We start from the raw sequence: 454,536 nt of genomic DNA on the forward strand, positions 1-454,536 counted from the left end.
CCAGGCAATCTGCTGGCCGATTTTAATCGGCAGCTGGCTGTGACGGCGGCGAAACATCTGTTGCATCAGCAGCAGCAGGGATACCGTCGGCGATACCAGGGTGCTGGCATAAAACAGCAGGCTGTTGTGGGCCTGAATATGTACCGGTAGCAGCGGTACCCGTAGTTTGCTGGCCAGCTTGATAAAGCCCGGATGCCACTTTTTATCGCGGATGCCTTTACGCGTTGGGCGGGAGACTTCGCCCGCCGGGAAGAAGATCAGCACGCCGGCGTTTTGCAGGTGCTGCTCCATCTGCACCAGAGATGCTTTTGCGGTTCTGCCGCCCATATTGTCCACGGGGATAAACAACGAGCTGAGGGGCTCAAGGTGAGACAGCATCCGGTTGGTGACAACCTTGACGTCCCGGCGCACGCGCGAAACGGCGTACAGTAGCGCCAGCCCATCCAGGGTGCCCGTCGGGTGGTTCGCTATCACAATGAGTGGGCCGTGTTCGGGGATTTGTTCGAGGTCTCGGGCGGAAATGGTGCAGAGAATATCAAGGTGTTCCAGAACCTGCTCTACCATATCCAGCCCTTTCAGGTGACGGTGGCTGGCGGCAAACTGCTGAAATTCGTCTTCGTGGAGCAGTCTTTTTAACAGACTTTTTTGCCAGGGTGCGGGCCTCGCCTGAGGCCAAAGGTCATCAAGAACGCTGTCGAGACTAAACATTGATCACTCCTCCTGCCGTCTTGCCCAGACAGTAGAAGGAGGAGATGTCGGTTGTATTGCAGTTTAGTGAAGATTCGCGCAGAGAGTAGGCCGGGTATGGCGAAGCCACCCGGCGCTAAAGCGGATTAACGCAGAATTTTCTTCTCAGCCAGATCCAGCGCGAAGTAGCTGAAGATCAGATCCGCGCCCGCGCGTTTGAGCGCCCCCAGGCTTTCGAGGATCACCTTCTCTTCGTCGATGGCACCCGCCTGCGCGGCGAATTTGATCATCGCGTACTCGCCGCTCACCTGGTATGCGCCCAGAGGCAGTTCGGTGCGTTCGCGAATGTCGCGCAGGATATCCAGATACGCGCCGGCCGGTTTCACCATCAGACAGTCTGCGCCCTGTGCTTCATCGAGCAGAGATTCACGAATCGCTTCGCGGCGGTTCAGCGGGTTCATCTGATAGGTTTTACGATCGCCCTTCAGCGCCGTACCTGCTGCTTCACGGAACGGGCCGTAGAAGGAGGAGGCGAATTTGGTGGAGTAGGACATGATGGCGGTGTCGGTAAAGCCTGCCGCATCCAGCGCATGACGAATAGCCTGAACCTGACCATCCATTGCCGCAGAAGGTGCAATGAAATCCGCACCCGCGGCGGCGGCAACCACCGCCTGCTTGCCCAGATTCAGCAGGGTCGCATCGTTGTCCACTCCGTGATCGCACAGCACACCGCAGTGGCCATGAGAGGTGTATTCGCAGAAGCAGGTATCGGACATGACGATCATCTCCGGCACACTCTCTTTGCAGATGCGCGACATGCGTGCCACGAGACCGTCTTCTTTCCATGCATCACTGCCGGTTGCGTCAGTGTGGTGGGAGATACCGAACGTCATCACCGAGCGGATGCCCGCATTCGCAATGCGTTCGATCTCGCGGGCCAGATGCTTTTCAGGAATGCGCATCACGCCCGGCATCGCGTCGATGGCTTTGTAGTCATCGATCTCTTCTTCAACAAAAATCGGCAACACCAGATCGTTTAAGGTCAGTGTTGTCTCTTCAAACATGGCGCGCAGTGCGGGTGACTTGCGCAGGCGACGGGGACGAGCAATTAAATCGGTCATGGTATGCCTGATGTTTGTGGAACAAAGAGGCTTAGTGTACCTGAAAGCGGAGAGTGGTGTTTTACTAAAGTTGTCTTTTAGATTTTCGAAATCGATTAATATACGCTACATGTTTTTTGTATATATTATAAATCTTATTATGGTGTCCAGAGTGGTATGTGATATTGGTGAGGCTTCTATATTGGTTTGGGATTATAAATATAAATGATTTATTGCTTTTTATTATATGTGTCGAAGCAACTAAAGTAGTTTGCAATCAGTTGAATTTATAATATTTATTCATAATGATTGATATTGTCCTGGGTTTATAAGCTTATTTGTCTGAATACGGACTTAATGGAATCATTCATTGAACCTTTTCGAAGTGAAACTGCATAATTCCTTCCGCAATTAAACGTTGCCAAATGATTTGATGGACAAACTTGCTTACGTCCCTGAGGAGGGATGACCCAATGCAAACATGGAAAAAGAAACTGGTTGTATCACAACTTGCATTAGCCTGCACACTGGCTATCGCTTCTCAGGCCAATGCGAAAGATATATCCGGCACGACATATAATACTTTTGGATATGACAATACTGCGTCCACGCCCTGGTATTATGGTTATGCTGACTGGGATTATTCAGATGCCACACATGATGGTGACATTTATCCAGTCATCAATAAATCAACCGTAAACGGAGTTATTTCGACATACTATCTGGATGATGGTGTCAATGGCCGTGCGAACGCGTTGAGTATTTCTAACAGCACCATTAACGGCATGATCACGTCAGAATGTATGACCACGACGTGTGCAGAAGGCGTGGATACTGACGGCACTACGCATACCCAGTACGATCGTTTTAGCCTGACTGTTGATAACTCCACCATCAACGATACCTACGAGCATTATGCGTATGATGTCGTTAATGGCGATACCACTGAAACGCATTATCTGGACACCTATGGTCTGGGTAACGCCATCACCCTGGATGTTGAGTCTGATATCGTTATTCAGAACAATTCCCACATCGCGGGCATCACGCTGACGCAGGGTTATCAGGAGCTTGATAACACGCCATACGACGGTGTTGAAGGCGTTGCTAACAGCAGCAATATCTTTACCGATACGCTGGTGGTGAAAGACTCTGTGCTGACCTCTGGCGCATACAGCGATCTGGGTACCAGCGGCTTCTACGGTCAAACGGCGAAGCCAAGCGACTACGGTGAAACCAACGCCACGGCTGCGGATGATGCGGCGCTGATCGTTGCTGCCAGTGCGTCTGATAACGCCATGCAGACCACCGCTACCTTCGATCACTCTACCGTTACGGGTGACATTCTTTTCTCCAGCACCTTTGATAACAACTTCTACGAGAATGGCGATCCGGCAACGGATACCACAGAAGATGGCGTCTATAACCCAACCACCAACGGCTGGGATGGTACCGATAAACTGGATGTCACGCTGACCAACGGCAGTAAGTGGGTGGGTGCAGCGCAGTCCAGCGTTGAAGCTATCGGCACTGCGCAGATGTATGGCCAGGGCTACAGCAACGTAGACTGGCACGCATTGTCCCCGAATAGCATCTGGCCTGATTCTACCTTTGACAGCAACGGTCACGTTGCCGGTGAAGAGGTGTATCAGAGCGGCCTGTTCAACGTGGCGCTGGATAACGGTTCCGAGTGGGATACCCGCAAGATCTCCAACATCGATGCACTGACGGTGAACAACCAGTCTCAGGTCAATGTTGAAAACTCCGGCCTGCTGGCAGATTCCATCACCCTGACCAATGCTTCAACCTTGAATATTGGCGACAGCGGTGCCGTGGCAACCGACAGCCTGTATCTGGATAGCTACAGCCGTGCGGCACTGACTGAAGAGACGGCAGAACTGTATGCCAACACCATTACTGTAGACAACGGTGCAGAGCTGGCGCTGGGTCTGGGTCAGGTTGATACGCACAATATGGTGCTGACCGATGGCGGTGTGCTCAACGTTGCCAGCCGCGATTATGTGCTGAACAGCGACCTGAACAACGCACGCTATATCACCAACGATAGCCATAAAGCGGACTACGACTATGGTGTTGTCGCGCTGAACTCTGACGGCCATCTGGCGGTGAACGGTGACGTTGCCGGTAACTATAAAGTGCGCATCGACGATGCGACCGGTGCAGGCTCCGTAGCTGACTACAAAAACAAAGAGATCATTCGCGTCTATGACAATAACGCGGATACCGCTGCCAGCTTTACTGCGGCAAACAAAGCTGATTTAGGTGCATACACCTATCAGGCGCAGCAGAAGGGTGACACCGTTGTTCTCCAGCAGGAAGAGCTGACTGACTACGCCAACATGGCGCTGAGCATTCCTTCTGCTAATACCAACATCTGGAATCTGCAACAGGATACCGTGGGTACCCGTCTGACCAACAGCCGTCATGGCCTGGCAGATAACGGCGGCGCATGGGTGAGCTATTTTGGCGGCAACTTTGACGCGGATAATGGCACCGTTAGCTACGATCAGGACGTAAGCGGCATTATGGTGGGTCTGGATACTCAGATCGACGGTAATAACGCGAAGTGGATTGTCGGTGGTGCGGCTGGTTTCGCGAAGGGTGATATCAGCGATCGTACTGGTCAGGTCGATCAGGACAGCCAGACTGCGATGATCTACGCGTCGGCGAAGTTCATGAACGACATCTTCCTCGACAGCTCCATGAGCTACACCCGCTTCAACAACGACCTCTCTGCTACCATGAGCAACGGTCAGTATGTTGACGGTAATACCACGACTGACGCCGTTGGTTTCGGGATGAAACTGGGCTATGACTGGAAACCAAACCTGTCTGGCTACGTCACGCCTTACGCGGCGATCTCTGGCCTGTTCCAGTCCGGTGATGACTATCAGTTAAGCAACGACATGCGTATCGATGGCCAGTCTTACGACAGTATGCGTTATGAGCTCGGCGTGGATGCAGGTTATACCTTCAACTACGGTGGCGAGCAGGCATTAACCCCTTACTTCAAGCTGGCTTACGTGTATGACGATGCCGACAACAATGCTGATATCAACAATGACAGCATTGACAACGGCGTGGAAGGCTCTGCGGTTCGCGTGGGACTGGGCACTCAGTTCAGCTTCACGAAAAACTTCAGTGCTTACACTGATGCGACTTATCTGGGCGGCGGCGACGTTGACCAGAACTGGGGAGCAAACCTGGGTGTGAAATATACCTGGTAAGAAAAAAACGCGGGGGATTTTGCCCCCGCTTTTTTATGTGCTTTAAAAATAATAAAGAACCGACATATACAGATGACTTGAGGTATGCATGAACGTTAATGCGAAACCACTTTCTGAATTAAGCCGGCTCATAAAGTGTCTGGAAGTCGCCGGTACCCCATTTAAAACGGAACCACAACAATTTATAACTACCGGCAATAATGATGATGAACCATTGACATTTGTAATACAATCCGGCCTGACAGTCGTTCACCGTAAATCAGATGAATTACTCGTGGGTATTGCACGGGCACCCTATATTCATGGATTAAGTGCATGGATTAATGACAGCTATCTTGAATATTCTCTGATGGCACAAACACCTTGTACCGGATTTTATTTGCCAGCCTCTACTGCATGCGAAATTATTCAAGAAGCGCAACTCTGGCAAGAAGCATTCTGCTGGCTTTCATGGCTAAATCATTTACTGGGAAAACGTGATATCCAGCTGGTCGGAAATAATTCGTATAGCCAAATTCGGGCGATGCTAATCAATATGGCCGAGTGGGATGACACGCTACGCTCAAAAATTGGTGTGATGAATCATATTCAGCGTAGCACGCGTATATCACGTTCGGTGGTTGCGGAGGTTCTGGCGGCGCTGCGTCAGGGGAACTACATCAATATGAGCCGGGGCAAACTGATCAGTATCAACCGTTTGCCCACGGACTATTAAGCTCAGTTAGCGGCCGTAAGTACCTGCGCTTTATTGGCGCTCAGCCCGGCTACAAGGTTATTTACGCCATCACTCATATTCACGAAGCGGGTGTTCGGTGACCGGGTGACCACCACAAAAGCGCCCACGTTTGATTGCGGAATCATCGCCATGTAGGTGATGAATCCGCCACCCCCACCGGTTTTTTGAATAATACCCGGGCGACCATCTTTTGGCGCCATATATACCCAGCCCATGCCGAGGGCATCGGCTTTACCGGGAACATCCATACCAATGACGCGACGTAACTGAGCACGCTGGTAGATGAGCGTCTGCATTCGGTCGGCCTGATTACTGCGCGCGTAAAAATCCGATGAGAGGAACTGTTGCATCCAGCGCATCATGTCGCCAGGCGTAGAGTAAACCCCACCGCTGCCAATGGCTGCCAGCGTGTTATTACACGGGCTGGCCCCTTTTTCCGCCACCATCAGACGCTTGCACTGGTCCGGGGAGGGGGTGTAAGTAGTATCTTTCATCCCGAGCGGACGCGTGATTTGCTCTTCAAACAGTTGAGGGTAAGGCTTACCTGAAGCCGTTGCTAACGCGTCGGCCAGCAGATCAAACGCCAGGTTAGAATAGCCAGCCTGAGAACCCGGGGCCGATTTCAGCGTTGCGGTGCTCAGGTAGTTCCAGCGTTGTTCGCGAGTTGGCCAGACAAAGACAGGGCGATGCGCAGCGCCACCGGGCTGTTCTCGCGGCAGGGCGCTGGTATGGGTCGCCAGGTTCACCAGCCTGATCGGCGTTCCCTGATATGTCGGAACGCGAGCGCCGGGTGGCGCATATTTGCTGAGCGGATCGTCGAGTTTTACCACGCCCTGATCGAGCAATTTCACCAGCATTTCGCTGGTCATCAGCTTGGTTATCGACGCGACACGGATAACGGAATCCAGCTGCGGGCGAACGTTATTTCCCGGTCGTGTCTCACCGAAGCTGCGAAACACCCGCTGGTTACCGTCGATCACGACCAGCGCCATTCCCGTCGCACCACTGCCGTAATAAATAAGGTTCGCATAGCGATCGGCAATGTCAGAGGCCAGAACCGGTGCCGTCAGAGGCTGTGCTGCCTGGGCGGTGGACAGGCTCACCGCACACAGCGCGGCGAAAGAGAGCAGACAACGTTTCAACGAAAAGCATCCATCCAGTGAATAAGGAGAGTTACGGGTAGTTATACTACTAATCGGCGTTGGGCAATCGTCCGATTTGCATAACGATAGCGAGAAAAACGTAACCGTGGGTAAATTTGCACAATTTACTTACGGCCAGACTCCCATTTTGTGACATCGGGCTTATGATAGTCACCAGTTACATTCATTATTGCGGAGAACGGTATGTCTGAAAAGCGTGTGGTTTTGGTGGTTGATATGCAGAATGGGGTGTTTAAGACGCCGCGCCATCAGAGTGAGAAATGTGTCTCACTGATCAATCAGCTTACCCAGGCTGCTGAGGCCGTTATTTTCATACAGCATACTGAAGCTGGCGGGCTAGAGGAGGGGAGCGAAGGGTTTGCATTGCTGCCCGATCTCAACCAGCCGGCAGGGGCGTTTTACGTCACGAAGACCGCTTGCGATGCCTTCTATAACACTTCGCTCGAGGCACTGTTGCGCGAACAGGAGATCGATGAATTTATTATCTGCGGCTGCGCGACGGATTATTGTGTCGATGCCACCTTTAAAAACGGTGTCAGCCGGGGCTACCACATCACGGTTGCGGAGGATGCCCACACCACGGCCAATCGTCCAGCGGCCGATGCCCAGGTTCTGATCGCGCACTATAACGATGTCTGGCGTAACTTCATCGCCCCTGCCAACCCGCCTTCGGTGAAACGCACCGAAACAATTCTTGAAAACTGGAAAGCGAACTAATAATTCACCCGCAGGTCTGACTTTTTTGCCTGAGCCGGGAGGCTGGCCCAGGCAAGGTTTCGTGTGGCGATATGTTAAACACAGCAACAGCCATAACAACAAGAAGGAAGCACAATGTTTAAGTCTTTTTTCCCAAAGCCGGGGCCCTTTTTCCTGTCGGCATTTATTTGGGCACTGCTGGCTGTCATTTTCTGGCAGGCCGGTGGCGGCGCGTGGCTGACCCGTCTTACGGGGGCAACGGGCGACATTCCCATTAGCGCTGCGCGCTTCTGGTCCATGAGCTATCTGCTTTTCTACGCCTATTACATGCTCTGCGTGGGGCTTTTTGCCATGTTCTGGTTTATCTATTCGCCTCACCGCTGGCAATACTGGTCGATTCTCGGCACGTCGTTAATCATCTTTGTCACCTGGTTCCTGGTGGAAGTGGGCGTGGCGGTCAACGCCTGGTATGCGCCGTTTTACGATCTGATCCAGACGGCGCTGAGTTCGCCGCATAAAGTGACCATTAACCAGTTCTACCATGAGGTGGGGATCTTCCTCGGCATCGCCCTCATCGCCGTGGTGATCGGCGTGATGAATAACTTTTTCGTCAGTCACTATGTGTTCCGCTGGCGTACCGCGATGAACGAACACTATATGGCGCACTGGCAGCACCTGCGTCATATCGAAGGTGCCGCACAGCGTGTGCAGGAAGACACCATGCGTTTTGCCTCTACACTGGAAGATATGGGCGTGAGCTTTATTAATGCCATCATGACGCTGATCGCCTTCCTGCCGGTGCTGGTGACACTCTCATCCCACGTTCCGGAACTGCCGATTGTCGGCCATCTGCCGTACGGCCTGGTCATTGCCGCGATTGTCTGGTCGCTGATGGGAACGGGACTGCTGGCAGTGGTGGGGATCAAGCTGCCGGGGCTGGAATTTAAAAACCAGCGCGTGGAAGCGGCCTACCGTAAAGAGCTGGTGTATGGTGAAGACGATCCCAACCGTGCGTCACCGCCTACCGTGCGTGAGCTGTTTGGCGCCGTACGTCGTAATTACTTCCGCCTCTATTTCCATTACATGTATTTCAATATCGCGCGCATCCTTTATCTTCAGGTTGATAACGTTTTCGGGTTGTTCCTGCTGTTCCCGTCCATCGTTGCGGGTACGATTACACTCGGTCTGATGACCCAGATCACCAACGTTTTTGGTCAGGTTCGCGGTTCGTTCCAGTACCTGATTAGCTCCTGGACTACGCTGGTGGAGCTGATGTCCATCTACAAACGTTTACGCAGTTTCGAGCGTGAGCTGGACGATAAGGATTTGCAGGAAGTCACCCATACATTAGGTTAAAAAGGAATTGCTATGCCATTTGCCGTACCACGTGCATTACCGCTGACGTTACTCGCCGCCGTCGTGCTGGCGGGCTGTGCCGAGAAAGGGGCTACCCCGCTCAAAGAAGGGGAGAAGCCCGTTGATGTGGCGAGCGTGGTGCGGCAAAAAATGCCCGCCAGCGTAAAGGATCGCAGTGAGTGGACTGATGCGCTGGCAACGACCTTCAAAAGTCAGAAGATCGCGCCTACCGAGGAGAACATCTGCTCGGTGCTGGCGGTGGCGCAGCAGGAATCGATGTATCAGTCAGATCCTGTTGTGCCTGGCCTGAACAAAATCGCCTGGAAGGAGATCGACCGCCGGGCCGAATCGATGCATATCCCGGTTTTCCTGGTACATACCGCCCTTAAAATCACCTCGCCAAACGGTAAAAGCTACAGCGAACGGCTGGATACGGTGAAAACCGAGAGGCAGCTCAGCGCCATTTTCGATGATTTCATCAATATGGTGCCGATGGGGCAGAAGCTGTTTGGCTCGCTGAATCCGGTACATACCGGCGGTCCGATGCAGGTAAGCATCGCATTTGCGGAAAAGCATACCGACGGCTATCCGTGGGATATCGACGGTACGGTGCGTCAGGAAGTCTTCTCCCTGCGCGGTGGGCTGTGGTTTGGGACGTATCACCTGCTGAATTATCCGGCCAGCTACGATAAACCGCTGTATCGCTTTGCCGACTTTAATGCGGGCTGGTATGCCAGCCGAAATGCAGCCTTCCAGAATGCGGTAATCCGAGCCAGCGGTGTGAAGCTCGCTTTGGATGGCGATCTCATTGCTTACGGCAGCAGCGAGGCAGGGTCCACCGAACGGGCAGTGCGAAAACTTTCGACGAAGCTGGAGATGAGCAACAGTGACATTCGCCGACAGCTGGAGAAGGGTGACAGCCTGGCGTTTGAGAAAACGGATCTGTATAAGCAGGTTTTCGCGCTTGCAGAGAAGAAAAGTGGAAAGGCACTACCCAGAGCCATTCTGCCAGGCATTCAGCTTGAAAGCCCGAAGATCACGCGTAACCTGACGACCGCATGGTTCGCAAAACGCGTGGACGATCGTCGGGCTCGCTGTATGGGACTGTAATCAGTGGCGGTTGCGCCAGCGCAGCACGAGCGCAATCACGCCCAGAACCATGCTGCCCGCGAGGAAGGGAATGAGCCCGAATACGGTGCTCACGCCTAAACCGATTTCAACGCGCGGGCGGCCGGTATCCTGCACCTGCATCAGATGCTCATACACGCCAGGGGCATGCACCAGCATATTCAGCAGTTGGGTTCCTGCCCAGAAACAAAACAGAACAAACAGGGCATAGGCAATATTCCCCGCCGTGGAGGTTTTTGGTTGTTTTCCGCCAAAAATCGGTTTCGACAATGTAAAGTCTGCCATAAGACCTCCCGAAAATATCACTCTGTTTTAATACGCGTCGTACAGGGTGAGTGTGACAGGTCATAGCATTTGTCAATATCAGAATCGTGGGAAATTCGGCTCAGGATTTCTCCTGGATTGTCGATTTCTGCATCACGTCACAAATTGATAACATAAGTGAAACTACGCTGCTTTTCAGAATTTACGTATCCGCCACAGACGGCTTTATCAAACTGTGAGAGGATAGTTTTTTTCTGCCGGAGTTGTCATGAAGCTCACTTCCAAACTACGCCGTGACTGGCATTACTACGCCTTTGCGATCGGGCTGATCTTTATACTCAACGGTGTTGTCGGGCTGCTGGGATTTGAAGCGAAGGGCTGGCAAACCTATGCGGTTGGGCTGGTGACCTGGGTAATCAGTTTCTGGCTGGCGGGATTCATTATCCGCCGTCGTCCCGATGAGACGACGGCAGAGAAAGCCGACTAACCGTCAGTTAACAGAGCTTTTCAGGGCGCTGTCAGCGGCGTGACGCTCCAGCGCCAGTTCAATCAGGCGGGTGATCAGTTCTGGATAGCTTATTCCGCTGGCCTGCCACAATTTCGGGTACATGCTGATATTGGTAAAGCCCGGCAGGGTGTTGATTTCGTTAATCACCACCTCGTTATCCGCCGTCAGAAACACATCGACGCGCGCCATCCCACTGCATCCCAGCGCCTGATAGGCTTCAACGGCGATCGCCCGGATCTTGTCGTTAACGTCAGGATCGAGCGCGGCGGGAACCACAACCTGGGCACCTTTGTCGTCAATATATTTGGTGTCGTAGGAGTAGAAGTCGCTATTCAGCACCACTTCACCACAGGTACTCGCCTGCGGGAAGTCGTTACCCAGTACGGCGCACTCAATTTCGCGCCCGTTAATTCCCTGCTCAACCACCACCTTGTGGTCAAACTCAAAGGCCAGACGAACGGCATCGTTAAACTGTGCTTCGCTGGTGACTTTGCTGACGCCGACGGACGAGCCCTGATTCGCCGGTTTCACGAACAGCGGCAGGCCGAGTTGCGCCTGGATCTGCGCGAAGCTGTGTTTATCGCGGTTGGCGCGAGTGAGCGTGACGAACGGTGCAATATTCAGACCGGCGTCGCGCAGCAGACGTTTAGTGACGTCTTTATCCATGCAGGCGGCAGAACCCAGCACATCGGAGCCGACAAACGGCAGGTTCGCCATTCGCAACATGCCTTGCAGGGAGCCGTCTTCGCCCAGCGTGCCATGAACGATAGGGAACACCACGTCAATCTGTGCCAGCACCTGCGCGTTCCCGGCATCGATAAGCTGTCCCTGTGCCACGCCTGGAACCGTTGCGACGCTGATATCAGAAGGATTAAGGGCGATGCGCGCCGGATCATCAGCGTGTAACAGATACTGGCTGGCATCGTTAACATGCCACTGGCCCTGTTTATCAATGCCCAGCAGCACCACGTCAAAACGGCTTTTATCAATCGCATCAACGATATTTTTAGCCGATTGCAATGACACCTCGTGCTCTGATGATTTTCCCCCAAAGACAATACCTACGCGCTGCTTTGCCATCTCACTCTCTTCCAGTCTGACGAAAAGCCAATAACATACCACGATGCCCGGCGGGTTTCGCGGCCTTCTGCCATAATGTTTGAGGGATGTTGAAGGGGGGCGCGTGAAAGGAAAAGGTCTGCTTATTCTTATTGTTATTGCCGGGATCGCCACGGTGGGCTACTGCTGGTTGCCGCCGCATTACAACCCTTTCGTGCCGCTTACGCTTGACGATCCGCCTGGAAAAATAACCCAGTTTAAACTCCGGCGCTTAACGCCGCAGGCGTGCGCAAACCTGTTAGCGCAGGCGAATCAACGCCAGCTTATCCGTACCCAGGCGGTCGCTGACAGCGCCGGTGAGTGTCCGCTGAGTAACGTGGTGCGCGTGCGCGATTTTGGCCCGGTCAGCCTGAACGGCAGCTTCCTTGCCAGTTGCCCGCTGGCGTTAAGCTCGGCGCTGTTTGTCAGCCAGCAGGCCCGGCCGCTCACCAAAACCTGGACCGGCAGCGAGCTTACGCGTATTGAACATCTGGGCAGCTTCGCCTGCCGCAATATCTACAGCCGCCCGGATGCGCGGCGCAGCGAACATGCCACGGCGGATGCGCTGGATATCAGCGCTTTCAGGCTGGCAAACGGACAGCGTGTTACCGTCCTCAACGGCTGGAAAGCGGAAAAGACGCAGCCCTGGCTACAGGCGCTGCTGTCGGCAAGCTGCGGCTATTACGGTAACGGTCTGGGGCCGGACTACAATGCCGCCCATGCCAACCATTTCCATCTGGGAATGCGCGGCTATGGCTTATGTCGATGAAGCATAATCTTCCGCCGAAAATTGGATAGATTGTGACTTATCTCACAAATATGATGACTGGGAAGATAAAACACCAAAGTCTGCAAGGCCGCATCTCTGGCGCTATGTCATTGCGCGTAACTTGCTAATCTGTCGGCGAATTCGCCTAAAAATGAAGACTATTTCTGTTATGGAATCCTGGAAAGTTAACCTCATTTCAGTCTGGTTCGGCTGCTTCTTCACCGGACTGGCTATCAGCCAGATATTGCCCTTCCTGCCGCTTTACGTGTCGCAGCTGGGGGCCACTTCCCATGAAGCGCTCTCTATGTGGTCCGGCCTGACGTTCAGCGTGACGTTTCTGGTGTCCGCCATTGTGTCACCGATGTGGGGCAGCCTTGCGGATCGCAAGGGGCGCAAGTTGATGCTGCTCCGCGCCTCGCTGGGGATGGCGATAGCCATTTTGCTCCAGGCCTTCGCCACCAACGTCTGGCAGCTGTTTATTCTGCGGGCGATAATGGGGCTGACCTCCGGGTACATTCCGAATGCCATGGCGCTGGTGGCCTCACAGGTACCGCGCGAGCGGAGCGGCTGGGCACTCAGCACGCTTTCCACGGCCCAGATTAGCGGTGTAATTGGCGGCCCCCTGCTCGGCGGCTTCCTGGCTGACCATGTTGGGCTGCGTGCGGTCTTTATCATTACCGCCATCCTGCTAACGGTCAGCTTTCTGGTCACCCTTTTTCTGATTAAAGAGGGCGGTCGGCCTGTCGTCAGCAAATCAGAACGCCTGAGCGGAAAGGCGGTTTTCGCCTCGCTACCTTATCCTGGCCTGATGATTAGCCTTTTTGTGACAACGATGGTGATCCAGCTCTGTAACGGCTCGGTGGGACCGATTCTGGCGCTGTTTATCAAGTCGATGGCACCGGACAGCAGCAACATTGCTTTTCTGAGCGGGATGATTGCCGCCGTGCCGGGCGTGTCGGCGCTGATGTCCGCTCCGCGTCTGGGGAAACTGGGCGACAGGATCGGTACGGCACGCATTCTGATGGCAACGCTCATCATTGCGGTGATCCTTTTCTTTGCCATGTCGTTCGTCACGACACCGCTTCAGCTCGGGGTGTTGCGCTTCCTGCTTGGCTTCGCGGATGGTGCTATGCTGCCCGCTGTACAGACGCTGCTGGTGAAATATTCCAGTGACCAGGTAACCGGCCGCATTTTTGGCTACAACCAGTCGTTCATGTATTTAGGCAACGTAGCGGGCCCGCTTATTGGCGCCTCGGTCTCGGCGATGGCGGGTTTCCGCTGGGTATTTGCCGCGACGGCGGTGGTGGTGCTTCTTAATATTATTCAACTGGCCTTTGCCTTGCGCCGTCGCCGGCGAATCGCTGAGGGAAAGTCAGCCCGGCAAACACGATAATATATTATTAATTCTTATGATGGCCGCATTTTTATATAACGAAATGCGGCTTCTGTCTTTTAGAAAAACGTTTCGCTTGCGCTCCGAAATATCTTTTTTGGCAGCAATGTCACTTTTGCATAAGATAAAACCAATCCATGCTTTTCATTATTCAGTGAGGGTGTTAATTTCAGGGGAAATCACATAAGGACATAGCACCATGAAAAATCTCATTGCTGAGTTGTTGGTTAAGCTTGCCCAAAAGGAAGAAGAGTCGAAAGAGCTGGTTGCCCAGGTCGAGGCGCTGGAGATCGTTGTGACGGCGCTGTTGCGACAGATGGCAAAACCAGAGCAGGAGGCGTTGATCGACAACGTTGAAGGCGCGCTGGAAAAAGCTCGCCCTGATTCACAGGTGCCTGCAGAGGACGCTGAGCTGCTTCAGCAATACGTAAAGAAGCTTTTAAGGCATCCTCGCAGTTAACCCGCCAGAGGTGAAATGACGTGTCACAGAATTGTCATGCAGGATGCCTGGCGTCGCTCTGTTTTTATTTTTACCCTGTTACCATAGGGAAATTAAAATGAAGCAGAGCACACTTTTCACCGCATTAAACTCGCTCGTAATTACCTCCTCCGTTCCTGCGAAACCGGTTAATAATAAACGCGCTGCGACGGGACTGAAATAACCCTGAATCACGGTGAAAATCATGGCCGCAGGGTGGTTTTTTTCCCGTAACGAACCAGACTTAACGTGGAACTTCACATAAAGGATGGTGCAATGAAAACAACAATACTGGTTACCCTGCTCTCTGGCCTGTGTCTGATCGCCTCAGCACATGCGGAAGAGAAAACGTTAACGCCCCAGCAGCAGCGCATGACGACCTGTAACCAACAGGCGACCTCGCAAAGTCTGAAAGGGGATGCCCGTAAAACATATATGAGCGACTGCCTTAAAAATGGTACGACCAAACCGGGTGAAAAAAGCCTGACCCCGCAGCAGCAAAAAATGCGCGAGTGCAATGCCCAGGCGACACAGCAGATGCTTAAAGGCGACGATCGCAGCAAGTTTATGAGCGCGTGCCTGAAAAAACAGGCGTAGTGCTAACGGGTGAGTCACGGCTGTGGCTCACCCAAAATTTCATACTTTCCTCGCTATCCCCCTCTCTATAATTTGGGAAAATGTTTCAGAATATTCCCAAAAATGATGAATGATGAGTTTTATGACAATCACGAGAACATTCGGGAAGCGTGGTATCAGCAGCTTTCTCAGGATGACTCATACCGTTCCGGTCTGCGATTTGCCCGGCGAATACGGCTGGCACGCATCGTTGGTCTGGCGGCGCTGTTTGTTCCGCTTGCCAGCGTTCTGGTGAGTCAGCTTCTTTCTGGCGTCTGGTGGTTGTTATTGGTGGGCTGGGTCTTTGTCTGGCCCCATCTGGCCTGGCAGCTGGCTTTTCGTTCGACCTGCCCCCACAGCGGTGAAATCGTTAATCTGAAAATCGATGCCATCATTGCTGGCGTCTGGATGGGATTAGTAGGGTTCAATGCGCTGCCAACGGCGGCGCTGATCGTGATGATCGGCATGAACATGATGGGATCGGGGGGATGCCGCTTATTTCTGACAGGACTTGCGCTGCTTGCTCTGTCTGCCCTGCTCACCGTGCAATCCACGGGTACTCCTGTGCTATTGACCTCTGAACCGCTGGCGTTGTGGCTGACGCTCCCCGTGCTGGTGGTCTACCCCATGCTGTTTGCCTGGCTCAGCCACCGCACGGCGATCCGGCTGGCAGAGCATAAGCGTCGGCTTGAGCTGATGAGTACCCGCGACGGAATGACCGGCGTGTTCAATCGCCGTCACTGGGAAACGTTGCTGCGTAACGAATTTGAGGCCTGCCGTCGCAGCCATCGACAGGCGACGATACTGCTCATCGATATCGATCACTTCAAGACGATCAACGACACCTGGGGGCATGACGTGGGGGATGAAGCGATTGTCGCCATCACGCGCCAGCTTCAGCTGACCCTGCGCGCAGGCGATTATATTGGCCGCTTCGGGGGAGATGAATTTGCGGTGATCATGTCCGGCACGCCTGCCGACAACGCGATTGCGGCGATGGCGCGCGTCCATGAAAGGCTGGTCAACATGCCGCTGCACGGAGCACCTATGGCGAGGTTGTGTATCAGCGTTGGGGTTGCCCCCTGGGGGGCGCAGTTCACGCACTATCGTGAATGGCTAAAGGCCGCGGACGTGGCTCTCTATAAAGCCAAAAATGCCGGACGGGGTCGCACCGAAGTGGCCGCCTGACGCCCGGCGTAACGCATCAGGACTTACTCAGCTTCTCTGATTTTTCCATGCATTTTTCCATCGCCTCGATCACGGCGGAGCGGAATCCGCGCTCTTCCAGCACGCGCACGGCTTCAATGGTTGTGCCACCCGGCGAGCACACCATATCTTTCAGTTCGCCCGGATGTTTACCCGTTTCCAGCACCATTTTGGCCGAGCCCATCACCGCCTGCGCCGCAAATTTGTAGGCCTGCGCGCGCGGCATACCGCCAAGTACGGCGGCATCGGCCATGGCTTCGATAAACATAAAGACATACGCCGGGGCAGAACCGCTCACGCCGACAACCGGGTGGATCATCGGTTCGGCAATCACTTCCGCTTCGCCGAAGCAGCGGAAAATGTTCAATACATCCGCCACCTCTTCAGAAGTAACCAGCGCGTTTGGGGTAACGGAGGTCATACCGGCATTCACCAGCGACGGGGTGTTTGGCATGGCGCGAACAATCTTACGGTCGTGCCCCAGCGCGCGGGCGAGCTGGTCGAGGGTCACGCCTGCGGCAATCGACACCACCAAGCTCTCTTTGTTCAGGCTGGAGGTGATCTCGCTCAGGACTTTAATCATGATATTCGGCTTAACGGCGCCAAAGACAATGTCCGCCACCTGAGCCACTTCCTGCGCGCTTTCGGCGGCGTTGATACCATACTCATCACGCAGCGCCGCGACTTTATCCGGGGATGGGGTGAAGACCCAAATCTGCCCCGGCAGCACCTGGCCGCTGGCTATCAGTCCACCGAGGATAGCTTTACCCATGTTTCCGCAGCCGATAAACCCGATTTTCTTATCCATCACGTCTTTCCGTTATTATGCGTTGTTATCTCTCATTGATAGCTTAACAACGAAATGCAGGCGACAATAGTCGCCAGAATCATAATGGGGAGACACTATGGCGATTTGGGTTGATGCGGACGCGTGTCCGAATGTGATTAAAGAGATTTTATTCCGCGCCGCCGAGCGGGTGCAGATGCCGATGACGCTGGTGGCGAACCAGAATATCCGCGTGCCGCCCTCCAGGTTCATTCGTTCTCTGCGCGTGCCGGCCGGGTTCGACGTGGCAGATAACGAGATAGTACGCCTGTGTGACGCAGGAGATCTGGTGATCACGGCGGATATCCCGCTGGCTGCCGACGTGCTGGCGAAGGGGGCCGCGGCGCTTAACCCGCGCGGCGAGCGCTATTCGCCGGCAACGATCCGGGAGAAGCTCACCATGCGTGATTTTATGGATACCCTGCGTTCCAGCGGCGTGCAAACCGGTGGGCCGGACAGCCTGTCGCAGCGCGATCGCCAGCAGTTTGCCGCCGAGCTGGATAAATGGCTGCTGGAAGTGAAGCGCCGCCCGGCGTAGCCCACCTCCGGGCTGTTTTGTGGTACAGTGTGACTTCCACAGGCTTGTCATTCCGTACCGCTTTGCAGTAAAGTTAGCGCAACATCTTCTGCAATCATTTCTTTACAGCCTTCAGTTATCCGGCAGCAAGGGGAACACCTGGTTATGAACCCACCCATCTTTTTAGTTGGCCCTCGCGGCTGTGGGAAAACCACCGTTGGTCTGGAGCTGGCGCGTCTGTGCCAGAGTCAGTTTGTCGATACTGACCACTGGCTCCAGGAGAATGCCGGTAAGACCATCGCCGATATCGTGGAGAATGAGGGGTGGGAGAGCTTTCGTGCGCGCGAAACGGCCACGCTGGAAGCGGTGACCGCGCCGTCAACCGTGATTGCGACCGGTGGAGGCATTATTCTGGCGCCGTATAACCGCCAGTTTATGCGCGAAAAGGGTGTCGTAATCTACCTTTGCGCCCCGGTTTCTACGCTGGTGGGGCGGCTGGAGGCGTTTCCGGAAGAGGGGCAGCGCCCGGCGCTGACCGCGAAACCGCTGAGTGAAGAGGTCAGCGAGGTCCTCGCCGAACGCGATGCACTGTACCGCGAGGCGGCACACCACGTTGTGGATGCGTCAGCGTCACCCGAGAAAGTTGCGATTCAGATTATTACCGCCCTGCGTTTGGCTTGCGCCAGCTGACAGCCGTCTATACTCATAGCTCAGACATAAAAAAAGGATGAGCTATGCCAACCAGACCTCCCTATCCACGTGAAGCCCGCATCGTTACCGTTGAAAAAGGTAATAGCGATCAGACCGTAACCTGGTACCAGCTGCGTGCCGATCACCCTAAACCTGATTCGCTGATCAGCGAACATGAAACCGAACAGGAAGCGCTGGATGCGAAACGGCGCTATGAGGATCCCGAGAAGTCCTGACAAGAATCCGAATTCGTTACAACCGTGCCTGAATCACATTTTTAACTTATCGCTGATGTTAAGCAGCAGTTAATATTTAGTTATTACAGGTAGATTTGGAAAGGCCAGTCGATCTTTACATTACGGTGTAGAGATCCCCTGCTACGCTTGGTGCTGTTTTGTTGAAAAAATGAACAGTGCAGCGTAGTGAGCCTGTACTTGTGTGGCAGTTGTGGTAGTAACGGAAGGCGATAAAAATGAAGGCGACGTTGGCGATCCTCACGATTGGTGTGGTGCCTATAAGCGAAGTATTACCGCTCTTAACCGAGCATGTCTCTGAACAACAAATTACGCATCTCAGTCTGTTAGGGAAGCTCAGTCGGGAAGAGGTCATGGAAGACTACGCGGTCGGAGAGGGGGAAGATCCCCTGGCAACGTTACTCAGTGACGGTAAACTGGCGCATGTGTCGCGCCAGAAAATCGAGCGCGCGCTACAGGGCGTGATCGAAGTGCTCGACAATCAGGACTATGACGTTATTTTGCTGATGAGCACGGCACCCGTTAAAGGACTCAGCGCGCGTAATGCCATTCTGCTCGAACCGATGCGGATTATCCCCCCGCTGGTGGCGTCAATTGTTGATGGTCATCAGGTGGGCGTTATCGTTCCCGTAGAAGAACTGCTGGATAACCAGACGGTGAAGTGGGCCGCGCTGGAGCACACTCCGTTGTACGCGCTGGCAAACCCGTTCTGGGACAGCGAAGCGAAGCTGATTGCGGCCGGGCAGGAGTTGATCGACAGAGGGGCGGATGTCCTGATGCTGGACTGCCTGGGCTTCCATCAACGGCATCGTGATTTATTGCAAAAGGCGCTGGATGTTCCGGTGCTGCTCTCTAACGTCCTGATGGCGCGCCTGGCGTCAGAATTACTGGTGTAATGATTTTGCGTGACAGGTCATGAGCATGGCCCCTATAGTGGATTTTTCTCAATAAATATAAGGGCCAGTTCATGCTTCAAAGTAACGAATACTTTTCCGGTAAAGTGAAATCCATTGGTTTTACCAGCAGCAGCACTGGCCGCGCCAGTGTCGGCGTAATGGCGGAAGGGGAATACACCTTTGGCACCGCAGAAGCGGAAGAGATGACGGTGGTCAGCGGCGCGCTGAACGTCCTGCTGCCAGGTGAAACGGAGTGGAAAGTCTATAGTGCCGGGCAGGTCTTCAACGTGCCGGGCCACAGCGAGTTCCATTTGCAGGTTGCAGAGCCAACCTCTTATCTGTGCCGCTATCTGAAATAAAAGCATGCCGGGTGGCGCATTCGCTTACCCGGCCTACGTTTTGCCTGTCAACGCTGCGCTTCGCCGCCGAGACCTTCCACCAGGTTCTGGATCAGCGCCGCCAGCTCGCCGGTCATCAGGATAAAGTCTGCGTCAAAGCGCTGAGCATAATCTTCGCGGTCGATATCTTCGTTCTGATCGCGCAGTTCATCGCAGAATTTAAGGCGCTTCACGGAGCCGTCATCACACATCACAAACTGAATGCGCTGCTGCCAGTCGAGTGCCAGTTTAGTCACCACTTTGCCCGCTTCAATGTGCACGGCGATCTCGTCGCTCACCAGATCCTGTTTCTTCGCGCGGATCACGCCGCCATCTTCCAGCAGCGCTTTCAGCTCTGCTTCATCAAGGATCTGGAAGCCCTGCGCGGCAGTCCCGCTGCGCACCCACTCAGTCAGGGTCAGCTCAATCGGCGTCTCCAGTGCCAGCGGTACCACCGGTAATGAGCCAAGGCTCTTACGCAGCAGCGCCAGCGTATCTTCCGCTTTTTTGGCGCTGGCGCAGTCGACCATGATCAGCCCGTTCACGGTGTCGATCCACATCATGGTCTGGCTAAAGCGGCTAAAGGCGCGCGGCAGCAGCGAGTGCAGCACTTCATCCTTCAGTGAATCTTTTTCGGTTTTCTTAAGCTTACGGCCCTGTTCAGCTTCCAGCTTGAAGATCTTCGCTTCGAGCGCCTGCTTCACCACAGGCGTCGGCAGGATCTTCTCTTCTTTGCGGGCGCAAACGATGATTTGCCCCGTGCTGCTGGCGTGGGTCAGCGCATCGCTTTGAGAACCCATTGGCGGAACCCAGCCGGTTTTTGCCATATCCTGGCTACCGCAAGGGGTAAAGGAGTAAGCGGCTAACTGTTTTTCCATCTCTTCTGCACGCAGCGAAACGTCGCGGCTGAGACGGTAAACCATCAAATTTTTGAACCACAGCATGATAATTTCCACGGCCTTGTCGTTAAATCAGCGGGCATGATAACGAATTGTCGCATCGCTTGCATTGCTAATCGGGAAGTGGGCTTCTACTCTGTTGATAATCAAAATAATGAGGAGTGTCTTGTGCGTATTGGGATTGATTTGGGCGGCACCAAAACAGAAGTTATTGCGTTGAGCGAGCAGGGGGAGCAACTGTTTCGCCACCGTCTGCCTACGCCGCGCGATGATTATCACCAGACCATAGAGACGATTGCCCGTCTGGTCGATATGGCAGAGCAGGCAACGGGCGAGACGGGCACGGTCGGGATGGGGATCCCCGGCTCCATTTCGCCGTATACCGGCGTGGTGAAAAACGCCAACTCCACCTGGCTCAACGGTCAGCCGTTTGATAAAGACTTAAGCCAGCGTCTGAACCGGGAAGTGCGTCTGGCAAATGACGCTAACTGCCTAGCGGTCTCTGAGGCCGTAGATGGCGCAGCGGCTGGCGCGCAGACCGTATTTGCGGTCATTATCGGTACCGGCTGCGGGGCGGGCGTGGCCTTCGGTGGGCGCTCGCATATTGGCGGCAACGGCACCGCGGGTGAGTGGGGGCACAACCCGTTACCGTGGATGGACGAAGATGAACTCAAATACCGTGCCGAAGTGCCGTGCTACTGTGGCAAGCAGGGCTGTATTGAGACCTTTATTTCCGGCACGGGGTTTGCCACCGATTATCATCGTCTGAGCGGCCAGCCGCTGAAAGGCAACGAGATTATGCGTCTGGTTGAGGAGCAGGATCCGGTGGCTGAACTGGCGCTCAGCCGCTACGAAATGCGGTTGGCTAAATCACTGGCGCATGTGATCAATATCCTCGATCCGGACGTGATTGTGCTGGGCGGCGGCATGAGCAACGTTGACCGGCTGTACGCGACGGTGCCAACGCTGGTGAAACAGTGGGTATTTGGGGGCGAATGCGAAACGCCGATCCGCAAAGCCGTCCATGGAGATTCCAGCGGTGTGCGCGGCGCGGCGTGGCTCTGGCCGGAATAAACGCAAAACGGCAACTTGCGTTGCCGTTTTTGATGTTTGTACCCTCTCCCACAGAGAGAGGGCCAGGGTGAGGGCAACATCCTCCATTTACTGCACCGCAAACTCCCTGTCCAGCCTGCTATACCCCAGCCCGTTGATTTTCTTCACCTTGATCTGCACCGGAATACGTTCTTTCATTGCCTCTACGTGGCTGATCACGCCGATGGTTTTCCCGGTGGCGTTCAGCGCGTCGAGCGCATCCAGCGCGGTGTCCAGCGTTTCGCTGTCGAGCGTGCCGAACCCTTCATCCAGGAAAAGCGAGTCAATGCGCGTTTTGTGACTGACCAGATCGGAAAGCGCTAAAGCCAGCGCCAGACTGACGAGGAAACTTTCCCCGCCGGACAGGGTACGGGTATCGCGTACCGCATCGGCCTGCCAGGTATCAACCACCTCCAGCTCCAGCGCGTCGCTGGCTTTACGCTGAAGCAGATAGCGGCCATGCAGACGGTTGAGCTGCTGGTTGGCAAGCCACACCAGATTATCCAGCGTCAGCCCCTGGGCGAATTTACGGAATTTATCGCCGGTGCTGGAGCCTATCAGCGCATTGAGATAGCCCCAGTCGTCAGCCTGACGCGCCGCCTCCTCAATCTGCTGCATAAGCGCCTGCTGGTGCAGACGGTTATCACCGTCCTGCTTGAGCTGCTGGCGGATCTCCCCCTGATGCGTGGTGTTTTCACGAAGCAGTTGCGCCAGCTGGTGTAACTGCGCCTGAAGGGTTGCGGCGTCGGTTTCCAGCCCCTCGGGGCGCTGTGCCTGATGCGCCTGAAGCTGCTGGTTTGCCTGTACGGAGAGCGCCGTGGCCTGCTGGAGCTGGTTCTCCAGCGTCTGCTTTTGTTGTTCAAGCTGGCGGATCGACGCTTCATCCAGCAGGGCGGAGAGAAATGCCTCCTGACTGGCAAAGCAGCTCGCGGTCAGCGCGGCGCTGAACTGAGCCTGCGACTGCTGAAGCCGTTCACGCTCAAGCGTCTCCTGCTGCTGTAGGGTGGCGAGCTGGCTTTGCAGCGACACGCATTCGTCGTGGATGCCGCGCCAGTTCTCAGGGATAACCGCGTCGGCTTCTGCGTCATCAGAATCCGGCAGCGTCTCCAGGATGGGCATCAGGGCGTTAATACGTTCCTGAATCGTACCGTGCTGGGCCTGTTTTTCCTGCCAGCGGGTATATTCAGCTTCGCGTGCGCTCAGCCAGGCGCTTTCGGCCCCTTCATCGGGCACGCTAAGCGACAGCGACTCTAGCGAGGCTGCCAGCGCCTGACGCGTCGCCGTCAGCTGCTGCTGGTACTGGCGCGCCTGATCTTCCTGTTCATTGAGCTGGTTTTGCAGCGTCAGACGCTGGCTAAGCTGATACAGCTGGCGTTCATACTGCTCCTGTTCGCTCATCCAGGGGGCAATATCATCCTGAATATTCAGCGCTATGTTCAGGGAGGTGCAGACCTCCAGCCACTCTTTAGTGAGTGCTTGCTCTTCCTGAGAGAGGGCCTGTACTTCCTCTGTCTCGCGCTGGATCTGTTGGGTGAGCGCATTCACCTGCCCGAGCAGCAGCAATCCTTCCTCTTTTAGCGCGGCAACCTCTTTCTCCAGCGCGTCGCGGCGGCGCTGATTGTCGGTCAGTTCAAGCGCCTGATACTGCACAACTGCCGGGTGTTCGCTTGAACCGCAGAGCGGGCAAGGTTTACCCGCTTCGAGCAGTGCACGATAGTTCTCAAGATCCTTGATTGTTGCCTCACGCTCACAGAGCGCTTTCAGGTCGGCATAGTGCTGATTTTTCTCTTTGAACTGCTGACGCCGCAGGATCAGCGTTTCATTGAGCTTAGCCTGCTCAGCCTGCGCTTTTTGCACGCTTTCCGCATTATGGCGCAGCCGTTTTTGCAGCGGCTGATAGCGAGCGTGAAGCGCAGTCAGGCGCTGGCGGAGCGCCCGCGATTGTGCCTGTTGCTCCATTGCCGTCGCGAGATCCTCAGCCGTCAGCGTCAGCGTACTCTCCGGCATCTCAGCCAGTTTCTGACGAAGCTCAGCCATACGCGCTGACTGGGCCACAAGCTGATTTTTATCGCGACTCAGTTGCGTAAAATGCGCCCGCCAGCCGGCAATTTCCTGCCCCCACTGACGGAAACGATCGTGTTCGGTTAGCCACTGCGTCAGTACCGTGTGTTCTGTCCGCAACTGTTCACGGTTGTGCAGCGCACCGTTGCGAATACGCGAGCGCTGCGCCGCTCTGTCGAGTAAGCGAGTATTTACTTCAACAATTCGCGCTGTTGTCTGCGCCAGGCGGGTGGTCTGCTCCTGCTGATACTCCCACAGCGGACGTAGCTGGGCGGCGGGCTGTGCCAGCTGGAGCTTCGCCAGTTGCGGCGCGGCGTCCGTCAGAGCCTGTTGCGCCTGCTGCTGCGAAGCGGCTGCGCGTTGCTGCTCACGTATCAGCTCGTCGTTACGCGTAAGCCACTGAAAATCTTTCTGTTGGCTCTGCTGCTGTGCCAGCAGGATTTTTTCTACGTCAGTAAGTGCCTGCAAACTTTGCTGCAAGTGCTGCTGCTGTTCCTCGCTCAGCAGCACAACGCCTGCGGCCTGCGCTTCGCACATCTCCAGCGCGTTGCGTGCCGCTTTGTGTTTTTCAAAAACCATGGCGGAAATGTGGCCGTAAATTTCCGTGCCGGTCAGTTCCTCCAGCAGCTCTGCCCGATCGCTCGGTTTAGCGTTCAGGAAGGCGGCAAACTGCCCCTGAGAGAGCAACATCGAGCGGGTAAAGCGACCATAGTCTAGCCCGGTGAGTGCGGCGGTTTGTTCCAGCTTATCCGTGACTTTATCGGCCAGAATTTTGCCGTCTTCGCAGCGGGCCAGCTCAACGCGCGGTGCCTGTAAGTTCCCGTCTGGCTGGTTGCGGGCGCGGTTCTGGCTCCAGAAAGCGCGATAAGCAACGCCTTTGACCTCAAATTCCACTTCAGCCAGGCATTCGGCGGTATCGCGCGTCATCAGGTCGTTTTGTGCCTGAGAGACCTTATTAAGACGCGGTGTTTCGTGGTAAAGCGCCAGGCAGATGGCATCCAGCAGCGTGGTTTTACCCGCGCCGGTTGCGCCGGTGATGGCAAACAGCCCATTGCTGGCGAAAGGCTCCGCGGTGAAATCGATTTTCCACTCACCCTTTAGCGAATTCAGATTTTTCAGACGCAGGCTCAGAATTTTCATGCGTTTTCGTCCTCGTCATTGAGGGAATGCAAGGTATGGGCAAACAGCTCGTTAAGCCTGGTGCGCCTGGCCTCGTCCACTTCTTCATGCGCAAGCCGCCGCGCGAACACCTCTTCAACCCGAAGTTCGCTAAGCGTTTCACGCTGGGCGTTCAGCAGAATTTTCTCGCGCTGCTCGCGGCTGCGACGTACCAGCAGCACCTCCACGGGAAGGTCTTCCGTCAGCGTCTGAATTTTACGCTGCATATCGTACAGGTAGTCATCGGTGGTGATTTCGATATCGAGCCAGACGGGGGGATTAAGCACTGCGCCGCGCCACTGCTCAAGCTGAACGGTAATGGCGGCCAGATCGCCTTTCAGCACTGCCAGCGGCTGGGTGACCGGCACCTCAAGCGTCTCAACGGCGCTAAGTTTGCCTTCGGTGAAGCTCACCAGATGCACGGATTTGGCTTTGCCCGTTTCGTCAAAACTGAGGGAAATGGGCGAGCCGCAGTAGCGAATATGCTCGCAGCCGCCGACGATCTGGGCCCGGTGAATATGCCCGAGGGCAATGTAGTCGGCGGGAGGAAAGTTTTGCGCTGGAAACGCGTCCAGCGTACCGATATAAATCTCGCGCACCGCATCACTCTTACTGGCCCCGACGGTGGTGAGGTGCCCGGTGGCAACGATCGGAATGGCCTGTTCGCCGCGCAGGGCGCAGGCTTCCGTATGCTGCTGGTGATAATAGCGGGTGATGGCCTGCAACAGATGCTGCTGTTTTTCGCTCCCGGACAGGCCTGCCTGGCTTTGCACGATATCGCGCGGGCGTAAAAACGGAATTGGGCATAGCACCGCGCCCGGCGTGCCATCACGTTTTTTCAGGATCTGCGGCGCGTGTCCGGCGCTGGCCACCACGGTGGTATTGAGGAACGCCAGAATATCGCGGGATTCATTCAGCGTCGCCACCGAGTCATGGTTTCCGGCGACAATCACCAGGTGACAACCGGTTTGCTGGAGGTTGACCACAAAACGGTTGTACAGCTCACGCGCATAGCTCGGCGGCGATCCGGTATCAAAAATGTCGCCCGCCACAATAATTGCGTCCACCTCGTGAGCCTGAGCCGTCTCCAGCAGCCAGTTCAGGAACGCTTCATGTTCCGCGGCGCGGCTTTTGCTGTAAAAATTTTGACCCAGGTGCCAGTCTGAGGTGTGAAGTATGCGCATAAGAGATCCGTGGCAATAATAAGAAAGCAGGATTATAAACGTTCGGGGAACGGAAAATAACCGCTGTAATAAAACAACAGTTTGCTATTTATCGTGGTAATGTTTTTCATAAATCTGTCATAAATCTGACGCATAATGACGCCGCATTACAGACTTGTAACTTAAATACGATAAGACAGGGCAAAGTATGGCGAGACGTATTCTGGTCGTAGAAGATGAAGCTCCGATCCGTGAAATGGTGTGCTTCGTGCTTGAACAAAATGGCTTCCAGCCGGTTGAAGCGGAAGATTATGACAGCGCGGTGAACCAGCTGAATGAACCCTGGCCCGATCTGATCCTGCTGGACTGGATGCTGCCTGGCGGTTCCGGATTGCAGTTTATCAAGCATATCAAACGCGAGGCGATGACCCGCGATATCCCGGTGGTGATGCTGACGGCGCGCGGTGAGGAAGAGGATCGCGTGCGCGGTCTGGAAACCGGCGCGGACGATTACATCACCAAACCGTTCTCTCCAAAAGAGCTGGTGGCGCGTATCAAAGCCGTGATGCGCCGTATTTCACCGATGGCGGTGGAAGAGGTGATTGAGATGCAGGGCCTGAGCCTGGATCCTACCTCACACCGGGTCATGACCGGTGAAAATCCCCTCGATATGGGCCCCACCGAATTTAAACTCCTGCACTTCTTTATGACACACCCGGAGCGCGTTTACAGCCGCGAACAGTTGCTGAATAACGTCTGGGGAACTAACGTCTATGTCGAAGACCGAACGGTTGACGTCCATATTCGCCGCCTGCGTAAAGCACTGGAACTGAGCGGCCACGATCGCATGGTACAGACGGTCCGCGGCACGGGTTATCGCTTCTCGACCCGTTTCTGAACAATGACAGGAGTGTGACGCGTGCTGGAACGTCTGTCATGGAAAAGGCTCGTCTTTGAACTGATCTTATGCTGTATTCCGGCCCTCATTCTGGGGGCTATTTTTGGCTATCTGCCGTGGTTTTTACTGGTGGCCGTGACGGGGTTGCTCGTCTGGCATTTCTGGAATTTACTGCGTCTTTCCTGGTGGCTGTGGGTCGACAGAAGTATGACACCCCCGCCGGGAAGCGGGAGCTGGGAACCGCTACTCTACGGCCTGCACCAGATGCAGATGCGTAATAAAAAGCGCCGTCGTGAGCTGGGAAGCCTGATAAAACGCTTTCGCAGCGGCGCGGAGTCGCTGCCGGACGCAGTGATCCTGACGACGGAAGAAGGGACCATCTTCTGGTGCAATGGCCTCGCACAGCAGCTGTTGGGCCTGCGCTGGCCGGATGATAACGGTCAGAACATCCTCAACCTTCTGCGCTATCCCGAGTTCACGCTGTATCTGAAAACGCGTGATTTTAGTCGTCCGCACAATTTGAAGCTCAATAACGGTCGCCATCTTGAAATTCGCGTGATGCCCTACAGCGATCGGCAGTGGCTGATGGTGGCGCGGGATGTCACCCAGATGCATCAGCTTGAGGGCGCGAGACGTAACTTCTTTGCCAACGTCAGCCACGAGCTGCGTACGCCGTTGACGGTGCTTCAGGGCTATCTGGAGATGATGCAGGAGCAAACGCTTGAGGGGGCGCCGCGTGAGAAAGCGCTGCATACCATGCGGGAACAGACGTTCCGCATGGAAGGGCTGGTCAAACAGCTACTAACGCTTTCAAAAATTGAGGCTGCCCCGTCGCTGGCGCTAAACGACATCATTGATGTGCCGATGATGCTGCGAGTGGTGGAGCGCGAAGCCCAAACGCTGAGCCATAATCAACACACCCTGAGTTTTGATGTTGATAACACGCTGAAAGTGCTCGGCAGTGAAGATGAGCTGCGAAGCGCTATCTCAAACCTGGTCTATAACGCCGTGAATCATACCCCGACAGGGACGCATATCGCGGTGCGGTGGCAGCATACTCCGGCAGGGGCTGAGTTTAGCGTCGAGGACAACGGGCCGGGGATTGGGCCTGAACACCTCCCGCGTCTCACCGAACGGTTCTACCGGGTGGATAAGGCGCGCTCGCGGCAGACCGGCGGGAGCGGACTGGGGCTGGCAATTGTGAAGCATGCCGTCAGCCACCACGAAAGCCGGCTCAATATCGAAAGCACCCTGGGTAAGGGCACGCGCTTTAGCTTCGTGATTCCGGAACGATTAATTGCCAAAAAAAGTGCCTGACAGCGTGTGTGTCAGGCTACCTTTCCACGGGCCAGCGATTGCTGGCCCGTTTGCTTTGCAGTCAAGCGAAACGCGAGTGAATATTATACGGCTGGTGCTTTTTTGTTCGCATGATTAGCCATGAGTTTTTCTTATACATGGCATATTATTTTGGTCTGAATTTTCATGCTGGCATATTGTTCTGGTTTTACGATCCCTTCTTGCCTTTAAACGTTATAAGCGTTTAAATTGCCCCCCATATACTGTCAGACCGACTGTATTTGCGTGGTAAATCGAAAAACTATTCTTCGCCACGCCTGGACGGGAGCATATCCCGCTGAAATTGAGCAAATTTTCCGCTGTATCGTCCCGTCAGGGATGGCGAAAATCTCAACGTATTCAACACCACATCCACAGGCAGTAAGGTTTTATGACCCATCACTTGAAATCGCGTGACATTATCGCGCTGGGCTTTATGACATTTGCGCTGTTCGTTGGCGCAGGTAACATCATTTTTCCTCCAATGGTTGGCTTACAGGCGGGTGAACACGTCTGGACGGCTGCGTTTGGCTTCCTGCTTACTGCCGTGGGCCTGCCGGTACTGACCGTTATCGCGCTGGCGAAAGTCGGTGGCGGTGTGGACAGCCTCAGCACCCCGATTGGCAAAGTGGCTGGCGTTCTGCTGGCAACCGTCTGCTATCTGGCCGTTGGCCCGCTGTTCGCAACCCCGCGTACGGCGACCGTCTCCTTTGAAGTGGGTATTGCCCCGCTGACCGGTGACGGCGCGATGCCGCTGTTTATTTACAGCCTCATTTACTTCGCCATCGTGATTCTGGTTTCTCTCTATCCGGGCAAACTGCTGGATACTGTGGGTAACTTCCTGGCACCGCTGAAAATTGTGGCGCTGATTGTGCTGGCGGTTGCGGCCATCGTCTGGCCTGCGGGGCCCATCAGCTCCGCGATGGACGCCTACCAGAACGCGGCGTTCTCAAACGGTTTCGTGAACGGCTATCTGACGATGGATACGCTTGGCGCGATGGTGTTTGGTATCGTTATCGTTAACGCCGCGCGTTCCCGCGGGGTGACCGAAGCGCGTCTGCTGACTCGCTACACCATCTGGGCTGGCCTGATGGCCGGTGTCGGCCTGACGCTGCTGTATCTGGCGCTGTTCCGCCTGGGTTCAGATAGCGCAACGCTGGTCGATCAGAGCGCAAACGGCGCGGCGATCCTGCATGCTTACGTGCAGCACACCTTTGGTGGTGCAGGCAGCATGCTGCTGGCGGCGCTGATTTTCCTGGCCTGTCTGGTGACGGCGGTGGGTCTGACCTGCGCCTGCGCGGAGTTCTTCGCTCAGTATCTGCCGCTTTCTTACCGCACGCTGGTGTTTATCCTCGGCATCTTCTCCATGGCGGTGTCAAACCTCGGTCTGAGCCACCTGATTCAGGTCTCAATTCCGGTGCTGACGGCGATCTATCCGCCATGTATCGTGCTGGTAGTGCTGAGCTTCACCCGTTCGTGGTGGCATAACTCCACGCGAATTATTGCGCCAGCCATGTTTATCAGCCTGATTTTTGGTATCCTTGACGGGATCAAAGCATCAGCATTTGCAGAAATCCTGCCAGCCTGGACACAGCGTCTGCCGCTGTCCGAGCAGGGCCTGGCCTGGCTGATGCCTTCCGTTGTAGCGCTGGTTCTGGCGATTATCTGGGACCGTGCGGCAGGGCGTCAGGTGACATCCAACGCCCATTAATCAACGGCAACAAATTGTTTAACCACGGGGCTTAAGGCCCCGTGGTTTTTTGTTTTTTTCGTGTTGAATGGCAAGATTTTAATGGAAAGCACTAACAAACTTAAACGTGGATTGAGCACCCGCCACATCCGCTTTATGGCGCTGGGCTCGGCTATCGGTACCGGTCTTTTTTATGGCTCGGCAGATGCCATCAAAATGGCCGGTCCAAGCGTTCTGCTGGCCTACATCATCGGCGGCGTGGCGGCGTATATCATCATGCGCGCCCTTGGCGAAATGTCGGTTCACAACCCCTCTGCCAGTTCCTTCTCCCGCTACGCGCAGGAAAATTTAGGCCCGCTGGCCGGGTTTATCACCGGCTGGACCTACTGCTTCGAAATCCTGATTGTTGCCATTGCCGATGTGACGGCGTTTGGTATCTATATGGGGGTCTGGTTCCCCGCCGTGCCGCACTGGATCTGGGTGCTGAGCGTGGTGCTGATTATCTGCGCCGTTAACCTGATGAGCGTGAAGGTGTTTGGCGAGCTGGAGTTCTGGTTCTCCTTCTTCAAGGTCGCGACCATTATCATCATGATCCTCGCCGGTTTCGGCATTATCATCTGGGGTATCGGCAACGGTGGACAGCCAACCGGCATTCACAACCTGTGGAGCAACGGCGGCTTCTTTAGCAACGGCTGGCTCGGGATGGTCATGTCGCTGCAGATGGTCATGTTCGCCTATGGCGGAATCGAGATTATCGGCATCACCGCCGGGGAAGCGAAAGATCCGGAGAAGTCTATTCCGCGCGCCATCAACTCGGTGCCGATGCGCATCCTGGTGTTCTACGTGGGCACGCTGTTTGTGATTATGTCCATCTACCCGTGGAACCAGGTGGGCACCAACGGCAGCCCGTTTGTCCTGACTTTCCAGCACATGGGCATTGCGTTTGCCGCCAGCATTCTCAACTTTGTGGTGCTGACAGCCTCGCTGTCGGCCATCAACAGTGACGTGTTCGGCGTGGGCCGTATGCTGCACGGCATGGCGGAGCAGGGCAGTGCGCCGAAGGTGTTTGCCAAAACGTCGCGTCGCGGTACCCCGTGGGTAACGGTGCTGGTCATGACCGTGGCGCTGCTGTTCTCGGTCTACCTGAACTACATTATGCCGGAGAACGTCTTCCTGGTGATTGCGTCGCTGGCGACCTTTGCGACGGTGTGGGTGTGGATCATGATCCTGCTGTCGCAGATTGCGTTCCGTCGCCGCCTGTCGCCAGAAGAGGCCAAAGCGCTGAAGTTTAAAGTGCCGGGCGGTGTTGCGACGACCGTCGTTGGCCTCATCTTCCTGGTGTTTATCATCGGCCTGATTGGTTATCACCCGGATACCCGTATTTCCCTGTACGTGGGCTTCGCGTGGATCGTCCTGCTGCTGGTGGGCTGGATGTTTAAATGTCGCCGCGATCGTCAGCTGGCGGAAGCACAGTAACATTCTTTTCCCCTCTCCCCGTGGGAGAGGGTTCCCCACAAATTAATGCGAGCACTGAGCAATCCCCTCGCCCCTCCGGGGAGAGGGTTAGGGTGAGGGGAACATACGGCGGTGGTGGTCATTCCGTTCACTTTATGTTCCTTGCTACTCTGTAACGACATGACCGGTGAACGTGCCAGGGTGGCTCAGTCGCCACCACCCTGGCGACCCGGGCTCCCGGCGGTAAATCGCCGCTTCGCGGTGCCCTCGGCTTATTCCTTCCGGCTTATCGGGTACGGGCGGAGGCAACGTCCCTGTAAAGCCGCCCTCTCGGCGCATCCCTGCGCCTCGCCCCGGCCGGAAGGCAAACGCCTCAGCGATTTACAGCCGGACCAGGGCATCGCTGACAGCCCTCAGTCATTTAGAAAGCAACTTTATTGCTTCTGCATAAAAAAATTACTGGGGATCCCTCAGCCCCGTGAGAGAGGGTTAGGGTGAGGGCATCAGGCCGCACTGATGCCTCCTCCCCCGTCCTCCTCCCCCAATAAATCCCATCATGGTGAGCTATCCTTAACAACCCTGTGGCAAGGTGACGTCAATTTCATCAAAGGGGATTCGTGATGTTAAACGCCTGGCACCTTCCGGTTGCCCCATTTGTTAAGCAAAACAAAGACAACCTTGTGATTACGCTCTGGCTGGCAGGGGAAAATCAGCCTGAACGTGTGACCCTGCGCGCCGAAGTGGATAACGAAGAGACATCGCTGAAAATGCACAAGGTGCGCAGCCAGCCTCAGCCGGGTATTACGGCGTGGCGGGCGAATATCGATTTGCGCAGCGGACAGCCGCGTCGCCGCTACGGCTTCAAGCTGCTGTGGAACAACCGCCAGCTGTGGTTTACCCCGCAGGGCTTCAGCCGTTTCCCTCCGGCCAGGCTGGAGCAGTTTGCCGTGGATCACCCGGATAACGGCCCGCAGTGGGTTAACGATCAGGTCTTTTACCAGATTTTCCCGGACCGCTTTGCGCGCAGTGAAAAGCGCACCGCCGACCAGGACAAGGTTTATTACCATCATGCGGTCGGTCACGACATCATTCTGAAAAAATGGGACGAGCCGCTGACCGCCCAGGCGGGGGGATCGACCTTTTACGGCGGCGATCTCGACGGTATCAGCGAAAAACTGCCGTACCTGAAAAAGCTCGGCGTGACGGCGCTGTACCTGAACCCGGTGTTTAAAGCGCCAAGCGTTCACAAATACGATACGCAGGACTACCGCCACGTTGACGAGCAGTTTGGCGGTGACGAGGCGCTGCTGCGGCTGCGCCACAACACGCAAAAAGAGGGTATGCGCCTGATCCTTGATGGCGTGTTCAATCACAGCGGTGATTCTCATGCGTGGTTCGACCGTCACAATCAGTCGATGGGCGGCGCATGCCATAATCCGGACTCCCCCCAGCGTGACTGGTACAGTTTTGACGAGAATGGCCGCGCCCTGGACTGGCTGGGCTACCCGAGTCTGCCGAAGCTCGATTTCCAGTCGTCAACGCTTGTGAATGAAATCTACGGCGGCGAAGACAGCATCGTGCGCCACTGGCTGAAAGCGCCGTGGAATATGGACGGCTGGCGGCTGGACGTGGTGCATATGCTGGGTGAAGCAGGCGGGGCGCGGAATAACCTTCAGCATGTCGCCGCCATTACCCGGTCGGCAAAAGCGGCCCGGTCGGAAGCATTCGTCTTCGGGGAGCACTTTGGCGACGCGCGTCAGTGGTTGCAGGCAGATGCAGAAGACGCGTCGATGAATTATCGCGGCTTCACCTTCCCGCTGTGGGGCTTCCTCGCTAACACCGATATCTCTTACGATCCGCAGAATATTGACGCTGAAACCTGCATGGCGTGGATGGAGAACTATCGCGCTGGCCTGTCTCATCAGCAGCAGCTTCGGATGTTTAACCAGCTCGACAGCCACGATACCGCGCGCTTTAAATCGCTGCTGGGTAAAGATGTGGCGCGTCTGCCGCTGGCGGTGACCTGGCTTTTCACCTGGCCGGGCGTGCCGTGCATCTATTACGGAGATGAAGTGGGGCTGGACGGTAACAACGATCCGTTCTGCCGCAAAACCTTCCCATGGGAGCCTGAAAAGCAGGATCAGGATCTGTTCAGCCTGTACCAGCGTATGGCGACACTACGCAAGCAGAGCCAGGCCCTGCGCTACGGGGGCTGTCAGGTGATGTACGCCCAAGATAATGTGGTGGTGTTTGTCCGCGTCTACAACCAGCAGCGCGTGCTGGTGGCGATCAACCGGGGTGAGGCGTGTGAAGTGGTGCTGGAAGATTCACCGCTGCTGGCCGGTAAAACGTGGAAGAGCAAAGAGGGGAAAGCGACGTTACAGGAGAACGTGCTCACGCTGCCGGCGATCTCCGCTACGGTCTGGTTCGGCAGCTAAGCGCAGGCAGCATGGTTTTCACCTTTTAGATGGCGCAAATGCAACTATTTGTGTCAATCTTAACGGATCTTTTACGGTGAAGGTGGAAACATGGACGAGCTTTACATCCTTGGCTGTTTGTTCCTGGTTTTTGCGCTGGTCGTGGCCCCCGTGCTTGCGGTGATAGGCTTTAATCGAAGCACGGCGGCGCGGCAGGAGATCGCCCGGCTTCGCCAGCGCATTGAGGCGCTTGAGCAGCACGGTGTAGCTGAGAAAGCGCCGGAGCCGGTGCAGACCGCCGCGCCAGTGGAGACACCAGCGCTGGTGCCAGAGGCCGTTAACGCACCTGTCGATCCCTGGCGTCCCGAACCGCCCGTCACTGAAGCAGAACCTGCGCCTGTCCCGGCGGCAAAACGGCCTTCCGCCTTTGGCGGCATCCTGTCCTCGCTGACGCGCTGGTTTATGCAGGGCAATCCGCTGGCAAAACTGGGGATTGTACTGCTCTTCCTCGGCCTCTCTTTCCTGCTGCGCTATACCGTTGAACATTCACTGTTTCCGCTTGAGCTGCGTCTTGCCGCCACGGCGCTGTTTGCCATGGTTCTGCTGGCCGTTGGATGGCGGCTGCGGCACAGGCAGCGGATCTACGCGCTGATCCTCCAGGGCGGGGCGACCGGCGTGCTTTACCTGACCGTCTTTGGCGCATTCCGGCTGTGGCAGATGCTGCCGATGACGCTGGCGTTTGCGCTGCTGGTGGTGATTTGCGCGGCGAGCGTCGGGCTGGCCGTGCTGCAAAAGGCGCTGAGCCTTGCCATGCTGGCGAGCCTGGGCGGATATCTTGCGCCGCTGCTCCTGTCTACCGGGGGCGGTAGCTTTGTGGCGCTGTTCTCCTTCTATCTTCTGCTCTCCATCGGCATTCTCGTCATCAGCATCTGGCAGCACTGGCGCGAGCTCAACCTGCTCGGGCTGCTCTTCACGTTTGGCGTTGGCGGAGTGTGGGGGCTGAGCGACTACCAGCCTGAAAACTATGTTATCTGTCAGCTGTTCCTGATTGCCAATACGCTTATTTTTGGCGTGTTTAGCGTAGCGCTGTCGCTGCGGGCGCAGGAAAAAGGCAAACAGATTATTGACGGCGTACTGCTGTTTGCCCCGCCGCTGATTGGTTTTGGGATGCAGTACGGCATGACGTCGCACTGGACGTACGGCCCGGCGCTCAGCGCGCTGGGCTATGGTGCGTTTTATCTCTCCCTGGCGTTTCTCGCACTGCGACGCTATCCGTCTGTCGGGCGGCCACTGATTATGGCGGCGCTGGCGATCGGCGGCGGGTTTGCCACGCTTGCCATTCCGCTGGCGCTTTCAGCGCGCTGGACGGCGATGGCCTGGGCGCTGGAAGGGCTGGGTATTCTCTGGCTGGGCGTGCAACAGCAGCAGCGGCGCATGAGCTATAGCGGGACGGCGCTGCTGGTGCTGGCGCTCGGCAGCGCGATATGGGCGCAGATGGACGGCGTCACCTCCCTGAGCCTGCTGCTTATTTTCGCAGTGCTCAGTCTTTGCTGGCTGGCTGCGGCCTGGCTGTGGCAGAAAATCGTGCTGTCGGGCAGTTGGGCGCTGCTGGTCGGTGGGCTGCTGTTCTGGTTAGTGGCGCAACTGGGTGCGTCGCAACTGATCCTCAAGACAGAATTATCGGTTCTTGCGGGCGTGCTGGCGCTGACGGCGGTGTCGGCCTGGGGATGGCGGCAGGCTGCCGCTCGTATGGCATGGCGGGAGCTGGATGCCAGCAAATGGCTGCTGTGGCCGGTGATGCTGCTGATGGTGCTTTATCAGGTCTGGCAACAGCAGATCATGGCAGCCGGCTGGGCAAATCTGGCCTGGGCTATTGCGCTGCCTGCCGCCCTGATGATGCTGCGGCGCGACGAAGATAAACTTCTTCCGCGCATCGCAATGGGGCTGCATCTGTCGCTGTTGTGGATGATTTTACTCGCCATGGCCGCCGAGCTTTACTGGTTTGCCCGCTCCCTGCCATGGGGCATGGCGGCCTGGGGAAGCGGCATTGCGATGGCTGTCGGCGGTGGGGTGATTATGGCACTCTCCGCGGCCGTACGGCGTCGCGGGTGGCCGTTCCGGGTATGGCCTGCGCTCTACGCCTGCCTTGCCGTGATCCCTGTGGTTGTGGCGCTGGTGGTATTGCTGGTCGTGACTAATTTCCAGGACGGGGTAGTCTATCGACAGACCTGGCTGCCGCTGGTGAACCCGCTTGAGGAAGGGGCGGCGTTCGCGCTGCTGGGGCTGGTGGTGTTTTATCGGGCAGTGGATCGCCACTATCCGGCATCGCTTGCTCAGTCCCGACCGTGGCCCGCCGTTGTGCTGATGGCGCTTGGCTTCTGGTGGCTAAACGGCGCGCTGCTGCGCGCGCTGGCGTGGTACGGCGAGGTGGCCTGGAATATGGAGTCGCTGTGGCATTCGCGGCTTATCCAGACCACCTTTGCCCTGTTCTGGATGTTCTGCGCGCTGGTGGTCATGATCCGCGCCACCCGTCAGGCCTCCCGTCAGCAGTGGCTTGCCGGTGCGGTGCTGCTGGGGGTGGTCATGCTCAAACTGATGCTGGTGGACAGCGCGGGCGGTGGCGGCCTGGCGCGTGCTGTCGCGTTTATTGGCGTGGCGATCCTGGTCCTGATTGTGGGCTATTTCTCGCCGCTACCGCCTAAAGCAGGAGAAGAAAAATGAAATGGATGAATGCGGTTGTTTGTGCGGCACTGCTAGCCGTGGCCGGTCCGGCATTCAGCGAGGGCGCGCCGGTGGAATCCCCGCGGGATTATGCCTATGGCCTGTCCCTTGATACCTCTGCCTCTTCGCCGTGGTATCGGGTCATGCTGCCGCTGGCGGTTTATCAGCAGAGCACATCGCCCGATCTGCGCGACGTGCGCGTGTTTAATCAGTCGGGCGAGCCGGTACCGTTCAGCCTGGTTACCACGACGCGTCCGCAGCCGGCACCGACCACCACGGCGCTGCGCCTCTTTGCGCTTAACGCCTCGCCGGGTGGGGAAGAGGGTAGCGGTGATAAAATTATGTTACGTGCCAGAAACGGCGTGGAGATTGTGCTGGAAGGGCAACACGCGGCGGTTGCCGGACAGCATTATCTGCTGACCCTGCCGGAAAACGCGACGGAGGTTCCGCTCTCTCAGCTCCAGCTTTTCTGGGACACGCCGCAGGGCTCGTGGCAGGGGACGGCATCGGTCTATTACAGCGAGGATCTGAAAAACTGGTATACCCTGCGCGAAGAGATGCCCCTGCTGGACGTGATGAGTGGACAGGATCGCCTGAAGCTCGACCGCATCGATACCGATCTGGTGTTATCTCCTGAGGCGAATCGCTATCTGCTGCTGGTGCTGAACACGGGGCGTTCAGCCCTGACGTTAACCGGCGTCAACGCGATTAACGCTCCTGCGCAGCCGGAATCAGAGCACATTAGCCTGGCGGGAGAGGGGGAGCGGCTATCCGATAGCGAAGCCGTGTGGCGCTGGACGCATCCGCAGCCTCTGAGTGCGATCGCCTTCATGCTGAATGGCGACGGCGTTCTCCCGGCAGAAATAGCCTGGCGGGGGGCGGACAAGGATCGGTGGCATACGCTGAAAAAAGAGGTGATCTACCAGCTCGGCGGCAAAACGTCTGAACCTGTTCCGCTCCCGGGCGGGCTGGTCGAGGTGGTAAAAATCAAGACCTACAATGCCCGTTTGCCAGAGAACCTGCCGGGCGTGATCGGGCAACGCGTGCGCTATGATCTGGTGTTCAACGCGCAGGGGAAGGGGCCGTATCTGCTTGCGTGGGGGAACGGGGCTGCGAAACCGGCAAGCGTGGAGACGGATATGCTGATCCCGACCGAACTGCGTAAAACCTACGCTCTGGCAGCCCTGCCGATGGCGGATACGCTGGAACCTGTCCCGCTGGGCGGCGAGGCGCGTTTAACCGCGACGTCTGCGGCTGAGCAGGAAAGCAGAATGAAAACGCTGATGGTCTGGGGCGTACTGATCGTCGGGGTGATGGTGCTTGCGGGTATGGCATGGCGCATCTGGCGCGAGGTAAAAAAAGACGGCGCAGCATAAGCCATAAAAAAACCCGCGTAGTCGCGGGTTTTTTTCGTAAACCGTGCCGATTACAGGCTGGATACGTTCTCAGACAGGTATTTAGCTACGCCGTCTGGGGAAGCCGCCATACCTTCTTTACCTTTTTCCCACTGAGCCGGGCACACTTCACCGTGCTCTTCGTGGAACTGGAGCGCGTCAACCATGCGCAGCATTTCGTCGATGTTACGACCCAGCGGCAGATCGTTCACAACCTGGTGACGAACGATGCCGTTCGCGTCGATCAGGAAAGAACCACGCAGCGCAACGCCAGCGTCCGGATGTTCGATACCGTAAGCCTGCTGGATTTCGCGTTTGATGTCCGCAACCATCGCGTATTTCACCGCACCGATGCCGCCGTTTTCGACAGGGGTGTTACGCCATGCGTTGTGTACAAATTCAGAGTCGAAGGAGACGCCAACCACTTCCACGCCACGCTTCTGGAATTCTTCGTAACGTTTGTCGAACGCGATCAGCTCAGACGGGCAAACGAAAGTGAAGTCCATTGGCCAGAAGAACAGAACGGTCGCTTTACCGTTGGTGTGCTGTTTGAAGTTGAAGTTTTCAACGATTTCACCGTTGCCCAGAACGGCGGCAGCTGTAAAATCCGGAGCCGGACGAGTTACCAGAACCATATGATTCTCCTGTAGATACTAAGGTTATTTGGAACGCAACGCGGGCCAGTATAGAGGCAGCGCGGGAATAAGACAAAGAGGTGGTAACAATCGTTCCACCAGCTTTTACCTATCAATCGAACCGGCATCACAGTTCTTTATTTTTCGCCTGCGCCATCATGCGCGGGTAGAACTGCCAGAAGCGCGTTTCCAGCGCGTCATAATGTTTGTCCAGGTCGTGCCAGGAGTCGCGCAGCGCGTCCAGACGCGGTCGACGGCTGGCCATGCCGTTGAGCACGTTCTGAATGAAATCCATCTCGCGGTAACGCTCCAGCCAGCGTTCAGACCACAGATAGTTATTCAGATTCACAAAGCGCGGTGGGGAGTCCGGCAAAATGATCGACACCTGCGCGTGGGCGTAGCGCACAAACTCAGGCAGCGACATATCAGGCGACAGCTGGGACCAGTGGCGCGACAGGAAATGATCCCACATGACGTCGAGCGTGATCGGCGCCACGCGTCGCGTTTCGGGGCGGAACCAGGCTTTGGCTTCCGTCACTTCCGGCAGGTTATCGGTCAGCACGTCGATGCGGCGGTGCATAAAAATCCCGTCGATAACCTCGGGGGAATAATCTTCCGCGGGGTTGCCGCGTACGAAATCGGCCAGCAAATTGCCGGAGAGGGAGCTGTCCGCGAGGTGAGCGAGATGCAGGTGAGCGAGAAAATTCATGCGTTTTATTTGTCCGGTGGCGGCTAGTTGTTGCAGCAAAAGGGTGTGAGCACTAGACTATGCCGCCTGTTTTTAAGTCACGAGTATACGTCATGCGCGTCGCCGATTTCTCCTTTGAACTACCTGAATCCCTGATTGCTCACTACCCCATGCCTGAGCGTAGCAGCTGTCGCTTGCTGTCACTGGACGGGCCAACGGGCGCGCTGACGCACGGTACTTTCACCGATCTGCTCGACAAGCTCAACCCTGGCGATCTGCTGGTCTTTAACAATACCCGCGTGATCCCAGCGCGTCTGTTTGGCCGTAAAGCCAGCGGCGGCAAGATTGAGGTGCTGGTCGAACGTATGCTCGATGATAAACGTATTCTGGCACATATTCGCGCATCCAAAGCGCCGAAGCCGGGCGCTGAACTGCTGCTGGGTGATGACGAGAGCATCAAAGCGACCATGACCGCGCGTCACGACGCGCTGTTCGAGGTGGAGTTCAACGACGAGCGCACAGTGCTTGATATCCTCAACGCCATCGGCCACATGCCGCTGCCGCCGTACATTGAACGCCCGGATGAAGAAGCCGACCGCGAGCTGTATCAGACCGTCTACAGCCAGAAGCCTGGCGCAGTGGCGGCGCCAACGGCGGGCCTGCACTTTGATGAACCGCTGCTGGAAAAGTTGCGCGCCAAGGGTATTGAGATGGCCTTCGTGACGCTGCACGTCGGCGCGGGGACGTTCCAGCCGGTGCGCGTGGACAGCATCGAAGACCACATCATGCACTCTGAGTATGCCGAAGTGCCGCAGGAGGTGGTTGATGCGGTGCTGGCGGCGAAAGCGCGCGGTAGCCGCGTCGTGGCCGTCGGTACAACGTCGGTACGTTCCCTTGAGAGCGCTGCGCAGGCCGCGAAAAAAGAGCTGATTGAGCCCTTCTTTGGCGATACGCAGATCTTTATCTACCCGGGCTATCAGTACAAAGTCATTGATGCGCTGGTGACCAACTTCCATCTGCCTGAATCGACGCTGATTATGCTGGTCTCCGCGTTTGCGGGGTATCAGCATACGATGAACGCCTACAAGTCTGCGGTAGAACAAAAATATCGCTTTTTTAGCTACGGTGACGCGATGTTTATCACGTACAATCCGCAGGCTTTGAATGAGCGTGTCGGGGAATAAGTCCGCGGCACCGTGTTACAACGTTGGACTGTTTTTCTGACGTCGGAGAAAAAATGAAATTTGAACTCGATACCACCGATGGCCGCGCGCGTCGCGGTCGCCTGGTGTTTGATCGCGGCGTGGTAGAAACCCCCGCGTTTATGCCTGTGGGCACGTACGGCACCGTAAAAGGAATGACGCCGGAAGAAGTTGAAGCCACTGGCGCACAGATTATTCTCGGCAACACCTTCCACCTGTGGCTGCGTCCAGGCCAGGAGATCATGAAGCTCCACGGTGACCTGCACGACTTCATGCAGTGGAAAGGCCCCATCCTCACCGACTCCGGCGGTTTCCAGGTCTTCAGCCTGGGCGATATCCGTAAGATCACCGAGCAGGGCGTACACTTCCGTAACCCGATCAACGGCGATCCAATCTTCCTCGATCCGGAAAAGTCTATGGAGATTCAGTACGATCTCGGCTCCGATATCGTGATGATCTTCGACGAATGTACGCCATACCCGGCGGACTGGGACTATGCCAAACGTTCCATGGAGATGTCCCTGCGTTGGGCGAAGCGTAGCCGCGACCGTTTTGACTCCCTGCAAAACAAAAATGCGCTGTTCGGCATTATCCAGGGCAGCGTTTACGAAGATTTACGCGATATCTCGGTTAAAGGTCTGGTAGAGATAGGCTTTGATGGCTACGCTGTCGGCGGTTTGGCTGTGGGTGAGCCGAAGGAAGATATGCACCGTATTCTGGAGCATGTCTGCCCGCAAATCCCGGCGGATAAACCACGATACCTGATGGGTGTGGGTAAACCAGAAGATCTGGTGGAAGGCGTACGTCGCGGCATTGATATGTTCGACTGCGTTATGCCAACCCGAAACGCACGTAACGGTCATCTGTTCGTTACCGATGGCGTGGTGAAAATCCGTAACGCGAAGCATAAGAGTGACACCAGCCCGCTCGATTCCGAGTGCGATTGCTATACCTGTCGCAATTATTCTCGCGCGTATCTGCATCATCTCGATCGTTGCAACGAGATTTTGGGGGCGCGTCTCAATACCATTCATAATCTTCGTTATTATCAGCGCTTAATGGCTGGTTTACGTAAGGCTATCGAAGAGGGTAAATTAGAGAGCTTCGTGACCGATTTCTACCAACGTCAGGGGCGGGATGTTCCACCGTTGAACGTTGATTAATTTTAATAATGAGGGAATTTGAATGAGCTTTTTTATTTCTGATGCGGTAGCAGCAACGGGTGCACCAGCGCAGGGCAGCCCGATGTCTCTGATTCTGATGCTGGTTGTGTTCGGTCTGATCTTCTACTTCATGATCCTGCGTCCACAGCAGAAGCGTACTAAAGAGCACAAAAACCTGATGAACTCCATCGCGAAGGGCGATGAAGTCCTGACCAATGGTGGCCTGGTGGGTCGCGTAACCAAAGTAGCGGAAAACGGCTACATTGCTATCGCCCTGAACGACACCACTGAAGTGGTTATCAAACGTGACTTCGTAGCTGCCGTTCTGCCGAAAGGCACCATGAAGGCGCTGTAATCCCAACTTTTCCCAAAGGGAACTGCCGTGTTAAACCGTTATCCTTTGTGGAAGTACATCATGCTGGTCGTCGTGATTATCGTCGGCCTGCTGTACGCGCTTCCCAACCTGTATGGTGAGGATCCGGCCGTTCAAATCACTGGCGCGCGCGGTGTCGCCGCCAGTGAGCAAACGCTGATCCAGGTCCAGAAAACGTTACAAGAAGAAAAAATTACCGCTAAGTCTGTGGCACTGGAAGAGGGCGCAATTCTTGCTCGCTTCGACACCACCGACACGCAGCTCCGCGCACGTGAAGCGCTGATGGGCGTGCTGGGTGATAAATATGTCGTGGCGCTTAACCTTGCTCCTGCAACCCCACGCTGGCTGGCTGCGCTGAACGCAGAGCCAATGAAACTGGGTCTTGACCTGCGTGGCGGCGTTCACTTCCTGATGGAAGTGGATATGGATACCGCGCTCGGCAAGCTACAGGAACAGAATATCGACAGCCTGCGCAGCGATCTGCGCGATAAAGGCATTCCGTACACCACCGTACGTAAAGAAGATAACTACGGCATGAGCATCACGTTCCGCGACAGCGCGGCACGCGATCAGGCTGTGACCTATCTGTCTCAACGTCACCGCGATCTGGTGATCACCTCTCAGGGCAGCAACCAGCTGCGTGCGGTAATGACCGACGCGCGTCTGAGTGAAGCACGTGAGTACGCCGTTCAGCAGAACATTAACATTCTGCGTAACCGTGTAAACCAGCTGGGCGTGGCTGAGCCACTGGTACAGCGTCAGGGTGCTGACCGTATCGTGGTCGAACTGCCAGGTATCCAGGATACCGCCCGTGCGAAAGAGATTCTGGGCGCGACGGCGACTCTGGAGTTCCGTCTGGTTAACGCCAACGTTGACCAGGCTGCTGCGGCTTCAGGCCGTGTGCCGGGCGATTCCGAAGTGAAACAGACCCGCGAAGGCCAGCCGGTTGTGCTGTACAAACGCGTGATCCTGACCGGTGACCATATCACCGACTCCACTTCAAGCCAGGATGAGTACAACCAGCCGCAGGTTAACATCTCGCTGGACAGCGCAGGTGGCAACATCATGTCTAACTTCACCAAGGACAACATCGGCAAGCCGATGGCGACCCTGTTCGTGGAGTACAAAGACAGCGGTAAGAAAGACGCCAATGGCCGTGCCGTGCTGGTGAAAGAGGAAGAGGTGATTAACATCGCCAACATCCAGTCTCGTCTGGGTAACAGCTTCCGTATTACCGGTATCAGCAACCCGAACGAAGCGCGTCAGCTCTCTCTGCTGCTGCGTGCCGGTGCGCTGATTGCGCCAATTCAGATTGTTGAAGAGCGTACCATCGGTCCAACCCTGGGTATGCAGAACATCAAGCAGGGTCTGGAAGCGTGTCTGGCCGGTCTGGCGGTGTCCATCATCTTCATGATCTTCTTCTATAAGAAGTTCGGCCTGATTGCGACCTCCGCGCTGATTGCCAACCTGGTGCTGATCATCGGTATCATGTCCCTGCTGCCGGGGGCGACGCTAACCATGCCGGGTATCGCGGGTATCGTTCTAACCCTTGCGGTGGCGGTCGACGCCAACGTACTGATAAACGAACGTATTAAAGAAGAGCTGAGCAACGGTCGTTCTGTACAGCAGGCGATTGAAGAAGGCTACAAAGGGGCGTTCAGCTCCATCTTCGATGCGAACGTAACAACACTGATTAAGGTTCTTATCCTGTATGCAGTGGGTACTGGCGCGATCAAAGGCTTTGCGATTACTACCGGTATCGGTGTCGCAACGTCGATGTTTACCGCTATTGTCGGCACCCGTGCCATCGTGAACCTGCTGTACGGCGGCAAGCGCGTCAAAAAGCTGTCTATCTGAGGAGTGCGTTGTGGCACAGGAATATACTGTTGAACAATTGAACCACGGCCGTAAAGTCTGGGACTTTATGCGCTGGGACTACTGGGCCTTCGGCATTTCAGGTTTTCTGCTGATCTTGTCCATCGTCATTATGGGCGTGAAAGGCTTTAACTGGGGTCTGGATTTCACCGGTGGTACGGTGATCGAAATTACCCTGGAAAAACCGGTCGATATGGACCAGATGCGTGAGTCTCTGCAAAAAGCGGGCTTTGAAGAGCCGCTGCTACAGAACTTCGGCAGCAGCCGCGACATCATGGTGCGTATGCCGCCGGTACACGATGCCAACGGCAGCCAGGAGCTGGGCAGCAAGGTCGTTCAGGTTATTAACGAAACGACCAGCCAGGATGCAACGGTTAAGCGTATTGAGTTTGTCGGCCCGAGCGTTGGTGCTGACCTGGCACAGACCGGTGCGATGGCGCTGCTGGTGGCGCTGATCTCGATTCTGATTTACGTCGGTTTCCGCTTTGAGTGGCGACTGGCGGCAGGCGTGGTTATCGCTCTGGCGCACGACGTGGTGATCACCATGGGCATACTGTCTCTCTTCCACATTGAGATTGACCTGACGATTGTGGCATCCCTGATGTCCGTTATCGGTTACTCACTGAACGACAGTATCGTGGTATCTGACCGTATTCGTGAAAACTTCCGTAAGATCCGTCGCGGCACGCCGTACGAAATCTTTAACGTGTCGTTGACCCAGACGCTGCACCGTACGTTGATCACCTCCGGCACCACCCTGATGGTGATCCTGATGCTGTTCCTGTTCGGTGGCCCGGTGCTGGAAGGCTTCTCGCTGACCATGCTGATCGGTGTGTCTATCGGTACGGCCTCGTCTATCTACGTCGCGTCCGCGCTGGCGCTGAAGCTGGGCATGAAGCGCGAGCATCTGATCCAGCAGAAAGTCGAGAAAGAAGGGGCGGATCAGCCGTCCATTCTGCCGTAAGAGTCTTATGCGGTATCGAAATCCCGGCCTGCTGGCCGGGATTTTTTTTGTCTACTCCTGACAGTATGCATACCGCTGCTTCCGGCTCGACAGGTGCCTCAATATTGTGCAGACGGAGAGACGCTTTAGCGAAAGTGCGGACAGAGCTCTGGCAGATTTTTTGAGGAAGGTGAAGCAGTAAAAAGCCGGGTGGCGGCTACGCCTTACCCGGCCTACATTCGGATCGTAGGCCCGGCAAGCGCAGCGCCACCGGGCGAAGTCCGCACAGGTTAGAAGTTGTAACCCACGACCAGGTAACCACCCCAACCGGTAGAGCGAACGCTGAAGTCGCCGTTGCCGAAGTTCAGGCTGGCGTCGTCGTTCCACTGACCACCGTTGTGCCAGTAACGCGCAACAACAGAGTAGTGCCAGTGATCGTAGTTCAGCGCCAGAATGTGGCTGGAGGCGATGGAGTTACTGGTACGAGCATGCTTCCCATTGTTGTCATAGAAGTTATCGTCGCCCAGGTCTGAACCCCAGTCAAAGTTGGTGAAGCCGATATAGCTCAGGTTACCGCCCCACAGCTGAGTGATTGGCACAAAGTATTTCACTTTGAAACGGTAGCCATCCCACTCGTTCTCATTTGATGCGCCATAGTTCTGCCACTGGTATTTCGCATACACGTTCAGTGACAGGCTCATTGGCAGGCCGGTTTCGATGTCAGTACCCAGACCCATATACCAGGTGCTCTGTTCCTGAGAATCGTTGCGACCCATGTCATAGATGTAGTTGTTCGCGAAGTACCACTCTTTGAACGGACCAAACGCCAGGCTGGTGCCGGTCAGTTTGTCGATAGAGAAACGCGGTTCGATTTCCATGAACAGCGGGGAGCCATTGTTCCAGATACCTTTCGCATCGGAGTTACCGCCGAAGAATACCGGCAGATCGACGTAGCCGTAGAAATCAAACCAGTCTTTCTTGGCAAACGCTTCGTATTCCAGGTAGGTATCGTTGCGGATCTGCGGCCCGAAACGGGTGTGGTAGCTGCCTACCACGTTAACGCTCTGGTGCCACCAGTCGGAGAGATATTGTGGTTTGTCGTTTTCCGCTGCGTTAACAGTGAAAGAGGAGGACAGTGCCAGCACGGCGCCAGCTGCGAGTAATGTTTTTTTCATAATCATGCCACTGATTGAAATTCCCTTCCGGGAGTGAAAAATGCGCGAATTGCGTTTCTAAATATTTCGTGTTTCTGCGGAGCCTATTATAGGAATCCTTGCTCACAAAAATATGTGTTGTTTCACATATCTCTCACATACGTAATCGATTGCGTTCACGTTTGCGTACTTTAAACGGCCGGGATTGTAGCGGCAATCATTTATGTTGCCAATCCATACGAAATGTAAATGTTAGCGGAGTGACATTTCACTCCGCTAGAAGGGCGGGTTATTGCGCGGCAGGTTGAATGTCGTGAATGCGGATAAAGCCCAACTGTTCTGGCGTCAGTCCGCTCAGCTGGAGCGGGATATCAACATCGCTCGGTGCCAGCGTGCTGGCGGGGGCGGTGAAGAGCTGATTCTTCACGTTCACTTCCTGATAGCTCTCCGTGGTGCCCTGAATCTGGCCCCACTCTACGGTGCCGCTGAAGGCGGGAAGCGGATCGTTGGATTCACCCTGAATGCGTAATGTTGCGCGCGTAACATCGGCATTCGCTGCAACATTCACCAGAGACATCTTTAGCGTGCCAATCTGGCTGTTCAGACGCGCGGGCGTGTTTGCACCCGGCAATAAATAAACGCCATTGCTGGATTTGGCATTCAGCGCGTTCTGCTGGGTGATCTTCACGGTTTCTTTATTAAGTTTGTCCATCGCCACATTGAGCGTATTCACGCTTTGTTTCATCTCGCGAACTTCACTTTGCTGTGCGCAGGCGCTGAGCGTGAACAGGCTCCCAACCAGCACTATTTTCAGGTAACGTCTTGTCATTGCGTTTAATTCCTTGAAATCACACATTGCTGCAATGGTAGACAGGATAGTGGCGTCAGGCATAGATCCTTTGTCTCAAAAAGCTCTTCCTTTGTTGTCGGGCCAGTTCAGGGTAAAATAGAAATCAGTTAACCAGATAACAGGGACATCGTATGCATTGCCCATTTTGCTCCGCTGTGGATACCAAAGTCATCGACTCACGTCTTGTAGGCGAAGGGTCTTCCGTGCGTCGTCGTCGGCAGTGTCTGGTGTGCAACGAGCGTTTTACCACCTTCGAGGTGGCAGAGCTGGTAATGCCGCGCGTGGTAAAAAGTAACGATGTGCGCGAACCGTTCAATGAAGAAAAACTGCGTAGCGGGATGCTCAAGGCGCTGGAAAAACGGCCCGTCAGCTCCGATGACGTCGAAATGGCGTTAAATCATATTAAATCTTATCTGCGGGGGCTAGGTGAGCGCGAAGTGCCGAGCAAAATGATCGGTAACCTGGTGATGGAACAGCTAAAAAAGCTCGATAAAGTCGCCTATATTCGCTTCGCCTCCGTTTACCGCAGCTTCGAAGACATTAAAGAGTTTGGCGAAGAGATCGCCCGCTTACAGGATTAAGCCTATGCAGGACGAGATGTACATGGCGAGAGCCATTAAGCTGGCGCAGCGCGGTCGGTTTACCACTCACCCTAACCCTAATGTCGGGTGCGTCATTGTTAAAGATTGCGAGATCGTGGGTGAAGGTTTTCACTACCGCGCAGGCGAGCCGCACGCTGAAGTGCATGCCCTGCGCATGGCGGGGGAGAGGGCGCGTGGCGCGACGGCTTACGTGACGCTGGAGCCATGCAGTCATCACGGGCGCACGCCTCCGTGCTGCGAAGCACTGATTGCGGCGGGAGTCTCGCGCGTTGTCGCCGCCATGCAGGATCCTAACCCGCAGGTGGCGGGCCGCGGGCTGTATCGTCTGCAACAGGAAGGGATCGACGTCAGTCACGGCCTGATGATGCAGGATGCCGAAGCCATCAACAAAGGCTTCCTGAAGCGTATGCGCACCGGTTTCCCGTTTATCCAGCTTAAGCTTGGCGCGTCACTGGATGGCCGCACGGCGATGGCGAACGGCGAGAGCCAGTGGATCACCTCGCCACAGGCAAGGCGCGATGTGCAACGTCTGCGCGCACAAAGCCATGCTATTCTCACCAGCAGTGAAACGGTGCTGGCTGACGATCCGGTCCTGACCGTGCGCTGGGATGAGCTGAATGCCGATACCCAGGCACTCTATCCGCAGGAGAACCTGCGTCAGCCGCTGCGCATTATTATTGATAGCCAGAACCGCGTGACGCCGGAACACCGTATCGTGCAGCAACCGGGGGAAACCTGGATTGCCCGCACCAAAGAAGATACGCGCGAATGGCCGCAAGGCGTGCGCAGCATTATGGTGCCGGAACACAACGGGCATCTCGATCTGGTGGTGCTGATGATGCTGCTGGGTAAACAGCAGGTCAACAGCATCTGGGTCGAAGCCGGTCCGACGCTCGCCGGCGCGCTGCTCCAGGCAGGGCTGGTGGATGAGCTTCTGGTCTACGTTGCGCCTAAACTGTTAGGTAACGACGCGCGCGGCCTGTTTGTGCTGCCCGGCCTTGAAAAACTGGCCGATGCGCCGCAACTCTCATTCAGCGAGATTCGTCCGGTAGGCCCGGATGTCTGCCTCCATTTAACGACAGCGTAATTGCTCCTGAAATAGGGAAGCAGTGCGCAAAGTATTATGATAAAATCCGCCCCCCTGCGGGGCCAAATGAACCCGTAAAGGAAGAGTATGAACATTATTGAAGCTGCTGTAGCTACCCCGGACGCTCGCGTCGCCATCACCATTGCGCGTTTCAACAACTTCATCAACGACAGCCTGCTGGAAGGTGCGGTTGACGCCCTGAAACGTATCGGCCAGGTTAAAGATGACAACATTACCGTCGTTTGGGTACCAGGTGCTTACGAACTGCCACTGGCAGCGGGCGCGCTGGCGAAAACCGGTAAATACGACGCGGTGATTGCACTGGGTACTGTTATTCGTGGCGGCACTGCGCACTTCGAATACGTTGCGGGCGGTGCAAGCAATGGTCTGGCGCACGTTGCACAGGATGCTGAAATTCCTGTCGCGTTCGGCGTACTGACTACCGAAAGTATTGAACAAGCCATCGAACGTGCTGGCACCAAAGCCGGTAACAAAGGTGCAGAAGCTGCACTGACCGCGCTTGAAATGATCAATGTATTGAAAGCCATCAAGGCCTGATTTTTTTGTAAGGGGAATTCCGTGAAACCTGCTGCTCGTCGCCGCGCCCGTGAATGTGCCGTCCAGGCACTTTACTCCTGGCAGTTGTCCCAGAACGACATCGCTGATGTTGAATACCAGTTCCTGTCAGAACAGGACGTGAAAGACGTTGACGTTCTGTACTTCCGTGAACTGCTGTCGGGAGTGGCGACTAATAGCGCGTATCTCGATGGTCTGATGAAGCCATACCTGTCCCGTCTGCTCGAAGAGCTGGGCCAGGTCGAAAAAGCAGTGTTGCGTATCGCGCTGTTTGAGCTGTCTAAACGTGATGATGTGCCGTACAAAGTGGCCATCAACGAAGCGATCGAACTGGCAAAAACCTTCGGCGCTGAAGACAGCCACAAGTTTGTAAACGGCGTGCTGGATAAAGCCGCACCTGCGATCCGTCCCCACAAAAAGTGATCCGCAAACCGGAGTCTTGCATTGCCTTTTTGGCAGTGCGGCTCCGGTTTTTTCTTTTATTTGCTGAGGCATAACGTATGGCATGCGGCGAATTCTCCCTGATTGCCCGTTATTTCGACCGTGTCAGAACCTCTCGTCTTGATGTTGAAACCGGCATTGGCGATGACTGCGCACTTCTCAATATTCCCGAAAAACAGACGCTGGCAATCAGCACCGACACCTTAGTATGTGGGCGTCACTTCCTGCCCGATATCGATCCTGCCGACCTGGCGTATAAGGCGCTGGCGGTAAACGTTAGCGATCTGGCGGCAATGGGCGCCGACCCGGCCTGGCTGACGCTGGCTCTGACCCTGCCGGAGGTGGATGAAGCCTGGCTTGAAGCCTTCAGCGATGCCCTGTTTGAACAGCTGAATTATTACGATATGCAGCTGATTGGTGGTGATACCACCGCCGGGCCGCTGTCGATGACCCTGGCAATCCACGGCTATGTGCCAGCGGGGCGCGCGCTGAAGCGTTCGGGCGCAAAACCGGGCGACTGGATCTACGTGACCGGTACGCCGGGGGATAGCGCGGCCGGGCTGGCGATCCTTCAGAACCGTTTAGCAGTTGAAGATGCTGACGATGCGGCGTACCTGGTGAAGCGCCACCTGCGGCCCACACCGCGTATTTTGCACGGTCAGGCGCTGCGCGAGCGGGCCAGTTCTGCTATCGATCTCTCTGACGGGCTGATCTCCGATCTCGGCCATATCCTGAAGGCCAGTGGCGTGGGCGCACGGATCGATCTGGATCTGTTCCCACTGTCAGAGCCGTTGCGTCGCCATGCCGAGCCTGAACAGGCGCTGCGCTGGGCACTATCCGGTGGGGAAGATTATGAGCTGTGCTTTACCGTTCCCGAGCTGAATCGCGGGACGCTGGATGTGGCGTTAGCGCATCTGGGGGCGAAATTTACCTGCATCGGGCAGGTTATGCCGGAAAGTGAAGGGCTGCTGTTTGTCCGCGGCGGCGCCCCGGTTACGCTTGACTGGAAAGGGTACGATCACTTCGCGTAATTTTGTGCGCTCTGTATTGCCGGGTGGCGCTGCGCTTACCCGGCCTACGGATTTTGTTCCCTGAATTGTTTATTTAAACCCTACCACCGGATGTTGCTGATACGGCGTCTCCAGCTCGGCAATCTGCTCCGGCGTCAACGATAAGTCCACCGCACTCAACAACTCGTCCAGCTGTTCTTCCCGCGATGTGCCCACAATCGGCGCGGCGACACCGCGCTTGCTCAGCAGCCACGCCAGCGCTACCTGCGCGCGCGTTGCACCGATATCGTCGGCGATCCCGGCTAATCGTTCGGCAATTAACGCATCGCTGGCTTCTGTATCGTCATACAGATTTTTACCTACTTCATCCGATACCAGCCGGGCGGTAGTTTCACCCCACGGACGGGTTAACCTTCCGCGCGCCAGCGGGCTCCACGGGATCACCGCCACGCCTTCCTGGTAGCAGAGCGGCAGCATCTCGCGTTCTTCTTCCCGGTAAATCAGGTTGTAGTGATCCTGCATAGTGACAAAGCGCGCCCAGCCGTTCTGCGCCTGGAGATCGAGCGCCTGAGCAAACTGTGAGGCATGCATGGACGATGCGCCGATGTAGCGCGCTTTACCGGCTTTCACGACGTCGTTCAACGCTTCAAGCGTCTCTTCGATCGGCGTGTTGTAATCCCAGCGGTGAATTTGCAGCAGGTCGACGTAATCCATGTTCAGGCGTCTGAGGCTGTCATCAATGGAGCGCAGGATCTGCGCGCGAGAAAGGCCTTCCGCCAGATCGCCTGACGGGTAATACACCTTGGTGGCGACCACAATCTCATCCCGACGGGCAAAATCTCGCAGGGCGCGGCCCACAATCTCTTCGCTGCTGCCGTCGGAGTAGCTGTTGGCGGTATCGAAGAAGTTGATGCCGCCGTCAATGGCGCGCTTAATGATAGGGCGGCTGCTCTCTTCCGGCAGCGTCCAGGCGTGATTTCCCCGGTCAGGCTCGCCAAACGTCATGCAGCCCAGGCAAAGCCGGGACACCTTGAGGTCTGTTTTTCCTAATGTCGTGTATTGCATGGTTCCGCTCCTGCTGTTTAAACAATACGTTTAAGCATAGCAGGAGCAGAAAAGGGGAGGGATCAGGCCAGCCAGGTGCGGATTTTAGCTTCGATACCGACGGCGTCCAGGCCAATGTCGGCGCGCGCCTCGTCCTGAGTGCCTTGCGGGATGAAGTGGTCCGGCAGGCCGAGATTAAGCACCGGAACGACTTTACGGTTCGCCATCAGCACTTCGTTCACGCCGCTACCCGCGCCACCCATGATGGCGTTCTCTTCCAGCGTGACCAGCACCTCATGGCTTTCCGCCATGCTCAGAATCAGAGATTCATCGAGCGGCTTCACAAATCGCATATCGACGAGCGTCGCATTCAGGGTTTCAGCGACTTTTGCCGCTTCCGGCATCAGCGTACCAAAGTTCAGGATCGCCACTTTTTCACCGCGACGTTTCACCAGACCTTTACCGATATCCAGTTTTTCCAGCGGCCGTAATTCAACGCCAAGGGCATTGCCGCGTGGATAACGTACCGCACAGGGACCGTCCTGATAGTGGTAACCGGTATACAGCATCTGACGACACTCGTTTTCGTCGCTTGGCGTCATGATCACCATGTCCGGGATGCAGCGCAGGAAGGAGAGGTCAAATGCGCCCTGGTGCGTCTGGCCGTCAGCCCCCACGATGCCCGCACGGTCGATAGCAAACAGCACCGGCAGCTTCTGGATGGCAACGTCATGGATCACCTGATCGTAGGCGCGTTGCAGGAAGGTAGAGTAAATCGCTACCACCGGCTTGTAGCCGCCAATCGCCAGGCCCGCTGCGAAGGTTACCGCGTGCTGCTCGGCAATGGCGACGTCGAAATACTGGTCCGGGTATTTTTTGGAAAACTCGACCATGCCGGAGCCTTCACGCATGGCAGGCGTCACCGCCATCAGCGTGTTGTCTTTCGCCGCCGTTTCGCACAGCCAGTCGCCAAAGATTTTTGAGTAGCTCGGCATTCCGCCGCTGCTTTTCGGCAGACAACCGCTGGTATGGTCGAACTTGGGCACCGCGTGGAAGGTGATCGGATCTTTTTCCGCCGGTTCGTAACCACGCCCTTTTTTGGTCATGATATGCAGGAACTGCGGGCCTTTCAGGTCGCGCATGTTTTTAAGCGTCGTCACCAGACCTAACACATCGTGGCCGTCCACCGGGCCAATATAGTTAAAGCCCAGCTCTTCAAACAGCGTACCCGGCACGACCATGCCTTTGATATGTTCTTCGGTACGCTTAAGCAGCTCTTTGATCGGCGGTACGCCGGAGAAGACTTTTTTCCCGCCTTCGCGCAGTGAGGAGTAAAGCTTACCGGACAGCAGCTGCGCCAGATGGTTATTCAGCGCGCCGACGTTCTCGGAGATCGACATTTCGTTATCGTTGAGGATCACCAGCATGTCCGGTTTGATATCGCCCGCGTGGTTCATGGCCTCAAAAGCCATCCCGGCGGTGATCGCCCCGTCACCAATCACGCAGACGGTACGGCGTTGTTTATTCTCTTTTTCAGCGGCAACGGCAATCCCGATGCCTGCGGAAATGGAGGTGGAAGAGTGGCCGACGCTTAACACGTCAAACTCGCTCTCGCCGCGCCACGGGAACGGATGCAGGCCGCCTTTCTGGCGAATGGTGCCAATCTTATCGCGACGTCCGGTCAGAATTTTGTGCGGATAGGCCTGGTGGCCAACATCCCAGATCAGCTGATCGAACGGCGTGTTATAGACGTAATGCAACGCCACGGTCAGCTCAACCGTGCCAAGTCCGGAGGCGAAGTGGCCGCTGGAGCGGCTAACGCTGTCGAGCAGGTAGCGACGCAGCTCGTCACACAGCTTCGGCAGACTCTCTTTCGGCAACAGACGTAACTCCTGAGTGGAGTCAACTAACGCCAGTGTCGGGTATTTGGCAATATCAAAACTCATCAAAGGCTCATCGAGATATATAGTTTATTTATTACGCTGGATTATGTAGTCCGCTAGCGCTTCCAGTGCCGAGGTATCCAGCGATTGCGCGGCCAGCTCATTCAGTGACCGGCGGGCATCGTCTATCAGATCCCGGGCTTTACGTTGGGCATGCTCAAGGCCCAACAGAGCGGGGTAGGTACTTTTGCCAAGCTGCTGATCCGCACCCTGACGTTTTCCCAATGTTGCAGTATCGCCCACCACATCCAGAATGTCATCCTGAACCTGGAATGCCAGACCGATACTTTCTGCGTATCTGTCCAGAATCGGCAGGGCTTTACGCCCGCGTTCACCCGCGCTCAGCGCGCCCAGACGAACGGCTGCCCGAATCAGGGCGCCCGTTTTGTGACGGTGGATGCGCTCCAGCTGTTCCAGAGTTACCTGACGACCTTCAGCCTCTAAATCCAGCGCCTGGCCGCCGCACATCCCGGCGACGCCGCTGGCCATTGCCAGTTCGGACACCATTGCCAGACGATCGCGATCGCTCACTTCAACCATCGGCGCATCGCTCAGAATAGAGAACGCCAGGGTTTGCAGCGCATCACCTGCCAGAATAGCATTCGCTTCGCCGAACTTAATGTGGCAGGTCGGCTGACCGCGACGCAGATCGTCATCGTCCATGGCCGGCAAATCATCGTGGATCAGCGAATAGGCGTGGATACACTCCACGGCGGCTGCCGGGGCGTCCAGCGTGTTATCGCTGATACCGAACATGTTGCCCGTGGCATACACCAGGAACGGACGCAGGCGTTTACCCCCCAAGAGTGCGCCATAGTGCATGGCTTCAACCAGAGGAGTGTTCTGAAAAGGCTGCGGCTCAATGAAACGGCGCAGCGCGTCGTTGGCGCGGATGACGCGCGCCTGAAGCGCGTTGGAAAAATCCATTTACTCGGCGTCCGGTGTGAATGGCGTGGTTTTAGCGTCTTCGCTGTCGGAAAGCAGGATCTGCACACGCTGCTCGGCCTGCTGGAGTTTTACCTGCCCCTGGCGCGCGAGCTGCACGCCGCGTTCAAATTCGTTGAGCGCGTCTTCCAGCGGGAGATCGCCGCTCTCAAGACGGGTAACGATCTGCTCCAGTTCACTCAGCGCAGTTTCGAAACTGGCCGGTGCGTCGTTTTTCTTCGGCATAGTGAATTGACTCTTAAATTTTTCGCCCTGACATGGTAACGGACTCAGGGCAATTATCAAATAACGCGAGTGGCGCGATGGTGGTATACTTGCGCGCCTGGATGCAGCCACGGGTGTGGGCTGCTGTATCATTTTCCACTACAAGCCTTTATAAGCTTGCCTAAGAAACATTGCCGCCATGAAGTTTATCATTAAATTGTTCCCTGAAATCACCATCAAAAGCCAATCCGTGCGTTTGCGCTTTATTAAAATTCTCACCGGGAACATTCGTAACGTATTAAAACACTACGACGAAACGCTCGCCGTGGTGCGTCACTGGGACCACGTTGAAGTCCGCGCGAAAGACGAAAACAAACGTCTTGATATTCGCGACGCGCTGACCCGTATCCCGGGTATTCACCATATTCTGGAAGTGGAAGACGTTCCCTTCACCGATATGCACGATATCTTCGAAAAGGCGCTGGTACAGTACCGCGATCAGATCGAAGGGAAAACGTTCTGCGTACGCGTGAAGCGCCGTGGTAAGCATGAGTTTAGCTCCATTGACGTTGAGCGCTATGTCGGCGGCGGTCTGAACCAGCACGTTGAGACGGCGCGCGTGCGCCTGACTAATCCGGACGTTACCGTTAATCTTGAGATCGAAAACGATCGCCTGCTGCTGGTTAAGGGCCGTTATGAAGGTATTGGCGGCTTCCCGATCGGCACGCAAGAAGATGTGCTGTCGCTGATCTCCGGCGGGTTCGACTCCGGCGTTTCCAGCTATATGCTGATGCGTCGCGGCTGCCGCGTGCACTACTGCTTCTTTAACCTGGGCGGCGCGGCGCATGAAATCGGCGTACGTCAGGTGGCGCATTACCTGTGGAACCGCTTCGGCAGCTCTCACCGCGTGCGTTTCGTGGCGATCAACTTTGAGCCGGTGGTCGGCGAAATTCTTGAGAAAGTGGATGACGGCCAGATGGGCGTGGTCCTGAAACGTATGATGGTGCGTGCGGCGTCCAAAGTGGCTGAGCGCTACGGCGTGCAGGCGCTGGTCACCGGTGAAGCACTGGGGCAGGTCTCCAGCCAGACGCTGACCAACCTGCGCCTTATCGACAACGTGTCTGATACGCTGATCCTGCGTCCGCTGATCTCTCACGATAAAGAGCACATCATCGATCTGGCGCGTAAAATCGGTACTGAAGATTTTGCCCGCACCATGCCGGAATATTGCGGCGTGATCTCAAAAAGTCCAACCATTAAAGCGGTGAAGGCGAAGATCGAAGCGGAAGAAGAGAACTTCGATTTCAGCATCCTGGAAAAAGTGGTGGCGGAAGCGTCGAACATCGATATCCGTGAGATCGCCCAGCAGACCGAGCAGGACGTGGTTGAGGTGGAGACGGTCAGCGGCTTCGGTGCTAACGATACGATTCTGGATATACGTTCTGTTGATGAGCAGGATGACAAGCCGTTGCAGGTGGAAGGCGTGGAGGTGGTTTCGCTGCCGTTCTACAAACTGAGCACCCAGTTTGGCGATCTCGACCAGAGCAAAACGTATCTGCTGTGGTGCGAACGTGGGGTCATGAGCCGTTTACAGGCGCTGTACCTGCGCGAGCAGGGCTTCGCGAACGTGAAGGTGTATCGCCCGTAGCCTATTGCCCGGTGGCGCTTCGCTTACCGGGCCTACGGTACCGTACACTTGTAGGCCGGGTAAGGCGTAGCCGCCACCCGGCTTTTTTTACTCGTAGTAGTTATAAATCCCTGCCGCCATCACCAGCGATGACGCCACTTCGTACGCTTTCTCACGCCCGACCAGCAGGTCAATAATCTTCAGGCCAAAATCAATGGCGGTGCCCGGCCCCTGGCTGGTGAGCAGGTTAACGCGCGGATCCCAGACCACGCGTTTATCCACCCACTGGTCTTCCGGAATCGTATCCTTCAGGCCTGGGAAGCCGGTCATATTGCCGATGGGGAAAATGTCGTGCGGAACCAGTACCGTACCTGCGGCCGCACAGATTGCCGCGACGATACGCCCGGAAAGATGAAACTGACGAACGGTTTCAACCAGCAGCGGGCTGTCGCGGAAACACTCCGCGCCCTTCAGACCGCCCGGCAGCACGATAATGTCGTAATCACCGTCCGCCACCTGTACAAGCGGTGCATCTGCCAGGATCTTGACCCCACGCGAGCAGGTAATCGCCAGACTTCCGTCGCTGGCGACGCTGGCGGTGGTAACCTTAATACCACCACGTACCATCAAATCAATGGTGGTGACCGCTTCTGTCTCTTCGCTACCAGGGGCGAGGCATACCAGTGCCGATGCGCTCATACTCACTCTCCTTTCGTTTTACTAACTCAAACAGACGGCTGTTTTCGGCAACGGTAATGCCGTGTGCCCGGGCGCGTTTTAACAGATAACCGGTAATGTAATCAATTTCGGTATGCCGCATAGCCCGGATATCCTGCAGCATTGAGGAGATATTTTCTGCCGTACTCTCAATGACCTGGTCGACATAATAACGTAAATCAGACTCTGAGGTGTGGTAGCCTTCGCGTTCAATGACGGCGGCAACTTCCCGGCAAATCAGCGCTAACCGATCGGGATGCTGGCGCAGATCACCGTTAGGGCAATCCAGCAGGGCAGTCAGCGGATTGATCGCGCAGTTGACCGCCAGTTTGCGCCACAGTTCTGCGCGAATGTTATTGTGCCAGGCGACGTCAGGCAGCGTGCTTTGCAGGGTATCCGCAAGATAGCTGTAATCGCCGGGCTGTTCACGCGCCGGGCCGATATGGGTGATGCCACTGGCAACATGAATAATGACGTTACCGTCGCGGCGTGCCGCGTGGGTGGTTGTTCCCATCAGCAGCGGTTGCCGGACAGACTTTAGCTCTTCAATGGTACCCATACCGTTGTGAATAAGCAGGACTGGCGTGCTTTCAGGTAATTGGGCGGCCAGGCTTTTCACCGCATCGGAGACCTGCCAGGCCTTCAGCGTGACCAGCAGCAGATCGCTGCTCGCGAGAAATTCCGGATCGTTTGCCGTCAAAGACTCGTTAAAAATTGAACCGTCTGTACCCATCACATTCACACTGCAATAGGGTTGGGGAATTCGCAGCCAGCCCTGAACGTCGTGTCCCTGTTTGCATAGCGCGCTAAGCCAGAGTTGACCAAGGGCGCCGCATCCAAGCACTGTTACTTTCATTGTTCCTCCTCACCTGCAACTGCGCCAGGTGCTAAGACGCTAAGTATAGCGCCATCAGCTAAGCTTCTCGTTATGCCTCGTTGCAGGTATTATGCAACGCAACAAAAATGAAGGGAGAAGAAAAGATGCCATCTTTCGATATTGTTTCTGAAGTTGATCTGCAGGAAGCGCGTAACGGCGTAGATAATGCTATTCGTGAAGTGGAGTCACGTTTCGATTTTCGTGGCGTTGAGGCGACCATTGAACTGAACGACGCGAACAAGACAATCAAAGTCCTGAGTGAGTCTGATTTCCAGGTCAACCAACTGCTGGATATCCTGCGCGCCAAGCTGCTCAAGCGCGGCATTGAAGGGACCTCACTTGATGTACCGGAAGATTTTGTTCACAGCGGCAAAACCTGGTTTGTAGAAGCGAAGCTGAAGCAGGGGATTGAAAGCGCGGTACAGAAAAAAATCGTTAAGCTTATCAAAGACAGTAAGCTGAAAGTGCAGGCGCAGATCCAGGGGGAAGAGATCCGCGTGACCGGAAAATCCCGTGATGACCTGCAATCCGTGATGGCGCTGGTGCGTGGCGGCGATCTCGGTCAGCCATTCCAGTTTAAAAACTTCCGCGATTAAGACAATTATGCCCGGCTAAACCGGGCATTTTTTCAGGCCTTCAGCGCCTGCTCTACCTCAAAGCGGTTAGTCACTTTGCTGTCAATTTTGACATACGCACTGCGCTCTTCCGGGACAATCAGCACTTCGCTCACGCCCTCTGTCGCTTCCAGACGCTGTTGTAACGCGTCACCGATTGCCACGTCATCGGGAATTTCTACCCGCAGGCTACTCACATAGCGCGGCTCTTTCATGGTGCTGGCAACAAACAGCCAGAGCATCGCCAGTAGCGCACCGGCGAGGAACACGGTCTGAGAATCAAAAAGGCCGTCCACCCAGCCGCCGAGGGACCCGCCGATCGCCACGCCGAGAAACTGGCTGGTGGAGTAAATGCCCATCGCGGTGCCTTTGTATCCTGCCGGAGACTCTTTGCTGATAAGCGACGGCAGCAGGGCTTCCATCAGATTAAACGCCAGGAAGAACAGCTGTACGCCTGCGATCAGCTCCCAGAAATGTGGGCCGGCGCCCCACAGCACAATCTCGGCAATCAACAGTAACGCCACGCAGCCCACGAAGACGCGTTTCATTTTGCGCTTCACTTCGGCGTAAATAATGAAGGGCACAACGGAGACAAACGAGACCAGCATTGTGACCAGATAAATTTTCCAGTGCTCTGCCGCCGGGAAACCTGCTGCGGCAAGTTGACCGGGCAGGGCGACAAAGGTGGACATCAGCAGAATGTGCAGGCACATAATGCCGAAGTTCAGCTTAAGCAGGCGCGGCTCGGCGATGACTTTGCTGAAGCAGCCTTTGACCATCCCGGATTCACGGTTCAGGACATGGTTTTTACTGTCCGGCACAACCCACAGCGTGAGTGCGATCCCGATGGTTGCCAGCACGGCTATCATCCAGAACAGGGCGTGCAGGCCGAGTGAATGGGTAATAATCGGCCCCAGCACCATGGCAATGGCAAACGTGACGCCGAAGCTGACGCCAATAAACGCCATGGCTTTGGTGCGGTTTTGCTCGCGGGTTAAGTCTGACAGCAGCGCCATCACGGCGGCGGCAATCGCCCCGGAACCTTGCAGGGCGCGGCCAAGAATAATTCCCCAGATGGAGTGGGAGAGGGCGGCGATGATGCTGCCAAGTACAAACACCAGCAGCCCGCCGACAATCAGCGGTTTGCGACCCACGCGGTCGGAGAGCAGGCCAAAGGGGATCTGGAATATCGCCTGCGCCAGGCCGTAGATACCGATCGCCAGACCAATCAGCGCTTCGCTGGCACCCTGTAACGCCATGCCATATGTGGTCAGAACGGGCAGGACCATAAACATGCCAAGCATCCGCAGCGAGAAAACAGTCCCTAAACCCCAGGTCGCACGCAGTTCGCCTGGCGTCATTTTATAATCGTTCATTACCACCTCTACCAAAAAGCAGGCCATAGTTTAGGCGGGGTGATAAGTGCGGTAAATAGGTGTTTGTTTAAGAGATATTACGAGGGTGTGATAAAAGCACCCCCGGATAAAAAATTACGCCTCGACGCGCAACCCGTAGCTTTTAAATTTCTCAAGAACAATGGCAATTTCATCGTCACTGAGTACCGGAACGGGATCCACGATCGCCAGCGTGGCCAGGTAGAGTTTTGCCAGCACCTCTACCTCCTGCGCCAGCCACAGTGCCTTCTCAAGATTTTCTTCGCAGGTGATCAGACCGTGGTGCTGTAATAGCGTCGCTTTGCGATCGCGTAACGCGACCGCGACATGCTCTGACAGCGCGCGCGTCCCGAAGGTCGCGTAAGGCGCGCAGGGAATGGAGTTTCCCCCGGCGGCGGCAATCATATAGTGAATAGCAGGAATGGGGCGGTTGAGTATCGAGACGGCGGTACAGTTAACCGCATGGTTATGGACGACGGCGTTAGCATCCGGGCGGGTCTGATACACAACCTGATGAAAACGCCATTCGCTGGAGGGCAGTTTATCCTCTTCGTGTCGCCCCTGTGCATCGACATAGACGATACTCTCTTCGGTCAGATGCTCGTAGGGAATTCCGGTCGGCGTAATCAGCATACCGTCGCGATAGCGAACGCTGATATTCCCGGCGGTGCCCTGATTTAATCCCATGCGGGTCATCTCAAGGCAGGTGTCGATAATGTCTCTGGCTAATCGGGCTCGTTCCATTTTTTATTCTCCGGGTACAGTTTTATTTTTACTGGCGGGAACGTTTGACCAGCTTCATATCGACTTTCGCCGTCTCGTTGACCGCTTCGCCGTCGATGGCTCGCTGCATCAGTTCAAACGCTTTTTCCGCCCAGGTATCTTCATCCTGCTGCATGGACCAGACGCTGTTAGGCAGGAACCCCAGCATGGGGTGCTCATCGAAGGTACCAATATTGATGTGTTGAGGCACGGTACCGGTACGCGTCCGCAGGGCTTCGATTGCCCCTTCCAGGACGGGTAACGATGAGGCGATAAACGCCTGCGGAACACCCTGGCTGTCGATAAGCGAATCCATCAGGGCATATCCCCCCTCCGGCGTATTGTCCGGCCCTTCGATGACCCACTCGCGATGGTGAATACCGGCTGTTTTCAGGGCCTGCAAATAGCCGTTCAGACGGTCCGTAATGCTGGGCAGTGCGGTATCGCCCACAAGGAACCAGAGCGGCGTTTTGCACTCTTCCAGCATATTGCGGGCCAGTTCATCCCCCCCAGCCTCGTTATGACTCTCTACCAGCGCGTTGTCAGTAAAGCCAAAATCCCGGTCAAGGAGCACCAGTGGCTTTTGGATCTGCCGCAAATGATGCTGCTGATTTTCCAGCGTCGAGGGAACGATAAATAAGCCGTCCACGTTGCGCGCCATCAGAGCTTTTACCAGCTTGTTTTCGTAATCCACATCGTTGTAAGTACAGCTGATCATCAGCTGGTAACCCGAACGGCGGCAGCGCAGTTCGAGTTTCTCGGCGAGCGTTGCAAAGAACACGTTTGAGATGTTGGGCACGATGAGCCCCAGCGTCTCGGTTTTGTTTAACTTCAGACTGCGCGCCGAATGGTTGAGGGTATAGCCGAAGCGCTCGACGTGTTCATTAATTCGGGACTGTGTTTTCACACTGATCCGATACTGTTCGGCTTTCCCGCTCAGTACCAGCCGCACGGTGGTGACGGATAAATTCAGATCCTTCGCTATCTGTTCAACTGTTTTGGCCATCGCTACGCCTCAATCCTTAACGTACGTAAAAACTGCTGATAAAGCATACGCATCCTGCCATTACATTTCCTGCTGCATCAGGAGATTAAGCGCCTGTTGCTGGGTCCACAGCATCAGGTACGCCTCATATTTTTGCCGGTGGAAGGCCGCGGTTTCCGGCCGACAGGTGATGATATCGCCGGCTTTGACCATTTCCCGGGTGGCGTCGGTAAGCGTTGCCCATGCACCGCTCGCCACAGCGCCGCAAATGGCCGCGCCGAGAGTGACCGCATCTTCTTCGGCTAAAAGGTGAATATCGCAGCCTGTGGCATCGGCATACTCCCGCAGCCAGAGCCGGTTATGAGTAGCTCCACCACAAATGACAATGCGCGACAAGGTGTGCCCATGATGTTTCAGAGTATCCATAATGTGTCGTGTGCCATAGGCTATGGCCTGTAGCGTGGCCAGGTAGAGCCTCGCCAGCGCGCGCTCACCGGTTTCTAATGTCAGACCGACCACGCTGCCCCGCGCATCCGGACGCGAACGCGGCGAGCGGTTGCCGTGGTGATCGGCCAGAATGTGCAGGTTGCGGGTGGGATATTTTTCTTCCTGTTCAAGCGCGGCTACCCAGTCGTTGAGCAGCGCCACCGGATGGCGTTGCGCCGCTTCTGCTTTTGCAAACAGGTCTGCGCTGGCTCCGTGCTCGCGCAACGTCCAGTCGACCAGCGCCCCGGCAGCACTTTGCCCGCCTTCCGTCAGCCAGTAGCCCGGCAGCATGGCGCTCCAGTAAGGTCCCCAGACGCCGGGCGTATTGATCTCCGTCTGACTGGCAAGCATATGGCAGTTCGAGGTTCCGCTGATGAGCGCCAGCGTACCTTCCGGGTGTGAGCCCGTCAGCGCCACGCCACCCGCGTGGGCATCGATCATGCCGCTTGCCACAACCACTTCTTCGGACAAACCCAGAGCTTGCGCTGCCTGCGGGCTAAGTTTCCCGACGCATTCAGCGACGTCCAGAATAGTGCCGGGAATTTTTGTCAGTAAGTTTTCCAGCCCCACCGCTCTGAGCAGCGATTCGCTGAACTGCGCCTCATGCGCAAGGTAGTTCCATTTGCAGGTGAGGGTGCACAGGCTGGCGACGTCCTGGCCCGTCGCTTTCCAGACCAGAAAATCGGCAAGGTCGTAAAAGCGCCAGGCCTGATTCCAGGTTTCAGGATGATGCCGCTGCAACCACAGCAGTTTTGGCAACTCCATCTCGATGCTGACCTCGCCGCCCACGTAGCACAGGGCCGGATCGCGTGTGGCATTGATGTGAACGGTTTCTTCGTGAGCACGATGATCCATCCACATAATGATGTCCTGCGATGCCGGACTGTCCGGGGAGACGCTCAGGCCGTTACCGTCAGCATCCAGCGCGACCAGCGAGCACGTGGCGTCGAAGCCAATCGAACGAATGGCGTCAGGTGAAATCCCAGAGGAGTCGACGGCTTCCCGCACCACCGCACAAACCTGCTGCCAGATTTCCACAGAGGATTGTTCCACGCGCGCGTTGCTGGCGTGAAACTGCGAAATCGGACGGGTCGCGAAGCTCAAACGCTCGCCTTGCGCAGAGTAAAGCCCTGCACGAACGCTGGCTGAACCTACATCTACCCCGAGGAAATAGCCGTCACTCATCATGAACTTCCTTATTTTTTACCAAACGGATGCAGCAGTTTATCAATTTCAGGCGTGTTGATATTCTGCGCATTGACATATTTCACTGGAATATCAATTTCTTTGGCCACCGTCTGTCCGGAAATCACCGCGTTCAGCGCTTTTATGCCCTGATAACCAATCTGATAGGCGTCCTGCACCACGAAGCCCTGAATCACACCGTTTTTAAGGAAGTTAATGATGGCTTCGGTGCTGTCAAAACCGATGACTTTTACTTTGCCCTTCAGATTCTGGCTGTCGATAGCGTTCGCAACGCCCAGGGTTGAGCCTTCGTTGGTGGCATAAATACCGGCGATATCCGGGTTGGCCTGAACCATATCAATGGTTTTATCCATCGCTTTTTGCGGGTCGCCATCGCTGTATTGCACCGGAAGTACCTGAATATTCGGGTACTTCTCTTTCATCCGCTCGCTGAACCCTTCAGAGCGCTCAATGGCGGACGTCGTCCCGGCTACGTGAGCGATAATACCCACTTTCCTCTTCTGGCCTACCTGCTCTGCCAGCGCATCCGCAGCCTGTGCGCCCGCCTTACGGTTATTGGTGGCGACAAAGCTGGCCGGGATATCCGAGTTCACGCCCGAGTCGAAGGTCACCACTTTGATCCCCCGGCTGTTGGCGGTTTCGACCAGCGGGGCAAGGGCGTTTGCATCAAGTGCGGCCAGCAACAGGCCGTTTGGTTTTTGTGCCATGGTGTTTTCGACTAACTGGATCTGTTCGGCGATTTGCGTTTCATCGGCAGGGCCAACGTAGCTGGTTTTGTCACCCAACTCTTTTGCGGCAGCTTCCGTTCCCATTTTGACCGTCTGCCAGAATTCGTGCTGGTAACCTTTACTGACCACCGGCAGGTTTAAATCTTTTGCCAGCGCGCTGCTGGACAGGATGGCAACGAGCGACAGGGCGCTCAGGATATGGCTGGTTTTCATTATTTTGCTCCGTTGTAGGGTTTGCAGGGCTTGTTGTATCGAGAACCTAACGCATTCTTTTACGTAACGTGTCCAGGTAGACGGCGGCAACGACGACCACGCCCATCGCCACCATCTGCCAGAACTGGGACACGCCCATGAGATTGAGGCCGTTTTTCAGCACGCTCATAATGAACGCGCCTATGATGGTGCCGCCAATCGTGCCCACGCCGCCCATCAGACTGGTACCGCCGATCACTACCGCCGCAATGGCTTCCAGCTCATAACCCACGCCCACGGTTGGCTGGCCTGAGTTGAGACGAGAGGCGAGGATCACCCCGGCCACGCCGGTTAACAGGCCGCAGAAGGCGTAAACGAAAATTTTCACTCGCTGGACTTTGATCCCGGAAAGGTGTGCCGCCGTTTCATTGCTGCCGACAGCGTAGATATAGCGGCCCATCACCGTTTTCTTCAGGATCCACATGGCGATCAGTGCCACGATGACCAGGTAGAACACCGGATAAGGCAGAACGTCGAACAGGCGACCCTGTGCTAGCAGCTTGAACTGCGGGTAGTCAGAAAAATAAATCGCGCGGCCATCGGTCATCACCATATTGATGCCGCGTACCGACATCATTAAGCCGAGGGTGGCAATAAACGGTGGTATGGTCATTTTGGTGACCAGAAACGCGTTCACATAGCCGCAAAGTCCGCCTGCGAGCACGCCTGCCAGAATACAGACCGGCAACGGCATACCAAACCCGGCGGCGATGCCCACCGCAACCCCTGAGAACGCCACCACCGATCCGAGTGACAGGTCGATCCCGGCGGTAATAATCACAAAGGTCACGCCAATGGCCATGATGCCAATCACCGCCGTTTGCAGGGCGATAGTCATGATATTTTCAGTATTAAAGAAGAACGGTGAGCTGAAGCTGAAAAACAGAACCAGCAATACCAGGCTAAAAAGAGGCGCCAGACGCATCAGGAGCGCTTTATTTATTTTCATCGTATGACTTCCGCTTTGCGGCGATGGAACGGTAACGGACATGATTAATCCTCCAGCGTGGCGTATTGCATGATTTTTTCCTGGGTGGCGTGCTCAGCCGCTATTTCGCCGGCAATGCGGCCGCTGCGCATCACGAGTATGCGGTCGCACATTCCTAATACTTCCGGCAGTTCGGATGAAATCATGATGATCGATTTACCTTTAGCGACAAGGCGATTCATTAATTCGTAGATTTCCAGCTTGGCGCCAACGTCAATTCCCCGGGTTGGCTCATCAAAAATTAAAATATCGGTGTCTTTGCAGACCCAGCGGGCAATAATGATCTTCTGTTGATTACCGCCGCTTAAATTCAGTGCCGCCTGTTCCAGATGTGGCGTTTTTATTCGCAGCGTATCCACCAGTTTCTGGCTGGACTCCCGGCAGCGTTTTTCATCGACATTACCCGCGGCGCCAGCGTAGTCCGGGTAATTGCCGAGCATAATGTTCATCTCAACAGAAAGGCCGAGGGCGAGTCCCTCTTTTTTGCGGTCTTCTGTTAAATAGCTGATGCCTTTCTCAATGGCGTCAGCCACGTCTTTAATACGTGTGGGGGTGCCGTTCAGCGTCAGGGTGCCAGCGTCGATCGCATCGGCGCCAAACAGGGCCCGGCCCAGTTCAGTTCGGCCTGCGCCCATTAAGCCAGCGAGACCGAGGATCTCACCGCGCCAGAGGGTAAAGTTGATGTCATGCAGTACACCATTACGCGTCAGGCCGTTCACCTCCAGCACTTTTTCTCTGCGCTGATGCGGCGGGCGTTTTGGGTAGATGTTATCGAGATTGCGGCCAACCATCATGGCGATAAGCTCGCCGATCTGAACCGTTTCATAATCTACGGTGGCGATGTATTGTCCGTCGCGCATGACGGTCGCGCGATCGGCGATCAGCGCCAGCTCTTCCAGACGGTGCGAGATGTAGACAATCCCCGTGCCCTGAGCCTTGAGCATCCGCGTGACGTCAAATAAACTCTCGATTTCACTTTCGGTCAGCGCGGCGGTGGGTTCATCCATGATTAGCACTTTGGCATTGACCGAAATCGCTTTGGCAATTTCCACCATCTGCTGCTGGGCTACGGTTAATTCACTGACGCGGGCGTCCGGGGCGATTTTTAAATTCAGCGTGTGCAGTATTTTCTCAACCGCCTGTCGCTGGGCGCGTTTATCTAACTGCCAGCGACTATTTTTGCAGAATTCACGGCCAATAAAGATATTCTCTTCCACGGTTAAATCGGGGAAGAGATTAAATTCCTGATGGATAATCGTAATACCTGCGTGCTGAGCACTTAGCGGATCGCTGAATGATACGGATTGCCCTTCAAAGCGAATTTCACCGGCATCAGGTTGGTAAACACCGGATAATATTTTCATCAGCGTCGATTTGCCGGCACCGTTTTCACCTAAGAGGGCATGAACTTCGCCGCAGCGTAAATCGAAATCAACCTGATTCAGCGCCAGCACGCCGGGAAAGCGTTTGGTAATGCGCGTCATCTGAATAAGAGTCTCTGACATTGCAAAATTCCTGTGTTGGAAAGGCAATGAATCACAAGCCACAGTGATTTAGTTAATAAGCTAACTCGACTTAGCTTTCGTCCTTAAAAGCTATTTTAGGGTTATAATTTAGCCAAATCATTTGTATTCAAATTGTGACGTCGTGCAAAGGTATTTTGTTATTTGATTGAATTTAAACGATATGTTTAGTTTTTGCTGAATCGTAATACCTGACACTGATCGAATTTTGACCTCTCATCGTGAAACTGCTCACAGATCCTGCACATTTATCTTGTCTCATTTTTAGTGTGAACCCTAAGCTAATTCGAGTTAGCAAATTTCACCACTTTCCGTTCACGGCGCTGCCTGGGCCCTTTTTCACGGCTATGCCCCTGAGACGGATAGGTTAACCAACGTGAGGAAGGGCTATGAAAACGATAAAAGCGTTACCCCGTATTGGCATTCGACCTGTTATTGATGGCCGCCGAATGGGCGTACGCGAGTCTCTGGAAGAGCAGACCATGAACATGGCGAAAGCCACGGCGGCGCTACTCAGTGAAAAATTACGCCACCCCTGCGGTACGCCCGTTGAGTGCGTGATTGCCGATAGCTGCATTGCCGGAATGGCGGAGGCCGCTGCTTGCGAAGAGAAGTTCAGCACGTGCCACGTTGGTCTGACGATCACCGTCACCCCCTGCTGGTGTTACGGGAGTGAAACCATTGATATGGATCCGCTGCGTCCGAAAGCGATCTGGGGCTTTAACGGCACCGAGCGTCCGGGGGCAGTATATCTCGCGGCGGCACTGGCGGCGCATAACCAGAAAGGGATCCCGGCGTTTTCCATATATGGCCACGATGTACAGGATGCGGGCGACGAGACCATCCCGGCAGACGTCGAAGAAAAATTGTTGCGCTTCGCCCGGGCGGGCCTGGCGGTCGCCAGCATGAAGGGGAAAAGTTATTTGTCGGTGGGCGGCGTCTCGATGGGGATTGCGGGCTCGATTGTCGATCACAACTTCTTTGAATCCTGGCTGGGGATGAAGGTGCAGGCGGTGGATATGACCGAACTGCGTCGCCGCATCGATCATAAGATTTACGACGAGCAAGAACTTGAGCTGGCCCTGGACTGGGCGCAAGCACATTTCCGTTTCGGCGAGGATAAAAACGCGGAGCAGTATCGTCGCAATGAACAGGAGAATGCCGCGATCCTGCGGGAGAGTCTGCTGATGGCGATGTGCATCCGCGACATGATGCAGGGTAACCCAAAACTCGCTGCGATGGGCCGCGTGGAGGAATCTCTGGGCTATAACGCCATCGCGTCCGGGTTCCAGGGACAGCGCCACTGGACGGATCAGTATCCAAATGGCGATACCGCAGAGGCGCTGCTGAACAGCTCCTTTGACTGGAACGGTATTCGCCAGCCGTTGGTGGTGGCGACGGAAAATGACAGCCTGAACGGGGTAGCAATGCTGTTTGGACATCTGATGACCGGTACAGCGCAAATCTTTGCCGACGTGCGCACCTACTGGTCGCCAGAGTCGGTTGAGCGTGTTACCGGCCAGAAACTCACTGGACGGGCTGAGCAGGGCATTATTCATCTGATCAACTCCGGCTCGGCGGCACTGGACGGTACAGCGGAGCAGAAAGATGCCGAGGGGAAACCGACCCTGAAACCACACTGGGACATTACTGAGCAGGAAGCCAACGCGTGCCTGGCCGCAACCCACTGGTGTCCGGCGGTGCATGAATACTTTCGCGGGGGCGGTTTCTCATCAAACTTCCTCACCCGAGGTGGCGTGCCATTTACCATGACCCGCGTAAACCTCATCAAGGGGGTGGGCCCGGTATTACAGATAGCGGAAGGCTGGAGTGTTGAGCTGCCGGAACAAGTACATGACATTCTGAATAAGCGCACCGATTCAACCTGGCCCACCACCTGGTTTGCCCCACGTCTGACCGGTAAAGGCCCGTTCAGCGACGTCTATTCAGTGATGGCGAACTGGGGGGCTAACCACGGGGTGCTAACCGTCGGGCACGTCGGTGCTGATTTCATCACCCTGGCGTCCATGCTGCGCATTCCCGTGTGCATGCATAACGTACCGGAGGCGCTGATTTATCGGCCGACGGCCTGGGGCGCTCACGGTATGGATCCGGAAGGGCAGGATTACCGCGCCTGTGAAAATTACGGACCGTTATACAAACAATAAGCCGGTTTGCCAGCCTGCTCCGGCGGACTGGCAGCCTGTGGGGACCGCAATGAAAAAATGTTTTCTGGTTCTCGATTGTGGCGCGACGAACGTGCGCGCCATTGCGCTGGATCCTGAAGGGAATATTGTGGCGCGAGCCTCGGTGGCGAACGAAAGCGAAAGTGCCGCTGAAAATCCGGCCTGGCACCAGTGGTCGCTCGACGCCATCATGCAACGTTTTGCCGTCTGTTGTCAGAAAATCAGCGCAGTGCTGAGCAAGCATCAACTGTGCGGAATGAGTGTGACGACCTTTGGCGTGGATGGCGCGCTGGTAGATGAGCGCGGAGAACTGCTTTACCCGATCATCAGCTGGAAATGTCCACGAACCGTGCCGGTGATGGAAGCGGTTGCCCGTTTATGCTCCCCGGCTGAACTACAGCAGATCACCGGCGTTGGGCAGTTTAGTTTCAACACGTTGTATAAGCTAGGCTGGCTTCAGGACAACCATCCCGATCTGTTACAGCGTGCTCACGCCTGGCTTTTTATCTCCTCGCTAATCAACCATCGCCTGACCGGAAAAATGACGACCGATCTCACGATGGCCGGTACCAGTCAGATGTTCGATCTGCATCAGCGGTGCTTCAGCGAAACGATCTTAAGCAAGATCGGCGTGCCTCATTCCCTTTTCCCGCCGCTGGTTTCCCCCGGAGAGATGATGGGTGAACTGCAGCCCGACGCTGCATCCAGACTCGGATTGCCTTGCGGTGTGCCGGTGATCTCCGCCGGGCACGATACGCAGTTTGCCCTTTTTGGCGCCGGTGCGGGAATTAATGAGCCGGTTCTCTCTTCGGGAACCTGGGAGATTTTAATGGCGCGCACCTCGCAGGTTGATACCGCTTTACTGGGGCAATACCCGGGCGCGACCTGCGAACTGGATAGCCGGACGGGGCTCTATAATCCGGGAATGCAATATCTGGCGTCTGGCGTACTGGAGTGGATCCGCGCGCTGTTCTGGTCGCCTGATGTCAACTGGGACACTATTCTGGCTCAGGCGGCGGCAATTCCGTACGGGGCGGATGGCGTCACGATGAATACCCAGTTGCTCGATTCTCCGCTCGCCGGCTGGCAGGGCGTTACGCTCACCACCACGCCAGCCCATTTTTACCGCGCAGCCCTGGAAGGACTCACGGTGCATCTGCAAGAAAAACTCCAGGCGCTGGAGGCGATCGCGCAATTTAAGGCGCGTGAACTCCTGCTGGTGGGGGGAGGTAGCCGCAATATGCTGTGGAATCAGCTCAAGTCCAATGCGCTTGGGATCCCGGTGAAGGTTCTTGAAGATGCAGATACGACCGTGCTGGGGGCGTCTTTGTACGGATGGTGGGGCGTCGGTGAAACGGCCAGCGCTGAGGCTGCTCGCGATCGGGTCCACTATCGTTACCGTTATTTCTATCCTGAGGAGCAAAGCCGTGCTTAAAACGATATCCCCACTGATTTCACCCGAGCTGCTGAAAACGCTGGCAGAGATGGGCCATGGTGACGAGATTATTTTTGCAGACGCTCACTTTCCCGCGCACAGCCTGGGGCCAAAGACGATCCGCGCAGATGGCCTGCTCATCAGCGATTTGCTGGCCGCGGTGATACCGCTGTTTGAACTCGACAGCTATGCGCCACCGCTGGTGATGATGGCCCCTGTCGACGGGGATACGCTCGATATACAGGTAGAAGCACGCTATCGCAACGCACTCTTTGGTGAGGCGGAAGGGGAGGGGATTATGCGTATTGACCGTTATGCGTTTTATGCGCGGGCACAGAAAGCGTACGCCATTGTGGTGACAGGCGAGACAGCGAAATACGGCAATATACTGTTAAAGAAAGGGGTTACGGCGTACCAATAAAAAACGCCGGGTTAAACCCGGCGTTTTTACTTCAGTCTTCTTACCAGACGTACGTCAGCAGGCTTTGTGAATCTGGCACCATGAAGTCTACGGACATCATCACGGACAGGGAGGTGATGGCGACAATCGAGAACACAAACAGCTTGCGTGCCCAGACCTTGTCATCTTCCACTTTGTAACCGCGCAGAGCCATGCCGAGCCACCAGACGCTCACCGCAGCGGCCACCACCAGATATTTATATCCGGCGTAACCGCCCAGAGAGAGCATCAGCGTTGCCACGGCAAAAGCGATGATGTACAGCGTGATGTGGTTTTTGGCAACTGAGATGCCTTTCACGACCGGCAGAACCGGAATGTTCGCTGCCTGATAATCCTTAAAGCGGAAAATCGCGATGGCGTAGGAGTGCGGCATCTGCCACAGGCTAAAGATAGCCAGCAGGATCAGCGCACCGCTGTCGAACTCGTTCGTGACGGCGCAGTAGCCAATCACCGGCGGCGCAGCGCCGGAGAGAGAACCAATCAGCGTGCCGTAGACGGAGTGGCGTTTCATATACAGGCTGTAGACGCCTACATACACCACGAACCCCATCACCCCCAGCCAGCAGGCCAGCGGGTTAGCACCAAACCACAGCAGCATAAAGCCAGCAATACCCAGCAAGGTGGCGTACACCAGCGAGACGGAAGGAGCAATCAGGCCTTTAACCAGCACCCGATTTTTGGTCCTTTCCATCTTCTTGTCGATATCCATGTCGATGTAGTTGTTAAATACACAACCGGACGCAACCACCAGTGACACACCGACCAGCGTGTAGATAAAGAGGGTGTAATCAATGCTGCCTTTAGAGGCCAGCAGGAACCCTCCGATTACGGAGATCAGGTTGCCAAAGATGATGCCTGGTTTCGTGACTTGCAGGTATTGCTTAAACATACTCGCCGCTCTTAGTGAACCATCATGTTGTAGTTAAGGTTCCACATAATCCAGATGGAACCGACTACCAGGATAGCGATGATAATCACGGTAAAGATAAAGGCCGTCATGTTCCAGCCTTCATCGGACTTGGTGTTCATGTGCAGGAAGCAAACCAGATGCACCAGAATCTGAATCACCGCGGTCACCAGGATTGCGCCCAGGATAACCGGCTTAGATGCAGAACCGTTCATCACCATCCAGAACGGGATCACCGTCAGGATGATCGACAGGATGAAACCTGTCATGTAGGTTTTTACGCTGCCGTGGGAAGCGCCATGATCGTTAGAATGACTCATTACATCGCCCCCATCAGATAGACAACAGAGAACACACAGATCCATACCACGTCCAGGAAGTGCCAGAACAGGCTCAGGCACATGATACGGGTACGGTTAGTACTGGTCAGGCCGCGACGGGAGATCTGGAACATCAGCACTGCCATCCAGATCAGACCCGAGGTCACGTGCAGACCGTGGGTGCCGACCAGCGCGAAGAACGCTGACAGGAAGCCACTGCGATCCGGACCAAAGCCTTCCGCAATCAGGTGATGGAATTCATAGATTTCCATCCCGATAAAGCCAGCACCAAATAACCAGGTCAACGCCAGCCAGGAAACAACCTGGCTTTTGTTGTTTTTGTACATGGCGATAGCCGCCATGCCGTAGGTGATGGAGCTGAATAACAGCAGTGCGGTTTCAACCAGAACGAACGGCAGTTCAAAGATGTCCTTACCGGTCGGGCCGCCCGCTGTGCCGTTCACCAGAACGGCATAGGTTGCGAACAGACAGCAGAACAGGATGCAGTCGCTCATCAGGTAGATCCAGAAACCGAAGACTTTCGTCGGTCCTGTATCATGGTGCGCATGTTCATGCGCGTGGGCAGTCGAGTGCGCCAGAGTATCAGTTGCCATTTTTCAGCCCCGCTTTAGAAATCTCGTCAAAATGCTGGTTTTCCAGCTTTTCAACTTCACGGACTGGTACGTAGTAGTCCACGTCCTCGTCAAAGCTCTTCACAATCCAGCTGATTACGATGCCAGCGAAGCCAACAATCGCCATCCACCAGATGTGCCAGATCATTGCGAAACCAAATACCGTTGCGAAGGCGGCAATCACGATGCCCGCACCGCTGTTTTTCGGCATATGGATCTCTTCGTAATGTTCAGGTTGCTTGTACGCTTCACCTTTTTCTTTCATTTCCCAGAATGCGTCACGCTCATGAATGTGCGGCACTACGGCAAAGTTATAGAACGGAGGTGGAGAAGAGGTAGACCACTCCAGCGTACGGCCACCCCACGGGTCACCGGTCAGGTCGCGGTTCAGGTTACGGTCACGGATAGACACGTAGTACTGAATCAGCTGGCACAGGATACCGCAGGCAATCAGCGCGGCGCCGCCCGCTGCAATCATCAGCATCGGATGGAACTGCGGATCGATCTGCTGGCTCAGACGACGGGTCATCCCCATGAAGCCCAGCACGTACAGCGGCATAAACGCCACGAAGAAGCCGATGATCCAGAACCAGAAGGCGCGTTTGCCCCATTTTTCGTTCAGGGTGAAACCGAACGCTTTTGGCCACCAGTAGGTCACACCTGCGAAGCAGCCGAAGACGACGCCGCCGATGATAACGTTATGGAAGTGCGCAATCAGGAACAGACTGTTGTGCAGGACAAAGTCAGCGCCTGGAACCGCCAGCAGCACGCCGGTCATCCCACCTACGGAGAAGGTCACGATGAAGCCGATGGTCCACAGCATCGCTGAGTGGAACTGGATACGGCCCTGGTACATGGTGAACAGCCAGTTGAAGATCTTAACCCCGGTCGGGATCGCGATAATCATAGTGGTAATACCAAAGAAGGCGTTTACGTTGGCGCCCGCACCCATGGTGAAGAAGTGGTGCAGCCAGACGATGAACGACAGGACGGTAATACACACGGTTGCCCACACCAGAGAGGTGTAACCAAACAGACGTTTACGCGAGAAGGTTGCCGCGATTTCGGAGAAAACACCGAACACCGGCAGAACCAGGATGTACACTTCCGGGTGACCCCAGGCCCAAATCAGGTTGATGTACATCATCATGTTGCCACCCATATCATTCGTGAAGAAATGGGTACCCAGATAGCGATCCAGGGTCAGCAGCGCGATGGTGACGGTCAGAATTGGGAACGACGCGATAATCAGGACGTTGGCGCACAGAGATGCCCAGGTAAATACTGGCATCTTGAACATCGTCATACCTGGTGCACGCATCTTCAGGATGGTCACGAAGAAGTTAATACCGGTCAGGGTGGTACCGACACCGGAGAGCTGAAGCGCCCAAATCCAGTAGTCAACGCCCACGCCCGGACTGTACTCAATTCCCGAAAGTGGCGGGTAGGCCAGCCAGCCGGTCTGAGCAAATTCGCCCACACCCAGTGACAGGTTAACCAGGATAACGCCGACAACGGTGAACCAGAAGCTCAGGTTGTTCAGGAACGGGAACGCAACGTCGCGCGCGCCGATTTGCAGCGGAACGACAACGTTCATCAGACCGATTACCAGCGGCATCGCCACGAAGAAGATCATGATAACGCCGTGAGCGGTAAAGATCTGATCGTAGTGGTGCGGTGGCAGGAATCCGGCTTCGCCCGCAGACGCAAGCGCCTGCTGGCTACGCATCATGATTGCATCCGCAAAGCCACGAATTAACATGACGATACCGACGATGCAGTACATGATGCCGAGTTTTTTGTGGTCAACCGAAGTCAGCCACTCGTTCCACAGGTAGCTCCACTTACCGAAGTAAGTGATCAGGCCAACTAAGGCCGCGCCACCAATGATAATTGCAGCAATCGTAACCATGATAATGGGTTCATGGTACGGCACCGCATCCAATGTCAATTTTCCGAACATTTTCTTCCTCGGCCCCTTAGTGAGCGGTTTCCGCGTGGCTCATGTCCATGCCTTCCATACCCTGGTGCGTGTTGTGCTCGCCTTCAGGCTGGGTCATGTCCATGCTCATGCCGTGATCCATAAATTTGCCAATAACATCTTTGAACAGATTCGGTTTCACGTTAGAGAAGTACTCCACCTTGTTGTATTCGCTAGGTGCAGCCACTTTTTCGAACGCCGCCATGTCAGACATGGTGTTTGGAGACTGCTTCGCTTTTGCAACCCACTGGTCGAAAGTCGCGCGGTCTGGCGTAGCGATAGCTTTGAACTTCATACCCGAGAAGCCCGGGCCACTATAGCTGGCGGAGATACCGTCGTAGGTGCCTGCTTCATTCGCAATCAGATGCAGGTTAGTCTGCATACCGGCCATCGCGTAAATCTGGCTGCCCAGACGTGGGATGAAGAAGGAGTTCATTACGGAGTTGGAGGTCACTTTGAACTGAACCGGAGTGTTCGCCGGGAAGGCGATTTCATTCACGGTAGCAATGCCCTGTTCTGGATAGATGAAGAACCATTTCCAGTCCATGGAGACCACTTCAATGGTAATGGGTTTTTCATCGTGAACCAGCGGTTTGCTCGGCTCAAGTGCGTGAGTGGTTTTCCAGGTCAGTACAGCAAGGAACAGGATGATCAGAATAGGTACCGTCCAGACCACAGCTTCCACTTTATTGGAGTGTGACCAGTTAGGGCTATACTTCGCATCTTTATTGCTCGCACGATACTTCCAGGCGAAACCAACAGCCATCAAGATGGCAGGAATAACCACAATCAACATCAGGCCAAAAGCCGTCAGTATCAATGAACGTTGTTCCAGTCCAATCTGTCCTTTGGGGTCTAGTAGTGCAGAATCGCAGCCACTGAGTAATACAGTGCCTGCGAATAATGACAACCATCCCAAACTTTTATTGTATTTCCTGAGTCTCATTTAACGACCTCAATTCCACGGGAGTCTGGTGGCGTTTAAAGTGTGGGGGCATTTTACGGGAAGGTTACATTACTGTAAACATCATTAGCCCTGTGTCAGGAAGGTGTTACTGGGTTCTGCCGCACATGTCACAAGTGTTGCAAATTATGTCGCGTTTCCAGACGGAAGCCGCACGGAGCGGGCGTTATAACGAAAGGGTGCCCCAGCATACCGCAAAAGGGACAATTGGTATAACCATTGCGAAAAACACACAATTAGTTAACAATTAATTATCAATAAAAAGACAACTAAAAAACGAAAATTCAATGTTTCGAATGCTGAATCGTTTAATGAAAAATAGCGTAGCGAAATAAGCTCCAATAATTTCCGAATGCTATCCCGCACAAAACAACAAATATTTTTTTTGTCGATGGCTGTTATTTCACCGTTATAATTTCGGGCTGTTATTACAACGGGAAATAACCTTTCGCTTTTTACTTCATGTCATCTGCGTTTTTCGTAATGACATGAAATCCAGCATCCCACCCGTCAGGATCCCCGCCAGAGCGAGAAACACACCTGCATCAAGCAGAAGGGTTTCAAAAGGAAGTGACAAGTCGGTAGTCGCATTCATGATGAGCACCGTGAGCCACCCTACCAGGGCAAGACAACCTGCCATTAGCAGACGCAGGGCAAACCGATAGGCAGCGTGATATTTCGTGCGCGGCATGAAGTGTTCCGTCCGCTGGGTATATTCCAGCGTCTGGCGACAGACCAGCAGCAATAAAATCCCCGGCACGGCCGCCACCACCGAGAAGAGATAAAAGGTCGGCCAACCGTAGGCTTCAACAAACCAGCCCGCGACGGGGCCAACGTATACGCGCCCGACGGCGGAAAGGGCAGAGAGCAGCGCAAACTGGGTAGCGGAAAATGACTTATTGCACAGCGTCATCAGCAGGGCGACAAATGCCGCAGTGCCCATACCGCCGCACAGGTTCTCAAAGAATACCGCCGTCCCCATACTGATCATATTCTTGTCGGTGATCGACAGCAGCCAGTAACCGGCATTCGATGCGCCCTGAAGGATGCCAAATATCAGCAGAGCGCGGAACAGCGTCAGGCGCTGCATCAATACGCCGCCGTACAGCGCGCCGACAATCGTGGCAAACAGCCCCAGGGTTTTGTTCACCACGCCGACCTCGCCCGCATCAAACCCGACGCCGCGGATCAGGAAGGTAGTGGTCAGACTCATGGCGAAAGCGTCGCCAAGCTTATAAAGGACAATAAGCAGCAGGATCAGCCAGGCATTATTGCGACCAAAGAAGTCGCGCAGCGGTGCGGCGACGGCCTGCTCCAGCGAGCGTGGAACCGGGATCACATCGCTCGGTTCAGGCGCGAACAGGGTGGCAATAATGCAGGGGATCAGCAGTGCGGCCATCAGCCAGTACATGCCCTGCCAGCCGAGATAGCGGTCAGCAAGCCACAGTGCGAGTCCGCCGGAAACCAGCATACCCAGGCGGTAGCCGAGCACGCTGATTGCCGCACCGGCGCCACGCTCTTCCGCTGGCAGGACGTCCGTTTTCCACGCGTCAAAAACGATGTCCTGCGAGGCGGAGCAGAAGGCGATGACCACCGCAAGCGCGGCCATCCAGCGCAGCTGCGTTGACGGTTCAAGGAAACCCATTGCGGCAATGGCCAGCAACAGCAGCACCTGCGTCATCACTAACCAGCCGCGACGGCGCCCGAGGAACGGTGGGGTATAGCGATCCATCACTGGCGACCACAGGAACTTAAAGACGTAAGCCTGGCCGACGAGCGAGAAGAAACCAATGGTTTTAAGATCGATGTTCTCAACCGTCATCCACGCCTGTAACGTGCCGGAGGTGAGCGCAAGGGGTAAACCGGAGGCGAAACCCAGGATCAGCAGAATAGCTGATTTCGGTTGCTGGAAAATGCGTAAGTAGTGACTGGACATGTTCTTATGAACTGACCCGGTGAAGCACCGGGTCAGTCAGCAGGATTAACGTGCGTTCTGCTTGATGAAGTCGTGAATGCTGGTGTCCTGTGCCATGTCGGCAATGGTGTCAGTCAGCACGCTGTTAACCGCGTTAGCGATATTTTTGTTGGAGGCCTGGAATGCGCCTTCAACGGAATAGCTTGCACGGTAGTTTTTGTTCATCTTGTTGCCGTTCTTCGCGGTAGCGATGATGGAGATATCGGCTTTGGTCGCAATGTTGTAGCGAACGTTACCCTGGGAGACGTCAGCGTACAGGTTGTTCACGATGATTTGCAGATCAACCGCGCCGCTTGGGCCAATCATGTAGCCACGGGAGGTCATCTGTTTTTCCAGTACTTCCTGCAACAGGAAGCGCAGGTCGCGGGAAGCGGTCAGCGTAACCTGCTGGTTGTCGCGAGTCACTTTCGCCAGCGCCTGGTCCTGACGCTGATCGGCACCATTAATGCTGACCGTCACGCCCATCAGGCTTGGATCCTGCTGAGGCAGGGTAATTTTTGGTGAAACGTCAATGGTCGTCGGCGGGGTGGCGCAACCGGCGAGCATAAAGAGTGCTACCAACGGAAAGAAGATTTTTTTTAACATTTTCGGGTTCTCAACGAATCGTAAGCAAAGAGAGAAAAATTGCCGCCATCATAACATCGCCAACGGCCAGGGGAAGTGGTCAACGCATGTAAATTCATCGCCTTGTCCGAAAACTGACCACCTTTCCGCTTTTCTCTGCCTGTAAGTGACAAAACGTATGAACCTCATAGTGAACTTCATCCGTTTGGATGAGAAAATCAGACGAAAGCTAAATATTTGTTGTCACGGTGTAATGGAACCGGTAAAAGCGGCTAATATTTAAAGGGATGGGTGACATCTTAGCGTTGTCGGAGGAGTGATTTCATGATGATACGTGAACAGATAGAAGAAAAATTAAGGGCAGCGTTCAACCCTGTGTTTCTCGAAGTTGTCGACGAAAGCTATCGTCATAACGTGCCGGCAGGTTCTGAAAGCCACTTCAAAGTGGTTCTGGTCAGCGATCGCTTCACGGGAGAACGTTTCCTGAACCGACACCGCTTGATCTACAGCACCTTGACGGAAGAACTCTCCACAACCGTACATGCGCTCGCGCTGCATACCTACACCATTAAGGAATGGGAAGGGCTGCAGGATACGGTATTCGCATCACCGCCTTGTCGGGGTGCAGGCACCATCGCCTGATAAATCGGATTTGCAACCGCCGGAGTTTTTCCAGTATGTTGCTTACAGATTTCGTCAAAACGGCCTTCGGGCCGTTTTGTTTTGTCTGAGTTTTGAGCGGATGGCGCGTTTTTAAGGCTAAAAATAGCCTTAAAGTGTGAAAAAAGCCGCAGCAACATGCTCCAACCGTTCTCGACTCACCTAAGTGATGCCGCTATAATGCCGCGTCTTATTGAATGTCTTCGGGATGATTCTGGCGACAGGGAATGTGAATCTGCACATAAGAGAGCATCCCGGTATAACAGACAGATTCAGAGTTGACCGAGCACTGTGATTTTTTTGAGGTAACAAGATGCAAGTTTCAGTTGAAACCACTCAAGGCCTTGGCCGCCGTGTAACGATTACTATCGCTGCTGACAGCATCGAAACTGCTGTGAAAAGCGAGCTGGTCAACGTAGCAAAAAAAGTACGTATTGACGGCTTCCGCAAGGGCAAAGTACCAATGAATGTTGTTGCTCAGCGTTATGGCGCTTCCGTGCGTCAGGATGTGCTGGGTGAACTGATGAGCCGCAACTTTATCGACGCGATCATCAAAGAAAAAATCAATCCAGCCGGCGCGCCAAACTACGTTCCAGGTGAATACAAGCAGGGCGAAGACTTCACCTATTCCGTAGAGTTCGAAGTGTACCCGGAAGTTGAGCTGAAAGGTCTGGAATCAATCGAAGTTGAAAAACCGATCGTTTCCGTGACTGACGAAGACGTTGACGGCATGCTGGATACCCTGCGTAAGCAGCAGGCGAACTGGAAAGAGAAAGAAGGCGCTGTTGACGCGGAAGACCGCGTAACCATCGACTTCACCGGTTCAGTAGACGGCGAAGAGTTCGAAGGCGGTAAAGCGTCTGATTTCGTACTGGCGATGGGCCAGGGTCGTATGATCCCAGGCTTCGAAGACGGTATCAAAGGCCACAAAGCAGGCGAAGAGTTCACCATCGACGTGACCTTCCCTGAAGAATACCACGCTGAAAACCTGAAAGGTAAAGCAGCGAAGTTCGTCATCAACCTGAAGAAAGTTGAAGAGCGCGAACTGCCAGAACTGACTGAAGAATTCATCAAGCGTTTCGGCGTGGAAGATGGTTCTGTTGCGGGTCTGCGTGCTGAAGTGCGTAAAAACATGGAGCGCGAGCTGAACGGCGCTGTACGTAACCGCGTGAAGTCTCAGGCGATTGAAGGTCTGGTGAAAGCGAACGACATCGACGTTCCTGCTGCCCTGATCGACAGCGAAATCGACGTTCTGCGCCGTCAGGCTGCACAGCGCTTCGGTGGCAACCAGCAGCAAGCGATGGAACTGCCACGCGAGCTGTTCGAAGAGCAAGCGAAACGTCGCGTTGTTGTTGGCCTGCTGCTGGGCGAAGTGATTCGTACCCACGAGCTGAAAGCTGACGAAGAGCGTGTGAAAGGCCTGATCGAAGAGATGGCTTCTGCATACGAAGATCCATCAGAAGTGATCGAGTTCTACGGTAAGAACAAAGAGCTGATGGACAACATGCGCAACGTTGCACTGGAAGAGCAGGCTGTTGAAGCGGTACTGGCGAAAGCGAAAGTAACCGAAAAAGAGACCTCTTTCACCGAACTGATGAACCAGCAGGCGTAATTTCGCCCCAACGGTTTAAAGTTTGAACAAAAAACCCGTTGCCCTCCGGCGACGGGTTTTTTTTATCACAGCTTTAGTCCTGGAAGGGTGCTAAAACGCCCTTTCAGTGTTAGCGTTACAACAAAACGTTGTTATGCTTGAAATAGGGCATGGCGACCCCCATTAGTATGTAATCACGATGATTGAGACTGGCTGATAATCCGTCCATAAGGTTACAATCAGTACAGCAGGTGTTTTCAATTTTGAACCAGGAGACGGAAATGTCATACAGTGGCGAACGAGATAACTTTGCACCCCATATGGCGCTGGTGCCAATGGTTATTGAACAGACCTCACGCGGTGAGCGATCTTTCGATATCTATTCCCGTCTGCTCAAGGAACGCGTTATCTTTCTGACCGGCCAGGTGGAAGACCATATGGCTAACCTGATCGTGGCGCAGATGCTGTTCCTGGAAGCGGAAAACCCGGAAAAAGACATTTACCTGTACATCAACTCGCCGGGCGGTGTGATTACGGCGGGCATGTCTATTTATGACACCATGCAATTCATCAAGCCGGATGTCAGCACCATCTGTATGGGACAGGCGGCGTCCATGGGGGCTTTCCTGTTAACCGCAGGGGCGAAAGGTAAGCGTTTCTGCCTGCCTAACTCCCGCGTGATGATTCACCAGCCGCTGGGTGGTTACCAGGGCCAGGCGACGGATATTGAAATCCACGCCCGAGAAATTCTGAAAGTAAAAGCGCGCATGAATGAACTTATGGCGCAGCATACGGGTCAACCACTCGAGCAGATCGAGCGCGATACCGAGCGCGATCGCTTCCTGTCTGCACCTGAGGCAGTTGAGTACGGCTTAGTCGACTCCATTTTGACCCATCGTAATTGATGCCCGCGACGCGAGTGTGCCGCTATACTAATTTAGGGCGGCACGTTGCCTGTAAGCAGCTTGCGTCTGAGTATGGCATTTGCGTCGTCATGTGCGGCACATAGAACTTAAAAAGAGGTTTGGACTCATGACAGATAAACGCAAAGATGGTTCGGGCAAACTGCTGTACTGCTCTTTTTGCGGCAAAAGCCAGCATGAAGTGCGTAAACTGATTGCCGGGCCGTCCGTGTATATCTGCGACGAATGCGTCGATTTATGTAACGACATCATTCGCGAAGAGATTAAAGAAGTCGCGCCGCACCGTGAGCGCAGCGCGTTACCAACGCCACACGAGATTCGCCACCACCTGGACGACTATGTCATTGGTCAGGAGCAGGCGAAAAAAGTGCTGGCGGTGGCGGTATACAACCACTACAAGCGTCTGCGTAACGGCGATACCAGCAATGGCGTGGAACTGGGCAAAAGTAACATTCTGCTGATCGGGCCTACGGGTTCCGGTAAAACGTTGCTGGCGGAAACGCTGGCGCGCCTGCTGGATGTTCCGTTCACCATGGCGGATGCCACCACCCTGACCGAAGCCGGTTATGTGGGCGAAGACGTTGAAAATATTATCCAGAAGCTGCTCCAGAAGTGCGATTACGACGTACAGAAAGCCCAGCGCGGGATCGTCTATATCGATGAGATTGACAAAATCTCCCGTAAATCAGACAACCCATCCATCACCCGTGACGTCTCGGGCGAAGGCGTGCAGCAGGCGCTCCTGAAGCTGATTGAAGGTACGGTTGCGGCTGTTCCACCGCAGGGTGGGCGTAAACATCCGCAGCAGGAATTCTTGCAGGTTGATACCTCCAAGATCCTGTTTATCTGTGGTGGTGCGTTTGCAGGCCTGGATAAAGTGATCTCTCACCGTGTGGAAACCGGCTCCGGCATTGGTTTTGGCGCAACGGTGAAAGCTACGTCTGAAAAACCAAACGAAGGCCAGCTGCTGGCGCAGGTTGAACCGGAAGATCTGATCAAATTTGGTTTGATTCCGGAATTTATCGGCCGTCTGCCGGTTGTGGCGACCCTGAACGAACTGAGCGAAGACGCGCTGATTCAGATCCTGAAAGAGCCGAAAAACGCGCTGACCAAGCAGTATCAGGCGCTGTTTAATCTGGAAGGCGTTGAGCTGGAATTCCGTGACGAAGCACTGGACGCGATTGCCAAGAAAGCGATGGCGCGTAAAACCGGTGCCCGTGGCCTGCGTTCTATCGTGGAAGCAGCATTGCTCGACACGATGTACGATCTTCCTTCTATGGAAGATGTCGAAAAAGTCGTGATCGACGAGTCCGTCATTGGTGGCCAGACCAAGCCGTTACTGATTTACGGTAAACCGGAAGCGCAGCAGGCATCTGGCGAATAATTCACCATTTCATACAATCAGTTAATCAAAAAGGGGGGATTTTATCTCCCCTTTACTTTTTCCGTATTCATGGCGTTGAATGTATGGGAAACATCCCCATATACTGGATTACATGTTAATGGTTGTGTGAAGCACAGTTACATGACCAGTTTACCTGGCGGACACTAAACTAAGAGAGAGCTCTATGAATCCTGAGCGTTCTGAACGCATTGAAATCCCCGTATTGCCGTTGCGCGATGTGGTGGTTTATCCGCACATGGTCATACCCTTATTTGTAGGGCGGGAAAAATCTATCCGTTGCCTCGAAGCCGCCATGGATCATGATAAAAAAATCATGTTGGTTGCGCAGAAGGAAGCATCAACGGATGAGCCGGGTGTAAACGATCTTTTCACCGTCGGGACCGTGGCCTCTATTTTGCAGATGCTGAAGCTGCCAGATGGCACCGTGAAGGTGCTGGTGGAAGGCTTACAGCGCGCGCGTATTACCACTCTGTCAGACGATGGCGAGCACTTCTCTGCGAAGGCAGAGTACCTTGATTCACCGGAACTTGATGAGCGCGAGCAGGAAGTGCTGGTACGCACCGCGATCAGCCAGTTTGAAGGCTACATCAAGCTGAACAAGAAAATCCCACCTGAAGTGCTGACGTCGCTGAACAGCATCGACGATCCTGCACGTCTGGCGGATACCATCGCTGCGCATATGCCGCTGAAGCTGGCTGACAAACAGTCCGTGCTGGAAATGTCCGACGTTAACGAACGTCTGGAATACCTGATGGCGATGATGGAGTCTGAGATCGATCTGCTCCAGGTTGAGAAGCGCATTCGCAACCGCGTCAAAAAGCAGATGGAAAAATCGCAGCGTGAGTACTATCTGAACGAGCAAATGAAAGCCATTCAGAAAGAGCTCGGCGAGATGGACGATGCGCCGGATGAAAACGAAGCGCTGAAGCGTAAGATCGACGCGGCGAAGATGCCGAAAGAGGCGAAAGAGAAAGCCGAAGCTGAGTTGCAGAAGCTGAAAATGATGTCTCCGATGTCGGCGGAAGCGACCGTTGTACGCGGCTACATTGAGTGGATGGTTCAGGTTCCATGGAATGCCCGCAGCAAGGTCAAAAAAGACCTGCGTCAGGCACAGGAAATCCTCGATACCGACCACTATGGCCTGGAACGTGTGAAAGACCGCATTCTTGAGTACCTCGCGGTACAGAGCCGTGTGAACAAAATCAAAGGTCCAATCTTGTGCCTGGTAGGGCCTCCAGGGGTGGGTAAAACCTCTCTGGGTCAGTCCATCGCCAAAGCGACCGGACGTAAGTACATCCGTATGGCGCTGGGCGGCGTGCGTGATGAAGCGGAAATCCGCGGTCACCGCCGTACCTATATCGGTTCTATGCCGGGCAAGCTGATCCAGAAGATGGCGAAAGTGGGCGTCAAAAACCCGCTGTTCCTCCTCGACGAGATCGACAAAATGTCTTCGGACATGCGTGGCGATCCGGCGTCGGCGCTGCTGGAAGTGCTTGATCCAGAGCAGAACGTGGCGTTCAGCGATCACTATCTGGAAGTCGACTACGACCTGAGCGATGTGATGTTCGTGGCGACCTCCAACTCCATGAACATTCCGGCGCCACTGCTGGACCGTATGGAAGTGATCCGTCTGTCCGGTTATACCGAAGACGAGAAGCTGAACATTGCTAAGCAGCACCTGCTGCCGAAGCAGATTGAGCGTAACGCGCTAAAAGCTAACGAGCTGACCGTTGAGGACAGCGCTATTGTCGGCATTATTCGTTACTACACCCGTGAAGCGGGCGTGCGTAGCCTTGAGCGTGAGATCTCTAAACTGTGCCGCAAGGCGGTTAAGCAGCTGCTGCTGGATAAGAGCCTGAAGCACATCGTGATTAACGGCGACAATCTGCATGCTTACCTCGGCGTTCAACGCTTCGACTATGGCCGTGCGGACAACGAAAACCGCGTTGGTCAGGTGACTGGACTGGCGTGGACGGAAGTGGGTGGCGATCTGCTGACCATTGAAACCGCCTGTGTACCGGGTAAAGGCAAGCTGACCTACACTGGCTCGCTCGGTGAAGTGATGCAGGAGTCCATCCAGGCAGCGTTGACCGTGGTGCGTGCGCGCGCGGAAAAACTGGGTATTAACCCGGATTTCTACGAAAAACGCGACATTCACGTTCACGTTCCGGAAGGGGCGACGCCGAAAGATGGCCCAAGCGCGGGTATTGCTATGTGTACGGCGCTGGTTTCCTGCCTGACGGGGAACCCGGTCCGTGCTGATGTGGCCATGACTGGTGAAATTACGCTGCGTGGTCAGGTACTGCCCATCGGCGGGTTAAAAGAAAAACTGCTGGCGGCACACCGTGGTGGGATCAAAACCGTATTGATTCCTTACGAGAATAAACGCGATCTGGAAGAGATTCCGGACAACGTTATTGCCGATTTGCAGATCCATCCGGTGAAACGCATTGAGGAAGTTCTGACTCTCGCACTGCAAAATGAACCGTCCGGAATGCAGGTTGTAACCGCAAAATAGTGACCTCGCGCAAAGAGCGCTAATAAAAACAAGGCTGGTAAGTCATTTCGTACTTGCCAGCCTTTTTTTGTATAGCTAATTTAGATTGCTGATTGGGTTAGCCATCAACAACGGGTGTTGTAAGGTCATAGCAGGACTGATATAACTGCTGCGCGGTCGCGCTGTGAAGGATTCAGGTGCGATATAAATTATAAAGAGAGGAAGAGAACAGTGAATAAATCTCAACTGATTGACAAAATTGCTGCGGGTGCTGATATTTCTAAAGCTGCAGCTGGACGTGCTTTAGATGCTTTAATTGCTTCTGTTACTGAATCTCTGCAAGCTGGGGACGACGTTGCACTGGTAGGCTTCGGTACTTTTGCGGTTAAAGAGCGTGCTGCCCGTACTGGCCGCAACCCGCAGACCGGTAAAGAGATCACCATTGCTGCCGCTAAAGTGCCGGGTTTCCGTGCAGGTAAGGCGCTGAAAGACGCAGTAAATTGATTGCTTTCCCGCTCCAGGGAAGCTGAAAAGTATAAGGGCGCATCGTTTGATGTGCCTTTTTTGTTTGTCCAGACCTGATTTGTGCGAGTTTATGCGAGTTGTGGGCTGACAATTGCCCTGTTTTCTTGTCACAATACGCCTTTACGCGCGACGGTCAGGATTTTCCGTCAGCGTCAGGTAACCAGTCACCTACAGCGGAGTGTTGTTACACCATGATGGACAGCTTACGCACGGCTGCTAACAGTCTCGTGCTCAAGATTATTTTCGGTATCATTATCGTGTCGTTCATATTGACCGGTGTGAGTAGTTACCTCATCGGCGGTGGCGCGAACTACGCCGCAAAAGTGAATGGCCAGGAAATTAGCCGTGGGCAGTTCGAGAACGCTTTTGCTGGTGAACGTAACCGCATGCAGCAACAGCTGGGCGACCAATACTCTGAACTTGCAGCCAACGAAGGCTATATGAAAAACCTGCGTCAGCAGACGCTGAACCGCCTTATCGACGAAGCGCTGCTGGACCAGTACGCGAAAAGCCTCGGTCTGGGCATCAGCGATGAGCAGGTTAAAAAAGCCATCTTCTCGACGCAGGCTTTCCAGTCTAATGGGAAGTTCGACAACGCGCGTTACAACAGCATTGTTAACCAGATGGGGATGACGGCTGACCAGTACGCACAGGCGCTGCGTAACCAGTTGACCACGCAACAGCTGATCAACGCGGTGGTGGGCACCGATTTCATGCTGAAAGGCGAAACTGAAGCGCTGGCGGCACTGGTGGCGCAGCAACGCGTGGTGCGTGAAGCGACGATTGATGTCAATGCACTGGCGGCGAAACAGCAGGTTAGCGACGCTGAAGTTAATGCTTACTATGAGCAAAACAAGAACAACTTCATCTCTCCTGAACAGTTCCGCGTAAGCTATATCAAGCTGGATGCAGCTGCGATGCAGAAAAACGCGACTGACGCCGAGATCCAGTCTTATTACGACCAGCATCAGGATCAGTTCACTCAGCCGCAGCGTAACCGTTACAGCGTGATCCAGACCAAAACGGAAGCAGAAGCAAAAGCCGTGCTGGACGAGCTGAACAAAGGCGCTGATTTCGCGACCGTGGCGAAAGCAAAATCCACCGACATTATTTCTGCCAAAAACGGCGGTGATATGGGCTGGCTGGAAGATTCCACTACCCCGGACGAGCTGAAAAATGCGGGTCTTAAAGAGAAAGGCCAACTGTCTGGTGTAATCAAATCCTCCGTTGGCTTCCTGGTGGCGCGTCTGGACGATGTCGTGGCGGCGAAAACCAAGCCGCTGGCTGACGTTCGTGATGATATCGCTGCGAAAGTGAAGCAGGAGAAAGCGCTGGACGCCTTCTATGCTCTGCAACAGAAAGTGAGCGATGCCGCAAGCAACGACAACGAATCACTGGCGGGCGCTGAGCAGGCTGCTGGCGTGAAAGCGGTTGAGACGGGCTGGTTCAGCCATGAAAATCTGCCGGAAGAACTGAACTTCAAACCGGTTTCAGATGCCATTTTCAATGGTGGTCTGGTAGGTGAGAACGGTACGCCGGGCAGCAACTCAGACATCATTACCGTTGACGGTGACCGTGCGTTCGTACTGCGCGTCAGCGAGCACAAAGCCGAGGCAGTGAAGCCCCTGGCGGAAGTGAAAGATCAGGTGGTGGCGCTGGTCAAACACAACAAAGCGGCACAGCAGGCAAAACTGGATGCAGAGAAAATTCTGGCCGATCTGAAAGCCGGTAAGAACGATGCACTGAAAGCGGCTGGCCTGAACTTTGGCGAAGCCAAAACGCTGAGCCGTACCGGTCAGGATCCTGTCAGCCAGGCGGCGTTTGGTCTGAGCCTGCCGGCGAAAGACAAACCTGTCTTTGGCACCACGACCGATATGCAGGGTAACGTGGTGATTCTGGCTCTGGATGAAGTCAAAGCCGGCACGCTGCCAGACGCGCAGAAGAAGGCCATGGTTCAGGGAATTACCCAGAATAATGCCCAGATTGCTTTCGAAGCGATGATGAGCAACCTGCGTAAAGAAGCCAAAATCAAGCTGGGTGATGTGGTGACCCAGGAGCAATAATTACGTACCTGCTCGCAGATTTTCGTAACGCTCTGCAAAAAACTAAAGGCCGCTTTCGCGGCCTTTTCCATTTCTGCAATCTGCTGTTTGTCCCTGTTTTCTCGTACGGCTATCGTGGCGTGGCTGTCAACAAACAAGGAGAAAACAGCATGAAATGTGGAATCAAAGCACTGTTAATTACACTGGCTATTGCCACTTCCGGGATGAGTGCGGGCGCGCTGGCGGCGTCGCCCTCGGCTAAAGCGCAGGCTGCACAGACCAAAACAGACTCAGCTGCGCAGGCTCATACGCAATCAAAAGCGACTGATGCCGGTAAAAGTGCAGAGGATGACGGTACGCGAGTCAGCATCAATTCGGCATCGGCAGAAGAGCTCGCGCGCGTGATGAACGGTGTGGGACTTAAAAAAGCCCAGGCCATTGTTAGCTACCGCGAGGAGTACGGTCCTTTCAAAACCCTTGACGATCTCAAGCAGGTGCCGGGTATGGGCAGCGCGCTGGTTGAGCGCAATCTCGCACACCTGACGCTGTAATCGCGTAATCACTTGCACTGCGGCAAAAATTTGCCAGGATAAAGAGGTCATACCAGTTATGACCTCTGAACCTATAACAACGAAAGGCTATTGCGCTATGCAGACACAAATCAAAGTCCGTGGTTATCACCTCGATGTTTACCAGCACGTCAATAACGCCCGCTACCTTGAATTTCTTGAAGAGGCGCGCTGGGATGGCCTGGAGAACAGCGAAAGCTTCCAGTGGCTGACCGCACACAACATCGCGTTTGTGGTCGTCAACATCAACATTAACTACCGCCGCCCGGCTGTGCTTGGGGATGTGCTCACCGTGACCAGTGAGGTCCAACAACTGAATGGCAAAAGTGGTGTATTGAGCCAGGTCGTCACGCTTGAGCCAGAAGGGCAGGTGGTGGCCGATGCGCTGATCACCTTTGTCTGTATCGATCTCAAAACCCAGAAAGCGTTGCCGCTGGAAGGGGAGTTGCGCGAAAAGCTGGAGCTGATGATCGCATAAGTAATATTCAGGAATGCCCGCGCTGTCGACTCCTGTTGTACGACAGCGCGGACAGTTAGCCCTTATTTCAGACCGGTCTTTTTCTGCATCGCGGCCATCACGCCCGCTTTATCCGCAAGATAATGATTCAGACCGTTCGCGCGCAGGTTACAGGCGGCACACTGCCCGCAGCCGTCCCCTTTAATGCCGTTGTAGCAGGTCAGGGTCTCGTTGCGAACGATATCCAGCTTGCCCCAGTAGTCGGCCAGCGCCCAGGTTTCGGCTTTATCCAGCCACATCAGCGGCGTTTCGAAGCGGGTCTCTTTTGCCATACCCAAATCGACGGCGTGATTGAGTGCTTTCACGAATTCATCCCGACAGTCCGGGTAGCCAGAGAAGTCGGTCTCACACACGCCCGTGATCACCGCTTCGGCTTTCACCTGGTAGGCATAGATTGCCGTCAGGGTCAGGAAGAGAATATTACGCCCAGGTACGAAGGTATTCGGAATGCCGCTGGCATCCGGTTCGTAATCAGGAACCGGAATGCTGTCGCGGGTGAGGCTGCTGACGGCCAGCTCATTTAACAGCGTCACGTCCAGCACTTTATGAGCGCGGGCGCCCAGTTTGAGGGCCAGTTCACGAGCGACATCGATTTCAGCGCGATGACGCTGACCATAATCAAAAGTGACGCAGTGCACTTCATCATACTGGTGAAGTGCCTGAATCAGGCAGGTTGTGGAATCTTGTCCTCCGCTGAACACGACGACGGCACGTTTCATAGATCATCTCGACAGTTACGGTAAAAGCGTCATGTTAACGCCTGGCTAAAGCGGCGACCAGCTTCTTCACGCGTTTGGTGGAGGAAGCCAGGCTTCGGTGAAGTCAAACCAGCCGCGAGTGTTAAGGCGTATGCCGTTGACGCCCGGAGGAGCGCTGATTTGATACTGGTAGTTAAAGAGCGGTGTCAGGACGGCTGTCTCCATTAATCGGCTGAAGATAGCCTGAAGTCCTGCGTGTCGGTCACGTTCGTCGGCCTGCGTCTGCACCGCATCCAGTGTGGCCTGCAAATGGGCGTATGCCGGTGCGCTCAGCAGATGCGGCCAGAGCGCATCGCAGCGGAGCCATTGCTCAAGGGTGTACGCTGGCGCTTCGCCAATCAGTCTGTCTCCCATCATGATGTCTGCATCGGCAAGCTGCTGGCAACCGTCCCACGTCTTGGCGTCGTGAAAGATGACGGTCAGTTCACACCCCTGCCGCGCAAGGTATGCTTTTAACTGACTGGCCATGGTGTGAAGCTCAACCGGCAGGTGGTAGACAAGCGTCAATGCCTCTGGCAGCACAACGTCGGTTAAATCAGTCCACTGGGGGATCGCCCAGCCGGGAAGCAGTTCCTCGGTAGGAGTGATGAGCCCTTCGTTCAGGGGAAGCGTGTGCAGCAGCGTTGAGAGATGAATGATATTAATCAGCCGCTTTGCCTGAAGTTCGCTCAGACGCGGACTTTGTTTCAGCGTGAGGTAGCAGAAGCCCAGACTGGTGCTGTTACTCACCAGCCGCAGGCTGGCCAGCTCGTCGGCCTCGCCAATGGCGATTTGCACCGGGTGGCGACAGCTGGTGCCCAGACTGTAGTCAAAAAGCTGGGGCGTGATCCAGTACTCGATAGCCTTAAGCAACGGATGGCCAAGATGATACTGCTCGTGGCTTTCCAGACGCACCAGTTCAGGCTCAAAAACGCTCAGCCGGAAGGGACCGCTGCCCACCACGGGGTAATCAGAATGCGCCAGACGGCTACAGTAGGTTGCCAGCCTGTGCGCCAGCCAATAGTCAGGTTGATGCAGAATAAACGTCAGGCACTGCGGATGCGTGGTTTCGATACGTAAGACGCTTCGGAAAAGCGTGCCCATGCCGGGCTGCGATAGCAGCGCCGTCAGGCTTTGCCTGAGCTGTGCCGTCTCTATTTTATCGCCGTTATGCCAGTGCAGGGTGGAGCGTATGTAGAAATGCCAGCGCAGGCCGTCAGCGGAGATTTCCCAGTGATGCGCCAGATCGCCCGTGGGTTCACTGCTGTTACCATTAAAACGCGTCAAACCAGAGAATACCTGTCCCGCCAGATGCTGCTCCGCCCGGCCAGGGAGAAACCCCGGCTGAAGCGGCTCCAGCGAGCGATAGTAGGGAATACGCAGCGTCGGCGTATCGTTCTGCCATTGCCCGCCCATAAACGGATGCAGCAGCGATCGCAAATCTTCAGGCGCGAGCTGGGCCAGCTCCAGCGCGTTGTGCTGCTGTCCACTTTTCAGGGCCTCTTCCATCATCGTATTACGCAACGAATCCGGGGTGACGTGAAAGCGTAATTCCCCACGCTTTCCTCGTCCGGAGCGGGCGTGCCAGCTTAGCCAGCCCGCCTCCTGCGCCTGGCGCAGCAGGGTGCGTACATGTCGCTCGCTGCAAAAGCAGCGGCTGGCAAGTTCACTGATGGTCACCTGCTGCGTTGCGCCGGCGGAGGGGTGCCACAGACGCTGATACTGGTTAAGACGGTTAAGCTGGCGCATGAAAAACCCGGAACAATAATTATCATCTATTCACTATTACTTCCGTATATCTCACGTAATACTGATGCACAAGTTAACCGCATCACATTTCGGGAGTAATTATGGCTCGGCTCGCTGCATTTGATATGGACGGCACGCTGTTAATGCCGGATCACCGTTTAGGGGAGAAAACCCTGAACACACTTAAGCGCCTGCGCGAGCGTGAAGTCACCCTGACGTTTGCCACTGGTCGTCATGTGCTGGAGATGCGCCATCTGCTGGGAACATTTGCCCTCGATGCGTTCCTGATCACCGGCAACGGGACGCGCATTCACTCCGTCGAGGGCGATGTGCTGCACCGTCAGGATCTGGATCCGGAAGTGGCGGACATCGTCCTGCACAGCACCTGGGATACGCAGGCCAGCGTGCATGTTTTTAACGATGAAGGCTGGTTTACCGGGCGTGAGATCCCGGCCTTGCTGCACGCTCACGTTTACAGTGGCTTTAAATATCAGCTCATCGATTTGCGCCGCATTCCGGCACACAAGGTAACCAAGATCTGCTTCTGCGGCGATCACGACGATCTCTGCCGCCTGCGTATTCAGCTTAACGAGGCGCTGGGCGACCGGGCGCACCTGACCTTCTCGGCGGTGGACTGTCTTGAAGTGCTGCCGGTGGGCTGTAACAAAGGATCTGCGCTGGCGGTGCTGAGCGATCGTCTGGGGCTGACGATGCAGGACTGTATGGCCTTTGGTGACGCCATGAACGACCACGAGATGCTGAGCAGCGTAGGCCGTGGGCTGATTATGGGGAACGCGATGCCGCAACTTATCGCCGCGCTCCCGCATTTACCGGTTATCGGACACTGTCGTAACGAAGCGGTGTCCCATTTTTTGACCCATTGGCTGGACAAAAATAACCTCCCATATTCCCCCGAATAGCGAGATCCTTCCAGCAAGCCAGGCTAAAGCCTGGCTTTTTTTTATTTCACCAGATGCAAAATCTGCGCTTTCCACGGTTCAACATCGCCAATATTGGCCTGCACCCATTCTGCGTTGTAATAGGTGTCCAGGTAGCGCTCCCCGCTGTCGCACAGCAGCGTGACGACAGAGCCGCTAAGGCCTTCTTCACGCATTCTCGCGGCCAGTTGTAGCGCCCCCCACATATTGGTGCCGGTAGAGGCCCCGACCTTACGGCCAAGCTGTGTCTCCAGCCAGTGCGCCGTCGCGACGCTGGCGGCGTCCGGCACGCGGAGCATCTCATCCACAACGTCCGGAATGAACGAGGGTTCGACGCGCGGGCGACCAATTCCTTCGATCTTGCTCCCCACAGGGCTCCGCAGGCTGGCATCGCGAGATTGCCAGTAATCAAGGAACACCGAGTTCTGAGGGTCAACCACCATCAGCTGCGTATCATAACCCTGACAGCGGATATAACGTCCGATGGTGGCGGAGGTTCCGCCCGTGCCCGCGCTCATGACAATGTAAGAGGGGACGGGATGTGGCTCGTGGGTCATCTGGCGGAAAATGCTGTCCGCAATGTTATTATTGCCGCGCCAGTCGGTGGCGCGCTCGGCGAAGGTGAACTGGTCCATATAGTGACCATTTAGTTCGCGGGCCAGCATTTCGGAGGCCGCATAGATTTCGCAGGCGCTTTCCACAAAGTGGCAGCGTCCGCCGTAAAATTCGATCTGTTCAACTTTACGTTTCGCCGTGCAGGAGGGCATCACAGCGATAAACGGCAGGCCCAGCAGGCGGGCAAAGTAGGCCTCTGAGACGGCAGTTGATCCGGACGACGATTCAATAATCGTGGTGCCTTCTTTAATCCAGCCGTTACATAAACCGTATAAAAAGAGTGAACGCGCCAGGCGATGCTTCAGGCTGCCGGTAGGATGGGTACTTTCATCCTTCAGGTAAAGCTGAATGCCGGGAAATCCAGGCAAAGGCAGGCGGATCAAATGGGTGTCTGCCGAGCGCTGATAGTCGGCATTTATTTCGCTGATGGCATGTTTAACCCAGGTGCTATTCATCGTAGTTATCCGTTTGTCATTTTGTGCCCAGCATAGCGAAAAGCACAGAAAAAATTGTTGCTATCTGGCCTTTAAAATAGAATGTAAGGAGAATAATTTTCTCTGTGAGGTGGATATGCTAGATAAAATTGACCGCAAGCTGCTTTCTTTGCTGCAAAGCGACTGCACCCTCTCTTTGCAGGCGCTGGCAGATGCCGTTAATCTGACCACCACACCGTGCTGGAAGCGCCTCAGGAAGCTGGAAGACGATGGCATTCTGCTGGGACGTGTGGCGCTGCTGGACCCCGAAAAACTGGGGCTTGGACTGACCGCCTTCGTCCTGATAAAAACGCAGCATCACAGCAGCGAATGGTACAGCCGCTTCGTCACCCAGGTTTCCGACATGCCCGAGGTGCTCGGCTTCTGGCGCATGGCGGGGGAATACGACTATCTGATGCGCGTTCAGGTGGCAGACATGAAGCGCTACGATGATTTTTACAAGCGGCTGGTCAATAGCGTACCGGGCTTGTCCGATGTCACCTCCAGTTTCGCCATGGAACAGATTAAATACACCACAGCGTTACCCATTGAATAACTTCATAAAATATCTTCAGGAAAAGACCGCGTGCGATTATTTGCCCAATTAAGCTGGTACTTTCGTCGGGAGTGGCAACGCTACCTCGGCGCGGTGGCCCTGCTTATTATCATTGCCATTTTGCAACTGATCCCGCCCAAAGTGGTGGGATACGTCGTGGATGGTGTTACGGAACAACATTACACCGCCGCACGGGTGATGATGTGGGTCGGTACGCTGGTGTTGACGGCCGTGGTGGTTTACCTGCTGCGTTATGTCTGGCGCGTGCTGCTGTTCGGCGCGTCCTATCAGCTTGCCGTTGAGCTGCGCGAGGACTTTTACCGCCAGCTGAGCCGCCAGCACCCTGAGTTTTATCTGCGTCACCGTACCGGGGATCTCATCGCCCGCGCCACAAACGATGTGGACCGTGTGGTGTTTGCCGCCGGTGAAGGGGTGTTAACGCTGGTGGATTCCCTGGTGATGGGCTGTGCGGTACTGATTGTGATGTCTACGCAAATTAGCTGGGAGCTCACGCTGCTAGCGCTGCTGCCAATGCCGCTGATGGCGCTGGCAATTAACCGCTACGGCGAGCAGCTCCATGAACGCTTTAAGCTGGCGCAGGCGGCGTTCTCGTCGCTGAACGATCGCACCCAGGAGAGCATGACCAGCATCCGCATGATCAAAGCGTTTGGTCTGGAAGACCGCCAGTCCGCGCTGTTTGCCGCCGACGCCGCCGATACCGGCGCGAAAAACATGCGCGTGGCGCGTATTGATGCCCGTTTCGATCCGACAATTTATATTGCGATTGGTATGGCGAACCTGCTGGCGGTGGGCGGCGGCAGCTGGATGGTGGTGCGAGGCACCATGACCCTCGGGCAGTTAACCAGCTTTGCGATGTACCTCGGGCTGATGATTTGGCCGATGCTGGCGCTGGCCTGGATGTTTAACATCGTTGAACGTGGGAGCGCCGCCTACAGCCGTATCCGCGCCATGCTGGCGGAAGTGCCGGTAGTGAACGATGGCAGCGAGCCGGTACCGGAAGGTCCGGGTGTTCTGAAGGCTGATATCCGCGTCTTTATCTACCCGCAAACGGAACATCCGGTGCTTGAAAACGTCAGTTTCACGCTGCGTCCTGGTCAGATGCTGGGCATCTGCGGCCCGACGGGCTCCGGTAAAAGCACCATTCTGTCGCTGATTCAGCGCCATTTTGACGTGAGCGAAGGCGATATCCGTTTCCATGACGTCTCCCTGCCACGTCTGCTGCTGGATGACTGGCGCAGCCGCCTGGCGGTCGTCAGCCAGACGCCGTTTTTGTTTTCAGACACCATAGCCAACAATATCGCGCTCGGGTGCCCGACGGCGACACAGGACCAGATCGAGCATGTGGCGCGCTTAGCCAGCGTCCACGAGGATATTCTGCGCCTGCCGCAGGGCTACGACACAGAAGTGGGTGAGCGGGGCGTTATGCTCTCCGGTGGACAAAAACAGCGTATCTCTATTGCCCGCGCGCTGCTGCTGGACGCTGAGATCCTGATTCTGGATGATGCGCTGTCCGCGGTTGACGGGCGTACCGAGCATCAAATTCTGCATAACCTTCGGCAGTGGGGGGAGGGGCGCACGGTCATCATCAGCGCGCACCGTCTGTCGGCCCTTACCGAAGCCAGTGAAATTCTGGTGCTTCAGCACGGGCATATTGCTCAGCGTGGTCAGCATGAGCAGCTTGCCGGGCAGGCCGGCTGGTATCGGGATATGTACCGCTATCAACAGCTTGAAGCTGCGCTGGATGAGGAGGTCACCGATGCGTAAGTTTGGACAGATGTGGCCGACGTTAAAACGGCTGCTCGCCTATGGCTCACCGTGGCGCAAACCGCTTTCCATCGCCGTGCTGTTACTGTGGATCGCCGCGATTGCGGAGGTGACCGGTCCGCTGCTTATCAGCTATTTTATCGATAACATGGTGGCGAAAAGCTATCTGCCGCTGGGGCTGGTGGCGGGGCTGGGTGTGGCGTATGTCGGGCTACAGCTGACGGCGGCGGGGCTGCACTATGCGCAGTCGCTGCTGTTTAACCGGGCCGCCGTGGGCGTGGTCCAGCAGCTACGCACGGATGTGATGGATGCCGCGCTGCGTCAGCCGCTGAGCGAGTTTGATACCCAGCCGGTCGGGCAGGTTATTTCGCGCGTCACCAATGACACCGAGGTGATCCGCGACCTTTATGTGACCGTTGTCGCAACGGTTCTGCGCAGTGCCGCATTGATTGGCGCGATGCTGGTGGCGATGTTCAGTCTGGACTGGCGGATGGCGCTGGTGGCGATCGCTATTTTCCCGGCGGTGCTGATTGTGATGGTAATTTACCAGCGCTACAGCACGCCGATTGTTCGTCGCGTGCGCGCTTACCTTGCAGATATCAATGATGGCTTCAACGAAGTGATCAACGGCATGAGCGTTATCCAGCAGTTTCGCCAGCAGGCGCGTTTTGGCGAGCGAATGGGAGAAGCCAGCCGTTCGCACTATATGGCGCGGATGCAGACGTTACGTCTGGACGGCTTCCTGTTACGCCCGCTGCTGAGCCTCTTCTCTGCGCTGGTGCTGTGCGGGATGTTGATGCTGTTTGGCCTGACGACGCGTGGAACCATTGAGGTGGGAGTGCTGTACGCGTTTATCAGTTACCTTGGCCGTCTTAACGAACCGCTGATTGAACTCACTACGCAGCAATCGATGCTGCAACAGGCGGTAGTCGCGGGTGAGCGTGTGTTTGAGCTGATGGACAGGCCGCGTCAGACCTATGGCGATGATGAACGTCCGCTGGAAAGTGGATCCATAGCGTTTGATCATGTCTCGTTTGCCTACCGCGACGATCAGCTTGTCTTGCAGGATATCAACCTCGAGGTACCGTCGCGCGGTTTTGTCGCACTGGTTGGGCATACCGGCAGCGGCAAAAGCACGCTCGCCAGTTTGCTGATGGGCTACTATCCGTTGACGCAGGGGGAGATCCGTCTGGATGGACGGCCTCTTTCCGCGCTTAGCCACAACGCGTTGCGTAAAGGCGTCGCGATGGTGCAGCAGGATCCGGTAGTGCTGGCGGATACCTTTTATGCCAACGTGACGCTGGGACGATCTTTCACGCCTGAGCAGGTATGGGAGGTGCTGGAAACGGTGCAGCTGGCAGATCTGGCGCGCGGGTTAAGCGAGGGGATCAATACCCGGCTGGGCGAGCAAGGCAATAACCTCTCTGTCGGGCAAAAGCAGCTCCTGGCGCTGGCGCGCGTGCTGATTGAGACGCCGCAGGTGTTGATTCTGGATGAAGCGACCGCAAGCATCGACTCCGGTACCGAACAGGCGATCCAGCTGGCGCTGGCTGCCGTGCGGGATCGCACTACGCTGGTGGTGATCGCTCACCGCCTCTCAACGATCGTCGATGCCGATACCATTCTGGTGCTGCACCGTGGCCAGGCCGTTGAACGGGGTACGCACAAAGCGTTGCTTGAGGCAAAAGGACGCTACTGGCAGATGTATCAGTTGCAGCTGGCAGGCGACGAGCTGGCCGCCAGCGTGCGCGAGGAGGAGTCGCTCAGCGCCTGATGCACCATAACAAGGCAATGCGCTAACAGTCTTAACCGTTGGTGCAAAACTGAAACGCACCCTGCACTGCCATGGTGCGTTTTTTTTCACCCCTTCGCGGCGCATGCGCGCCGCGGCGCTTTCCTCCTCACATTTCACTTCTGGCACACCCTTTGCAATATCCCTCTCGTGTTAGCTGCGGCCATTACCGAATTCTGACTGGAGGGGATATATGAAGCTGGTTACGGTGGTAATCAAACCATTCAAACTCGAAGACGTGCGTGAAGCGCTGTCTTCCATGGGTATTCAGGGACTGACTGTCACCGAAGTGAAAGGCTTTGGGCGTCAGAAAGGTCATGCCGAGCTTTATCGCGGGGCGGAATACAGCGTTAACTTCCTGCCAAAAGTGAAGATTGATGTGGCGATTGCCGACGATCAGCTTGATGAGGTGATTGATGTCGTCAGCAAAGCGGCCTACACCGGAAAAATTGGCGACGGCAAAATTTTCGTTGCCGAACTACAGCGCGTCATTCGCATCCGTACCGGCGAATCTGACGAAGCGGCGTTGTAAGTAACTCCTGGCACACAGTGATAGGGATCGAGAAAATGATGAAAGCAACAATGAAAACAGGTCTGGGTTCGCTGGCACTGCTGCCGGGCCTGGCAATGGCTGCACCTGCTGTGGCAGACAAAGCCGATAACGCCTTTATGATGATTTGCACCGCACTGGTGCTGTTCATGACGATTCCGGGGATCGCGCTGTTTTACGGCGGCCTGATCCGCGGCAAGAACGTACTCTCCATGCTGACGCAGGTTGCCGTCACGTTCGCGCTGGTGTGCGTGCTGTGGGTGGTTTACGGTTATTCGCTGGCCTTCGGGGAGGGCAACGCCTTCTTCGGCAACGTTAACTGGGCGATGCTGAAAAATATCGAACTGACCGCGGTAATGGGCAGCTTCTATCAGTATATTCATGTCGCGTTCCAGGGCTCATTCGCGTGCATTACCGTGGGGCTGATTGTGGGCGCGCTGGCTGAGCGTATCCGCTTCTCTGCGGTACTGATTTTCGTGGTGGTCTGGCTGACGCTCTCCTATGTCCCGATTGCGCATATGGTCTGGGGCGGTGGTCTGTTGGCTTCCCATGGCGCTCTGGACTTTGCGGGCGGCACCGTTGTTCACATCAACGCCGCCGTAGCCGGCCTGGTAGGCGCATACCTGATTGGCAAGCGCGTGGGCTTCGGGAAAGAAGCATTTAAGCCGCACAACCTGCCGATGGTCTTTACCGGCACCGCCATCCTCTACTTTGGCTGGTTCGGCTTCAACGCAGGTTCAGCCAGCGCCGCTAACGAAATCGCCGCGCTGGCCTTCGTGAATACCGTGGTGGCAACTGCCGGGGCCATCCTCTCATGGGTATTTGGCGAGTGGGCCGTTCGCGGCAAGCCATCCCTGCTGGGTGCCTGTTCTGGGGCGATTGCCGGTCTGGTAGGTATTACGCCAGCATGCGGTTACGTGGGCGTGGGCGGCGCATTGCTGATCGGTATCGTCGCGGGTCTGGCGGGGCTGTGGGGCGTTACCGCACTGAAACGTATTCTGCGCGTTGACGATCCGTGTGATGTATTCGGCGTACACGGTGTGTGCGGCATTATCGGCTGTATCATGACCGGTATCTTTGCTGCACAATCTTTGGGCGGCGTGGGTTATGCTGAAGGCGTGACCATGATGCATCAGGTGCTGGTCCAGCTTGAAAGTATCGCGATTACGGTTGTCTGGTCGGGCGTTGTAGCTTTTATCGGCTACAAGCTGGCCGATATGACCGTGGGGCTGCGCGTACCGGAAGAGCAGGAGCGCGAAGGTCTGGACGTCAACAGCCACGGCGAGAATGCGTACAACGCATAATTTGAGTGCCTTGCCGGGTGGTGGCTTCGCCTTACCCGGCCTGAAAAAGTGAAATTTGCAGGCCCGGTAAGCGTAGCGACCGGGCTTTTTACCTCACCCTCGATTACGCATCACACCTTCCTGCACGGTAGAAGCCACCAGCACACCATCCTGGGTGTAAAACTCCCCGCGAACAAAACCGCGTGCGCTGGACGCAGAGGTACTTTCTACGCTGTAAAGCAGCCACTCGTTCATATCGAAAGGACGATGGAACCACATGGAATGGTCAATCGTGGCGACCTGCATCCCTTTTTCCAGGAATCCCACGCCGTGCGGCTGTAGCGCAACCGGCAGGAAGTTGAAATCCGACGCATAACCCAGCAGATACTGATGCACGCGCAAGTCTGCCGGTACGCTGCCGTTGGCGCGGATCCACACCTGGCGGGTGGGCTCAGCAGTATGCCCCTTCATTGGGTTATGAAATTCGACCGGGCGGATCTCCAGCGGTTTATCGCACAGAAACTTCTCTTTTACCTGCGGCGGCAGCAGATGTGCGAGTGCGCGGGCAATTTCAGTTTCCGATTTCAGATCGTCCGGCGATGGGGCGGACGGCATCTGTTTTTGATGCTCATAGCCCGGCTCTGGCGCCTGGAAGGAGGCGGTCATGTAGAAGATGGGTTTCCCATGCTGGATGGCCGCCACACGGCGAGCGCTGAAGCTTTGGCCGTCACGCAGAACTTCCACGTCGTACACAATCGGTTTAGCGCTGTCACCGGGGCGTAAAAAGTAGCTGTGGAATGAGTGCACCAGACGGTCTGCCGGAACGGTCTCCTTAGCGGCATATAGCGCTTGCCCCACGACCTGGCCCCCAAAAACCTGGCGTAAGCCTAAATCTTCGCTCTGTCCGCGAAAAAGCCCTTCTTCTATTTTTTCCAGGTTCAGCAATGTCAGCAGATTGTTCAGTGCCTGACTCATAGTGGTCCTCAATAAACGCCGTGGCGAAAGATACGCTGAGTATAACGCAGAAACGATAGTGGTCCGATGGGTAGAATTATCTTAATACCTGGGCAAAATTAGGCATAAATCCGTGATTTGTGCCACACTTGTTTACGTTATGTGAATAAAACGACATCGGATGGGATCGATCCCGCCGGTGCATTGATGATAAGGAGACTTCAATGAAACTCGTGCCTATGTTAAGCGGTGTTGCAATGGCGGTGGCGTTGTCCGCCTGTGCGGATAAGAGTGCCGATGTAGCGGTACCAACGGCGACCCCAAACGGGATTAACACCCTTTCACAGCAAGCTATTCGACAGCCTAACGTGTCCGGTACCATCTGGATCAAACAGAAAGTCGCTCTGCCGCCGGACGCGGTTTTAACGGTCACGTTATCCGATGCGTCTCTGGCGGATGCACCGTCTAAAGTCCTTGCACAGCGTGCAGTTCGTACAGAGGGTAAACAGGCGCCGTTCAGCTTCGTGCTGCCGTACAACCCGTCTGACGTTCAGCCTAACGCGCGTATCCTCCTGAGCGCGGCGGTAACGATCAACGATAAGCTGGTCTTTATCACCGATACCGTGCAGGAAGCGGTCAACAAAGGGGGCACCAAAATCGACCTGACCCTGGTCCCGGTGCAGCAGACTGAAGTGCCTGTGGCAACGCAGACCAATCAGCCGACCTTGCCTACACCGCCAACACAGTTGTAACTTTCTTTCGCCCTCTTCATCTTGACGGGAGAGGGCGTCAGTATTCCCAGCGATACTTCTGCATATCTATCTGTCCCGTCCCGGACACCTGTACCCCTTCTGAGAGTAATGCCTGACGCTGGCGCTGCAAGTCTGGCCCGGTGAGGGAAATGGCGCCATGGCGATTAACGACCCGGTGCCATGGTAACGTACTTCCCTCCGGAAGCCTTCTTAGCACGCCGCCAACCTGACGCGCTGCGCGCGGAGAGCCCGCCAGTCGGGCGACTTCCCCATAGGTCGTGACACAGCCTTCCGGAATCGAGGCCACGATTTGCCACACTCGCTGTGGGAAAGAGTCGTGTTCGTCCATTGTTTCTCCAGCGGGAATTCAGCGAAGGGTAATGTTATACGAATATAAAGAAGATTGTCGGGTCAGTTTGCGCAATAATCCAGCATCCAGTTGCCAGCGGCTTGCAATTGAGGTGCTCCACAGGGATAATGCGCCAGCGCGTTGGTTATCAACGCTCTCAATGGGGGCTCTGTTGGTTCTCCCGCAACGCTACTCTGTTCACCAGGTCAGGTCCGGAAGGAAGCAGCCAGGGCAGACGACGTGGGTGCCGGGATGTAGCTGGCAGGGCCCCCACCCATTTGTGTTCTTCTCTGAAGTTTCCCCCCTATATAAACCTTCTCAATTATGTGCCTATTTTGTTCGTGCAATATATCCTTCATTGAACTGAAATAATAATGTCATAAACCTGTAATAATAGACTGTCATTTTATTATCGGGCGTCTTTTTGTTGTCATAAGTAAAAAAATATATATCTGGATAACAAACTTATCTTCGTGTATTAAATTAAACACGTGTTCCGAAAGGATGTGACAATCATGGTAACTGCGGTTTTAAACGTTAAAATTGATGAAGCGCTAAAAGAAAGACTCCGCCACTATGCGGAAGACAATAATGAGAATTTAAGCGTGACCACAGAGAAACTGCTGCTGCTGGCATTTGAAGCAGTAGAAGAGGCGGGAGTATCGGAAGAGGATGTTGATAATCAGCATACGGAAGAAGAGAGCGTAAATCCATTTACTCCTAAAGAAATCAAAGCACTACGTAAACTTCTGAAGAAGAGAAAATGAAACAACAACTATCGACAGCCAGCGATTACAACGAGGCCTGCAATCTGTTACGTTCGGGCTATGTGAAACATGTTCGTCTTGGCTGGAATGTAGGAAGCGATGAGTTCTTTCGAATTGCGTCTGACTGGTGTGATACCGGTGCGAAAATAAAGAAAGAAGGTGAAAATTTCATTATTTCGCTGAAAGGCTTCCCGATTCCTCCTCAACATTAAGTTGTTCTTCATGAAAACTGCTGACTGCATGCGTTACAGTCAGCAGTTTTTATTGTTTCTGGCGAATAATTTACACCAGGCTCCGTTTTACTGGCGGTGTACTTTTATTTAAGGCAAGCCACAGCGGTTTGATACGTAGTAATGCCTCTTCAAGTTCTGGCGAATTGAGTGAGAAGGGCATACGCAGGTAGCGGTCAAACGCGCCTGAAAGCCCAAAGCGCGTGCCGGTGCCCATAATGATGCCTGTCGTTTCCGCACGTGCCGCCAGTTGAGTAGCCAGCATGCCGGGTAGTTCAATCCAGTATGAAAGTCCTCCCTCCGCTTCCTGAAACCGCCATTCGGGGAAATGCTTCCGTAACATCTGGCCGCAGCGGTCACGCCGTTCTGCCAGCATTTCCCGCCGGGCAGGCAGGAAGGTTTCACTGTTTTCGATAAGCCACAGCGTGGCCAGCTGTTCCAGCACCGGAGAGCCCAGATCCAGCGTATCGCGCGTCTGTGCGAGCGTGGCGATAGTGCGGGACGAGGCGCGGATCCAGCCGAGACGAAGCCCACCCCAGAAGCTTTTGCCTGCGGAACCCAGCGTAATCACCGCGGCCTCCGGGTTAAAGGCGGCCAGCGGCGGCGGCGGGGGAGCATCGAACCAGAGATCGACCATGGTTTCATCCACTACCAGCGTGGTGCGGGTTTGCGCGGCGATGTCGGTTATGGTCTGACGCGTCGCGGCATCCATGCAGCGCCCGGTCGGATTATGAAAATCCGGCATTAGATAGGCCAGACGCGGGGCTGTCTGGGCAAGCGTTGCGGCAAAACCATCGGTATCCCAGCCCGTTTCTGGCAGCGAGACGCCCACGGGCCGGCATTGCGCCCCCTGAATCGCGGCTATCGCCAGCGGGTAGGTGGGATGATCCACCACCACGCGATCCCCGGGCCCGGTCATCATTCTTAAGATCAGGGCGAAGCCGCTGACGGCACCGTTCACCACCATCACTTCGTCTGCCCGGGTGGGCAGACCGCGTGCGGTGTAGCGGGCGGCGATAGCTTCACGCAGCGCTGGAAGCCCAAGCTGATCGTACCCGGTCAGCGCCAGATTCGGCGTAATGGTCGTCAGCGCGTGGGTGTAGGCCTGATGGATCTCTGGCCCTGCGTTGAGCGCGGCGGTTGAGAGATCCAGCGCCGCGCTGGCAGTGGAAAGCGTGGGCACGGCCCGGCTGTCTGGCAGGATCGCCCGGGAACCGCTGCCGTGACGGCTCTCCAGAAAACCCTCTTCACGCAGATGCGCCAGCGCGCTGCTGATGGTGGTGCGGCTGACGTCCAGTGCGGCGGCCAGTTCCCGCTCTCCGGGCAGGCGCGTGTTTAGCGCCAGCCTGCCATCCAGAATTAACAGGCGTAACGCGTCAGCCAGCTGGCGCCACCGCGGGGTGCGGGAAGAGGTTTGTTGCCAGTGCCCTAACAGGCGAACCAGAGACTGGCTTCCAAAACGACGAGATGACATGTGCAGTCCACTATTTGAAAACTGGACATTAATCATAGTGCCATTTTCAGCGAAGATGGAAGCTGGTTATTCGGAGAAGAGAAAATGGTGCGTCGTCTGGTACAACTTTATGTCGGTTTAGCCCTTTACGGACTTTCAACCGCGATATTTATTCGTTCGGATCTGGGTGTTGATCCCTGGAATGTTTTTCACCTTGGCGTCGCCATCCAGGCCGGAATGAGCATCGGCACGGTGATGATTTTAACCGGGGCTGCGGTGCTGCTGCTATGGATCCCGCTGCGTCAGCTTCCGGGGCTGGGTACGGTCAGTAACGTGATTTGTATTGGCCTGGCGGCAGATGCGTCAATGGCATTGATCCCGGAACTCACCTCGCTGCCCGTGCGCATCACCCTGCTGGTTTCCGGCATTGTGGTTAACGCCCTTGCCACCGGAATGTATATCGGCGCGGGTTTTGGCGCAGGCCCGCGCGACGGTCTGATGACCGGCATACACGCCCGGCTGGGCTGGTCGATCCGCAGCGTGCGTACCGCAATCGAGGTGACCGTGTTGATCGTCGGCTACCTCCTCGGGGGAGCGTTTGGCGTCGGAACCGTGCTATATGCGTTAACCATCGGCCCGCTGATCCAGCTTTGTTTGCCGTGGTTTCGCCAGAGACCGCGCATGCAGAAAGCCGCGCAGCCGGAGCGGATTGCTTAATTTTGCGAAGCGCTCACAGGCTATAATGGCGTAACTGTGTCAGAATAGTGGCTACCTTTTACGACGCCAGAATCTATGAAAGCGATCACTCTTTATGACGTTGCCCGCGTAGCGGGCGTTTCTTATCAGACCGTTTCCCGGGTGATTAACGACGCGGAACACGTTTCTGCCCGTACGCGGGAAAAGGTCCGACAGGCCATGGCGGCGCTACATTATGTACCTAACCGTGGCGCGCAGCAGCTGGCCGGAAAACGCACCCGCACGCTGGGGCTGATGACCAGCGATCTGGCGCTGCATGCGCCGTCGCAAATCGCCTCAGCTGTAAAATCCCGGGCAGTGGAGCAGGGGGCTGGCGTGCTCATCTCTATGGTGGAGCAGCCCGCGCAGTGTCAGGCTGCTTTGCAGGAGTTACTGGCGCAGCGCGTGGAGGCGCTGCTGGTGAACGTTCCGCTGGAAGATGCTCAGGCAGAAATGCTTCAGGAAATGGCCTCGCCGACCCCGGTTCTTTTTCTTGATGTTTCCCCCACAGCTCGGGTTAACAGCCTCGTTTTCAATGCTGAACAGGGCGCTGGCCTGGGGGCGGAGCATCTGCTTTCGCTGGGGCACCGGCGAATTGCGCTGCTCGCCGGGCCGGAAAGTTCTGTCTCTGCCCGGGCTCGCCTGGCGGGATGGAAAACTACGCTGGCTCAGGCTGGCGTGGAGGCGTTTGCGGTGGCGCAGGGCGACTGGAGCGCGGCTTCAGGCTACGAGAAAGGGCATCAGCTCCTGGCGGGCGCGCAGCTGCCGGAGGCGATCCTTGTGGCGAACGATCAGATGGCGCTTGGCGTTTTACGCGCCTGTGCGGAAAAAGGCGTTGCGGTACCGGGGCAGATCTCGGTTGTCGGGTTTGATGATACGGCTGACAGCGCGTGGTTTTCCCCTCCGCTGACCACCGTTCGGCAGGCGTTCCGCGAGGCCGGTGAACGCAGCGTGGAGTGGCTCCTGGCAACTGCCCGTCACGCCGAACCCTGGCAACAACAACTTCCCGTTACGTTGATCGTTCGTCATTCCACCGCGCCGCGCGCCGTACAACAGGCCGATCGTGAAGATCTGGCGCAACAGCTAAGAACGCTGGCGCTGCTGGCGGAGAAACTGGCGCGCAGCTAGCACTTTTGTGATCGTGCTCGCCTGGTGACGATCAAAGTCTTTACCGCCACCGTTTACCAGGGCATGTTGACTAAAATTGTGAGCGCTTCGTAAAGAGGTTGATATGTCTTCCACATTGCCGCTGACCCTCAGCGCAATTCTGGCTCGTCGTGACTGGGAAAACCCGGGCGTGACGCAGTGGAATCGTCTGGCCGCACACGCGCCTTTTCATAGCTGGCGCGATGAAACCCTCGCCCGGGAGGATAAGCCTTCGCTGAGCGAGCGTCTGCTTAACGGCATCTGGCGATTCAGCTTTTTCCCGGCACCAGAGCAGGTGCCCGAGGCATGGGTAACGGACGATCTGTCTGATGCCGTTGAGATGCCCGTGCCGACGAACTGGCAGATGGAGGGATTTGATACCCCCATCTACACCAACGTCACTTATCCGATAAATGTGAACCCGCCCTATGTTCCGGCTGAAAACCCAACCGGTTGTTACTCGCTCACATTTGAGATGGATGATGCCTGGCTGCTCAGCGGGCAAACCCGCATTATCTTTGATGGGGTGAATTCAGCTTTTCATCTGTGGTGTAACGGCCAGTGGATGGGCTATTCCCAGGACAGCCGTCTGCCTGCGGAGTTCGACCTCAGCGCGGTGCTGCGACCGGGGCAGAACCGCCTGGCGGTGATGGTGTTACGCTGGTGCGACGGAAGCTACCTGGAAGATCAGGACATGTGGCGGATGAGCGGCATTTTCCGTGACGTCTCGCTGCTGCACAAGCCGGAAACGCAGATTGCCGATTATCAGATCGTGACCGATCTGAATGCCGAATGCGATCGGGCGCTGCTCCGGGTTGACGTTGCGCTGGAAGGCTTACGCTATGCCGAATGCGAGGTGGCGTTTACCCTGTGGCGTAACGGCGAAGCCTGCGCGCAAATCACGCAACAGCCCGGATCGGCCATCGTGGACGAACGCGGCAGTTGGGCGGAGCGGCTCACGGTGGCGATACCCGTGAACAATCCCGCGCTGTGGAGCGCTGAAACACCGGAACGCTATCGTTTGACCATGTCGCTTCGGGATGTGCAGGGCAACATGCTGGAGACTGAAGCCTGCGATGTCGGTTTCAGACGCGTCGAAATCAGCAACGGCCTGCTGAAGCTTAACGGCAAACCGCTGCTGATCCGCGGCGTGAACCGTCATGAACATCATCCTGAGAAGGGGCAGGTGATGGATGAGGCGACCATGCGCCGCGACATCGAACTGATGAAGCAGCATAACTTCAATGCCGTGCGCTGCTCGCATTATCCGAATCACCCTCTGTGGTACACGCTTTGCGATCGCTACGGCCTGTACGTGGTCGATGAGGCGAATATTGAAACCCATGGCATGGTGCCGATGAGCCGCCTGGCGGACGATCCGCGCTGGCTGCCTGCCATGAGCGAACGCGTAACGCGTATGGTGCAGCGGGACCGGAATCATCCGTCCATCATCATCTGGTCCCTGGGGAATGAGTCCGGGCATGGGGCGAATCACGATGCGCTGTACCGCTGGCTGAAAACCACCGATCCCACGCGGCCGGTGCAGTACGAAGGCGGGGGGGCCAGTACGGCGGCAACTGATATTGTTTGCCCGATGTATGCCCGCGTCGATCAGGATCAGCCGTTCCCGGCGGTGCCAAAGTGGTCGATTAAAAAGTGGATTGGTATGCCGGACGAAACCCGTCCGCTGATCCTGTGCGAGTATGCCCACGCGATGGGTAACAGCTTTGGCGGCTTTGCCAGCTACTGGCAGGCATTCCGCAGCCATCCCCGGTTGCAGGGCGGCTTTGTCTGGGACTGGGTCGATCAGGCGCTGACAAAAAAAGCGGAAGACGGCACGGCATTCTGGGCCTACGGCGGCGATTTTGGCGATAAGCCCAACGATCGTCAGTTCTGCCTCAACGGGCTGGTGTTTCCCGATCGCACCCCGCATCCCGCCCTTTACGAGGCACAGCGTGCCCAGCAGTTCTTTACCTTTACGCTGGTGAGCACCGCTCCGCTGGTCGTCGATATCCAGAGCGATTATCTGTTCCGTCATACTGACAACGAGAGTCTGCGATGGTCGGTGGCGCGTGACGGTGCGGTGTTGGCTTCCGGCGAAATAACCCTTTCTGTTGCGCCCCAGGGGACACAGCGCGTGGAGATCCCGCAGCCTGAACTTGTCGCTGAGCCGGGCGAGGTCTGGCTCAACGTGGAGATCGTTCAGCCGCAGGCCACGCCGTGGTCGCCGTCCGGCCACCGTTGTGCCTGGGATCAGTGGCCGCTCCCGGCTCCGCTGTACCTTACGCCACCGAAAGCAGGCGGAACCCCTCCGCAGTTAACGGTGCGGGACGAGGTGCTGGACATCACTCATCAGCAGCAGCGCTGGCAGTTTAGCCGTCTCACCGGCAACCTGACCCAGTGGTGGAACGCGGGCGCTGAAACGCTCCGTTCCCCGCTAACGGATAACTTTACCCGCGCGCCGCTGGATAATGACATTGGCGTCAGCGAGGCGACCCGCATCGATCCGAACGCGTGGGTGGAACGCTGGAAAGCGGCAGGGATGTATGAGATATCCTCGCGCCTTATCCAGTGTGAAGCGGAACAGCATGCCCGTGAGGTGGTGGTGACCACGCAGCACGTCTGGGAGCATCAGGGTAAAGCGCTGTTTATCAGCTACAAGATCTGGCGGATTGATGACCACGGGTTACTGCACGGTGATGTGCAGGTGACGGTGGCGTCTGACATTCCTGAACCCGCTCGCGTGGGCCTGAGCGTTATGCTGGCGGATATCCCGCAAACGGTGCGCTGGCTGGGGCTGGGCCCGCTGGAGAACTATCCGGACAGAAAACTGGCGGCGCAGCAGGGGCGCTGGGCGTTACCGCTGGACGCCATGCAGACGCCGTATATCTTCCCGACGGAGAACGGTTTACGCTGCGACACCCGTGAGCTGACGTTTGGCTCACATCACTTCCAGGGACAGTTCCATTTCTCCCTGAGCCGTTACAGCCAGCAGCAACTGCATACGACAACGCATCAGCACTTGCTGCGGGAAGAGGCTGGCTGCTGGTTGAATCTTGATGCCTTCCACATGGGCGTGGGGGGGGACGACTCATGGAGCCCGAGCGTAGCACCCGCCTTCATTCTGCAAAACCGTCGGCTGCGCTACACGTTTAGCTGGCAGCAGAACGGCTGAGCCGAAACGTGCGGCCACTGCCGTGGCCGCACGTAACACCGCGCAATGGGTTTATTTCCTGAGGTTGTGCTCGGCCCAGCGAATGAAATCTTCTTTAGGCAGCGCCTTGCTGAAATACCAGCCCTGTCCGTACTGCACGCCGTGGCGATGCAACCATTCGAGCTGCCCTTCAGTTTCAATGCCTTCTGCGACCATCGCCAGCTTAAGCGATTTGGCCATTTCGATGATGTGGGGAGTCACGTTCTTATACTCCAGCGCGTCCACAAAGGATTTATCAATCTTCAGGGTATCGACATCAAGATCCTGCAAATAGCTCAGGCTGGAGTAACCCGTACCAAAATCATCAATGTAGATGGCATGCCCGGAGCGCCGAAACGCAGCGATGGCAGGGGCGCTGACGGCAGGATCGGCAAAGCCGCGCTCGGTCAATTCAAGGGCGATCTGGCGCGGGTGGACGCCCCATTTGTTGAGCAATTGACTCAGCAGGCGAGGCAGCTCGGGGGACGTTAAATCGGCTGGCGCAAGGTTGACAGAAATGTGCAGTTCCGGGTGATGATGCAGCCAGGCACCTAAATCCTCAAACACCTTATTCACTACCAGCTGCGTCAGCGTTGAAATAAGCCCCGTCTGCTCCGCCAGGGGAACAAAGAGATTAGGCGACAGGTCACTGCCATCTGGCTGCGGCCAGCGCATCAGCGCTTCTGCACCCACCAGTTTTCCACTGCATAGCGCCACAATGGGCTGATAGTGAACCTCGATCTCCCGGTTGTTGATCGCGTCGATCAGCCGGTTACGCGGGGAAAGCAAACGGCGGAGGATGCGAAGCACAATAAGGGCTGCAACCAGGCTTATCAGTATGCCAGCCGGTAGCCAGATGATCAGCTGCTGATGCCAGGATGCCGCGAGCGGTTTTAACGATGCCCAGGCAATAACCGTAAGCCCCAGTTCTGGCACCGGTTTTAACACGTACATCGAGCCGTTGTATTGCACGCGCTTAACGTCCTGCTGCTCCTTAACGACAGAAAGAATATACGGGTCGAGAATATTGCTTCTGGCAAATATCCGATGGGTTTCGCTTCCCACCAGGGCGGCATCCATCGAAATGTCACCGAACGGGACAACATCCACAAGCGACGCCGGATCGACCATTACCAGATAATGTCCTTTCCCCAGAACGGCCATATAACGGTGAATGCCGAGGTCGTTTTGCGAGGTGAGCCACGCGCTATATCCGTCTGCGGTGATCCGCATCGGGGGCGGTAAGATCGCCGTATTACTGGATTGTTCCAGAGAGGAGCAGAGCGGCTTCAGGTTATCGATATACATCACTTCCTGAATATAGCGCCATGAGAACGCGACACGACGCATTTCGCGTAAGTGCGGAGGAGTGCAGGGCGGGGCGTTGAACAACTGTAGGTGCGTGAGCGCCTGTTTTGCCTGCGCAACGACTCTGTCGGTACGGATCAGGACGCGCGAGGCATATCTGTCCAGTGCATCCACAAATTTCGCCTCTGCCTGACGATGCGCCAGCCAGATACTGAGGCACACAGGGACCAGCACAGAGAAGATCAGTACGCCTGTCACCAGGCTGACCAGATGTCGGGTTCGCATGCTGCTGTATCCTTTCCATATGCCCGACCAGGGCATGGAGTTTGCGCGCCAGATGAAAAATTTTTTATCGCTAAATGATATAGTTATAGCATGTAACAGTCTCTGGCAGTATTTGAAAAAACCTTTCAAAAACAGGCTGTGCGTCACAGGGGTTGTTTTTGCAGCAAAGCTCAGATAGTATTTTGTTATGTTATAACAATACATAAAGGCCAGAGATGAAACCGAATATCCATCCAACCTATCGCACCGTTGTGTTTCACGACACCACGGCTAATGAATATTTTAAAGTTGGCTCAACGATTAAGACAGACCGTGAAATTGAGCTTGAGGGGAAAACGTATCCCTACGTTACTCTTGATGTCTCCTCTAAATCACATCCGTTTTATACCGGGAAGCAGAAGACCTTCTCGACGGATGGCAGCGCGGCACGCTTCCGCAAGCGTTTTGGTGGCTTTCTTGATGCGAAGCGAGGCTAATCATGCAGGTGCTTAACTCATTGCGCAGTGCAAAACAGCGTCACCCGGATTGCCAGATAGTCAAACGCAAGGGACGCTTATACGTGATTTGCAAATCTAACCCGCGCTTTAAGGCGGTGCAGGGGCGTAAAAAAAGACGCTAGAGGCGCGTTTCTCGCCAGCTTTCCAGGGATCTTTTCTGTTTGCCATCGACGGTAAAATTGTCGGTGGCAAGCCAGCTTTCAAACGCGCTCGCCAGCGCTGACCACTCTTTGTCGAGAATTGAAAACCAGTCGGTGTCCCGGTTTCGGCCTTTAATGACCAGCGCCTGGCGAAAACGCCCTTCAAACTGAAACCCAAGACGCAGGGCCGCTTTGCGGGAGGGTTCGTTCAGGCTGTTGCACTTCCATTCATAACGTCGGTAGCCCAGGGTATCGAACACGTACCGCATCAGCAGATACTGCGCTTCTGTCGACATGGGCGTGCGGCTTAACAGTGACGAGAAGTGAACATGTCCCACTTCTACAACGCCGTTTTTAGGATCGATCCGCATAAGGGACAGCGTCCCGACAGGAGATTGGGTCTGGTTATCGATAACGCTAAAGTGGATGGGATCGGATAATTTGCTCACGCTCGCCACCCATTCGGCAAACTCTTCTGCGGTGGCATCGGGTTCACGCAGCAGCCACGTCCAGCTTCGGGTATCTCCGGCCAGGGAATACGCAGAGAACAACGCGTGGGCATGCTCCACGCGCAGCGGCTCAAGCCGACAATAGCGACCCTGAAGTACCACCCGGGACGGGTGCGGGCGAGGCTGCCAGTCGGTAAGGCTTTCCCCTACAGGTTGTCCAAACTCATTGAATATACTCATCTTTATTTCCACGATGTTGAAAAGATCTCCAGATTAGTGAATTACTGGTTCCTTAAAAAGAACCACCAGGCTATGTTTTGCTGGTACCACGAGGAGGTAAAGATGAATATACCGGGTGATGAGCTATACACCCTGCTCCATGCTGCGCTGAAAAAACGTGGGGAAGAAACGCTCCAGCGCGCGCTCTACCTTGCTTTGCGGGAGGCCATACTGTGCGGAAGGCTTCGGTCCGGCAGTCATTTGCCCGGCTCGCGAACGCTGGCGCAGCAGATCTCGGTGTCCCGAAACACCGTTAATGCGGCGCTGGACCAGCTCACGCTCGAAGGTTATTTGCTGCGTAGCCGCCAGGGTACGCGGGTGGGGCAATTCACTCCTCGGACGCTTGCCCGGACATTACCGGACCCGGACGTCAGGCTGACAAAACGTGTCGCGCTACTGCCCGCGCCTGTGCCGCGCGACACTCCGGTGATGGCGTTTACGCCGGGAACGCCTGCCATCAACTATTTCCCCTTGCCGCTGTGGCGGCGGTTATACGATCGCGTCCTGCGCGAGGAGGGGAGCGCCCTGTTAGGGTATGGCGACCCGGCCGGCGAGCCGACGCTACGGGCCGCCATTGCCCGCCATCTTGCGCTCTCCCGCGGCATTGACTGCGATGCCAGCCAGATTGTGATAACCGAAGGGGCACTGGAGGGCGTCAATCTGTGCACGATGCTGTTAAGCGAGCCGGGGGATGTCGCCTGGGTTGAAAATCCCGGCTATAGTGGTGCTAAAAGCGCTTTCGTCAAAACCGGCCTGGCGATGAGCGGCATACCGGTTGATGACGAGGGGATGTGCTGGGAAGGGTTGTGTGCGCCTTCACCCACGCTGATTTTTACCTCGCCATCGCATCAGTTCCCTTACGGAAGCGTGCTCAGCGCGCGGCGGCGTCTGGCGCTGCTGGAACTGGCCCGGCAGCACAGCGCGTGGATCATTGAGGACGATTACGACAGCGAATTCCGTTATGCCGGTGAGCCCGTACCGGCGATGCTGGGAATGGTCAACAATGCGCCCGTTGTGTATCTGGGGACGTTCAGCAAAACGCTGTTTCCGTCGCTCAGAATGGGGTTCATGGTATTACCGCCAGCGTTGGCTAAGGCGGCGCGTCCGGCCATCGGCTCGCTGCTGCGCGGCGGGCATCGCGCTGAACAGCGCACCCTGGCGCTATTTATTGAGGAAGGCCACTATGCGCGACATCTTGCCGCCATGCGCCGACTTTATCGTAAGCGATACCGCCAGCTGCGGGAGGTGCTAAGCGCAGAGCTTCATACGCCGCACCGTGTTCTTGCCGGAGAAGGAGGGATGCACCTGGCGCTGGCGATTGACGGTATCGACGACCAGCGGCTGGTGGAGCAGGCAAGAGCGTTTCAGCTGGCACCCGCTGCACTGAGCGGGTACTACCTTGAGACGACGCAGGGGCAAACCGGTCTGGTTTTAGGTTACGGCAATACCTCTGCTTCGCAGTTTGCGCCGGGTATTCGACGTCTTCAGGCGCTCATTACACAGCAGCGGGGCGGGAAAGGGTAAAGACATCATAAAAAGAGAGCTGGCCCTTGGTGATGACCATTTTCTGCAACTTCTCTTTTTGCCCGGCTTCGACAGCCGGCGAGTGCAGGATGCTGTCGATCAGCTCCTTCGGCACGTAACGCGTGTTGTACCACTCCCCGTTGTAGCAGACGCGGAAATCGAGTACGTCGATATCTTCATACCGGTAACGCGGGTTGACGTCGAAAAAGAAAAACGCGTTAAACACCACGAACAGCACAACCAGCAGCCAGACGGAATCGACCAGCGTTTCAGACTTCAGCATGACGATAAGCGTTGCCAGCCAGGCGGCGTACATGGCGACGAACAATCCGGGATGTTTGCGAATAAAGCTGATGCTAAAGCGCGGACGATTGTCGCGCTTTTCGCGGGTATTGAGCTCGTCGATGGTGGCGGTAAGCAGGCGCTGTATCTCTGTCATTTTTTGCCTTTATGATTGTTAAAAATACAGGTGATCTGCCTATTTTATGAGAGGGGTTTATGCGATGAAAGTAACAGTTATGCCAGGAAAAAGCATAACAGTTACTCAGGATGCGCTTAGATCATTTTAATGATTTTCGCCGGATTCCCGCCCACTACCGCATTGGCCGGCACGTCTTTGGTCACTACCGCGCCGGAAGCGATAACCGCATTATCGCCAATGGTCACGCCCGGATTAATCACCGCGCGTCCGCCGATCCAGACGTTATGGCCTATGGTGACCGATTTACCGTACTCCAGCCCGCTGTTACGTTCGGTCGCGTCCAGAGGATGCGTGGCCGTATAAATGTGCACCCCCGGTGCGAGCATACAGTTATCGCCAATGCGGATAGGGCAGACGTCCAGCATGACGCAGTCGAAGTTGGCGTAAAAATTGTTGCCCAGATAGATGTTATAGCCGTAGTCGCAGCGGAAACTCGGCTCAATATAAGCGCCTTCGCTTTGACCCAGCAGGTCAGATAATAAGGCGCGACGTTCGGCCTTCTCATCGGGTGCGGTATGGTTATAGCGGTGAACAATATGACGAGCGCGTAAACGGTCGGCCCTCAGCGTGTCATCGCCGGGGCGATAATATTCACCGGCAATCATCTTCTGTTTTTCTTCACTCATGGGAACCTCTCTGGAATCGTTTTACGTAGCGTAAAGAGGATTAGCCAGAAAGGGAACGTTCCCTAAAAGTGACTGTGACAGGAGTCACAACATTCTTGCGTATAAATACGTTTTATACGGGGACCTGGCGTTTGCACTTGAAGCGTAATACGAAAGGTAAATTCAGCTTAACAACGGGCGTAGTGCCTTAAAGTCTCTCTTCAACGACTAACGAACAAATTTCCATACCGAAGAGGGGATCTTGTCATAGAGTTTATTCATAGTCAGTTCAGCAAGACGATGGTCGGCAGCTGAATAAAATACCGCCAGTTCATTATCAGACAGCTCGTATTTATTTTTCTCAATAACACGTTCGAGCGTGTCAATTGACTGACAGCGTCGCAGGCGCATCAAATAATCGACTTTAGTTAATGGTTTATCAGACATAAAATTCACCTTAGTATTTGTAATAATTTTAACAGGAAAGACTAACCGGATTAGCTCTGCTGACATTCGTGAAGCAGCGAAATAGACGGTTTCCTGATTTACGCCATTTCTGCAAATCCTGTGCGTTAATGCCGTAGCTGCTGAACAACATAAAGGTGTCGTCCAGGTATTCATCAATTTGCTCTATCAACTTATTATCTTCATTGTACTTAATTTTATAATTAAGTGCGAAGGTTGCGATATGCTCGATCAGCTCATTAAGCTGTAAATTGATAGCAGACGTAGGATCGTTCACCCAGCCATGGTTACTTTCTTCAAGATTGGCAAGGCAGTCATGGTACAAGGATTCGCAGAGAAATTTCAACTGCGCGATATCATGCCTTTTTGGCGAGTACTCGTCCATAGCGCATCCCCTTCTGAGTGATTTTTTACTCACCGAACATCATGTCGGGATGGATACAACTTGCTTAGCCACACGGGAGCTGTGTTCCTGATAACACTAACTATAAGCCACTCTGATCAGGATTTCACCGCGCTATTACGAAAAATTACAATTAAAACGTTTCCTTGCGAGCGCTTACGCAAATGTGACCTCAGACGCGAACACTTTTATCGAGAGAAACCCTTTTTTTAATCCGTTCCTTAAGATTCATTGAGTTAGCGCAATGTTTCAATTGAAGTCCGGATTCAGATGTCTTCGGCATTTACGATGATTTAGGATTTGTCCGAATATTTTAGGCGATGAATTGATATAAAAAGAATGCTGAATTCTACGATTAGCTTATCGGATTATTATGATAAGTCTTATCAGGACGGGTGAAAATAAATAAAACGACAATAAGACTATTTTATGAATTTTTCTGAAAATGAAAAAGGCCGCAAATGCGGCCTTTTTATCATGTGAAACCGGTATCAGTGATGTTCTACCGAATGATTGTGCTCCACATCTTCATTTTTGCGGCTAAAGCGGCGACGTACCACCACGAAGAACACCGGTACAAAGAAGATGGCGAGAACGGTCGCAGTGACCATACCACCCATTACACCGGTACCTACCGCGTTCTGTGCGCCGGAGCCTGCGCCTGAGCTGATAACCAGCGGCATAACGCCGAGGATAAACGCCAGGGACGTCATCAGGATTGGACGCAGACGCATACGAACGGCTTCAAGCGTTGCTTCAATCAGGCCTTTACCTTCTTTCTCCATCAGATCTTTGGCGAATTCGACGATAAGTATCGCGTTCTTCGCCGACAAGCCAATGGTTGTCAGCAGGCCCACCTGGAAGTAAACGTCGTTAGTCAGCCCACGGAAGGTTGCGGCAAGCAGCGCACCGATAACCCCCAGCGGAACCACGAGCATAACGGAGAACGGAATCGACCAGCTCTCATACAATGCCGCCAGACACAGGAACACCACAATCAGTGAAATGGCGTACAGGGCAGGGGCCTGGTTACCGGACAGACGTTCCTGATAGGACATACCGGTCCAGTCGTAGCCAATACCCGCAGGCAGTTTGCTGGCCAACTCTTCCATCAGGTTCATGGCTTCACCGGTGCTTCGGCCCGGCGCCGCCTGACCGAGGATCTCCATCGATGGCAAGCCGTTATAACGCTCCAGACGCGGCGAACCGTATTCCCAGCGCGAAGTTGAGAAGGCGGAGAACGGCACCATCTGGCCATCGCTGCCGCGAACGTACCAGTTGTTGATATCGTTCGGCAGCATACGGTATTGCGCTTCGGACATGACGTACACTTTCTTCACGCGACCACGGTCGATGAAGTCGTTGACGTAGCTGCCACCCCAGGCTGCACCCAGCGTGGTATTGATGTCACTGATGGACACACCCAGCGCCTGTGCTTTTTCCTGGTCGATATCGATCTTGTACTGCGGCGTATCTTCCAGACCGTTAGGACGCACGCCCACCAGCAGGTCAGGGTGTTTAGCCACCTCGCCAAATAGCTGGTTACGCGCCTGAGTCAGTTTTTCGTGGCCCAGACCGCCCTGGTCAATCAGCTGGAAGTCGAAGCCGGTCGCCGTACCCAGTTCAACAATCGCTGGCAGGTTAAAGGCGAAGACCATCGCATCTTTAATCTGTGAGAAGGTACCCATGGCCCGGTTGGTAATGGCTTCAACTTTGTTCTCATCACCCGGGCGTTCGGACCAGTCTTTCAGAGAAACGAAGGCAATACCGGTGTTCTGACCACGACCCGCGAAGCCAAAGCCGTTAACCGCAAACACGGATTCGACGTTGTCTTTCTCTTTGGTCAGGAAGTAGTCGGTCATCTCATCCAGCACTTTTTGCGTACGTTCTTGCGTCGCACCCGCCGGAAGCTGAGCCATGCTCAGGAACACGCCCTGGTCTTCATCTGGCAGGAACGAGCTTGGCAGACGAACAAACAGGAAAGCCATGCCCACCACGATGATGATATAAAGCAGCAGATAACGACCGGTGCTGCGCAGGATGTTCCCCACGCTGTCGGTGTAGTGATGCGTACTCTTATCAAACATGCGGTTAAACCAGCCGAAGAACCCTTTGTGCTCGCCGTGGCCACCTTTCTTAATCGGCTTCAGCATGGTCGCACACAGGGCTGGCGTCAGGATCAGGGCTACCAGCACCGACAGCGCCATCGCGGAAACGATGGTAATAGAGAACTGACGGTAAATCGCACCGGTTGAACCCCCGAAGAAGGCCATCGGGATAAATACCGCAGACAGAACCATCGCGATACCGACCAGCGCGCCCTGGATCTGGCCCATTGATTTACGGGTTGCTTCCTTCGGCGGCAGGCCTTCTTCCGCCATCACACGCTCAACGTTTTCGACCACTACGATGGCGTCATCCACCAGCAGGCCGATGGCGAGCACCATCCCGAACATCGTCAGGGTGTTTATCGAATAGCCAAATATCGCCAGAACCGCGAAGGTGCCGAGCAGTACAACCGGCACGGCGATGGTTGGGATCAGCGTTGCGCGGAAGTTTTGCAGGAACAGGTACATTACCAGGAAGACGAGGATGATCGCCTCAACCAGGGTTTTTACCACTTCGTGAATCGAAATTTTAACGAACGGCGTGGTGTCATACGGGTAAACAATTTTCAGACCTGACGGGAAGAAAGGTTCCATCTTCTTCAGTTCTGCACGGATAGCCGTCGCGGTGTCCAGGGCGTTCGCCCCAGTCGCCAGTTTGATACCTAAACCGGAAGCCGGTTTACCGTTGAACTTCGCAATAACGTCGTAGTTCTCGCCACCCAGCTCCACTTTCGCCACGTCACGCAGGCGAACCTGCGAACCGTCCTGATTCACCTTCAGCAGAATTTTACTGAACTCATCCGCCGAGGTCAGACGCGTTTGCGCGATGATAGACGCGTTAAGCTGCTGGCCTTTCACCGGCGGCGTGCCGCCTAACTGACCGGCTGCAACCTGGGCGTTTTGCGCTTTAATTGCGCTGATCACGTCAACCGGGGTCAGCTGGAAGTTGTTCAGCTTATTCGGATCCATCCAGATACGCATCGCGTACTGTGAACCGAACAGCTGAACGTCACCCACACCAGACGTACGGCTGATGGCGTCCTTCATGTTGGCGCCCACGTAGTCGGAAATATCTTCCTGCGTCATGGTGCCATCGGTGTTAATCACGCCGACAACCATCAGGAAGCTACTGGACGATTTCTCGACGCTCACACCCTGTTGTTGCACTTCCTGCGGCAGCAGGGGCATCGCCAGCTGCAGTTTGTTCTGCACCTGAACCTGCGCAATGTCCGCATCCGTACCTGATTCAAAGGTCAGGGTAATCTGAACTGTACCGGTTGAGTCACTGTTTGAGGACATGTACATCAGGTTATCGATACCGTTCATGTTCTGTTCGATAACCTGCGTAACGGTGTCCTGCACCGTTTTGGCATCAGCGCCCGGGTAGGTTGCGGAGATCGTCACTGCCGGCGGCGCAATCGTTGGATATTGCGCAACAGGCAGCTTCAGGATCGCAAGTCCCCCGGCCAGCATGATGATAATGGCGATCACCCACGCAAATATGGGGCGATCGATAAAGAAATTAGGCATGTCTTAACGGCTCCTGTTTAAGTTAAGACTTGGTTTGTTCTGACTGGCCAGCGGCCGACGCTTGTTGTTTGTCGTCAGATTTCACTTCCTGAGCTTTGACCTGCGCGCCAGGACGAACTTTTTGCAAACCAGTAATAATCACGCGATCGCCATCTTTCAGACCTTCCGTTACCAGCCACTTGTCGCCAATCGCCTGCGTTGCAGTGATATTGCGTGTTTCGACTTTGTTATCGGCACCCACAACCAGCGCGCTCGCATCGCCGCGTGGCGTACGGGTCACACCTTGCTGCGGAACCAGAATGGCGCTTGGGTTAGTCCCTTCTTCAAGACGGGCGCGTACGAACATACCCGGCAGCAGGGTTTTATCCGGATTCGGGAAAATAGCCCGGATGGTGATAGAGCCGGTGGTCTGATCGACGGTCACATCAGAAAATTCCAGTGTGCCTGTCTGTGAGAACTTGATACCGTCGTTGGTAACCAGTTCAACTTTGGCTTTACCGTTTTCCTGTTTCAGTTGTCCGCTGGCAAGCTCCTGTTTGAGACGCAGGAAATCGTTGCTGGACTGTGTAACGTCAACGTAGATCGGGTCAAGCTGCTGCACGGTGGCCAGCGCGTTGGTTTGACCGTTCTGCACCAGCGCACCTTCGGTGACGGCTGATTTACCAATACGACCGCTGATAGGGGAGGTCACTTTGGTGTAGGCGAGGTTAATACGCGCGGTTTCTACCGCCGCTTTCGCCGCCACAACGGCTGCATTGGCTTGCTGTGCATCGGCCAGGGCAGAATCGTAATCCTGTTGGCTGATGTACTGCGTGCCGAGCAGTTTCTTGTAACGATTCAACGTCAGTTGCGAAATTTTGGCTGCCGCTTCTGCTTTCGCCAGATCGCCTTTAGCGCTCTCATAAGACGCCTGATAGGTTGCTGGATCAATCTGATAAAGAGACTCACCTGCTTTCACATCACCGCCTTCGGTGAAGTTACGTTTCAGGATGATACCGCTCACCTGCGGACGTACTTCTGCAATGCGATAGGCGCTGGTGCGGCCCGGTAGTTCTGTTGTCATCTGGAGAGGTTCGGATTTGAGCGTCACGACGCCAACTTCTGGCACCTGCTGAGCTCCTTGTTGAGCCTCTTTGTCGTCACATCCTGTAAGCGCTAAGCTGCCTGAGAGCATCAGAACGACCGCCAGAGGCGTTAACCCTCTGTTTTTGTTCATATGTAAACCTCGAGTGTCCGATTTCAAATTGATCAAGGGTCCTGAGTCTAAAAACCCATTGCTGCGTTTATATTATCGTCATGCTATGGTACATACATTCATAAATGTATGTAAATCTGACTCCTGTAAATTCATCAACGTATGGCACGAAAAACCAAACAACAAGCGCTGGAAACCCGACAACACATTCTGGATGTGGCAATGCGTTTGTTCTCACAGCAGGGTGTTTCGGCAACCTCGCTGGCGCAGATTGCTCAGGCCGCGGGCGTCACGCGGGGAGCGATTTACTGGCATTTTAAAGACAAGTCAGATCTGTTTGGTGAAATCTGGGAGCTTTCAGAGTCCAGCATCAGCGATCTTGAGAGTGAGTATCGGGCAAAATTCCCTCACGATCCACTCTCAGTATTAAGAGAAATATTAGTATATATCCTTGAAGCGACTGTTGTGGAAGAACGCCGACGTCTGATGATGGAAATCATCTTCCATAAATGTGAGTTTGTTGGCGAAATGGCGGTGGTTCAGCAGGCGCAGCGCGACCTGTGTCTGGAAAGCTACGATCGCATCGAGCAAGTTCTTAAGGAATGTATGCAGGCCGACATGCTTCCCGCTACGCTGTTAACGCGCCGGGCGGCGATCCTGATGCGCAGTTATATTTCCGGCCTGATGGAAAACTGGCTTTTCGCCCCGCAGTCGTTCGATCTGAAATCAGAGGCGCGCAGCTACGTCGCGATTTTCCTGGAGATGTGCCAGCTTTGCCCGACCCTTCGCAGCGAGGGAGCGCCGCTTACTGCCTGAATCTTTCCAGGAAATGTCTTAGAGGATTACCTTCCCGCTATTCTGCTTTAGCCGGGCGTGATATTCTTCACGCCCGACTATTTTCGGTCATTTCTCAGATCACATTCACGACTATGCTGCACACCTATCGCTCGACACATTCTGTTCTGGCCGTTTTTTTGATCCTGCTGTTTTTCTTTGCAGCCGCACCGCATTCCTGGGCCCGTGCAGACAACGGCAGTGACGTCCCGACGCGTGCCGAGGTTCAGTCGCAACTCGACACCCTGAATAAACAAAAAGATCTCTCCGCCCAGGAAAAGCTCGTTCAGCAGGACCTGACGGAAACCCTGGATACGCTGGATAAGATCGATCGCATCAAAGCCGAAACGGCCCAGTTGCGGCAGAAGGTCGCTCAGGCGCCGGAGAACATGCGTAAAGCAACGGAGGCCCTGAACGCGCTTAGCGACGTTGATAACGACGATGAAACCCGAAAAACGCTTGCCACGCTTTCGTTGCGCCAGCTCGAGTCGCGCGTGGCGCAGCTGCTGGACGATCTGCAAACGGCGCAGTCCGATCTCTCGACCTATAACAGCCAGCTGGTTTCGCTGCAAACCCAGCCTGAGCGCGTGCAGAACGCCATGTATTCTGCATCGCAACAGCTACAGCAGATACGTAACCGTCTGAATGGCATTACCGTGGGGGAAGGGGCGCTTCGACCGACCCAGCAAACGCTGCTGAACATCCAGCAGACGCTGCTGAACGCGGAGATTGAACAGCAGCGTAAGAGTCTGGAAGGCAACACGGTGTTGCAGGATGCGCTGCAAAAACAGCGTGACTACGTGAACGCGAATATCAACCGGCTCGAGCATCAGCTTCAGCTGTTGCAGGAGGCGGTGAACAGCAAGCGCCTGACGCTGACCGAAAAAACGGCGCAGGAAGCGGTCTCGCCAGACGAAACGGCGCGTATCCAGGCCAATCCGCTGGTGAAGCAGGAGCTGGAAATTAACCATCAGCTGAGCGAGCGCCTGATTCAGGCGACTGAAAGCGGCAGCGCGCTGGTGCAGCAGAATATTAAAGTCAAAAACTGGCTGGATCGCGCTTTGCAGGCTGAGCGCAATGTCAAAGAGCAGATTGCCGTCCTGAAGGGAAGCCTGCTGCTGTCGCGCATTCTTTACCAGCAGCAGCAGACGCTGCCGTCCGCCGACGAGCTGGAAGACATGACCAACCGCATTGCGGATTTGCGTCTTGAACAGTTTGACGTTAACCAGCAGCGCGATGCCCTGTTCCAGAGCGATACGTTTGTTGCCAAAGTGGAAGAAGGCCATTCAAGTGAAGTAAACGGTGAAGTTCACGACGCGCTGTTGCAGGTTGTGGATATGCGCCGCGAACTGCTCGATCAGCTTAATAAGCAGCTGGGCAACCAGCTGATGATGGCGATTAACCTGCAAATCAACCAGCAGCAGCTGGTGAGCGTGTCTAAAAGCCTCCAGGAGATCCTGACCCAGCAGATTTTCTGGGTGAACAGCAACAAACCCATGGACTGGGACTGGTTTAAATCTTTCCCTGAAACGCTGAAATCCCAGATCAAAAGCATGAAAATTACCGTGAACTGGGAGAAAGCCTGGCCTGCGGTAATGATTGCCTTCCTTGCGGGTCTGCCTTTGCTGCTCATCGCCGGAGTAATACGCTGGCGTTTGAAATGGCTGAAGCAGTACCAGGCGAAGCTGGCCTCGGAAGTGGGGCAACTGCGTAACGACAGCCAGCTGCACACCCCGAAAGCGATCCTGATCGATCTGATCCGTGCTCTGCCGGTCTGCCTGCTGATCCTCGCCGTCGGCCTGATCCTGTTGACCATGCAGCTCAATATCAGCGACCTGCTGTGGGCGTTCAGCAAAAAGCTGGCGCTGTTCTGGCTGGTGTTTGGTCTGTGCTGGAAAGTGCTGGAAAAAGACGGCGTCGCGGTCCGACACTTCAACATGCCGGAAAAACTCACCAGCCACTGGCGTCGCCAGATTGTACGTATCAGCCTCGCGCTGTTGCCGCTGCACTTCTGGTCCGTTGTGGCCGAGCTTTCGCCGCTGCATCTGATGGATGACGTGCTGGGACAGCTGGTAATTATGCTGAACCTGCTGCTGATAGCCGTCCTGATGTGGCCGATGTGCCGCGACAGCTGGCGGGATAAAGAGTCCCACAATCTTCGTCTGGTTACCGTAACGGTGCTGGCGATCATTCCGCTGGCGCTGATGGTGCTGACGGCAACGGGTTACTTCTATACCACGCTTCGTCTGTCAGGCCGCTGGATTGAAACCGTGTATCTGGTGATCCTGTGGAACCTGTTGTTCCAGACCGTGCTGCGCGGTTTGAGCGTGGCGGCGCGCCGCATTGCGTATCGTCGTGCTGTTGCCCGTCGACAGCATCAGGTTAAAGAGGGGGCTGAAGGGGCGGAGCCGCAGGAAGAGCCGACCATTGCCCTGGAGCAGGTCAACCAGCAAACGATGCGTATTACCATGCTGGTGATGATTGCGCTGTTTGCGGTGATGTTCTGGGCCATCTGGTCTGATTTAATTACCGTCTTCGCCTACCTCGACAGTATCACCCTCTGGCAATACAACGGTACCGAAGCGGGCGCTGCGGTAATGAAAAGCGTCACCATGGGCAGCCTGCTCTTTGCGCTGGTGTCGTCGGTGGTGGCCTGGGCGTTGATCCGCAACCTGCCTGGTCTGCTGGAAGTGCTGGTGCTCTCAAGGCTGAACCTGCGTCAGGGGGCGTCGTATGCCATTACCACCATCCTGAACTACGTCATTATTATTGTCGGGGCGATGACGGTATTCGGCTCGCTGGGCGTCTCGTGGGATAAACTCCAGTGGCTGGCGGCGGCGCTGTCGGTAGGTCTGGGCTTCGGCTTGCAGGAGATCTTCGGTAACTTTGTTTCTGGCCTGATAATCCTGTTCGAACGTCCGGTGCGTATCGGCGATACCGTCACCATCGGCACCTTCTCCGGGACCGTCAGCAAGATCCGTATTCGTGCGACCACCATCACTGACTTCGATCGTAAAGAGGTGATCATCCCGAACAAAGCCTTCGTGACCGAGCGACTGATCAACTGGTCGCTTTCGGATACTACGACGCGCGTGGTGGTCCGACTCGGGGTGGCCTATGGTTCAGATCTGGATAAAGTGAAAGAGGTCCTGCTGGAAGCCGCGAAATCACATCCTAAAGTGATGCACGATCCTGCGCCTGACGTGTTCTTCACCACCTTCGGGCCAAGCACGCTGGATCATGAGCTGCGCCTGTACGTACGCGAACTACGCGATCGCAGCTACACCGTCGATGAGCTGAACCGCACCATTGACCGTCTGTGCCGTGAAAACAACATTAATATCGCCTTCAACCAGCTTGAAGTTCACCTGCGTAACGAGAAAGGTGACGAACATACGGAAGTGAAGCGCGAGATTAAGGGTGACGAAAACTCCGCCCCTCACCCTGCCCTCTCCCCAGAGGGGAGAGGGTAAAAAGCGAATCAGGGCAGATCTTTCAAACCGCACCTAACGGTCCCCTCTCCCTCCAGGGAGAGGGCTAGGGTGAGGGTGAGGGCAACCGGCCTTCACCTTTCCCTCAAAATCCCGCCGCACAGTCTCCAGCGCTTTCAGCACCGTCTCCGCCGGGATCTCGTGATTCTCCAGCAGCATAATTAAATCGACGGCCAGCTTGACCTCGTCGGGGGCATTTTCCAGTGACATTAGTGGCTCCTGTTAACGGGTCAGGCGTTCAATGACGCGTTCAATCTCATCCAGCGCCTGACGGCAGCGGACGATGCGGCCTTCCAGCGCGCTGATTTCACGCATTAATAACTGCTGCTCTTGCAGCGTTTCGCTGGTGGTCAGGCGGGCTTTGCGCTCACACTTCATCTCAAACAGACGCCGCTCAAACTCCTGGTTCTCCAGCCGCTTGCGCTGCCATTTTCCGAGCCCAGGCGAGGCGCTGTCCCACGCCCGTAGCGGCCAGGCGGCGATTTCGCGGTGCAGGGCGGTGATCTGCTCGGTAAGATGCTCCGCAAGCCACACCACCTGTTCCTGCTGTTCACTCTCAACCGCGTGGCGAAGCTCGTCGAGGTTGGTCTGCATCTCAGCAAGGTAATCCTGAATGACGGTACTGCGGGTGCGGAAGAGCTGCCGGTCAAAGCGCGGTTTCAGCGTAGCATGTCCCATCAGCGGTGTGGCCTGCGCCCGCAGCGCGATCAGCTGATTTTGCAGCCTCTCAAGAAGCAGTGCTGTTTTCAATGCGCTCTCCAGTGGTAAAGTAGCCGTTCAGTTTGATAACGATTCGCATTATGCAGCGTACTATTTTAATCATCATTGGCTGGCTCGCGGTAGTGCTGGGTACGCTGGGCATCGTATTGCCCTTGCTGCCGACCACCCCGTTCATCCTGTTGGCCGCCTGGTGCTTCGCCCGCTCGTCGCCGCGTTTTCACCACTGGCTCCTGTACCGTTCGTGGTTTGGCGGCTACCTGCGGCACTGGCAAAAACACCGGGCCATGCCGCCCAGGGCCAAGCCGCGCGCCATTGCCTTCATCCTGATCACCTTCGCCGTCTCGTTATGGCTGGTGAAAATGATGTGGGTGCGCATTCTGCTGCTGGCAATCCTGGCCTGCCTGCTGATCTTCATGTGGCGGATCCCCGTGGTTGATGAAAAGCAACAAAAGCACTGAAGCCTCATCATGGCGGTTGCAATTATGGCGCACAGCCAGTAAATTCGACCGTTTTCGAGCACAGGTGCGCCTGGTCAAAGGTTAAACAACTGTTACTTTGACCGACTCGTCGCGCGCCGTGAGTAACACTGTTTCATTTAGGCACAAACCGATGACCGCAACTGCACAGCAGCTTGAATATCTGAAAAATAGCATCAAAAGTATCCAGGATTATCCAAAGCCTGGCATTCTTTTCCGTGATGTCACCAGCTTGCTGGAAGACCCGAAAGCGTACGCCCTCAGCATTGAACTGCTGGTTGAGCGTTATAAAAACGCCGGGATCACCAAAGTAGTAGGTACCGAAGCCCGTGGCTTCCTGTTCGGCGCACCGGTTGCGCTGGCGATGGGCGTGGGTTTTGTGCCGGTGCGTAAGCCGCGCAAACTGCCGCGTGAAACCATTGCTGAGAGCTATGAGCTGGAATACGGCACCGATCAGCTGGAAATTCACGTTGATGCCATCAAGCCAGGCGACAAAGTGCTGGTGGTGGACGATCTGCTGGCAACCGGCGGCACCATCGAAGCGACCGTGAAGCTGATCCGTCGTCTGGGCGGGGAAGTGACCGACGCGGCCTTCATCATCAACCTGTTCGATCTCGGCGGCGAGCAGCGCCTGGAAAAACAGGGTATTACCAGCTACAGCCTGGTGCCTTTCCCGGGACATTAATCCCGTATCTCACAACCTCGCTCAATGGGTGAGGTTGTGATAGCATTCCCCTCCATTAATTCACCTTCCAGCGTTGCAGAGCCTGCCCATGAGTTATCAGGTGTTAGCCCGTAAATGGCGACCACAAACCTTTGCTGACGTTGTCGGTCAGGAACATGTGCTGACGGCCCTGGCGAACGGCTTGTCGCTAGGTCGCATCCATCACGCCTATCTTTTCTCCGGCACCCGTGGCGTCGGTAAAACCTCTATTGCCCGCCTGCTGGCAAAAGGTCTGAACTGCGAAACCGGGATCACCGCCACCCCGTGCGGCGTATGTGACAACTGCCGCGAGATCGAGCAGGGGCGTTTTGTCGATCTGATCGAGATCGACGCCGCCTCGCGCACCAAGGTGGAAGACACCCGCGATCTGCTCGACAACGTGCAGTACGCCCCGGCGCGCGGCCGCTTCAAGGTCTATCTGATCGATGAAGTGCACATGCTGTCGCGCCACAGCTTCAACGCCCTGCTGAAAACGCTGGAAGAGCCGCCTGCGCATGTAAAATTCCTGCTGGCGACCACCGATCCGCAAAAGCTGCCGGTCACGATCCTGTCGCGCTGCCTGCAATTTCATCTGAAGGCGCTGGACGTTGAGCAGATCCGCGCTCAGCTTGAACACATTCTTGATGAAGAGAAGATCGTTCACGAGCCGCGCGCCCTGCAGCTGCTGGCCCGCGCGGCGGACGGAAGCCTGCGTGATGCGCTGAGCCTGACTGACCAGGCAATTGCCAGCGGTGACGGTAAGCTTTCCACTGACGCGGTCAGCACCATGCTCGGCACGCTGGATGACGATCAGGCGCTGTCGCTTATCGAAGCGATGATTGCCGCCAACGGTGAGCGGGTAATGACCCTTGTCAACGATGCCGCCGCCCGTGGCATTGAATGGGAAGCGCTGCTGGTCGAGATGCTCAGCCTGCTGCATCGCGTGGCGATGCTGCAATTGTCTCCGTCGGCCATTGGCGCGGACATGGCGACCATTGAACAGCGGATGCGTGAACTTGCGCGCACCGTGCCGCCGGCTGACGTGCAGCTTTATTATCAAACCCTGCTGATTGGCCGCAAAGAGCTGCCGTTTGCACCGGATCGCCGGATGGGCGTTGAAATGACGCTGCTGCGCGCGCTGGCCTTCCATCCGCGCAAGCCATTGCCGGAGCCGGAAACGCCCCGGCAGTCCTTTGCGCCGGTTGCGCCGACCGCGGTAATGTCACCGCAGCAGGTGCCACCGCAACCGGCATCGCCGCCGCCGCAGAACGTGCCGCTGTCGGATGCCACCAGTTCGGTGCTTGCCGCACGAAGCCAGTTGCAACGTGCGCAGGGAGCAACCAAACCAAAAAAGAGTGAGCCGGCAGCGCCTGCAAGAGCGCGGCCGGTGAACAACGCCGCGCTTGAACGACTGGCCTCGGTAACGGAGCGCGTGCAGTCGCGTCCGGCACCGTCCGCGCTCGAGCAAAAAGCCCCGGCGAAAGAAGAGGCATACCGCTGGAAGGCGACTACCGTTGTTGAAACGGTCAAGGAAGTGGTCGCCACGCCAAAAGCGCTGAAAAAGGCGCTTGAGCATGAAAAAACGCCGGAGCTGTCCGCGAAGCTCGCGGAAGAGTCCATCGAGCGCGACGCCTGGGCCGCTGAGGTCAGCAAACTTCAGCTGCCGAAGCTGGTGGAGCAGGTCGCGCTGAATGCCTGGAAAGAGCAGGAAGGCAATCAGGTGCGTCTGCACCTGCGCCCTGGCCAGCGGCACCTCAACTCCCCAGGCGCGCAAAAGGCGCTGGCCGAGGCGCTTACCGCATTACAGGGTGTGCCGGTTGAATTGACTATCATTGAAGATGATAATCCGGCGGTGAAAACGCCGCTCGAGTGGCGACAGGCGATTTATGAAGAGAAGCTCGCGCAGGCGCGCGAGTCGATTATCGCGGATAACAACATCCAGACCCTGCGCCGGTTCTTCGACGCCGATCTGGATGAAGAGAGTATTCGCCCCCTTTGATCGTGAGTCTGACTTACGGTTGTAATCCTTAACGTGAAAGAAGAGAGAAGCCTATGTTTGGTGGAAAAGGCGGTCTGGGTGGCCTGATGAAGCAGGCTCAGCAGATGCAGGAAAAAATGCAGAAGATGCAGGAAGAGATCGCTCAGCTGGAAGTCACGGGTGAATCCGGTGCCGGTCTGGTCAAGGTGACCATCAACGGTGCGCACAACTGCCGTCGCGTTGAAATCGACCCGAGCCTGCTCGAAGACGACAAAGAGATGCTGGAAGATCTGGTTGCAGCCGCGTTTAACGATGCCGCTCGCCGTATCGACGAAACCCAGAAAGAGAAAATGGCCTCTGTTTCCAGCGGTATGCAACTGCCGCCGGGCTTTAAGATGCCATTCTGATGCAAACCAGTCCGCTGCTCACGCAGTTAATGGAAGCACTGCGCTGCCTGCCGGGCGTTGGCCCGAAGTCGGCGCAGCGTATGGCGTTTACGCTATTGCAGCGCGACCGCAGCGGCGGGATGCGCCTGGCGCAGGCTCTGACCCGCGCCATGTCAGAAATTGGTCACTGTGCGGATTGCCGGACCTTTACCGAGCAGGACGTCTGTAACATCTGCACGAACCCGCGTCGTCAGGAAAACGGTCAGATTTGCGTGGTGGAGAGTCCGGCGGACATCTACGCCATCGAACAAACCGGGCAGTTTTCCGGCCGCTATTTCGTGCTGATGGGGCATCTCTCCCCGCTGGACGGCATCGGCCCGGATGATATCGGTCTCGATCGTCTTGAACAGCGTCTTGAGTCCGAGACGATCAAAGAGGTGATCCTCGCCACCAACCCGACGGTGGAAGGGGAGGCAACCGCCAACTACATCGCCGAGCTGTGCGCGCAGTACGGCGTTGACGCCAGCCGCATCGCCCACGGCGTGCCGGTCGGCGGTGAGCTGGAGATGGTCGACGGCACCACGCTGTCGCACTCGCTGGCCGGACGACACAAGATTATTTTCTGACCAAACGGAGGCTGCGTGCGCGGCCTCCGCTTGAAAATTCCCCCCCTTATCCCCATCTCTCACTCAACGTTTTACAACCCCATTAAATGGCATTGTTGAGGTCGACTTAGATGAAAGGACAAGAAACCCGTGGTTTCCAGTCAGAAGTAAAACAGCTTCTGCACCTGATGATCCATTCCCTGTATTCCAACAAAGAAATCTTCCTGCGTGAGCTGATTTCCAACGCCTCCGATGCGGCGGACAAGTTGCGCTTCCGCGCGCTGTCCAACCCGGATCTGTACGAAGGCGATGGCGAACTGCGCGTGCGCGTCTCTTTTAATAAAGAGAACCGCACCCTGACGATTGCCGATAATGGCATCGGGATGAACCGCGACGAGGTGATCGACCACCTTGGCACCATCGCTAAATCCGGCACCAAAGCGTTCCTCGAGTCCATGGGCTCTGACCAGGCGAAAGACAGCCAGCTGATCGGTCAGTTCGGCGTAGGCTTCTACTCGGCATTCATCGTGGCGGATAAAGTCACCGTGCGCACCCGCGCCGCGGGCGACAGCGCCGAAAACGGCGTGCTGTGGGAATCCAAAGGGGAAGGCGAATACACCGTTGATGATATCACCAAAGCGGATCGCGGCACCGAAATCACTCTGCACCTGCGCGAAGGCGAAGACGATTTCCTGAACGACTGGCGCGTACGCTCCATCATCAGCAAATATTCTGACCACATCGCGCTGCCGGTTGAGATTGAAAAACAGGAAGAGAAAGACGGCGAAACCGTGGTTTCCTGGGAGAAAATCAACAAGGCGCAGGCGCTGTGGACGCGCAACAAAGCTGAAATTAAAGACGACGAGTACAACGAGTTTTACAAGCACATCGCCCACGACTTTACCGACCCGCTGACCTGGAGCCACAACCGTGTGGAAGGGAAGCAGGAGTACACTAGCCTGCTGTACATTCCGGCGCAGGCGCCGTGGGACATGTGGAACCGCGATCACAAGCACGGCCTGAAGCTGTACGTGCAGCGCGTCTTCATCATGGACGACGCCGAGCAGTTCATGCCGAACTACCTGCGCTTTGTGCGTGGCCTGATAGATTCCAACGATCTGCCGCTGAACGTCTCCCGTGAAATTCTCCAGGACAGCACCGTCACCCGTAACCTGCGTAACGCCCTGACCAAGCGAGCGTTGCAGATGCTGGAAAAACTGGCGAAAGACGATGCGGAAAAATACCAGACCTTCTGGAAACAGTTCGGCCTGGTGCTGAAAGAAGGCCCGGCGGAAGACACCGCGAACGTGGAAGCTATCGCTAAACTGCTGCGCTTCGCCTCTACGCACAACGACTCCTCCGCCCAGACCGTGTCGCTGGAAGAGTACGTCTCCCGCATGAAAGAAGGGCAGGAGAAGATCTACTACATCACCGCCGACAGCTATGCGGCAGCGAAGAGCAGTCCGCATCTGGAGCTGCTGCGTAAGAAAGGCATCGAAGTGCTGCTGCTGTCTGACCGCATCGACGAGTGGATGATGAACTACCTGACCGAGTTCGACGGTAAATCCTTCCAGTCCGTTGCTAAAGCCGACGAGTCTATCGATAAGCTGGCGGATGAAGTGGACGACAGCGCGAAGGAAGCCGAGAAGGCGCTGGAGCCGTTCGTTGAGCGAGTGAAAACCCTGCTGGGCGACCGCGTGAAAGAGGTGCGCTTCACGCACCGTCTGACCGATACGCCAGCCATTGTCACCACCGATGCGGACGAAATGAGCACCCAGATGGCGAAACTGTTCGCTGCGGCGGGCCAGGCCGTGCCGGAAGTGAAATATATCTTTGAGCTTAATCCGGATCATCCGCTGGTGAAACGCGCGGCGGATACCCAGGACGACGCCCGCTTTGCGGAGTGGGTTGAACTGCTGCTGGATCAGTCCCTGCTGGCCGAGCGCGGCACCCTGGAAGATCCTAACCTGTTCATTAAACGTGTGAATGCGCTGCTGCTGGCGTAATACAAAACCTACCCCTCACCCTGGCCCTCTCCCCTTTGGGGAGAGGGTATAATCGTCCCCTCTCCCCAAAGGGGAGAGGGTTAGGGTGAGGGGGCATTCTCGCACTAACCCAAATAATCTCCCCCCGTTAACCGTTTCAGCCTCCCCGCCTTCCTTGAGCGATACCCGTTCTGGTGGTATTGTTTAGCGCTTTTGAAAAATTGAATCGACATTTGAGGGGATTTTCGCAATGCGTATTATTCTGCTTGGCGCTCCGGGCGCGGGTAAGGGAACTCAGGCTCAGTTCATCATGGAGAAATACGGTATTCCGCAAATCTCTACTGGTGACATGCTGCGTGCCGCTGTTAAATCTGGCTCCGAGCTGGGCAAACAAGCTAAAGACATCATGGACGCAGGCAAGCTGGTGACCGACGAACTGGTTATCGCGCTGGTAAAAGAGCGCATTGCTCAGGAAGACTGCCGCAATGGTTTCCTGCTGGACGGCTTCCCGCGCACCATTCCTCAGGCTGACGCCATGAAAGAAGCGGGCATCAACGTGGATTACGTGCTGGAGTTCGATGTACCGGACGAACTGATCGTTGACCGTATCGTTGGCCGTCGCGTGCACGCTGCCTCTGGCCGCGTTTACCACATCAAATTCAACCCACCTAAGGTTGAAGGCAAAGACGACGTGACCGGCGAAGAGCTGACCACCCGTAAAGACGACCAGGAAGAAACCGTGCGTAAACGCCTGGTGGAATACCATCAGATGACCGCACCGCTGATCGGCTACTACTCTAAAGAGGCGCAGGCGGGTAACACCAAATACGCGAAAGTTGACGGCACCAAAGCCGTGGCTGACGTACGTGCAGAGCTGGAAAAAATCCTCGGCTAAGCGCACCTCTCTCACCCGGAGCCCCGGGTGAGAAAAATTCTCATCTTACCTATTACAGCAATGGGTTTCGTTTAAACGCATTTCCGCTACAATTGACAGCCTATCAAATGGTTAAGAGGCGTGAATGAGTCAGGCGAAAACCGGCATCCTGCTTGCCAATCTGGGCACCCCAGAAGCACCTACTCCAGCGGCGGTAAAACGCTACCTGCGACAATTTTTAAGCGACACGCGCGTCGTGGATACCCCAAGACTGCTGTGGTGGCCACTGCTGCGTGGTGTCATTCTGCCGATTCGTTCTCCGCGTGTAGCAAAGCTCTATCAGTCCGTGTGGATGGAAGAGGGCTCGCCGCTGATGGTCTACAGCCGTCGTCAGGAGAAGGCGCTGGCCGCCCGTCTGCCGGACATGCCCGTTGCGCTCGGTATGAGCTACGGTAAGCCATCCCTGGAAAGCGCCGTCGACTCTCTGCTGGCGCAGGGCGTTGAACACATTGTGGTGCTGGCCCTTTATCCGCAGTATTCGTGCTCCACGGTGGCTGCCGTCTGGGACGAACTGGCACGCATTCTGGCGACCCGCCGCCGTATACCGGGCATTACCTTTATCCGCGACTACGCCGATAACGAGCTGTACATTCAGGCGCTTGCCAGCAGCGCGCGCGCGTCGTTTGAAAAACACGGCGAGCCGGATCTGCTGCTGCTCTCCTATCACGGTATTCCGCAGCGTTTCGCGAACGAAGGGGACGATTACCCCCAGCGTTGCCGCGATACCACCCGCGAGCTGGTCTCCGCCCTCGGCCTGCCGCCTGAGAAGGTGATGATGACCTTCCAGTCGCGCTTCGGTCGTGAACCGTGGTTGACCCCGTATACTGATGAAACGCTAAAAATGCTGGGCGAGAAGGGCGTGAAGCACATTCAGGTTATGTCGCCGGGCTTCTCGGCGGATTGTCTGGAAACGCTGGAAGAGATTGCCGTCCAGAACAAAGAGTTCTTCATGGAGGCCGGCGGAACGAAATACGAATACATTCCTGCGCTTAACGACTCCCCTGAACACATCGATATGATGGTGTCACTGGTCACCACCCGCCGCTGATCGCGTTACGGGCCGGGTTTGTGCTACCATTCCCGGCCCGTATTCTTTGCACAGTTCAGACCATGAAATTTCCCGGTAAACGTAAGTCCAAACACTATTTCCCCGTCGATGCCCGCGATCCGCTGTTACAGCAAATTCAGCAGGAAAGCGAAACCAGCGCTGCCTGGGTGGTCGGTATCGATCAGACGCTGGTGGACATTGAAGCCAAAGTGGATGATGCGTTTGTCGCACGTTACGGTCTGAGCGCCGGGCACTCGCTGGTGATTGAGGATGACGTTGCCGAAGCGCTGTATCAGGAACTGATGCGCGAAAATCTTATCACCCACCAGTTTGCTGGCGGCACCATCGGTAACACCATGCACAACTACTCCGTTCTGGCAGACGACCGCTCGGTGCTGCTTGGCGTGATGTGCAGCAATATCGAAATCGGTGGCTACGCCTACCGCTACCTGTGCAATACCTCCAGCCGCACCGATCTGAACTATTTGCAGGGCGTTGACGGGCCGATTGGTCGTTGCTTTACGCTGATAAGCGATTCCGGCGAGCGTACCTTTGCCATCAGCCCCGGCCATATGAACAAGCTACGCGCTGAAAGTATTCCGGAAGAGGTGATCGCGGGCGCGTCTGCGCTGGTGTTGACGTCTTATCTGGTGCGCTGCAAGCCGGGCGAACCAATGCCGGACGCAACCATGAAGGCAATTGAGTATGCGAAGAAATACAACGTGCCTGTGGTTCTGACGCTGGGCACCAAATTCGTGATTGCCGACAACCCGGAGTGGTGGCAGGCCTTCCTGAAAGAACACGTCTCGATTCTGGCGATGAATGAAGAAGAAGCCGAAGCGCTGACCGGCGAAAGCGATCCGCTGCTGGCGTCTGATAAGGCGCTGGACTGGGTGGATCTGGTGCTCTGCACCGCAGGGCCGGTCGGGCTGTACATGGCGGGCTTCACGGAAGAAGAGAGCAAGCGGAAAACCCAGCACCCGCTGCTGCCGGGCGCTATCGCCGAATTTAACCAGTACGAGTTCAGCCGCGCCATGCGTCATAAAGACTGCATCAACCCGCTGCGTATCTTCTCCCACATTGCACCGTATATGGGTGGCCCCGAGAAGATCATGAACACCAACGGCGCGGGCGACGGCGCGCTGGCCGCGCTGCTGCACGACATCACCGCTAACGCCTACCACAAAACCAATGTGCCGAATTCCAGCAAACACACCTTCAACTGGCTGACCTATTCCTCGCTGGCGCAGGTGTGCAAGTACGCGAACCGCGTGAGTTATCAGGTGCTGAACCAGCATTCACCGCGCTTAACGCGTGGGCTGCCGGAACGGGAAGACAGCCTCGAAGAGGCGTATTGGGACAGGTAAAAGAAGACCCCTCACCCTGGCCCTCTCCCCAAAGGGGAGAGGGAACTTGAACACCCTCTCCCCTTTGGGGAGAGGGCTGGGGTGAGGGGACCAGGCCGCACAAAATTTACCCCGTCACCGCCTCTTCAACCGGCGGCTTCGTCAGCATTGTCAGCATCGTATTCGCAATCTCACGCTCACCCATCACCACCTGATTCGCGCCGCGCTCGGTAATGTACTCCACTTCGTCATCATAATGGGCGCGGGCTATGATTTCGATATGCGGGCATTTTTCACGGGCTGTGGCGACAATCTCGCCAGCCTCGTAACCGTTCGGGATAGTGAGCAGCAGCCAGCGAGCGCAGTCCAGATGCGCCAGATTCATAATTTCTTCGTTAGCCGCGTTGCCCAGCACCGCGCGGATGCCGCGTTCGCGAAGTTCGTCGACGCGGGTGCGTGACGTTTCAATCACTACAAGTGGAATGCCCTGAGCCATCAGTTTTTCACCCAGCAGGCTGCCGACGCGGCCAAAACCGACCAGCAGCGCGTGGTTGCAGATATCCACCGGGATCTGTTTCTCTTCTTCTGTCGCCTCTTCCAGCGTCAGCTCTTCGAGGGTTTCAGTCTTCTCGAGATATTTCTCCAGCAGGGCAAACAATACCGGGTTCAACATGATGGAGAGGATCGCCCCCGCCAGCACCAGATTTTGCCCAGCCTGTGGCAGCAGGTTCAGGGCCATCCCCAGACCAGCCAGAATAAAGGCGAACTCGCCAATCTGCGCCAGGCTGGCGGCGATGGTCAGCGCCGTGCGCGGCGAGTGACCGAACATCCGCACCAGGAAGAAGGCGGCAACGGACTTACCAAAGATGATGATTGCCAGCGTACCCAGCACGGCCAGCGGCTGCTGGATGAGGATCATCGGGTCGAACAGCATCCCGACGGAGACAAAGAACAGCACCGCGAACGCATCACGTAGTGGCAGAGTATCGTGCGCGGCACGGTGGCTCAGCTCGGACTCGTTCAGCACCATCCCGGCGAAGAACGCGCCCAGCGCAAAGGAGACGTCAAACAGCTCGACAGCGCCAAAGGCAATGCCCAGCGCCAGCGCAAGGACCGAAAGCGTGAACAGTTCACGCGAGCCGGTGGCGGCGCTGCGGGACATGATCCACGGCACCAGACGGCGGCCCACCAGCATCATGATGGCAATAAACGCCACAACCTTACCGATGGTAATGCTCATATCCAGCGCCAGCGAAGCGAAGCCGATATTCTCTTTCTCCATCATCCCGGCGACGGCAGGCAGCAGTACCAGCGTCAACACCATCACCAGATCTTCAACTATCAGCCAGCCAATCGCGATTTGCCCGCGCTGGCTGTCTATCAGCTGCCTCTCTTCAAGCGCGCGCAGCAGCACCACGGTACTGGCGGTTGAAAGACACAGCCCAAATACGATACCGGTCATGATTGACCAGCCCAGCACCGCCGAAAGCGCCATGCCCAGCAGCGTCGCCACCCCTATCTGGGCGATCGCTCCCGGTATGGCGATCGACTTTACCGCCATCAGATCCTTCAGGGAAAAATGCAGTCCAACGCCAAACATCAGCAGGATAACGCCCAGTTCCGCCAGCTCCGGTGCAAGTTTGGTATCTGCGACAAAACCCGGCGTAAAGGGCCCTGCCAGCACGCCCGCTAACAAATAGCCTACCAGGGGCGAAATACGCAGTTTGTTGGCAATCATGCCGAGGATAAAAGCGAGCACAAGTCCACCAACAATGGTGGTGATAAGCGGTGTGGCGTGGTGCATTCCGTCTCCTTTCGCGATGGGTGATCCATTTTTGGTGCAAATACCAAAAAGCCGATTAATAGTTTATGACAATTTTTACGCTTATGTTTATGAATAATTGTTGAAATCACAATAAAAAGGCAATAAGCACGAAAAAAGGCAGATTTTGATAAATTTGCTGAGGGGAGGGAGAGGAAAGCCTTATGGCATCAGGTTATCCGGCTGCCAAAGTTTAACTTTGGCAGCCATGAAGTTACGCTTTATGACGGTTGTCAGGCAGGAATATGGTCAACATCCCCAGAAGTGGCAGGAAAGCGCAGATTTTATAGACCAGGAAGATGCTGGTGTGGTCTGCAACCATTCCTAACACGGCGGCGCCAAGGCCGCCCATGCCAAAGGCAAAACCGAAAAAGAGACCGGAAACCATACCGATACGTCCCGGCAGCAGCTCTTGCGCATAGACCAGAATGGCTGAAAACGCCGACGCGAGAATAAAACCAATAATCACTGTCAATATTCCGGTCCATTCCAGCGTTGCGTACGGTAAAACAAGCGTAAACGGCGCAACGCCGAGGATAGAGCCCCAAATCACATATTTACGTCCGATTTTATCTCCCACAGGGCCGCCAATCACCGTGCCTGCCGCCACCGCAAACAGGAAGGCAAAGAGATGGAACTGGGCGTTTTGTACCGATAATCCGAATTTTTGCATCAGATAGAAGGTGTAATAGCTGCTAATGCTCGCCATATAGAAATATTTCGAGAAAATCAGCACCAGTAGCACGCAGACGGCAAGGATCACCTTATTACGCGGAAGGGGATTGGTTATCTTCGCGACAGGTTTTCCCTTATTTACGCGATGCTGCGCGGCATACCAGCGGCTGATTTGCGCCAGGACGACAATCGCCAGCAGCGCGGCCAGCACAAACCACGCCACGTTGCCTTTGCCGTAAGGCGCGATAATTACCGCCGCCAGCAGAGGACCGAGGGAGCTACCAAAGTTCCCCCCCACCTGGAACAGAGACTGCGCCAGCCCGTGGCGTCCGCCGGAGGCCATACGCGCCACGCGGGACGATTCCGGATGGAACACCGATGAACCGGTTCCTACCAGCGCCGCGGCAACCAGTACCGCCTCAAAGCTGCCCGCCATGGCCAGCAGCACCAGCCCGCTCAGGGTGAAGCACATCCCAATGGGCAGCGACCATGGCATCGGGTATTTGTCCGTCCAGTAGCCCACCACCGGCTGTAGCAGCGAAGAGGCCAGCTGGAAAGTCAGGGTGATCATCCCGATCTGCACGAAGGTTAATGAGAACTCAGACTGCAACAGCGGGTAGATCGCCAGAATCAGCGACTGGATCATGTCGTTGAGCAGATGAGAGAGACTGATTGCGCCTAATACTTTGAAGGAAGTGCGCGATTTCGGCGGCGACGCCGGAACGCCCTGAACAGGCTGGGTTGATTCACTGATTGCCATAAATACCACGTCAATTTGTAATTAGAGATGCAGGGAGTAATTATTATCCGACTAACATACTCGTCCGTGACATTTGAAGAAAGTCGCAATTCTGAAAACTTATTTGTCTATTCTTGTGAGTCACTGTAATTTTTGCGTTTGTCTATGGGTCAGGGAGAGAGAAGATGAAGTTAATAAAGCGTGGCGTCGCGCTGGCGCTCATCGCCGCATGGGGGCTGACAAGCCTGCCCGCGCAGGCGTATGAAAAAGATAAAACCTATAAAATTACCATTCTGCATACTAACGATCATCACGGCCATTTCTGGCGCAGCGAATACGGTGAATATGGCCTGGCGGCGCAAAAAACGCTGGTGGACGGCATTCGTAAAGAGGTCTCGGCTCAGGGCGGCAGCGTGCTGTTGCTGTCGGGCGGGGATATTAATACCGGCGTACCGGAATCTGATTTGCAGGATGCCGAGCCTGATTTCCGCGGCATGAATTTAATTGGTTACGACGCGATGGCGGTCGGAAACCACGAGTTTGATAACCCGCTGAGCGTATTGCGCCAGCAGGAAAAGTGGTCCAAATTTCCGTTCCTTTCCGCCAATATTTATCAGAAAAGCACCGGCGAGCGCCTGTTTAAACCGTGGGCACTGTTTAAGCGTCAGGATCTGAAGATCGCGGTCATCGGCTTAACCACCGACGATACGGCCAAAATTGGCAACCCTGAATTTTTCACCGACATCGAATTCCGTAAACCGGCAGACGAAGCGAAGCTGGTGATCCAGGAGTTGCAGCAGAATGAAAAACCGGATGTGATTATCGCTACCACCCACATGGGGCATTACGACAACGGTCAGCACGGCTCTAACGCGCCGGGCGACGTGGAGATGGCGCGCAGCCTTCCTGCGGGCTCGCTGGCGATGATTGTGGGCGGTCATTCGCAGGATCCGGTCTGCATGGCTTCTGAGAATAAAAAGCAGGTAGATTATGTGCCCGGCACGCCGTGCGCGCCGGATCGTCAGAACGGGATCTGGATTGTACAGGCCCACGAGTGGGGTAAATACGTTGGCCGTGCGGATTTCGAATTCCGTAACGGCGAGATGAAGCTGGTGCACTATCAGCTCATCCCGGTCAACCTGAAGAAGAAAGTGACCTACCCGGACGGCAAAAGCGAGCGGGTACTCTACACGCCAGAGATCGCTGAAAACCAGCAGATGCTCTCCCTGCTGACGCCGTTCCAGAGCAAAGGGAAAGCGCAGCTGGACGTGAAGATTGGCACGCTTAACGGACGACTGGAAGGGGACCGCAGCAAAGTCCGCTTCGTACAAACCAACATGGGGCGTCTGGTGCTGGCCGCGCAGATGGCGCGCACGAATGCGGATTTCGGCGTGATGAGCGGCGGCGGTATTCGTGATTCCATCGATGGCGGAAACATCACCTATAAAGACGTGCTCAAAGTGCAGCCGTTTGGCAACGTGGTGGTGTATGCGGACATGAGCGGGAAAGAGGTAATTGACTACCTGACCGCCGTGGCGCAGATGAAGCCGGACTCCGGAGCGTATCCGCAGTTTGCTAACGTCAGCTTCGTCGCGAAGGACGGTAAGCTCAACGATCTCAAAATCAAAGGCGAACCTGTTGATCCGGCGAAAACCTACCGCCTGGCAACGTTAAGCTTTAACGCCACCGGCGGCGACGGCTATCCGCATATCGATAACAAACCGGGCTATGTAAATACCGGGTTTATTGATGCGGAAGTGTTGAAGCAGTTTATCCAGCAAAATTCACCGATTGACGTGAACGCGTATGAGCCGAAGGGCGAGGTGAGCTGGCAGTAGTGCGGGTGTGTTGTGCCGGGTGGCGGCTACGCCTTACCCGGCCTACATTCGAATCGGAGGCCCGGTAAGCGCAGCGCCACCGGGCAATTTTCTCAATCCCTGCGCGCAATATCCGCAAATTTCGCGTCCAGCATTTTCGCCAGATCGCCTGCGGCCAGTTCGATATCCAGCCCGCGTTTGCCGCCAGAAATATAGATCGTCTGAAATTCCTGCGAAGGCGCATCGATCAGGGTCGGCAGACGCTTTTTCTGGCCGAGCGGGCTGATCCCGCCGACCAGATAACCCGTAGTGCGTTGCGCAACCATCGGGTCTGCCATATCGACCTTTTTCGCTCCCAGCGCTTTGGCCACTTTCTTCAGATCAAGCTGTCCGGCGACGGGCGTCACTGCCACGGCGAGGTGCTTCATATCGCCATTCACCGCGACCAGCAGCGTTTTGTAAACCTGGTCCGCGTTCAGCCCCAGCTTGCGCACCACTTCATCACCAAAGTTGGTTTCGTTCGGATCGTGATCGTAGGTGTGGATCCGGAAAGAAATTTTGTTTTTTTCGAGTAATTTAACGGCGGGAGTCATGGCTATCCTTCTTACGACAGACGGTTCATGCCAGCAGCATACGCCTGACGTTTGTCTAAAAAATAGCACCATCTTGCGCAATAGTATTGGCAGTGATGGTTACTTTGAGCGACAATCGGCGTAGCCGAAGGTCACTTCGGTATAATAAAAACGATGAAATTCCTCTTTGACGGGCCAATAGAAATATTGGCCATTTTTTTATTTCAGCAGCGACGGCAAATTCCCTTCTCCGTACAAATGCAACGCGCCAACCGCGACAACATAACGACCGGCAGGCAGGGCATACAGCGTCTCCCGCCACGCCTGGTTGCGCGCGTTCATCAGCACATCATACAACGATTTACTGAACGTCGACGGTAACGCCAGCTTACCGTCTGCGGGCGGCGCATCCAGCCACCAGCCAATCATCGTTTGCAGCAGACGCGCGTTGGTGTGCCAGTGGGTCAGGGTATCATCCAGTAGCATCTTACCGTCATCAGGAAGCTGGCGAAGAAGCGCAATCTGGCTGTCCGTGCCTTCCAGTTCAATGACGGACAGGTTGCACGCCCGTGCCGCATTCAGCAGTTGATAATCGATACCGTAATCGCCGCGCAGCCCCAGGCGCTGCGCCTGGGTTGCCTGTAGCACCATGGCAATTTGCCACAGGGGCAGGGTGTCGAGCATTGAGAGCGAGACGCCGGACTCATCCGCAAGACGGGTAAGCTCAGCCAGCTGCGTCTCGTTAAGACGTTCAGCCAGGGGGCGGTCGCTTTCCAGCCCGGCAAACGGCGATTCATGGCCGGAGATGTCGGCTTCGACGATCAGCGCGTCGGCGCGCTTCAGTAGTTTAATCAGGCCGGAGGGCAGGGGGGACATATCCTGCGTGCCCATATGAATGCTTCCCACCAGGTGCAGTTGCTGCCCACCCGGAAGCGAAATATCCATACCGGGCCAGGCATAACGGCGGGGAAAAAGGGCGCGAAACGATGTTTTTATACGATTAAACAGACCCATACGCGCTCCATAAACGGAAAGGTTCATGCTAGCGCGTGGGGAAGGGGGGCGCAATAGGCGAAAGCCGGGCGGCGCTGCGCTTACCCGGCCTGCTTCCGGGATTCTACGCTTTCGGTTTAAACCGCAGCAGACGGTTAGCGTTGCTCACCACGGTAATTGACGAGAGCGCCATCGCCGCACCCGCAACAACCGGGTTCAGCAGGGTGCCGGTCAGCGGCCACAAAATCCCGGCGGCAATCGGAATGCCGAGCGAGTTATAGACGAAGGCCCCTAGCAGGTTCTGCTTCATGTTGCGCAACGTGGCTTTCGAAATCGCCAGCGCATCCGCCACACCCATCAGGCTGTGGCGCATCAGGGTGATTGCCGCGGTTTCAATGGCGACATCGCTCCCGCCGCCCATCGCAATACCTACGTCAGCCTGCGCCAGCGCCGGGGCGTCGTTGATGCCGTCGCCGACCATCGCCACCTGACGACCATCACGTTGCAATTTCCTGATGGCGTCCGCTTTGCCATCTGGCAGTACGCCGGCTATCACCTCATCAATCCCGGCTTCTCTGGCGATGGCGTTAGCGGTAGTCGGGTTATCACCGGTTAACATCACCAGGCGATAGCCCGCATGGTGCAGGCGTTGCAAGGCATCCACGCTGTCCTGGCGTAACGGATCGCGTACGGCCAGCAGCGCCGCCACCTGACCATCCCTCGCCAGCAGAACCGGCGTCGCGCCCTGAGAGGCCTGCGCGTTCAGCTCAGCGTCCAGCGCGGACGTATCAACACCGTGTTCAGTTAGCAGTGCCTGGTTACCCAGCAGCAGCGTATGGCCTTCTGCTTCACCGCTGACCCCTAAACCGCGCAGGGTGCGGAAGTTGCTTACCTGCGGCAGACGGGCATCACCGGCTTTCTCAAGGATGGCGCGCGCCAGCGGGTGACTGGAGCCTTGTTCCAGCGCGGCGGCCAGGCGCAGGGCATCCGTCTCCGTACAGCCAATGGTATTAACGGCCACTACCTGCGGTTTGCCCTCGGTGAGCGTGCCGGTTTTGTCAAAGACGAGGGTGTCCAGCGTGCTTGCCCGTTGCAGGGCGTCAGCATCACGGACCAGTACGCCAAATTCGGCGGCGCGTCCGACGCCAGAGATAATCGACATCGGCGTGGCCAGACCAAGGGCACAAGGGCAGGCGATGATCAGTACCGTGGTGGCGATCACCAGGGTGTAGACAATCTGCGGCGCCGGGCCGAAGAAATACCAGATTGCCGCGCTCAGCAGGGCAATACCGACCACCACTGGCACAAAAATGGCGGAGATTTTATCGGCAAGCTGACCAATTTCCGGCTTACTGCTCTGCGCCTGGCGGACCATCCGAATGATGCGTGACAGTGTGGTATGGCTGCCAACGGCGCTGGCGCGGAACAGCACGCTGCCGTCCTGTACCACCGTACCCGCATGCACCGCATCGCCCTGAGATTTCTGCTGGGGGATCGGCTCACCAGTCAGCATGGCTTCATCAAGCCAGGCATCGCCCTGGGTGATTTCACCGTCGACGGGCACGCGGTCACCGGTGGTGAGACGCAGCGTCATACCGGGTTGCACCTCTGAGAGAGGAACGTTTTTTTCCCCATCGTCGGTGACCACGCGGGCCGTCGGCGGGGTTAAATCGAGTAATCTTTCCAGCGCTTTCGACGAACGCTGACGCGCGCGGGCTTCGAGCATATGGCCTAAGTTAATCAGACCTATAATCATCGCGCTCGCTTCATAATAGAGATGGCGCGCCTCCATCGGGAACCACTGCGGCCAGACGTTAACGCTCATCGAATACAGCCACGCCGCGCCCGTCCCGAGCGCGACCAGCGTGTCCATCGTCGCGGTGCGGTTTTTCAGGCTCTTCCAGGCGCTGGTATAGAAATGTCCGCCTGCAAACACCATCACCGCAAGGGTAATCAGACCAATCACCAGCCACAGGGTGCGGTTGTCTGCGGTGACCATCATGTTGTCACCCATCATGCCCCACACCATCACCGGAATACCGACCAGCAGGGCGACGATCGCCTGCCAGCGGAAGCGCTTCATGGTGGCGACAGCCGTTTCCTGCTGGCGCTCGCGGCGCTCGGCATCATCTTCGATGGCCTCCGCCCCGTAGCCCGCTTTCTCCACGGCCTGCACTAAATCTGCGGCGGAGGCACTGCCCATCACCAGCGCAGTACGCTCCGCCAGGTTTACCCGTGCCTGTGCGACGCCCGGTACCGCCTGTAAGGCGTTTTGTACCCGGGAGACACAGCTGGCGCAGCTCATGCCGTTGATCAGCAGCTGTTGGCTGTCATCAATATCATCAGCTACCGGAAGCTCAGGAGTGGCCGCTGTCAGTGCTTCCGACGGGGATGATGACTCTGCCAGCGGTTTAGCCTTTGGGTGGCTTAACTCCGCCCCGTAACCGGCCTGTTTAATGGTATCAATCAGCGCGTCGGCGCTGGCGCTGCCGGTCACGGCGGCATGATCGATAGTCACCTCAGCGCTTTCCACATCAGGACGCTGCTCCAGGCTTTCTTTAACACGTTTGACACAGTGGCCGCAGGAGAGGCCGTCCAGTGTCAGGTCAATAGTGTGAGACATAACAAAACTCCCGTATAATGTTCTGGTCAATTGTTGACCTTCACTCTGCTTTTCGCTAACTGTTATGAAGGTTAAACCTTCCATCAAGGGGAAGGTCAAGGGGGAAATGTGAATATCAGCGATGTTGCGAAAAAAACCGGCTTAACAAGCAAAGCGATTCGCTTTTATGAGGAAAAAGGGCTGGTGACGCCACCGTTGCGCAGTGAGAACGGCTACCGCAGCTATACGCAGCTGCATCTTGATGAACTGACGTTACTGCGCCAGGCAAGACAGGTAGGATTTAACCTTGAAGAGTGCGGCGAGCTGGTTAACCTGTTTAACGATCCGAAACGCCACAGTGCCGACGTGAAAAAACGTACGCTGGAAAAAGTGGCGGAGATCGAACGCCATATCATCGAATTACAGGCGATGCGTGAGCAACTGCTACAGCTGGCAGAATCCTGCCCGGGAGATGACAGCGCCGAGTGCCCGATTATCGACAATCTTTCCGGCTGCTGCCACCGTAAAACCCACGCCTAACAGGCTTTAATCCGCAGGGTAATGCCTTCCACCGCAATGACCTCAACCCGCGTGCCGGCGCTGAGGTCATCATCGGCCACCACCGGCCATGAACTGTCCCCCACGCGCATATGACCGCGTCCGTTGATCAGCGCGTTATCAAGCGTAAAACGTTTACCCACGATCTGCTGCCCACGCTGATTGAGATGCGCGTCGACCGGCTTCTGCGCCTTCACCCGTTTGTTCAGCCAGCGCCACCACAGCCAGGCGGCCAGCAGCGTCAGCACGGCAAACAGCGCGCCCTGCCACTCCCAGCCGACAGGCAACAGCCAGATGACCAGCCCGGTAATCACAGCGGCAACACCGCTCCACAGCAAATAACCGTTGCCGCCAAGCATCTCGGCGGCCAGCAGCAAGCCGCCAAGGCTTAGCCAGAACGCATGAGGATGTGCAACGATGAGCTCAATCATTTTTTACGCTCGTTTCCGCCGTCTTTGATCAACTCGGCAATTCCGGCGATAGATCCCATCAGACTGCTGGCATCCAGCGGCATCATCACCACTTTGCTGTTGTTCGCAGAGCCGATCTCCTTCAGCGCATCGGTATATTTTTGCGCGACGAAGTAGTTCACAGCCTGGATATCCCCGGCGGCAATCGCCTCGGAAACCATTTGCGTCGCGCGGGCTTCCGCTTCTGCCGAACGTTCACGCGCTTCTGCCTGGAGGAAGGCAGACTGACGGTCGCCCTCGGCTTTCAGGATCTGCGACTGTTTTTCCCCTTCCGCTTTCAGGATCTCGGCCTGACGCACCCCTTCGGCTTCAAGAATATAGGCGCGTTTGGTACGCTCGGCCTTCATCTGCGCATTCATGGAAGCAATCAGCTCTGCCGGTGGGCGCACGTCGCGGATCTCAATGCGGGTCACTTTGATCCCCCACGGATTGGTGGCTTCATCAACAATGTGCAGCAGGCGGGTATTAATGCTATCGCGCTGGGAGAGCATTTCGTCCAGCTCCATCGAGCCAAGCACGGTACGGATGTTGGTCATCGTCAGGTTGACGATCGCCAGCTCCAGGTTGCTCACCTCATAGGCCGCTTTCGGCGCATCAATCACCTGAATAAAGCACACCGCATCGATGGTGACGTTGGCGTTATCCTTAGAGATGACTTCCTGGGAAGGAATATCCAGCACCTGCTCCATCATGTTGATTTTACGCCCAATTCTGTCCATGAAGGGGACGATCAGGCTTAAACCCGGCTGAAGGGTATTGGTGTAGCGACCGAAACGTTCGACGGTCCACTGGTAACCCTGCGGGACAATTTTGACGCCTGCGCCCACGATAACCAGCGCAACGAAAATAAGGACAGGAACAACGATGAGCATAAAAACCTCCTGTTTTGCATGCCGTAACGAGAAAAATTGCGTATTTGTTGAACGTAAGTATATCGGTTAACGGGCGGGATTTCGCCCCTGTAAAGAGGTGGGAACCGGACTGGTAAAATTAAAACGCCCCGCCAGGAGAGCGGGGCGCATAGCGTTACTCTTCAGACCAGGTATAGCTGAAGTCGGTGATAAACCCATCCCCGGCGTCAGCGATGGCTTTCGATAAGCCCTGATAGTATTTTTCCAGGCCGATGGCCTCTATCTGCTGGATCTGCTCGCGAACGGGAGCGCAGAACAGTACTGCATTGCCCGCTCCGACACGTTTGTTGTTCGGCGGCAGATCGCCGGTAATCCCCTTAAACCAGGTTCTGATCCCTTGCTTTAAGCTGTGCGGCGCTTTTGCAAGATCCTTCTGGCCTGTCAGCACCTGTAAGGTGGGGAACTCATTTGCATTGACGGCGGTTTTCATGCGTGCAAAGAACGCGGTAAAAAGCTCAAAAGAGCCGAGATCCGTGACGCGAGGCTTGGTGGTTTTTCCGTTTTTATTGCCCATTTTTCCGGCAGGGGCTGTAGGCGCCGGAACCACATTGACCTTATGCAGATCCAGACCAAACAGTAGATTGCAGTGCGACCGGCGCTCTTTAAGCGGGTAGGACATTAGCACGTCAATAAACGCCGTCGCCTTCACATCGGCCAGATCATGGTTAATCAGCCATTGCGAGCGGGCAAATTCCGCGGGGGAAACGAACCAGTCCGGCACCTCAGTAAAGCGTCTGGATTTACCCTTGCCGTCAAACTCGAGAAAGTAAGCCCCATCATCGAAAGCAAAATAGCAGTTTTTAAAGCTAACGATTGTGGTGTTAACGATGAGCGCCTTCTTAACAAAATCGACCACCTCTGCACCCATGACAAAACGCGTGAGTTCAGAAGAATTGATGACTTCCATTAATGTTTCCACATCTGGAACACCAGGCTTCAGGGAAGAGAACTCATAAAAGATATGTGTCATGTTGCTGACTTCCTGTAGTTATAGAGGTGACAATTACCGAACAAAAAGTTTAACACTTGCGATAGGTTAAGGCTATTCGCGCAGCGTAGCGGAAAGGATTATGCTAAAGGCTGTTCTTATCACAGCGGTTAACGGAATCGGAATGAATAATAAAAAAAATCTTCTGGATATCAGGGATGTTGGCTTTCGTGTGGGTGATAACACCATCCTTCAGCACGTCGATTTTTGTCTCTCTCCGGGCGAATTTAAACTCATAACCGGCCCTTCCGGCTGCGGCAAAAGCACCCTCCTGAAAATCGTGGCTTCGCTACTGAGTCCAACGGAGGGAACCATCCTGTTTGAAGGGAAAGATATCGCCACGCTTACACCGGAAAGCTATCGCCAGCAGGTGTCATACTGCGTGCAAACGCCATCCCTGTTTGGCGACACGGTGTACGACAATCTGGTTTTCCCCTGGCACATCCGCAACCAAACGCCCGATCCGAAAAAGTTTGCGGACGATCTGACCCGTTTTGGGCTTCCGCCGGAGACGCTGACCAAATCGACTGCCGAACTGTCAGGCGGGGAAAAGCAGCGCGTCTCGCTGATCCGTAACCTGCAATTCCTGCCGAAGGTGCTTTTGCTGGACGAAATCACCAGCGCGCTGGATGACGCTAACACGCGCAACGTCAATGAGATTATTCATCGCTACGTCCGTGAACAGGATATTGCCGTGCTGTGGGTGACGCACGATTCAAACGAAATTAGCCATGCGGATGATGTCATCACGCTCAGGCCGCAGGGCGGGAAAATGGAGGAGGCTCACCGTGGGTGAACATAACATAACCAACGAATCGCTGGCGCTGTCGATGGTCCTGGTGCTGGTGGCGATTGTGGTCAGCTACCGGGAGAAGCTGGGGCTGGAAAAAGATATTCTGTGGAGTATCGTTCGCGCGGTCATTCAGCTCATCATCGTCGGCTATGTGCTGAAATACATCTTCAACGTCAATCATGCCGTGCTGACCCTGTTGATGGTGCTGTTTATCTGCTTTAACGCGGCATGGAACGCGCAGAAACGCAGTAAATACATCGATAAAGCGTTCCTCTCGTCGTTTATTGCCATCACCACCGGGACCGCGTTAACGCTGGCGGTACTGGTGCTCTCCGGCTCGATAGAATTTACGCCGATGCAGGTGATCCCCATTTCCGGGATGATTGCGGGCAATGCGATGGTGGCGGTCGGGTTATGCTACAACAATCTGGGGCAACGCTTCAGCAGTGAACAGCAACAGCTTCAGGAGAAGCTAAGCCTGGGCGCGACGCCGAAGGTGGCCTCGGCGCGGTTGATCCGCGACAGCATTCGTTCATCGCTGATCCCAACGGTGGATTCCGCCAAAACCGTGGGTCTGGTGAGCCTGCCGGGCATGATGTCGGGGCTGATTTTTGCCGGTATCGATCCGGTAAAAGCGATTAAATACCAGATTATGGTGACGTTTATGCTGCTCTCTACGGCGAGCCTGTCGACGATTATTGCCTGCTATCTGACCTATCGGAAGTTTTACAACGCGCGCCACCAGCTGGTGGTGACGCAGTTGAAGAAGACGGGGTAATATCGGCTTTTGTAGACCCGGCAAGCGTTAGCGCCACCGGGCATTTTTGTTAGTAAAGCAATGCGTACAGCTGACGACGATACTTAGACGCCAGCGCGTCACCGGTGCCGAGCGCGGCCAGGATCTCCTGGAACATCTTTCGCGCCTGACCGTCTGCGGCGCCCAGGTCCTTCTGAAGGTGACTAAACAGCAGCTCCAGCGCCTCTTCATTACGCCCCACCTGGTGAAGCTGAAGCGCCAGCTGGCTTGCCAGCGCGGCATCCGCCGGGTTGTCCGCAACCTGCTGCTGAAGTTGCTGAATTTCAGGGGTATCCGCCGCCTGTTTCAGCAGGTCAATCTGCGCCACCAGGCCCTGATAGCGGGTGTCCTGATCCTGCATCGGCACCGTTTTCAGCACGGCTTCCGCGTCTTCGGGGCGGTGCAGCGCAATCTGGGTCTCTGCCAGCAGCAGACCAATCTGGCTGTTCTGGTTCGACAGCTGCCACGCGTCTTTTAACAGCGGCAGCGCCTCGTCGTACTTGCCTTCCTGCATCAGCGCCATGGCTTCCTGCGCTTTCAGCTCTTCTTCGCGCGGCAGGACTTTATCCAGCAGGGCGCGGATCGCCTCTTCCGGCTGCGGCCCCTGGAAGCCATCCACCGGCTGACCGTTCTGGAACAGGTAGACGGTTGGGATCGCACGCAGGCCAAACTGGGAAGCCACCATCGGTTCGGCGTCACAATCCAGCTTCGCCAGAATGAATTGACCGTTGTACTGCGCGGCAAGGCTTTCCAGGACCGGCGTCAGCTGCAGGCAGTGTTGGCTGCGTTCAGACCAGAAGTAGAACAGCACCGGTGTAGTCATTGACTGTTCGAGTGTCTGTTGCAGGTTAGCTTCAGTTATGTTGACGATATTCTGTACGGACATGCGGCATTCTCTTTTATCGGTTTACTCTTTACATGGGGGTAAGCGTCGTCGCTTCAACTCAACCCTGCAAAATTTTGTCCATCATCCGCCCCGGCAGCAGGCGTTTCAACCAGCCGACGGCATGGGTCACCAGCGTCACCGGATAGCGCATTTTAGGGGTATCGCTCTCAAATGCGTGGCGCACTTTGGCAACCACGGCTTCTGGCCCAAGCGTAAAACGCGCCGCGATACCGGGATTTTCGACCGGTTGGTCCGCCTGCGTCTGGTTAACGTTTTCCGTAAAGCGGGTGCGGATGGGGCCCGGTTCAATCAGGCTGACCTTAATGCCGCTGTGGCGCAGCTCCATGCGCAACGCATCGGACCAGGCTTCAAGCGCATATTTACTGGCAGCGTAAGCCCCGCGTCCCGGCGTGGAGATCAGGCCCATCACCGAGGAGGTCATGACAATCCGCCCTTCGCCGTGCGGCAGCATGGCGGGGAGAAGGCGCATGGTGAGCTGATGCGCCCCAAAAAAGTTTGCGGAGAACTGCTGCTCCAGCTGTTCCCGTGAGAGGGTCTGTAGCGGGCCGTATACGCCATAGCCCGCATTGTTGAACAGGCCGTAAAGCCGGTTGCTGGTCAGGGCGATAACCTCATCGGCGGCCTGCTCCACGCTCTCTGGCGAATCGAGATCCAGCAGAATGCCGGTAAATCCCAGCCCTCGCATGCGTTCGACATCTTCGGGTTTGCGGCAGGCCGCCAGCACCCAAAACCCCTGACGTTTCAGTTCAAGGGCGCTCTCAAGGCCAATTCCGCTGGAACATCCTGTTATTAAGACCGATTTTTGCATAACTTTACCTGTCAGGTTCTCAGCTGTTTGACGAGTCATGTTTTACTAAAGGAGCCAGCCGGGTTGCCATCCAGTCGGCAATGAACGGCTGGGCATCGCGATTGGGGTGAATGCCATCATCCTGCATCCACTGGGGTTTCAGATAGACCTCTTCCATGAAAAATGGCAGCAGCGGAATATCAAACTCTTTGGCAAGCTTAGGATAGATCGCGCTAAACGCCTCATTATACCGACGGCCGTAGTTAGCGGGCAGGCGAATTTGCATCAGCAGCGGCTGGGCGTTAGCGGCCTTAATGGTCTGCAAAATAGTCCGCAGCGTTTGCTCCGTTTGCTGTGGCTGGAAGCCGCGCAAACCATCATTACCGCCCAGTTCGACCAGCACCCAACGCGGTTGATGCTGCTTAAGCAGGGCAGGCAGGCGCGATAAGCCTTGCTGCGACGTATCGCCGCTGATGCTGCCGTTAACGACAGACGCCCGGGACTGCCATTTATCATTGAGCAGGGCGGGCCAGGCCGCACTGGCGGCCATACGATAGCCCGCGCTCAGGCTGTCGCCCAGAATCAATAACGTGTCCGCAGCCGCCGCGCGGAAGGTCATCAGCATCAAAAACAGGAAGGGCAAATGCCAGCGGAAAACATTGTTGAAGTTCATCGTCTTAAGAAGTCCGTCGGTCAGGGAGAACACGAGCTTTCCATCCTCACCGGAGTTGAACTCGTTGTCAAACGTGCCGAAACCATCGCCCTGATTGGCGAATCCGGTTCCGGTAAGTCCACGCTGCTGGCCATTCTCGCCGGGCTGGACGATGGCAGCAGCGGGGAAGTGAACCTGGTCGGCCAGCCCCTCCACGCGCTTGATGAAGAGGCGCGCGCCGCGCTGCGTGCCCGGCATATCGGGTTTGTCTTTCAGTCATTCATGCTGATCCCAACCCTCAACGCGCTGGAAAACGTTGAGCTGCCCGGCCTGCTGCGCGGTGAAAATACTCGCGAAAGCCGCGATCACGCCAAAGCGTTGCTGGAACAGCTGGGGCTGGGAAAACGTCTCGACCACCTTCCGGCGCAGCTTTCCGGCGGTGAGCAGCAGCGCGTGGCGCTGGCCAGGGCGTTTAACGGGCGTCCGGAAGTGCTGTTTGCCGATGAGCCCACGGGCAATCTCGACCGTAAAACCGGGGACAAAATTGCCGATCTGCTGTTTTCACTCAACCACGAACACGGCACCACGCTGATTCTGGTTACCCACGACCCGCAGCTGGCCGCCCGCTGCGACCGCCGCCTGCGGCTGGTGAACGGTGTTCTTCAGGAGGAAGCATGATTGCCCGCTGGTTCTGGCGCGAATGGCGCTCGCCCTCGCTGCTGATTGTCTGGCTGGCGTTGAGCCTGGCGGTGGCCTGCGTGCTGGCGCTCGGCAGCGTCAGCGATCGTATGGAGAAAGGGCTTAGCCAGCAGAGTCGGGAATTTATGGCGGGGGACCGGGCTCTGCAAAGTTCTCGCCCCGTGCCGCCGGGCTGGATTGAGGAAGCGCGCAAAGAGGGGCTGAAGGTGGGAGAGCAAATCACCTTCCAGACCATGACCTTTGCGGGCGACACGCCACAGCTTGCCAGCGTAAAAGCCGTGGATGACATCTACCCGATGTATGGTGATTTACAAACCAGTCCGCCGGGGCTAAAACCGACGGCCGGTACGGTACTGCTGGCATCGCGTCTGATGGCGCTGCTGAACCTGAAACCCGGCGACAGTATCGACGTCGGCGACGCGACCCTCAAAATTGCCGGGGAAGTGGTGCAGGAACCCGACTCCGGATTTAATCCGTTCCAGCTCGCGCCGCGCCTGCTGATGAACACCGCTGATGTGGCGAAAACCAACGCCGTCCAGCCGGGTAGCCGCGTCACATGGCGCTATAAGTTTGGCGGGACGCCTGCTCAACTGGAGGCGTATGAAAAATGGCTCCTGCCTCAGCTCAAGCCGGAACATCGCTGGTACGGGCTGGAGCAGGATGACGGGGCGCTCGGCAAATCCCTTGAGCGTTCTCAGCAGTTTCTGCTGCTGTCGGCGCTGTTAACCCTGCTGCTGGCCATTGCGGCCGTTGCCGTGGCAATGGGGCACTACTGCCGCAGCCGTTACGATCTGGTGGCGATCCTCAAAACTCTCGGCGCGGGCCGGGCACAGCTGCGCAAGCTGATTGTCGGCCAGTGGCTGATGGTGCTGGCGCTGTCGGCTCTGACCGGCGGGGCGATAGGGCTGCTGTTTGAAAAGCTACTGATGGTGCTGCTCAAACCGGTCCTGCCCGCTGCGCTGCCGCCTGCCAGCCTCTGGCCGTGGCTGTGGGCCATCGGCGCGATGACGACGATCTCCCTGCTGGTGGGGTTACGCCCCTACCGGCTGCTGCTCGCCACCCAGCCGCTGCGCGTGCTGCGCCGGGATGTGGTGGCCAGCGTCTGGCCGCTGAAGTTCTATCTGCCGGTGATTATTGCGGTGGCAGTCGGGCTGTTGGCCTGGCTGATGGGCGGCAGTACGCTGCTGTGGGCGGTGCTGGCGGGCGCGGTGGTGCTGGCGCTGCTGTGCGGCGTGGTGGGCTGGCTATTGCTCAATCTTCTCAAAAAGCTGACGGTGAGATCGCTGCCGGTTCGGCTGGCGGTTAACCGACTGCTGCACCAGCCGTGGTCCACGCTCAGCCAGCTCTCGGCGTTTTCGCTGTCGTTTATGCTGCTGGCGCTTCTGCTGGTGCTGCGCGGGGATCTGCTGGATCGCTGGCAGCAGCAGCTTCCGCCGGAAAGCCCGAACTATTTCCTGATCAACATTGCTCCCGAACAGGTGACGCCGCTGAAGGGGTTCCTGTCTGAGCATCACATTATTCCGGAATCGTTCTATCCGATCGTGCGCGCCCGCCTGACGCAGATCAACGGCCTGTCGACGGAGGGAAATAAGGATGAATCGCTCAACCGCGAGCTCAACCTGACCTGGCAGGCGAAACGTCCGGACCATAACCCGATCGTGGCCGGCACCTGGCCGCCGAAAGCGGGGGAGGTGTCGATGGAGGAGGGGCTGGCGACACGCCTGAACGTGAAGCTCGGCGATAGCGTGACCTTTACCGGTGATACCCAGGATTTCACCGCCAAAGTCACCAGCCTGCGCAAAGTGGACTGGGAAAGCCTGCGGCCAAATTTCTTCTTCATCTTCCCGCCGGGCGCGCTGGACGGACAGCCCCAGAGCTGGCTGACCAGCTTCCGCTGGGAAAACGGCAACGGCATGCTGACGCAACTTAACCGGGAATTTCCGACGGTGAGCCTGCTGGATATCGGCGCGATCCTCAAACAGGTCGGGCAGGTGCTGGAACAGGTGAGCCGCGCCCTGGAGGTGATGGTGGTGCTGGTGACCGTCTGCGGCCTATTGCTGCTGCTGGCGCAGGTGCAGGTCGGCATGCGTCAGCGTCATCAGGAGCTGGTGGTCTACCGCACGCTGGGGGCCAGTAAACGGCTGCTGCGCGCCACGCTGTGGAGCGAATTTGCCCTGCTCGGGCTGGTGGCGGGCCTGGTGGCGGCCATCGGGGCGGAAACCGCACTGGCGGTGCTTCAGACGAAAGTCTTTGATTTTCCATGGGAGCCTGACTGGCGGCTGTGGCTAACGCTGCCCGTCTGCGGCGCGGTGCTGCTGTCTCTGTGCGGCGGCTGGCTCGGGACGCGGCTGTTGAAAGGTAAAGCGCTGTTCCGCCAGTTTGTCAGCTAGTTTACTTGCGTGATGATGACGCACCGGTATTTCTTCTGGTGCGTCATCGCTTAATAGCACAAATCGTTAATGTTCATGAATTTAGTAGCACAAAACATTAAAAACCCGCCCACACAGCCCGAATTTTTCCGGTTAATATTCACCAGCTAAATATTTAGCAGCGTGTCTATCAAGGAAAAAGAATGACTATAAGAAAAACAGCGCTGGCGACAACGATCGGCGCAGCAGTGGCATTGGCTTCTTTCGCATCTCAGGCGGAAATCACCCTTCTGAAACAGGATCCGCAGGCGGGTAACCCGCTGAGCCGTCTGAACTTCACCGTTGGCGGCAGCATCCGTCCTCAGTTCCAGAACATGACCGGTGACGACGGCAAAAACGGCTACAAGCGTAACGGTTTTGACGGCGGTACCCGTTTCCGTTTCACGGCAGACTACTACCTGTTCGATGACATCAGCTGGATCACCTACTACGAGCTGGGTGTGAACATTCCGGCGCAGTTTAACTGGGATAACCACTACGCCGACGGCGCGCACGATACTTCACGCCGTATGCTCTACACCGGTCTGAAGAGCGACACCTGGGGTACGCTGACCTTCGGCCAGCAGAACAGCGTGTACTATGACGTGGTGGGCGCGAAAACCGATATCTGGGACTACGACATGATTGGTCAGGCGTCGGGTAACGGGATCAACGGCGACTACGACGGCTCTTACCGTTCACGCCAGATGCTGAAGTACAAGAAAACCGTGGGCGATGCTGACATCTACGCATCCTATCTGTTTGAAGACAGCGAATACCTGCCGGGCAACGGCCTGCGCTACAAGCGTAAAGGCGGCGGTTCACTGGGTATCGATTACCACCTGACCACCGATCTGACCTTGGGCGCAGCGTGGAACTACACCCGCGCGGACATGCGTAATCCGGACAACGGCGACAGCAAATCCTACGACCAGAACATTCTCGGCACCGCACTGAGCTGGACGCCGGATAACTGGACCTTCTCCGCAGGCGGCGGCTGGTATCAGAACTTCATGACCACCAAAAAAGTGTCCGTTAACGACTACTTCGCCGGTGATGCATGGGGTATTGAATACTTCGCAGGATACAAATTCCCGGTCGGTCAGTATGCGGTGAAATCCATTCAGCCGTACTTCATGGGCGACCGCATTGAGTACGTGAACGGCCGTAACTACCAGCGCATCGACAACGGCGTAGGTATCAGCGTCCAGCTGGACTACGGTTTCCGCGTGGATTACGAACACGTGTTCACCTCCAGCACCGACAACCTGGGCGACATGAACCTGGTGCGTCTGCGTTACGACTTCTAAGTGGTTTGTTCCCCGGTGGCGCTGCGCTTACCGGGGCTACAAAAGCACGCGTAGGCCGGGTAAGGCGTAGCCGCCACCCGGCTTTTTTCAGCGATCAAGCCACTTGGCAATTTCTTCGTACGTCCCGCGAAAAACAATCTTCTCCGCTTTCTTCTCCAGCTGATAGCCGTACATCGGGTCGTAATAGCACGCGTAGGCCGGGTAAGGCGTAGCCGCCACCCGGCTTTTTTCAGCGATCAAGCCACTCGGCAATTTCTTCGTACGTCCCGCGAAAAACAATCTTCTCCGCTTTCTTCTCCAGCTGATAGCCGTACATCGGGTCGTAATAGTCCTTCAGCAGCGGCACAAGCCAGCTGAAGTGCGCGTCAGTGCTTCCAGAGCGCTGTTGTTCCAGCAGCGCGGAATCTAATAGCGCGGTAAATTCCGCGAATCGTTGCAGCCCCAGACGACGGCGGATGGCGAACAGGCCGTGATGCAGGTATTCGCTGTAGGCTTTCCAGCCCGCTTCTTCACCGTAGGCGGCAGAAAAGTCGGCCCACATGTGGTCGAAATACTCTTCGCGCAGGCGCTCAAGACGGATCTCAAACGGATCTTCGACCACCACGACAGGCGCTTCCGCCATGCGGTCGCGCAGGCACTCCGGCAGGTGGTTAGAGCCAATCATCCGGCCCTCATCCTCCAGCACCCAGCTCACGGCATCTTTTTTTAGCAGCTCGACGGCAAGGTGATTCTCGAAGCTCGCCTGAGAAAGTTGCGGGGTGAGCGTGCGGCCAAATGACGAGCCGCGATGGTGCGCCAGCCCTTCCAGATCGATGCCCTGCGCATGCTGCTTCACCAGCAGCGTTTTGCCGTTTCCGGTACAGCCACCGATAAGCACCATCGGTTTTTGTGACTGCTCAATCGTCACCTGAATCGCTGTCTGGCGCAGGGCCTTATAGCCGCCGCGGATCAGCGGATAATCGATTCCCGCCTCTTTAAGCCAGGCCTGGGAGATATGTGAGCGCTGGCCACCGCGCGCGCAGCAAAGGTAGCCCTTAGGATGGGCCAGGCTGGCTTCGCGCCAGGCGTTGATGCGCGCCTCTCGCGTCTCGCCGTTGACCAGGCTATGGCCGAGCGTCAGTGCGGCGTCCGGACCCTGGCGTTTATAGCAGGTGCCGACGGCGGCACGCTCGTCGTCGTTCATTAAGGGCAGGTTGAGTGCGGCGGGCATCGCACCCTGGACAAATTCGATCGGCGCGCGAACGTCGATTAAAGGGGTATCGGACGCGAGGATCGCGCGATAGTCCGTTCCATCGTTCATGGTGGTTCCAGAAGAAAGCTAAGCAGCAATGGGCGGGAATTGTACGCCGGGGAAGGGGAAGGTCAACTCCCCGGCGGGGGTTACTTACTTCAGTTTTGACTGCGCCCAGACAATCCCGCTCGCGTATTCTGGCGGCAGCAGGGGAACAATCGCTTCCAGCGTGGCGCTCAGGCGGTCCGTGTCGGTATCGTTCAGGTTCAGGTGGCCGACCTTACGACCCGGGCGCACCGCTTTGTCGTACCAGTGCAGGTGCACCAGCGGCAGCTTCAGCCAGTCGTAGTTCAGATCGGTGCCGATCAGGTTGATCATCACCGACGGGCTGGTCACCACCGGCTGCGGCAGCGGCAGGTCAGTGATGGCGCGCAGGTGCAGCTCGAACTGGCTGATGGAGGCACCGTTTTGCGTCCAGTGGCCGCTGTTGTGCACGCGCGGCGCAAGTTCGTTGATCAGCAGACCCGATGACGTGACGAAACACTCCATCGCCATTACGCCCACATAGCCCAGCTCATGCATGATGGCAGAGAGCATCTCTTCCGCCTGCGCCTGCTGGTCAGCATTGGCCTGCGGGAAGGCGACGCTGGTGCGCAGAATCCCGTCCTGATGCAGGTTATGCGTTAGCGGGTAAAAAACGGTGTGCCCGTCATGCCCGCGCGCGCCCACCAGCGACACTTCACCGCTGAAGTTTATGCCCTGCTCAACGATGCACTCGCCGTAGCAGTCGTCCGGCAGCTCGGCGGTGTCGTTCGCGCGCAGGCGCCACTGCCCGCGACCGTCGTAGCCGCCGACACGACGCTTCACGATTGCCAGATCGCCCAGCATGGCGAAGACGTCATTCCACTCGCTTTTGTCGGACAACAGCTGCCACGGCGCGGTCGCAAGGCCGAGCTTGTCGAACAGCTGCTTTTGCGTCAGACGGTCGGCGATGATCGGGAAGACGTCGCGGTTCACAAAGGCGTTATGGCGCGCCAGCTCGTGGGTCAGGGCGGTTTCCGGCCAGCGTTCAATTTCGGCGGTGATCACGCTCTGATGGAACGGCACGGCTTCCGGCTCGGCGTCCAGCCCGACGGGCCAGACGGCAATACCCAGCGGCTCACCGGCCTGACGTAGCATCCGGCCAAGCTGACCATTACCAAGAACGCAAACCTGCTTCATGCTGCACCCCGCGGATCCGGGTTATCCAGCACCTCGTCGGTCTGGGCTTTACGCCACTCCGCCAGACGTTGATGTAAGTCTTTATCATGCGTCGCGAGGATCTGCGCGGCCAGCAGGGCGGCATTTGCGGCACCCGCCTTACCAATCGCCAGCGTACCGACAGGGATACCGCGCGGCATCTGGACGATAGAGTACAGGCTATCAACCCCGCTTAACGCGGCGCTCTGTACCGGCACGCCCAGTACCGGCACCAGGGTTTTGGCGGCAATCATGCCCGGCAGATGTGCTGCGCCGCCCGCACCGGCAATGATCACCTCGTAACCGTTCTCTTCGGCGCTTTCGGCGAAGCTGAAAAGTTTATCCGGCGTACGGTGCGCGGAAACCACTTCGACGTGGTGCGGAACATTCAGGATTTCAAAGATTTCGGCGGCGAATTGCATGGTAGCCCAGTCGCTTTTGGACCCCATCACGATGGCGACACGCGCCGGATTATTGCGGGAAGACATGCGTCTTAAAACTCCTGTGGTGCGGAACACACTGCTTTCGAGGGCACAGAGAATAGCATGTAATACCGGCAAGGAAAACGGTTGCGTGGTCGGGAAATGAGCGAAAAAACGAGGAGGGTTAAAACGGGAAGGCGATCAGTTCCACACCTTCCGGCGTGACTTTGACCATCGATCCTTCGCTGTGCCAGGCGCCTAAAACCACGCGATGGGCGGGCTCGCCGTTGGCGATAAGGGAATGCACATCGGGACGATGGGTATGGCCGTGGATCAGCCACTGAACGCGATGCTTCTCCATCACGTTCACCACCGCCTGCGGGTTGACGTCCATGATGGTCATCGATTTGCTGCTGTTGGCGGCCTTGCTGCCCGCGCGCATTCTGGCGGCGATGCGGTTGCGGATAAACAGCGGCAGGGCGAGGAACACTTTCTGGATCCACGGGGTGTGAACTTTGGCGCGAAACGCCAGGTAGCCGGTATCGTCAGTGCAGAGCGTGTCGCCGTGCATGATCAGAATATTGCGGCCATAGAGGTCAAGCACCTGCTCTTCCGGCAGCAGCGTCATGCCGCTCTCGCGGGCGTAGCGCTGGCCGATCAGGAAATCACGGTTGCCGTGAATGAAATAGCAGGGGACGCCGGAATCCACCAGCGCTTTAATGGCCGCTGCCATCTCACGGTGCAGCGGGTTCGGATCGTCGTCGCCTATCCAGGCCTCAAACAGGTCACCCAGAATGTACAGCGCATCGGCGCTTTTCGCTTCACCGCGTAAAAAACGCAGAAAACCGGCGGTTATCGCCGGTTCTTCTGTTTGCAGATGCAGATCCGCAATAAAGAGTGTCGCCACGAATTACTCGCTGACGGTCACGCTTGTGATCACAACGTCTTCTTTAGGAACGTCCTGGTGCATACCGCTGCGGCCAGTAGAAACGGCTTTGATCTTGTCGACCACGTCCATGCCTTCAACCACTTCTGCGAATACGCAGTAGCCCCAGCCCTGCAGGCTTTCGCCAGAGAAGTTCAGGAAGTCGTTGTCCGCCACGTTAATGAAGAACTGTGCGGTAGCAGAGTGCGGGGCCTGAGTACGGGCCATTGCCAGCGTACCGCGGGTGTTTTTCAGGCCGTTGTTCGCTTCGTTTTTGATCGCTTCTTTCGTCTCTTTCTGGCGCATGCCAGGCTCGAAACCGCCGCCCTGGATCATAAAGCCGTTGATCACACGGTGGAAAATAGTGTTGTTGTAGAAACCTTCGCGGCAGTAGTCCAGGAAGTTTTTAACTGTTTCAGGCGCTTTGTCATCAAAGGTTTTGATTACGATATCGCCATGATTAGTGTGGAAAGTAACCATTTTTGCATCCTGTTCCGTTATTGTGGTGCGTCGACCCGTGCTCGGGTCACATATAGGGGCTTGTTATAGCATAACCACAGGACACGATCACCTTGCATTGTGTGCTGACCGTGCTCCGAATTATGGGTATTATAAGGAACAAACAATCCACACACGTGTTTACATGGAATCTTCGATGTTAAAAATCTTTAATACAATGACGCGCCAAAAAGAGGAATTTAAACCTATCCATGCCGGGGAAGTCGGCATGTACGTGTGTGGTATTACGGTTTACGATCTCTGTCATATCGGCCATGGCCGTACCTTTGTCGCGTTCGACGTGGTGTCCCGCTACCTGCGCTTCCTGGGCTATAACCTGAAGTATGTGCGCAACATCACCGACATCGACGACAAAATCATTAAACGTGCTAATGAAAATGGCGAAAGCTTTGTCGCGCTGGTGGATCGCATGATCGCCGAAATGCACAAGGATTTTGATGCCTTGAATATTCTGCGCCCGGATAGCGAGCCGCGTGCGACCCACCATATTCATGAAATCATTGAGATCACCCAAAAGCTGATCGAGCGCGGTCACGCCTATGTGGCAGACAACGGCGACGTGATGTTCTCGGTGCCGACGGACCCAACCTACGGTGCGCTTTCCCGCCAGGATCTGGACCAGCTCCAGGCCGGTGCACGCGTGGACGTGGTTGACGTGAAGCGTAATCCGATGGACTTCGTGCTGTGGAAGATGTCCAAGGCGGGCGAACCGAGCTGGCCATCCCCGTGGGGCGAAGGGCGTCCGGGCTGGCACATTGAATGTTCCGCGATGAACTGCAAACAGCTGGGCAACCATTTCGACATTCACGGCGGCGGTTCGGATCTGATGTTCCCACACCACGAAAACGAAATCGCGCAGTCCACCTGTGCTCACGGCGGCGAGTACGTGAACTACTGGATGCACTCCGGGATGGTGATGGTTGACCGCGAGAAGATGTCGAAATCGCTGGGTAACTTCTTCACCGTGCGCGACGTGCTGAAGTATTACGACGCGGAAACCGTGCGCTACTTCCTGATGTCCGGCCACTATCGCAGCCAGCTGAACTACAGCGAAGAGAACCTGAAGCAGGCGCGCGCTGCGCTGGAGCGTCTGTATACCGCACTGCGCGGCACCGACAGGTCTGTTCCGGCCGCTGGCGGCGAGGCGTTCGAAGCCCGCTTCGTTGAGGTCATGAACGACGACTTCAACACGCCCGAAGCCTACTCCGTGCTGTTCGACATGGCGCGTGAGGTGAATCGCCTGAAGTCAGAAGATATGGCGGCGGCGAATGCGCTGGCGTCTCATCTGCGTAAGCTCTCTTCCGTGCTCGGCCTGCTGGAGCAGGAGCCGGACGTGTTCCTGCAAAGCGGCGCGCAGGCGGACGACGGTGAAGTAGCGGAAATTGAAGCACTGATTAAAGCGCGTCTGGAAGCGCGTCAGGCGAAAGACTGGGCGGCGGCGGATGCGGCGCGTAACCGTCTGACCGAGATGGGTATTATTCTGGAAGATGGCCCGCAGGGCACCACCTGGCGTCGTAAGTAAGTCCGTAATGCCCGGTGGCGCTTACGCTTACCGGGCCTACAGGTGAAAGTAGGTCGGGTAAGGCGCAGCCGCCACCCGGTTTTTTTTTTTACCTTCTCTTCTTCCACCATAATAGTCCCATCAGCACGATTCCCGGCAGCCACACCCACAGCAGTTCCGAGATAATCACCTGATGCCCGTACGGCGTGGTATAGCGCGACAGTGCAAACGGCGCGACCTTAATCACCTGCCACGGTGCAAAGAAGCGCTCATCTGACCAGGGCCACAGCCAGCCGACGCCTTTCCCGCCGGTGGTAATCGAATCCAGCAGGCTGTGCGACAGCAGCGACACGGTTAAAAACAGCCAGCAGCGCGACAGGCTGGCCCGGAACCATCGACGCCCAGCCAGCACGCAAAGTATGGGCACTACAAAGGCAAACAGCAGCGAATGAGTGAAACCGCGGTGGCCGAAAATATTCCCGTAGGCGACACCGAATTTAAACGCCAGTACGTCAGCGTCAGGCAGCATGGCGAGGACGATCCCGGCAAACAGCAGGCGGGGTGGGATGACTTTGGTTCCGAGCCCTAAGCCCAGACACAAAGGTACGGCAGCGTGGGTGATAACGGTAGGCATTACATTTATCCATGGCAAATCATGGAAATATAGCAGTCATCTCGCGCTATAAGACCCATGCTAAATTCTGAATTTACGCCGATTCCCGCGCGATAAGCTGGCCGGAGAGGGTAATACGCTGCGTTTGCAGATCCGGCTCCTTCAGCCTGCGGATCATCAGCCCTGCCGCCTGGCGGCCGGTCTCTTCGCTGGCAGACGAAACGTAAGTCAGTGACGGCGACGTGAGGTTTACGTGGAGCATATCTTCAAAGCCAATCAGCGCCACCTGCTGGGTTAAAAACACGTCTTTGCCCACCGTGCGCCCCACCTGGTGAATGCCGGAGATCGAACCGATCATCGCGTCCGGCGAATGGCAGAGCAGGGCGGTAATCGTGTTGTTCTTCTCCAGCAGCTGGCGAGTCGCCATGGCCGCCGCCTGCGTATCATCGGTGCAGGCGGGAGAATATTCCTCACGCCAGACCAGGCCGTTCTGCGTCATCGCGCTGCGAAAACCGAGCAGGCGCTGCTCGCGAATACGGCACCCGTCGCGCCCGCCAATGTAGGCGATGGTGCGGTGCCCGCGCTCGATAAGATAACGCGCGGCCAGGTTCGCCGCCTGGCGGTTATCGCGCATCACCAGGTTGCATTTCTCTTCCAGCAACGACTGCGAAACCGCCACAAGCGGCAGCGGGCATTGGCGAATGTGTTCCGGGAGAGAGGCGGCGCGGGTGTCCGACGCCAGATAGATGACGCCCGCCACGCCCTGCTGCTTAAATGAGAGCAGGGTACGCTCAAGATGTTCGTCGTCGTTCAGCGGCTGACCGAGAAAAACCATATAACCCTGTTTCTCCAGCTCCTGAACGATGCTCGCCATCACTTTGATGGAAAAGCTGTCGCTGAAGTCCCGCAGGATCAGGCCGATTAAGTTGGAGGTGTTGGCGCGAAGGTTGGCAGCGGCGACGTTATGAACATAGCCCAGCGTTGTGATGGCGGCATTGACCTTCCCGATCGTCGCCTCTGAGATTTTCCCTTTCTGGCGCAGCACCAGCGACACGGTAGAAACCGACACGCCCGCATGCTTTGCAACATCAATAATGCTGACTTTCTTCAAAACCGCTCCCTGAAATTTACCGATTATCAGCCAGATAAGAGGCGTACCCCAGCGTACAGGAGACGCCTCCTTCAGGCATCTTATTATTTGCCAATCATCGTGGACATGGTCTGGGCGATAAACTGTGCTCTGGCCCCGAAAATCACCTGTATCCCGTTGTCGCCAACAAACACCACGCCGCGCGCGCCCAGCCCGTTCAGCCCGTCCCGGTCCACCGCTTCGCTCTTCGCCACTTCCAGACGCAAACGCGTGATGCAGGAGCCGACAGAATCAATGTTCTGCGCACCGCCCAGCAGGCCGATGATTTCGGTGGCAAGTTCGGAATCGGACTTGTCATTCGCGCTGGCGGTCACTTCGGTGCGGCCCGGCGTTTTCACGTCGAAACGGCGGATCACGAAGCGGAAGGTGAAATAGTAAATCAAGGCCATTGGGATACCGATGATAATGGCGCTCAGGAAGTTGGTCTGATAGCCGTTAAACGACGGCAGGATCCCGAACGACAGGTAGTCGATAAAGCCCGCCGAGAACGACTTGGCGATGTGCGCATGCAGCAGGTACATGGTCATGTACGCCAGGCCCGCCATGATGGCGTTGAAGACGTAAAGGATCGGCGCCACGAAGATAAAGGTGAACTCTACCGGCTCGGTGATGCCCGTCAGGAAGCAGGTGAGGGCGGCGGAGAAGAGAATACCGGCCGCGATTTTCTTATTCTTCGTGTGCGCTTCATGGTACATCGCAAGGCACGCCGCAGGCAGCGCGAACAGCATCAGCGGGAACTCGCCCTGCATGAATTTCCCGGCGTTCTGGTAGGTATCGCTGCTGAAGGATTTCACCCCCTCTTCGAGCATCTTGAACCAGATGGTCTGGTCGCCGTGGATCACCTGACCCGCCTGGGTAGTGTAATCCCCGAACGAATACCAGAAGGAGGGATACCAGATGTGGTGCAGACCGAGCGGGATCAACGCGCGCTCCACCAGCCCGAAGATAAAGGTCGAGGCCGCCTGGTTATCGCCGTTCACCACCACGGACAGGGCGTCGATCCCGGACTGAATATGCTGCCACACGTACGGCAGCAGCAGGCCGAGCAGGAACGACAGAAATGCCGTCGCAATCGCCACAAAACGCTTCCCGGAGAAGAAGCCGAGGAATTCCGGCAGCTGCATGGTGTGGAAGCGGTTGTAGCACCAGGCCGCGAGAATACCGCAGATCAGGCCGCCAAAGACGCCCATCTGCAACGTCGGAATGCCGACGACCATGGCGTATTTCCCGCCCTGGGAGGCCATTTCCGGCGTAATGCTCAGCACGGTGCTGATGGTGATGTTGGTGACAAACACCGAGACCGCCGCAGAGAGTGCCGCAATGCCGGATTCCGAAGCCAGACCGACGGCAGAGCCGATGGCGAACAGCGTCGGCAGGTTATCAAAGATAACCCCGCCGGCGTTCATCATCAGCGGCAGGTGGAACTTATCGCCGAAGGCCAGCAGCAGGCCCGCAGCGGGAAGCAGTGAAATTGGCAGCATTAAGGCGCGACCAATCATCGATAACTTAGACAGCGATTTAACAAACCCTGATATCAGACTCATGCTGATTTCCCCCCGAGTAGCGCTTTTTTCGCGCTGTTATTGTAAGTAGAACGTTTTAGTAGAACGTTCTACTTATCGTGGGGAAAGTCTGAAAATCGCGCAACATAATTTTCACGTTTCGCCAGAGGGAATAGTGATTATTTGAAGTTGATCGATAATTAACCGTGATGGGTGTGAGGGGATTGTGAGAGAAATTGCCGGGTGGCGGCTTCGCCTTACCCGGCCTACAAACGGAGACAGTACGTAGGCCCGGTAAGCGCAGCGCCACCGGGCATCAGACAGCTCAGGCCGTCACGGTCACGCTCTGACCTGCAAAGCTCACGGTCTGGCCCGCGACAATTTTGCAGCGCTTGCGGGTTTCCACCGCGCCGTCTACTTTTACCTGCCCGTCGGCGATGACGATTTTCGCCTGCGCACCGCTTTCGCTCCAGCCTTCCAGCTTCAGCAGATCGCACAGCTCAACGTGCGGATGTTTACCTAAAGAAAAAGTTGCCATGATTACGCGTCCTCTACGTCGTGATACTCCTCGCACGCCTGCAAGGTATTCTGAATCAGTGTTGCTACCGTCATCGGGCCTACGCCGCCCGGGACCGGAGTAATATAGGAGGCTCGGGCTGCGGCATCTTCATACACCACGTCGCCAACCACTTTGCCGTTTTCCAGACGGTTAATACCCACGTCCACGACGATTGCGCCCTCTTTGATCCACTCGCCCGGAATAAAGCCCGGCTTGCCGACCGCAACGATCAGCAGATCGGCGTTTTCGACGTGATGACGCAGGTTTTTGGTGAAGCGGTGGGTGACGGTGGTGGTGCAGCCCGCCAGCAGCAGCTCCATGCTCATCGGGCGGCCCACGATGTTGGAGGCGCCAATCACCACGGCGTTCAGGCCATAGGTGTCGATGTTATAACGCTCCAGCAGCGTCACGATGCCGCGCGGGGTGCACGGACGCAGGCGCGGCGCGCGCTGGCACAGGCGGCCCACGTTATACGGATGGAAACCGTCAACGTCTTTGTCCGGCGCGATACGCTCCAGCACCTTCACGTTGTCGATGCCCGCAGGCAGCGGCAGCTGAACCAGGATGCCATCGATCTCTTTATCGGCATTCAGGGTGTCAATCAGTTCCAGCAGTTCTGCTTCGCTGGTGGTTTCCGGCAGATCGTAAGAGCGGGAGACGAACCCCACCTCTTCACACGCTTTGCGTTTGCTGCCGACATAAATTTGCGAAGCCGGGTTGCTGCCAACCAGCACAACGGCCAGCCCTGGGGCGCGTTTTCCGGCGGCTATACGCGCCTTCACTTTTTCCGCAACCTCAGAGCGCACCTGCTGCGCAATCGTTTTACCGTCAATAATCTTTGCTGCCATCAGAGAGAAGATTCCGTCTGTAACGTTAGAAAGGGGGGATTGCCTGTATTTTGTCAGAAGCGAGCGCCGCTGTCAGTCACCCTTTACGAGATTTCATCGATGGCCCGCAAAACCCCTTCTCAGGGCATGGTCAATTTCTTAGAGGCGATTAGGATGTGACCTGGCAAAATGGCAGCGTTTTGACATATTACGAAATAGATTCCTGAGCTACTTTGTCCTCTCCGAAATAAGCCTTCAATTTTTTAATTGAACGTATTTCTTATTCCCGAATATGCGCGGGAAGGGTTATTTACATTTTAAAGGAATAGACATGAAACTCAGCAACATTGCTTCTACTGTTATTGCAACTCTGGCTCTGGTCGCGGGTGCCGCTCACGCAGAAGATCCGGTAGCGCCTGTATCTGTAAACGGTGGTACGGTGCATTTTAAAGGTGAATTAGTGAATGCCGCGTGTTCAGTGAATACTGACTCTTCAGAGCAGACGGTTAATCTTGGCCAGTACCGTACCGCGAAATTCACTAAAGTGGGTGACACCACCTCCAATATTCCCTTCACCATCGAACTGAACGACTGCGATCCTGCGGTAGCGAAAACCGCTGCTGTCGCGTTTACCGGCCAGATCGACGCCACCGACAAAACGCTGCTGGCGGTAAGCTCCGGTAACAACGACAACTCCGCGAAGGGCGTGGGCATTGAGATCCTCGACAGCAAATCCTCCACGCTGACCCCGGACGGCGCCACCTTCTCTGCGGCGCAGAACCTGATTGAAGGTACTAACACCCTGAACTTCACCGCGCGCTATAAAGCCACGGCGGCGACCACCGCGCCAGGCCAGGCAAACGCGGACGCAACATTCGTAATGAAATACGAGTAATGCCTGAGTACAGGGATGTGGCTGGCCTCAGGGAAGAGGTCTTTTGATCGCCTATACCGGGAGCGAAGGATGACAAGGACTGGGATACTGCTGTGTGCCCTTGCGATTGCCTCAGCGGTAAACGCACATACCGTTGTCATAGACGGCGGCAAAGTACACCTCAGGGGAGAGCTGGTTAACGGCGGCTGCGCCGTGGCCCCGGACAGCCAGAATATGCGCGTGGATATGGGGCAATACCGCACAAACGCCTTTTCCGGCGTCGGCAGCTTTTCCACGGTTAATGTGCCTTTCACCGTACGTCTGCTGGATTGCAGCGTGGACGTCTCCCGCACCGTGGGGATCCAGTTCCAGGGAGTGACACCGGCAGAAGACCCGCAGGTTTTCCTGGCGACATCGCGGCCGGGGGAAAATGCGGTCAGCAGTGGTGTCGGACTGGCGCTTTTTGACGAACAGCAACGTCAGATCATCCCGAACGCGACGGCAGTGAGCTGGTTACCCATTAACACCCGCGAGCTGGTATTTCATTTCAGCGCCCGCTACCGCGCTATTTCCGAACACCTTGTACCAGGCACTATTCAGTCGAATGTCTGGTTTACGTTGATTTATCCCTGACGCCTGCGAACTAATTATTAAAGGTACGGTTGTGATGAACACCCTGATTAAACCTGGACTGTTTTTAACTTTTATTTTGATGATGGTTTCTGCCAGCGCGAATGCATCCGGCGGAATTGCGCTGGGCGCGACGCGCGTTATTTATCCGGCCGATGCAAAACAAACGTCGCTGGCGATCACCAACAGCAATAAACAAGAGCGCTATTTAATTAACGCGTGGATAGAAAATGCCAACGGGCAAAAGGAAAAAACCTTTGCCGTCACGCCGCCGCTGTTTGTCAGCGAGCCGGCCAGCGAAAACACCCTGCGCATTATCTACGCAGGCCCGGCGCTGCCTGCCGATCGCGAATCGCTCTTTTACATGAACGTCAAAGCGATTCCCTCCGTCAGCAAAAAACATCAGGACGGCAACAACGTCCTGCAACTGGCTATTCTGTCACGTATTAAGCTGTTTGTTCGCCCGGCTAACCTGGCGATGCCGCCGGAAGAGGCGCTCTCACAGCTGCGCTTTGAGCGCGTCGGCAACCATCTTAAGGTGAGCAATGCCTCACCGTATTACGTCACGCTGGTCAATCTGAAGCTCGGCGGTCAGACGCTGGAGAACCTGATGGTTGCTCCGAAAAGCTCGGCGCAGCAGGTGCTGCCTGCCGCAGCGAGCGGCACGCTCTCCTGGCAGAGTGTGAATGACTACGGTGCCATTACGCCGGCGCGTAGCGTCAGCCTGTGAGCAGAGACAGGGCGATGAACACTCAATGGCGTTACTGCCCGGTTGCGCTGGCACTGATGGCAACGCTCTGGCCACACGCTGGCTGGGGCGAAAGCTACTTTAACCCGGCGTTTCTCTCCGATGACGCGGCGAACGTGGCGGATTTGTCGCGTTTTGAGAAAGGCCACCAGCAGGCACCGGGCGTCTATCGCGTCGATATCTGGCGTAACGATGAGTTTATCGGCACCCAGGACGTGCGGTTTGAGCAAGCCGACAACACGCCGCCGGTCGCGGGCGGTTTGTCGCCGTGCATTACGCGCGCGATGCTCGATCGCTTTGGCGTCAATATCGCCGCCTTCCCGGAACTGAGCAAAGTGCAGGGCGAGACCTGCGTTCCGCTCACCACGGCTATTCCGGGCAGCGAAACGGCGTTCAACTTCGCCTCGTTGCGCCTTAACGTCAGTCTGCCTCAGGTGGCGATGCAAAACAGCGCCCGCGGGTATATTCCGCCTGAACAGTGGGATGAAGGCATCCCCGCCGCGCTGCTGAACTACAGCTTCACCGGCAACCGGGGCAGCGACGACGACAGCTACTATCTGAACCTGCAAAGCGGGTTGAACTATGGCGCCTGGCGATTACGCAATAACGGCGCGTGGCGTTATACCGAAAGCAACGGCCAGCGGCACAGCAGCTGGCAAAATATTGGCACCTGGGCGCAGCGTACGGTCATTCCGCTAAAAAGCGAGCTGGTGCTCGGCGACAGCAACACCGGTAACGATGTCTTCGACAGCGTCGGTTTTCGCGGTGGTCGGCTCTATTCGTCCGACAGCATGTATCCGGACAGCCTGCAAGGCTACGCGCCTACCGTACGCGGAATCGCCCGCACCCCTGCCAAAGTGGTGATCCGCCAGAACGGATACGTGATTTACCAGAGCTATGTGCAGCCGGGGGCTTTTGCGATAACTGACCTTAACCCGACCTCCTCAAGCGGTGACCTGGAGGTGACGGTGGAAGAGAAGGACGGCAGCCAGCAGCGCTACACCGTCCCGTATTCCACCGTTCCGTTGCTTCAGCGTGAAGGACGCTGGAAATACGATCTGGTGGCAGGGGACTATCGCAGCGGCAACAGCGAGCAGGACACGCCGTTCTTTACTCAGGGTACGATGATTGCGGGTCTTGCCGACGGCTACACGCTGTACGGCGGAACGCAGCTGGCCTCGCGCTATACCGCCATCGCCATTGGCGCGGGTAAAAACCTCGGTGACTGGGGGGCGGTGTCACTTGACCTCACCCATGCCCGCAGCCAGCTTGCCGATGACAGCCGCCATGAAGGGCAGTCCCTGCGGTTCCTGTACGCAAAATCCCTTAACGGATTCGGCACCAACTTCCAGCTGCTGGGCTATCGCTACTCGACCAAAGGCTTCTACACCCTCGACGATGTGGCCTGGCGCACAATGGAAGGCTACCAGTATGGCGACGATCAGGACGATGACGGCGTGCCGGACGTGCAGAGCTATCACAACCTGACGCTGAATAAAAAAGGACGTTTCCAGCTCAATATCTCCCAGTCTCTTGGCGATTACGGCTCGGTGTACGTCTCTGGCAGCCAGCAGAGTTACTGGGGTACCAGCGAGTCCAACGTCTGGTATCAGCTCGGCTACGCCGGCGGGGTGAACGGGATCAGCTACGCCTTATCCTGGTCATGGAACAAGGCCGTCGGCATTGAAGGAACTGACCGGATCGCCTCGTTTAACGTCTCCGTCCCGTTCAGCCTGTTCACCCGTCACGGCTACCGTCGCGATAACGCGATCGACCGGGCCTATGCCACGGCCTCAGCCAGCCGCAACAGCGACGGTGATACCAGCTGGCAGACCGGGATCAGCGGAACGCTGCTCCAGGATCGTAACCTGAACTACAGCGTCACGCAGGGTCATACCAGCAATAACGGTGCCAGCGGCAGCGCCAGCGCCAACTGGCAGGCAACGTACGGTACGCTGGGTGTGGGCTACAACTACACGCGGGAGCAGCACGACCTCAACTGGCAGCTCTCCGGCGGCGTGGTAGGGCATTCAGACGGCATCACATTCAGTCAGCCGCTGGGCGATACCAACGTCTTGATCAAAGCGCCGGGCGCGTCAGGCGTGAGCGTCGAAAACCAGACCGGCGTCAAAACAGACTGGCGTGGCTATGCGGTGATGCCGTACGCCACGGTGTACCGTTACAACCGCGTGGCGCTCGACACTAACACCATGAGCAACAACACCGACATTGAAAATAACGTTTCCAGCGTCGTGCCGACGAACGGTGCGCTGGTGCGCGCCAGTTTTGACACCCGCATCGGCGTGCGTGCGTTGCTCACCGTGAAGCGTGATAACCAGCCTGTGCCGTTTGGGGCGGTGGTGCGTGAGACGCAGAGCGGCGTAACCAGCATGGTGGGCGATGACGGGCAGATTTACCTGAGCGGGCTGCCGCTGAGCGGGGAACTGCTGATTCAGTGGGGAGACGGGAAGCAGTCCCAGTGTCGTGCGCCCTACAGCCTGCCAGAACAGAGCCTGCAACAGGCGATCACACTTAAGGGGATCCGCTGTGAATAAAATCCATTATCTGGGGCTATCCCTTCTGGCATTTTTGCCGCTATCTGAGGCGTTCGCCACCGTCTGCGTCAATGAAAATGGCGTGCCGACGGAGGTGTATTACGACCTGACGGATAAATTCAACAGCTCCAATAACCAGGTGGGGCAGATTGTTACACTCAGCGAGAAGTCCCAGTGGGTGGGCGTCAACGCCGTCTGCCCTAAGGGAACGTCCGGGAACACCACCAAGCGTAGCTATGTGACCGAATTCCCGGTCACAGGCACCAGCGATGGCTACCAGTATCTGAAGCTAAACGACTATCTGGACGGGGCGATGAAAATCACCGACAGCTACGCTGGCACGTTCTATCCACCCAGAAAGTACATTCAGATGGGGAGCCATCCGAACGTGTCTAAAAACAAACCGTTTGGTGTACAGGATTCCAGCCTCGTCTTTCGGCTTAAGGTGACCCGACGCTTTATCAATATGGTGGTGATCCCCCGGGCAATCATGTTCCGGGTTTACGTCACCACGACCTCCACGGATCCGCTCACCACGCCGGTTTATACCATCAGCTACAGCGGGACCATTCAGGTGCCTCAGAGCTGTGAGATTAATGCCGGAAATGTGGTGGAGTTCGATTTCGGAGACATCGGCGCCTCTCTGTTCAGTAAAGCGGGCATCGGAAATAAGCCGGAGGGGATCTCAGCGCAAAGCAAAACCATCGGCATAAAATGCACCAACGTCGAGGCGAACGCCATGCTCACAATGCGTGTTGAAGCGGAGAAGGTTTCAGGCAGTACGCTGGTCTCTGATAACGCGGATGTGGGTTTTGTGATTGCCAACAGTAATGGTGTGCCGCTGACGCCGAACAACCTGACCAGCAAAATCCCGTTCCGTCTGGACGATAGCGCACAGGCACAGGTGGGGATCCGCGCGTGGCCTGTCAGCGTGACCGGTAAAAAACCTGCCGAGGGGCGTTTTACCTCTCGTGGCTATTTACGCGTCGACTATGACTAAGGAGCAGGTATGCGAAACGGAATGCGGTATTTAGCCGTCGCGCTCTTTGCGCTTTGCTCCCCTGCGCACGCAGAGACGGCGCTTGGGGAAATTAACATTCAGCTCTATGGCAATATCGTGGATTTTACCTGCGTGGCGGAGGGGGACGACAGCAATAAAACCGTCACGCTCGGCACCTGGCCCACGAAACAGCTCCGCACAACGGGAAGCCGGACGCAGCCTGTACCGTTCACCCTGAAGCTGACCGGATGCCCGCCGGGGGCGGCTTCGATCACATTTACGGGGAAGATGGACGGGCATGATAACAGCCTGCTGGCGCTGAATGATGCCAGCGCGGCCAGTAACGTGGCCGTGGAGATCCTCGACCGGGATAAAACGCGCCTCGCGTTGCAGCAGGCCAGCCAGACGGTGTCGGTGGATGCGCAGGGAAATGCCGAACTGTCGTTTTATGCCAATTATATCGCCACGGCGGATAACCCGCAGCCGGGCCGGGCTGATGCCGATGCAACTTTCATGATTAATTATAATTAATCGTATCCCCTCTCCCTGTAACGGTTATATGTTGCAGGGAGAGGGAAGGATTACAGTAATTCGTGCGCTTTCGCGTAATCAATTAATTCAACGATACTTTGTACGCCCAGCTTGGAAAAGATATTAGACTTATGAGCGCTAATTGTTTTGTTGCTAAGTAATAATTGATCCGCAATCTCCTTATTAGATAATCCGTTCGCCAGATATCGCAGAACCGTCACTTCACGATTCGATAATGGCATATCCACAGCGGCGCCTGTCCGGGAGCCTATATGGTTTATAAAACTCAATGTTTCTGACGGGAAAAAAGAATAGCCCGTCAGTATCATTTCCACCGCGTTATAAATTTCCCCCAGATCTTTCCGCTTACTGACAAAACCATTTGCCCCGGCGCGGATGGCGCGCCCTGCGTAGAAGGCTTCAGATTTCGAAGAGAGGAAGAGAATCTTAATATCTTTATTTAAGTTTCTGATTCTTTTCAATAATACGAAGCCGTCCGTGCCTGTCATTTCGATATCGAGAATGACCAGGTCGATGGGGTGGTTGCGTATACAGTCAAGCACTTCGTGGCTGTCGCCTGACTTCAGTTTGACCTGGATGTTTTTATTTTTCTGTAGCAGGACTTCTATCGACATTCTGACGATAGGGTGTTCGTCCATAATGATAACGGATGCCGGTTTCATTTTTTATGCCTCAGATTGTTAAAAGCGTTATGCTGAGTTTTGTTAAAACTCTCGAAAAGCCGGAAGGATAATTACGCAGATCCTTGTACGGTAGATCCCTGGGAAGAGCGAAAGCATCCTTGTTTACGTAGTGGTGATATCAATGCCTGAGCGCAGTTATCTCATAAGGCTGTTATGGCAAAATGATTTTTCTTATTCGCGTGTCAAACACGTCTTATTATACCGTTTAAGTATTGTCCGAAAAGCCTGTAAATTAATGTCCATATATTGATGATTATTATCTTCTGTATCTGAATCGCTAACTTTTTAAAATTAGCAAAAATGTCCTGATATTCCATTTACCACACAGTTTCATCTTTATGTAATAACAAAAAATAAACGATCTTACTGTATGTTGATCAAATGTTAACAATACGCAGGTCGTGACAAAGTGTTTTCCGCCTGTCCGCTACCTCTGATGTCCGCTCTTTAGCGCGTCATCGCCTCATTTCTAACGCCTCAGGCCAGGAGGATGATCCCTTCGTCAAAACAGCACTATCTGCTGTTTTCTTCACCTCTCATCGCTTTTATTCACAGATAAATCGCTTGTTTTTACACCATTATCATCCTGTTAACGGATACGTCAGAAACTTAACGCATGGATAAAATGACTCTCGTTTAGCGTACAGGCAGCATTTCGCATGGTTTAAGATGAAGAATTAGGAATAGTTATAAAATCGAAAGTTTTGTTAAAAAACACAAAAAATTAACATATATCCTAAGTATTTTCTTAAAGGTCTTTAGGAATTAAGGGGTTACTGAATACGTTAATACGTGAAATCTGAAAGGTTGTTGAGAAGATGTAGCAACTCGTGACGATGATTCAGCCCAAGTTTCGCCAGGATGCAGCTGAGACGGTAAATAATGCGGCTATAGGGGCGGTTCTGTAACTGAGCAATCTGTCGCAGGGTGCTACCCTGCGACAGCGCCTGCAGGATCGGCCATTCATCACGTGAAAACCACTCTTTCCGGTGGCCGGCGGGTGACGGCGCTTCCAGCAAGGTTTGTTGCAAAGCCCGCGGCGTAAGTTGCCGTTCAATCACATGAAAAGGGCCAGCCGCTTTGCAAAACAGGCGTGTATCGTAATCATCGGCGCGGATGAGCAGGTAGGGTGTCAGGTAGGGGGCGAACAGGCTGTGGCGTCGTAATCGGTCCAGCAGGTCAATAAGCGGCGAGGCGCGGCTTTCTACATCTACCACCAGACGTGATGAAGGCCACTGATTCAGATCGCTGAGGGCGGCTTCCAGGGTGGAATAGTCACAGCAATTGCTCAGGGGAGAGTGCCCGCTCAGAAAACCGGAACGGAAAAAGTTATCCTGTGTGACCAGGACGATAAAGGGAGCATCGGTTTTGCGGGTCTGGTTGATTGACTGGCTCAAATATTCGAGACGATCAAAAAATGGGAGAGCAAAAGGCGAGTGCGTTGAACCCGGTGAATCACTTCCTGTCCGACGACGCCGGTAACGGCGTACTGTCATTCGCATAGCTTCCCTCTTGGCGATGACCGTTCAGTCCTCCTGCCATCTCCAGGATGGCCAATAATATCCCTGACCGAAGCGCGCGCCAGCCTGAAGCGCAAACTTACGGTCCGTTTCTGTTTCAATGCCTTCTATGAGTACATTTGCAGCAATTTTTGAACAAAGCGTGACCAGGTTTGCCAGCGCTGGCGTTGCACGTAAACGCCAGAAAGCGATCTTATCGATTTTTATTCCGCTTAACGGCATGCGGCAGGACAAAAACGCGCGCCCTGACGCTTCATCAATGTCATCCAACCAGATCCGATGTCCTTGCGCTGTCAACTGCTGAAGCGCACAACTCACCCTCAGACGTGCCGGGTCTGAGAGAGAAAAGAAGGAAGCAGGCTCCACGAGTTCAATGTTCAGCGGTGGGCTGTTAAGTTGCAGTAAACGCTGGAACATTTCCGGTATGGTCAGAACGGTTATCGGCAAATTTATGAAAAGGTTGTCGCAGGGAAAGGGTTTTTTTAACGCAGCGATCTGTGCTTCCAGCAGCATAAGCGCCCGAGCAGCGGACCAGTCGTGAAAAAAGCCTTCGCTTTGTTGATGCGGTGACAGCACGCTGAGCACTTCAGCCCCTACCGTGCGCGAAGAGGAGAGGGCGACAATGGGTTCAAGCTTGATGCCTGTAATGTCGTGTGAGATGTGCTGCACGCACGAGGGGAAACCTGTCTGGTCTGACGCTGTCACTCCGTCGTCCTGTTCATTTCCAGCCTCCAGGCGGCCGGGATACCGCAGGACAGTGTGAAGGGGAAGTAAACAGGAAAACAGCAGGCGTTACTTAAAAGCGGCTAAGCCTTTTCGCAGCCCGTAAAAGAGGGATAAATGTTGAAAAAACAGCCGTATTTACAATCAGCTAGTCATTAACGGCAGAGAAGGTGGAAAAGGCATTGACTCACTACGCATTGACCGTATAATTCCAGGCGTTTCACCACCGCGAAGTACACTCTTCTCCGTGCGCCCTTAGCTCAGTTGGATAGAGCAACGGCCTTCTAAGCCGTAGGTCGTAGGTTCGAATCCTACAGGGCGTGCCATTTAAAAACAGGCGCTTACGCCAGTTTCAAACCAGCCTGATTTTCTCCTTGTGTCGTATTTGTGTCATGGTTGCCAAAAATGGCATCTATTTTCCGCGCGTGTTCACTTAAATGGTTCGGCGCCAGGTGAGCATAACGACGGACCATTTCGATCGACTCCCAGCCGCCCATTTCTTGCAGAACAGACAACGGAACGCCAGACTGAATTAACCAGCTCGCCCAGGTATGCCGAAGGTCGTGAAAACGGAAGTCCTCTATACCCGCTCTTTCCAGTCCAATGCGCCAGGCGACATTGTCATCCACTCGCATTTTGCGGACAGCCGGAGTGACGGTTTTATCCGGGCGCGTTGATGGCTTCGTGTGAACGAATACCCACCTGGAACTTTTCCCGATCTGGTCCCTTAACACCCTGCATGCGGTATCATTCAGAGCCACGCCGATAGCCTTGCCCGCCTTCGCGTTCTCCGGATTTACCCATGCAACCTTTCTCTGCATATCGACCTGCTGCCACTCCAGATCAATGATGTTGGAGCGGCGCAGGCCGGTTGCCAGTGCAAATATCACCACCGGCTTTATCGACTCCGGCATGCAGGCAATTAACCGTTCTGCCTCGCCCCTGGTCAGCCATCGGATGCGTTTGCTGATCGGCTTTTTGGTTTTTATAACCGGGGCCGTTTTAATCCAGCCCCAGTCATTTGCCGCAGCCTTGAACAGAGATCGCATGAACGAAAGGTGCTGGCTCTTTGTGGCCTGGCTTACCGGTTTCTCAACATACGGCGGCGGTTCTTTCCCCCGGCGTATAGCCGCGTCCCTGCGCGACTCCCAGACCTGAATATGCTTACGGTTGACCATCTTCGAAACAGCCTCATGAACCTGATCAGCCGTGATGGTTGAAATATCCCGGCCGGAGAAATGCCGCAGGAAATATTCGATTTTGGTCTTATCGTCATCGAGTGACCGCTTATGCTCCTTCTCGCGGATCCACCTGATGCAACATTCCTCAAACGTCCTCGTCGGTAGTTCCCCAATTTTATCAACCCGCCACGCTTCAGCCTTCAGCTTGTCGTGCAGCTCCTGCGCTTGTTTCTTGTCCCCCGTACCAAGAGATCGTCTAATTCTTTTCCCTGACGGCGTAACGAAATGACAGTGCCAGACGCCGCCTCTGAGGGTGATTGACATAAAATTTCTCCTTTATGTTCACCCGCGCTCGCAGGAACAGGATCGCGCGGGTCATGTAAATACGCAATACAGGCAACGTCGGTCGTGCGGTATTTGTTCCCGATCTTCTTCCCGGCCAGCTGCCCCGAGTCGATAAGACGGTAGACAGTTCTCGGTGAGACTTTCAGGAGTTTCGCTGCCTTTTGCGCAGTGAGTGGCTCTGCTGTAACCATCTCCCCTCCTATGACATTGTTTTATAAAACTGCGGGCCGTCGGGTGTGGCCGCGCGTAATTCGTTTTCCGCGTGCACTGAATAATTGCCGTCATCCCATCGCACCCAGGCTTTCGGGTGATCGCCTTCCGGCTCCAGTTGGCTATCCACCACGCCATGTATACCGCCGGTCTTCTTCTGGACTAATGCGCCCACATTAAAAGCAGCCATTGCACACCTTCCGGTTCGTGAAGAAATGAGATGAGAGCGACCAGTGCCATAAGTGCGGCGATGAGCCAGTTCATGGGGTTTGAATGCATGGTTTACTCTCAAAAGAAAACCCGCTCAGTGGCGGGTTCTATTCAGGTGAGGCAGGGATGTAGCGAACGGTCTATTCGGGCATTAAAGCGAGGAAATCTTTTTTATAAAGTTCTTTCAATTCAGACATAACCTCGGCAGAGGCCATTTCATGGGTAAGCAAAGTTCTGCCCAGACGTTTCTCAGCATCCTGCTGAAAATCAGAAAAACTCCCGATCAATACCCCAGTGTAGCCAGTTAGGATGGTGCACTGCTGTTGTGTCAGTTTCATCTAATTCCTCCTTTATGATGTCGGTATTCTATCGCACTAAGTTTTCGCACCCAATAGCCAGCTCATAACTGGCTATCAGTTGCGTCAGGCAGCAGGGGTTGGGTATGGGAGCCACTCTTCGATTCGAACGTCTTCATGCTCAATGCCTTCGATCTGGAAAATCCACTGCCACTTTCCTGTGGGGCCGGAAACGCTCTGCCATTCAGCCCGCCAGGCAATAAGCACGCCCTCACCATTGAGATCGTTAACCAAAACCTGTTCATGTGTTTCTGGAAGACGTTCGGCGCATTTGATCCATGCCATATCGGTGCTGAGCAAAGGGGAAATTCGTGAGATAAGCGTTTTCTGCGCCTCCTCAATAGTCACCGGCTCGCCGGGGCTGCCAAAAATAGCAAAGAAGTCACTTATTTCTGACTCAATGAGTTGTTTCATTGTTGCCATAATTACTCCTCATGCCGCACGCTGGGCGCGCAGCGATTTAATGTGCTCACTCGTCTCCAGTTCGGCGCGTATCTGTGCCGCCTCACGGTGATCGAGGTGCTCAAAATCATTGTTAAAACGGTCTATTGAAGCGGTGTTGATCCGGCCCTGTCGCCAGTATCGGACTATCTGAGAAGTGCAGCTATGGATGATGACGGGCCAACCGTGCTGGTCAGCGTAAATCTGACCCCGTTGAATTAGCTGGAACATTTTGTTGTACCACCGGTATTGAAAGGTCAATACACCAGGAAATTAGTGAAACTTCATTTTCTGATTCCGGTTCACCGTAAACATAACTTTTAGTTCCAGGCCGTCCCTTCACCGGGTCAAACACTTCGATACCGCGGTCAGCCGTCAGGGAAACAAGGATCTGATGGAGGCCACCAGTAATATTGAGTGACGGGACAGTCAGGAAATAAATGAACCCGTAAAGAAGCTCACATTTACGCTGGCTCCCGTAAAAATACGGAATTTTGTAATAATCCAGCGCATCGTCGAGCCAGTCTGTTTTGTCGAAGAATGCCTTGTGCCAGCGCTCCACAACTTCATCGACTGGCTGGCCAGCAACCATCGCTATGCATGTCGCCATGCAGGTATTGAAGGTTGGTTGTTGTTGATGCTGCAACATTACTGCCCCCTCTGTTTATTCCTCAGTTCGATCTCTTCCTGGCAACTGGCGCACGTCTGGCAGCCGGGAACGGCAGCTCGCCGCGGCGCCGGGATGTCTTCCCCGCATTCCTCACAATGCTCAGCTGATAAGGCGTTGTGGTCGATGCGGTGAGCGGAAAGGGCAGCGTTACGCTGAAGCTCTTCAATCTCTGCTGCGGTATCGATGATATCGGCCATGGTCACTCCTTACCGAGGGCTTTGTGGATGGCCGCGCGGGCTTTGTTGATTACGCCGTACCATTCCGGGTACGTAACGTTTCGACCTTCTGCCATTGCCTTTTCGGTTAACTGTAACGCCTCCAGTAATTCCGGCGCGGCTGCTATAAGTCGCGCATCCTCTATTTCATTTCTCGTAGCTGCCTCAATGTACGTGTCGCCAATTGTCACGCCATGGAAAGTAGTCATCATTTCGTTCACGTTTCTAATCGTGTACTTCCATTCGCCTGGCGTACCCTTAAACTTTTGCATAATCATTGCTCCCGGAACTGTCGGTTAATTCGGTTGAAGGTGAACGCCAGCAATAAAAAGGGAGCCTTAAGCTCCCGGGTGATTAGTGCCTTCATGCTGCACCGCCTTCATTCTTCTCAGCTTCGACTGCCATCTGCTCAAGCCGTCGAGATAGCTCGGCGGCCAGCGCCTGGAATTCTTCTTCGGTCGCCACCGGGATCGGCACAAAGCGAATCCCGATGTGCGCCAGGTTATTGGCAATTTCGATGCTTTTCCTCAAATCAACGGGCGAGGCTCGGTTCATGCGGCGCGCTCCGCCATAATTTCGGCCTTCTGCTCATCGTTGAGCATGTCGTCTGAGACGATCGCCACTCGGTTGCTTGCGCTCCACGATACTGGAGCACTTTCTTTCAGCGCCTTATTGAGCACCTCAGCAGCATCACGCACAGCTTGCGGCAAGCAGTAATAGTCATCACCATCAGGCATTATCTCTTCGCAGTGCTGTTCCAGGTCGAACTCCGGCGGGTAGTTAGGTTCGCAGATCATTAACTGCAACTCGCTCGGCAGCAGGGAGTGCTCATAGCAATAGTCGGCCAGCGATTCAGCGTCGAAAAAGTACTGGTCATCATCAAAGATAACTAGCGGCTCTCCGGCCCATACCGCGCGTTCATAGGTGGCGAACTTCGCCTGGCGGCTTTCGCGGTGGCATTCTTCGCAATAGCCATTAGTGCTGTGAATCGGGTGCTCGTCAGGTTTGTTTTTACACTTGCGATGAGTAGCGCCGCACCAGCGCGCCTGGTGCTCGTCACCGCCCCAGAAACGACCTTGGCGGTCCACCCAGCCAGTCACAGTTTGGATGCTGGCCGCTTCATCGCTGTCCATCATCACGATTTTTTCAGTTTTCATATTCATTGTTCGGCTCCAAACCGCCCGTTAAGGCGGCCAGTTTTGACGACGAACTCCAGGAGGCTAACTCCCAGAGCTTCAATTTTCTTGTGATGCTTGTTGATGATGGGAGGCACCGTTTCGTTCCAGTTTGGCTTTGGCTTCTTGCGCATGGCCTGCTGGATTTCCTCAGTGCAGCGGCGGCAGGCGGTGCGGATGGCGTTTTCATTTGCTGGCGTCATGCGGCCTCCCGACGGGCGAGAAGTTTCGCCCCGAAAGCCATCAGCTCGTCCCGATCCACAGTTGCGAAGTGGCAGTGTGTTCGCGGGTACGGTCGCCAGATGATGAGCATCGACCCTTTATTGTTGCCGCTTACCGGCTTACCGGTGACCGGGTTGATAAATGCCAGCCGCCCGGCGGTGATGAAGCGAACTTCGCTGGCGGTCTGGATTGCCTCCTTGAACCAGCCAACCGATGTGTCTGCCGGAACCAGCATGACCGTGCCGATCTGATTGTTGCTCTCGGCGGTGGCCTTTTTAACGAACGGTGTGATGTCGCTGTATGGTGGGTTCAGCCAGGCGTAACCAGGAATGCTCAGGTAATCAGCCCAGGGCGTTTCCAGCGTGTTTTGCTCAGCGGTGATGAACTTCCGGCACAGCGCGTTATGCGGTGCGGCGGCGGCATCAAGCTGGAAGCAAAACTCAGCATCAAGGGAAGCGAAGAGGGCTGGCGGAGTGCGCCAGAGGTCGCGCTGATCCGATGGCGTGTTGCTGCCGGTGTAATCGGTCATATCAAACCTCGAATGCCAGTTGTGGTGTGAACCGATCACGTTCTGCGTCGTAATTCAGCGAACTTGCAGAGTTGAAGGCTTCAATGCGCTCTACCAGCACCGCAGCGCGTGTTTCTTTGCTTGCCGGCGCGTAGGCAGATTTATCCCACGCTTTGTCGATTCCGATATTGCGCGCCACGTTTGTGCTGTCAGCTGACGACAGCGGAATGTGGCGGAAGATATCGGCGTTCAGCATGCGCAGGCCGTGAAGCTTTGTTATCGGATAACCGTTTATGTCCACAACGTGACGGATGAGATCTCGTAACTTTGCCCGACATGAGCGCGGGCGCTTCGCGTCGTATTCACCCATGCTACCGATGCATACGCGCGGAAATTCCCGACACAGGCGGAAGAAACGTTCATCGGGCTCGTTCATGTGCCACACCGGCGCGCCGACTACACTGCCGTGCGGCCACTCGGCGATTAACGCGTCGTTCTCTTCACTGGTCCCGCCGATCACGTCAGGGATAACAGCAAAAGCAAAGCGAGGGTGATTCATCCAGCGACCTACAAATGCGTAGTAGTCATTCCAGTTAACAACGCGCTTTTTCGTCCAGAAGCTGAATGCGCCGTTATCCAGCGCGAATGACTGGGTGACTTCGCTGGCCAGGGCTAATTGGCCGGGATTAGCGAAGGAAATGAAAGCGTGCCTGCCTTTCCATGCCTTCAGGGCGCATGTGTCCGGAGTAATAGGGCCGCCGTGAAAATGAATCATGCCGCCTCCTGCCTTTCCCGATATTCCTCAGCGATCCGCTGCGCCTTTAATGGATTGCTGACCACTTCACCCCATGGCATTAGCCAGCCGTTACCAATGAAGGGAAGGCACACAGTGCCAACCCTGATGTCGTCGTGAGCGTGAGTCATAGGATGGACTCCATTTCGTCGATGTAGAGGCCCTGAGCAATCAGGCGGCGACGGCGTGCTGCACGTTCAATGCATTCCTGCCGTCTACCTTCCTGCGACTGCTCTATTGCGCGCCGGGTGAACAGCCGTGATTTGCCTTGCGGCGTTACAACCTTTGGCTTCGTGACCAAGTCGAAAGTCCGGTCGCAGATGCCGTCCTCGTTGATCCATTTTTCCGACTCAACGATCTGAGCTATCTGTCCGGAGCCGCGGGTAATGCCGTTGGCGACCCGGTTAAACTCAATGAGCGTTACGCCAAACTTCTCCGCGATTTCGCTACCGGTTACCGGGCGGCCGCGCGTCTGAATCATCCAGATAACGCGTTCACGGAGGCCGGAGAATTGCCCGGTTCGCCCGGGCCTGCGGTAAAAGGGTGTGCGTTTCATTTCCACTGCTCCCCGAACGTGAAGCCGATTTCCGCCAGCGCCTCGTCCATCTTCTCGATGAACTCCGGCACCATTTCGTTGAAATCGGTCATGTACTGTGGATCCCGCTCAACGACGACGTGGTGAATACCTTCGCGCTTCATGCGCGGGTCGTAGTTGGCAAAGAACCAGGCCTCTTTTCCCGTCACCCACATGCTGTACTGCACCTGGGCCATGTACGCAGACTTGATGGCTTCGAAACCGCCAAGGCGGAATTTCATGAAGTCGCGAGAGGTGAACGGGCATTTCAATTCGAGGCCGAAATCGTTACTGCAAAGGCCGTCAGGGGAGCACGCAGTGCGCATGCTCTCGTCACGGAACAGGATCGGAGACTCCGTGACTTTCACGTCGGTGGTGAACTCGAAGAGGGTGCGGGCGTCTTCTTCATACTGCTTGCCCCAGGCCAGCGCCTTGGCATTAACCTCTGGCGCGACGCCTGTGCATACCTCGGCAAGCAGCGTGTGGAAGTAGGACATTTTCATATCTGTCCACTTCTTCCCCGATCGTGGCTTGGATATGACGTTGTGCACTTCAGAGGCGGTGATAACGCCGAGGCGCAGCCGGTGCCACGCCTCGTCGCCTTGCTGGATAGTGGTTACGTCAATACCGGTCCGGGCAAGGATAATTTCTGGTGTCATGCTGCCGCCTTAGCCCTTTTCTGAAGGAAGCCAAACCCTTTCTGCGCCTCTTCTTCAGTGAGTTCTGACGCCTCAAGAATTTGCCGTTTGAAGATGTCGCTGCACAGTGGGAGGAAGTCTTTCTCCCAGTCTTTATCCAGGGCTGTTAAGAGATCGGTGATCGCCTGGAGCGTTTCTTCGCTTGCTGCTGGTGGAAGTGATTCTGTTGTGCTGCGGGGAGTGACGTCACGCATATCAACATCCAGTGATTTTCCTTCCATTTCTTCGGCGGTAGGCTGCTGTCCAATCTCAGGCCATGCCTTACGCAACGCCTGGGCTTCTGCGCATTTAGCCAGCTGGCCGTATGGGCGCTTTTTCCACATCGCGTTCGGCGCCGTGGTGTCGCGTCCGCCGGTGGCGTAGTTTTCAATCCAGTATTCTTTGGCGCTGAACTCGACGATCTCTCCGCTAGGCATGCGCTTGTAGACGGTGTATTTGCACCACTGAGGGAAGGTAACCTCGACACCAGAAAGCGTCTGTGTAGTGTCTGGCCCGAACTCAGGCTCGCGGGCCCCGGCATAATCGCCAGAACGGTCTGCCTGAATGCGGTAAAGGCCGATGCCCGGCATAACGACGTCGCGCCATTCGCCTTTACCTGTTTTCGAGTCTTTGACGTACATTGGAACGAGGTGAACCGGTTTAAGCAACGGATCCAGCTGGCGGGCGCGGCAGTAATCAAGCGCCATCATTACCGATTCGTCTTTGGCGCCAGGGTAGATGCTATTCTTCAGCGCGCTCCAGGTGGAGACGTCGACGCCTATCTCCTGAAGCGACGTCGCTGTGATTGTTAATTCGTTTGCCATCGTTAATCCCCTCAAAAATTAAAACGGGCAGCCGGTACGGTGTTCCCAGTCGTATTCCGCCTGGGCGTAAGCAACTGCCGAAATGAAATTGTTGTAGGCCTCGCCAGACTTATCGCTGCGAAGTCCTTCGTATGGGCTGGTGTCGATCGGGACCGTGAAGTGGAAGAGGCCGGACGGCTCTTTTGGCATCATGTCGATAATTTCCTGCGCCCGGTCGTCGATCCACTTTTCTTTCTCGTCGGTGAACTGTTGCTCTACCCAGCGCCGATCTTCGATGCGGTCGTAAGTGAGGTATGCGTTCATGGCTGAACTCCTGAAATTTGGATGTGCAGATCCCGCCCGCGTAATGCCAAGCCGATCGGTTGAATAGGGTGGTGGTATCAGTGAACCATCGGCTCGCCGCGTTCATTCAGCAGCACAACGACGGAATCACTTTTGATGATGGTTTTTTCGAAGATGTTGAAGGCGTACAGGCCTTTCTCAACGTTCGCAGAGGCGCGATAAGTTTTGCCGTGGTGTTGCAGCATAGTGCCCGGTAAAACCTCGCTACGCGGCACTGATGCGGTGCCGTAGTGCATTCCAATCATACCTTCACCTCAACCTGTTCCAGGAGGCCGGCAACGTGCATCTGCCAGCGGTTAAGCACCAGTTTTTCCCGCGGCGCCGATACCGACGTCAGCTGCCACTCGTTATCGTTGAGCTTTTTGGCGGTGTACTGCTTGCCGTTGTGGGTGACTGTCATCATTGCAGGACAACCTTATGCCCATGCTGGACAAGCTCACCCGCTTCCATGCCCACATTCAGCCAGAAGCTTAATGCCAGAAGAACGTCATCTTCGTTTTGGCAGTGGCAGGCATTAACAAATTCCTGAACCGTCTTAACTGCGAGTTTTGCCATTTCTGGCTCAGTCAGGCGTGATATTGGCTGTTCTTTGCTCATAAATCCTCTTGGCCTTGTCGCGGCGAACGGAACGGTTAATACAAGACTTCAACGCATTTATTCAGTGTTTCAATGGGCGGTGGATGGCCGCCGGTTGACATAACTCACGCTCACTCGTTGGAATGAGCTGAGGTATGGCCGATAAAAAACCCGCCGTAGCGGGTTAGTCAGAAATTCTTTCCTTGAGGATTAGCGACCAATCATCAGTAGCTCCGCCAAAGTAAGTGTCGATTTCCTCCACGTCATAATCAGCAGTTGAATCGGACAACACCCTCAAAAATAACTCCAGATGATCGCGGCGAATCTGGTACTGCTTAGCTTCAGCCAGCTTGTGAGGGCATAAGCGGTAAGCAGCAGTTTGGCTAGTTACCTTCGAGAGCCTACAGCAGTGCTTGTATTGCCGAATAAGGGCCGCAAGCGCCTTAGGTGATATTTGTGTATTGAATGTGTCATCTTCCCCGAAGTAACTGTTATCGCATTCACCAATCTTCATCCTCTTGCCCTCTGTCGTTACCCGCTGATGCGGTTATGTCTCATCGACGCATGGAAGTGCTTTCCAGTCGATATCGTTTTTTGCCGAATCCCACAGGCCTCTCTTTTTGTATTTTTCTGAGCATGGAATGCAGATGTTGTAAGGCCTGCCAACCATGTTTACAGATATTCTCTGCATCTCTTCAGATGCCAGAAAGTACCCACAGAATTGACACTTGTGCATACGTACTCTCCACTTAGTTACCCGCTGATGCGGGAGAAATGTTTTGGTGCTGGCTCCCCACTTTCAAGCAGCAGGGAAGGCCGTCGTCGCCTTGGTGAGCCATTACCTCACCAACTAGCTGATAACCATCTGCCAGCCCAAAACATTCCCTGTATTGGTCAGCGCCAACTCCCTGCCAGTGTTGCCCGTTCTCACGCCGTTCTCGCTCTCGCGCGGGGATACTCTCTCACCGACCGGATCGCACCCGGTGATACTGCACGTTTACGTGTAGGGGTCTTAACAGGTCATTGACGCTGTAAATCTGCATGTTGTTAAAAAGCAGGCGACTTGCTGTCCGCCGCTGGCTAACTTCGCTCAGCTGTCGATGTTTCGTTTCGATGGATTAAAGATAACCTTAGTTATGAGTGATGGCAATAACCTAATTTATAATTATCATCACATAAGTTATAATGCACTGATAACTAAATGAATTTATTTTTGTAAAAAATGTGGCGGGGGGGGGATTTCTGGCAATAAAAAACCCCGCAATGCGGGGCTTTCAATCAAGGTGGGGTTTAGAAATAACCACTGTCTTTGCAGACGGATAGCGTTGACAGGGTCTCGGCATCATCTCCGCCCATACCAATAAAGCCAGCGTGAGGTTTGCCATTGTTGATAAGCATGACCATGAAAGGAGTGTTTCCAGCATAGCCGCCATATGAGTTTTTGGAATTAACCAGGCCGCAGTAAGCGCCTTTCCCGTTGCTCACAAACTTAGAGTGCTTGAATCTGGCACTTTCTGGATCCTTCAATTGGTCTTTCACTGCTGCCTCAACAGCATTTATCTCCTGCTTCGTGAGAGACCTATATTTCCAGGCAGTTGCCGGTTTGTCGTTATCTGAATTGTTCGGCGATGGACTAACATCAATGCAGTTGGCCCATTGCTCAGTAATTCGAGCAATTCGGTCAGAGATAGCGAAATCAGTTTTAGAAAGGCTTGCCGCGAACACTTTTGTCTTGTCGTCAAGAAAAAGCATTCCATTTTTTTGTTCACTGATTATTGGTGAAATGATCACACCACCATTTGGACGTGTGGCTTTAAAGGATTTTCCATCAAATTCGACAGTGCCTTTTCCGCCAGGAATCATTGGAGCATTAGCTCCATTACTGATGTCCGACTTAGCGTAATCGCAGCTCAGGGTGCTAGAGCCGATTGCGTTCGTAGTTAAAGCCAGTAAAGATAATGCTATTAGTTCTAATTTCATCCCTTCCCTCTTGATTACCAGATAGTAGATGTCCAGAACATGCGACCAATAATCTCTACGCTCTCGATATCCGCTTCTTCATCAGGGTACTCTTCACTGTTGAAGCTGCGAATCACGATGCGGGTAGGACTCACACGATAAATGGATTTTAGCCTTTTCCATCCGTCCTGGCTTATTGCATAAACCTTGCCATCAACGATCTTTTTGTCGTTCGTGTTGATGGCGACCGTCGTCCCTTCCGGGATCATGGGCTCCATGCTATTTCCTGATGCCGGGAAGCACAGCACGCTGTCTTTCTGGGCTCCCACCTTACGAAGGGTAGACTTCGCAAAACGAAGTTTGAATCCGTTATAGTCATCTTCCAAGCAGGAACCATCACCACACGCAAGTTCTATGTCTTTCAGATATGGCACTTCGACCTCGTCATCTGGCAGATCTGTTTTGCTATCCCAAGCGTCAACTTTACCCCATTCCGATTCTGGTGGGATAGCGGAGTCCTTGCGTCCTTCGTCCTGCATTGAGCCTATGCCCGAACTGAGCCATTCCGGACGCACGTTCAATGCATGAGCAAGCTCAACCATCTTACGGCTGCCTGTGGTTTTGCCTGATGTCATTTTCTGAATTGCAGGTTGAGATATGCCGACTTTCTCAGCCAGCTGCCCTTGGGATATGCCTGCGGCTCTCATAGCCGCGTTAAGTCGATCTGCGAATGTTTTCATAGCGCCAATATATAACTCAGGTTATGCAGAGTAAAATAACAAAGGTTATGGACAATGGTCATAACTTGGGTTATCTTTTCATTAATCCAGTAATCGGATAGGTAAAATCCATGAACAAAGTTATTCAACGAGCTTTAGAAATCGTTGGCAGCCAGAAGCGACTCGCAGATATTTGCGGCGTTAGCCAGCCAGCGGTTCACAAGTGGCTTAACGGTGGTTCCGTATCTCCGGAAAAAGTAACAGCCATCGTAAACGCTACTGGTGGCGAGATTAAGGCACACGAAATTCGACCTGATCTTCCCGACCTGTTTCCACACCCAGAGAACCATGCCGCTTAACGGCGGCCCTAACCACGAAAGGGAAAGCAATGCATTCACTTGCGTATCAACAAGGTAACAAATTTTCGCCAACGGCGATGATTTACCAGAATCGCCGGGAACCTGATTCCAAGGCTTTAAACATCGATGGGATCCGCACAGCTGTTCGCGCCTGGGCAGCTGATTGCCGCAGCCGTGAATTTGTCGCCGCTCTGATTGTTGAAGAGTGGCGGGCTACCGGCGGCACCGGACTGGATATCCCGACTGACTCACACCGCCAGATGCAGAAAGTGTTTCGCTGGATCGATGGCGACACCGAATATGCCGCCAACAACATTCGGCAGCTGACACCGGCAATCATGGCCGTCCTGCCGCTGGAGTACCGCAACCGGCTGGCGCCGAAGAACGACACGATGTCGCTGATCGCCTCTGCGATGAAAGAGTGCGCCGAAGCTAAACAGGCCGTGCTCCTGGACGCTCCAGAGCATCAGAAGCTGAAAGAGGTAAGCGAGGGTATTGCGTCGCTGTTCCGCCTCATGCCGGAGCAGGCAGGACCGTTGATGACGATGGTTACATCGATGCTGGGGGTTATGTGATGGGAAGTATCAAAAATGGCGAAAGCCAGTCTGCGCAAACAGAACTGGCCTTCAGATGCAAATCGTGTGCACTCATTGCAGGAGGAATAATGGCAAAAAATCCACGCTATTACCATACCGCTGTACATAAAAACATAACCCGCGACCGCTTCATCCGCTCGGTTAATCCGATTGTGGCAGAGAAGATGCGCGCCATCCTGGAAGAGCTGAAACGTAAGGAGAGTGGCCGTGGGTAGCCTCGCAAAAGTAATACCTTTCAGACCGTCTGTAACGGTCGTGGAGCGTCAGGTGGCAGATATCGATGATGGGTATACCCGCATCGCTAACGAGCTGCTGGAAGCGGTTATGGCTGCTGATTTAACGGCTCGCCAGCTGAAGGTCGTTCTGGCGGTGATCCGCAAAACCTACGGGTTCGGGAAAAAGTTTGACCGCATTACCAATACCCAGATTTCGGCGATGACCGGTATTCACCATACGCATGTCTGCAAGGCCAAGAACGAGATGATTGCAATGAACATCATCGTTACCAATGGCATGGCGATCGGGGTGAATAAGGTGATTTCTGACTGGAATTTCAGCATTAGCCAAAATGGCAAATCATTAGCCGAAACAGCTAATGAAACATTAGCCAAGTCAGCTAATACCCATAAGCCAACTCAGCTAAACACAAAAGAAACTATTCAAAAGAAAGAAAGAAAAGATCCCCCTAAATCCCCCCAGGGGGAAAACTCACTCGCTCAGGAAGTGATGGATTACTTCAACGAGCTAACGGGTAGTCGTTGTGCTGCGCTGGCACCTTTTGAGAAAGCTCTCTCCACGGTGAAGAGCAAAGACCAGTGCTACACCGCTGAAGAGCTGAAGCTGGTTATCCGCTGGGCCCATGTGAACTGGGGTCACAGCTTCAAGCCAGAGAATCTGTGCCGTATGACCCGCTTTGATGGATACCTGTCAGACGCCCTGGTATGGGCAGATGGTCATGGAAGCAACCCGGCAGCCTGTCCGCATGAAGAGATCATCAAGCTCTGGAATGAAAAATTCCCTTCGAAGGCTGTGTCGCTGCATGAGTGGAACCGCCGCCGTCCGGCCTATCGAGACCTGGAAGCTGTGTGGAACGGCAAAACCACCCAGGGCAACTGGCGAGAACTGAAGCACATGGGAATGGCCTTCGAGCTGATTAGCAAGTCTTCCCTGTTCGGCACCAGAGGCGATCAGCCATGGCTGACTCTCGACTGGATACTTAATCCGAAGAACTGGGGATCTGTCTACGAGCAGGCCATCAACGAGCACCGTGAGCGCAAGGGAGTCAAAGCATGAGCCGTTTTATTGATTTATACGTTGAGCAGGCCGTCATCGGCGGGATCATGCTCGCAGCGGGCCGCACAGACGGCGTTGACATGGCGACTGACGCGATTGAGGGGCTGACTGAGGACCACTTCACAGCAACGCCTCACAAGGTGGCTCTGCGGTCCTACAAACGCCTCAACGAGTCCGGGGAGAAGATAGACCTGCTGACGTTGACCAGCGACCTTGAACGGCTTGGCGCGCTGGAAAGTGCCGGGGGATTCGCTTACCTGGCTGAATGCAGCAAAAATACACCGTCGTTCGCGAACCTTGCCTCGTACTGCGAAAAGTTGCGGGAAATGCATCTCGGCCGCCGGATGACCCTGGCGCTACAGGTAGGGATCCAGAAGCTGTCCGAACCATCCAGTGAGGGTATCGCTGACATCATCGGCAACATACAGGCGGATATCTCTGGCATCGAGCACAACACCGACTACGGCACCGAGCACATCACCACCGGGATCGACATGTCCCTCGAGACTATCCAGTCGATTATCAGCGGCGATATCTGGAAGCACAAAACCGAGCTTGGCATGGCAACCATCGACAGCGCATTCGGCGGGTTCAACAACACCGATTTCATCGTTGTCGGCGGGCGCCCTGGCATGGGGAAAACTATGTTCAGCACCACCGTGACCGAGACAGTCGGCCTGAAAAACAAAAAGCCGGTGCTGTTCTTCAGTCTCGAGATGCCAGTGGAACAAATATCTGAGCGAGTCGCGTTCCACCGGGCCCGGGTGAGCAAAGAGGATTTACTCAGCAAGCAGAGCGGCGTGATGGATGGTGCCTGGGGAAAGGTCGGCCACTGCATGAAGGATTTCATCGAAGCCCCGATCTATATCAACGACAAGCCATCCCTCAGCGTTCATCAGGTGCGAGCGGAAGCCAGGCGAATGAGCAAGAAACTGGGTGGACTTGGTGTGGTCATTGTCGATTACCTCCAGAAGATGCGCATGTCTGACCCTGAGAACATGAACCGCAGCGTAGGGGAGATCGCCACCGGCCTGAAGAACCTGGCGAAAGAGTTGCGTTGCCCGGTCATCGCACTGGCTCAGCTTAACCGTAAGGTAGAAGAACGTGCTAATAAGCGCCCGGTCGCAGCTGACCTCCGCGAGTCCGGTGTTATCGAGCAGGAAGCCGATGTGATTTTCATGATCTACCGGGATGAGAAATACAACCCGAACACAGAACTGAAAGGCATCACCGAAATCATCTGTGTGAAGTCCCGCCATGCGCCGGGGGCAGAAAAGACCTACCACTTCAGCAGCCGCTACTCAGGCCTGGACCCGGTAGATTTCACCTACAGCGGCCAGATGCAACAGGAGGCTGACTATGAGTGCTAAGACGATGAAAGGCAAACAGGCAATTCTGCGTTATCTCGAAACGCACAGGACCTTCACCGCGAAGGATGTGGCCACAGAGTGCGGCATGACCATCAACTGCATCACGAAGAACGCTCTCGATCTGGAAAAGTCTCGAAAAATTATCCGGGTGAGCAAGGTCTGGCGAACGGTGACTTATCGCCTGGCCACGCAGGAAGAGCAGGCCGGTACCGCACGCAGCTGCACCAACGGAATATTTCAGGAATGCCGCAACAGTCCGGCGATGAGAAGGGTATTGATGGTTTGGTGGAGGGAAGGGGTATGAAAATCGAAGATATCAAAAACGTTGCGGTGTTCTTCAATTTTAACGGTAAAACGGTGGCTTTGCGCATGGATCCTGAGCAGAAGCGAATCGTCGCATTAATGGCGCTTAACACGGCTGATGCCCGGGCAGAACTGATTGAGGTGCCGCACATGACTTTACCAGCAGACCCAGCCATGCAGGAGGCCGCCCAATGAGCAACATCAACAAACAGGAGCTGCGTGAAGCGGCGGAGAGAGCAGAATCCGATAGTTGGGGTTATGATCGCGATGAATTCAATGAGGCTCTAACCCCGTCCACCGTGCTGGCGCTGCTGGATGAGCTGGAAACCGCAGATGCGCTGAATAAACATTTGGAGTTAGCAATCCGAAAAGCTGAGGGTTGTAGCGAGGCGTTAAGGAGAAAACTAGAGGCCGCAGAGGAGCGCATTGCTGAACTTAGTGAATTACCCATGAAGTCTGATGTTGAAAAAAAACCTCAGAATACCTTGAGTGGCAGACCAGTTTACCTCGGCGATGGCAGTGACGCTAAGGAGACGCTGATTGCAGGTAAGCGTGATATTCATCGCTACGGGAGTTTGATAACAGATAAAGCCTGGAAAGGAGATTGATATGGCTCGTTTTATCGCAGTTATTCACGGGTGGTTCGTCGACAGCAAGGGTTTTGATGTGCATGAACTTAGCGCAACGGACAAGGAATCGGCCCACAACGAAGCGGTGCTGTTGAAGCATAAACGAGAAAGCACTTTCTGCTCATGTGCCTGCACTGTAGTTGAGATTGCTGACAACGAAAGATTGCCACGCAAGTTAACTCTACGCGAACGTCTGACAGGGAGGACTAACCCATGAGCACTATTACCAAAGAATGGCTGCAGCAGAAAATTGCCGACATGGAAGCCACGCGCGATGAAATCCCGTTCGGCCTGGACGAAGACGACAGCAACACGCTGGCGGCTCTGCGTATCGCGCTGGCATCGCTCGAAGCGGAGCCTGTGTGCGTCATAGACCAGTCCAATCTTGATTATCTCAAATCTGGCTCCGATGCAGACGTATGGCCAGCATCCAGAACAGAGATGGGTGATGTGCTTCTGTATCGCGCCGCCCCGCCAGCGCCGGTATCTGTGCCCGCTGCGATGGAAATGGATGATGACTTTGACAGCGCGTTTGAACACGGAAAAGCTGTCGGCTGGAACGCCTATCGAGCAGCCATGCTTCAGGGTGCCGAACAACAAAATCGACAACAAAATATTCCTGAAAATATTCCAGCCACACAGTTTAAGCCGGTAGCAGACCTGTACGGCTTAACCTCACCAACTGGCAGCGAAACATCATTCACTTTCGACGCTGTTGAAGCTCGTGATTTCATTGATGGCGGTTGGTCATGCCAGGAGTACGTGGAGCTTGAACGCTTTCAGGAAGCGATAACCAACCATACCGAGGATAAGCTCGCTATGGTTGACCATTCCGGTGACTCCAACAATATGGTTGAATCTGTAACGACGGCTTGCAAGTTGCGCGATGCGGTGGATGCCATTCGCAACTCCGGCATAGCAATTGACGGTGAGAAGATTCTGGCTGAGCGCGATGCTCTCAACTCTCCGGTGATTCCGGATGGTTGGGTGCTGGTGCCGATTGAGCCGACTTATCAGATGTGCGAGGCGATGGGTCTGCAATGGGAGAGCCCGCGATTTCCGGATCGCTATAAGGCGATGCTCGCCGCCGTTAAAAAATAGTCGTAATTTCTGCTAAAGTTTGGGCAATATAACCAGCATAGTAATTAGGGAGTCATTTATGCACGAACTATTTGTGCTGGTTTTGAGTACCTGTGCAAGCCTCAGCAATATGTCAGGTTGTTCTTTGGAAGTGGTGAACTTGAACATTGAAAAAGAACCGGTGAATGTTTTTTACAGCAGGAAAGACTGCGAAGAAAGCATGAAGAAAATCATGCTAGATCATGCCCAGTACTATGAAATATCAGGTAGAGAGCCATCAATGGCGAAGTGTGAAAAAATCTTTTTACCTAAGAATGTTAGTAAATAGTTAAAAAGCCAATGCGAATTTCATGAGGTTCAATAGGAGCTTGAAATGGAAGATTATCTGGTTTTTGGTTTAGGTCATGAAGGTGATATCCAGAACGATGAAGCGGGACTTGATAAAATAAACGTGGTAACAAAAGCGGTAATGCGTTCAACAAATTCCAGTGAGCCGGTAGCTTACCAAATGACCCAGTTCAAAGAATTTAATGTTGTCAGGCAGCAAGCGTATGATGGTGAATACTACAACATAGCATGTGATGTTTTACCATCTCGCGATCGTGTTGATGCTGCAATTCGCAAATATCACCCAAAGAAATCATCCACGGTTTAGTAACCTTTGATTTTCTGGAATCAAGCAGCCATAATCATGTCATCGGAGCCTGAACAACTCCGGTGACTTCTGCGCATTTAAGGGGACTTAAATGCGACCACAATCTGAACTCCTCACCTTGTCACAGATGCAGAAATGCACCTGCGATTTCCTGTATTCTGCGTTTGACCTCTTCGGAGGTGAAGCGTGGCTGTAAAATTCCTGCTGCGCGACCAGCGCATCCGCCAAAACCTCATCGATTACATCAATCAACAGCCGCTGAATGCTGAGTTTCCTCTCGTCGTTTCTTTCTCAGACCCTGACCGGACATTGCCACAAAACTCACTCTTCCACGCGTTATGTGGCGACGTGTCAAAGCAACTGCAATGGGCAGGGAAGCGCCGGAACCTCTCGGAATGGAAGGTTCTGTTTGTCTCCGGGCATGCGGTCGCAACTGGCAAACCCGGTGAAGTTGTGCCGGGTATTGAGGGAGAGTTCTGCGCCATCCGAGAAAGCACCTCGAAGATGGGCATTAAGCGCATGAACAGCCTGATTGAGTACACGCAGGCCTTTGCCGCAGGCAATGGCGTTCAGCTCCGCGAAGTGCGCTATTCGCTGGACTATTTCGGGAGGGTTGCATGAACAGCCCTATCGCACGCGTCATCTCAAACGAAATCTTCCGCGTTCCTGCGCGGCGCAAGCGTAAGGCCGAGGTTAAGCCTTCCGACATCCCGACACTGAAAGACTACACCGCCCGCCTGGTGGATCAGAAATGGCTGCGTCTCGCGGCACGGAGGAATCATGCGTAAACCATCCCGCCGTAAGTGCAAAGTATGCGGTGAATACTTCGTGCCGAAATTCCATGACATCCGGATCCGCTGGTGCTGTCCGGAGCACGGCGCAATCCTCGCGATGGAAGAACGTGAAAAGGAGAAGGTGAAAGCCGCGGCCAAGCGCATCAAGGAGCAGAAAGAGGCAGAGAAGGCCGGGCGCAAACGCCGCAAGGAACGCCTGGCAGAGCTACGGCCTGCCGGTTACTACAAGGCGCAGGCTCAGCAAGCATTCAACGCCTACATCCGCGCGCGTGATGCTGGTTTGCCATGCATCAGCTGCGGAGAGACCAATCCGCCTGATCTGCATGGCGGTCAGTGGGACTGCGGCCACTTCAAAACGGTCGGCGCTAACCCTGAATTGCGCTTTGAAGAGCGCAACGCCCATAAGCAGTGCAAATCCTGTAATGCCGGAGCCGGAAAGTACACCGCCAAGGAGGCGACAGTCGCGCAGCAATACGAAGCTGGCCTGGTTGCTCGTTACGGGCAGGATTACGTCGACTGGCTCAATGGCCCCCACGCAATGACCAACTACCGCCGGGAAGACTTCATCCGGATCCGGGATGAATACCGCGCCAAACTCAAAGAACTGAAACAGCGGGAGGCCGCATGAACCATACCGACTTCCTTCGTTACCAGGCAGAAAGCGTTAAGCGCGCCAGCATGCCGCCAGTAGCAAAGCACAGCCAGACCAAAACCAATCAGCCACATAAGGAAGCCGCATAATGAAACTGGAATTAACCAACGACCAGCATCAATGGGTAGACCAGTGGCTCCAGTTGTGGGGCGCATGGTGCCAGACCGGCAAGATTGATAAAGCGATGATCAACATGATTGCCAGATTCATGGCTACCGTCGAGCCCCAGCAAGCATCACGGCCGGTATGTAGTGATGATGACGGAATGCTCATTGATGCTGTCATTCGCCACTACCTGAAGAATGTGGATGAAAATGCCTGGCGGGTTATCTTCGCCTACTATGTCTGCAACTCCAGCGAGATCCGAATTGCATCATGGCAGCATGCAGTAAGTAAGCCTCGCCTTATGAAGACGCGTGGCGGAAATCAGTACAAACACCCAAGCATCTCGACAATCCGTAGAGAGGTGAAGCAAATCATCAATGCTTCATTGTTCTGTTTATACCAACCGCTTCAAAATGCGTTTAACGATCGCGAAAATGTGAGGAAAGTTGCAAATAAATCACACAACGTGCTTGCAATTTAATGAACAAATGAGCAAACTAATTCGTATATTTTGCCATTGTTGTGTGTAACATGAATAAATTCCAAGCCCCGCCATCGTGCGGGGCTTTTTCGTTTCAGGGCCGGAAGCTCATTTGGTATGAGCAGTCCCCTCATAAGGGAAGGGTAGACAGGTTCGAATCCTTCACGGCCCACCAAATTTGCCTGTAGCTCAGAGGAAAGAGCAGCCGCCTTCTAAGCGGTTGGTCGCTGGATCGAATCCAGCCAGGCGAGCCAAACCCAGCCAGGGTATTTACGGCCAGAGAGCCGACATTGCCTTACCCTCATCTTCCCGGCCTGTCGCCGGGTTTTTTATTCAGGCCGCAGACAATCAATTCCAGATGCCACGTAGCAATCGTGTCTGACGGCCTTTCCCCACTACACAAACAGCACCCCGTTCTTTCGGAGGTGATATGGCTAAACGTATGCAAGATAAAGAAAGCATTGCCGGAGTGTCATGGTTGATAGTCCTTGCTCTGTCATGCTGGGGCGGCCTGGTCCGATACCTTATTGACGTTAAGCAGAACAAAGCCACCTGGAGCTGGATCAACGCGCTGGCGCAAATTGCAGTGTCCGGCTTTACCGGTCTTATTGGTGGCCTGATCAGCGTTGAAAGTGGGCTGAGCCTTTACATGATTCTGGTTACGTCGGGCATTAGCGGGGCGATGGGCTCCGTGGCGCTGACGTACTTCTGGGAACGCCTGACGGGGATGAAGAATGCAAACAATTAACCCTCAGCGCAAAGCGTTTCTCGACATGCTGGCATGGTCAGAAGGCACTGACAACGGACGGCAGCCGACCCAAAACCACGGTTACGACGTAATTGTTGGCGGATCGCTGTTTACTGATTACTCCGATCACCCGCGCAAACTGATTACGCTGAATCCGAGACTTAAATCTACTGCTGCGGGGCGCTATCAACTACTGGCGCGTTACTGGGATGCATATCGCAAGCAGCTTGGGCTGAATGATTTCTCTCCAGCTAACCAGGACGCTGTTGCTCTCCAGCAGATTAAAGAGCGCGGGGCGCTACCTCTGATCGACCGTGGCGACATTCGCCAGGCTATCGATCGTTGCAGCAATATCTGGGCATCACTTCCCGGCGCTGGTTACGGTCAGTTCGAACATAAAGTTGATGCTCTGATTGCAAAGTTCAAGGCTGCCGGAGGCAAAGTTAACGAGCCTGCATCATGAACACGGCCATCATCTCGTTGTTGAAAAAACTTTGGCTTCCAGTTGTCATCCTGTTTGTATTTGCCGTGCTGTCGTGGAAGGTGAATCACTACCGCGACAATGCCATCACCTACAAATACCAGCGCGACAAGGCGACGGTCAGGGCAGACACATCGGAAGCGATCACCAACAACGTGATCACCACGATGAACCTTATCCGTGACATCTCACAGGCTACCCAGAATGCAAAGAACGAACTGGCCCATAAAGGCGAGACGCGCATTGTCTACATCAGGCAGGCACTTGAAGGCGATCCGTGTGCTAACCAGCTTGTTCCTTCTGCCGCTGCTGACAGCCTGCGGGAATACGCAGACAGTTTACGTTCCGGCCCCGGTGGTGCCGATAAGCGCTGACCTGACCGCAGACACACCGATCCCCGGAATGGTGGTTCCGTTCACGTGGCAGGCAAGTCTGGAGTTAAACGCTCAGCTCTATACGGCGCTGGGGCAGTGCAATCTGGATAAGGCGGCAATCCGCAAAATCGAATCCTCCCGACAAGGAAAGAATGCTCAACCCCAATAAGGCGGTGATCATCATCTTGCTGACGGGTAAGCCGTAAGTGGCTAAGCACTTCTGAGAAGCAGGGCAACAGCTGCGACAAGGCAAAGAGGTAATCATGTCCGACATCTACCAAATCACGCTAACCACCCAAACAGGCGAAACCTTCACGGGCAAGATGTCACGACGTCAGCCTGAGTTGGTAAACGGCTTTGTGCCGCTGGCAACCGAAACAGGCCAGTGGCTTTACTTCGCTCCTGCCGATGTGAAGCGTGTGGAGTTCACGCCAGTTCCGGCAGAGGGCGAAACCGAGGAAAGTGCATCATGACAGCGAAAATAGGACCCATTACCGTAACTCTTGATATGAGATGGCATGTTGCGCGTTCACGCGAAGTGCTTGAAGAATTGCAACGTCGGGTGAGTGAGCTTAGCCCTCGAATTTCAGAGGATGACGCGCTGCGCACTCTATTGCTCGATATGACCTTTGATTACCTGAAGGCCAAGAGCCAGGTCGAACAAACAACGGAGTAACGAATGAGCAAACCAGATTGGGAGGCCATTGAATCGGCTTACCGGGCTGGTTCATTGTCAGTAAGGGCCATCGGCGAAAAGCATGGCGTTAACCATGCCACCATCCTGAAGAGAGCAAACAAAGAAGGATGGCAGCGCGACCTGACAGAAAAGGTCAGGGCGGCAACCAAGGCCAAGGTAACCAAGTCGGTAACCAAAGACGGTAACCAGTCACCAGTGGTTACTGATGAGCAGATTATTGACCAGGCCTCCGATGAGGCTGCCGCTGTAGTCATGGCTCATCGAGAAAGTCTGGCGGCATGGCGCGGCATCACTAATAAGTTGCGCGACTTCCTCGAAGATGCAGATATCACGGAAGAAAACCACGCCTCAATGTCTCGCTCGATCACTGCCGGTGTTGATGCTCAAATCAAAGTGATAAACGCTGAGCGCAAGGCGTACAACCTCGACACCGAGGAAGGCAATAAGACGGTTGATGACCTGTCTAACCTGATGGATTCACTGTCTCAGGGGGCGTAATGAAACCTGAGCACATCAAGCTGCTGTCGGATAAAGACTGGCGGCTGAACAATCTTTACTGGATCACCGACAAAGAGGGTAAGCCCACGCGCTTCAGGATGACGCCTGAGCAGCGGGAATACTTCGAGGGGATCCACACCCGCAACATAATCCTGAAAGCACGCCAGCTCGGATTCACTACCGAGGTGTGCATCATCCAGCTCGACGCGGCCCTGTTCGAGTCGGCGAAGTGCGCGCTGATAGCCCACACGCTGAATGACGCAAAGCGCCTGTTCCGTGAAAAGGTGAAGTACGCATACGACAAGCTGCCGGCAGAGATAAAGGCTGCCAACCCGGCGAGCAATGATTCGTCTGGCGAGCTCGTCTTTAAGAAGGGCGGCTCGCTATACGTCAGCACGTCGTTTCGTGGTGGTACGCTGCGCTACCTGCACGTTTCCGAGTTCGGGAAGATATGCGCCAAGTATCCAGACAAAGCCCGTGAAATCGTCACTGGTGCGTTTGAGGCGGTATCGACTGGATGCTTCGCTACTATCGAGAGTACAGCCGAGGGGCGGGCGGGTTACTTCTTCGATTACTGCCAGACAGCAGAAAAGGCGCTGCTGCAGGGTAAGCCACTTTCCGCGCTGGACTGGAAGTTTTTCTTCTTCTCCTGGTGGAAGAACCCGCAGTACGCAATCGACCCGGTAGAGTCTCTGCCGGTGCGCCTGCTGGAATACTTCGCTGAGATGGAGTCGAAGCACGGAGTAGCAGTCAACGAGAGCCAGAAAGCCTGGTACTACGCCAAAGAGAAAACACTCGGCGACGACATGAAGCGCGAATACCCGACCATTCCGGCCGAGGCATTCCAGCAGTCGGTCGAGGGCGCGTATTACGCCAAACAGTTCCGCTGGCTCTATACCAACAAGCGAATCGGCCAATTACCGGATAACTCCCACCTCCCGGTACACACGTTCTGGGATATCGGCGTGGGCGACTCCACGGCGATCTGGTTCGTTCGCGAGGTTGGCGAAGAGTTCCACATCATCGATTACTACGAAAACTCCGGCGAGGGGCTGAGGCACTACATGAAGGTGCTGAAAGACCGCGGCTATGAGTATGGCGAGCACTGGGGGCCGCACGATATCGAGAACCGAGAGTTCGCAGCTGATGCGAAGTCACGCAAAGAGCTGGCGCGCGAAGGGTACGAAATCGACGGTCAGATGTACTCACTGAATTTCAAAGTGGTGCCGAAAGCTGGCATCGATACCGGCATTGAGTCGGCGCGTGAAATCCTCCCGAAATGCGTATTCGATGAGGAGAAATGCTCGGAAGGTATCTCTCACCTTGAGGGCTACCGGAAGGAGTGGGACGACAAGCGCGGCTGCTGGAAAGACAAACCTCTCCATGACGCCACTTCGCACGGTGCCGATAGCTTCCGTTACTTCGCTGTGACGAAGAACAACCGCAAGCAGGTTGGCACAGTATTCTTCTAAGGAGCATCGCCAGTGAGCGAACAAGATAACGGCCTTCAACTGGCTGTGAATAACCTCGCCACTGAAATGAGGCGAGCGAATTACCTGAATGCCATCGGCATCGGTGGCGGCAACACGAAGCGACCGACGCTTTACCAGGAATTTGGCTACCCGCGCACAATCACCTTCAACGACTTCTACAACATGTACCGCCGCAACGCTGCTGGCTTCGCTGTGGTGCATCGCCTGCTGGATGGTTGCTGGCAAGACTATCCGGTCATTGTTGACGGTGATGAAGCTCAGGAGGCGAAGAATACAAACGCCTGGGAAAAGAAAGTCACCAAGCTCATGAAGAAGCTGTGGCCGAAGGTGAAGGATGCCGACCGCCGCAATATGGTTGGGCGTTACTCAGCGCTCCTGCTACAGGTGAAAGACAATCGGAACTGGGATCAGGAAGTCGACAAGGCTTTAGTAAAACGACTCGGCGAGTCAGCGCTGGTAAAACTCATCCCGGTATGGGAGCCGCAGTTAACTGTCGCCGAATGGGATAACGACCGTCAGTCAGAATCGTTCGGCCAGCCGAAGATGTTCAACTTCAACGAGCAGCCGGTAGGTGATGAACCTTTTGTCGGTCCGATGCGCGGAGAGCCGGTACACCCGAGCCGCGTTATCCTGTTCTGCGAAGGTTCTGAAGACGACAACGTCCTTTCCGGCATCCCGCTGCTGGAAGCTGGATACAACAAGGGCCTCGACCTTGAGAAAGTATCTGGTGGGGGCGCCGAGGGCTTCCTGAAGAACGCCAGCCGTCAGATTGCCGTCGAATTCAGCAAAGAAACCGACATGAACACGCTGGCAGACCAGGCTAAGAAGGCTGGCTATGCCGATCTCGGCGAAGCGATGGGCGACAAGGTCAACAAGCTAAACCGAGGTACCGATGCGGCAGCCGTGATGCAGGCCGGGCAGATGCACGTTCTAAGCGTTACGCCCGGCGACCCGGGGCCGACCTGGGAAGTCACCGCGAACGAACTGGCCGCCTCCGTACAGATCCCGTTCACCATCCTGTTCGGTCAGCAGACCGGGCGACTGGCGAGCGACGAGGACAAAACTGACTGGGCTATCCGTCGCAACACGCGGCGCAATGGTTTCCTGACAGATCGGATTACCGCGCTGCTTGAACGCTTCTGGACGCTGGGCATTATTGACCCACCGACCAAAGGCGAGGTCACCATTTCGTGGAGCGACCTGCTGGCGCCAGGCGAGAAAGAGAAGATCGAGAACGCATCTAAGTTGTCTGACATCGTGCAGAAAACCACTGGTTTCTATGGCGGTGAGCCGCCTATTACAGCCAATGAGCTGCGCGAAGTTGTTGGGCTTGACCCGCTGCCGGAGCCAAAAGAACCTCCTAACCCGGACGATAAGGTGACAACAGATGATCCACTGGCCGACGACACTCGAACAGACGGCAAAGGTGGGCCTGCCGATAGTTCCGCGCAGCAAGGTTGACCCGACCCGATCGGCAAAGCAGGTAACCGCGATGTTCCGGGATATCGAGGAGCGGTATCTCGGCATCAAGCGCGCGCTGAAAGCTCTGTTTGACCAGCGCCTGACCGGGCGAGAGCGTGAGGTGAACAGCCATAACTGGCATTTCCTTTGCCACGACCAAGGCGAGGATGTGCGGCTCTACCAGGTCAACGCCGGCAAGTTTATCTACGACATGTCGGCGCAGGAACTGGCAGACCTGCTGGAAGCGGTGCAGGCCATTCTCGACGATTACCTGCTGGATGGTGGCGAGCAAAACCTGTGGGCGATGGATTACGTCGTCGCAGAAGCACAGCGCGGCACGCTGGAGGCGTTCAACAACCTCTCGCAGCAGTCGCAGGTGTACGCCAGTCAGACGACGCTACAGCAGATTTTAAGCAGTCCGGGTTATCTGAACCAGATAGCGGCTGCCAGGCTGACAACGTTCAGTGACTGGAAGGTCATCAGCGACACCGCCCGTGGCGATTTAACCAACATCATCACTGACGCGGTTGCGCGCGGCGTGAATCCTCGCGAAACGGCCAGCGTCATCAGCAAGCGCCTCGATGTGTCGATGTCGAAGGCAAAGACCATCGCTCAGACTGAGCAGGTAGGCGCGCTGCGGCAGGCGCAATGGAACGAAACCGACTGGGCTGCTGACCGGCTGGGGCTAAATACCGGCCTTCTGTGGCTGTCGGCGCTCAAGCCGACGACGCGAACCTGGCACGCCAGCCGTCACGGCAAGGTCTACACCACCGAAGAGGTGCGGGACTTCTACGCCGAGAACGGCAACAGGTACAACTGCTACTGCAGCCAGATTCCGGTGCTGCTTAATGACGATGGCAGTATCTTCAATGAGGGGCTGGCAGATAAGTTGAAGAAAGAGCGTAAGCAGTGGAAACCTGATGCTGATTAGTGCTAAATAGGTTCATCATAATATTCATGACATTATATCGATGAGCATTACACCTCAGGAAGTTGGTTCGTTTTTTCTAACACTTGTTGTGCCAATAACGACAGGGGTCGCCGCTGCTTGGTTTACTGCCAAATTTGCTTTAAGTCGTTTCTACCATGAGAAATGGTGGGAGAAAAAGCATGCGGCCTACAACCAGCTAATTGACATCCTTTTCGAAATTAAAGCGATGTATGACTATGCCTCAGATTATTATGAGGCAGTCGCAGAAAGGGGGCGTCGCCTACAGCCACTGCCCGACGGGAAAGTTGACTGGGTAAGGTTTCGTGAGTTAAACGCTCAACTTCATCGATTTTATGTACTTGCTCCAATTTCTCTAAGCCCCTTAACGAGGGAGTTTTTGAATAAATTCTTTCAAGATGACGCAGCGGCACAACACAGCGTTCATGAGGAAGGTTATCCAGACTTCATTGCGTATCATGAAATGGCTAAAACCACACAAAAACTCATTGATGCAATAGTTTTAGATGCTGAGTTCGAACTGAAATTTAAATAGCTATTGAATCCCACAACAGGTCGCCACGGCGGCCTTTTTTATTGCCTGAAATCCACCAGTGAGGACCCAGCATGAAACGCAACCGCGTTAACGTGCTGACCGTCGTCAACTCCGCTTCAAACATCACAACTGAAACCATCGACGGCAAGCCACATATCGTGGTTCGCGGCATCACGCCTGTCGTGGACGATATTGTGATGAACCGGAAGTTGTACCCGGCAGCAGAAATCGAAAAGGCCTACAACACACTTGAGCGTAACCCGATGCCGCTGGGCCATCCGAAAGTGGACGGCAAGCATGTGTCGGCGCGTGATGTCCGGGCGGTGAACGAGTATCACGTTGGGGCCTGGCTGCAGAACGTGAGCCACAAAGACGGCAAGGTGACTGGCGACATGTACGTTAACCGGCAGTACGCCGAATCCAGCGAGAAGGGCAAGCGCCTGATTAACCGCCTGGATGAGATGCTGGCCGGTACCAACTCAGACCCGATCCACATCTCCACCGGCCTGCTGTATTCCGGTATCGCTGCCAATGGTGAGTCGAAGGGCAAAAAGTACAACGAGATCGCCACCAACATGATGTTTGACCATGTGGCTGTGCTGCTTGATGAGCCTGGCGCCGGAACGCCGGAGGAGGGGGTCGGCATCTTCGTTAACTCAGAAGGTGATGAGCAGCAGATCGAAGTTGCCCGCCTGGCTGATGGAATCGACTGCACCCGCGACGGGTTGCTCAACAAGACCAAATTTTTCTTCACCAATGCCTCCAACTTCTCTTTCGACGACATCTCCCGCGCTATCAGCGACAAGCTGCGCGAGGTTGACACCGAAGATAAGTGGCTTTGGCCTGAAACGGTGTGGCCGGACAGCTTCATCTACCGCAATGACACCAAATACCTGAAGCAGAAGTACCTCATCGATGACGACGGCAAGGCCGTGTTCGTCGGCGAACCTGTAGAAGTCGTGCGCAAACCCACTGAGTACGAGATTAAAACCAACGGAGAGAACGATCCGATGAAAGAACTGATTATCAATGCGCTGCAAGCCGCTGGTAAGCCGACTGAAGGCAAGTCCGACGCCGAGCTGATGGACGCATACAACCAGATGAAGGTCGAAGAAGCCACCGCCAAGAAAAAAGGCGATGAAGAAATCGACCAGGAAACCGGCAAGCCCAAGAAAAAAGAGCAGGCCGCCAATAACGAAGAGATGCCAGCGTGGGCGAAAACGCTCGCCGATCGCGTGGACGTCGTTTTCAACAGCCTGAACGCGAACGCCGACAAAGAGAAGGGCGAAAAGCGCGCGGCTGTGAAGCTGGCGATGAACATGAGCGATGAAGAAGTCGCAGATCTGGACGGTAAGGCGCTCGACGCCATGTATGCAAAGTGCCAGACATCTTTCGGCCTGAACGGTGCATTCCGCAATCAGGCTACCAACACCCAATCAGTCAGCGAAATGCCGGAGTAAAAAATGGCTAAAGACGGAAAACACGTAATTCACGCCGGTGGCGTATTCCCTAATCCGCTGCTTAACCGTGAAGGTGCCGCGGCGGCCGCCACTAAACCAGGTACCGTTGGCTTCTTCTCTGCTGGGAAGTTCACAGCGTCTGTTGATGGTAACGAAGAGGCGATCCTCTATATCGCTGACTTTGATTATCTACGCTGCCAGACGGTTGATGACTCCATTCCGGTGAATGAGTTGGTGGTTGGCATTCATCCAATGCAGGGCATGTTCCTCAACGTACGCGCCGCTGCAGGCACGTACAAAAAAGGACAGCCGCTTTCCATCGCAAATGGCCAGGTTAAAACCGCAGGCACCGATGAATCAATTCGCGCATTTGTCGAAGAAGACACGGCGTACACCGTTGCTGCAGGCGATCTGCTGCGCGTCGTTATCAAGTAAGGAGCAACTGAATGCTTGTATTTTCACGCTCTATCGGTGAACGCACCGGTAACCTAGAAGTCAACCAGGCACAGTTCCGTGAGCTGGAGATGGCGCGCAACATGAGCGCCCAGGCCGTGGCTGACTTCATCGCCCGCGCTCGCTTTGGTGAGCAAGGCCATCTGGATGCGGTGAATGCGGTAGACGATATTCGCCGCATGTACCGTGCGTACGACCAGACCGTTCTTGCTCAATTCGAGCCAAATACCGAGTTCACCTTGTTTAATGACTTAATGCCGCTGTCTCGCTCGGTCCGCCTGGAAGAGTCCGTGTATGAATACGCTCGTACTGGCGGTCGTGGCTGGGCGCACACATCAATGTCAGGACAGATTGGTGCGGCACTTGACGCACGCGCGTACAGCTTCGACGGCACGATGGTGCCGGTGCACGATTCTGGTTTCAAGTTCCACTGGCGTGACCCGATCTTCAATAAAGGTTCTGCCCTGGCTTCCCTGTCTGATGCGCAGCGCGGTTCTGTTGATGACGTGCGTCGTAAAATCGTGGATTACATGTTTAACGGTTTCCGTGATTCAGAAGGCAACTTCGTAACCTTCGATGGCAAGACCTGGAAAGGTTTAAAGGCTGATGAGCGTGTTGGTCTGGTCGATCTCGGCGCAGCAGGCCTGAACATCAACTTTGCAACCAGCACAGATCCTGACGCCATGCGAAAGGGGGCGATCGCTCTTCGCGATGTGCTGAAACTGCAGAACCATCAGTATGGCCAGCAGACCTGGTATGTATCCAGTGAAATCATGTCGAACTGGGAGCAGTACTTCGATACCCAGAACAAGACCCGTACAGTCCTGGATGAAATCCTGAGACTTTCCGGCATCGCCGCTGTGAAAGAAGACGCTGAATTGACTGGAAACCAGATTTTGGTTGTTCCTCTGGCTGCAGGGGTGATCGCTCCAGTCACCGGACAGGCCGTTGGTACGGTCGCGGACCCGCGTCAGTTCTATAACAGCGACTTCATCTGGCGTACCTGGGGCGCAATGGGTCTGATGGTTAAGCAGGACATCAACCTGAAACACGGCGTGCTCTTTGCGAGCAGCTAAGGAGAAAGTGAATGGCACTGGTAAAAGTAACAGGCAATAACCTGTTCTCTGGTGCCAATCTCCGCAAGTTGGAGGTTGGTTCAGAAGTAGAGGTTGACCGAAGCACTGCGCATCGGTGGAAGAGTGCAGGGTTGGTTGAAATCATCGTTGATGAAGATCGCGTACTTGAAGTCGCCTCTCCTGGCTCTGATGCTGAAGAGCAGCCGGAGCAGCCGGAGCAGCCGGAGCAGCCGGAGCAGCCGGAGCAGCCGGAGCAGCCGGAGACCACCGCTAAATCGAAGAAGGGTAAATAACCATGGCTGACCCAATCACAGCGGCAGACGTGCAGGCGTTCCTCGGTGAATTGGGTTATGCCATTCCCGGCGCGCTGCTGGACCCGATTCTATGCATGGTGAACAAGATTATCCCGTGCCTTGACGGCGCGGGGTATGACGACTGCAGCGCAAAACTCATCCTGATGTATGCCGCTGCGCTCATGGCGACGTCTTCCGGTGCCCGGCGAATCAAATCGCAGGGGGCGCCATCAGGAGCGTCGCGCTCGTTCGATTATGGAGATGACGGTATCACCTGGCTGCGCGACTCGCTGGCGAAACTGGATACCAGCGGATGCACCGGTGAGTTACCTATCAGCGCTGGTAATAGTGTCGGCCTGTTCATGGTGGTCGGGGGCTGCTGATGACGTACAAATCAGTTAAGCAAGGCCTGCCGCGTTCGTTTACCCGTGTATGGGTGATGACCGACACCGGGCGGGAGACTACCGGATACGTGAAATCGGACGGCGAGTGGTTCATCAACTGCCCGCGCATCCGGGCGACTGGCGCGAAGGTGCTGAGGTGGAAAGATGGCTGAACGATACGATGTGCATGCCTTTAAGTGCGAAGACAACTGGTCGCTGTTCATCTGGATAAACGACTCAGGTGTTAAGTTTATTGGCCGCCATGCTGAAACTTACGAGAAAGCCAAATCTGACTTTCTGGAGCAGGCTGATGCTAAGCGCCTCGCCAGTCAATCAGGCGCGATGCGGCCTCTTGATGATTTCAAAATCGTTGAGAAGGTGGAGGTATTCACTCTATGAGCAGCGTGGCCAACTGGTCATACACAGCCACGGCGACCATCTGGCGCAAACTGGAAGGCAATGACGAATACGGCGATCCGCTGGGTTATTCCGAACCTGAGCAAATCCTCTGTGATTACGAGGGCGGGCTCAGCAAGAAGTTAGCCAGCCTGGGCGCTGAAATCGTCGTGAAGAACACTGTCTGGACGGAGTTCGCGCTGGCGGCTGCGGGTGATTACCTGCTGATTGGTGTGTCGACCGAGGCTGACCCAGTTGTCGCCGGTGCCGACGAGGTGCGGCAAGTTATCCGCTATGCCGACACGTTTGAGCGCCTGGCGGATGATTATGCGATACTGACTGGTGTTTGAATATTGGTTGAGGCAATCATGAAAATTCGGTGGGTAAACGTCTACTATCCATTAGGTGAATGGAAGAACGATTCAGGCGAAGTTGTTGCGGTTCCGGATGGTTTCCGAGCGACATTCAATGATAAAAACCTCATCGTCATCATGAGGAATTCAACATCGTCTGGTGGTCATGGGGAACCATCCATCACTGCCAAAAGGCCTGAATTCATTGATGAAGATAACCTCGAGTTTTTGAAAGTCGATGGTGAGTTCATCGAATTAAAATAACCAATGATCACTAGGATAAGGTCGCCACGGCGGCCTTTTTTATTGCCTGGAGAAAGCCATGGGCATCAAAGTTAAGGGTATTAGCCAGGCGAAGAAAAACCTTAATGCTCTGGTTGGTGATATTCAGGGGAGAAAGGTCGTTAGAGCCATGCAATCAGCTTTGATTATCGGCGGATCTCAGGCGGCGCTCTATACCCCGATCGATACGTCAACCCTCATCAATAGCCAGTTTCGCGAGATTACTGTAAATGGCAATCGCGTGACTGGCCGGGTGGGTTATTCAGCTAACTACGCTGCATACGTCCATGACCCAAGCGTACCTCAGAACTTCCGCCGGGCGACGGCCAGGAAGGAGTTTTTAACCAAGGGGTTTGAAGACACGCAGCGACAGATCGATGCTGTGATCGCCAAGGAAATGTCTCTATGAATCCTCCTATGTATCAGCGAGTCAGGAACATGTTTGGCGATGCCGGGCTTACTAACGGTTTCCTGGTTCAGCTTCTTAATTTCAATGACCCGAATGATCTTTCGAAAGCGATTATGGTGTTCAGACCAAATGGCGGAACCCCCATCAGAAATGACCTCGGGAACGATAACTATGTCCTGGTCGATGTGATTGGTGCAAAGGACAAAAACCAGGCGGCGGCAACGGCAGCTCAGTCAATCCTTGATTACGTTCAGGCAAATCCTCACGCAGACGAATGCGTGGGTAAGATCGAAAACATGGGCGCTTATCCAACTCCAGTGACGACGGAGGAGGGAAGAATTGTCCTAAGATTACAGTTTGCCTGCACTTTCGGGGACTGAAGAAAAATCATCAACACAAGGTCGCCATCTGGCGGCCTTTTTTTATACATAAAAGAGGTCAAAGATGGCTAATTGCCAAAACTCCAACGAAAGGGTATTCGGCTCGGCAACAGTGCTGGAGCTGGCCTATGGTTGCCCAGATGCCCGGCCTACAGAAGACGACTGGAAGGCTCTCGGTGCGGGAACCAGTAAGGGTCTGGATTTTGCTCCAAACTCGGTCACCTCTGATGCAGACGATACTGCGGGATGGGTAGAAAACATCATCACCAATGCTGACGCGACAATCAGTTTTGATGGTGAAGTGCGGAAACACGACAAACTTGACCAGTTCGGCTACGGCAATCTGGTGAAGTACTTTACTGATGAGATCAATGCCAAGCGCCAGCCGACGCTGTGGGCGCGTATCGCTATCGGTCCAATCGAGTTCTCGGGCTATATGGTGATTTCTAACCTTACGCCAGCAGATGGCGGAAGTAACGACATCATCACGTTTACCGTTGAGTTCAAAGTATCTGATGGCACTACTGTTCAGGTTGTTAATACGGACGCTACACCTTCAACGCCGTTGGCATTCTCCAAAGATTTGCCAGCAACTAAAGCTGCCGATGCAGACAACGACGTCGTTCTTGATGTTGACGTAACAGGTGGTCGCCCAACTTACAGCTACAAATGGTTCCTTGGCAGCACTCAGATCGATTCAACTGCAAACCCTACGGCGGCAACAGCCACACTCTTGTTGCTTGGCGTTACAACTGCCTCGAGCGGTAGCTATCGCTGTGAAGTCACAGATAGCGACGGAAATAAAGTCACCTCAACTACCTGCGCTCTCACTGTTACCGCATAGCGAACATTACAAAGGCTGTCGACTGGCAGCCTTGATAATGACCGTTGATCAGGAAATATCATGGCCGCTTTAAGAGAAATTGGCGAAATAGGCATAAGTGACAGCCGTGAGGGCGGAAAAGATTACTTGTTACGACCGTCTTTCGAGGCAATGACAAGAATCGGTGAGCCGCATGAAATTGTTGAGATATACGCTGATATCCATGGTCGCGAGGCGGAAAAATTAATCTCTGTCTGTGCAGATGCTTTTGGCGGTTTACCTGACTGGATGGGGCCAGCGATGCGCAGGGTTTCAGATCGCCTGCTAGCAAAAGCCATGGATGTTTTACAGGCGTGCTCAGACGAAGATTTAACGCCGATTGTTGGCCAATGGGATGAGGTTGAAGGAAAGCTTTCTTATTCGCCCGGTCTCATGCCTCAGTCAGATATTGTCATCTTTGCTCAGCATCTTTTACAGCATGGCGTAACAGGGAAAGCCAAGACGCGAAAACTCCAGCGCCATGAATCATCAGGCGGTACTACAGAATTTAACGCCATTGAATACATCAACGCAGCAAGGATCCGCTTCAACATAAGCCTGGATGAAGCGCGTTGTTTGACCATGACTGAATTTCAGGCGTTGCTGTCAGAGAAATATCCGGACCAGAAAGGCCTAACCAAAGAAGAATACAGCGCAGTTGCTGATGATTTTCTGGCTAAACAGGCGGCAAGAAGGGCCGCAGCGAAGAAATAACTCCCGGCTATTGCGTGGGATAATCCACAGGAGAAATATCAATGGCTGGTGAGGAACAAGTAGGCAATATCGTCTATCAGGTGCAGATGGATGTTGCGAATCTGATTGAGGCCCAGCGCAAAGTAAATGAGCGCCTTGAGAAGATGAGTGGCGGAGCGTCAAAAGCGGCCAGTAAGTTTGACCAACTCCAGACCAGCATAAACAAAGTTGCCGGGGCCATAGCTGCATCGATAGTTGTTGACTGGGGGCGTGCATTCCTCGTTGCTGCTGACAACATGAGCCAGCTCAACGCTCGTATAGAGAGACTTACTGGTAGTGCAGCGACAGCCTCGCAGACTATGCAGAGTCTGATGCGTATCAGTTCGGCAACGGGTGGTTCGCTACAGGATACAGCGAAGCTGTGGGAGACCCTCAGCACCGCGTTGCGCGATACCGGCGCGACGAACGGCCAGATCATTCAGCTCACCGAAACACTTCAGAAAATCGGGCGTATTGGTGGCTCCTCATCCGAGGAAATGGCTAATGCTCTTCGTCAGTTCGGCCAGTCGATCTCCTCTGGCACTATCCGGGCGGAAGAGTTCAACTCCATCCTTGAGCAAATGCCGGAACTGGCGCGCCAGATTGCCGCCGGGATGGGTGTAAGCATCGGAGAGCTTCGTCAGCTCATGCTGGACGGGAAGCTGACGGCAGAAGATGCCCTCAACGCAATTCAGAAGCAAACCGGTTCAGTTAATGCAGAGTTCGAGAAACTCCCTCGCACGCTTTCACAGGCCAATACCGCTCTCACCAACTCTTTCCTGACCATGGTTGATAATATTAACCAGGCTACAGGGGCTAGCAACGGGATGGTTCTGGTTATCGATTCTCTCGCTGTTGCCATTGGCAGGCTTACCGGGCAGGCCGCTACCGCCAGTCAGCAAATAGCAGATCTGCGCTCTGAAGCCGAAATGTACGCTAAGCGAGCGAGAACATGGAGTTGGCTTGGCTTTGGTGACTGGCAGAAAGAGAACGAGGAGAAATCCGCGCAACTTACAGCTGAAGCGTGGGAGAAGGCCTCTCGCGCCGGTTGGGATGCGGTTCAGAAAACAGCCGCAGCCACTAAACCTATCGAAATAAAAGCCACTGCCACTACAGGTGGTTCTAAAGCGAAGGGCGGAAAGTCTGCGGCACAGAAAGAAGCAGAGCAGTACGCTAAAGCGCAGGAGTCGATAAACGAAAAGCTGGAAGCCATGAGGCAAGAATCTGTCCTTGCAGCAGGTTCAACCAGTGAATTAACACGTGAGCAGCAACTACTAAGGGCAGAGATGTCTCTTGGTGCCGATGCAACGGATGAACAGCGACAGAAGGCAAGAGAGTACAAAGCACAGGCTTTGGATACTGCTGAAGCATTGAAAAAGCAAGCCCAGGCAGAAAGAGATAAGCAAGCTGCGCAGTCCAACTTCAGCAGCCTACAAAGCCAAGCTTCTCCTGTGGCTAGCGTTGAAAGCCAATTTCAGCAGCAGATTGAGCAACTCAACCAGTACGCTGCGCTCTACCCTCAGAAAATAGCTGAGGTAGAGGCTGTAAGGGCTAGCATTGAGGAGCAATATCGCCAAAAAAGACTCGATGCTCAGTGGCAAGAATTAAGCCAAATGAATATCGGCTTCGGCATGCTAACGAGTGCCGTGGATGCCTTTGGCGGAAACGCATCAAACGTCATAACTGGACTGATCACCGGAACGATGTCAGCTCAGGATGCTATGCGCTCACTCGGTAACACGATGCTGAATAGCGTGGTAAATGCGCTAGTCCAGGTTGGGGTTGAGGCTCTCAAAAACTTCATTATCGGTCAGACATTGGGCGCAGCTTCTACCGCTGCTTCTGTCGGTATGGCTACCACGACGGCGGCCGCATGGGCTCCAGCCGCAGCGCTGGCCAGCCTGGCATCCTTTGGCGCAAACTCAGCGCCTGCGATGGCTGGTATTGCATCTACCGTTGGGCTTGCTCAAGGGCTGGCTTTGGCTGGGGCCAGATACAATGGCGGACCTGTGTCAGCGGGAAGCATGTATCAGGTCGGTGAGCGAGGGAAGCCGGAGATTTACCAGGCCAGTACCGGTAAGCAGTACATGATACCGGGCGACAACGGCAAGGTGATCAGCAATAAGGATATGCAGAGCGGAAGTGGTGTAATAATCAACAATATCGTGCAGAATTACACCTCTGCTACCGTTGATTCTCAGGGTACAGTGAATTCAGATGGTAGCATTACCCTCACAACGATTATCGCGGATTTGAATAATGGAGGCCCGATAAGTCAGGGTATAACCAGCAACTTCAACGTTAAAAGAACCCCGAACGGTCAGGGATAAGGAGATTTACGTGGTTATTGAGCCTGGCGAAATGCAGTCAATACCAACCGAGATAGGTAAGCCACATAAGATATGCCCGAACAGGGCGGTCGAGTTTGTCTTTACTCTAAATGATGGATCAAAAATTAAGGGTATAGCGCCAGCTGGCGAAGATCTGGAATTTACCAATAATGGCGATATCGTTGACATAAAAATCAATATTTACGAGGCACCATCCGGGCCCCGGCTTGTTGATTAATCAAACCCGCTTCGGCGGGTTTTTTAATGCCTGGAGTTTAGATGCCAATTATCGACTATCCCGACTGGCTGCCGCTGGCGCAGAAGGCCAGCAAAAATATGACGCTCGATACCGGGTTCCAGACCGATCAGCCAGCGGTCGGCCCGGCCATCTTCGAGAATCAAACCGACGACCTGAAAGTGACCTGGTCGCTGACGTGGATATTCACCCTGGCGCAGGAACGCGCTTTCCAGCAGTGGCTACGCAGCCCGAACTATCTCAACCGGGGCCTGAACTGGTTCCGGATGAATATCAATCTGGGCGGCAGTGGCCTGCAATTGCAGGAGCTTCACTTCACGCAGATGCCAGTCCAAACCAGTATCGACGGTGGGGTGGTGACCTGGACGGGGACCGTTATTGCGAACCACCTCTATAACGCTGACGACGAGTTTGACGACATAATTGTTGAGCTGCCTCCACCGTGGGATTCGTGGCTGGATATCGTTGTCACGGGTTATCCTGACGGGCGCGACCCGGAATCTTTACCGAGAGTGCCGTGATGCCTACCTTCAGAGCTTATAAGCAGCAGCGCCCGACGCGCGGACTGTACGACACCATCACGTTCTACCATCCATCCTTCGGCTATGTCCGCCTGGTCGATAAGCAGTTCTTCCCGAAGACGCTTGGCGGCCAGACGTACACACCCGCCCGTTTTGAAATCGAAGAGAGCCAGCAGAGCGGTACGCCGGTGATCGATGCGACGGTGAAGTTAGGGCGGCTGTCGTCGGACATCAAAGCGCTGATGAAGCAGTGGAAGGGAGCGGCCCGGCTAACAGCTATCACGGCCACCCGGCAGATCTTCGACAGCGGAGACGTGTCTGTGCCGATTAAGTCCTGGCAGCTTTACGTAAAGACGGTAGATATCGATGCCGACGCCGCATCGGTCACTCTGTCTGTCACCAACCCTCTAAACAACAACATCGGAAGGCTCTATGACCCAACGGAATACACTGGCCTTCAGTACCTCTGATTTTATCAGCAGGATGATCGGCGTGCCGTGGGCTAACCGGGCCTGTTCGTTCGAAAAGGTGGATTGCTGGGGGCTGGTGGTGCTGTATTACCGGCACGTCCTCGGCATTGAGTTGCACCAGACACCGGACTACGAAGCCGGGGCGGACTTCTTCACCTGCTATCAGGGTGACGTTGTTTTCTGGCGCCAGGTCGATAATCAGGTCGAGGGCGGGATATTTGTCGGGTACCGCGGCGCGCAACCGGCGCACGTTGGCCTGGTACTGAACCGGCAGGCGCTGCACTCGCGTGGAGAGAACGGAAGCGTGCGCATGGACTCGTTGCTGGTCATTCAGCGGGCATTCACCAAAGTGGAGTTTTTCGAATATGGCGCTGGTTGAGATATCGAATTTTCCAGGAACGCCTAAGCTGCGTTGCAGGGTGCCAAACGGCACCCTTTTTTATGACTGGCTGGCGGCCAATGACGCTACTTTTCACCGCGACCTGCTGATCGTCCGCAACGGCGTAAAGCTGGGCGACGATGATGAGCTGGCGTTTGAGCTGAGTGAGCTGGACCACATCCAGATATTCGACCAGCCGAAGGGCATTGTCGGCGACATCCTGAGCCCGATTTTTAAAGTCGTTGGCCAGGTGTTTTCGTTCCTGGCTCCGAAGCCGGCAATCGCGAACAACGGCGGTAATACCGTCGACTCACCGAACAATAGCCTGACTGGTCAGACAAACACCGCGCGCGTTTACAAGGCCAAGCCAGACATCTACGGACAGATTCGTTCGTTCCCGGATCTGATTCAGGAATCAGTATTCGAATACGTTCATCAGACGGCTACCGACGGCGGCCTGAAGTACGTCACTGAGTGGATGTGCATCGGGATCGGCAAATACGATTACGAGTCTGTGCGCTACTCAGAATCGAGCCTGGGCTCTCTGGCCGGTGCCGAATTCCAGTTCTTCCAGCCAGGAGAAGTTATCCCGCAGATCGTCGAGGGATACGGGTTCGATGACGTCGACGGGCAGGAGGTCCCCGGGCAGAACGAAGCCAGCGATTTCCCTATAGAAACAGCAACGGCAAACACGGTTGTCAGCGGAACGTATTCCGGCGGCCAGATAGCGATGAAAATCGTGAAACAAGCCGAGTTCGACTATTTCATGGGGCTGGTTCTGCCGCACGCTGTAACCTTCACCATCAACGTGACGTATAGCACGGCCTCCGGCAACGTGACTACCGATGCGACATTCTCCGGAACGCTGATCTCCGCCGTTGAAACAAACGACGGCGCGGTTGTTAACCCGGTGCGCTGGTACACGTTTACGATGAACCAGCTGGAGGGGCCGCTGGACATTCCGGCTAACGCCATGATCAACACCACGAAATTCATCCTCAACGATAACGAGGCGCTGGTAGTGGGGCCGTTCTTTTCCCCGGTCGAGTCAACGCAGCTGTGGCTGCATACCCAGTCCAGCCTCGGCGGGAAGAAAGAGACCAACTGGAAGGTTGTCATCTGGAAAATCGACGACGACTACAACCAGGTGCCGGGAACGCAGCAGACGTTTACGTACCGGCAGACGACGCCGCACCAGTCGACGAGCGAGGTGTTTTATCGCACTGACAAGATCACTCCGACCGGCGGGTTCGGGAAATACGCAGTCAGCTTCCAGCGCACGGATAACTCCGGTGACGCGTCACTGCTCAAGGTCGAAGAGATCCACAGCATCAACATCAGGACAAACGTCGTTCATCCTACCGACACGCTTGTGCGAGTAAAAGTCCGCGCGACAGAGAACGCTCTTGGCAGCCGCGAGCGCAAATATAACGCACTGGTGACGCGCCATACCATTACGTACGACCTGGACACGCAGACGGTGGATTACACCCTGAGGCCGTCGCGCTCGTTCGCTGATGCGGTGGCCCACACCTGGCTCATCATGGGTGAGCAGCCGGTAAGCAGCATTGACCTGTACGGGCTGTATTCGATCGCTGAAAGCCTTCCTGATGAGCGACTGGGTTACTTCGACTATACGTTCGACGACGAGAACGACTCACTGGGCGACCGGGTGCAGGCGATCTGCAATGCTGCGTCGGTTGTGGCGTACTGGGACGACGGCGTGCTGACGTTTACTCGTGACCAGAAAGTTGACTACCCGGCGGCCGTATTCAACCGGGCCAACATGAAGACGGACGAGTACAAAATGACGTACGAGGCCACGCTTCCTGGTGGCTACGACGGCGTGCAGGTGTCCTACGTTCATCCAACCACTAACAACAAGACGTACATTAACTACCGCGTGCTGAACGGCTCCATCGTTGAGCAGGAAGCGGAAAACCCGAACAAGCTGGAGATAGTCGGCTTCCGTAACGAGTACCAGGCCAGGGAGCGAGCTCTGCGCGAAACCAAACGCCTGATCTACTCGCGCGTTAAGATGAACGCAAAAGTGTTTGAAGACGGGATCATTCAGGTCGGTAGCGTTATTCAGATGCCTGACATCTACGACAGAAACCAGCAGCAGGGTTACATCACCGGGCGCGCCGGTAATAACTTCGATACCAGCGAACCGATCACCTTTTCTGGGGATATGTATGTGCTGGTCACCGACAGCCTGGGTAACCCGACGCTGCGCTATCCAGCGGCTGCGCGTGGCGACACGAAGTACGGATTCACCGCGGCTATCCCCAACATTCAGCTCAACATATGGAACGGAGACACTGTGCAGCTTCCGTCGCGCTACCTCATCGCGACCGTTGAGGAACTGGACAGTCAGCTATGGACGGTCAACAGCATCAAACCGAACACAGATAACACGGTATCTCTGACCGTCGCGGAATACAGCGACGCCATCTACCAATAAGAACCGTCCCCGACCAACCAGACCCGGCCACCGCGCCGGGTTTTTTTATGGAATCAATATGGCTACTACACCTACTAACCTGCCAGTACCGAGCGAATCTCCGTTCGATTTCAAATTCAACATAGGAAAAATCGACGAGGTTGTTACCTCTATGGGGTGGACATACACCGACCGATTCGGTGTGCAGCATTACACTATTGAAGGCATGCGCTGGCTTGCGCAGCAGGCAATTGCCGCATTTGGCTACATCACTCTGGATAGCTTTGAAGATGGAAATACGCTCACCCTCCCTAACCAGGTTCTTCGCCTTGAAGCGACAGGCGAATACTACCGCTGGGATGGTGCATTTCCAAAAGACGTTCCTGCTGGTTCAACGCCAGATTCTACTGGTGGCGTAGGGGTAGGAAAGTGGCTCAGTGTAGGAGATGCTACTCTGCGCTCAGACCTGGAAAAAGATACTGGCGCAGACATTCCACATTTCAAACAGGCTGGCGTCACCGGGGCTATAAATTCACCAATATCTACTCGATTCGCCAGAAAACTAGATGCCGTAGCAGACTTCGGCGCTGACCCAACTGGAGCTACAGATTCATATGCTGCTTTACAGGCATGGGCAGATGCATGCACCGCCCATCCATATATAACCGCAACTATCAACGGAATTTTCAAAGTTAGCCAGCCAATTACATTTGTAGGATTGCAGGGATTAACAATAGTTGGCAATTGCTTTATTTATCCAACTTATACATCAGGAACTCACGTTCTTGGTTTCAAAAATGGCGCTGGTTTGCGAATTTATGGCCGGGTTGAAGCATCTGGTGTAAATCTGTTAGGAATACAAGCTGCGTGCAAATTATGGAGCGATAGTTCAGGAATTAGTTTCTCATACCTCTATGGATTGATTGGTAGTTATGCTCTGGTTGGTATTCAGTTCGGAGATTTGGCCTATCCTGGAGCTTTGGTTTCAGAGATGTCGTTAATGGGAGGGAATACGGTTGGTACTCCATGTGCTGTTAAAGCTATTGGTACTCAATGTTACATTAATATTATTGGCTTCGATGCGGTATCTGGTGCAGCAGGAGATCTCGAGCCTGTAACCCAGTACACAATTACTATTGTAGGAGCACAAGTCAAACATATTGGTGGTGAATTGCAGCACAATAACAATATTTTTGGCGCAGGAGTGTTATTGTCACCGATAGCAGACCCTGATTTCGGTAATACTTATGGGAACTATTCAAGCTCAGAGGTGCATACTGAATGTGCAGCACAGCGCGTATTAATAGCAAATTTAGATAGTGTACCATCACCTATAAGTAACAGATCATCGGTATCGGTTTATGGAGACCATGGATACCACTCTCAAGATAATGGTGGTCTGATATCAGTTCATGATTCATCTTTAGCTGACTACGCTGGTAGTATCCACACTGATAATATGAGTCTGTATGCTCCGGTACAAAGAATTCAGCCAAACATTGTTGCTGGCCCGTTGACCCATGTTTACTACGATGAAAGAGGATTCGGCACCAACTTCGTAAAAGGTTTGCAGGCTGTTTCTGGTGGAATACTGCATTTTACAGAGAGACCTGTTGCAATTCTTAAAAATGCTAATGGGCAGACATTAAATACATCGTTAAATACTGTTATATGGACAGAGCCAACGTTTAATGATGATACATATAGATGGCAAACTAATATATCATCCGGTGTTTTTACTGTGCCCACCGGTGGTTTAAAAAACGTAAAAGTTGATTCTGTAATTAGAATTAACTCCGGGGCTACAGTTTCACTAGATATTTTTGTTACGCCATCAGGAGGTTCGCCAATAGTTAAGTCTCTTACAATTCCAAAAGCCACTACTGCAAACGTATCTACTTTCCTTGGCGATTTAGCGGCTGGAGATAAGGTGTTTGCACAGGCAAAAATTGATTCTGGGACAGCGCAAACTAATGGCGGCGCTCTGGAAGTGATGGTAATTACTGCATCACGATAATAAAAAAGCCCCCTTGAGGGGGGCTTTTATTTTACGGCTTAACGATAACGTTAGAATATATTTCTACAGTTTTTGAATTATATATTCCTATTTTTATTTCATTAATCTTGTCTAGTTCTAAGTTTTTAGCGTCGCTGTAAGTATACCAGTAACCATCAATAAATAGTGCTTGCTCAACCGTATCTTTGTTGAATGTAGAGCCGTCTTTCATGAAAACATGAGAGTACAACGCATATCCATTGTTAAACAATTTATTTATATCGCCTACTGTGCGATATAATATTTTCTTATCACCTGAAATTCTATCATGGAAAATACAAATACTTTCAAGTGTAACGCCATCAAAGATACGCTGCCCTACCTTAACATAATTACACTTACTTAACGCTGAATAATCGAACCCAATTTGTTTCTCTGTAATGGTGTTCACACCAAAATGGTAAAGCATGTACGGGTTTTGAAAAACTGGATATCCGTCAGTGTTTTTTAGTAGTCTTGGGAAGTAATAATTAGGTATTACAGGGTCTTTGCTACCATTAGAAATTTGATCAGCTAACATCTCCATTCTTATCTTTTCTTGCTTCCAGGTGCTTAGAACAGAATGAGTGAAGAATGTGTATGATGGAATAAAGTAAACGATACAGAACAGTAAAGCCACACCAGGAGCGACTAACCTTGCAATATTGGAATCATTTTCATCAAACCCAAAGATGATAAAAGATGTGGCTATCAGGAGCATGAAAAGCGATCCAATATATGCTCTCGCTGGCATGTATGGAGACGCGAGGAAGGCGGCATTGCACATAAGAGCAGCGATAAAAAACACAGCGGCAGCAACAAACGGTTTGCGGTCCTTGATTCCAATGATTGCGTGGCATAGGACCATAAAAATGATTACTAGGTAGACCTGCCAAAATCCTGTAAGAGAGTCAGGCATTCTCGTAAACAACTGAAGATCCAGCTTGCCTAAAAACGACAAAGAATGCCAGTCAGTAAAGACGAGTGAACGCTTGGCGGAGCCAGGGCTAAGAAGAAGAGCCGCCGCTCCAGCCAATAACCCTATCAGGTATGGGTAAGATACATTTAATTTTCTTGTGTATACCAGATAGCCAACTGTAAGGAGAATAAGAACTACAGATGTGTTTTCATTTGAGCAACCCGCGAGAAACCCCATTGCTAATGCGAGTGGTAATTTCCATGCTGCCATTTTCTCTTTCTGAAGCGCAACAATTACCATGAATAATGAGACATACATGGACGTCCATAGGTAGTTAGCAGATCCAACGAACCAGAATGATGTTTCGCCAAGTGCAGGGTTTGCTATCCACATGAGAGTGAAAATTACTACCATCCCCATAGGGTATAGTTTGAATTTTCCGCGCAATACTGCACATGGAAGGGAAGAAATCAGCATGGCTATTGCAGTGAAAGCCATAGCGTTAAGGCTCATATATACCGTATGGCTGGCATATTTCATCATGTAAGCGCTGAATATGTTTGTGACTATTCGCCCGCTCCACTCTTTATAATGCCCAAGCTGGTCATGCAAATTAGCAATGGCCATATAAAAATAATCGTCAGATAGGTGCGGGACGTGCAGACTCGGAATTAGCACCAGAACGAAAATAGCTGTAATTGTTAATATTGATGAGACCTTCATCTTCATTTTGTGTCCTTTCTCTTAATCAAGTATCTAGGTCGCATTTTGACCTCATTATAAATCCTTCCAGTGTACTCCCCTAGCACTCCTATCCCTATCAACTGGACTCCACCAAGGAAAAGTATTGAAACTATCAGGGAGGGGTAACCACGAACTGCATTGCCAAACGCAACGGTGTCGATAATCATCCATGCCCCGTAAATGAAAGCAACACTGGCGACAAATAGACCTATATAAGTCCAAATGCGCAGTGGGAAAGTAGAAAAACTGGTAATTCCCTCAAGAGCGAGGTTCCACAGCTTCCATCCATTGAATTTTGTGCTTCCGGCAACGCGTTCTGCGCGGGCATATTCGACTACGTCAGTGGTTCCACCGACCCAGCTTAATACCCCTTTCATAAACAGGTTTCGCTCAGGCATGAGCTTAATGTTTTCCACCACCTCGCGAGACATAAGGCGGAAATCACCCACGTTTTCCTCTATCTGCGGGTTGCTAATTTTGTTGTGCAGTTTGTAGAACCATTCAGCTGTTTTTCTCTTGAGCCTGCCATCAGTAGATCGGTCAGAGCGCTTTGCCAGTACCATATCGGCCCCTGACTGCCACTTTTCTATTAAATGCGGAATGACTTCAATGGGGTCTTGCAGATCTACATCAATCGGGATGATTGCGTCGCCAGAGGCGTGATCGAGGCCAGCGAAGAGAGCTGGCTCCTTGCCAAAGTTCCTGGTGAATGACAGAGATATTACGAGCGGATCTGCAATGGAGATAGCGCTTATGATTGATTCAGTGGCATCCTTGCTTCCGTCATTGATAAAGACTATCTCTACTTCATGTTGTTTGAGTGCATCAAACTCCCGAACGGTTTTATAGAAGATTGGAATAGCTTCCTCTTCATTAAATACCGGAACGACCAGAGAAATTTTCATTTCGCATCCCTAAATACAATGAACTTTGAATATATGAATCCGCATACCAGGCTGATCGCGGAGAACACGATTAACGTGATGAGTGGTGCCAGGCCAGACTTATCAGCAGTCCAGCCCACTATTGCGCTCAGAGCTCCCATGAACCCAACATAAAGCATGTATCGCATAGTCGTTGTTGATGATTTGAATGTGAATCTGGCATTTGCGAAGAAGCTGAACGATACAGCCACAACAAACCCGGCAAGGTTACCGAGCGCCTGATCTGTATTAAATGCGTAGAGGCAGATGGCAAACACAGCCCAATGTATGAGCGTGTTGACAACACCTATCGATGTGTACCTGGCGAATAACTTTAACATTATAGAAATCAGTGAATTCGGAAAGGTCTGAAGTGTAGCACCACAAACGCTATTGATCGACACCGCCGATCATTACTACTGTATTAATATGGGTCTTCCCTTGTTGTGGTGGCTGAAGGCATGATAATGGTGTATTTAATCGCCAGAGGTCACCGCCATGGACGAAAAGTCCCTCTACGCTCATATTCTCAACCTGTCCGATCCGTGGCAGGTAAAGTCCCTTTCTCTCGATGAAAATGCCGGTTCTGTTACTGTCACTATTGAGATCGCTGAAAACACCCGGCTAGCCTGTCCGACCTGCGGTAAATCCTGTTCTGTTCACGATCACCGTCATCGTAAATGGCGCCATCTTGATACCTGCCAGTTCACCACTATTGTTGAAGCCGATGTTCCACGAATTATGTGTCCGGAGCATGGCTGCCTGACGTTGCCTGTTCCGTGGGCTGGCCCCGGAAGCCGGTATACGTTGCTATTCGAATCGTTCGTTCTCTCATGGCTGAAAATCAGCACCGTTGATGCTGTCAGGAAGCAACTTAAGCTCAGTTGGAATGCGGTTGACGGCATTATGACCCGGGCAGTTAAGCGAGGTCTTGCCCGGATAAAAAAGCCATTATCCGCCCGTCATATGAATGTGGATGAGGTCGCCTTTAAAAAAGGACATCGTTACATAACGGTGATCTCCGATCGCGATGGTCGGGCGCTGGCCTTAACGGATGATCGCGGCACAGAGAGTCTTGCCGGCTATCTTCGCACGCTCACTGATGGGCAGTTGCTGGCTATCAAAACGCTCTCAATGGACATGAACGCGGGCTATATAAGAGCAGCGCGTATCCACTTACCCAGTGCGGTTGAGAAAATCGCCTTTGACCGCTTCCATGTGGCGAAGCAACTGGGCGAGGTAGTTGATAAAACCCGTCAGAATGAACATCCGCACCTCCCTGTTGAAAGCCGACACCAGGCAAAAGGAACCCGCTTCCTGTGGCAGTACAGCGATAAGTGGATGACCGAATCCCGGCAGGAAAAGCTGATGTGGCTGCGTGCACAGATGAAGCTGACGAGCCAGTGCTGGGCGCTGAAAGAGCTGGCAAAGGATATCTGGAACAGGCCATGGAGCGAGGAAAGACGGAGTGACTGGCAGAGATGGTTGGCGCTGGCGGCTAACAGTGACGTTCCCATGATGAAAAATGCCGCGAAAACGATAGGAAAAAGGCTGTACGGGATCCTGAATGCGATGCGACACAGTGTCTCAAACGGAAATGCGGAGGCACTTAACAGCAAGATCAGGCTGCTGAGGATAAAAGCCAGGGGATACCGAAACCGGGAGCGCTTTAAACTGGGGGTGATGTTCCACTACGGAAAGCTGAATATGGCGTTCTGAGCCTTCCCACCATGATCGGGGAAGACCCATTAATATACAGCATCTATCGGAGATTAGTTATGGGATTCCCGAGTCCGGCTGCTGATTACGTTGAGAGCCGACTTTCGCTTGATGAGGCGCTTATCCAGAAACCAGCCGCCACGTACTACATGCGTGCTGGTGAGACTATCTACAGGTGCGGCATCATGAAGGATGCGCTGCTTGTGATTGATTCGTCGCTTAAGCCGTGTGACGGCTCGCTGCTTATCTGTGACTGCAACGGTGAGTTTAAAGTAAAGAGGTATCGCAGATACCCGCATCCGCATCTGGAGAATGTGGCGAACGGGAGAAAGGAAAGGTTACCAGGCAACGACGAGGGCATCAGCGGAGCGCTACCAATCTTCGGAGTGATCACGTACATCATCAACGATGCGCGGACAGGAGAGTTTGATGATTGCCCGGTGATGTGAAGGAAACTACACAGCTATACCATGAGGCATGGCTGTGTACTCTCTGTGTCACAGTTGTGTCATGCATGGATGAATCAGAAGGAAACGAGACTTCAAGTAACGACACGTAATGACACAAACGCGGTGCGAGCGCGGAAAAACTAATGATATTACAGTGCGTTAAATGGCACTCTACGTTCTTCTAAGCCGTAGGTCGTAGGTTCGAATCCTACAGGGCGTGCCATTAACCCTCCGGCACTCAGCCGTTCCTGACCAGCCTGAATCGTGTTTTCATTACCTTTAATAACTGGCCTTCCAGGGTCATACGACACATTGACTTTTCCCCCAGCTTACTTGCCGGGGGAGAGCGCCATTAGTGCCCTGTAACGGCCGCGGCGGCGACCGGATGGTCAGCGTTAGCGACCACGGTTGCACGGGCGACGGGATGATAACTACCGTCTGTTGCGGCTGCGACGGCGACAGGGTGATCGGCAGATACCACCGCCGTGGTGCGGGCGACAGGATGGTTACCTTCACCGGTGGCCGCCGCAACGGCAACAGGATGATCGGCGGAGGCGACGGCAGTGGCACGGGCTACCGGATGATTTGCAAATGCAGAAAATGATGCCGCAGTGAAAGCCAGAGCGAGAATGACTTTTTTCATAATATAACTCCTGATGTTTTCCCTGTATGGACAGGGACCATTATTTTAATAACGATGATTGGTACTTATTGAGAATTGTGCAATGGATATTGCTTCGTCTGTATCAAATACTCTGACAATGTATCTGGAAAACACGTTATTGGTAATTGAAGTCAATATACCTTTCCAGTTTTAAATTGTTTATTTTTAAATTTATGGTCGTTTTGTGTAAAAATAAATTATTTGCCTGGTAAAGCATATTTAGCTAAAGGAGAGGATTTTTCGCCGGGCAGAATAGTGTCACCTTCAATGTATAAGAAAGGCTTAAAATGAAAAAATATTTACTCATCGCGTTGAGCTTTCTGGCTATCACCAGTCCGGCGAGTTACGCTGGCATCCGATCGCTGGTGGAGGATGGCACGGTTCTGCAGAGCCAAATTATTACGCATACCCGAGAAGGGTATCATCCGCTGCGTACCTTAACCGCGGGCACGATTGGTGGCGTAGTGGGTCACCAGTTCGGTAACGGCAAAGGGAAAACCGCCATGACGGTAGCCGGTGCAACAGCCGGGGCGGCGGCTTCTCATAACCGGCAGTCTAACGAATTGGCAGCACAGGAAGTGAAGTTACTTATCAAGACTCAATCCGGGCAGACTATTCAGGTGGTACAGCACAATAATGGTTTGACATTTAACCCTGGCGACAAAGTTCGTATCATCACAACGGGTTCTAATACCACCGTGGAAAAATCATACTAAGCACATTATTATGATTACAAAAATGAAATACCGTGGTTTTCACGTCTGTTATAAAAATAACGATACACGATACCTGGAAATACTGGACGATATATTGTCCTGTAATGTAAAACGACTCAGCGTTCAGATGGTATTTAAAAGCCTTCCGCATACCCACGTCTCTTTACTGAATACCCCCTATGGACAGTTTGTATTAAAGATTTACTCCCCCAGGAAAAAAAGGATAGAAAAATTTTTCAAATCGTTTTTTACGCCCAACCCCAACGAAAATTTGATTGAGCGGATCGACTATGCTGGCAGGCAAGGTCATACCTTCCCGAATGATTTTTATCTCCTGGCTGAACGCCGGATTTTCAGATTCGCAAAAATCTCGCTCATGTTGTTTGAGTATGTCCCCGGTCCGGAGTTACGCGTTCTTCCCGCGATCACGCCGGACATAAAGCGTGAAATCCGACACAGTATGCAGAAAATGCACAATCTGAAAATCATTTCCGGGGATGCGCACGGCGGGAACTTCATCCTGAGTGAAAAAGGAATAAGGATCATCGATCTGTCCGGGAAGCGTTGTAACGCGAAAAGGATTGTTGAAGACAACGTGACGGCCAGCCTGCGCATTGGTATTCCCATTGAATCCCACCGGCGTTGGGAAAAACGCCTGATCGCAAAAAAAATCAGACGACACCATAAAATCGTCCAGAGGAAGTATCTGGCGCGTTCAAATACCGCTTAAACCCTTTATTCATGCAGGACAACAGCCTGTTATAAAAGAATTTTCCCTGGTATATGGCATTTTCGCCAATCCTCTACCATGCTCATTACACCTCACCGTTTCGCGTGGGGGCTTTTCGTAGTTGCTCATTAATCTTAAGGAAAAAGTTTATGAAAAAAACGACTGCTATTTTGTTGGGCACCGCGTTTCTGTTTACCACCAACGCCTTTGCGGCTGAAATGATGACAAAAAACGAATTCGAAAAAGTTGAGTCTCAGTACGAAAAAATCGGTACCGTGAGCACGGCTAACGAAGTCTCTGTCGACGATGCGAAAAAAGAGCTGGTCGAAAAGGCCGATAAAGAAGGTGCTGATGTGCTGGTGCTGACTTCCGGTAATACAAACAACAAAATTCACGGCACCGCCGATATTTACAAGAAAAAATAACGCTTTAGCAACCACCCCTTTCTGGGGTGGTTGTGCGCCGTACTTCTCCCCCACATCGTTTTTAACCTCTTCTCGCGCAGTGCTCCTCGTTGACGCTTGATTACGTATACATAATGCGTATAGTTCTCATTTGCATTTCATATGATAAATACTAAGGCCCGACAACGGACCATTTTTGCGCGCACGTTAAGAGCTCATTATGAACAACACCACAATGCACAAAACGCTGCTGGCGATTGCCATTGGCGCGGTTACACACTCCGCCTTTGCGGCGGAAGAGAAAAAAGAGGACACCATCGTGGTCCAGTCCACGGCGGGGAGTGATTTCAAACCCGGCGGTGACCAACTGCTTCCGGCCTTCCTCGACGGCCAGGTGGCTAACGGCGGACGTATGGGGATGCTCGGGCAGCAGAACGCCATGGACGTGCCGTTCAACATCATTAGCTACACCTCGAAGCTGGTGGAAGATCAGCAGGCGAAAACCATTGCTGACGTGGTCGCTAACGACGCGGGCGTGCAGTTCGTTCAGGGGTACGGCAACAGCGCGGAAACCTTCCGTATCCGCGGCCTGAAGTTTGACGGCGACGATATGACCTTTGGCGGATTGTCCGGCGTACTGCCGCGTCAGGTGGTGGATGCCCAGATGGTTGACCGCATCGAGATCTTCAAAGGGGCCAACTCCCTGATGAACGGCGCGGCCAGCTCGGGCGTGGGCGGGATGATTAACCTTGAGCCAAAACACGCGGGCGACATCCCGCAGGCGAAAGTGGGCGTCGACTACACCTCGGATTCCCAGATTGGCACCACGCTGGATGCGGGGCGTCGCTTTGGCGATAACGACCAGTTCGGCGCGCGGGTGAACCTTGTGCATCGTGAAGGCGAAACCGGCGTGCCGAACGACCGCCGCCGCACCACGCTGCTCTCCACCGGTCTGGATTACAAAGGTGACCGTTTCCGCACCTCGCTGGACCTGGGCTATCAGAAAAAAACCTTCCACGGCAGCCCGACCAGCGTCAACATCTCGGCGGTGGACTTCGTGCCTGAACCACCGAAGAACGATCGCAACTTCTCGCAGAAGTGGGCCTACAGCGATATCGAAGACGAATTCGGCATGTGGCGCAGCGAGTACGACATCACCGATAGCTGGACGGCCTATACCGGCCTCGGCGCACAGCACGCGCACGAAGAGGGGATCTACAGCGCCCCGAAGCTGATGGATAAAAGCGGTAATGCGACGGTCAGCCGCCTTGATACCAACCGCATCAGCGATTCCGTCAGCGGCATGGCGGGCATTCGCGGTAACTTCATGACCGGCTTCGTCTCGCACAAGGTGAATGTCGGGTATTCGGCGATGACCAAAAACGAAAAAATCGCGTGGAAAATGTCTGCCGCGGCGGATAACCCAACCACCAACATCTACCACAACAACGGCGTTGCTATGCCGGACAGCAGCAACTTCAGCGGCTCAGGCGGCAAATACAGCGATCCGCTGACCAGTGGGCGCACCCGCACGCAGGGCTGGCTGTTGAGCGATACCCTGGGCGTGCTGGACGACAAACTGCTGTTTACCGCAGGCGCACGCCATCAGAAAGTGGTGATTCGCGGGTACAACAAAATTACCGGTGCGGAAAACGACGCGGACGGTTTTGACGGTAGCCGCTGGATGCCAACCTACGGCGTGGTCTATAAGCCGTGGGAGGAAATTTCCCTCTACGCCAACCACACCGAGGCGTTACAGCCCGGTGAAACCGCGCCTCGCTCAGCAAACAACTACGGCCAGAGCACCGGTATCGTGCACTCTAAGCAGAACGAAGTGGGTGTAAAGGCGGACTTTGGCCGCGTGGGCGGCTCCCTGGCACTGTTTGAGATCAAAATGCCGTCGGCCATCCTCGACGACAGCGGCCACTACGGCCTGGACGCTGAACAGCGTAACCGTGGCGTGGAGCTGAACGTTTTCGGCGAGCCAATGCTTGGGATGCGTCTGAACGCCAGCGCCACCTGGCTTCAGGCCGAGCTGACCAAAACTAAAAACGGCGTGAACCAGGGGAACGACGCGATCGGTATTCCGAACTTCTACGCCGTGCTGGGCGCAGAATACGATATCAAGCCGATTGAGGGCCTGACGGCGACCGCGCGCGTTAACCACTCCGGCACGCAGTATGCTGACCTGGCGAATACCAAAAAGCTGGACAGCTACACCACGCTGGATCTGGGCATGCGCTATCGCTTCGCGGTGAACCACAATGAAAACCAGATGACCGTGCGCGCAGGCATCGACAACGTGACCAACGAGAACTACTGGTCAAGCGTTGATGATTCCGGTACTTACATCACTCAGGGCGAGCCGCGTACCTTTAAGGTCTCGGTTGGCTACGAGTTCTAAGCGTTCCACCTCGTTATCCGGGGCAGGGACGCCCCAATCCCTTCGTTGTCGTGTTATAAAATTGTAATAAAAGCTTCTTACACTGGTCGCCACATCCTTACCTCTTGGCCAATGACAGGAAGCCGCTATGGGCAGACCCCTCAAATCCGTATTTAAAAAAGAACATCGCGACGATATCAGTAACCGCAGCGCTAACCCGGTATTCTCCGAGGTGGCAGAGGTGTTCCTCTCCCGCCGCCGTTTTCTCCAGATGGGGGCCGTAGCGGGGGCAGCCGTATCATTCCCGTATCTGATCACACCCGAGAATGCGATTGCCGCGGTCTCAAAACCGTCCGCGCTGGCAAAAGCGGTTTCCCTGGGCTTTACCAGCATCGACGTCTCCACGGAAGATACGGTCAGGGTGCCGGAAGGTTATATTGCCCGCCCGTTCTATCGCTGGGGCGATCCGACAGGCATCAAAAACAACATGCCGGCGTTTAAACCGGACGCCAGCAATACCACAGACGAACAGGCCGTGCAGGCGGGCATGCACCACGACGGCATGGCGTGGTTTAGCCTGCCGCAGGGGGGGCAAAGCCCGGAGCATGGCCTGCTGGCGCTGAACCATGAATACATCGACAACGGAATGCTGTTTACGGACGGTACGGCGAACTGGAGCCTCGACAAAGCCCGCAAGGGGCAGAACGCGATGGGCGTGTCGGTGGTGGAAGTGAAAAAAACGGGCAGCGGCTGGGAGGTGGTGCGTCCGTCTTCGTTCGCCCGCCGTATTACCGTCAATACGCCGATGCAGCTTACCGGCCCGGCGCGGCATCAGGACTTAATGAAAACCGCCGCCGATCCGCAGGGGGAACGCGTTCTGGGCACCATGCAGAACTGCGCCAACGGCCACACGCCGTGGGGGACCTATCTCACCTGCGAGGAGAACTGGTCGGACATATTTGTGAAAAAAGCCGATCTCAACCCGCTGGAAAAACGCTACGGCATTAGCGACAGCGATGAATCATACCGCTGGAACGAGGTGGATGAGCGGTTCAGCGTCGATAAAACCCCTAACGAACCCAACCGTTTCGGCTGGGTCGTGGAAATCGATCCCTACAACCCGACCTCCGCCCCGCGCAAGCACACCGCGCTGGGCCGCTTCAAGCATGAGGGGGCAGCCGTCACGCTCGCCGCCGATAATCGCGTGGTGGTTTATATGGGTGACGACCAAAAGTTTGAGTACATCTATAAATTTGTTTCGGATAAAAAATACGATCCCGCGAACCGTGAAGCCAATATGCAGCTGCTGACGTCCGGCACGCTGTACGTCGCCAGGTTCAACGAAAACGGCAGCGGCGACTGGCTGCCGCTTGTCTTCGGGCAAAATGGCCTGGATAAAAGCAACGGTTTTGCAAGCCAGGGCGATCTGCTGATTAAAACCCGTCTGGCGGCCGACGTGGTGGGGGCAACGAAGATGGATCGCCCCGAGTGGATAGCCGTCGATCCGCACGCCAGCGGCAGCGTCTACTGTACGCTCACCAACAACAGCGATCGCGGGAAAGAGGGCAAGGCACCGGTCGATGCTGCTAACCCGCGCGCCAACAACGTGTACGGGCATATTATGCACTGGCTCGAAGAGGGGGCCGATCCTGCCGCCGCACGCTTTAAGTGGGATATTCTGGTCATGGCCGGGCGCACCGGCGGCGACGATCCGAAGGCCAAAGGCTCGATGCAGGGCGCGGAATTTGGCAGCCCGGACGGCCTGTCGTTTGACCATCAGGGCGTCCTGTGGATCCAGACCGATGTCTCCTCCAGCACCATCAATAAGAAAGCGTACGAGGGGATGGGCAATAACCAAATGGTGGCTACCATTCCAGGCACCAACGAGTATCGCCGATTCCTGACCGGGCCGCGCGGGTGCGAAATCACCGGCATTGCATTTACGCCAGACAACCGGACGCTGTTTATCAACATTCAGCATCCGGGGGAGGGCGGGGATGATATTACCGACCCGGCCAACCCTCGCGCTGTTTCCAGCTGGCCAGACGCGAGTCCGAACGGGCGTCCGCGATCGTCAACGGTGGTGATCGTCAAAGCAGACGGCGGGATCATCGGGTCGTGACGTTTATCCGCCGGGCGCATGCGCTGGCCCGGCGTTAAGCTTGCTACCACCAGCATGAAGTGTTAAAACGTGCCCCTTCTAAAAAAGAGACAGGGGTAGGGCGTGAAAGACGCGTCATCCGCTTCAGGCCATGGTAGCGCTGAAGCTTCGTCGGATCAGAGTCCGACGCTGCAACGTGGTTTGCAAAATCGACATATTCAGTTAATTGCCCTTGGCGGCGCGATCGGTACCGGGCTGTTTCTCGGCATCGGCCCCGCCATTCAAATGGCTGGCCCGGCGGTTCTGCTGGGTTACGCTCTCGCGGGGATTATCGCCTTCCTGATCATGCGCCAGCTCGGCGAGATGGTTGTTGAAGAGCCGGTGTCCGGCTCCTTCGCGCATTTTGCCTATAAATACTGGGGTCCGTTCGCAGGCTTCCTCTCCGGCTGGAACTACTGGGTGATGTTCGTGCTGGTCGGGATGGCGGAGCTGACCGCCGCAGGCATCTATATGCAGTACTGGCTGCCGGATGTCCCGACGTGGATCTGGGCGGCGGCCTTCTTCATCATCATTAACGCCGTTAACCTTGTGAACGTGCGCCTGTATGGTGAGACCGAGTTCTGGTTTGCGCTGATCAAGGTGCTGGCGATTATCGGCATGATCGGCTTTGGCCTGTGGCTGCTGTTCTCCGGCCACGGCGGCGAGCGTGCATCGATCGACAACCTGTGGCAGCACGGCGGCTTCCTGGCGACCGGCTGGAAAGGGCTGATCCTCTCGCTGGCGGTCATTATGTTCTCCTTTGGCGGTCTGGAGCTGATTGGCATCACCGCTGCTGAAGCGCACGATCCGCACAAAAGCATTCCGAAAGCGGTCAACCAGGTGGTGTACCGTATCCTGCTGTTCTATATCGGCTCGCTGGTGGTGCTGCTGGCGCTCTATCCGTGGGTGGAAGTAAAATCTGACAGCAGCCCGTTCGTGATGATCTTCCATGACCTGAACAGCAACGTGGTGGCTTCCGCGCTGAACTTCGTCATTCTGGTGGCGTCTTTGTCGGTGTACAACAGCGGGGTTTACTCCAACAGCCGCATGCTGTTTGGCCTCTCCGTACAGGGCAACGCGCCGAAGTTCCTCACCCGCGTCAGCCGTCGCGGCGTGCCGATCAATTCGCTGTTCCTTTCCGGGGCTATCACCTCGCTGGTGGTGCTGATCAACTATCTGCTGCCGAAAGAGGCGTTTGGCCTGCTGATGGCGCTGGTTGTCGCCACGCTGCTGCTGAACTGGATCATGATCTGCCTGGCGCACCTGCGCTTTCGCGCCGCGATGCGCCGCAAGGGGCGCGAGACGCAGTTCAAGGCGCTGCTCTATCCGGCGGGGAACTACATCTGTATCGCCTTCCTCGGCCTGATTCTGGTGCTGATGTGCACCATGGATGAGATGCGCCTGTCAGCGATGCTGCTGCCGGTGTGGGTGGTGTTCCTGTTTGTTGCCTTTAAACTCTCTCGAAGGTAAAAGCAAAACGGCAACCTGGTTGCCGTTTTTAGTGTTTGCCCCCTCTCCCTGTGGGAGAGGGCCGGGGTGAGGGCACCAGACCGCACCAAACCAGACCGCACCACACTGCCTGCCTTCACGCCCGGCACCGCTGCGCTTACCGGGCCTACATGTTCGGGGACGTTATTTAGTAGGCCGGGTAAGGCGAAGCCGCCACCCGGCACCTCCCCTTCACCATTATCGTGACCCCTCTCCCAATTCTGTTTCGATCCACAGGATCTTTATTTTGTAATCGATTACTTTTCATTTGAGATAATTTGTAATCGATTACTTTTTCCGGGTGAGGCTTATCATGGTGTCAACTGAGAGTAGTGAAAAGGCGATAACGCAGCACCGGCTGCTGGTGCCGCGTCTGTCGCTGATGATGTTTCTACAATTTTTTATCTGGGGTAGCTGGTCGGTCACGCTTGGCCTGGTGATGACCCGGCACAACATGTCACTGCTGATTGGCGACGCGTTCTCAGCCGGGCCCATCGCCTCCATTCTTTCGCCGTTCGTGCTCGGGATGCTGGTGGACCGCTTCTTCGCTTCACAGAAGGTGATGGCGGTGATGCACCTCGCGGGCGCGGCGATCCTCTGGTTCGTGCCGGGGGCGCTTATTGCTGAGAACGGCGCGCTGCTGATTGGCCTTCTGTTTGGCTACACGCTCTGCTACATGCCAACGCTGGCGCTCACCAACAACATCGCGTTCCACAGCCTGGCAAACGTGGATAAAACTTTCCCGGTGGTGCGTGTGTTTGGCACCATCGGCTGGATCGTGGCGGGCATTTTTATCGGCGTCACCGGCGTGGCGTCCAGCGTGACCATCTTCCAGGTGGCGGCGGTCAGCTCCGTGCTGCTGGCGCTCTATAGCCTGACGCTGCCGCACACGCCAGCACCGGCGAAAGGCCTGCCTGTGAAGGTGCGCGATCTCTTCTGCGCGGACGCCTTCGCGCTGCTCAAAACCCGCCACTTCTTCGTCTTCTCCGTCTGCGCAATGCTGATCTCCGTCCCGCTCGGCACCTATTACGCCTACACCGCCTCGTATCTGGCGGATGCCGGCATTGCCGACGTCAGCACCGCCATGTCCTTCGGGCAGATGTCTGAGATCGTCTTCATGCTGGTTATTCCGCTGCTGTTCCGCCGCCTGGGCGTGAAATATATGCTGCTGATCGGCATGCTGGCGTGGTTCGTACGTTATGCCATGTTCGCGCTGGGCGTCAGCGAGGAGGGGCGCATTCTGCTGTATCTGGGCATTCTGCTGCACGGCGTCTGCTACGATTTCTTCTTTGTCGTCGGCTTTATCTACACCGACCGCGTGGCGGGCGAAAAGGTCAAAGGTCAGGCGCAGAGCATGATCGTGATGTTTACCTACGGCATCGGCATGCTGCTCGGCTCGCAGATTTCAGGGGCGCTTTACAACCGCCTGGTGGCAGGGCAGACCGTGCCGCAGGCGTGGGTCACATTCTGGTGGATCCCGGCGGTGGCTGCCGCGGCGATCGCGCTGATTTTCCTTCTCACGTTTAAGTATGACGATGACAAGGCGTAATGTTCTGGAGGTGGTATGAGGACAATGAAAGGACCGGGCATTTTTCTGTCGCAGTTTATTGGCGGGGAAGCGCCCTTCAACACGCTCGACGGGCTGGCAGAATGGGCGGCGTCGAAGGGTTACAAAGCGGTGCAGATCCCCTGCAACCATCCGCATATCTTTGATGTGGAGAAAGCCGCAGAGAGTCAGGCCTACTGCGACGACATCACCGCTAAGCTGGCCGCGCACGGGCTGGTCATCAGCGAGCTGTCGACCCATCTGGAAGGGCAGCTTGTGGCGGTGAACCCGGTTTACAGCGAGGCGTTTGACCACTTCGCACCCGCATCCGTGCGCGATAACGATGCGGCGCGTCAGACGTGGGCAACGGAAAAACTGAAGCAGGCGGCGGTCGCCTCGGCCCGATTAGGCCTGAAAGCGCACGCCACCTTCTCCGGCTCGCTGGCCTGGCCGTTTTTCTATCCGTGGCCGCCGCACAACGAGCAGCGTTTTCAGGAGGCGTTCGAGGCGCTGGCAACCCGCTGGCGGCCAATACTGGATACCTTCGACGAGCAGGGCGTGGACGTCTGCTTTGAGCTGCATCCGGGGGAAGATCTGCACGACGGCGTAACCTTCGAGCGTTTTCTGGCGCTGGTGGATAACCATCCGCGCTGCAACATTCTCTACGACCCGAGCCATATGCTGCTTCAGCAAATGGATTACCTGACCTTTATTGATCTCTACCATGCGCGCATTAAAGCGTTCCATGTCAAGGACGCGGAGTTCCGCCCCAGCGGGCGCAGCGGCGTCTACGGCGGCTACCAGCCGTGGATCAACCGCGCCGGACGTTTTCGCTCGCTGGGTGACGGGCAGATCGACTTTAAGGGCATCTTCAGCAAGCTGACCCAGTACGACTACGACGGCTGGGCGGTGCTGGAGTGGGAGTGCTGCCTGAAGGATGGCGATACTGGCGCGAGTGAAGGCAGCGAATTTATCCGCCGCCACATTATTCCCGTTTCCGGACGGGCGTTTGATGATTTCGCCGCAGGGGGCAGCCATGATTAACGTCGGGATTATCGGCAGCGGGTTTATTGGCCCGGCACACATCGAGGCGCTCAGGCGTCTCGGGTTTGTGCAGGTGGTCGCGCTCTGCGACGGTTCGCTCGTTAAGGCGCAGGAAAAGGCGCGCCAGCTAAATGTGCCGCATGCTTACGCCAGCGTGGAAGAACTGCTCGCGCACCCCAATCTGCATGCGGTGCACAACTGCACGCCGAACCACCTGCACGCGGAGATTAACCGCCAGATCCTGCGCGCGGGCAAGCACGTGTTTTCCGAAAAGCCGCTGTGCATGACGCCGGACGAGGCGCGCGAGCTGGTGGCGCTGGCAGAGCAGGCGGGCGTGGTGCATGGCGTGAGCTTTGTCTATCGTCAGTTTGCGATGGTGCGCCAGGCGGCGAGCATGATGCGCGCCGGCACCCTCGGGCGGCTGTTTGCCTCGCACGGCAGCTATTTACAGGACTGGATGCTGCTGGAAACCGACTACAACTGGAGGGTGGATGCCGCGCTCGGCGGCGCATCGCGGGCGGTGGCGGATATCGGCTCCCACTGGTGCGATACGGTGCAGTATGTCACCGGCAGGCGCATTACTGAGGTGATGGCTGATTTATCCATCGTCTGGCCGACGCGCAAGGCTAACGTGGCGGGCAGTCAGACGTTTACGCACGACGAACATGCTCACTATGAAGATAAACTGGTCACCACCGAGGACTTCGGCTCGGTGCTGTTGCGTTTTGACGACGGCAGCAAGGGCAGCTTTAGCGTCTCGCAGGTGAGCGCGGGGCGAAAAAACCGCCTGACCTTTGAAATTAACGGCAGCGAGCAGTCGGTGGCGTGGGATCAGGAAACCCCGCAGCAGCTGTGGATCGGCCATCGCGCCCGGGCAAACCAGACGCTCAGCGACGATCCGGGTTTGATGAACCGTGATGTGGCCGACAGCGCCCATTTCCCCGGCGGACACATTGAAGGCTGGCCGGATGCCTTTAAAAATATGATGGCGCAGTTTTACCGTGCCGTGCAGGCGGGAGCGATGCCGGATAAGCCGCAGTTTGCCACCTTCCACGATGGCGCCAGTGTGATGTATATCCTTGATGCGATTGTGAAAAGCCATCAGCAGCAGCGCTGGGTGCGTGTGGAATACTGACGCATTGCCCGGTTCGCCGGGCAACCAATTTATGGTAGCCTGCACAAAACGCTAACCGCAGGATGTATCGTCGCTATGTCAATTCAGAAAATCGCTCAACTGGCCGGGGTATCCGTGGCAACGGTCTCTCGCGTACTGAATAACAGCGATACCGTGAAGGCAAAAAACCGCGAGCGCGTTTTGCAGGCGATCCAGGAGAGTAACTACCAGCCCAATCTGCTGGCGCGTCAGCTGCGCACCGCCCGCAGCTATATGATCCTGGTGATGGTCTCGAACATCGCCAACCCGTTCTGTGCCGAAGTGGTGAAGGGCATCGAAGCCGAGGCGGAGAAAAACGGCTACCGCATTCTGCTGTGCAACTCCGGCTCGGATATTGAGCGCTCCCGCTCGGGCTTAAGCCTGCTCTCCGGCAAAATCGTCGATGGCATTATCACTATGGATGCGTTCTCGAAGCTGCCGGAGCTGGCCGCGCTGATTGGCAACGCGCCGTGGGTGCAGTGCGCCGAATACGCCGATGCGGGCGCGGTCTCCTGCGTGGGGATTAACGATGTTGATGCCTCCCAGCACGTTGTCAGCCAGCTTGCCGACGGGGGCCGCAAACGCATTGCGCTCATCAACCACGACCTCAGCTACAAATATGCCCGTTTGCGCGAACGCGGCTATAAGAGCGTCATACACCTGCGGGATCTTGACTATCAGGCGGTGGAGTACGCCAGTGAGCTCAGCTCCAGTGCGGGCATGGCGGCGATGCAAAATCTGTTAAAGGCAAACCCGCCGGATGCGGTGTTTGCCGTTTCCGATACGCTGGCGGCGGGGGCGCTGCGCGCCATTCAGCAGGCAGGGCTGCGGGTGCCAGAAGATATCGCGGTGGTGGGTTTTGACGGCACCGAGCTGGCGGAGATGATTTCTCTCACCACCATTGAACAACCGTCGCGGGATATCGGGCGCAAGGCGGTCAATCTGCTGTTAAATAAGATCGACAACCCGGATGCGCCCACGGAAAGGGTCATGATGGACTGGCGCTTTATTTCCCGCGCCAGCACCTGATTATCTGGCGATGACGCCAGCCAGCGAGCGAATATCGTTTCCGGTTGGCGACTGGTGAATACGCAGGCCAAATTCATCCACCACCGCGAAAATATGATCGAAGATGTCGGCCTGAATATCTTCGTATTCTGCCCAAATCACCGTGTTGGTAAAGGCATATATTTCAATCGGCAGCCCGTTGGCATCGGGCGCGAGCTGGCGCACCATCAGCGTCATATCTTTACGAATACGCGGGTGGTTACGCAGATATTCATTCAGATAGGCACGGAAGGTGCCGATATTGGTCATCTTGCGCAGGTTTAATACCGATTCCCCTTCGCCGTTCTGCTGATTCCACAGGTTAATTTCCTCATGACGCGCGGCCAGATACGGCTTCAGTAGTTTCGCCTGAATCAGTTTCTGCTGCTCCTGCTCATCGAGGAAATGAATGCTGGTGGTATCGATATTCAGGCTACGCTTGATGCGGCGACCACCGGAGGCTGACATGCCGCTCCAGTTGATGAACGCGTCGGACACCAGCGCCCAGGTCGGGATGGTGGTGATGGTGTTATCGAAGTTGCGCACTTTAACGGTGGTCAGGCCGATGTCGGTCACCGTGCCGTTGGCCCCGTATTTCGGCATCTCCAGCCAGTCCCCGAGCTTCAGCATGTCGTTGGCGGAGAGCTGAATACCGGCCACTAAGCCCAGTATCGGGTCTTTAAAGACCAGCATCAGAACGGCAGCCATCGCACCCAGGCCGCTTATCAGAATGGCGGGTGACTGACCGATCAGAAGGGAGATAATTAATATTCCCACCAGAATGGCGCTCACCAGCTTGATGCCCTGGAATATCCCCTTCAGCGGCAGCTGTGATGCGGTGGCCATTTTCTGCGACAGATTAAAAATCACATCCAGCAGCGAGAAGAAGGAGAGCAGGGCATAGACCATCACCCACAATTTTGCGCAGGTGGTGAGCATTTCCGCCGCTTCGCTGCCTTTTTGCAGCCACAGAACCGCCTGAACGTTGACGATTATCCCCTGGAGGGTAAACGCCAGACGGTGAAATAACTTGTTCTGCGTAATGATCTGCAACCATAAATGGCTGCTGGCCTGCGCGCGTTTTTCGAAGGCGCGCAGCACCACTTTGTGCAGAATAAAATGAACGATAATGGCTGTAAGAAAAATAATACCAAAGATAATCACTAAAGAGGTGGTGTGATTAATTTCAATCCCTAACTCTTCAACCTGAGCAATTAATTCCTGCATAACGTCTCCTGTATTGATGCAGCCCCATAATGGCGGCTGCGGATCTATTATGCAAATTCAGGCAGTTTTATTTTGTCGCCGGACAGGCCTTGACGACCGGCAAACACAGACGATGGCGCATACGCAGCGTGGCCACTGCCAGCACCCCCATCATGGCCGTTTCCACCATCAGGAAGACGTTGACTGCCTGGGTGTAATCTCCGTGATGATTTTGCAGCCCGTGCAGCAAAATCGCGCCGAAAATGGCCGGGCCAAGCCCCAGCGCAGCCTGTTGCAACGTGCTTAAAATCGCGCTCGCGGACCCCGCGTCGTCAGGCTGAATATCGCGCATCCCGATACGGTAGAAGCTGTTTACAATCAGCGCCTGCCCGTAACCCACCAGCCCGGTGGCCGGGGCCAACGTCAGCGCGGTATTCTGCATTCCCCAGTGACGGAACGTGGCGATCAGCGCCACCAGGCCGACAAGCTGAATCGCAAGCCCGGTCAGCAGGATGGCGCTGGTGCTGTAGCGGGCAATCAGGCGTGGGGCGAACCAGGCGGAAATAAAATAGGTGACGCCGAGCGCGATAAAGCTGTTCCCGGACTGCCACGGCGCCATCCCCAGACCGCTTTGCATGGTCAGCGCCATACAGAACATGAACCCGGACCAGACGCTGAAAAAGAGTATCCCAATCAGCACGCCAAAGCGGATGCTGCGCAACTGCAACAGGCGCGGCGCGATAAGCGGGTGGGCATTCTCACGCTCTTTCTTACGCGCGTTTAACACCATCAAAAAGCCCAGCGGCACAATCGCCAGCAGCGCGGCCTTCAGCGGCCACGACCAGTGCCATTGCGGGCCGAGCGCCATCGGGAACAGCAGACAGCACAGTATCGCCGTCAGCAGGATAGTCCCGGTCCAGTCAATGCGCGACGGCGTGTCGCGGCGGGTTTCCGGTACGTAGCGACGGCTCAACGCCAGCACCACCAGACAAATCGGCACGTTGATAAAGAAGGCGTTACGCCAGCCAAGCCCGGCGATGTCCGCCGACACCAGCCAGCCGCCACCCATCTGGCCAACGATAAACGCAATACCGCCGATACCGCCGAACAGACTGATCGCTTTGGCGTGTGCCGTTCCTTTTAACGTCACGTGCAACGTCGCGAGAATTTGCGGCATGATCAGCGCGGCGCCCGCGCCCTGGATGATGCGCGCGGCAAGCAACTGTTCGATATTGCCCGCTATGCCGCACAGCAGCGAGGCCAGGCCAAAACTCGCCACGCCCCACATAAACAAGCGACGGCGGCCAAGGTTATCGCCCAGCTTGCTGCCGGGGGCCAGGCAGACGGCAAAGGCCACGCCGTAGAGGGCGACGATCAGCTCCAGTTCGGTGGCGGTGGCGTGTAACGAATGGGTGATGGAATCCAGCGCCACGTTGGTGATCGAGGTATCAATCAGCGGCAGCATCTGGCCGGTTAATAGCAATATCAGGCCCGCACGACCCGGTGAAACAACTGACGTATTCATGGTGACTCCATTGCGTCAAACAGCGTAGAGTCGTAGCATCAACCATCTGATAAACGGGTACCAGTTCTTACTTATACTGGTACTGGCACTACCATGCAGGAGATGTTATGGCGCTGATGTCTGAACCTGTCACCTCTCTCCAGGATGACACCCGCAAGCAGCTGGGCGCGTTTTTGCGTGCCCGGCGCGAAAGCCTCGATCCGCAGCGGCTCGGCTTACCGCGCAGCGGCCGTCGCCGCACGCCGGGCCTGCGCCGGGAGGAGGTAGCGATGCTCGCGGATGTCGGTGTGACCTGGTACACCTGGCTGGAACAGGGCCGGGACGTCAATCCGTCCAGCGCGGTGATGGCCGCCATTGCAAAAGCGCTGCAATGCACCCCGACCGAAGCCCGGCATCTTTTTGTGCTTGCCGGTTTGCCGCCGGGCGAAGCCCCGCAGGCGGTGTGCTGTGAGGGGATCAGCGAAGGCACGCGTCGCCTGCTGGATACCCTGATGCCGAAGCCTGCCAGTATTCAGAAACCGAATTTCGATATCGTGGCGTGGAACGACAGCTTCGGACACCTGATGGGCGTCGATTTCAACGCTATCCCGCCGGAAGATCGCAACTGTATTTACCTGTTCCTCACCCATCCGGCGTGGCGCGCGCGGCTCGGCAAACGTGACGACGTGCTGCCGATTTTCGTCTCCTACTTCCGCGCGGCAATGGCCGAGCACCGTGGCGACCCGCTCTGGGAAGCGAAGCTGGCGCGTTTTTTTGCGGTGTCTGAGGAGTTCAAAACCCTGTGGCACCAGCGTAACGACGTGCGCGGCGTGGAGAACCAGCTCAAGCTGTTCACCCATCCCGAGCTGGGGGATTTTCATCTCCAGCAGATGTACTGGTACTCTGCGCCGCGAAACGGATCGCGGCTGCTGGTCTATTTACCGGTGGACGAGGCGGGTGAGAGGGCGATGGCATGGCTGGAGGCGCAGGGGAAATAATTTTTTGCGAGGGGCTTTCAGGGAATAAGAGCTGGCTCTGCTAAGCGGATGAGACAGGTATAAGGTGGCGTTTAACTTAAACCAACCGACTGAATCGACATCATTTCGATGAGGGATTAAGTCGACTATACTCACGCCATGAGAAACAACAAATGTCGCCACTGATGATTGATTCCGCAGACTTCAGCCAAAAACTCGGCCTTATCTCCCGAAACGTCGAACACACCGAAGCGTTCCTGGCACGAGGTACGGCGGATTTTCATCTGCCGGGGTTTCTGTTGCCTGTGGGATACCGGCTCCTGAAATCGCGTTATGGTGATGAATATCGTCTCGTGACCACCGATGACGGCAAACCTTATACGGCGTATGCCGTAAAGCTTAAATTTCATAAAGAAATTACCTTTCCCCACGGTGCCGCCACGCAGGTGATGGTGTGGCGTACGCCACGTGCCGTTCATCAACGCGTGATAAGCGGGTTGCCACAACTCTTTTTTCAGTGGGTGCTAAGCGAATACGACATCGTTGTCTCTGACAGCGAACAAACGGGAGACGGGCAACGGTTCTGGCTGCGCATGATCGACTGGGCGTTTACCATGAACTATCGCATTAGTGTGGCGGACGGTACGGTGGGAGAAGAGTGGACGTTAACGCCCGTAAATTCCTACGCTGAGCTGGAAGAGCGCTGGATTGCTTTTGCCTGGGGAAACGATCGTGAGGTCCATCCGCATCGCAGGCTTGTCATCAGTAAAGCGTAACGGGCCGCATGCAGCGGCCCATTTTCATTAGCATTCAGTCACAATCGTGCTCAGCGGCAGGCGAGACTTCGGCAGCGTGGCATTGAAATCCTCAACGCTGTGATGCCCAACCGGCACCACCACCAGGCTGGTGAAACCTTTCTCTTTCAGGCCGAACTCTTCGTCGAGGATTGCGGCATCGAAGCCTTCAATCGGCACTGCGTCCAGGCCCATCGCGGCCACGCCCAGCAGGAAGTTGCCGACGTTCAGGTAAACCTGCTTCGCCATCCACTGGTCGTCATCTTTCAGATCCACGCGGTGCATGTCGGCAAAATAGCAGCGGCCTTTGTGGTTCGCGGCTTTTGCTTCTGGCGTGGCGAAACGGCCGTCAGCCTCTTCCTGATCGACGACGCGCTCAAGCCAGGCATCGTCCATCGCGGTTTTCGCGCAGAACACCACCACGTGAGAGGCATCCAGCATTTTGCGTTCGTTAAACACATAGGTGCCCGCCGCGGATTTTGCCACGCGCGCTTTACCCTCTTCAGTGCTGGCAACAATAAAGTGCCACGGCTGGGAGTTGGTGCTGGACGGGCTGTATTGCAGCAGCGTTTTGATTTTTTCCGCTTCTTCTGCGGTCAGTTTTTTGGCTGGGTCGAACGCCTTGGTAGAGTGGCGTTTCAGGGCGACAGAAATAATATCCATAACAACTCCTGGTGATGAAATTCGCCCGCGGGCGGGCGTGAAAGGAAAGCAGATTACCGCGCGAAGCGGGAAAAGATAAGTGCGATTCGAGCGCTTATTCTGTTCGTCTCAGACGAACAATCAGGCTGGCCGAATCCACTTCTGATCTTTTTTCGGCAGTTTATCAACGACCAGATTCCACGAATCCGTAATCAGGTCGGTGACCAGTTCAGGCGTGATGTCGTCCGTGCCATAAAGGGAGATCCAGTGTTTTTTATTCAGATGGTAGCCAGGCTCCACGCCACGGTAGATCTGCTGATTGAGCAGCGATTTTTCCGGATCGGATTTCAGGCTGACGTGGGCCCGACCGTGAGCGGTCGCCATCAGCATAAAAATTTTCCCGCCCACCTTAAACACGTCATACTCCGGGCCAAACGGCCAGCAATGTTCGGTAAAAGGCATCTCCAGCGCGACGCGTCTGGCATGTTCCTGCAAGGCTTTACTGTCCATGGCTCTCTTCCTCAGCAAGCCCGCGCCACATGGCTTCAAAGCCCAGCGCTTTAAAATCGACGGCACGGGACGGATCGCGCGCGGCAAACTCCATGGTGGTTTCAGCCAGCGATAAGAATATTGCATCACCGAAGGTCTTAAACTCGTCAGACATAAACACCGGGCGCACCGAGCGGTGACACAGTTCGTGTATTTCCGGGAACATGTCTTTCACCGCCTGCTCGGTTTCAATGTTCAGCTTTTCACTGACGCCAATCTGGCGGATAGCCGCATGCGCCAGGGGGTTACGAATGCCCCAGTCCACATAGCTATTCCAGATATTACGGGTATGCTCTTTTGGCTGGGTGATGGTGCGATCGAGGTTCGCCAGCATGGTCTGGCAAAGATCCTGCTTCAGATGCAGATAGAGGGCATTCAGCAGATCGTCTTTGGTAGCAAAGTAGCGAAACAGTGTCCCTTCAGCGACGCCCGCATTACGGGCAATTAACGCCGTTGAGGCGGCAATACCTGACTGCGCAAACGCAGCCGTTGCTGCTTCCAGTAAGGCCTGTTTTTTATCTTCACTCTTCGGACGTGCCACTAAATTTTTCCTCCCGTCAATTGTAAAAACCCTGATTGAAACACGTGCTTTGCCACGCTGCAACGCGGAATGTCAAAGATCGAAAACCTTCTTGACGGCGTAATCATCCTATCTATAATGAGTGCTTACTCACTCATAATCAAGTTCAACCCGCGCAAACTATCGGACAGGGCGCGTTGGCGGGTCAGGATAATGAAAAAGCCTCTATTCATCTGCGTGGTGTTAGTTATGATTATTGCTTCAGCTGCCAGTTTACCGTTTGTACTGAATGCCGGATTTGGCCAGCCACCGCAGGGTGCGCAGCTCTCTGAAGTGGAGGCCTCTCCGCACTATCGCGACGGGCAATTCCATAACACGCTCCCTACGCCGGGCTTTACCGGGCAACAAAATATGCTGGTGGCGTGGTGGCAGTTTCTTACCCGTAAAACCGAAAACGCCCGTCCTGCGCAGCCGCTGCCGCTGGTGAAAACCGATCTGGCGAGCCTGTCGCCTGAGCAGGACACGCTGGTGTGGCTCGGCCACTCCTCCTGGTATATGCAGCTGGCGGGGCAACGAATCCTGATCGATCCGGTTCTGAGTAACTACGCCGCACCGTTCTCCTTCCTCAATAAAGCCTTTGCGGGGGAGTACCCGTGGCGTGCGGAGAGCATGCCGGAGATCGACCTGCTGATTATCTCCCACGATCACTATGACCATCTGGATTACGCCACCATCAAGGCGCTGCTGCCGAAGGTTAAGCGCGTGGTCACCCCGCTGGGCGTGGGTTCGCATCTGCGCTACTGGGGGATGAACCCTGAGATTATCGACGAGCGGGACTGGAACCAGTCGGTACGTATCAGCGATGCGCTGACGGTTCACGTGTTGCCTGCGCGCCATTTTTCCGGGCGCGGCATTAAGCGTAACCAGACCCTGTGGGGCAGCTTTATGTTTGTCTCTCCGGAGCAGAAGGTCTACTACAGCGGAGACTCCGGTTATGGCCCGCACTTCAAAGCGATTGGCGAGCAGTTTGGCGGAGTTGACTTAGCCATTATGGAAAACGGCCAGTACGACCAGGACTGGAAGTACATTCATATGCATCCGGCGGAAACGGCGCAGGCCTCGGCAGATCTCAATGCCAGAGCGGTCGTACCGGGACATAACGGGCGTTTTGTGCTGGCGAAACATACCTGGAACGATCCACTGATCCAGCTGGCGAAAGCCAGTAAGGATAAAAACTACCGGCTGCTGACACCGGAGCTGGGCGAGCCCGTGCGGGTGAGTGATACCACGCAACAATTTCGCGAGTGGTGGGAATAATGTTTAAGCGAGAAGCAGAGGGGGAGAGCAGTATGACGATTTCCGCTCAGGTCATTGATACGATTGTCGAATGGATCGATGACAACCTACACCAGCCGTTACGCATCGAAGAGATTGCCCGCCATGCGGGTTACTCAAAATGGCATTTACAGCGGCTGTTTATGCAGTACAAAGGCGAAAGTCTGGGGCGCTACATCCGCGAACGCAAGCTGCTGATGGCGGCGCGCGATCTGCGTGAGTCAGACGAGCGCGTGTACGATATCTGCCTGCGCTACGGGTTTGACTCGCAGCAGACGTTTACCCGCATCTTTACCCGCACCTTCAACCAGCCGCCCGGGGCGTACCGCAAAGAGAACCATAGCCAGACACATTAACATGTCGCGTGTAGGCCGGGTAAGGCGTAGCCGCCACCCGGCTTTTTTGTGGGCTCGGTGCCCGTAATTGCCCGGTGGCGCTGCGCTTACCGGGCCTACAAATCCCTTACCACCGATAATTCACCGTCGCCGTCACCGTCCGGCCAATCCCGTAGAAGCACGCCGTATCGCTTGCGCATGACGCCACATACTTCGTGTCCGCCACGTTATTGACGTTGAACTGCACGCTTGCCCCTTTCAGGCTGCGGTTCATCTCGCCCAGATCATAGCGCAGCATCGCGTCATACAGATCCACCGATGGCACCTTAAAGGTGTTCTTCGCATCGCCGTAGCTGGTGCCGATATAGCGCATCCCCACGCCAGCGGTCAGGCTCTTGAGCGCCCCGCCCGGAACGGTATAGCTGGCAAACGCAGACGCCATATGCGTCGGGATACGCGCCGGGGTCTTGCCCTCGGTGCCCGCCACCGTGGTGCTTTCGGTTTTTGCATCGGTGTAAGTGTAGGAGCCAATCAGGTTGATGTTATCCATCAGCGTGGCGTGGATTTCCGCTTCAGCGCCTTTCGAACGCACCTTGCCCGCATTTTCGAACCAGCCTTCAGCGCTGTTATAGGTCGCTACGTTGTCCTGAGTTAAATCGTACAGCGCGAGAGTCATCAGCGTGGTGTCGACCGGCTGATATTTCAGGCCAATCTCGGTCTGCTCCCCGGTAGTAGGCCTGAATGGCGCGACGCCCGGCGCACGGTTGGTTTGCAGGTTCGGCTCAAACGACGTGCTGTAGCTGATGTACGGCGAGAGGCCAAAATCGAACGCGTACAGAAGGCCAGTGCGCCAGGTAAATTTGCTGTCGTTCTGCTGCGTAAAGCTATTATCGGTGAAGTCGTTGGTACGCACTTCGCTCCAGTCGTAGCGCCCGGAAACCAGCCACTCCCAGTTGTTCCAGCTCATCTGATCCTGAAGATACAGCCCCATCTGGTCGAGATTTTGCTGCTCGTCGGAGGCCGTTTTGAAGGTGCTTTCATCCACGTTCACGCCGTAAACCGGGGTTGTCCAGTCGAGGTCATACTGTGAGCCGCTCCCGCGCGCCAGCAGCTGTTTATCCTTGCTGGTCTTGTAATCAAACCCGCCGAGCAGGGTATGGCTGACGCTCCCGGTCTCCAGCAGATATTCCAGCTGGTTATCGAGGCCAAATTCATTGGTCGTGCGCTCTTCACGCTGGGCGCGACGGGTCAACACCGTGCTGTTGGCCGCGCTGTTGGCGTAAACCAGATAACGGTATTTCTGCTTGATGGTGGTGTAACGGGCGTTCTGGCGGAAGGTGAGGTTGTCGGCGAACTGGTGTTCCAGCTCGTAGCCAATCATCGTCTGCTCGCGCCAGGACTGATTGTAATTCGGATCGCTGACGTTAAAGTCGCGCGGGATGTACTTCCCGTCGACGCTTTTCACCGTGCCATACGCGGGCAGGAAGTTGCGGTATCCGGCATCCGGATCTTTCTGGTAGCTGGTCAGCAGCGTAAAGCGGGTCTGATCGTTCGGATACCAGGTTATCGCCGGGGCGATCGCCATCCGCGTCTCTTTATAATCGTCCACCTGATTATGCTGCGTACGGGCGATACCGTTCACGCGATACAGCACGCGGCCGTCGTCGCTCAGCCTGCCGCCGAAATCAAACGCACCTTCGGCGAGATCGTTATTGCCGGTGCGGAACTGCACGTTGTGAATGGCCTCCGCCGTCGGGCGCTTGCTGGTCATGCTGATTAACCCGCCAGGATTCACCTGACCAAACAGGACCGACGCCGGGCCGCGCACCAGCTCCACGCGCTCCAGCAGCCACGGGTCAACTGTGCCCGTCTGTGATGAGGCCGTTGCGCCAAAGCTTAAGCCGTCGAGGAATTTTGGCACGTAGCTAAAGCCGCGCACAAACACCTCGTCGTTACGGTTAGACGAGCCCCGGTATTCGGTAAACACGCCCGCCGAGTAGCGCAGCGCCTGCGAAACGGATGTGACGTCCTGCATGTTCATCTGATCGCGGGTGATCACCGATACCGACTGCGGCGTCTTCACAATCTCCGCGCTGGTCTTGGTGGCGGAGAGCGTTTTCGTCGCAACAATGCCTTTTACGGGCGCAGTGGGCTCTTCACTCACGCCCTGCGTCACCGTAATCGTTTCTTCTTTCATTTCTGCCTGAGCCGCGACGCTGGTCGTCGCCAGACTCATCAGCCAGAGATACATTATCTTATTATTTTTAAACATTTTTATTGAACGTCCTTGGTTGCTATCGCCATAAAAACACCGGTAAATCGCCGTTGATGATATTGCAAATTATTACCATTTGCATTAGCGTTGTTAACAAATTTCGTTGGGGAACAAGCGGTAATGAAGAGGGTATGGAGTGGGTTGCTGTTGGGGATCGGCGCGCTGCCCGCCGTGGCGGCAACGTGCGAGCAGTCGTCCCGGCAGGGCGATGTTCAGGGAAAGTTTGATGCCAGCGGCGAAGTCTGCTTCTCCCTGCCTGAACTGGGTGAAAATTACGTTTCCGCCACGCTGAATGGCGTGACGGATGCGCGCCTGCTGGATGGGCAAAACCGCCGCATCCGCACGCTGATCGAAAATGGTCCTGCGGACGGGGAACACACGCTGCTGTTTGCCCTGCCGGTGAAACAGAACACCTCGCTGGTGCTACACGGCGAAGCCGGTAAGCCGTGGCGTTTTCAGTGGCGGATGAAAGAGACCTCTCCGTTACCACGCGTGCAGATGCTGGCGCCAGTAAGCCCGACGCTAAAGGCGCTGGCAAACGTCATTTCTGCCGGTGGAAGTACCGAGGCGTTCTGGCAGGCGCAGCGTCGACAGGGAACGCCAATGGTGGAACCGGTAGATGCGAGCCATAAGCGCGTGACCTTTCTGTGGCGCGGCGCGCGGGATAACGTCTTCATTCTCGGCTCTCCTGCGGGGGATCACGATCCGCTGTTCCGCCTGGGCAACAGCGACGTCTGGTTCCGCAGCTACGTGGTCCCCGCTGATACGGTGATGCAATATAAGCTCGCCCCCGATGTGCCGATCGTTGAAGGCTCTGCCCGCGATCAACGCCGTGCCATCCTGGTGAGCGCACAGGCCGATCCGCTTAACCCGAACACCTTTGGGGAGCAGAAGGCGGATCGATGGAACCGTTACTCGCTGCTCGATCTCAGCCCGGCGCGCTACTGCTCCGTTCAGGCCACGGCAAAGCCGCTGGTGCACGGGACGTTGAGCCGTCAGAGTTTTTCCAGCCACATCCTCGGCAACGCCCGCGACGTGATGATCTACAAACCGCGCGGCGCACAGCCCGCACGCTGGACGTTAATTCTGTTCGACGGGCAGATTTATCAGGACGAATACCATTTTGCCAACGTGCTGGACGGTCTGATTGCCCGGCATCACCTGCCACCGATTAACGTGGTATTTATCGACAGCCTCGATCACGCCCGTCGCGGCAACGAGCTGCCGCCGAACCCGGAATTTGCTGACTTTATGGCGCACGAGCTGCTGCCGTGGCTGCGCGGGCAGGGCATCGGCATGCAGCGGCAGAAAACGGTGCTGGCGGGGTCGAGCTACGGGGGAATTGCCTCGTCATGGGTGGCGCTGCGCTATCCGCGCCTGTTTGGCAACGTGCTGAGCCTTTCCGGCTCCTACTGGTGGGCGCCGAAAGGTGACGCCCCCGGCTGGCTGACGCGTCAGTACCAGCAGTCGCCGCCGTATCCGGTGCGCTTCTGGTTACAGGCCGGAAAGTTTGAAACCACGGGGCCGGGCGGCGGCATTTATCGCACCACGCAGGATTTTGAACAGGTGCTGAAGGAAAAAGGCTATCGCGTCAGCTTCCACCCCTCATCCAGCGGCCACGACTACGCGGCCTGGTGTGAAGCACTGATCCACGGGATGCGCGATCTTACTGGCTTACGACGCCAGTGAAAACCAGCGGCGCCAGATGAAACGCAGGATAAAGAATTCGATGGCGCCGAGCACCAAAAACCACAGACAGAACAGAATGGTGTACAGCTGATTCAGATCGACCATATGAAAGGTCTGAACCAGTTTCTGCGCCAGCACCAGACCCAGCGACGGCGCAGGTAACAGCAGACAGGAGAGCAGGGCCATCAGCAAAATGCCCCCTGCGGTGAGCAGCGATTCTAACGGGTGTTTCATCGTAATGTTAATCGTGAGTTAAAAATGTCATTGTCCGGCATCCTGAAACGTAAAGCAATATCATCCCCACTGGCAAAATTGAGTGAAAGGCCACCGTTATTCTGCGAGTTAATAACGGAAAATAGATAATATTTCCGGGGCGATTAAATTAATATCGCGTAATGTAAATAAACGTCTTTTTCACGAAAATAATTTTACAAAGCTATAGGTGCTATATCCAATTAACGTCGCAATAACAATGGCTGCGACAATGTATAACGCCAGGCGCCGCCCGCGATAAATACCAAACATGCTTCCTCCTCGTTTAGTGTTGGTTTAGAAATATTTTGTAAAAATCAACGCGTCGAAATAATTTTAATCAGTTTTGAATAACCGGGTAGTCAATATATTGCGGTAGATCAATTTAACCCGCAAGACTTAAAAATGAATTATTTAAAGCCAGAAAGGAATTCCGGCTTCCGTCCACCGGATATTGAAGGAAAAATACCATGACCAAAAAAAATTTCTCGCAGAATATGCCACCCGCAGGCGGGCAGGCGTACCAGCAGACCGTAGAGCAGGTGCTTGCTCAGGCGCAGAGCCAGGCGAATGGCCTGGGCCGCACCGAGGCGCAGGCGCGTTTGCAGAAGCATGGCCCGAACGCGCTGCCGGAGAAAAAAGGCAAGCCGGGCTGGCTGCGTTTTCTCGCGCATTTTAACGATGTCCTGATTTACGTCCTGCTGGCTGCCGCCGTATTAACGGCTGTAATGGGACACTGGGTTGATACGCTGGTTATCCTGGGTGTGGCGGTAATCAATGCCTTAATTGGCCACATTCAGGAAAGTAACGCAGAAAAATCCCTGAAGAGTATTCGCAATATGCTCTCCAGCGAGGCGCGCGTAATTCGTAATGGTAACCATGAAACCATCCCGACGACGGAAATCGTCCCGGGCGATATTATTGTGTTGCGCGCAGGAGATCGTATTCCGGCGGATATGCGCTTAATAGAAGCGCATAATTTACGCGTGGAAGAGGCAATTCTGACCGGCGAATCCACCGTGGTGGATAAACACATTAATCCGCTGAGCGGTGAATTGCCGCTGGGCGACCGCACCAATATGGTCTTCTCCGGGACGACCGTAAGCGCGGGCGGTGGCGTTGGCCTGGTCACCGCGACCGGTAAGGATACGGAGCTCGGCCACATCAACCAGATGATGGCGGGCATTGAAAAGCACCGCACCCCGCTGCTGGTGCAGATGGACAAGCTGGGCAAAGCGATTTTCGCCATCATTCTGGCGATGATGGCCGCGCTGTTTGTCTTCAGCCTGGTGTTCCGCGAGATCCCGATGGGCGAGCTGCTGCTCTCCCTGATTAGCCTGGCGGTAGCCTCCGTACCGGAAGGTCTGCCGGCGATTATCTCCATCATCCTCTCTCTGGGCGTACAGGCGATGGCGCGTAAGCGGGCGATTATCCGCAAGCTGCCGACGGTTGAAACCCTGGGCGCGATGACCGTGGTCTGCTCGGATAAAACCGGCACCCTGACCATGAACGAGATGACGGTGAAAGCCATCATTACCGCCGATACGTGCTATCGCGTGGACGGCAACAGCTACGAGCCGGTGGGCAACCTCTACCTCGAAGGCAGCGACGAGCCGGTGCAGATCCAGCCGGGCACCGTGCTGGAGCAGTACCTGCGCACCATCGACCTGTGTAACGACAGCCAGCTGATTCAGGACGAGCGCGGCCTGTGGGGCATCACCGGCGGCCCGACCGAGGGCGCGCTGAAGGTGCTGGCGGCAAAAGCCCACCTCGCACCGGTCGAGACCACCCTGGTCAACAAGATCCCGTTCGACTCGCAGTACAAGTACATGAGCACCCACTACCAGATTGGCGGTGAGGAGCAGATTTTGATCACCGGCGCGCCGGACGTGATTTTCGCCCTGTGTGAGCAGCAGCAGACCCGCAACGGTGCGCAAGCCTTTGACCGCGCGTACTGGGAAACGGAGATGGAGCGCTATGCGCGTCAGGGGCTGCGCATGGTCGCCGCGGCGTTCAGGCCAGCGAACGGTGAGCAGGCACTGACTCACGACGACCTGAGCCACGGCCTGATCTTCCTCGGCATTGCCGGGATGATGGATCCGCCGCGTCCGGAAGCGATTGAGGCAATTAACGCCTGCCAGCAGGCGGGGATCCGCGTGAAGATGATCACCGGGGATCACCCGCAGACGGCGATGAGCATAGGCCAGATGCTGGGGATCACTAACAGCGAGCAGGCGGTCACCGGCTATGAGCTGGAGAAGATGGACGACGCCGAGCTGGCCGAAGCGGCGGTGAAGTATGACATCTTCGCCCGTACCAGCCCGGAGCATAAGCTGCGCCTGGTGAAAGCGTTACAGGACAAAGGCGAAATCGTCGGTATGACCGGTGACGGCGTGAACGATGCGCCAGCGCTGCGTCAGGCGGATGTGGGTATTGCGATGGGCATCAAAGGCACGGAAGTCACCAAAGAGGCGGCGGACATGGTCCTGACGGACGATAACTTCGCCACCATCGCCAGCGCGGTGAAAGAGGGGCGTCGCGTTTACGACAACCTGAAGAAGACCATTCTGTTCATCATGCCGACCAACCTGGCGCAGGGGCTTTTGATTGTGATTGCGCTGCTGGCGGGGAACATCATTCCGCTGACGCCGGTGTTGATCCTGTGGATGAACATGGCGACCTCCGCCACGCTCTCCTTCGGCCTGGCCTTCGAGGCCGCCGAGCGCAACATCATGCGCCGCCCGCCGCGTCAGACCGGGCAGCACGTGATGGACGCCTACGCCGTATGGCGCGTGGCTTTCGTCGGCACCATGATTGCCATCGCCGCCTTTGCGCTGGAAGCCTGGCTGGCCCCGCGCGGGCACAGCGCGGAGTTCATCCGCACCGTGCTGCTCCAGATGCTGGTCTGCGCCCAGTGGGTGTACATGATTAACTGCCGCAACACCGAAGGGTTCTCCCTGAACCGCGGCCTGCTGGCGAACAAAGGGATCTGGCTGGTAACGGGCGTACTGTTCCTGCTCCAGGCGGCGATCATCTACCTGCCGTTTATGCAGATGCTGTTCGGCACCGAAGCACTGCCGCTGCGCTACTGGTTCGTGACGCTGGCGGTGGCGGGGGTGATGTTCTTCGTCGTCGAAATCGAGAAGCGACTGACCCGCAGGTTCCGTAAGGCTGCATAACCAAAACCTTACCCCTCATCCTGCCCTCTCCCCAAAGGGGAGAGGGTGTTCAAGTTCCCTCTCCCCTTTGGGGAGAGGGTTAGGGTGAGGGGAAAATACTGAGGTACTCCCATGAAATTCCCGCTCCTGCTCATACTCCTCGCCGCTACCCTGCCGCCCGCATTCGCCGCAGTCATTCCCGTGCGTGTCGCCACCGTGGAGCAAACCGCCCACGCCGCCGAACGTCAGATCCCGGGTCGCATCGAAGCGATTCACACCGTTGAACTGCGCGCGCGTACGGAAGGCGTGATTACCAAAATCCACTTCCGCGACGGCCAGTACGTGAAAAAAGGTGACGTGCTGTTCGAGCTGGACGACGCCGAGCCGCGCGCCGCCCTGCGCCTGGCGCAGGCCGAGGTGAAAAGCGCCGAAGCCACGCTGCGTCAGGCGCAGCAGCAGCTGTCCCGCTTTGAAAGCCTGGGAAGCAGCAACGCCATCAGCCGCCACGACGTGGACAACGCCCGCATGCAGCGCGACGTAGCGAGCGCCGCGCTGGAGCAGGCGAAAGCCCGTCTCGACACCCGCAGCGTCACCCTCAACTACACGCGCATTACCTCACCGATTGACGGACGCGTGGGGCACAGCAACTTTCACGTCGGCAGCCTGGTGGATCCTGCCAGCGGTGTGCTGGTGGAGGTGGTCCAGCTCGATCCGATCCGCATCGCCTTTGCGCTGGAAGAGGGCGCGTTTGCCACCAAAGCCGGACAGCATGCGGATATCAGCGCCATGAAACAGGCCTGGCAGGCGCTGATTGACAGCAACGGCCAGCGCGTCAGCGGGGAACTCACCTCCGTGGACAACCGCATCGACCCGCGTACCGCCAGCGTGATGCTGCGCGCCGAGTTCGCCAACCCGCGCCATCAGCTGCTGCCCGGCGGCAATGTGAACGTCTACCTGCGTCCGGCAAGCGAGCAGCCTGTCCTGACCCTGCCCGCCGCTGCGGTACAACAGAATGGCGACGGGTTCTTCGCCTGGGTGGTTAACGCCGAGGATAAAGCCGAAATGCGTCCGCTTAAGGTCGCCGGGCAGATGGGCCAGCAGTTCCAGATTGCCTCCGGCGTTAAGCCCGGTGAGCGAGCAATTACTGACGGTGCGCAGCGCGTGCAGCCAGGCGCTGCCGTTCAGATACTGAATTAAGGAGCCATCATGCTGACGTTTTTCATCAAACGCCCGCGCTTTGCGATGGTGATTGCGCTGGTCATCACCCTGCTGGGGGCCATCGCGCTGAGGATTATTCCGGTGGAGCAGTACCCGCAGATCACACCGCCGGTCGTGAATGTGTCAGCGTCATGGCCGGGCGCCAGCTCGGCTGACGTGGCGGAGGCCATCGCCACGCCGCTGGAGACGCAGCTGAACGGGGTGGATCATATGCTCTATATGGAGTCCACCAGTTCGGACGAAGGCACGTACAGCCTGAACATCACCTTTGCGGCGGGCACCGATCCGGATCTCGCCGCCATAGACGTGCAGAACCGCGTGGTGCAGGCCGTGGCGCAGCTGCCGACCGAGGCGCAGCAAAACGGCGTGCAGGTGCGCAAGCGCGCCACCAACCTGATGATGGGGGTAAGCCTTTACTCACCAAATAACACCCACACGCCGCTGTTCGTCAGCAACTACGCCAGCACCCAGGTGCGCGAGGCGCTGTCGCGTCTGCCGGGCGTCGGGCAGGTACAGATGTTTGGCGCGCGCGACTACAGTATGCGCATCTGGCTGCGTCCGGACCGCATGAATGCCCTGAACGTGACCAGCGATGACGTGGCGCAGGCGCTGCGCGAGCAGAACGTGCAGGGGGCGGCAGGCCAGGTCGGCACGCCGCCGGTGTTTAACGGCCAGCAGCAGACGCTAACCATCAACGGGCTAGGGCGCTTAAACCAGGCCGACGACTTTGCCAACATCATTATCCGCACCGGGGAGATGGGCCAGCTGGTGCGCCTGAAGGACGTCGCCACCATTGAGCTTGGCTCGCGCAGCTACAGCTCGGGCGCGCAGCTGAACGGGCATGACTCCGCCTACCTTGGCATCTACCCGACGCCGTCCGCTAACGCCCTGCGCGTGGCCGATGCGGTGCGCGCGGAGCTGGAACGGTTATCCACGCGCTTCCCGGACGATCTGGTCTATGAAGTCAAATTCGACACCACCTCGTTTGTGGCCGCTACCATCAAAGAGATTGGCGTCTCGCTGGCGCTGACGATGCTGGCGGTGGTGGTCGTGGTGTCCCTGTTCCTGCAAAGCTGGCGCGCGACGCTGATTGTCGCCCTTGCCATTCCGGTGTCGCTGGTGGGCACCTTTGCGGTGCTCTACGCGCTCGGCTACTCCGCGAACACGCTCAGTCTGTTCGCCATTATTCTGGCGCTGACCATGGTGGTGGATGACGCCATCGTGGTAGTGGAGAGCGTCGAAACGCTGATGGCGGAAGGGCAGAGCCGCACGGCGGCGACCGCGCTGGCGCTGCGCCAGATTGCCGGGCCAGTGATTGCCACCACGCTGGTGCTGCTGGCGGTGTTTGTACCGGTGGCGCTCCTGCCAGGGATCGTGGGCGAGCTATACCGCCAGTTCGCGGTGACCCTCTCGACTGCCGTGACGCTCTCAAGCCTGGTGGCGTTGACCCTGACGCCCGCGCTCTGCGCGATGCTGCTGCGCCCGTGTCCGGCACAGCCCGCCGCCGTTTTCCGTGGGTTCAACCGCGGGCTGGACGCCACGCGCACGCTTTACACCCGGATCGTGAGCGTGTTCAACCTCCGTCCGTGGCTGGCGCTGCTGGCCACCGCAGGCGCGGCGGCGGTGGTGGTATTCAGCTTTATGTCGATGCCAAAGGGCTTCCTGCCCCAGGAGGATCAGGGCTACTTCTTTGCCAGCGTCCAGCTGCCGGAGGCAGCCTCGCTGGAGCGCACCGAAGCGGTGATGACCACCGCGCGCGAGCTGATCGCTAAAAACCCGGCGGTGGAAGATGTGATTCAGGTCTCCGGGTTTAACATCCTCAACGGCACCAGCGCATCGAACGGCGGGTTTATCTCCATCATGCTCAAAGACTGGAGCGAGCGTCCGCCGCTGGATGAGGTGATGGGCACCCTTCAGCGCCAGCTGCTGGCCCTGCCGGAAGCCACCATCATGACCTTTGCACCGCCGACGCTGCCGGGGCTGGGCAAGGCCTCCGGCTTCGATCTGCGCATTCAGGCACAGGCGGGGCAGAGCCCGGCGGAGCTGGAGCGCGTAACTCGCGAGGTGCTGGCGAAAGCCAACCAGCATCCGCAGCTGAGCCGCGTGTTCACCACCTGGAGCAGCAACGTGCCGCAGATGACGCTCACCGTTGATCGTGAGCGCGCGGCCCGCCTCGACGTGCCGGTGTCGCGCATCTTCAGCAGCCTGCAAACCGCCTTTGGCGGCACGCGCGCCGGGGATTTCAGCGTCAACAACCGCGTCTACCACGTGGTGATGCAGAACGAGATGCAGTGGCGCGAGCGCGCAGAGCAAATCAGCGAGCTGTTCGTGCGCAGCAACAGCGGCGAGCGGGTGCGTCTGAGCAACCTCGTCACCATCACGCCGACCGTCGGCGCGCCATTTATTCAGCAGTACAACCAGTTCCCGTCGGTATCGGTGAGCGGCTCGGCAGCGGAAGGGGTGAGCAGCAGCACCGCAATGGCGGCGATGGGTGAGATTCTGGTGGAAAACCTGCCAACCGGGTACGACTACGCCTGGAGCGGCATGTCGTATCAGGAGCAGCAGACCGGGAATCAGGCGATATGGATTGTGCTGGCGGCGGTGGTGATGGCGTGGCTGTTCCTCGTCGCCCAGTATGAGAGCTGGACGCTGCCGGCGAGCGTGATGCTCTCGGTGCTGTTCGCCATCGGCGGAGCGCTGGTCTGGCTGTGGCTGGCAGGCTATGCCAACGAGGTGTACGTGCAGATTGGTCTGGTGCTATTGATAGCCCTCGCCGCCAAGAACGCAATTCTTATTGTGGAGTTTGCCCGCGCCCGTCGTATGGACGGAATGGCGATTGTCGATGCCGCGCGGGAAGGGGCATCACGCCGCTTCCGCGCGGTAATGATGACCGCCGTGTCGTTCATCATAGGCGTCCTGCCGATGATGCTGGCGACCGGGGCGGGTGCCCAGAGCCGTCGTATCATTGGCACCACGGTGTTCAGCGGCATGCTGGTAGCCACCGTGGTGGGGATAGTGTTCATCCCGGCGCTGTTCGTGCTGTTCCAGCGCCTTCGCGAATGGGGGCACGGCCTTACGGACTCGTCGCCCACAGCTCACAGTGCTTCTGCACCAGAGAAATCAGCGAGCCGCCATCGGCGATAAAGTCCCGCATGCGCTGCGCCTCGCTCTTGCCCTGCTTTAACAGCAGGGCAATTTCCTTGATGGCGCTCGTTGCGCCGAGTTTCTCGGCCGACGGTGCAACCTGCTCCAGCAGCCAGGCGATATCCTCCGCCACGGTTTTGTGCTCGCCGGTATGCACGTCCGTCAGAATGCCTTCCAGCCCGTAGCGACAGGCCTGAAAACGGTTAAAGCGGTACAGCAGAAAATCCCGTTCCTGATGCTTATAGGGCCGCGCAGTCAGCAGCCAGTGCGACGTCGCCTGAATAAGCCCGGCGATGTTAATGGCGTGACCGAGCGTCAGCGGCGTATCCATCACCCGCACCTCCACGGTGCCAAAGTGCGGGCTGGGGCGGATGTCCCAGTGCAGATCCTTAATGCTGTCGATCATGCTGGTGGAACTCAGGCGGCGGAACAGCCCCTCGAACTCCTGCCAGCTGTTGACCCACGGCATCTGGCCGTTATCCGGGAACCCGGAAAATATGTTGAGCCGCGACGAGGAAAACTTGGTGTCCGTGCCCTGCATATAAGGCGACGACGCGGCGAGGGCGATAAAGTGCGGTACGAAGCGCGACAGGCCGTGCAGCAGGTAAATCGCGTCGTCCCCGTTTCGGCATCCCACGTGCACGTGCTGGCCGAACACCGTCGCCTGCAAAATCAGATAGCCAAAGCGCTCCAGCGTGACGTTATAGCGCTCGTCGTCACACACCTCCTGCCGCTGCCATTTCTGGAACGGGTGCGTGCCGCCGCCGCAGATCTGGATGTGCTGCTCCGACGCCGCCCGCAGGATGCTCTGCTGCATCACGGAGAGCTGCGCCGCCGCCTGGTCGATGGTCTGGCAGACACCGGTGGCGATTTCGAGCATGCTTTCGGTGATGTCGTGTTTGACTTCGCCCCCTTTGATGTCGTCTTTGACGGCGGCGATGAGGGGAGAGGAGTCCTGGCTCAGATCGTAACCCGGCGGGTTAACCACCTGGAGTTCGAGCTCAATGCCGAGGGTATAAGGTTCAGAGGACTTGAAATCGGGTAAGGGCATGGCGCACTCCGTTGTCTGTTATGTGTTGAGTATAGACAATGGGCGTGGCGCGCTCTTTTCAGGGTGGTATAACTGATAGCAGGCTTAGCAAAAGGGGAGTGACCCATGTCTGACTATCCAACCATTGCGCTGATTGGTCCCGGTGCGATTGGCACCACCATTGCCGCGGTGCTGCATGACGCGGGCCGTACGCCGCTGCTGTGCGGTCGCACCGCGCATCCGGTATTACGCCTGCGTCACGATGAGGATGAAACTGTGGTGCCCGGTCCGGTACTCACCGATCCCACCGTCATTACGCGCCCCGTAGACCTCGTTTTTGTGGCGGTAAAAACGACGCAAAATGCCGACAGCGCCGGGTGGCTGCGCGCCCTGTGCGATGAAAACACCGTGGTCTGCGCGCTGCAAAACGGTGTGGAGCAGAAAGCCCAGCTTGCGCCTTTGGTCAACGGCGCAACGGTGCTGCCGTCGGTGGTCTGGTTCCCGGCGCAGCGCGAGCCGGACGCCTCCGTCTGGCTGCGGGCAAAACCGCGTCTGACGCTACCGGATGTGCCGCAGGCGCAGCGGGTGGTCGAGGCGCTTCGCGGGACGCGCTGTGATGTTGAGCTCTCGACAGATTTCACCACCGTCGCCTGGCGCAAGCTGCTGCAAAACGCGGTCGCCGGGCTGATGGTGCTGGCCAACCGCCGCGCCGGGATGTTCAGACGCGAGGATATCAGCGAGCTGGCCCTGGCCTATCTGCACGAGGGACTTGCCGTCGCCCGCGCCGAAGGGGCGAAGCTGGACGATGCGGTGGCCCAGGAGATTCTGGCGAACTTCCAGCGCGCGCCCGAGGATTTAGGCACGTCAATCCTTGCCGACCGTCAGGCCGAACGCCCGATGGAGTGGGATATTCGTAACGGCGTGATCCAGCGCTATGGCCGCAAGCATGGTATTGCGGTGCCCATCAGCGACGTGGTGGTACCGCTGCTGGCGGCGGGGAGCGAGGGGCCGGGCTAACGGCCGCTGTTTTTCCGTTCGGCGAGCGTGACGGTGGAGCAATAATCTGGGGATAGTCAGCCTTAAACACATATGCGAAACTTACCGCTTCTGAAAAAATGTGGTGGGACCCGCTCAATGTCAGAACCATCTTCGCAGTGCCTGTTTAATGAAGGAATGATTGCTTTTCCTGAGGGCTATCAGGACCGTACCGTCAATGTCTTCGCGCCGCCTGCAGCGGATGCGCCCGCGTTCAACATTTCCCGCGATGCCCTCAACCCCGGCGAAGCGCTTGCCGCGTATATCGATCGCCAGCTCGCCCTGATGGCAAAGCACATCAAGGGCTGGAAGCAGGGTGAGCGCAGCGCCGCTACGCTGGGCGACAGCCTTTTACAGGGTGAAACCGTCCATGCCAGCTACCTGCGCGACGGGAAACGCATCTGGCAGCAGCAGGCCGTGTTTAACGTCGACGGCGATAAAATCCTGGTGTTCACTATGACCTGCACCCGCGCGCCGGGCGATGCCGACGGAGCGCTGTTTGGCGATCTTCTCAGGAGCTTCCGCTTCCACCATTAACTTCAGGGACCGTTGTTATGTTTGAAGCAGCACGCGTTGGTGATGATATCGGCCACTCCGGTGCGCTGGCCGGGATGATTGCCGGAACGATTGTCGGTGGCCTGATTGCCGCCGCCGGGGGCATTCTGGCGGGGGCCATGTTTATTGCCGGTCTCGGCGCATCCTGTCTTGGCGTGGGCGTCCTGCTTGTCGGCGCCAGTCTGGCCGTGGGGTATTACACCGGGGAGCTGGCGACTGCCGCCAGGGACAGCATCGCCGACGCCGGGGCATCCAGCATGACGAAGAAAGGCGTCATCACCTCCGGCTCGCCCAACGTGTTTATCAACGGTAAACCCGCCGCGCTTGCCACCGATAGCACCGTCGACTGTTCTGACGACGGCTCGCAGCAGATGGCCGAAGGCTCTAAGCGTGTCTCCATTAACGGCCAGCCAGCGTCCCGCATCGGGGATCGCACCACCTGCGACGCGAAGGTGATGACCGGTTCGGACAACGTCATTATCGGCGGCGACCCGCAGCAAACCCTCCCCATTCAGTCTGAAGTGCCCGAGTGGCTCTACAAGGTCTCCGATCTTACCCTGCTGTTCGCCGGGCTTCTCGGCGGCTGGGGCGGCGCCGCTGGCAAAGTCGGGGCGCTCTCTAAGCTGCTGGGCAAAATCCCCGGCATCAATAAGCTGGCCCGTATCGCCTGTCGCGCCGGCACGCTGATGACCGGCGTGGCGGCCGCGGGGATCATCGCCCGCCCGGTGGATATCGTCAGCGGACAGAAGTTTCTTAGCGGGGATGATGAGCTGGACTTCGTCCTGCCTTCCCGTCTTCCGGTGCGCTGGCAGCGCTACTGGCGCAGCGGCAATCCCGGCGACAGCGTGTTGGGCCGCGGATGGAGCCTGTTCTGGGAAAGCCGCCTGGAGCCTTATCAGGACGGCCTGGTGTGGCGCGCACCGTCCGGCGATTACGTCGCCTTCCCGAAGGTCCCGAAAGGGATGCGCTCCTACTGCGAAAGCGAAAAAAACTGGCTTGAACATCACCAGGACGACAGCTGGTCGGTGTATGACGTCAGCGGCGAGCGCTGGCACTATGCGCCGCTGCGGGATGATGCCCCGTCGCTGCTCCTGCGCCTCTCCGAACCCTGCGGCAACGATATCCTCTTTGAGTGGAATGCGGATAATACCCTGCATGCCCTGACAGACTGTGCGGGCCAGCGCGTGGTCTGCCGCTACGACCGCGACAGGCTCGTTGGCGCCTGGCTGGATGACGAGATCTGCCTGGTCAGTTACGCTTATGATGAACAGCGCCAGCTGGTCTCCGTGACCGGCCGGGGCGGTAGCGTGCGCCGACGCTTCAGCTGGCAGGATGGGCTGATGAGCGCTCATGAGGACGCCAACGGCCTGCTGAGCGAATACCGCTGGCGGGAGATTGACGGCCTGCCGCGCGTGGTCGGCTTCCGCCATAGCGGCGGCGAACGGCTGACGTTCGAATACGATTTTGAGAACGGCACCCGCCGCGCGACCCGCGAAGACGGCGCGCAGGCGCACTGGCTGGTGGATGACGACGACAACGTCGCGCGCTTCACGGATTACGACGGTCGCCAGACGACGTTTGTCTACCGCGACGGCGAGCTCTGCCACGTCATTCTGCCGGGCGGGGCGATGCGCCGCAGCACGTGGGACAAATACGGCCGCATGACCAGCGAGACGGACCCGGCGGGCCGCCGCACGGAGTATCACTGGCATCGCCTGACCGACCGCATCACCCGCACGGTTTACCCGGACGGTACCTCATCGCAGGCCATGTACGACCTTCGCGGTCGCCTGCTGTCGGAGACGGATCCGGCCGGTAGCACCACCGCGTATCGCTATCCCGATGATGAAGAATTCCTCCCGGAGAGCATCACCGACGCCATCGGCGGCGTGGTGCGCCTGGTCTGGAACCACCAGGGGCTGCTGACGCAGCGCACCGACTGCTCCGGCAGCGTCACCCGCTTCACCTACGACCGCTTCGGGCAGCTGATTGCCAGCGAAGATGCAGAAGGGAATATCACGCGGCGGGAGTGGAGCCGTGCCGGGCTGCTCAGCGCCGTGATCCATCCGGACGGTAGCCGCGAGTCGCTGGTGTGGAACGAACGCGGCCAGCTCACGGGCTGGCGCGACCCGCTGGAAAGCGAGGTGAGCTGGGCCTATAACGCGCTCGGCCTCCCGGTCAGCCTCACCGACCGTATTGGCCGCGTGCGCCAGTGGCGCTACGACCCGCGCGGTAACCTGCTGCGACTCGATAACGGCAACGGGGCGGAATACCGCTTCACCTATGACGCCGTGGGCCGCCCGCTCAGCGAAACGCGCCCGGACGAGACCGTGCGCCATATGGAATGGGACGCGCGAGGGTTCCTCTGCGCGCTCGAAGAAAACGGCCGGCCTGCCGCCGACGGCGGTATCGCCCGTCGCGTCCAGCAGTTCAGCTATGACGACAGCGGGCTGCTGATCGGGCGCACTCAGCGCCACGCGGAGTACCGCTACTTCCGCGACCTGAGCGGCCAGATTACCCGCATTCGCCGCACGCCGACGGCCGAAGGCGTTGCCCTGGGTATCGAAAGCGATGAGATCGCTTACCGCCACGACGCCGCCGGGCGCGTGCTGAGCGAGTCCGGCATTAACGGCGCGGTGGGCTACGAATGGGATGCCCTGAGCAACCTGACCGGCCTGACGCTGCCCGGCGGGCAAAAGCTGGCCTGGCTGCTCTACGGCTCCGGCCACGTCAGCGCCATCCGCTTCGGGCAGCAGCTGGTGACCGAGTTCACCCGCGACCGCCTGCACCGTGAGGTACGCCGCACTCAGGGCGCGCGCGAGCAGCTCCGCCAGTATGATAGCCTCGGCAGACGCACCCTGCAGCGCAGCGAGCTAAGCACGGACGTGACCCTGCCGGAGCAGGCGCTACTGGAACGCCTGTATCGTTACACCGCACGCGGCGAGCTTTCCGGCGTCAGCGACACCCTGCGCGGTGAGGTGGATTACGGCTACGACGCCGAAGGGCGTCTGCTGAAGCACTACGAGGCCCGACAGGGACACAGCCGCGCGCAGTTCAGCTACGACGCCGCGGATAACCTCGCCGCCAGTGACGCTGCGGCACCGGTCACGGATAACCGCCTGCAGCACTGGCAGGCGCTGTTTATGAAATACGACCACTGGGGCAACCTGGTCAGCCGCCGCAACGGGCTGTATGAGCAGCATTACGCGTATGACGCCGAGAACCGTCTGGTGTCCGCCCGGGGAACCGGGCCGGAAGGACGGTTTGAGGCGCGCTATCACTACGACGCGCTGGGCCGCCGCACGCGCAAAATCGTCACCACGACGCACGGCACCACCAACACCCGCTTCCTGTGGCAGGGCTACCGCCTGCTGCAGGAGCAGCAGGAGAGCGGGCTGCGCAGCACCTATGTATACGACCCGAATGAAGCCTGGAGCCCGCTGGCACGGGTGGATCACCTTCGTGACCAGAGCAGCGGTGAGATTTACTGGTTCAGTACCGATCTGAACGGCGCGCCGCTGGAAGTGACCGACGAGCGCGGCGCGGTGCGCTGGAGCGGCCAGTACGGCAGCTTTGGCGAGGTGCGCCATCAGAGCGAAGGGTTCTCACGGCTTGTGAATCGCTCGGCAATGGCTCACCAGCCGCTTCGCTATGCCGGGCAGTACGCTGACGGTGAAACGGGGCTGCACTATAACCTGTTCCGCTACTACGACCCGCAGGTCGGGCGGTTTATTGTGCAGGACCCGATTGGGTTGAATGGCGGTTTTAATTTATATTCATACGTTCCTAACCCACTTACTTGGATAGATCCATTAGGGCTAATGCCATGGGCATGGAACCCAAATGGAATGGGACACCATTTAATCCCACGAAACAAGGCCAACAGCATTGGGCTAACCGATCTTGGTACTATGAAAAATACGCCAACGTTTTTCCCAGATCCTTATAGTGCTGGAATGCATGAAGAATTACATAGAGCTATTAAAAACGATATTGGAAAAATTCAGGGGCCGTGGCAGGGTTCCGCGGAAGATTTATTCAATGCGTCTAGCCGTAATTTAGACTCCGTTTCACATATAAGAGGTGATTTAAAGATTCCTTCGACGGGTGAAATCTTAGCCAGAAATGTCACTCCTAAAGAAGCACATTCAAAACTGCTGGAGTGGTTCAATAATAAACAAACAGGTAAGGCATCAGGAGGCAGATGTGGTTAAAACAATTGACATTGATGTGGATTTTAACGGGATAATAATTTTCGATTATCCAGGAATACTGGCCCCATTTGGTGGGAAGATAGAGGATGGAGATAACATTCTCCAGGAATTCACCACCACAGACAAAGGGGATCTTGTTCTTAATGAAGGTATTGCCTTACCTATTATGGGCCTTGATGATGGTGGCTATGTTGTTAGGCTTTTTTTAAATGAATTTCCCGACAATAAAGACAGGGAAGTTATATTCACAGATAAATATTTCTATCTTAATGTAACTGGTGATTTATACGTTGCTGATATGGCAGTGTTTTGGGAGTGGGAAGATTATACTGGTTGGATTAACACTGATGTTCCTAAAGGAATATATAGAGTGAGCCTTGAAGGGGTTCATTTATTAAAGGGGGAAGAGACTGTTTACTGCTATGATTTAATTTTTGAAAAAACGAATCAACTTGGTATGAGAGATGTTGAACCACGCTCAGACTCCAGGATTTATTAAATCTATTAGCCGGCAAAGAAAATAAAATTTCCGGCTTTTGTTAGTTTTTTTTAATCATGCCTGAAGAGACGTACATTGTAGTTAATCATAAATGTGACTTAAAAATGCTAAGAATTTGTTCGCTGAAAGGGTTATGGGAATTAGGAAAGAGAGAATGTACTTTTTATGGGAGCGAGTTTAAGAAATGATTAAATGTAATCTAATCTCTAAAATAAGTATCTTTTCTGATGGTAATGACATTGGGCGGATTGGTGGAAATATCCCTGAATTCTTTTTAGATAAACTAGATATTGTGCGGGGTTATAAGTTTTATTTGACAGTTCAGAATCCTGATGAGGCACATGAGTATATTACGATACTTACTCCTGAACGATATGATGATATGATTGATAAAAACATCTACCCTAATTGTTCAGTAAAAATTTTTACGCACACGCATTCTGATGAAAGCAATAATGATGTATTTACGATAAAACACATTAATAAGGCAGTTATCGTTGGGTATGATAAGGTTGAAAGTGAAGAGTTTGACTTTATCACTAAAACCGAAGAGGCAAGATTAATACAATCGGAAGATTATTATTTTGATGCTTTGCAAAAAGATGGTTATGAATTTTTCATGCAGATAGATGAAGATTATTATCCAGATGCATTGCTTGATGGTGATTACATCTTTGGTTACGGTGCTTTGTATTTGTATAAAAACATATCTGGCGGGAATATCATAGCTGGTTTTTGGCAGTACTCGTAAAGATAAATGATTAATAAAATCCGGATTAATATTAATTATTTCCGGCTTATATAATATTGATGGTTTTTTATTCAGAATGCTTTTTTCTTAATTTTTTAATTGCTTTTATAAAATTTCTTTCAATTAATCATGGTATTAATATCATGTCTCAGAAAAATATATTTGTTATAATTTAATAATTGCTCGCCCGTGTTTAAAATTCTATCTCCGCCAAAATGTTAATATTTTAAGATGCATAGTTTCAACTGGTTAAGTTTGTAATTCTATAGACACGACGGGATATCGTTGACATGAATGTAAAGGCACTAGAAAAAAATATGATATGATTTACGGTCGTGATGCTTTAATAATATCTAGCACTGAGTTAAGATTTTATTCCTTTAGCTTTTTGGTAAAAGCTTCTTTAGGTTTATCTGCTACCAGGTAGGCGTAATCCTAATTAGAAAAATCATTGGTTTGAGCATCCCGACGGCCACCCGGATGCTAGTCAAACTGGTATGTCTGAGCATCATTCTAATGGTCATGTGCATGCGATTGACCCTAAAGGTAATGAGGTGATTTTTACATGGTAAATAATATGCCTGAGCAATTAATTAAATTTCCTATTTCCGAATGGATAGTTCAATCAGGTCATTTCAAAACTGATTTACTATCGGAGGCTTATTGTATTTGCTATCAATATAATATAGATAGTAATGGATATGGTCCTTATGATTTTTTAACTGAAAAATCGAAGGGGCTATTGTCCTCTTTATTTACTAATCTTATGTGTTTTAATAAAGAGGGGCAAAATCTTGATGCTTGCTCAGCCCTAAGTAGAAAAGGGCTTTATTTTTTTGGCAACAATAATGAACAAGTGAATAAGCAACTGACGGAGTATCGCAAGATGCTTCTGAAAAATAAGTTAAGAACTAATAAAGGATTACCTGAAGAGAATTTCCCTGAGAAACCTGAACTACTTAATCTTTATGATTATGGTGGTGCTGATGTAAGTGTAATAAATTCTTTAATAAAAAAAGGTTATCAATTTCTTTTTTACAGGTTTTTTACTCCTGTCGCTGGGGGGAGTGTAATTGTTTTTGATGGTAATATATGGGATAAAGCTGTTGAATATTGTAAGAAAAATGGAATTGGTTTTCAAGAGGTTGATTCAGTTGATAATCTGAAAGAATGGTAAGGTTGTTTTTTATAAATTAGCTAACTTAATAATAAAAAAGGACTGAAAAGATCTTCTTATCTTTCCAGTCCTTTTTTATTATTCTAATTTTGGGGAAGTTTTACACCATATGTCTAGTCAGATTATGTTACTTGGATAGCTCCTGCATATCATAATTATCCGCTATCAGAAAAATATAGCTGTTCGAAATATTCATGGTGACGCTGCGCCCGGTCTAAAATCCCTTCTCTGCGAGTCAGTTGCTCATGAGGGGGCAAGTTGGGCTTGCGTGTATGTCCGGCAGAGATTTTGGTTTACGGTTGGAATAGGTAATGCCGACAAAGTCGACCTTAAAAAGCAGGATAATTTGAGTAAGTTTTTTCTATTTAACCTACTTTTTAGAAAGTAACATAAGTATCGTGCAGATAGCTTAATTTATCAGGGTGTGGCGGTAGCATGATTGTCTTATGCAAACCGCTACGTCTGCGATCTGAGCGGCCAGATTACCCGCATCCGCCGCACGCCAACCGCCGAAGGCGTTGCCCTGGGTATCGAAAGTGATGAGATCGTTTACCAGCACGACGCCGCCGGGCGCGTGCTGAGCGAGTCCGGCATTAACGGCGCGGTAGGCTACGAATGGGATGCCCTGAGCAACCTGACCGGCCTGACGCTGCCCGGCGAGCAAAAGCTGGCCTGGCTGCACTACGGCTCCGGCCACGTCAGCGCCATCCGCTTCGGGCAGCAGCTGGTGACCGAGTTCACCCGCGACCGCCTGCACCGCGAAGTGCGCCGCACCCAGGGCGCGCGCGAGCAGTTCCGCCAGTATGACAGCCTCGGCAGACGCACCCTGCAGCGCAGCGAGCTAAGCACGGACGTGACCCTGCCGGAGCAGGCGCTACTGGAACGCCTGTATCGTTACACCGCACGCGGCGAGCTTTCCGGCGTCAGCGACACCCTGCGCGGTGAGGTGGATTACGGCTACGACGCCGAAGGGCGTCTGCTGAAGCACTACGAGGCCCGACAGGGACACAGCCGCGCGCAGTTCAGCTACGACGCCGCGGATAACCTCGCCGCCAGTGACGCTGCGGCACCGGTCACGGATAACCGCCTCCAGCACTGGCAGGCGCGTTTCATGAAATACGACCACTGGGGCAACCTGGTCAGCCGCCGCATCGGGCTGTACGAGCAGCATTATGCGTATGACGCCGAGAACCGGCTGGTGTCCGCCCGCGGAACCGGGCCGGAAGGGCGGTTTGAGGCGCGCTATCACTACGACGCGCTGGGCCGCCGTACGCGCAAAATCGTCACCACGACGCACGGCACCACCGACACCCGCTTCCTGTGGCAGGGCTACCGCCTGTTGCAGGAGCAGCAGGAGAGCGGGCTGTGCAGCACGTATATCTACGACCCGAATGAGGCCTGGAGCCCGCTGGCGCGGGTGGATCACCTTCGTGACCAGAGCAGCGGTGAGATTTACTGGTTCAGTACCGATCTGAACGGTGCTCCGCTGGAGGTCACAGACGAGCGCGGCGCGGTGCGCTGGAGCGGCCAGTACGGCAGCTTTGGCGAGGTGCGCCATCAGAGCGAAGGGTTCTCACGGCTTGTGAATCGCACAGCGATGGCACACCAGCCGCTTCGCTATGCCGGGCAGTACGCTGACGGTGAAACGGGGCTGCACTATAACCTGTTCCGCTACTACGACCCGCAGGTCGGGCGGTTTATTGTGCAGGATCCGATTGGGCTGAATGGCGGGTGGAACCTATATCAGTATGCGCCGAACCCGTTGGGGTGGATTGATCCGCTGGGTCTTGCTGCTTGTAATTCTTCTGGGCAAAACAGGAAGTTTTGGAAAAATGAACCAATAGAATTTAACGGAAATAAAGTTTATCAGCGGGATGATTTATTTGATCCTGAATTGATGACAACTTGGCGTGAAAAAGGAAAAGTTTTCAGGGGAACGAACGTAGAGCGAATGGCTACAGGCCGTGCACCTGTTGGATATGATGGAAATGCGGTTAATTTACATCATATGTTACAAACTCAAGATGGCCCAATTGCGGAGATGAGTCAAACATTCCATAAAACTAACCATGGAATAATACACATAAATCCAAACACAATCCCATCTGGTATAGATAGATCTGTATTTGATACATGGCGTAAACAATATTGGACAAACAGAGCGAGTGATTTCCTATGAGCAGAGAAGAATTAGTAGAGCTTTTTGATAAACATTCTGATTTAATCAACATGGGAACGTCTGAAGATTCTCCAGGAAGTGACTGGATCGATGCTGCAGAAAAAGCATTATCAGTGACTTTTCCTGCTAGCTATAAGTGGTTTTTAAACAATTATGGTGGCGGAGATATCTGTGGTGAGGAAATTTATAGTATTTACTGCCTGCCTTTTGATGAGGCGGTAGGTGGAGATATAGTATATCAAAATACTATAGCAAATGATAATTTGAAAAAAGGAAGAGTTGTTGTATCGAATACGGATTTTGGCGAAGAGTTCTTTTTTGATGCAAATGAAATGGAAAAAATATATGTATCATTAGGGGAGAATGTTCAACCCTATGCTGATAATTTTATTGTGTATCTCAAGAAACGATTGTTTGCATACATTTAATAACTGTATTTTTCCGTTCTAACTAAAACGCCGGGAAGTACTTTTTAATTTCCGGCTTGTTTTACCTATTAAGTTTAATATAACTACTACGCTCCTCGGATAGACTGTATATCGTACAGGATCCGATTGGGTTGAATGGTGGGTGGAATCTTTATCAGTATGCGCTGAATCCGCTGGGATGGTTTGCTCCGTGCAGGTTATGTAATGGTAATAGTGTCATAAGAGCGGTGACGCCTGAAAACGAGAGAGTATATGAGCGGATAAAACAATAAGAACAAAACTTTAGCATAAAATAACGCCGGCCTAACATATATTGTAGGTGCTCCGCATTCGCGTGACTCTTAGATTTCCTCCACCAGAAGCCAGGCATCAGCAGAGTATTTACAAACGCCGTTTACTCGAAATGCTGATGCGGCGCATCAGGAAGTATTGATTTTTGGTGAGATTCCTCACGAAGCCATCATATTTAAATAGGTGATTTATGTTAAATGATGTAAAGAAAAAAATAATTGATAATGATTTTGTTAATAATGTTAGAATTAATATGGTTTTCAATGATGAACAGTATAATGACTTGGTTTCTAGTTTAGATGAGCTTGCTAACCTATTGAAAAATAATAACTCCATAGATAAAGAATTAGCTTTGTATTTATATACAATACCTCAAATGATAAGAAATGCATATGCTAGTTTTGATAAAGTGGAAAACAAACCAGATTTGGCTTTTAAATTAGAAGATGCATGGATAGAGTTAGACTCGCTAGTAATAAACTGTTTAAGCTAAAAAGAATGAAGACCGGGTGAGAAATTCGCCCGGCTTTGATATGATATAATCCTTTCTTGAACCACAAACATATAATTAATAATCCATCCTCTACTACGACCCGCAGATTGTGCGGTTTACTGAACAGGATCCGATTGGGTTATGTAGGGGATATGAAGTCAGAGGTAACAATCCATACCAGACGCGGGTTGATCCTCATCACCCCGGAAGACCTCATCATGCATTCTAAATAGATACCAGAACATTAGTATCAGGAATACTTATTTCAACTGCGATATAAGGGAATACCCAGAATTTTGGAGTCAATAATCTTATATGCATTGGGTTCCTTAAGTTAAAACAAGTTATAAAGAATAAAAGAAGTGGGACAGTTACCGAGAATAGATGAAACCCAGATTAAAGTATTTCCTGAGCAAGTGAATTATAAAGTAGATGCAATAATACATTAACATGTCGATTTTGTAACATATGATATACCCGCATCTGGATGTACTCATGTTGGCAATGGCGATGTTTGGCATACGAAATGAGAGTAATAATTGTGTTATTAACAATAAATGAAATTGAAGTTAAATTACATGAGAAGTTCTCTCCTTTTAATGGAGAGATGGATGATTTGATTTTGAAAAAAAGAATGGCGCCTGTAAATAATATCAAGCATTCGGAGGACAGACTTGGTGCAAATTTCCCAAAGGATTTTATTGAGTTTGTCAATAATTATGATATTGATAACTTCTCTTTGGGGAATATATCTTTCGGTCATGGTGATGATTATTTGGAGAAAATAGTCAGGATTAACAATGATGAGTTTAACCATTGGTGGATTGGCGAGCATAGACCAGATGGTGTGATATGTATCGCAATATCAGATCTTTATACTATCTTGCTTAATACTCACGATGGCAAAGTTTATGCTATTACAAGTGAACAAACGATGGATGGATGGGAATCGATAGCTGATACTTTTGAGCTATTTATCAGAGGTGTTGGTTCGCATTTTTTAAAAGCATGCCCGCTAACGGAAATTATAAATTCAACAGGGGCAAATGATATTTCTTTTTGGAATAGTATATAATCCCTTTTTAAGGGGAGTATCTCTTGGATATTTCCCGATTTTCATTCATGAACAGAGTGCAGTAATAAAAATTCTTTGGAATGAAAATTAATTTCTAAATTGGTTATTTTGGTAGACGTTCAGGCCCGATTAAATGCTGTTCATATCAATATTGGAACGCATGCTATGTTGATAAATAAACTGGTTACAATATTAGCAGTATCTTTCGCCCCTTCGGATTCGGGGAAGGGAATGAAATGGCCACTGATTGAGGATGGTTTACCTTTCCCCTCTGATTATATTGAGTTTATAAATGAGTATGGTTCAGGTCGTATCGCGGACTTTATTGTTATTTTTAACCCATTTAGTAAAAATGAAGGTATCAATTTTTTTGAACAGTATAAATTAATTTTGGAAGACCTTAATTATCTGATTGAGTCAGATAAGGGTTATTATAATTATCAATTGTATCCCAAGGGTAATGGATTGATTCCGTTAGGAGTTACCGATAATGGGGGGTATCTATTCTGGGTGGTAAATTCTAAAGATAATAGTGAGTTATGGACCGTTGCTATTATTGCAGCACGATCACCAGAAGTTGAGTATTTTGATAGTGGGCTAACTGATTTTCTTGAGGGATTATTAAAAAACAAAATTAGATGTAAATCATTCCCTGATGATTTTCCCCCATCTGTTATCAAGTTCGAAAGCATTTGAAATAAGAATTCGGGATATTTTTCCCGACTTTATTACTACAATAAATTATGTATGTAAAAATTAATTGTAGTTTGTTTTTTTTGAGGTGGATTATCTAAGATCAAGGAATTATATACTAAGGATAGCTTATGCCTATTTCATGCGGTAAACCCAAAACAAAAGATGAACTTAGAATTTTGGAGGCGAAATTTAATTTCGGTTTGCCAGAAGATTATAAAGAATTCCTCAGGTTTAAAAATGGTTTTGTTGTAAAATCTCCAGATTTTTGTGAACTTGAGTACGAAGGTGTCGATGAAGGGGTTATAGCTTTTTATGCCCTTTTTGGAATAAATATGAAAAATCCTAATCACGACATTTTTCGTCAAAATAAGTGTTTTTTAAATGAACTTGATTTTATTGATGATAAATTAATCATCGGCGGTGATCCTGGAGGTAACTTTTACCTTATATTAAATGGCAGTGAAAGCCAGGGTGTGTATTATTGGGACAGAACACATCTACATGCAGATGATGATATCCAATATTTTGAGTTCGCTGAGCAAAATGAGTGTGGCAATATCTATAAAATTACTAATAGCTTTACTGAATTTCACAAGATAATTTGTAAGACTTCCCTTGATGCAGGAATGAATGTAACTGTTGATTTATGATGTTTCAAAATTAAGTCATATTAACAATATGATTATGGCTTGTTTTTAAATTTAGAGGTTATTAAATGGATAAATAGTAAAATAAGAGTATCACGTATGCTTGTATTCAAATCTTCATATTAAAGTCGACAGCATTGTTAGATTTAGAACATTAGATAAGCACGTTATAAAATAAACCATTTGACTTTTTATAATTATAAATTCTACTTATTTATTACCAGTGATGATATTCATAATGTGAATGAAATATTGATGATAATCCCAATCTCGTCGTTTCTGGCTACTAGATCTTGAAGTGTGAAAAAAGACTCTGTGCATATCTGGCTGAGGCTTCGATTTTACGGCTGGGATAGATAATACCTATATAGTCGACCATAAAACAGTACTATGTGTAAGTAAGTTACTGTGTTTAATCTGCTGTTTAAAAAGTAAAATAGTTATCGTGCAGATAGCTTAATTGATCAGGGTATGGCGGTAGCATTATTGTTTCATGCAAATCGCCATTTCCGCGACCCGAGCGGCCAGATTACCCGCATCCGCCCCCGCATCCGCCGTACGCCAACCGCCGAAGACGTTGCCCTGGGTATCGAAAGTGATGAGATCGCTTACCGCCACGATGCCGCCGGGCGCGTGCTGAGCGAGTCCGGCATTAACGGCGCGGTGGGCTACGAATGGGATGCCCTGAGCAACCTGACCGGCCTGACGCTGCCCGGCGAGCAAAAGCTGGCCTGGCTGCACTACGGCTCCGGCCACGTCAGCGCCATCCGCTTCGGGCAGCAGCTGGTGACCGAGTTCACCCGCGACCGCCTGCACCGGGAAGTGCGCCGCACCCAGGGCGCGCGCGAGCAGCTCCGTCAGTATGACAGCCTCGGCAGACGCACCCTGCAGTGCAGCGAATTGAGCACGGACGTGACCCTGCCGGAGCAGGCGCTACTGGAACGCCTGTACCGCTACACCGCGCGCGGTGAGCTTTCCGGCGTCAGCGACACCCTGCGCGGTGAGGTGGATTACGGCTACGACGCCGAAGGGCGTCTGCTGAAGCACTACGAGGCCCGACAGGGACACAGCCGCGCGCAGTTCAGCTACGACGCCGCGGATAACCTCGCCGCCAGTGACGCTGCGGCACCGGTCACGGATAACCGCCTCCAGCACTGGCAGGCGCGTTTCATGAAATACGACCACTGGGGCAACCTGGTCAGCCGCCGCAACGGGCTGTATGAACAGCATTATGCGTATGACGCCGAGAACCGGCTGGTATCCGCCCGCGGAACCGGGCCGGAAGGGCGTTTTGAGGCGCGCTATCACTACGACGCGCTGGGCCGCCGCACGCGCAAAATCGTCACCACGACGCACGGCACCACCGACACCCGCTTCCTGTGGCAGGGCTATCGCCTGCTGCAGGAGCAGCAAGAGAGCGGGCTGTGCAGCACGTATTTATACGACCCGAATGAAGCCTGGAGCCCGCTGGCGCGTGTGGATCACCTTCGTGACCAGAGCAGCGGTGAGATTTACTGGTTCAATACCGATCTGAACGGTGCTCCGCTGGAGGTCACAGACGAGCGCAGCGCGGTGCGCTGGAGCGGCCAGTACGGCAGCTTTGGCGAGGTGCGCCATCAGAGCGAAGGGTTCTCACGGCTTGTGAATCGCACGGCGATGGCACACCAGCCGCTTCGCTATGCCGGGCAGTACGCTGACGGTGAGACGGGACTGCACTATAACCTGTTCCGCTACTACGACCCGCAGGTCGGGCGGTTTATTGTGCAGGATCCGATTGGGTTGAATGGTGGGTGGAACCTATATCAGTATGCGCCGAATCCGTTGGGGTGGATTGATCCGCTGGGTCTTAAATGTTCTCATTCATCAAAGAATCCTAAAGAATTTCATGCTGTTGTAAACGAAAAATGGGGGCATAAAATGACCGCCTCAGAAATGAGGGAAGTACAAAAAACAATCGATAATATTAAATTGAATAGACCAGCTTTTCCTCGTGATGGAATACCTTTTGAAAATAATTTCAAAATTTCACCAGATAGTCAGCGCCTTAATACAGGAAGCGGTCCTTATAGAGAATGGACAGTAAAAACACCTGGTGTAGGAAATCGAGGAGCCAGGCGTATAGTTGTGGATACAAAAACAGGTCAAGCATTTTATAGTCACGACCATTACAACACTTTCATAGAGATCGGTCTGGGAGGATGGAAGTAATGAAAGTAATTACTTTATCTATTGACTTTAAAGAAATAAATGATGTTACAGAATTTCATGATAGGGTTAAGCACTTGTTTGGCTTTCCTGATTTCTATGGTAATAATTTCCATGCATTCATAGATTGCCTGACTAGTTTGCGATTCCCAGAAGAGGGGATGACATCTTTAAACTTAAAGCAAGACGAGTTTTTATTACTTAAGATAAGTAATATCAACAATTTGAATGAGGGGTTGAAGCATGATTTTCTTTTGTCAATTCAAGAGGTAAATAATAGAAGTATTTTATTTGGTGAGGAGCCAACTATCTTGTTATTGCTTTGTGCACAACATAAGTGAAATATGGCGGGCGAAAAGAAAAATTCGCCTGTTTTTTATTAATTGATATTATTCTGAACGGAAGTATGTTGCGGAAAGTATATTTTTCACTCACTATGTGGAGTGTAATCATAGATACTTTAGGGAGGGCTGATGAGAGGGATTAAAGAGGCGTTGAAGCAACTAGCCGCTATTTGTAATGAATACTCGGTATCCGGAAATTTCAATACCGTTAATGACTTGGACAATGCATTTCCAACCAACCTACCTCGTTCCACAGATGTTGATTACTTATATAAAAATTACAATCCGGAAAAATTAAACATTGAAACAGGCTTCACGCCAATTAAAATTCACTCTATCAGTGAGCTCTCGAAGGCTCAAAGTGGTTATGAATACTTACCGGATAATTATCTTGTTATTGGTGATGATTTAGGTGGAGGTAAACCTTTAATTGCGGTTATCGAAGAAGGGAATACCTCTGTCTATGCTAGTTATGATGTAATTGAACCATTTAAAATAGCTAGCAGTCTCTCTGGATTTATATTTTCATTAGCTGAGCTTATTGATTTGGTATATGGTCAATACGGTATCTTTGATATAGCAGATGATAATGACGAAGTGAAAGGTGACTTTATTGATGAGTTGCGGAAAAGAATTGCGCCTCTTATCGGTAATGAAGGTTTTAATGCATTCTATGATTATTTTTATGGCTAGGGTACATGTTTTTTATTTAAATAAATGAATGGGATATGCCTCGCTTGTCAGATTGTTCGCCGCTTTGATGGCTGCTGCAAAGTTCATTCTTTCGTTCTCCGGTAGAGGTACGTGAGCTTGTCATACTCTGCGTGAGTGCTGGTGTGTTTGATGAAGAGCTTTCCGCGCTCAAAATCAGTAAATAACATTACTCTTAAATACCCGCCACCTACGTCAATGACCCACCATTTTTCCCGGTATTTCATCCTCTCCCGGCTGGGGAAGCGCTTTCGCATGTCGTCTGGTGATGGGTAGTGGTCTCCTTTTAGTACCCAGTAAAGATCTTCCAGAGCGAGTTCTTGAATAGGAAAATGTCTGGTGGCCGCGTCGAAAGCGCTCTTGAGACTGCGGGCATTTTTGCCCCTTGTTTCCAGATTGGAAACATTTAAGGTGGTGGTCGGCGGGTTGAGAATGTGGGAATTGTCATGGATTGCAGTTTTCATTTGCTCGTGATAAAGGCGATCATTTAATGAGTGTGAACACTGTAAGAGGTGACTGTGAAAGAAATGTCCACTTTGTGCCAGGAGCGGACATTGTTATTAATAGCAGCAGACGCCAGCCGGACTCTCTCGTCTTACAGCACTTCAACCACTTCAAATTCTTCTGCGATCAACTCCATATCTTTAGAAAAATGACCTTCGCGGGTAAAAAATCGCTGATGCTCATTTCGCCAGTATTGAAGGCTTAAATCGCCTTCACCTTCTTTGCGGGCAAACTCCTCAGTCACATCACAAAAACGCACCAGTCGCATTGAAACCAGCCGGGTCACGCAGACCGGGGCATTCAGGCCATCAAGGATAATGTTATAGCTTCCAATCCTCGGGGCAGACTTTTCTTGCTGGTAAGAGGCAAAGGATCCGCAGGAGGCCGTTTTAATCCCTTTTTTAATCAGGTCCGCAAGCTCGCTGGCCAGTTCCGGGCTGTCTCCCATTTGCCAGGCATCTGCGCCTGGATACTTTACTTTTAATACCTCAACAGTAGCCATTAAGAGCCCTTTTTAATCGTCGATGAAAAATGTCATACAGAGTTTTAACATGAACTTTCCGGACATTAACATTGATGCTTTCCCTCTGCTACTTTGTCCGCTCTTCGCTCTTACCAGACATTCAAAAACAACATTAAATTTTGCGTATGGCCGGGGATCCGCTTCTTACCCAGCAGAACTCCGGCCTCCCATCACCCGCCTCAGTGCGTCGTTATATACGGCTCCTTCACAAACTCTGCCAGCAACCAGACCATATCATGCAGTAGCCCGGTGAGTTCTTTCGCCACGCTCGCAGGCAGTGTCCCGCCCATCACCGCCAGCGTTAATGCCACGGCATAATCCACCTGCAACACCGTTTCCTGCCAGCAGTCCGGCACGCAGGAAGTAATCTTTTCACCTGCAATCAATTGCTCAACCAGATACGACGGAAGCTCTGAGTCACAGCACTCACGCAGCCGCTTCAGCGCGGCCAGCAATCGCTTGCAGAGCGTGGTAAACGTCACTGTGTCGTCAGTTTCCACCAGCACGCTGACATACGCGGCGCAGGTATCAGCCAGCTCGAAAAGATCCGCAAAATCGGAAATTGAAGCGTTGATGAGCTGATGAACAGCGCTTTCTTCAGAGAGCGCATAAGAAAAGTTAGGTGTAGTAGCCATTTAGCATCCTCGTTGTGCAGAAAAGTGTCATGTTATGCTAACGGGTTCCTACGCCCGGTTACGGATGTGCCGCAACGCAGTCACTTTACGACCGTGAAGAAGGGATGAAAAGGGATGCCCCTGAATTACATAAGGTTGCTTGCAGGTTTGCGAGGCGGCTTCCAGAAGGGCATTGCCGCGTGGCGGCTACGCCCGACCCGGCCTCCAAAACCACCGCGATACGACCCGTAGGCCCGCGCAAGCGCAGCGCCGCCGGGCACAGTTTGCACTGTGGTTACGTCTTACGCAGACCTTTTCATTTTGAGCATCCCTTCTAATGATGTCTGCGTCGCGCGGGAGGATTTTCCCGCCTGTGAACAAAACACCCCAAACTCCCGGCACAGTGAAAGCGTAGACATTTTGTAGTACATGGTAGACCTCAAGCCAGAACGATGTCTGGCACCGCGACCAGCCATCCGGGCGTTTAAATGGTTAAAATAAATAATAATAATCATTGCGCAATAAATTTCGCTGTGTCTTAATAGCGTCATCGGTTTGGAATACAGACCTTATGAAAGCAGTTTTAGTAAAGCAGTCCTCAGTTCAGGTGTTATCAGTAGATACTCCTTCTTCGTGAGCCTCCTCCTAAGTGCCAAATAAGTAACTCTCGAAATACAGGCCATCATCGCCGCGCTTAAGTGGCTCATAAATTAAGGATTTATCTATGTCTAATAAAATGACTGGTTTAGTAAAATGGTTCAACGCAGATAAAGGTTTTGGCTTTATCACCCCTGACGACGGCAGCAAAGATGTATTCGTACATTTCTCTGCAATTCAGAGCGACAACTTCAAAACGCTTGATGAAGGTCAGAAAGTTTCCTTTACCATTGAGAATGGCGCAAAAGGTCCAGCAGCTGGAAACGTTTCTCCACTGTAACCCGCGCTAAATATCAGTGCGGCGTACGATAGCGATGAAGACAATAGTCCGAGCAGTTAAGCTGTACTGATAAAAATTAACCCGCACCTGTGCGGGTTTTTTATTTTTAAAGGGTAATGGTACTGAGTTTTATATGGCAGCCTGCCCATACTCCCTTCAAATTCAGCCTCAAAAACTGCTTCGCAATAAATTGACCATCAATACAGTCCGCAGTTTCTGAAAAGGTTCATCCCTGCTCCCGTTCCCCCTCGCTCATCATCGCCAGAAACCGCTTCACCGTCCGCGAACGCTCAAATCGCCGCCAGCAGAGTGCGATATCGGTATAAAGCTCTGGTGAGCGCAGCGCATGGTAGGTGACATTCGGCGGAGAAATAGCGGCCATGGATTTCGGCACCAGCGCGAACCCGCCGCCAGCGGAGACCATGCTCAGAGAAGAGGAAAGTTGTGAAGATTGCAGCGTGTGTTGCATATCGACTCCGGCCCGCTCGCAGCTGCCGTAAACGCGGTCATACAGCCCCGGCGCGACCTCCTGGGGGAACAGCACCACCGGTGTATCCCGAAGCTGCTCTAACGCCAGCGAATCGCACGCAGCCAGAGGATGATCGCGATGCAACGCCACCACCATCGGCTCCCGGTCGAGGATTTTCAACTCGAACACCTTGCTGCTTTCGCACGGCAGGCGCACAAAGGCGATATCCAGTTCACCCTCCGCCAGCATTGTCGTCAGCGAAGACATATTGGCTTCCACCTGGTGAACCTGCACCGCCATGTTCTGCACCTGAAACTGACGAATCAGCGCGAAAATTTTGGGATGAAAGGCGTCGGAGCTGGTGATGCCAATCGACAGGCTGCCGTTCAGGCCGCGCGCGATGCCCCGGGCTTTCTCCAGCGCGGCGTCGCTCAGCGCCAGGATCTTACAGGCGTCCTCATAGAAGGCTTCTCCCGCCTCGGTCAGCTCCACGCCCCGCGTCAGGCGCCTGAACAGCGGTGTGCCCACTTCCTCCTCAAGCCGTTTAATCTGCTGGCTAAGTGGAGGCTGTGAAATACCCAGCGCTTTGGCCGCCCTGGTGAAGTGTTGCTCGCGTGCAACCGCGACAAAATACCGCAGATAACGAAGTTCCATATCAAAAACGTCTCAAACCAGCATGGATTCTATATTGGAACTCTCTGCTGAATCGGGTCAACATTTATTTAACCTTTATAAATAAAGTTGAAGAGGACGGGCATGATGATGCATTCATCTGCATGCGACTGTGAGGCGAGTTTATGCGAGACCCTGCGTGGGTTTTCGGCTCAGCATCCTGACAGCGTGATCTATCAGACATCGCTAATGAGCGCCCTGCTAAGCGGCGTCTACGAAGGGGAGACGACGATCGCCGACCTGCTGGCACACGGTGATTTTGGTCTCGGCACCTTTAACGAGCTGGACGGTGAAATGATTTCCTTCAGCAGCCAGGTGTACCAGCTGCGCGCCGACGGCAGCGCCCGCGCCGCGAAGCCGGAGCAAAAAACGCCGTTCGCGGTGATGACCTGGTTCCAGCCGCAGTACCGCAAAACCTTTAACGGTCCGGTCAGCCGTCAGCAGATCCACGACGTGATCGACCAGCAGATCCCCTCCGATAACCTGTTCTGCGCGCTGCGCATCGATGGCAACTTCCGCCATGCGCATACCCGCACCGTTCCGCGCCAGACGCCGCCGTACCGGGCGATGACCGACGTGCTGGACGACCAGCCGGTGTTCCGCTTTAACCAGCGCGAGGGCGTGCTGGTCGGGTTCCGCACCCCGCAGCATATGCAGGGCATCAACGTGGCGGGCTATCACGAGCACTTTATCACCGACGACCGTCAGGGCGGGGGACATCTGCTCGACTATCAGCTGGAGAGCGGCGTGCTCACCTTTGGCGAAATCCACAAGCTGATGATTGACCTGCCCGCCGACAGCGCGTTTTTACAGGCCAACCTGCACCCCAGCAACCTTGATGCGGCTATCCGCGCCGTCGAAAACTAACAGGAGAACTACCGTGAACAGTGAGAAACAGTCACGTCAGTGGGCGCACGGCGCCGATATGGTTGTCGGCCAGCTGGAAGCGCAGGGTGTGAAGCAGGTGTTCGGGATCCCGGGCGCAAAAATCGACAAGGTCTTTGACTCCCTGCTGGACTCCTCCATCGAGATCATCCCGGTGCGTCACGAGGCGAACGCGGCGTTTATGGCGGCAGCGGTAGGGCGGTTAACCGGCAAGGCCGGAGTCGCGCTGGTCACCTCCGGGCCGGGCTGCTCCAATCTGATCACCGGCATCGCCACCGCCAACAGCGAAGGCGACCCGGTCGTCGCGCTGGGCGGGGCGGTGAAGCGGGCGGATAAAGCCAAGCTGGTGCACCAGAGCATGGACACTGTCGCCATGTTCAGCCCGGTGACCAAATACGCCGTCGAAGTCAATTCGCCTGACGCGATTGCTGAGGTGGTATCGAACGCGTTTCGCGCTGCCGAGCAGGGCAGGCCGGGCGGGGCGTTTGTCAGCCTGCCGCAGGATATTGTCGACCAGCCCACCACGGGGGCGATTTTACCCGCCAGCGGCCCGGCGCTGATGGGCCCGGCACCGGAGTCCGCCATTAACGACGTGGCGAAGCTTATCGAGAACGCCAAAAACCCGGTCATTTTACTCGGCCTGATGGCCAGCCAGCCCGCCAACAGCGCCGCGCTGCGCACGCTGCTGGAGAAAAGCCGCATTCCGGTCACCAGCACTTATCAGGCCGCCGGGGCGGTGAATCAGGAACACTTCACCCGCTTCGCCGGGCGCGTCGGCCTGTTCAACAACCAGGCCGGAGATCGGTTGCTGCATCTGGCGGATCTGATTATCTGCATCGGCTACAGCCCGGTGGAATACGAGCCGTCCATGTGGAACAGCGGCGACGCGACGCTGGTGCACATTGACGTGCTGCCCGCCTATGAGGAGCGCAAGTATGTTCCCGATCTGGAACTGGTCGGGGATATTGCCGCCACGCTGAATCTGCTTGCCAGCCGAATCGAGCACAAACTTGAACTCAGCCAGCGCGCCTCGGAAATTCTTGTCGATCGCCAGCATCAGCGTGACCTCCTCGACCGTCGCGGCGCATCGCTAAACCAGTTTGCCCTGCATCCGCTGCGCATCGTGCGCGCCATGCAGGACATCGTGAATAACGACGTAACGCTCACCGTCGATATGGGCAGCTTCCACATCTGGATCGCCCGCTACCTCTACAGCTTCCGCGCGCGTCAGGTGATGATCTCCAACGGTCAGCAGACCATGGGCGTGGCGCTGCCGTGGGCGATTGGCGCGTGGCTGGTCAACCCGGGGCGCAAGGTGGTGTCGGTCTCCGGGGACGGCGGATTTTTGCAGTCGAGCATGGAGCTGGAAACCGCCGTGCGCCTCAATGCCAACGTGCTGCACATCATCTGGGTGGATAACGCCTACAACATGGTGGCGATCCAGGAAGAGAAAAAATACCAGCGTCTCTCCGGCGTCGAGTTTGGCCCGGTCGATTTCAAAGCCTATGCCGACGCCTTCGGTGCGAAAGGCTTTGCCGTCGAGAGCGCCGACGCGCTCGAACCGACGCTGCGTGCCGCAATGGATGTCGATGGCCCGGCCGTGGTGGCCATTCCCGTCGACTACAGCGATAACCCGCTGCTGATGGGCCAGCTCCATCTCAGCCAGATTTTGTGAATCAATATAAGGACAGAGAAATGCAAAAAGTGGCTCTCGTAACCGGCTCCGGCCAGGGGATTGGCAAAGCGATCGCGCTTCGCCTGGTGAAGGACGGCTTTGCCGTCGCTATCGCGGATTACAACGAAGAGACGGCGAAAGCGGTTGCGGATGAGATCACCCGCAACGGCGGGAAAGCCGTCGCCGTGAAGGTGGACGTCTCTGACCGCGACCAGGTGTTTGCGGCGGTGGAAAAAGCCCGCACTGCGCTGGGCGGCTTCAACGTCATTGTCAATAACGCCGGGGTGGCGCCGTCTACCCCTATCGAATCCATCACGCCGGAAATTGTCGACAAGGTTTACAACATCAACGTGAAAGGAGTGATCTGGGGCATTCAGGCCGCGATTGACGCGTTCCGCAAAGAGGGGCACGGCGGTAAAATCATCAACGCCTGCTCCCAGGCGGGCCATACCGGCAACCCGGAACTGGCGGTGTACAGCTCCAGCAAGTTCGCGGTGCGTGGCTTAACCCAGACCGCCGCGCGGGATCTCGCGCCGCTGGGGATCACCGTTAACGCCTATTGCCCGGGCATCGTCAAAACGCCGATGTGGGCGGAAATCGACCGTCAGGTCTCCGAGGCGGCGGGTAAACCGCTCGGCTACGGAACGGAAACCTTTGCCAAACGCATCACGCTTGGCCGTTTGTCCGAACCGGAAGATGTGGCCGCCTGTGTCTCTTACCTCGCCGGACCAGACTCCGACTACATGACTGGTCAGTCGCTGCTGATTGATGGTGGGATGGTGTTCAACTAAATTCTAATAAGCTCTGACATGAACTTTCCCCTGCTCCCGTGCAGGGGCTTTTTTTTGTCTCCTCAGCCATTGTGCATTACACTGCGCGCTGCAAAACTTTAGTCTTAAGATCTGACAGGCGGTAACAGCGATGAACGGTACAATCACAACGTGGTTTAAAGATAAAGGCTTCGGATTTATCAAAGATGAAAACGGCGACAACCGCTATTTTCACGTGATTAAGGTCGCCAACCCTGATCTGATTAAGAAAGATGCGGCGGTGACCTTCGAACCCACCACCAACACCAAAGGCCTTTCCGCGTATGCGGTGAAGGTGATCCCGGAGAGCAAGCATCTTTATATCGCGGGCGAGCGCGTGAAGCTCACCTCGATCAAATCCTTCGTGGTGTTCAGCGAAGAAGAGCCCGTTGAGACCAAAATCGACAAAGAGAACGCGGTGCTGTCGGTGGGGCTACTGATGAACAGCATCAAGCCGAAAAGTGAGAAAAAGCCGGGCGAGATGCGCACGGTGAAGAAGCTGGCGATCACCACCTTCCAGAACACGACGATGATCTTCACCGAAGATGAAATCGACATCGACGCGACGGTTAAGCTGCTGAAGTAATTTTATGCCGGGTGGCGGCTACGCGTTACCCGGCCTGCACGTTCTTCCTTTTCGACCGCTTTTTAACCTGCTATAACAAACTCCTTACCTTGCAGGGAGTCACCGCCGTGCCCGAAATCAATCAACATGGTCAAACCGTTAACGATATCGTCCCCGACTGGAAATGTGCTCGAGCGCTAACTCGCACGCCGCTAACCGGCCAGTATTGTCGTCTGGAACCGTTGGACGCAGAACGCCACGCGGCGGATCTGTTTGAAGCTTACGCACTGGGCGATGACAGCGACTGGACGTGGCTTGCCAGCACCCAGCCTGTGAGCGTTGAGGCTACTGCGCACTGGGTGCTCGGAAAGGTGCTGGATGACGACCTGGTGCCCTTTGCCGTTATCGATCTGCGCACCGAAAAGGCGGTAGGGCTGGTGAGCTATATGGCGATTGAACGCTTTTTGGGATCGGTGGAAATTGGCCACGTCACCTGGTCGCGCAAGATGAAAGGCACCCGCATTGGCACCGAAGCGGTGTGGCTACTGCTGAAAAATGCCTTTGAGCATAAATATCGTCGGCTGGAGTGGAAATGCGATTCGATGAACACCGCCTCACGCCGCGCGGCGGAGCGGCTGGGGTTCGTCTGGGAGGGACGTCTGCGCCAGAAGCTGGTGCGCAAAGGACGCAACCGCGACAGCGATATGCTTTCGATTATTGACGGCGAGTGGCCGCAAAGGGACACGGAGCTGCGCGCCTGGCTGGCGGCGGAGAATTTTGACGCGGAAGGGCGGCAGATTAAGCGGTTAGAGGAATTTCGCTAGATAGGCGTTGCGGGCAGAGTGCATTATGGCAACTCTGCCCACGAACGTTATTTCTCGATCATCTGAATAATTTGATTGCGGTTGATAGCATGTTCATTACCAGCAACATCCTCATAAGTTATAAGACCGTTATCATCATCCACTTCCGGTTTTCCATGGGTAATAATCATTTCCCCATTTTTCTTTTGTAATACATAGTCGCTGGAGCACCCTGCAACCGTGAGGGTCATCAGTGCCAGACTCATTATTGCAACCAATTTTTTCATCTTAATGCCTATACCTTAAAAGACCACCTTGGGCCAAATGACGTTACTGAAAAGTCCTTCATTGAAAGGGAGATATCAATAACACTGCATATATTAAAAACATGAACAATAGCGTCATAATCACAACGCGACGTTCGAGTGGCGTAACGATTGAATTAGATTCTTCATCTGGTTTTGTTGACAAAATTATCTCTCAATTAACCTGCGAGCGTACCCGACACTTTTAATGGCAGACGATAGTGATGTGCCATACATAAGAAGTTATCGACATTTGCTGAACCTCTGTTCCAGTCGTACTCCATGTTGAGTAATTTATATTTTCCTGTACCAAAAAGGTGATAGGGGAGTAATTCCACACCCTGAAAATTCTTTTTTCCTTGTGTGAGTGCAGAAATGAGCGCCAGTAATTTATCAGCCTGATCCGGTGCATCGTTAAAATGCGGGATCACGGGGATACGGATAATAATCTGTTGCCCTCCCTGTAATAGCCGTGCAAGATTCCGCAGAATCGTTTTATTACTGACACCAGTAAAACGGGTATGCAGCGCATCTTCCGCGCTCTTTAAATCGTACAGAATCAGATCGCAGCCCGCCGTTGCCTGATGAATAGCGTGCCAGGAAGCGTAGCCAGCGGTTTCAATGGCGGTGTGAATATCCTCCGCTTTGAGCTGTTCAATTAAAACGCGAGCAAATTCAGGCTGCATTGCCACCTCGCCGCCACTGAGCGTCACACCGCCTCCGGACTGGCGAAACCAGATTTCATCAGCCATGACCCTTTCAAATGCGTTTTGTGCGCTAACATGTTCTCCGACAATATTGAGCGCGGCGGCAGGACAACGCTCTTCACATAATTGACAGCCAACGCATCTGCGGTCACGTTCAAGAACATGCACATTTTGATTCATGCTGTGGAGCCCCGTCGGGCACAGGTCGGCGCAGTTGCCACAATGCAGACAGCGGTCGGCATGGAAAAAAACATCCTGTTCGGCAGTTTGTCCTTCCGGATTTGCGCACCAGGCACAACGCATCTGGCAGCCTTTAAAAAAGATGATGCTGCGGATACCCGGCCCGTCATGTAACGAAAACCGCTGAATGTTTGAGATCCAGCCATACGCCTGTTCAGAAATGCCGCTGCGTCGTTCTGCTGATAATCTCATCCTGCACCTCTTTGCTTAATTCAACGAAGAAAGCACTGTAGCCCGCCACCCGGATCATCAGGTTGCGATATTCAGCGGGGTGTTTTTGTGCTTTTCTCAGCGTCTCATCGTCCACGTAGCTGAACTGGAGTTGAGCATTACCCAGAATGCTCGCTGTACGCAGCAGGTGGATCAGGCTGTTCTGACCTTCAGGTGTTTCAAGCATGCCGAACATGAGCTTGATGTTATGCACCATGCCAATATCCATCTCTTCGACGTTGATCCGACTAACGGAGTTGATTATTGCAGTAGGTCCGAGGTAATCCGTTTGCTGAGCCGGGCTGATGCCATCAGCCAGCGGCTTACCCGCCAGTCGGCCAGAAGGCAGCGCACCAGTGATAAGCCCAAACGGGGTGTTGTTTGAAATAGAGAGTGTGCCGAACGCAAACGGCGCATACAGCATCCGGTACTGGCGGTGCTCCTGCTCAAGAAAACGCACCAGCTCGCGGGCGATATCATCCACCTCACGAATATCATTGCCATATTTCGGTGCTCGCTGGCAGGCAGTAAGTATTTCCCGATAGCCGACAAAATTATGTTCGAGAGCCTCCACGAGCTGCCGCAGCGTGAAGCGAGCGGTGTCGAAAACCAGCGTCCTGATGGCCATCAGCGAATTTACACAATCAGCAAGCCCGGTCCAGATGAGACCTGGCCCCGCGTTGAGGCGCGCGCCTCCCTGCGTGACATCTTTAGCTGTGGCAATACATCCCTCAATCAGGCATGACATCAGGGGTTTTCGGGCATGTTCCGCATGTAGCTTTTGTACGATCAGCGTCGCCTCTGCGGCTTTTCTGACGATAGCTGAGAGCTGAGTCCGAACCGCGGATTCAACGTCTTCATAGCAACTGAACTGAGATACATCGCCAGTGGCGGGGCCGCACTGCTTGCCATTTTGGGTTCGACCATTATGCAAAGCCAGCTCGATAGCCGCAGTAAAGGTGGTATAGCCTACCGACGTCCACTGGTACATTTTCCCTGATTTTTGGGGCTCGACGCAGCCCATCAGACAGTAGTCCCGGGCATCTTCATAGCTAAACCCTTTATGAAGCATCATCCGGATATGCGCATCGTCGAAATGACAGGCTGGAAAACCCATGCCACTGCGTACCACTTCGACCACTTTGCGCATAAACGGCTGGGGGGACTGATTATGTATACGTACTGCTAAACCCGGCTGGTAGATTTTTAAACGGGCTGAACAATCCATTATCATCAGCGTCAGCGGGTTGGTCGCATCGCCACCTTCACGTTTCTGGCCGCCAACCACGAGGTTGATAAACGGCTGGTAGCCAGCAAAATACATGGCTGTAGATTCGCTACAAATCCACAGGGTTTCGGCCATTTTTATGAGCCAGCAGCAGAGGAGTTCCTCAGCCTGTTGAAGATTGAGCGTGCCGTCGTGCAGATCGCGTTCCAGCAGTGGCCAAAGATATTGGTCGACGCGGCCGAGTGATATGCCGGTCTGATTTTCTTCCAGCATAAAGAGAGAATGCACGAACCATATCGCCTGCAACGCATCATGGAAATGCTGTGGTGGCTGTTCAGGCACCCGGCTGCATATCCCGGACAGTTGCAGCAGCTCATCGCGACGCAGCGGATCGCCTTCTTTTTCCGCAAGCGCATTCAGATAGTGAGCATAACGTCGGGCATAAGTCACCACCCCGTCACAGGTATGCAGCATGGCGGTATAAAAATTGAAGGCATCACAGCCCTCGGGGGTAGCAGGATCAAGCGCGAGCAGCAGTGCTGCCGCTTCTTCACGGATCCCCTTTATTCCTTTAGTCAGTAAAATATTGTCATAACCCGGACAGGAATCGCCGCCACCGTTTTGTGTTTTGATCGTGACATCGCAGATGCCATCATCATGACACCACTGCCATAGCCCGTGAGTCTTTAACTGCGTTTGCGCCATTTCATCGAGGGAACGGCCCTGCCAGTATGGGAATACTTCTTCGCGAAGCAGACGCTTTGTTTTCTCATCAATCTGATAAGGATCCTGCGCTCGCGTGGGAAGGGTTTCCAGCTCTTCGGCCAGCCAGCGCCAACTGATTTCAGGCGAAACTTCTCCCCCGCGTGCGCCGCCAGCCGGATGGCTGACGATCAGTTCATTTTGTGCCACATGCAGAGGCGCAGTCTCACAGGCACGCCGAAAGGCCAGGGCCCTGAGCAGACTGTTGTTCATTCCCGGATTGTCTTTATAGACCTGGGTTACGCTCATGGCCCGATGTGCCGAGACGAAAGGTTTTGCCTGAAGATAGGCTTCACGAAGCTGCACCAAGCGCAAGGAAAGTATCTCTGTTGTCATGCCGTTTCTCCTGTTAAAAGGCGATGATCGCCAGCCCGGTCACGATGCAGCCAATCCCGATCTTTTCCAGAATGCTGCTTTTTAATCGATAAAATAAGCTGCTCATCACGGTAATCAGTACAATCCCCAGCCCCGCCCAGATGGAGTAAGCAATGACTGGCAAAATATACCCCATAAGCATTGATAAAGAATAAAAAGAAATAACGTAGCAAATCAGGCAATGAATTGTTAATGGAATATTTTTAAAATGTCTGGTCTCAGGGAGTAATAGCGTGCCAGTGACTTCCATGGTGACAGAAATAATCAGCCAACAAAGGCAGTTCAGTATGATATACATGTTTTATTACGGTGTTATTTGTATTGCTTGATCGCCAGGTTGAGTGTGATTGTTCCAGCGATAACCATCCCCAAACCCAGCCATGCCCTCTGCGATACAATATAGTCAAAAAAGCTGGATTGTATAACGGTAATGCTGAATAAGCCGACCGCTGACCAGATAGCATAGGCCACGCCGAGATGAATTCGGCGTAATGCAATCGATAAAAAATAATAACTTATGCCATAGCTTATTATCGCTGACAGTCCCACAACGGGGCGCTGAAAACTGTTTGATAGCGATAACAAGGTTGTGGCGATAACTTCAATGGATACTGCAACCATGAGTGCAGCAAAGCTTTTCGTTAACGTCATTAATAAATCTCACAATATTTAATAAAATATAAAGCGTGTTTATTAGTATAATAATGCAGAGTCGTAACCCGACTGAACAATTCCGCTCACGTTTACGCAACACATCCTTGTGCTTACAGAATAAAGACTCCTTCAATCATCAGGCACGCTTTGCCCGAAAGTTCGATACGTCCGTTATCTTTAACAAAGCAAATCAGTTCGCCTTTACGGCTCCCGCCCTGTTGCGCGTGTAATCTCTTTTTCGACAGTTTTTCACTCCAAAGCGGTGCCAGAAAGGTATGAGCCGAACCTGTCACCGGATCTTCATTTACCCCCACCTGCGGGCCGAACCAGCGGGAGCGAAAATCAAAAGTGCTTGAGGACGCAGTCACCACCACGCCGCGTGTGTTAAACCTTGCCAGCGCGTTGAAATCAGGCTTCAGGGCATCCAGCTTGTCTTCATCATCGATGACGACAATAAGGTCGGACGCCTGCCAGACTTCTGCGTCGTTTTCCTCCAGACCCAGGGCCTTAAGCAATCCTTCCGGCGCGGCAATTCGGGATGGGAGCACCTGGGGGAAATCGAGCGTATATTGCTCACCATGCGAGGTCACGGTCAGTTCGCCGCTGCGGGTGAAAAAATGCACGCATTCGCAGGCGTCGTCACGGCTTAAGAGAACGCTCGCGGCAGCAAGCGTCGCATGGCCGCAGAGATCCACTTCCACTGCAGGGGTGAACCAGCGAAGCGCGAAGCCGCCATCCTGTTGAACCACAAATGCGGTCTCGGAAAGGTTGTTTTCCGTCGCGATATGCTGGAGCACTTTTTGTTCCGGCCAGGCGTCCAGCAGGCAGACGGCGGCGGGATTACCCGTAAAGGGGCCGTCAGAAAAGGCGTCAACCTGGTAAAACGGAATGCGCCGGGGACTGTTATTTTTCACCCATCACCTCAAGATCGTTATATACCGTATAGCGGGTTACGCCCAGGGCCTGCGCCGCGTGCTGGACGCCGCCCCGCATTTTGAAAATGCCTTTAGCGTGCATTTCAGCGACTATTTTAAGCCGCTGCGCTTTCTGTACCTTTTTGCCCGGAACCGAATGTTTATCGATGATTTCCTGGATTGACTGCTCAATGATGCCGCCCAGGTTCATATCCTGCGGGTCTGAATCAGCAAGCGGGCTGCCTGTTATTGCGTCGAGGCACTTGCGCATTTGCTCATAAGGAGAGGTATCGATATTGATGCAAAAAGCCATCAACGGTACCCCTTCCTCGCTGTAGTAAATTGTCGAGGCGCTGTTCAGGATCCGTCCGGACGCCGTAGTGGTTTTATAATTTTTAACCGTAACCGGGGTGCTGTCCTTATTGTTTTTAAGTAACAGGGCAAATCCTTTGTCTTTTTCAGGACCGGATAAAAGATTGTCGCCCGCTTTTCTGCCGCTGACGTGCCCGTTAATGATTTTTACCACGGACTGCTCTGGCGTGGTGAGGTTATGCAGGACTATCTCCTGGTTCGCTGACAACGTACCTGCGAGTGCTTCCATTGCCGCTTCCAGCGGCCCGGAAATCAGTTCAATCTGTTTGGCGTAATCTGATTTCATCGTTTTTCCTTTATGTTCGGCATGGTCAAAGGTCCTGTATAAAACCTCGCTTACATTCTTTAGCTGGCCTTTTCTGCCCTGGCGAGAGTCCTGGTAGCGTTAAAGTATATTGATAATGTTTAATTATCAACAAAAAGTTGATAAAAGGGGCGGGGGCGCGTAGATTTTATGTCATGCAATGTGATTAAAAATAACGTAACATTATAATTTTTAAGGAATAAAATGAAATTTTTGACTGTGATTGTGGCTATAACACTCCTGACGGCATGCCAGCTGGTACGCCCTTTTGGCGATGCTACCACCTATAAACCATTTACCGTTTCAGCGCATCCCGGACTGGAGGGACGGTATCACTGTATGCGAAGCACGCTTGACGCTCAAGGCTACGAAGTGGAATACATCTTCCCGGAACGCGATACGCCTAACTTTTTTGATATCTCCAGAGAGCACAGGCTGATTGCCCAGATCGATATGTATCATACCACCGGGGCAAACTTTCTGGATATTACGCTTATCTCCGGTTCGAAACAGACCAATGAAGATCTTGCCCGTGTCATAGCCCATTGTGTCAGCAGATGATCAACCAGAACGAAAAACATGCGAGGCGCAGGACAGGGGCGCCTTGATCCTGCTTGCAATCATACCCCCCTAATTTCAACAAAAAGTTGATTATCTAGCTTTGTGTTGATAGTGTAGTCCTACTGGCTGTCGTCAAGGGGGTTATATGAACGTTGATCGTAAAAAAAACACTGAATGGGGCAAGTGGACGGAGCGAGGCCTGGTCTTCACCGTCATTATGTTTTGCATCATTAACTATGCTTATCAACTCTTCCGCATATTTTCTGCTTGAAGCCGTCTGTTTTCGTTGTGAAAGCTACGAAAAATACAAAGCCCTTACCCAGACAAAAATATATTAAAGATCCTGAGTGCTGAGGCTCATTTGCGTTTCTGGCATAAAACTCTAAAAAGAATAAATTTTTAGACAAAAAAACTCACAAACTGAATGGTTATTACAATTCAACATTATCATTTATAAACTGTGGAATTATAGATGGGAGTGGTTTTTTAATTTGCATTGGTGGTCGTAAATAGTCTTTTTAACTACTTTTTTGCATTTTGTGTGGTTAAAGAAGTTGGCTTTTTCACTGATTGACACATTTATCGTTACTAAACACAATATAACCTCACATTGCCAATGGTATTAGTCCTAAAGTCATTATCAGGGAGGTGTAGGTATAGAAAAGAATAAGGAACTTGTCGCCTGTCAGGCTGCGTATAGCGGGTATATTGTGGAATTTAATAATGGATCCCGTCTCTGGATAAATCGGGAAACATTGCTGGTCGGATGGTTCGACAATCCGCAGGTGCCTCAAAAGGGAAGGATGCGCTTTCAGAAGACAAAGATGAATCTCTTTGCTTATCTTCTTGAACATGCTGTTCGAAAAGAGGTCAGCCGTGATGAATTATTACATCAGGTATGGGAAAAATATGGCCTTAAGTCATCCAGCAGACAACTTTGGCATGCAATTGGCCAGCTTAAACTGAGTCTGTTTACGCTGGGTATTCCTTACGAATTTATTCAGTCGAATAAAGGTAAGACCTATTCTCTGGAAAAAGTAAAGGTTTTCTTTATTACGCAATCCGATATTAATGATAATGCATATTAAATATTTTTAAGTTGTTAAAATTTTTTAGATGAGATATATACATATGTCTGAATATATTAAGGTATTTCTGGCGTTATGCTCTTTTGTTTTCACTGGTACGCTCGCCCATGCGGCCAGTTCAGGTACGATCACCTTTACCGGTTCGGTGAACAGTGAAACCTGTGCGGCGGTGGTAAATAATGGTAATGCCGATGCGACAGTAACATTACCCGCCGTACCGACATCAGCATTAAGTGCGGCAGGAGCGACAGCGGGGGCAACCACATTTACGATTAATTTAACGGGCTGTGATGCAGCAAATACCAAAACCCGCGCATACTTTGAAGCAGGGGGACAGGTTAACAGCACCGGACGTTTAAATAACTCGAATACTGCCGGGGCGACAAATGTTGAACTGGAGCTCCTTGATGTGGATGACAACAGCTCCGTTATTGTTGCCGGTGACTATGCTTCACAGTCTACCTCCGGAACCAAAGTCGATGCCTCGTCCGGTACTGGTACGCTGAATTATGCAGTCCGTTATTATGCTACCGGTGCGGCGACATCCGGTGCAGTAGCCAGCTCAGTGACGTACAGTATTATTTATCTCTAATCTTTTTGCTCGATACGGATATAACAATAATTAAACAGGGAGAGTGTTCTTCTTGAGGTCTGTCGTCGGCCTGAGGAATCAGGCCGTTTTTTTCCAAAATGGAGCAGTATGAAATTTAAAATTTTCTGTACGTTTATATCACTCTGTTTTTTTAGCCATCTCACTGTGGCCGCTGTCTCGCTTTCCGGAACGCGAGTAATTTATCCGCAGGGTAAAAAAGAGATATCGCTGGAGATTAAAAATCACGGTCCCCAACCGGTATTGACTCAAAACTGGATTGATGACGGAAATATTCATGCGTCACCCGATATACTGAATATACCTTTTGTCATTACGCCACCCATTGCCAGAATTAATCCTGAACAGGGGCAAACGTTGCGCATTTCTGTTCTGGAGAACATGCTGCCGCGGGATAAGGAATCTGTTTTTTGGGTAAACGTGCTGGAAATTCCTGCCGTCAATAAAACGGCGGAAAATAAACTTCAGATGGCTTTCCGTACGCGCATTAAATTACTTTATCGGCCGGAAGGACTCGCAGGGCAACCGGAGTCAGCAGCGCAGCAACTCACCTGGAGACGAATATCCTCCACACAGCTTGAAGCGGTAAATAATACCCCATGGAACGTATCCCTTGCCGGGGTAGTTTCCGGCCGCTGGAAGGCTATGGGGGATTTAGTGCCCGCTTACGGTAAAAAAAATTTCACGGTTAAACGCGGATCTTCTCTGTCATCTAATGGCGACATAACCTGGACGTACATCAATGATTATGGAGCTGAACGTTCCGCAAGAGGTCGCTTGAATAATTAATTCACAGGACTGGAATGCTATGAAAAAGGGATTATCGGTATGGCCTGCGCTTTCAACCGTGGCTTATGGGGTTTTCTCTGCACTGTTTTACGCTTTCGGAGTTCATGCTGATGATGACATACAGTTTGACAGTAATTTTTTGCGCATCTCCCATCCTGAAAACGTTGATCTCTCGGCTTATATGAATAATGCGATGCCTGCCGGCAGATACCGGGCCGATATCTATCTGAACGATAAGCTTGTCATGATCGATGATATTCGCATCAGCGGAAAAGATGCCCGCTCTCAGCGCATTTTGCTATCGCAGGCGACCGTCACAGGATTGCAGTTAAAAAAAAGCAGGCTGTGCGCCAGTAATGCCGGGCAGTGGTGCGATCTCCAGGCCGTCCTGCCAGAAAGCCAGCTGAAATTTAACGGAGGCAGACAGCGCCTTGACGTCAGTATCCCCCAGGCCATGTTGCAGCATGTCGCACGCGGCAGCGTGAGCCCGGTGCTCTGGGATGCTGGGATCCCCGCGCTGCTGCTGGGGTATAACGTGAATGGCTATCGCAGCGAAAATAGCAGTGGGGAATATAACAACCTCTACGCGGCGCTGAACGGCGGGCTGAATATCGGTGCCTGGTATTTTCGGCATAACGGGACGTTAAGCTGGCAGCAGCAGAATGGTACGCAGCAGAAAAAATATACGGTGCTTAACAGCTACGTCCAGCATCCGCTGGCGAGGATTGAAGGGAACCTGATTCTGGGTGAATCAAACACCTCCGGACAGTTATTTGACTCCGTGTCATTTACCGGCGCATCGGTAGCCAGTGATGACCGGATGCTGCCCGCTTCGCGTCGGGGCTATGCGCCGGAGATCCGCGGGGTCGCGCAAACCAGCGCGAAAGTGACGATCCGTCAGAACGGAAAAGTCATTTATGAAACAACAGTATCGCCCGGGGCATTTGTTATCAACGATCTCTATCCGAGCGGGTATGGCGGCGATCTGAACGTTACGGTGCTGGAGGCTGACGGATCGCAGCATTTTTTTGACGTCCCCTATGCATCGGTTGCACAGCTGCTCCGCCCGGGAACAAGCCGTTACAGCGCGACGGCGGGCAGGCTGAGGGGAGACTATCTCAGCGAGCGCCCGGCATTTAGTGAAGTGACGTATCAGCGGGGGCTGACAAATAGCGTCACCGGTTCTGGGGGCATTCAAGCCACGTCATTTTATCAGGCTATGCAGGCAGGCCTTGCTGTGGGAACACCTGTCGGAGCAGTGTCTCTCGATACCACATGGTCGCAAACCCGGCTAAGAGAAAAAACACTCCGGGGAGAAAGCATCAGGCTGAGCTACAGCAAATATATTCCCGCAAGCCGGACGCAGTTTTCACTGGCCACCTGGCGATACTCAACGGGGAATTATCTTTCTCTGATGGATGCCACCCTGCTACATCAGCAGCGGCCTGATGAGATAACAGACGGTCAAACCGGTAGAACCCGTAACCGGGTGACGCTGACCCTCAACCAGGGGCTGCCTGACAAGTGGGGACAGCTTTATGTGACGGGCATTCTTCAGGACTACTGGGGGCGGAAAGGCTATGACCAGCAGTATCAGGCGGGCTATACCCTGACAACGGGCAGGGTGAACTGGAGCCTGGGTGTCAACCGAAGCCGCTCGGCGGGGGGAGAATTTCAGAATATCTGGACGTTGAGTTTTAACATGCCTTTGGGTAGCGCCAGCACGCCGCTGCTCACCGGGCAGGTGTCGCGAGACGGGCAAGGACATTTCAGCGAGCAGGTTGCGCTTTCCGGCAGCGCCGGCGAGCGGCAGCAGTTCAGCTGGAATGCCGGGGCGTCGCATCAGTATCACTCAGGGGATTCCGGGCAAATAGGCGGGAGCTGGACCGGGCCGGTTTCTACCCTTACAGCAAACTATGCCCAGGGGAAAGCATGGAAAAGTGGCTCAGTGGGGGTGAGCGGTACGGCCGTCGCGCATTCCGGCGGGGTCACTTTCTCACCCTGGACAGGCAACACCTTTGCGCTGGTTGAGGCGAAGGGTGCGGAAGGTGCTGAAATTCCCGGCTATGCCGGAACGCGCGTGGATGGATCGGGCTATGCGTTGGTACCAAACCTGATGCCCTATCAGAAAAATGCCGTATCGATAGATACCACCTCGGTAGAGGATGATCTCGATCTCGACAGCACCAGCAAGCAAGTGATCCCATACGCTGGCGCCGTAGTGAAAGTGAAATATCGCGCCACTGAGGGCGTACCGGTACTGATAAAAGTACGCAGGAGTAACGGTGAGGGTGTGCCTTTTTCTGCTCGTGCGACAGATGCCAGCAATAATATCGTGGGGTATGTGGGGCAGGGGGGCCGCCTGTATGCCCGTCTGGCGCAGCAAAGTGGGATACTGGAACTACGCTGGGCTGAAGGCGAAGGGTCACGCTGCAAAATGAAGTATTCACTTCCGTCCACAGCGGGAAAAAAATTGCTCATCTTCGATTCAATTTGTAATTAATACGACGTAAAAACGTCAGGAAGCTAATGAAAGTTTTAGTCTGTGTATTTACTGATAATGAGTTTTTATTTTCAGCAATGGTGGAATTGCTCTCATCCCATCCGCTTTTAGCGGAAAAATATGGACTACGCAAAATCCGTTCAGATGAAATTGTAGCGTGGATGCGTACGGCAGATAGCCAGAATATGATAATGGCCGGGCCTGACATGGAGCCTCTGGTCAGGGCTTTTTGCCTTGATAAACAGTTGGATTATTTTACGACCAGATTTAATGCCAGTGAAATACAGAGTTTTCTGGTTCAGGGTACAATTCGACATCATGAGAGAAGGACGAATCTTGTTCGGGCAAGGAAAACCATGAGGCTTTCGAAACAGGAGTTAAGGGTGATGTCATGGTTTATGCTCGGATTATCTCCTCATAGCATGTCAAGATATTATGGTTTATCGATTAAAACGATCAGTACCTATAAGAGGCGCCTGATGGAAAAGCTTTGCATTACATCCGATGCCGAGCTTTTTAAGGTGGGGATCACCTATCAAACGTATCGTAATCATTTTGGCTAAATGAAAAAGAGGGCGGGCCTTCAGTGATAAGCGTAACGACGTAGGAGCAGTTTTGATATGCATTATTGTATAAAGCAAAGAGGTGGTGATATGTACAGGCTTGTATTAACTGTTTTGCTTTTGTATCCATTCTCAACCTTTGCCACATGCGTGTTAAATACGAGTGATACAAGCATGTTGCAACAGGAGCAAACAGTTCAAATTCCGTTGAATCATCAGATGATATCGGTTGGGCAGGATATGCCTGTGGGTTCCGTAATATACAGTCAAACTTATCGATCAGGGTTAAGTAATTATAAAGTATCCTGTGCCAGTAGTGGTGGTTATTTTCGAGTCAGTCGACAAATAATTTATACGCCTATGCCTGTTTCAGGATATTCTGGAGGGGCATATACAAAAGTATACGAGACGGGTATTCCTGGAGTAGGTGTTAGTATATGGAATGGTGGTATGAATATGTGGCCCAATGAGTCGATAACATGTACCGGGCTTGATGGGATTAATTGTACGATAAGTGACCCTTATAGCGTTAACGCCTTCGACATAACATTTATAAAAACGGGCGATATCACCCCAGGACTCCTCGATGCTTCGAGTTTGCCGACGGTTTCGATAAGTCTTGGAAAGCAAACAGAGAATTATGTAAAAATTGCAACTTACTCATTTATCGGCAGCATTCAGGTTAGTACTTCAACCTGCACGACACCCGATTATACCGTCCCATTGGGGAACTGGTCACAAACAAGATTTAAGAGTAAAGGATCTGCCAGCGCGTGGGTGACCGCCAGTATTGTTTTAACAAACTGTACCAGGGCCATTGGAAATACAACGACTGGAAATGTCTGGTCGGAAAATGCCTCAGTCATAGCCGTAGGAACCTTACAACCTAACCCCTGGACTGTTTCTTTTTCCTCCGTCAGCGGCGTTATTGATGCTGATAACGGCATCATCGCTACGGAAACGTCAGCAACAGATGCTGCACAAGGGGTAGGGATACAGCTCAGCCAGGGTCTACCTGACAGCGCAGGAACTAACCTTATAAAAATCAGTGATAGTGCAATAACCGGAACGTTACCTACAACGGGAGAAACGTCATATGTCATTCCATTATCGGCGCGTATTATTCAGACCGAAGATTCTGTTGTGGCAGGTAACATAACGGGAAAGGTGGTTTACACTTTAAATTATCTGTAGTGTTCTGATATTTCCTGCCCTTTAGCCCCCTCATTTGCGATGTGGGCTGTCGCGGATGGGGGGCATTCCAGCGTTTTAAACACAACCGTACTACTGAACGCGTTTGTAGCGATCTCCGTTGTACATAAGATGATCGTCAAAAATGATGAAGTTATCCCCATTATTCGCCCACAGGAAGTTTTCCTTATCCAGCATGGCATTGATTTTTTTCGTGTTGTAATGGACGCCCGTTTCTTTATCCCATATGAGATCGGTTATTTTTACCGCATAGAAATGACGTTGCCCTGATTTCATGTCTGCTATAGAAATTTTAGCCGGGATCTTTGAATTTGTTTCCTCAATCCAATTTCCAACAAAAGCCTTTCCATTTTCCGGTTTACAGCCCGTCAGTGAAGTGATGAATAGTAACGCAATAGCATATGATGCCAGACGCATTGTCGATGCCTCTTAATCTATTTTAATAATGAAATGTTTCTGCTGACGTATTTTAGAGGAGGTGAACAGGGAGGGCAATTTGTGATCTGATGGCTTTGTTTCTTTTTTATAACGAGCATTTTCAGATAAAAATAGCCATTTTGTTATTATTGTTACTATTCCATGCTGGTATATGTGGTTTGAAGAGAGAGATGCAAGGAGAGGGCGGGGATTATTCTGTCGGTAATGATTGAGTTTTTTTGACTAAATATCATCGAATGACAGAGCGGTATTCTGCCGGGGCAGTAAAGGCCTCCGATTATAGAGGCTCTTGGAATCTCATTCTCAGCGTTTACATGCGTTTCTCCGTTTCTTACCGTAAGGGCAGGTTTTGAAAATACAGCGGACGGAGGATGTACAAAATGAATTTTCAGGTTCTTTATCGCCAGGGCAGCTGGACATGTTGTGCATGACTCGCCAGAGCGTCGGGCTATACTTGTCAATTTGTATTATATTAATCTTCCGTAATTTTTCTGATATAACAATTCCGTTTTTGTTAACCTTAATGTTATCACCGGGTTTGATAAGATATTCTCCATTATACCAGAGCAGGTATTTATGGTTATATTGCGTAATTATCTTGGTGAAAAACGTTCCAGTAATAGGGCTGACAATAGTGCCTAATGAAATCCATAATTTTGTTGTTTCCACTCATCTACCTTTTTTTACAAAGAATATACTCCCTTAAAACAGTCTATCGTTCTCTGTGATAAGTACATAATAGATATTGCCTATATATAGAATAAGCACGGGTAAGCATCTAAAAGATGTTATGTCAAATACTTACACAATGCTTTACTTTAAAATGGTTAATAATACTAATATTTACGATTGAGACAGGTCGGAAGTAAATTTTACATTCTTCGCAAAAAAAATCACCCTTAGTTTTAAGTTAAGTAAGTATTGTCTGGTTCCTCCCTTTTTATTTAATACTCTTCCCACAGGGATAATACCTCCTCAACGTTTCTTACCCCATCACGGAAATAATTGATGTGGTGTTTTTCGATAAAAAATATTTCAAGTGAGAGAGCTAAAACGAGAAATACAATAAAAAATATGAAAAGGTTTTTGATCATGGCTTACGTCTAATTGCTTCATGTAAAAAAATAAATATATTCAATAGGTTATTTTTGTTAAAAGTAAGTTAATAACCAGCGCGCTGATAAGGATGAGTCCCATACCTGTCTATCGCCTAAATAAATAATATCAACATTTTGTTGTAAATTAAACTAATGGTGTGGTTGTTGTGATCCAGCGCACCTTCTTGTGACGCGACGTGTCTGGCAGCTGTTTGCTCTGGAAAAGGCTTTTGAGTGGAAAAACAAGAACGAGAAGCGCCAGGCGGTATGCCTGGCATGAGACAACGTGCGCGGCTCAAATATTTTTTTTGCGGGGTTATACCATTTTAAAGACGGAGAATTTTTTCGTGACGGGCAACATTCGTTCGGTATCCCCGTAAAGCGCAATGGCTATAAACTCCAGAGACTCCAGAGAGGTTTCTTTCGTCGCCTGAATCTGGGCTTCAGACGACGCGCCAAGCATCGTCGTGCTGAAGTAGTTAAACGTTATGTCCGCGCCCTGACATTTTAGCAGCGCTGTTTTGAGCTGATTGCTGTTTTTTGCCTGAAGGATGACAACCGGATAATGGCTAAGATAGGCCTGTAAACCGCTTTCTTCATTCGAATAGTCATGAAAGAGCGCGTCATCCGCTTTACGCATGATCCCAGCTGCGAGGTGGGCGGTGGCATTCAAAAGTAAAGCCGGCTCCATCATACGGTTAACAACGATATAGAGTTTTTTTTGATTGTCTTCAAACATCGCGATTCCTCAATGGCAACTTACTCACCCCGCATAGCCTGCTAGCGAGATTCTCGTTTATACCGGACATGGTCAATAATGGACATGACGAAAACTATGCTGGCGGCGGGAAGCAGCCAGGCCAGCCCCTGATTATGCAGCGGCATGCTGGCGGTGAGCGAGGCCAGCCACCGTGGACCGCCTGAAGAGTTGAGCGCCTCTGCCAGACCGAACAGGAAGGTAACGAACGCGGCGGGGATAATGACCAGGGTCGTGGAATGGAATTTTTCACGAAAGAAAAATGTCAGGATGAGCACCACGAATACCGGGTAAATTGCCGTCAGGACCGGCACTGACAGATTAATCAGTTGGGTAAGCCCAATGTTGGAGATCAGCATTGAGACGATGGCAAAAAACCAGATGCAGGTGCGATAGCTGAAGCGGGTGTGATCGCTAAACCAGGAGCCGCAGGCCGATGTCAGACCGATCGCGGTGACCAGGCAGGCAAGGGTCATCAGCACGCCCAGAAAAATATCTCCGGCAGCCCCGTAGCTAAAATGCACATAGGCGCTGAGGACCTGTGCTCCGTTCGTTGCGCCCTCAATCAGCCCGCTGCTGCTTAGCCCCAGACGGAACAAGCCTGCATAAACGACGACCAGCCCCACACCCGCAATCAGACCGGAGTATAGCGCGTAGCGGGTGATAAGACGTGGGGAGGTCACGCCCCTGGACTGAATTGCCCTGACAATCACCAGCCCAAAGACCAGAGCCGCCAGCGTATCCATCGTCAGATAACCGTTAGTGATCCCCTGAGAAAAGGGGGAGGTTGCGTACAGTCCCTGGGGTGGCATTGGCGCTCCTGCCGGGATGAGCACGGCCGTGACCGTCAGGACCAGCAGGGCAATGATTTTCAAGGGTGATAAAAATTTCCCTACGGTATCGAGAAGACGTCCGGGATAGAGGGACACCAGAATCACCAGGCTAAAAAAGATTAAGCTCCACAGGGGCAACCCGCTTTTATTCACATGATAATGCTGCAATGCCAGTTCGTAAGAGACGGTGGCGGTACGTGGAATAGCAAAGATCGGACCGATACAAAGATAACAGGCAAGAGTCAATGCCATACCGCAGATGCGCCCGGTGGGACGGGTGATGGCCGACAGCGAACCGCCCGCTTTCGCCATGGCAATGGCGGTAATCACCGGCAATCCGACGCCCGTCAACAGAAAACCCATTGCCGCAAACCAGACGGATGTGCCTGCCTGTAGCCCGATCAACGGCGGAAAGATGATATTACCCGCCCCGACAAACAGAGCAAAGTTGAGAAAGCCCAGAATAAAAATGTCTCTGACGCGAAAAGTAGTCATGTTGTTGTCTTCATCAGTTCTTTGCCGTAAAGCGCCAGGAACGAGAGTGCGGTTAAGTATAAAGCACATTCTGAAACAGTCCGGACCGGGGCGAACGTGAGGCTCAGTGGTGCTCGTGATGGTGATCCCCATGATGATTATGCCAGCCGTGGGCATGCGAAGGTTCATGGTGCCATGGGCGATGGTCCGGATGATGATGATCGGAAGAATGATGATCTCTAATGACGCATCCGCTGAGCATGAGGCTCAGGGCAATTAGGGCAACGTTAAGGGATAACTGTCTGTTCAGCATACTGCTGTCCTCTCGGTGAAGATTTACGATCGGGAGGCAATGATATCCACTAAACAAAAAGTTGTATTTTCAACTTTTATTTGTTTTTGAAATTAACCGTAACAAAATGATTCAAAAAACGCATATTTGTATGAAAAAAAAGGGATTTCTCAAGAGAGGTCTGAGGGATTATGCTTGCACACCTGTGCGTTTTCAGCGAAGCAGTAAATTCTTATGTAAATAAAGTTTTCATTGTAACTTATTGTATATTAGCATTTTTGTTGGGTGTGTTTTACTTGTTTGTATATCATTTCACCTTGTTTATCTTTATGTAAAAAGCGTAATGATAAGTAATTGATATTGTCACGTAGTGGAATAAAAAGGATAGTGCGCCCTCAGGAAAAACCACATAAGGAAAATGGTCAATGAAAACGTTAATCTCTCTTACTGCCCTCCTCGGACTAGCCTCTGCTTCTGCCTTTGCTGCCACTGCACCAGAGTGCGTAAAAGCTGACAATCAGCAGATTGAAGCGCTCTTCGATAAATGGAATGCATCGCTTCAGACAGGCGATGCCCATAAAGTGGCGGATAATTACCTGAGCGATGCGGTATTGCTGCCGACAATATCAAACCAGGTCAGGCTGACGGATAAGGAGCGTGTGGATTACTTCGAGGATTTTCTGAAGAAGAAGCCGTTCGGTAAAATTGACAGCCGCACCATTCGTCTCGGCTGTAATAAAGCCATTGATACCGGGACATACACTTTTACTTTCGCGGATAAAACATCCGTAACCGCACGCTATACCTTTACCTATGCATGGGACGGAAAAGCGTGGAAAATCTCATCGCACCACTCTTCTGCGATGCCAGAAGGGTAAACCCTGCACCCCTCTCCTGGTTGGGGAGAGGGGTAACGTCTTAACGGCGAACCGGCGCCCCATCCGCCACATAATACGCCGCCGTGCTCTTCGCCAGCGGCTCGCGCCCGCGAATGGCGTCGACAATCTTCTCACCAATCATGATGGTGGTGGCGTTCAGGTTGCCAGTGATAATTTGCGGCATAATCGACGCATCTACCACGCGTAACCCTTCCAGCCCGTGAACGCGGCCTTCGCCATCGACCACCGCCATTTCGTCGTAGCCCATCTTGCAGGTGCCGCACGGATGGAAGGCGGTTTCGGCGTGGTTACGCACGAACTCGTCCAGCTGTTCGTCGGTCTGGCATTCGACGCCCGGGCTGATTTCGCGCCCACGGTATTTGTCCAGCGCGGGCTGGTGCATGATCTCACGGGTGATGCGGATCGCGTCGCGGAACTCCTGCCAGTCCTGCTCGTGGGACATATAGTTGAACAGGATCGCCGGATGCTGATGCGGATCGCGGGACTTAATCCGTACGTGCCCGCGGCTCGGCGAGCGCATGGAGCCGACGTGGCACTGGAAACCGTGTTCTTTCACCGCGTTCGAGCCGTTGTAGTTAATCGCTACCGGCAGGAAGTGATACTGAATATTCGGCCACTCGAACTCCTCGCGGCTGCGGATAAACCCGCCCGCTTCGAAGTGGTTGCTCGCGCCCACGCCTGTGCCGCCAAACAGCCACTCCGCGCCAATCTTCGGCTGGTTCCACCACTGCAGGGCAGGGTAGAGGGAAACGGGCTCTTTGCATTCATACTGAAGGTACATCTCCAGGTGATCCTGCAAGTTTTCCCCCACGCCGGGTAAATCATGTACCAGCGGGATATCAAACTGCTTCAGCAGTTCAGCGTTGCCCACGCCGGAGCGCTGGAGGATCTGCGGAGACGCAATAGCGCCCGCGCACAACAGTACCTCTTTCTTCGCTGTCGCTTTTGACGGAATGGTGCTTTCGCCTTCCAGCCACTCGACGCCCACCGCGCGCTTGCCGTCAAAGATAATGTGATCGGTCATGGCGTGGGTGCGGATGGTCAGATTCGGGCGCGGTTTGGCCTGATCCAGATAGCCGCGCGCGGTGCTGGCGCGTCGGCCCTGCGGCGTGACCGTGCGATCCATCGGGCCAAAGCCTTCCTGCTGATAGCCGTTGAGATCGTCGGTGCGCGGGTAGCCCGCCTGCACGCCTGCCTCCACCATCGCTTCAAACAGCGGGTTCACGCCCGGCTTAGAGGTGGTGACGCTCACCGGACCGTCGCCGCCGTGGTAGTCGTTCGGCCCCACGTCGCGGGTCTCTGCCTTGCGGTAGTAGGGCAGGCAGTTGAGATAGCTCCAGTGCTCCAGACCCGGTTCTTTCGCCCAGTTGTCCAGATCCATTGCGTTGCCGCGCACGTAGCACATGCCGTTGATCAGCGACGAGCCGCCCAGCCCTTTTCCGCGTCCGCACTCCATGCGGCGGTTGTTCATGAAAGGCTCTGGCTCGGTTTCATACGCCCAGTTGTAGCGCTTGCCCTGCAACGGGAAGGCTAGCGCGGCAGGCATCTGGGTGCGGAAGTCAAAGCGGTAGTCCGGCCCGCCCGCCTCAAGCAGCAGGACGGTGGTGTTCGGATCTTCAGTCAGTCGTGTTGCCAGAACGTTGCCGGCAGAGCCGGCCCCGATAATGATGTAGTCAAATTGCAAATAAACCTCCCGGTTAAAATATGGACTGGAATTTACCCATCTCAACCTGGATGGACTTCACCTGGGTGTAACTCTGAAGCGTCATGACGCCGTTCTCGCGGCCAATGCCGGAGTGTTTGTAGCCGCCCACCGGCATCTCCGCGGCGGATTCGCCCCAGGTGTTGATCCAGCAGATGCCCGCTTCGAGCTGATGAATAGCGCCGTGGGCGCGGTTCAGATCGGCGGTGACAATGCCCGCCGCCAGACCGTAGTCGGTGTCATTGGCGCGACGAATGGCCTCTTCGTCAGTGTCATAGGAAAGAATGGACATCACCGGGCCGAAGATCTCTTCGCGCACGATGGTCATGTCGTCGGTGCAGTCGGTGAACACGGTTGGGGCAACCCACGCGCCGTTATCAAAGCCGTCACCCTTCAGCACGTCACCGCCGCACAGCACGCGCGCACCTTCCTCTTTGCCTTTGGCGATGTAGCGCATCACGCTGTCGCGGTGTGGGAAGCTGACCATCGGGCCAAAGTTAGTGTTTTCATCGAACAGGTCGCCCGCGCGGATGCGGCCCACGCGCTCAACGATTTTTTGCTCAAACGCGGCTTTGAACTTCGCGGGCACGAACACGCGGGTGCCGTTGGTGCACACCTGACCGGAGCTGAAGAAGTTGGCCATCATGGCGATATCTGCCGCGAGATCCAGATCCGCATCGTCAAACACTATCAGCGGGGATTTACCGCCCAGCTCCATCGTCACCTCTTTCAGGGACGAGGCCGCCGAGTTTGCCATCACCTTTTTGCCGCTGGCGACGCCGCCGGTAAAGGAGACTTTGGCGATGCCCGGATGCTCGGTCAGGTACTGGCCGGTTTCCGCGCCCACACCCGGCAGAACGTTAAACACGCCGTCCGGCACGCCCGCTTCGGTGTAGATTTCCGCCAGTTTCAGGGCGGTAAGCGGCGTTACTTCGCTCGGCTTGAAGATCATCGCGTTGCCCGCCGCCAGCGCCGGGGCGGATTTCCACAGGGCGATCTGGATCGGATAGTTCCACGCGCCGATGCCCGCCACCACGCCCAGCGGCTCGCGGCGGGTGTAGACGAAGGAGGTCTCGCGCAGCGGGATCTGGCTGCCTTCCAGTGCCGGGATCAGCCCCGCGTAGTACTCCAGCACGTCCGCGCCGGTGACGATGTCGACGGTCGAGGTTTCAGAAAACGCTTTACCGGTGTCGAGGGTTTCCAGCGTTGCCAGCTCGTCGTTGCGCTCGCGCAGGATATCGACGGCGCGACGCAGGATGCGCGAGCGCTCCATGGCGGTCATCGCCGCCCAGATTTTTTGCCCGCGCTGTGCGCTATCCACGGCGCGGTCCACGTCTTCACGCCCGGCGGCCTGCACGCTCGCCAGAACTTCACCGTTGGCCGGGTTGATGGTCTCGAAGGTGCGACCGCTGGTGGCGGATGTATAACCACCATTGATATAAAGCTGCTGTTCTGCCATTCGGGACATGCTTCCTCCTCGGTTATTCGGTCGGTAAATGCTGGCTGATAAAGTGGCTGGTAAGCGACCGGGCCAGGGTTTTATCCAGCGGTTTGCCGCTGAGCGCGGCGCGCAGCCACAGCCCGTCAATCAGTGCGGCGAGCCCGTACCCCGCCTCTTCAGCCTGTTCACGCGGCAGTTCGCGGCGGAATTCGTACACCAGATTTGAGAGCAACCGGCGGCTGCTGACCTGCTGCAAACGATAGAGCATCGGCTGATGCATGCTGCTGGCCCAGAAGGCCAGCCAGGCCTTCATCGCCGCGCCGCTGACCTGGGTTTCATCAAAATTGCCGCCGACAATCGCCTGCAAACGCTGCTCTGCACTGCCGTCCGGCAGGGCGCGTAAACGGCTTAATACCGCATCGCGTAACTGACCGGTGATGTCGCGCATGGTTGCTTCCAGCAGACCGTTTTTATCTTTGAAATAGTGGCTGATGATGCCCGTGGACACGCCCGCCCGACGGGCGATTTGCGCGATGGTTGCGTCATGCATTCCCACTTCATTAATTGCTTCCAGCGTGGCATCGATGAGCTGCCTGCGCCGGATCGGCTGCATCCCCACTTTGGGCATTTTTGCCACTCCATTCATCAGCGTTGGTAATCTATTAAAGCGGTTTTTGATTGGACGTTCAATATAAAATGTGTCTTAATTGTTGCGATTTTGGATTTTAATAGTTACAAAAACAGTGGGGATACTGGATGACAGACCTTTCACAAGACAGAGAAAAAGACAAAATCAACCCGGTCGTTTTTTTTACGTCCGCCGGGCTGATTTTGTTGTTTTCCCTGACGACTATCTTCTTTCGTGATTTTTCTGCCGAGTGGATTGGGCGCACCCTGAACTGGGTGTCGAAGACCTTCGGCTGGTACTACCTTCTGGCGGCGACGCTCTATATCGTCTTCGTGGTCTGCATTGCCTGCTCGCGCTTCGGTTCGGTGAAGCTTGGTCCAGAGCAGTCCAAGCCCGAGTTCAGCCTGCTGAGTTGGGCCGCGATGCTGTTTGCCGCGGGCATTGGCATCGACCTGATGTTCTTCTCCGTGGCGGAACCGGTCACGCAATATATGCAGCCGCCGGAAGGGGCAGGGCAGACGATGGAGGCCGCGCGTCAGGCGATGGTCTGGACGCTGTTCCACTACGGCCTGACGGGCTGGTCAATGTATGCCCTGATGGGCATGGCGCTCGGATACTTTAGCTATCGTTATAATTTGCCCCTAACCATCCGCTCCGCGCTGTACCCGATTTTCGGGAAAAAGATCAACGGCCCGATTGGCCACAGCGTCGATATCGCGGCGGTGATCGGCACCATCTTCGGCATCGCCACCACGCTCGGGATTGGCGTAGTGCAGCTTAACTACGGGCTGAGCGTGCTGTTTGACATCCCGGATTCGATGGCGGCGAAGGCGGCGCTAATTGCGCTGTCGGTGATCATCGCTACCATCTCGGTGACCTCCGGCGTGGATAAAGGTATTCGCGTGCTCTCCGAGCTGAACGTCGCGCTGGCGCTGGGGCTGATCCTGTTCGTGCTGTTTATGGGCGACACGTCATTCCTGCTCAACGCTCTGGTACTGAACGTGGGCGACTACGTGAACCGCTTCATGGGCATGACGCTGAACAGCTTCGCCTTTGACCGCCCGGTGGAATGGATGAACAACTGGACCCTGTTCTTCTGGGCGTGGTGGGTGGCCTGGTCGCCGTTTGTCGGCCTGTTCCTGGCGCGCATTTCGCGTGGGCGCACCATCCGTCAGTTCGTGATGGGCACGCTGATCATCCCGTTCACCTTCACCCTGCTGTGGCTGTCGATTTTCGGCAACAGCGCGCTGCACGAAATTATCCACGGCAACGCAACCTTTGCCCAGGAAGCGATGGTGCACCCGGAGCGCGGCTTCTACAGCCTGCTGGCGCAGTACCCGGCGTTTACCTTTAGCGCGTCCGTAGCAACCATTACCGGCCTGTTGTTCTACGTCACCTCGGCGGACTCCGGCGCGCTGGTGCTGGGGAACTTCACTTCGAAGCTTAAAGACATCAACAGCGATGCGCCGAACTGGCTGCGCATCTTCTGGTCCGTCGCCATCGGCCTGCTGACGCTCGGGATGCTGATGACCAACGGTATCTCTGCGTTGCAGAACACCACGGTGATCATGGGCCTGCCGTTCAGCTTCGTGATCTTCTTCGTGATGGCCGGGCTGTATAAATCGCTTAAGGTGGAAGACTACCGCCGCGTCAGCGCCAGCCGCGACACCGCCCCGCGGCCGATGGGCGCGCAGGACAGGTTGAGCTGGAAGAAACGCCTGTCGCGCCTGATGAACTACCCGGGCACGCGCTACACCAGCCAGATGATGGAGACGGTCTGCTTCCCGGCGATGGAAGAGGTGGCGCAGGAGCTGAAGCTGCGTGGCGCCTACGTGGAGCTGAAAAACCTGCCACCTGAAGAGGGCGAAACCCTGGGGCACCTGGATCTGCTGGTGCACATGGGCGACGAGCAGAACTTTGTTTATCAGATCTGGCCGCAGCAGTATTCGGTGCCAGGATTCACCTACCGGGCGCGCAGCGGGAAGTCGACCTACTACCGGCTGGAGACCTTCCTGCTGGAAGGGAGCCAGGGGAATGATTTGATGGATTACAGCAAGGAGCAGGTAATTACGGATATTCTGGACCAGTATGAACGGCACCTGAACTTTATCCATCTCCACAGGGAAGCGCCGGGGAATAGCGTGATGTTCCCGGATGTCTAAACGGATTCTTAAAATACCTTCAGACTGTATATAAATGGGTCTTCCCCGATCATGGTGGGAAGGCTCAGAACGCCATATTCAGCTTTCCGTAGTGGAACATCACCCCCAGTTTAAAGCGCTCCCGGTTTCGGTATCCCCTGGCTTTTATCCTCAGCAGCCTGATCTTGCTGTTAAGTGCCTCCGCATTTCCGTTTGAGACACTGTGTCGCATCGCATTCAGGATCCCGTACAGCCTTTTTCCTATCGTTTTCGCGGCATTTTTCATCATGGGAACGTCACTGTTAGCCGCCAGCGCCAACCATCTCTGCCAGTCACTCCGTCTTTCCTCGCTCCATGGCCTGTTCCAGATATCCTTTGCCAGCTCTTTCAGCGCCCAGCACTGGCTCGTCAGCTTCATCTGTGCACGCAGCCACATCAGCTTTTCCTGCCGGGATTCGGTCATCCACTTATCGCTGTACTGCCACAGGAAGCGGGTTCCTTTTGCCTGGTGTCGGCTTTCAACAGGGAGGTGCGGATGTTCATTCTGACGGGTTTTATCAACTACCTCGCCCAGTTGCTTCGCCACATGGAAGCGGTCAAAGGCGATTTTCTCAACCGCACTGGGTAAGTGGATACGCGCTGCTCTTATATAGCCCGCGTTCATGTCCATTGAGAGCGTTTTGATAGCCAGCAACTGCCCATCAGTGAGCGTGCGAAGATAGCCGGCAAGACTCTCTGTGCCGCGATCATCCGTTAAGGCCAGCGCCCGACCATCGCGATCGGAGATCACCGTTATGTAACGATGTCCTTTTTTAAAGGCGACCTCATCCACATTCATATGACGGGCGGATAATGGCTTTTTTATCCGGGCAAGACCTCGCTTAACTGCCCGGGTCATAATGCCGTCAACCGCATTCCAACTGAGCTTAAGTTGCTTCCTGACAGCATCAACGGTGCTGATTTTCAGCCATGAGAGAACGAACGATTCGAATAGCAACGTATACCGGCTTCCGGGGCCAGCCCACGGAACAGGCAACGTCAGGCAGCCATGCTCCGGACACATAATTCGTGGAACATCGGCTTCAACAATAGTGGTGAACTGGCAGGTATCAAGATGGCGCCATTTACGATGACGGTGATCGTGAACAGAACAGGATTTACCGCAGGTCGGACAGGCTAGCCGGGTGTTTTCAGCGATCTCAATAGTGACAGTAACAGAACCGGCATTTTCATCGAGAGAAAGGGACTTTACCTGCCACGGATCGGACAGGTTGAGAATATGAGCGTAGAGGGACTTTTCGTCCATGGCGGTGACCTCTGGCGATTAAATACACCATTATCATGCCTTCAGCCACCACAACAAGGGAAGACCCATATAAATACAGTTATTTGGCGCAGCATTTCTCAAGGAAGAGTAACCATGCAGCAAGAGCCTGATGCTGAAGCATTCGGGCTTTTGCTGCGTTTAGGGAAGGAACTATGGATGAGTCATGCGATAGAGTTTATCGAAACATCACTCTTTACCCGACAGATTAAAAGCATTGCTACGGATGATGAATTAAAGGATCTGCAAAAGGAACTTATTGCCTGGCCTGATAAAGGTGACCTGATCCAGCAGACGGGGGGTTTACGTAAAATAAGGATGGCGGCAGGCTCAAAGGGAAAGAGAGGGGGGATCAGAGTGATTTACTTTCTTGCCACAGAGGAGGTGATCTATTTCATTATGGCCTATCCATAATGCATAAAGGACAGCCTGACACAGACAGAGAAAGCAGAACTTAAAAAGCTGACTTCCATTCTGAAAAATACTGCTTCCAGTGCCGTAAATTTGAGGTGTACTATGTACCCTAATCAGGCAGGTGGAGGCTGATAATGAGTATTTTTAATGAATTAAAATCTTCGCTTGAAGAGGCCGTTGAGATCCATAACGGAAGAAAAGCCGCTTCCCGGGTAACCCGCTATGAAGTTGCTGATGTGCGCGCCATCAGAGAGCAGCTCAATATCACGCAAAGCGAAATGGCGAAGGCGCTTGGCACGAGCGTCGATACGATAAAGAGCTGGGAGTCTAAACGTCGCAACCCAACCGGGCTGGCGGCGAAGGTACTTAATGTGATTCGGGAGAATCCTGCATTTTATAAGGCACTTGCCGGGCAGTGAGTCGCCCTTATGCCGGGTGGCGCTGCGCTTACCCGGCCTACAAAACTCCAAAACTGCTTTACCGTAGGCCTGATAAGCGAAGCGCCATCAGGCTCTCCCTCCGTTGACACAACTTTAATGATAATTATTTTCATTTAAATATAGCCTGTGCTATACCTTATAGCACGGGCTAATTTTGCTTTTAATTTAATCACCTCAGGAGACTTCTGCGATGCATCCACGGCAAGGATTGAAGCGTCTGTTGCTCGGCGCGCTGCTTATGACCGCGACCACAACCGGCGCGCTGGCGGCTGAAAAGTTCCAGGTCATCACCACTTTTACCGTTATCGCTGATATGGCGAAAAACGTAGCGGGGGATGCCGCAGAGGTCACTTCCATCACCAAACCGGGCGCGGAAATTCACGAATACCAGCCCACCCCGGGCGATATCAAACGCGCGCAGAAGGCGCAGCTGATCCTGGCGAACGGCATGAATCTGGAGCTGTGGTTCCAGCGCTTTTATCAGCATCTGAACGGCGTGCCGGAGGTGATTGTTACCAAAGGCATCACCCCGATGGGCATCAGCGAAGGGCCCTATAACGGCAAGCCCAACCCGCATGCGTGGATGTCGCCGGACAACGCCCTGATTTACGTCGATAACATCCGCGACGCGCTGGTGAAGTACGATCCGGCCAACGCGCAGACCTATCAGCGTAACGCCGACGCCTACAAGCAGAAGATTACCGCTACCCTTGAACCGCTGCGCAAGCAGGTCACGGCGATCCCTGAAGACAAGCGATGGATGGTGACCAGCGAAGGGGCGTTCTCCTATCTGGCGCGGGATTTGGGCCTGAAAGAGCTGTACCTGTGGCCGATCAACGCCGATCAGCAGGGCACGCCGCAGCAGGTGCGCAAGGTTATCGATCTGGTGAAAAAACATCACATTCCGGCGGTGTTCAGCGAAAGCACCGTCTCGGATAAGCCCGCTCGTCAGGTGGCGCGGGAAACCGGCGCCCATTACGGCGGCGTGCTGTACGTCGACTCTCTGAGCGCAGAAAACGGCCCGGTGCCAACCTATATCGATCTGCTGAACGTCACCACCCGCACGCTGGTGCAGGGCATCCGCGATGGGATGAAGGAGTAACCATGCAGAAGGGGATTGTTGTAACCGACGTGACCGTGACCTACCGCAACGGCCACACGGCGCTGCGCGACGCGTCGTTCAGCGTGCCGGGCGGATCGATTGCCGCCCTGGTGGGGGTGAACGGTTCCGGCAAGTCCACGCTGTTTAAGGCGGTGATGGGCTTTGTGCGGGCGGCGAGCGGCACTATCTCCATTCACGGGCTTCCGCCTCACCGGGCGCTGCGCCAGAACCTGGTCGCCTACGTGCCGCAGTCGGAAGAGGTCGACTGGTCATTTCCGGTGCTGGTCGAGGACGTGGTGATGATGGGCCGCTACGGGCATATGGGGTTTCTGCGTCGGCCTAAAGAGCGCGACAGGCAGATTGTAACCGACGCCCTGAAGCGCGTGGATATGCTTGAGCTGCGCCATCGGCAGATTGGCGAGCTCTCCGGCGGCCAAAAGAAGCGCGTGTTTCTGGCGCGGGCGATTGCCCAGCAGGGCGAGGTGATCCTGCTCGACGAGCCGTTTACCGGCGTGGACGTCAAAACCGAAGCCAGGATCATCAGCCTGCTGCGGGAGCTGCGCGACGAGGGTAAAACGATGCTGGTTTCGACCCACAATCTGGGCTCGGTCACGGAATTCTGCGATTACACGGTGATGGTCAAAGGCACCGTGCTGGCGAGCGGCCCGACGGATATCACCTTTACCGCCGAGAATCTTGAGCGCGCCTTCAGCGGCGTGCTGCGCCACGTGGTGCTCAGCGGCTCGGAAGATCGCATTATTACCGACGACGAACGCCCCTTCGTCATGCACCGACAGGAGGCCAAATGAACGCGCTTCTCGAACCCTTCGGCTACGAGTACATGCTCAACGCGATGTGGGTCTCGGCGATGGTGGGCGGGCTGTGCGCGTTTCTCTCCTGCTATCTGATGCTCAAAGGCTGGTCGCTGATCGGCGATGCGCTGTCGCACTCCATCGTGCCGGGCGTAGCGGGCGCTTACATGCTCGGACTGCCGTTCTCGCTGGGGGCGTTTTTATCGGGCGGGCTGGCGGCGGGCAGCATGCTGTTTCTCAACCAGCGCAGCCGCCTGAAGGAGGACGCCATCATCGGGCTGATCTTCTCCTCCTTTTTCGGGCTGGGGCTGTTTATGGTCTCACTCAACCCGACCTCGGTGAACATTCAGACCATCGTCCTCGGCAATATTCTCGCCATCGCCCCGGAAGATATCGTCCAGCTGGCGATTATCGGCGTGGTGTCGATAGTTATCCTGCTGTTCAAATGGAAAGATCTGATGGTGACCTTTTTTGATGAGAACCACGCCCGCGCCATCGGTCTGCGCCCGGAACGTCTGAAAATTCTCTTCTTTACGCTACTGGCGGTCTCTACCGTGGCGGCGCTGCAAACCGTCGGCGCATTTCTGGTGATCTGTCTGGTGGTTACGCCCGGTGCGACCGCCTGGCTGCTGACCGATCGCTTCCCGCGCCTGTTGATGATTGCCGTCGCCATTGGCAGCATCACCAGCTTCCTCGGTGCGTGGGCCAGCTATTACCTGGACGGCGCCACCGGCGGCATTATCGTGGTCGCCCAGACGCTGCTGTTCCTGCTGGCGTTCGTCTTTGCGCCGAAGCACGGGCTGCTTGCCAGCCGCCGTCGGGCGCGGGAGGCACATCCATGATGACGCTGCTCCTCGAACCGTTCCAGTTTGCGTTTATGAACAACGCGCTGCTGATTTCACTCCTGGTGGCCGTGCCCTGCGCGCTGCTGTCGGTTTTTCTGGTGCTGAAAGGCTGGGCGCTGATGGGCGACGCCATGAGCCACGCGGTGTTTCCCGGCGTCGTGCTGGCCTGGATGATGGGCCTGCCGCTGGCGCTGGGCGCATTCGTGGCCGGTCTGTTCTGCGCGGTCGCCACCGGATACCTGAAGGATAACAGCCGAATCAAGCAAGATACGGTTATGGGGATCGTCTTTTCCGGCATGTTCGGCGCCGGGCTGATCCTCTATATCGCCGTCAAACCTGAGGTGCATCTCGACCACATTCTATTCGGCGATATGCTGGGCATTAACGGGATGGACATTTTGCAAAGCGGTCTCGTCGCGGGGTTGATTGCGCTGGTGATTGGCCTGAAGTGGCGCGATTTTCTGCTGTTCTGCTTTGACTATCAGCAGGCGCAGGCGAGCGGCCTGCGCACCCGCTGGCTGCACTACGGCTTACTGTGCATGGTTTCGCTGACCATCGTGGCGACGCTGAAAGCGGTGGGTATAATTCTGTCGATTTCGCTGCTGATTGCCCCCGGCGCGGTGGCGGTGCTGATTACCCGACGCTTTCACATGGCGCTGCTGGTGGCGGTCACCGTTTCAGCGCTGGTTTCGGTAAGCGGCGTGTATGCCTCGTTTTATCTCGACAGCGCGCCCGCGCCGACCATTGTGGTCCTGTTCGCGTTGGTGTTTATCGTGACGTTTGTGTTGACCAGCGTGAAGGCACGTCGGCAGGAGCGTGTGACAGCAGGGTGATGACCTGTTCGCCGTGCTGCTGCCAGTGAAGGGTGAAGGCAGTGCCTTCCTCAAAGCCTGCAAGTTGACGGGTCAATGCCAGCGTAAGCGTCCTGTCGTCGAGCAGGGTAATGCGGGCGCTGTCAAAACCCATCCAGGCCTGCACCTGCGGAAAGAGGGCCTTGAACAGGCTCTCTTTGGCGCTGAACGCCAGCGTCAGGGCGAGGGCGAACGGGTATCCCGAGCGGGAAAGCACAGGTTCTTCCTGCATATCAATGATGCCGTCTTTGATTTCCCAGGCTTCGTTTTCGGAAAGGATCGTTTCACAATCGATGCCGATAAGCGCCGGGTGATGCGTGACGACGGCCATCGCCTGCGTGCCGCTGTGGGTGATGCTGCCGGAAATACCTTGCGGCCAGAGCGGTTCGCCGCTGGGTCCGATGCCTGGGATTACGCGCTCGTTTAGCGCATGCGCCGCGGCGATGCGGCCTGCCAGGTGGTCGGATTTGCGCTTGCGTCCGGCGTCAGCCAGCTGTGCGTGATGGGGGAGCCAGAGGAGATCGGCGTCGGTGAAGGTGGTGGGGTCGAAAGTGATGCGGTGAAGGGTGTGGCCGGCGAGAGAAAATGTGCTGTGGTTTGTGTGCATGGTTTTCCCTTCAGTATTGTGCGGCCTGATGCCCTCACCCCGGCCCTCTCCCAAAGGGCTGAGGGTTCCCCACAAATTAATGCGAGCACTGAGCAATCCCCTCGCCCCTCCGGGGAGAGGGTTAGGGTGAGGGGAATATACGGCGGTGGTGGTCATTCCGTTCACTTTATGTTCCTTGCTACTCTGTAACGACATGACCGGTGAACGTGCCAGGGTGGCTCAGTCGCCACCACCCTGGCGACCCGGGCTCCCGGCGGTAAATCGCCGCTTCGCGGTGCCCTCGGCTTATTCCTTCCGGCTTATCGGGTACGGGCGGAGGCAACGTCCCTGTAAAGCCGCCCTCTCGGCGCATCCCTGCGCCTCGCCCCGGCCGGAAGGCAAACGCCTCAGCGATTTACAGCCGGACCAGGGCATCGCTGACAGCCCTCAGTCATTTAGAAAGCAACTTTATTGCTTCTGCATAAAAAAATTACTGGGGATCCCTCAGCCCACAGGGAGAGGGGGAAGTCACTGCCTGTATCAGAACCTCGTATTCACGCTCATGTACCAGGTGCGACCCGGCTCATTATACGTATACGCACCCGCACCGTACATATACGCACCCGTCGTGGTATTACCCGTGGTCTGGGCGTTACCGGCGCGCCACTGGCGCTTGTCGAAGACGTTGTCCACGCCGCCGGTCAGGCTGACGTTTTTCGTCACGTCCCAGGTCGCGCTCAGGCCAACGATGCTGTACGGGCTGACTTCGTCTTTCTCAGACCCGGTCACCGGCTGACCTTTGTAGTTGTACTTCTTCGGCTGCTGCTTGCCGTACCAGGTGAAGGTCGACTGCAATGAGACATCCTGACGTACCTGCCAGCTCAGGGTAGAGTTCAGCGTATACTCCGGGATGATCGACAGACGATCGCCGGTCTCCTTGTTCTTGCTTTGCAGCATGTAGGTGATGTTGTTGGTCCAGTTGATGGTATCGCTGACCGGCACGTTCAGGGAGCCTTCCAGACCTTCCACTACCGCCTTCGGTACGTTTTCCCACTGGTAGATATCGGTGGTGACTTTGCCGGTGGACGTCTGGCCAATCGGCGCGTAGCCCGCTTCAATCTTGTTGCGATAGTCGTTACGGAACCAGGTCACGCCCGCCAGCCAGCCGTCGCGTTTCCACTCCAGGCCAATCTCTTTGTTGATGCTGGTTTCCGCTTTCAGATCGTCGTTACCCATCATGTAGCAGCCCACGCCGTCGGAGCTGGCGTAGCAGCCCTGGCCTTTACTGTACAGCAGGTAGTTCGGGTTGGTCTGATACAGGCTTGGCGCTTTATAGGCGCGCGCGATGCCCATCTTCAGGGTGAAGTCATCCCCCAGACCTTGCGACAGGTTCAGGGACGGGCTCCAGTTATTGCCGACAATAGTGTGGTGATCGAAGCGCAGGGCAGGGGTCAGCATGGTGCTGTCGGTCAGCTCCATGTTGTTTTCGGCGAACAGGGAGAAGATCTCCGCTGACGTGTAGGGGCTACGGTCTTCGCTCATGCCCGGGATGGTGCCGCCCTGCTGGGTTTGCGTGAAGGAGGTCGAGTCCTTCATGCGCTGCTGGTTCCACTCGGTGCCGAGCGTCAGGTTCTGGTTCACAATGAAATCAATCGGCAGGTTGATTTCGCTGTGCAGCATCACGTCGGACAGATCGGTGTCGGTGAATTTATTGCTGTTGAACAGACCTTCAGTACCGCCCGCCAGTCCTTCACCCAGACGGGAGTTGCGGGTGTGCTCGTACTGCGCCCAGTTGCTGGTGGTAATGCCGTTATCCCAGCCGCCGTTCCAGGTCACGGCGAAGTTCTGACGATAAATGCGGTTTGTCTCTTTACCGTAGTTCTTCTTCACCAGCGCGTTGTCGTTGTTGGTGTTCTGCGTGTCGCCCGCGTAAAGGTTGTTCTGGCGGCTGTAGCCCGCTTCAAACTCCAGCGACTGCATCGGTGCGAAGTCCCAGCGCACCACGCCGTTGATGTCTTTGTTTTCCACACCTTCACGGCCTGCGGGCAGGGTGTTGGCGTAGGCACCGGTACGTTCAGACTGGTGACCCTGGTTGATGTCCCACGCATCGGCCTGGGTTTTGTCCAGGTTACCAAACATGCGGAAGCTGAAGTCGCCGCCCAGCGGGCCGCTCAGGCTGAAGTTGGTGCGTTTAGTCGAACCTTCGTCCTTATGTTCTGGCGCGTTCAGGTAGGTGTTCCAGGAGCCGTGCCACTGGTCGTCGAATTTTTTGGTGATGATGTTCACCACGCCGCCCGCCGCGCCGTTACCGTAGCGTGCAGCGGCCGGGCCACGGATCACTTCGATGCGCTCGATCATCTCTGGCGGTACCCAGCCGGTATCGCCGCGGGTGTCACGCTCGCCGCGCCAGCCCAGACGGATGGAGTTGCGGCTGGTGACCGGCTTGCCGTCAATCAGGATCAGGGTGTTTTCCGGGCCCATGCCGCGAATGTCAATCTGACGGTTGTTCCCGCGCTGGCCGCTGGTGGAGTTGCCGGTCAGGTTAACGCCCGGCATGGTGCGGATGATTTCCGCCACGTCGCGCGCGGGCGGGTTTTTGCGGATCTCATCGGCGGTGATGGTTGACACGCCCGGCGCCTGCAAATTCTGCTCGGCGGCGGTGATCACCATGGTGTCTTCGTGCTGCGCGGAGGCGGTGTTGTCGTCTGCCATGGCGGGCAGCGCGACACCATAAATCCCTAAATTGACCAGCAAGGCCAGAGAGTGAATCTTCTTATTCATTGTACGTCCCGCTTTTATGGTTATTTAATGAGCGCGCTTCCCACAGCGCGGGCATTACGCTATTGCAAATGCAAATAGTTATCAATAATATTATCAATAAAATTTGCTCTGAAACAAAAAAGACTGTTAAACATGGGGTTATAAGGGTGACGGCGTTAACAACCGGAAGTGAAGCGTGGTGGCAGGCGAAAAACGGGCCGGAACGGGAACGTCATCAGGAAAACTATCGCGTGACATTCTGGTGGCGGGACCCGGCGGGAACGCAGAAAACGTCGACGATTAAACGCGTCTGGCTCTACGTCACCGGCGTGACCGATCACCATCAAAATGCCCGTCCGCAGTCCCTTGAACGTATCCCGGATACCGACGTCTGGCAGTGGCAGGGCGAGTTCAGCCCCGAATGGCGCGGCAGCTACTGTTTTATCCCCTCCGACAATGAAGATGATTTTGCCAGCGCAGTGTTTGAAGGCGAGCAGCCGGACCGCATGGCGCTGCGCGAAGGCTGGCGCAAACTGCTGCCGCACGCGGTTTCCGATCCGCTGAATGCGCAGAGCTGGCGCGGTGGACGCGGGCACGCCGTCTCGGCGCTGGAGATGCCGGAGGCGCCCGTACAGCCCGGCTGGAATCATCCCGATACGCCCTATAAAAAGCCAGTCTGCATTGAGTGGCACAGCGCGCGTCTGAAGAACCATCGCCGCGTGTGGATTTTTACCACCGGGGATGAAAGCCCCGAGCGCCCGCTGGCGGTACTGCTTGACGGGCAGTTCTGGGCCGAAAGCATGCCCGTCTGGCCTGCGCTGGCGTCGCTCACCCATGAAGGCAAACTGCCGCCTGCGGTTTATGTCTTAATCGACGTTATTGACACCGCACACCGCAGCCGCGAGCTGCCGTGCAACCCTGATTTCTGGCTGGCGGTGCAGGACGAACTCCTCCCGCAGGTGAAAAGCATGGCCCCGTTCAGCGACCGCGCCGACCATACCGTGGTGGCGGGCCAAAGCTTCGGCGGGCTCTCTTCCCTCTATGCGGGCCTCAACTGGCCGCAGCGTTTTGGCTGCATCCTCAGCCAGTCCGGATCCTACTGGTGGCCGCACCGCGGCGCGCAGCAGGACGGGCTGCTCATTGAACAACTCAAAGCGGGTGAAAAAACCGCTCGCGGGCTGCGCATCGTCCTTGAGGCCGGGCGCAACGAGCCGCTTATCTTACGCGCAAACCAGGCGATCCTCGCCGAACTACACACTCAGCAACCTGTTTTCTGGCGTCAGGTTGACGGCGGACACGATGCGCTTTGCTGGCGCGGTGGGCTGACACAGGGGCTGATGACCCTCTGGCAGCCGCTTATTCAATAACGGAGTCTGTATGGAATTCAGCAATCCTTTCGATAATCCGCAGGGACAGTTCGCCATTTTGCAAAATGACCAGGGGCAGTACAGCCTGTGGCCGCAGGAGTGCGAGTTGCCCGCGGGCTGGCGCGTGGTGTGCGAACCGCAATCTCAGGAGGCGTGCCAGCAGTGGCTGGCGGAACAGTGGCAGACGCTTGAGCCGTCTTATTTTGCGGGGGAGCGCGCATGAACCGTCTCCCTCTTGTCGCCGCCCAGCCGGGGATCTGGATGGCAGAGCAGCTTTCCTCCCTGCCAAACGCCTGGAGCGTGGCGCACTACACCGAACTGAAAGGCGCTATCGACGCGCCGTTGCTGGCAAAAGCCATCGCTGAAGGCATGATGCAGGCCGACACCCTGCGGATGCGTTTCACCGAGGATAACGGCGAGGTGTGGCAGTGGATCGATGAGGCCATGATCCTGCCGGAGCCGTCCATTGTGCGCGTTAACTCCCACGACGCCGCCGTGGCGCTGATGGAGGCCGATCTCAACCAGAACCTGCGCGTCGACAGCGGTCAGCCGCTGGCGTTTCAACAGCTGATTCAGGTGGGAGATAACCACTGGTACTGGTATCAGCGGTATCATCATCTGGTGGTAGATGGCTTCAGTTTCCCGGCCATTACCCGTCATATCGCCGCCATTTACGCTGCGTGGCAGAAAGGTGAACCTGCACCCGCCTCCCCGTTTACTCCGTTCGCCGAGGTGGTAGAGGAGTATCAGCGCTATCGCGACAGCGAGGCGTATCAGCGCGACGGTGCTTTCTGGACCGAACAGCGCAAACAGCTTCCTTCTCCGGTCTCGCTCTCTTCGGCGCCCCTGCCGGGACGTGCCGCCACCACCGACATCCTGCGCCTGAAAATGGCGATGGACGGCCGTGCGTTTAGCCAGCTTGCACAGGCGGCCGGGCAAACGCAGCGAACCGATCTGGCGCTTGCGCTGGTGGCGCTGTGGCTGGGCCGCCTGACCGGACGGCTGGACTACGCCGCCGGGTTTATCTTTATGCGCCGCATGGGCTCCGCCGCGCTGACCGCGACCGGCCCGGTGCTCAACGTCCTGCCGATGGCGGTGAATATTCGCCCGCACGAGAGCTTGCCAGCGCTGGCGCTGCGCCTGGCGAACCAGCTGAAAAAGATGCGCCGCCATCAGCGCTACGATGCCGAGCAGATCGTGCGCGACAGCGGGCAGGCAGCAGGGGACGAACCCTTGTTTGGTCCGGTGCTGAACGTCAAGGTGTTCGATTATCAGCTGGATATCGACGGCGTGGAGGCCATTACCCACACGCTGGCTACCGGCCCGGTGAACGATCTGGAGCTGGCGCTATTCCCGGACGAGCAGGGCGGACTAAGCATTGAGATCCTCGCCAACAGGCAGCGTTACGACGAGGCGACGCTGAAGGGGCACGCGGCGCGGCTGAACGCAATGCTGACGCAGTTTGCCGCCAACCCGGACCTGCGCTGTGGCGACGTGGAAACCGTATCAGAGCAGGAATACGCCCGGCTGGCGCGAATCAACGATACCGGGCTGGCGCTGCCGTCCACCACGCTGGCGGACCTTGTCGCGGAGCAGGCGAGCAAAACGCCGGACGCCCCGGCGCTGGCGGATGCCCATACTGAGCTGAACTACCGCCAGATGCGCGAGCAGGTGGTCGCGCTGGCAAATCTGCTGCGCGCGCGCGGCGTGAAGCCGGGCGACAGCGTGGCGGTGGCGCTCCCGCGCTCGGTGTTCCTGACCCTGGCGCTGCACGGGATTGTTGAAGCTGGCGCCGCCTGGCTGCCGCTGGATACCGGTTACCCGGACGACCGTCTGCGGATGATGCTGGAGGACGCGAAGCCGTCGCTGCTCATTACCACCGACGAGCAGCTTCCGCGCTTTAACGATCTGCCGATCGCCACCTTTAGTTACAACACACTATTACCGGCCACCGATGCTGAACCTCTGCGCCTGGCGAAGCCGGAGCAGACCGCGTACATCATCTTTACCTCCGGTTCGACGGGACGACCAAAAGGCGTGATGGTCGGCCATACCGCCATCGTTAACCGCCTGAAGTGGATGCAGGATCATTATTCACTGGCGGCGCATGACGTGGTGGCGCAGAAAACGCCGTGCAGCTTTGACGTGTCGGTGTGGGAGTTCTGGTGGCCGTTTATTGCCGGGGCGAAGCTGGTGATGGCCGAGCCGGACGCGCACCGCGATCCGCAGGCGATGCAGAGCTTCTTCGCACAATATGGCGTAACCACCACCCACTTCGTGCCGTCGATGCTGGCGGCGTTCGTCGCCTCGCTGACGCCGGAAAACGTCGACTGTTGCAGGACGCTGAAGCAGGTGTTCTGTAGCGGCGAGGCGTTGCCGACTGCGCTGTGCCGCGAGTGGGAACAGCTCACCCATGCGCCGCTGCACAACCTCTATGGCCCGACCGAAGCGGCGGTGGACGTCAGCTGGTATCCGGCGTACGGCCCCGAGCTGGCGGCGGTGGAAGGGAACAGCGTGCCGATCGGCTTCCCGGTGTGGAATACGGGGCTGCGCATTCTGGACGCGATGATGCGCCCGGTGCCGTTCGGCGTGGCGGGGGATCTGTATCTCACCGGCATCCAGCTGGCGCAGGGGTATCTGGGACGCCCCGACCTTACCGCCAGCCGCTTTATCGCCGATCCGTTTGCCCCCGGCGAGCGGATGTACCGCACCGGGGACGTTGCCCGCTGGCTGGACAACGGCGCGGTAGAATATCTGGGCCGCAGCGATGACCAGTTAAAAATTCGCGGTCAGCGCATTGAGCTGGGCGAAATCGATCGGGCGATGCTTGCGCTGCCGGATGTGGCCCAGGCCGTGGCGCACGCCTGCGTGTACAACCAGGCAGCGGCGACGGGTGGCGATGCCCGCCAGCTGGTGGGGTACGTTGTCTCCGAATCCGGCTTACCGCTGGATCGCGACGCGCTGCTAGCATCACTCAAAGCCCAGCTGCCGCCACATATGGTGCCGGTGGTGCTGCTGCAAATCAGCGCGCTGCCGTTAAGCGCCAACGGCAAGCTGGATCGCAAGGCGTTGCCGCTGCCGGAGCTGACCAGCAAAACCTCTGGTCGCGCGCCTGAGACACAAACCGAAGTCGCCGTGGCGCAGGCGTTTTCTGCCCTGCTGGGCTGCGCAGTGAACGATATCGAAGCCGATTTCTTTGCCCTCGGCGGCCACTCGCTGCTGGCGATGCGCCTCGCGGCTCAGCTCAGCCGTGCGTTCAGCCGCAAGGTCACGCCGGGCCAGATTATGGTCGCCTCGACGGTGAGTAAGCTTAGCGGCCTGCTGGACTCGCAGATGAGCGACGAGCAGGCGCAGCGTCTGGGGTATGAAACTGTTCTCCCGCTGCGTGAAAGCAACGGCCCGACGCTGTTCTGCTTCCATCCGGCATCCGGCTTTGCCTGGCAGTTTAGCGTCCTGGCGCGCTACCTCAGCCCGCGCTGGTCAATCGTCGGCATTCAGTCTCCCCGGCCTGAGGGGCCGATGGAGCAGTGTGCGGATCTCGATGCGGTGATCGAACATCATCTGAACACGTTGCGTAAGCAGCAGCCGCAGGGGCCGTATTATCTGTTCGGCTATTCCCTCGGCGGCACGCTGGCGCAGGGCATTGCGGCGCGTCTGCGCGAGCAGGGTGAAAACGTAGCGTTCCTCGGCCTGCTGGATACCTGGCCGCCGGAAACCCAGAACTGGGCGGAGAAAGAGGCCAATGGCCTCGATCCGGAGGTGCTGGCGGAAATTGAGCGCGAGCGTCAGGCGTTTATCGCCGCCCAGCAGGGGCAAGGTTCCAGCGAGCTGTTTAACGCTATTGAAGGCAACTACGCCGATGCGGTGCGGCTGCTCACCACCGCGCATAGTTCACGGTTCGACGGTAAAGCGACGCTGTTTGTCGCCGAACGCACGCGAACCATGGATCCGCAGGCCGCATGGGCGCCGTGGGTGAGTGCGCTGGAGGTGTACAGCCAGGACTGCGCCCACGTGGATATTATTTCACCGCAGGCGTTTGAAAAGATTGGGCCGGTACTGAAGGAAATTTTAGGATAGTGCAAATGCCCCTCACCTTAACCCTCTCCCTGTGGGAGAGGGCCGGGGTGAGGGCATCAGACCGCACGCTTGCCCAACGGCACCACCAGCGGCGTACCCGCCACCGGATCGTCAATAATCATGCAGCGCATGCCGTAGATCCGCGCGATCAGATCCGGCGTCACAATCTCCTTCGGCGCGCCCTGCGCCACAATCTCGCCGTCGCGCAGCGCAATCAGATGCGTCGCGTAGCGGCACGCCTGATTTAAGTCGTGCAGCACTGCCGCCAGGGTGTACCCCTGCGTGCGGTTAAGTTCGCTCAGCAGCTCCAGCAGATCAATCTGATGGCTGATATCGAGCCAGGTTGTCGGCTCGTCCAGCAGCATAATCGAGGTTTCCTGCGCCAGTACCATTGCAATCCAGGCGCGCTGGCGCTGTCCGCCGGAGAGAGTATCGACGCTTTGTTGGGCCAGATCGGTGATGCCCGTCGCCTGCATCGCGCGCTTCACCGCCTCGTCGTCCTCTTTGCGCCAGCGGGTAAACAGTGGCTGGTGCGGGTAGCGCCCGCGGGAGACCAGCTCCTGCACGGTAATATCCCCCGGCGTGGTGGCGTTTTGCGCCAGCAGACCAATTCGGCGCGCCACCTCTTTGCTGGCGAAGCGCTGGATCTGCTCCCCGTCGAGGAACACGCTACCCTCAACCGGCGACATCAGGCGGCTCAGCGTGCGCAGCAGGGTCGATTTGCCGCAACCGTTCGGGCCGATAATGGCGGTGAAGTGGCCGTCCGGAATGGACACGGATAAATCCCGGGCAATGATTTTTTTGCCGTAGCCGAGGGTCAAGTTTTCGCCGCGCAAGCGGAATGTTGAATCTGTCATTTCTTGCGTGACTCCTGAACGAGCAAGACGATGAGGTAAATCCCGCCGAGGCTGACGGTCACCACGCCCACCGGCAGTTGATAAGGCATAAACAGCTGCTGAGCGCAGAGATCGGCGGCCAGCAGTAACAATGCGCCGCACAGCGCCGCCTGGGTTAATCCCCAGCGCGCGGTACCGCTAAGACGCCGCGCGATATGCGGGGCTACGAGGGCAATAAACGAGATCGGCCCGGCGATGGCGGTAGACGCTGCGGTCAGCAAGACCGCCACCAGCATCAGCATCAGGCGCGAGCGCTCTACGCTCACGCCCAGCGCGCAGGCGCTGTCGTCGCCCATCTCCAGCAGCCGCATGCGCCTGACCAGCAGCAACGCGCCAATAAACATCAGCAAAATCAGCGGCGCGGCGGGCCAGGTTTTTCCCCACGTCAGACCGTTGAGGGAGCCGGCGTACCACAGCCCGGCGGAGAGCGCGGTTTCCAGCGATGCCTGTAGCAGAAGCCAGGTGTTGAACGCCATCAGCATCGCACGGATGCCGATCCCGATGATGATCAGACGGAAGGTGTCGATGCCGTTGCGCCAGGCCAGGGCCCAGATAAGCAGGGAGGTGAGAATGCCGCCCGCCATCGCCGTAAAGGTAATGGCCGTAAGATGCTGCCCGAACAGCACCATCGCCACCAGCACGCCGCTCCACGCGCCGGTATTCAGGCCCATCACGTCCGGGCTCCCGAGGGGGTTACGCATCAGCGACTGGAATATCGCGCCGCTGACGCCAAGCGCCGCGCCCACCAGGATCGCCATCGCCACGCGCGGCAGTCGCCATTCGGTGACCACCATGGTGATGTTACGCGGCGCGCTGCCGGTGAGAGCGTGAAAGACCTGCGCGAAATCAAGCGTTACGGCACCGCTTTGCAGGCTCCAGACCGCCAGCAGCAGACTGGCGACGACCAGCAGGGCGACGCTGGTAAGTAAACGACGGGACGGGGCCATCATGCGCCACCCCCGCGTCTGCGTCGAACCAGGAAGATCAGCACCGGCGCGCCGATAAAGGCGCTGACCACCGAGACGCGCAGTTCTCCCGGCACCAGCAGGCGGCCCAGTACGTCAGCAAAGAGCAGCAGGGCAGGGGTCGCAAGCAGCGTGACCGGCAGCGACCAGCGGTGATCCGCCCCCACCAGCCAGCGCGCCATGTGCGGCATCATCAGGCCGATAAAGGCAATCGGCCCGACCACGGCGGTCGCGCTGCCGCAGAGCACGGTAATGGCGAGTAGCCCCGTCAGCTGCGTGCGCGCCACGCGGTTGCCGAGGGCGGTCGCGGTATCGCTGCCGAGGCTCAGGCTGTTCAGCGCCCGGCTTAAACAGAGCGCCACGGCGGCAGCGACGATCGTCGGGATCACCACCACCTTTAAGGTTTCAAGGGTACGAATATCCAGCGAACCCGCCTGCCAGAAGCGCAGCTGGTCATACACGTCCGGGTTGAGCAGGGCGATGCCGTTGGACAAGCCTTCCAGTACCGCCGCGAGCGCTACGCCCGCCAGCGTTAAGCGTACCGGGCTGAGCTGGCCGCCGCCCTGGCTGCCGGTAAACGCCACCACCAGCGAGGCCGCCAGCGCGCCGCAAAAAGCCATCACCAGCTGTTCAGAGGGGGACGTAAATCCAAACAGCGCTGCGCCGAGCACGATGGCAAAGCTTGCGCCGGAGTTAACGCCGAGAATGCCGGGGTCCGCCAGCGGGTTGCGGGTGAGGGTTTGCATCAGGGCACCGGCAAGGCCGAGCGCACCGCCAGCCAGCAATCCGGCAAGGGTGCGGGGCAGGCGAGCGTCGAGCACGATGGTGCAGTCGGCGCTCTGACAGGTACCGGATAGCGCATCGACAATAACGGACGCGGGCAGCGGTTTTGCGCCGACCAGCAGGCTGAGTGCAATCGCAAGGATTAGCAGTAGCAATAAAACGGGCACGGCAAGGGCGCGCACCGCAGAAGAGGAAAACGACATAGCAACATCCATGATTTGATAATGATAGTGATTATCGTTATCTATCTTATTTGGCTATGTTAGCATGTGCGCCCATGGAATGGGTAGAAATAGACTCAAGGCTTTGTCATGAATCAAAAATCCTGGCTGCTTAACCTCAGCCTGCTCAAAACACACCCGGCGTATCGCGCCGTTTTTATCGCTCGCTTTATCTCCATTTTGTCCCTCGGTCTGCTTGGTGTGGCCGTACCGGTGCAAATCCAGACCATGACTCACTCCAGCTGGCTGGTAGGGTTATCCGTCACCTTAACCGGCGGGGCGATGTTTATCGGCCTGATGGTGGGCGGCGTGCTGGCGGACCGCTACGAGCGTAAAAAGCTGATCCTGCTGGCGCGCGGCACCTGCGGGGTGGGCTTTGTCGGGCTGTGTCTGAACGCCATGCTGCCGGAGCCGTCGCTGGTGGCCATTTACGTGCTGGGATTGTGGGACGGCTTTTTTGCTTCGTTAGGCGTGACGGCGCTGCTGGCGGCCACGCCCGCGCTGGTCGGGCGCGAGAACCTGATGCAGGCGGGGGCGATCACCATGCTCACCGTACGTCTCGGCTCGGTGATTTCGCCGATGGTGGGCGGTCTGTTGCTGGCGACCGGCAACGTGGCGTGGAACTACGGCCTTGCCGCGGCGGGAACGTTTATTACCACCCTGACGCTACTGCGTCTGCCGCTCCTGCCACCCCCGCCGCAGCCGCGCGAGCATCCGCTGAAGTCCCTGATGGCCGCGATTCGTTTCCTGTTCAGCAACCCATTGATTGGCGGGATTGCGCTGCTCGGCGGCCTGCTGACGATGGCGAGCGCCGTGCGCGTGCTGTATCCGGCGCTGGCGGGTGAGTGGCAGATGAGCGCCTCAGAGATTGGCGTGCTGTACGCCGCCATTCCGCTCGGTGCGGCCTTCGGGGCGCTGACCAGCGGCAACCTGGCGCAGAGCGCGAGACCGGGGTTGATCATGCTGGTGGCGACGCTGGCCTCGTTTATCGCCATTGGTTTCTTTAGCCTGATGCCGGTGTGGGCGCTGGGGGTGATGTGTCTGGTGATTTTCGGCTGGCTGAGCGCGGTCAGCTCTCTTTTACAGTACACCCTGATCCAGACCCAGACGCCGGAAGGGATGCTCGGGCGCATTAACGGCCTGTGGACGGCGCAGAACGTCACGGGCGATGCGATTGGCGCGGCGATCCTCGGCGGGCTGGGGGCGATAATGACCCCGGTGGCGTCGGCGAGCAGCAGCGGGTTTGTGTTAGCCGTTGTTGGCGTGATTTTACTGGCGGTTCTGGTGGAGTTGCGTCGGTTAAGGCAAACCCTGTAGGTCGGGTAAGGCGTAGCCGCCACCCGACAAAACGCCCGGTGGCGCTGCGCTTACCGGGCCTACGGGGAACGTGCCACTTATTTAAAAATTGAATTCAAACGCTGCAACACCAACATCGCGCTGTAATAATCCAGGCGGAACGTCTCGGTTCCTAATGCCCAGACGCGCTTGTTCTTCACCGACGGCAGATGCGCCAGCAGCGGGTTGGCGTAAATTGCGTCCACGTCTTTCTGATCGCCGGCAAACACGAACAGCCCTTCGCCGTTCAGCCCCGTCGCCAGGTTTTCACCCCCTAACTGGATAATGTCGTGGCGTTTGCCCTGACTTTTTGAGGTGTGCAACCCGGCAGGCACGTCGGCCAGCGTAAAGCCCAACTGGTGCAAAAGCTTGCCCTGCGCGGAGTCTGTCGTCCACAGGTTCGCCGTGTGCGCCGCGGCGGTGTAGACGATGGCGTTCACCGGCTGTGGCGGCAGCTTCATCTGCTGTTTCACCTTGGCGAGCTGTTTGTCGAAGGCAGCGATGCGCTCTGCGGCCTGTGTCTCCTGCCCGGTGATCGTCCCCAGTTGGGTCAGCAGTTCCTGCCAGCTTTTGTCGTCGTAGTTAATGATAAGCGTCGGCGCGATGGCGGAAAGCTGATCGTAGAGCGCCAGCGCGGAATCCCCGCCGGTGGCGCTGATCAAAATCAGGTGCGGCATCTGGGCCGCGACGGCTTCGGCGCTCGGCTCGCCGATGTACAGCCGGGCAACCTTACGCTGTTTGGCGATATCGCCCCACTGACGCAGGAAGCCCTGCGCATCCGCCACGCGGTTGTTTGGCGTGGTCGCGCCGCTGGCAATGACCGGTGCGTCAATGGCCAGCAGGGAGCCGGTTAAGGTCACGCTGGTGGAGACAATGCGCGTCGGTTTGCTCTCAAGCGTGTGAACGCCGCGGCTGTCGGTGACCTGGCGCGGCCAGTCGGCGGCGAGGGCTGAGGTTAGTCCTAAAACAAAAAGTCCTGTTAAAAGAAGGGCATTGCGGCAAACGGCAGCGATTTTCACAGAGCGGCATCCTGATTTTACTGAAGATAATGCTTCTCATTTTCAGGGCTGTAGGGAAGGGATGCAAGCGTTTGTCGCACAAGTTATTTGCCCGACGGTTGACAGCGGGGCGATGTGGGATTAGGTTAGCCGACGAAAATATAAATGATAATCATTATTGCTTCTTTTATCATTTTAAGGAGGATGATATGGACACGTCCCTGGCTGAGGAAGTTCAGCACACCGCGACTACGCTGCAATCAGACAGCTTTTTCTTTATGTCGCCTTACCGCAGTTTTACCACGTCCGGCTGTTTCGCCCGTTTTTCTGAACCCGCCGTCGGCGGTGACGATCCGGCGGGTCCCTTTCAGCAGAAATTAGCTCAGGCTTTCCAGAATGCGAAAAACAGCGGCATTGCCCATCCGGTGATGGTAGGGGCGATCCCCTTCGATACCCGCAAACCGTCATCGCTGTTTATTCCGCAACGCTGGCAAACCTTCTCCCGCCCGGCGCGTCAGCAGTCCGCACGTTATGCCTCCGGCGCGCAGACGCTGAACGTGCAACAGCGCACCGAGATCCCGTCGCAGCCGGTTTTCGAGGAGATGGTTGCTCGCGCCGCGTCGCTCACCGCTACGCCGCAGGTGAATAAGGTGGTGCTGTCGCGCCTGATTGATATCGCTACCGACAAACAGATCGATAGCAGCGCGCTGATGGAGCGTCTTATCGCCCAGAACCCGGCGAGCTTTAACTTCCACGTACCGCTGGAAGACGGCGGCGTGCTGCTGGGCGCCAGCCCGGAACTGCTGCTGCGCAAAGAGGGCGCGCACTTTAGCTCGCTGCCGCTGGCAGGCTCTGCGCGCCGTCAGCCGGACGATGTGCTGGATCGCGAAGCGGGCACTAAGCTGCTGGCCTCCGAAAAAGACCGCCACGAGCACGATCTGGTCACGCAGGCGATGAAAACCATTCTGGAACCGCGTAGCCATCATCTGAGCATGCCGGCTTCCCCGCAGCTCATCACCACCCCGACGCTGTGGCATCTGGCCACGCCGGTAGAAGGTGAGGCACGTGAAAACGAGAACGCCCTGACGCTGGCCTGCCTGCTGCACCCGACGCCCGCGCTGAGCGGCTTCCCGCATCAGGCGGCAAAAGAGCTGATTGCCGAGCTGGAGCCGTTCGACCGCGAGCTGTTCGGCGGCATCGTCGGCTGGTGCGACAGCGAAGGTAACGGCGAGTGGGTGGTAACTATCCGCTGCGCGCGGCTGCATCAAAATACCGTTCGCCTGTTTGCCGGCGCGGGCATTGTGCCTGCCTCCTCCCCGGTCGGCGAGTGGCGCGAGACGGGCGTGAAGCTCTCCACCATGCTCAACGTGTTTGGTTTGCACTAAGGAATACTCATGACCATCCCTTTTACCCGCTGGCCTGAGGAGTTTGCCCGCCGCTACCGTGAAAAAGGCTACTGGCAGGATCTGCCGCTGACCCACATCCTGACGGACCATGCGGACAGCGATACGGTCGCGATAATTGACGGCGATCGCCGCATCACCTACCGCGCGTTTAATCAGGCGGTGACGAATCTGGCGTCCTCCCTTCAGGCGCAGGGGCTGCATCGCGGGGAGACCGCGCTGGTGCAGCTTGGCAACGTGGCCGAGTTCTACATCACCTTCTTCGCGCTACTACAAATCGGCGTCGCGCCGGTCAACGCGCTCTTTAGCCATCAGCGCAGTGAACTCAACGCCTACGCGGAGCAGATCAAACCCGCCGTGCTGATTGCCGATCGCGACCACGCGCTGTTCTCGGGCGACGATTTTCTCAACACCTTTGTGGATGCGCATCGCTCGGTACGCGTTGTGCTGCTGCGTGGCGATAAGGGCGAACATGCGCTGGAGGCGGCGATTGCGCGCCCGGCGGACAATTTCATTCCGAACCCGACGCCCGCCGACGAAGTGGCGTTCTTCCAGCTCTCCGGCGGCAGCACCGGCACGCCGAAGCTGATCCCGCGCACGCATAACGATTACGACTACAGCATCCGTCGCAGCAACGAAATCTGCGGTATCACTGCGCACACCCGCTATCTGAACGCCCTTCCCGCGGCGCATAACTACGCCATGAGCTCGCCAGGATCGTTAGGCGTTTTCACGGCGGGTGGCTGCGTGGTGCTGGCGAACGATCCGAGCGCCACGCTCTGCTTCCCGCTGATTGAGCAGCATCAGATAAACGTCACCTCGCTGGTGCCGCCTGCGGTCAGCCTGTGGTTGCAGGCGATTGCCGACGGCGCGGGGAACGCCCAGCTGAAATCCCTCAGGCTGCTCCAGGTGGGCGGCGCACGCCTCTCCGCCACGCTTGCGGCGCGCATTCCGGCGGAAATTGGTTGCCAGCTTCAGCAGGTGTTTGGCATGGCGGAAGGGCTGGTGAACTATACCGCCCTCGACGATGCGCCGGAGCGCATCATCAATACCCAGGGCCGCCCGATGTGTCCGGACGATGAAGTGTGGGTGGCGGACGAGGACGGCAACCCGCTGCCGCGCGGGGAGGTCGGGCGTCTGATGACGCGCGGCCCTTACACCTTCCGCGGCTATTTCAACAGCCCGGACCACAACGCCAGCGCCTTCGATGCCAACGGCTTCTACTGCTCGGGCGATCTGATCGCCATCGACGAGCAGGGTTACATCACCGTGCAGGGGCGCGAGAAAGATCAGATCAACCGCGGTGGCGAGAAGATCGCCGCCGAAGAGATCGAAAACCTGCTGCTGCGCCACGACGCGGTGATCCACGCCGCGCTGGTGAGCATGGAGGACAGCCTGCTGGGCGAAAAAAGCTGCGCGTACCTGGTGGTGAAACAGCCGCTGCGCGCGGTGGAGGTGCGCCGCTTCCTGCGCGAGCAGGGCGTTGCCGAATTTAAGCTGCCGGACCGCGTGGAGAGCGTGGATGCGCTTCCGCTCACGCCGGTCGGCAAAGTTGATAAGAAACAGTTGCGCCTGTGGCTTGCTGAACGCGCCCGGGGCTGAGGAACAGAGAATGGCTATTCCAAAATTAACCGCATATGCGCTGCCAACCGCTGCCGAACTGCCGACCAGTAAAGTAAGCTGGGCGTTTGAGCCGGAGCGCGCCGCGCTGCTGATCCACGATATGCAGGAGTACTTCCTGAATTTCTGGGGCGAAAATAGCGACATGATGCAGCAGGTGGTGGCGAACATCGCTAAACTGCGCGCGTACTGCAAAGAGCACAATATTCCGGTGTACTACACCGCGCAGCCGAAAGATCAGAGCGATGAAGACCGCGCCCTGCTGAACGATATGTGGGGGCCGGGTCTGACTCGCTCACCGGAGCAGCAGCGCATCGTCGCTGAGCTGACCCCGGACGAAGCGGACACCGTGCTGGTGAAGTGGCGCTACAGCGCGTTTCACCGCTCCCCGCTGGAGCAGATGCTGAAAGAGACCGGCCGCAACCAGCTTTTGATCACCGGCGTGTACGCCCACATCGGCTGCATGACCACCGCCACCGACGCCTTTATGCGCGACATCAAACCGTTCTTTATCGCCGACGCGCTGGCGGATTTCACCCGCGACGAGCACCTGATGTCGCTGAAATACGTGGCCGGACGTTCGGGCCGCGTGGTGATGACCGACGAGCTGCTGCCGTCTGTTCCGGCAACGAAAGCCGCGCTGCGTGAGCTGATCCTGCCGCTGCTGGACGAGTCCGACGAGCCGATGGATGACGAAAACCTGATCGACTACGGTCTGGATTCAGTACGGATGATGGCGCTCGCCGCCCGCTGGCGCAAAGTGCACGGCGACATTGATTTCGTGATGCTGGCAAAAAATCCGACCCTCGACGCCTGGTGGGCGCTGCTCTCCCGCGAGGTGAAGTGATGGCTTTTGATTTTACCGGTAAAACCGTCTGGGTGACGGGCGCGGGTAAGGGCATTGGCTATGCGACCGCGCTGGCATTTGTGGAGGCCGGGGCGCAGGTGACCGGGTTCGATCTGGCTTTCCCTCACGGCGAATATCCGTTTGCCACCGAAACGCTGGACGTGGCGGATGCGGCGCAGGCGAGTGACGTCAGCAGGCGTTTGCTCAGCAGCCTTGAGCGGCTCGACGTGCTGGTTAACGCGGCGGGCATTCTGCGTATGGGCGCGACGGATCAGCTTTCGCAGGAGGACTGGCAGCAGACCTTTGCGGTCAACGTCGGCGGCGCGTTCAACCTGTTCCAGCAGACGATGGGCCAGTTCCGTCGTCAGCAGGGTGGGGCGATTGTGACGGTGGCCTCTGACGCGGCGCACACGCCGCGCATCGGCATGAGCGCCTACGGCGCGTCGAAAGCGGCGCTGAAAAGCCTGGCGCTGACCGTCGGGCTGGAGCTGGCGGGCAGCGGCGTACGCTGTAACCTGGTGTCGCCGGGTTCTACGGATACCGACATGCAGCGCACGTTGTGGACCAGCGATGATGCGGAACAGCGGCGCATTCGCGGCTTCGGCGAGCAGTTCAAACTCGGCATTCCGCTCGGTAAAATTGCCCGTCCGCAGGAGATTGCCGCGACCGTGCTGTTCCTGGCATCCGATGCCGCCAGCCATATCACCTTGCAGGATATCGTGGTGGACGGCGGCTCCACGCTGGGGGCGTAATGATCTGGAAACGTCATTTATCCCTCGACGAACTGAATGCCACTAGCCAGAACACGATGGTGGAACACCTTGGCATCGTCTATACCCGCCTCGGGGACGATACGCTGGAAGCGGAGATGCCGGTGGATACGCGCACCCACCAGCCGTTTGGCCTGCTGCACGGCGGTGCGTCGGCGGCGCTGGCGGAAACGCTGGGGTCGATGGCCGGTTTTCTGATGACCCGCGACGGGCAGAATGTGGTGGGCACGGAACTGAACGCTACGCACCACCGCGCGGTCTCTCACGGTAAGGTGCGCGGCGTATGTCAGCCGCTGCATCTGGGCCGCTCCAGTCAGAGTTGGGAGATTGTGGTGTTCGACGAGCAGGGGCGGCGGTGCTGTACGTGTCGGTTGAGTACGATGGTGCTGGGTTAGATTGTGCGGCGGGAGTGCCGGGTGGCGGCTTCGCCTTACCCGGCCTACGAAACATGTAGGCCCGGTAAGCAAAGCGCCACCGGGCGGTTGTTACAACATCGATACCACCCGCTTCAACAGCCGAATTCGCGGCGCAATGGACGCTTTATCCAGCCATTCCGCCGGGCTGTGGAACCCGGCGCCAACCGGCCCGAAGCCGTCAAGCGTGGGGATGCCGAGCGCGGCGGTGTGGTTGGCGTCGCTGCCGCCGCCGACTGCCTGCCAGGTAATGTCGATGCCTTCCGCTTTACCCGCCGCTTCAACCTGCTGCATCAGCGCCTGCGTCGCGTCGCTCGCGGCCATCGCCGGTTTGTGATTAACCCGCGTCAGCGTGGTGGTCACGCCGTCTAAAAAGCCTTGTTCACATAACAACTCCAGCGCCTGGTTCACCCGGTCATACTCGTCGTTTTCCCAGAAGCGAACGTCCAGTTCTGCCACAGCGCTGTCCGCGACCACGTTCGCCGCGCTGCCGCCCTGAATTAAGCCGACGTTAAGTGTAGTGCCGCGATCCCAGTCCGTCAGCGCATTGATGGCGATAACGCTCTTTGCCAGCGCGGTGATCGCCGAGCGGCCTTTTTCCGGGTCATTGCCCGCGTGTGCCGCCACGCCGCTAAAGGTGAGGTGATAGCCCGCCATCCCTTTACGCGCTTTCACCAGCGAACCGTCGGCGCGGGCGGCTTCGCACACCAGCACGCAGCGGGAACGCTTAGCCAGCTCGCCAATCCACTCATGGGAATGGACAGATCCGGTCTCTTCGTCCGGGTTCATCGCAACGGCAATCGCGAGACGATCGTTGTCTGCGGCGTCAAGCGCGCGCATTGCCCACAAAATATTCAGAAGTCCGCTCTTCATATCCGAGACACCGGGGCCGTACAGGCGGGTTTCATCCTCGCTCAGCGGACGCGCGGCCACGGTGCCGGCGGGAAATACGGTATCCAGATGCCCGACCAGCAGCACGTCGAACCGTTCCGCCTGCGGCTTGTTACTGACGAAGACGCCGGGGCCCACCTTGTCGCCCAGGTTCACCTGCTCCGTATGCCAGCCTTCGCGCTGCCACAGTTGCTGCATGATGCCTGCAACAGCGGCGACGCCGTCAATCGTCTGGGTGCCGCAGTCTACGTTCACCAGGGTTTTCAGCTCTTCGATATAATGGTCAAGATTCATGTTCACGTCCTGTTCAGAGAATAATGCGCATCAGCAGCATGGCTAAGAAAGCGTTGACCACCGAGAGGGCGATCATCAGCGGAATACGTTTGGCGCGGGTGCCAATCACCCCCAGAATGCGGCCCAGGTACTGCACCTGCGAGCCCATCAGGTAGATGGCGGGCGCCAGGATCGCCAGGTGCTCGCCGGTGAGGATGCCTTTATCAAACAGGCCGATGGCAACGCCGATCCCGCCGCCCATCGACATCCAGCCGCCAATCAGCACGGCGGCCGCTTCGCCCGGCAGGCCAAACAGGCCCATCAGCGGGGAGAAGATCGTGCCCAGCCCTTTCAGCGCGCCGGTAATTTCCAGCGCCTTGATGATGATAAAGGCCATCACCACGTTGGGCAGCGTGCTGCTGGTGGCAATGCTCCAGCCTTTGCGCGCGCCTTCGATAAACACATCGGTAATGACGGGATTGGACTGTGGGGCACTCATGCGGCGTCTCCTTTATGGGTAAACGTCAGGATCAGGCGCAGCAGATTGGCGCCGACAATTTTCATGATAAACATCACCGCGATACAGGCCCCGATGGAGGTGGGCACCGCCGCCGTGCCGTCAACGGCGAGCAGCGTGAAGAGGATCGCCCCGGAAGAGAAAAAGTTGGTGATCATCGCCCCGGCGGAGAACTGGAACATGGCGAAAACGTCTTTCTCTTTTTCGCTGATTTGCCCTTCATCAGAGAGATTACGGGTAAGCGACGCGCCCACGTCGGTACTTTGCAGGCTGCCAATCAGCGCCAGCCCGGTGGTGCCAGGGATCCCCAATAGCGGGCGCAGCAGAGGAGTTAAGAGTTTGCGCGCGGCACGCAGGGCGCCATAGTGCTCCAGCACGTTGATCATCCCCAGCGCGAACATCACCGCGGGAATTAAACCGAGCGCGAAGAGAAACCCGTCCATCGCGCCGCTGCCGCCGGTGCCGCGAAAGGCGCTGCTGGCTGTGGTTAACGTACCGTCATCCAGACTGGCTTTGCTGACCACTTTGCCAAATGCGCCGTTGAGGGTGGTGAAATCAAAGACGCCGTACCACTCTTGTCCGCCTAACAGACCCGAGAAGAAAACGGCTGCAAACGCCAGCGCGAAGTACGCGCCCGGCCCGACCTGACTATCCTGAGGTACTGAACTGTTCATATCCTTTTCCTTGTATGCACGCGATTGCGCAGGATCATTCTGGCGAGGTTATGGCCAAAAAAAATGATACAAATCATTCCGTAAGGCGGTGTCTGGCCGAAAAAGGTAAAAGTGTGAACGGTGACGCTACGAAAGTGATCGGCTTAACAATGTGGTGTAAATGTCTGGTTTGACCACGCATTATTGCGTTTCAAAGTTGTTAAATTTTATCCGTTGTTCTAGAAACAAAATGTAACATCTCACTGTTTCACAACAACGGATAACCATTATGAACAACTCAGGGAAATACCTTATATGGGCAGGGCTCTCCGTTGTGGGAGCCTTTGCCCTGGGCTACATCGCCCTCAACCGGGGGGAGCAGATCAATGCGCTCTGGATCGTGGTCGCCTCCGTCTGCATTTATCTGATCGCATACCGTTTTTATGGCCGTTATATCGCGAAGACGGTACTGGGCGTAGACGGCACGCGCATGACGCCGGCCGTGCGTCATAACGATGGTCTGGACTACGTGCCGACCGATAAAAAAGTGCTGTTCGGTCACCATTTCGCGGCGATTGCCGGGGCAGGCCCGCTGGTGGGGCCGGTACTGGCGGCGCAGATGGGCTATCTGCCGGGGATGATCTGGATCCTCGCGGGGGTGGTGCTGGCGGGCGCGGTGCAGGACTTCATGGTGCTGTTCGTCTCCACCCGTCGCGACGGTCGTTCGCTGGGTGAGCTGGTGAAAGAGGAGATGGGGGCAACTGCCGGGGTGATTGCGCTGGTGGCGACCTTTATGATCATGGTCATCATACTCGCGGTACTGGCGATGATCGTGGTGAAAGCCTTGACCCACAGCCCGTGGGGAACCTATACCGTCGCCTTCACCATTCCGCTGGCGCTGTTCATGGGGATCTACATTCGCTATCTGCGTCCGGGACGCATTGGTGAAGTTTCAGTCATTGGCCTGGTGTTCCTGGTGTTTGCTATTATCTCCGGCGGCTGGGTGGCGGAAAGCCCGACCTGGGCACCGTTCTTCGACTTCACCGGCGTGCAACTGACCTGGATGCTGGTGGGCTACGGCTTCGTGGCGGCGGTGCTGCCGGTATGGCTCCTGCTGGCCCCGCGTGACTACCTCTCTACGTTCCTGAAAATTGGTACCATCGTCGGGCTGGCGATCGGCATTCTGATTATGCGCCCGACCCTGACCATGCCTGCCCTGACCAAATTCATTGACGGCACCGGCCCGGTCTGGACCGGTAACCTGTTCCCGTTCCTGTTTATCACCATCGCCTGTGGGGCAGTGTCTGGCTTCCATGCGCTTATCGCCTCCGGGACCACGCCGAAGATGCTGGCGAATGAAAATCAGGCCTGCCTGATTGGCTATGGCGGCATGCTGATGGAATCCTTCGTGGCGATTATGGCGCTGGTCTCGGCCTGTATTATCGACCCGGGCGTGTACTTCGCGATGAACAGCCCGATGGCGGTACTGGCCCCGGCCGGCACTGTTGACGTGGTCGCCTCTGCCGCGCAGGTGGTGAGCGGCTGGGGCTTTGCGATTACCCCTGATACGTTGACGCATATCGCTAACGAGGTCGGCGAGCAGTCGATTATCTCCCGTGCGGGCGGGGCGCCGACGCTGGCGGTGGGTATGGCCTACATCCTGCACGGTGCGCTGGGCGGGCTGATGGATGTCTCGTTCTGGTATCACTTCGCCATTCTGTTCGAGGCGCTGTTTATCCTGACGGCGGTGGATGCCGGTACGCGCGCGGCGCGCTTTATGTTGCAGGATCTGCTGGGGGTGATCTCCCCGAATCTGAAACGTACCGATTCACTCCCGGCTAACCTGCTGGCGACGGCACTGTGCGTGCTGGCGTGGGGCTACTTCCTGCATCAGGGCGTGGTCGATCCGCTGGGCGGGATTAACACCCTGTGGCCGCTGTTCGGTATCGCCAACCAGATGCTGGCGGGCATGGCGCTGATGCTTTGTGCCGTAGTCCTGTTCAAGATGAAGCGCCAGCGTTACGCATGGGTGGCGCTGGTGCCAACGGCGTGGCTGCTGATCTGTACCCTGACAGCAGGCTGGCAGAAAGCCTTCAGCCCGGACAACAAGGTGGGCTTCCTGGCCATTGCCAACAAGTTCCAGGCGATGATCGACAGCGGCAAGATCCCGGCGCAGTACACCGAATCTCAGCTGTCCCAGCTGGTGTTTAACAACCGTCTGGACGCCGGGCTGACCATCTTCTTTATGGTGGTGGTTGTGGTGCTGGCGTTGTATTCTCTGAAAACCGCGCTGGCGGCGTTGAAAGTCGACACGCCAACGGCGAAAGAGACGCCGTATGAGCCAATGCCTGAGAACCTGGACGAGATTGTCACCCAGGCGAAAGGGGCGCATTAACCCGTGTGCCGGGTGGCGGCTTCGCCTTACCCGGCCTACATTTCTTATCCTCCCTCTCCCTCCGGGAGAGGGCCGGGGTGAGGGAAACAAACGAGAAACTGATTATGTTCGACACCCTTTCCAAAGCAGGTAAATACCTGGGCCAGGCCGCTAAAATGATGATTGGCGTGCCGGATTACGACAACTACGTCGAGCATATGCGCGTCAACCACCCGGATCAGACGCCAATGACCTACGAAGAATTTTTCCGCGACCGTCAGGACGCCCGCTACGGCGGTAAGGGCGGGGCGAAGTGCTGTTAACCCTCTTTTGGTAAATAGAGGCTGATCTGCTCCTGTTTACAGCCGTAAATTGCCGCCAGCTTTTCGCGGGTGCGCTTTTGCGGTCGGGAGTCCAGCGCCTCCAGCTGTGACACGGCGGACTGACTGATGCCAAGCTTCTCCGCCACCTCCTGCTGGGACATACCGCGTAAAATGCGCCAGGCGGCCTGCAGGCTGACGTTCTCGTTATGCATGATGTCGCACACTTCACCCGGTAAACCTACGTTATCGTAGATGTCTGATTCGTAAGGGATGTCTTCCCAGTCGTTTTCATCATCGTCATCGTACTCAAGCATGGCTAAACGCATGCGAAAATATTCACCGTAGGGTATGACAACATACTGTTTTTTTCCTTCTTCATCCTTGATGAACTGAATAGTCATATTCCGTATGCTCCTCCTGAAGGTAGGTAGTGGTTGTCCGGCGTTTTACTGCCACTACGTAGCAGATATCACCCGGCGGATCCCCGAAGGTGTAAATGAACCTGTAATCACCTAATCGCAACCTGTAGTGGTTTTCGGGAGAAGATAATTTCTTGATATCCGCGACAGGTGATGTTTTATCATCCATCTTCTCCAGCCTGAATTTAATGCGGTTCTGATATCGAGGATCGATTTTAGAAAACTGCTTCTCTGCTGTTTTAGATCAGACAATCTTCATCCGTACCTCCACTGTACGCCCACACAAAACATAAGGAAATAATAAGACTATTAGATAAATTCCGAATTTCTTATGGGGTACTGTAGAGCGGAGAAAAACCGCGAGAAAGCGGCAAAACGCGAATCGTCGAGGCAACTCGAACAGGCCTCTGCCGGGCGACAGAGGCATACAGTAACTTTGCGATCAGGCGTTCAGACCGCCGTCCACATCCAGACCGGTGCCGGAAATTTGCCCCGCAGCCGGGCTGGCGAGGAAGGTGACCGCCGCTGCGATATCCTCCGGCTGGCCGTAATGACCAAGCGCGATCATCCGGCGCTGGGCTTCCGCCTGCTCGCCGTCTTCCGGGTTCATATCGCTGTTGGTCGGGCCGGGATGAACCAGGTTGACGGTAATGCCGCGCGGGCCTAAATCGCGGGCCAGACCCCGGGTAAGGGAGTTTAGGGCCGATTTGGTCATCGAGTAGACGGCGATCCCCGGCTGCGCCACGCGGTTCGCCAGACAGCTGCCGATGTTGATGATGCGTCCGCCGTCAGACATATGCACCAGCGCTTCCTGAATGGCGATCACCACGCCGCGGATATTGACGTTGATCAGAGCGTCGATGTCCGCCAGGGTCATGGACTCCAGCGGGCCGCCGCGTGCAATCCCGGCGTTATTGACAAGAATATCCAGCCCGCCGAGGGAGCGCGCCGCCTGCGTGACCGCATCCTGAATCGCCTGCGCGCTGGCGCTGTCGGCCTGAATCGCCTCGCCGTGTCGCCCCAGCGCGTTGATTTCATCGACGACCTGCTGGGCTTTATCGACGGATTTTTCGTAGGTGATAACCACATCGGCACCGGCGCGCGCCAGCGACAGCGCAATCGCCCGACCCAGCCCACGACTGGCGCCAGTAACCAGCGCCTTTTTACCTGTTAAATCGATCTGCATGATGACCTCGTTGCAAGAGTGGAGAGAATCATCATTAGGTATAGACCGTCGGCGCGATTAACGGCTGAAGGATTCCACCTTCTCAAACGCGGCGCGCAGAACGTCAGGGCTTAACGTAATCGGTAAAAAGTGAATCGACTCCACCGGGCGCAGGGTGTGAGCAATGACCTTGTCCAGCTCGTCGCGGTTATGGATATCGACCTCCAGCGCGCGAAGCGTGGTCGGCAGGTTAAAACGCTGGTATGCCGCCACCAGCTGCGCCAGCACGTCCTCCTGACCGAGCAGGGCGCTCTGCACCAGAATGCCGTAGGCCACCTTGGTGCCGTGGAGGTATTTTTCCGTCTGCGGCAGCACGGTTAAGCCGTTGTGCACCGCATGTGCCGCCGCCACGCGGGTATAGCGTTCGCCCAGACCGCCGACCATACCGCCACCGGCGATAACGGCGTCCACCACGTCCCGAAACGCCTGCGTCTGGTCGCCGCGCTGCTGGTCGGCCAGCGCCTCTTCGCTGCGCTCCAGCAGCACGTCGCGGATCGCCAGCGCACCGTTCAGGCCAAGACGCACGGTCAGCGGCAGGTTTTCCGGTTCAGGGGCGAGTACCGCCGCTTCGTACCACTTCGCCAGCGTATCGCCGATGCCTGCCAACAGGTATTCCGCCGGGGCGTTAAGGATGATTTGCGGCTCCACCAGCACCAGATAGTTGGCGTCGTCAAAAATCTCAAACTGTAGCGCCTGCCCGGCATCGTTGTACCACACAGAGAGCGGGGTCCACGCCGCGCAGGTGGCGGCGATGGTGGGAATGCCCACGAACGGCACGCCCAGACGACGCGCCACGGCCTTGACGGTATCCATTACCGCACCGCCGCCCACGCCAATCACCACGCTGGCTTCACCACCCGACGCGTTCACCAGATGAGTGACATCACGCTCGCTGCAATGGCCCTTAAACAGCAGATGTTTTGCCCCCGTTGCGTTAAAACTCTGCGGCAGATAAGGGCGTGCGCCCTCGATAGCCCGCTCGCCGTAGATCCACACCGCGCGGGAAAGCTGTTCCGGAGTAAAGAAATCATCCAGGTGCGCAAGGCTTCCCGGATGAGAGAAGTAGTTCGCCGGGCCGGGCACGACGCGGATATTGGTGTTGCTCATGAAGTTGTCCTTTTTTAGCAAGCGCTAACCCGATGTTATGTCTGGACATCCGGATGGCTAATAATATTTCGCTTTATCTTATGCCTTTTCCGTCGTTGTCAGTCAACCGGAGCTGTGAAAAATTCGCTAAATCAGAAGAGTAATGAAGGATTTACGCGGATGGTTTCCAGTCGCCTTGAGATGCGCGGTATCAGCCTGGCCTTTTCCGGCTTTCAGGCCCTGTCGCGCGTGGATTTCACCCTGAATGGCGGGTCGGTGCATGCGCTGACCGGCGCCAACGGCGCGGGAAAATCGACGTTGATGGCGGTGCTGTGTGGGACGCACGATCGTTATGAAGGCGAAATCTGCATTAACAACCAGCAGGTAAGCATCCGCGAGCCGCTGGACGCCAAACGGCTGGGTATCCACCTTGTGCAGCAGGAGGTGGACGTGGCGCTGATCCCCGGGCTGAGCATTGCGGAGAACATTATGCTCGACCAGCTGGCGCAGCCGGGACACCGCTACAGCTGGCGCGCGATTCGTCAGCAGGCGCGGCAGGCGCTGGCGCAGCTGGATGTTTCGCTGGACGTTCGCCGTTCCATCGACAGCTGCACGCTGGCTGAAAAGCAGCAGATTTTGCTGGCGCGGGCGCTCTCGCACCACTGCCGTTTTCTCATTCTTGATGAGCCCACTGCGCCGCTGGACGCGCACGAAAGCGAGCGTCTGTTTGCGGTAGTAAGACGTCTGCAACAGCAGGGCATTGGCGTGGTGTTTATTTCTCACCGCATTCACGAGCTGAAGGCCATCTGCGACACCCTGACGGTGCTGCGCGACGGCAGGCTGATTGAGTCCGGCCCGATGGCGGATCTGAGCGGAGAGGAGATCGTCGAGAAGATGCTCGGCCACGAGCTGAGCGATATCTATCCGCCCCCGCGACCGCCGCACGGTGAAGAGATGCTGCTGCGGGTGGAAGGCCTGCACGACGACGCGCTGCTGAAAGATATCTCCCTGCATCTGCGCAAAGGTGAAATCCTCGGCATTGCCGGGCTGGCGGGGGCGGGGAAAACGGAACTCTGCAAGGCGCTGTTTGGCGCCAGCAAAAGCCGCGTGGCGCGCGGCGAGCTGAACCATCAGGCCTGGAAACCGCGCGATCCGGCAGACTCGGTGCTACGCGGTCTGGCGCTGGTGCCGGAGGAGCGGCGCAAAGAGGGCATTTTTATCGACGAGCCGGTGAGCATGAACCTTGCCGTGTGCGCCGATAACAGTTTCTCGCGCTGGAGCCTGTTTGGTCATCGTCAGGCGTGGCGCTGGGCGGAAGAGGTGATTGCCCGCGTCGGCGTGCGCACGCGCGGGCCGGGGCAGGTGCTGCGTCGGCTTTCCGGCGGTAACCAGCAGAAGGTCGCCATCGGGAAATGGCTGCGCAATGACGCCAGCGTGCTGATATTCGACGAGCCGACCAAAGGTGTGGACGTGAAGGCCAAAACCGATCTGTTTCAGCTGATCGACGGCCTGGCGCGCGAGGGCAAAGGGGTGATTTACGCCTCGGGTGAATTTGCCGAGCTGGTCGGTCTGTGCGACCGCATCTGCGTGCTGTGGGACGGGCGCATCGTGGCGGAAATCGCCGGGGCAGAGGCCCGGGAAGAAACACTACTTTATTATTCAACCGGAGGAACGGCGTCGTGAGCAAGGCCCTTTCAGTGACCACGGCGGCGTCTGGCCGTCAGCAGATTTTCGATTTTCTTTATAAGTGGGGCATGCTGCTGACCGTCGTCGCGCTGGTGGCGGTGTTTGGCCTGGCGTCGGACAGCTTCCTCGACCCGAACAACATCATCAACATTCTGCGCTCGATTGCCATCGTGACGGTGATTGCCGTTGGCGTCTCTATTTCGCTGACCGTCGGCGGGTTCGACCTCTCCGTAGGATCTACCGCGTCGCTGGCGAACGCGCTGGTGATTTCGCTTTTCGTCTGGCACGGCTTCGGCACCACCGAGTCGATTCTGCTGACCCTCGCGCTCTGTACGCTGGTCGGCCTGTTTAACGCCTTTCTGATCGTCATCCTGCGCATTCCGGACATGCTCGCGACCCTTGCCAGCCTGTTTGTCATTCAGGGTGTGGCGATGACCTACAGCTACGGCGGGTCGATTACCGAGAACATGGTACTGCCGAGCGGCGACATGGCGGAAGGGACCATTCCGGCGGCGTTTGGCCTGCTCGGGCAGGTGCCGACCATTGTGATCGTCATGCTGGTGGTGACGATTCTGGCACAGCTGGGCCTGTCGCTGACCACCCATGGACGCCGGATGTACGCCATTGGCGGCAACCCCGAAGCCGCGCGCCTCTCCGGCATTCGCACCACCCGCTACAAAGTGGCAGCCTACGTGATTGCCTCTCTGCTGGCGGGGCTGGGCGGCATTCTGCTGGCCTCGCGTATTGGTTCATCGCAGGTGAATGCGGGCGGCGGCTACCTGATGGACGCGGTGGCGGCGGCGTGGATCGGGTTCTCGCTGGCCGGATCCGGCAAGCCGAACGCGCTGGGTACGCTGGTGGGGGCGGTGATCCTCGGCGTGCTGTCGAACGGGCTGGTGATGCTCTCCGTGCCGTATTACGCCATGGACATTATAAAAGGGCTGGTGCTCGCGGTAGCGCTGGCGATTACCTACATACAAAAACGCTGACAACACAACGGGATAATAAATGAAAAAGATTGCGCTCTCTTTGGTAGCTCTTGGGTTACTCACTTCTCTGCCGGGCCTGGCGGCTACCCCCGCGCCGGTTCCGACCGCCATTGCCAGCCATGACGGCCCGATCCGCATCGCGGTGATCCGCAACCTGGGCTCGGACGACAACACCACGCAGTTTGTTGCCGGGGCGATTCAGGAAGGGAAAAAGCTCGGCTTTAAGGTCAGCACCTTTTTAAGTAACGGGGACGACGCCAAATTCCAGGATTTCGTTAACCAGGCCATCAGCCAGAAATACGACGGGATTATTCTCTCTCAGGGGCGCGATCCGTACTCCACCGCGCTGGTGAAGAAGGCGGTGGATGCCGGGATCAAAGTTTCGGTGTTTGATACCGCTGTGAACGGCGAGATCCCGGGCGTAACCGTTACCCAGCAGGACGATGCCTCCCTGACCAACCTCTCTTTCGGCCAGCTGGCGAAAGATTTCAACGGCAAGGCCAATATCGTCAAGCTATGGGTCGCGGGCTTCCCGCCGATGGAGCGCCGTCAGGCGGCCTACAAAGAACTGCAAAAGCAGTACCCGGAGATTAAAGAGCTGGAGTCCATCGGCGCGGTCTCCTCTGACGTGCAGGGCGACACTGCCAACAAGGTGGGCGCGATCCTCGCGAAATACCCGAAAGGTAAAATCGATGCCATCTGGGGTACCTGGGATGCCTTCAGCCAGGGCGCCTATAAGGCGCTGAAAGAGAACGGCCGAACCGAGATCAAACTCTACAGCATCGACATCTCCAACCAGGATTTACAGCTGATGCGCGAGCCGGGTAGCCCATGGGCAGTGAGCGTGGCGGTGGATCCGAAGCTGATTGGCGCGACCAACGTACGCCTGATTGCCAATAAGATTGCCGGAGACGCGACGCCTGCCACTTACGATTTCAAGGCGGCGGCCATTCCGCAGGCGCTGCTGACCGCCCAGCCGGGCGCGGTGAACGTGGCGTCTCTGGGGAAAATCATTCCGGGCTGGGGCCAGACGGAAGATTTTGTTGCGCCGTGGTTTGCGACCCTTGCCGCTAAAAACAAGTAAACCAAGCCGGGTGGCGGCTGCGCCTTACCCGGCCTACATTTCGCACCCGTAGGCCCGGTAAGCGCAGCGCCACCGGGCGTAAGGAGCATAAGGTGTCTCAATTACCCCCTCCCGAATACAGCCGCAATATGCAGCTGATTGGCCATAGCGATCAGGGCGGTCGCCCGGACGGCGTGCAGCTGATGGTGCACCGAGGTTTCGCCTATATCGGCCATATGGTGTCGCAGGGCTTTTCGATAGTGGATGTGCGCGACCCGAAAAAACCAAAAGCCGCAGGATACGTGCCTGCGCCGCCGGGTACCTGGAATGTGCATCTCCAGGCGCATGACGACCTGCTGCTGGTGATCAACGCCCGGGATCTGTTTGCCGATGCGCGTTTTGCCGACGAGAAGGTCTACTACACCCGCCAGGTGGGGGAGACCGTCAGTGACGTGCAGGATAAAGGCTGGAGCGCCGGGCTTCGCGTCTTTGATATCTCCACACCGGACAGGCCACGCGAGATAGGCTTTTTATCGCTGAGCGGCATCGGCATTCACCGCATCTGGTACGTCGGTGGCCGCTGGGCGTATGTCTCAGCGCTGATAGACGGCTTTACCGACTACATCTTTCTGACCATCGATCTGGCGGACCCGCGCAAGCCTGAAGTGGCGGGACGCTGGTGGCTGCCGGGGATGAATCAGGCCGAAGGCGAACAGCCGAACTGGCCGGAAGGCAAACGCTACGCCCTGCACCATGCGATTATTGCAGGCGATACCGCGTACGGCAGCTGGCGCGACGGTGGCCTGACGCTGCTGGACGTTAAGGACCGCACCCGGCCTAAGCTCATTAGCCATCGTAACTGGAGCCCGCCGTTTGGCGGCGGGACGCACACCGCGCTTCCGCTGCCGGATCGCGACCTGCTGGTGGTGCTGGACGAGGCGGTGCTGGATAACCAGCAGGACGGCGAGAAGCTGATCTGGCTGTTTGATATCCGCGAGCCGTCGAACCCGGTGAGCATTTCTACCTTCCCGCAGCCGGATGAAACCGACTACGTGGCGAAAGGGGCGCATTTCGGCCCGCACAACCTGCACGAAAACCGGCCGGGGAGCTTTGTCAGCTCAACGTTGATCTTCGCGACGTACCAGAACGCGGGCGTGCGCGCGTATGACATTTCCAATCCGTATCGCCCGGTGGAAACGGGGGCGCTGGTGCCCGCGGCGCCGGAAAAGATGATGGATACGCGGCCCAATCGCCCGCAGGTGATCCAGTCGTGCGACGTGTTTGTGGATGCGCAGGGGATTATTTACAGCACGGATTATAACGGTGGGATGTCGGTGATTGAGTATTTAGGATGAGTTTTTGCCGGGTGGCGGCTTCGCCTTACCGGGCCTACATTTTGCACCCGTAGGCCCGGTAAGCGCAGCGCCACCGGGCAAACGTTCTCAACTGTACTGCCGTACTCGCGCTACCAGCTCTTCCGCGCTGTCGATGCGGTCAGCAATCACAATCAGCGCCTTGCCGAGGGATATCGCGTGGCGCAGGCATTCGTGACGCATCGCTTCATCCTGAATGGTGTCGATATCCGCCACATGGGAAAGCCCGACGCTGCGGCGAATCAGCTCGGTGCCGCAGAATCCGATGGCATCGTGCCAGACCTTTTTCAGGAACGCAGAGGCATAGCCCGGCGCGCTGAGCGCGGCGTCGCGCGTTTTCTCATTCGCCAGCGCCTGGAAGCGCTCCGCGAAGGTGTTCCACAGTTCCTGAATATCGGTCAGGCGCTGCTCGCGCGCGGCGGCGGCATCGCGAATGCCCAGATGCCCCGGCAGGCCGCAGAAGTTCAGCAGCAGGTTGCCGATGGCAGTGCCAACGTCAAAGCCAATCGGGCCAAAGTAGCCGAACTCGGCGTCGATGGCCTTCAGGCTGCCGTCGGCCACAAAAATTGAGCCGCTGTGAATGTCCCCGTGCAGCAGGGCTTCGGCATGCGAAAAGAAGCGGTGCTTCAGGGAGGCCACAGCGATTTTAAGCTGGGCGTCGTCGCGCAGGGCGGCAACATCGTTCTCCAGATCGGCCGGGTAGCTATTGCGTGCGTGGATCTGGTACGGATCGTTAAAGAACAGATCTTCAGTGATCTCGCACATCTCCGGGTTGATGAATTTTGCCACCTGCGCTTTTTTCTCGTGCGGATGCAGATAAAAATCGCTGGTGTGGAACAGGGTGTGAGCCAGATATTCACCCAGCTGCCGCGCCGCCTGCGGGTAGTAAATGTTGTTAATCAGCTCGCCGCGCCAGATGCGATGGCTGGAGAGATCTTCCATCACCATCACCGCCAGTTTCGGGTCAAAGTGGTGGATTTTCACTGTGTGCTCAGGGCTGTGCTTGTAATGCTCGACCAGGGTTTGCGCCTCCAGGCGAGCGCGATCCAGCGTCAGCGGCCAGGACTCGCCGACGCAGCGCACATAGGGCAGCGCCTGCTTAACGACGATGCGGCTCACGCCCGCGCGGTCGAAAACTTTAAAGACCAGGTTGAGGTTACCGTCGCCGATTTCCTGCGCCTCCACCAGCGATGACGGATCGTCAAGTCCGCCAAACTGCCTGGCATACTCCACGGCGTCCTGAGCGGTAAAGGTACGGTATTGCGACATGGCCTGCTCCTCAGTTTTGCTAATTAAGACATGTAGACGTCTATACATCTGGATTTCATCCTGACACAATGTGCTACAACAACGCAACAGGGAATTAACGACATGCAGACATTACAGACGACCAGCCTGCGGGTGGCGAATAATCAGCTCTATATTCTCGACCAGCAGGCGCTTCCGCAGGAGAAACGCTGGCTGGATGCCTCGACGGTGGAGGCGCTGGTTGGGCATATCCACGCTCTGCGCGTGCGTGGCGCGCCGTTAATTGGTCTCTCTGCAAGCCTGCTGCTGGCGCTGTTAGCGGAAAGCGGTAAAGGCCGCGACGAGCTGGCGGCGGCGCTGGAGACCCTGCGTGCCTCCCGCCCGACGGCGGTGAACCTGATGAACAATCTCGACCGCATGAAGATTGCGCTGTGGCAGGAAGCGTTCGTTCCGGCGCTGGTGGCTGAAGCGCTGCGCCTGATTAATGAAGACAAACGGCTTTGCGACGCGATTGCGAAAGCGGGTAGCGCGCTGGTGAAGCCCGGCAGCCGCCTGCTGACCCACTGCAATACCGGCGGGCTGGCAACGGCGGGCGTCGGGACGGCGCTAGGGGTGATTGCCCGCGCGCATCAGGCAGGCAACGTCAGCAACGTCTGGGTGGATGAAACCCGTCCGCTGTTGCAGGGCGGCAGGCTGACCGCATGGGAGCTGGGCGAGCTGGGCGTGCCGTATCAGCTCATCACCGATTCCATGGCCGCCAGCCTGATGGCAAAAGGGCAGGTGGATGCCGTGTGGGTGGGGGCAGACCGCATTGCCGCCAACGGCGACGTGGCGAACAAAATCGGCACCTATTCCCTGGCGGTGCTGGCGAAGTTCCACGGTATTCCTTTCTACGTCGCCGCCCCGCAAACGACCCTCGACCGGGACTGCCCGAACGGTGACGCGATCCCGATTGAGCAGCGCGCGGCCAGCGAAGTGACGGGCGTGGCGGGAAGCTTTGGCGCGGTGCAGTGGGCGCCGCAAGAGGCGCAGGTCTATAACCCGGCGTTTGACGTTACCCCCGCCTCGCTGATTAGCGGCTGGGTGCTGGATACGGGCGTGGTCACCCCTGAAGAGGTAGCGAAAGGGAAATTCGCCTGAGTGGGACTATCCTTGTAAGGGGTTCCCTTTAGAGGACGTTATCGTGACGCTCGATCCTGAAACAGACTTAAAACTGGAACGCGTGGTGGACGCACCGCGCGACCTGCTGTGGCTCTGCTGGACCACACCGGAGCACATCAAAAACTTCTTCATTCCTGCTCCCCATAAGGTGACTGAATGCGACCTCGATCTGCGCGTGGGTGGGCGGTTCAATACCGTGTTTGAGGTGGACGGGCAGCGGATGGATAACCGGGGCGTATTTCTTGAAATCGATCCGGGGAACAAGCTGGTCTTTACCGATGGCTATACTGAGGGCTGGAAGCCGGCTGAAACGCCGTTTATGACGGCGATCCTGCTGCTGGAAGATGTGGGGGAGGGCAAGACCCGCTACACGGCGATAGCGCGTCACCCAACGAAGGAAATCCGCGAGCAGCATGAACAGATGGGCTTCCACGAAGGGTGGGGCGTGGTGTTGGATCAGTTGGTGGGGTATGTGAAAGGGCTGAAACGGTAGTGCCCTTAGACCCCCTCTCCCTTGAGGGAGAGGGCTGGGGTGAGGGGGAGAATTCATTGATTATGTTGAAGACAGATTTCTCTTTTTGGTATACCTCATCTGACGAAATACTCGCTCTCCCTTTTCATCAAAGTATCTTTCCGGCCATATCACATCGGGTGGAATGTCTGGCGCCTGAGCGGTAAGCAGTTCACCTTTGGGTCATGGTCGGGTAAGCGCATTTGCCAGCGTGGATGAGGAAAGACCAGCCTTTCTGGACAACGCAGCCAGGCTTGTTCCATGTTTCTTTAGTGCAGCGATAATATCGGCCGGGTGCCAGTTCTGATGTTGCATTGTGTCCTCCTTACATGTGTTCGTTACGCGCTCAATTATCCTATTTTGGGATAAAAAGGCAACGGGAGGATATTCGATTTCAGGATATTTGTATGGAATCGGAACAATGGCCTCAGTTTACTCGGATGAATACCAGCGTGTTATCAATGCGTTGAAGAAAGCGCGTAAAGAGAAGGCGATGACTCAGGCGCAGCTTGCGGAGGCACTGGGAAAACCACAATCGTTTATTGCTAAAGTGGAAAACGGTGAGCGTAGGTTGGACGTGGTGGAGTTTGTGCATCTGGCGAGGCTGGTTGGCGCAGATGTGCAGAGGATTATCGCCAGTATTTAATTAATGCCTGAGTATGGAACTGACCACCTGAGCCGTATGTTCCCCTCACCCTAACCCTCTCCCCAGAGGGGCGAGGGGATAGTACGGTGCTCGCATTACTTTGCGGGGTAGGGAGAAAAGATCAGGCCAGCCTAGGATACGCATCCGCGATTGCATCGCCCGTAAACTGGGCAACCCAGCCTTCCGGATTGTCGAAAATACGAATCGCCGTAAAGTTCGGCTCTGAGCCCATATCAAACCAGTGCGGCGTGCCCGCAGGAACGGAAATCAGGTCGTTTTTCTCGCACAGCACCTGATACACCTCATCGCCAATGTGCAGGCAGAACAGCCCCGCGCCTTCCACAAAGAAGCGTACTTCGTCTTCGCCGTGAGTGTGTTCGTTCAGGAACTTCGCGCGCAGCGCCTCTTTCTGCGGATTGTCGGCGCGCAGGCTGATCACATCCCAGCTCTGGTAACCTTTCTCTGCCACCAGCTTGTCGATCGCATGCTGATACGCCGCGATCACGGCTTCAGGCGCGGGATCGTGCCCTAAATCGCGATCCGCAGCCCAGCGTTCAAACCGCACGCCTTTGGCGTTGAGCTGTTGGGCAATCTCGGCGGCGTCGGTGCTGTGCCACAGGTGCTTACTGGCGTCTTTATCGGAATAAATGGTCAATGCGCTCATGAAGGGATCTGCTCCGGGTTAATCTCGTCAAACTGGTGGATCTGATGGTGATGGCTTGCGCCGTCATCTTCACCGCGTATCAGTTGCAGGGTGCGAAAACCCGCCTGTTCAGCCGCGTCCAGCTCCTGATGAATATCCGACAGGAACAGGATCTGCGACGGGGCGATGCCCGTTTGCGCCGCAATATTTTGATAAGACTGCACCTCACGCTTGGCACCGATGCGGGTATCAAAATAGCCGCTGAACAGATGAGTAATATCACCTTCGTCGCTGTAGCCAAATAACAGTTTCTGCGCGGCGACGGAGCCAGAGGAATAAACATAGAGATCAATCCCTTGTGCCTTCCATTTTTCCAGCGCGGGCAGTACATCAGGGTAGAGATGGCCGGTAAAGTCACCGTTGACGTAACCGTCCTGCCAGATGATGCCTTGCAGGGCTTTGAGCGCCGTCGATTTGCGGTCTTCATCCATAAAGGTAAACAACACGTTGATGAGATCGCTGACGCTGGCATGCGGAGTGCTGATTTCATCGCGCAGGTTGTCCAGAATCGATTTGACCGGCTCGGCGTACTGCTGCGCGGTCACAAAGGCCGCCAGCCGCTCACGCGCGTAGGGGAACAAAACATCATGGACAAAACGGATATCGCTGGTGGTCCCTTCAATATCCGTCACAATCGCGCGAATCATACTCTCTCCCATTGTCGTAAACGCATTTCGCATTCAAATAAGAATTCTAAACCTTCCAGATGACGGCGGGCTTCGGCCACGTCGCGTCCCCAGCAGGTTAAGCCATGACCGCGCAGAAGAAAACCATAATTAAGCGGGCGTTCCTGCGCGTAATGGGCGATGCGAGAGGCGAGGGCGTCGATGTCCTGGTCATTATCAAACACCGGGATGGCCACCGTATCCCGATGCGTGGTCTGCCCGGTAAGAGATTTTTGCATCTCGAAGCCGGAGATCTTCAGCTCGGTCTCGTTGACCAGCCGCGACAGCACCGTGGCATTGACGGTGTGAACGTGCAGGACGGCGTTAGCCTCGGGGAACAGGCGGTAGATGAGGGTATGCAGCCCGGTCTCTGCCGACGGTTTACGGCCAGAAGGCGCACGGTTGGTGGCGATTTCAACCTGTAGAAAATCGGCGGTGGTCAGGCTGCCTTTGTCTTTTCCGGATTCGCTCAGCCAGCACAGATGTTCATCCTGACGCACGGACATATTGCCGCCGGTAGCGGGCGCCCAGCCTTTAGCGCCAATCCAGCGGCAGGCCTCGACCAGGTGTGTGAGTTGCAGGTTGTCTGTCATTTCCTTTTACCCTCTCGGTCAGGAATATTTATATCATTTAGACGTCTAAGCGTCTTGATTGCCAAAGACTAACATCGTGTTATAGTGTCAGCAACATAAGTATTACAGGCAGGCACACTACAATGAGCAATAACCCGTTGATCCCGCAGAGTAAACTTCCGAATCTCGGCACGACGATTTTTACGCAGATGAGCGCCCTGGCGCAGCAGCACAACGCCATTAACCTCTCACAAGGTTTCCCGGATTTTGACGGGCCGAAATATTTGCAGGAGCGTCTGGCGTACCACGTTGCGCAGGGAGCCAACCAGTATGCGCCGATGACCGGCGTGCAGGCGTTGCGTGAAGCCATTGCGGATAAAACGGCGGAGTTATACGGCCATAAGCCTGACGCGAACAGCGATATCACGGTAACCGCAGGGGCCACCGAAGCGCTGTATGCGGCGATAACCGCCCTGGTGCGTACGGGCGATGAGGTGATTTGTTTTGACCCGAGCTACGATAGCTACGCCCCGGCGATTGAACTGGCCGGTGGCGTGGTGAAACGCGTGGCGCTCCAGCCGCCGCATTTTCGTCCGGACTGGCAGGCGTTTGCCGCGCTGCTGAGCGATAAAACCCGGCTGGTGATCCTGAATACGCCACACAACCCATCGGCGACGGTGTGGCAGAAAAGCGATTTTGCCGCCCTGTGGCAGGCCATCGCCGAACGTGAAATCTATGTTCTGAGCGACGAGGTGTATGAGCACATCTGCTTTGCCGAAGAGGGTCATGCCAGCGTGCTGGCGCATCCGCAGCTTCGCGAGCGCGCAATCGCGGTATCATCATTTGGGAAAACCTACCATATGACCGGCTGGAAGGTAGGGTACTGCGTGGCGCCCGCCGCCATCAGCGCTGAGCTGCGTAAAGTGCACCAGTATTTGACGTTTGCCGTAAACACACCCGCCCAGCTGGCGCTGGCGGATATGCTGCGCGCTGAACCTGAACATTACCGGGACCTGCCAGCTTTTTACCGTGCGCGGCGGGATCGGTTTGTGACTGCCTTGAGCGAGAGTCGGCTGGAGATCCTGCCATGCGAAGGCACCTACTTCCTGCTGGCGGACTACAGCGCGATTTCCGATCTGGATGATGTCAGTTTTTGCCAGTGGCTGACGAAAGAGGTGGGCGTGGCGGCCATTCCGCTGTCGGTGTTCTGCGCCGATCCCTTCCCGCATAAACTGATTCGTCTTTGCTTTGCGAAGCAGGAGGCGACGCTGCTGGCAGCGGCTGCGCGCTTAAATTCGCTCTGACTATTCAACCGTCCAGGCTTCTGAAAAACGACGGTCCGCGAAGAGTTCCAGCAGACCGTTGATTTGCTTCAGTCGCAGCACTTCATCGCTGTCCATACCCAACTCCAGGCCAATTTTCTGCTCACTCCAGCCCATAAGCACCAGTTCTCGCACGATTTCTGACATGGCATTGATCTGGTGGCGTCCACGCGCGCGGTTGTGACGAATGGTTGTAGCCATGCGATCGAACTTTTCCTGGCGTGCTTTACGCAGGCAGGTAACAGGGAGGTAACCTTTGAGTTGACGCTTCAGAATAGCCCGATGACTGCCAAGCTCATGGCGATGGAATCCATCGACAATTTCATAGCTCTCAGGCGCATTTTCCGTCACAACGATAGGTTGTGTGAATCCATCCAGCTCCAGTGATTTGCTGAGTAACCGCTTCTCCGCCGGAGCGACATTATTTGGGTTGTAGTCATTGGCGGTGATGTCAGTCTGTTTTATCCACAATACGCAGTCGACGGGTTGATTATTAAAAGGGCTGATTTCGTGTAATGCCTGGCGAAAGGCATTAATAGCGCCGATTTTCTCTTCTTCAGAAAGGGCCTGCAGGTACGTCTGCATTTCTCTGATTATTTGCTGCTGCATAAAATCCCCCATTCCTTGCGTTTAGCTTTCACTCTTTCGCTGTAGCGTTGATAGTGTTTAGGTTTGTTTGGACTAAATGAGAGAGCCCGGCACCAGTAGTCATTGTTGAGTAAAACCTTGCAAATGCGTCGCCAGGAAGGGATATCTTTTGCGCCAATGTCACCCTCCTGCGTATCGGGAATATCGTCCAGGCCTCGCTTTTGATACCAGTGGAGATAAATTGCGATTTTATTTCGGTAATGTTCCGCCGTATTTTGCGGCATGCTGTCGAGTAGCAGCATGGCGTATTCGCGCCAGCCGAGATGGTCAGGTTTCAGGATCTTCCGGTGGCCATAAAAATGGTTATCGTGCCCGGCATAAATACCTCCACTTCGCACGCCGCAGGCGCGTTCACACATAGCCGCCCAGCGTTCGGGTTCAATGACATGATAGAGCCATAAGCCCTGACGCTGTTCCGGACCAAACGGTTCGCAGATGCGCATATAACGCGGCGGCACCCCCGCCTTGTACATCAGGTCGTATAACGGGTTATAGCAACATTTTGATTTCGCGAACCACGTCCAGATGTCGGCGGTTTTCCAGTCGTACAGTGGGTAGATATACCAGGCGTGCCCACCCGGGGCGACGGTCGTCCAGGGTTTATCGTCAGAAAAGCGCTGCTTACGCGCCGACGCGATAGCCAGAAAGCGGTTGTAAGATTCATCGGCGCGGATCCCCACCATGACTGCGGCAGGACGTCTTTGCGCATACCATTCGGCAAACTCGCGCACGAAGGCTTCAAACGTCATTCCCTGCTGATAAAAATCGAAATAGTGATAATCGGTAATGGCATCTTCTGGTGGCTGGCGAACCCAGTTTGTTCCGGGTTCCCAGCACTGCCATTCAGGTTGAAACTGTGACAGGGCGTTCTGGGTCGTGAGCGGAAGCGCTACCCACCAGAACTGGTGGATAACATCCCGATAGAGCGTTTTCATAGCGTCAACATGCTGAATGGTCGACGAGAATTGCGCTTCCCAGTCCAGAAAGATGACGTCTATTTTTCGCTTTAATTGCCGTGCTTTCTGGGCAACAAGATGCAGCATCACGGTAGAATCTTTTCCACCGGAAAAGGAAACGCATACCCTGGGGAAATTGTTAAGCGTCCAGTGTATGCGTTCCGCAGTAGCGTCTAAAACATTTTCCTGTAAAGGGATTTTATAGTTCGACATGATTAATCGCGTCCTGCGTGTTAAATGTCTTGGGAAAATCAAAACGATATTATGGAATTATTTATCCTTAATTTCACGGAGTCATTTTTTTCGGTTCGCTTTAATTATATTCACCATGCAAATGTATTTTACGCAGACGGCGGAGAAACGCAGAGCTTATGCATTTTTTCAATGAATGTTGAAAAAACAGAGCTATTCAGTGATGAACGGCCGTAGAGCATATAGATCTTTAATTCAGGCAGCGCAAACGGTGGCTCAAGCCTTTTTAATTTCAAAGATTCTTTAAATGTTTCATAGATCGACACGGGGATATAGCCTAACAAATCAGATGAACTGACCATAGAGATGAGAGAGCTAAGGGAGTCGGTGCGAAAAGCAATATTTCTTTCCGGAAAAGCGTCATTGGCCCGACTCTGGAACTCTTTTACACCCGGATGAGCACTCTGGTAAAAAGTGAATTTCTCCTGGTATAGCGCGTCCACCGTGGCTGTGTCAGCGAGCCTTGGGTGGTCTGCTCTACAGATTAAGGCTATCGGCACCGTAGTGAAGTGGGTGCAGACCACAGAGCGATTGTGGATAGGTGCGATAGAGAAGATGAGATCGGCTTTACGATAGGCCAACAAATCTTCCGCTGATTCGGAGGAAATAAGCATATCTCTTTGTTCTATCTCATAATTTTCCTCAGATATTAAAAGCTTCAACGGTTCCAGCATCGAACCAGGAGACACCATTTGAGTGCAATAGATAACGAACTTTTTCTTGATGTCCGAGTGATGCATCATGTTGATCGTCTGCTCAAGCTGATTGAGATTTTTTTCCAGATGATGATGCAAGTTGGTACCTACCGTGGTGGGAGTAATTCCCTTCCCTGAACGGATAAACAGGGGGTCATCAAGCTGACCGCGCAGGCGTTGCAGCGACTGGCTGACGGCGGATGGTGTGATATAAAGCGTCTCGGCAGCCCTACTGATACTGAGATGTTGGTAAATGCATTCGAAGATAACTAACAGATTGAGATCGAATTTTTTTAGGTCGTAGAGGTTTGCCATGTTTCGTCCTGAGTGAGTTGAGTTTGCTGTCGTTATCACACCATGGAGTACGACAGAGTGTAGTTACCCTTTACAATCCGTGTGAATAACTCGCTTAATTTAAAATTTAAGTGATCTTAATATATCACGGCTTTGGATTATTGAAACATATCTTCAAGAGTTATTAAGATAATTTTATCTTTAAAGTGTGATTGAATTATTTGAATGACAAATGGCGTTTATATATAGCGTGAAACCCATAATGTAATTAAATTTATAATGTTTCAATGACCTGTTCGAATCTGCCTATCACAGCCATAGGCAGGACTATCCCTCTTATGCATTGCTCATTGCGCGCAGGGGTGCTGTAATCAAACCGCTGTTACGGCCTTGATACAAGGTATGTAGAGCGCAACGCAACGCCAGCTTCGGCTGGCACTGAATGTACCTGCGGGGAATTCAGGTATCAGGGCCGCCCGTTGAGGCGGCCTTTTTACTTTCAGGCTTTCCTGTAAAAGGTTCACCTTGCTGTCTTGTTGCTGTTGTAAGGTTTGGCTGATTGATTTGATAAAGCATACGCATTAGCCCCGATGAACAAAGTTGGTTACCTTACACCTCAACGAAAACACGGAGGAAGTACAGATGTCCTTGATTAACACCAAAATTAAACCTTTCAAAAACCAGGCGTTCAAAAACGGTGAGTTCATCGAAGTTACTGAGAAAGATACCGAAGGCCGCTGGAGCGTGTTCTTCTTCTATCCGGCTGACTTCACCTTCGTTTGCCCGACCGAACTGGGCGACGTTGCAGACCACTACGAAGAACTGCAAAAGCTGGGCGTAGACGTTTACTCTGTTTCTACCGATACCCACTTCACCCACAAAGCGTGGCACAGCAGCTCTGAAACTATCGCGAAAATCAAATACGCGATGATCGGCGACCCGACTGGCGCCCTGACCCGTAACTTCGACAACATGCGTGAAGATGAAGGCCTGGCTGACCGTGCGACCTTCGTTGTTGACCCGCAGGGCATTATCCAGGCTATCGAAGTTACCGCTGAAGGTATCGGCCGTGATGCATCTGACCTGCTGCGCAAAGTGAAGGCGGCTCAGTACGTTGCTTCTCACCCAGGCGAAGTGTGCCCGGCGAAATGGAAAGAAGGCGAAGCGACGCTGGCGCCATCTCTGGACCTGGTCGGCAAGATCTAAGTCTGTAAAGCCTGGCGGCGCTACGCTTGCACAGGCCTACAGTATCGTAGGCCGGGTAAACGAAGTGCCACCCGGCAATCAATGGGCGCTCCCCGCGCCCATTTCATTCCAGCACCATGATGCAAGTTGCATTCAGGCAGCCCGTATAAGGCGGCTTGCATGATGACGTTTTAAGAGAGGGAAGAATAATGCTCGACACTAACATGAAAACCCAGCTCAAGGCCTACCTTGAGAAACTGACCAAACCTGTTGAGCTGATTGCCACGCTGGACGACAGCGCGAAATCGGCAGAAATCAAAGCGCTGCTGACAGATATTGCTGAGCTGTCGCCGAAAGTGACCTTCAAAGAAGACAACACGCTGGCAGTCCGTAAGCCTTCTTTCCTGATCGCCAACCCAGGGTCTGACAAGGGGCCGCGTTTCGCGGGTTCTCCGCTGGGGCACGAATTTACGTCCCTGGTGCTGGCGCTGCTGTGGACCGGTGGTCATCCGTCAAAAGAAGCGCAGGCGCTGCTGGAGCAGATCCGCGATATCGACGGTGATTTTGAGTTTGAAACCTATTACTCGCTCTCCTGCCACAACTGCCCGGACGTGGTGCAGGCGCTGAACCTGATGTCAGTGCTCAACCCACGCATTAAGCACACGGCGATTGACGGCGGTACGTTCCAGAACGAAATCACCGAGCGCAACGTGATGGGCGTTCCAGCGGTTTACCTGAATGGTCAGGAGTTCGGCCAGGGGCGTATGACGCTGACCGAAATCGTCGCCAAAGTGGATACCGGCGCAGAAAAACGTGCGGCGGAAGAGTTGAACCAACGTGATGCGTACGACGTGCTGATTGTTGGCTCCGGCCCGGCGGGCGCGGCGGCAGCGGTTTACTCCGCACGTAAAGGGATCCGTACCGGTCTGATGGGCGAGCGTTTCGGTGGTCAGGTTCTGGATACCGTAGACATTGAAAACTACATTTCCGTGCCGAAAACCGAAGGCCAGAAGCTGGCCGGGGCGTTGAAAGCGCACGTCAGCGACTACGACGTGGATGTCATTGACAGCCAGAGCGCCAGCAAACTGGTTCCGGCCGCGGTCGAGGGTGGTTTGCACCAGATTGAAACGGCGTCCGGCGCGGTGCTGAAGGCGCGCAGCGTGATCATTGCCACTGGCGCGAAATGGCGCAACATGAACGTGCCGGGCGAAGATCAGTATCGCACCAAAGGCGTGACCTATTGCCCGCACTGTGACGGCCCGCTGTTCAAAGGTAAACGCGTAGCGGTGATCGGCGGCGGTAACTCCGGCGTGGAAGCGGCTATCGACCTGGCGGGGATTGTTGAACACGTTACCCTGCTGGAGTTCGCCCCTGAGATGAAAGCGGACCAGGTGTTGCAGGATAAAGTGCGTAGCCTGAATAACGTCGACATTGTGCTCAATGCCCAGACGACAGAAGTGAAAGGCGACGGCAGCAAAGTGACCGGTCTGGAATACCGTGACCGCGTGAGTGGCGATATTCACAGCGTACCGCTGGCGGGGATCTTCGTTCAGATTGGCCTGCTGCCAAACACCACCTGGCTGGAAGGCGCAATTGAGCGCAACCGCATGGGCGAGATCATCATCGATGCGAAATGCGAAACCAGCGTGAAGGGCGTATTTGCGGCGGGCGACTGCACCACCGTGCCGTACAAGCAGATCATCATCGCTACCGGTGAAGGTGCGAAAGCCTCGCTGAGCTCGTTTGATTACCTGATCCGCACCAAAACTGCATAATAAAAGAAAGCAAGACGACACCTGCAATACAAGAGGCCACCAAAAGGTGGCCTCTTTTTTTATCTGACGACCATCACCGGAATGTGGGTGTGGCGGATCACGCTGGAGGCGTTCGACCCCAGCAGGTGCGTGGTAATAGACGGGTTGCGCGAACCAATCACTACCACGTCGGCATTTAATTCCCCGGCAAGCTCATTTACGGCGTCACGCACGCTACCGAACCGGACGTGGGTTTTTATGCGGGAAGGATCGATGCTGAAGTGCCCGACCATGGTTTGCAGGCGCGTCTCGGCTTCATGCTGTAAATGCTCTTCAAAACGACGCACATCAGCAGCGAAACGATGCAGGCTCAGGCTGGCAGAGCCCGGTAAAACATGCAGAAGATGAATAACTCCGTCCTGCTGCGCGAGAAATTCCGCGTGACGTACAGCCTTATCACTCAGTTCCATTTCGAAAACATCAACCGGCATAATGATTGTTTGATACATAACCGTTTCTCCTTGTTTATAAACGCTGAAATCATTCAACCACAAAATATAAAAGGTTTCTGTAATCCCGACAGCACTTTTTTATCTCGCCAGGATAAATCTCAAAACAGCCGGATTCCGGGGCAGATCCCGAGAGGTAGCTACCCTTTTATAAGCTTACCCACACCCTTTCGGAGGTTGCATGAAAGCTCTCACCTATCACGGTCCACATCATGTTCGGGTCGATAATGTCCCCGATCCGGGCATCGAACAGCCTGACGATATCATCCTGCGCGTAACGGCCACGGCGATCTGTGGTTCTGATTTGCATCTTTATCGCGGAAAAATTCCCAAGGTCCAGCACGGCGATATCTTTGGTCATGAATTTATGGGCGAGGTGGTGGAGTGCGGGAGCGAAGTGAAAAACGTGCAGAAAGGTGACCGGGTGGTGATCCCATTTGTGATTGCCTGCGGTGACTGCTTCTTTTGCCAGATGCAACAGTACGCGGCCTGCGAAAACACGAACCGCGGGCAGGGCGCGGCGCTGAACAAAAAGCAAATTCCCGCCCCTGCCGCGCTGTTTGGCTACAGCCATCTTTACGGCGGCGTGCCGGGCGGACAGGCGGAGTATGCGCGCGTCCCGAAAGGCAACGTGGGGCCGTTTAAAGTGCCTCAGCTGCTGTCAGACGACAAAGCGCTTTTCCTGTCAGATATTCTGCCTACCGCCTGGCAGGCGGCGAAAAATGCGCAGATCCAGAAAGGCTCCAGCGTCGCCGTATTCGGGGCCGGGCCGGTGGGGTTGCTGACCATTGCCTGCGCGCGGCTTCTCGGCGCAGAGCAGATTTTTGTGGTTGACCATCATCCCTATCGACTGCGGTTTGCCCAGGAGCGCTACGGCGCGATCCCGATTAACTTTGATGACGATAACGACGCGGCGGAGAAAATCATTGAGCAAACGGCCGGGCAGCGCGGGGTGGATGCGGTGATTGATGCCGTCGGGTTTGAGGCCAAAGGCAGCACGACGGAAACGATCCTCAGTAACCTGAAAATTGAAGGCAGCAGCGGCAAAGCCCTGCGCCAGTGCATTGCTGCGGTGCGACGCGGCGGCGTGGTCAGCGTGCCGGGCGTGTACGCCGGTTTCATCCATGGCTTCCTGTTTGGCGATGCCTTCGATAAAGGGCTGAGCTTTAAGATGGGGCAGACGCACGTCCACGCCTGGCTGGGAGAGCTGCTGCCGCTTATCGAAAAAGGGTTGCTTACACCGGAAGATATTGTGACCCACTATCTTCCGCTGGCTGATGCGGAGCGCGCCTATAAGATCTTCGAAAAACGGGAGGAGGAGTGCCGCAAGGTGATCCTGGTGCCTGGCGCGGACACCCCGGAGGCTGCGCAGCAGAAAGTGAAGGGACTGGTGAATGCCTTCCCCGGCGGCGTTGTGTGAGGTTTCGTCCCCACGGCACTACGACAGAGTAAACATGGATTAAGCGGTTTTTGTCCGATATAACACAATCGGGTGAATTTGCGGAAAGAGGATGCAGGTGCATCCTCTGTGCAAAGCGGGGTCGCTTGTTCAGAAGGGATTAACGCAGGTAATCGCCAGCGGCTTCGGGCTGGTAGAGCAGCTCAAGCACTTCCAGATGGGCTGAGGCGCCGCCCGGGAGTTCCCAGTGGATAGTATCGCCCGTGCGCAGTCCAAGCAGCGCAGCGCCCACGGGTGCCAGCACCGAAAGCTGCATGCTGCTGTCGGTCATCTGCGCCGGATAGACCAGCGTACGGGTGAGTTCCTCCCCGGTGGTCAGGTTGCGGAACTTCACCTGGCTGTTCATGGTGACCACATCATGCGGCATGGTCTCAGGCGTACACATTTGCGCCCGGTCTAGCTCTTCGTTCAGCGCATCGGCAACCGGCAGCGAGGCGAATTCTGGTTTCTCCAACAGTCGGTCAATACGTTCTGCGTCGAGTTCGTTTATGATAATCGTAGGTCTGGACATTTTTACTCCATGTCGTTAATGCTGCGTGTAACGCAGAAACCAATCCAAAAGAAAACCCTCGCCGTCTGGCAGCGAGGGTTTAACTTATCTGATGATACTGTCTGAAACCCTAAGTTTGAAGTGATGAAGGTCACATTCGTGCGCCATATGAATTTTTGGCAATAAACCCGGCATCCCGATTCACGCTGAACGGAAATTTCGTTACGCTGGTAAAACTTAAACCGGGCAATGCGCGTTGCAGCCCCAGCGTAGAGAGAGCGATATGTACTTTTACCAACCGTCTCAGGGGCACGGCCTGCCGCACGACCCGCTGAACGCCATTATCGGTCCACGTCCGATTGGCTGGATTTCATCCTGTGATAAGGCCGGTCAACTGAACCTTGCCCCGTACAGCTTCTTTAACTGCTTTAACTATCGCCCACCGATCATTGGTTTTTCCAGCAACGGCTGGAAGGATAGCGTGCGGAATATTACCGAAACGGAAGAGTTTGTCTGGAACCTCGCAACGCGCGATCTGGCTGAGGCGATGAATGAAACCTCCGCCACACTCCCTCATGGCGAGGATGAATTTACCTTTGCCGGCCTGACGCCCGTAGCCAGCCAGCTTGTGAGCTCGCCGCGCGTGGCGGAAAGCCCGGTGAATTTCGAGTGTCGATTGTCACAGTGCATTCAGTTGACCGGCGCGGATGGGACACCGATTGATACCTGGCTGGTGCTCGGCGAAGTGGTGGGCGTCCATATCGCTGAGAGTTTGCTGGAAGAGGGGATTTACCAGACCGCGAAAGCGCAGCCCATTCTGCGTGCGGGTGGACCGTCCGCCTACTACGGCATCAGCGACAGCCATCGCTTCGATCTGGTACGCCCGGATGCGCGCAGGAACAATCAGTAACCAGCTTTATCGATAACAAACTGTTTGCCGCAGTTGCCCGGATGCGGCTGTGGCGCAAAGGTGCTGGCTGAGAGCGAGTTGTTAATGGTGCTGGATTTTAGCGAGATCTGAATCTCGGTCAGATAAGCCGGATTGCCATGGCAGGTAAGCTTGAACGCTTTTACGTTCTGTTTCCCCCAGCTTTTGGCCACGGCTGCATCAAAATCGCTACGGCGGACGGTCTTGCCATAGTTTTCCGCCAGAAATTCCCCAACCGCACTATTTTTCACTTCCTGGTTCATGCGCACCATGGTGCCGAAGTAAGCGTCGGGATCAAAACCAAAGCAGACGCCGTGTTTCGCGTATTCATAACGTTCAAGGCAGGAGTTGCCGCCCGCGCCGGGCATCACGCTGTTCAGCTTCGCCGCGCCCGTTAGCGATAGTCCGGTCTCTGCGGCGTCACATTTGCGGCTGGCTTTTGCTTCCGGCATATTCGGAACCGGACGAGTGGCACAGCCGAAGCGCATCCAGCGGCGTTCATCCACTCCGCGAGCGGCAATAGATTTCGGCAGCGCTGGCCATAAGCCGTGGACGGTCAGAAAATCGGTTTTGTTGCTGCTCTCTTTTTGCAGGCGACACTCTTCCGGTTCGTCACGGTTGCGTTCGACCATACTCTGGCAAAATCCCGTTTGCCAGGAAAGAGCCAGAACGTAGCGATCGAAATCGCCATACTGGGTTGGCTTAAGCGGATCTGCCTGAATTGAGAAGACACAGAGTGCAAGCGCTACTGCGCCAGACGGGATAACGATATCCTTCCTGAACATTTGCTTTCCTGATTGGTTGGGCGCGATTAATTTCTGGAGGTTATTAAAGCACAAAAAGCGCCCGCAGGCGCTTTTTGGAAAGCAGGAATTTCGCTTAGGCAGCGCCGGGAACCAGCACTTCGGTGGCGATAATAACGATAATCAGGCCAACCAGCACCGGCACTGACGTGCGTTTTACCACTTCAAACGGAGAGATTTTTGCCATCCCTGCAACCGCAACCACCACGCCCGATACCGGAGAAATGGTACGACCCAGGTTGGAGGCCTGGAGCATCGGAATGGACAGGTAAGCCGGGTTGATGCCGGAGGAGTGTGCCAGCTTAGGGATCATCTCAACAAACGCATAGAACGGCGCGTTACCGGAGCCGGTAGTCATCGCCGCCAGCATGGTCAGTACCACCAGCACCAGCATCAGGATAATGCTGGCCGAGCCGAACGAGGTGGCGATAGAGATCAGGCTCTGGATAAAGCCGATTGTGCTCAGCCCCTGAGCAAACACCCCTGCGGCAACCAGCAGCATCACTACGCCCGCGAAGGCATCCGCCATACCGCGGAAGGCGACTTCAAGACCCGTGAACACCTTCTGGGTATTAAAGCCACGAACAAATTCCAGGATGGCCGCCAGCAGCATACAGATCACCAGGATAGTGATGATGTGCAGCTGAGGGCCCCATTTGCCGTCAAAAATAAGCACGCCAATAATCGGCGTGAAGGGCAGGATGGAATAAAACGCCGGGGCGGTAGTGGTGATTTCACTGACGTCCATCATCTCAGGGCTGACGTTCTCTTTCTTATCGAGGTAGCGTTGCCAGAAGAAATGCGCCACGCCCATGCCGAGAATAGCGGTGATGGAGATTGGCAGTGTGGTTTTGAAGGCGAAGTCAATCAGCGACATTTCCGCGGCTTTCGCGGCCAGCACCACGTCACCGGAAGTAGGGGAGAGAATAATCGCCGCCGGAGAGGCGCAAATAGCCGCCGCTGCGCCACGGCTGATCCCGACGTTAACCATTACCGGGAATAACGTCGCCATTAACAGCACGCCAAGGCCTGTTGCTGAGGAAACGGCTAATGACATCAGACAGGCCAGGAAATAAGCCGCGACCATCAGCAGATAGGGGGAGTTAATATATTGCAGCGGCTTAGAAGCCAGCTTCACCACCATATCATTCGCACCGATATGGGTCATATAGGCAGCAAATCCGCAGAGCATCATGATCATCATGCCCAGGTCGCCGCCGCGGCTCATCAGCAGAATTTTTATATATTCCACAATATCGGTAGCGGTATATCCGGTGCTGGCTTCGCTGGCGGGTAAAACCTGATGACCCATTAGCGCGCTAATGATCAGCAGCGTCAGGCCGCCGACAAATAGCACGCCGGTGGCTGAGTAACCTTTAATGATGTAGCGTGCTACACCGACAATGACCACGACTCCAATGAGGAGTTCGAGAAAAGTAAGCATGATTTCCCCTGTATCCTTGCTGCCCGAGAGACAAATAATCAATAAAAAAGAAGCCTGAAATGTGCCGAATAAATGGCCAGTCCTTGCTGATTAAAATCAAGAAAGAGACTACTAAAGGCAATGATGACGATATTTTTGCTAACCCTGCGTCATTTATATTAAGACGTTATTGACCTGATGGATAGATATTATATGTCATTAAATTGATGGTGAAGTGTTAAGGTTTTGAGTATTACTTGCCGACAATCGATTTAAAAACGTAAATCTCTTTAAAACTACTTCTCTTTCATTCTTTTGCCTGCTTATACTCGGTTCACTTTTACCCTATCCGACGATCTGAATATGCACGCCAGCTGGACGTATCGCCTGCGCTTTATCAAAAAACATCTGCTGATGTTTTTGCTGGCATTTGGCTGGCTGTTAATCCAGAGTCAGGTGGCCGTCGCCTCCCATCAATGTTCAATGGATTTGCGCGGTGAGGTGGCCACCATCCAGCATATGGATATGATGGCGGGACCGGGGCTGCATTATGCTGCCGGTGCTTCACCGCTGTGTGAAAAACATTGTGTGCCGGATCAGGTACAAAAAGAACCTGCCCAGCCGCATCTGGTGGCGCTGCCTGCCGCCATGACGCTGACCTTAACGACGCCAGAGTGTTCATCTGCAAGCCATTCTGCGTGGTCTGTTACCCCTCCTGCTGTGGGGCCGCCGGCAACGATCCGCTATTGCCGGTTTCGGGAGTGAAAACCTGTTAATTCGTTGATTTTATTTACTTAACGTTTAACAGGAGTTTTATCATGCGTACCCTATTCCTTTCCGCGCTGGTTGGCGCGTCCATCTCTTTCGCTTCTTATACCGTTCAGGCAAACCAGACCTGGCAGGGCCGCGGCGTGGTTCAGTCGATCTCTGACAATGCCGTCATGCTCCGTCACGAGGCCATACCGGAACTAAAATGGCCAGCGATGACCATGCCGTTTACTTTATCTTCGGGTGCCACGCTGAATGGCGCCAAACCGGGGGATGAGGTGACCTTCACGCTTGAGCGTGCGGGTGACGGTTTCCAGATTATCTCGCTGACGCCAGCGCGCTAAGCGAGGTCACCATGAAACAACACACACTGAGTCTGTGGCTCGGTGGGGTGTTGTTCGGCCTGTTAACCTCCGCCGCGCAGGCGGAGCCGTGGACGCTCGAACACACCCTGACCGAAGCCCAGCGCTACTCGGCAGAACTCTCCGCCAGCCGTAACGAAGCGCAGGCGCTGGATGCGATGGCGGATTCCGCCACGCAATTACCTGATCCAAAACTGAAATTCGGTATTGAAAACGTGCCGGTACAGGGCAGCAACGATCGGCGGCTTACGCGCGAAGGGATGACCATGCAGAAGGTTGGCATCATGCAAAGCTACGTCAGCTCGGAGAAGCGGGAACGTAAAGCACAGACTTTTCAGGCGCAGGCGCGAAGCGTGCTGGCAAAATCCGAGGCCGTACGTGCCGCGCTTCAGCGTGATACCGCCCAGGCCTGGCTGGATCTGGCGCTGGCACAGCAGGCGCTGAAAACGGCCAGAACGCTGGTCCGTGAAACGGAACGCCAGCGGGGCGTGCAGAAGGCGAGCGTCGGGGCGGGAGGCGCAACGCCGGACAGCGTACTGGCCCTGCAAATGATCCTCAGCGCCATGCGCGACAAAGAGACGCTGGCGCAGCGGGATGTGCAGCTGGCGCAAAGCCGTCTGCTGGAGCTAACAGGGCACGCTATTACGGCGGTTCGCGGTCCGCTGCCGCGCTATCAGCGCCTTCCTGCCGATGAAAAAACGTTGCAGGAGGGGATTGCCAGACACCCGGAAGTGGAGGCCGCGCGACGTGAAGCAGAGACCGCGAAAGCGCGTTCAGCGCAATCTGCCGTGGCAGCGATACCCGATGTGGATGTGGAGGTCTATTACGCCCACCGCGCCGAAGGCTATGACGATATGGCTGGCGTGATGTTCAGCGTGGATCTGCCTTTGTTCCAGTCAAAACGTCAGGACAAGGATTACGCCGCCGATGTTTCCCGCTCAATGCAGGCGGTGGATCAACTGACGCTGCTCAAACGCGAACACATTGCCCAGGTGCAAACGCTGGTGGCGCAGTATCAGGCTGCGCAAACGGTGTGGCAGCGTCAGCGGGACGAGGTACTACCGTTGCAGCGTCAACGGCTGGCGGTGCTGACGGCGCAATATCGTTCTGGACAGTCGGCGCTTCCGGCCCTGCTGGAGGCGCGTCGTGGCGTACTGGATACGGAACTGGCGGTGAACCAGGCGGAGCGCGAAATGGCGCGAACCTGGGCTGCCGTGAACTGGCTGATCCCGCAGGAGCTGGCGCAATGAAAAAAACAACGCTAATGGCGATTGCCATCGCGATAGCTGTCGCTGGCGGCTATTTTGTCGGACAGAAGCAGACGCATCAGCCGGATGCGGCTTCACAACCCTCAGAACGCAAGGTGCTTTACTGGTACGACCCCATGGTGCCCGGTCAGCGCTTCGATAAGCCGGGTAAATCCCCCTTTATGGATATGGATCTGGTCCCACGCTACGCCGATGAAGCGCAGACGGCGTCAGGCGTGGCCATCAGCACTCAACAGCAGCAAAACCTGGGGATGAAAACCGCCAACGTTGAGATGCGCCAGCTGGTTTCGCCGTTCTCGGCCTTTGCCACGGTTGCAACGGATGAACGTAACGTCTCGGTGTTGTCAGCCCCGGCCAATGGCGTGGTGTCAAAATTGTTTGTTAATGCGCCGCAGCAGCAGGTAAAAGCCGGAGAGGCGCTGGCGCAACTGTGGATCCCGCAGTGGACCGCCGCCCAGCAGGAGTATCTCGCGGTTCGTCAGCTTGGCGATGCCGCATTGACCCGCGCCGCACGCGAGCGGCTGGCGTTGCAGTTTATGCCAGAAGAGGTCATTCGTTTGCTGGAGCGTAGCGGTAAGCCGCAGACCACGCTCATTCTGCGCACCGACCGGGCGGGCTATGTGGTGAAGCTGGACGTGCGGGAAGGGGCGCAAATCACCGCAACGGCGCCGCTGTTTGAGATCGCCAGCCTCGATCCGGTCTGGCTGGTGGTCGACTACCCGCAAACGCAGGCGCAGTCTCTGGCGGTGGGCAGCAAGGTGGTAGCAACCTCAGAAAGCTGGCCGGGGGAGCAGTTCCACGGCACGGTCAGCGAATTGCTGCCGCAGATGGAGGCGGCCACGCGAACCCTGAAAGCCCGTATCGTGCTGGAAAATTCCGCACATAAGCTGAAGCCGGGCATGTACCTCTCCGTCAGCCGTGCGGAAGAGCTGAAAGGCCCGCCGGTGCTGGCGGTGCCGGAAGAAGCGGTAATTAACAGCGGAGAGTCTGCGCGTCTGCTGCTGGCTACCGGGGACGGTTATTTCCAGCCTGTGACGGTGAAAACCGGCCTGACGGCGCAGGGCTGGACGGCGATCCTGTCCGGGGTCAAAGAGGGCGATAAGGTGGTGACGTCCGGGCAATTCCTGATTGATTCCGAAGCCAGCCTGCGTAGCGTGATGCCGGAGGTGACGCCATGATTGCCGCTGTGATTCGCGCCTCGTTGCGTAACCGCCTGCTGGTGATCCTGGCCGCGCTGATGATGGCCAGCTGGGGCTGGTGGGCGGTGCAGCGCGCGCCGCTGGACGCGTTGCCCGATCTGTCTGATGTGCAGGTCATTATCAAAGCGAGTTACGCCGGGAAAGCGCCGCAGGTGATTGAAGATCAGGTGACCTGGCCGCTGACAACCTCCATGTTGTCTGTGCCGGGCGCCAAAACCGTGCGCGGTTTTTCAATGTTTGGTGACGCTTATGTGTATGTGCTGTTTGAGGATGGCACCGATCTCTACTGGGCGCGATCCCGGGTGCTGGAATATTTAAGCCAGGTACAGGCGCAGTTTCCGCCGGGCGTGAAGGTGTCGCTGGGGCCGGATGCGACGGGCGTGGGCTGGATCTACGAATATGCGCTGATCGACCGTAGTGGAAAACACAGCCTGGCAGATCTGCGGGCCCTTCAGGACTGGACGCTTAAGTTCGAGCTTAAGACGGTACCGAATGTATCTGAAGTGGCAAGCATTGGCGGAATGGTGCGTCAGTATCAGATCGTGGCGGACCCGGCGAAAATGCGCGCGCTGAATATTACCCACAGCCAGCTATCCGGCGCGGTGCAGGCCGCCAATAAAGAGAGCGGCGGCGCCCTGCTGGAGATGGGCGAAGCGGAGTATATGGTGCGGACAACGGGCTATTTGCGCTCGCTGGAGGATTTTCGCAATGTGGTGATCGCCACCCGCGATGGCGTACCTGTCCTGCTGAAAGATGTCGCCACCATTGGCATTGGCCCGGAGATCCGCCGGGGCGTGGCGGAGCTTAACGGTGAAGGGGAGGTTGCCGGCGGCGTAATCGTGATGCGCTACGGGCAGAACGCGCTGGAAACCCTTCGCGCGGTAAAAGCGAAACTGAGCGAGCTGCAAAAAACGCTGCCTCAGGGCGTCGAGATTGTTCCGGTCTACGATCGCTCCACGCTGATTGAGGAGTCGGTCAAAACGCTGACGCACAAGCTGCTCGAAGAGTTTGCCGTGGTGATACTGGTGTGCGCGCTGTTCCTGTTCCACCTGCGTTCCGCGCTGGTGGCGATGGTTTCTCTGCCGCTGGGGATCCTCGGGGCTTTTGTGGTGATGCACTATCAGGGCATTAACGCGAATATGATGTCGCTCGGCGGGATCGCCATTGCCATCGGAGCGATGGTGGATGCGGCAATTGTCATGATTGAAAACATGCACAAGGTGCTGGAGCAGTGGCGGCATGATAATCCGGGCAAGGAGCCTGCGTCGGGAGAGTACTGGCGTCTGGCGGAAAAGGCGGCGGTTGAAGTGGGACCGGCGCTGTTTTGCAGCCTGTTAATCATCACGCTGTCATTTATACCGGTATTTTCGCTGGAAGCGCAGGAGGGGCGAATGTTCTCGCCGCTGGCGTTCACCAAAACCTGGTCGATGGCCGTGGCCGCCGGGCTTGGGATCACCCTTGTACCGGTGCTAATGGGCTTCTTTATTCGCGGGAAAATCCCGGATGAGAAGGCAAACCCAATAAACCGCCTCCTGATCCGCCTGTATGAGCCGTTGCTTGATAAGGTACTGACCTTCCCGAAAACGACCCTGGCACTGGCATGTCTGCTGCTGATCGCCACGCTCTGGCCGCTGAGCCGCCTGGGGAGTGAGTTTATGCCGCCGCTGGAGGAAGGGGATTTACTCTATATGCCCTCCACGCTGCCGGGGATCTCTGCTCGCGAGGCATCGCGGCTGCTTCAGCAGACGGACCGCTTGATCAAAAGCGTACCGGAGGTGGCGAGCGTGTTTGGCAAAGCTGGTCGGGCGGAGTCGGCAACCGATCCCGCGCCATTAACCATGCTGGAAACAACTATCCACTTTAAGCCCCGCGAGCAGTGGCGGCCTGGAATGACGCCGCAAAAGCTGGTGGAGGAGCTCGATAAAACCGTGTCGCTGCCGGGCATTGCCAATGTGTGGGTGCCCCCTGTCCGTAACCGTCTGGACATGCTGGCAACCGGGATCAAAAGCCCGGTCGGCATTAAGGTGAACGGCAATAATATTGCCGACATTGAGCGCGTGGCCCGGCAGATTGAGCAGGTGGTGAAGGACGTTCCTGGCGTCTCCTCGGCGCTGGCGGAGCGACTGGAAGGCGGGCGCTACGTGGATATTCGTATCGACCGGCAAAAAGCCGCGCGCTACGGCGTTTCCGTCGATGAACTGCAAAGCCTGGTCTCCACGCTGGTAGGGGGCGATAACATTGGTGAGGTGATCCAGGGACGCGAGCGGTACCCCATCAACCTGCGTTATCCCCGCGATTTGCGTGATAACGTCGACACGTTGCGGGTGTTGCCGGTAGTAACCGCCAGCGGTAGCCAGGTGGCGCTGGGGGAACTGGCCGATATCGTCGTGACGGAAGGCCCACCGATGCTAAAAAGTGAAAACGCGCGCCTTTCCAGCTGGATCTACGTGGACTTACGCGGGCGCGATCTGAAGTCCGCCGTAGATGAAATGCAAAAACGGGTGGAGGAGAAGGTGGTATTGCCGCAGGGCGTATCTCTCTCCTGGTCCGGGCAGTTTGAATATCTGGAACGGGCGACCGCGACGCTTAAAATAGTCTTACCTGTCACGCTGATGATTATATTCATCCTTTTATGGTTAACCTTCAGGCGGATATCAAATGTCCTGATAATAATGGGGACATTGCCTTTCGCGCTTATTGGTGGGGTGTGGTTATTATGGCTGCTTGAATATAATTTGTCTGTGGCGGGGGCCGTTGGCTTTATCGCCCTTTCCGGGGTGGCAGCAGAATTCGGCGTAATTATGGTTCTATATTTGAATCATGCGCTTGATAAATATCACAGGCTTGAGCCAGAAGGGGGAAATACGGTGCTATTGCGGGCGATCCACGAAGGTGCCGTGCTGCGCGTGCGTCCGAAGGTGATGACGGTCGCCACGATTATGGCGGGACTGCTGCCCATCATGTGGGGCAATGGGAGTGGCTCGGAGGTGATGCAACGTATTGCTGCACCGATGATTGGTGGCATGGTTACTGCACCGTTATTGTCGATGTTAGTTATTCCCGCACTCTACAAATTGTTACATCAACGTTAAAAATGTCAACTGCATGTGCTTATTCAGGCATGCAGTTTATGTATCGTCAGACTATTCTCAGGAACGGGATGGTAATTAGGAATAACACCCATGCTGTTAAGCGTTCATTCAAGTATTCTGTGCTAAGGTCTGCACCGAATACTAAATATGGTAATGGCATTGTGATTGTACGAATTAAATTCCCCCTGATTTTATTGTTTATTATTGCGCAGTTATCATTTGCCTTTGCTGTTAATGCACAGAGCAATACAGCGGATAAAAGCTGGTTCACCACCTTCACGGATAACGTCGAGCAAACATGGAACGAACCTGAACATTACGATCTCTATATTCCGGCCATTACGTGGCATGCACGTTTTGCCTACGATAAAGAAAAAACAGACCGTTATAACGAGCGTCCGTGGGGGGCTGGTTTCGGTCAGTCTCGCTGGGATGAAAAAGGTAACTGGCATGGCCTGTACCTGATGGCGTTTAAGGACTCCTACAATAAATGGGAGCCTATAGGTGGCTACGGCTGGGAAAAAACCTGGCGTCCGTTATCAGACGACAACTTCCGTCTGGGGCTGGGCTATACGGCAGGGTTCACGGCGCGTGATAACTGGAAATACATTCCTGTTCCGGTACTGTTGCCGCTTGCCTCCATCGGCTATGGTCCGGCAACGTTTCAGATGACCTACATACCGGGTACGTATAACAACGGTAACGTTTACTTTGCCTGGATGCGGTTTCAGTTTTAACTGAATTTGTCTGGTAAATCGGCCAAAAAACGCACAGACATTGAAATGTAAAGGATAAAAATCGGACAGCGAAAATTAACGCGACTTTTGTCACTTTTTATCAAAGATCCGCTGGACAAAACGCCTCACAATTGTTGTACTGATACCCGACACAGCATTTGTGTCGTTTTTTAATGTAAAGGTAATTTTGATGTCTAAGATTAAAGGTAACGTTAAGTGGTTTAATGAGTCCAAAGGATTCGGTTTCATTACTCCTGAAGATGGCAGCAAAGACGTGTTCGTACACTTCTCTGCAATCCAGTCTAATGGTTTCAAAACTCTGGCTGAAGGTCAGCGCGTAGAGTTCGAAATCACTAACGGTGCCAAAGGCCCTTCTGCTGCTAACGTAATCGCTCTGTAATTCAGACGCGTCAGCAAGAATTTCAAAACCCGCTCAATGAGCGGGTTTTTTTCGTTATGAATCAACCAAAAAGATAGATCTTCAGAAAGCTGGCGACGATCGCGACGCTTAGCAATACCATACCCACGCCTGACAGATTCTCTCTCATGCTATCACCCTCGTTCAATATTGAGCCAAGAATGACAGAGAAAAATTAAGCCAACATTAAGGTTGTCGCGCTTAATGTCCGCTGGCGGAGGAAAATAACCAGAATGCGATCGCAGTCATCGCAAACGAGCCAAGCATGTTAACGGCAATGTTCGTCAGCGCCCAGCCCATCCGGCCTTCCTGAAACAGAAACACCACCTCCGCAGAGAAGGTAGAAAACGTCGTTAAACCGCCGCAGAAACCGGTTGTAATCAGTACCTTCCACATAGGGTCGATGTTGGTCATGCGATTAAACCACGCCAGCCCCATCCCGATGATAAATGCCCCGATCAGGTTTGCCGCCAGTGTCCCCATCGGAATGGCCTGATGCAGCGGGTTAAACCGCATGCTTAAGAGCCAGCGCGCAACGCTACCCGTGCCCCCACCAATAAAAACGGCTATAAGTAGTTGTAACACTGTCAATACCTGCTATTTGCTGTGTAAGTGCGTCGAGTGTAACGCTGTTTTTAACCGGGAGACAATTATGTATGTTGCAGTAGGGCAGTTTGCGGTGACGCCGGACTGGAATGAAAACGCGGACAAGTGCATCTCCCTGATGAACCAGGCGAAGCAAAAAGGGGCGGCGCTGCTGGTGCTTCCTGAAGCGTTACTGGCGCGCGATGATGGCGATCCGGACCTGTCGGTAAAGTCTGCGCAAATGCTGGAAGGGGCGTTTCTGAAACGACTGCTGGCCGAAAGCGTCGGTAACGCGCTCACCACCATTTTGACTATCCATGTTCCCTCCACGCCGGGGCGGGCGGTGAACACGCTGGTGGCGATACGTGAAGGCGCTATTGTCGCAAGCTACGCCAAACTTCATCTGTATGATGCGTTCAGCGTCCAGGAGTCGCGACTGGTCGATCCGGGGAGTGTAATTCCGCCGCTGATTGAGGTGGAGGGTTTTAAGGTTGGCCTGATGACCTGCTACGATATCCGTTTTCCGGAGCTGGCGCTGAACCTGGCACTACAGGGGGCCGAGGTGCTGGTTCTGCCCGCCGCGTGGGTCAGAGGACCGCTTAAGGAGCATCACTGGGTAACGCTACTGGCCGCACGCGCGCTGGACACCACCTGCTATGTAGTGGCTGCGGGTGAATGTGGCAATAAAAATATCGGGCAGAGCAGGGTTGTCGATCCGCTGGGAGTGACCGTAGCCGCGGCGGCGGAAGCGCCTGCTTTACTGCTGACGGAGATAACGTCAGCACGAATAACGCTTGCGCGTCAGCAATTACCTGTTCTGCGCAACCGCAGGTTTGCGCCACCGCAATTAATATGATGTTTTTTTCAACAATGCTTGATTCACCTTGTTACAGATTGCTATTGTGTGCGCGCGCCTGATGACCGTTAATACGTTCAGGTTTCTTTGGCGCTTAATGCAGCCTGTTTCATGTAAAGAAGGTATTTATGGGTGAGATTAGTATTACCAAACTGCTGGTGGTTGCCGCACTGGTCGTCCTGCTGTTCGGTACCAAGAAGTTACGCACGCTGGGTGGAGACCTGGGTGCTGCCATTAAAGGCTTTAAGAAAGCAATGAACGATGACGACGCGGCAGCGAAGAAAAGTGCCGAAGATGACATCGCAGCACAGAAGCTTTCACACAAAGAGTAATGGCAATGCTGCAAGGCTTGCATAAAAAAACCGGCTCACGAGGCCGGTTTTTTGTTTTACTGTAAATAAGGTTTACAGCTTTATTTCACTTCTTCGCCCTTCGCCTGCATATCGGCGTGATAAGAGGAGCGAACAAACGGACCGCACGCAGCGTGGGTAAAGCCCATCGCCATCGCTTCGGCTTTCATTTCATCGAACTCATCCGGACTCACGTAACGCTGTACAGGCAGGTGGTGACGGCTTGGCTGTAGGTACTGGCCCAGCGTCAGCATGGTGACGCCGTGGCGACGCAGATCGCGCATCACTTCAATGATCTCAGCGTTGGTTTCACCCAGTCCCACCATCAGGCCAGACTTGGTAGGAATATGCGGATGGGCTTCTTTAAAGCGCTCCAGCAGCTTCAGCGACCAGTTGTAATCTGCACCTGGACGCACCTGACGGTAGATACGCGGTACGTTCTCCAGGTTGTGGTTGAACACGTCTGGTGGCGTCGCGGTCAGGATATCGAGCGCGCGGTCCATACGGCCACGGAAGTCCGGCACCAGCGTCTCAATCTTAATGTTCGGGCTTTTTTCGCGGATGGCGGTAATGCAGTCAGCGAAATGCTGAGCACCGCCATCGCGCAGATCGTCACGGTCAACGGAGGTGATAACAACATAACGCAGCGCCATATCGGCAATGGTCTGCGCCAGTTTTTGCGGTTCGTTAGCGTCAGGCGCAACAGGACGGCCATGGGCAACGTCACAGAACGGACAGCGGCGGGTGCAGATGGCACCCAGAATCATAAACGTCGCGGTACCGTGATTGAAACATTCAGCAAGGTTAGGGCAGGAGGCCTCTTCACAGACAGAGTGGAGGCCATTTTTGCGCATCGCCGCTTTGATCCCCTGAATACGCGAAGAGTCAGCCGGAAGTTTAATTTTCATCCATTCCGGTTTTCTTAACAGCGCCTCGCGCTCTGTAGCCACGTTTTTAACCGGGATAAGGGCCATTTTATCGGCATCGCGGTATTTAACACCGCGTTCCATCACAATGGGTTTACTCATAGCGTGCGTGTTCCAGTTGCGAATATCGAAGGAAAGCGTTTCAATTCAAGGGAATGTTGTAATTATCAACTATTTTTGAACGAACGACAGGCAGTATAACATTTAAAGGGGCGGTAAAGCAGCCTGCCAGGTCGCCAATTTGTAAAATAGTTGTTGTTTTGTGCCTTTTGCCCCGCATGCGGCAGGGCCTTACGCTGAAAGGCGGATCAAAAAGTCTGGCGGATCACATTGATGACGTTTTCCAGCACCGGATCGCGCAGGCTTAGCTTGTTGTAATGCAGTGAGATTTCAATAGATTCCGTCGTAAGTTGACTTAATGGAATGCTCTCCAGTGGCCAGCACTTTTGAAGCAAAGTGAAGAGACGCACAGGCATGATACAGAGCAAGTCGCTGCTGCCAATCAGGGCCGCGAGGGTAAACATATTGTAACTGCTAAAGCTGATCGGACGGTCCGGGAACAGTTCGTCAATACGTTGTCGCAGAGGATCCTGACCCTGTCCTTCGGACATAAATGTCGCATGTTCGTAATGGCGCAAATTTTCTGGCGTCAAAGGTGCGCTCAACGCAGGGTGAGCCTGACGACAAACGAGCGCCAGAGTGTCGGTATAAAGTACGTTATGCCCTAACGCTCTGGCCGTAAAGCTATTGCCGTCGATGATAAGGTCCGTCTGGAATTGCGCCAGCTGTGTTTCCGGATCGGTGACGGGCACGTTGCGAATAAGCAACTGTGGCGCATGCTGTTTCACCGCCTGATAGATGGCCGGCATGACCAGAACGCCCACTGAGGGAGAGGTGCCTATGGTGATAGTTCGTTGCTTATCATAACTGCCGGTGAGATCCAGCGCGCCCAGTATTGATTCCAGACCCTGGCTGATGTACTCATGCAGATGGGTGGCGTACGCGGTTGGGGTTACGCCCTGGCCTTTACGAATAAATAACGGATCGGGAAATATCGCGCGCAATTTTTGAATTGACTGGCTAATAGCAGAGGGCGTGAGATTAAGAATTTTCGCAGCATTAACGATACCTTTATGGACATATACCGCCTCAAAAATAGTCAATAAATTGAGATCAATATTACGTAAAGTCCGAAAAATTTGCGGCTTATCTTCGCCGCTGGTTTCATTCAGGCGTTTGGCTGGTAAATTAGTAGGCTCCACGCTCTTACTCCGTATCCATTCACAATATGAATGATAGTTGAATTTATTTATTATGCTTGCAGAGATTCGTAAAGTGTTTAGTAAGTTTCCATTATTTATCGAAAACAAGCAGTTGGGTGATTGTCACGCACGTTACACGAAACCCGGTGATGGTTCTATTAAGGTTCTAATTAATATGTGACGCTAATATATGGGCGACTCGAAAATATAGAATATGCGGTTTATTGTAAAGCGTAAATGCGGTAATTAAGCAGTGGCTGGTCAAATAATTGAGCCACTGCCCAAGGTAAGTTAAGCAGCAATATATTCGTAGGTGGGATTGTTAAGCAGTGCTAAAAAGTTCTTCAGAAGCACGGGCCGGATATTGTCAGGCGTGGCGGTATCGACCCACTGGCGCATTTGCGTCATTTCCATACCGGCATACCCACATGGGTTGATGCGCTGGAAGGGGGCCAAATCCATATTGATATTCAGCGCCAGCCCGTGGAACGAGCAGCCTTTTCGGATACGCAGCCCCAGCGAACAGATCTTCATCTCTCCCACATAAACGCCCGGGGCATCGGCGCGAGGGTGAGCGTCAATATCGTACTCAGCCAGCGTATTGACCACGGTTTGCTCCAGTAAGGTCACGAGCTCACGCACGCCCAGCTTTCTGCGTTTCAGGTTAAGCAGAACATACATCACCTGCTGGCCTGGGCCGTGGTAGGTCACCTGTCCACCGCGATCGCTCTGGATCACCGGGATATCGCCCGTCATCAATAAATGTTCGGCTTTTCCTGCCTGGCCTTGAGTGAACACCGGCAGGTGTTCAACCAGCCAGATTTCATCAGGCGTGGTGTCATCGCGCCTGTCGGTAAAGTCATGCATAGCCTGAGAGACAGGCTCGTAAGGCTGTAGCCCAAGATGGCGGACAAGAATTTTATCCTGGTACAAAAGGATGTCTCCGAAGACAAGGGAGAATAGGTAACGGGGAGTATATCACAGCGGGGAAGTGGGTTACCCGGCAAACCGGGTAACCGCAGAAGGACTACAGCACCATACGAACAATTTCAATATTGCCGAGCTCTTCGTACAGCGTCTCAACCTGCTCAATGTGTGTCGCAGTGATGGTGATTGAGACCGAGTGGTAGTTACCTTTGCTGCTCGGTTTGACTGATGGAGAGTAGTCGCCCGGCGCATGGCGCTGTACCACTTCAACCACCTGATCAACCAGCTCAGGTTTCGCCAGACCCATTACTTTGTAAGTAAAAGGGGTAGGGAATTCAAGCAGTTCGTTAAGTTTGGTTTTCATGTCAGCTCCGGCGTGTGTATAAAAAATAATAACTCCCGCCACGGGGCGGGAGTTTTACTGATACGTAGTATATGGGGATCAAAATCACACTTTCAAGTGTTCAATTTTTAACCAAACCAGTGATGGAACATCAGCTTAATGTAATCAATGATTTTGCCGAAGAAATTGCCTTCAGGAATTTCCTCCAGCACCACCAGCGGGCGCTGATCGATGGTTTTGCCATCCAGCTGGAAGTTGATGGTACCCACGACCTGATTCTTTTGCAGCGGGGCGTGCAGCTCGGTGGTATTCAGCACGTAGCTGGCTTTCAGATCTTTCATACGACCGCGTGGGATCGTCAGATAGAGATCTTTGTCCACACCCAGGGAAGCACGGTCGTTATCGCCAAACCAGACAGGTTCAGAGGCAAATTCTTTACCGGCTTTCAGCGGATTCACGGTTTCGAAGAAGCGGAAGCCCCAGGTCAGCAGTTTTTTACTTTCCGTTTCGCGTCCTTTAAACGTGCGGCCTCCCATCACGGCAGAGATCAGACGCATCTGGCCTTCAGTGGCAGAAGCCACCAGGTTATAGCCGGCTTTGTCGGTGTGACCAGTTTTGATGCCGTCGACGTTCAGGCTATTGTCCCACAGCAGGCCGTTACGGTTGGTCTGACGAATGCCGTTGAAGGTGAACTCTTTCTCTTTATAGATAGAGTACTCGTTTGGCACGTCGCGGATCAGCGCCTGACCGATCAGCGCCATGTCACGCGCGGAGCTGTACTGACCTTCGGCGTCCAGGCCGTGAACGGTCTGGAAGTGGCTGTTTTTCAGGCCCAGCGCAGAGACGTAGCTGTTCATCAGGCCCACAAACGCGTCCTGGCTGCCCGCTGCAAAATCGGCCATTGCCACGCAGGCGTCGTTACCGGACTGCAAGTTGATGCCACGGATAAGCTGAGAGACCGGAACCTGCATGCCTGGTTTCAGGAACATCAGCGATGAACCTTTGAACACCGGGTTGCCGGTTGCCCACGCATCGTTACCGATAGTCACCAGATCGGTTTCTTTAAATTTACCCGCTTTCATGGCCTGGCCGATAACATAGCTGGTCATCATTTTGGTCAGGCTGGCCGGGTCGCGGCGGGCATCGGCGTTCTGTTCTGCCAGAACTTTGCCGGAGTTGTAATCAATCAGGATGTAGGATTCCGCGTCGATCTGCGGAACGCCAGGGATCATGGTCTTGATGTTCAGGTCATCCGCGTGAGCTGCGGAGAACGCAGCAGCGCAAAGGGCCGTGGTCAGCGCCATGCGCTGCACAAAACGAGCAGAAAAAGTGGTCTTCATGGTCAGAACTACGACATCCGTGATGGAATTAAAAAAAGTGCCTTACTATAGCAAATGCTATACGGGCAGGCATCCGACTTTCATCATGAGAGTGTTAACGTGGTTTACACAAACTGACATTTCGGATACCACCGATTAATTACTTCGCAACAGCGATAAACGACTGGAGCTGCGCCTCGCTCTGCAAACGCTGTTGCAGGGACGCTGCCTGCGATTTGCTGGCAAACGGACCCATCTGGATACGCCATACCGCACCGTTTTGCTCAACGCGGCCTGGCACGCCAAACTGCTGGCTTAAACGCTGCTGATACTGCTCTGCACGGGCCCGATCGCTGACGGCGCCAACCTGAACCACGTAGCTGCCGCTCGCCGTCGCAGGCGCCGCAGTCTGCGTAGCAGCCGGTGCGGTCACCGGGGCGGGTTGTGCAGCGGGTGCAGCAACAACGGGCGCAGGCGCTGGGGCAGGTTCATTTGATTCAATCACGCCCGGCGCTAACGTGGTGGGTGCACCAAGGAAACCACTGCTTTTCACCGGGGCGCCTGTAGCATCTTCACTTTGTAGCGTATCGTTGCTGATGGCGTGCACTTCACCCTGCGGCTGCGCGGGCTCTGCTGGCATTGAAGCGCCCCCCATACCACCGCTTAGATCCGGGCGTGCGGGCAGGGCGTAGGTCTGTTTCGCGACCGTGGTACAGGCCGTGCCCGGGCCAGACAGCGAACCATCCTGCGCCACGATAATCGGGTCGATACGCACTTTTGTATTATTTGAGGTATTCAGACGGTCGGCTGCCGCGCGTGACAGGGAGATCACGCGATCGTTGCCGTAAGGGCCACGATCGTTGATACGTACCACGATCATCCGGCCATTCGCCAGGTTAGTGATGCGCGCATAGCTTGGAATAGGCAGTGTCGGGTGTGCCGCCGTGATCTGCATCGGATCGTAGGTTTCACCTGACGCGGTCAGATTGCTGCCTGGCTCAGCGTCATAGATGGCAGCAAAGCCGGCCTGGCTGAAACGGGAAGGATCCTGAACGATTTTATAGCTTTTACCGTCGCGCTGATAATCCTGATTTACGCTGGCGTTCAGCGGTTCATAAACGGGATCGGCACCGCTAATTTCAACAATCGGGCCATTACAGACCGCAGGCTGCGGCGGCGCGACGGTTGCCTGTTGCTGACCAACATCACTTGTACAGGCGGCAAGTAAACTTGCTGCGATGCAGATCCCCAGCCACTGCTTACGCATTGCGATCCCCTTATTTTTATACGCTTTTGGACAACATTTTCCTGTGGGTATGGATCGACATGACGATACCAAACCCGGCCATCAACACGATCAGTGCCGAGCCCCCGTAACTCACCAGCGGCAGCGGTACGCCAACAACCGGCAGAATACCACTCACCATACCAATATTTACGAAGACATAAACGAACAAAATCAACATTAATCCACCCGCCATAACCCGGCCAAAGGTGGTCTGCGCGCGTGCGGCAATGTAGAGCCCACGCATGATCAACAGCACGTAGAGTGCAAGCAGCACCAGAATGCCAACCAGCCCTAACTCCTCAGCCAGAACGGCAAAGATAAAGTCGGTGTGGCGTTCCGGTAAAAATTCGAGCTGCGACTGTGTCCCGTGCAGCCAGCCTTTTCCGCGCAGGCCGCCGGAGCCAATCGCAATCTTCGACTGAATAATATGATAGCCTGCGCCCAGCGGATCGGTCTCGGGATCGAGCAGCATCATCACGCGCTGGCGCTGGTAATCATGCATCAGGAAGAACCAGAGAATAGGAATAAAGGCAGCCAGCAGGACCACCGCGATGCCGATCAGACGCCAGCTCAGGCCGGACAGGAACAGGACGAACAGGCCGGAGAGGGCGATGAGAATCGAGGTACCGAGGTCAGGCTGTGCGGCCACGAGCAGCGTCGGCAGGAAAATTAGCACCAGCGCAATGGCGGTATTCTTCAACGACGGCGGGCAGACGTCGCGGTTAATGAAGCGCGCCACCATCAGCGGAACGGCGATTTTGGCGATTTCTGACGGCTGGAAGCGGACAATCCCCAGATCCAGCCAGCGTTGCGCCCCCTTCGAGATAGCACCGAACGCATCTACTGCCACCAGCAAAATGATACAGAAAATATAGAGATAGGGCGCCCAGCCCTCATACACGCGCGGTGGTATTTGCGCCATCACCACCATAATGACCAGACCCATGGCGATCTGGCCAACTTTACGCTCCATCATGCCGATATCCTGGCCGCTGGCGCTCCAGATAACGAGGGCGCTGTACACCAGCAGAGCCAGCAGGATCAGCAGCATGGCAGGGTCGATGTGGATCTTGTCCCACAGCGATTTTTTATTCGGATTATCCGTCATGATTATTGGTCCTCCGCCGCAGCGGCTGCCGGGTTTTCAGCTGGCAGTTCGGTGTTGTTATCACCCAGCATGATGTGGTCGAGGATTTGACGCATGATGGTACCCACCGCCGGGCCAGCGCCGCCGTTCTCAAGAATCATCGCCACCGCAACCTGCGGGTTATCATAAGGGGCAAACGCCGTCATGAGCTTGTGGTCACGCAGACGTTCGGCAATTTTATGTGCGTTATAGGTTTCATTCGCTTTCAGACCGAAGACCTGAGCCGTACCTGATTTCGCGGCAACCTTATACGGTGCGCCAGCGAAATATTTGTGCGCCGTCCCGTTAGGGCGGTTGGCTACGCCATACATCCCGTCTTTCGCGATTTCCCAGTACCCGGAATGAATGTCACCCACCGGCGGCTCGTGCGGCTGTATCCATGGCACTTTTTTGCCGTCTTCTACGGTGCTTTGCAGCAGGTGCGGTACTTTCACAACGCCATCGTTGATGAGGATCATCATCGCCTTGTTCATTTGCAGCGGCGTTGCCGTCCAGTAGCCCTGGCCGATGCCCACCGGAATGGTATCACCCTGATACCAGGGTTTTTTAAAGCGCTTCAGCTTCCATTCGCGGGTTGGCATGTTGCCGGAACGTTCTTCCGCCAAATCTATACCGGTGTAATGTCCGTAGCCGAATTTGCTCATCCATTCAGACAGACGATCAATACCCATGTCGTAGGCGACCTGATAGAAGAAGGTATCCGCCGACTCCTCCAGTGATTTGGTCACGTTCAGATGGCCGTGACCCCATTTTTTCCAGTCACGGTAGCGTTTTTCAGAGCCAGGCAACTGCCACCAGCCAGGGTCAAACAGACTGGTATTACGAGTAATGACGCCCGCGCTCAGCGCAGAAACGGCGACATACGGTTTTACCGTTGAGGCTGGAGGATAAACCCCCTGCGTGGCGCGGTTCACCAGCGGGGTGTTTGGATCGTTGAGCAGGCCGGAGTAATCCTTGCTGGAGATGCCATCCACGAAGAGGTTCGGATCGTAGCTTGGCATAGAAACCATCGCCAGAATACCGCCGGTACGCGGGTCGGTCACGATCACGGCGGCCCGGCTACCCGCCAGCAGCGTTTCGATATACTGCTGTAGCTTCAGGTCGAGCGTCAGATAAACGTCATGTCCCGCCTGTGGGGGAACCTCTTTGAGCTGACGGATCACGCGGCCACGGTTGTTAACTTCAACCTCTTCATACCCGGTCTGACCGTGCAGGACATCTTCGTAATAACGTTCAATCCCAAGCTTGCCAATATCATGGGTTGCGGCGTAGTTAGCCAGCTTGCCGTCTTTATCAAGGCGTTCGACGTCTTTATCGTTAATTTTGGAGACGTAGCCTATGACGTGCGTCAGCGCGGAGCCGTAAGGATAGTAGCGACGTTTATAGCCTTTGACTTCCACACCGGGGAAACGGTACTGGTTAACGGCAAAACGGGCGACCTGCACTTCCGTCAGGTTGGTTTTTACCGGAATAGAGGTGAAGCGGTGAGAACGTGCGCGCTCTTTTTTGAACGCAGCGATGTCGTCATCAGTCAGGTCGACAACGCTTCTCAGCGCGTTCAGCGTATCCTGCACGTTATCCACTTTCTCCGGCATCATCTCTATCTGGTAGATGGTGCGGTTTAGCGCCAGCGGGGTGCCGTTACGATCGTAGATAATGCCGCGGCTGGGCGCGATGGGCACCAGCTTGATACGGTTTTCGTTTGAGCGGGTCTGGTAATCGGTATAGCGGACAATTTGCAGATTATAGAGGTTGGCGATCAGCACGCCGGTAAGCAGCAAAATCCCCGTAAAGGCGACCAGCGCCCGGCGCACAAACAGCGCGGACTCAGCCGTATAGTCGCGAAAAGAATTCTGTAGTTTCATCCGCTGCTTAAATTACCCTGGTCTGTCATTACTCGCGGTGATAAGGGTGGTTGGTAGTGATGCTCCATGCGCGATACAAACTTTCTGCCACGAGAACCCGCACAAGCGGGTGGGGCAACGTCAGCGCCGAGAGTGACCAACTTTGTTCTGCTGCCGCTTTGCAGGCGGGAGATAACCCCTCTGGTCCGCCAATCAACAGACTGACATCACGACCATCCTGCTTCCAGCGCTCCAGTTCGTGCGCCAGCTGCGGCGTATCCCAGGGTTTTCCCGGGATATCGAGGGTCACGATGCGGTTTTTGCCTGCGGCAGCCAGCATCAGCTCTCCCTCTTTATCGAGAATACGTTTGATATCTGCGTTCTTGCCGCGCTTTCCTGCTGGGATCTCCACCAGTTCGAACGGCATATCTTTTGGGAAACGACGCAGATACTCAGTAAAACCGGTTTGTACCCAGTCCGGCATTTTGGTGCCGACGGCGACCAGTTGCAACTTCACGCATTAACCCCAGAGTTTTTCCAGCTCATACAGGCGACGGCTCTCTTCCTGCATGACGTGGACAATCACATCGCCGAGATCGACAACCACCCAGTCAGCGGTCGCTTCACCTTCAACGCCCAGCGGAAGCAGCCCTGCCGCGCGCGATTCCTGAACAACATGGTCAGCAATCGAAACAACGTGACGAGTTGAGGTCCCGGTGCAGATGATCATGCAGTCGGTGATGCTGGATTTACCCTTAACGTCGATAGCGATGATGTCCTGACCTTTCAGGTCATCAATTTTGTCGATAACAAAATCCTGGAGTGCTTTACCCTGCAAGTTTTCCCCCTGGGTGAATGAGATTGTACAACTATGAATTCGTGGCCAGTCAGTATACCTGAACTGACGCCAGTCGCGGGACAAATGTCACCGCCCGGCTTTTGAAGGCGGGTATCATCCCACCCTCCGCCTGAGATTGCATCGCCATTTTTGTAAAACAATTTCTGTAAAGCAGCGATCGGCGGGAAAGTCTGGCAGCGGAGGATATCAGTATGGCTTAGCCTGTCAAGGCAGGATAAACATTAACAGACAATTTCGCCGGTGATGATCAGGCATCTGTACTTTTCTGATACAAACCGTGTGCGTGGATATAGGCCAGCACGGGCGAGGGCAGGAGATCGTCACAGTCTAAACCTTGCTGGAGACGCTCGCGGATGAGGGTCGCGGAAATATCAAACCACGGCGTTTCAGCGAGGTAAATTTTCCCGGCGGGTAGACTGTGCAGGTCTTCTATATTGTCCGTCAGATGCGCGTCAAGCCACTGCTGATGCTGCGCGTCGCGCATGGTCAACGGGTAGCCCGGACGGCGGCAGACCAGCAGATGACTGTTTTCCAGAATGGTTTCGTACTGGTACCAGCTGGGAAAGTTGAGCAAGGAATCCTGGCCGATGATAAACGCCAGCGGTTGCATGGGCCCCTGCTCAGCGCGCCACTCCCGCAGCGTTTGCGATGTCCAGGAAGGGGTATCCCTGCGCAATTCGCGCTCATCCAGCGTGAAGAGAGGCTTATCTGCGATAGCCAGCGCGAGCATCGCTTTGCGCTGCTCGCTGGTTGCTTCTGGCTGAGGACGATGCGGAGGAACATTGTTGGGCATGATGATTACCCGCTGCAACCCAATCAAATTCGCGAGGATTTCTACCGGCTTAAGATGCCCATAGTGTACCGGGTCGAAGGTCCCGCCATACATTGCCTGTAAAGAATGCATATCACCCATCGATAAATACGTCTGCCAGCGCCTTATGGCAGAGCAGCAAAGAGAGGCTCTCCAGCTCCGCCCAGACAGACTGGCCGTAGTCCTGTTTTAACGTCAGTTCGGCGCGCATCAGAAGTTGCACTGCCTGACGCAACTGCTCCTGGCTCAGGCGGTTTATCGCCTCCGAGGTCATCGCCCGACGGTTCTGCCAGACGCGATGTTTATCGAATAAGGCGCGCAGGGGCGTATGTGCCGACTGACGTTTAAGGTTGTTCAGCAGCAGTAATTCGCGCTGGAGCGTGCGGAGCAGAATGACCGGCTCACTCCCTTCCAGGCGCAGCTGTTGCAGTATGTGCAGGGCTCGCTTACTTTTCGCCGACAGCAGCGCATCAACCCAGTGGAAGGGAGTAAAGTGCGCGGCATCATTCACCGCCTGTTCCACGCGCGGTAGCGTCAGCTTGCCATCGGGCCACAGCAGGGCGAGCCTGTCCAGCGCCTGCGCCAGTGCCAGAAGGTTGCCTTCATAGCAATAGCAAAGGAGCTGGCTGGCGGCATCATCCAGTTGCAGATTGTGCAGCTTTGCGCGCGCGGCAACCCATTTTGGCAGATGCGCCTGTTCTGGCGTCTGGCAGGTGACCAGTACCACATTGGTGGCAAGCTGGGTAAACCAGGCCGCGTTTTCCTGCGCTTTCGTGAACTTGTTACCGCGTACGATAAGCAGCAGATCGCCGTGTAATAAACTCACCAGCATGGTCAGCTGTTCATTGATGGCCGCGTTAGGACCATTCTCTGGCAGCACGATCTGGATTGTCTGACGAGAGGCAAACAGGCTCATGGCCTGACAAAGCGAGAAGATAGCGTTCCAGTCGGTACTGTTATCGATCTGGAACGTATGATGCTCATCGAAACCCTGCGCGGCTGCCGCATGGCGAACCGCATCAAGGCTTTCCTGAAGTAACAGGGGGTCATTGCCGAGTAGCAGATAGGCCGCGCGCAGCCCTTCGTTGAGCTGCGCGCGGAGTTGTTCAGGATACAACCTGATCATCAGTTACCCAGCGACGTTGGCATATCCGGCGTGCTGGCATCCGGTGTTTCGATAACGTCAGCGCCTTTTTTCGTCGACGCGGCAATGGCAGGCAGTCTGCGGATCAGTTGCTCCGCGGCCTTATCATACATTTCCTTGATGATAATCTGCTGTTCGGCGTCTTTTGCCAGGGCCGTCTGCGGGTTATCGAAGAACGAGCGGTAGACTTTGGTATTGATAGGGTAAATATCTTTACCTGGCATTAAAACGGCCGCATCAACGGTAAGCACCATTTGATATTCCGCGGTTCGTCCATCCTGGAAGATCGATGCCGTGTCTTGTGACAGCGTTGATTTCAGGACGCGGAGCGAAGGAACATCCTGACGCAGGGTTCCCTTCTCGATCAGCTCAACATCGTTCAAACGCAGCTGGTTACGAATGGCCCGGCTCAGCGGTCCATTCGGATCGGATGAGTCGAAGATCATTGTTTTCATCTGAGCAGGCACTGCCGTGGTATTGCGCAGGTGCCAGCCGCAGCCAGCGGTGACCAGCACCGCCAGAGATAAGAGTATTGTTGCCAGGTGTCGCACGTTTCCTCCCGCGCTTAGCCAACGACCAGATTCAGCAGTTTACCGGGTACGTAGATCACTTTACGTACGGTAACGCCCTCAAGGTATTTCGCGACCAGATGCTCCTGGCCTGCGCGCTCGCGAACCTGTTCTTCGGTTGCGTCGACCGCGACGGTAATTTTACCGCGCACTTTACCGTTAACCTGCACCACAACCAGCGTGGTGTTTTCCACCATAGCGGATTCATCCGCCACTGGCCACGGCGCGTTATCGATATCGCCTTCGCCTTTCAGCTCCTGCCACAGGGTGAAGCTAACGTGCGGCGTGAACGGGTTCAGCATGCGAACGACCGCCAGCAGCGCTTCGCGCATTAACGCGCGATCCTGCTCGCCGTCCTGCGGGGCTTTTGCCAGCTTGTTCATCAGTTCCATAATAGCCGCAATTGCGGTATTGAAGGTCTGACGACGACCAATATCATCGGTGACTTTCGCAATGGTTTTATGAACATCACGACGCAGCGCCTGCTGATCTTCGCTCAGTGCAGCCACGTTCAGCGCTGGCGCATCACCTTGTGAGGTGTGCTCGTAAACCAGTTTCCAGACGCGTTTCAGGAAGCGGTTTGCCCCTTCAACGCCGGATTCCTGCCATTCCAGCGTCATATCTGCCGGGGAGGCGAACATCATGAACAGACGCACGGTGTCAGCGCCGTAACGCTCAACCATCACCTGCGGGTCGATACCGTTATTTTTAGACTTGGACATCTTGCTCATGCCGGTATAAACCAGTTCATGACCTTCGGCGTCTTTCGCCTTCACGATACGGCCTTTCTCGTCGCGCTCCACAATCGCATCAACCGGAGAAACCCAGTTACGTTCACCGTTCGCGCCAACGTAGTAGAACGCATCTGCCAGCACCATACCCTGACACAGCAGCTGTTTTGCCGGTTCGTCGGAGTTGACCAGGCCTGCGTCACGCATCAGTTTGTGGAAGAAGCGGAAGTAGAGCAGGTGCATGATGGCGTGTTCAATGCCACCGATATAGATGTCTACCGGCAGCCAGTAGTTTGCAGCATCGGAATCCAGCATGCCTTCTTTGTACTGCGGGCAGGTGTAGCGCGCATAGTACCAGGAGGATTCCATAAAGGTGTCAAAGGTGTCGGTTTCACGCAGCGCTGGCTGACCGTTGACGGTGGTTTTTGCCCACTCAGGATCGGCTTTGATCGGGCTGGTGATGCCGTCCATGACCACGTCTTCCGGCAGGATCACCGGCAGCTGATCTTCCGGCGTTGGCATCACGGTGCCGTCTTCCAGGGTCACCATTGGGATTGGCGCACCCCAGTAACGCTGACGGGAAACGCCCCAGTCGCGCAGACGGTAGTTGACTTTACGCTCGCCCACGCCCAGCGAGGCCAGTTTGTCGGCGATGGCGTTGAAGCCCTCTTCGAAGCTCAGGCCGCTGAACTCACCGGAGTTAAACAGGGTGCCTTTTTCAGTCAGCGCTTGCTCAGAGAGATCGGGTTCAGAGCCGTCAGCAGCAAGAATAACAGGCTTGATGGTCAGGCCGTATTTGGTGGCAAATTCGTAGTCGCGCTGATCGTGACCCGGCACGGCCATCACGGCGCCTGTGCCGTATTCCATCAGTACGAAGTTGGCGGCCCAGACAGGTATCGCTTCGCCCGTCAGCGGGTGGATCGCTTTGAAGCCGGTATCAACGCCTTTTTTCTCCATCGTCGCCATGTCGGCTTCGGCCACTTTCGTGTTGCGGCATTCGTCGATAAAGGTCGCCAGCTCCGGATTGTTTTCCGCCGCTTTTTGCGCCAGCGGGTGACCTGCGGCCACGGCCAGGTAGGTCGCGCCCATAAAGGTGTCCGGACGGGTGGTGTAGACGGTCAGGGTCTGGTCGTAGTTCTCAACGTTGAAGGTAATTTCCACACCTTCGGAACGGCCGATCCAGTTGCGCTGCATGGTCTTAACGGTATCTGGCCAGTGGTCCAGATTATCCAGATCGTTCAGCAGTTCGTCAGCGTAGGCGGTGATTTTGATAAACCACTGCGGGATCTCTTTACGCTCTACTTTGGTGTCGCAGCGCCAGCAGCAGCCGTCGATAACCTGCTCGTTCGCGAGAACGGTCTGGTCATTTGGGCACCAGTTAACGGCAGAGGTCTTCTTGTACACCAGGCCTTTTTTATACAGCTCGGTGAAGAACTTCTGCTCCCAGCGGTAGTATTCCGGGGTACAGGTTGCCAGCTCGCGGCTCCAGTCATAGCCAAAGCCCAGCATTTTCAGCTGGTTTTTCATGTACGCGATGTTGTCGTACGTCCACGGAGCCGGTGCCGTGTTGTTTTTCACCGCCGCGCCTTCAGCAGGCAGGCCGAACGCATCCCAGCCGATAGGCTGAAGTACGTTTTTGCCCAGCATACGCTGGTAGCGTGCAATCACGTCACCGATGGTGTAGTTACGCACGTGGCCCATGTGTAGTCGACCAGAAGGATAGGGAAGCATCGACAGGCAGTAATACTTCTCTTTGCTCTCGTCTTCGGTTACTTCAAAGGTGCGCTTCTCGTCCCAGTGTTGCTGGACTTTTGATTCTATCTCTTCCGGGCGGTATTGCTCTTGCATGGCAGCCAGTGGTCCTGTGTTCAATACAGCTACAAATGTAGCCAATGGATGTGGTAATTCAGATCCGCATAGCATAGCCCAAACGCCCGCGTCAAAACAGCCTTTCACGCAAATGCACTTTGCAGGAATTTACCGGGTCTGTGCTTCACCTGACAAAGCGGCGACGAAATAAGGTCTATTATTAGAGACAGTTACTTACCCGGGAGGCAAAATGATGAACAAGGTTGCTCAATTTTACCGTGAACTGGTAGCGACTCTGACGGAAAGGCTGCGTAACGGCGAGCGTGATATCGACGCGTTGGTCGAACAGGCACGCGCACGCGTGACGCAAACGGGTGAGTTATCGCGAACCGAAGTGGAAGAGGTGACGCGCGCCGTGCGCCGCGACCTGGAAGAGTTTGCGCGAAGCTATGAAGAGAGCCAGGACGAAATCGCCGACAGTGTTTTTATGCGGGTAATTAAAGAGAGCCTGTGGCAGGAGCTGGCGGATATTACCGATAAAACCCAACTGGAGTGGCGCGAGGTATTCCAGGATTTAAACCACCACGGTGTCTATCACAGCGGCGAAGTGGTGGGGCTGGGGAACCTGGTGTGTGAGAAGTGCCACCACCATATCGCCGTTTATACGCCGGAGGTGCTGTCGCTGTGTCCGAAATGCGGGCACGACCAGTTCCAGCGTCGGCCGTTTGAGCCGTAGGTAAAAGCAAAACGGCAACGTCGTTGCCGTTTTTAGTGTCTGCTCCCTCTCCCTGTGGGAGAGGGCCGGGGTGAGGGCATCAGGCCGCACAAGGTAAAAGCAAAACAGAAAGCAACTCCAGCAGTCCTTTTCTTTTATGCTATGACTCTTTCATTCCACAAATCTTTGAACATTATATTTCCATCAGTATATTTCCATTCTATAGATTCATATCGAATTTCAACTTCTTCCATATGTTTACTTGCAATACCTATTGGGAATAGAACAGGAGAAATTTGTGTTATCTTTACGTTTTCCAGTATTATATTAAAATATTCCATCTCGATTCCAGCGTCATTAATCTTATACATTTTTATTACAGCTTCTTTCAATATTCTTCCCTGACATACAGCCCTGAATAAGTATGGTGTTAGACGGTCTATTTCTTTTTCAAATCTGATCGGCACATGAAGGCGAGTTCCCGTGAGTTTGCCGGTGTTATGATCTGTCGGGATCCATACGGAATGGTTGAACGATTTAAGTTCAGTTGAACCCAATCGTGTTGGCATTAAACATTCACCAATCAAAGGTGAGCCGTTGTCATCGGTGAACCAAATATGCGCCGGTATAGACATTTGATTATTTTCCTTTATAAAACAATATTGGCAAAAGTATAAGTGTCACTATTAAAGCGATAATTCCGAATGCTATTTTATTATTGTCGATGAGAGCCGAAACAGAAATGGAAATTATGGCGATAAGGGAAACCATTCCAAAACCTATAATATTATTAATGCAATCATCTTTTATGCTATTAAAAAAACGGCGTATACAACTCCTCAAAAAGCTATTTATTAAAGTAAGCATTGTCACATCATTCTTTTTAGTGCTCTGACAATTTCTTCATCAGATGCCGTGTTAATATTTAAATAACCTGACTTCATGATTATGGGCTCTATTAAAAAATACATCATTTCTAAACCTTCCATGTATAATGCATTATAAAATAAAGGACAGAAATTTTTCAGATTATCTGCACTCTCAGCAGCACGTTGTACAATTCCATAAATATTTAATCCCCCTACAATCCACCCGACTCTGCTTCCTATTTTTTTCATTAATGCATTTTGTACAGCTAAATTCATCTTGTTCCCGTAGCATATATACGACGCTACAGCGTAAATTAAACCATTTTTTGAAATGTATTTAATAGAATAATTTGTTGTAAATGGTGTTAGTTTCTGAAGAATTGTTTTCTTTTCTGTCTCGTTTTTATTTTTTAGGATAGTTTCAATATATATTTTCAACATCCTGAATATAATATCTCTATGCTTGATAAGTTCATACAGAGCGCAAATAAACCTTATATCTTCAGACCCAAGTTTTTTACATACATCCTGATAGTTGTCTGTAAGACAGGATGTATAATAAAGTAACCGTGTTGTGGCGTCACCAAGACCGTTTACATAATCTACAACACCCTGTTTAACCCCCATTAATGATTTATCTAAACGAACAGCTAGCTCTTTATCAGTTCCAATGCGCTTAATGATCTCTTCGCTGTAATACATAACTGCTCCTTTGCTATGATCATTCGATCATCGAGCATGTCATTATTAAACAAAGCGATGCTTATCTCATTTTTGAAAAAAAAATCGCAAAAAATGTCTCCTATTTATTATTGAGTTGAATTGGTCGTAAGTAATAATTGTTGTTATGAATGAAAGCTTGAGGGGTTAGCTAAAATCATAAAGGATTTTTTATTTGCTTACTTTATGAACATTGATTTCAGGAGATTCTTTGCAGGAGAGAGATATGTCGTGGGCATCAGGCGACAGAACTGCCTGGAATGCCCAATTGTTTTTTTGCTTGCCGGCCTAAATATAATAAGCCAGCCTCTCCGCCAGCAAATCCACAAACGCTTTCCGATCGATATCCACCATCACTGTGGTATTCGGCTTGTTTCCCGTCAGCGAGTAATAGTCCACCACCGTCATTCCCTGGGTATATTTCCCCTGTGTTTCCACACCAACCCAACGCTCGACCGTGGTAAACATTTCCGGCTTCAGTAGCCAGGCGATGGTGCATGGGTCATGCAGCGGGGCGCCGTGGAATCCCCACTTCTCGGCTTTGTGATACACCATAAAGAAATCGAGCAGCTCTGCCACGGTTGTTGCAACCGGGTTACCCACAGTACGAAATCGTTCGATGTCCTGCGCCATAATTTGTGCGCGGTGGGTAACGTCCAGCCCCGCCATCACAATCGGCAGGCCCGACTGGAAGACGATTTCTGCGGCTTCCGGGTCAACAAAGATGTTGAACTCCGCGGCTGGCGTCCAGTTCCCCAGCCCCATTGCCCCGCCCATGATGACGATACGGGCGATATTGCTGTGCAGTTCAGGATGGCTGTTCAGCAGCAGCGCTACGTTGGTCTGTGGGCCGGTCGCCACCAGCGTCACGGGCTCTGCGCTTTCACGCAGAACTTTCGCCATGAGCTCGACGGCAGTACAGTTTTGTGGTGCGAAACCCGGCTCCGGCAGCGCCGGGCCATCCAGCCCACTTTCACCGTGAACGTTATCCGCAATGATCAGCTCGCGCATTAGCGGCTTAATGGCGCCACCTGCGACCGGAATATCGGTGCGTTTTAGCAGCGTTAACATGCGCAACACGTTTCGCAGGGTTTTATCCGGCGTCTGGTTCCCTGCAGAGGAGGTGACAGCTTTTACGTCCAGTTCAGGGGAGGCAAGAGCAAGGACGAGTGCGATCGCGTCATCATGACCCGGATCGCAGTCGAGAATAATAGGCTGTGCCATGGCGTTCTCCATTCTTAGCATTATTTGTGACAAGGTTAACGCTGCGATGTGACGCCGAATAGAAAAAGAGATCTAAAGCGTGAAGCAGTGCGCAATCCACAGATTGCGCACTAAAAAGATTAATGCAGGATTTTGGCGAGGAAGTCTTTTGCACGTTCAGATTTAGGATTTGCGAAGAACTCTTCTTTCGGTGAGTCTTCAACAATTTTCCCTTCATCCATGAAGATCACACGGTTGGCCACTTTACGGGCGAAGCCCATTTCGTGCGTCACCACCATCATGGTCATCCCTTCGTGCGCCAGTTCCACCATAACGTCCAGCACTTCGTTGATCATCTCAGGATCGAGCGCGGACGTCGGCTCATCAAACAGCATCGCCACCGGATCCATGCACAGCGCACGCGCGATTGCCACGCGCTGCTGTTGGCCACCTGAAAGCTGCGCCGGGAACTTATCCGCATGTGCAGACAGCCCGACGCGTTCCAGCAACTTCAGTCCCTTTTCACGCGCCGCTTTTTTGTCGCGCTTCAGCACTTTCACCTGCGCCAGCGTCAGGTTCTCAATGATGGAGAGGTGAGGGAACAGCTCAAAATGCTGGAACACCATCCCAACGTGGGAGCGAAGCTGGGCAAGGTTGGTTTTGCGGTCATTCACTTTGGTGCCGTTAACGACAATCTCGCCCTGCTGGACAGGTTCCAGCCCATTAACGGTTTTGATAAGCGTCGACTTACCGGAGCCGGACGGGCCGCATACCACCACCACATCGCCTTTTTTCACTTCTGTTGAGCAGTCGGTCAGCACCTGAAAGTGCCCATACCATTTAGAAACATTTTTCAGGGAAATCATTATACGGTCCTTTTCTTCAGCCAGCTGACCAACAGCGATGCGCTTAAACTAATCACAAAATAGACCCCGCCTGCGAAGAGGATCATCTCAACCTGCGTTCCGTCACGTTCGCCAATGGTGGAGGCGGTACGGAAGAAGTCTGCCAGGCTCAGCACGTAGACCAGGGAGGTATCCTGGAACAGGACGATGCCCTGCGTCAGCAGCAGCGGAACCATGGCGCGAAACGCCTGCGGCAGAATAATGAGCTTCATGGACTGCCAGTGCGTCATACCGAGCGCCAGCGCAGCGCTGGACTGCCCGCGCGAGATACTCTGAATACCTGCGCGGATGATCTCGGAGTAGTAGGCGGCTTCAAACATGGAGAATGCCACCATGGCAGAGATCAGGCGGATATCGGTTTTCGGCGACAGTCCCAGCACGTTCTGTAAAAAGCCGGGAACAATCAGGTAAAACCACAACAGCACCATGACCAGTGGAATGGAGCGGAACACGTTAACGTAAGCCGTAGCAAACCAGGCGAGCGGCTTAAAGCTCGACAGGCGCATCACTGCCAGCAGGGTGCCCCAGACAATACCGACGATAATGGCGATTACGGTGATCTTTAAGGTGATCGCCAGTCCATCCAGCAGATAAGGCATGGAGGGAACAATGGAACTCCAGTCAAATTCGTACATTATTTGCCCCCCAGATTGCCCGGCAGGCGTACTTTGCGTTCAACCAGGTTCATCACCAGCATGATGAAAGCGTTAATCAGAACATAGGCGAGCGTGATTGCCGTGAAGGATTCCCATGCGTGAGCGGAGTAATCCAGCAGTTTGCCCGCCTGCGCCGCCATATCTACCAGACCAATGGTTGAGGCGATGGCCGAGTTTTTTACCAGGTTCATCATCTCGGAGGTCATCGGCGGAACGATGACGCGGTAAGCGTTAGGCAGCAGTACGTAACGGTAGGCTTGTGGCAGGGTCAGGCCCATCGCCAGTGCCGCATTCTTTTGTCCGCGTGGCAGTGACTGTATGGCGGCACGCACCTGCTCGCAGACGCGCGCAGCGGTGAACAGTCCCAGACACAGCATGGAGGAGACAAAGAATTGTACGTTAGGATCCAGCTCGGCCTTGAACCACATGCCGAGATCTTCCGGCAGCAGTTCCGGGATCACCAGATACCAGGTAAAGAACTGCACGATCAGCGGAACGTTACGGAACAGTTCCACATAGAGCGTGCCAATCGAAGAGAGAAAACGGTTAGGGACGGTACGCAGAATACCGAACAGCGAACCGACAAGAAACGCGATAATCCACGCCGTTATCGATAACGCAACGGTAACCTGAAAGCCGCTCCACAGCCAGCCGAGATAGGTGGTGTTGCCGAACGGGGCTTGTTGCAGAAAGATGCCCCAGTTCCAGTCAATTGACATAGTAAACTCCAGAAAAAAGAGGGTAGCAGCGCTACCCTCGAAGATTGGTGAGAAGCTCAATTTTTGCGCTGAGTGGGGAACGACCACTCAACGTATAGTCTGTCCATGCTTCCCGACAATCGAGAGGGCAGGAGATCCCGCCCCTGTCGTTCTAGTTAGTTAAGAGCTTTGTCGTTTGGTGATTTGAACAGCGCTTTCATGTCGTCAGACAGTTCAAAGTTCATGTTCAGGTTTTTTGGTGGAATTGGGTTCTTGAACCATTTGTCGAACCATTTTGCCGCTTCGCCAGAGGTTTGCGCTTGAGCGATGGTGTCATCGATCAGCTTTTTGAAGCCTTCATCGCCTTTACGCAGCATACAGCCGTAAGCTTCTTTCGACTGCGCAGTCCCGACGATTTCCCAGTTGTCTGGTTTCTTCGCCTTGGCGCGCTCGCCTGCCAGCAGAGCGTCATCCATCATAAACGCAACGGCACGACCGCTTTCCAGGGTACGGAAGGAGTCGCCGTGATCTTTCGCGCTGATGATGCGCATGTCCATTTTCTTCTCGTCGTTCAGCTTGTGCAGCAGCACTTCGGACGTGGTACCGGAGGTCACGACAACCGCTTTGCCTTTCAGGTCAGCAAAATCTTTGATATCGCCGCCTTTCTTCGTCAGCAGGCGGGTGCCTACAACGAAGATAGTGTCCGAGAAAGCGGCCTGTTTCTGACGCTCAAGGTTGTTGGTGGTTGAGCCACATTCAAAATCAAATGTGCCGTTTTGCAGCAGAGGAATACGGTTCTGTGAAGTGATGGGGATCAGCTTCACTTGCAGGTCAGGTTTGTTCAGCTTTTTCTTCACGGCTTCAACGATGGCGTTGGAGTAATCCTGTGAATAGCCCACGACTTTTTGCGTGTTGTCGTAGTAAGAGAACGGGACAGAAGATTCACGGTGGCCGACCACGATCACGCCGTTTTTGGCAATCTTGTCGAGAGTGCTTCCTGCTGCCGGAGCGTCTTCAGCGTGAACGATGCCCGCAGACATTCCCATAACCAGCATTGCTGTGGCCAGTTTACGTAATTGCATACCCAACTCCTTTCTTATCAGCGCCAGTGACGCTTTGATACCCATTGTGATGTTGTTATATCTCGCGCAATGCGAGTGCAGTGTTATGCAAGCTTGTTAACATTTAGTCTGGCTTAATGTAAAGATTTTGCTGCGTTATTGTTTATTTTTGCGAAGCGCGCCGCACCATTCAGAGGCAATAATCTCTCGTTGCACCGTTTCGGTGCTACCGGAGATCCATGCTGGTGCGACAAGGTTGCACGTTAAGCCAGACAGCGTTTGCGTAATTAAACAAAGCAACAGGCGTGCCAGAATTGAAGTTTAGGAGGAAATTGTCGGGTGGCGGCTGCGCCGGAGAGTAGGCCGGGTAAGGCGTAGCCGCCACCCGGCAACAGAAGGCCAGGTTATCTACGACGCTGACGCAGGCTCATCACTACGGCGGCAAAACCGAACAGCATGGTCAGGATCCACAGCGGCCAGTTCCCGGTGCGCGCATAAGGCGTCAGGCCCGTAGCTGGCGTCACTTTCGTGGTCAGCACCTCACGGGTGAACTGCGGGATCATGGCCTGGATTTCACCCTGCGGGCCAATCACGGCGGTGATGCCGTTATTGGTGCTGCGCAACAGCGGACGTGCCAGCTCCAGAGAACGCATTCGTGCCATCTGGAAGTGCTGCCACGGGCCGATCGATTTACCGAACCACGCATCGTTTGAGATGGTCAGCAGATAGTCGGTGTCCGGGCGGAAGTTATCGCGCACCTGCTCGCCGAGGATAATCTCGTAGCAAATAGCGGCCGTCAGGGCAAAACCGTGCGCATGCAGCTGCGGCTGAACGTAAGGGCCCCGGCTGAATGAGGACATCGGCAGGTCAAAGAACGGTGCCAGTGGGCGCAGAATAGACTCCAGCGGAACAAATTCGCCAAACGGTACAAGGTGATTTTTGTTGTAACGATTGGTGGAGGTATAGCTGTATTCGCTGTCCTTACCGAGCGTAATGATCGTGTTGTACGTGTCATAGCGGTTCTGCTGATTGAGACGCGCATCCACAATTCCGGTAATCAGCGTACTGCCGCGCGCGCGCAGCAGATCGTCCATCATCTTCAGGAAGGGCTGCTGATTGATCTCCAGATCCGGGATCGCAGACTCAGGCCAGATGATGAGCTGCGATTTACCCATCACCTTTTCGGTGGCGTTGGCGTAGATTTTCAGCGTGTTCAGCAGCTGATTCTCATCCCATTTCAATGACTGCGGGATATCGCCCTGTATCAACGATACCTGCGTGGCGCGCGCGGGCTCCAGCGTGAACCACTGGATATAACGCAGTGGGAAAGGCAGGGCAAACAGGATTAACGCGGCAACCAGCGGCTTCCAGTTACGTGTCACCAGAGCCAGCACCAGCAGGCCGCTGACCGCCATGAGCAGGAAGTTAATCGCCTCTACGCCCATGACGGGAGCCAGACCTTTCAGCGGGCCGTCCACCTGGCTATAGCCGAACTGCAACCACGGGAAGCCGGTCAGTACCCAGCCGCGCAGAAATTCGGTGATTTGCCAGACAACGGGAGCCGCTATCGCGACGCGCAGCCAGGTCGTTTTAGGCCACAGACGAGATAGAATACCGGCGAACAGGCCAGTGTAGAGCGAAAGATAGGCGGCGAGCAGCACAACCAGGAAGACGTTAACCGGCCCCGGCATTCCGCCAAATTGCGCGATACTGACGTAGACCCAGTTGATGCCAGAGCCAAACAGCCCCAGCCCCCAGAAGTAGCCTATGGCTGCGGCCTGTACCGGACGACGATTCAGGGTAAGACCCTGTAGCCCCATCAGGGAGAGAATAGCGGCTGGCCAGATATCGTAAGGAGAAAAAGCCAGCGTACCGCTGGCTCCGAGTAACAGCGCCAGCAGCAAACGGACGCGCTGGCGTTCAAAGAGTGGGGCAAATGCCATTTACATTAATCTTCCAGTTTTGGCACCGGTGAGTCGTCCGGCATTCTGACATGAACCTGAATAATACGTCGGCTGTCAGCCATTGCGACCTTGAACTGGTAACCATCGATGTCAACGGTTTCACCGCGGGCCGGAAGATGGCCGAAGGCCTGCATCACCAGACCACCAATGGTGTCCACTTCTTCATCGCTGAAGCTGGTGCCAAAGGTGTCATTGAAGTCTTCAATGGAGGCCAGCGCGCGCACGGTCCAGGTGTGGCGGCTCAGCTGACGGAAGTCGATATCCTCTTCTTCGTCATACTCATCTTCGATTTCGCCCACGATCAGCTCAAGGATGTCTTCGATTGTGACCAGACCGGAAACGCCACCAAATTCATCAATAACAATCGCCATGTGATAGCGCTGGGAGCGAAACTCCTTCAGCATCCGATCCACACGCTTACTTTCCGGCACAACCACGGCCGGGCGTAACACTTTTTCCATACTGAAGGCTTCGGCATCGCTGCGCATAAACGGCAGCAGATCTTTCGCCATCAAAATCCCTTCGATGTGATCTTTGTCTTCGCTGATGACCGGGAAACGTGAGTGAGCCGATTCGATAATCACATCGAGGCACTCGTCCAGCGTCTGGTTGCGTTTCAGGGTAATCATCTGCGAGCGGGGGATCATGATGTCGCGGACGCGCTGGTCGGCGATGTCCATCACCCCTTCGAGCATTTCGCGCGTATCTTCGTCGATAAGGTCGTTCTGCCCGGAATCACGAATCAGCTCCAGCAGTTCGTCACGGTTTTTCGGTTCGCCGTGGAAAAGCTGGTTCAGGATGAGGGAGAAAAATCCCTTTTTAGTGGTTGTCGTGTCGCTACTGTGTGAATTGTCGTCGCTCATGGCGTTTGTAAAGGGTTCTCTTGTTAGTTCAACGTTAACCGCCGCGCTATGTCCCTGCGCGGCGGCATAGTAGTCAGTGACTGACTATTCTTTCTCGGCAATGTACGGATCCTCATAGCCCAGAGCAAGCATTATCTCTGTCTCGAGGGATTCCATCTCTTCCGCTTCGTCATCTTCAATATGGTCGTAACCCAGAAGATGCAGGCTACCGTGCACCACCATGTGTGCCCAGTGCGCTTCCAGCGGCTTTTGCTGCTCTTTGGCTTCCTGCTCAACCACCTGACGGCAGATGATCAGATCGCCCAGCAGCGGCATCTCAATGCCCGGAGGGGCTTCGAATGGGAAAGAGAGCACATTGGTCGGCTTATCTTTCCCGCGATAGGTCAGGTTGAGCTCATGGCTTTCTGCTTCATCCACCAGGCGAATCGTGACCTCTGATTCTTCCTGAAACTGGGGGATAACGGCATCCAGCCATTTCTGAAACTGTGCCTCTTCTGGCATGCCGGAATTATCTTCACAGGCCAGCTGTAAATCGAGGATCACCTGACTCATTTCTGTTCATGCTCCTGCGCTTCGCGCTTACGTTCTGCGGCCAGCTCGGCCCTGCGCTTCTGATCTGCCTCTTCCCAGGCCTCATAAGCGTTAACGATACGCGCGACCACCGGGTGGCGTACCACGTCTTCGCTGTGGAAGAAGTTGAAGCTGATTTCGTCTACCTCGGCCAGCACTTCGATGGCGTGACGCAGACCCGATTTGGTGTTACGCGGCAGGTCAATCTGGGTGACGTCACCGGTAATAACCGCTTTCGAGTTAAAGCCAATACGCGTCAGGAACATCTTCATTTGTTCGATGGTGGTGTTCTGGCTCTCATCCAGAATGATGAACGCGTCGTTAAGTGTACGCCCACGCATGTAGGCCAGCGGGGCCACTTCAATCACGTTACGCTCGATGAGCTTTTCAACTTTCTCGAAGCCGAGCATTTCGAACAGCGCGTCGTACAGCGGGCGCAGGTAGGGGTCCACTTTCTGACTTAAATCGCCCGGCAGGAAGCCGAGTTTCTCACCGGCTTCTACAGCAGGGCGGGTCAGCAGGATACGGCGGATCTCCTGACGCTCAAGCGCATCGACAGCAGCAGCAACGGCCAGATAGGTTTTACCCGTACCCGCCGGACCCACGCCAAAGGTGATGTCATGGTCGAGAATGTTGGCGATGTACTGTGCCTGGTTCGGGGTACGAGGCTTAATCACGCCGCGTTTGGTTTTAATGTTGATGGCTTTGCCATAGTCCGGCACGCTTTCCGCGCTCTGCTCAAGCACGCGCGCCTCTTTGATGGCCAGGTGGATCTGTTCAGGTTCAATATCCTGGATCTCACCGCGCATCGGGGCGGTATCAACATACAGGCTGCGGAGAATATCTGCCGCGGCGTTGACGCAGATTGGGCGTCCGGTGAGTTTGAAATGGTTATCGCGACGATTGATTTCGATACCCAGACGTCGCTCCAGTTGTTTGATGTTGTCATCAAACGGCCCGCACAGGCTCAGCAGGCGAGCGTTGTCTGCGGGCTCAAGGCTAATTTCACGCGTATCTATGTTCAAACTGTTCCTCTTTATTTGGTTAACTGACCTGTGGCCACACGGCGTAATAAAACGGTCATTACCGAAATTATTCACGCCATAGAATAAAGGCGCAAGCGTTGCGGTAGATATTGGGGGTGATGAGAGGAAATACAAGGCCTGCCGGACAGGCAGGCCAGAGGGATCAGGGCTGGTAAATACCTACGCCAGAATCGTTGACTTTACGGGTGCGAGAGATAACGGATTCCGGAGTCTGTGCAATACGCAGACCCATTTCGTCCTCAGTGCGTACCACCTTCCCGCGCAGCGAGTTCGTGAGCACTTCGACAATCTCGACGTCCACAAACTTACCAATCATGTCCGGGGTGCCTTCAAAATTCACCACGCGGTTATTTTCGGTTCGACCAGACAGTTCCATGATGCTCTTACGGGAAGTGCCTTCCACCAGAATACGCTGGACAGTGCCGAGCATACGACGGCTCCAGGCGTTGGCCTGCTGGTTGATACGCTCCTGCAAAATATAGAGACGCTGCTTTTTCTCTTCTTCCGGCACATCGTCAACCATATCGGCCGCTGGGGTGCCCGGGCGTGCTGAGAAGATGAAGCTGTAGCTGACGTCGAAATTCACCTCGCCGATGAGCTTCATGGTGCGCTCGAAGTCATCAGCGGTTTCGCCAGGGAAGCCGACGATAAAGTCGGAGCTAATCTGGATATCCGGGCGTGCTTCACGCAGCTTGCGGATGGTGGACTTATACTCCAGCACCGTATGTGGACGACCCATCAGGTTCAGCACGCGGTCAGAGCCGCACTGGATCGGCAGGTGCAGGAAGCTCACCAGCTCTGGCGTATCGCGATAGACGTCAATAATGTCGTCGGTAAATTCCATCGGATGGCTGGTGGTAAAGCGAATGCGGTCAATGCCGTCAATCGCCGCCACCAGACGCAGCAGTTCAGCAAAGCTGCCAGTGGTGCCGTCGTAGTTTTCCCCGCGCCAGGCGTTCACGTTCTGGCCCAGCAGGTTCACTTCGCGAACGCCCTGCGCGGCAAGCTGCGCGATTTCAAACAGGATATCGTCTGCCGGGCGGCTCACTTCTTCACCGCGGGTGTAAGGTACCACGCAGTAAGTACAGTATTTGTTGCAGCCTTCCATGATGGAGACGAAGGCGGTCGGGCCATCAGCGCGCGGCTCTGGCAGACGGTCAAATTTCTCGATCTCCGGGAAACTCACGTCAACCACTGGGCTACGGCTGCCGCGAACCTGATTAATCATCTCTGGCAGGCGGTGCAGGGTCTGAGGGCCAAAAACGATATCCACATAGGGTGCTCTCTGGCGGATCAGCTTACCTTCCTGCGATGCGACGCAGCCACCCACGCCAATGATCAGGTCCGGATTTTTCCGTTTGAGAAGCTTCCAGCGGCCTAACACATGAAAGACTTTTTCCTGTGCTTTTTCACGAATTGAACAGGTGTTCAGCAGCAGCACATCGGCTTCTTTCGCATTTTCAGTCAGCTGGTATCCGTGGGTGGTATCCAGCAGATCGGCCATCTTAGATGAATCGTATTCGTTCATCTGACAGCCCCAGGTTTTTATATGGAGTTTTTTAGTCATCGACTTGCTCAGCTCAGGATTGCAAGCCGCGTATTGTAATGCTTTGGTGCGGTTGTGACCAGTATGAAGGTTGTCAACCTCAGGGCCGCAAAAATCCGGTAAACTTAAGGTATTCTCCAATAAGGAATAGTGACCATGACACTCCTGAACACCGAAGTTGCCGTTGTTGGCGGCGGTATGGTCGGCGGCGCACTGGCGCTGGGGCTGGCGCAGCAGGGATTTGACGTAACCGTTATTGAACAGGCGGCTCCGCCGGTATTCGATCCTTCCAGCCAACCGGACGTGCGTATTTCCGCCATCAGCGCGTCCTCTGTTGATCTGCTTCGCGGGCTGGGCGTCTGGGAGGCGGTGCTGGCGATGCGTGCGCACCCTTACAGCCGTCTTGAAACCTGGGAGTGGGAAAATGCTCACGTCTCGTTTGACGCCGCCGAGCTGAAACTGCCGCGTCTGGGCTATATGGTGGAAAACAACGTGCTCCAGCAGGCGCTCTGGCAGGCGCTGGAGGCGCACCCGAAGGTGACGCTGCGTGTTCCGGACTCGCTGAAAGCCCTGCATCGTCATGAAGGTGGATATCTCCTGACGCTGGATAACGACGATGAGCTGGCCGTGAAGCTGTTGGTGGGGGCGGATGGCGCGAACTCGCAGGTCAGGCAGATGGCAGGCATTGGGATCCATGCCTGGCAGTATCAGCAATCCTGCATGCTGATCACCGTGCAGTCAGAAAACGCGCCGGGCGAAAGCACTTGGCAGCATTTTACGCCGAACGGCCCGCATGCATTCTTACCGTTGTTTGATAACTGGGCTTCGCTGGTGTGGTACGACAAGCCGGCGCGCATTCGACAGTTGCAGGGGCTGTCCATGGATCAGTTGCAGCGCGAAATCCGCCAGCACTTCCCGCGCCGTCTGGGTAACGTGACCCCGGTTGCCGCTGGCGCATTCCCGTTGATGCGACGCCATGCGTTGCAGTATGCCCGTGAAGGGCTGGCCCTGGTGGGAGACGCGGCGCACACCATTCATCCGCTGGCGGGGCAGGGGGTTAACCTGGGATACCGTGACGTCGATGCGTTACTGGATGTGCTGGGTAACGCTCGCGCCCACGCGGAAGCCTGGGCCAGCCATGAGGTACTGAAGCGCTACCAGACGCGCCGTATGGCGGATAACTTCATTATGCAGTCGGGGATGGATCTGTTCTATGCCGGGTTCAGCAATGACGTGGGTCCGGTGCGGATATTGCGCAATATTGGATTGATGGCAGCGGAACGTGCCGGTGGTCTGAAGCGTCAGGCACTGAAATACGCCCTCGGACTCTAATCTTTATTCCCTCTCCCCGTGGGCTGAGGGTACCCCACAAATTAATGCGAGCACTGAGCAATCCCCTCGCCCCTCCGGGGAGAGGGTTAGGGTGAGGGGAACATACGGCGGTGGTGGTCATTCCGTTCACTTTATGTTCCTTGCTACTCTGTAACGACATGACCGGTGAACGTGCCAGGGTGGCTCAGTCGCCACCACCCTGGCGACCCGGGCTCCCGGCGGAAAATCGCCGCTTCGCGGTGCCCTCGGCTTATTCCTTCCGGCTTATCGGGTACGGGCGGAGGCAACGTCCCTGTAAAGCCGCCCTCTCGGCGCATCCCTGCGCCTCGCCCCGGCCGGAAGGCAAACGCCTCAGCGATTTACAGCCGGACCAGGGCATCGCTGACAGCCCTCAGTCATTTAGAAAGCAACTTTATTGCTTCTGCATAAAAAAATTACTGGGGATCCCTCAGCCCCGTGGGAGAGGGTTAGGGTGAGGGCATCAGGCCGCACTATTCTGAGCAACAAAAACAAAAAAGCCCGCAGAGCGGGCTTGTTTGTTTTAAGTGGCTGGGGTGCAGGGATTCGAACCCCGGAATGCTGGTATCAGAAACCAGAGCCTTACCGCTTGGCGACACCCCAATTGCGTTAAACAAACTGCTTAACGACTTTAAAGTGGCTGGGGTACGAGGATTCGAACCTCGGAATGCCGGAATCAGAATCCGGTGCCTTACCGCTTGGCGATACCCCAACAATGTTCAGTTTACCGAATCGTATTCGACAACATAAATATGGTGGCTACGACGGGATTCGAACCTGTGACCCCATCATTATGAGTGATGTGCTCTAACCAACTGAGCTACGTAGCCAGTACTGCAATCTTCGATGGCTGGGGTACCTGGATTCGAACCAGGGAATGCCGGTATCAAAAACCGGTGCCTTACCGCTTGGCGATACCCCAATACCGCGGAGAACCGCATGATCGAAGAAATATGGCTGGGGTACCTGGATTCGAACCAGGGAATGCCGGTATCAAAAACCGGTGCCTTACCGCTTGGCGATACCCCATCCGTGCAACGCTTACCTGGGAATGGTGCGGGAGGCGAGACTTGAACTCGCACACCTTGCGGCGCCAGAACCTAAATCTGGTGCGTCTACCAATTTCGCCACTCCCGCAAAAAAGATGGTGGCTACGACGGGATTCGAACCTGTGACCCCATCATTATGAGTGATGTGCTCTAACCAACTGAGCTACGTAGCCATCTTTTTTTCGCGTTACCTTATCGGCGTTGCGGGGCGCATTATGCGTATAGACCCTTGCAGCGTCAACACCTTTTTCAATGAAAATAGCCGGAATGTGACTGTTTGGTTAGGTTGCGAACAGCGAGGCCGAATATTCGACAATTATTGGTTATTAATCGATTTTATGCGGGGAAAAGAGAGGCAAAAAAATCAGGCCCCGGAGGGCCTGATGATACTCTGAACATTATTTATAGGCAGACTGGTGAACGCCCACTGCGCGTCCTGACGGATCGTTCATGGCTTTGAAGGATTCATCCCATTCAATGGCTTTAGCAGAAGAGCAGGCGACCGATGGACCACCCGGTACGCACTCGGCTGCACTTGGAACCGGGAACAGCTCCTCAAAGATTTCACGGTACAAATACGCTTCTTTCGAGGCTGGCGTGTTGTACGGGAAGCGGAAGCTCGCAGTTTCCAGTTGTTGATCAGAAACCTGTTTTGCCGCCACCTCTTTCAGGGTGTCGATCCAGCTGTAACCTACGCCATCGGAGAACTGCTCTTTCTGACGCCACGCCACGCTCGCCGGCAGGTAGGATTCAAAACATTCACGCAGGATATGTTTCTCCATTTTGCCGTTGCCGCACATTTTGTCCTGCGGGTTGATGCGCATCGCCACATCGAGGAATTTCTTATCGAGGAACGGCACGCGGGCTTCCACACCCCAGGCGGACATCGCTTTGTTGGCGCGCGCGCAGTCAAACATGTGCAGCGCCTGTAGCTTACGCACCGTTTCTTCATGCAGCTCTTTGGCGTTTGGCGCTTTGTGGAAATAGAGGTAACCGCCAAACACTTCGTCAGAACCTTCGCCGGAGAGCACCATCTTGATGCCCATCGCTTTGATCTTACGCGACATCAAATACATCGGCGTGGAGGCGCGAATGGTGGTCACATCATAGGTTTCAATGTGATAGATCACATCGCGGATCGCATCCAGACCTTCCTGTACGGTGAAGTGAATTTCATGGTGCACCGTGCCGAGATGGTTCGCCACTTCCTGGGCGGCTTTCAGGTCAGGTGCCCCTTCCAGACCCACGGCAAAGGAGTGCAGCTGCGGCCACCAGGCTTCAGAGCGCTCCTGATCTTCCACGCGACGTGCGGCGAATTTCTTGGTGATCGCGGAGATCACGGAGGAGTCCAGACCGCCGGAGAGCAGTACGCCGTAGGGTACGTCTGACATCAGGTGGCTTTTCACTGACTCCTCTAGTGCCTGACGCAGTTCGGCTTTGTCCGTCACGTTGTCTTTCACCGCCTCATAATCAAACCAGTCGCGCTGGTAGTACGGGCGGATCTCGCCGTCTTTACTCCACAGGTAGCTACCTGCCGGGAACTCTTTGATGGTGCGGCACACCGGTACCAGGGCTTTCATCTCTGAGGCAACGTAGAAGTTACCGTGTTCATCGTGTCCCATGTACAGCGGGATAATACCAATATGGTCGCGGCCAATCAGGTAAGCGTCTTTTTCGCTGTCGTACAGCGCGAAGGCGAACATACCTTGCAGGTCGTCGAGGAACTCCGGGCCTTTCTCCTGATACAGCGCCAGGATCACTTCGCAGTCTGAGCCGGTCTGAAACGCGTAGCGATCGCCGTACTCAGCGCGCAGCGCCTGATGGTTGTAAATTTCACCGTTAACAGCCAGCGCGTGCGTTTTTTTCTCGTTATACAGCGGCTGTGCGCCAGCGTTGACATCAACAATGGAAAGACGTTCGTGAGCCAGAATCGCTTTATCGCTGGCGTAAACGCCTGACCAGTCCGGACCGCGATGGCGCATCAGGCGGGACAATTCGAGTGCTTTTTTACGCAGTTCGCCCGCGTCAGTTTTAATATCCAGTACGCCAAAAATAGAACACATAACCTTCTCCGTTAACCCTGTTGCGTTGTGATGTTGCTTGCTTATGAAAATGCCGCAAAAAGGGGAGGGGGCGCAAGCGTTTTACCGATGAAAACGTAAAAAGTGCAATGGCAATTGCCGAATCTTAAAAAAAGAGTATGCATTAAGCCATTCTATTGATGATTTCTCAATGAAGAGCTGATTTCGTTAGATGAAGTGATATTTTCAGGCAGCAGAAATGAAAAACCACGCCCTGAGGCGTGGTTCTGAATCAAATAACGTCGATTTCGTCGACAGAGGGGTAAATCCAGCTTGGCCGGAACGGCATCGTATCAATGTCATCAAGCTGTGAAACGCCAGAAAGCACCAGGATGGTTTCAAGCCCGGCCTGGAAGCCGGCCAAAATATCGGTGCGCAGGTTGTCGCCAACAATGACGGTTTCTTCTGAGTGTGCCTGCATCGTATTCAGTGCAGCGCGGATGATCCACGGGCTCGGTTTGCCGACAACAAACGGCTTACGGCCTGAGATTTTTTCGATACCGGCGCACAGCGCACCGCAGGCGGGATAAAAACCACGACCATGCGTATCCGGGTTAGTGGCGATAAAACGTGCACCATTGGCGACAAAGTAGGCTGCTTTATGCATCATCTCCCAGTTAAAGGAGCGCGTTTCGCCCACGATGACAAAGTCCGGATTCACGTCGGTGATGGTGAAGCCCGCTTTATACAGCTCGTGGATCAGCGCGCCTTCGCCAACCACGTAGGCTTTTTTGCCTTCCTGACGCTTCAGGAAATCCGCGGTCGCCATCGCAGAGGTATAAAACACGCTGTCCGGGACATTGACGCCCGCGGTAGCAAAGCGATTTGCCAGATCCTGACCAGTCTGTGAAGGGTAGTTCGTGAGAAGAACCAGTGGCATTCCTTTGTCGATGATGCGGTGAAGAAACTCCGCAGCACCTGGCACGGCAACGTTGTCGTGCATCAGCACGCCGTCGATATCACAAATTACATTCTTAATGGTCATGGACTATCCGACATCAAAAAAAGAAGGCGTTACTATAAGGTCCGATCAGGATTCCAGCAAATGTTGCAGCAGGATCCCGTTGAGCATGGCACGTTTTACCAGGGCGAATGCGCCAATTGCCGAGCGGTGATCGAGCGTAGATCGCACCACCGGCAAATTCTGGCGAAATGCCTTCAGCGCCTGGGTATTGATGCAGCCTTCAATGGCAGGCAGTAATACTTTTTCGGCTTCAACGATCTCGCCGGCAATCACCACTTTTTGCGGATTAAACAGGTTGATGGCAATGGCGATGGTCTTACCCAGGTGGCGTCCTACCTGTTCGATCACTTCGCAGGCCAGCGCATCGCCTTTGTTTGCCGCTTTGCAGATGGCACCGATCTTACAGTCGCCCAGCGTGACGCGGCTCTGATAACCCTGCTCCAGCAGGTGGCGGACGCGATGTTCAATGGCGGCATTGGCGGCAACGGTTTCAAGACAGCCAAAGTTACCGCAGTGGCAGCGCTCGCCAAGCGGTTCCACCTGGATATGACCGATCTCACCTACGTTACCGTTACGACCAATAAAAATGCGGCCATTCGAGATGATACCCGCACCTGTACCACGGTGAACGCGCACCAGAATAGAGTCTTCGCAGTCCTGGCTCGCACCAAAGTAGTGCTCCGCCAGCGCCAGCGAGCGGATATCGTGACCAACAAAGCAGGTCAGCTTGAAGCGTTTTTCCAGCGCCTCAACCAGCCCCCAGTTCTCTACCTTAATGTGCGGCATGTAGCGAATAACGCCGCTTTCCGGGTCAACCAGACCGGGTAAAATCACCGAGATGGCGATGAGTTCACGGATCTTGCGCTGACAGCTTTCGATAAACTGCGCAATGGTATTCAGTAACGCGTGTTCGAGCGTCTCCTGCGTGCGCTCAGGAAGGGGGTAATGCTCTTCGGCAATGGCCTTGCTGCTCAGATCGTAGAGCGTAAGCGTGGTGTCATGACGGCCTAAGCGAACGCCAATGGCCTGAAAATTGCGGGTTTCAGTGACGATGGAAATCGCGCGGCGGCCGCCGGTGGAGGCCTGCTGATCCACTTCTTTGATCAGGCCGCGCTCAATAAGCTGACGTGTAATTTTTGTCACGCTGGCGGGAGCAAGCTGGCTTTGTTCGGCTATCTGAATGCGTGAGATTGGCCCGTGCTGGTCAATCAGGCGATAAACTGCCGCGCTGTTAAGTTGTTTAACGAGATCGACATTACCGATTTGAGCTTGTCCGCCTGGTGTCATACTTTTACTTACTCAGTGACGACCTCGTTACCATTAACGATGGTCTTAATAATTTTATAATCGTGTGTGAACGCCGTCAGGTTTGCAACCATACCTGGCGCAATACCGCCGAGCTGTTTATCGACGCCAATAGCGCGCGCCGGATAAAGCGTGGCCATGCGCAGCACTTCCTCAAGCGCAATGCCGCAATGTTCAACGAGGTTACGTACCCCTTCGATCATCGTCAGAGAAGAACCGCTCAGCGTGCCGTTCTCATCCACACACAGTCCATTCCGGTAGTATATTGTTTTACCAGCAAAAATGAACTGGTCAATATTCGCTCCTGCCGGAGCGGTAGCATCCGTGACCAGGCAGAGCTTGTCGCCTTTAAGGCGCTTGGCGTTGCGGATGTTGGTGTAATCGACATGCAAGCCGTCGGCGATAATGCCGCAGTAGACGTCTGGTTCATCCAGAATTGCGCCAACCAGTCCCGGTTCGCGACCGGTAATATACGGCATCGCGTTATAAAGGTGTGTGGCAAATGTAATACCTGCGCGGAAACCGGCCTTCGCCTCTTTCAGCGTCGCGTTCGAATGGCCCGCAGATACCACAATCCCGGCGGCGGCCAGTTTGCTGATAACGTCCGTGCCGGTCATTTCCGGTGCCAGCGTCACTTTAGTGATCACATCGGCATTGGCGCACATGTAATCCACCAGCTCGGCATCCGGTTTGCGCACGTAGTTCGGGTTATGGGTGCCTTTCTTGACCATATTCAGCCATGGTCCTTCCAGGTGCAGACCCAGCGCCTGATTCGGATGTTTTGCCAGGTATTCACGCATGACGCGGATACCCTGTTTCATCAGGTCATCGCTGCTGGTAATCAGCGTTGGCAGATAGCTGGTGCAGCCCGATTTCTCGTTGGCGTTTTGCATGATTTCCAGCGTTTCAACCGTTACCGCCTCTGCGGTATCGTTAAACTGGACACCGCCGCAGCCGTTAAGCTGTACGTCGATGAAACCGGGGGAGATTACTGCTCCATTGAGGGAACGCTGTTCGATCTCCGGCGGCAGTTCCGCCAGCGGGCAAACACGTTCAATCAGGCCATTGGCGATTACAATCGCATGGTCATCCAGAATTTCATGGCCGGTATAAATCCGACCGTGGGTTAAAGCGTACATATCGACCCCCGGTTAAAAAAGCGACCGCCCCTGATAAAAGAGGCGGTTATTCAATTACAGACCTTTAATGTTCTCAGCTTCCAGCTCGTTGAAGTATTTCAGCGTTTTCACTTTCAGCTCCATGGTGGACGGTTCGTCACACACGACAACCGCTTTTGGATGCAACTGTAAGCAGCTGATCGTCCACATATGGTTCACGTTGCCTTCAACGGCAGCCTGAAGCGCCTGCGCTTTCACTGCGCCCAGCACCAGAATCATCACTTCTTCGGCATCCAGCAGTGTACCCACACCCACGGTCAGCGCGTATTTAGGCACCTGATTGACGTCGCCGTCAAAGAAACGGGAGTTAGCCACACGCGTGTCATGGGTCAACGTTTTAATACGGGTACGGGAAGCCAGTGAAGATGCCGGTTCGTTGAACGCGATATGACCATCGTTGCCTACGCCGCCCATAAACAGGTGGATTTTACCGTAGGAACGGATTTTTTCTTCATACTGACGGCATTCTGCGTCAATATCAGGCGCGTTTCCATTCAGCAGGTTAATGTTTTCAGCCGGAATATCAACGTGGTCGAAGAAATTACGGTGCATAAAGCTGTGGTAACTTTCCGGATGTTCCTTTGGCAGGCCGACATATTCGTCCATGTTGAAGGTCACAACATGTTTAAAGCTAACCTGGCCCGCTTTGTGCATTTCAACCAAAGCCTTATATGCGGTCAGGGGAGTTCCACCGGTTGGAAGACCGAGTACGAAAGGACGATCGGCTGTTGGTTTGAACGCGTTGATGCGGTTAACGATATGACGAGCAGCCCATTTTCCGACTTGTTCAGCTGTTGCCAGGGGAATCAGTCTCATTATTCACCTCTAAAGTTTAAGTAAAAGTGGGCGGATGATTAGTGCAACCTGAACTAAGCGTAACCTGGAACCTTTCAGGCCGGATCAATCCGTCTTGATTTTTTGAATGATAAAATAAGTTTTCGTGGTTAGCCAGTGAAAGGGAGGGTTTAATACGATATTTGGTGACAATAATCACAAAAAATAGGTGTTTAATTTGCGATACGAATTAATTTTTCACACACTCACACTGCCAGTGAATCATCAACAGTATCTATCGTTCGTGACACAATAAAAACATAGTTTATGCGCGAGTCTTAACAAAGGGTCTCGTAGGGGGAATAGGATGAATATTTTAGGTTTTTTCCAGCGCCTCGGTAGGGCTTTGCAGCTCCCTATCGCCGTGCTACCGGTTGCAGCATTGCTGCTGCGATTCGGGCAACCCGATCTTCTTAATGTGCCGTTTATTGCCCAGGCAGGCGGCGCCATTTTTGACAACCTTGCGCTGATTTTCGCCATCGGCGTGGCGTCAAGCTGGTCAAAAGACAGCGCCGGTGCTGCGGCACTGGCAGGGGCGGTAGGTTACTTCATCCTCACGAAAGCGATGGTAACCATCAACCCGGAAATCAACATGGGTGTACTGGCGGGTATCATTACCGGTCTGGTCGGTGGCGCCGTGTACAACCGCTGGGCGGGTATCAAACTGCCTGACTTCCTGAGCTTCTTCGGCGGTAAACGTTTTGTGCCGATTGCGACGGGCTTTTTCTGTCTGATCCTCGCCGCCATCTTTGGCTACGTTTGGCCACCGGTTCAGCATGCTATCCATGCGGGTGGCGAGTGGATCGTGTCTGCGGGTGCAATGGGCGCGGGCATCTTCGGTTTCATTAACCGTCTGCTGATCCCAACCGGTCTGCATCAGGTACTGAACACCATCGCCTGGTTCCAGATTGGTGAGTTCACCAACGCGGCTGGCGCGGTATTCCACGGTGATATCAACCGCTTCTACGCAGGTGACGGCACCGCGGGCATGTTCATGTCCGGCTTCTTCCCAATCATGATGTTTGGTCTGCCTGGCGCCGCGCTGGCAATGTACCTGGCTGCGCCGAAAGCGCGTCGCCCAATGGTTGGCGGGATGCTGCTGTCCGTTGCGATCACCGCCTTCCTGACCGGCGTGACCGAGCCACTGGAATTCCTGTTCATGTTCCTGGCTCCGCTGCTGTATCTGATGCACGCGATCCTGACCGGTATCAGCCTGTTCGTTGCCACCCTTCTGGGTATCCATGCAGGCTTCTCCTTCTCCGCAGGCGCTATCGACTATGTGTTGATGTACAACCTGCCGGCGGCAAGCAGCAACGTCTGGATGCTGGTGGTGATGGGCCTGATCTTCTTCGTTATCTACTTCGTTCTGTTCAGCGCAGTTATTCGTATGTTTAACCTGAAGACGCCGGGCCGCGAAGATACGAAAGATGATGTTGTGACCAGTGAAGCCAACAGCAATACCGAAGAGGGTTTAACCCAGCTGGCAACCAGCTATATTGCCGCTGTGGGTGGCACCGACAACCTGAAAGCGATCGATGCCTGTATTACCCGTCTGCGTCTGACTGTGGGCGACTCCGCGCGCGTGAGCGATGCAATGTGCAAACGCCTTGGTGCGTCTGGTGTGGTGAAGCTGAACAAACAAACCATCCAGGTTATCGTGGGTGCGAAAGCCGAATCTATCGGCGATGAAATGAAAAAAGTGGTTGCCCGTGGGCCGGTCGCTGCCGCCTCAACGGATAACGCGCCAGTAGCTGACGCGCCGGTTGCAAAACCGCAGGCTGTGCCAAATGCGGTGACCATCGCTGCGCTGGTTTCTCCGGTGACAGGTGACGTTGTTGCGCTTGAGCAGGTGCCTGACGAAGCGTTCGCCAGCAAAGCGGTCGGTGATGGCGTGGCGGTGAAACCAACGGACAAAACCGTGGTCTCTCCGGCAGCCGGTACTATCGTGAAAATCTTCAACACCAACCACGCGTTCTGCCTGGAAACGGAAAAAGGCGCGGAGATCGTTGTCCATATGGGTATCGATACCGTTGCGCTGAACGGTCAGGGCTTTACTCGCCTGGTGGAAGAGGGCGCTGAAGTGGCGGCAGGCCAGCCGATTCTGGAAATGGATCTGGAGTTCCTGGACGCCAACGCGCGCTCCATGATAAGCCCGGTAGTGTGCAGCAACATCGACGACTTCAGCGGTCTGGTGATCCAGGCGCAGGGGCAGGTAGTTGCAGGCCAAACACCACTGTATGAGATTAAAGGCAAGTAATCGCTCCTGAGTAGAGTTATGCCTTTAGCGGCGGGGGATATCCTCCGCCGCTTTTTTTTGCAGCAATTGCCCCCATTATTTTCTTCCGGGACGTTTTAAGGGTTGTCACTACGTCCGGCTTATAAGATCATATGCCGTTATACGTTGTTTACGCTTTGAGGAATCCACGATGAGTGAGGCAGAAGCCCGCCCGAGTAACTTTATTCGTCAGATCATCGATGAAGATCTGGCCAGTGGTAAGCACACCACAGTCCACACGCGTTTCCCGCCGGAGCCAAATGGCTACCTGCACATTGGTCACGCCAAATCGATCTGCCTGAACTTTGGTATTGCGCAAGACTACCAGGGGCAGTGCAACCTGCGTTTCGATGACACCAACCCAGTAAAAGAAGACATCGAATACGTTGAGTCGATTAAAAACGACGTGCAATGGCTGGGCTTCAACTGGTCAGGCGATATCTGCTACTCCTCAGACTATTTCGATCAGCTGTATGCCTATGCGGTTGAACTGATTAACAAGGGTCTGGCATACGTCGACGAGCTCTCTGCTGACGAAATCCGTGAATACCGCGGTACGCTGACTCAGCCCGGTAAGAACAGTCCGTTCCGCGATCGTAGCGTGGAAGAGAACCTGGCGCTGTTTGAAAAAATGCGTGCCGGTGGCTTTGAAGAAGGTAAAGCGTGTCTGCGTGCCAAAATCGATATGGCGTCTCCGTTCATCGTGATGCGCGATCCGGTGCTGTACCGCATTAAGTTCGCAGAACACCACCAGACCGGTAACAAGTGGTGCATCTACCCGATGTATGACTTCACCCACTGCATCAGCGATGCGCTGGAAGGCATTACGCACTCTCTGTGCACGCTGGAATTCCAGGACAACCGTCGTCTGTACGACTGGGTGCTGGATAACATCACCATTCCTGTGCATCCGCGTCAGTACGAGTTCTCTCGTCTGAACCTGGAATACACCGTGATGTCCAAGCGTAAGCTGAACCTGCTGGTCACTGACAAGCACGTTGAAGGCTGGGACGACCCACGTATGCCGACCATCTCTGGCCTGCGTCGTCGTGGCTACACCTCCGCCTCCATTCGTGAGTTCTGCAAACGTATCGGCGTCACCAAGCAGGACAACACCATCGAAATGGCGTCTCTGGAATCCTGCATTCGTGAAGACCTGAACGAAAACGCGCCGCGCGCGATGGCGGTGATCGATCCAGTGAAACTGGTTATCGAAAACTATCCGCAGGGCGGGAGCGAACTGGTCTCTATGCCTAACCATCCGAACAAACCGGAAATGGGCACCCGCGACGTGCCGTTCAGCGGTGAAATCTGGATCGATCGTGCCGACTTCCGCGAAGAAGCGAACAAGCAGTACAAGCGTCTGGTGCTGGGCAAAGAAGTACGTCTGCGTAACGCCTATGTAATCAAAGCCGAGCGCGTAGAGAAAGATGCGGAAGGTAACATCACGACCATCTTCTGTACGTACGACGCAGAAACGCTGAGCAAAGATCCGGCGGATGGCCGTAAAGTGAAAGGTGTAATCCACTGGGTGAGCGCGCAGCATGCGCTGCCGGTTGAGATCCGTCTCTACGACCGTCTGTTCAGCGTGCCTAACCCAGGCGCAGCGGAAGACTTCCTGGCGGTTATTAACCCTGAGTCGCTAATTATCAAGCAGGGGTATGCCGAGCCGTCTCTGAAAGCCGCTGAAGCCGGTAAAGCGTTCCAGTTCGAACGTGAGGGTTATTTCTGCCTGGACAGTCGTTACAGCACGGCAGAAAAACCGGTATTTAACCGTACCGTGGGTCTGCGTGATACCTGGACTAAGATCGGCGAATAATAACGCTGCTCTGGTCAATGAGAAACAAACGCCGCGTAATGCGGCGTTTTTTTATTTAACGATCATGTCGTTAAGCATCGGGATAATCTTTTAAAGCCAACATTCCAGGTCAATGTGGTGCTACTTATTTTATTTAAAAAAAGTTTGTTGTTTTCCAAAAACAGAAACGCTGAAAAATATATTCTCAATCTCAATGTTACTTACTGAAAATTAGCGTATTCCCCCGCCAGTACTCGCTTCCCGGTAAATGTTACAAAGCACTACGAAATATGTGCTCTTCGTCATAATCCTGACTTTTGCCTGATTAAAAGCATTGATAATTCGCGTCGCGAAAAATAACCTAAAGACGGTAGTTAATTCGAGGGTATTTCTGACTACCCCTGACCATTTGGTCTTTTCTGTTTTTCGCCGTTTAAGGCGTTTTAATTCGTCAAAGAGGAATAATCTATGCGTACGTTCAGTGGCAAACGTAGTGCGCTGGCGCTGGCTATCGCCGGTGTGACAGCAATGTCGGGCCTGGTGGTTGCGCCAGAGGCAAAAGCAGCAGGTTTCATTGAAGATTCCACCCTTACGGGCGGTATTTATTACTGGCAACGTGAGCGTGACCGTAAAGACGTCACTGAAGATAAATACAAAACTAACCTTTCTCACTCGACCTGGAACGCCAACCTGGATTTCCAGTCGGGATATGCCGCCGATATGTTCGGGATCGATATTGCAGCGTTCACCGCAATTGAAATGGCCGAAAATGGCGACAGCGGCCATCCGAACGAAATTGCGTTCTCCTCCAGCAATAAAGCTTACGACGAAGACTGGTCCGGCGATAAAAGCGGAATCAGCCTGTATAAAGCGGCTGCAAAATTCAAATATGGCCCGGTCTGGGCGCGTGGTGGTTATATCCAGCCAACCGGTCAGACGCTGTTAGCGCCGCACTGGAGCTTTATGCCAGGTACCTATCAGGGCGCGGAAGCCGGTGCTAATTTTGACTACGGCGATGCGGGGGCGTTGACCTTCTCCTATATGTGGACCAACGAGTACAAAGCGCCGTGGCACATTGAGATGGACAAGTTCTATCAAAACGATAAAAAAACCAAAGTTGATTATCTCCACTCGCTGGGGGCGAAGTACGACTTCAAAAACGATCTGGTGCTGGAAGCGGCTTTTGGTCAGGCTGAAGGCTATATCGATCAGTACTTTGCTAAAGCCAGCTACAAATTTGATATCGCAGGTAGCCCGCTGAGCACCAGCTATCAGTTCTACGGTACGCGCGACAAGGTCAGCGATGGCAGCGTAAATGATATTTATGACGGCACCGCGTGGTTACAGGCGCTGACCTTCGGCTACAAAGTGGGTCAGGTTGATTTGCGTCTGGAGGGTACATGGGTGAAGGCAGAAGGGCAGCAGGGCTACTTCCTGCAACGTATGACGCCAACCTACGCCTCTTCCAATGGTCGTCTGGATATCTGGTGGGATAACCGCTCTGACTTCAACGCCGACGGCGAAAAGGCGGTCTTCTTCGGCGCAATGTATGACCTGAAGAACTGGAACCTGCCTGGCTGGGCAGTGGGTGCGTCCTACGCGTACGCCTGGGACGCGAAGCCAGCGGATATGGCTACGCCAGACGCCTACTACGATCCGAACTACCGTCTGAAAGAGTCTTCATACAGTCTGGATGCGATTTATACCCTGCAGGAGGGCCGTGCGAAAGGCACGATGTTCAAACTGCACTTCACCCAGTATGACAACCACTCCGATATCCCGAGCTACGCGGGCGGTTACGGCAACATCTTCCAGGATGAGCGCGACGTGAAATTCATAGTCATTGCGCCATTTACCATCTTCTGATGAATGCTGCGGCGGGCTGTGTCCCGCCGTTATGGAGAATGAACATGATGAAAAAAAGGGTAATCGTTGCGCTGCTGGCATTCGGGCTGGTGGCGTGCGCGCAGGATCAGGCGCCGAAAGAAGACTCCCGTCTGAAAGAGGCGTATAGCGCTTGCATCAATACCGCACAAGGTTCACCTGAGAAGATTGAAGCCTGTCAAAGCGTGCTGAACGAGCTAAAAAAAGACAAAGCCCATGAGCAATTCGCCACGCAGGAAAACGTTCGCGTGATGGATTACCAGGCCTGTATTCAGGCGCGTAAAACCGGTAACGATCAGGAAGTGGCGAAGCGTTGCGATAAGATATGGGACGAGATTCGCAATAACAATAAATAAGTTGCTTTACGCCCGGTGGCGCTGCGCTTACCGGGCTTTTTCCAGGCAAAAAAAAGCCAACCTCACGGCTGGCTCAGAGTATGAACACTGACTTATTTTGCGTCGTGCGCATGTTCATTTTCGCGGCAATCCCCTTCAGCACAGTGACCGTACAGGTACAGGCTGTGGTTGGTCAGGCGGATGCCATGACGGGCGGCGATTTCACGCTGGCGTGATTCAATGGAATCATCGCTAAATTCAATGACCTTGCCACAGTCGAGGCAGATCAGGTGATCGTGGTGGTGCTGCTGAGTCAGCTCGAACACGGATTTACCGCCTTCGAAATTATGACGAGTAACAATGCCCGCGTCATCAAACTGGTTCAGCACACGATAGACGGTTGCCAGCCCAATCTCTTCACCCATATCGATAAGACGCTTATAAAGGTCTTCCGCACTGACATGGTGATTGTCTGGCCCCTGAAGCACTTCAAGGATTTTTAACCGAGGAAGCGTTACTTTCAGGCCAGCTTTCTTTAATGCGGTATTGTTGTCAGTCATGCGGAATCTGTCCTGTTGCTAAACGATTCACTTCAAAAGAAGAAGTGACAGAAAATGCACTTGGGATAATGCGTCTCATTATAGAACTGCCATGGCTAAATGAAAACTGCAAGTCTCAAGCAAAGTATGCTTATAAAAACGTGGTATCACCAACAAACTTGTTCGATGGCACCCACTTTTTACCAGGGGGATATTGTACAGGTCTGGACGAAGAAGTTAAAAGTTTGTAGCAATTAATTTAATCGGTTTTACCTGGACAACGGGCGCAACCGGAGTTGCGCCGCAGGGATATCAGGCGTTAAGGATATCGTCCAGGTTCAGCTCTTCACGAACCTGCTTAACCCATTTTTCTACACGCTCTGCGGTCAGCTCTGGCTGACGGTCTTCATCAATGGCAAGGCCAACGAAGTGATCGTCATCTGCCAGACCTTTGGAAGCTTCAAAGTGGTAACCCGCTGTTGGCCAGTGACCAACGATCGCCGCACCGCGCGGCTCAATGATGTCGCGAATAGTGCCCAGCGCATCACAGAAATACTCAGCGTAGTCTTCCTGATCGCCACAGCCAAACAGGGCAACCAGCTTGCCGTTGAAGTCGACTTCTTCCAGCGTCGGGAAGAAATCGTCCCAGTCACACTGTGCTTCACCGTAGTACCAGGTCGGGATGCCCAGCAGCAGGATGTCATAGCCCTCGAGATCTTCTTTGCTGCTCTTGGCGATGTCATGCACATCAGCAACGTCTTTACCGAGCTGTTTTTGAATGTTTTTTGCGATATTTTCAGTATTGCCGGTATCACTGCCAAAGAAAATGCCGATGATTGCCATGAGTAAAATAACCTCTTGAAACTTAATGGTATGGTGGCGCAAATTGTCCACGGATAAGGGCAATAATAGCAGAACAGGCAACCCTGCGGAAACAGCTATCACGCAGGACTGCACTCTGTGCTACATGAAAAAGGTAATATTGGGGATTTTCTGACTCACGCCTTGCCGCGTAACGTCTCAAGCTGGGCGATCAGCATCTCTTCGATCAGTTCGCTGCGGCTGATGTTGCGCGCGTCAGCTAACTCGTTAAGCGCATCGACGGCATCGGCATTCAGCTTGAGTTCGACACGCTTAAGCCCACGATTTTTATCGCGTTTAAGCTGGTTGCGTTTATTGATACGCAGCTGTTCATCGCGCGAAAGCGGATTCGTTTTCGGTCGTCCCGGTCGACGCTCATTCGCGAACAGATCTAGTGTCGTACGGTCCGTTTGTTCTTTGGCCATGATTCTGAGACTTCGGGGGAAACACGCCGCCCTGCTAATGCCCGGGCGATAAGCGCGCCATCATACATCACCCAAATCCACACGCCAACGACTGGAAGCCCGTCGTCTTCCGGTCGCTGGCTTTTTAATCAATTCGCTGTATCAGTAAGATAGCGGCGAATGGCGCGCAGGACCGCATCCGGTTTTTCCGCGTGGACCCAGTGCCCGGCACCGGCGATGACGTGAGCGCGAGCCTGCGGAAATTGCGCCAGCAGCGTGTCACGGTACGCGTCAGTGACGTAAGGGGAGTTGCCGCCGCGAATAAAGAGGGTAGGGTGCGGCCAGGCGGGGACATTTTCCCACCCCACAATATGCGAATACTGATCCCACAGTACCGGGACGTTAAAGCGCCATTGTCCGTCAACAAAGGATTTCAGCAGGAACTGGACCACGCCTTCTTCATCGAGATGCTCGCGCATAACGGCTGCCGCCTGCTGGCGTGTGGAGACGCCTGACTCTGTCACAGCATTGATCGCAGCGAAAATCTCATCGTGACGGCGAACGTCGTAATTGACGGGCGCAACGTCAATGACCACCAGACCGGAAATTCGCTCAGGGGCCAGCGCTGTAAGCGCCATCACCGCTTTACCGCCCATTGAATGCCCGATGAGCGTCGCTTTCTGGATATTATTCGCATCGAGGGTGTCACGCAGATCCTGCGCCATGGCTGCGTAGGTCATCTCCTCAGAGCGCCCTGAAAGACCGTGATTGCGCATATCAACCTGGAGGATCTCGTGATCGGTCACTAAATCGCGCGCCAGCACGCCCAGGTTATCCAGACTACCAAACAGGCCGTGAACCAGTACGATGGGAGAATTATTGTTCGGCGATTGTGCAGTTTGCGCTCGGGTATTCAATTTCATGGCAAAGTTCTTTTTTTAGGTTTGTCAGGTTAGGGTATCATGTTGACCATTCTGCCGCCCGGGGGCAAGGATCCAGTTTAATCTGACTTTTGCCGCCAACCTGGTTTGACGCTATCCGCTGTTGGGATTAGACCTTATAATCTCAACGACTTGTATTCAGATAAGATATCGCACTGGATTAAGATGAAAACAATCGAAGTTGATGACGAACTCTATCAGTATATTGCCAGCCAGACGCGGCATATTGGGGAGAGCGCGTCCGACATTTTACGGCGCATGCTTAAAATTTCCGCCGCCTCACAGCCCACTCCTGTCACTAAAGATGTCGTGTCTCAGCCGAGCGTTGTTGCACAAGTAAAACCTGCCGTCATGCCGGCAAAAGACAAAGTGCGCGCGATGCGCGAGCTGCTGCTGTCCGATGAATATGCAGAGCAGAAAAAGGCGGTTAACCGCTTTATGCTGGTGCTGTCTACACTTTACTCACTGGATAACAACGCATTTGCAGAAGCGACAGAGTCGCTGCACGGTCGCACGCGCGTTTACTTCGCAGGTGACGAGCAGACCCTGCTGCAAAATGGCAACCAAACCAAACCCAAACATGTTCCCGGTACGCCATACTGGGTGATCACCAATACCAATACGGGCCGCAAGTGCAGCATGATCGAACATATCATGCAGTCCATGCAGTTCCCGGCGGAATTGATCGAAAAGGTTTGCGGTACAATTTAACCCTTGCATCAGAAGGACCAGGCAATGGCAAATCACAGCCGTGCAGGACAACCTGCACAACAACGCGATTTGATTAACGTCGCTCAACTGACCGTGCAGTACTACGTGCTGAAGCCGGTGGTGGGCAACGCAGAACACGCAGTGAAGTTTGGTACATCTGGCCACCGCGGCAGCGCGGCGCGCCATAGCTTTAACGAACCGCACATTCTGGCCATTGCTCAGGCCATCGCGGAAGAGCGCGCCAAAAATGGCGTCACCGGTCCGTGCTATGTTGGGAAAGATACCCACGCCCTGTCTGAACCTGCCTTTATCTCCGTGCTGGAAGTACTGGCGGCAAACGGCGTAGACGTGATTGTTCAGGAGAACAACGGTTTCACGCCAACGCCTGCGGTTTCTAACGCTATTCTGGTACATAACAAAAAAGGTGGCGCGCAGGCGGACGGTATTGTGATCACCCCGTCCCACAACCCACCGGAAGATGGCGGCATCAAGTACAACCCACCTAACGGTGGCCCGGCGGATACCAACGTCACGAAAGTGGTGGAAGATCGCGCCAACGCGTTACTGGCTAACGGTCTGAACGGCGTGAAGCGCATCTCGCTGGATGAAGCCATGGCGTCCGGCCACGTGAAAGAGCAGGATCTGGTGCAGCCGTTCGTGGAAGGGCTGGCGGATATCGTCGATATGGCCGCTATCCAGAAAGCCGGTCTGAAGCTGGGCGTGGATCCGCTGGGCGGCTCCGGTATTGAATACTGGAAACGCATTGCCGAGCACTACAAGCTGGATCTGACCATCGTGAACGATCACGTCGATCAGACCTTCCGCTTTATGCACCTGGACAAAGACGGCGCGATCCGTATGGACTGCTCCTCCGAATGCGCAATGGCGGGCCTGCTGGCGCTGCGCGACAAGTTCGATCTGGCGTTTGCCAACGACCCGGACTACGACCGCCACGGTATCGTCACCCCTGCCGGGCTGATGAACCCGAACCACTACCTGGCTGTTGCGATTAACTATCTCTTCCAGCACCGTCCGCAGTGGGGCAAAGAGGTTGCGGTGGGTAAAACGCTGGTCTCTTCCGCCATGATTGACCGTGTGGTCGATGCGCTGGGCCGCAAACTGGTGGAAGTGCCGGTGGGCTTCAAGTGGTTTGTTGACGGTCTGCACGACGGCAGCTTCGGCTTTGGCGGTGAAGAGAGCGCGGGGGCATCCTTCCTGCGCTTCGACGGCACCCCATGGTCAACCGATAAAGACGGCATCATAATGTGCCTGCTGGCGGCGGAAATCACCGCGGTTACCGGTAAGAACCCGCAGGAACATTACAACGACCTGGCAGCACGCTTTGGTGCGCCAAGCTATAACCGTATTCAGGCTGGCGCCACGTCTGCGCAAAAAGCAGCTCTGTCAAAACTCTCTCCGGAGATGGTCAGTGCCAGTACCCTGGCTGGTGACCCGATCACCGCGCGTCTGACGGCGGCACCGGGTAACGGCGCATCCATCGGCGGCCTGAAAGTGATGACCGAAAACGGCTGGTTCGCCGCGCGTCCATCCGGTACGGAAGATGCGTACAAAATCTATTGCGAAAGCTTCCTCGGCGCTGAGCACCGCCAGCAGATTGAGAAAGAAGCGGTAGAGATTGTCAGCGAAGTGCTGAAAAACGCGTAAATGGTGTCTGGTGCGGGCTGATGCCCTCACCCCGACCCTCTCCCACAGGGAGAGGGAGAAAACAGTGATCTCGTAGGCCCGGTAAGCGTTAGCGCCACCGGGCTTCTTTTTTAACTATGCTTATTCTTCAGTTCAAATCTCGGCGATACCAGACCGTACAGCGTCCAGCCCATAAAGGTCACCATCGCACCATACAGCATCGCCTCCTGACCGGACGAGTAGAGCGCATAGAAGCTGTAAATCGCCCCAATCAGCGCCACGATATTGGCCGCCCGGGCTTTGCGCGGATCCACCTTCGCCACCTTCTGAATAATCACCAGTGCCGCCATCGACAGAATGTACGGAATGATGTTCGTCACCACCGCCAGGTTGACCAGCACGTTAAACTGGCTGTTCAGTGACGGGCTGATGGTCATCAGCGACAAACCGCTCTGGAAAATCACAATCGCCAGCATACCCTGTACCGGCGCATCCGCTTTGGTGACGCGGGAGAAGATTTTCGGGAAATAACCTTCGTCAGCGGAGGATTTGAATACCTGGGCGATGGTGAACTGCCAGCCCAGCAGCGAGCCGCAGCAGGACATCACCATCAGTCCCATGATCACTTTCCCTACCTCTGGCGTAAACATCTGCGCAAACGCCAGCCCGAACGGCGCCGTGGAGTTGGCGAGATCCATGTTGGGCACAATTCCCGCAATCACGTTGGTTGAGACGATATAGATCACCGCCGCCCCCAGCGTCCCGCCGAGTACCGCGATCGGCACGTTCTTTTCCGGGTTTTCCACCACTTCCGCATTCGCACAGGCTGACTCCAGCCCGAGGAAAGCCCATAGCGTCATGGCGATGGACGATCCCACGGCGGTAAAGAACGGCACGTGGTGCGGGTTCCAGGAATTGGCGTACAGCGTCGGGCTGAACCAGAACCAGCCGATGATGCACAGACCGACTACCGGAATGATCACGCCCCAGACGGTGATGCTGCTGAGTTGTCCGGTGATGCGCGCGCCGCCAAAGTTGGCGACGGTGCAGATCCACAGCACGCCGATGGTCGCCAGCCCAATCTGCACCGGGGTCAGCGTCGCGCCAAACAGCTCCGTACCGTAACCGACAGCGGAGATGGCAATCGCCACGTTGGCGATCAGCAGCGACACGCCGTAGGTATAGTTGGCCATAAAGTTACCGGACTTACCAAACGCATATTCGGCATAGCCGCCCATGCCGCCAGACTTACGGCTGAACATCCCGCACTTGGCAAACGCCCACGCCAGCGCCATTGAGCCGACTGCCGTTACCAGCCAGGAGATAATCGAAATCGTCCCCACTTCAGCGAGCTTGGTGGGCAGCATGATGATCCCGGACCCCATCATATTCACCATGGTGAGGATAGTGAGTTGTACCACGCCCATCTTGTTGGACTTACTCATAATTTTTCTCCTTTCAGCAGAGACGGCTGAGCGGCGGGTTGTTTAATGACGTAGCAGCGCACCTGTTTGCGCCCGTCACACTCCTCGACGTAAACCCCCTGTAACTCCGGCGCGAAGCCCGGCAGCAGATTGATCCCGTCTTCCAGCGCGGCGAAATAGCGCAGCACGGAACCGCCCCAGACTTCCCCCGGAACCACGCACAACACCCCCGGTGGGTAAGGCAGCGCGCCTTCCGCGGCGATACGGCCTTCCGCGTCGCGCAGTGACACCAGCTCGACCTCACCGCGCAGATAGGCATAGTTCGCCTCCTGCGGGTTCATCATGACGCGCGGGAAGTGAGACTTGCGGAACATCTCTTTCTGCAACTGCTTCACGTTATGGCGGGCGTAGAGGTCGTGCATCTCCTGACAAATCTGACGCAGGGAATAATCCGCATAACGTTCCGGATGTTGCTTATAAAGAGAGGGCAGAACCTCTTTCAGCGGCACATCGCTCTGGAGCAGTTTTTCGAAGCGCACCAGCTGGGCGACGAGCTGCTGCAATTTGCCCATGTCCTCCGCCGGGGTGAGCAGGAACAGAATGGAATTGAGGTCGCATTTTTCCGGCACGATGCCGTTTTCACGCAGGAAGTTGGCGAGGATGGTGGCGGGCACGCCGAAATCATCATACTCGCCGGTGCGGGCGTTGATGCCTGGCGTGGTCAGCAGCAGTTTGCAGGGATCAATAAAATACTGATGCTCGGCATATCCCTCAAAGGCGTGCCAGCGTTCGCCCGGAACGAAATGGAAGAAGCGCAGATCGGTGGCGATCTCCGCCGTATCCCAGCTTTCCCACGGACGGCCATCCACCGTCTCCGGCACGAACGGACGAATAAACTGACAGTTCTGAAGGATCAGTTTCCGCGCTTCAATACCCGTCACCACGCAGTCCATCCACATGTTGCGCCCACTTTGCCCCTCGTGCATGCGGGCGTTGATATCCAGGGCGGCAAACAGCGGATAAAACGGGCTGGTGGAGGCGTGCATCATAAAGGCGTTGTTGAGGCGCTTATGCGGTACATAGCGCGGCTGGCCTTTTATGTGGCTGTCCTTCTTATGGATTTGCGAGGTTTGCGAGAAGCCCGCCTGCTGCTTATGCACCGACTGGGTCACCAGAATGCCCGGATCGTTTTCGTTCAGCTCCAGCAGCAGCGGCGAGCAGTCGGCCATCATCGGGATAAACTGCTCGTAACCCACCCAGGCGGAGTCAAACAGGATGTAATCGCACAGGTGACCAATCTTATCCACCACCTGACGGGCGTTATAAATGGTACCGTCGTAGGTGCCCAGCTGGATCACCGCCAGACGGAAGGGACGTTCATCCCGCGCGCGACCAGGCGCGACCTCTGACACCAGTTCCCGCAGGTAACTCTCGTCGAAACAGTGTGCGTCAATACCGCCGATAAACCCGTACGGGTTGCGCGCTGTTTCCAGATACACCGGCGTCGCTCCCGCCTGTAACAGCGCCCCGTGGTGGTTAGATTTATGGTTATTGCGATCGAACAGCACCAGATCGCCTGGCGTGAGCAGGGCATTGAGCACCACCTTATTGGAAGAGGAGGTGCCGTTCAGCACGAAGTAGGTTTTATCCGCATTAAAGACTTTTGCCGCATGCTGTTGGGCGATGCATGGCGCACCTTCATGGATCAGCAGATCGCCCATTGCCACGTCGGCATTGCACAGATCGGCGCGGAAAAGCGTTTCGCCAAAGAAATCGACAAACTGGTTTCCGGCCGGATGGCGGCGGAAGAACTGACCTCCCTGATGTCCGGGGCAGTCAAACGCGCTGTTCCCCTGCTGGACGTAATCGACCAGCGCGCGGAAGAACGGCGGACGGAGCTGGGTTTCGTACTTCTGCGCAGCCGCTTCAAGCTGGCGTCCGTAGTACGCATTGCTGGTGTCGGAGTACTCAAAAACGCCGTGAATACGCGACAAAAATTCAGCCGGAACCCTTTCTTCTTTATGCGTGGCAATAAACACCGGAATACCGAATCCCGTGGCTTCTATTTCTTCTATGGCGCCATTGAAAATATCACTGACGGCCAGAACCACGGCTGCCACATCAATATAATCCGATGCGGTGATATCCACGATCTCGCGCGAAGTGGTAAAGCATTCAGGGCAGGCACGGCTGACGGCAATTTTTAACGTTTTCATCTTTATCTCTTTATTTCAGGCAATATGGGTCCCTCGACTTCTTGCGGTAAAGAAATCGATTTTTTCCGGAAAAAAAGCAAAGCGTGTCCGCTGATACGAAATCAGTTAATTGCTTTTTTGCTGAGTAGAATTCAGTCCGCCCGGTTGCGGAGAATCTGAATCACAAGGAATGAGCGCAGGTGTTCACAGGCAACAGCCTGTAAAATAGCGTTTTTCAGGATAACCTGTAAGCAGATGCGCCAGAAGTCGAAGGACTACCGGGCGTTAAAGAGATGAAAGTCAAAACAGTTTCGGTGGGCAAACATCATGATATGTGTTGTCCGCCTTATATGGGGCATTAAACGATTATTGTTTTCCATGTTCATTTTCCTTTCAGTAATTGAAAGCACGGTCATTTTATCCAGGGAAAAGGGATTAACTGTGAAACAGATCACCAATAACCGATCATTTCAGAAATAATTAGTCGTTTTGAGTGAATAACGCAGATCAAAATGCTGTTTTGTTGGTTTGGTGTTAAATTGGTGTTCTAATTATGTTTAGTGAGGGCGAATATAGGCATGAAAATAAACTCATCGTTATTTTCATGGCTATATTAAGGCTGGTGTGTTTTATATTTAAAATTAAAGTGAATACTTATTCAGATCATAAACCGATATCCGATACCGGTTTCTGTTAATAAATGACGAGGACGCGCGGGATCGGCTTCAAGTTTCTGGCGAAGGTGTCCCATATAAATGCGTAAATAGTGACTATGTTCGACAGCATTCGGTCCCCAGACCTGGCTTAACAGCTGTCGCTGCGTTAACACTTTTCCGTGGTTACTGAGCAACACGGCCAGCAGACGAAACTCGATAGGCGTAAGGTGGATCTCTTCTTCCCCTCGCACGATGCGGCGGGCGGCAAGATCGACGCGGATATCGCCAAAGACGTACACCGGTTCAGAAGGGGACGTGGCACTGTGTCGACGCAGCGCCACACGAAGCCGGGCCTGTAACTCGCCAATGCCAAACGGTTTGATCAGATAATCATCCGCTCCGGCATCCAGCGCGGCGATTTTATCCGTCTCTTCGGTGCGGGCAGAGAGCACCAGAATGGGCATCTGGCTCCACTGACGCACCTCACGAATAAAATCGATGCCGTCGCCATCCGGAAGTCCCAGATCCAGGATCACCAGATCTGGCTTGCGGGTGGCGGCTTCAATTAACCCCCGTTGAAGCGTTCCGGCTTCATGAACGCGCAAACCGTCGCCTTCCAGCGCGGTACGCAGAAATCGGCTGATAGCGAGCTCATCTTCAACAATCAGAACGTTAATCACAAATCCTCTGGTAATTCATCAAGTTCTGGTGGAGTTTCAAGAGGAAGTGTAACACAAAAGCGTGCCCCACCTTCCGGGCGGTTCTCTGCGGAAATGGTGCCGCCATGCACGTCAACAATCGCCTGGCAGATCGCCAGCCCCAGCCCGACGCCCGGAATGGCAGATTCCTTATTACCGCGCGCAAATTTTTCGAATATGGCGCGCTCCTGGCCGGCCGGAATACCCGGCCCGGTATCCCAGACATCGAGCCGCAGCACACGTTTATCTACCCTGGCAGCAATCCCCAGCCGGGCCTTTGCCCCGGCGTATTTAGCGGCATTTTCCAGAAGATTAATCAGCACGCGCTCAAACAGCGGGCCATCCACATGGATTAACGTCAGGGGTTCCGGCATGTCCAGCTCGATATGGCGCCCGCCGAGACCCGGCTCCAGCATCTTCAGCGCACTGCCGACAACCTCCTCAAGGGTGAGCCACTCTTTTTTGAGGTTAAACCCGCCGGACTGAATGCGCGCCATGTCCAGCAGGTTGTTCACCAGACGCGTGGTATTTAGCACGTGCTGACGAATTTCGCTGGCCTGCATCGCATGTTTTGATCCCTCCGCCGCCAGATCCAGCGTCAGAATTTCGGACTGGCCAAACAGCACGGTAAGCGGGGTGCGCAAATCGTGAGACAGCGCTGCCAGCAGCGAATTGCGAATACTTTCGCGCTCGCTTGCCAGCCGCGCCTGCTCTTCGCTGGCGGTGAGCGCCAGCCGTTCAAGGGCGCTGGCGACCAGCAGGGTGAAGGTTTCCAGCAGGCGCTGCTGCTCGGGGATCATCAGCTGACGCAGGTTAGACGGCTCGACGATGACCAGCCCGTGATTTTTATCCGCGCTGCGCAGCGGCAGGATCTGGTAAGGCACCCCGGGCAGAGTGTCGGTGCCGGCACCGGCAGGTAAACCCTTATCAAAGCTCCAGCGGGCAATCGCTTCATCCCAGGGCGTCATCCCCGAAGGGGAGGTCAGCGGGCGAAGGCGCCCCTGCTCGTCGGGGAGCAAAATCAGGTTACTGGCATGAAAGGTCGAACGGATAAACTGCTCGCTGGTCTGGACGATATCCTGCTGCGTGCGGCCGACCGCCAGCGATTTTGACATCTCATACAGATGGCGGGTGCGCTGCTCGCGATAGCGGGCAATGCGTGCCTGGTAGCGCACGCCTGCCGTCAGATTCCCGATCACCAGCCCGACGGTAAGCATCACGGCAAAGGTCAGAATGTACTGCACGTCCGAGACAGCAAGCGTCCCGCGCGGAGCGATAAAAAAGAGGTCGAAGCTGATGACGTTGATCACCGTTGCCAGCACCGACGGCCAGCGGCCATAAAAGAGCGCGACCACAACGACGCCCAGCAGATAAATCATGACCAGATTGGCGGCATCGAAGGCGATTAGCCACTGGCTGGCAATCACCGTAATCAGGGCGCAAAGGACCACGGCCACGAGGCAGCCCCGGATCTGGACGCGCCATTTATCGCCAAAGGTGCGTGCGTCCGGCGTACGGCCGGGCAGGGGGGCGGGCTTGTCATCCAGCGCGACGATGACTAAATCCAGATCCGGCGCGCGGCGTGCCAGCCTGTCGGCAAAAGATTCGCGGCTAAACCAGCGGCGATGCTGGCGACGTCCAATGACAATCTTGCCCAGGTTATGCTCGCGCGCGTAGCGCAGAATGGCTTTATCTTCCTGCGGATCGGACAGGGTTGCGGTTTCGGCACCCAGCTCCTGCGCCAGCCGCAGCGCACTCAAAATGGCGCGACGCTGATTTTCCGGCAGGCCGTGAAGCTGTGGCGTTTCGACATACACCGCGTGCCAGACGCTGCCAAACTTCGCCGCAAGCCGGGCGGCGGTGCGGACCAGTTTTTCATTGCCGCTGCCGTGACCAATGCATAACAGAATGGCGTCACGCGTGTGCCAGACGCGCTCCCGCCCCTGCAGGTCTCGCCAGGCTCGCATCTGGTCATCCACGCGATCGGCGGTGCGGCGCAGGGCCAGCTCGCGCAGGGCAATCAGGTTTCCTTTGCGGAAAAAATGTTCGATGGCGCGTTCGGCCTGGCCGGCAATATACACCTTGCCTTCGTGCAGGCGCTGGCGCAGATCGTCCGGCGGCAGGTCAACCAGTACGACTTCATCAGCAGAATCAAAAAACGGATCGGGGACGGTTTCCCGCACCTGGATACCGGTTACCCCGCTTACCACGTCGTTCAGGCTTTCCAGATGCTGAACATTCACCGTGGTGAAGACGTCGATGCCGGCTTCAAGCAGTTCCTCAACATCCTGCCAGCGCTTCGGGTGGCGTGAGCCAGGCGCGTTGCTGTGCGCCAGTTCGTCCATCAGGATCAGCGCGGGGCGGCGGGCGAGGGCGGCATCAAGATCGAACTCCGTCACCAGCCGACCGCGATGGCTGATACGCTGGGGCGGCTGCGTCGCCAGCCCCGTCAGCAGCGCCGCCGTCTCTTTGCGACCGTGGGTTTCCACCACGCCGATGAGAATATCAAGCCCCTGCGCCCGAAGCCGCTGGGCTTCCGTCAGCATGGCGAAGGTTTTCCCGACGCCCGCGCAGGCGCCGAAGAAAATTTTCAGCTTGCCGCGGTGGACTTCAGCCGTTTGTTCAAGCAGCCTGTCCGGATCCGGGCGCATGGGCTCTTCGGTCATTTAGTTCTTCCTTAGCGCATCCAGCGCCAGATTCAGCTCAACAATGTTCACTACCGGCATGCCGATGAAGCTGACCAGCGGCTTTTGCGTATGTTCTGCAACCAGCTGGCTCACCTGCTCGACGGTCAGCTGACGGGCGGCGGCCACGCGTGGGATCTGCCACGCCGCTGCGTCCGGCGTCAGGCTGTAATCCAGCCCGCTCGCGGAGGCGGTGACCAGCTCAACCGGCACCTCACGGCTGGCCTGCGGATTCGCGGCGCGCAGGGCGGCAACGCGTTCAGCAACGGCTTTGTCCAGGTCAGGATTACTGCCAGCCAGATTGCTGCCGCCGGAGGCCATTGGATTATACGGGCTTTCCGCAGTGGCGGAAGGGCGTCCCTGGAAGTAGCGCGGGTCCGTAAAGTTTTGCCCAATCAGACGCGAGCCACGGTTTTCACCGTTCTGGATAATCAGCGAGCCGTTGGCCTGGTCCTCAAACCACCACTGGCCCAGCGCGGTTGTCATCAGCGGGTAAAGCCCGCCGGTAATCAGAGACAGCAGAATAAACAACAGTATAGCGGGACGTAACATCGTCATGAGATTCACCTTTTAAACCAGCCCGAACAGCGTTAACAACATGTCGATAACCTTGATCCCAATAAAGGGCACCACCAGCCCACCCAGACCGTAAATCCACAGGTTACGGCGCAGCATGGCGGCGGCCGTCAGTGGCTTATAGCTCACCCCTTTCAGCGCCAGCGGAATAAGAAAGACAATAATCAGCGCGTTGAAGATCACCGCGCTCAAAATGGCCGAGGCTGGAGAGTGCAGGTGCATCACATTCAGGGCATTCAGCTGCGGATAGGTTGCCGCAAAGGCCGCCGGGATTATGGCGAAATACTTCGCCACGTCGTTGGCGATACTGAACGTGGTCAGCGAGCCGCGCGTCATCAGCATCTGCTTCCCGATATGCACCACTTCGATCAGCTTGGTCGGGTTCGAGTCGAGATCGACCATGTTGCCCGCCTCTTTTGCCGCCTGCGTGCCGGAGTTCATCGCCACCGCCACGTCAGCCTGCGCCAGCGCCGGGGCGTCGTTGGTGCCGTCGCCGGTCATCGCCACCAGACGACCTTCCGCCTGATACTGGCGAATGAGCGCCAGCTTTGCTTCCGGTGTCGCTTCGGAAAGGAAATCATCCACGCCCGCTTCGGCGGCAATGGCCGCCGCAGTCAGACGGTTATCCCCGGTGATCATCACCGTTTTAATGCCCATCTTACGCATCTGGGCGAAACGCTCTTTTATACCGCCTTTAACGATATCCTTCAGGGCGATAACCCCCAGAACGCTTGCACCTTCCGCCACCACCAGCGGGGTTGCCCCCTGACGCGCTACGCTTTCCACCAGATGGTCGACTTCCGGAGGGAAATGTCCATTATTGGCTTCAATATGACGGCGAATGGCATCAACGGACCCTTTACGGATCATTCGGTCCTGAATGTTAATTCCACTCATGCGGGTTTGCGCCGTAAAGGGCACGAACGTGGCGTGCAGGCTTTGTACGTCGCGCTGGCGCAGGTTAAAGCGCTGCTTGGCGAGGATCACGATACTGCGACCTTCCGGCGTCTCATCGGCCAGCGAAGAAAGCTGCGCCGCGTCGGCCAGCGTTTTTTCATCCACGCCGGGAGCAGGTAAAAAGTCAGAGGCCTGACGATTACCCAGGGTGATGGTCCCGGTTTTATCCAGCAGCAGTACGTCTACGTCACCCGCCGCTTCAACGGCGCGTCCGCTGGTGGCGATGACGTTCGCGCCAAGCATACGGCTCATCCCCGCCACGCCAATCGCGGAAAGCAGGCCGCCGATAGTGGTGGGGATCAGACAGACCAGCAGGGCGATCAGTACGGTGATGCTGACCGCTGTACCGCCGTAGGCGGAGAAGGGCCACAGGGTCGCCGTTGCCAGCAGGAACACAATGGTGAGCGCCACCAGCAGAATGGTCAGGGCGATCTCGTTCGGCGTTTTACGACGCTGTGCGCCTTCCACCATGGCGATCATCCGGTCGAGAAAGGTTTCGCCCGGGTTAACGCTGCACTGGATCACCAGCCAGTCGGAAAGAATGCGCGTTCCGCCGGTAACTGAGGCGAAATCTCCGCCCGACTCACGGATCACGGGCGCGGATTCCCCGGTAATAGCGCTTTCGTCTACCGACGCGCCGCCCTCAATTACCTCCCCGTCGCAGGGGATGATGTCCCCGGCTTCCACCAGCACCACGTCACCTTTGCGCAGTTCATCCGCCGGAACGTGGTCCATCTGCGCGCCGTATTTAGGTTCGCGTAATTTGCGCGCAAAGGCGGTTTTTTTGACCCCTTTCAGACTGTTGGCCTGCGCCTTACTGCGGCCTTCCGCCAGCGCTTCGGCAAAGTTGGCGAACAGCACGGTAAACCACAGCCACAGGCTGATGGCGCCGGTAAAGGTTGCATTTCCTGAAAGGTGTCCCGTTCCCATGGCAATCGCCAGTGCGGTGGTGAGTAAACTTCCAGTCCAGACAATAAACATCACCGGGTTGTGCCACTGCACTCGCGGGCTCAGTTTTTTTACCGCATCCATGAGGGCCTGACGAACTAACGTCGGTTCGAGCAGGGCCAGTTGTTTACGACTCATGACAAATTCTCCGCAAAATCAGCGTAAAGAGAGATATTCCGCAACCGGGCCTAACGCGAGGGCGGGGATAAAGGTCAAGGCACCTACCAGCAGAACGGTGCCAATCAGCAGGCCGACGAACAGCGCGCCGTGAGTCGGTAACGTACCGGTAGTGGTCGGCTGGATCTTCTTATTCACCAGTGTTCCGGCGATCGCCATGACGGGAATAATCACGCCGAAACGACCGAAGAACATGCAGAACGCCAGCAGACAGTTCCAGAACGGTGAGTTGGCACTTAACCCTGCAAAGGCGCTGCCGTTGTTGTTTGCGGCAGACGAAACGGCGTAAAGCACTTCGCTAAAGCCGTGAATGCCCGGGTTAAAGATGCCGCTGCGCCCGGCGTCGGTCATCAGCGCCAGCGCGGTACCGAGCAGCACAAGGGCGGGGGTGACCAGGATTGCCAGCGCGGTTAATTTCATTTCGCGGACGTCGATTTTTTTGCCGAGATATTCCGGCGTGCGGCCGATCATCAGCCCGGCGATAAACACGGCGAGCAGAACGAACAACAGCATGCCGTACAGCCCCGAACCGACCCCACCGAAGACTACTTCGCCAATCTGCATCAGCCACATCGGGATCATGCCGCCAAGCGCGGTGAAAGAGTCGTGCATGGTGTTCACCGCCCCGCAGGAGGCCGCCGTGGTGACCACCGCATAGAGGCTGCTGGCAAGAATGCCGAAGCGGCTCTCTTTGCCTTCCAGGTTGATATTGCTGTTAGCCCCCAGCTGCATGAAGTGGCTGTTGCCGTTCCATTCGGCCCACATCACCAGTGCTACGCAGACCACGAAGATTAACGACATGGCCCACAGCAGCGTACGGCCCTGGCGGCGATCGTTAACCACATCGCCAAAGGCGAAGCAGAGCGCGGCGGGGATTAGGAAGATCGCCAGCATCTGTACAAAATTGGTTAATGCCGTTGGGTTTTCAAACGGATGCGATGAGTTGGCGTTGAAGAAGCCGCCCCCGTTGGTGCCCAGCATCTTGATTGCTTCCTGCGACGCCACTGGCCCCATTGGCAGGAGTTCCCTGCCCCCTTCAAGCGAGGTGTAAGGGGTATAAGGCAGCAGGTTTTGCAGAGTGCCTTGCTGTATAAAGAACAGGGCAATAATCAGCGCAACAGGCACCAGGATCCAAAGGGTGATGCGCGTGACATCAACCCACGCGTTGCCGAGCGTGCTGACATTCTGACGGGCAAACGCGCGCGTCAGGGCGAAGATCACCGCGATACCGCTGGCTGCAGACAGAAAGTTTTGCACGGTTAACCCGGCCATCTGGCTGAAGTAGCTGAGCGTGGTTTCACCGGCGTAAGACTGCCAGTTGGTATTGGTGACAAAGCTGACCGCCGTGTTCAGCGCCAGATGCCAGGATAAACCTGGTAACTGCTGCGGATTCAACGGCAAATTGCCCTGGAGCATGAGCAGCGTAAAGAGGGCAATAAGCCCCACGATATTCAGAAGCAGTATCGCCATCAGGTACTGGCCCCAGCTCATTTCGCGGTCGCTGATACCTGAAATGCGCCAGAGCACGTTTTCAATTTTTCGCGTACCCGGCAGTGGCACGTTGTTTATCAGCCGCGCCAGCGCTGTTCCCAGCGGCCTGGCGAGCACAAACAGCAGCAGTAAAAAGCTGGCAATAAGCAAAAACGCCTGAGCAGCCATCAGAATGCCTCCGCATTAATCAGGGCATAAATCAGATAACCCAATATCAGGAACACCAGCACGATGCCGGCAATCAGACCTGCACTCACACTCCACCTCCGGGTGACTTTTGTTGTTGTACAAACGGTAGGATTTGTGGCGCAAAGATTTCGCAAAAATCAGAAGGGCAGGTGTAAAAAAAGTATAAAAATGGGAAAGACCACAATTTAACTATTGTTAAGTAAATTGTTAACTTTTTTGTAACTTAATTACAGGCGTGAATGTAAATATTCACGAAATGGATGAAAATAAGTGGTCGGATGAGTAGTAAAATTACAAACAAAGCGGTATTATTTTAACCAGGTCACAGATTTCACATTTTCCGGAGACGGTTTCCGGCCAACTACAGGGGAGAAAAATATGGATCTTTATAAAGAGTATCCGGCTCATATCGTGTTCATGCGTCGCACTTTCGCCGTAGTGGCTGGCGTGCTGGCCCTGCCGGTGATGCTGTTCTGGAAAGATCGCGCACGTTTTTACAGCTATCTGCACCGCGTCTGGGCGAAAACCAGCGAAAAGCCGGTGTGGATGGAGCAGGCCGAGAAAGCAACCTGCGATTTCTACTGATACGGTGTGACATCGTAGCCATAAAAAAACCGCCTACAGCAAAGTGGCGGTTTTTTTGTCCCTCGGGATTCGCGGTCCGTTGGGTAATCTTGCAGCCCCTACCCGGGATTTTTATCATACCCTTCTTTAAAAAGTTCGCAATCCACTTCACCTTTATAAATTCCTAATTTTACTGAAATAACTTACTTTTGGCGTTGGTGTTAATTATGATGCCACGTCCCTTTCCGCCATCTCGCAAATGGGCATCGGTCCTGGGAAAGGTGTATCCATAGCCGTAAAGCAGCCCGCCTACCCGGGCTTGTGTCCACCGATTTATCACCGGTGGTGATAGGTGGAGCGGTTAGCAGCAGGGACCGCATAGTGAAACGCTATTTATGCATCGCGTTCATTGTCGCCAGCGCACTCGTTGTAAAGAGTGATAAACCGAATGTGTTTATTGCCTTTACCCCGATAGCGCAGGACAAGTAGCGTTAAGGCCGCCTCGGGCGGCCTTTTTTATTTCATCCCGTCTACACTTCATGGCAAAGTAGTTCAATGCGTGCCTTTTTCCTTTTACGGCATGCCCTTACGGACATAATGGACAATTGCCTGGAGTTTTATGCCCACCCATCTGGTTTGGTTTCGCGCGGATTTACGCATTCACGACAACTTCGCTCTCGCGGCCGCCTGCCGCGCTAAAGACGCGAATGTGCTGGCCCTGTTTATCGCCACGCCTGAACAGTGGCGGCAGCATGACATGGCGCCCCGGCAAGCGGCATTACTCAGCGCGTATCTGAATGACCTGCAACATTCACTGGCCGAAAAAGGCATTCCGCTGATCTATAAAGAGGCCCATGATTTTGCCGCACAGCTTGAGATGGTGCAGGCAATCTGTAAGCAGCACGCGGTAACGCGTCTTTTTTACAACTACCAGTATGAATTTAACGAGCAGCAGCGGGATCGTCAGCTGGAGAAAAACCTTACGGGCGTGGTCTGTGAAGGCTTTGATGACAGCGTGATGCTCGCACCGGGCAGCGTGATGACCGGCAGTCACGAAATGTATAAAGTTTTCACGCCGTTTAAAAATGCTTTTATCAAACGCCTGAAAGAGGGGCTGCCAGAATGCGTTCCCGCCCCGGCCATAAGAGGGGAAACGATAACGGATCTGCAGGACATCAGGCTGAATTATCCCCAGCAGTCGTTTGATGAAACGGTATTCCCCGCCAGCGAGAAAGCGGCTATCGCCCGGTTGCGTCAGTTCTGCGCGCAGGGGGCGGCGGATTACGAGGCGCGGCGGGATTTTCCAGCGATTGAAGGCACCAGCCGCCTGTCGGCCTGTTTAGCGCTGGGCGCGCTCTCCCCGCGCCAGTGTTTACATCGGCTACTGGCGGAACAGCCTCAGGCGGTAGACGGGGGGGCGGGCGCAGTGTGGCTGAACGAACTGATCTGGCGTGAGTTTTATCGCCATCTGATGACGTATCATCCTGATTTATGTAAACATCGCCCCTTCATTCGTTGGACCGATAAGGTACAGTGGCAGTCGAATGATAAGCTGCTGAAGGCATGGCAGCGTGGGCTCACCGGCTTCCCGATTGTTGATGCGGCTATGCGGCAGCTCAATGAAATCGGGTGGATGCATAACCGTCTGCGTATGATTACCGCCAGCTTCCTGGTAAAGGATCTGCTTATCGACTGGCGAACCGGAGAGCGTTATTTTATCTCTCAGCTGATCGATGGCGATCTGGCGGCAAATAACGGCGGCTGGCAGTGGGCGGCCTCCACCGGCACGGATGCGGCTCCCTATTTTCGGATCTTTAATCCGACCACGCAGGGACAACGATTTGACGTCGACGGCGAGTTTATCCGTCGCTGGCTGCCTGAACTTAAGGATGTCCCCGCCAAAGCCATTCATGAACCCTGGGCATGGGCGGATAAACAGCGTGTTACCCTGAACTATCCCCGTCCCATTGTCGACCATAAACAGGCGCGCGTCGCCACGCTGGCGGCGTATGAAGCAGCCCGAAAAGTTTGAGAGAATGATGATGAAAAACAGTGAACTGGAACGCCTGATTAACGAAAAACTCAACACCGCCTCGTTTAGCGACTACGGTCCGAATGGCTTACAGGTGGAGGGTCGCGAGACGGTGCAAAAAATCATCACCGGCGTAACGGCAAGCCAGGCGCTGCTGGATGAGGCGGTGCGTCAGGAAGCCGACGCGGTGATTGTCCATCACGGTTATTTCTGGAAAAACGAATCACCGATTATTCGCGGCATGAAGCGCAACCGTCTCAAAACGCTGCTGGCGAATGACATCAACCTGTACGGCTATCACCTGCCGCTCGATGCGCATCCTGAACTGGGGAATAACGTTCAGCTTGCGCAGCTGCTGGGGATAACCGTGATGGGCGAAATTGAACCCCTGGTGCCGTGGGGTGAACTGTCGATGCCGGTTCCGGGTCTGGAGCTGGCATCGTGGATCGAAGCACGCCTGGGGCGTCGTCCGCTGTGGTGCGGCGACACCGGGCCGGATACCGTGAAGCGCGTGGCATGGTGCACCGGCGGCGGCCAGGGCTTTATTGATAGCGCGGCGCGTTTCGGTGTCGACGCCTTCATTACCGGCGAGGTTTCCGAGCAGACCATTCACTCTGCCCGTGAACAAGGCCTGCATTTTTACGCGGCAGGCCATCACGCCACCGAGCGTGGCGGCATCCGCGCCCTCAGCGAGTGGCTGACGGAAAATACCGATCTGGATGTGACGTTTATTGATATCCCTAATCCGGCCTGATGAGAGGTAGTTAAGTGCAGCGAGCGCGTTGTTATCTTCTGGGTGAAACCGCAGTGGTTCTGGAGCTTGAGCCTCCGGTGACGCTTGCCACGCAAAAGCGTATCTGGCGTCTGGCTCAACGACTGCCCGAGCTACCTGGCGTGGTTGAAGCTATTCCGGGTATGAATAATATCACCGTGGTGCTGCGTGATCCGCACACGGGGGCGCTGGATGCCATTGAGCGCCTGCAACGCTGGTGGGAGGAGAGCGAGGCGCTGGAGCCGGAATCGCGGACGATTGAGATCCCGGTTGTCTATGGCGGCAAGGGAGGCCCCGACCTTGGCGTCGTGGCCGAACACTGTGGATTAACGGAGAAGCAGGTTGTGGAGCAGCATAGCTCAGTCGACTATGTCGTCTGGTTTTTGGGATTTCAGCCGGGTTTCCCCTATCTGGGCGGGTTATCGCCCCAGTTGCATACGCCGCGCCGGGCTGAGCCGCGCCTGAGCGTACCGGCGGGCAGCGTGGCGATTGGTGGCGAGCAAACGGGAATTTATCCACTCGCCTCGCCGGGAGGCTGGCAGCTTATCGGGCACACGTCCACGCCGTTATTTGAACCAGGCCAGGACGAGCCCATACTCCTGCGTCCGGGGGATACCCTGCGCTTTATCCCGCAAAAGGAGGGGATATGTTAACGCTTATTCGCGCAGGGCTTTACACCTCGGTACAGGATGCCGGGCGCTTTGGCCTGCGTCAGTCGGGCGTGAGCTACTGCGGTGCGCTTGATCGTCCCTCGCTGGAGATTGCCAACCTACTGGTAGGCAACGCCGGCAGCACGGCGGCGTTAGAAATTACGCTGGGTCAGTGCGTGATTGAGTTTGGTCAGGAAACCTGGTTTGCCTTAACCGGCGCGGGCTGTGACGCGACGCTGGACGGCAAAGCGGTGTGGACCGGCTGGCGCCTGCGGGCGAAAGCCGGACAGCGTCTGACGCTCAAGCGTCCTCTGCACGGCGTGCGCAGCTATCTTGCGGTGGCGGGAGGTATCGACGTGCCGGAGGTGCTGGGCTCATCCAGCACCGACCAGAAAGCGGGAATGGGCGGACATGAAGGACGGCTGCTGCGCGACGGCGATCGCCTGGCGATTAAGCCGTCAGCGCGCCATTTCACCACCACGCAGGGCGTGAAGCAGCTGTTGTGGGGGAACCTGATCCGCGCCCTGCCGGGGCCGGAATATCATGAGTTCGATGAGGCCTCAAAAGAGTCTTTCTGGCGCTCGCCATGGAAGATCAGCCCGCAGAGTAACCGCATGGGTTACCGGCTTCAGGGCCAGCCGCTGACCCGCACGACTGACCGGGAGCTGCTTTCCCATGGTCTGTTGCCGGGGGTGATTCAGGTGCCGGGCAACGGCCAGCCTATCGTACTGATGAACGATGCGCAAACCACGGGAGGATATCCGCGTATTGCCTGCATTATCGAAGCGGATCGCTACCATCTGGCGCAAATTCCTCTCGGTCAGCCAATTCATTTTGTGCAGTGTTCGCTGGAGGAGGCGCTGAAAGCCCGTCAGGATCAGCAGCGTTATCTCGAACAGCTGGCGTGGAGGCTCGATGGTAAAGATTGATTTAAACGCCGATCTGGGGGAGGGCAGCAGCGCCGATGCGGCGCTGATGACGCTGGTCTCCTCGGTGAATATCGCCTGTGGGTTTCATGCCGGCGATGCGCAGACCATGCTGGCGAGCGTGCGCAATGCCGTGAAAAACGGCGTGGCGATAGGCGCTCACCCCAGCTTTCCGGACCGGGAAAACTTTGGTCGCACGGCGATGGATCTGCCGCCTGAGACGGTTTACGCGCAAATGCTCTACCAGATCGGCGCCCTGGAGGCGATAGTGCGCGCTGAGAAGGGCGTGTTGCGTCACGTCAAGCCGCACGGCATGCTCTATAACCAGGCAGCGAAAGATCCGGCGCTGGCAGACGCCATTGCCCGCGCGGTACGGGACTGCAATCCGCGTCTGATTCTGGTTGGCCTGGCGGGCAGCGAGCTTATCCGTGCCGGCGAACGGCTGGGGCTGACTACGCGGCAGGAAGTGTTTGCCGATCGGGGATACCTGCCGGACGGTAGCCTGGTTCCGCGTACGCAGGCCGGTGCGCTGATCACCGACGAAGGTAAAGCGCTGGCGCAGACGCTGGAGATGGTGCGCTTCGGGCGAGTAACCTCAACGGAGGGTACAACGGCAAACGTTCAGGCTGATACGGTGTGCTTACACGGTGACGGCGAGCATGCGCTCCAGTTTGCACGACGCCTGCGGGCGGCGTTCTCGGAAGAGGGCATTGTTGTCAGCGCAGAATAATCATGAAAGGACAATAACATGCCAGAAGGTCCGGAGATCCGCCGCGCGGCGGATAGCCTGGAGGCGGCGATAAAGGGCAAACCTCTGACACACGTCTGGTTTGCCTTTCCTCAACTCAAACCGTTTGAAACAGAGCTGGTGGGACAGACGGTGACCCACATTGAAACGCGCGGCAAAGCGTTGCTCACCCACTTTTCCCATAACCTTACGTTATATAGCCACAATCAGCTTTACGGCGTCTGGCGGGTGGTAAAGGCGGACGAGCAGCCGCAAACGACCCGCGTGCTGCGAGTGCGGCTACAAACGGCGGATAAGGCGATCCTGCTCTACAGCGCTTCTGATATCGAAATGTTAACGCCGGAGCAGTTGCTCACGCACCCGTTCTTACAGCGGGTTGGGCCGGACGTGCTGGATATGCGCCTGATGGCAAGCGATGTGAAAGCCCGGCTGTTATCGCCCACATTCAGCAACCGGCAGTTTTCCGGGCTGTTGCTCGATCAGGCATTTCTGGCGGGGCTGGGAAACTACCTGCGGGTGGAGATCCTCTGGGAAGTGGGGCTGGCGCCGCAGCACAAAGCGTCGCAGCTAAACGATGAACAGCTGGAGGCGCTGTCCCACGCGTTGCTGGACATTCCCCGGCTGTCGTACAACACGCGCGGCGTGGTTGATGAGAACAAGCATCACGGGGCGCTGTTTCGCTTCAAGGTGTTTCATCGGGCGGGTAAAAAGTGCGAGCGGTGCGGCGGGGTGATTGAGAAGGCGACGATCTCTTCCAGGCCGTTTTACTGGTGTCCTGGGTGCCAGATGTAAAAAAGCCGGGTGGCGGCTACGCCTTACCCGGCCTACATCTCGCACTTGTAGGCCCGGCAAGCGAAGCGCCGCCGGGCGTGTTTTTTAGCGCTTAATATCAGACTTAAAGTCACGCTGCTCGTAGCCGGTATACAGCTGACGAGGACGGGCGATTTTCATGCCTTCGCTGTGCATTTCGTTCCAGTGCGCAATCCAGCCTACGGTACGCGCCATGGCAAAGATCACGGTGAACATGGAAGACGGAATGCCCATCGCTTTCAGGATGATACCGGAGTAGAAATCGACGTTCGGGTAGAGTTTCTTCTCGATGAAGTACGGGTCGTTCAGCGCGATGTGTTCCAGCTCCATCGCCACTTCCAGCAGATCATCTTTGGTGCCCAGCTCTTTCAGCACTTCGTGGCAGGTCTCACGCATAACGGTCGCGCGAGGGTCGTAGTTTTTGTAAACACGGTGACCGAAGCCCATCAGACGGAAGGAGTCATTCTTGTCTTTCGCGCGGCGCACGAACTCAGGAATGTGCTCAACGGAGCTGATCTCTTCCAGCATCTTCAGCGCTGCTTCGTTCGCGCCGCCGTGCGCCGGTCCCCACAGGGAGGCGATACCCGCAGCGATACAGGCGAACGGGTTCGCGCCGGAAGAGCCCGCGGTACGGACGGTAGAGGTCGAGGCGTTCTGTTCGTGGTCAGCGTGCAGGATCAGAATACGGTCCATCGCGCGTTCCAGCACCGGGTTCACTTCATACTCTTCACACGGCGTAGAGAACATCATGCGCAGGAAGTTACCTGCGTAGGAGAGGTCGTTGCGTGGATACACAAACGGCTGACCGATAGAGTATTTGTAACACATCGCCGCCATAGTAGGCATTTTGGACAGCAGACGGAACGCCGCGATATCACGGTGACGTGGGTTATTCACGTCCAGAGAATCGTGGTAGAACGCCGCCAGCGCACCGGTAATACCGCACATAACCGCCATCGGATGAGAGTCACGACGAAACGCATGGAACAGACGGGTAATCTGCTCATGGATCATGGTGTGACGGGTCACGGTGGTTTTAAATTCATCGTATTGAGCCTGCGTCGGTTTTTCGCCGTTCAGCAGGATGTAGCACACTTCCAGATAGTTGGATTCGGTGGCTAACTGATCGATGGGGAAGCCGCGATGGAGCAGGATACCTTCGTCACCGTCAATGTAGGTGATTTTGGATTCGCAAGATGCGGTAGAGGTGAATCCAGGGTCAAAGGTGAATACCCCTTTGGAACCCAGCGTACGGATATCAATAACATCCTGACCGAGCGTGCCTTTTAGCACATCCAGTTCAATAGCATCATCACCATTTAGGGTGAGTTTTGCCTTTGTATCAGCCATTTACGGTCTCCTTAGCGCCTTATGCTTAAGACTGCGCTTTACCGGATTTGCTTTCAGCTGTTAATCATCGTTACCAGATTGTTATTTGGCTTACCGCTCAGCTCACGAGGAGAAACCAGGGTACAGAGCTATGGCGCCTTGCAGGTAAACGAATGAAATATCAGTGAAACAACAGCAAATCAGCGTTTTTGCAGTCCGAATTATTCAAACCTGTATATCACTAATAACTGTCCTGATAACTTCGGTCAATACCATCACACTGTTACATAACTATTTGTCAGGTGAAAGAGAGACCTCATAACTTTTGCGCATTATATGCCTTTTCTGATGACGTTTGTAACAATATTGTTTAACATTTGTCAAATCAGATGATTAAAAATTAAAAAGATGTTGTTATCGTGACCCCGATCACTGTTCCAGAGAAAACCCAACAAACTGTATGTAGGTTAATTGTAATGATTTTGTGAACGGCCTATACTGCCGCCAGGTCTCCGGAACACCCTGCAATCCCGAGCCACCCAGCGTTGTAACGTGTCGTTTTAGCATTTGGAAGCAATGTTTTGCATGACGCGCAGTTATAGAAAAGGAACGCTGTCTGACCCGCATCGCAGTCCGGAGGAAGGAAACAATAAGAACAGCATGTGGGCGTTATTCATGATAAGAAATGTGAAAAAACAAAGACCTGTCAATCTGGATCTCAAAACGATCCGATTCCCTGTAACAGCAATAGCGTCCATTCTGCACCGTGTTTCTGGTGTGATTACGTTTGTGGCGGTTGGTATCTTGCTGTGGTTACTGGGAACCAGCCTCTCATCTCCTGAAGGATTCCTCCAGGCCTCAGCCATCATGAACAGCTTCTTCGTGAAATTTATCATGTGGGGCATTCTGACCGCGCTGGCCTATCACGTGGTTGGCGGCGTTCGCCATATGCTGATGGACTTTGGCTACCTGGAAGAGACGTTCGAGGCCGGTAAACGTACCGCTAACATTTCATTTGTGATCACTGTCGTGCTTTCACTTCTCGCAGGAGTTCTCGTATGGTAAGCAACGCCTCCGCATTAGGACGCAACGGCGTACATGACTTCATCCTGGTCCGCGCTACCGCCATCGTCCTCACGCTCTACATCATCTATATGATCGGTTTCTTCGCCACTAGCGGCACACTGACGTGGGAAATCTGGAGTGGTTTCTTCGGATCGGCCTTCACCAAAGTGTTCACCCTGCTGGCCCTGTTCTCCATCCTTATTCATGCCTGGATTGGCATGTGGCAGGTGTTGACCGATTACGTTAAACCGCTGGCGATTCGCCTTCCGCTGCAACTGATTATTGTTGTTGCTCTGCTGGTTTACGTCATTTATGGATTTGTTGTGGTGTGGGGTGTGTAATGAAACTGCCAGTCAGAGAATTTGATGCTGTTGTGATTGGTGCGGGTGGCGCAGGTATGCGCGCCGCACTGCAAATTTCCCAGAGCGGCCAGACCTGTGCGCTGCTCTCTAAAGTATTCCCGACCCGTTCCCACACTGTGTCTGCGCAGGGCGGTATCACCGTTGCGCTGGGTAATTCCCATGAAGATAACTGGGAATGGCACATGTACGATACGGTAAAAGGTTCCGACTACATCGGCGACCAGGATGCCATCGAATATATGTGTAAAACCGGCCCGGAAGCGATTCTGGAGCTGGACCACATGGGTCTGCCGTTCTCCCGTCTGGAAAATGGCACCATCTATCAGCGTCCGTTTGGCGGCCAGTCGAAAAACTTCGGCGGCGAACAGGCGGCACGTACCGCAGCAGCGGCTGACCGTACCGGTCACGCTTTGCTGCACACCCTTTATCAGCAAAACCTGAAAAACCACACCACCATCTTCTCCGAGTGGTATGCGTTGGATCTGGTGAAAAACGCCGATGGCGCGGTGGTGGGTTGTACCGCACTGTGCATTGAAACCGGTGAAGTGGTCTATTTCAAAGCGCGCGCAACCGTGCTGGCCACCGGCGGCGCAGGCCGTATCTATCAGTCCACTACCAACGCCCACATCAACACCGGTGACGGCGTTGGGATGGCTATCCGCGCTGGCGTGCCGGTGCAGGACATGGAGATGTGGCAGTTCCACCCAACCGGTATCGCCGGTGCGGGCGTGCTGGTGACAGAAGGCTGCCGTGGTGAAGGTGGCTACCTGCTGAACAAACATGGCGAGCGCTTTATGGAGCGTTATGCCCCGAATGCGAAAGACCTGGCGGGTCGTGACGTGGTGGCGCGTTCCATCATGATCGAAATCCGTGAAGGCCGCGGCTGCGACGGCCCTTGGGGCCCGCACGCGAAGCTGAAACTCGACCATCTGGGTAAAGAAGTGCTGGAATCCCGTCTGCCGGGCATTCTGGAACTGTCCCGCACCTTCGCCCACGTCGACCCGGTAAAAGAGCCGATTCCGGTTATCCCAACCTGTCACTACATGATGGGCGGTATTCCGACCAAAGTGACCGGTCAGGCGCTGACCGTGAACGAGCAGGGTGAAGACGTGGTCATCCCTGGTCTGTTCGCGGTAGGCGAAATTGCCTGCGTATCCGTGCACGGCGCAAACCGTCTGGGCGGCAACTCCCTGCTGGACCTGGTGGTATTTGGCCGTGCGGTGGGGCTGCATCTCCAGGAATCTATTGCCGAGCAGGGCGCGTTGCGTGATGCGAACGACGACGAGATTGATGCCTCTCTTGAGCGCCTCAACCGCTGGAACGGCAACCGTAACGGCGAAGATCCGGTGGAAATCCGTAAAGCGCTGCAAGAGTGTATGCAGCACAACTTCTCGGTATTCCGTGAAGGTGACGCGATGGCCAAAGGGCTTGAGCAACTGAAAACGATCCGCGAGCGTCTGAAGAATGCCCGTCTGGACGATACCTCGAGCGAGTTCAACACCCAGCGCGTTGAGTGCCTGGAGCTGGATAACCTGATGGAAACCGCGTTCGCCACTGCGATGTCGGCAAACTTCCGTACCGAAAGCCGTGGCGCCCATAGCCGCTTCGACTTCCCGGATCGTGATGACGAAAACTGGCTGTGCCATTCCCTGTATCTGCCAGAGTCGGAAACCATGACGCGTCGTAGCGTTAACATGGAACCGAAACTGCGTCCGGCGTTCCCGCCGAAGATTCGTACTTACTAATGCGGAGACAGGATAATGAAACTCGAATTCTCAGTTTATCGTTATAACCCGGATGTAGACGATGCTCCGCGTATGCAGGATTACACCCTCGAAGCGGAAGAAGGTCGTGACATGATGCTGCTGGATGCTTTAATCCAGCTGAAAGAAAAAGATCCTACGCTGTCGTTCCGCCGCTCCTGCCGTGAAGGGGTATGTGGCTCTGACGGTGTAAACATGAACGGCAAAAACGGTCTGGCCTGTATCACGCCAATTTCAGCGCTACAGCGTGCAGGCCAGAAAATTGTCATCCGTCCTCTGCCTGGCCTGCCGGTCGTGCGTGATTTGGTGGTGGACATGGGGCAATTCTATGCACAATATGAGAAGATTAAGCCTTACTTATTGAATAATGGGCAAAATCCACCCGCTCGCGAGCACTTACAGTCGCCTGAGCAGCGTGAAAAACTCGATGGGTTGTACGAGTGTATTCTCTGTGCATGCTGTTCAACGTCATGCCCGTCATTCTGGTGGAACCCGGATAAATTTATCGGCCCTGCGGGTCTGCTGGCTGCCTATCGCTTCCTGATCGACAGCCGCGATACCGAAACCGAGAATCGTCTGGAAGGGTTAAGTGACGCTTTCAGCGTATTCCGCTGCCATAGCATCATGAACTGCGTCAGTGTGTGTCCTAAGGGGCTGAACCCGACGCGCGCCATCGGCCATATTAAGTCGATGTTGTTGCAGCGCAGTGCGTAAGTAACAACGCCGGATGGCGCTGCGCTTATCCGGCCTACGTAACAGTAGGCCCGGTAAGCGTAGCGCCACCGGGCAAATTGCAGAAACCTTTAAAAACTGCCCTGAAGTTTAGACAGTTTCTAAAGGTTCCTTCGCGGGCCAAATGAAAAGAGCTCGCAGGTGAACCCCGGCACGTACACGTGGTGTGCGTGGTAGTTTCTACGGCGAAAGTAAGCATAAAAATGCTTAAGGGATCACGATGCAGAACGGCGCAATGAAAGCCTGGCTGGACTCTTCTTACCTCTCTGGTTCAAACCAGAGCTGGATAGAACAGCTCTATGAAGACTTCTTAACCGATCCTGACTCAGTGGACGCAAACTGGCGTTCCATGTTCCAGCAGTTGCCTGGTACAGGGGTCAAACCGGATCAATTCCATTCAAAAACACGTGATTATTTCCGTCGTCTGGCGAAGGATGCCTCACGTTACTCTTCTGCGATTTCCGACCCTGACACCAATGCGAAGCAGGTAAAAGTCCTGCAGCTTATCAACGCTTATCGCTTCCGTGGTCACCAGCATGCGAATCTCGATCCGCTGGGACTGTGGCAGCAGGAACGTGTAGCGGATCTCGATCCGGCTTATCACGATCTGACCGAGGCCGATTTCCAGGAAAGCTTTAACGTAGGTTCCTTTGCCATCGGCAAAGACACGATGAAGCTGGGCGATCTGATTGATGCGCTCAAGCAAACCTACTGCGGCTCCATCGGCGCGGAATATATGCACATTACCTCCACCGAAGAGAAACGCTGGATCCAGCAGCGTATCGAATCCGTGGCGGGTCACGCGAATTTCTCAGCAGATGAGAAAAAACGTTTCCTGAGCGAACTGACGGCAGCAGAAGGCCTTGAGCGCTATCTGGGCGCGAAATTCCCGGGCGCAAAACGCTTCTCACTGGAGGGCGGCGATGCGTTAGTCCCGATGCTGAAAGAGCTGATTCGTCATGCCGGTAAGAGCGGCACGCGCGAAGTGGTGCTGGGCATGGCGCACCGTGGCCGTCTGAACGTGCTGGTTAACGTGCTGGGTAAAAAACCGCAGGATCTGTTCGACGAATTTGCGGGTAAACATAAAGAGCACCTCGGCACCGGTGACGTGAAGTACCACATGGGTTTCTCGTCGGATATCGAAACCGAGGGCGGCCAGGTTCACCTGGCGCTGGCGTTTAACCCGTCGCACCTGGAAATCGTCAGCCCGGTGGTTATCGGTTCCGTGCGTGCGCGTCTGGATCGTCTGGACGAGCCGAGCAGCAATAAAGTGCTGCCAATCACCATTCACGGTGATGCGGCAGTCACAGGGCAGGGCGTGGTTCAGGAAACCCTGAACATGTCGAAAGCGCGTGGTTATGAAGTGGGCGGTACCGTTCGCATCGTAATCAACAACCAGGTGGGCTTCACCACCTCTAACCCGCTGGATGCGCGTTCTACCCCGTACTGCACCGACATCGGTAAAATGGTTCAGGCGCCAATCTTCCACGTAAACGCGGATAACCCGGAAGCCGTTGCTTTCGTTACCCGTCTGGCGCTGGACTTCCGTAACACCTTTAAGCGCGACGTGTTCATTGACCTCTTCTGCTACCGCCGTCACGGCCACAACGAAGCGGATGAGCCAAGTGCAACCCAGCCGCTGATGTACCAGAAAATCAAAAAACACCCGACGCCGCGTAAAATCTATGCTGACAAGCTGGAAAGCGAAAAAGTGGCGACGCTGGAAGATGCGACCGAAATGGTCAATCTTTATCGCGACGCGCTGGACGCGGGTGAATGCGTGGTCAAAGAGCTGCGCCCAATGAACATGCACTCCTTTACCTGGTCGCCGTACCTCAACCACGAGTGGGACGAGAGCTACCCGAACAAGGTTGAGATGAAGCGTTTGCAGGAGCTGGCTAAACGCATCAGCACCGTGCCGGAAGCGATCGAGATGCAATCCCGCGTGGCCAAGATCTATGGCGACCGCCAGGCCATGGCGGCGGGTGAAAAGCTGTTCGACTGGGGCGGCGCGGAAACGCTGGCCTATGCGACGCTGGTTGACGAAGGTATTCCGGTTCGTCTGTCCGGTGAAGATGCGGGTCGTGGCACTTTCTTCCACCGTCATGCGGTTGTACACAACCAGTCTAACGGTTCAACCTATACTCCGCTTCAGCACGTGCATAACGGTCAGGGCCAGTTCAAGGTCTGGGACTCCGTGCTGTCAGAAGAAGCGGTTCTGGCCTTCGAATACGGCTACGCCACCGCAGAACCCCGCACCCTGACTATCTGGGAAGCGCAGTTCGGTGACTTCGCCAACGGTGCGCAGGTCGTCATCGACCAGTTCATCTCCTCCGGTGAGCAGAAGTGGGGCCGTATGTGTGGTCTGGTGATGTTGCTGCCGCACGGCTATGAAGGACAAGGGCCGGAGCACTCCTCCGCGCGTCTGGAGCGTTATCTGCAACTCTGCGCCGAGCAGAACATGCAGGTCTGCGTGCCGTCCACCCCGGCTCAGGTGTACCACATGCTGCGTCGTCAGGCGCTGCGCGGTATGCGTCGTCCGCTGGTGGTCATGTCGCCAAAATCCCTGCTGCGTCATCCGCTGGCGGTTTCGAGCCTGGATGAACTGGCTAACGGCACCTTCCTGCCAGCCATCGGTGAAATTGACGAGCTGGATCCGCAGGCCGTTAAGCGTGTCGTAATGTGTTCTGGTAAGGTTTATTACGACCTGCTGGAACAGCGCCGTAAGAACGATCAGAAAGATGTCGCCATCGTGCGTATCGAGCAGCTTTATCCGTTCCCGCATCAGGCGATGCAGGAAGTACTGAAACAGTACGCTCACGTTCATGATTTTGTCTGGTGCCAGGAAGAGCCGCTCAACCAGGGCGCATGGTATTGCAGCCAGCATCATTTCCGTGAAGTGATTCCATTTGGGTCTGCCCTGCGTTATGCAGGTCGCCCGGCCTCCGCCTCTCCGGCGGTAGGGTATATGTCCGTTCACCAGAAGCAGCAACAAGATCTGGTCAATGACGCGCTGAACGTCGATTAATTAAAGGATACATAATGAGTAGCGTAGATATTCTTGTTCCCGACCTGCCTGAGTCCGTAGCAGATGCAACCGTCGCCACCTGGCACAAAAAACCAGGCGACGCGGTAACCCGTGACGAAGTGCTGGTAGAAATCGAAACTGACAAAGTGGTACTGGAAGTACCGGCTTCAGCGGATGGCATTCTGGATGCAGTCCTGGAAGACGAAGGTACGACCGTGACTTCTCGCCAGATCCTGGGTCGCCTGCGTGAAGGCAACAGCGCGGGCAAAGAGTCCAGCGCGAAATCTGAAGAGAAAGCGTCTACCCCAGCCCAGCGCCAGCAGGCGTCTCTGGAAGAGCAAACCAATGACGCGCTCAGCCCGGCGATCCGTCGCCTGCTGGCTGAGCACAGCCTCGATCCGGCAGCCATCAAAGGTACCGGCGTGGGTGGCCGTCTGACTCGCGAAGATATCGACAAGCATCTGGCAAAAGCGCCTTCAGAGGCGAAAGCGGAAGCGAAAGCCCCTGCGGCAGCACCAGCGGCACAGCCAGCTCTGGGCGCACGTAGCGAAAAACGCGTGCCGATGACCCGCCTGCGCAAGCGCGTGGCCGAGCGTCTGCTGGAAGCGAAAAACTCCACCGCGATGCTGACCACCTTCAACGAAGTCAACATGAAGCCAATCATGGACCTGCGCAAGCAGTACGGTGACGCGTTTGAAAAACGTCACGGTATCCGTCTGGGCTTCATGTCCTTCTACGTGAAAGCGGTAGTTGAAGCGCTGAAACGCTACCCGGAAGTGAACGCGTCTATCGATGGCGATGACGTGGTTTACCACAACTACTTCGACGTCAGCATGGCGGTTTCTACCCCACGCGGCCTGGTCACCCCGGTTCTGCGTGATGTGGACACCCTGGGTATGGCTGACATTGAGAAGAAAATCAAAGAGCTGGCCGTGAAAGGCCGCGACGGCAAGCTGACCGTTGAAGACCTGACCGGCGGTAACTTCACCATTACCAACGGTGGCGTGTTCGGCTCGCTGATGTCTACCCCGATCATCAACCCGCCGCAGAGCGCGATCCTGGGTATGCACGCCATTAAAGATCGTCCAATGGCGGTAGACGGTAAAGTTGAGATCCTGCCGATGATGTACCTGGCGCTCTCATACGATCACCGCCTGATCGACGGCCGCGAGTCCGTAGGCTTCCTGGTTGCCATTAAAGAGCTGCTGGAAGATCCAACGCGTCTGCTGCTGGACGTTTAGTAACTATTTAGCATCACCTGCCCTGTAGGCCGGATAAGCGTAGCGCCGGTCTACAGGTTTGAAGATAACGATTACCCTGAAGGATGGATAGAACACATGAACTTACATGAATATCAGGCCAAACAGCTGTTTGCCAGGTCAGGCTTACCGGCTCCGGTGGGTTATGCCTGTACTACCCCGCGTGAAGCAGAAGAAGCCGCATCTAAAATCGGTTCCGGCCCGTGGGTAGTTAAATGTCAGGTTCACGCTGGTGGCCGTGGTAAAGCGGGCGGTGTGAAGGTTGTTAAGAGCAAAGAAGAGATCCGTGCGTTTGCTGAACATTGGCTCGGCAAGCGTCTGGTAACCTACCAGACAGATGCGAATGGCCAGCCGGTCAACCAGATCCTGGTTGAAGCGGCAACCGACATCGCGAAAGAATTGTACCTCGGCGCAGTCGTAGACCGTAGCTCCCGTCGCGTGGTGTTCATGGCATCTACCGAAGGCGGCGTGGAAATCGAAAAAGTGGCGGAAGAGACCCCGCACCTGATCCACAAAGTGGCAATCGATCCGCTGGCGGGCCCAATGCCTTACCAGGGACGTGAGCTGGCGTTCAAACTGGGTCTGGAAGGCAAGCTGGTTCAGCAGTTCACCAAGATCTTCATGGGGCTGGCGACCATCTTCCTGGAGCGCGATCTGGCGCTGATCGAGATCAACCCGCTGGTGATCACCACCCAGGGCGACCTGATCTGCCTCGACGGCAAGCTGGGCGCTGACGGCAACGCGCTGTTCCGCCAGGCGGATCTGCGCGAAATGCGCGACCAGTCTCAGGAAGATCCGCGTGAAGCGCAGGCTGCCCAGTGGGAGCTGAACTACGTGGCGCTGGATGGCAACATCGGCTGCATGGTTAACGGTGCGGGCCTGGCAATGGGCACCATGGACATCGTTAAGCTGCACGGCGGTGAGCCAGCGAACTTCCTCGACGTGGGCGGTGGCGCAACCAAAGAGCGCGTAACCGAAGCGTTCAAAATCATTCTCTCTGACAGCAACGTAAAAGCGGTTCTGGTGAACATCTTCGGCGGTATCGTACGTTGCGACCTGATCGCCGACGGTATCATCGGCGCGGTAGGAGAAGTGGGCGTTAACGTTCCGGTTGTTGTACGTCTGGAAGGGAATAACGCTGAACTCGGCGCGAAAAAACTGGCTGACAGCGGCCTGAATATTATTGCAGCGAAAAGTCTGACGGATGCAGCTCAGCAGGTTGTTGCCGCAGTGGAGGGGAAATAATGTCCGTTTTAATTAATAAAGATACCAAGGTTATCTGCCAGGGCTTCACCGGTAGCCAGGGGACTTTCCACTCCGAACAGGCGATTGCCTACGGTACGCAGATGGTTGGCGGCGTAACCCCAGGTAAAGGCGGCACCACGCACCTGGGCCTGCCGGTGTTCAACACCGTGCGTGAAGCAGTAGAAGCGACGGGCGCAACCGCGACCGTGATCTACGTTCCAGCGCCGTTCTGCAAAGACTCTATTCTGGAAGCGATCGACGCAGGCATTAAGCTGATCATCACCATCACCGAAGGCATCCCGACGCTGGATATGCTGACCGTGAAGGTGAAGCTGGACGAAGCAGGCGTGCGCATGATCGGCCCGAACTGCCCAGGCGTTATCACCCCGGGCGAATGCAAAATCGGCATCATGCCGGGCCACATTCACAAACCGGGCAAAGTGGGCATCGTGTCCCGTTCCGGTACCCTGACCTATGAAGCAGTTAAGCAGACCACCGATTACGGCTTCGGCCAGTCCACCTGCGTGGGCATCGGCGGTGACCCGATCCCAGGCTCTAACTTCATCGACATCCTTAAGCTGTTCCAGGAAGATCCACAGACCGAAGCGATCGTGATGATCGGTGAGATCGGTGGTAGCGCGGAAGAAGAAGCGGCTGCTTACATCAAAGATCATGTGACCAAGCCGGTGGTGGGTTACATCGCGGGTGTGACCGCGCCGAAAGGCAAACGTATGGGTCACGCGGGTGCGATTATCGCTGGCGGTAAAGGTACGGCTGATGAGAAATTCGCAGCACTGGAAGCCGCAGGCGTGAAAACCGTTCGCAGCCTGGCGGATATCGGTGAAGCACTGAAATCCATCATTAAGTAAGTCCTCTCTGCTCCCCGAATGGGGCGCGTTGAAGTATAAAAAAATGTCCGTTTCGACATGGTTGGCCGCTGTAAAGCGGCCTTTTTTTATTGTCTGCGTTTAGCCACCAGAGTGAATTTATAGTCGTCGGTATTAAACACGTTGCGACTGTATTCAAATACCCGGCCGTCTTTTAGGAAGCCGCGGGAAACTTTTTCAAGAATTGGTTTTGCCGGATCGAGCGCCAGGGCGGCAATCGCCTCGTCCGATGGCATGACTGGCACCAGCTCCTGCTCGCTGCGATCGATAACCAGCTTTTTGACCTGCTCAATGTAATGGTATTTCGACTGTTCCATTACTTCCCAGGTGAGGTCGGGGAACATCGCCAGCGGCATCCATGTCTCTTCCAGATTCACCGGCTTTTCCCTGATGAAGCGTACGCGCTTGACGTGCCAGACCTTATCATCCGGATTGAGCGCCAGTTTTGCCGCGAGCCGCTCATCGGCTTTCACCACTTCGAAGACGCTGACGTCGCTGTGCGTATCAACGTTGCGATCCGCCAGTTTTTCGTAAAAGCCGGTAAGCTGATAAATATCGTAATTCACCCGCTCCTCTTTTACATACGAGCCGCTGCCCTGAATGCTTTCGATGATCTGCTCGTCGGCGAGCAGCTTCAAAGCCTGCCGCACGGTGACACGGCTAACGTTAAATGCCTCCTGAAGGCTGGATTCCGTCGGCAGCGCGTCTCCGGGTTTTAATTCCCCGGCGTTAATCTTCTCGCGGAACGCATCGGCGATCTGCCGGTACATCGGTTTATTGCCCATTGTGTTACGCCTTTTTAATACCTTTTTAGGGGAATTATGCCTTCAGTGACTGATTTGTAAATAATACAAATTAAATACAAATATCGTTGTTAGTGAAAATGATCACATAAATGTATTATCCAGTCTGCCACAATCCTCCCCAGACAATAACTTTGGATAGGTGAGGATCTTATGAACCTGACGACTCTGACCGACCCCCGTGCTGTCTGCGTGCAGGCGCAGTTTACCAGCCGTGATGAGGCAATCCGTCAGCTTGCGACGCGGCTGGTAGCGTTGGGCAAAATAGCCGACGCCGATACGTTTCTGGCAGAGGTTTTCCATCGCGAATCGCTTGGCCCGACGGCGCTGGGCGAGGGGCTGGCCGTACCCCATGGTAAATCAGCGGCAGTAAAGGAAGCGGCTTTTGCCGTGGCAACACTGCGCGAGCCGCTGGCCTGGGAAGGCGTGGACGGACCGGAGGAGGTCGAGCTGATTTTTTTGCTCGCCATTCCTCCCGCACAAGCGGGATCAACGCATATTCAGGTGCTGACGGAACTGACGTCCCGCCTGGCGGATGACGATCTCAGGGCGCACGTGATGACGGCGACCAGCGCGGAAGCGGTGCTTGCGGCGCTGGAAACGACGCCTGACGCGCAAGAAACCGCCGTCGCAGAGAATGCCCCGACGATCGTCTGCGTTACCGCCTGTCCGGCCGGGATCGCCCATACCTACATGGCAGCGGAATATCTCGAAAAAGCGGGACGTAAGCTCGGCGTCAATGTAGTGGTCGAAAAGCAGGGGGCAAACGGTATTGAGGGGCGCATCACCGCGCAGCATTTGCAGGAGGCAAAAGCGTGTATCTTCGCGGCGGAAGTGGCGATCAAAGAGCGTGAGCGTTTTCAGGGGATCCCCGCCATTTCCGTGCCCGTCGCGGAACCCTTGCGCCATGCGGAAGCGCTCATTGAGCGTGCGCTGGCGCTACAGCCTGTATCCGATGCGCGTCCTGCGCACGTCGACACGGACGCGAAAAAGTCCGTTAAAACCGAACTCAAGCAAGCGCTGCTCAGCGGTATCTCCTTTGCGGTGCCGCTGATTGTCGCTGGCGGCACGGTGCTGGCCGTGTCGGTACTCCTGGCGCAAATCCTGGGCTTGCAGCACCTGTTCGATCAGGAAAACTCGTGGCTGTGGATGTACCGCAAACTGGGCGGTGGGATGCTCGGCATTCTGATGGTCCCTGTTCTGGCGGCCTATACCGCTTACTCGCTGGCGGATAAACCTGCGCTTACGCCGGGCTTTGCGGCGGGCCTTGCCGCCAATATGATCGGCTCCGGCTTTCTGGGGGCCATCGTCGGCGGGCTGATTGCGGGCTACCTGATGCGCTGGGTGAAAAACCACATCCGGCTGAGTAGCCGCTACAACGGCTTTCTGACCTTTTATCTCTATCCGGTGATTGGCGTACTGGGCGCAGGCAGCCTGATGCTGTTTGTGATCGGCGAACCGGTGGCCTGGATCAATAACGCTCTGACCGCCTGGCTTAATGGTCTCTCCGGCGCGAACGCGCTGCTGCTGGGGGCGATCCTGGGCTTTATGTGCTCGTTCGATCTGGGCGGTCCGGTCAACAAAGCCTCTTACGCGTTCTGTCTGGGCGCGATGGCCAACGGCGTATACGGGCCTTATGCGATCTTCGCCTCCGTCAAAATGGTTTCGGCCTTTACCGTGACGGCATCAACGATGCTGGCTCCGAATCTGTTTAAACAGTTCGAAATTGAGACCGGCAAATCCACCTGGCTGCTGGGGCTGGCGGGCATCACCGAAGGGGCAATTCCGATGGCTATCGAGGATCCGTTGCGAGTCATCGGCTCATTTGTTCTGGGGTCAATGGCGACCGGAGCGATTGTCGGAGCGATGGGTATTGGGCTCTCCACCCCGGGCGCGGGCATTTTCTCTCTCTTCTTACTGCATGATGCCGGGCTGGGCGGCGTGATAGCCGCTGCCGGCTGGTTTGGCGCCGCGCTGGTGGGCGCCGCAATCTCTACGCTCATTTTACTGCTCTGGCGACGCCAGGCCGTGAAGAGCGGTACCTACGTGACTGAAGACATACCATCCTAAACACGCACTGACAGGAAACGAAGATGAAAGCTGTATCTCGCGTTCATATCACGCCACATATGCACTGGGACCGGGAGTGGTACTTCACCACCGAAGCGTCACGTATTCTTCTGGTCAATAATATGGAAGAGATCCTCACCCGTCTTGAGCAGGACGCAGAGTATAAATACTACGTTCTCGACGGCCAGACGGCGGTGCTGGAAGATTATTTTGCCGTGAAACCGGAAAACAGGCCACGCGTGAAGGCGCTGGTGGCGGCCGGGAAGCTGATTATCGGGCCGTGGTATACCCAGACGGACACCACCCTTGTCTCCGGCGAGTCGATTGTGCGCAATCTGATGTACGGCATGCGCGACTGTCTGGCCTTTGGCGAGCCGATGAAAATTGGCTATCTGCCGGACTCCTTCGGCATGTCTTCCCAGCTGCCACACATTTACAACGGTTTTGGCATCACGCGCACCATGTTCTGGCGCGGCTGTTCCGAGCGGCACGGTACCGATAAAACCGAATTTCTCTGGCAAAGCCAGGACGGCAGCGAAGTGACGGCACAGGTGCTGCCGCTGGGCTACGCGATTGGTAAGTACTTACCGGAGGATGAAGCCGGACTGCGCAAACGGCTCGACAACTACTTCGAGGTGCTCGAAAAAGCCTCCGTGACGAAAGAAATTTTGCTGCCTAACGGCCATGATCAGATGCCGCTCCAGCAGAACATATTTGCGGTGATGGATAAGCTGCGCAAAATCTACCCGCAGCGTCAGTTTGTGATGAGCCGCTTCGAGGAGGTGTTTGACCATATCGATGCGCACCGCGATGAACTGGCGACGCTGAAAGGGGAATTTATTGACGGTAAATATATGCGGGTGCACCGGACGATCGGCTCCACGCGGATGGACATCAAAATCGCCCACGCCCGGATAGAGAATAAAATCGTCAA

The 454,536-nt window shown here is 55.1% G+C and carries 447 protein-coding genes, 11 tRNA genes, 1 other RNA gene, 7 pseudogenes and 1 other annotated feature (2 of these 467 running past the window's edge); of the genes and pseudogenes, 257 read left to right on the forward strand and 209 right to left on the reverse strand.

Translation table 11 applies throughout. From position 1 onward, the window contains the following. A protein-coding gene (locus ACQG2Q_RS04590) for a lysophospholipid acyltransferase family protein (RefSeq protein WP_032624780.1) crosses the window boundary here: on the reverse strand, window positions 1-708 show its 5' portion. It extends 1,017 nt beyond the left edge of the window; only the first 708 of its 1,725 coding nucleotides appear in the window; the start codon lies at window positions 706-708; the stop codon falls past the left edge of the window. A gap of 125 nt (window positions 709-833) precedes the next feature. Continuing rightward, window positions 834-1,808 (reverse strand): porphobilinogen synthase, encoded by a 975-nt coding sequence (gene hemB, locus ACQG2Q_RS04595; RefSeq protein ID WP_063850160.1) that lies wholly within the window; start codon window positions 1,806-1,808, stop codon window positions 834-836. Between the two features lie 452 nt (window positions 1,809-2,260). Between hemB and ACQG2Q_RS04600 the strand changes: the two genes are divergently transcribed. After that, the gene (locus tag ACQG2Q_RS04600) at window positions 2,261-5,035 is read left to right on the forward strand and encodes an autotransporter outer membrane beta-barrel domain-containing protein (protein WP_023305556.1); all 2,775 of its coding nucleotides are present in this window, start codon (window positions 2,261-2,263) and stop codon (window positions 5,033-5,035) included. Between the two features lie 88 nt (window positions 5,036-5,123). Beyond that, entirely contained in the window at window positions 5,124-5,750 is a 627-nt protein-coding gene (locus ACQG2Q_RS04605; RefSeq protein WP_022647199.1) for a helix-turn-helix domain-containing protein, read from the forward strand. Window positions 5,751-5,752: 2 nt separating this feature from the next. Here ACQG2Q_RS04605 and ampH read toward each other — a convergent pair whose 3' ends face one another. Beyond that, the gene (ampH, locus tag ACQG2Q_RS04610) at window positions 5,753-6,913 is read right to left on the reverse strand and encodes a D-alanyl-D-alanine-carboxypeptidase/endopeptidase AmpH (RefSeq protein ID WP_426759071.1); all 1,161 of its coding nucleotides are present in this window, start codon (window positions 6,911-6,913) and stop codon (window positions 5,753-5,755) included. Window positions 6,914-7,117: 204 nt separating this feature from the next. On the opposite strand from ampH, the gene ACQG2Q_RS04615 reads away from it, so the two are divergent. From ACQG2Q_RS04615 to ACQG2Q_RS04625, 3 genes are all read left to right on the forward strand, one after another. After that, entirely contained in the window at window positions 7,118-7,651 is a 534-nt protein-coding gene (locus tag ACQG2Q_RS04615; RefSeq protein ID WP_023305557.1) for an isochorismatase family protein, read from the forward strand. Window positions 7,652-7,765: 114 nt separating this feature from the next. Further along, entirely contained in the window at window positions 7,766-8,986 is a 1,221-nt protein-coding gene (gene sbmA, locus ACQG2Q_RS04620) for a peptide antibiotic transporter SbmA (RefSeq protein WP_022647202.1), read from the forward strand. Window positions 8,987-8,998: 12 nt separating this feature from the next. Continuing rightward, entirely contained in the window at window positions 8,999-10,096 is a 1,098-nt protein-coding gene (locus ACQG2Q_RS04625; RefSeq protein ID WP_063850164.1) for a DUF1615 domain-containing protein, read from the forward strand. On the opposite strand, the gene ACQG2Q_RS04630 is transcribed toward ACQG2Q_RS04625, so the two are convergent. Then, window positions 10,097-10,399 carry a DUF2755 family protein gene (locus ACQG2Q_RS04630; protein WP_003859159.1) on the reverse strand — a complete coding sequence of 101 codons (303 nt, stop codon included), beginning with the start codon at window positions 10,397-10,399 and terminating at the stop codon, window positions 10,097-10,099. Window positions 10,400-10,646: 247 nt separating this feature from the next. Between ACQG2Q_RS04630 and ACQG2Q_RS04635 the strand changes: the two genes are divergently transcribed. Continuing rightward, window positions 10,647-10,865, forward strand: a complete 219-nt coding sequence (locus ACQG2Q_RS04635; protein ID WP_022647204.1) for a DUF2754 domain-containing protein — start codon at window positions 10,647-10,649, stop codon at window positions 10,863-10,865. A 3-nt stretch (window positions 10,866-10,868) separates the two neighbouring features. Here ACQG2Q_RS04635 and ddlA read toward each other — a convergent pair whose 3' ends face one another. After that, window positions 10,869-11,966, reverse strand: a complete 1,098-nt coding sequence (gene ddlA / locus ACQG2Q_RS04640; RefSeq protein WP_045308918.1) for a D-alanine--D-alanine ligase — start codon at window positions 11,964-11,966, stop codon at window positions 10,869-10,871. A 103-nt stretch (window positions 11,967-12,069) separates the two neighbouring features. Between ddlA and ACQG2Q_RS04645 the strand changes: the two genes are divergently transcribed. The 5 genes from ACQG2Q_RS04645 to adrA all read left to right on the forward strand — a co-directional run bounded on the left by ACQG2Q_RS04645 (window position 12,070) and on the right by adrA (window position 16,427). After that, the gene (locus ACQG2Q_RS04645) at window positions 12,070-12,753 is read left to right on the forward strand and encodes an extensin family protein (protein ID WP_045308917.1); all 684 of its coding nucleotides are present in this window, start codon (window positions 12,070-12,072) and stop codon (window positions 12,751-12,753) included. A 169-nt stretch (window positions 12,754-12,922) separates the two neighbouring features. Continuing rightward, window positions 12,923-14,146, forward strand: coding sequence for a multidrug efflux MFS transporter (locus ACQG2Q_RS04650; RefSeq protein ID WP_426759072.1), 1,224 nt, complete (start codon window positions 12,923-12,925; stop codon window positions 14,144-14,146). Window positions 14,147-14,345: 199 nt separating this feature from the next. Continuing rightward, window positions 14,346-14,606, forward strand: coding sequence for an anti-adapter protein IraP (gene iraP, locus ACQG2Q_RS04655; protein WP_003859148.1), 261 nt, complete (start codon window positions 14,346-14,348; stop codon window positions 14,604-14,606). Between the two features lie 294 nt (window positions 14,607-14,900). Beyond that, the gene (psiF, locus tag ACQG2Q_RS04660) at window positions 14,901-15,221 is read left to right on the forward strand and encodes a phosphate starvation-inducible protein PsiF (RefSeq protein WP_022647208.1); all 321 of its coding nucleotides are present in this window, start codon (window positions 14,901-14,903) and stop codon (window positions 15,219-15,221) included. A gap of 102 nt (window positions 15,222-15,323) precedes the next feature. Next, window positions 15,324-16,427: a diguanylate cyclase AdrA gene (gene adrA / locus ACQG2Q_RS04665; RefSeq protein WP_063850166.1), complete on the forward strand. Its 1,104-nt coding sequence runs from the start codon at window positions 15,324-15,326 to the stop codon at window positions 16,425-16,427. 16 nt (window positions 16,428-16,443) lie between these two features. Here adrA and proC read toward each other — a convergent pair whose 3' ends face one another. Then, entirely contained in the window at window positions 16,444-17,253 is an 810-nt protein-coding gene (proC, locus tag ACQG2Q_RS04670; RefSeq protein WP_023305563.1) for a pyrroline-5-carboxylate reductase, read from the reverse strand. Between the two features lie 97 nt (window positions 17,254-17,350). On the opposite strand from proC, the gene ACQG2Q_RS04675 reads away from it, so the two are divergent. The 5 genes from ACQG2Q_RS04675 (at window position 17,351) to ppnP (ending at window position 19,987) form a co-directional block, all read left to right on the forward strand. Then, the gene (locus tag ACQG2Q_RS04675) at window positions 17,351-17,809 is read left to right on the forward strand and encodes a YaiI/YqxD family protein (protein WP_022647211.1); all 459 of its coding nucleotides are present in this window, start codon (window positions 17,351-17,353) and stop codon (window positions 17,807-17,809) included. Between the two features lie 144 nt (window positions 17,810-17,953). Beyond that, entirely contained in the window at window positions 17,954-18,478 is a 525-nt protein-coding gene (gene aroL / locus ACQG2Q_RS04680; protein ID WP_023305564.1) for a shikimate kinase AroL, read from the forward strand. A gap of 44 nt (window positions 18,479-18,522) precedes the next feature. Continuing rightward, window positions 18,523-18,714 (forward strand): protein YaiA, encoded by a 192-nt coding sequence (yaiA, locus tag ACQG2Q_RS04685; RefSeq protein WP_023305565.1) that lies wholly within the window; start codon window positions 18,523-18,525, stop codon window positions 18,712-18,714. A gap of 236 nt (window positions 18,715-18,950) precedes the next feature. Then, the gene (locus ACQG2Q_RS04690) at window positions 18,951-19,628 is read left to right on the forward strand and encodes an AroM family protein (RefSeq protein WP_063850167.1); all 678 of its coding nucleotides are present in this window, start codon (window positions 18,951-18,953) and stop codon (window positions 19,626-19,628) included. Window positions 19,629-19,699: 71 nt separating this feature from the next. Next, on the forward strand, window positions 19,700-19,987 hold the full coding sequence (ppnP, locus tag ACQG2Q_RS04695; RefSeq protein WP_003859131.1) for a pyrimidine/purine nucleoside phosphorylase: 288 nt from the start codon (window positions 19,700-19,702) through the stop codon (window positions 19,985-19,987). 47 nt (window positions 19,988-20,034) lie between these two features. Here the strand turns inward: ppnP and rdgC are convergent, their stop codons facing one another. Continuing rightward, window positions 20,035-20,949 (reverse strand): recombination-associated protein RdgC, encoded by a 915-nt coding sequence (gene rdgC / locus ACQG2Q_RS04700; RefSeq protein ID WP_006809928.1) that lies wholly within the window; start codon window positions 20,947-20,949, stop codon window positions 20,035-20,037. Between the two features lie 123 nt (window positions 20,950-21,072). Here rdgC and mak point away from each other — a divergent pair, with 123 nt between their 5' ends. After that, window positions 21,073-21,978, forward strand: coding sequence for a fructokinase (gene mak / locus ACQG2Q_RS04705; protein WP_003859127.1), 906 nt, complete (start codon window positions 21,073-21,075; stop codon window positions 21,976-21,978). Window positions 21,979-22,065: 87 nt separating this feature from the next. Here the strand turns inward: mak and sbcC are convergent, their stop codons facing one another. Together sbcC and sbcD are read right to left on the reverse strand one after the other, a co-directional pair. After that, entirely contained in the window at window positions 22,066-25,197 is a 3,132-nt protein-coding gene (gene sbcC / locus ACQG2Q_RS04710) for an exonuclease subunit SbcC (RefSeq protein WP_096216976.1), read from the reverse strand. Further along, a complete protein-coding gene (sbcD, locus tag ACQG2Q_RS04715) occupies window positions 25,194-26,399 on the reverse strand; it encodes an exonuclease subunit SbcD (protein ID WP_063850169.1) in 1,206 nt (401 codons plus the stop codon). The genes sbcC and sbcD overlap by 4 nt, the downstream gene beginning before the upstream one ends. A 187-nt stretch (window positions 26,400-26,586) precedes the next feature. Between sbcD and phoB the strand changes: the two genes are divergently transcribed. The 7 genes from phoB (at window position 26,587) to ACQG2Q_RS04750 (ending at window position 38,270) form a co-directional block, all read left to right on the forward strand. Next, window positions 26,587-27,276 (forward strand): phosphate response regulator transcription factor PhoB, encoded by a 690-nt coding sequence (phoB, locus tag ACQG2Q_RS04720; protein WP_003859122.1) that lies wholly within the window; start codon window positions 26,587-26,589, stop codon window positions 27,274-27,276. A gap of 21 nt (window positions 27,277-27,297) precedes the next feature. Next, window positions 27,298-28,593: a phosphate regulon sensor histidine kinase PhoR gene (phoR, locus tag ACQG2Q_RS04725; RefSeq protein ID WP_023299433.1), complete on the forward strand. Its 1,296-nt coding sequence runs from the start codon at window positions 27,298-27,300 to the stop codon at window positions 28,591-28,593. 409 nt (window positions 28,594-29,002) lie between these two features. Further along, on the forward strand, window positions 29,003-30,322 hold the full coding sequence (brnQ, locus tag ACQG2Q_RS04730) for a branched-chain amino acid transporter carrier protein BrnQ (RefSeq protein WP_038415468.1): 1,320 nt from the start codon (window positions 29,003-29,005) through the stop codon (window positions 30,320-30,322). Between the two features lie 81 nt (window positions 30,323-30,403). Then, window positions 30,404-31,777 carry a proline-specific permease ProY gene (gene proY / locus ACQG2Q_RS04735; protein ID WP_023299434.1) on the forward strand — a complete coding sequence of 458 codons (1,374 nt, stop codon included), beginning with the start codon at window positions 30,404-30,406 and terminating at the stop codon, window positions 31,775-31,777. 599 nt (window positions 31,778-32,376) lie between these two features. Continuing rightward, entirely contained in the window at window positions 32,377-34,194 is a 1,818-nt protein-coding gene (gene malZ, locus ACQG2Q_RS04740) for a maltodextrin glucosidase (RefSeq protein WP_045622332.1), read from the forward strand. 90 nt (window positions 34,195-34,284) lie between these two features. Next, window positions 34,285-36,894, forward strand: a complete 2,610-nt coding sequence (locus ACQG2Q_RS04745) for a DUF2339 domain-containing protein (RefSeq protein WP_063849480.1) — start codon at window positions 34,285-34,287, stop codon at window positions 36,892-36,894. Beyond that, window positions 36,891-38,270 (forward strand): DUF3999 domain-containing protein, encoded by a 1,380-nt coding sequence (locus ACQG2Q_RS04750; RefSeq protein ID WP_063849481.1) that lies wholly within the window; start codon window positions 36,891-36,893, stop codon window positions 38,268-38,270. The genes ACQG2Q_RS04745 and ACQG2Q_RS04750 overlap by 4 nt, the downstream gene beginning before the upstream one ends. A gap of 50 nt (window positions 38,271-38,320) precedes the next feature. On the opposite strand, the gene ACQG2Q_RS04755 is transcribed toward ACQG2Q_RS04750, so the two are convergent. Beyond that, on the reverse strand, window positions 38,321-38,923 hold the full coding sequence (locus tag ACQG2Q_RS04755) for a peroxiredoxin C (protein ID WP_003859113.1): 603 nt from the start codon (window positions 38,921-38,923) through the stop codon (window positions 38,321-38,323). Between the two features lie 127 nt (window positions 38,924-39,050). After that, entirely contained in the window at window positions 39,051-39,632 is a 582-nt protein-coding gene (acpH, locus tag ACQG2Q_RS04760) for an ACP phosphodiesterase (RefSeq protein ID WP_022647220.1), read from the reverse strand. 92 nt (window positions 39,633-39,724) lie between these two features. Between acpH and queA the strand changes: the two genes are divergently transcribed. From queA to ACQG2Q_RS04790, 6 genes and pseudogenes are all read left to right on the forward strand, one after another. Continuing rightward, window positions 39,725-40,795: a tRNA preQ1(34) S-adenosylmethionine ribosyltransferase-isomerase QueA gene (queA, locus tag ACQG2Q_RS04765; protein WP_022647221.1), complete on the forward strand. Its 1,071-nt coding sequence runs from the start codon at window positions 39,725-39,727 to the stop codon at window positions 40,793-40,795. A 53-nt stretch (window positions 40,796-40,848) separates the two neighbouring features. Further along, on the forward strand, window positions 40,849-41,976 hold the full coding sequence (tgt, locus tag ACQG2Q_RS04770; RefSeq protein WP_003859110.1) for a tRNA guanosine(34) transglycosylase Tgt: 1,128 nt from the start codon (window positions 40,849-40,851) through the stop codon (window positions 41,974-41,976). A 22-nt stretch (window positions 41,977-41,998) separates the two neighbouring features. Then, complete coding sequence (gene yajC / locus ACQG2Q_RS04775) at window positions 41,999-42,331, forward strand: preprotein translocase subunit YajC (RefSeq protein WP_003859109.1); 333 nt, start codon at window positions 41,999-42,001, stop codon at window positions 42,329-42,331. Between the two features lie 27 nt (window positions 42,332-42,358). Beyond that, the gene (gene secD / locus ACQG2Q_RS04780) at window positions 42,359-44,206 is read left to right on the forward strand and encodes a protein translocase subunit SecD (protein WP_032621613.1); all 1,848 of its coding nucleotides are present in this window, start codon (window positions 42,359-42,361) and stop codon (window positions 44,204-44,206) included. Between the two features lie 10 nt (window positions 44,207-44,216). After that, window positions 44,217-45,188 (forward strand): protein translocase subunit SecF, encoded by a 972-nt coding sequence (secF, locus tag ACQG2Q_RS04785; RefSeq protein ID WP_003859105.1) that lies wholly within the window; start codon window positions 44,217-44,219, stop codon window positions 45,186-45,188. 70 nt (window positions 45,189-45,258) lie between these two features. Beyond that, window positions 45,259-45,369: pseudogene (locus tag ACQG2Q_RS04790) on the forward strand (DNA-binding transcriptional regulator); the annotation flags it as partial. Between the two features lie 88 nt (window positions 45,370-45,457). Here the strand turns inward: ACQG2Q_RS04790 and ACQG2Q_RS04795 are convergent. Together ACQG2Q_RS04795 and ACQG2Q_RS04800 are read right to left on the reverse strand one after the other, a co-directional pair. Next, window positions 45,458-46,342: a nucleoside-specific channel-forming protein Tsx gene (locus ACQG2Q_RS04795; protein WP_032621817.1), complete on the reverse strand. Its 885-nt coding sequence runs from the start codon at window positions 46,340-46,342 to the stop codon at window positions 45,458-45,460. Window positions 46,343-46,610: 268 nt separating this feature from the next. Further along, entirely contained in the window at window positions 46,611-47,150 is a 540-nt protein-coding gene (locus ACQG2Q_RS04800; protein ID WP_096216673.1) for a DUF3251 domain-containing protein, read from the reverse strand. Between the two features lie 152 nt (window positions 47,151-47,302). Here ACQG2Q_RS04800 and nrdR point away from each other — a divergent pair, with 152 nt between their 5' ends. The 5 genes from nrdR (at window position 47,303) to thiL (ending at window position 50,908) form a co-directional block, all read left to right on the forward strand. Further along, window positions 47,303-47,752 (forward strand): transcriptional regulator NrdR, encoded by a 450-nt coding sequence (nrdR, locus tag ACQG2Q_RS04805; RefSeq protein WP_003859099.1) that lies wholly within the window; start codon window positions 47,303-47,305, stop codon window positions 47,750-47,752. A 4-nt stretch (window positions 47,753-47,756) separates the two neighbouring features. Beyond that, a complete protein-coding gene (gene ribD / locus ACQG2Q_RS04810) occupies window positions 47,757-48,860 on the forward strand; it encodes a bifunctional diaminohydroxyphosphoribosylaminopyrimidine deaminase/5-amino-6-(5-phosphoribosylamino)uracil reductase RibD (RefSeq protein ID WP_063849482.1) in 1,104 nt (367 codons plus the stop codon). A gap of 87 nt (window positions 48,861-48,947) precedes the next feature. Beyond that, the gene (gene ribH / locus ACQG2Q_RS04815) at window positions 48,948-49,418 is read left to right on the forward strand and encodes a 6,7-dimethyl-8-ribityllumazine synthase (RefSeq protein ID WP_003859098.1); all 471 of its coding nucleotides are present in this window, start codon (window positions 48,948-48,950) and stop codon (window positions 49,416-49,418) included. A gap of 21 nt (window positions 49,419-49,439) precedes the next feature. Further along, on the forward strand, window positions 49,440-49,859 hold the full coding sequence (gene nusB, locus ACQG2Q_RS04820; RefSeq protein ID WP_006809908.1) for a transcription antitermination factor NusB: 420 nt from the start codon (window positions 49,440-49,442) through the stop codon (window positions 49,857-49,859). Window positions 49,860-49,936: 77 nt separating this feature from the next. Beyond that, window positions 49,937-50,908 (forward strand): thiamine-phosphate kinase, encoded by a 972-nt coding sequence (thiL, locus tag ACQG2Q_RS04825; RefSeq protein ID WP_046620562.1) that lies wholly within the window; start codon window positions 49,937-49,939, stop codon window positions 50,906-50,908. Between the two features lie 69 nt (window positions 50,909-50,977). On the opposite strand, the gene ACQG2Q_RS04830 is transcribed toward thiL, so the two are convergent. The 4 genes from ACQG2Q_RS04830 to xseB all read right to left on the reverse strand — a co-directional run bounded on the left by ACQG2Q_RS04830 (window position 50,978) and on the right by xseB (window position 55,044). Continuing rightward, window positions 50,978-51,952, reverse strand: coding sequence for an aldo/keto reductase (locus ACQG2Q_RS04830; RefSeq protein WP_032624758.1), 975 nt, complete (start codon window positions 51,950-51,952; stop codon window positions 50,978-50,980). Between the two features lie 62 nt (window positions 51,953-52,014). Continuing rightward, the gene (gene dxs, locus ACQG2Q_RS04835; RefSeq protein ID WP_022647228.1) at window positions 52,015-53,877 is read right to left on the reverse strand and encodes a 1-deoxy-D-xylulose-5-phosphate synthase; all 1,863 of its coding nucleotides are present in this window, start codon (window positions 53,875-53,877) and stop codon (window positions 52,015-52,017) included. Between the two features lie 24 nt (window positions 53,878-53,901). Further along, window positions 53,902-54,801 (reverse strand): (2E,6E)-farnesyl diphosphate synthase, encoded by a 900-nt coding sequence (ispA, locus tag ACQG2Q_RS04840; RefSeq protein ID WP_022647229.1) that lies wholly within the window; start codon window positions 54,799-54,801, stop codon window positions 53,902-53,904. After that, window positions 54,802-55,044 (reverse strand): exodeoxyribonuclease VII small subunit, encoded by a 243-nt coding sequence (xseB, locus tag ACQG2Q_RS04845; protein WP_003859094.1) that lies wholly within the window; start codon window positions 55,042-55,044, stop codon window positions 54,802-54,804. Window positions 55,045-55,222: 178 nt separating this feature from the next. Here xseB and thiI point away from each other — a divergent pair, with 178 nt between their 5' ends. After that, on the forward strand, window positions 55,223-56,671 hold the full coding sequence (gene thiI, locus ACQG2Q_RS04850) for a tRNA uracil 4-sulfurtransferase ThiI (protein ID WP_022647230.1): 1,449 nt from the start codon (window positions 55,223-55,225) through the stop codon (window positions 56,669-56,671). A gap of 87 nt (window positions 56,672-56,758) precedes the next feature. Here the strand turns inward: thiI and yajL are convergent, their stop codons facing one another. After that, the gene (yajL, locus tag ACQG2Q_RS04855; protein ID WP_022647231.1) at window positions 56,759-57,349 is read right to left on the reverse strand and encodes a protein deglycase YajL; all 591 of its coding nucleotides are present in this window, start codon (window positions 57,347-57,349) and stop codon (window positions 56,759-56,761) included. Beyond that, window positions 57,312-58,223 carry a 2-dehydropantoate 2-reductase gene (gene panE, locus ACQG2Q_RS04860; RefSeq protein WP_032624757.1) on the reverse strand — a complete coding sequence of 304 codons (912 nt, stop codon included), beginning with the start codon at window positions 58,221-58,223 and terminating at the stop codon, window positions 57,312-57,314. Before panE ends, yajL begins: the two co-directional genes overlap by 38 nt. Before the next feature lie 125 nt (window positions 58,224-58,348). Here panE and ACQG2Q_RS04865 point away from each other — a divergent pair, with 125 nt between their 5' ends. After that, a complete protein-coding gene (locus ACQG2Q_RS04865; protein ID WP_022647233.1) occupies window positions 58,349-58,840 on the forward strand; it encodes a YajQ family cyclic di-GMP-binding protein in 492 nt (163 codons plus the stop codon). 32 nt (window positions 58,841-58,872) lie between these two features. Here the strand turns inward: ACQG2Q_RS04865 and ACQG2Q_RS04870 are convergent, their stop codons facing one another. From ACQG2Q_RS04870 to ACQG2Q_RS04900, 7 genes are all read right to left on the reverse strand, one after another. Further along, window positions 58,873-60,234 carry an MFS transporter gene (locus ACQG2Q_RS04870; protein WP_063849483.1) on the reverse strand — a complete coding sequence of 454 codons (1,362 nt, stop codon included), beginning with the start codon at window positions 60,232-60,234 and terminating at the stop codon, window positions 58,873-58,875. A 114-nt stretch (window positions 60,235-60,348) separates the two neighbouring features. Continuing rightward, window positions 60,349-60,996, reverse strand: a complete 648-nt coding sequence (fucA, locus tag ACQG2Q_RS04875; protein ID WP_017383181.1) for an L-fuculose-phosphate aldolase — start codon at window positions 60,994-60,996, stop codon at window positions 60,349-60,351. A gap of 28 nt (window positions 60,997-61,024) precedes the next feature. Beyond that, the gene (locus tag ACQG2Q_RS04880; RefSeq protein WP_023299444.1) at window positions 61,025-62,020 is read right to left on the reverse strand and encodes a LacI family DNA-binding transcriptional regulator; all 996 of its coding nucleotides are present in this window, start codon (window positions 62,018-62,020) and stop codon (window positions 61,025-61,027) included. Between the two features lie 60 nt (window positions 62,021-62,080). Beyond that, entirely contained in the window at window positions 62,081-63,670 is a 1,590-nt protein-coding gene (locus tag ACQG2Q_RS04885; protein WP_426759277.1) for an FGGY-family carbohydrate kinase, read from the reverse strand. 11 nt (window positions 63,671-63,681) lie between these two features. Next, window positions 63,682-64,632 (reverse strand): ABC transporter substrate-binding protein, encoded by a 951-nt coding sequence (locus tag ACQG2Q_RS04890; RefSeq protein WP_426759073.1) that lies wholly within the window; start codon window positions 64,630-64,632, stop codon window positions 63,682-63,684. 46 nt (window positions 64,633-64,678) lie between these two features. Beyond that, on the reverse strand, window positions 64,679-65,662 hold the full coding sequence (locus ACQG2Q_RS04895) for an ABC transporter permease (RefSeq protein ID WP_022647237.1): 984 nt from the start codon (window positions 65,660-65,662) through the stop codon (window positions 64,679-64,681). 2 nt (window positions 65,663-65,664) lie between these two features. Further along, a complete protein-coding gene (locus ACQG2Q_RS04900) occupies window positions 65,665-67,164 on the reverse strand; it encodes a sugar ABC transporter ATP-binding protein (RefSeq protein WP_022647238.1) in 1,500 nt (499 codons plus the stop codon). Between the two features lie 407 nt (window positions 67,165-67,571). Between ACQG2Q_RS04900 and fucI the strand changes: the two genes are divergently transcribed. Genes fucI through fucU form a run of 3 tightly spaced genes read left to right on the forward strand, consistent with a single transcriptional unit; the run spans window position 67,572 to window position 71,224 of the window. After that, window positions 67,572-69,350: an L-fucose isomerase gene (fucI, locus tag ACQG2Q_RS04905; RefSeq protein ID WP_022647239.1), complete on the forward strand. Its 1,779-nt coding sequence runs from the start codon at window positions 67,572-67,574 to the stop codon at window positions 69,348-69,350. A 49-nt stretch (window positions 69,351-69,399) separates the two neighbouring features. Next, a complete protein-coding gene (gene fucK / locus ACQG2Q_RS04910) occupies window positions 69,400-70,803 on the forward strand; it encodes an L-fuculokinase (RefSeq protein WP_023305580.1) in 1,404 nt (467 codons plus the stop codon). Beyond that, a complete protein-coding gene (fucU, locus tag ACQG2Q_RS04915; protein ID WP_063849485.1) occupies window positions 70,796-71,224 on the forward strand; it encodes an L-fucose mutarotase in 429 nt (142 codons plus the stop codon). Before fucK ends, fucU begins: the two co-directional genes overlap by 8 nt. A 40-nt stretch (window positions 71,225-71,264) precedes the next feature. Here fucU and cyoE read toward each other — a convergent pair whose 3' ends face one another. The 7 genes from cyoE to ACQG2Q_RS04950 all read right to left on the reverse strand — a co-directional run bounded on the left by cyoE (window position 71,265) and on the right by ACQG2Q_RS04950 (window position 78,627). Then, window positions 71,265-72,152, reverse strand: coding sequence for a heme o synthase (gene cyoE / locus ACQG2Q_RS04920; RefSeq protein WP_022647242.1), 888 nt, complete (start codon window positions 72,150-72,152; stop codon window positions 71,265-71,267). An 11-nt stretch (window positions 72,153-72,163) separates the two neighbouring features. After that, window positions 72,164-72,490 carry a cytochrome o ubiquinol oxidase subunit IV gene (locus tag ACQG2Q_RS04925; protein ID WP_006809888.1) on the reverse strand — a complete coding sequence of 109 codons (327 nt, stop codon included), beginning with the start codon at window positions 72,488-72,490 and terminating at the stop codon, window positions 72,164-72,166. Then, the gene (locus ACQG2Q_RS04930; RefSeq protein WP_022647243.1) at window positions 72,490-73,104 is read right to left on the reverse strand and encodes a cytochrome o ubiquinol oxidase subunit III; all 615 of its coding nucleotides are present in this window, start codon (window positions 73,102-73,104) and stop codon (window positions 72,490-72,492) included. The genes ACQG2Q_RS04925 and ACQG2Q_RS04930 overlap by 1 nt, the downstream gene beginning before the upstream one ends. Next, window positions 73,094-75,085 carry a cytochrome o ubiquinol oxidase subunit I gene (gene cyoB / locus ACQG2Q_RS04935; protein ID WP_006809887.1) on the reverse strand — a complete coding sequence of 664 codons (1,992 nt, stop codon included), beginning with the start codon at window positions 75,083-75,085 and terminating at the stop codon, window positions 73,094-73,096. Before cyoB ends, ACQG2Q_RS04930 begins: the two co-directional genes overlap by 11 nt. A gap of 16 nt (window positions 75,086-75,101) precedes the next feature. Beyond that, a complete protein-coding gene (cyoA, locus tag ACQG2Q_RS04940; RefSeq protein WP_006809886.1) occupies window positions 75,102-76,049 on the reverse strand; it encodes a cytochrome o ubiquinol oxidase subunit II in 948 nt (315 codons plus the stop codon). A 478-nt stretch (window positions 76,050-76,527) separates the two neighbouring features. Continuing rightward, window positions 76,528-78,003, reverse strand: a complete 1,476-nt coding sequence (gene ampG, locus ACQG2Q_RS04945; protein WP_063146594.1) for a muropeptide MFS transporter AmpG — start codon at window positions 78,001-78,003, stop codon at window positions 76,528-76,530. Window positions 78,004-78,048: 45 nt separating this feature from the next. Next, on the reverse strand, window positions 78,049-78,627 hold the full coding sequence (locus tag ACQG2Q_RS04950) for a lipoprotein (protein ID WP_022647246.1): 579 nt from the start codon (window positions 78,625-78,627) through the stop codon (window positions 78,049-78,051). Window positions 78,628-78,930: 303 nt separating this feature from the next. Between ACQG2Q_RS04950 and bolA the strand changes: the two genes are divergently transcribed. From bolA to ACQG2Q_RS04995, 9 genes are all read left to right on the forward strand, one after another. Then, window positions 78,931-79,248, forward strand: coding sequence for a transcriptional regulator BolA (bolA, locus tag ACQG2Q_RS04955; RefSeq protein ID WP_003859051.1), 318 nt, complete (start codon window positions 78,931-78,933; stop codon window positions 79,246-79,248). A 331-nt stretch (window positions 79,249-79,579) separates the two neighbouring features. After that, window positions 79,580-80,878: a trigger factor gene (gene tig, locus ACQG2Q_RS04960; RefSeq protein WP_006809881.1), complete on the forward strand. Its 1,299-nt coding sequence runs from the start codon at window positions 79,580-79,582 to the stop codon at window positions 80,876-80,878. 260 nt (window positions 80,879-81,138) lie between these two features. Then, complete coding sequence (clpP, locus tag ACQG2Q_RS04965; RefSeq protein ID WP_006809880.1) at window positions 81,139-81,762, forward strand: ATP-dependent Clp endopeptidase proteolytic subunit ClpP; 624 nt, start codon at window positions 81,139-81,141, stop codon at window positions 81,760-81,762. 127 nt (window positions 81,763-81,889) lie between these two features. Further along, entirely contained in the window at window positions 81,890-83,164 is a 1,275-nt protein-coding gene (gene clpX / locus ACQG2Q_RS04970; RefSeq protein WP_006809879.1) for an ATP-dependent protease ATP-binding subunit ClpX, read from the forward strand. A 184-nt stretch (window positions 83,165-83,348) separates the two neighbouring features. Then, a complete protein-coding gene (gene lon / locus ACQG2Q_RS04975; protein WP_006809878.1) occupies window positions 83,349-85,703 on the forward strand; it encodes an endopeptidase La in 2,355 nt (784 codons plus the stop codon). 210 nt (window positions 85,704-85,913) lie between these two features. After that, window positions 85,914-86,186, forward strand: a complete 273-nt coding sequence (gene hupB, locus ACQG2Q_RS04980; protein WP_002444653.1) for a nucleoid-associated protein HU-beta — start codon at window positions 85,914-85,916, stop codon at window positions 86,184-86,186. A 212-nt stretch (window positions 86,187-86,398) separates the two neighbouring features. Further along, window positions 86,399-88,270: a peptidylprolyl isomerase gene (ppiD, locus tag ACQG2Q_RS04985; protein ID WP_023299452.1), complete on the forward strand. Its 1,872-nt coding sequence runs from the start codon at window positions 86,399-86,401 to the stop codon at window positions 88,268-88,270. Between the two features lie 149 nt (window positions 88,271-88,419). After that, entirely contained in the window at window positions 88,420-88,800 is a 381-nt protein-coding gene (locus ACQG2Q_RS04990) for a helix-hairpin-helix domain-containing protein (RefSeq protein WP_023305584.1), read from the forward strand. A gap of 97 nt (window positions 88,801-88,897) precedes the next feature. Beyond that, window positions 88,898-89,296, forward strand: a complete 399-nt coding sequence (locus ACQG2Q_RS04995) for a YbgC/FadM family acyl-CoA thioesterase (RefSeq protein WP_017694410.1) — start codon at window positions 88,898-88,900, stop codon at window positions 89,294-89,296. A 62-nt stretch (window positions 89,297-89,358) separates the two neighbouring features. Here ACQG2Q_RS04995 and queC read toward each other — a convergent pair whose 3' ends face one another. Further along, entirely contained in the window at window positions 89,359-90,054 is a 696-nt protein-coding gene (gene queC, locus ACQG2Q_RS05000; protein ID WP_022647250.1) for a 7-cyano-7-deazaguanine synthase QueC, read from the reverse strand. A 66-nt stretch (window positions 90,055-90,120) separates the two neighbouring features. Next, entirely contained in the window at window positions 90,121-91,821 is a 1,701-nt protein-coding gene (locus ACQG2Q_RS05005) for an SgrR family transcriptional regulator (protein WP_063849488.1), read from the reverse strand. Window positions 91,822-91,922: 101 nt separating this feature from the next. Here ACQG2Q_RS05005 and cof point away from each other — a divergent pair, with 101 nt between their 5' ends. Next, window positions 91,923-92,741, forward strand: coding sequence for an HMP-PP phosphatase (gene cof, locus ACQG2Q_RS05010; RefSeq protein WP_023299454.1), 819 nt, complete (start codon window positions 91,923-91,925; stop codon window positions 92,739-92,741). Between the two features lie 41 nt (window positions 92,742-92,782). On the opposite strand, the gene ACQG2Q_RS05015 is transcribed toward cof, so the two are convergent. Further along, a complete protein-coding gene (locus ACQG2Q_RS05015; protein WP_023299455.1) occupies window positions 92,783-93,829 on the reverse strand; it encodes a PLP-dependent cysteine synthase family protein in 1,047 nt (348 codons plus the stop codon). 115 nt (window positions 93,830-93,944) lie between these two features. Between ACQG2Q_RS05015 and ACQG2Q_RS05020 the strand changes: the two genes are divergently transcribed. The 5 genes from ACQG2Q_RS05020 (at window position 93,945) to amtB (ending at window position 99,834) form a co-directional block, all read left to right on the forward strand. After that, the gene (locus tag ACQG2Q_RS05020; protein WP_063849489.1) at window positions 93,945-94,403 is read left to right on the forward strand and encodes an Lrp/AsnC family transcriptional regulator; all 459 of its coding nucleotides are present in this window, start codon (window positions 93,945-93,947) and stop codon (window positions 94,401-94,403) included. A 30-nt stretch (window positions 94,404-94,433) separates the two neighbouring features. Then, window positions 94,434-96,188 (forward strand): SmdA family multidrug ABC transporter permease/ATP-binding protein, encoded by a 1,755-nt coding sequence (locus ACQG2Q_RS05025; RefSeq protein ID WP_023305589.1) that lies wholly within the window; start codon window positions 94,434-94,436, stop codon window positions 96,186-96,188. Next, the gene (locus tag ACQG2Q_RS05030) at window positions 96,181-97,962 is read left to right on the forward strand and encodes a SmdB family multidrug efflux ABC transporter permease/ATP-binding protein (RefSeq protein WP_023299457.1); all 1,782 of its coding nucleotides are present in this window, start codon (window positions 96,181-96,183) and stop codon (window positions 97,960-97,962) included. Before ACQG2Q_RS05025 ends, ACQG2Q_RS05030 begins: the two co-directional genes overlap by 8 nt. 211 nt (window positions 97,963-98,173) lie before the next feature. Further along, on the forward strand, window positions 98,174-98,512 hold the full coding sequence (glnK, locus tag ACQG2Q_RS05035) for a P-II family nitrogen regulator (protein ID WP_006809867.1): 339 nt from the start codon (window positions 98,174-98,176) through the stop codon (window positions 98,510-98,512). A gap of 35 nt (window positions 98,513-98,547) precedes the next feature. Then, window positions 98,548-99,834, forward strand: coding sequence for an ammonium transporter AmtB (amtB, locus tag ACQG2Q_RS05040; RefSeq protein ID WP_022647257.1), 1,287 nt, complete (start codon window positions 98,548-98,550; stop codon window positions 99,832-99,834). 93 nt (window positions 99,835-99,927) lie between these two features. Here amtB and tesB read toward each other — a convergent pair whose 3' ends face one another. Next, window positions 99,928-100,788: an acyl-CoA thioesterase II gene (gene tesB / locus ACQG2Q_RS05045; protein WP_022647258.1), complete on the reverse strand. Its 861-nt coding sequence runs from the start codon at window positions 100,786-100,788 to the stop codon at window positions 99,928-99,930. A 203-nt stretch (window positions 100,789-100,991) separates the two neighbouring features. Here tesB and ACQG2Q_RS05050 point away from each other — a divergent pair, with 203 nt between their 5' ends. Beyond that, complete coding sequence (locus tag ACQG2Q_RS05050; protein WP_022647259.1) at window positions 100,992-101,519, forward strand: YbaY family lipoprotein; 528 nt, start codon at window positions 100,992-100,994, stop codon at window positions 101,517-101,519. Window positions 101,520-101,556: 37 nt separating this feature from the next. On the opposite strand, the gene ACQG2Q_RS05055 is transcribed toward ACQG2Q_RS05050, so the two are convergent. Then, entirely contained in the window at window positions 101,557-101,868 is a 312-nt protein-coding gene (locus ACQG2Q_RS05055; RefSeq protein ID WP_022647260.1) for an MGMT family protein, read from the reverse strand. A gap of 170 nt (window positions 101,869-102,038) precedes the next feature. On the opposite strand from ACQG2Q_RS05055, the gene ffs reads away from it, so the two are divergent. The 3 genes from ffs to ACQG2Q_RS05070 all read left to right on the forward strand — a co-directional run bounded on the left by ffs (window position 102,039) and on the right by ACQG2Q_RS05070 (window position 102,847). Then, window positions 102,039-102,135: signal recognition particle sRNA small type (gene ffs, locus ACQG2Q_RS05060), an RNA gene on the forward strand. Window positions 102,136-102,383: 248 nt separating this feature from the next. Continuing rightward, window positions 102,384-102,635 (forward strand): hypothetical protein, encoded by a 252-nt coding sequence (locus tag ACQG2Q_RS05065; RefSeq protein WP_022647261.1) that lies wholly within the window; start codon window positions 102,384-102,386, stop codon window positions 102,633-102,635. Beyond that, window positions 102,632-102,847, forward strand: a complete 216-nt coding sequence (locus ACQG2Q_RS05070) for a hypothetical protein (protein WP_006809861.1) — start codon at window positions 102,632-102,634, stop codon at window positions 102,845-102,847. The genes ACQG2Q_RS05065 and ACQG2Q_RS05070 overlap by 4 nt, the downstream gene beginning before the upstream one ends. Window positions 102,848-102,917: 70 nt before the next feature. Here the strand turns inward: ACQG2Q_RS05070 and ACQG2Q_RS05075 are convergent, their stop codons facing one another. Further along, complete coding sequence (locus tag ACQG2Q_RS05075) at window positions 102,918-104,339, reverse strand: PLP-dependent aminotransferase family protein (RefSeq protein ID WP_058676951.1); 1,422 nt, start codon at window positions 104,337-104,339, stop codon at window positions 102,918-102,920. An 84-nt stretch (window positions 104,340-104,423) separates the two neighbouring features. On the opposite strand from ACQG2Q_RS05075, the gene ACQG2Q_RS05080 reads away from it, so the two are divergent. The 3 genes from ACQG2Q_RS05080 to ACQG2Q_RS05090 all read left to right on the forward strand — a co-directional run bounded on the left by ACQG2Q_RS05080 (window position 104,424) and on the right by ACQG2Q_RS05090 (window position 109,374). Further along, the gene (locus tag ACQG2Q_RS05080; RefSeq protein WP_096216670.1) at window positions 104,424-105,035 is read left to right on the forward strand and encodes a YczE/YyaS/YitT family protein; all 612 of its coding nucleotides are present in this window, start codon (window positions 104,424-104,426) and stop codon (window positions 105,033-105,035) included. A 75-nt stretch (window positions 105,036-105,110) separates the two neighbouring features. Beyond that, window positions 105,111-106,181: a LacI family DNA-binding transcriptional regulator gene (locus ACQG2Q_RS05085; RefSeq protein ID WP_045622300.1), complete on the forward strand. Its 1,071-nt coding sequence runs from the start codon at window positions 105,111-105,113 to the stop codon at window positions 106,179-106,181. Between the two features lie 103 nt (window positions 106,182-106,284). After that, on the forward strand, window positions 106,285-109,374 hold the full coding sequence (locus tag ACQG2Q_RS05090) for a beta-galactosidase (RefSeq protein WP_096216671.1): 3,090 nt from the start codon (window positions 106,285-106,287) through the stop codon (window positions 109,372-109,374). 51 nt (window positions 109,375-109,425) lie between these two features. Here the strand turns inward: ACQG2Q_RS05090 and ACQG2Q_RS05095 are convergent, their stop codons facing one another. After that, entirely contained in the window at window positions 109,426-110,985 is a 1,560-nt protein-coding gene (locus tag ACQG2Q_RS05095; protein WP_063849491.1) for an EAL domain-containing protein, read from the reverse strand. A 215-nt stretch (window positions 110,986-111,200) separates the two neighbouring features. Here ACQG2Q_RS05095 and ACQG2Q_RS05100 point away from each other — a divergent pair, with 215 nt between their 5' ends. Then, window positions 111,201-111,461, forward strand: a complete 261-nt coding sequence (locus tag ACQG2Q_RS05100) for a type B 50S ribosomal protein L31 (RefSeq protein WP_015571255.1) — start codon at window positions 111,201-111,203, stop codon at window positions 111,459-111,461. Window positions 111,462-111,463: 2 nt separating this feature from the next. Next, entirely contained in the window at window positions 111,464-111,604 is a 141-nt protein-coding gene (gene ykgO / locus ACQG2Q_RS05105; protein WP_003859006.1) for a type B 50S ribosomal protein L36, read from the forward strand. Here the strand turns inward: ykgO and ACQG2Q_RS05110 are convergent. Further along, window positions 111,601-112,311 carry a GNAT family N-acetyltransferase gene (locus ACQG2Q_RS05110; protein WP_046620525.1) on the reverse strand — a complete coding sequence of 237 codons (711 nt, stop codon included), beginning with the start codon at window positions 112,309-112,311 and terminating at the stop codon, window positions 111,601-111,603. The two genes, ykgO and ACQG2Q_RS05110, sit on opposite strands and share 4 nt — an antisense overlap. A 102-nt stretch (window positions 112,312-112,413) precedes the next feature. Between ACQG2Q_RS05110 and ACQG2Q_RS05115 the strand changes: the two genes are divergently transcribed. Further along, on the forward strand, window positions 112,414-113,874 hold the full coding sequence (locus ACQG2Q_RS05115; protein WP_063849492.1) for a PLP-dependent aminotransferase family protein: 1,461 nt from the start codon (window positions 112,414-112,416) through the stop codon (window positions 113,872-113,874). Here the strand turns inward: ACQG2Q_RS05115 and ACQG2Q_RS05120 are convergent. From ACQG2Q_RS05120 to acrA, 6 genes are all read right to left on the reverse strand, one after another. After that, entirely contained in the window at window positions 113,846-114,313 is a 468-nt protein-coding gene (locus ACQG2Q_RS05120; RefSeq protein WP_022647269.1) for a YlaC family protein, read from the reverse strand. The genes ACQG2Q_RS05115 and ACQG2Q_RS05120 overlap by 29 nt on opposite strands. A gap of 116 nt (window positions 114,314-114,429) precedes the next feature. Further along, the gene (gene maa / locus ACQG2Q_RS05125) at window positions 114,430-114,981 is read right to left on the reverse strand and encodes a maltose O-acetyltransferase (protein WP_023305596.1); all 552 of its coding nucleotides are present in this window, start codon (window positions 114,979-114,981) and stop codon (window positions 114,430-114,432) included. A 207-nt stretch (window positions 114,982-115,188) separates the two neighbouring features. Further along, window positions 115,189-115,407 carry an HHA domain-containing protein gene (locus tag ACQG2Q_RS05130; protein WP_015571250.1) on the reverse strand — a complete coding sequence of 73 codons (219 nt, stop codon included), beginning with the start codon at window positions 115,405-115,407 and terminating at the stop codon, window positions 115,189-115,191. A 28-nt stretch (window positions 115,408-115,435) separates the two neighbouring features. Beyond that, window positions 115,436-115,810, reverse strand: a complete 375-nt coding sequence (tomB, locus tag ACQG2Q_RS05135) for an Hha toxicity modulator TomB (RefSeq protein ID WP_006809850.1) — start codon at window positions 115,808-115,810, stop codon at window positions 115,436-115,438. A gap of 509 nt (window positions 115,811-116,319) precedes the next feature. Next, entirely contained in the window at window positions 116,320-119,466 is a 3,147-nt protein-coding gene (acrB, locus tag ACQG2Q_RS05140; RefSeq protein ID WP_023299464.1) for a multidrug efflux RND transporter permease subunit AcrB, read from the reverse strand. Window positions 119,467-119,488: 22 nt separating this feature from the next. Continuing rightward, entirely contained in the window at window positions 119,489-120,682 is a 1,194-nt protein-coding gene (gene acrA, locus ACQG2Q_RS05145) for a multidrug efflux RND transporter periplasmic adaptor subunit AcrA (protein ID WP_022647272.1), read from the reverse strand. Window positions 120,683-120,823: 141 nt separating this feature from the next. On the opposite strand from acrA, the gene acrR reads away from it, so the two are divergent. Beyond that, window positions 120,824-121,477: a multidrug efflux transporter transcriptional repressor AcrR gene (gene acrR / locus ACQG2Q_RS05150; protein ID WP_032624732.1), complete on the forward strand. Its 654-nt coding sequence runs from the start codon at window positions 120,824-120,826 to the stop codon at window positions 121,475-121,477. A gap of 113 nt (window positions 121,478-121,590) precedes the next feature. Next, window positions 121,591-124,968, forward strand: a complete 3,378-nt coding sequence (gene mscK / locus ACQG2Q_RS05155; protein WP_023305598.1) for a mechanosensitive channel MscK — start codon at window positions 121,591-121,593, stop codon at window positions 124,966-124,968. Between the two features lie 33 nt (window positions 124,969-125,001). On the opposite strand, the gene rsmS is transcribed toward mscK, so the two are convergent. Both rsmS and priC read right to left on the reverse strand, forming a co-directional pair. Then, window positions 125,002-125,196, reverse strand: a complete 195-nt coding sequence (gene rsmS, locus ACQG2Q_RS05160; RefSeq protein WP_426759074.1) for a pleiotropic regulatory protein RsmS — start codon at window positions 125,194-125,196, stop codon at window positions 125,002-125,004. 12 nt (window positions 125,197-125,208) lie between these two features. Continuing rightward, window positions 125,209-125,736, reverse strand: coding sequence for a primosomal replication protein N'' (gene priC, locus ACQG2Q_RS05165; RefSeq protein WP_063849493.1), 528 nt, complete (start codon window positions 125,734-125,736; stop codon window positions 125,209-125,211). A 50-nt stretch (window positions 125,737-125,786) separates the two neighbouring features. Here priC and ACQG2Q_RS05170 point away from each other — a divergent pair, with 50 nt between their 5' ends. The 9 genes from ACQG2Q_RS05170 to ACQG2Q_RS05210 all read left to right on the forward strand — a co-directional run bounded on the left by ACQG2Q_RS05170 (window position 125,787) and on the right by ACQG2Q_RS05210 (window position 135,188). Then, the gene (locus tag ACQG2Q_RS05170) at window positions 125,787-126,164 is read left to right on the forward strand and encodes a DUF454 family protein (protein WP_426759075.1); all 378 of its coding nucleotides are present in this window, start codon (window positions 125,787-125,789) and stop codon (window positions 126,162-126,164) included. 151 nt (window positions 126,165-126,315) lie between these two features. Next, the gene (gene apt, locus ACQG2Q_RS05175) at window positions 126,316-126,867 is read left to right on the forward strand and encodes an adenine phosphoribosyltransferase (protein ID WP_000127359.1); all 552 of its coding nucleotides are present in this window, start codon (window positions 126,316-126,318) and stop codon (window positions 126,865-126,867) included. A gap of 88 nt (window positions 126,868-126,955) precedes the next feature. Further along, complete coding sequence (gene dnaX / locus ACQG2Q_RS05180) at window positions 126,956-128,884, forward strand: DNA polymerase III subunit gamma/tau (RefSeq protein WP_023299467.1); 1,929 nt, start codon at window positions 126,956-126,958, stop codon at window positions 128,882-128,884. Beyond that, window positions 128,214-128,278, forward strand: a sequence feature (DnaX frameshifting element). It overlaps the preceding gene by 65 nt. A 53-nt stretch (window positions 128,885-128,937) precedes the next feature. Continuing rightward, window positions 128,938-129,270: a YbaB/EbfC family nucleoid-associated protein gene (locus ACQG2Q_RS05185; RefSeq protein ID WP_003858972.1), complete on the forward strand. Its 333-nt coding sequence runs from the start codon at window positions 128,938-128,940 to the stop codon at window positions 129,268-129,270. Next, the gene (gene recR / locus ACQG2Q_RS05190; protein ID WP_006809843.1) at window positions 129,270-129,875 is read left to right on the forward strand and encodes a recombination mediator RecR; all 606 of its coding nucleotides are present in this window, start codon (window positions 129,270-129,272) and stop codon (window positions 129,873-129,875) included. The genes ACQG2Q_RS05185 and recR overlap by 1 nt, the downstream gene beginning before the upstream one ends. Before the next feature lie 110 nt (window positions 129,876-129,985). After that, window positions 129,986-131,860 (forward strand): molecular chaperone HtpG, encoded by a 1,875-nt coding sequence (htpG, locus tag ACQG2Q_RS05195; protein ID WP_015571245.1) that lies wholly within the window; start codon window positions 129,986-129,988, stop codon window positions 131,858-131,860. Between the two features lie 229 nt (window positions 131,861-132,089). After that, window positions 132,090-132,734, forward strand: coding sequence for an adenylate kinase (adk, locus tag ACQG2Q_RS05200; protein WP_022647279.1), 645 nt, complete (start codon window positions 132,090-132,092; stop codon window positions 132,732-132,734). A 124-nt stretch (window positions 132,735-132,858) separates the two neighbouring features. Further along, complete coding sequence (gene hemH, locus ACQG2Q_RS05205) at window positions 132,859-133,821, forward strand: ferrochelatase (protein WP_017383216.1); 963 nt, start codon at window positions 132,859-132,861, stop codon at window positions 133,819-133,821. Window positions 133,822-133,883: 62 nt separating this feature from the next. Then, window positions 133,884-135,188, forward strand: a complete 1,305-nt coding sequence (locus ACQG2Q_RS05210) for an inosine/guanosine kinase (protein WP_022647280.1) — start codon at window positions 133,884-133,886, stop codon at window positions 135,186-135,188. A 106-nt stretch (window positions 135,189-135,294) separates the two neighbouring features. On the opposite strand, the gene ybaL is transcribed toward ACQG2Q_RS05210, so the two are convergent. Next, window positions 135,295-136,971, reverse strand: a complete 1,677-nt coding sequence (gene ybaL, locus ACQG2Q_RS05215) for a YbaL family putative K(+) efflux transporter (protein ID WP_022647281.1) — start codon at window positions 136,969-136,971, stop codon at window positions 135,295-135,297. Window positions 136,972-137,203: 232 nt separating this feature from the next. After that, complete coding sequence (locus ACQG2Q_RS05220) at window positions 137,204-138,424, reverse strand: MFS transporter (RefSeq protein ID WP_063849494.1); 1,221 nt, start codon at window positions 138,422-138,424, stop codon at window positions 137,204-137,206. 164 nt (window positions 138,425-138,588) lie between these two features. On the opposite strand from ACQG2Q_RS05220, the gene ushA reads away from it, so the two are divergent. Next, window positions 138,589-140,241 carry a bifunctional UDP-sugar hydrolase/5'-nucleotidase UshA gene (ushA, locus tag ACQG2Q_RS05225; protein WP_022647283.1) on the forward strand — a complete coding sequence of 551 codons (1,653 nt, stop codon included), beginning with the start codon at window positions 138,589-138,591 and terminating at the stop codon, window positions 140,239-140,241. Between the two features lie 92 nt (window positions 140,242-140,333). On the opposite strand, the gene ybaK is transcribed toward ushA, so the two are convergent. From ybaK to copA, 3 genes are all read right to left on the reverse strand, one after another. Beyond that, window positions 140,334-140,813, reverse strand: a complete 480-nt coding sequence (ybaK, locus tag ACQG2Q_RS05230) for a Cys-tRNA(Pro)/Cys-tRNA(Cys) deacylase YbaK (RefSeq protein ID WP_063849495.1) — start codon at window positions 140,811-140,813, stop codon at window positions 140,334-140,336. A gap of 198 nt (window positions 140,814-141,011) precedes the next feature. Then, window positions 141,012-141,806 carry a TraB/GumN family protein gene (locus ACQG2Q_RS05235; protein ID WP_063849496.1) on the reverse strand — a complete coding sequence of 265 codons (795 nt, stop codon included), beginning with the start codon at window positions 141,804-141,806 and terminating at the stop codon, window positions 141,012-141,014. 103 nt (window positions 141,807-141,909) lie between these two features. Beyond that, a complete protein-coding gene (gene copA / locus ACQG2Q_RS05240) occupies window positions 141,910-144,408 on the reverse strand; it encodes a copper-exporting P-type ATPase CopA (RefSeq protein ID WP_063849497.1) in 2,499 nt (832 codons plus the stop codon). 108 nt (window positions 144,409-144,516) lie between these two features. On the opposite strand from copA, the gene cueR reads away from it, so the two are divergent. Further along, window positions 144,517-144,927 (forward strand): Cu(I)-responsive transcriptional regulator, encoded by a 411-nt coding sequence (gene cueR, locus ACQG2Q_RS05245; RefSeq protein WP_017383222.1) that lies wholly within the window; start codon window positions 144,517-144,519, stop codon window positions 144,925-144,927. Here cueR and ACQG2Q_RS05250 read toward each other — a convergent pair. The 3 genes from ACQG2Q_RS05250 to ACQG2Q_RS05260 form a co-directional block, all read right to left on the reverse strand. Then, window positions 144,924-145,376 (reverse strand): NfeD family protein, encoded by a 453-nt coding sequence (locus tag ACQG2Q_RS05250; RefSeq protein WP_063163451.1) that lies wholly within the window; start codon window positions 145,374-145,376, stop codon window positions 144,924-144,926. The genes cueR and ACQG2Q_RS05250 overlap by 4 nt on opposite strands. Then, window positions 145,373-146,287 carry an SPFH domain-containing protein gene (locus ACQG2Q_RS05255; RefSeq protein WP_003858941.1) on the reverse strand — a complete coding sequence of 305 codons (915 nt, stop codon included), beginning with the start codon at window positions 146,285-146,287 and terminating at the stop codon, window positions 145,373-145,375. Before ACQG2Q_RS05255 ends, ACQG2Q_RS05250 begins: the two co-directional genes overlap by 4 nt. A gap of 154 nt (window positions 146,288-146,441) precedes the next feature. Then, window positions 146,442-147,296: a hypothetical protein gene (locus ACQG2Q_RS05260; protein WP_063849498.1), complete on the reverse strand. Its 855-nt coding sequence runs from the start codon at window positions 147,294-147,296 to the stop codon at window positions 146,442-146,444. A gap of 142 nt (window positions 147,297-147,438) precedes the next feature. Between ACQG2Q_RS05260 and fetA the strand changes: the two genes are divergently transcribed. Beyond that, window positions 147,439-148,110, forward strand: a complete 672-nt coding sequence (gene fetA, locus ACQG2Q_RS05265; RefSeq protein ID WP_045621269.1) for an iron efflux ABC transporter ATP-binding subunit FetA — start codon at window positions 147,439-147,441, stop codon at window positions 148,108-148,110. Further along, window positions 148,103-148,885 carry an iron efflux ABC transporter permease subunit FetB gene (gene fetB, locus ACQG2Q_RS05270; RefSeq protein WP_022647290.1) on the forward strand — a complete coding sequence of 261 codons (783 nt, stop codon included), beginning with the start codon at window positions 148,103-148,105 and terminating at the stop codon, window positions 148,883-148,885. Before fetA ends, fetB begins: the two co-directional genes overlap by 8 nt. 49 nt (window positions 148,886-148,934) lie before the next feature. Here fetB and ACQG2Q_RS05275 read toward each other — a convergent pair whose 3' ends face one another. From ACQG2Q_RS05275 to tesA, 3 genes are read right to left on the reverse strand one after another with little or no spacing between them, the layout of a single operon-like run. Continuing rightward, complete coding sequence (locus tag ACQG2Q_RS05275; protein WP_022647291.1) at window positions 148,935-149,789, reverse strand: co-chaperone YbbN; 855 nt, start codon at window positions 149,787-149,789, stop codon at window positions 148,935-148,937. Between the two features lie 58 nt (window positions 149,790-149,847). Then, complete coding sequence (locus tag ACQG2Q_RS05280; protein WP_096216772.1) at window positions 149,848-150,657, reverse strand: SDR family oxidoreductase; 810 nt, start codon at window positions 150,655-150,657, stop codon at window positions 149,848-149,850. Next, window positions 150,638-151,270 (reverse strand): multifunctional acyl-CoA thioesterase I/protease I/lysophospholipase L1, encoded by a 633-nt coding sequence (tesA, locus tag ACQG2Q_RS05285; RefSeq protein ID WP_003858933.1) that lies wholly within the window; start codon window positions 151,268-151,270, stop codon window positions 150,638-150,640. Before tesA ends, ACQG2Q_RS05280 begins: the two co-directional genes overlap by 20 nt. Here tesA and ybbA point away from each other — a divergent pair. The 3 genes from ybbA to ACQG2Q_RS05300 all read left to right on the forward strand — a co-directional run bounded on the left by ybbA (window position 151,241) and on the right by ACQG2Q_RS05300 (window position 155,666). After that, entirely contained in the window at window positions 151,241-151,927 is a 687-nt protein-coding gene (gene ybbA / locus ACQG2Q_RS05290; protein ID WP_063849500.1) for a putative ABC transporter ATP-binding protein YbbA, read from the forward strand. The two genes, tesA and ybbA, sit on opposite strands and share 30 nt — an antisense overlap. Then, window positions 151,924-154,338 (forward strand): putative ABC transporter permease subunit YbbP, encoded by a 2,415-nt coding sequence (gene ybbP / locus ACQG2Q_RS05295; protein WP_063849501.1) that lies wholly within the window; start codon window positions 151,924-151,926, stop codon window positions 154,336-154,338. The genes ybbA and ybbP overlap by 4 nt, the downstream gene beginning before the upstream one ends. 182 nt (window positions 154,339-154,520) lie before the next feature. Continuing rightward, a complete protein-coding gene (locus tag ACQG2Q_RS05300; protein WP_063849502.1) occupies window positions 154,521-155,666 on the forward strand; it encodes a porin in 1,146 nt (381 codons plus the stop codon). Between the two features lie 87 nt (window positions 155,667-155,753). Here the strand turns inward: ACQG2Q_RS05300 and ACQG2Q_RS05305 are convergent, their stop codons facing one another. The 6 genes from ACQG2Q_RS05305 to ppiB form a co-directional block, all read right to left on the reverse strand. After that, the gene (locus tag ACQG2Q_RS05305) at window positions 155,754-155,906 is read right to left on the reverse strand and encodes a hypothetical protein (protein WP_159427242.1); all 153 of its coding nucleotides are present in this window, start codon (window positions 155,904-155,906) and stop codon (window positions 155,754-155,756) included. Next, window positions 155,896-156,966, reverse strand: a complete 1,071-nt coding sequence (mnmH, locus tag ACQG2Q_RS05310; protein ID WP_063849503.1) for a tRNA 2-selenouridine(34) synthase MnmH — start codon at window positions 156,964-156,966, stop codon at window positions 155,896-155,898. Before mnmH ends, ACQG2Q_RS05305 begins: the two co-directional genes overlap by 11 nt. A gap of 84 nt (window positions 156,967-157,050) precedes the next feature. Beyond that, window positions 157,051-158,118: a 5-(carboxyamino)imidazole ribonucleotide synthase gene (gene purK / locus ACQG2Q_RS05315; RefSeq protein WP_063849504.1), complete on the reverse strand. Its 1,068-nt coding sequence runs from the start codon at window positions 158,116-158,118 to the stop codon at window positions 157,051-157,053. Next, entirely contained in the window at window positions 158,115-158,624 is a 510-nt protein-coding gene (purE, locus tag ACQG2Q_RS05320; RefSeq protein WP_006809824.1) for a 5-(carboxyamino)imidazole ribonucleotide mutase, read from the reverse strand. The genes purK and purE overlap by 4 nt, the downstream gene beginning before the upstream one ends. Before the next feature lie 118 nt (window positions 158,625-158,742). Then, the gene (gene lpxH, locus ACQG2Q_RS05325) at window positions 158,743-159,465 is read right to left on the reverse strand and encodes a UDP-2,3-diacylglucosamine diphosphatase (protein ID WP_022647299.1); all 723 of its coding nucleotides are present in this window, start codon (window positions 159,463-159,465) and stop codon (window positions 158,743-158,745) included. A gap of 3 nt (window positions 159,466-159,468) precedes the next feature. Further along, complete coding sequence (gene ppiB / locus ACQG2Q_RS05330; RefSeq protein ID WP_000256009.1) at window positions 159,469-159,963, reverse strand: peptidylprolyl isomerase B; 495 nt, start codon at window positions 159,961-159,963, stop codon at window positions 159,469-159,471. Window positions 159,964-160,138: 175 nt separating this feature from the next. Between ppiB and cysS the strand changes: the two genes are divergently transcribed. Further along, window positions 160,139-161,524: a cysteine--tRNA ligase gene (gene cysS / locus ACQG2Q_RS05335; protein WP_022647300.1), complete on the forward strand. Its 1,386-nt coding sequence runs from the start codon at window positions 160,139-160,141 to the stop codon at window positions 161,522-161,524. 88 nt (window positions 161,525-161,612) lie between these two features. On the opposite strand, the gene ACQG2Q_RS05340 is transcribed toward cysS, so the two are convergent. The 5 genes from ACQG2Q_RS05340 to folD all read right to left on the reverse strand — a co-directional run bounded on the left by ACQG2Q_RS05340 (window position 161,613) and on the right by folD (window position 166,175). After that, complete coding sequence (locus tag ACQG2Q_RS05340; protein WP_063150398.1) at window positions 161,613-162,137, reverse strand: metal-dependent hydrolase; 525 nt, start codon at window positions 162,135-162,137, stop codon at window positions 161,613-161,615. Between the two features lie 73 nt (window positions 162,138-162,210). Beyond that, window positions 162,211-163,227: a Mal regulon transcriptional regulator MalI gene (gene malI, locus ACQG2Q_RS05345; RefSeq protein WP_023299483.1), complete on the reverse strand. Its 1,017-nt coding sequence runs from the start codon at window positions 163,225-163,227 to the stop codon at window positions 162,211-162,213. Window positions 163,228-163,310: 83 nt separating this feature from the next. Next, window positions 163,311-164,810: a PTS transporter subunit EIIC gene (locus tag ACQG2Q_RS05350; RefSeq protein ID WP_063849505.1), complete on the reverse strand. Its 1,500-nt coding sequence runs from the start codon at window positions 164,808-164,810 to the stop codon at window positions 163,311-163,313. Between the two features lie 283 nt (window positions 164,811-165,093). Beyond that, complete coding sequence (gene ybcJ, locus ACQG2Q_RS05355; protein ID WP_017694378.1) at window positions 165,094-165,306, reverse strand: ribosome-associated protein YbcJ; 213 nt, start codon at window positions 165,304-165,306, stop codon at window positions 165,094-165,096. Window positions 165,307-165,308: 2 nt separating this feature from the next. Continuing rightward, a complete protein-coding gene (gene folD, locus ACQG2Q_RS05360) occupies window positions 165,309-166,175 on the reverse strand; it encodes a bifunctional methylenetetrahydrofolate dehydrogenase/methenyltetrahydrofolate cyclohydrolase FolD (RefSeq protein WP_022647304.1) in 867 nt (288 codons plus the stop codon). A 310-nt stretch (window positions 166,176-166,485) separates the two neighbouring features. Here folD and fimA point away from each other — a divergent pair, with 310 nt between their 5' ends. From fimA to sfmF, 6 genes are all read left to right on the forward strand, one after another. Beyond that, window positions 166,486-167,049, forward strand: a complete 564-nt coding sequence (gene fimA / locus ACQG2Q_RS05365) for a type 1 fimbrial major subunit FimA (RefSeq protein ID WP_022647305.1) — start codon at window positions 166,486-166,488, stop codon at window positions 167,047-167,049. 69 nt (window positions 167,050-167,118) lie between these two features. Beyond that, window positions 167,119-167,661 (forward strand): type 1 fimbrial protein subunit FimI, encoded by a 543-nt coding sequence (gene fimI, locus ACQG2Q_RS05370; protein WP_023305613.1) that lies wholly within the window; start codon window positions 167,119-167,121, stop codon window positions 167,659-167,661. Window positions 167,662-167,695: 34 nt separating this feature from the next. Continuing rightward, a complete protein-coding gene (gene fimC / locus ACQG2Q_RS05375) occupies window positions 167,696-168,388 on the forward strand; it encodes a type 1 fimbria chaperone FimC (RefSeq protein ID WP_022647307.1) in 693 nt (230 codons plus the stop codon). A 14-nt stretch (window positions 168,389-168,402) separates the two neighbouring features. Beyond that, window positions 168,403-170,961, forward strand: coding sequence for a fimbrial biogenesis usher protein (locus ACQG2Q_RS05380; protein ID WP_063849506.1), 2,559 nt, complete (start codon window positions 168,403-168,405; stop codon window positions 170,959-170,961). Beyond that, the gene (gene fimH, locus ACQG2Q_RS05385; RefSeq protein ID WP_022647309.1) at window positions 170,954-171,961 is read left to right on the forward strand and encodes a type 1 fimbria D-mannose specific adhesin FimH; all 1,008 of its coding nucleotides are present in this window, start codon (window positions 170,954-170,956) and stop codon (window positions 171,959-171,961) included. Before ACQG2Q_RS05380 ends, fimH begins: the two co-directional genes overlap by 8 nt. A gap of 9 nt (window positions 171,962-171,970) precedes the next feature. After that, window positions 171,971-172,492, forward strand: coding sequence for a fimbria assembly protein (sfmF, locus tag ACQG2Q_RS05390; protein WP_023299488.1), 522 nt, complete (start codon window positions 171,971-171,973; stop codon window positions 172,490-172,492). Between the two features lie 50 nt (window positions 172,493-172,542). Here the strand turns inward: sfmF and fimZ are convergent, their stop codons facing one another. The 3 genes from fimZ to ACQG2Q_RS05405 all read right to left on the reverse strand — a co-directional run bounded on the left by fimZ (window position 172,543) and on the right by ACQG2Q_RS05405 (window position 175,385). Further along, entirely contained in the window at window positions 172,543-173,175 is a 633-nt protein-coding gene (gene fimZ / locus ACQG2Q_RS05395) for a fimbria biosynthesis transcriptional regulator FimZ (RefSeq protein WP_022647311.1), read from the reverse strand. Window positions 173,176-173,981: 806 nt separating this feature from the next. Continuing rightward, window positions 173,982-174,698, reverse strand: a complete 717-nt coding sequence (locus tag ACQG2Q_RS05400; RefSeq protein WP_023299489.1) for a response regulator transcription factor — start codon at window positions 174,696-174,698, stop codon at window positions 173,982-173,984. Window positions 174,699-174,722: 24 nt separating this feature from the next. Next, complete coding sequence (locus ACQG2Q_RS05405; RefSeq protein WP_063849507.1) at window positions 174,723-175,385, reverse strand: EAL domain-containing protein; 663 nt, start codon at window positions 175,383-175,385, stop codon at window positions 174,723-174,725. Between the two features lie 303 nt (window positions 175,386-175,688). Here ACQG2Q_RS05405 and ACQG2Q_RS05410 point away from each other — a divergent pair. After that, window positions 175,689-175,765 (forward strand) — tRNA-Arg (locus ACQG2Q_RS05410). Window positions 175,766-175,780: 15 nt separating this feature from the next. Here ACQG2Q_RS05410 and ACQG2Q_RS05415 read toward each other — a convergent pair. The 25 genes from ACQG2Q_RS05415 to ACQG2Q_RS05535 all read right to left on the reverse strand — a co-directional run bounded on the left by ACQG2Q_RS05415 (window position 175,781) and on the right by ACQG2Q_RS05535 (window position 187,457). Beyond that, a complete protein-coding gene (locus ACQG2Q_RS05415; RefSeq protein WP_237764934.1) occupies window positions 175,781-176,938 on the reverse strand; it encodes a tyrosine-type recombinase/integrase in 1,158 nt (385 codons plus the stop codon). Next, window positions 176,821-177,156, reverse strand: a complete 336-nt coding sequence (locus ACQG2Q_RS05420) for a helix-turn-helix domain-containing protein (protein ID WP_072050907.1) — start codon at window positions 177,154-177,156, stop codon at window positions 176,821-176,823. The genes ACQG2Q_RS05415 and ACQG2Q_RS05420 overlap by 118 nt, the downstream gene beginning before the upstream one ends. Window positions 177,157-177,164: 8 nt before the next feature. Continuing rightward, window positions 177,165-177,365: a hypothetical protein gene (locus ACQG2Q_RS05425; protein WP_039271433.1), complete on the reverse strand. Its 201-nt coding sequence runs from the start codon at window positions 177,363-177,365 to the stop codon at window positions 177,165-177,167. A gap of 160 nt (window positions 177,366-177,525) precedes the next feature. Next, window positions 177,526-177,723: a hypothetical protein gene (locus tag ACQG2Q_RS05430; protein WP_032104950.1), complete on the reverse strand. Its 198-nt coding sequence runs from the start codon at window positions 177,721-177,723 to the stop codon at window positions 177,526-177,528. Window positions 177,724-177,807: 84 nt separating this feature from the next. Further along, window positions 177,808-178,164: a DUF551 domain-containing protein gene (locus ACQG2Q_RS05435; RefSeq protein WP_096216911.1), complete on the reverse strand. Its 357-nt coding sequence runs from the start codon at window positions 178,162-178,164 to the stop codon at window positions 177,808-177,810. Window positions 178,165-178,173: 9 nt separating this feature from the next. After that, window positions 178,174-178,413 (reverse strand): DUF4222 domain-containing protein, encoded by a 240-nt coding sequence (locus tag ACQG2Q_RS05440; RefSeq protein WP_039025583.1) that lies wholly within the window; start codon window positions 178,411-178,413, stop codon window positions 178,174-178,176. Next, window positions 178,376-178,831, reverse strand: coding sequence for a hypothetical protein (locus tag ACQG2Q_RS05445; protein WP_426759076.1), 456 nt, complete (start codon window positions 178,829-178,831; stop codon window positions 178,376-178,378). The genes ACQG2Q_RS05440 and ACQG2Q_RS05445 overlap by 38 nt, the downstream gene beginning before the upstream one ends. After that, on the reverse strand, window positions 178,831-179,049 hold the full coding sequence (locus ACQG2Q_RS05450; RefSeq protein ID WP_426759077.1) for a TraR/DksA family transcriptional regulator: 219 nt from the start codon (window positions 179,047-179,049) through the stop codon (window positions 178,831-178,833). Before ACQG2Q_RS05450 ends, ACQG2Q_RS05445 begins: the two co-directional genes overlap by 1 nt. A 2-nt stretch (window positions 179,050-179,051) precedes the next feature. Next, the gene (locus tag ACQG2Q_RS05455) at window positions 179,052-179,339 is read right to left on the reverse strand and encodes a hypothetical protein (protein WP_426759078.1); all 288 of its coding nucleotides are present in this window, start codon (window positions 179,337-179,339) and stop codon (window positions 179,052-179,054) included. 91 nt (window positions 179,340-179,430) lie between these two features. Beyond that, complete coding sequence (locus tag ACQG2Q_RS05460) at window positions 179,431-179,622, reverse strand: DUF1382 family protein (protein ID WP_426759079.1); 192 nt, start codon at window positions 179,620-179,622, stop codon at window positions 179,431-179,433. Beyond that, complete coding sequence (locus ACQG2Q_RS05465; RefSeq protein WP_121909541.1) at window positions 179,619-180,230, reverse strand: hypothetical protein; 612 nt, start codon at window positions 180,228-180,230, stop codon at window positions 179,619-179,621. Before ACQG2Q_RS05465 ends, ACQG2Q_RS05460 begins: the two co-directional genes overlap by 4 nt. Next, window positions 180,227-180,445, reverse strand: coding sequence for a hypothetical protein (locus ACQG2Q_RS05470; protein ID WP_032103519.1), 219 nt, complete (start codon window positions 180,443-180,445; stop codon window positions 180,227-180,229). Before ACQG2Q_RS05470 ends, ACQG2Q_RS05465 begins: the two co-directional genes overlap by 4 nt. Then, window positions 180,442-180,993: a phage N-6-adenine-methyltransferase gene (locus tag ACQG2Q_RS05475; RefSeq protein ID WP_426759080.1), complete on the reverse strand. Its 552-nt coding sequence runs from the start codon at window positions 180,991-180,993 to the stop codon at window positions 180,442-180,444. The genes ACQG2Q_RS05470 and ACQG2Q_RS05475 overlap by 4 nt, the downstream gene beginning before the upstream one ends. Window position 180,994: 1 nt before the next feature. Further along, entirely contained in the window at window positions 180,995-181,747 is a 753-nt protein-coding gene (locus ACQG2Q_RS05480) for a hypothetical protein (RefSeq protein ID WP_096216702.1), read from the reverse strand. Beyond that, window positions 181,744-181,896: a DUF1317 family protein gene (locus ACQG2Q_RS05485; RefSeq protein WP_078309391.1), complete on the reverse strand. Its 153-nt coding sequence runs from the start codon at window positions 181,894-181,896 to the stop codon at window positions 181,744-181,746. The genes ACQG2Q_RS05480 and ACQG2Q_RS05485 overlap by 4 nt, the downstream gene beginning before the upstream one ends. Beyond that, window positions 181,893-182,321, reverse strand: coding sequence for a regulator (locus ACQG2Q_RS05490; protein ID WP_096216701.1), 429 nt, complete (start codon window positions 182,319-182,321; stop codon window positions 181,893-181,895). Before ACQG2Q_RS05490 ends, ACQG2Q_RS05485 begins: the two co-directional genes overlap by 4 nt. Beyond that, a complete protein-coding gene (locus ACQG2Q_RS05495) occupies window positions 182,318-182,998 on the reverse strand; it encodes a lambda exonuclease family protein (RefSeq protein ID WP_096216700.1) in 681 nt (226 codons plus the stop codon). Before ACQG2Q_RS05495 ends, ACQG2Q_RS05490 begins: the two co-directional genes overlap by 4 nt. Continuing rightward, window positions 182,995-183,840 carry a phage recombination protein Bet gene (gene bet / locus ACQG2Q_RS05500; RefSeq protein ID WP_426759081.1) on the reverse strand — a complete coding sequence of 282 codons (846 nt, stop codon included), beginning with the start codon at window positions 183,838-183,840 and terminating at the stop codon, window positions 182,995-182,997. Before bet ends, ACQG2Q_RS05495 begins: the two co-directional genes overlap by 4 nt. An 18-nt stretch (window positions 183,841-183,858) precedes the next feature. Further along, on the reverse strand, window positions 183,859-184,143 hold the full coding sequence (gene gamL, locus ACQG2Q_RS05505) for a host nuclease inhibitor GamL (RefSeq protein WP_426759082.1): 285 nt from the start codon (window positions 184,141-184,143) through the stop codon (window positions 183,859-183,861). A gap of 77 nt (window positions 184,144-184,220) precedes the next feature. Next, window positions 184,221-184,427 (reverse strand): cell division protein FtsZ, encoded by a 207-nt coding sequence (locus ACQG2Q_RS05510; protein ID WP_001752704.1) that lies wholly within the window; start codon window positions 184,425-184,427, stop codon window positions 184,221-184,223. Next, complete coding sequence (locus ACQG2Q_RS05515; protein WP_426759283.1) at window positions 184,424-184,585, reverse strand: hypothetical protein; 162 nt, start codon at window positions 184,583-184,585, stop codon at window positions 184,424-184,426. The genes ACQG2Q_RS05510 and ACQG2Q_RS05515 overlap by 4 nt, the downstream gene beginning before the upstream one ends. Beyond that, window positions 184,582-184,779 carry a hypothetical protein gene (locus tag ACQG2Q_RS05520; RefSeq protein WP_025760144.1) on the reverse strand — a complete coding sequence of 66 codons (198 nt, stop codon included), beginning with the start codon at window positions 184,777-184,779 and terminating at the stop codon, window positions 184,582-184,584. The genes ACQG2Q_RS05515 and ACQG2Q_RS05520 overlap by 4 nt, the downstream gene beginning before the upstream one ends. Window positions 184,780-184,942: 163 nt before the next feature. Continuing rightward, window positions 184,943-185,272, reverse strand: coding sequence for a hypothetical protein (locus ACQG2Q_RS05525; RefSeq protein ID WP_047721767.1), 330 nt, complete (start codon window positions 185,270-185,272; stop codon window positions 184,943-184,945). Window positions 185,273-186,048: 776 nt separating this feature from the next. Next, window positions 186,049-186,738 carry a hypothetical protein gene (locus ACQG2Q_RS05530; protein WP_016245456.1) on the reverse strand — a complete coding sequence of 230 codons (690 nt, stop codon included), beginning with the start codon at window positions 186,736-186,738 and terminating at the stop codon, window positions 186,049-186,051. Window positions 186,739-186,752: 14 nt separating this feature from the next. Next, a complete protein-coding gene (locus ACQG2Q_RS05535) occupies window positions 186,753-187,457 on the reverse strand; it encodes an XRE family transcriptional regulator (protein ID WP_024191556.1) in 705 nt (234 codons plus the stop codon). Window positions 187,458-187,567: 110 nt separating this feature from the next. On the opposite strand from ACQG2Q_RS05535, the gene ACQG2Q_RS05540 reads away from it, so the two are divergent. The 50 genes from ACQG2Q_RS05540 (at window position 187,568) to ACQG2Q_RS05785 (ending at window position 218,484) form a co-directional block, all read left to right on the forward strand. Further along, a complete protein-coding gene (locus tag ACQG2Q_RS05540; protein WP_016042179.1) occupies window positions 187,568-187,795 on the forward strand; it encodes a transcriptional regulator in 228 nt (75 codons plus the stop codon). A 29-nt stretch (window positions 187,796-187,824) separates the two neighbouring features. Continuing rightward, on the forward strand, window positions 187,825-188,370 hold the full coding sequence (locus ACQG2Q_RS05545; protein ID WP_032667074.1) for a toxin YdaT family protein: 546 nt from the start codon (window positions 187,825-187,827) through the stop codon (window positions 188,368-188,370). Window positions 188,371-188,459: 89 nt separating this feature from the next. Next, window positions 188,460-188,606 carry a hypothetical protein gene (locus ACQG2Q_RS05550; protein WP_015571544.1) on the forward strand — a complete coding sequence of 49 codons (147 nt, stop codon included), beginning with the start codon at window positions 188,460-188,462 and terminating at the stop codon, window positions 188,604-188,606. Between the two features lie 52 nt (window positions 188,607-188,658). Continuing rightward, on the forward strand, window positions 188,659-189,684 hold the full coding sequence (locus ACQG2Q_RS05555) for a replication protein (RefSeq protein WP_262161852.1): 1,026 nt from the start codon (window positions 188,659-188,661) through the stop codon (window positions 189,682-189,684). After that, entirely contained in the window at window positions 189,681-191,054 is a 1,374-nt protein-coding gene (locus tag ACQG2Q_RS05560; RefSeq protein ID WP_032180561.1) for a replicative DNA helicase, read from the forward strand. The genes ACQG2Q_RS05555 and ACQG2Q_RS05560 overlap by 4 nt, the downstream gene beginning before the upstream one ends. Before the next feature lie 4 nt (window positions 191,055-191,058). Then, window positions 191,059-191,358, forward strand: a complete 300-nt coding sequence (locus ACQG2Q_RS05565) for a hypothetical protein (RefSeq protein ID WP_058689302.1) — start codon at window positions 191,059-191,061, stop codon at window positions 191,356-191,358. Next, the gene (locus ACQG2Q_RS05570) at window positions 191,355-191,552 is read left to right on the forward strand and encodes a hypothetical protein (RefSeq protein ID WP_001514170.1); all 198 of its coding nucleotides are present in this window, start codon (window positions 191,355-191,357) and stop codon (window positions 191,550-191,552) included. The genes ACQG2Q_RS05565 and ACQG2Q_RS05570 overlap by 4 nt, the downstream gene beginning before the upstream one ends. Then, complete coding sequence (locus tag ACQG2Q_RS05575; RefSeq protein WP_426759083.1) at window positions 191,549-191,965, forward strand: ead/Ea22-like family protein; 417 nt, start codon at window positions 191,549-191,551, stop codon at window positions 191,963-191,965. The genes ACQG2Q_RS05570 and ACQG2Q_RS05575 overlap by 4 nt, the downstream gene beginning before the upstream one ends. A 1-nt stretch (window position 191,966) precedes the next feature. Next, a complete protein-coding gene (locus ACQG2Q_RS05580; protein ID WP_048702392.1) occupies window positions 191,967-192,203 on the forward strand; it encodes a hypothetical protein in 237 nt (78 codons plus the stop codon). Next, entirely contained in the window at window positions 192,200-193,087 is an 888-nt protein-coding gene (locus ACQG2Q_RS05585; RefSeq protein ID WP_426759084.1) for a hypothetical protein, read from the forward strand. The genes ACQG2Q_RS05580 and ACQG2Q_RS05585 overlap by 4 nt, the downstream gene beginning before the upstream one ends. 58 nt (window positions 193,088-193,145) lie before the next feature. After that, on the forward strand, window positions 193,146-193,394 hold the full coding sequence (locus ACQG2Q_RS05590; protein ID WP_226883150.1) for a hypothetical protein: 249 nt from the start codon (window positions 193,146-193,148) through the stop codon (window positions 193,392-193,394). Window positions 193,395-193,439: 45 nt separating this feature from the next. Next, window positions 193,440-193,721, forward strand: a complete 282-nt coding sequence (locus ACQG2Q_RS05595; RefSeq protein ID WP_063619183.1) for a hypothetical protein — start codon at window positions 193,440-193,442, stop codon at window positions 193,719-193,721. Window positions 193,722-193,812: 91 nt separating this feature from the next. Continuing rightward, on the forward strand, window positions 193,813-193,917 hold the full coding sequence (locus ACQG2Q_RS05600) for a hypothetical protein (protein ID WP_226883151.1): 105 nt from the start codon (window positions 193,813-193,815) through the stop codon (window positions 193,915-193,917). Next, window positions 193,908-194,342 carry a recombination protein NinB gene (locus ACQG2Q_RS05605; protein WP_048962418.1) on the forward strand — a complete coding sequence of 145 codons (435 nt, stop codon included), beginning with the start codon at window positions 193,908-193,910 and terminating at the stop codon, window positions 194,340-194,342. Before ACQG2Q_RS05600 ends, ACQG2Q_RS05605 begins: the two co-directional genes overlap by 10 nt. Further along, window positions 194,339-194,509: a NinE family protein gene (locus tag ACQG2Q_RS05610; protein WP_063938397.1), complete on the forward strand. Its 171-nt coding sequence runs from the start codon at window positions 194,339-194,341 to the stop codon at window positions 194,507-194,509. Before ACQG2Q_RS05605 ends, ACQG2Q_RS05610 begins: the two co-directional genes overlap by 4 nt. Then, on the forward strand, window positions 194,502-195,143 hold the full coding sequence (locus ACQG2Q_RS05615; RefSeq protein WP_096216939.1) for a recombination protein NinG: 642 nt from the start codon (window positions 194,502-194,504) through the stop codon (window positions 195,141-195,143). Before ACQG2Q_RS05610 ends, ACQG2Q_RS05615 begins: the two co-directional genes overlap by 8 nt. Before the next feature lie 112 nt (window positions 195,144-195,255). Then, window positions 195,256-195,753: an antiterminator Q family protein gene (locus ACQG2Q_RS05620; protein ID WP_016042193.1), complete on the forward strand. Its 498-nt coding sequence runs from the start codon at window positions 195,256-195,258 to the stop codon at window positions 195,751-195,753. A gap of 97 nt (window positions 195,754-195,850) precedes the next feature. Beyond that, window positions 195,851-195,928 (forward strand) — tRNA-Met (locus tag ACQG2Q_RS05625). A 3-nt stretch (window positions 195,929-195,931) separates the two neighbouring features. Beyond that, window positions 195,932-196,007 (forward strand) — tRNA-Arg (locus ACQG2Q_RS05630). Between the two features lie 188 nt (window positions 196,008-196,195). Then, window positions 196,196-196,501, forward strand: coding sequence for a phage holin family protein (locus ACQG2Q_RS05635; RefSeq protein ID WP_026080593.1), 306 nt, complete (start codon window positions 196,196-196,198; stop codon window positions 196,499-196,501). Next, the gene (locus ACQG2Q_RS05640; RefSeq protein WP_045348743.1) at window positions 196,488-196,964 is read left to right on the forward strand and encodes a glycoside hydrolase family 24 protein; all 477 of its coding nucleotides are present in this window, start codon (window positions 196,488-196,490) and stop codon (window positions 196,962-196,964) included. Before ACQG2Q_RS05635 ends, ACQG2Q_RS05640 begins: the two co-directional genes overlap by 14 nt. After that, on the forward strand, window positions 196,961-197,356 hold the full coding sequence (locus ACQG2Q_RS05645) for a DUF2570 domain-containing protein (RefSeq protein ID WP_096216937.1): 396 nt from the start codon (window positions 196,961-196,963) through the stop codon (window positions 197,354-197,356). Before ACQG2Q_RS05640 ends, ACQG2Q_RS05645 begins: the two co-directional genes overlap by 4 nt. After that, window positions 197,340-197,525 (forward strand): Rz1-like lysis system protein LysC, encoded by a 186-nt coding sequence (gene lysC / locus ACQG2Q_RS05650; protein WP_047345882.1) that lies wholly within the window; start codon window positions 197,340-197,342, stop codon window positions 197,523-197,525. Before ACQG2Q_RS05645 ends, lysC begins: the two co-directional genes overlap by 17 nt. A gap of 94 nt (window positions 197,526-197,619) precedes the next feature. Continuing rightward, the gene (locus ACQG2Q_RS05655) at window positions 197,620-197,829 is read left to right on the forward strand and encodes a hypothetical protein (RefSeq protein ID WP_006808963.1); all 210 of its coding nucleotides are present in this window, start codon (window positions 197,620-197,622) and stop codon (window positions 197,827-197,829) included. Then, window positions 197,826-198,032: a hypothetical protein gene (locus ACQG2Q_RS05660; protein WP_006808962.1), complete on the forward strand. Its 207-nt coding sequence runs from the start codon at window positions 197,826-197,828 to the stop codon at window positions 198,030-198,032. The genes ACQG2Q_RS05655 and ACQG2Q_RS05660 overlap by 4 nt, the downstream gene beginning before the upstream one ends. 3 nt (window positions 198,033-198,035) lie before the next feature. Next, complete coding sequence (locus tag ACQG2Q_RS05665) at window positions 198,036-198,551, forward strand: hypothetical protein (protein WP_039025437.1); 516 nt, start codon at window positions 198,036-198,038, stop codon at window positions 198,549-198,551. Next, window positions 198,551-200,023, forward strand: coding sequence for a terminase (locus ACQG2Q_RS05670; RefSeq protein WP_426759085.1), 1,473 nt, complete (start codon window positions 198,551-198,553; stop codon window positions 200,021-200,023). Before ACQG2Q_RS05665 ends, ACQG2Q_RS05670 begins: the two co-directional genes overlap by 1 nt. Before the next feature lie 12 nt (window positions 200,024-200,035). Further along, a complete protein-coding gene (locus tag ACQG2Q_RS05675; RefSeq protein WP_096216825.1) occupies window positions 200,036-201,505 on the forward strand; it encodes a DUF1073 domain-containing protein in 1,470 nt (489 codons plus the stop codon). After that, on the forward strand, window positions 201,432-202,436 hold the full coding sequence (locus ACQG2Q_RS05680; protein ID WP_096216826.1) for a phage minor head protein: 1,005 nt from the start codon (window positions 201,432-201,434) through the stop codon (window positions 202,434-202,436). Before ACQG2Q_RS05675 ends, ACQG2Q_RS05680 begins: the two co-directional genes overlap by 74 nt. Before the next feature lie 40 nt (window positions 202,437-202,476). Continuing rightward, complete coding sequence (locus ACQG2Q_RS05685; protein ID WP_096216827.1) at window positions 202,477-202,989, forward strand: hypothetical protein; 513 nt, start codon at window positions 202,477-202,479, stop codon at window positions 202,987-202,989. A gap of 71 nt (window positions 202,990-203,060) precedes the next feature. Beyond that, window positions 203,061-204,449, forward strand: coding sequence for a DUF2213 domain-containing protein (locus ACQG2Q_RS05690; RefSeq protein ID WP_096216828.1), 1,389 nt, complete (start codon window positions 203,061-203,063; stop codon window positions 204,447-204,449). A gap of 3 nt (window positions 204,450-204,452) precedes the next feature. Next, complete coding sequence (locus ACQG2Q_RS05695; protein WP_096216829.1) at window positions 204,453-204,884, forward strand: hypothetical protein; 432 nt, start codon at window positions 204,453-204,455, stop codon at window positions 204,882-204,884. Window positions 204,885-204,895: 11 nt separating this feature from the next. Then, window positions 204,896-205,978, forward strand: a complete 1,083-nt coding sequence (locus ACQG2Q_RS05700; protein WP_045363924.1) for a major capsid protein — start codon at window positions 204,896-204,898, stop codon at window positions 205,976-205,978. Between the two features lie 11 nt (window positions 205,979-205,989). Then, window positions 205,990-206,271 carry a hypothetical protein gene (locus ACQG2Q_RS05705; RefSeq protein WP_426759086.1) on the forward strand — a complete coding sequence of 94 codons (282 nt, stop codon included), beginning with the start codon at window positions 205,990-205,992 and terminating at the stop codon, window positions 206,269-206,271. 2 nt (window positions 206,272-206,273) lie between these two features. Beyond that, window positions 206,274-206,654, forward strand: a complete 381-nt coding sequence (locus tag ACQG2Q_RS05710; protein ID WP_426759087.1) for a DUF7370 family protein — start codon at window positions 206,274-206,276, stop codon at window positions 206,652-206,654. After that, window positions 206,654-206,827: a hypothetical protein gene (locus ACQG2Q_RS05715; RefSeq protein WP_047717761.1), complete on the forward strand. Its 174-nt coding sequence runs from the start codon at window positions 206,654-206,656 to the stop codon at window positions 206,825-206,827. The genes ACQG2Q_RS05710 and ACQG2Q_RS05715 overlap by 1 nt, the downstream gene beginning before the upstream one ends. Beyond that, complete coding sequence (locus ACQG2Q_RS05720) at window positions 206,820-207,053, forward strand: hypothetical protein (protein WP_096216853.1); 234 nt, start codon at window positions 206,820-206,822, stop codon at window positions 207,051-207,053. Before ACQG2Q_RS05715 ends, ACQG2Q_RS05720 begins: the two co-directional genes overlap by 8 nt. Further along, window positions 207,050-207,400, forward strand: coding sequence for a hypothetical protein (locus ACQG2Q_RS05725; protein WP_426759088.1), 351 nt, complete (start codon window positions 207,050-207,052; stop codon window positions 207,398-207,400). Before ACQG2Q_RS05720 ends, ACQG2Q_RS05725 begins: the two co-directional genes overlap by 4 nt. Before the next feature lie 18 nt (window positions 207,401-207,418). Continuing rightward, the gene (locus ACQG2Q_RS05730; RefSeq protein ID WP_063436833.1) at window positions 207,419-207,667 is read left to right on the forward strand and encodes a hypothetical protein; all 249 of its coding nucleotides are present in this window, start codon (window positions 207,419-207,421) and stop codon (window positions 207,665-207,667) included. Between the two features lie 58 nt (window positions 207,668-207,725). Then, complete coding sequence (locus ACQG2Q_RS05735) at window positions 207,726-208,094, forward strand: hypothetical protein (protein WP_032652844.1); 369 nt, start codon at window positions 207,726-207,728, stop codon at window positions 208,092-208,094. Further along, on the forward strand, window positions 208,091-208,474 hold the full coding sequence (locus ACQG2Q_RS05740) for a phage tail termination protein (protein WP_032667503.1): 384 nt from the start codon (window positions 208,091-208,093) through the stop codon (window positions 208,472-208,474). The genes ACQG2Q_RS05735 and ACQG2Q_RS05740 overlap by 4 nt, the downstream gene beginning before the upstream one ends. Before the next feature lie 64 nt (window positions 208,475-208,538). Then, a complete protein-coding gene (locus ACQG2Q_RS05745; protein ID WP_047642439.1) occupies window positions 208,539-209,318 on the forward strand; it encodes a hypothetical protein in 780 nt (259 codons plus the stop codon). Between the two features lie 60 nt (window positions 209,319-209,378). Then, the gene (locus ACQG2Q_RS05750; RefSeq protein WP_063436832.1) at window positions 209,379-210,050 is read left to right on the forward strand and encodes a DUF6246 family protein; all 672 of its coding nucleotides are present in this window, start codon (window positions 209,379-209,381) and stop codon (window positions 210,048-210,050) included. 41 nt (window positions 210,051-210,091) lie between these two features. Continuing rightward, window positions 210,092-212,398: a tape measure protein gene (locus ACQG2Q_RS05755; protein ID WP_426759089.1), complete on the forward strand. Its 2,307-nt coding sequence runs from the start codon at window positions 210,092-210,094 to the stop codon at window positions 212,396-212,398. A gap of 10 nt (window positions 212,399-212,408) precedes the next feature. Next, a complete protein-coding gene (locus ACQG2Q_RS05760) occupies window positions 212,409-212,636 on the forward strand; it encodes a hypothetical protein (protein ID WP_096216859.1) in 228 nt (75 codons plus the stop codon). 41 nt (window positions 212,637-212,677) lie between these two features. Beyond that, entirely contained in the window at window positions 212,678-213,175 is a 498-nt protein-coding gene (locus ACQG2Q_RS05765; RefSeq protein ID WP_016245414.1) for a hypothetical protein, read from the forward strand. Next, window positions 213,175-213,645: a hypothetical protein gene (locus ACQG2Q_RS05770; protein WP_045288362.1), complete on the forward strand. Its 471-nt coding sequence runs from the start codon at window positions 213,175-213,177 to the stop codon at window positions 213,643-213,645. The genes ACQG2Q_RS05765 and ACQG2Q_RS05770 overlap by 1 nt, the downstream gene beginning before the upstream one ends. Then, entirely contained in the window at window positions 213,608-214,024 is a 417-nt protein-coding gene (locus ACQG2Q_RS05775) for an NlpC/P60 family protein (RefSeq protein ID WP_233156203.1), read from the forward strand. The genes ACQG2Q_RS05770 and ACQG2Q_RS05775 overlap by 38 nt, the downstream gene beginning before the upstream one ends. Continuing rightward, the gene (locus ACQG2Q_RS05780; RefSeq protein WP_096216861.1) at window positions 214,011-216,488 is read left to right on the forward strand and encodes a host specificity factor TipJ family phage tail protein; all 2,478 of its coding nucleotides are present in this window, start codon (window positions 214,011-214,013) and stop codon (window positions 216,486-216,488) included. Before ACQG2Q_RS05775 ends, ACQG2Q_RS05780 begins: the two co-directional genes overlap by 14 nt. Before the next feature lie 58 nt (window positions 216,489-216,546). Then, on the forward strand, window positions 216,547-218,484 hold the full coding sequence (locus tag ACQG2Q_RS05785; RefSeq protein ID WP_063201260.1) for a hypothetical protein: 1,938 nt from the start codon (window positions 216,547-216,549) through the stop codon (window positions 218,482-218,484). Window positions 218,485-218,515: 31 nt separating this feature from the next. Here ACQG2Q_RS05785 and ACQG2Q_RS05790 read toward each other — a convergent pair whose 3' ends face one another. The 3 genes from ACQG2Q_RS05790 to ACQG2Q_RS05800 are packed head-to-tail and all read right to left on the reverse strand — an operon-like array spanning window position 218,516 to window position 221,429. Beyond that, complete coding sequence (locus ACQG2Q_RS05790) at window positions 218,516-220,150, reverse strand: DUF6056 family protein (RefSeq protein ID WP_063201257.1); 1,635 nt, start codon at window positions 220,148-220,150, stop codon at window positions 218,516-218,518. Beyond that, window positions 220,147-221,070: a glycosyltransferase family 2 protein gene (locus ACQG2Q_RS05795; protein WP_063201254.1), complete on the reverse strand. Its 924-nt coding sequence runs from the start codon at window positions 221,068-221,070 to the stop codon at window positions 220,147-220,149. The genes ACQG2Q_RS05790 and ACQG2Q_RS05795 overlap by 4 nt, the downstream gene beginning before the upstream one ends. Further along, window positions 221,067-221,429, reverse strand: coding sequence for a GtrA family protein (locus ACQG2Q_RS05800; RefSeq protein WP_063201251.1), 363 nt, complete (start codon window positions 221,427-221,429; stop codon window positions 221,067-221,069). Before ACQG2Q_RS05800 ends, ACQG2Q_RS05795 begins: the two co-directional genes overlap by 4 nt. A gap of 157 nt (window positions 221,430-221,586) precedes the next feature. Between ACQG2Q_RS05800 and ACQG2Q_RS05805 the strand changes: the two genes are divergently transcribed. The 3 genes from ACQG2Q_RS05805 to ACQG2Q_RS05815 all read left to right on the forward strand — a co-directional run bounded on the left by ACQG2Q_RS05805 (window position 221,587) and on the right by ACQG2Q_RS05815 (window position 223,479). Beyond that, a complete protein-coding gene (locus tag ACQG2Q_RS05805; RefSeq protein ID WP_000343760.1) occupies window positions 221,587-222,807 on the forward strand; it encodes an ISL3-like element ISKox3 family transposase in 1,221 nt (406 codons plus the stop codon). Window positions 222,808-222,866: 59 nt separating this feature from the next. Further along, window positions 222,867-223,256 (forward strand): S24 family peptidase, encoded by a 390-nt coding sequence (locus tag ACQG2Q_RS05810; protein WP_063201248.1) that lies wholly within the window; start codon window positions 222,867-222,869, stop codon window positions 223,254-223,256. A 156-nt stretch (window positions 223,257-223,412) separates the two neighbouring features. Next, a tRNA-Ser gene (locus ACQG2Q_RS05815) sits at window positions 223,413-223,479 on the forward strand. A 129-nt stretch (window positions 223,480-223,608) separates the two neighbouring features. Here ACQG2Q_RS05815 and ACQG2Q_RS05820 read toward each other — a convergent pair. Next, window positions 223,609-223,899, reverse strand: coding sequence for a hypothetical protein (locus ACQG2Q_RS05820; RefSeq protein ID WP_022647314.1), 291 nt, complete (start codon window positions 223,897-223,899; stop codon window positions 223,609-223,611). 308 nt (window positions 223,900-224,207) lie between these two features. Between ACQG2Q_RS05820 and ACQG2Q_RS05825 the strand changes: the two genes are divergently transcribed. From ACQG2Q_RS05825 to ACQG2Q_RS05870, 10 genes are all read left to right on the forward strand, one after another. Next, a complete protein-coding gene (locus tag ACQG2Q_RS05825) occupies window positions 224,208-224,636 on the forward strand; it encodes a glycine zipper 2TM domain-containing protein (protein WP_022647316.1) in 429 nt (142 codons plus the stop codon). A gap of 10 nt (window positions 224,637-224,646) precedes the next feature. Then, window positions 224,647-225,366 (forward strand): lipopolysaccharide core heptose(II) kinase RfaY, encoded by a 720-nt coding sequence (locus ACQG2Q_RS05830; protein WP_023305620.1) that lies wholly within the window; start codon window positions 224,647-224,649, stop codon window positions 225,364-225,366. Window positions 225,367-225,515: 149 nt separating this feature from the next. Next, window positions 225,516-225,791, forward strand: a complete 276-nt coding sequence (yahO, locus tag ACQG2Q_RS05835; protein WP_022647318.1) for a DUF1471 family periplasmic protein YahO — start codon at window positions 225,516-225,518, stop codon at window positions 225,789-225,791. Between the two features lie 199 nt (window positions 225,792-225,990). Continuing rightward, window positions 225,991-228,174, forward strand: a complete 2,184-nt coding sequence (locus ACQG2Q_RS05840) for a TonB-dependent receptor (protein WP_063849508.1) — start codon at window positions 225,991-225,993, stop codon at window positions 228,172-228,174. A gap of 127 nt (window positions 228,175-228,301) precedes the next feature. Beyond that, on the forward strand, window positions 228,302-230,275 hold the full coding sequence (locus ACQG2Q_RS05845; protein ID WP_063849509.1) for a PhoX family protein: 1,974 nt from the start codon (window positions 228,302-228,304) through the stop codon (window positions 230,273-230,275). Between the two features lie 102 nt (window positions 230,276-230,377). Then, window positions 230,378-231,763 carry a phenylalanine transporter gene (pheP, locus tag ACQG2Q_RS05850; RefSeq protein ID WP_063849510.1) on the forward strand — a complete coding sequence of 462 codons (1,386 nt, stop codon included), beginning with the start codon at window positions 230,378-230,380 and terminating at the stop codon, window positions 231,761-231,763. 331 nt (window positions 231,764-232,094) lie between these two features. Then, window positions 232,095-233,330: an MFS transporter gene (locus ACQG2Q_RS05855; RefSeq protein WP_023299501.1), complete on the forward strand. Its 1,236-nt coding sequence runs from the start codon at window positions 232,095-232,097 to the stop codon at window positions 233,328-233,330. A gap of 15 nt (window positions 233,331-233,345) precedes the next feature. Beyond that, complete coding sequence (locus ACQG2Q_RS05860) at window positions 233,346-234,371, forward strand: sugar phosphate isomerase/epimerase family protein (RefSeq protein ID WP_063849511.1); 1,026 nt, start codon at window positions 233,346-233,348, stop codon at window positions 234,369-234,371. Next, complete coding sequence (locus ACQG2Q_RS05865; protein WP_032670955.1) at window positions 234,364-235,506, forward strand: Gfo/Idh/MocA family protein; 1,143 nt, start codon at window positions 234,364-234,366, stop codon at window positions 235,504-235,506. Before ACQG2Q_RS05860 ends, ACQG2Q_RS05865 begins: the two co-directional genes overlap by 8 nt. Before the next feature lie 75 nt (window positions 235,507-235,581). Next, a complete protein-coding gene (locus ACQG2Q_RS05870; RefSeq protein WP_023299504.1) occupies window positions 235,582-236,553 on the forward strand; it encodes a LacI family DNA-binding transcriptional regulator in 972 nt (323 codons plus the stop codon). On the opposite strand, the gene ACQG2Q_RS05875 is transcribed toward ACQG2Q_RS05870, so the two are convergent. Then, on the reverse strand, window positions 236,554-237,798 hold the full coding sequence (locus ACQG2Q_RS05875) for a mechanosensitive ion channel family protein (RefSeq protein ID WP_022647326.1): 1,245 nt from the start codon (window positions 237,796-237,798) through the stop codon (window positions 236,554-236,556). A 67-nt stretch (window positions 237,799-237,865) separates the two neighbouring features. Beyond that, on the reverse strand, window positions 237,866-239,302 hold the full coding sequence (locus ACQG2Q_RS05880; RefSeq protein ID WP_063849512.1) for an MFS transporter: 1,437 nt from the start codon (window positions 239,300-239,302) through the stop codon (window positions 237,866-237,868). Between the two features lie 107 nt (window positions 239,303-239,409). On the opposite strand from ACQG2Q_RS05880, the gene ACQG2Q_RS05885 reads away from it, so the two are divergent. Both ACQG2Q_RS05885 and ACQG2Q_RS05890 read left to right on the forward strand, forming a co-directional pair. Further along, a complete protein-coding gene (locus ACQG2Q_RS05885; RefSeq protein WP_022647328.1) occupies window positions 239,410-240,279 on the forward strand; it encodes a helix-turn-helix transcriptional regulator in 870 nt (289 codons plus the stop codon). 152 nt (window positions 240,280-240,431) lie between these two features. Further along, entirely contained in the window at window positions 240,432-241,034 is a 603-nt protein-coding gene (locus ACQG2Q_RS05890; protein ID WP_023299508.1) for a hypothetical protein, read from the forward strand. A 27-nt stretch (window positions 241,035-241,061) separates the two neighbouring features. On the opposite strand, the gene nfsB is transcribed toward ACQG2Q_RS05890, so the two are convergent. From nfsB to ACQG2Q_RS05905, 3 genes are all read right to left on the reverse strand, one after another. Then, a complete protein-coding gene (nfsB, locus tag ACQG2Q_RS05895; protein WP_003858884.1) occupies window positions 241,062-241,715 on the reverse strand; it encodes an oxygen-insensitive NAD(P)H nitroreductase in 654 nt (217 codons plus the stop codon). A gap of 120 nt (window positions 241,716-241,835) precedes the next feature. Further along, window positions 241,836-242,204 carry an MmcQ/YjbR family DNA-binding protein gene (locus ACQG2Q_RS05900; protein WP_022647330.1) on the reverse strand — a complete coding sequence of 123 codons (369 nt, stop codon included), beginning with the start codon at window positions 242,202-242,204 and terminating at the stop codon, window positions 241,836-241,838. After that, complete coding sequence (locus ACQG2Q_RS05905; protein WP_023299509.1) at window positions 242,194-242,784, reverse strand: TetR/AcrR family transcriptional regulator; 591 nt, start codon at window positions 242,782-242,784, stop codon at window positions 242,194-242,196. The genes ACQG2Q_RS05900 and ACQG2Q_RS05905 overlap by 11 nt, the downstream gene beginning before the upstream one ends. Window positions 242,785-242,976: 192 nt before the next feature. Between ACQG2Q_RS05905 and ACQG2Q_RS05910 the strand changes: the two genes are divergently transcribed. After that, on the forward strand, window positions 242,977-244,080 hold the full coding sequence (locus tag ACQG2Q_RS05910; RefSeq protein ID WP_022647332.1) for a RomA family MBL fold metallo-hydrolase: 1,104 nt from the start codon (window positions 242,977-242,979) through the stop codon (window positions 244,078-244,080). Window positions 244,081-244,112: 32 nt separating this feature from the next. Continuing rightward, window positions 244,113-244,454 (forward strand): RamA family antibiotic efflux transcriptional regulator, encoded by a 342-nt coding sequence (locus ACQG2Q_RS05915; RefSeq protein WP_017694370.1) that lies wholly within the window; start codon window positions 244,113-244,115, stop codon window positions 244,452-244,454. Between the two features lie 106 nt (window positions 244,455-244,560). On the opposite strand, the gene ACQG2Q_RS05920 is transcribed toward ACQG2Q_RS05915, so the two are convergent. Beyond that, window positions 244,561-246,705, reverse strand: coding sequence for a TonB-dependent siderophore receptor (locus ACQG2Q_RS05920; RefSeq protein ID WP_063849514.1), 2,145 nt, complete (start codon window positions 246,703-246,705; stop codon window positions 244,561-244,563). Window positions 246,706-246,828: 123 nt separating this feature from the next. On the opposite strand from ACQG2Q_RS05920, the gene ACQG2Q_RS05925 reads away from it, so the two are divergent. Next, entirely contained in the window at window positions 246,829-248,397 is a 1,569-nt protein-coding gene (locus ACQG2Q_RS05925) for an alpha/beta hydrolase-fold protein (protein ID WP_023299511.1), read from the forward strand. Here ACQG2Q_RS05925 and ACQG2Q_RS05930 read toward each other — a convergent pair. Further along, window positions 248,383-248,631: a DUF1158 domain-containing protein gene (locus tag ACQG2Q_RS05930; protein WP_003858875.1), complete on the reverse strand. Its 249-nt coding sequence runs from the start codon at window positions 248,629-248,631 to the stop codon at window positions 248,383-248,385. The two genes, ACQG2Q_RS05925 and ACQG2Q_RS05930, sit on opposite strands and share 15 nt — an antisense overlap. Window positions 248,632-249,119: 488 nt before the next feature. On the opposite strand from ACQG2Q_RS05930, the gene ACQG2Q_RS05935 reads away from it, so the two are divergent. The 3 genes from ACQG2Q_RS05935 (at window position 249,120) to ACQG2Q_RS05945 (ending at window position 256,169) form a co-directional block, all read left to right on the forward strand. Further along, window positions 249,120-251,828: a cation-transporting P-type ATPase gene (locus tag ACQG2Q_RS05935; RefSeq protein ID WP_063849515.1), complete on the forward strand. Its 2,709-nt coding sequence runs from the start codon at window positions 249,120-249,122 to the stop codon at window positions 251,826-251,828. 111 nt (window positions 251,829-251,939) lie between these two features. Continuing rightward, the gene (locus ACQG2Q_RS05940) at window positions 251,940-253,004 is read left to right on the forward strand and encodes an efflux RND transporter periplasmic adaptor subunit (RefSeq protein WP_022647336.1); all 1,065 of its coding nucleotides are present in this window, start codon (window positions 251,940-251,942) and stop codon (window positions 253,002-253,004) included. 9 nt (window positions 253,005-253,013) lie between these two features. Beyond that, window positions 253,014-256,169 (forward strand): efflux RND transporter permease subunit, encoded by a 3,156-nt coding sequence (locus ACQG2Q_RS05945; protein ID WP_063849516.1) that lies wholly within the window; start codon window positions 253,014-253,016, stop codon window positions 256,167-256,169. On the opposite strand, the gene ACQG2Q_RS05950 is transcribed toward ACQG2Q_RS05945, so the two are convergent. Then, window positions 256,099-257,220, reverse strand: a complete 1,122-nt coding sequence (locus tag ACQG2Q_RS05950; protein ID WP_063849517.1) for a YbdK family carboxylate-amine ligase — start codon at window positions 257,218-257,220, stop codon at window positions 256,099-256,101. The two genes, ACQG2Q_RS05945 and ACQG2Q_RS05950, sit on opposite strands and share 71 nt — an antisense overlap. Before the next feature lie 105 nt (window positions 257,221-257,325). Here ACQG2Q_RS05950 and ACQG2Q_RS05955 point away from each other — a divergent pair, with 105 nt between their 5' ends. The 17 genes and pseudogenes from ACQG2Q_RS05955 to ACQG2Q_RS06035 all read left to right on the forward strand — a co-directional run bounded on the left by ACQG2Q_RS05955 (window position 257,326) and on the right by ACQG2Q_RS06035 (window position 274,481). Further along, window positions 257,326-258,216, forward strand: a complete 891-nt coding sequence (locus ACQG2Q_RS05955; RefSeq protein ID WP_096216639.1) for an oxidoreductase — start codon at window positions 257,326-257,328, stop codon at window positions 258,214-258,216. 117 nt (window positions 258,217-258,333) lie between these two features. Beyond that, window positions 258,334-258,771 carry a DcrB-related protein gene (locus ACQG2Q_RS05960; RefSeq protein ID WP_038415594.1) on the forward strand — a complete coding sequence of 146 codons (438 nt, stop codon included), beginning with the start codon at window positions 258,334-258,336 and terminating at the stop codon, window positions 258,769-258,771. 17 nt (window positions 258,772-258,788) lie between these two features. Beyond that, entirely contained in the window at window positions 258,789-263,003 is a 4,215-nt protein-coding gene (locus ACQG2Q_RS05965) for an RHS repeat-associated core domain-containing protein (RefSeq protein WP_237764267.1), read from the forward strand. Next, on the forward strand, window positions 262,996-263,502 hold the full coding sequence (locus ACQG2Q_RS05970) for a hypothetical protein (RefSeq protein WP_063849519.1): 507 nt from the start codon (window positions 262,996-262,998) through the stop codon (window positions 263,500-263,502). The genes ACQG2Q_RS05965 and ACQG2Q_RS05970 overlap by 8 nt, the downstream gene beginning before the upstream one ends. 184 nt (window positions 263,503-263,686) lie before the next feature. After that, window positions 263,687-264,253, forward strand: a complete 567-nt coding sequence (locus tag ACQG2Q_RS05975) for a hypothetical protein (RefSeq protein WP_063849520.1) — start codon at window positions 263,687-263,689, stop codon at window positions 264,251-264,253. Between the two features lie 565 nt (window positions 264,254-264,818). Then, window positions 264,819-265,430 (forward strand): hypothetical protein, encoded by a 612-nt coding sequence (locus ACQG2Q_RS05980; protein ID WP_139154176.1) that lies wholly within the window; start codon window positions 264,819-264,821, stop codon window positions 265,428-265,430. A gap of 466 nt (window positions 265,431-265,896) precedes the next feature. Next, window positions 265,897-267,246: pseudogene (locus tag ACQG2Q_RS05985) on the forward strand (RHS repeat-associated core domain-containing protein); the annotation flags it as partial. 132 nt (window positions 267,247-267,378) lie between these two features. After that, window positions 267,379-267,609, forward strand: a pseudogene (locus ACQG2Q_RS05990) (HNH/ENDO VII family nuclease); the annotation flags it as partial. Beyond that, window positions 267,606-268,037 (forward strand): SMI1/KNR4 family protein, encoded by a 432-nt coding sequence (locus ACQG2Q_RS05995; RefSeq protein WP_023299524.1) that lies wholly within the window; start codon window positions 267,606-267,608, stop codon window positions 268,035-268,037. The pseudogene ACQG2Q_RS05990 and the gene ACQG2Q_RS05995, both read left to right, overlap by 4 nt. Before the next feature lie 481 nt (window positions 268,038-268,518). Further along, window positions 268,519-268,821 (forward strand): hypothetical protein, encoded by a 303-nt coding sequence (locus ACQG2Q_RS06000; RefSeq protein ID WP_063147972.1) that lies wholly within the window; start codon window positions 268,519-268,521, stop codon window positions 268,819-268,821. A gap of 541 nt (window positions 268,822-269,362) precedes the next feature. Continuing rightward, a complete protein-coding gene (locus tag ACQG2Q_RS06005) occupies window positions 269,363-269,896 on the forward strand; it encodes an SMI1/KNR4 family protein (RefSeq protein WP_063849600.1) in 534 nt (177 codons plus the stop codon). Between the two features lie 231 nt (window positions 269,897-270,127). Then, window positions 270,128-270,592: an SMI1/KNR4 family protein gene (locus tag ACQG2Q_RS06010; RefSeq protein WP_237764268.1), complete on the forward strand. Its 465-nt coding sequence runs from the start codon at window positions 270,128-270,130 to the stop codon at window positions 270,590-270,592. Window positions 270,593-270,720: 128 nt separating this feature from the next. After that, the gene (locus tag ACQG2Q_RS06015) at window positions 270,721-271,242 is read left to right on the forward strand and encodes an SMI1/KNR4 family protein (RefSeq protein ID WP_045309179.1); all 522 of its coding nucleotides are present in this window, start codon (window positions 270,721-270,723) and stop codon (window positions 271,240-271,242) included. Window positions 271,243-271,740: 498 nt separating this feature from the next. After that, window positions 271,741-273,087, forward strand: a pseudogene (locus ACQG2Q_RS06020) (RHS repeat-associated core domain-containing protein); the annotation flags it as partial. Between the two features lie 150 nt (window positions 273,088-273,237). Beyond that, window positions 273,238-273,447: pseudogene (locus tag ACQG2Q_RS06025) on the forward strand (ribonuclease domain-containing protein); the annotation flags it as partial. Next, window positions 273,447-273,785: a barstar family protein gene (locus tag ACQG2Q_RS06030; RefSeq protein ID WP_023299531.1), complete on the forward strand. Its 339-nt coding sequence runs from the start codon at window positions 273,447-273,449 to the stop codon at window positions 273,783-273,785. The pseudogene ACQG2Q_RS06025 and the gene ACQG2Q_RS06030, both read left to right, overlap by 1 nt. A gap of 132 nt (window positions 273,786-273,917) precedes the next feature. Further along, on the forward strand, window positions 273,918-274,481 hold the full coding sequence (locus ACQG2Q_RS06035; RefSeq protein WP_023299532.1) for a hypothetical protein: 564 nt from the start codon (window positions 273,918-273,920) through the stop codon (window positions 274,479-274,481). Between the two features lie 83 nt (window positions 274,482-274,564). Here ACQG2Q_RS06035 and ACQG2Q_RS06040 read toward each other — a convergent pair whose 3' ends face one another. The 3 genes from ACQG2Q_RS06040 to ACQG2Q_RS06050 form a co-directional block, all read right to left on the reverse strand. Further along, the gene (locus ACQG2Q_RS06040; RefSeq protein WP_032671566.1) at window positions 274,565-274,894 is read right to left on the reverse strand and encodes a type II toxin-antitoxin system HigB family toxin; all 330 of its coding nucleotides are present in this window, start codon (window positions 274,892-274,894) and stop codon (window positions 274,565-274,567) included. Window positions 274,895-275,094: 200 nt separating this feature from the next. Further along, on the reverse strand, window positions 275,095-275,505 hold the full coding sequence (locus tag ACQG2Q_RS06045; RefSeq protein WP_023299534.1) for an ASCH domain-containing protein: 411 nt from the start codon (window positions 275,503-275,505) through the stop codon (window positions 275,095-275,097). Window positions 275,506-275,705: 200 nt separating this feature from the next. After that, window positions 275,706-276,161, reverse strand: a complete 456-nt coding sequence (locus ACQG2Q_RS06050; RefSeq protein ID WP_063201170.1) for a hypothetical protein — start codon at window positions 276,159-276,161, stop codon at window positions 275,706-275,708. Between the two features lie 703 nt (window positions 276,162-276,864). Between ACQG2Q_RS06050 and cspE (ACQG2Q_RS06055) the strand changes: the two genes are divergently transcribed. Continuing rightward, the gene (gene cspE, locus ACQG2Q_RS06055) at window positions 276,865-277,077 is read left to right on the forward strand and encodes a transcription antiterminator/RNA stability regulator CspE (protein ID WP_022647355.1); all 213 of its coding nucleotides are present in this window, start codon (window positions 276,865-276,867) and stop codon (window positions 277,075-277,077) included. A gap of 226 nt (window positions 277,078-277,303) precedes the next feature. Here cspE (ACQG2Q_RS06055) and ACQG2Q_RS06060 read toward each other — a convergent pair whose 3' ends face one another. Next, complete coding sequence (locus tag ACQG2Q_RS06060) at window positions 277,304-278,200, reverse strand: LysR family transcriptional regulator (RefSeq protein WP_063849525.1); 897 nt, start codon at window positions 278,198-278,200, stop codon at window positions 277,304-277,306. 105 nt (window positions 278,201-278,305) lie between these two features. Here ACQG2Q_RS06060 and budA point away from each other — a divergent pair, with 105 nt between their 5' ends. From budA to ACQG2Q_RS06085, 5 genes are all read left to right on the forward strand, one after another. After that, entirely contained in the window at window positions 278,306-279,085 is a 780-nt protein-coding gene (gene budA, locus ACQG2Q_RS06065; RefSeq protein WP_096216977.1) for an acetolactate decarboxylase, read from the forward strand. Then, window positions 279,057-280,778, forward strand: coding sequence for an acetolactate synthase AlsS (alsS, locus tag ACQG2Q_RS06070; RefSeq protein WP_152811382.1), 1,722 nt, complete (start codon window positions 279,057-279,059; stop codon window positions 280,776-280,778). The genes budA and alsS overlap by 29 nt, the downstream gene beginning before the upstream one ends. A 20-nt stretch (window positions 280,779-280,798) precedes the next feature. Beyond that, on the forward strand, window positions 280,799-281,569 hold the full coding sequence (locus tag ACQG2Q_RS06075; protein WP_022647359.1) for a (S)-acetoin forming diacetyl reductase: 771 nt from the start codon (window positions 280,799-280,801) through the stop codon (window positions 281,567-281,569). Between the two features lie 130 nt (window positions 281,570-281,699). Continuing rightward, on the forward strand, window positions 281,700-282,173 hold the full coding sequence (locus tag ACQG2Q_RS06080) for a cold-shock protein (RefSeq protein WP_022647360.1): 474 nt from the start codon (window positions 281,700-281,702) through the stop codon (window positions 282,171-282,173). A gap of 107 nt (window positions 282,174-282,280) precedes the next feature. After that, entirely contained in the window at window positions 282,281-282,976 is a 696-nt protein-coding gene (locus tag ACQG2Q_RS06085; RefSeq protein ID WP_063849601.1) for a GNAT family N-acetyltransferase, read from the forward strand. Between the two features lie 47 nt (window positions 282,977-283,023). Here the strand turns inward: ACQG2Q_RS06085 and ACQG2Q_RS06090 are convergent, their stop codons facing one another. The 7 genes from ACQG2Q_RS06090 to ACQG2Q_RS06120 form a co-directional block, all read right to left on the reverse strand. After that, window positions 283,024-283,242 (reverse strand): YgdI/YgdR family lipoprotein, encoded by a 219-nt coding sequence (locus ACQG2Q_RS06090; protein WP_063201161.1) that lies wholly within the window; start codon window positions 283,240-283,242, stop codon window positions 283,024-283,026. 197 nt (window positions 283,243-283,439) lie between these two features. Beyond that, window positions 283,440-284,399 carry a glycyl-radical enzyme activating protein gene (locus ACQG2Q_RS06095; RefSeq protein WP_045623296.1) on the reverse strand — a complete coding sequence of 320 codons (960 nt, stop codon included), beginning with the start codon at window positions 284,397-284,399 and terminating at the stop codon, window positions 283,440-283,442. Beyond that, window positions 284,362-286,743: a choline trimethylamine-lyase gene (gene cutC, locus ACQG2Q_RS06100; RefSeq protein WP_063849529.1), complete on the reverse strand. Its 2,382-nt coding sequence runs from the start codon at window positions 286,741-286,743 to the stop codon at window positions 284,362-284,364. The genes ACQG2Q_RS06095 and cutC overlap by 38 nt, the downstream gene beginning before the upstream one ends. 13 nt (window positions 286,744-286,756) lie before the next feature. Beyond that, a complete protein-coding gene (locus tag ACQG2Q_RS06105) occupies window positions 286,757-287,080 on the reverse strand; it encodes a DMT family transporter (RefSeq protein ID WP_045623300.1) in 324 nt (107 codons plus the stop codon). Between the two features lie 14 nt (window positions 287,081-287,094). Continuing rightward, window positions 287,095-287,433 (reverse strand): DMT family transporter, encoded by a 339-nt coding sequence (locus ACQG2Q_RS06110; RefSeq protein WP_063849530.1) that lies wholly within the window; start codon window positions 287,431-287,433, stop codon window positions 287,095-287,097. 113 nt (window positions 287,434-287,546) lie between these two features. Beyond that, window positions 287,547-288,350, reverse strand: a complete 804-nt coding sequence (locus ACQG2Q_RS06115; protein ID WP_154848962.1) for a PhzF family phenazine biosynthesis protein — start codon at window positions 288,348-288,350, stop codon at window positions 287,547-287,549. Further along, window positions 288,340-289,008 carry a helix-turn-helix transcriptional regulator gene (locus tag ACQG2Q_RS06120; protein ID WP_058659377.1) on the reverse strand — a complete coding sequence of 223 codons (669 nt, stop codon included), beginning with the start codon at window positions 289,006-289,008 and terminating at the stop codon, window positions 288,340-288,342. The genes ACQG2Q_RS06115 and ACQG2Q_RS06120 overlap by 11 nt, the downstream gene beginning before the upstream one ends. A gap of 222 nt (window positions 289,009-289,230) precedes the next feature. Here ACQG2Q_RS06120 and ACQG2Q_RS06125 point away from each other — a divergent pair, with 222 nt between their 5' ends. From ACQG2Q_RS06125 to ACQG2Q_RS06155, 7 genes are all read left to right on the forward strand, one after another. Further along, window positions 289,231-289,587 carry a hypothetical protein gene (locus ACQG2Q_RS06125; RefSeq protein ID WP_063849534.1) on the forward strand — a complete coding sequence of 119 codons (357 nt, stop codon included), beginning with the start codon at window positions 289,231-289,233 and terminating at the stop codon, window positions 289,585-289,587. Window positions 289,588-290,297: 710 nt separating this feature from the next. Then, window positions 290,298-290,675, forward strand: a complete 378-nt coding sequence (locus ACQG2Q_RS06130) for a hypothetical protein (protein WP_124304276.1) — start codon at window positions 290,298-290,300, stop codon at window positions 290,673-290,675. A gap of 43 nt (window positions 290,676-290,718) precedes the next feature. Continuing rightward, a complete protein-coding gene (locus ACQG2Q_RS06135; protein WP_045623310.1) occupies window positions 290,719-291,267 on the forward strand; it encodes a fimbrial protein in 549 nt (182 codons plus the stop codon). A 108-nt stretch (window positions 291,268-291,375) separates the two neighbouring features. After that, window positions 291,376-292,074: a fimbrial biogenesis chaperone gene (locus ACQG2Q_RS06140; RefSeq protein WP_063849536.1), complete on the forward strand. Its 699-nt coding sequence runs from the start codon at window positions 291,376-291,378 to the stop codon at window positions 292,072-292,074. 19 nt (window positions 292,075-292,093) lie between these two features. After that, window positions 292,094-294,577 carry a fimbria/pilus outer membrane usher protein gene (locus ACQG2Q_RS06145; protein ID WP_063849538.1) on the forward strand — a complete coding sequence of 828 codons (2,484 nt, stop codon included), beginning with the start codon at window positions 292,094-292,096 and terminating at the stop codon, window positions 294,575-294,577. Between the two features lie 26 nt (window positions 294,578-294,603). Continuing rightward, complete coding sequence (locus tag ACQG2Q_RS06150; RefSeq protein ID WP_063849539.1) at window positions 294,604-295,140, forward strand: LuxR family transcriptional regulator; 537 nt, start codon at window positions 294,604-294,606, stop codon at window positions 295,138-295,140. Between the two features lie 90 nt (window positions 295,141-295,230). Next, a complete protein-coding gene (locus tag ACQG2Q_RS06155) occupies window positions 295,231-296,334 on the forward strand; it encodes a fimbrial protein (RefSeq protein ID WP_139154178.1) in 1,104 nt (367 codons plus the stop codon). A gap of 90 nt (window positions 296,335-296,424) precedes the next feature. On the opposite strand, the gene ACQG2Q_RS06160 is transcribed toward ACQG2Q_RS06155, so the two are convergent. The 4 genes from ACQG2Q_RS06160 to brnQ (ACQG2Q_RS06175) all read right to left on the reverse strand — a co-directional run bounded on the left by ACQG2Q_RS06160 (window position 296,425) and on the right by brnQ (ACQG2Q_RS06175) (window position 299,972). Continuing rightward, a complete protein-coding gene (locus ACQG2Q_RS06160) occupies window positions 296,425-296,769 on the reverse strand; it encodes a hypothetical protein (RefSeq protein WP_063201122.1) in 345 nt (114 codons plus the stop codon). A 324-nt stretch (window positions 296,770-297,093) separates the two neighbouring features. Next, a complete protein-coding gene (locus tag ACQG2Q_RS06165) occupies window positions 297,094-297,459 on the reverse strand; it encodes a hypothetical protein (protein ID WP_124304280.1) in 366 nt (121 codons plus the stop codon). Between the two features lie 744 nt (window positions 297,460-298,203). Beyond that, window positions 298,204-298,626 (reverse strand): DUF2000 domain-containing protein, encoded by a 423-nt coding sequence (locus ACQG2Q_RS06170; protein ID WP_063139120.1) that lies wholly within the window; start codon window positions 298,624-298,626, stop codon window positions 298,204-298,206. A gap of 41 nt (window positions 298,627-298,667) precedes the next feature. Then, window positions 298,668-299,972, reverse strand: coding sequence for a branched-chain amino acid transport system II carrier protein (brnQ, locus tag ACQG2Q_RS06175; protein WP_063201115.1), 1,305 nt, complete (start codon window positions 299,970-299,972; stop codon window positions 298,668-298,670). Between the two features lie 696 nt (window positions 299,973-300,668). Between brnQ (ACQG2Q_RS06175) and ACQG2Q_RS06180 the strand changes: the two genes are divergently transcribed. Next, a complete protein-coding gene (locus tag ACQG2Q_RS06180) occupies window positions 300,669-301,121 on the forward strand; it encodes an SgcJ/EcaC family oxidoreductase (RefSeq protein ID WP_045623213.1) in 453 nt (150 codons plus the stop codon). Between the two features lie 40 nt (window positions 301,122-301,161). On the opposite strand, the gene betA is transcribed toward ACQG2Q_RS06180, so the two are convergent. Genes betA through betI form a run of 3 tightly spaced genes read right to left on the reverse strand, consistent with a single transcriptional unit; the run spans window position 301,162 to window position 304,913 of the window. Beyond that, the gene (betA, locus tag ACQG2Q_RS06185; protein WP_063849543.1) at window positions 301,162-302,826 is read right to left on the reverse strand and encodes a choline dehydrogenase; all 1,665 of its coding nucleotides are present in this window, start codon (window positions 302,824-302,826) and stop codon (window positions 301,162-301,164) included. A 13-nt stretch (window positions 302,827-302,839) separates the two neighbouring features. Further along, complete coding sequence (gene betB / locus ACQG2Q_RS06190) at window positions 302,840-304,312, reverse strand: betaine-aldehyde dehydrogenase (RefSeq protein ID WP_063849546.1); 1,473 nt, start codon at window positions 304,310-304,312, stop codon at window positions 302,840-302,842. Between the two features lie 13 nt (window positions 304,313-304,325). Beyond that, entirely contained in the window at window positions 304,326-304,913 is a 588-nt protein-coding gene (gene betI, locus ACQG2Q_RS06195; protein WP_063849548.1) for a transcriptional regulator BetI, read from the reverse strand. Between the two features lie 128 nt (window positions 304,914-305,041). Between betI and betT the strand changes: the two genes are divergently transcribed. Beyond that, a complete protein-coding gene (gene betT, locus ACQG2Q_RS06200; RefSeq protein ID WP_022647365.1) occupies window positions 305,042-307,075 on the forward strand; it encodes a choline BCCT transporter BetT in 2,034 nt (677 codons plus the stop codon). Between the two features lie 64 nt (window positions 307,076-307,139). Here the strand turns inward: betT and ACQG2Q_RS06205 are convergent, their stop codons facing one another. Next, on the reverse strand, window positions 307,140-308,360 hold the full coding sequence (locus ACQG2Q_RS06205; RefSeq protein ID WP_000343760.1) for an ISL3-like element ISKox3 family transposase: 1,221 nt from the start codon (window positions 308,358-308,360) through the stop codon (window positions 307,140-307,142). Window positions 308,361-308,537: 177 nt separating this feature from the next. Here ACQG2Q_RS06205 and ACQG2Q_RS06210 point away from each other — a divergent pair. The 6 genes and pseudogenes from ACQG2Q_RS06210 (at window position 308,538) to ACQG2Q_RS06235 (ending at window position 312,824) form a co-directional block, all read left to right on the forward strand. Then, a pseudogene (locus tag ACQG2Q_RS06210) lies at window positions 308,538-308,924 on the forward strand (type II toxin-antitoxin system RelE/ParE family toxin). A gap of 2 nt (window positions 308,925-308,926) precedes the next feature. Next, window positions 308,927-309,211 (forward strand): NadS family protein, encoded by a 285-nt coding sequence (nadS, locus tag ACQG2Q_RS06215; RefSeq protein ID WP_003858821.1) that lies wholly within the window; start codon window positions 308,927-308,929, stop codon window positions 309,209-309,211. A 211-nt stretch (window positions 309,212-309,422) separates the two neighbouring features. After that, window positions 309,423-310,334, forward strand: coding sequence for an iron/manganese ABC transporter substrate-binding protein SitA (sitA, locus tag ACQG2Q_RS06220; RefSeq protein ID WP_032624705.1), 912 nt, complete (start codon window positions 309,423-309,425; stop codon window positions 310,332-310,334). A gap of 2 nt (window positions 310,335-310,336) precedes the next feature. Next, the gene (gene sitB / locus ACQG2Q_RS06225) at window positions 310,337-311,143 is read left to right on the forward strand and encodes an iron/manganese ABC transporter ATP-binding protein SitB (RefSeq protein WP_063849550.1); all 807 of its coding nucleotides are present in this window, start codon (window positions 310,337-310,339) and stop codon (window positions 311,141-311,143) included. Beyond that, a complete protein-coding gene (sitC, locus tag ACQG2Q_RS06230; protein WP_022647369.1) occupies window positions 311,140-311,988 on the forward strand; it encodes an iron/manganese ABC transporter permease subunit SitC in 849 nt (282 codons plus the stop codon). The genes sitB and sitC overlap by 4 nt, the downstream gene beginning before the upstream one ends. Further along, window positions 311,985-312,824, forward strand: a complete 840-nt coding sequence (locus ACQG2Q_RS06235) for a metal ABC transporter permease (RefSeq protein WP_063849552.1) — start codon at window positions 311,985-311,987, stop codon at window positions 312,822-312,824. Before sitC ends, ACQG2Q_RS06235 begins: the two co-directional genes overlap by 4 nt. Here the strand turns inward: ACQG2Q_RS06235 and entD are convergent. Continuing rightward, window positions 312,760-313,449: an enterobactin synthase subunit EntD gene (gene entD, locus ACQG2Q_RS06240; protein WP_063849554.1), complete on the reverse strand. Its 690-nt coding sequence runs from the start codon at window positions 313,447-313,449 to the stop codon at window positions 312,760-312,762. The two genes, ACQG2Q_RS06235 and entD, sit on opposite strands and share 65 nt — an antisense overlap. 519 nt (window positions 313,450-313,968) lie before the next feature. Then, on the reverse strand, window positions 313,969-316,209 hold the full coding sequence (locus tag ACQG2Q_RS06245; RefSeq protein WP_023299551.1) for a TonB-dependent siderophore receptor: 2,241 nt from the start codon (window positions 316,207-316,209) through the stop codon (window positions 313,969-313,971). Between the two features lie 146 nt (window positions 316,210-316,355). Here ACQG2Q_RS06245 and fes point away from each other — a divergent pair, with 146 nt between their 5' ends. Genes fes through entF form a run of 3 tightly spaced genes read left to right on the forward strand, consistent with a single transcriptional unit; the run spans window position 316,356 to window position 321,632 of the window. Beyond that, entirely contained in the window at window positions 316,356-317,555 is a 1,200-nt protein-coding gene (gene fes / locus ACQG2Q_RS06250; protein WP_038415624.1) for an enterochelin esterase, read from the forward strand. 10 nt (window positions 317,556-317,565) lie between these two features. Further along, complete coding sequence (locus ACQG2Q_RS06255) at window positions 317,566-317,778, forward strand: MbtH family protein (RefSeq protein ID WP_032624700.1); 213 nt, start codon at window positions 317,566-317,568, stop codon at window positions 317,776-317,778. After that, window positions 317,775-321,632, forward strand: a complete 3,858-nt coding sequence (gene entF, locus ACQG2Q_RS06260) for an enterobactin non-ribosomal peptide synthetase EntF (RefSeq protein ID WP_063849555.1) — start codon at window positions 317,775-317,777, stop codon at window positions 321,630-321,632. Before ACQG2Q_RS06255 ends, entF begins: the two co-directional genes overlap by 4 nt. 56 nt (window positions 321,633-321,688) lie before the next feature. Here entF and fepC read toward each other — a convergent pair whose 3' ends face one another. From fepC to fepD, 3 genes are read right to left on the reverse strand one after another with little or no spacing between them, the layout of a single operon-like run. After that, a complete protein-coding gene (fepC, locus tag ACQG2Q_RS06265) occupies window positions 321,689-322,489 on the reverse strand; it encodes an iron-enterobactin ABC transporter ATP-binding protein (RefSeq protein ID WP_038415628.1) in 801 nt (266 codons plus the stop codon). Continuing rightward, window positions 322,486-323,475, reverse strand: coding sequence for an iron-enterobactin ABC transporter permease (fepG, locus tag ACQG2Q_RS06270; protein WP_072200994.1), 990 nt, complete (start codon window positions 323,473-323,475; stop codon window positions 322,486-322,488). Before fepG ends, fepC begins: the two co-directional genes overlap by 4 nt. Further along, a complete protein-coding gene (gene fepD, locus ACQG2Q_RS06275) occupies window positions 323,475-324,479 on the reverse strand; it encodes a Fe(3+)-siderophore ABC transporter permease (RefSeq protein WP_032624697.1) in 1,005 nt (334 codons plus the stop codon). Before fepD ends, fepG begins: the two co-directional genes overlap by 1 nt. 108 nt (window positions 324,480-324,587) lie before the next feature. Between fepD and entS the strand changes: the two genes are divergently transcribed. Further along, window positions 324,588-325,814, forward strand: coding sequence for an enterobactin transporter EntS (gene entS, locus ACQG2Q_RS06280; protein WP_063849557.1), 1,227 nt, complete (start codon window positions 324,588-324,590; stop codon window positions 325,812-325,814). Window positions 325,815-325,891: 77 nt separating this feature from the next. On the opposite strand, the gene fepB is transcribed toward entS, so the two are convergent. After that, window positions 325,892-326,851 (reverse strand): Fe2+-enterobactin ABC transporter substrate-binding protein, encoded by a 960-nt coding sequence (gene fepB, locus ACQG2Q_RS06285; protein ID WP_426759090.1) that lies wholly within the window; start codon window positions 326,849-326,851, stop codon window positions 325,892-325,894. A 188-nt stretch (window positions 326,852-327,039) separates the two neighbouring features. On the opposite strand from fepB, the gene entC reads away from it, so the two are divergent. Genes entC through entH form a run of 5 tightly spaced genes read left to right on the forward strand, consistent with a single transcriptional unit; the run spans window position 327,040 to window position 331,865 of the window. Next, the gene (entC, locus tag ACQG2Q_RS06290; protein ID WP_022647381.1) at window positions 327,040-328,215 is read left to right on the forward strand and encodes an isochorismate synthase EntC; all 1,176 of its coding nucleotides are present in this window, start codon (window positions 327,040-327,042) and stop codon (window positions 328,213-328,215) included. Between the two features lie 9 nt (window positions 328,216-328,224). After that, window positions 328,225-329,835, forward strand: coding sequence for a (2,3-dihydroxybenzoyl)adenylate synthase EntE (gene entE, locus ACQG2Q_RS06295; protein ID WP_023305662.1), 1,611 nt, complete (start codon window positions 328,225-328,227; stop codon window positions 329,833-329,835). A 10-nt stretch (window positions 329,836-329,845) separates the two neighbouring features. Continuing rightward, entirely contained in the window at window positions 329,846-330,700 is an 855-nt protein-coding gene (locus ACQG2Q_RS06300) for an isochorismatase (RefSeq protein WP_022647383.1), read from the forward strand. Next, window positions 330,700-331,452 carry a 2,3-dihydro-2,3-dihydroxybenzoate dehydrogenase EntA gene (entA, locus tag ACQG2Q_RS06305; protein WP_063849561.1) on the forward strand — a complete coding sequence of 251 codons (753 nt, stop codon included), beginning with the start codon at window positions 330,700-330,702 and terminating at the stop codon, window positions 331,450-331,452. The genes ACQG2Q_RS06300 and entA overlap by 1 nt, the downstream gene beginning before the upstream one ends. After that, on the forward strand, window positions 331,452-331,865 hold the full coding sequence (entH, locus tag ACQG2Q_RS06310) for a proofreading thioesterase EntH (RefSeq protein WP_063849563.1): 414 nt from the start codon (window positions 331,452-331,454) through the stop codon (window positions 331,863-331,865). The genes entA and entH overlap by 1 nt, the downstream gene beginning before the upstream one ends. 90 nt (window positions 331,866-331,955) lie before the next feature. Here the strand turns inward: entH and ACQG2Q_RS06315 are convergent, their stop codons facing one another. The 3 genes from ACQG2Q_RS06315 to ACQG2Q_RS06325 are packed head-to-tail and all read right to left on the reverse strand — an operon-like array spanning window position 331,956 to window position 334,238. Next, on the reverse strand, window positions 331,956-333,068 hold the full coding sequence (locus ACQG2Q_RS06315; RefSeq protein WP_063849565.1) for a M20 family metallopeptidase: 1,113 nt from the start codon (window positions 333,066-333,068) through the stop codon (window positions 331,956-331,958). A 13-nt stretch (window positions 333,069-333,081) separates the two neighbouring features. After that, window positions 333,082-333,546, reverse strand: a complete 465-nt coding sequence (locus ACQG2Q_RS06320) for a YjiG family protein (RefSeq protein WP_023305665.1) — start codon at window positions 333,544-333,546, stop codon at window positions 333,082-333,084. Continuing rightward, the gene (locus ACQG2Q_RS06325; RefSeq protein ID WP_022647389.1) at window positions 333,543-334,238 is read right to left on the reverse strand and encodes a nucleoside recognition domain-containing protein; all 696 of its coding nucleotides are present in this window, start codon (window positions 334,236-334,238) and stop codon (window positions 333,543-333,545) included. Before ACQG2Q_RS06325 ends, ACQG2Q_RS06320 begins: the two co-directional genes overlap by 4 nt. A 268-nt stretch (window positions 334,239-334,506) precedes the next feature. Here ACQG2Q_RS06325 and cstA point away from each other — a divergent pair, with 268 nt between their 5' ends. Then, window positions 334,507-336,612, forward strand: coding sequence for a pyruvate/proton symporter CstA (gene cstA / locus ACQG2Q_RS06330; protein WP_022647390.1), 2,106 nt, complete (start codon window positions 334,507-334,509; stop codon window positions 336,610-336,612). A 104-nt stretch (window positions 336,613-336,716) separates the two neighbouring features. Then, a complete protein-coding gene (locus tag ACQG2Q_RS06335) occupies window positions 336,717-336,914 on the forward strand; it encodes a YbdD/YjiX family protein (RefSeq protein ID WP_006809671.1) in 198 nt (65 codons plus the stop codon). On the opposite strand, the gene ACQG2Q_RS06340 is transcribed toward ACQG2Q_RS06335, so the two are convergent. The 4 genes from ACQG2Q_RS06340 to ACQG2Q_RS06355 all read right to left on the reverse strand — a co-directional run bounded on the left by ACQG2Q_RS06340 (window position 336,911) and on the right by ACQG2Q_RS06355 (window position 339,665). Further along, the gene (locus ACQG2Q_RS06340; RefSeq protein WP_022647392.1) at window positions 336,911-337,315 is read right to left on the reverse strand and encodes a helix-turn-helix domain-containing protein; all 405 of its coding nucleotides are present in this window, start codon (window positions 337,313-337,315) and stop codon (window positions 336,911-336,913) included. The two genes, ACQG2Q_RS06335 and ACQG2Q_RS06340, sit on opposite strands and share 4 nt — an antisense overlap. Then, window positions 337,290-337,547, reverse strand: a complete 258-nt coding sequence (locus ACQG2Q_RS06345) for a type II toxin-antitoxin system RelE family toxin (RefSeq protein WP_237764269.1) — start codon at window positions 337,545-337,547, stop codon at window positions 337,290-337,292. The genes ACQG2Q_RS06340 and ACQG2Q_RS06345 overlap by 26 nt, the downstream gene beginning before the upstream one ends. A gap of 228 nt (window positions 337,548-337,775) precedes the next feature. Beyond that, on the reverse strand, window positions 337,776-338,519 hold the full coding sequence (locus tag ACQG2Q_RS06350; protein ID WP_022647394.1) for an SDR family NAD(P)-dependent oxidoreductase: 744 nt from the start codon (window positions 338,517-338,519) through the stop codon (window positions 337,776-337,778). 57 nt (window positions 338,520-338,576) lie between these two features. After that, window positions 338,577-339,665 carry an oxidoreductase gene (locus tag ACQG2Q_RS06355; RefSeq protein WP_063849567.1) on the reverse strand — a complete coding sequence of 363 codons (1,089 nt, stop codon included), beginning with the start codon at window positions 339,663-339,665 and terminating at the stop codon, window positions 338,577-338,579. 159 nt (window positions 339,666-339,824) lie between these two features. Here ACQG2Q_RS06355 and ACQG2Q_RS06360 point away from each other — a divergent pair, with 159 nt between their 5' ends. The 4 genes from ACQG2Q_RS06360 to ACQG2Q_RS06375 all read left to right on the forward strand — a co-directional run bounded on the left by ACQG2Q_RS06360 (window position 339,825) and on the right by ACQG2Q_RS06375 (window position 344,737). Continuing rightward, window positions 339,825-341,327, forward strand: coding sequence for a sugar ABC transporter ATP-binding protein (locus ACQG2Q_RS06360; RefSeq protein ID WP_038415646.1), 1,503 nt, complete (start codon window positions 339,825-339,827; stop codon window positions 341,325-341,327). Further along, entirely contained in the window at window positions 341,324-342,319 is a 996-nt protein-coding gene (locus tag ACQG2Q_RS06365) for an ABC transporter permease (protein ID WP_022647397.1), read from the forward strand. The genes ACQG2Q_RS06360 and ACQG2Q_RS06365 overlap by 4 nt, the downstream gene beginning before the upstream one ends. Before the next feature lie 19 nt (window positions 342,320-342,338). After that, entirely contained in the window at window positions 342,339-343,403 is a 1,065-nt protein-coding gene (locus tag ACQG2Q_RS06370; RefSeq protein WP_063849568.1) for a sugar ABC transporter substrate-binding protein, read from the forward strand. 92 nt (window positions 343,404-343,495) lie between these two features. Next, complete coding sequence (locus ACQG2Q_RS06375; RefSeq protein WP_074169616.1) at window positions 343,496-344,737, forward strand: LVIVD repeat-containing protein; 1,242 nt, start codon at window positions 343,496-343,498, stop codon at window positions 344,735-344,737. An 87-nt stretch (window positions 344,738-344,824) separates the two neighbouring features. Here ACQG2Q_RS06375 and mtnK read toward each other — a convergent pair whose 3' ends face one another. Beyond that, entirely contained in the window at window positions 344,825-346,024 is a 1,200-nt protein-coding gene (gene mtnK, locus ACQG2Q_RS06380) for an S-methyl-5-thioribose kinase (protein ID WP_048966160.1), read from the reverse strand. A 102-nt stretch (window positions 346,025-346,126) separates the two neighbouring features. On the opposite strand from mtnK, the gene mtnA reads away from it, so the two are divergent. Together mtnA and ACQG2Q_RS06390 are read left to right on the forward strand one after the other, a co-directional pair. After that, window positions 346,127-347,143: an S-methyl-5-thioribose-1-phosphate isomerase gene (mtnA, locus tag ACQG2Q_RS06385; protein ID WP_063149481.1), complete on the forward strand. Its 1,017-nt coding sequence runs from the start codon at window positions 346,127-346,129 to the stop codon at window positions 347,141-347,143. Between the two features lie 43 nt (window positions 347,144-347,186). Continuing rightward, complete coding sequence (locus ACQG2Q_RS06390; protein ID WP_022647402.1) at window positions 347,187-347,657, forward strand: SRPBCC family protein; 471 nt, start codon at window positions 347,187-347,189, stop codon at window positions 347,655-347,657. 60 nt (window positions 347,658-347,717) lie between these two features. Here the strand turns inward: ACQG2Q_RS06390 and ACQG2Q_RS06395 are convergent. Continuing rightward, window positions 347,718-347,990, reverse strand: a pseudogene (locus tag ACQG2Q_RS06395) (helix-turn-helix domain-containing protein). A 106-nt stretch (window positions 347,991-348,096) separates the two neighbouring features. On the opposite strand from ACQG2Q_RS06395, the gene ACQG2Q_RS06400 reads away from it, so the two are divergent. Next, window positions 348,097-348,321 carry a helix-turn-helix transcriptional regulator gene (locus ACQG2Q_RS06400; protein WP_022647404.1) on the forward strand — a complete coding sequence of 75 codons (225 nt, stop codon included), beginning with the start codon at window positions 348,097-348,099 and terminating at the stop codon, window positions 348,319-348,321. Window positions 348,322-348,442: 121 nt separating this feature from the next. Here the strand turns inward: ACQG2Q_RS06400 and ACQG2Q_RS06405 are convergent, their stop codons facing one another. Genes ACQG2Q_RS06405 through ACQG2Q_RS06415 form a run of 3 tightly spaced genes read right to left on the reverse strand, consistent with a single transcriptional unit; the run spans window position 348,443 to window position 350,282 of the window. Next, window positions 348,443-348,985 carry a 1,2-dihydroxy-3-keto-5-methylthiopentene dioxygenase gene (locus tag ACQG2Q_RS06405; RefSeq protein ID WP_063849571.1) on the reverse strand — a complete coding sequence of 181 codons (543 nt, stop codon included), beginning with the start codon at window positions 348,983-348,985 and terminating at the stop codon, window positions 348,443-348,445. Beyond that, window positions 348,982-349,671 (reverse strand): acireductone synthase, encoded by a 690-nt coding sequence (gene mtnC / locus ACQG2Q_RS06410; RefSeq protein ID WP_022647406.1) that lies wholly within the window; start codon window positions 349,669-349,671, stop codon window positions 348,982-348,984. Before mtnC ends, ACQG2Q_RS06405 begins: the two co-directional genes overlap by 4 nt. Continuing rightward, window positions 349,668-350,282 carry a methylthioribulose 1-phosphate dehydratase gene (locus ACQG2Q_RS06415; protein WP_022647407.1) on the reverse strand — a complete coding sequence of 205 codons (615 nt, stop codon included), beginning with the start codon at window positions 350,280-350,282 and terminating at the stop codon, window positions 349,668-349,670. Before ACQG2Q_RS06415 ends, mtnC begins: the two co-directional genes overlap by 4 nt. A 122-nt stretch (window positions 350,283-350,404) precedes the next feature. Between ACQG2Q_RS06415 and ACQG2Q_RS06420 the strand changes: the two genes are divergently transcribed. After that, window positions 350,405-351,565 (forward strand): pyridoxal phosphate-dependent aminotransferase, encoded by a 1,161-nt coding sequence (locus ACQG2Q_RS06420; RefSeq protein WP_022647408.1) that lies wholly within the window; start codon window positions 350,405-350,407, stop codon window positions 351,563-351,565. Here the strand turns inward: ACQG2Q_RS06420 and ACQG2Q_RS06425 are convergent, their stop codons facing one another. The 3 genes from ACQG2Q_RS06425 to citR all read right to left on the reverse strand — a co-directional run bounded on the left by ACQG2Q_RS06425 (window position 351,566) and on the right by citR (window position 354,449). Next, a complete protein-coding gene (locus ACQG2Q_RS06425) occupies window positions 351,566-352,192 on the reverse strand; it encodes an IbrB-like domain-containing protein (protein WP_032624678.1) in 627 nt (208 codons plus the stop codon). Then, complete coding sequence (locus ACQG2Q_RS06430) at window positions 352,177-353,400, reverse strand: phosphoadenosine phosphosulfate reductase (RefSeq protein ID WP_063849573.1); 1,224 nt, start codon at window positions 353,398-353,400, stop codon at window positions 352,177-352,179. The genes ACQG2Q_RS06425 and ACQG2Q_RS06430 overlap by 16 nt, the downstream gene beginning before the upstream one ends. Window positions 353,401-353,528: 128 nt before the next feature. After that, window positions 353,529-354,449, reverse strand: a complete 921-nt coding sequence (citR, locus tag ACQG2Q_RS06435; protein WP_022647411.1) for a DNA-binding transcriptional repressor CitR — start codon at window positions 354,447-354,449, stop codon at window positions 353,529-353,531. A 621-nt stretch (window positions 354,450-355,070) separates the two neighbouring features. On the opposite strand from citR, the gene ahpC reads away from it, so the two are divergent. Together ahpC and ahpF are read left to right on the forward strand one after the other, a co-directional pair. After that, window positions 355,071-355,634 (forward strand): alkyl hydroperoxide reductase subunit C, encoded by a 564-nt coding sequence (gene ahpC / locus ACQG2Q_RS06440; protein WP_014882974.1) that lies wholly within the window; start codon window positions 355,071-355,073, stop codon window positions 355,632-355,634. 188 nt (window positions 355,635-355,822) lie between these two features. After that, window positions 355,823-357,388: an alkyl hydroperoxide reductase subunit F gene (gene ahpF, locus ACQG2Q_RS06445; RefSeq protein WP_063849577.1), complete on the forward strand. Its 1,566-nt coding sequence runs from the start codon at window positions 355,823-355,825 to the stop codon at window positions 357,386-357,388. A gap of 59 nt (window positions 357,389-357,447) precedes the next feature. Here ahpF and uspG read toward each other — a convergent pair whose 3' ends face one another. Then, complete coding sequence (uspG, locus tag ACQG2Q_RS06450) at window positions 357,448-357,876, reverse strand: universal stress protein UspG (protein WP_006809652.1); 429 nt, start codon at window positions 357,874-357,876, stop codon at window positions 357,448-357,450. A gap of 181 nt (window positions 357,877-358,057) precedes the next feature. On the opposite strand from uspG, the gene ACQG2Q_RS06455 reads away from it, so the two are divergent. Continuing rightward, the gene (locus tag ACQG2Q_RS06455; protein ID WP_426759091.1) at window positions 358,058-359,296 is read left to right on the forward strand and encodes a zinc-dependent alcohol dehydrogenase; all 1,239 of its coding nucleotides are present in this window, start codon (window positions 358,058-358,060) and stop codon (window positions 359,294-359,296) included. Between the two features lie 139 nt (window positions 359,297-359,435). Here ACQG2Q_RS06455 and rnk read toward each other — a convergent pair whose 3' ends face one another. Then, complete coding sequence (gene rnk, locus ACQG2Q_RS06460) at window positions 359,436-359,846, reverse strand: nucleoside diphosphate kinase regulator (protein ID WP_022647414.1); 411 nt, start codon at window positions 359,844-359,846, stop codon at window positions 359,436-359,438. A gap of 262 nt (window positions 359,847-360,108) precedes the next feature. Here rnk and ACQG2Q_RS06465 point away from each other — a divergent pair, with 262 nt between their 5' ends. Beyond that, window positions 360,109-360,735 carry a flavin reductase family protein gene (locus ACQG2Q_RS06465; RefSeq protein WP_023299579.1) on the forward strand — a complete coding sequence of 209 codons (627 nt, stop codon included), beginning with the start codon at window positions 360,109-360,111 and terminating at the stop codon, window positions 360,733-360,735. On the opposite strand, the gene rna is transcribed toward ACQG2Q_RS06465, so the two are convergent. Both rna and dcuC read right to left on the reverse strand, forming a co-directional pair. Next, window positions 360,729-361,538, reverse strand: a complete 810-nt coding sequence (rna, locus tag ACQG2Q_RS06470) for a ribonuclease I (protein ID WP_063849579.1) — start codon at window positions 361,536-361,538, stop codon at window positions 360,729-360,731. The genes ACQG2Q_RS06465 and rna overlap by 7 nt on opposite strands. Before the next feature lie 94 nt (window positions 361,539-361,632). After that, window positions 361,633-363,000: an anaerobic C4-dicarboxylate transporter DcuC gene (dcuC, locus tag ACQG2Q_RS06475; RefSeq protein ID WP_063849581.1), complete on the reverse strand. Its 1,368-nt coding sequence runs from the start codon at window positions 362,998-363,000 to the stop codon at window positions 361,633-361,635. 342 nt (window positions 363,001-363,342) lie between these two features. Between dcuC and ACQG2Q_RS06480 the strand changes: the two genes are divergently transcribed. From ACQG2Q_RS06480 to cspE (ACQG2Q_RS06510), 7 genes are all read left to right on the forward strand, one after another. Further along, window positions 363,343-363,744, forward strand: coding sequence for a hypothetical protein (locus ACQG2Q_RS06480; RefSeq protein WP_038415669.1), 402 nt, complete (start codon window positions 363,343-363,345; stop codon window positions 363,742-363,744). 53 nt (window positions 363,745-363,797) lie between these two features. After that, window positions 363,798-364,091: a copper-binding protein gene (locus ACQG2Q_RS06485; RefSeq protein ID WP_046618907.1), complete on the forward strand. Its 294-nt coding sequence runs from the start codon at window positions 363,798-363,800 to the stop codon at window positions 364,089-364,091. A gap of 11 nt (window positions 364,092-364,102) precedes the next feature. Continuing rightward, window positions 364,103-365,359 (forward strand): TolC family protein, encoded by a 1,257-nt coding sequence (locus tag ACQG2Q_RS06490; RefSeq protein WP_022647419.1) that lies wholly within the window; start codon window positions 364,103-364,105, stop codon window positions 365,357-365,359. Next, window positions 365,356-366,555, forward strand: a complete 1,200-nt coding sequence (locus ACQG2Q_RS06495) for an efflux RND transporter periplasmic adaptor subunit (RefSeq protein WP_063849585.1) — start codon at window positions 365,356-365,358, stop codon at window positions 366,553-366,555. Before ACQG2Q_RS06490 ends, ACQG2Q_RS06495 begins: the two co-directional genes overlap by 4 nt. Beyond that, on the forward strand, window positions 366,552-369,668 hold the full coding sequence (locus tag ACQG2Q_RS06500) for an efflux RND transporter permease subunit (RefSeq protein ID WP_063849587.1): 3,117 nt from the start codon (window positions 366,552-366,554) through the stop codon (window positions 369,666-369,668). The genes ACQG2Q_RS06495 and ACQG2Q_RS06500 overlap by 4 nt, the downstream gene beginning before the upstream one ends. Window positions 369,669-369,829: 161 nt before the next feature. Then, entirely contained in the window at window positions 369,830-370,405 is a 576-nt protein-coding gene (pagP, locus tag ACQG2Q_RS06505) for a lipid IV(A) palmitoyltransferase PagP (protein WP_063849589.1), read from the forward strand. A 190-nt stretch (window positions 370,406-370,595) separates the two neighbouring features. Next, the gene (gene cspE / locus ACQG2Q_RS06510) at window positions 370,596-370,805 is read left to right on the forward strand and encodes a transcription antiterminator/RNA stability regulator CspE (RefSeq protein WP_002439184.1); all 210 of its coding nucleotides are present in this window, start codon (window positions 370,596-370,598) and stop codon (window positions 370,803-370,805) included. Between the two features lie 219 nt (window positions 370,806-371,024). Here cspE (ACQG2Q_RS06510) and crcB read toward each other — a convergent pair whose 3' ends face one another. Further along, the gene (crcB, locus tag ACQG2Q_RS06515; RefSeq protein ID WP_017382474.1) at window positions 371,025-371,408 is read right to left on the reverse strand and encodes a fluoride efflux transporter CrcB; all 384 of its coding nucleotides are present in this window, start codon (window positions 371,406-371,408) and stop codon (window positions 371,025-371,027) included. Between the two features lie 67 nt (window positions 371,409-371,475). Here crcB and ACQG2Q_RS06520 point away from each other — a divergent pair, with 67 nt between their 5' ends. Both ACQG2Q_RS06520 and tatE read left to right on the forward strand, forming a co-directional pair. After that, window positions 371,476-372,264, forward strand: a complete 789-nt coding sequence (locus ACQG2Q_RS06520; protein ID WP_022647423.1) for a deaminated glutathione amidase — start codon at window positions 371,476-371,478, stop codon at window positions 372,262-372,264. 128 nt (window positions 372,265-372,392) lie between these two features. Continuing rightward, complete coding sequence (tatE, locus tag ACQG2Q_RS06525) at window positions 372,393-372,596, forward strand: twin-arginine translocase subunit TatE (protein WP_022647424.1); 204 nt, start codon at window positions 372,393-372,395, stop codon at window positions 372,594-372,596. A gap of 80 nt (window positions 372,597-372,676) precedes the next feature. On the opposite strand, the gene lipA is transcribed toward tatE, so the two are convergent. From lipA to leuS, 14 genes are all read right to left on the reverse strand, one after another. Next, window positions 372,677-373,642, reverse strand: coding sequence for a lipoyl synthase (lipA, locus tag ACQG2Q_RS06530; protein ID WP_006809637.1), 966 nt, complete (start codon window positions 373,640-373,642; stop codon window positions 372,677-372,679). Window positions 373,643-373,848: 206 nt separating this feature from the next. Next, the gene (locus tag ACQG2Q_RS06535; protein ID WP_022647425.1) at window positions 373,849-374,802 is read right to left on the reverse strand and encodes a YbeF family transcriptional regulator; all 954 of its coding nucleotides are present in this window, start codon (window positions 374,800-374,802) and stop codon (window positions 373,849-373,851) included. A 291-nt stretch (window positions 374,803-375,093) separates the two neighbouring features. Next, a complete protein-coding gene (gene lipB, locus ACQG2Q_RS06540) occupies window positions 375,094-375,735 on the reverse strand; it encodes a lipoyl(octanoyl) transferase LipB (protein ID WP_023299587.1) in 642 nt (213 codons plus the stop codon). Window positions 375,736-375,829: 94 nt separating this feature from the next. Then, window positions 375,830-376,093 carry a DUF493 family protein YbeD gene (gene ybeD, locus ACQG2Q_RS06545; protein ID WP_003858718.1) on the reverse strand — a complete coding sequence of 88 codons (264 nt, stop codon included), beginning with the start codon at window positions 376,091-376,093 and terminating at the stop codon, window positions 375,830-375,832. Between the two features lie 107 nt (window positions 376,094-376,200). Further along, on the reverse strand, window positions 376,201-377,412 hold the full coding sequence (gene dacA / locus ACQG2Q_RS06550) for a D-alanyl-D-alanine carboxypeptidase DacA (protein WP_003858714.1): 1,212 nt from the start codon (window positions 377,410-377,412) through the stop codon (window positions 376,201-376,203). Window positions 377,413-377,551: 139 nt separating this feature from the next. Further along, a complete protein-coding gene (rlpA, locus tag ACQG2Q_RS06555; RefSeq protein ID WP_063849591.1) occupies window positions 377,552-378,658 on the reverse strand; it encodes an endolytic peptidoglycan transglycosylase RlpA in 1,107 nt (368 codons plus the stop codon). 16 nt (window positions 378,659-378,674) lie between these two features. Continuing rightward, window positions 378,675-379,787 (reverse strand): peptidoglycan glycosyltransferase MrdB, encoded by a 1,113-nt coding sequence (gene mrdB / locus ACQG2Q_RS06560; protein WP_022647428.1) that lies wholly within the window; start codon window positions 379,785-379,787, stop codon window positions 378,675-378,677. 2 nt (window positions 379,788-379,789) lie between these two features. After that, complete coding sequence (mrdA, locus tag ACQG2Q_RS06565) at window positions 379,790-381,691, reverse strand: peptidoglycan DD-transpeptidase MrdA (protein ID WP_015571138.1); 1,902 nt, start codon at window positions 381,689-381,691, stop codon at window positions 379,790-379,792. 28 nt (window positions 381,692-381,719) lie between these two features. After that, complete coding sequence (rlmH, locus tag ACQG2Q_RS06570) at window positions 381,720-382,187, reverse strand: 23S rRNA (pseudouridine(1915)-N(3))-methyltransferase RlmH (RefSeq protein ID WP_003858701.1); 468 nt, start codon at window positions 382,185-382,187, stop codon at window positions 381,720-381,722. Between the two features lie 3 nt (window positions 382,188-382,190). Next, entirely contained in the window at window positions 382,191-382,508 is a 318-nt protein-coding gene (gene rsfS, locus ACQG2Q_RS06575) for a ribosome silencing factor (RefSeq protein WP_003858696.1), read from the reverse strand. Window positions 382,509-382,776: 268 nt separating this feature from the next. After that, window positions 382,777-383,442, reverse strand: coding sequence for a nicotinate-nucleotide adenylyltransferase (gene nadD, locus ACQG2Q_RS06580; RefSeq protein WP_023299589.1), 666 nt, complete (start codon window positions 383,440-383,442; stop codon window positions 382,777-382,779). Further along, window positions 383,435-384,466, reverse strand: coding sequence for a DNA polymerase III subunit delta (gene holA, locus ACQG2Q_RS06585; protein WP_063849593.1), 1,032 nt, complete (start codon window positions 384,464-384,466; stop codon window positions 383,435-383,437). Before holA ends, nadD begins: the two co-directional genes overlap by 8 nt. Next, window positions 384,466-385,035, reverse strand: coding sequence for an LPS assembly lipoprotein LptE (gene lptE, locus ACQG2Q_RS06590; protein ID WP_022647432.1), 570 nt, complete (start codon window positions 385,033-385,035; stop codon window positions 384,466-384,468). The genes holA and lptE overlap by 1 nt, the downstream gene beginning before the upstream one ends. 14 nt (window positions 385,036-385,049) lie before the next feature. Continuing rightward, window positions 385,050-387,632 (reverse strand): leucine--tRNA ligase, encoded by a 2,583-nt coding sequence (leuS, locus tag ACQG2Q_RS06595; RefSeq protein ID WP_015571136.1) that lies wholly within the window; start codon window positions 387,630-387,632, stop codon window positions 385,050-385,052. 214 nt (window positions 387,633-387,846) lie between these two features. Here leuS and ACQG2Q_RS06600 point away from each other — a divergent pair, with 214 nt between their 5' ends. Then, window positions 387,847-388,329, forward strand: coding sequence for a zinc ribbon-containing protein (locus ACQG2Q_RS06600; RefSeq protein WP_032621827.1), 483 nt, complete (start codon window positions 387,847-387,849; stop codon window positions 388,327-388,329). Between the two features lie 134 nt (window positions 388,330-388,463). Here ACQG2Q_RS06600 and ACQG2Q_RS06605 read toward each other — a convergent pair whose 3' ends face one another. From ACQG2Q_RS06605 to miaB, 12 genes are all read right to left on the reverse strand, one after another. Next, the gene (locus ACQG2Q_RS06605; RefSeq protein ID WP_022647434.1) at window positions 388,464-388,943 is read right to left on the reverse strand and encodes an Hcp family type VI secretion system effector; all 480 of its coding nucleotides are present in this window, start codon (window positions 388,941-388,943) and stop codon (window positions 388,464-388,466) included. Between the two features lie 234 nt (window positions 388,944-389,177). Next, window positions 389,178-389,879: a hypothetical protein gene (locus ACQG2Q_RS06610; RefSeq protein WP_180238020.1), complete on the reverse strand. Its 702-nt coding sequence runs from the start codon at window positions 389,877-389,879 to the stop codon at window positions 389,178-389,180. A gap of 306 nt (window positions 389,880-390,185) precedes the next feature. Further along, on the reverse strand, window positions 390,186-391,121 hold the full coding sequence (gene rihA / locus ACQG2Q_RS06615) for a pyrimidine-specific ribonucleoside hydrolase RihA (protein ID WP_046618893.1): 936 nt from the start codon (window positions 391,119-391,121) through the stop codon (window positions 390,186-390,188). A 119-nt stretch (window positions 391,122-391,240) separates the two neighbouring features. Next, the gene (locus tag ACQG2Q_RS06620; RefSeq protein ID WP_006809622.1) at window positions 391,241-391,966 is read right to left on the reverse strand and encodes an amino acid ABC transporter ATP-binding protein; all 726 of its coding nucleotides are present in this window, start codon (window positions 391,964-391,966) and stop codon (window positions 391,241-391,243) included. Beyond that, window positions 391,966-392,640 carry a glutamate/aspartate ABC transporter permease GltK gene (gltK, locus tag ACQG2Q_RS06625; protein ID WP_022647437.1) on the reverse strand — a complete coding sequence of 225 codons (675 nt, stop codon included), beginning with the start codon at window positions 392,638-392,640 and terminating at the stop codon, window positions 391,966-391,968. The genes ACQG2Q_RS06620 and gltK overlap by 1 nt, the downstream gene beginning before the upstream one ends. Next, window positions 392,640-393,380, reverse strand: coding sequence for a glutamate/aspartate ABC transporter permease GltJ (gene gltJ / locus ACQG2Q_RS06630; RefSeq protein WP_015571133.1), 741 nt, complete (start codon window positions 393,378-393,380; stop codon window positions 392,640-392,642). Before gltJ ends, gltK begins: the two co-directional genes overlap by 1 nt. Before the next feature lie 155 nt (window positions 393,381-393,535). Continuing rightward, window positions 393,536-394,441, reverse strand: a complete 906-nt coding sequence (locus ACQG2Q_RS06635) for an amino acid ABC transporter substrate-binding protein (RefSeq protein WP_022647438.1) — start codon at window positions 394,439-394,441, stop codon at window positions 393,536-393,538. Between the two features lie 383 nt (window positions 394,442-394,824). Then, the gene (gene lnt / locus ACQG2Q_RS06640; protein WP_063849596.1) at window positions 394,825-396,363 is read right to left on the reverse strand and encodes an apolipoprotein N-acyltransferase; all 1,539 of its coding nucleotides are present in this window, start codon (window positions 396,361-396,363) and stop codon (window positions 394,825-394,827) included. Window positions 396,364-396,368: 5 nt separating this feature from the next. Beyond that, on the reverse strand, window positions 396,369-397,247 hold the full coding sequence (corC, locus tag ACQG2Q_RS06645; protein WP_003858679.1) for a CNNM family magnesium/cobalt transport protein CorC: 879 nt from the start codon (window positions 397,245-397,247) through the stop codon (window positions 396,369-396,371). Window positions 397,248-397,331: 84 nt separating this feature from the next. Then, complete coding sequence (gene ybeY / locus ACQG2Q_RS06650; RefSeq protein WP_003858677.1) at window positions 397,332-397,799, reverse strand: rRNA maturation RNase YbeY; 468 nt, start codon at window positions 397,797-397,799, stop codon at window positions 397,332-397,334. Then, window positions 397,796-398,842, reverse strand: a complete 1,047-nt coding sequence (locus tag ACQG2Q_RS06655; protein ID WP_022647440.1) for a PhoH family protein — start codon at window positions 398,840-398,842, stop codon at window positions 397,796-397,798. Before ACQG2Q_RS06655 ends, ybeY begins: the two co-directional genes overlap by 4 nt. 163 nt (window positions 398,843-399,005) lie before the next feature. Next, complete coding sequence (gene miaB, locus ACQG2Q_RS06660) at window positions 399,006-400,430, reverse strand: tRNA (N6-isopentenyl adenosine(37)-C2)-methylthiotransferase MiaB (RefSeq protein ID WP_003858672.1); 1,425 nt, start codon at window positions 400,428-400,430, stop codon at window positions 399,006-399,008. 135 nt (window positions 400,431-400,565) lie between these two features. Between miaB and ubiF the strand changes: the two genes are divergently transcribed. After that, window positions 400,566-401,741, forward strand: a complete 1,176-nt coding sequence (gene ubiF / locus ACQG2Q_RS06665) for a 3-demethoxyubiquinol 3-hydroxylase (protein ID WP_063849598.1) — start codon at window positions 400,566-400,568, stop codon at window positions 401,739-401,741. Window positions 401,742-402,287: 546 nt separating this feature from the next. Here the strand turns inward: ubiF and ACQG2Q_RS06670 are convergent. The 12 genes from ACQG2Q_RS06670 to nagB form a co-directional block, all read right to left on the reverse strand. Beyond that, window positions 402,288-402,362 (reverse strand) — tRNA-Gln (locus ACQG2Q_RS06670). Between the two features lie 34 nt (window positions 402,363-402,396). Further along, window positions 402,397-402,471: transfer RNA gene (locus ACQG2Q_RS06675), tRNA-Gln, on the reverse strand. Window positions 402,472-402,512: 41 nt separating this feature from the next. Further along, window positions 402,513-402,589 (reverse strand) — tRNA-Met (locus ACQG2Q_RS06680). A gap of 17 nt (window positions 402,590-402,606) precedes the next feature. Further along, window positions 402,607-402,681, reverse strand: a tRNA-Gln gene (locus ACQG2Q_RS06685). A 32-nt stretch (window positions 402,682-402,713) separates the two neighbouring features. Then, window positions 402,714-402,788: transfer RNA gene (locus tag ACQG2Q_RS06690), tRNA-Gln, on the reverse strand. Between the two features lie 23 nt (window positions 402,789-402,811). Further along, window positions 402,812-402,896 (reverse strand) — tRNA-Leu (locus ACQG2Q_RS06695). An 8-nt stretch (window positions 402,897-402,904) separates the two neighbouring features. Further along, window positions 402,905-402,981: transfer RNA gene (locus ACQG2Q_RS06700), tRNA-Met, on the reverse strand. Window positions 402,982-403,206: 225 nt separating this feature from the next. Continuing rightward, window positions 403,207-404,871 carry an asparagine synthase B gene (gene asnB / locus ACQG2Q_RS06705; RefSeq protein ID WP_015571128.1) on the reverse strand — a complete coding sequence of 555 codons (1,665 nt, stop codon included), beginning with the start codon at window positions 404,869-404,871 and terminating at the stop codon, window positions 403,207-403,209. A 250-nt stretch (window positions 404,872-405,121) separates the two neighbouring features. Beyond that, window positions 405,122-405,874: a ribonucleotide monophosphatase NagD gene (gene nagD, locus ACQG2Q_RS06710; protein ID WP_003858667.1), complete on the reverse strand. Its 753-nt coding sequence runs from the start codon at window positions 405,872-405,874 to the stop codon at window positions 405,122-405,124. A gap of 45 nt (window positions 405,875-405,919) precedes the next feature. Then, window positions 405,920-407,140: a DNA-binding transcriptional regulator NagC gene (gene nagC, locus ACQG2Q_RS06715; protein ID WP_022647442.1), complete on the reverse strand. Its 1,221-nt coding sequence runs from the start codon at window positions 407,138-407,140 to the stop codon at window positions 405,920-405,922. An 8-nt stretch (window positions 407,141-407,148) separates the two neighbouring features. Continuing rightward, entirely contained in the window at window positions 407,149-408,297 is a 1,149-nt protein-coding gene (nagA, locus tag ACQG2Q_RS06720) for an N-acetylglucosamine-6-phosphate deacetylase (protein WP_023299598.1), read from the reverse strand. A gap of 54 nt (window positions 408,298-408,351) precedes the next feature. Further along, window positions 408,352-409,152, reverse strand: coding sequence for a glucosamine-6-phosphate deaminase (gene nagB, locus ACQG2Q_RS06725; protein ID WP_003858663.1), 801 nt, complete (start codon window positions 409,150-409,152; stop codon window positions 408,352-408,354). Between the two features lie 325 nt (window positions 409,153-409,477). Here nagB and nagE point away from each other — a divergent pair, with 325 nt between their 5' ends. The 4 genes from nagE (at window position 409,478) to chiQ (ending at window position 415,483) form a co-directional block, all read left to right on the forward strand. Then, window positions 409,478-411,427 (forward strand): PTS N-acetyl glucosamine transporter subunit IIABC, encoded by a 1,950-nt coding sequence (nagE, locus tag ACQG2Q_RS06730; RefSeq protein ID WP_063850203.1) that lies wholly within the window; start codon window positions 409,478-409,480, stop codon window positions 411,425-411,427. Window positions 411,428-411,596: 169 nt separating this feature from the next. Next, the gene (gene glnS, locus ACQG2Q_RS06735; RefSeq protein WP_015571127.1) at window positions 411,597-413,264 is read left to right on the forward strand and encodes a glutamine--tRNA ligase; all 1,668 of its coding nucleotides are present in this window, start codon (window positions 411,597-411,599) and stop codon (window positions 413,262-413,264) included. 447 nt (window positions 413,265-413,711) lie between these two features. Next, window positions 413,712-415,109: a chitoporin ChiP gene (chiP, locus tag ACQG2Q_RS06740; protein WP_096216928.1), complete on the forward strand. Its 1,398-nt coding sequence runs from the start codon at window positions 413,712-413,714 to the stop codon at window positions 415,107-415,109. Between the two features lie 47 nt (window positions 415,110-415,156). Beyond that, complete coding sequence (gene chiQ, locus ACQG2Q_RS06745; protein WP_023299602.1) at window positions 415,157-415,483, forward strand: ChiQ/YbfN family lipoprotein; 327 nt, start codon at window positions 415,157-415,159, stop codon at window positions 415,481-415,483. Between the two features lie 92 nt (window positions 415,484-415,575). On the opposite strand, the gene fur is transcribed toward chiQ, so the two are convergent. The 4 genes from fur to ybfF form a co-directional block, all read right to left on the reverse strand. Beyond that, complete coding sequence (fur, locus tag ACQG2Q_RS06750; RefSeq protein WP_003858655.1) at window positions 415,576-416,022, reverse strand: ferric iron uptake transcriptional regulator; 447 nt, start codon at window positions 416,020-416,022, stop codon at window positions 415,576-415,578. Between the two features lie 291 nt (window positions 416,023-416,313). Further along, a complete protein-coding gene (gene fldA / locus ACQG2Q_RS06755; RefSeq protein ID WP_003858653.1) occupies window positions 416,314-416,844 on the reverse strand; it encodes a flavodoxin FldA in 531 nt (176 codons plus the stop codon). A gap of 155 nt (window positions 416,845-416,999) precedes the next feature. Continuing rightward, window positions 417,000-417,287, reverse strand: coding sequence for a LexA regulated protein (ybfE, locus tag ACQG2Q_RS06760; protein WP_003858652.1), 288 nt, complete (start codon window positions 417,285-417,287; stop codon window positions 417,000-417,002). Window positions 417,288-417,415: 128 nt separating this feature from the next. Next, window positions 417,416-418,189, reverse strand: coding sequence for an esterase (ybfF, locus tag ACQG2Q_RS06765; RefSeq protein WP_022647446.1), 774 nt, complete (start codon window positions 418,187-418,189; stop codon window positions 417,416-417,418). A gap of 183 nt (window positions 418,190-418,372) precedes the next feature. Here ybfF and seqA point away from each other — a divergent pair, with 183 nt between their 5' ends. After that, entirely contained in the window at window positions 418,373-418,918 is a 546-nt protein-coding gene (gene seqA / locus ACQG2Q_RS06770; RefSeq protein ID WP_003858650.1) for a replication initiation negative regulator SeqA, read from the forward strand. 24 nt (window positions 418,919-418,942) lie between these two features. Next, the gene (pgm, locus tag ACQG2Q_RS06775; RefSeq protein WP_063850201.1) at window positions 418,943-420,583 is read left to right on the forward strand and encodes a phosphoglucomutase (alpha-D-glucose-1,6-bisphosphate-dependent); all 1,641 of its coding nucleotides are present in this window, start codon (window positions 418,943-418,945) and stop codon (window positions 420,581-420,583) included. A gap of 110 nt (window positions 420,584-420,693) precedes the next feature. Here the strand turns inward: pgm and potE are convergent, their stop codons facing one another. The 9 genes from potE to kdpF form a co-directional block, all read right to left on the reverse strand. Continuing rightward, window positions 420,694-422,007, reverse strand: coding sequence for a putrescine-ornithine antiporter (potE, locus tag ACQG2Q_RS06780; RefSeq protein ID WP_022647448.1), 1,314 nt, complete (start codon window positions 422,005-422,007; stop codon window positions 420,694-420,696). Next, complete coding sequence (speF, locus tag ACQG2Q_RS06785; protein ID WP_022647449.1) at window positions 422,004-424,202, reverse strand: ornithine decarboxylase SpeF; 2,199 nt, start codon at window positions 424,200-424,202, stop codon at window positions 422,004-422,006. The genes potE and speF overlap by 4 nt, the downstream gene beginning before the upstream one ends. Before the next feature lie 254 nt (window positions 424,203-424,456). Further along, window positions 424,457-424,561 carry a leader peptide SpeFL gene (gene speFL, locus ACQG2Q_RS06790; RefSeq protein ID WP_003858645.1) on the reverse strand — a complete coding sequence of 35 codons (105 nt, stop codon included), beginning with the start codon at window positions 424,559-424,561 and terminating at the stop codon, window positions 424,457-424,459. Between the two features lie 278 nt (window positions 424,562-424,839). Further along, the gene (gene kdpE, locus ACQG2Q_RS06795; RefSeq protein WP_063850200.1) at window positions 424,840-425,517 is read right to left on the reverse strand and encodes a two-component system response regulator KdpE; all 678 of its coding nucleotides are present in this window, start codon (window positions 425,515-425,517) and stop codon (window positions 424,840-424,842) included. Further along, window positions 425,514-428,201, reverse strand: coding sequence for a two-component system sensor histidine kinase KdpD (gene kdpD / locus ACQG2Q_RS06800; RefSeq protein WP_063850199.1), 2,688 nt, complete (start codon window positions 428,199-428,201; stop codon window positions 425,514-425,516). The genes kdpE and kdpD overlap by 4 nt, the downstream gene beginning before the upstream one ends. Then, a complete protein-coding gene (gene kdpC / locus ACQG2Q_RS06805; protein ID WP_022647452.1) occupies window positions 428,202-428,777 on the reverse strand; it encodes a potassium-transporting ATPase subunit KdpC in 576 nt (191 codons plus the stop codon). 12 nt (window positions 428,778-428,789) lie between these two features. Further along, window positions 428,790-430,838 (reverse strand): potassium-transporting ATPase subunit KdpB, encoded by a 2,049-nt coding sequence (kdpB, locus tag ACQG2Q_RS06810; protein ID WP_023305699.1) that lies wholly within the window; start codon window positions 430,836-430,838, stop codon window positions 428,790-428,792. Window positions 430,839-430,856: 18 nt separating this feature from the next. Continuing rightward, window positions 430,857-432,536 (reverse strand): potassium-transporting ATPase subunit KdpA, encoded by a 1,680-nt coding sequence (gene kdpA / locus ACQG2Q_RS06815; RefSeq protein ID WP_063850197.1) that lies wholly within the window; start codon window positions 432,534-432,536, stop codon window positions 430,857-430,859. Continuing rightward, a complete protein-coding gene (gene kdpF, locus ACQG2Q_RS06820; RefSeq protein WP_063850195.1) occupies window positions 432,536-432,625 on the reverse strand; it encodes a K(+)-transporting ATPase subunit F in 90 nt (29 codons plus the stop codon). The genes kdpA and kdpF overlap by 1 nt, the downstream gene beginning before the upstream one ends. A gap of 310 nt (window positions 432,626-432,935) precedes the next feature. On the opposite strand from kdpF, the gene ACQG2Q_RS06825 reads away from it, so the two are divergent. The 7 genes from ACQG2Q_RS06825 to nei all read left to right on the forward strand — a co-directional run bounded on the left by ACQG2Q_RS06825 (window position 432,936) and on the right by nei (window position 439,041). Further along, on the forward strand, window positions 432,936-433,142 hold the full coding sequence (locus ACQG2Q_RS06825; protein WP_058645945.1) for a YbfA family protein: 207 nt from the start codon (window positions 432,936-432,938) through the stop codon (window positions 433,140-433,142). Window positions 433,143-433,740: 598 nt separating this feature from the next. Continuing rightward, window positions 433,741-435,153: a deoxyribodipyrimidine photo-lyase gene (gene phrB, locus ACQG2Q_RS06830; RefSeq protein ID WP_063850193.1), complete on the forward strand. Its 1,413-nt coding sequence runs from the start codon at window positions 433,741-433,743 to the stop codon at window positions 435,151-435,153. 10 nt (window positions 435,154-435,163) lie between these two features. Then, on the forward strand, window positions 435,164-435,907 hold the full coding sequence (locus ACQG2Q_RS06835) for a type 2 GTP cyclohydrolase I (RefSeq protein ID WP_003858635.1): 744 nt from the start codon (window positions 435,164-435,166) through the stop codon (window positions 435,905-435,907). A 14-nt stretch (window positions 435,908-435,921) separates the two neighbouring features. Continuing rightward, the gene (gene pxpB / locus ACQG2Q_RS06840) at window positions 435,922-436,578 is read left to right on the forward strand and encodes a 5-oxoprolinase subunit PxpB (protein WP_063850192.1); all 657 of its coding nucleotides are present in this window, start codon (window positions 435,922-435,924) and stop codon (window positions 436,576-436,578) included. Continuing rightward, window positions 436,572-437,504: a 5-oxoprolinase subunit PxpC gene (gene pxpC / locus ACQG2Q_RS06845; protein ID WP_022647458.1), complete on the forward strand. Its 933-nt coding sequence runs from the start codon at window positions 436,572-436,574 to the stop codon at window positions 437,502-437,504. Before pxpB ends, pxpC begins: the two co-directional genes overlap by 7 nt. Beyond that, on the forward strand, window positions 437,491-438,231 hold the full coding sequence (pxpA, locus tag ACQG2Q_RS06850; RefSeq protein ID WP_058645943.1) for a 5-oxoprolinase subunit PxpA: 741 nt from the start codon (window positions 437,491-437,493) through the stop codon (window positions 438,229-438,231). Before pxpC ends, pxpA begins: the two co-directional genes overlap by 14 nt. A gap of 18 nt (window positions 438,232-438,249) precedes the next feature. Beyond that, on the forward strand, window positions 438,250-439,041 hold the full coding sequence (nei, locus tag ACQG2Q_RS06855) for an endonuclease VIII (RefSeq protein ID WP_096216950.1): 792 nt from the start codon (window positions 438,250-438,252) through the stop codon (window positions 439,039-439,041). Between the two features lie 84 nt (window positions 439,042-439,125). Here the strand turns inward: nei and ACQG2Q_RS06860 are convergent, their stop codons facing one another. Further along, entirely contained in the window at window positions 439,126-440,409 is a 1,284-nt protein-coding gene (locus ACQG2Q_RS06860) for a citrate synthase (RefSeq protein WP_006809584.1), read from the reverse strand. Between the two features lie 639 nt (window positions 440,410-441,048). Here ACQG2Q_RS06860 and sdhC point away from each other — a divergent pair. From sdhC to sucD, 8 genes are all read left to right on the forward strand, one after another. After that, entirely contained in the window at window positions 441,049-441,453 is a 405-nt protein-coding gene (gene sdhC, locus ACQG2Q_RS06865; RefSeq protein ID WP_026080740.1) for a succinate dehydrogenase cytochrome b556 subunit, read from the forward strand. Continuing rightward, complete coding sequence (sdhD, locus tag ACQG2Q_RS06870) at window positions 441,447-441,794, forward strand: succinate dehydrogenase membrane anchor subunit (RefSeq protein ID WP_003858621.1); 348 nt, start codon at window positions 441,447-441,449, stop codon at window positions 441,792-441,794. Before sdhC ends, sdhD begins: the two co-directional genes overlap by 7 nt. Beyond that, on the forward strand, window positions 441,794-443,560 hold the full coding sequence (sdhA, locus tag ACQG2Q_RS06875) for a succinate dehydrogenase flavoprotein subunit (RefSeq protein WP_063850188.1): 1,767 nt from the start codon (window positions 441,794-441,796) through the stop codon (window positions 443,558-443,560). The genes sdhD and sdhA overlap by 1 nt, the downstream gene beginning before the upstream one ends. A 15-nt stretch (window positions 443,561-443,575) precedes the next feature. Beyond that, entirely contained in the window at window positions 443,576-444,292 is a 717-nt protein-coding gene (locus ACQG2Q_RS06880) for a succinate dehydrogenase iron-sulfur subunit (RefSeq protein ID WP_022647461.1), read from the forward strand. A gap of 238 nt (window positions 444,293-444,530) precedes the next feature. Further along, window positions 444,531-447,338: a 2-oxoglutarate dehydrogenase E1 component gene (sucA, locus tag ACQG2Q_RS06885; protein ID WP_096216951.1), complete on the forward strand. Its 2,808-nt coding sequence runs from the start codon at window positions 444,531-444,533 to the stop codon at window positions 447,336-447,338. A gap of 14 nt (window positions 447,339-447,352) precedes the next feature. Next, complete coding sequence (gene odhB, locus ACQG2Q_RS06890; RefSeq protein ID WP_023299612.1) at window positions 447,353-448,579, forward strand: 2-oxoglutarate dehydrogenase complex dihydrolipoyllysine-residue succinyltransferase; 1,227 nt, start codon at window positions 447,353-447,355, stop codon at window positions 448,577-448,579. A gap of 96 nt (window positions 448,580-448,675) precedes the next feature. Further along, window positions 448,676-449,842, forward strand: coding sequence for an ADP-forming succinate--CoA ligase subunit beta (gene sucC / locus ACQG2Q_RS06895; protein ID WP_022647464.1), 1,167 nt, complete (start codon window positions 448,676-448,678; stop codon window positions 449,840-449,842). Beyond that, window positions 449,842-450,711 carry a succinate--CoA ligase subunit alpha gene (sucD, locus tag ACQG2Q_RS06900; protein WP_006809578.1) on the forward strand — a complete coding sequence of 290 codons (870 nt, stop codon included), beginning with the start codon at window positions 449,842-449,844 and terminating at the stop codon, window positions 450,709-450,711. The genes sucC and sucD overlap by 1 nt, the downstream gene beginning before the upstream one ends. An 86-nt stretch (window positions 450,712-450,797) precedes the next feature. Here the strand turns inward: sucD and ACQG2Q_RS06905 are convergent, their stop codons facing one another. Next, on the reverse strand, window positions 450,798-451,514 hold the full coding sequence (locus tag ACQG2Q_RS06905; protein WP_022647465.1) for a GntR family transcriptional regulator: 717 nt from the start codon (window positions 451,512-451,514) through the stop codon (window positions 450,798-450,800). A 171-nt stretch (window positions 451,515-451,685) separates the two neighbouring features. Here ACQG2Q_RS06905 and mngA point away from each other — a divergent pair, with 171 nt between their 5' ends. Together mngA and mngB are read left to right on the forward strand one after the other, a co-directional pair. Then, the gene (gene mngA / locus ACQG2Q_RS06910) at window positions 451,686-453,602 is read left to right on the forward strand and encodes a PTS 2-O-a-mannosyl-D-glycerate transporter subunit IIABC (protein ID WP_063850187.1); all 1,917 of its coding nucleotides are present in this window, start codon (window positions 451,686-451,688) and stop codon (window positions 453,600-453,602) included. A gap of 23 nt (window positions 453,603-453,625) precedes the next feature. Continuing rightward, window positions 453,626-454,536, forward strand: the beginning of a protein-coding gene (mngB, locus tag ACQG2Q_RS06915; RefSeq protein ID WP_096216952.1) for a mannosylglycerate hydrolase. 1,726 nt of this gene lie beyond the right edge of the window; 911 of the gene's 2,637 nt are visible here — the first part of the coding sequence; its start codon is at window positions 453,626-453,628; its stop codon lies beyond the right edge, outside the window.

The organism is Enterobacter cloacae complex sp. 370H10 (assembly GCF_050031535.1).
Taxonomy (GTDB): domain Bacteria; phylum Pseudomonadota; class Gammaproteobacteria; order Enterobacterales; family Enterobacteriaceae; genus Enterobacter; species Enterobacter intestinihominis.

Excerpts from the sequence above, each read along its gene's own strand:
- ACQG2Q_RS05690 (WP_096216828.1), top strand. The coding sequence starts at position 203,061 with ATGAAACGCAACCGCGTTAACGTGCTGACCGTCGTCAACTCCGCTTCA.
- yajC (WP_003859109.1), top strand. The coding sequence starts at position 41,999 with ATGAGCTTTTTTATTTCTGATGCGGTAGCAGCAACGGGTGCACCAGCG.
- ACQG2Q_RS06480 (WP_038415669.1), top strand. The coding sequence starts at position 363,343 with ATGCACGCCAGCTGGACGTATCGCCTGCGCTTTATCAAAAAACATCTG.
- ACQG2Q_RS06105 (WP_045623300.1), bottom strand. The coding sequence starts at position 287,080 with ATGTATATCATACTGAACTGCCTTTGTTGGCTGATTATTTCTGTCACC.
- ACQG2Q_RS06035 (WP_023299532.1), top strand. The coding sequence starts at position 273,918 with ATGAGAGGGATTAAAGAGGCGTTGAAGCAACTAGCCGCTATTTGTAAT.
- ACQG2Q_RS06880 (WP_022647461.1), top strand. The coding sequence starts at position 443,576 with ATGAAACTCGAATTCTCAGTTTATCGTTATAACCCGGATGTAGACGAT.
- ACQG2Q_RS05765 (WP_016245414.1), top strand. The coding sequence starts at position 212,678 with ATGCCAATTATCGACTATCCCGACTGGCTGCCGCTGGCGCAGAAGGCC.
- ACQG2Q_RS06425 (WP_032624678.1), bottom strand. The coding sequence starts at position 352,192 with ATGCAGCAGCAAATAATCAGAGAAATGCAGACGTACCTGCAGGCCCTT.
- ACQG2Q_RS05520 (WP_025760144.1), bottom strand. The coding sequence starts at position 184,779 with ATGAGCAAAGAACAGCCAATATCACGCCTGACTGAGCCAGAAATGGCA.
- ACQG2Q_RS05030 (WP_023299457.1), top strand. The coding sequence starts at position 96,181 with ATGCGTAAGTTTGGACAGATGTGGCCGACGTTAAAACGGCTGCTCGCC.
- ACQG2Q_RS05015 (WP_023299455.1), bottom strand. The coding sequence starts at position 93,829 with ATGAATAGCACCTGGGTTAAACATGCCATCAGCGAAATAAATGCCGAC.
- amtB (WP_022647257.1), top strand. The coding sequence starts at position 98,548 with ATGATGAAAGCAACAATGAAAACAGGTCTGGGTTCGCTGGCACTGCTG.
- ACQG2Q_RS04750 (WP_063849481.1), top strand. The coding sequence starts at position 36,891 with ATGAAATGGATGAATGCGGTTGTTTGTGCGGCACTGCTAGCCGTGGCC.
- kdpD (WP_063850199.1), bottom strand. The coding sequence starts at position 428,201 with ATGACCGAAGAGCCCATGCGCCCGGATCCGGACAGGCTGCTTGAACAA.
- panE (WP_032624757.1), bottom strand. The coding sequence starts at position 58,223 with ATGAAAGTAACAGTGCTTGGATGCGGCGCCCTTGGTCAACTCTGGCTT.
- ACQG2Q_RS04755 (WP_003859113.1), bottom strand. The coding sequence starts at position 38,923 with ATGGTTCTGGTAACTCGTCCGGCTCCGGATTTTACAGCTGCCGCCGTT.
- ACQG2Q_RS04690 (WP_063850167.1), top strand. The coding sequence starts at position 18,951 with ATGAAGGCGACGTTGGCGATCCTCACGATTGGTGTGGTGCCTATAAGC.
- nagC (WP_022647442.1), bottom strand. The coding sequence starts at position 407,140 with ATGACACCAGGCGGACAAGCTCAAATCGGTAATGTCGATCTCGTTAAA.
- ACQG2Q_RS05665 (WP_039025437.1), top strand. The coding sequence starts at position 198,036 with ATGAGCAAACCAGATTGGGAGGCCATTGAATCGGCTTACCGGGCTGGT.
- fetA (WP_045621269.1), top strand. The coding sequence starts at position 147,439 with ATGAATAATAAAAAAAATCTTCTGGATATCAGGGATGTTGGCTTTCGT.
- ybbA (WP_063849500.1), top strand. The coding sequence starts at position 151,241 with ATGCCAGCGGAAAACATTGTTGAAGTTCATCGTCTTAAGAAGTCCGTC.
- ACQG2Q_RS05540 (WP_016042179.1), top strand. The coding sequence starts at position 187,568 with ATGAACAAAGTTATTCAACGAGCTTTAGAAATCGTTGGCAGCCAGAAG.
- ahpC (WP_014882974.1), top strand. The coding sequence starts at position 355,071 with ATGTCCTTGATTAACACCAAAATTAAACCTTTCAAAAACCAGGCGTTC.
- yajL (WP_022647231.1), bottom strand. The coding sequence starts at position 57,349 with ATGAGCGCATCGGCACTGGTATGCCTCGCCCCTGGTAGCGAAGAGACA.
- ACQG2Q_RS06000 (WP_063147972.1), top strand. The coding sequence starts at position 268,519 with ATGTTAAATGATGTAAAGAAAAAAATAATTGATAATGATTTTGTTAAT.
- ACQG2Q_RS04890 (WP_426759073.1), bottom strand. The coding sequence starts at position 64,632 with ATGAAAACCAGCCATATCCTGAGCGCCCTGTCGCTCGTTGCCATCCTG.
- ACQG2Q_RS06140 (WP_063849536.1), top strand. The coding sequence starts at position 291,376 with ATGAAATTTAAAATTTTCTGTACGTTTATATCACTCTGTTTTTTTAGC.
- ACQG2Q_RS06400 (WP_022647404.1), top strand. The coding sequence starts at position 348,097 with ATGGCCTCAGTTTACTCGGATGAATACCAGCGTGTTATCAATGCGTTG.
- ACQG2Q_RS05775 (WP_233156203.1), top strand. The coding sequence starts at position 213,608 with ATGACCCAACGGAATACACTGGCCTTCAGTACCTCTGATTTTATCAGC.
- fur (WP_003858655.1), bottom strand. The coding sequence starts at position 416,022 with ATGACTGACAACAATACCGCATTAAAGAAAGCTGGCCTGAAAGTAACG.
- queC (WP_022647250.1), bottom strand. The coding sequence starts at position 90,054 with ATGAAACGTGCCGTCGTCGTGTTCAGCGGAGGACAAGATTCCACAACC.
- ACQG2Q_RS05685 (WP_096216827.1), top strand. The coding sequence starts at position 202,477 with ATGAGCATTACACCTCAGGAAGTTGGTTCGTTTTTTCTAACACTTGTT.
- nrdR (WP_003859099.1), top strand. The coding sequence starts at position 47,303 with ATGCATTGCCCATTTTGCTCCGCTGTGGATACCAAAGTCATCGACTCA.
- ACQG2Q_RS06600 (WP_032621827.1), top strand. The coding sequence starts at position 387,847 with ATGAACAAGGTTGCTCAATTTTACCGTGAACTGGTAGCGACTCTGACG.
- phoB (WP_003859122.1), top strand. The coding sequence starts at position 26,587 with ATGGCGAGACGTATTCTGGTCGTAGAAGATGAAGCTCCGATCCGTGAA.
- ACQG2Q_RS05185 (WP_003858972.1), top strand. The coding sequence starts at position 128,938 with ATGTTTGGTGGAAAAGGCGGTCTGGGTGGCCTGATGAAGCAGGCTCAG.
- ACQG2Q_RS05020 (WP_063849489.1), top strand. The coding sequence starts at position 93,945 with ATGCTAGATAAAATTGACCGCAAGCTGCTTTCTTTGCTGCAAAGCGAC.
- ACQG2Q_RS06465 (WP_023299579.1), top strand. The coding sequence starts at position 360,109 with ATGTACTTTTACCAACCGTCTCAGGGGCACGGCCTGCCGCACGACCCG.
- sucD (WP_006809578.1), top strand. The coding sequence starts at position 449,842 with ATGTCCGTTTTAATTAATAAAGATACCAAGGTTATCTGCCAGGGCTTC.
- ACQG2Q_RS04650 (WP_426759072.1), top strand. The coding sequence starts at position 12,923 with ATGGAATCCTGGAAAGTTAACCTCATTTCAGTCTGGTTCGGCTGCTTC.
- ACQG2Q_RS06835 (WP_003858635.1), top strand. The coding sequence starts at position 435,164 with ATGAAAAACAGTGAACTGGAACGCCTGATTAACGAAAAACTCAACACC.
- ampG (WP_063146594.1), bottom strand. The coding sequence starts at position 78,003 with ATGTCCAGTCACTACTTACGCATTTTCCAGCAACCGAAATCAGCTATT.
- ACQG2Q_RS05825 (WP_022647316.1), top strand. The coding sequence starts at position 224,208 with ATGAAAAAATATTTACTCATCGCGTTGAGCTTTCTGGCTATCACCAGT.
- ACQG2Q_RS06320 (WP_023305665.1), bottom strand. The coding sequence starts at position 333,546 with ATGAGTGCCCCACAGTCCAATCCCGTCATTACCGATGTGTTTATCGAA.
- sdhA (WP_063850188.1), top strand. The coding sequence starts at position 441,794 with ATGAAACTGCCAGTCAGAGAATTTGATGCTGTTGTGATTGGTGCGGGT.
- mtnA (WP_063149481.1), top strand. The coding sequence starts at position 346,127 with ATGCAGACATTACAGACGACCAGCCTGCGGGTGGCGAATAATCAGCTC.
- purK (WP_063849504.1), bottom strand. The coding sequence starts at position 158,118 with ATGAAGCAGGTTTGCGTTCTTGGTAATGGTCAGCTTGGCCGGATGCTA.
- mscK (WP_023305598.1), top strand. The coding sequence starts at position 121,591 with ATGCTGCACACCTATCGCTCGACACATTCTGTTCTGGCCGTTTTTTTG.
- sucC (WP_022647464.1), top strand. The coding sequence starts at position 448,676 with ATGAACTTACATGAATATCAGGCCAAACAGCTGTTTGCCAGGTCAGGC.
- ACQG2Q_RS06125 (WP_063849534.1), top strand. The coding sequence starts at position 289,231 with ATGAAATTTTTGACTGTGATTGTGGCTATAACACTCCTGACGGCATGC.
- ACQG2Q_RS04925 (WP_006809888.1), bottom strand. The coding sequence starts at position 72,490 with ATGAGTCATTCTAACGATCATGGCGCTTCCCACGGCAGCGTAAAAACC.
- ACQG2Q_RS06500 (WP_063849587.1), top strand. The coding sequence starts at position 366,552 with ATGATTGCCGCTGTGATTCGCGCCTCGTTGCGTAACCGCCTGCTGGTG.
- ACQG2Q_RS05730 (WP_063436833.1), top strand. The coding sequence starts at position 207,419 with ATGAAAATTCGGTGGGTAAACGTCTACTATCCATTAGGTGAATGGAAG.
- mrdB (WP_022647428.1), bottom strand. The coding sequence starts at position 379,787 with ATGACGGATAATCCGAATAAAAAATCGCTGTGGGACAAGATCCACATC.
- ACQG2Q_RS04795 (WP_032621817.1), bottom strand. The coding sequence starts at position 46,342 with ATGAAAAAAACATTACTCGCAGCTGGCGCCGTGCTGGCACTGTCCTCC.
- ACQG2Q_RS05885 (WP_022647328.1), top strand. The coding sequence starts at position 239,410 with ATGGCGCTGATGTCTGAACCTGTCACCTCTCTCCAGGATGACACCCGC.
- ACQG2Q_RS05380 (WP_063849506.1), top strand. The coding sequence starts at position 168,403 with ATGAACACTCAATGGCGTTACTGCCCGGTTGCGCTGGCACTGATGGCA.
- ACQG2Q_RS05255 (WP_003858941.1), bottom strand. The coding sequence starts at position 146,287 with ATGCTCATCGTTGTTCCTGTCCTTATTTTCGTTGCGCTGGTTATCGTG.
- ppiD (WP_023299452.1), top strand. The coding sequence starts at position 86,399 with ATGATGGACAGCTTACGCACGGCTGCTAACAGTCTCGTGCTCAAGATT.
- ACQG2Q_RS05735 (WP_032652844.1), top strand. The coding sequence starts at position 207,726 with ATGGGCATCAAAGTTAAGGGTATTAGCCAGGCGAAGAAAAACCTTAAT.
- ppnP (WP_003859131.1), top strand. The coding sequence starts at position 19,700 with ATGCTTCAAAGTAACGAATACTTTTCCGGTAAAGTGAAATCCATTGGT.
- ACQG2Q_RS05975 (WP_063849520.1), top strand. The coding sequence starts at position 263,687 with ATGATTAAATGTAATCTAATCTCTAAAATAAGTATCTTTTCTGATGGT.
- ACQG2Q_RS06490 (WP_022647419.1), top strand. The coding sequence starts at position 364,103 with ATGAAACAACACACACTGAGTCTGTGGCTCGGTGGGGTGTTGTTCGGC.
- nfsB (WP_003858884.1), bottom strand. The coding sequence starts at position 241,715 with ATGGATATTATTTCTGTCGCCCTGAAACGCCACTCTACCAAGGCGTTC.
- ACQG2Q_RS06825 (WP_058645945.1), top strand. The coding sequence starts at position 432,936 with ATGGATCTTTATAAAGAGTATCCGGCTCATATCGTGTTCATGCGTCGC.
- sitC (WP_022647369.1), top strand. The coding sequence starts at position 311,140 with ATGAACGCGCTTCTCGAACCCTTCGGCTACGAGTACATGCTCAACGCG.
- ribD (WP_063849482.1), top strand. The coding sequence starts at position 47,757 with ATGCAGGACGAGATGTACATGGCGAGAGCCATTAAGCTGGCGCAGCGC.
- xseB (WP_003859094.1), bottom strand. The coding sequence starts at position 55,044 with ATGCCGAAGAAAAACGACGCACCGGCCAGTTTCGAAACTGCGCTGAGT.
- ACQG2Q_RS05695 (WP_096216829.1), top strand. The coding sequence starts at position 204,453 with ATGGCTAAAGACGGAAAACACGTAATTCACGCCGGTGGCGTATTCCCT.
- betB (WP_063849546.1), bottom strand. The coding sequence starts at position 304,312 with ATGTCCCGAATGGCAGAACAGCAGCTTTATATCAATGGTGGTTATACA.
- ACQG2Q_RS04630 (WP_003859159.1), bottom strand. The coding sequence starts at position 10,399 with ATGGCAGACTTTACATTGTCGAAACCGATTTTTGGCGGAAAACAACCA.
- ACQG2Q_RS05470 (WP_032103519.1), bottom strand. The coding sequence starts at position 180,445 with ATGACGCCAGCAAATGAAAACGCCATCCGCACCGCCTGCCGCCGCTGC.
- ACQG2Q_RS05845 (WP_063849509.1), top strand. The coding sequence starts at position 228,302 with ATGGGCAGACCCCTCAAATCCGTATTTAAAAAAGAACATCGCGACGAT.
- ACQG2Q_RS05420 (WP_072050907.1), bottom strand. The coding sequence starts at position 177,156 with ATGGTTACAGCAGAGCCACTCACTGCGCAAAAGGCAGCGAAACTCCTG.
- ACQG2Q_RS05705 (WP_426759086.1), top strand. The coding sequence starts at position 205,990 with ATGGCACTGGTAAAAGTAACAGGCAATAACCTGTTCTCTGGTGCCAAT.
- ACQG2Q_RS06010 (WP_237764268.1), top strand. The coding sequence starts at position 270,128 with ATGAAATGGCCACTGATTGAGGATGGTTTACCTTTCCCCTCTGATTAT.
- ACQG2Q_RS05865 (WP_032670955.1), top strand. The coding sequence starts at position 234,364 with ATGATTAACGTCGGGATTATCGGCAGCGGGTTTATTGGCCCGGCACAC.
- acpH (WP_022647220.1), bottom strand. The coding sequence starts at position 39,632 with ATGAATTTTCTCGCTCACCTGCATCTCGCTCACCTCGCGGACAGCTCC.
- ACQG2Q_RS05950 (WP_063849517.1), bottom strand. The coding sequence starts at position 257,220 with ATGCCCTTACCCGATTTCAAGTCCTCTGAACCTTATACCCTCGGCATT.
- ACQG2Q_RS05350 (WP_063849505.1), bottom strand. The coding sequence starts at position 164,810 with ATGAGTCTGATATCAGGGTTTGTTAAATCGCTGTCTAAGTTATCGATG.
- entD (WP_063849554.1), bottom strand. The coding sequence starts at position 313,449 with ATGCACACAAACCACAGCACATTTTCTCTCGCCGGCCACACCCTTCAC.
- ACQG2Q_RS05945 (WP_063849516.1), top strand. The coding sequence starts at position 253,014 with ATGCTGACGTTTTTCATCAAACGCCCGCGCTTTGCGATGGTGATTGCG.
- bet (WP_426759081.1), bottom strand. The coding sequence starts at position 183,840 with ATGGCAAACGAATTAACAATCACAGCGACGTCGCTTCAGGAGATAGGC.
- fldA (WP_003858653.1), bottom strand. The coding sequence starts at position 416,844 with ATGGCAATCATCGGCATTTTCTTTGGCAGTGATACCGGCAATACTGAA.
- nagE (WP_063850203.1), top strand. The coding sequence starts at position 409,478 with ATGAATATTTTAGGTTTTTTCCAGCGCCTCGGTAGGGCTTTGCAGCTC.
- ACQG2Q_RS05995 (WP_023299524.1), top strand. The coding sequence starts at position 267,606 with ATGAGCAGAGAAGAATTAGTAGAGCTTTTTGATAAACATTCTGATTTA.
- ACQG2Q_RS06045 (WP_023299534.1), bottom strand. The coding sequence starts at position 275,505 with ATGGCTACTGTTGAGGTATTAAAAGTAAAGTATCCAGGCGCAGATGCC.
- ACQG2Q_RS05960 (WP_038415594.1), top strand. The coding sequence starts at position 258,334 with ATGTCAGAACCATCTTCGCAGTGCCTGTTTAATGAAGGAATGATTGCT.
- purE (WP_006809824.1), bottom strand. The coding sequence starts at position 158,624 with ATGTCTTCCCGCAATAATCCGGCGCGTGTCGCCATCGTGATGGGGTCC.
- ACQG2Q_RS05840 (WP_063849508.1), top strand. The coding sequence starts at position 225,991 with ATGAACAACACCACAATGCACAAAACGCTGCTGGCGATTGCCATTGGC.
- nagA (WP_023299598.1), bottom strand. The coding sequence starts at position 408,297 with ATGTACGCTTTAACCCACGGTCGGATTTATACCGGCCATGAAATTCTG.
- ACQG2Q_RS05645 (WP_096216937.1), top strand. The coding sequence starts at position 196,961 with ATGAACACGGCCATCATCTCGTTGTTGAAAAAACTTTGGCTTCCAGTT.
- ACQG2Q_RS05740 (WP_032667503.1), top strand. The coding sequence starts at position 208,091 with ATGAATCCTCCTATGTATCAGCGAGTCAGGAACATGTTTGGCGATGCC.
- ACQG2Q_RS06355 (WP_063849567.1), bottom strand. The coding sequence starts at position 339,665 with ATGAGCAACACCAATATCCGCGTCGTGCCCGGCCCGGCGAACTACTTC.
- ACQG2Q_RS06075 (WP_022647359.1), top strand. The coding sequence starts at position 280,799 with ATGCAAAAAGTGGCTCTCGTAACCGGCTCCGGCCAGGGGATTGGCAAA.
- sbcD (WP_063850169.1), bottom strand. The coding sequence starts at position 26,399 with ATGCGCATACTTCACACCTCAGACTGGCACCTGGGTCAAAATTTTTAC.
- rlpA (WP_063849591.1), bottom strand. The coding sequence starts at position 378,658 with ATGCGTAAGCAGTGGCTGGGGATCTGCATCGCAGCAAGTTTACTTGCC.
- ACQG2Q_RS04880 (WP_023299444.1), bottom strand. The coding sequence starts at position 62,020 with ATGGCCAAAACAGTTGAACAGATAGCGAAGGATCTGAATTTATCCGTC.
- ACQG2Q_RS06335 (WP_006809671.1), top strand. The coding sequence starts at position 336,717 with ATGTTCGACACCCTTTCCAAAGCAGGTAAATACCTGGGCCAGGCCGCT.
- ACQG2Q_RS06060 (WP_063849525.1), bottom strand. The coding sequence starts at position 278,200 with ATGGAACTTCGTTATCTGCGGTATTTTGTCGCGGTTGCACGCGAGCAA.
- ybcJ (WP_017694378.1), bottom strand. The coding sequence starts at position 165,306 with ATGGCAACTTTTTCTTTAGGTAAACATCCGCACGTTGAGCTGTGCGAT.
- fimC (WP_022647307.1), top strand. The coding sequence starts at position 167,696 with ATGAACACCCTGATTAAACCTGGACTGTTTTTAACTTTTATTTTGATG.
- fimZ (WP_022647311.1), bottom strand. The coding sequence starts at position 173,175 with ATGAAACCGGCATCCGTTATCATTATGGACGAACACCCTATCGTCAGA.
- ACQG2Q_RS05770 (WP_045288362.1), top strand. The coding sequence starts at position 213,175 with ATGCCTACCTTCAGAGCTTATAAGCAGCAGCGCCCGACGCGCGGACTG.
- rdgC (WP_006809928.1), bottom strand. The coding sequence starts at position 20,949 with ATGCTGTGGTTCAAAAATTTGATGGTTTACCGTCTCAGCCGCGACGTT.
- ACQG2Q_RS06325 (WP_022647389.1), bottom strand. The coding sequence starts at position 334,238 with ATGAACAGTTCAGTACCTCAGGATAGTCAGGTCGGGCCGGGCGCGTAC.
- ACQG2Q_RS06120 (WP_058659377.1), bottom strand. The coding sequence starts at position 289,008 with ATGAAATCAGATTACGCCAAACAGATTGAACTGATTTCCGGGCCGCTG.
- ACQG2Q_RS06415 (WP_022647407.1), bottom strand. The coding sequence starts at position 350,282 with ATGACAGACAACCTGCAACTCACACACCTGGTCGAGGCCTGCCGCTGG.
- ACQG2Q_RS04995 (WP_017694410.1), top strand. The coding sequence starts at position 88,898 with ATGCAGACACAAATCAAAGTCCGTGGTTATCACCTCGATGTTTACCAG.
- acrB (WP_023299464.1), bottom strand. The coding sequence starts at position 119,466 with ATGCCTAATTTCTTTATCGATCGCCCCATATTTGCGTGGGTGATCGCC.
- lipA (WP_006809637.1), bottom strand. The coding sequence starts at position 373,642 with ATGAGTAAACCCATTGTGATGGAACGCGGTGTTAAATACCGCGATGCC.
- nagB (WP_003858663.1), bottom strand. The coding sequence starts at position 409,152 with ATGAGACTGATTCCCCTGGCAACAGCTGAACAAGTCGGAAAATGGGCT.
- ACQG2Q_RS06110 (WP_063849530.1), bottom strand. The coding sequence starts at position 287,433 with ATGACGTTAACGAAAAGCTTTGCTGCACTCATGGTTGCAGTATCCATT.
- apt (WP_000127359.1), top strand. The coding sequence starts at position 126,316 with ATGACCGCAACTGCACAGCAGCTTGAATATCTGAAAAATAGCATCAAA.
- ACQG2Q_RS04865 (WP_022647233.1), top strand. The coding sequence starts at position 58,349 with ATGCCATCTTTCGATATTGTTTCTGAAGTTGATCTGCAGGAAGCGCGT.
- ACQG2Q_RS04800 (WP_096216673.1), bottom strand. The coding sequence starts at position 47,150 with ATGACAAGACGTTACCTGAAAATAGTGCTGGTTGGGAGCCTGTTCACG.
- ACQG2Q_RS05560 (WP_032180561.1), top strand. The coding sequence starts at position 189,681 with ATGAGCCGTTTTATTGATTTATACGTTGAGCAGGCCGTCATCGGCGGG.
- gamL (WP_426759082.1), bottom strand. The coding sequence starts at position 184,143 with ATGAACGCATACCTCACTTACGACCGCATCGAAGATCGGCGCTGGGTA.
- mrdA (WP_015571138.1), bottom strand. The coding sequence starts at position 381,691 with ATGAAACTACAGAATTCTTTTCGCGACTATACGGCTGAGTCCGCGCTG.
- ACQG2Q_RS06340 (WP_022647392.1), bottom strand. The coding sequence starts at position 337,315 with ATGACTATTCAGTTCATCAAGGATGAAGAAGGAAAAAAACAGTATGTT.
- pgm (WP_063850201.1), top strand. The coding sequence starts at position 418,943 with ATGGCAAATCACAGCCGTGCAGGACAACCTGCACAACAACGCGATTTG.
- nadD (WP_023299589.1), bottom strand. The coding sequence starts at position 383,442 with ATGGGTGATATGCATTCTTTACAGGCAATGTATGGCGGGACCTTCGAC.
- clpP (WP_006809880.1), top strand. The coding sequence starts at position 81,139 with ATGTCATACAGTGGCGAACGAGATAACTTTGCACCCCATATGGCGCTG.
- ACQG2Q_RS05220 (WP_063849494.1), bottom strand. The coding sequence starts at position 138,424 with ATGGCAATCAGTGAATCAACCCAGCCTGTTCAGGGCGTTCCGGCGTCG.
- kdpA (WP_063850197.1), bottom strand. The coding sequence starts at position 432,536 with ATGGCTGCTCAGGCGTTTTTGCTTATTGCCAGCTTTTTACTGCTGCTG.
- asnB (WP_015571128.1), bottom strand. The coding sequence starts at position 404,871 with ATGTGTTCTATTTTTGGCGTACTGGATATTAAAACTGACGCGGGCGAA.
- ACQG2Q_RS05635 (WP_026080593.1), top strand. The coding sequence starts at position 196,196 with ATGCAAGATAAAGAAAGCATTGCCGGAGTGTCATGGTTGATAGTCCTT.
- chiP (WP_096216928.1), top strand. The coding sequence starts at position 413,712 with ATGCGTACGTTCAGTGGCAAACGTAGTGCGCTGGCGCTGGCTATCGCC.
- psiF (WP_022647208.1), top strand. The coding sequence starts at position 14,901 with ATGAAAACAACAATACTGGTTACCCTGCTCTCTGGCCTGTGTCTGATC.
- budA (WP_096216977.1), top strand. The coding sequence starts at position 278,306 with ATGATGCATTCATCTGCATGCGACTGTGAGGCGAGTTTATGCGAGACC.
- ACQG2Q_RS05480 (WP_096216702.1), bottom strand. The coding sequence starts at position 181,747 with ATGATTCATTTTCACGGCGGCCCTATTACTCCGGACACATGCGCCCTG.
- ACQG2Q_RS05955 (WP_096216639.1), top strand. The coding sequence starts at position 257,326 with ATGTCTGACTATCCAACCATTGCGCTGATTGGTCCCGGTGCGATTGGC.
- ACQG2Q_RS05930 (WP_003858875.1), bottom strand. The coding sequence starts at position 248,631 with ATGAAACACCCGTTAGAATCGCTGCTCACCGCAGGGGGCATTTTGCTG.
- yahO (WP_022647318.1), top strand. The coding sequence starts at position 225,516 with ATGAAAAAAACGACTGCTATTTTGTTGGGCACCGCGTTTCTGTTTACC.
- ACQG2Q_RS04990 (WP_023305584.1), top strand. The coding sequence starts at position 88,420 with ATGAAATGTGGAATCAAAGCACTGTTAATTACACTGGCTATTGCCACT.
- ACQG2Q_RS05235 (WP_063849496.1), bottom strand. The coding sequence starts at position 141,806 with ATGGGTCTGTTTAATCGTATAAAAACATCGTTTCGCGCCCTTTTTCCC.
- ACQG2Q_RS05535 (WP_024191556.1), bottom strand. The coding sequence starts at position 187,457 with ATGAAAACATTCGCAGATCGACTTAACGCGGCTATGAGAGCCGCAGGC.
- ACQG2Q_RS05450 (WP_426759077.1), bottom strand. The coding sequence starts at position 179,049 with ATGGCCGATATCATCGATACCGCAGCAGAGATTGAAGAGCTTCAGCGT.
- ACQG2Q_RS05580 (WP_048702392.1), top strand. The coding sequence starts at position 191,967 with ATGGCTCGTTTTATCGCAGTTATTCACGGGTGGTTCGTCGACAGCAAG.
- ACQG2Q_RS05080 (WP_096216670.1), top strand. The coding sequence starts at position 104,424 with ATGGTGCGTCGTCTGGTACAACTTTATGTCGGTTTAGCCCTTTACGGA.
- ACQG2Q_RS05670 (WP_426759085.1), top strand. The coding sequence starts at position 198,551 with ATGAAACCTGAGCACATCAAGCTGCTGTCGGATAAAGACTGGCGGCTG.
- ACQG2Q_RS05070 (WP_006809861.1), top strand. The coding sequence starts at position 102,632 with ATGAAACAACAACTATCGACAGCCAGCGATTACAACGAGGCCTGCAAT.
- ACQG2Q_RS05810 (WP_063201248.1), top strand. The coding sequence starts at position 222,867 with ATGGGATTCCCGAGTCCGGCTGCTGATTACGTTGAGAGCCGACTTTCG.
- uspG (WP_006809652.1), bottom strand. The coding sequence starts at position 357,876 with ATGTATCAAACAATCATTATGCCGGTTGATGTTTTCGAAATGGAACTG.
- rsmS (WP_426759074.1), bottom strand. The coding sequence starts at position 125,196 with ATGTCACTGGAAAATGCCCCCGACGAGGTCAAGCTGGCCGTCGATTTA.
- sfmF (WP_023299488.1), top strand. The coding sequence starts at position 171,971 with ATGCGAAACGGAATGCGGTATTTAGCCGTCGCGCTCTTTGCGCTTTGC.
- ACQG2Q_RS05400 (WP_023299489.1), bottom strand. The coding sequence starts at position 174,698 with ATGCGAATGACAGTACGCCGTTACCGGCGTCGTCGGACAGGAAGTGAT.
- ACQG2Q_RS05590 (WP_226883150.1), top strand. The coding sequence starts at position 193,146 with ATGCACGAACTATTTGTGCTGGTTTTGAGTACCTGTGCAAGCCTCAGC.
- ybeY (WP_003858677.1), bottom strand. The coding sequence starts at position 397,799 with ATGAGTCAGGTGATCCTCGATTTACAGCTGGCCTGTGAAGATAATTCC.
- ACQG2Q_RS05120 (WP_022647269.1), bottom strand. The coding sequence starts at position 114,313 with ATGACAGAGATACAGCGCCTGCTTACCGCCACCATCGACGAGCTCAAT.
- ACQG2Q_RS05785 (WP_063201260.1), top strand. The coding sequence starts at position 216,547 with ATGGCTACTACACCTACTAACCTGCCAGTACCGAGCGAATCTCCGTTC.
- malZ (WP_045622332.1), top strand. The coding sequence starts at position 32,377 with ATGTTAAACGCCTGGCACCTTCCGGTTGCCCCATTTGTTAAGCAAAAC.
- ACQG2Q_RS06635 (WP_022647438.1), bottom strand. The coding sequence starts at position 394,441 with ATGCAATTACGTAAACTGGCCACAGCAATGCTGGTTATGGGAATGTCT.
- recR (WP_006809843.1), top strand. The coding sequence starts at position 129,270 with ATGCAAACCAGTCCGCTGCTCACGCAGTTAATGGAAGCACTGCGCTGC.
- ACQG2Q_RS05660 (WP_006808962.1), top strand. The coding sequence starts at position 197,826 with ATGACAGCGAAAATAGGACCCATTACCGTAACTCTTGATATGAGATGG.
- fepD (WP_032624697.1), bottom strand. The coding sequence starts at position 324,479 with ATGTCGTTTTCCTCTTCTGCGGTGCGCGCCCTTGCCGTGCCCGTTTTA.
- cspE (WP_022647355.1), top strand. The coding sequence starts at position 276,865 with ATGTCTAATAAAATGACTGGTTTAGTAAAATGGTTCAACGCAGATAAA.
- ACQG2Q_RS06300 (WP_022647383.1), top strand. The coding sequence starts at position 329,846 with ATGGCTATTCCAAAATTAACCGCATATGCGCTGCCAACCGCTGCCGAA.
- ACQG2Q_RS05780 (WP_096216861.1), top strand. The coding sequence starts at position 214,011 with ATGGCGCTGGTTGAGATATCGAATTTTCCAGGAACGCCTAAGCTGCGT.
- cof (WP_023299454.1), top strand. The coding sequence starts at position 91,923 with ATGGCTCGGCTCGCTGCATTTGATATGGACGGCACGCTGTTAATGCCG.
- rna (WP_063849579.1), bottom strand. The coding sequence starts at position 361,538 with ATGTTCAGGAAGGATATCGTTATCCCGTCTGGCGCAGTAGCGCTTGCA.
- ACQG2Q_RS05110 (WP_046620525.1), bottom strand. The coding sequence starts at position 112,311 with ATGAGTATATTCAATGAGTTTGGACAACCTGTAGGGGAAAGCCTTACC.
- ACQG2Q_RS06095 (WP_045623296.1), bottom strand. The coding sequence starts at position 284,399 with ATGAGATTATCAGCAGAACGACGCAGCGGCATTTCTGAACAGGCGTAT.
- chiQ (WP_023299602.1), top strand. The coding sequence starts at position 415,157 with ATGAAAAAAAGGGTAATCGTTGCGCTGCTGGCATTCGGGCTGGTGGCG.
- iraP (WP_003859148.1), top strand. The coding sequence starts at position 14,346 with ATGAAAAATCTCATTGCTGAGTTGTTGGTTAAGCTTGCCCAAAAGGAA.
- dcuC (WP_063849581.1), bottom strand. The coding sequence starts at position 363,000 with ATGCTTACTTTTCTCGAACTCCTCATTGGAGTCGTGGTCATTGTCGGT.
- ACQG2Q_RS04600 (WP_023305556.1), top strand. The coding sequence starts at position 2,261 with ATGCAAACATGGAAAAAGAAACTGGTTGTATCACAACTTGCATTAGCC.
- ACQG2Q_RS05430 (WP_032104950.1), bottom strand. The coding sequence starts at position 177,723 with ATGAAACTGACACAACAGCAGTGCACCATCCTAACTGGCTACACTGGG.
- ACQG2Q_RS05745 (WP_047642439.1), top strand. The coding sequence starts at position 208,539 with ATGGCTAATTGCCAAAACTCCAACGAAAGGGTATTCGGCTCGGCAACA.
- ACQG2Q_RS05170 (WP_426759075.1), top strand. The coding sequence starts at position 125,787 with ATGCAGCGTACTATTTTAATCATCATTGGCTGGCTCGCGGTAGTGCTG.
- ACQG2Q_RS05055 (WP_022647260.1), bottom strand. The coding sequence starts at position 101,868 with ATGGACGAACACGACTCTTTCCCACAGCGAGTGTGGCAAATCGTGGCC.
- potE (WP_022647448.1), bottom strand. The coding sequence starts at position 422,007 with ATGAGTAAGTCCAACAAGATGGGCGTGGTACAACTCACTATCCTCACC.
- ACQG2Q_RS05465 (WP_121909541.1), bottom strand. The coding sequence starts at position 180,230 with ATGAATATGAAAACTGAAAAAATCGTGATGATGGACAGCGATGAAGCG.
- tatE (WP_022647424.1), top strand. The coding sequence starts at position 372,393 with ATGGGTGAGATTAGTATTACCAAACTGCTGGTGGTTGCCGCACTGGTC.
- ACQG2Q_RS05340 (WP_063150398.1), bottom strand. The coding sequence starts at position 162,137 with ATGCCTACCGTTATCACCCACGCTGCCGTACCTTTGTGTCTGGGCTTA.
- ACQG2Q_RS05275 (WP_022647291.1), bottom strand. The coding sequence starts at position 149,789 with ATGTCCGTACAGAATATCGTCAACATAACTGAAGCTAACCTGCAACAG.
- cutC (WP_063849529.1), bottom strand. The coding sequence starts at position 286,743 with ATGACAACAGAGATACTTTCCTTGCGCTTGGTGCAGCTTCGTGAAGCC.
- ACQG2Q_RS06030 (WP_023299531.1), top strand. The coding sequence starts at position 273,447 with ATGAAAGTAATTACTTTATCTATTGACTTTAAAGAAATAAATGATGTT.
- ybfF (WP_022647446.1), bottom strand. The coding sequence starts at position 418,189 with ATGAAATTGAATACCCGAGCGCAAACTGCACAATCGCCGAACAATAAT.
- fimA (WP_022647305.1), top strand. The coding sequence starts at position 166,486 with ATGAAACTCAGCAACATTGCTTCTACTGTTATTGCAACTCTGGCTCTG.
- ACQG2Q_RS05820 (WP_022647314.1), bottom strand. The coding sequence starts at position 223,899 with ATGAAAAAAGTCATTCTCGCTCTGGCTTTCACTGCGGCATCATTTTCT.
- ybbP (WP_063849501.1), top strand. The coding sequence starts at position 151,924 with ATGATTGCCCGCTGGTTCTGGCGCGAATGGCGCTCGCCCTCGCTGCTG.
- speFL (WP_003858645.1), bottom strand. The coding sequence starts at position 424,561 with ATGGAAAACAATAATCGTTTAATGCCCCATATAAGGCGGACAACACAT.
- hemB (WP_063850160.1), bottom strand. The coding sequence starts at position 1,808 with ATGACCGATTTAATTGCTCGTCCCCGTCGCCTGCGCAAGTCACCCGCA.
- betT (WP_022647365.1), top strand. The coding sequence starts at position 305,042 with ATGACAGACCTTTCACAAGACAGAGAAAAAGACAAAATCAACCCGGTC.
- bolA (WP_003859051.1), top strand. The coding sequence starts at position 78,931 with ATGATGATACGTGAACAGATAGAAGAAAAATTAAGGGCAGCGTTCAAC.
- ACQG2Q_RS05900 (WP_022647330.1), bottom strand. The coding sequence starts at position 242,204 with ATGGACAGTAAAGCCTTGCAGGAACATGCCAGACGCGTCGCGCTGGAG.
- ACQG2Q_RS05680 (WP_096216826.1), top strand. The coding sequence starts at position 201,432 with ATGATCCACTGGCCGACGACACTCGAACAGACGGCAAAGGTGGGCCTG.
- htpG (WP_015571245.1), top strand. The coding sequence starts at position 129,986 with ATGAAAGGACAAGAAACCCGTGGTTTCCAGTCAGAAGTAAAACAGCTT.
- cstA (WP_022647390.1), top strand. The coding sequence starts at position 334,507 with ATGAACAACTCAGGGAAATACCTTATATGGGCAGGGCTCTCCGTTGTG.
- ACQG2Q_RS06350 (WP_022647394.1), bottom strand. The coding sequence starts at position 338,519 with ATGCAGATCGATTTAACAGGTAAAAAGGCGCTGGTTACTGGCGCCAGT.
- ribH (WP_003859098.1), top strand. The coding sequence starts at position 48,948 with ATGAACATTATTGAAGCTGCTGTAGCTACCCCGGACGCTCGCGTCGCC.
- holA (WP_063849593.1), bottom strand. The coding sequence starts at position 384,466 with ATGATCAGGTTGTATCCTGAACAACTCCGCGCGCAGCTCAACGAAGGG.
- folD (WP_022647304.1), bottom strand. The coding sequence starts at position 166,175 with ATGGCAGCAAAGATTATTGACGGTAAAACGATTGCGCAGCAGGTGCGC.
- citR (WP_022647411.1), bottom strand. The coding sequence starts at position 354,449 with ATGGCAAACCTCTACGACCTAAAAAAATTCGATCTCAATCTGTTAGTT.
- dacA (WP_003858714.1), bottom strand. The coding sequence starts at position 377,412 with ATGAAGACCACTTTTTCTGCTCGTTTTGTGCAGCGCATGGCGCTGACC.
- gltJ (WP_015571133.1), bottom strand. The coding sequence starts at position 393,380 with ATGTCAATTGACTGGAACTGGGGCATCTTTCTGCAACAAGCCCCGTTC.
- tesA (WP_003858933.1), bottom strand. The coding sequence starts at position 151,270 with ATGAACTTCAACAATGTTTTCCGCTGGCATTTGCCCTTCCTGTTTTTG.
- seqA (WP_003858650.1), top strand. The coding sequence starts at position 418,373 with ATGAAAACAATCGAAGTTGATGACGAACTCTATCAGTATATTGCCAGC.
- ACQG2Q_RS05585 (WP_426759084.1), top strand. The coding sequence starts at position 192,200 with ATGAGCACTATTACCAAAGAATGGCTGCAGCAGAAAATTGCCGACATG.
- ACQG2Q_RS06015 (WP_045309179.1), top strand. The coding sequence starts at position 270,721 with ATGCCTATTTCATGCGGTAAACCCAAAACAAAAGATGAACTTAGAATT.
- ACQG2Q_RS04675 (WP_022647211.1), top strand. The coding sequence starts at position 17,351 with ATGGCGATTTGGGTTGATGCGGACGCGTGTCCGAATGTGATTAAAGAG.
- ACQG2Q_RS05435 (WP_096216911.1), bottom strand. The coding sequence starts at position 178,164 with ATGGCAACAATGAAACAACTCATTGAGTCAGAAATAAGTGACTTCTTT.
- ACQG2Q_RS05965 (WP_237764267.1), top strand. The coding sequence starts at position 258,789 with ATGTTTGAAGCAGCACGCGTTGGTGATGATATCGGCCACTCCGGTGCG.
- ACQG2Q_RS05440 (WP_039025583.1), bottom strand. The coding sequence starts at position 178,413 with ATGTTCCAGCTAATTCAACGGGGTCAGATTTACGCTGACCAGCACGGT.
- ACQG2Q_RS05545 (WP_032667074.1), top strand. The coding sequence starts at position 187,825 with ATGCATTCACTTGCGTATCAACAAGGTAACAAATTTTCGCCAACGGCG.
- miaB (WP_003858672.1), bottom strand. The coding sequence starts at position 400,430 with ATGACTAAAAAACTCCATATAAAAACCTGGGGCTGTCAGATGAACGAA.
- cyoB (WP_006809887.1), bottom strand. The coding sequence starts at position 75,085 with ATGTTCGGAAAATTGACATTGGATGCGGTGCCGTACCATGAACCCATT.
- ACQG2Q_RS04895 (WP_022647237.1), bottom strand. The coding sequence starts at position 65,662 with ATGTCCGTTACCGTTCCATCGCCGCAAAGCGGAAGTCATACGATGAAA.
- sbcC (WP_096216976.1), bottom strand. The coding sequence starts at position 25,197 with ATGAAAATTCTGAGCCTGCGTCTGAAAAATCTGAATTCGCTAAAGGGT.
- ACQG2Q_RS05600 (WP_226883151.1), top strand. The coding sequence starts at position 193,813 with ATGCGACCACAATCTGAACTCCTCACCTTGTCACAGATGCAGAAATGC.
- ACQG2Q_RS06155 (WP_139154178.1), top strand. The coding sequence starts at position 295,231 with ATGTACAGGCTTGTATTAACTGTTTTGCTTTTGTATCCATTCTCAACC.
- ACQG2Q_RS05075 (WP_058676951.1), bottom strand. The coding sequence starts at position 104,339 with ATGTCATCTCGTCGTTTTGGAAGCCAGTCTCTGGTTCGCCTGTTAGGG.
- ACQG2Q_RS06255 (WP_032624700.1), top strand. The coding sequence starts at position 317,566 with ATGGAATTCAGCAATCCTTTCGATAATCCGCAGGGACAGTTCGCCATT.
- ACQG2Q_RS06860 (WP_006809584.1), bottom strand. The coding sequence starts at position 440,409 with ATGGCTGATACAAAGGCAAAACTCACCCTAAATGGTGATGATGCTATT.
- rihA (WP_046618893.1), bottom strand. The coding sequence starts at position 391,121 with ATGGCACAGCCTATTATTCTCGACTGCGATCCGGGTCATGATGACGCG.
- ACQG2Q_RS05805 (WP_000343760.1), top strand. The coding sequence starts at position 221,587 with ATGGACGAAAAGTCCCTCTACGCTCATATTCTCAACCTGTCCGATCCG.
- ACQG2Q_RS05530 (WP_016245456.1), bottom strand. The coding sequence starts at position 186,738 with ATGAAATTAGAACTAATAGCATTATCTTTACTGGCTTTAACTACGAAC.
- ACQG2Q_RS05910 (WP_022647332.1), top strand. The coding sequence starts at position 242,977 with ATGAAAAAGCCTCTATTCATCTGCGTGGTGTTAGTTATGATTATTGCT.
- ACQG2Q_RS05570 (WP_001514170.1), top strand. The coding sequence starts at position 191,355 with ATGAAAATCGAAGATATCAAAAACGTTGCGGTGTTCTTCAATTTTAAC.
- ddlA (WP_045308918.1), bottom strand. The coding sequence starts at position 11,966 with ATGGCAAAGCAGCGCGTAGGTATTGTCTTTGGGGGAAAATCATCAGAG.
- thiI (WP_022647230.1), top strand. The coding sequence starts at position 55,223 with ATGAAGTTTATCATTAAATTGTTCCCTGAAATCACCATCAAAAGCCAA.
- aroL (WP_023305564.1), top strand. The coding sequence starts at position 17,954 with ATGAACCCACCCATCTTTTTAGTTGGCCCTCGCGGCTGTGGGAAAACC.
- ACQG2Q_RS05260 (WP_063849498.1), bottom strand. The coding sequence starts at position 147,296 with ATGACACATATCTTTTATGAGTTCTCTTCCCTGAAGCCTGGTGTTCCA.
- ACQG2Q_RS04745 (WP_063849480.1), top strand. The coding sequence starts at position 34,285 with ATGGACGAGCTTTACATCCTTGGCTGTTTGTTCCTGGTTTTTGCGCTG.
- ACQG2Q_RS05640 (WP_045348743.1), top strand. The coding sequence starts at position 196,488 with ATGCAAACAATTAACCCTCAGCGCAAAGCGTTTCTCGACATGCTGGCA.
- ACQG2Q_RS05115 (WP_063849492.1), top strand. The coding sequence starts at position 112,414 with ATGAATATACCGGGTGATGAGCTATACACCCTGCTCCATGCTGCGCTG.
- ACQG2Q_RS04900 (WP_022647238.1), bottom strand. The coding sequence starts at position 67,164 with ATGTCAGAGACTCTTATTCAGATGACGCGCATTACCAAACGCTTTCCC.
- ACQG2Q_RS06245 (WP_023299551.1), bottom strand. The coding sequence starts at position 316,209 with ATGAATAAGAAGATTCACTCTCTGGCCTTGCTGGTCAATTTAGGGATT.
- ACQG2Q_RS06370 (WP_063849568.1), top strand. The coding sequence starts at position 342,339 with ATGAAAAAGATTGCGCTCTCTTTGGTAGCTCTTGGGTTACTCACTTCT.
- ACQG2Q_RS06405 (WP_063849571.1), bottom strand. The coding sequence starts at position 348,985 with ATGAGCGCATTGACCATTTATTCCGATAAAGACGCCAGTAAGCACCTG.
- ACQG2Q_RS05620 (WP_016042193.1), top strand. The coding sequence starts at position 195,256 with ATGAAACTGGAATTAACCAACGACCAGCATCAATGGGTAGACCAGTGG.
- ACQG2Q_RS05565 (WP_058689302.1), top strand. The coding sequence starts at position 191,059 with ATGAAAGGCAAACAGGCAATTCTGCGTTATCTCGAAACGCACAGGACC.
- ACQG2Q_RS05755 (WP_426759089.1), top strand. The coding sequence starts at position 210,092 with ATGGCTGGTGAGGAACAAGTAGGCAATATCGTCTATCAGGTGCAGATG.
- ACQG2Q_RS05130 (WP_015571250.1), bottom strand. The coding sequence starts at position 115,407 with ATGTCTGATAAACCATTAACTAAAGTCGATTATTTGATGCGCCTGCGA.
- ACQG2Q_RS05980 (WP_139154176.1), top strand. The coding sequence starts at position 264,819 with ATGGTAAATAATATGCCTGAGCAATTAATTAAATTTCCTATTTCCGAA.
- ACQG2Q_RS06605 (WP_022647434.1), bottom strand. The coding sequence starts at position 388,943 with ATGTCTATACCGGCGCATATTTGGTTCACCGATGACAACGGCTCACCT.
- glnK (WP_006809867.1), top strand. The coding sequence starts at position 98,174 with ATGAAGCTGGTTACGGTGGTAATCAAACCATTCAAACTCGAAGACGTG.
- cyoE (WP_022647242.1), bottom strand. The coding sequence starts at position 72,152 with ATGTTTAAGCAATACCTGCAAGTCACGAAACCAGGCATCATCTTTGGC.
- tomB (WP_006809850.1), bottom strand. The coding sequence starts at position 115,810 with ATGGACGAGTACTCGCCAAAAAGGCATGATATCGCGCAGTTGAAATTT.
- ACQG2Q_RS04870 (WP_063849483.1), bottom strand. The coding sequence starts at position 60,234 with ATGAACGATTATAAAATGACGCCAGGCGAACTGCGTGCGACCTGGGGT.
- fepC (WP_038415628.1), bottom strand. The coding sequence starts at position 322,489 with ATGACAGATTCAACATTCCGCTTGCGCGGCGAAAACTTGACCCTCGGC.
- ACQG2Q_RS06315 (WP_063849565.1), bottom strand. The coding sequence starts at position 333,068 with ATGAATCTTGACCATTATATCGAAGAGCTGAAAACCCTGGTGAACGTA.
- ACQG2Q_RS06205 (WP_000343760.1), bottom strand. The coding sequence starts at position 308,360 with ATGGACGAAAAGTCCCTCTACGCTCATATTCTCAACCTGTCCGATCCG.
- ybfE (WP_003858652.1), bottom strand. The coding sequence starts at position 417,287 with ATGGCCAAAGAACAAACGGACCGTACGACACTAGATCTGTTCGCGAAT.
- fucK (WP_023305580.1), top strand. The coding sequence starts at position 69,400 with ATGAAAAAATGTTTTCTGGTTCTCGATTGTGGCGCGACGAACGTGCGC.
- sbmA (WP_022647202.1), top strand. The coding sequence starts at position 7,766 with ATGTTTAAGTCTTTTTTCCCAAAGCCGGGGCCCTTTTTCCTGTCGGCA.
- ACQG2Q_RS05830 (WP_023305620.1), top strand. The coding sequence starts at position 224,647 with ATGATTACAAAAATGAAATACCGTGGTTTTCACGTCTGTTATAAAAAT.
- mnmH (WP_063849503.1), bottom strand. The coding sequence starts at position 156,966 with ATGAACGATGGAACGGACTATCGCGCGATCCTCGCGTCCGATACCCCT.
- dxs (WP_022647228.1), bottom strand. The coding sequence starts at position 53,877 with ATGAGTTTTGATATTGCCAAATACCCGACACTGGCGTTAGTTGACTCC.
- ACQG2Q_RS05595 (WP_063619183.1), top strand. The coding sequence starts at position 193,440 with ATGGAAGATTATCTGGTTTTTGGTTTAGGTCATGAAGGTGATATCCAG.
- ACQG2Q_RS05445 (WP_426759076.1), bottom strand. The coding sequence starts at position 178,831 with ATGTTGCAGCATCAACAACAACCAACCTTCAATACCTGCATGGCGACA.
- ACQG2Q_RS05455 (WP_426759078.1), bottom strand. The coding sequence starts at position 179,339 with ATGCAAAAGTTTAAGGGTACGCCAGGCGAATGGAAGTACACGATTAGA.
- tgt (WP_003859110.1), top strand. The coding sequence starts at position 40,849 with ATGAAATTTGAACTCGATACCACCGATGGCCGCGCGCGTCGCGGTCGC.
- brnQ (WP_038415468.1), top strand. The coding sequence starts at position 29,003 with ATGACCCATCACTTGAAATCGCGTGACATTATCGCGCTGGGCTTTATG.
- ACQG2Q_RS05485 (WP_078309391.1), bottom strand. The coding sequence starts at position 181,896 with ATGACTCACGCTCACGACGACATCAGGGTTGGCACTGTGTGCCTTCCC.
- tig (WP_006809881.1), top strand. The coding sequence starts at position 79,580 with ATGCAAGTTTCAGTTGAAACCACTCAAGGCCTTGGCCGCCGTGTAACG.
- mngA (WP_063850187.1), top strand. The coding sequence starts at position 451,686 with ATGAACCTGACGACTCTGACCGACCCCCGTGCTGTCTGCGTGCAGGCG.
- ACQG2Q_RS05490 (WP_096216701.1), bottom strand. The coding sequence starts at position 182,321 with ATGAAACGCACACCCTTTTACCGCAGGCCCGGGCGAACCGGGCAATTC.
- ybaL (WP_022647281.1), bottom strand. The coding sequence starts at position 136,971 with ATGCACCACGCCACACCGCTTATCACCACCATTGTTGGTGGACTTGTG.
- ACQG2Q_RS05610 (WP_063938397.1), top strand. The coding sequence starts at position 194,339 with ATGAACAGCCCTATCGCACGCGTCATCTCAAACGAAATCTTCCGCGTT.
- ACQG2Q_RS05090 (WP_096216671.1), top strand. The coding sequence starts at position 106,285 with ATGTCTTCCACATTGCCGCTGACCCTCAGCGCAATTCTGGCTCGTCGT.
- ACQG2Q_RS06485 (WP_046618907.1), top strand. The coding sequence starts at position 363,798 with ATGCGTACCCTATTCCTTTCCGCGCTGGTTGGCGCGTCCATCTCTTTC.
- ACQG2Q_RS05475 (WP_426759080.1), bottom strand. The coding sequence starts at position 180,993 with ATGACCGATTACACCGGCAGCAACACGCCATCGGATCAGCGCGACCTC.
- yaiA (WP_023305565.1), top strand. The coding sequence starts at position 18,523 with ATGCCAACCAGACCTCCCTATCCACGTGAAGCCCGCATCGTTACCGTT.
- ACQG2Q_RS05925 (WP_023299511.1), top strand. The coding sequence starts at position 246,829 with ATGAAGAGGGTATGGAGTGGGTTGCTGTTGGGGATCGGCGCGCTGCCC.
- ACQG2Q_RS05935 (WP_063849515.1), top strand. The coding sequence starts at position 249,120 with ATGACCAAAAAAAATTTCTCGCAGAATATGCCACCCGCAGGCGGGCAG.
- ACQG2Q_RS05715 (WP_047717761.1), top strand. The coding sequence starts at position 206,654 with ATGACGTACAAATCAGTTAAGCAAGGCCTGCCGCGTTCGTTTACCCGT.
- ACQG2Q_RS05065 (WP_022647261.1), top strand. The coding sequence starts at position 102,384 with ATGGTAACTGCGGTTTTAAACGTTAAAATTGATGAAGCGCTAAAAGAA.
- ACQG2Q_RS05515 (WP_426759283.1), bottom strand. The coding sequence starts at position 184,585 with ATGATGACAGTCACCCACAACGGCAAGCAGTACACCGCCAAAAAGCTC.
- fimI (WP_023305613.1), top strand. The coding sequence starts at position 167,119 with ATGACAAGGACTGGGATACTGCTGTGTGCCCTTGCGATTGCCTCAGCG.
- ybaK (WP_063849495.1), bottom strand. The coding sequence starts at position 140,813 with ATGACTCCCGCCGTTAAATTACTCGAAAAAAACAAAATTTCTTTCCGG.
- ACQG2Q_RS05280 (WP_096216772.1), bottom strand. The coding sequence starts at position 150,657 with ATGACTCGTCAAACAGCTGAGAACCTGACAGGTAAAGTTATGCAAAAA.
- entS (WP_063849557.1), top strand. The coding sequence starts at position 324,588 with ATGAATCAAAAATCCTGGCTGCTTAACCTCAGCCTGCTCAAAACACAC.
- adk (WP_022647279.1), top strand. The coding sequence starts at position 132,090 with ATGCGTATTATTCTGCTTGGCGCTCCGGGCGCGGGTAAGGGAACTCAG.
- brnQ (WP_063201115.1), bottom strand. The coding sequence starts at position 299,972 with ATGACTACTTTTCGCGTCAGAGACATTTTTATTCTGGGCTTTCTCAAC.
- ybeD (WP_003858718.1), bottom strand. The coding sequence starts at position 376,093 with ATGAAAACCAAACTTAACGAACTGCTTGAATTCCCTACCCCTTTTACT.
- ACQG2Q_RS06150 (WP_063849539.1), top strand. The coding sequence starts at position 294,604 with ATGAAAGTTTTAGTCTGTGTATTTACTGATAATGAGTTTTTATTTTCA.
- ACQG2Q_RS05920 (WP_063849514.1), bottom strand. The coding sequence starts at position 246,705 with ATGTTTAAAAATAATAAGATAATGTATCTCTGGCTGATGAGTCTGGCG.
- ACQG2Q_RS05575 (WP_426759083.1), top strand. The coding sequence starts at position 191,549 with ATGAGCAACATCAACAAACAGGAGCTGCGTGAAGCGGCGGAGAGAGCA.
- pxpA (WP_058645943.1), top strand. The coding sequence starts at position 437,491 with ATGGTAAAGATTGATTTAAACGCCGATCTGGGGGAGGGCAGCAGCGCC.
- ACQG2Q_RS06235 (WP_063849552.1), top strand. The coding sequence starts at position 311,985 with ATGATGACGCTGCTCCTCGAACCGTTCCAGTTTGCGTTTATGAACAAC.
- ACQG2Q_RS05300 (WP_063849502.1), top strand. The coding sequence starts at position 154,521 with ATGACTATAAGAAAAACAGCGCTGGCGACAACGATCGGCGCAGCAGTG.
- ACQG2Q_RS06050 (WP_063201170.1), bottom strand. The coding sequence starts at position 276,161 with ATGGCTACTACACCTAACTTTTCTTATGCGCTCTCTGAAGAAAGCGCT.
- cysS (WP_022647300.1), top strand. The coding sequence starts at position 160,139 with ATGTTAAAAATCTTTAATACAATGACGCGCCAAAAAGAGGAATTTAAA.
- ACQG2Q_RS05050 (WP_022647259.1), top strand. The coding sequence starts at position 100,992 with ATGAAACTCGTGCCTATGTTAAGCGGTGTTGCAATGGCGGTGGCGTTG.
- ACQG2Q_RS05940 (WP_022647336.1), top strand. The coding sequence starts at position 251,940 with ATGAAATTCCCGCTCCTGCTCATACTCCTCGCCGCTACCCTGCCGCCC.
- mtnC (WP_022647406.1), bottom strand. The coding sequence starts at position 349,671 with ATGATTCGCGCGATTGTGACGGATATTGAAGGGACCACCAGCGATATC.
- rnk (WP_022647414.1), bottom strand. The coding sequence starts at position 359,846 with ATGTCCAGACCTACGATTATCATAAACGAACTCGACGCAGAACGTATT.
- ACQG2Q_RS05425 (WP_039271433.1), bottom strand. The coding sequence starts at position 177,365 with ATGGCTGCTTTTAATGTGGGCGCATTAGTCCAGAAGAAGACCGGCGGT.
- proC (WP_023305563.1), bottom strand. The coding sequence starts at position 17,253 with ATGGATAAGAAAATCGGGTTTATCGGCTGCGGAAACATGGGTAAAGCT.
- ushA (WP_022647283.1), top strand. The coding sequence starts at position 138,589 with ATGAAGTTAATAAAGCGTGGCGTCGCGCTGGCGCTCATCGCCGCATGG.
- cyoA (WP_006809886.1), bottom strand. The coding sequence starts at position 76,049 with ATGAGACTCAGGAAATACAATAAAAGTTTGGGATGGTTGTCATTATTC.
- leuS (WP_015571136.1), bottom strand. The coding sequence starts at position 387,632 with ATGCAAGAGCAATACCGCCCGGAAGAGATAGAATCAAAAGTCCAGCAA.
- ppiB (WP_000256009.1), bottom strand. The coding sequence starts at position 159,963 with ATGGTTACTTTCCACACTAATCATGGCGATATCGTAATCAAAACCTTT.
- ACQG2Q_RS05915 (WP_017694370.1), top strand. The coding sequence starts at position 244,113 with ATGACGATTTCCGCTCAGGTCATTGATACGATTGTCGAATGGATCGAT.
- gltK (WP_022647437.1), bottom strand. The coding sequence starts at position 392,640 with ATGTACGAATTTGACTGGAGTTCCATTGTTCCCTCCATGCCTTATCTG.
- lnt (WP_063849596.1), bottom strand. The coding sequence starts at position 396,363 with ATGGCATTTGCCCCACTCTTTGAACGCCAGCGCGTCCGTTTGCTGCTG.
- pxpC (WP_022647458.1), top strand. The coding sequence starts at position 436,572 with ATGTTAACGCTTATTCGCGCAGGGCTTTACACCTCGGTACAGGATGCC.
- nadS (WP_003858821.1), top strand. The coding sequence starts at position 308,927 with ATGAGTATTTTTAATGAATTAAAATCTTCGCTTGAAGAGGCCGTTGAG.
- ACQG2Q_RS05800 (WP_063201251.1), bottom strand. The coding sequence starts at position 221,429 with ATGTTAAAGTTATTCGCCAGGTACACATCGATAGGTGTTGTCAACACG.
- sdhD (WP_003858621.1), top strand. The coding sequence starts at position 441,447 with ATGGTAAGCAACGCCTCCGCATTAGGACGCAACGGCGTACATGACTTC.
- ACQG2Q_RS05005 (WP_063849488.1), bottom strand. The coding sequence starts at position 91,821 with ATGCGCCAGCTTAACCGTCTTAACCAGTATCAGCGTCTGTGGCACCCC.
- sucA (WP_096216951.1), top strand. The coding sequence starts at position 444,531 with ATGCAGAACGGCGCAATGAAAGCCTGGCTGGACTCTTCTTACCTCTCT.
- ACQG2Q_RS06135 (WP_045623310.1), top strand. The coding sequence starts at position 290,719 with ATGTCTGAATATATTAAGGTATTTCTGGCGTTATGCTCTTTTGTTTTC.
- ACQG2Q_RS05725 (WP_426759088.1), top strand. The coding sequence starts at position 207,050 with ATGAGCAGCGTGGCCAACTGGTCATACACAGCCACGGCGACCATCTGG.
- ACQG2Q_RS05790 (WP_063201257.1), bottom strand. The coding sequence starts at position 220,150 with ATGAAGATGAAGGTCTCATCAATATTAACAATTACAGCTATTTTCGTT.
- entC (WP_022647381.1), top strand. The coding sequence starts at position 327,040 with ATGGACACGTCCCTGGCTGAGGAAGTTCAGCACACCGCGACTACGCTG.
- sitA (WP_032624705.1), top strand. The coding sequence starts at position 309,423 with ATGCATCCACGGCAAGGATTGAAGCGTCTGTTGCTCGGCGCGCTGCTT.
- ACQG2Q_RS05210 (WP_022647280.1), top strand. The coding sequence starts at position 133,884 with ATGAAATTTCCCGGTAAACGTAAGTCCAAACACTATTTCCCCGTCGAT.
- phrB (WP_063850193.1), top strand. The coding sequence starts at position 433,741 with ATGCCCACCCATCTGGTTTGGTTTCGCGCGGATTTACGCATTCACGAC.
- maa (WP_023305596.1), bottom strand. The coding sequence starts at position 114,981 with ATGAGTGAAGAAAAACAGAAGATGATTGCCGGTGAATATTATCGCCCC.
- adrA (WP_063850166.1), top strand. The coding sequence starts at position 15,324 with ATGATGAATGATGAGTTTTATGACAATCACGAGAACATTCGGGAAGCG.
- ACQG2Q_RS04615 (WP_023305557.1), top strand. The coding sequence starts at position 7,118 with ATGTCTGAAAAGCGTGTGGTTTTGGTGGTTGATATGCAGAATGGGGTG.
- acrR (WP_032624732.1), top strand. The coding sequence starts at position 120,824 with ATGGCACGAAAAACCAAACAACAAGCGCTGGAAACCCGACAACACATT.
- ACQG2Q_RS05510 (WP_001752704.1), bottom strand. The coding sequence starts at position 184,427 with ATGATTGGAATGCACTACGGCACCGCATCAGTGCCGCGTAGCGAGGTT.
- cspE (WP_002439184.1), top strand. The coding sequence starts at position 370,596 with ATGTCTAAGATTAAAGGTAACGTTAAGTGGTTTAATGAGTCCAAAGGA.
- ACQG2Q_RS05795 (WP_063201254.1), bottom strand. The coding sequence starts at position 221,070 with ATGAAAATTTCTCTGGTCGTTCCGGTATTTAATGAAGAGGAAGCTATT.
- ACQG2Q_RS05750 (WP_063436832.1), top strand. The coding sequence starts at position 209,379 with ATGGCCGCTTTAAGAGAAATTGGCGAAATAGGCATAAGTGACAGCCGT.
- ACQG2Q_RS05495 (WP_096216700.1), bottom strand. The coding sequence starts at position 182,998 with ATGACACCAGAAATTATCCTTGCCCGGACCGGTATTGACGTAACCACT.
- ACQG2Q_RS06430 (WP_063849573.1), bottom strand. The coding sequence starts at position 353,400 with ATGTCGAACTATAAAATCCCTTTACAGGAAAATGTTTTAGACGCTACT.
- lon (WP_006809878.1), top strand. The coding sequence starts at position 83,349 with ATGAATCCTGAGCGTTCTGAACGCATTGAAATCCCCGTATTGCCGTTG.
- ACQG2Q_RS05875 (WP_022647326.1), bottom strand. The coding sequence starts at position 237,798 with ATGCAGGAATTAATTGCTCAGGTTGAAGAGTTAGGGATTGAAATTAAT.
- clpX (WP_006809879.1), top strand. The coding sequence starts at position 81,890 with ATGACAGATAAACGCAAAGATGGTTCGGGCAAACTGCTGTACTGCTCT.
- ACQG2Q_RS06905 (WP_022647465.1), bottom strand. The coding sequence starts at position 451,514 with ATGGGCAATAAACCGATGTACCGGCAGATCGCCGATGCGTTCCGCGAG.
- dnaX (WP_023299467.1), top strand. The coding sequence starts at position 126,956 with ATGAGTTATCAGGTGTTAGCCCGTAAATGGCGACCACAAACCTTTGCT.
- mtnK (WP_048966160.1), bottom strand. The coding sequence starts at position 346,024 with ATGTCGCAATACCGTACCTTTACCGCTCAGGACGCCGTGGAGTATGCC.
- ACQG2Q_RS05655 (WP_006808963.1), top strand. The coding sequence starts at position 197,620 with ATGTCCGACATCTACCAAATCACGCTAACCACCCAAACAGGCGAAACC.
- kdpB (WP_023305699.1), bottom strand. The coding sequence starts at position 430,838 with ATGAGTCGTAAACAACTGGCCCTGCTCGAACCGACGTTAGTTCGTCAG.
- ACQG2Q_RS05890 (WP_023299508.1), top strand. The coding sequence starts at position 240,432 with ATGTCGCCACTGATGATTGATTCCGCAGACTTCAGCCAAAAACTCGGC.
- ubiF (WP_063849598.1), top strand. The coding sequence starts at position 400,566 with ATGACACTCCTGAACACCGAAGTTGCCGTTGTTGGCGGCGGTATGGTC.
- ACQG2Q_RS06180 (WP_045623213.1), top strand. The coding sequence starts at position 300,669 with ATGAAAACGTTAATCTCTCTTACTGCCCTCCTCGGACTAGCCTCTGCT.
- ACQG2Q_RS05700 (WP_045363924.1), top strand. The coding sequence starts at position 204,896 with ATGCTTGTATTTTCACGCTCTATCGGTGAACGCACCGGTAACCTAGAA.
- ACQG2Q_RS04625 (WP_063850164.1), top strand. The coding sequence starts at position 8,999 with ATGCCATTTGCCGTACCACGTGCATTACCGCTGACGTTACTCGCCGCC.
- hemH (WP_017383216.1), top strand. The coding sequence starts at position 132,859 with ATGAGTCAGGCGAAAACCGGCATCCTGCTTGCCAATCTGGGCACCCCA.
- ACQG2Q_RS05870 (WP_023299504.1), top strand. The coding sequence starts at position 235,582 with ATGTCAATTCAGAAAATCGCTCAACTGGCCGGGGTATCCGTGGCAACG.
- entH (WP_063849563.1), top strand. The coding sequence starts at position 331,452 with ATGATCTGGAAACGTCATTTATCCCTCGACGAACTGAATGCCACTAGC.
- queA (WP_022647221.1), top strand. The coding sequence starts at position 39,725 with ATGCGCGTCGCCGATTTCTCCTTTGAACTACCTGAATCCCTGATTGCT.
- ACQG2Q_RS04930 (WP_022647243.1), bottom strand. The coding sequence starts at position 73,104 with ATGGCAACTGATACTCTGGCGCACTCGACTGCCCACGCGCATGAACAT.
- ACQG2Q_RS05250 (WP_063163451.1), bottom strand. The coding sequence starts at position 145,376 with ATGATTGAGCTCATCGTTGCACATCCTCATGCGTTCTGGCTAAGCCTT.
- ACQG2Q_RS04605 (WP_022647199.1), top strand. The coding sequence starts at position 5,124 with ATGAACGTTAATGCGAAACCACTTTCTGAATTAAGCCGGCTCATAAAG.
- ACQG2Q_RS04950 (WP_022647246.1), bottom strand. The coding sequence starts at position 78,627 with ATGTTAAAAAAAATCTTCTTTCCGTTGGTAGCACTCTTTATGCTCGCC.
- odhB (WP_023299612.1), top strand. The coding sequence starts at position 447,353 with ATGAGTAGCGTAGATATTCTTGTTCCCGACCTGCCTGAGTCCGTAGCA.
- glnS (WP_015571127.1), top strand. The coding sequence starts at position 411,597 with ATGAGTGAGGCAGAAGCCCGCCCGAGTAACTTTATTCGTCAGATCATC.
- ACQG2Q_RS05460 (WP_426759079.1), bottom strand. The coding sequence starts at position 179,622 with ATGAACCGAGCCTCGCCCGTTGATTTGAGGAAAAGCATCGAAATTGCC.
- ACQG2Q_RS05855 (WP_023299501.1), top strand. The coding sequence starts at position 232,095 with ATGGTGTCAACTGAGAGTAGTGAAAAGGCGATAACGCAGCACCGGCTG.
- ACQG2Q_RS04635 (WP_022647204.1), top strand. The coding sequence starts at position 10,647 with ATGAAGCTCACTTCCAAACTACGCCGTGACTGGCATTACTACGCCTTT.
- ACQG2Q_RS06420 (WP_022647408.1), top strand. The coding sequence starts at position 350,405 with ATGAGCAATAACCCGTTGATCCCGCAGAGTAAACTTCCGAATCTCGGC.
- ACQG2Q_RS06160 (WP_063201122.1), bottom strand. The coding sequence starts at position 296,769 with ATGCGTCTGGCATCATATGCTATTGCGTTACTATTCATCACTTCACTG.
- sdhC (WP_026080740.1), top strand. The coding sequence starts at position 441,049 with ATGTGGGCGTTATTCATGATAAGAAATGTGAAAAAACAAAGACCTGTC.
- nei (WP_096216950.1), top strand. The coding sequence starts at position 438,250 with ATGCCAGAAGGTCCGGAGATCCGCCGCGCGGCGGATAGCCTGGAGGCG.
- ACQG2Q_RS06610 (WP_180238020.1), bottom strand. The coding sequence starts at position 389,879 with ATGTATTACAGCGAAGAGATCATTAAGCGCATTGGAACTGATAAAGAG.
- ACQG2Q_RS05550 (WP_015571544.1), top strand. The coding sequence starts at position 188,460 with ATGGCAAAAAATCCACGCTATTACCATACCGCTGTACATAAAAACATA.
- ACQG2Q_RS05710 (WP_426759087.1), top strand. The coding sequence starts at position 206,274 with ATGGCTGACCCAATCACAGCGGCAGACGTGCAGGCGTTCCTCGGTGAA.
- ACQG2Q_RS04830 (WP_032624758.1), bottom strand. The coding sequence starts at position 51,952 with ATGCAATACACGACATTAGGAAAAACAGACCTCAAGGTGTCCCGGCTT.
- ACQG2Q_RS06360 (WP_038415646.1), top strand. The coding sequence starts at position 339,825 with ATGGTTTCCAGTCGCCTTGAGATGCGCGGTATCAGCCTGGCCTTTTCC.
- ACQG2Q_RS05860 (WP_063849511.1), top strand. The coding sequence starts at position 233,346 with ATGAGGACAATGAAAGGACCGGGCATTTTTCTGTCGCAGTTTATTGGC.
- ACQG2Q_RS06170 (WP_063139120.1), bottom strand. The coding sequence starts at position 298,626 with ATGTTTGAAGACAATCAAAAAAAACTCTATATCGTTGTTAACCGTATG.
- ykgO (WP_003859006.1), top strand. The coding sequence starts at position 111,464 with ATGCAGGTGCTTAACTCATTGCGCAGTGCAAAACAGCGTCACCCGGAT.
- betI (WP_063849548.1), bottom strand. The coding sequence starts at position 304,913 with ATGCCCAAAGTGGGGATGCAGCCGATCCGGCGCAGGCAGCTCATCGAT.
- fucI (WP_022647239.1), top strand. The coding sequence starts at position 67,572 with ATGAAAACGATAAAAGCGTTACCCCGTATTGGCATTCGACCTGTTATT.
- ahpF (WP_063849577.1), top strand. The coding sequence starts at position 355,823 with ATGCTCGACACTAACATGAAAACCCAGCTCAAGGCCTACCTTGAGAAA.
- nagD (WP_003858667.1), bottom strand. The coding sequence starts at position 405,874 with ATGACCATTAAGAATGTAATTTGTGATATCGACGGCGTGCTGATGCAC.
- ACQG2Q_RS06090 (WP_063201161.1), bottom strand. The coding sequence starts at position 283,242 with ATGAAAAAATTGGTTGCAATAATGAGTCTGGCACTGATGACCCTCACG.
- ACQG2Q_RS06455 (WP_426759091.1), top strand. The coding sequence starts at position 358,058 with ATGAAAGCTCTCACCTATCACGGTCCACATCATGTTCGGGTCGATAAT.
- acrA (WP_022647272.1), bottom strand. The coding sequence starts at position 120,682 with ATGAACAAAAACAGAGGGTTAACGCCTCTGGCGGTCGTTCTGATGCTC.
- ACQG2Q_RS06145 (WP_063849538.1), top strand. The coding sequence starts at position 292,094 with ATGAAAAAGGGATTATCGGTATGGCCTGCGCTTTCAACCGTGGCTTAT.
- corC (WP_003858679.1), bottom strand. The coding sequence starts at position 397,247 with ATGAGCGACGACAATTCACACAGTAGCGACACGACAACCACTAAAAAG.
- ACQG2Q_RS05880 (WP_063849512.1), bottom strand. The coding sequence starts at position 239,302 with ATGAATACGTCAGTTGTTTCACCGGGTCGTGCGGGCCTGATATTGCTA.
- ACQG2Q_RS05720 (WP_096216853.1), top strand. The coding sequence starts at position 206,820 with ATGGCTGAACGATACGATGTGCATGCCTTTAAGTGCGAAGACAACTGG.
- speF (WP_022647449.1), bottom strand. The coding sequence starts at position 424,202 with ATGAAAACGTTAAAAATTGCCGTCAGCCGTGCCTGCCCTGAATGCTTT.
- proY (WP_023299434.1), top strand. The coding sequence starts at position 30,404 with ATGGAAAGCACTAACAAACTTAAACGTGGATTGAGCACCCGCCACATC.
- thiL (WP_046620562.1), top strand. The coding sequence starts at position 49,937 with ATGGCATGCGGCGAATTCTCCCTGATTGCCCGTTATTTCGACCGTGTC.
- ACQG2Q_RS06080 (WP_022647360.1), top strand. The coding sequence starts at position 281,700 with ATGAACGGTACAATCACAACGTGGTTTAAAGATAAAGGCTTCGGATTT.
- ACQG2Q_RS06520 (WP_022647423.1), top strand. The coding sequence starts at position 371,476 with ATGTATGTTGCAGTAGGGCAGTTTGCGGTGACGCCGGACTGGAATGAA.
- ACQG2Q_RS05615 (WP_096216939.1), top strand. The coding sequence starts at position 194,502 with ATGCGTAAACCATCCCGCCGTAAGTGCAAAGTATGCGGTGAATACTTC.
- ispA (WP_022647229.1), bottom strand. The coding sequence starts at position 54,801 with ATGGATTTTTCCAACGCGCTTCAGGCGCGCGTCATCCGCGCCAACGAC.
- fepG (WP_072200994.1), bottom strand. The coding sequence starts at position 323,475 with ATGGCCCCGTCCCGTCGTTTACTTACCAGCGTCGCCCTGCTGGTCGTC.
- sitB (WP_063849550.1), top strand. The coding sequence starts at position 310,337 with ATGCAGAAGGGGATTGTTGTAACCGACGTGACCGTGACCTACCGCAAC.
- ACQG2Q_RS05085 (WP_045622300.1), top strand. The coding sequence starts at position 105,111 with ATGAAAGCGATCACTCTTTATGACGTTGCCCGCGTAGCGGGCGTTTCT.
- copA (WP_063849497.1), bottom strand. The coding sequence starts at position 144,408 with ATGTCTCACACTATTGACCTGACACTGGACGGCCTCTCCTGCGGCCAC.
- ACQG2Q_RS06495 (WP_063849585.1), top strand. The coding sequence starts at position 365,356 with ATGAAAAAAACAACGCTAATGGCGATTGCCATCGCGATAGCTGTCGCT.
- entA (WP_063849561.1), top strand. The coding sequence starts at position 330,700 with ATGGCTTTTGATTTTACCGGTAAAACCGTCTGGGTGACGGGCGCGGGT.
- ACQG2Q_RS06620 (WP_006809622.1), bottom strand. The coding sequence starts at position 391,966 with ATGATTTCCCTGAAAAATGTTTCTAAATGGTATGGGCACTTTCAGGTG.
- ACQG2Q_RS05100 (WP_015571255.1), top strand. The coding sequence starts at position 111,201 with ATGAAACCGAATATCCATCCAACCTATCGCACCGTTGTGTTTCACGAC.
- ACQG2Q_RS05095 (WP_063849491.1), bottom strand. The coding sequence starts at position 110,985 with ATGCGAACCCGACATCTGGTCAGCCTGGTGACAGGCGTACTGATCTTC.
- entE (WP_023305662.1), top strand. The coding sequence starts at position 328,225 with ATGACCATCCCTTTTACCCGCTGGCCTGAGGAGTTTGCCCGCCGCTAC.
- kdpC (WP_022647452.1), bottom strand. The coding sequence starts at position 428,777 with ATGACGATGTTACGTCCCGCTATACTGTTGTTTATTCTGCTGTCTCTG.
- entF (WP_063849555.1), top strand. The coding sequence starts at position 317,775 with ATGAACCGTCTCCCTCTTGTCGCCGCCCAGCCGGGGATCTGGATGGCA.
- ACQG2Q_RS04885 (WP_426759277.1), bottom strand. The coding sequence starts at position 63,670 with ATGAGTGACGGCTATTTCCTCGGGGTAGATGTAGGTTCAGCCAGCGTT.
- tesB (WP_022647258.1), bottom strand. The coding sequence starts at position 100,788 with ATGAGTCAGGCACTGAACAATCTGCTGACATTGCTGAACCTGGAAAAA.
- fucA (WP_017383181.1), bottom strand. The coding sequence starts at position 60,996 with ATGGAACGAGCCCGATTAGCCAGAGACATTATCGACACCTGCCTTGAG.
- alsS (WP_152811382.1), top strand. The coding sequence starts at position 279,057 with ATGCGGCTATCCGCGCCGTCGAAAACTAACAGGAGAACTACCGTGAAC.
- ACQG2Q_RS05525 (WP_047721767.1), bottom strand. The coding sequence starts at position 185,272 with ATGAAGATTGGTGAATGCGATAACAGTTACTTCGGGGAAGATGACACA.